The organism is Aquisalinus flavus, assembly GCF_014640095.1.
GTDB classification, from domain to species: domain Bacteria; phylum Pseudomonadota; class Alphaproteobacteria; order Caulobacterales; family Parvularculaceae; genus Aquisalinus; species Aquisalinus flavus.
This window is the reverse complement of record NZ_BMGH01000001.1, coordinates 2,709,363-3,135,404: the sequence shown is the minus strand read 5'-3', so window position 1 is coordinate 3,135,404 and position 426,042 is coordinate 2,709,363. Positions and strand designations below refer to the sequence as shown.

Here is a 426,042-nt window from a genome sequence, read left to right as displayed (position 1 = left end):
TGCTCAAGCAGCCTGTCGGTCTGGAAATGCGTGAGTTTTGAATGCTTTAGCTGCATCAGCCAACCTTAGAGACGTTAATCTCCTAGGTCAGCCCCTATTTCAATCATGATCGGGCTCTTAAAAAACATACTGCTTCAGCGAGCACTAGCAACCGTTGCTGCTCTGGTCACGATAATCGTATCTTTGGGTCAATGCATACCACATAGAGAGCCTAACTGTTTAAATAGTTTCGCCGATGCGTGGGTTGAGTTTGATGGGCAGACAAGCCTGCCTCAAGGCGGAAAAATTGCAAACCTGACAACTCGAGTTCATACTAGTCTGAAGGCAGGGAATTTCATAGAACTTTATAACGCGAGCGTATGTATCAACCCCGTTGCAGGCGAACATAGGTGTACACAAACGTTAAATACAAATTCTGGAACTGCCAGAGTAGTCGCAGTTTCAAAGCCTTCACAATATAGAGTTCAACAAGTATGCTTCTTATGGGAGAAAAGAAAATGAGAATTCTGAGTTTTTTAATTTGCATCTTTACTGTAAACTCGACAGCCTTTGCTTCACAGCAGAGTGGGTGGTTGTGCTTAAAGGAAAAGTCTGCGGGCTCTGCAATTAGCACTTTCAGCCTGAATATAGACTGGTCAGATTTATCCTTAAGAAATTCTAGCGATATATATACCGTAGTGGCTGTTGAAATGAATAACTCTGACACTATTTGGCCACAGCTTATGAACCCACTCATAAACTTCGGCGACACACAAATTCCAAGGCAATTTTCAATATCTGACTTTTCTTCTTATCCGCTGGAATTACGGCTTGCTCGATTTGACGCTGATGATTGGGGTAAATTTCAAACCAATTGTTTAAATGACAGAGTTTGCTCAATCGATCCGTTTTTTGGTCATGATTATGTTACTGGATACAGAAAAGTGTTGTCTCCAGGAGATCTCAAAGAAGATTCTATTTTTCGGTGTCAATAGTTATTTTATTCGCGGCAGGCCGGGTATCATCCGTGCCGGCACGATATCCCTGTCGACGAAATAATGCTTCAGCGCCCCCGTGACATGCAGCGCGAGCAGCAGATAGATCGCCTTGACGGAAGTGTGGTGCCAGTCGGCGAACATCCCGCCAAGTTCACGCGATTCCCCCACCGGCAGGTTCGGGGCCGGGATAAATCCCCAAAGCGGCAGTTCGGGCGTCCCGCGAAACGACACGGCGAGCCAGCCGAGCAGTGGCACACCGATCATCACCACATAAAATCCATAATGGGTAAAACGCGCGAGGATCTTCTCCCAGCTTTTCATGGTCTCGGGCAGGGCCGGCCAGGGATGGGCGATGCGCCAGCCGAGGCGGAACAGGCTGAGAAACAAGACGGTCAGCCCGATCGACTTGTGCCATTCCAGCCGCGCCAGTTTTTCTGCCTGCGGCGCTTCCTCCAGCCAGCCGCCGACATAGACATTGGCGATCAGCAGCACGGCAATGGTCCAGTGCAGGATAATGGATATGACTGAATAGCGGTCTTGTTTCTCTCTCGCCATGACGCCCTCCTCCGGTTTTGCCTATGGTGCGCCAAAACGGGCGGCACCGCAAAGGGTTCGGGCAGGGGCTGTTTTACCCCTGAAGCAGTTCGCGGCGCAGCGGGAACCGGGTCACCGCAAGCAACCGCGACAAACACGCAATCTGGACCCTGTCGGCGCATCCACGGAAAGCTGGATGGTCTAGAACTGGCGGCGCAGCTTGACCGTGAATGTCCGCGCAATGGGGCTGCGCAGTTTCGGATCGAAACCGGGCGGCACATCGCCATTTGCGTCCGTCACCGCGCCGCGCTCGTCGAGAAGATTGTTCGCCTCCAGCGTCAGCCGGGTCGACTTGAAGGTATCGCCCAACGGCTTTTCAAGATCGATATCCAGCCCGGCGTTCAGCGAGGTGAAGCTGGCATAGCGCAGGCCGTTGACGGCGCCGCCTTGCGTGCCGTCCCGGCTGCTCTGCCAGTACAGGCCCATATTCCCCGCCAGCGTGGAATTGGCCGCCCTCAGATTGAGCCCGGCGCGATGCTCGGGATCGGCGGCGCCGCCCTCTACCAGCACCGCCGGCAGGAAGGATTGGCCGTCATTCAGCTTCAACTCGTTTGTCATGGTCCAGGTATGATAGACAAACGCCCGCAACAGCTTGCCGGAATCCGGCAGGGCGTTCCAGTCGCCACGACCGCCACCGCGCCCGCCGGGCCCGCCTGGTCCGGCCTCCTCGTCCCGAATGACCTTCCGAACCATCGCGAATGTCTGCAAACTATCGGTCCGCCCCTCGGCGATATTCACGGGCGACCGGTCGACGCTGATCAGCTGGTTCATGTCATCGCGGACGAAACGGTCGGGGAAGGCATCTTCCGTAAACGGACCGATCGGCAGGGTTTCCTGCACCAGGTTTTCACTACGCTCGCTATTGTAGCGGATGCGCGCAAAGAGCGACCTGTCCTGTTTCGGCGTGAACACCAGCTCGACTTCCACCGTGTCCTTCTTCTCCGGCACCAGCGCCGCATTGCCGCCGATGATCGTCGTCACCAGCACGGTCTCTCCGGTCTCATAATCGTAGAACCGGGAGTTTGGCGACTCCCGCGTCGCGTCGTCGAGCAGCTTGAAATCCGGTGCGCTGTCCTCGCTACTCGCCTTGATCGAGATCGAGTATTTGTCCGATGGCCGCAGGCGCAGCGTGGCTTCTGCCCCTGACGACCCATCGGAATTGCTTTCCTGCGTTCCGAAGGCGCGCAGGTTGAGGCCGGAACTGCCCCACGCCCCCCTGTCCTCGTCCTGCTTTGTCAGCGGGATATAGAGACCGGCATCGGCGCCGGTGGTCTCGTTGGATATGGAGGAATTGTCGCCACCGCCGGACGCCGTTTCCGTTTCGCGGTTCGCGTAGCTGACCTTGCCGGTCGCACGCACCTGGCCTGCCGGGATGTTGAACACCGGCATGGCGAGCTCCAGCGACGATGACAGGGTCGTCGTCTCGCGCTCATATTCCGCTTGCGGAGCGATATCGTCCTTAGTCACGCCGCTGTCTTCCGACCGGCTGATCTCGCTTTCCCCGGTCAGCCTGATCTCGTTGAACTCGCGAACCACGTTCAGGCCGGCGGAGAGAGAATTGCTGTCGGCATCGCGCACGATCGGCAGGCCGTCGCCGCTCTCCGGCACGGTCAGGCCCAGCCGGTCCGTCGTTTCCTCCTGGGTGGCGCGGACAAAACCGCTGACCGCATATTGCCCGACGAAATCCGACACGGCGACACCAAGCTCGTAATTCGTGGTCTCCGCAAGGGCCGAGCGGAAGGCGGCATCATCGGCGCAATCGGGGCTGGCATCCGCGCTGCCGCAATCGAGCGCTTCGGCCTCGGTGAAGCCGGTCGTCGCGTTGACCTCGCCATCGATCAGCAGCAACCGCGAGCCGCGCGTGCGCGCATCGCTGAAATCGCCCTCGCCCTCCGTGTTCAGACCATTGGACGGCACGGTCACGCCGGCATTGATCGTCAGCGCGTGATACTTCTCCTTCAGCACGATATTGATCACCGTGGCATTGGCCGGATAGCCGAGCGGGCCGGCAGCCTCCGGCGGCAGCACATCGATCTTCTCGATCGCCTCCGCCGGGAACTTGTTGAAGACCCGCGGGTTCATGCCCGGCTTGCCGTTGACGAGGGTGATGCGCTGGCCCGTCGCATTGGCAAGAGACAATGCCTCCTCGACGGCTTCCGCGACCGTATCGAACGCGAACAGGTCGATTTCCTGCTGCCCGAGCGAGACAACCGACTCAAAGTCCTCCACTTTCGGCGCCGTGCGCCGCTTGGCGGTGATGACGATCTGGTCGACAGGTTGATTGTCTGCCTCGACCTGTACGTCAGACTGGGCGTACAGGACCGGCTGTGGCGGAAGGTCGATGAACATGTGCGTACGCTACCCTTGAAAATCCCGCCACGACTGTGCGGGTAATTTCGCCGCCTGAATACTTACGATGGCGTAAGCAGAACGAGCCTGGCTTTGTCTTTAACGAAATCGCCCGCGAAGACCCGTCGCGACAAGATCACTCGCCCTCGCCGAAGCGGTCCTCGACCAGCTTGACCAGCGTGTCGATGGCTTCCATCGCCTGCGGCCCGGTCGCGGTCAGTTCGATGACGGAGTTTTCCCCGGCGCCGAGCGTCAGCAGCCCCATGATCGAGCAGGCCCCGACCGTGAAGCCGTCGCGGATCACCCTGATCTCGGCCTCGAACGAGCCGGCGACGGCGCAGAACTTGGCAGAGGCGCGCGCATGCAGGCCACGGCGGTTGATGATGGTCACCTTCTGGCTCACCACACCGCCGTTCTCCCGGGTATCACTCATCGAAACTCTTTCTGCCTGAAGCGCCGCACGGACGCAGACCGGGGTGTCAGGCCCCGCCCTCGCCGGACAGGACCCAGGACGCGACGTTGATATATTTGCGGCCCGCATCATGGGCCGCCGCCACCGCCGTCTTCAGGTCGGTTTCCTTGCGATAGTTCTCCGGCGCCAGCTTGATCAGCATCGGCAGGTTGACCCCGGCGATGACCTCGGCATGGGCCTGTTCCATCACGGAGATCGCGAGATTGGACGGCGTGCCGCCGAACATGTCGGTCAGGATGATGGTTCCCGTGTCGCCATCGACGCTCTGGGCGGCGGACAAGATATCCTCGCGCCTTTGCTCCATGTCATCATCGGCGCCGATACAGACAGCCTGCATCTTCGGCTGCGGCCCGACGACATGCTCGACCGCCTTGAGAAATTCCTCCGCCAGCTGTCCGTGGGTGACAACGACCAGTCCAATCATAAGCCTTACGCCCCTTGAGGTTCAGTTCAGTGGCTTATCCTGCCGCCCCGCAGGCAAATGTCCAGCCACGATTAGGCGCACACCATAACGCAGTTTCGCCGGGGCAGACAATTGAAACGGGTCGATGGTCAGGACCGGCAGGGCAAGACCGCCTGCGCCGGCTGGCGAGACCTCTACCGGATCAGGCAACCGACTGATATCGCTCGATAATCTTACGATGGCGCGGAGCCGTACCCTGTCGCGGAACGGCACCGGCACAATGCCGATGCCGCGGATCTCCATCTCGCCCCTGATCGTCGCCGGTGGCGCGGCGATGAGCTGCCCCCGCTCGAGCGACATCAAGGTGCTGTCATCGGCGACCAGCACGGTACGCCGCCACGGGCAGGCCTCGATCAGGCGCAGGGCGAGGTCGGATTTTCCGCTGCCGGATGCCCCCTCGATCATCAGCCCGGCGAGCGGCCCGTCCTGGTCGATGGCCAGGGCAACGACGGTCGCATGGTTGAGCGTACCGCGGATCGGGCCTGTCTCGCCGCTTCCCACTTATTGACTCCGCACCGGCAGTGTCACCGTGAAGATGGCACCACTCGCGCCATCCGTCCGGTTCGTCGCAGCGATATGCCCGCCATGGGATTCGACGATCTGGCGGGAGATGGCGAGGCCAAGGCCGGAATTATTGCCAAAGGCCGTGCCCTCCGGGCGTTTGGTATAGAAGCGCTTGAAGATGTTCTCCAGGCTCTCTTCGGGAATCCCCGGCCCGTCATCGCTGACGGTGATGATGACGCGGTTGTCCCGCGCCTCGCCATCGAGCCACCAGCGCACCCGCACCACGCCGTCCGCCGGCGAAAAGGAAATCGCATTGTCGATCAGGTTACGGAACACTTGCCCGAGTGCCGAGGGCGAACCGAGCAATATGCCCTGTGCATCGACCTCCGGCCCGGCGAGCGAGACCGGCGCCCGGCCTTCCTTGCGGGTGGCGGCATACATATCGACGATATCCTTCAGCAAGGCGCCGAGATCGACGACCTCGCGGGTCTCCCGCGCCAGTTCGGCATCGAGGCGGGAGGCGTTGGAAATATCCGTGATCAGACGGTCCATGCGCTGCACGTCCTGGGTGATCACCTTCATCAGCTTTTCCTGCGACTCTGGCGTCTTGGCGATCCTCAGCGTTTCCACGGCAGAGCGGATGGAGGTCAGCGGGTTTTTCAGCTCATGGCTGACATCGGCGGCGAAACTCTCGATCGCCTCGATCCGGGCATAGATCGCATTGGTCATGGCACGCAGAGATGACGACAGCTCGCCGATCTCGTCATGGCGGCTGGAGAAATCCGGCACCCGCACCCGGCCGGCCACGGCGATGCCCTCGCGCACCCTGTCGGCGGCGATGGCGAGCTGGCGGATCGGCTGGGCGATGGCGGCGGTCAGCAGCAGCGACGACAGGAAAGCGGCAACGAGCGCATAGATGAAGAATGGCAGGATCGCGCCGCGCGCATCGTCGACGAGATCCTGGATACCGCCGATCTCCGCGGTGACGACGCCATAGACCGCCTGCACCTTGCGGATCGGCACCGAGACAGAGGCGACAAGCTCGCCCTCCTCATTGTAGCGCACCGAGGTCACGCCGCGCTCGCCGGATGGCGCGGACAGGAACGCCTCGTTCAGTTCCTGTTGCAGCGACCGCTTGGCGGCATCTTTCTCGAACCGCGAGGCTGGCCATACCTCGACCAGCCAGTCCCGGAATCCGGTCCAGGCGCTCAGCAGGCCGACACCCTCTGCCTCTTCGATATCCGGCAGGGTCGAAATCTCGAATTCGTCCTTGCGCAGAACGACATCTTCCAGCAGCAGCTCGCGCGGATCGCCGCCCATCAGCGCATCAAAATCCCGCGGAGCATTGAACACGCGCACCCGCCCCTCGAAACTGTCCCACACCCGCGAGAAGACGAGATTGACTGCATCCTCGCGCAACGTCACCGCGCAGCCTGGCGTCAGATTGGTCTGGGCGACTTCACTTTCGTCGCAGGCGGTATCGTCCGCGGCGACCTGCGCCATGATATCGGCAATGACCTGTGCCTGGGCGCGCACGCCCTCCAGCTTGGCCGCGACGAGCCCGTCGCGATATTGCGTCATGCCGAGCGAACCGAGCATCAGGATGACCAGCCCGATCAGATTCGCGATGACGATGGTCAGGGTCAGGCGGGAAAAGGTCAGCCCGCCGGGCAGACGATGACGGATCGCTGCCCCCGGCGACGGGCGCCGGGCGGAAGATTGCGTGGCGTCAGTCTCCTGTGCCGGGCGCCTCGCCATCAAATGCCTTTCCGTGTGCGGATCGCCCAGCCCGTGGGGCCGGGCGCATCACTCAATTTTCTTTGTATTTGTAGCCAACACCATAAAGCGTTTCGATCTGGTCGAATTCCTTGTCGACGACGCGGAATTTCTTGCGGATGCGCTTGATATGGCTGTCGATGGTCCGGTCGTCGACATAGACCTGGTCGTCATAGGCCGCGTCCATCAGCGCATCGCGGCTCTTGACGAAGCCCGGGCGCTGGGCGAGCGATTGCAGGATCAGGAATTCCGTCACCGTCAGCGTCACATGCTCGCCGCGCCATTTGCACGAGTGCCGCAGCGGGTCGAGCGACAGGTCACCGCGCTTGATCACCTGCTTGGCATCTTCCTCGCTGACCGGCGTCGTCGTATCGGCCCGGCGCAACACCGCCTTGACCCGTTCGAGCAAAAGCCGCTGCGAGAACGGCTTCTTCACGTAATCGTCGGCGCCAAGGGTCAGACCCAGCACTTCGTCGATCTCCTCGTCCTTGGAGGTCAGGAAGATCAGCGGCAGGTCGGAGGACTGGCGCAGGCGGCGCAGCAATTCCATGCCGTCCATGCGCGGCATCTTGATGTCCGAGATGACGAGGTCCGGCGCGCTGGCGTTGATTGCCTCCAGCGCCTGGGCGCCGTCTTCATAGGTCGCGACCGCATGGCCCTCGGACTCCAGCGCGATCGCCACGGAGGTCAGGATGTTCTGGTCGTCGTCGACAAGCGTGATGCGTGCCATGGGCAAATCCCCTTGTTGTCTTGTTTTCCCAATCTAGACGCAGTTGCAACATGCTGAAAAGGCCGCGTTTGGGCGCTGATCGGGCGGGAATGAGGCATGGGAGGCCTGGCCGTCAAGCACCACCCCTCCGGGACCTCTTGTTACGGGGGGCAAAAGGCGTATCTTTACGGGGTAGAGGGCGATAACGGCCGGGGACGCATGCGCCTCCCCGTCCGCACGGGAGACGGGCATGACCCAGACTGCATTTTCATGGCGGCCGGCAACCATTCTGCTTGCCGTTCTCATCCTTCTCGTCGCGGGAACAGCGACGCTGAACGCCCAGATCGAGGCGAGCGCGGGCGACGCGCCCACGCTGTCCGGCGAACTGACCGATATGGGCTTTGCCGCCGGCGGCGAAGTCACGATCACCGCCTCGTCGCCGGACGACATCATCGCGGCAGGCGGCACGATCCGCTTCGATGGCGCCCGCGCCGACCACATGGTCGCGGCCGGCGGCGAAATCTCTCTGACCGGCATCGAGGCGTCAGACGTGATCCTGAGCGGCGGCAATGTCGAACTTACCTCCGGCACGGTCACCGATGACGTCATCATCTTTGCCGGCAATATCGAGATCGGCGAGCAGATGACCATTGGCGGCTCGGCCATGCTGTCCGGCGGCAATGTCGAGATCGGCGCGCCCATCGGCGGCGAACTCCGCGCCTCGGGCGGCAATGTCGCGCTCGACGCCAATGTGGCCGGCGATGCCTATCTGACCGGCGGCACCGTCACCATCGGCGAGGGGGTCGTCATCAGCGGCAACCTGACCTATGCCGCCGACGAATTCATCCTGTCTCCGGGCGCGAGCGTCACGGGTGAGATGATCGAGCAGGAATATGAGGAGCGGCCGTCGCCCTTCAGCCCGGAAGCGATGATCGCCGCGCTCCTCGGCGCAATCATGTTCCTCGCCGGGCTCGGCCTGTTGATCCTCATCATCGCCGCGCTGTTCCCGGGCCTGATGGCACGCTCCAGCACCATGATCGCCGACAAGCCGCTGTCGAGCCTCGGCATCGGCGTCCTCGTTCTGGTCGTGATGCCGCTGATGGGTCTGGCCTTCATGATCAGCATCATCGGCATCTCGGCCGGCTTCGTCATGCTGGCGCTGATCTTTGCGCTCGTGCCCTTTGCCTATGCCGCCGTGCTCTATCATGCCGGCATGTGGCTGCGCGGCCGGTTCGGCAAGGATGGCGAGCCCTATATCGTCACCCGCATCGTCTGGACGGCGCTAGCCGGCATCATCCTGCTTGTCATCGGGATCGTCCCTTTCCTCGGCATGCTGGTGTGGATCGTCGCGTTGCTGTTCGGCATGGGCGCGGTCATCACCCGCGGCGGTGCCGCGCTGGCGGATGCCTGATGGCGAAGGCTTGATGGTCGAGCCTCAAGACTTGAGGCTCGCGATAGACTGAAAGAACGGGCAGCTTCCGGGTTGCCCGTTTTGCTGTTGTCAGGACGAGTCCTGCGCGCTGCTGTTCAGATCCCCGCGCAGCGCCCCTATTCCGGCTTGAACAGGGCAGCGGCCTTTTCGATGAAGGCGGCGAGCGCAACGTCGCGCTGCGACAGGCCGCCATCCTCGCCCGCATCATGGGTCGACAGGGTGATCTCGACCTTGTTGTAGACGTTGAACCATTCCGGGTGGTGATCCATCTTGTCGGCCATCAGCGCGACCCGGGTCATGAACCCGAACGCCTCGTTGAAATCGGCGAACTTGAACGACTTCTTGACCGCATCGCGGCCCTCGACCATCGACCATTGCGAAAACTCGTTGATGAACTTCGCCCGTTCCTTCTCACTCAGCTTCTCGACCATGATATCCTCCGTGTAAAAACATTTTACTTTTCGATCTGTCCCATCCTTCGTGGGCTGCTTTGCAGCCGCCTCAGGATGAGGGCTTCCTGAAACTCCTCCTCATCCTGAGGTGCCTTGCGCAGCAAGGCCTCGAAGGACGAGGAGGCTATCCTTTCAGCACATCCTCCACCCACTCCGGCACGACCTCGCTCGCCTTGCCATAGCGCCGGTCGGTGAACAGCCGGGCATTGTCGGACGGTTCCAGATTCAGCTCGACACAGGGGATATGGAGCGAGCGGGCCTCGGCGACCAGCCCGGCGGCGGGATAGACCGCGCCCGACGTGCCGATGGCGACGAACATGTCGGCTTCTGCCAGCGCCATGGCGATCGCGTCCAGATGATGCGGCACCTCGCCGAACCAGACGACATTGGGCCGCATGCCCCTGGCCGACCCGCAGTCAGGGCACTGTGTCTCGGCCGACAGATCCTCCGTCCACGGCACGACATGGCGGCAAAACTGGCACAGCGCCTCGGCCAGCGCCCCATGCATGGCGAGGATGTTCTCCGATCCCGCCCGCCGGTGCAAATCATCGACATTCTGGCTGACCAGCGTCAGCCTGCCGCCGCGCGCCGCCAGCTCACGCTCCAGCCGTGCCAGCGCGAAATGGGCCGCGTTCGGCTCGACGCCCGCCAGCCCGGCCCGGCGCATATTGTAGAAGCCATGCACTTTCTCAGGGTCGCGCGAGAACGCATCGGGCGTCGCCACCTCCTCGATGGAATATTGCGCCCAGATGCCGCCCGCATCGCGAAACGTCGCAACGCCGCTATCGGCACTCACCCCCGCCCCGGTCAGGATCACGATATTTTTTGCACTCTGCATGGCGCCGTTGTAGCAGGGGACGAGCCGCCATCAAAGCATCAGCGCCGGCTGTTGTCAGGCTTGCAGCCCCCCGGAACAGGGGATTGAGCAGTAAAATTCCGGGAAATAATCTTCACCCAGCATGTTCGAGTGGAGATCCCTGATGCGCCTTCCCGTTTTGCTCGCAGCCGCCACGGCAGCAATGGTCACGGCCACCCTGCCCGCCGCAGCGCAGGAATGGTATGCCCGCCCAACGCCGCTCCCGGCACAGCCCGGCCAGCCAAGCGCGGTGTGCTATATGAGCTCGGGCGAAACACCACCGCTCGTCGTCTTCTCCTTCGAAAAGAACCGCGCCCGGTTCGGCGTCAAAGCGCCCGAATTCTTCAACCGCAATGGGGTCAGCGACTATACCGGCACGCTGCCCTCCGGCGCGTCGATGAAGATATCCCTCGGCACCGATGCCTCCTCGGATATCGCGGTCCTGACGGTCAACGAGTGGGACGCCAACAAGCGGATCATCAACCATTTCCTCACCGCCGGCAGCTTTTCCCTCACCGGCCAGGGCATCGACATAACCATCGCCCTGCCCAGCGCCGAAAGCGAGATGGCGAGCCTCGACAAGTGCCTGGCAGAACTGGCCGCGCAATAATCCTGTCGGCCATATCGCGTCGCTATGGCTTTGCACTCTGCGGCAGGGCGTTGTAGCACGGACGGGCAGCATCAAGATCCTGAGGCCCGCCCATGAAACGCGTTCTGTTCGTCTGTCTCGGCAATATCTGCCGCTCGCCCGCGGCCGAGGGCGTGTTCCGCGCCCTTGCCGCGAAGGAAGATGTCGAGGTCTATATCGACAGTGCCGGCACCGGCGGCTGGCATGAGGGCCACAGCCCGGACCAGCGCATGATGGCCGCCGCGAAGCGCCGCGGTTACGACCTCTCCGCCCAGCGCGCGCGCAAGGTCGACCTCGCCGATTTCTACGAGTTCGACTATCTCATGGCGATGGACCTGTCGAACCACGCCAACCTCCTGTCCATGGCGCCGCCCAATCGCGACTGCGACATCCGCCTGCTCCTTGATTTCGGGACAGGTCCGGAACGGGAAGTACCCGATCCGTATTATGGAGGCGATGGCGGGTTCGAGCATGTGCTCGACCTGATCGAGGACGCCGCCCGTGGCTTTCTCGAGCATATCCGCAAGGACGACGCGCAATAGTGAGCGTATAAAAGTGAGCGTACAGACAAGTGAGTAACGGCCACCTTCTCTGCCTCGGCCTTGGCTATTCCGCCACTGCCGCCGCCCGCGAGATGCTCGCCCATGGCTGGCATGTCTCCGGCACCACCCGGGACGCGAACAAGGCGCGGCAGATCGACGAGAGCGGCATCCGCGCCGTTCTGTGGGATGCGCCCAACCGCCTCCCCGCCGAGGCGCTTGTCCCCGCCGAGGGCCCGCCCGTCACCGACATTCTCGTCTCGGTCTCCCCTGGCGAGGCCGGCGACCCGGCCCTTGCCGGGCTGCAGGCGCTGACCGGCGCCAGCCCCGCCGCCCTCTCCCATGTCCGCTCGATCCTCTATTGCTCCTCGACCGGCGTCTATGGCGACCATGAAGGCCGCTGGGTCACCGAGGAAAGCCCGGTCCTGCCCACATCAGAGCGCGGCCGCCGCCGCCTCAGGGCCGAGCATGGCTGGGAGGATTTCGCCGCCGCCAATGATTGCGCCGAAGTAAACCTGCGCCTTGCCGGCATATACGGCCCCGGCCGCAACGCCATCGAGACCCTCATTGCCCAGCGCGACGGCACCGGCGATGCCAACGCCCTTGGCGGCCAGCGCATCTACAAGAAGGGCCAGGTCTTCTCGCGCATCCACCAGGCCGACATTGCCGGCATCATCGCCGCGCTCCTGACCTGCCCGACGCAGAAATGGCCCGAAACCCACGCCCTCAACCTCGCCGACGATTTGCCCTCCCCGCCGCACGAGGTGATCGAATATGCCGCCTATCTCCTCGGCCTCGACCCGCCGCCGCTGATCGACCTCGACACCGCGCAGCTCTCGCCCATGGCGCGCAGCTTCTATGCCGAGAACAAGCGCGTGGCGAATGCCTGCGTCAAGCAGACCCTCGATTACACCTTCCGCTATCCCAGCTATCGCGAGGGCCTGACCGCCATCCTGCGCGAGCTGAAATAGCCGCTCTCCCGCGCGAGTGGCCCGCTTCACTGGCCGGACATAAAGAAATCTTTATATCGTCTTGGCGTAGCCGGGCCGCGCTGCTATACACGCGCCACCAATCCAGATTTCGAGCAACACCTGAAAGGGGCTCCCATGAGCGAAGACTACATCGTCAAGGACATCAACCTCGCCGACTATGGCAACAAGGAAATCGCCATCGCCGAGACCGAAATGCCGGGCCTGATGGCCACGCGCGAGGAATTCGGCCCGTCGCAGCCGCTGAAGGGCGCGAAAATCGCCGGCTCCCTGCACATGACGATCCAGACCGCCGTGCTGATCCAGACGCTGGAAGCCCTCGGCGCCGAGGTCCGCTGGGTCTCCTGCAACATCTATTCGACCCAGGACCATGCCGCCGCCGCCATCGCCGCCAATGGCACGCCGGTCTTCGCCAAGAAGGGCGAGACCCTGGCCGAATATTGGGACTATTGCGACAAGATCTGGGAATGGCCGGACGGCTCGCTCGCCAACATGATCCTCGACGATGGCGGCGATGCCACCATGCTGATCCTGCTCGGCTCGGATGCCGAGACCAACCCGTCCCTGCTCGACAAGCCCGGCAATGAGGAAGAAGGCGAACTGTTCCGCGTCATCAAGGAACGCCTCGCCCGCGACCCGGGCTTCTATTCCCGCGTCAAGGCCAATATCAAGGGCGTGACGGAAGAGACCACCACCGGCGTGCTGCGCCTCTATCAGCGCGAGAAGAAAGGCCAGCTGCCTTTCCCGGCGATCAACGTCAATGACAGCGTCACCAAGTCGAAATTCGACAACAAATATGGCTGCCGCGAGTCCCTCGTCGACGGCATCCGCCGCGGCACCGATGTGATGATGGCCGGCAAGGCCGCCCTCGTCGCCGGCTATGGCGATGTCGGCAAGGGCTCGGCTGAGTCCCTGCGCGGTGCCGGCGCCCGCGTCATGGTCACCGAGGTCGACCCGATCTGCGCCCTGCAGGCGGCGATGGACGGGTTCGAGGTCGTGACCATGGAAGAAGGCGCCCCGCGCGCCGATATCGTCATCACCGCGACCGGCAACAAGGATGTGCTGACCGTCGATCACATGCGCTCGCTGAAAGACATGGCGATCGTCGGCAATATCGGTCACTTCGACAACGAGATCCAGGTCGAGGGTCTGAAGAACTACAAATGGACCAATATCAAGGACCAGGTCGACATGATCGAATATCCGGACGGCAAGCGCATGCTGCTGCTGTCCCAGGGCCGCCTCCTGAACCTCGGCAACGCCACCGGCCACCCCAGCTTCGTCATGTCGGCGAGCTTCACCAACCAGACCCTGGCCCAGATCGAGCTGTTCAGCAACAATGCGGACGGCAAATACGACAACAAGGTCTATGTCCTGCCCAAGCATCTCGACGAGAAGGTCGCCAAGCTCCATCTCGACAAGATCGGCGCCAAACTGACCGAGCTGTCAGACGAACAGGCCGCCTATATCGGCGTCGAGAAAAAAGGCCCGTTCAAAAGCGACGCGTACCGGTATTAAGGCGTAGGGCGGGTGGAGCGAATGCGATACCCGCCACTCGATCCCGCCACGAAAACAAAAGCCCGGGCATCACCCCCCGGGCTTTTTCTTGCCTATCGCAACCCCCGCGCGCATACTCCGTACCATGCCGGACTACCGCCGCCTCCATGTCCCCGGCGGGACCTACTTTTTCACACTGGCCCTGCATGACCGGCGGCAAACGCTGCTCACCGATCACATCGATCCTCTCCGCGCCGCATGGGCGCACACGGCAGAGCGCTACAGTGCATTGCGCTATTGCTATTACTTCTTTCGCCCGATGAACGACCAAGCGGCAGTAAAAAGTATAACCAGACCAACGATGCTCCATATCTCACGCAGGTAAAGACTGTCCTGCCTCAAGAGTATGACACCAGCGGCGACTGCAACAAAAAGTGCAGACATTATCAAAAATACTCGCATGAACCTGTTCCCTTAGAGGCACCCGAAGCGCGACGACGCCGATTTCGACAATCATGTCGCCTATATCCACCTGAACCCGGTCAAGCACGGGCTGGTCACCCACCCGGACCATTGGCCCCATTCGACCTGGCACAAATGGAAAGCAACCTGCGGCAAATCTTTGTCCGCAACCTCAAGCGACTGGTCCCCGAATTTCGACGACCCGTAGGGCGGGTGGAGCCGAAGGCGATACCCGCCAATCGGTGTTCGCGAAGAAGCCGGAATGGCGGGTATCGCTGCGCTCCACCCGCCCTACGCAAAATGCCCCCCGTCTATTGGGAACATCTCATCCGCGACGAAACCGACTTTGAAAACCATGTCGCGTATATCCACATGAACCCGGTCAAGCACGGCTTTGTCACGCACCCTGACCAATGGCCCCACTCGACCTGGCACAGATGGAAAGAAACTTACGGCAAATCCCTGTCTGTAACCTCAAGCGACTGGTCCCCGATTTTCGACGACCCGTAGGGCGGGTGGAGCCGAAGGCGATACCCGCCAATCGATGTTCGCGAAGAGGCCGGAATGGCGGGTATCGCTGCGCTCCACCCGCCCTAAAGCAACAGGCCTCTTTATTACTTGCTCAGCCATTTCAAGAGACCGGTCGAACGCGCTTCACGGCTTGACTTGCTTCGCGTCCTAGCCCGCGCCCCCTCTCTGTATTCGACAATATTAGGATCAGTGGAATTTGATTTCTCATATTCACGAACAAAGCTAACCAACTTCTCCTCAACTCCCTCTTGTGGAAAACTACGGCGCGCATCCAAAATTTCACAAACGGAAAACAGGGTAAATATATGAACTGGTTTGCTGAAAATACTTTCCAATTCAGGGCGCCTTTCTAGCAAGTCTGCCAGCCAATCCAGAAAGGAAAAGACTTTTCTTATATCCGTCGCTCTCTCCACATACTTATCGTTATAAAGATCATACATTTCATTCAGTAACTTATTGTTCTCCTGAACAGATCCGCGCCTCAAAAACACGAGCAAACTACTTGCAAACTCGATATCAAGCATACGCCGAATTTGACTTGCTGAAAACACTTCGAAGTCACTCCAAAAGCGATGCTCCGTGATTTCTTCGGCAGCCGTTATTAGCTTTCCGTTGAATTCGGCATTTCTTATTTCTTGTGGATTGAGAGATTTATCCGTTTCATTGAGACGTTTAAAAATATCAATGATACCGTCCAGTTCTATTTGATTTGGTATTACTCGTACATTGACAACATAATCCCAAAATATTTTTTTATATCCATCATCAAGATCTTTCCAGTATACTCCCGCAAATTCCGAATTGCGATTACTGGCGTCAAGGCTTGCTTTTTTTAATGACCATTCATTGGAAACGAATTGTCTCATAGTCGTTAGACGTTGTTGCCCATCCACGATACTTCTTTTCTGCTCTCCGCTTTCAGCATCTGCTGTCTGTTGCCACAGGTAAATTTCCGGCATCGGAAAACCCATTAGTATAGTTTCGATCAACCGAATTTTTTGTCTCTCGGTCCACACCAATTTTCGCTGGAAGGTATCGTCTACAAACAAACCACCTGTCCGTAAACCAGACACCAAACTTGAAATAGGCGGCCTCTCTGTTTGAATCAAAGCGTTGAAATTCATTTCATAATTTCCTTCGACATTTCTCGAATGCATAGGCTTGGTATTTTCTGGCATCTTCAAGGCTTCTGTAGATTCTATATTTAATATCCTGTTTAATTCCTGCTTGTATTTGCAATCTTCTCTTCATGTCGTTGGTTCGTTTTATAAGATCATTCAGTACTGAAGACTTAAAATCTCTATCCGGCTCATTAACAAATCCTCTGAATACAAATTTTCCGTGAAACTTCAATATTTCTGGGTATCCGCCATAATATGCTTTCAAAAGCTGTCGCCAAGTCGACGCAAACATGGCCGAGGAAATTATTACTACGTCAATGTCAGACTCGTCCCTGAATGGTTTATTGAAGCGATCAGTTTGAGGATTAGTGCTTCGCCCAAATACGGAGCTTCCCGTCACGTAAACATCTCCAGGCTCAGCTTGAATTCCATCAGCTACAATCTCTCGAAATTCACTGAAAGAGCATTCTGGTTTATGAGTAGAATATTCACCAAATAACCACGGCTCACCTTCAAAAACGTGGTTTTTGCAGAGCACTTCGACCGTGTTGCTCTCGAGAAATTCTATAAACGACGCTTCTGTGAACAAAGCTCATCCCTCGCCTAATTGAACCGCCAACGCAAACCCTACCAAAGATTGAGTAACAATAAACTTTTATTTTTACATCCGAAACGGCGCTACCCAAGATAGGATGCTCCAACTAACGGACGGTGCACCGCGCTGCGCTTGGTGCGCTCTCCACTTTCTTTCGAGCGATGGCTGATTCAGCGGCCCGGCCTTGTCAAGGATGAGGCAAATCATTGGGGGTGGGAACCCGATGATTTACCGAATGCCCGGCTTCGCCGGCTCGGTCATGGCCCACGTCATTGATAAAACCGGATGTAAAATACGACTTCTCTCTCTCTTGCATTCCGCCTTCGCCGATACGACATTAAATGCACTATGGTATTAGCGCTGCAAACTTTTCAGCCCGACTATGAGCCGATAGTGCCGCAATTGCTGGATCCGTATCAGCAGCATTTGGTCATGCTTGATTTGCTGCGACTATCTCCGTTTTTCGCGCTTCTAGCCTTTGCTGCCATTCTGCTCTGCGACTATGGCTTCCACTGGTTCAGGTACGGAAAATTGCCCGACGGTCTGGAGGATCTGAGAAGCATAAAGGTTGCCTTCTCGCCACGTTACAGGGTTGCAGTCCTGGTCGTCATTGGACTGTGGAGCCTGATATTTTTTGGGAGTTTGATGTAATCGCTCCTATACTTGACCCGTCCTGCTCAGTGAGTACAGCAATGTTGCGTTGCGCCGTACGGCGCACCCTACATCTTCTTTCAAGCGATGGCTGTTTCACCGGGATCGATCTGTCAAGGCTGCAACCGCTTCACGGCGCGCCTCCGGCGCGGCCTTGACAGATCGCTCCCGGTAAAACAATTGGCCACCGTGCCGCAATGGCGGAATCCGCCATTGCGGCCTCGGCTGACTAGTTCACTTTGCTTCTGCGCGAGCGGAAGCTGGCAATTTCTTCAAGTCTTCCCCCCCCCTGTCACCCCGGACGCCGACAGGCGATCCGGGGCCCATCTCTGATGCGTTGATGGCTTGCGGAACGCTGCCATAATGGGTTGTATCATCGCCCTATCCCTCCGTAAGCCCCTGAATATCAGAGCTGGGTCCCGGCTCTCGCTGCGCTCGGCCGGGATGACAAGCGGTTGAATTTTCTCGGAAAACAGATCTTATCCCCGCGCGCCCAACCTCCCGTATAACTCTTCCCAAACCCGGTGAGGACCGGGTGGAGGAGGCGGTGAAAGCTCTGACCTGGAGCGGCAGCCGTGTCATCAGGTTTCCGGCGGCGCTCGAGGGTGTGCGCAAGCTTCGCATCGTCCGCCGGAGCGGTGTTCCGTGGTAGCCCGCGGACGGGAGAGCTATCATATGGCCCCGCATCGATCGCCGCCGTGCATGGCGAGAGCTATGCCATAATTTTTATTCTAATGAGGCAATGGCCGCCATGCACGGGCCCCCTTGACCTTTTTTCACCACCGCGAGCGTTGCTTGCCGGTGCTTTTAGTGCTGCCCCTCTTGTCATTCCGGCCAAGCGCAGCATCAACCCGGGACCTATTTTCCAGAGGCCTTGCCGCGGCTGTACCAAGCCGCCTCACCGTCTCTGGCATTCGGAAAAAAAGGGTCTCGCCATGCCTTTACGGCGGAATCCGCCGTAAAGGCATGGCTGCCAATTGTCGTGCCGGCATTTCGCTGTCAAGGCGGCAGCTACGCCGCGCCGCGAAGCGGGTGCCGCCTTGACAGCGAAATGCCGGTAAGGCACCGCACGATGTCTCTAGCCTGCCCTCTGTTCTCCACGGCAATCCTGTGCCAAAGTATGGCCTGTTCAGGGAAGAATCGCTCCCACCCCGGCGGGGTCACGGGGCGGAGGGAAGAGTGTCGTGATGTTCAAGGAAACGATTTTTTCGGCCGTTTTCGGCCTAACCGTGCTGGCCCTCATGCCGGCCCACGCCCTCCAGGACGAGGACGCAGCCCCCGCCTCCGAGCCCCCGACCCGGGAAGAAGAGGACATCATCACCATTTTCGGCGGCGGCGGTCCGCGCGACGAGGCGATGGCCGCCTTCATGCGCGGCGATTACCCCACCGCGGAGCTGGAGTTCGGCAACAACCTTCGCTGCGCCGAGCGGGTCGAGATGATGGAGGATTTCGCCTTCGAAGCCGCCCGCGGCGGTCAGGTCGCAGCCGATGCCGGGGCGTCGGGCGCGGCGCCCGTCGGCGGCGGCGACGTCGCCCCGCAGCCGCAATCCTCTGGCTCGGATTTCCGCGACACCCAGCGCCCCGACGCCGACGACGTCGCCGCGCGCAGCTGCGACATGCCGGCCTATCAGATTTACATGATCGGCATGTCCCAGGTGAAACAGGGCAAGAACGAAGAGGCCAAGGCGAATTTCTATCGCGTCATCGCCATGTCCAACGATGAGCGCTTTTTCGATGCCCATTACCGCATCGGCCTGCTCGAACTGCTCGACGGCAATGTCGACAAGGCGGAGGAGCGCCTCGCCCACCTGAAGATCCTGCAGCAGCGCTGCCAGCGCCGCGGCGAGCGCTGCGAATGGCGCGGCGAGCTGGACGAGGCGGTCGCCTTCCTCGATGCCGCCGTGACCAATGCCACCGGGCCGTCGGCGGGCTAGCTTGGCGAGACGGCGGCAACCGTGCTAGAGCGTTTCCCGGTGAAGTGGAAACCGGTTCACCGCAAGGAAACGCGCCAAACAAGGAATCTAGGCCGGTGGCCCTGAGGAGACTGACTTATGGCTGCCGCAAAGAAGACGATCGCGCTCATCGCCCATGACAAGAAGAAGGCCGAGATGGTCACCTTCGCCAAGCGGCACGAGGGCGCCCTGTCGGCCTTCACCATCGTTGCCACCGGCACAACCGGCGGGTTGCTGGCCGAGGCCTGCCCGTCGCTCACGATCCGCCCGGTCAAGTCCGGGCCTCTCGGCGGCGACCAGCAGATCGGCGCAATGATCGCCGAGGGCAAGGTGCACACGATGATCTTCTTCATGGACCCGCTCTCGCCCATGCCCCACGATGTCGACGTCAAGGCGCTGACCCGGCTCGGCGCGGTCTACGACATCCCCATGGCCCTGAACAAGGCCACGGCGGAAGTGATCCTGAAAGCGATCACGGCAGACGCTGCAGCGGCGGAGAAAGCCTAGCCTCAAGCCTTCAGATCGCCCCGGATCAGCTTCATCACGCCGGAAAAGTCGAGATCGTCCGTGCCCGCCGCTTCCATCATCGTGTAGAGTGACTCCGACAGCGTGCCCAGCGGCGTTGCCGCCTTCGCCTTCTCCGCCGCGTTATGGGCAAGGCGCAAATCCTTCAGCATCATCGCCGCGGCAAAGCCGGGCTGATAGTCGCGGTTGGACGGCGCGCCCGGCACTGGCCCCGGGGCGGGGCAATAGCTCGTCATCGACCAGCACTGGCCCGACGCCTTGGACGAGATGTCGAAAAAGGTCTGCGCATCGAGGCCCAGCTTTTCCGCGAGGTTGAACGCCTCGCAGGTGCCGATCATGGAGATCGCCAGCAGCATGTTGTTGCAGATCTTCGCCGCCTGCCCGGCCCCGACACCGCCGGCATGGAAGATGTTCTTGCCCATGGCGCCCAGCACTTCTTTTGCGCGCTCGAAATCCGCCGTGGACCCGCCGACCATGAAGGTCAGCGTGCCCGCCTCCGCCGCCGCCGTGCCGCCGGAGACCGGCGCATCGACGAAAGCAAAGCCCCGCGCCTTCGCGCCTTCGCCGACGGCAATGGCACTGTCGCCGTCGATGGTCGAGCAGTCGATGAACAGCGTGCCCTGCCGCGCCCGTGTCGCGATACCGGCCTCGCCGAGATAGACATCGCGGACATGCCTGCCCGCCGGCAGCATGGAGATGACGGCCTCCGCCTCGCCAGCCGCCCCGGCCAGCCCGTCAGCGGCGCGGCACCCGGCCTCGACGGCCCGCTGGACCGCAGCGTCGGACAGATCATGGGCGATCACGTCATGGCCTGCCCTGGCGAGGTTCGCCGCCATGCCGGAGCCCATATGGCCGAGGCCGATGAAGAGGATTTTCATAGTCGTCTCCCTGCTGATTTATCCCCGCCCCTTAACGGCGGGTTATGCTTGTCACCATGGAATGGTCTTGCCGGCATAATCAAGGAACGGCGCCGTCTCCTGCGGCTCCAGCCCGTCGATCACCTGGCGCAGGCCGCTCACGCTTTCGGTCGTGTCGATCAGCCCGTTCGGCCCGCCCATGTCCGTGCGCACCCAGCCCGGATGCAGCGTGGCAACGGCAATGCCCTTGGGCGCGCAGGCCGCAGCGACCATGTTCATCGCCATGTTCAGCCCGCATTTGGTCGAGCGATAGATGATGCGCCCGGAAGAGGAATCACCGATCGAGCCCATCTTGGAGGTGATGGCGACGATCTTGCCTTTCGCTTTTTCCACGGCCGGCAGGAAGGCTTCGGCCGTGCGCAACGGGCCCATCGTATTGACACGGAAGGTTTCGTCCCAGCCCTCGAAATCGAGCGAGCCGAATTCCTGGCCCTCGCCCTTCGGCCCCATCACCCCGGCATTGGCGATCAGCAGGTCGACCGGGCCGGACACGGCGCCGGCAAAGGCGGCAAGATCGCTCTCGCTGGTGATATCGGCCTGGTACACGGTGACATCGCCTTCGACGGCGTTCAGTTCCTCTGCGCTGTCCGGGGTGCGGCAGCTGGCATGGACGGACCAGCCATCGGCGGCGAACTGGCGGGTAAACTCAAGACCAATCCCGCGATTGGCCCCGGTGATTACGACTGTCGGCATGGCAATTCTCCTGTTCTGCTTCCCTCACGACATAGGCCGCGCGGGCGCAGCGTCACCCCTGATCCATCATCGCCTACTTCATCGTCGGGATGACGAATTCGGAGCCCTGCACATCCTCCGGCCAGCGCTGGGTGATGGTCTTGATCTTGGTCCAGAAACGCACGCCTTCCGGTCCGTGCTGGTTGGTGTCACCGAAGCTCGACCGCTTCCAGCCGCCAAAGGTGTGATAGGAGACCGGCACCGGGATCGGCACGTTGATGCCGACCATCCCCACATTGACCTGCGCGGCGAATTCCCGCGCCGCTGCGCCATTGCGGGTGAAGATCGCAACGCCATTGCCATATTGATGGTCGGAGGGCAGCGCGACCGCCTCCTCGAAATTCCGGGCACGGACGACCTGCAGCACCGGCCCGAAGATTTCCTCCTCATAGGAAGACTGGCCTGGCTTGGCGTGATCGAGCAGCGTGCCGCCCATAAAGAAACCGTTCTCATAGCCCTGCAGCGTGAACTCGCGGCCGTCGACGACCAGGTCCTGGCCTTCCTCGACGGCCTTGCCAATCCACTGGCGCACGCGATCGCGATGGGCGGCGGTGACGAGCGGGCCGAGGTCGGAGCCTTCATCCGTGGACGGGCCGATCTTGAGGCCTTCAACGCGCGGCTTCAGCATGTCGATCAGGCGCTCGGCGGTGTCCTCGCCAACCGGCACGGCAACCGGCGTCGCCATGCAGCGCTCCCCGGCGGAGCCATAGGCAGAGCCGATCAGGTTGTTGACGACATTGTCCATGTCGGCATCGGGCAGGATGATCATGTGGTTCTTGGCGCCGCCGAAGGCCTGCACCCGCTTGCCGTGGGCGGTGCCGCCGGCATAGATATATTGCGCGATGTCGGACGAGCCGACAAAGCTGATCGCCTTGACGCGCGCATCCTCGATCAGGGTGTCGACGGCTTCCTTGTCGCCATTGACGACGTTCAGCACACCTTCCGGCGCACCGGCTTCCATCATCAGCTCGGCAAGGCGCAGGGGCACGGACGGGTCTTTCTCCGACGGCTTGTTGATGAAGGTGTTGCCGCAGGCGATGGCGACGCCGAACATCCACATCGGGATCATCGCCGGGAAGTTGAACGGTGTGATGCCGGCCACGACGCCCAGCGGCTGGCGCATGGAATAGACATCGATTCCCGGCCCTGCCCCTTCGGTATACTCGCCCTTTTGCAAATGGGGGATGCCGCAGGCGAACTCAATCACGTCCAGACCGCGCTGCACGTCGCCGCGCGAGTCGGGGATCGTCTTGCCATGCTCGGCGGAGAGCAACCTGGCCAGGTTCTCCATGTCCTTCTCGACCAGTTCCTTGAACTTGAACAGGACACGGGCACGGCGTTGCGGGTTGGTCGCGGCCCAGCCGGGAAAGGCTTTCTGCGCCGACGCGATGGCATCCTCGACATCGGACCGGCTCGCCAGGACGGCCTGCGCCTGGGTCTCACCGGTCGTCGGGTTGAACACGTCATGACGGCGATCCGATGTACCGTTCGTATGCTGTCCGTTGATGAAATGGCCAAGCGTCTTCATGGGGTTTCCTCCGTTCATTTTTTATATGTCCTCATCCTGAGGAGCCGCGAAGCGGCGTCTCGAAGGACGGGGGCAGACTCAGTCCATCAGCTCGAACGCCATCGCCGTCGCCTCGCCGCCGCCGATGCATAGACTGGCGATGCCACGGTTCATCCCGCGATGACGCAGGGCGTTCAGCAGGGTGACGATGATGCGCGCGCCGGAGGCACCGATCGGGTGGCCGAGGGCGCACGCGCCGCCATTGACGTTGATCTTTTCGTGCGGGATCGACAGCTCTTCCATCGCCGCCATGGGCACGACCGCGAAGGCCTCATTGACCTCGAACAGGTCGATATCGGAAGTGTGCCAGCCGCACGCATCCATCAGATCCTTCATCGCCTGCACCGGCGCGGTCGTGAACCAGCTCGGCTCGCGGGCATGGCTGGTCTGGCCGATCAGCTTGGCCACCGGCGTCAGGCCGCGGCGCTCGGCCTCCGACAGGCGCATCATCAGGAGCGCTGCCGCACCGTCGGAGATGGAGGAAGCATTGGCCGCCGTTACCGTGCCGTCCTTGCGGAAGGCGGGCTTGAGGGACGGAATCTTTTCAGGCTTCGCCCTGGTCGGCTGCTCATCCTGGGCGACGGTATAGTTGCCGTTGCGGGTCTCGACCGTGATGGCCAAGATCTCATCCGTAAACTGACCGCTCTCGTGGGCGGTGCGGGCGCGGGTCAGGCTCTCGATCGCATATTCGTCCTGCATCTGCCGGGAGAACTCGTATTTGTCGGCGCATTTCTCGGCAAAATTGCCCATCAGCCCGCCCTCATAGGCATCTTCCAGCCCGTCGAGGAACATGTGATCCTTCGCCTCGGCATGGCCGAGCCGCGCACCGGCGCGCATCTTCGGCAACAGATAGGGCGCATTGGTCATGCTCTCCATGCCACCGGCAACGCCGACCGTGGCCGTACCTGCCAGCAGGGCTTCGGCCAGCATCATCGCCGTCTTCATGCCAGAGCCGCACATCTTGTTGACCGTCGTACACGGAACGGATACCGGCAGCCCGGCCTTGATCGCTGCCTGGCGCGCCGGGGCCTGCCCCTGACCGGCGGGCAGGACACAGCCCATCAGCACTTCGTTCACCTCGGACTCTTTCACACCTGCCTTGCGCAGCACGTCATGGATCACCTTGGCGCCGAGGTCTGACGCCGTCAGGTCGGCGAACTCACCCTGGAAACCGCCGATCGCCGTGCGCGACATGGAGGCAATGACAATGGGATCGTCTGTATGGATTTTCATCGAAGTCTCCTGTTAACCGGTCTGATAGGGTTTCAGCATATGCCGGGCAACAATCAGCCGCATGATTTCGTTCGTACCCTCGAGGATCTGGTGCACCCGCACATCGCGCAGCATCCGCTCCAGCGGATAGTCGGCGAGATAGCCATAGCCGCCATGCATCTGCAGCGCCCTGTTGACGACCTCAAACCCGGTGTCGGTGACGAAGCGCTTGGCCATGGCGCACAGCGAGGAGGCATCGGGCGTCTTTTCATCCAGCGACCACGCCGCGCGATACAGCAGCGAGCGCGACGCTTCCAGCTCGGTCTTCATGTCGGCAAGGGTGAACTGCAGCGCCTGATTGGCCGACAGCGGCTTGCCGAAGGCGATGCGCTCGCTTGTATAGTCCAGCGCGGCGGCGAGCGCGGCATTGGCGGTGCCGAGCGAACAGGCAGCGATATTCAGCCGTCCGCCATCGAGGCCTGCCATGGCGAATTTGAACCCCTCGCCCTCGGCACCGATCAGGTTTTCTGCCGGGACGCGACAGTCTTCAAACGTGACGACCGCCGTCGGCTGTGAACTCCAGCCCATCTTGCGCTCATTGGCACCAAAGGAAAGGCCGGGCGTGTCTTTCTCGACGAGGATCGCGGAAATGCCCTTCGGGCCGTCCTCGCCCGTCCGTACCATGACGAGATAGAGATCGGAGACACCGGCACCGGAGATAAACGCCTTGGAACCGTTCAGGACATACTCATCGCCATCCTTCACCGCCTTCGTGCGCAGCGCAGCGGCGTCGGAACCGGAGCCGGGCTCGGTCAGGCAATAAGACGCGAGCATCTCCATCGTCGTCAGCTTCGGGCAATATTTCCGGCGCAGGGCGTCGCCGGCAAACCGGTCGATCATCCAGGAGACCATGTTGTGGATGGAGATATAGGCCGCGGTCGAGGTACACCCCGCCGACAGTTCCTCGAAGATCATCACCGCGTCGAGCCGCGACAGGCCGGAGCCGCCGACATCCTCGCTGGTATAGATCCCGGCAAGGCCAAGCTCGGCCGCCTGTTTGATCACATCGACGGGGAAATGCTTGTCCCTGTCCCACTGCGCGGCATGAGGGGCCAGCTCCTCGCGGGCGAACCGCCCGGCCATGTCCCTGATCGCTTCCTGTTCTTCTGCGAGCGCGAAGTCCATCTGGTTTCCAGTCCCTTCCGGCTTGCGATTGAGATAGGCCGCGGGCTGCGCCCTTGCCACCTGCCTCACCGCTTATAAGTCTATTGGCACAGAGGAGAAGCCCTGCGCACAAGCTGAGTCAAGGCTTGGAAACAGGATAAGACCTTCCTCCAAAAAGGCGCACCGGATTGGAATAAGTGGCGAAAATGCATACGTTTTTTGCTGTTCTGGTCGGCTGACCTCTGGGCGAATTTAGGGCAAGGTGACTGCAAAAATAATGACTGAGCGGAGAATTATGGCCAGGGAAGAAAACGACTACGCGCCGCTGAAGCTGCATGTGCCTGAACCGCCGGTACGGCCGGGCGACACGCCGACCTTCGACAAGTTCGTGGTGCCCGAGGCAGGCAGCGTGCGCAAGCCGCCGATCGACACGGATTTCGACCAGATCCGCGATCTCGGCTTCGATATCATCCGTGTGCTGGACGATGAGGGCAAGGCCGTTGGCCCGTGGGCCGAGGATATTTCCGACGACCAGCTGGAAGCCGGCCTCAGGGCGATGATGCGCACCCGGGCCTTTGACGAGCGTATGCTGAAGGCCCAGCGCCAGGGCAAGACCAGTTTCTACATCCAGTGCACCGGCGAGGAAGCCATCGCCACCGGCCACCAGATGGCGTTGGCCCAGGGCGACATGAACTTCCCGACCTATCGGCAGCAGGGGCTTTTGATCGCGCAGGACTGGCCGGTCACCAAGATGATGAACCAGATTTACTCCAACGAGCAGGACGAGTTGCGCGGCCGCCAGCTGCCGGTGCTCTACTCCTTCAAGGAGGCGGGCTTCTTCACCGTGTCAGGCAATTTGTCGACGCAATATATCCAGGCCGTCGGCTGGGCCATGGCCTCGGCGATCAAGGGCGACACCAAGGTCGCCTCTGCCTGGATCGGCGATGGCGCGACAGCCGAGGGCGACTTCCACACAGCGCTGGTTTTCGCCTCCGTCTACAAGCCGCCGGTCATTCTCAACGTCGTCGACAATCAGTGGGCGATTTCCTCCTTCCACGGTATTGCCGGTGCGGAAAGCTCGACCTTCGCCGAACGCGCCCATGGCTATGGCCTACCGTCCCTGCGCGTCGACGGCAATGACTGGGTCGCGGTCTATGCCGCTTCGCTCTGGGCGATCGAGCGTGCCCGCCGTGGCCATGGCCCGACCATGATCGAATGGGTCACCTATCGCGCCGGCGCGCACTCGACCTCAGACGATCCGTCGAAATACCGCCCCAAGACAGAGCATGAAGCATGGCCCCTGGGCGATCCGATCAAGCGCATGAAGCAACACCTCATCGCCAAGGACCTTTGGTCGGAAGAGCGCCACACCCAGGCGGAGGCTCAGTATGCCGACGAAATGCGCGAAGCCGCCATCGAGGCGGAAAGCCACGGCACGCTGCATGACGGCCCGGGACCGAGCGCCGCTGAAATGTTCGAGCAGGTCTACAAGGACGTGCCACCGCATTTGCGCCGCCAGCGCCAGAAGATGGGGATATAGGCGATGTTCGACGACAAACCCGAAACAACCAGAATGAACATGATCCAGGCCATCCGCGACGCGCAGGATGTGATGCTGGGCAAGGACGACAATGTCGTCGTCTATGGACAGGATGTCGGCTATTTCGGCGGCGTCTTCCGCTGTACCGAAGGCCTGCAGGCCAAATACGGCACACAACGCGTCTTCGATGCGCCGATTTCCGAGAGCGGCATTGTCGGCTCCGCCATCGGCATGGGCGCCTATGGCCTGCGCCCCTGCGTCGAGGTGCAGTTCGCCGACTATATGTTCCCCGCCTATGACCAGATCACCCAGGAAGCGGCGCGCCTGCGCTATCGCTCCAACGGCCAGTTCACAGCGCCCCTGGTGATCCGTATGCCGACCGGTGGCGGGATCTTCGGCGGCCAGACCCACTCGCAAAGCCCGGAAAGCCTTTTCACCCATGTCTCCGGCCTGAAGACGGTGATCCCGTCCAACCCCTACGACGCCAAGGGGCTGCTGATCGCCTCGATCGAAGACGATGACCCGGTTATCTTCCTCGAACCGAAGCGGCTTTATAACGGCCCGTTCGATGGCCATCACGACAAGCCGGTCGTGCCGTGGTCGAAGCATCCCAAGGGCGAAGTCCCGACCGGTCACTACACCGTGCCGCTGGGCAAGGCCGACATTGTGCGCGAGGGCAAGGACGTCACCATCCTCGCCTATGGCACCATGGTCTTCGTCGCCGAGACCGCCGCGACCGAGACCGGCATTGACGCCGAGATCATCGACCTGCGTTCGCTCCTGCCGCTCGACATCGAGACCATCGTCGAGTCGGTCAGGAAGACCGGGCGCTGCGTCATCGTCCATGAGGCGACACTGACCTCCGGCTTCGGCGCGGAGCTTTCCGCCCAGGTGCAGGAGGAATGCTTCTATCACCTCGAAGCGCCTGTCATGCGCGTTGCCGGCTGGGACACGCCCTACCCCCACGCCCAGGAGTGGCACTACTTCCCCGGGCCCGCCCGCGTCGGCGAGGCTCTCAAATCCGTGATGGAGGCCATATAATGGGCGTACACGTCATAAAACTTCCCGATGTCGGCGAAGGCGTGGCCGAGGCCGAATTTGTCGAGCTGCATGTCAAGAATGGCGACGAGGTCCAGGCCGACCAGACTCTGGCCGATGTCATGACCGACAAGGCGACGGTGGAAATCCCGGCGCCGGTCGCCGGCAAGGTGATCTGGATCGGGCCGGAGATCGGCGAGACCATCGCCGTCGGCACGGAAATCTTCAGGCTGGAAGTCGCCGGTGCCGGCAATTCCAAAGAGCCGGTCGAGGCGCCAGCCGGGGCAAAGGCCGAGCCGCAGGAAATGGAAGAACCGAAGGCGGCAAAAGAGCCAGCGCCGAAAGCGGAAAAGGCTTCCGAGCCAGAGCGGGAAGAAAAGCCGGCTCCAGAGTCAGCCAAACAAGCTGCCGCTTCCCCCGCAAAAAGCGGCGCCTCGGTCAACGCCCAGCGTCCCAATGGCGCGGTCCGCAAGCCGAACGAAAAACCTCTCGCCTCGCCCGCCGTGCGCAAGTCGGCCCAGGACCAGGGCATCGACCTGCGCTTCGTCCATGGCACCAGCCCGGCCGGTCGCATCACCCATGACGATCTCGACGCCTATGCCGCCGGCAATGCGCCGGGCATCGAGGCGCGCTCGTCAGGCTATCAGCCCAACACAAGCATCGAGGAGATCAAGGTCATCGGCCTGCGACGCAAGATCGCGCAGAAAATGCAGGAGGCCAAGCGCCGCATTCCGCATGCATCCTATATCGACGAGATCGACATGACCGCCCTGGAAGAGCTGCGCCAGCACATGAACGCGGCCCGCAAGAGTGACCAGCCGAAACTGACGCTGCTCCCCTTCCTGATGCGCGCCATCGTCATGTCCGTGCGCGACTTCCCGCAGGTCAATGCCCGCTATGACGACGAGAACGATATCGTTCAGCGCTATGGCGCGGCGCATATCGGCATCGCGACCCAGACCGATACCGGCCTGATCGTGCCCGTGGTGCGCCATGCCGAGGCGAACGATCTGTGGACGAACGCGAACGAGATCAGGCGCCTGTCCGATGCGGCCCGCGACGGCACCGCCAGGCGCGAGGAGCTGTCCGGCTCGACCATCACCATCACGTCCCTCGGCGCCATTGGCGGCATCGCCTCGACGCCGGTCATAAACGCACCCGAAGTCGCGATCATCGGCGTCAACAAGATGGTCACGCGCCCGATGTATAATGCGCAAGGCCAGATCGAACCGCGCAAGCTGATGAACCTGTCATCAAGCTTCGACCACCGCGTCGTTGATGGCTGGGACATGGCGCAGTTCATCCAGACGATCAAAGCCTATCTGGAATTCCCGGCGACGATGTTCATGGACTGAGCGGTCGCCAGTAACACCTTAAAATCCTGACGGAGACGATCAGTGAACGAACTTCAATGCAAAGTACTCGTGCTCGGCGGCGGTCCGGGCGGATATATCGCCGGCATCCGCGCCGGCCAGCTCGGCCTCGACACCATCCTCGTCGAAGGCGGCAAGCTCGGTGGCTGCTGTCTCAATGTCGGCTGCATCCCGTCGAAGGCGTTCATCCATACCGCCAATGAATACGACCTGATCAAGCGCTATTCCGAAGGCTCTGAAACCGGCATCTCCACTGCGCCGCCGACCATCGCCCTGGCCAAGACCGTGGCGTGGAAAGACGACATCGTCTCGCGCCTCAACACCGGCGTTGCCGGCCTGTTGAAGAAGGCGAAAGTTCGCGTGGTCGAGGGCTGGGGCGAGATGCGCGACGGCAAGACCTGCGTCGTCAAGACGAGCAATGGCGAGACCCGCATCAAGGCCGAGCATGTCATCCTCGCCACCGGCTCGACCTCGGTCGAACTGCCCGACCTGCCATTTGGCGACAAGGTCGTCTCCTCGACCGAGATGCTGTCGCTGACCGAGGTGCCGAAGAAGCTCGCCGTTGTCGGTGGCGGTTATATCGGGCTGGAGCTCGGCATCGCCTTCCGCAAGCTCGGCTCGGACGTCACCATCGTCGAGGCGACCGATGGTATCCTGCCGCTTTATGACCGTGAGCTGACGAAACCGGTGAAAGACCGGATGGACAATCTCAAGATCCGGGTGATGCTGGAAACCTTCGCCAAAGGCCTTGACGACAAAGGTAACCTCCGCGTCGAGACGCTATCGGGCGAGGCCTCCAGCATCGAGGCGGACAAGATCCTCGTCACTGTCGGCCGCGCGCCGCGCACCAATGGCTGGGGGCTGGACAATATGGATCTTGCCATGGACGGCAAGTTCATCCGCATCGACCAGCGCTGCCACACCTCCATGCGCAATGTCTGGGCGATCGGGGACGTGACGGGCGAGCCGATGCTGGCCCACCGCGCCATGGCGCAGGGCGAGATGGTCGCCGAGATCATCGCCGGCGAAAACCGGTCATGGGACAAGGTCTGCATCCCCGCTGTCTGCTTCACCGACCCGGAAGTCGTCAGTGCCGGGATGAGTGAGGCAGAGGCGAAAGCCGCCGGCCACGAGGTCATCACCGCGCAATTCCCCTACAAGGCCAATGGCCGCGCCATGACCATGGAAGACGAAAGCGGCTTCGTGCGCATCGTCGCCCGCAAGGACAATCACCTGGTGCTCGGCCTCCAGGCGGTCGGCGGCGAGGTATCAGAGCTGTCCGCGCAATTCGCCCTGGCACTGGAAATGGGTGCGCGGCTGGAAGATATCGGCGGGACGATCCACGCCCACCCGACCAAGTCGGAAGCGGTGCAGGAAGCCGCGCTGAAAGCGCTGGGCCACGCGCTGCATATCTGATGACCCAGGAGCGATGCAGGACTCAATTCAGATTGTAACCGAAAGGCGCACGCGTCATTAACACGTTCTTCCAGAAACTTTCCCTCATATTTACAGTGTCATTATCGGCATACAGATCCACCACTTCAAGGATTGTTATGCGCCAATTTAGGGCAGGCTCGGCTCCGATATCTTCGATTCGAGATATCAAACCGCGGTTCATTCCATGTATAGAATTGGCATACTGGCAAAAACGCCCCCAAAACCCAGAGATACCATCGGCCTTGCCAACATAAGATTTGCCATTTTCCGGATCAGTAATTAGGTATATTCCCTTTACAGATGAAAGGGCGGCGCGCCAGTCAGGCAACTCTCGTGCTATTATAATTTGAAGGTCAGCTAGTGCCAGATTTACATCGCGATAGCCGTCAAAGCTTTCTATAGAAGCGGGCTCCTTCAGAATTTCTGACACTATTAATAGATCACGATGCTTTTCCGCATAGGGATAAGTTTGTCGATCACGGTAATCATAGTTTATCACGAGCCTTCCTGCTGGTGTCTTTTCTGTCGCAAGAAACTCTAAGGTATATAGCCATAAGTTGTATTCTGGCTCCCACTTGGGGCTACCCTCACTTTTGTATATGCCAGCGAACAGCCACTGTCCGCCGGGCATGGCAATCAATGAAACTACAAATGGTCGCTCGAAATTTCGTTTTGTCTGCCAACATTGCCAGTCATCGAACTCCCCTCTTTTGAAGACCTCCAAAGGATGCTCCCCAACCAAGTTAGGTCGTGCAAAATGTAATTTACACTTCTCGGGGATGAACTCTGCGGATGACAATTCCAAAAGGTCAAACAAGGCTAGGCTCATAGTAAACTCACGCCATTATCATTTGCTTGATTACGCCTGCGCCGCGACCAGCGCGTCATCCTTTTCCGTCGCCCGGCGGTAGGCGTCGCGGTCGGTCACCCTCTGCGCATAGGCGATGAATTCCGGCTTCTTGTCCATCGTGCCGAATTGCACCCCCCAGCTGACCTGCGCGCCGACATAGACATCCGCCGCGGTAAACTCCGGACCCGCCACATAGCCGTCGCCGGAGACGGCCTTGGCCAGCGTGTCCTGGGTCAGCTCGAAATTGCCATAGCCGAGCATGCCCTGCTTCTGCGGGTCGGCGACGGTGAACTGCATAGACTTGTTGGTCACCGCCTGTTCAACCGGCCCGGCGGCGAAGAACAGCCAGCGGTAATACGCGCCGCGCCGGTCCACTGCCGGCGCGAGCCCGGCATCGGGAAAGGCATCGGCGAGATAGGCACAGATCGCGGCGCATTCGGTCACCACCTGCTCGCCATGGACGATCGCCGGCACCTTGCCCATCGGATTGATCTCCAGATACGTGCCTTTCATGTCCGGGCCATACTGAATGACTTTTTCCGTATACGGTGCACCGACCTCTTCCAGCATCCAGCGGGCAATGCGTCCGCGCGACATCGGGTTGGTGTAAAAAGTGATCTCGCTCATCGCTCTCTCCTGTCAGCTATTGCGGCGAGCATAGCCAGACCGGCGAACGCTGCCTATGCAAGATTGCAAAGGATTTTAAGAAATTCCGGGTGCGGCGCACAATAATTACCCGCTGGTAATCTCGCCCATCTGCGCTATACTCGAACTCGTAGAACGCGGCCAGCACTCGACCCCGCGTTGCGTCTGACATGCTGACCGCCTTCCGGCTGACCGCGCCCCGGAAATGACCGGCAAGCGCGCCTTTCAAGGAGGAAACGCATGTCACACGCACTCAATGTCCCCCGCGGAAACAATCTTCGCCTGACCATCGGCCTGCCCATCGCCGCCGTCATCACGGCCGCGCTGTTCCTCGTCATGGGCGGCCTGATCAAGAGCGATGACATCATCATCGGCGAACCGGCGGAGACGCCAACCTTCTCGATCCTCAGAGAGAAACCGAAACCGGTCGATCCCATCGAGCCGATCGAAAAGACGGTCACGGAAACACCGCCGCCGCCGCCGGACATGACATGGCAACGCGACGATACCGGCGGCCCAATCGTCGATGCGACGCGCCCCGAGAAAACCATTACCACCGTCACACCCGGCGATACCGGCAATTTCAACGTCAATGCAGCGGTGCTGCAGACACAGCCGATCTATCCGCCGCGCTGCGCGGGGCGCGGCGTCGAAGGCTCGGTCACCGTCATCTTTGACGTGCTGGCCAATGGCGGCGTCACCAACGCCCGGATCGTCAGATCGTCGGACAGCTGCTTCGACCGCTCGGCGCTGGAAGCGATCCGGCAGTGGAAATACATGCCCGCCAGCGGCCAGAGCGGCATCATCCAGCGCGGCGTCCAGAAAACATTCGTCTTCCAGCTCCAGGGGTGAGAAGAGAGAGCCCGAGCCCGCCCGGTGCCATTGGCGTCGGGCGGGCGGGAGAGAGCCGTTCAGCAGGGTGTTTGATTCCCTTGCCTGACCTGGAATCTTTCTCCATACCGGCATGAGCCAATGTCGAAAAACTTCCCCCCATAAGAACCGAAAACTACTTTGCCGATTCGGCGAAGCAGTCTTCTATGGCTTTAGAAAAAATTAACCATTTGTTGACGATTGCCACGTCGACTCCCGGGTGTATGAAGCGCAAACCACAAATATCAAGCCTTGTCAGACGCTTGCCAGGAATGGCAACGGGCATTGCAGCCGGAGCCTTCGCCCTGGCGACGCCGTTTGGCGCGTCTGCGGGTATGGCGCTGCAGGACGGCGATGCGGCCGCGATCGGCGCGGCGATCGATCCGGCCTGGCTGACCATGGGCGGCGCAGTGCTCCTGGCGCTCGGCGCGGTCACCTATTCGCTGCTGGTCTCGCGCGCGTCCAACAATCAGACGCTGACCTGGTCGCGCAAGCTGGCCTCGATGGAAGCGAGCCTCGAAAAATCGGAATCCATTCTCGCTGCCCATCCCGGCCTCGTCCTTGTCTGGAATGACAGCTATGACGATATCGGCTCCGGCTGGGGCAATCCGCGTGTGCTTGGCGGCCCGGCGGCGCTCGCGTCGCTGCTGACCTTCGCCGACGACAAGGCCGACAATTTCCTCAATCCGGCCAACGCGATCCTCAACGCCCTCGGCGAATTGCCGCTCGACGAGGACGTCTCCCCGGAAGATGTCTCCAAGCTGCGCGAAAAGGTCCAGGAGCTGCGCCAGCACGGCGTTGCCTTCTCCGGCTCCATCGTCACCGACGAAGGCCGCTCGATCGAGGTCGATGGCCGCGTCGCCGGCGACCAGGTCACCCTGTGGCTGACCGACCCCGCCGTGCGCCTCGCCGAGGATGGCGGCGTGATGGGCAAGGCCCGCGACCGTGCTGCCGACCTGCATGGCGCGCTCAACCATCTCGACCGGATGCCGATGGCCGCCTGGCGCCGCGGGCCCGACATGCGTCTTGAATGGGTCAACGCCGCCTATGTAGAGATGGTCGAGGCCATCAACATGGAGGAGGTGATCGAGAGCCAGATCGAGATCGACCCCGCCTTCCGCAAGCTCGCCGCCCGTGCCGGGGAAGAATTCAAGCGCTCGGGCCGCCGCATCGTCGACGATTTCGTGCCGGTCAACATCAAGGGCGTACGCCGCGTCCTGCGCATCGTCGAACAGCCAATGCATGCGGCCGGCGGCGCGGCCCAGTGTGGCATCGCCATCGACGTGACCAAGCTCGAAAAGGCCCAGCAGGACCTGAAACGTCACCAGTCTGCCCATCGCAAGACGCTCGACCAGATGCCGTCTGCCGTCGCCGTCTTCTCCGCGACCCAGCAACTCGACTATTACAACCAGGCCTTCCTCGATATGTGGAAGCTGGACGATGCCGAGCTGCGCACCCGCCCCAGCCATGGCGAAATTCTCGACAAGCTGCACCATACCGGCCGCCTGCCCGCCCATGGCAATTATGGCGCATGGAAACACGAGCAGCTTGCGCTGTATACCGAGAGCGGTCTCGACGAGCGCTCCATCGACGGCATGGCGCCGGACGAGCTGTGGAACATGCCCAATGGCAACACCACCCGCGTCGTGCGCCAGCGTCACCCCCTCGGCGGCGTCGTCGTCATTTTCGAGGATATCACCGAGAAGCTGAAACTGGAGACCCAGTACAACACCCAGATATCGGTCCAGCGCGCGACCCTCAACAATCTCGCCGAAGGCGTTGCCGTGTTTGCCGCCGATGGCGATTTGCGGCTGTACAATTCCGCTTTCCAGCAGATGTGGAAGCTGGACGCGAAAATGCTCGGCGAGCTGCCGGACTTCTCCAGCCTGACCAAGCTGTTCGATCGCCTCGCCGATGGCTCCGGCGAAATCTGGAAACAGCTGAAGATGCGCGTCACGTCCTTCGCACCGGAGGACCGCACGCCGCTCGACAATGTCGAGATGTCGCTGAAAGACGGGCGCACGGTGTCGCTGACCACCGCGCCGCTGCCCGATGGCGCAACGCTGGTCACCTTCCTCGATGTCACCGACAGCCGCGAGCGCGAAAAGGAACTGCAGGAACGCAATGAGTGGCTGGAGACGGCGGACCGGATCAAGAGCAAGTTCGTCAACCATATCTCCTACAATCTGCGCAATCCGCTCAACACCATCATCGGCTTCTCCGAAATGCTGGAGACGGAGATGTTCGGCACGCTGAACGAGCGCCAGAAGGAATATGCCGCCAACATCCTGTCGGCCTCCAACCACCTGCTCGACCTGATCAACGACATCATCGACCTCGCCGCCATCGACGCCGGCAAGCTCGACCTCGAGATCAAGGAAATGGATGTCGCCGCAACGCTGAAGAACGCAGCGACCTATGCCGCGCTGAAGGCGGAGGACAGCCAGGTCAAACTGAAACTCGATATCGCCGAGGATGTCGGCACGATCATGGCCGACGAGAAGCGGGTCAAACAGGTGCTGTTCAACCTGCTCGCAAATGCCTTCACCTTCACCGAGGAAGGCGGCCGCGTGCATCTCGGCGCCGACCGCGACGGCAACACCGTGCGCATCTGGGTGCGCGATACCGGCCGCGGCGTTTCCGCCGACGACCAGGCCAAGGCCTTCAACCGGTTCGAGAGCCGCGGGCCAGGGGCGGGGGCGGGTCTCGGCCTGTCCCTCGTCAAGAGCTTCATCGAGCTGCATGGCGGCTGGGTCCGCCTGTCTTCGCGCCAGGGCAAGGGCACGCTCATCACGTGTCATTTGCCTGCCAGCGGGCCCGACATGTCGGCGGGCGATGCGGATGACGACAACGAACCGCTGGTCTTCACCCCGGGCAAGGCAAGACGCCAGATCGGCGCTGGCGATCAGGCCCCGAACAAGACCGCCGCCTCCGGCTAGAGCCGCCTGAAGATAACCGCAATTTAAGCTCCCCAGCCGGCTGCCAGCCTGTATAAAGGCGGGCATGAGTATACTTGCCCTGATCCTTGCCGCCGCGCTGTCGAGCCAGACTGCCACCGCACCAGCCACCGTCCCGGGGGACGGCCCCGTCGTGTACGACAATTTTCCCGGACAGGGTCTCGATCCCCGTTACGGTGAGTGTGTCGCCGCGCTTGAAACCGACCCGGAAGCCGGCCGCGCCGCAGCCCTGCGCTGGGTGACAGATGGCGGCGGAGCGCCGGCCGTTCATTGCGCCGCGCTCGCCGACCTCGCCATGGACCTGCCGCGTGTCGGTGCGCGCCGGCTCTATGCCCTGGCTGAGGATCTGCGCGCGGATGATCCGGGCATGGCCGCGCGGCTCTATGCCCAGTCGGCCCAGGCCTGGCTTGCCGGGGACGAGCCGGAGAAGGCGCTGATCCCGCTGGAAAAGGCCTATGGCATCGCGCCCCGATCGCCGGAATTGCACCTGATGGCAGCGCCGGTCTATGCCGGGGCGGAGCGATGGGGGCAGACCAAGCGGGTGCTCGACCTGCTGGAATCCGAACATCGCCTCAACGCCAATGGCTACACGCTACGCGCCAAGGCCAAGCAGATGCTTGCCGATTATGAAGGCGCCGCCGCCGATATCCGCATCGCCCTGAACCGCGAGCCGGAGAATATCGATGCGCTGATCATTCGCGGCGAGCTGATCCAGGCGGGCTACGAGATCGATCCATGGGGCGCACCCGAATAGCACCCGCCCGGGCCGCCGCGCCCTCTGGACGAAACCGGCGAACAGCGCGAATCTCACTGCTCCAGTTGTGTTTACAAGGTCCGGGGGACCAGATGGCCGTCAGTGATCAGGCAGAAACGGGCTATATGTCCGACAGCGTGTCCGTATCGGAAAGAACCGGTACGCCAAGGCTGTCTCGCTCGCGCATGGCAGTGATCGCCCTGACCGACAGGCTCGCCCGCCGCGCCATGCCGGGCTTCGTACTGGTCTTCGTCGCCGCCATCTGCCTCAGCCTCTATCACCTCCCGAGCGCACCGGGCCTGGGCGCAATCATCCGTATCCTGCTCTGGCTTGGTATGAGCCTGTCCTCCATCTGGATCGTTGCCCGCCGTCTGCGCCGCTATCGCATGGGCGGGTTGATCGCCTCGCGCCCCCTGACATGGCGCGCAGGCCACACGGCAGGTCTCGGCATCATCTCAACGGCACTGGGCTGCGGATCGCTGATGCTTTCGGCAACGGCTGCGCCGGTGCCGGCTGCCGTGACCATCCTGATACTGACGGCTCTGACCCTGGTACTGGCCCTGGGCAATATCGCCCATGCCCGCGCTGCCCTCTCCGCGGCCCTGCCCGCGCTGATCCTGACCGGGTTTGCCGGGGCACAGGCCTATACCGGCACGGCGAGCCCTGCCGCTATGATCCTGGTCGCCGCCGCCGCACTGACCGTGCTGGCTGCCGTCTGGGGCGTAATCCGCAACCGGCGGCTTGTCGCGATCGCACTCGACCAGCATCCGCGTCACGAGATCATGGCAATTTCGGCCCGCCGCAAGAAAACGACGAGCGCCTATAATCCCTTCAAGATGAAAGCGACCCGCGCGGCGCCCGCCGCCGCGAAGTCATCCGTGACCTCGCGGCCCTTTGGCCGGGTCAAGCTGTATACGCCCAGGAAGTCCTAGATGTGGGCTTTCAAATAGGGGCACTTGAATGCAGGGACATTGATCGTTTCGAGGATTCTGGAGCAGCCTTTACAGGCCGAGCGAACTGTAGCTCGCCGCTATCGAATTAATCGAGACGTAATAGGCCGCCGTGCGCATGTCGGTGATCGCCGCATGGGTCTCCCACACTTCGCGGATGCTCTCATACGCACCGCGCATCGTGTCATCGAGGCCGGAGCGTACGAGGTCGAGCTCCGACGCGCCCTGGATGAATTGCGCCTTGAAGGAGTCGGAAAAGGTCGTACCCGTCTGTTTTTCAAGCTCCGCGACCAGCAGGTTCGCCTTGGCCTCTTCCTGACGGCGCTGCATCCGGCCGAAACGGATATGGGACAGGTTCTTGACCCATTCGAAATAGGACACGGTAACGCCGCCGGCGTTGGCATAGAGGTCAGGGATGATGACAATGCCGTTGCGGCGCAGGATCGCGTCGGCATTGGCAGTGATCGGGCCGTTTGCCGCCTCGATGATCAGCTTGGCTTTGACATTCGCAGCGTTGCCGGAATGGATCGAACCCTCGATAGCCGCCGGAATCATGATGTCGCATTCATGCTCCAGCAGCTTGTTGCCATCGGCGACATATTCCGCCCCCGGAAAACCTTTCACGCCACCCGTCGACGTGATGTGTTCCTTCAAGGCGGTGATGTTCAGACCATCCAGGTCGACGACCGCGCCGTCTCGCTCGATCACGGCGATGACCTTGGCGCCATCCTCTTCAGACACGAACTTGGCCGCGTGATAGCCGACATTGCCCAGACCCTGGACGATGACGGTCTTGCCTTCGAGGTCGCCGAGCAAGCCCGCCTTCCTGGCATCTTCCGGATAGCGGAAGAAACAGCGCAGCGCATATTGCACGCCGCGACCGGTCGCCTCGACGCGGCCTGCAATGCCGCCCTTGTTCAACGGCTTGCCGGTGACACAAGCGAAACTGTCGATCTCGGTCGAATGAAGGCGCTTGTACTCATCCGCCATCCACGCCATCTCGCGCTCGCCCGTGCCCATATCCGGGGCCGGCACGTTCTGCGACGGCGAGATCAGATCGCGCTTGGACAGCTCATAGGTGAAGCGACGGGTGATCCGCTCCAGTTCATGCGGCTCCCAATCGGCCGGGTTGAGGCAGAGCCCGCCTTTCGAGCCGCCGAACGGCGCCTCTACCAGCGCGCATTTATAGGTCATCAGCGCGGCCAGTGCCTCGACCTCGTCCTGGTTGACGGACAGGGCATAGCGCATGCCGCCCTTGACCGGTTCGACGTGCTCCGAGTGCACGGCACGATAGCCGACAAAGGTATGGATCTCGCCGCGCAGGCGCACACCGAACCGCACCGTATACGTCGAATTACAGACCCGGATCTTCTCTTTCAGGCCGGGGGAGATATCCAGGTGAGCGGCAGCGCGCTCGAACATCATGTCGACACTTTCGCGGAAAGTCGTTTCGCGTCCGGTCTTGTTGGTCATGCTGGATAAGCTCCCTGTTGGTTATGGTTATCAGTGGCGGAAGTGGCGCATGCCGGTCAACACCATGGCGAGGCCTGCATCGTCTGCAGCGGCGATGACATCCTTGTCCTTGATCGACCCGCCCGGCTGGATGACCGCCGTCGCACCGGCTTCGGCCGCAGCGAGCAGACCGTCGGGAAACGGAAAGAAGGCGTCCGAGGCCACGACAGAGCCGACAGCCAGCGGCCTGTCGGCATTGCTCGCTTCGGCGGCATCCTGCGACTTGCGCGCAGCGATGCGGCTGGAATCGAGACGGCTCATCTGGCCAGCGCCGATGCCGACCGTCGCGCCGTCCCTGGCGTAGACGATGGCGTTCGACTTCACATGCTTGGCAACACGGAAGGCGAACAAAAGGTCCGCCAGTTCCTGCTCGCTGGGCTGGCGCCTGGTGACGATCTCGAGGTCGTCCGCCGTGATCCGCCCGGCATCGCGGGACTGGCGCAGCAAGCCGCCGGCAATGGTCTTGATCATGTCCCCGCCACGGCCCGCGTCGGCGAGGCCTTCGGTCAGCAACAGGCGAAGGTTCTTCTTGGCCGCGAAGATTTCCATCGCCGCTTCATCGGCGCCCGGCGCGATCACGACCTCGGTGAAGATCTTCGTGATCTCCCTTGCAGCTTCCTCCGTCAGCGGACGGTTCAGTGCGACAATGCCGCCAAAGGCCGAGACAGGATCGCAGCGCAGCGCGAGGCGATAGGCCTCCTCGATACTGGTCCCGGTCGCGACGCCGCACGGATTGGCATGCTTGATGATCGCCACCGCCGGCGCGTCACCATCGAATTCGGAGACGAGTTCATAGGCCGCATCGGTATCGTTGATATTGTTGTAGGACAGCTCCTTGCCCTGGACCTGGCGCGCGGTCGACACGCCCTCGATGATCTCGCCGGAGACGTAGAACGCTGCCTGCTGGTGCGGGTTTTCGCCATAGCGCAGCGATTGTCGCAGCGTGCCGGAAACGGTCACCCGGCGCGGTGTCTCGTCGCCGATCGCCTTTGCAAACCATGTTGAGATCGCCGCGTCATAGGCAGCAGTACGGGCATAGGCGTTGGCGGCGAGCTTCTTCTTCAGCTCCAGCGTCAGCCCGCCATGCTGGTCGAGCTCGGCGAGGACGACGGCATAATCCTCCGTATCGGTCACGACGCCGACATGGGCGTGGTTCTTGGCCGCCGCGCGGATCATCGCCGGTCCGCCAATATCGATATTCTCGATACAGGTGTCGTAATCGGCACCGGCAGCCACGGTCTTCTCGAACGGATAGAGATTGACGACGAGCAGGTCGATGGCGGCAATGCCGTGCTCTTCCATCGCGGCAACATGATCGTCCTTGTCGCGCAGCGCGAGCAGCCCGCCATGCACACCCGGATGCAGGGTCTTGACCCGGCCATCCATCATTTCCGGGAACCCGGTCAGGTCAGAGACGTCTTTCACGTTGAGCCCCGCGTCGCGCAGCAGCCTGGCTGTGCCGCCGGTGGAGACCAGCTCCACGCCCATCGCGGCGAGGGCCCTGGCGAAATCGGCAATACCGGCCTTGTCTGAAACGGAAAGAAGGGCGCGCTTTACGGGGGTCGTCGCAGTCTGCATGAAATCGGCTTTCCTTTTGCACACCAATATAAGTGGGTCAAAGCCGGTTCAAGCGTGAGTCCTGCTCAAGGCCAAGAAAACAGTGCGGTGCTCAGGTTTTCGCCGATTTTGGCATAAATTGGCGCTGGGGCGCGGCATGAGGGCGAAATTCTGGCACGAGATGGCTCACCGCTTCTGCCAGTGCATCCTCGTCACAGCTCTGGGCGTGGCGGATCACGTCGGCAACCCGCGGATTGAGCAGCGGCAGGTCGATCATCGTCGGGGACGCCAGCAGCACGCCATCGGCGCCCGTCCTGACCAGTCTCTCCGTATCCAGAAAGATTTCCTCGAAAAGTTTTTCACCCGATCTGAGCCCGGTGAACTCGATCTTGATATCGACATCCGGCTTCAGGCCATGGGATTCGATCATCCGCCGGGCCAGTTCCACGATCTTGATCGGCTCTCCCATATCGAGCACGAAGATGCGTCCGTCATGGGTAACGACCCCGCGCTGGCCATGGTCGAGACCTGCGGCCTGCAGCACCAGTTGCACGGCTTCGCGGGTCGTCATGAAATAGCGGGAGATATCCGGATGGGTCACGGTGATCGGACCGCCCCTGGCGATCTGGCGCTCGAACAGCGGCGCGACGGAGCCGGTAGAGCCGAGCACATTGCCGAAGCGCACCGTAACGAATCGGGTGTCCGTCTGCGCGACGTCGAGCGCCTGGGTATAAAGCTCGGCGATCCGCTTGGTCGCCCCCATGAAGCTCGTCGGATTTACCGCCTTGTCCGTGGAAATGAAGACGACCGCCTCGGTCTTGGCCTCGACCGCCGCATCGAACACGTTCTTGGCGCCCATCACATTGGTCAGGGCGGCGGGGCAGCGGTTCTCTTCGACGATGGGCACATGCTTGAATGCGGCGGCGTGCAGCACGATGTCAGGGCGGATCTGTTCGAAGATGCGATTGAGGTGATCGCGGCGGCAGACATCGATCAGCTGCGGGAAAATCGGCACCTTCGTGCCCATCTCGCGCATCTCCATATCGATCTGGTAGAGGTTGAACTCCGAATTATCGACGAGGATCATCTGTTCAGGACTGAATTCATTCACCTGGCGCACGAGTTCCGACCCGATGGTCCCGCCTGCACCAGTAATCAGCACGCGCTTGCCGGCGATCAGCCGTGTCGCCGCACGCAGGTCAATGGAGCGTGGCGGCCGCTGGAGAAGCTTGGCGCTGTCGAGGGTGGGAAGGCCGGTGAAGTCACTCGGCGCACGGCGTGTCCGGACCTCTTCGGTCGGCAGCGTACGGCGCAGCTTTTCTTTGATCCATGAGAACATTCGTTACTGCTTCCCCGCGAGACTCAACTCGGTAATCATCCCCTCACAACCACAGATAGCGCTCATAGGCGATATCTTACAGTAACGCAATCTTGGCACAACAGGTTTCAGGGAAAACCGATTAAATTGACGCCTTGCGGAAGGCCCACTTGATCTGCGTCGCGCTTTCACCGGATGAGCGGGGACGCACCACAAGCTGGCTCGTCGCCTGCTTGCGGCCGTTTGCCCCGCAGTACAGGCTTTTTTCGATGGCAATGTCGGCCTTGCCGGCGAGGAAAGTCCAGCCCTCGTTACGTGGCGTTACAAGGATGACGGAGCGGCCATCGCGCGATAGCGATGTCTTGATCCCGGGGTGCAGGTGAAAGCGGATGACGAAAGGCGGCACCCGGTGTCCGCCAGCGGCGATCAGCACATCTTCACCGCGCAGGTCATCACCATCGACGCTGAGATACAGCCGCCGCCGGTGGGTCGCGCCGGGCGCGCCGGCGACCTGCTGGCGTTCCAGTTCGAGCAGCTGGCCGTGGCGGTCTTCTTCCAGATGGTGATAGAGCGGGCGGCCCTGGGCCTGGTTCGCTGCCCCGCCAATGCGATGGGCGGTCTGCACGCACAGGGTCGAATGGGCATCGGCGCCGCTGACGGCCCCGTGCCATGCCTTGAGTTTCTCAGGCGTCATGCGCGGCTCGGTCGCGGCAAAGGCTTCGATCGACCCGCAATTGACGATGATCCGCTCGCGGCCATCGGATAGCTGGATCGAGAAGGCACTGTCAAAGGGCGTGACCGGCGCACCGGCGATCAGCGGCCGGGTCTGGATCTGCCGGCCGCGCGAGCCGGTATCGACGAACAGATAGGTGCGCGCACCTGAAAGGCGCTGATAGCCGGACTGGGAAGCGAAATCGATGCGGCTGCGATTGCTGACGTCATGGGCGAGGCAGGCGGCAAGGGCCCGTGCATCGTCTTCATGCGACCCGTTGAAGACCGCAAGACGGCCATCGCCGCAGCGGAAGAACTCGACCATGTCGGTGGTGCGACCGACCGCGTGATAGAGGAAATTCGGCGGCGCCAGGTCCTTCTGCTCATAGGCGGCAATAATGATTTGCAGACGGAGCGCCAGCATCATCTGGAGGGACGGATTGCGGCTGATATGCCCGCCATCGGCGCGCAACTGCAGGCGCAGCTCCCGCCGCAACAGCTCGGCGCCCTGCTGCTCGCAGGGTCGGTGATAGGGCAGGATCAGCCCGGCGGCAATCAGGCTCAGCGCAGCAACGAGACGGCTGCCCGGATGGTCGATGCGCGAGACGGCTTTTGACAGATGCCGTGCCTGACGCGCCATGGAGGTCAGGAGCTTGCTCCGCCACAGGGCATCGGCGCCTTCCATCAGCCAGCCGCCATGGGAACACAGCGCCCACAGCCGCTCGGCGACGAGATCGGGCGCCCAGACTTCCGGCTCATAGGCCCCATGCTGCGTGAGCCAGCCGAGTGCCATGGCCCGGGCCGGTTCGCGGGCATCGTCGCCGGCGCCGCGCAACTCGCGCAGCCAGGAAAATTCCTGCAGCCGCCGCGCCCAGACCGTCCCCGGCTCTGCGGCCAGCCAGGGTGCGCCAAAGCCCTCGGCCTCCATCGTGCCGTCATCATCGGCAGACAGCGCCTCGAGATATTGCGCGATCAGCTCCTCGCCGCGCTCGGGATCTGACCTGTACGGGTCATCGAGCGAGAACGCCATGCGGTCCGGCGCGGGGCCGTTCAACTGCAGTTCGTAGAACATGCCGTCGCGGAACAGTTTCTTTTGCTTGCGGGTGTCGCCTGCTGCCATGACCGGGGGTCAGCCTCCCCGCCGTAACATGTCGATATTGCCCGCATAGTCGGCCGCATCGCCAGTAAAGACAGCGCTGCCGGCGACCAGCGATGTCGCGCCCGCCTCGATTACGGACTTGACCGTCTCGGCGTTCACGCCGCCATCGACCTCGAGAATGATATCGCGGTTGGCGGCCTTGATCATCCGGGCCACTTCGGCGATCCGGTCGAGCTGCGACGGGATGAGTGTCTGACCGCCAAAGCCAGGATTCACACTCATGATCAGTACAAGGTCGATATCGCCCATGACGGGCTCGAGAAAGGAGAGCGGCGTCGCCGGGTTCAGTGCAACGCCGCCCTTCTTGCCCAGCGACTTGATCAACTGAAGCGAGCGATGCAGATGCGGACCGGCCTCCGGATGGATGGTGATGATGTCGGCGCCCGCCTCGGCAAAGAGCGGGATGAACAGGTCGACCGGCTCGATCATAAGGTGCACGTCGAACGGCTTCTGCGAAACCTTGCGGATCGCCTTTACCACCAGCGGGCCGATGGTCATGTTCGGCACGAAATGCCCGTCCATGACATCGACATGGATCATGTCGGCGCCCGCCTTGTCGATCGCTCTCACCTCGTCGCCGAGGCGCGAAAAATCAGCAGATAGAATGGACGGGGCGATCATGACAGGCATGGGTCTCACCATAAGCTGCACCGAGGGGCCGGAGCAATGGGATGTAGGCCGTGTGGCTGCCCCATTACCAATAAAAAATGCCTCCGCAGGGTGGCGGGGGCATTTTTTATAGTCTGTGCAAGTCAGTTCAGGGTCGTCATTGGCATTCTGCCAAACTGGAGATCTGTATCGAGGGATCAGCCGGACACAAATCTGAAAACTTCGTTGACAAATATATGGTCCTGAACTGAGGCGGAATTAGGGCAAGAGCCAGTCATTTTCGCCCTAATTCATTGTTTTTAAACGGATTTGTCCCGTAATGGCACACTGCCTAAACCGCGGCCGCGAGATCATCAGGCTCGGCTTGTTTTGCGCCCATACCGCGCAGCGGGGCCAGCGCCCTGCCGATGGCATCGCCGGACTTGGTCCAGCCCCAGATGGCGGCGGCGCTGAGGCCGGCGCCGGCGAGCATGCCGGCTTCCCACTGGATATCGAGGAAAGCGACACCGGTCAGCGCGAAAACGGTCAGGCTGACCACGGTGATCAGCCAGCGGCCCGGCTTTTTCAGGATTTTCGAGGTCGCCTTGGCAGCCGCCCTTGCGGCCTTGACCGGCGCCTTCGCGGCGGCAGCACCGGCCTTGCCCAGCGCCGTCCCCGCCCCCGCGAGCCAGTTTAGCAGGCGGTTGGCACCGATCAGCGCGACGGCGGAGGAGATCAGTCCGGCGAGCGCGGCCCAGGCGGCATAGCGCCGGGCGTCCGGTCCCAGAAGATGTGGATCGGCCTCGGCGGCGGGCATGGCCCAGGCGAGGCTTGCCTCCTCGTCCATCGTGACGCTTGCCTTGTCCATCGGCTCGATCGCATCTGCCTGGGCGGCCTTTGCGGCGCTGCTGAGCACGCCGAAAACGGCGGCGGCGATGACGAAGCCGGCGGCACCAGCCGCAGTCGTCGCCTTGAGACCGGCTTTCTTGCCGGAGAATCTGCGGGAATGTGTCGCCATGAAGCGCCCCTCTGTCGAAGCTGAACCAGCTCTACAGGTGGGGATCGTTAAGCATAGGTTCAAGTCTGCGTGAGGCAGCTACAGGCCGCGGCGGCGGCGCGCCGCCGTCAGCGTGTTTTTCAACAGACACGCAATGGTCATCGGGCCGACGCCGCCGGGCACCGGCGTGATCGCGCCGGCAACCGCGCGCGCGGCGTCAAAATCGACATCGCCAACCAGCCGCGTCTTGCCCTTTGCTTCGCTGTTCGGGCCCTGTTCCGGCGCCTCGACGCGGTTGATGCCGATATCGATCACCACCGCGCCCGGCTTGATCCAGTCGCCCTTGACGATCTCCGGGCGACCAACTGCCGCGCACAGGATGTCGGCCTGGCGGCAGACCTCCTCGACACCGCGCGTGCGCGAATGGGCCGTCGTCACCGTGCAATGCTCTGCGAGCAACAGGCTCGCCAGCGGCTTGCCGACAAGGATGGACCGGCCCAGCACCACAGCATTGGCACCGGACATATCCTCCATCACCGTCTTGATCAACAGGATCGAGCCCTGCGGCGTACACGGTACGAGGGCCTCCTTGCCGAGGACCAGCCGCCCGGCATTGACCTCGGTCAGCCCGTCGACATCCTTGTCGGGGTCGATCTCGTTGATCACTGCATTGGCGTCGATATGGTCCGGCAGCGGCAATTGCACGAGGATGCCATCGACTTCATCATCGCCATTGAGGCGGCGCACCAGCGCGATGACCTCGTCCTGGCTCGTTTCCGCCCGCAGCTTGTGCTCGATCGAGCGCATACCCGCCTCGCGCGTGGCGATGCCCTTGTTGCGGACATAGACCTGGCTCGCCGGATCCTCGCCGACCAGCACCACGGCGAGACCGGGCACGAGGCCATGATCCTTCTCCAGCGCGGCAACACCGGCGGCAACATCGTCGCGGACGGATTTGGCGACGGCCTTGCCGTCAATGATCTTCGCGCTCATGAGCCTTGTTCCTTGCTGGCATTTTCAAGTGCTGTCCGCACGGTATCAGGCGATGCCTCGAAGCGGACCGTCTTTGATCGTGACTTGTCGCCCGCGATAATCGATATGGCAGATTTCGGCAAGCCCGTGGCGGCGGCGAGCAGCTTGACGACGGCCTTGTTCGCCTTGCCCTTGTCCGGCACGGCGGTAATGCGCAGTCTCAGCACCGGCGCGCCAGCGGCATCGGGGCCAAATCCCTCCACCGCGTCGCGGGAGGCGTTCGGCTGGACGCGGACGGCGATGATGGTTTCAATCGGCATGATGGCGGCAGCCCGTGGGGTCTGCGGCTAGGGCGCAGGCGCAAGCCGGGCCCTAGTAACCGCGGCCCATCACCATCATCGGCGCGAAGACATAATTTTGCAGTGCCACGACGCCGATAACCAGAAAGATCGGCGAAATATCGAGCCCGCCAATCGACGGAATGATTTTCCTGATCGGCTTGAGCAAGGGGCCGATCAGCGCGTCGCAAAAGCCCATGACACTGGAGACCAGCGGCGTGCGCCAGGAAACCACGCCGAAGGCGAGCAGCCAGCCCAGCACGATCCAGACCAGCAGGATCAGCATGAACAGATCCGAAAGCCGGTAGAGAATGAAGCCGAACATGCCGATCAGATTTTCCATGGAATGCCCCTTGGTCTTGTTGATCAATCCTATCTAGGCAGCGTCGCTCCCTGCGGCAACCACAAGCGCCACCGGAAAATGACAGCGCCCCGCGACATATGCCTGGCAGCCAGGGGCTGTAATACAGAACGGCGCGTCCCGCATGGAACGCGCCGCTCATTCCCCTCTGCTGGAGTGCTGGCCACCACAAGGTAGCCGCTCCGTGTCAGAGTTCTCTAGGTCTTCAGGCCCCTAGTTCTTCAGGCGCAGCGTGATGCCGAAGGTCCGCGGATCACCTGGATAGACGTTGAGGCTGCCCGGTGCACCGACCGAGGTAAAGGCACCCTGATTGTAATACTCGTCCGTCAGGTTGCGGCCCCAGAGCATGACTTCAACGCGCTCATCCGGCGTGGAAAAACCGATCGAGCCATTGAACAGGGTCACGGCGTCCTCGATCTTGCGCGGATCCTGGTCGGTGCCGAGCTGGACTTCGCCCGAATGATAGGCACCGCCGCGGATGAACCACGGATAATTGCCGGCTTCGCCTTCATAGGTGGCGAACAGCGACGCGACATCCTCGCGGGCACCGGACAGCGGCTGGCCGGAGGAATCCTGGAAGCCGTTGATGATGCAGTTGTCGAGCGCCGACAGGCCGGTCTCGGCATTGTCCGGACGGCCCTGCAGATAGGCGACGTTTTCCGGCGCGGCGACAGCCGGGCAGGAACCACGCAGATATTCCTCATACTCGGCCTTGAACAGGTGGGTCCAGCCGGCATTGATGGTCAGGTTCGGGGTCGGCGCGATGACCGATTCCAGTTCCAGCCCCTGGATGCCGACTTCACCGGCATTCTGCAGCACGAAGGCGCGGCCGTTGAACGTGTTGTCCTGGTAGTCCTCGACCTTCTGGTCAAACAGGGCCGCGTTCAGCGTCATGCGGTTGTCGAACAGGCGGGTTTTCAGGCCAAGCTCGTAGCTGGTCGTGATTTCCGGATCGAAGGTCGGCGAGGACGAGGCGTTGTCGGCATAGGCCACGAACGAGACGTTGATGCCACCGGCCTTGAAGCCGCGGGCATAGCTGGCATAGACGTTCAGATTGTCGGTGACCGCATAGTCGGCGATCAGCGTGCCGGAGACGAAGTCATCGGAGACTTCCTGCGGCGTCGCGGTGCCGGGCGTGTTGAACTGCAACGCCGTCAGGCCGATCAGCGGGTTGACCGACGGATCGGAGTCGTTGGCGTTGGCAAAAGCCTGCGAGCCGGCTTGGATCTGCCCCAGGATAGCAGCATTGGTCGGGCTGGAGCCACCGAAAGCAGCGATGTTTGCCGGTGTCGGCGCCAGACCCGTGACATCGAAGAATGTCGTGGCAAAAGCCTCTTGGAAGAGCAGCGGGTTACCGGCAGCGGCAAAGTCGTCAACGGTCAGCGCCGAGAACTCGTCATCGACATTGATATTGCCGGTCGAGCTCTTCTCTTCGGTACCGACGCGCAGACCACCGGTCAGCGTCAGGCGGTCGGTCACGTCGAACTCGACCTGGCCGAAGGCGGAATAGCTGTCGGTCTCGACATCATAGCTCTCGAGGACAAGGCCGTCATCGGCAGCCAGATAGGTACCCGGCGCTTCCATATTGAACAGTTCGACATAGCTGATCGCACTCCCGCCGGGCAGCTGTGCGTTGGCGGTGATCAGGTCGGCAAACGGACGCAGGTCCTCGCCATAGGTCTGGGACTGGGACGTGAACAGCTCTTGCGAATAGTAATAGGCCCCGGCCAGCCAGCGGGCGCGGTCGAATTCGCCGTCGAAACGGATCTCCTGCGAGAAGACATCATACTCGTTGACGTTCTGGCGCGGACGGGAGGTGCGCAGATTGGTGAAGTCCGGGTCGATGCGTCGGTCTTCCTCGAGCGAATCCCAGGCAGTGATCGAGGTCAGCGTGATGCCATTGTCGAACTGGTACTCCGCAGTACCGGAAAGGGCGTTGGTCTTCAGGATGGTGTTGACCTCGCCATCGAAGGCCACTTCGCGCTCTTCCTCGTCGTCAAGAACAGTACCGCCAAGGAAAGCGACAGCGGCGGCGTTGGCCGGCAGGTTGTAGGAGAATGGCGCCGCGCAGCAATCCTCGTCGATCTCGCCATGCTCGCCGATCAGGCGGAAGGAGAAATTGTCGCTCGGCTCGAAATAGAGCTGGCCGCGCAGATTGAACCGGTCGCGATTGTTGACGTCCTCGCCCTGTTCGATGTTGTCGATGAAGCCGTCGCGCTTGTTCAGGACGCCGGAGACGCGGAAACCGACCGTGTCGGAGATCGGGCCGGAAACCGTGCCCTTGAGGATGCGGCTGTTGTAATTGCCGATCGTCGCTTCGCCGATTGCCTCGAACTCGTTGGCCGGCAGGCGCGTGGTATAGCTGATGACACCGGCCGGCGTGTTGCGGCCATACAGGGTCGATTGCGGGCCGCGAATGACCTCGACGCGCTCGAGCGAGATGAAGTCGTTGATCGAGGCGGACTGGCGCGACTTGTAGACACCGTCGACGAAGACACCGACCGACGGCTCGAGGCCAATATTGTCGGACGATGTCCCGATACCGCGGATCGCATAGCCGACGACGCCGGCACCGGACTGCTGGTAAACGGACAGCGACGGGGTCAGCGTCTGCAGGTCCTGGATGTTGTTGATCTGGGCCTTCTCGATCTGGTCGGCGCTGACCGCACTGACGGCAACCGGCGTATCTAGCAGGGTGGATTCTTTCTTCTGGGTGGTGATGATGATTTCGTCGACCTGGGCGAGCGCCGGCGAAGCGGCAATAGCAGTAGCGACGAGAAGGCTGGAGCCCATCAACAGGGCTTTGCTGTTTTTCATTTGTTTCCTCCGGGTGCGTTCATCGCACCGTCAAATTTCTGTCAAATTGCCATAAAAACAGACTGTTACAAAGTACCCTCCGCAGCTACGGGCTGCTTTCATCGAGATGCACAGTCAGGTGTGACTAAAAAGCTTCACACTTTCTGGTCATCGCGATGGTCGTTTACGGTTAATGAATCCTAGAGCGGCCTGCGTCTGGATGGACGCAGAGGAGCTGCTCTAACACTTTGGAAGCGATCAACTTTCCTGCCTTCAAATGATTCCATTTGAAGGCAGGTTGATCTAGCGGGACGCCGGCTCGGAGGGCAGGTCCGGGATATCCGACGCCGCAGCCGGAACCGTCGAGATGAAGCCCCCTAGACCGGGCTTTCCCGCCTCGTCCGGATTGCGGCGGACGAAATCCGCCTTGATTTCGGCAGAGCTCTTTCGGCTGCCATCATGGCTCCAGCCCGGCGGCGCGAAGACATAGGCGAGCCGCTGTTGCAGGCTGAGGCCGGGCAGCGTCGCATCGCGCCAGATGCCGACATATTCATGGGTGGCGACCCTGAGCGGATTGTAGGTGCCGATATTCTTCACGATACCGTAGCGCACCGGATGGGTTTCATCCTCCTCGACGAAGGTGCCGAACAGCCGGTCCCAGACGATGAAGACCCCGGCATAGTTTGAATCGAGATATCGCGCATTGCGGCCATGATGGACCCGGTGGTGGGACGGCGTGTTCATCACCGCCTCGACCCATTTCGGCATCTTGCCGACCGCTTCGGTATGAATGAAGAACTGGTAGAACAGGTTGATCGACCCGGCAAAGGCGATCATCGCCGGATGGAACCCGAGCAGCACCAGCGGGATCACCGAGACGAAATAGCCCTTGGCGAAGGAGAACCAGGGCTGGCGCAGCGCCGTGGACAGGTTGAAATGCTGCGACGAGTGGTGGATCACGTGGTCTGCCCAGCCCCAGCGGATCGTGTGGCTGAAGCGGTGAACCCAGTAATATCTCAGATCGTCGAGCACGAAGCAGGCGACCATGGAGAGAATGCCGAATTCCCACTTCACCGGGGCAAAACGATAAAGCCACAGGAAGAAAGCGAAGATGCCGGCATAGACCGTGGTCGCGAAAATAATCCCCGACGTGACATTGCCGAGCCCCATCGCGATCGAGGTCGAGGCATCGCGCGTTTCATAGCTGCCCTTTACCCGGCGAAGGTGCACGAACAGGATCTCCGCGATGATCAGCGCGACGTAGATCGGCGCAGCATAGCTCGCAATATCCGGCAGGTCAGGCATGTCGGTCAGATTATTCATCTCTATCCGGTCTTTTCCCGTGTTCCGATCGTGTCGAAACTCAACAGGCTCTGCCACCGCGTCGCTGTCGTCTCGTCACCGAAGTCTATCACAAAGACCGGGTCGGCATAATCGGTCAGCCGCAGTTGCAACGACGCCCCGCGGCGCGAGAGGCGGGCGATGTCCGCCAGGGCGAACTGGCGGGCCAGTGAAAACCGGCCCATGGCCCGGATCAGGCCATATCCGTCCTGCAATTCGAGGAGCGCCGCCCGGCCATTGGCGCCGAGGTCGAGGCGGCTGACACCGGCGTCGGGGAACTCTTCCAGAAACGCGTCGCGAGCGGCAGCCTCGTCGGCGAACTGATGTTCGGCCGAGTGGCCAAGCCGGTGCATCAACAGGGCGATCAGGCCGATAGCGAGCGCGGATCCCGCAAGATAGAGAAGGAGCATCATCGGCTGCGCAGGATACGCCCTCCGGCGCAGGCGTCTACAGGCAATGTCAGGTGCCGGTGGCGGGCAGCTTTCTGGCCGCGCTCAGACGGTCGGCCAGCATTTGCAGGCTGCCGGGATCGTTCAGCAGGGCCATACGCTCGCCCTGGCTGAGAAAGCCGACGGCCTTGCCGGTATCGGCGATGAAGTCGAGCCGCGCCCGGGCGAGGGCGAGCGCCTCATGCACCTGGCCGTCGGCGAGGTGCCAGTGCATGTCGACCAGGGGTTGGCGCCGCGCCAGGGCCGGAGGATTATCGATGATCTGGTCGAAGCGCAGCGCGGTCAGGTCGCCATAGGCCGCCCGCGCCTCCTGTGCCGCGGCATAGGCCGGCGGCAGCGATTTTTCTTCCGGCACGGAGAGGAGACCGATCTTGCGAAACCGCCTGCCCGGCCCCGCTGCGCCGGTCCACAGGGAAATCGGACCGGCGAAGATCATGCCGATGGCGGCAGGCGCCAGCCACGCCGCGAAAACCGGCGAGATGATGAAGGCGGAGACGATCAGTATGACGCCGAAGGCCATGGTCAGCCCATGACGGCGCATCACATCACCGACCGAATAGTCATCGCCTTCGCGCCGCTGCGGTGCCCAGCCCGTGTCGCGCCCGGAAAGAATGGAAAACACGGCAGAGGTCTGCGCCGCCATCAGGATCGGGGCGACAAGGATTGAAATGATCATTTCCGTCAGCACGCCAAGCACTATCTTCACCGGCCCGACGGAGCGTCGCCAGAGCGGATTCACGAGGCCGAGGATCATGCCATAGATCTTGGGCGCAAACAGGATGCCCATCGTCGCGACGAACAGCGTCAGGGCGCGAACATAGTCGATCACCGGCCAGTTCGGGAACAGGGTTATCTGGCCGCCAAAATACTCGGGCTGCAGGAACTTGCCCTGCAGCGACAGCGCCATGCCGACCATGATCAGCAGCAGCCAGAGCGGCGAGGCGAGATAGGACATGACGCCGATCATCAGGTGCAGGCGATTGGTCCACGGGATGTCGCGGCCACGCATCAGGACCGCCGCATGCTGAAGATTGCCCTGGCACCAGCGCCGGTCACGGATTGTCAGGTCAATGATCGTCGGCGGGCATTCCTCGTAGGAGCCCTTCAGGTCAGCGGCGATATTGACCGTCCAGCCGGCCTTGCGCAGCAGCGCTGCCTCGACGAAGTCGTGGCTGAGAATATTGCCGCCAAACGGCGCCTTGCCGGGCAGCGCCGGAAGGCCGGCGGCGGCGGCAAATGCCTTTAGCCTGATAATCGCGTTATGGCCCCAGAAATTGCCTTCTTTCTGCGCCCACCAGGCAACGCCGGTGCCCAGCAGGGGGCCGTAGAGATTGGCAGCGAATTGCTGCGCCCGCCCGAACACGGTGGTCGCCCCGATCAGCTTGGGCACGGTCTGGATCAGGCCCGCGCCGGGATCTGCCTCCATCCGCCGGGCCATCTCGATCAGCGTCTCGGCCTCCATATAGCTGTCGGCATCGTAGACGATCATGTGGTCGTAGCGGCCGCCCCAGCGGGAGATGAAATCCTCGACATTGCCGGACTTACGTGCACGGTTGATGGTGCGCCGGCGGTAGAAGACCCGCGCCCCTTCCGGCAGGCGCTGGCGGATCCGCAGGAACGCTTCCTCCTCGAGCAGCGCAATGTCCGGATTCGTCGTATCGGACAGGATAAAGCACTCAAAATGGCCGGGGGCTCGCTCATGCAGGGCGGCGGCTATCGTCTCGATCGTCGCGGCAATGCGCCTGATATCTTCATTGTAGATCGGGAAGGCGACGACGTTGCGGCTCTTGAGCGGCGCATCGCCGCGCCATTCGCGGTCTATCAGGATCTGGACCAGCCGCGTCAGGAAACCGATCGTGGCGCTGACAAAGGCGAAGCAGATCCATACGATGTTCAGGGTAAAGACGATGAGCAGCGCCCATTCCAGCGCGGTCATGCCGCCGACATCAAGGACGCGGTACATGTCCATCGCGCCCCAGGCGGTCAGGGTGGACGCGGCACCGCCGACGAACCCCTTGCGCCAGATACTCGATCCCTTCGTCCCGGCGACAGCATAGCCACTGGCACCCGGCGCGCCGAAATCCTGCGCCGGCATGGCCAGCGCGGCCTCGGGCGGTCGCGGCGGATCGAACGGCGTTGCCGACATCAGCGTCTCCACCTGTAGAGCCAGGTTTCACTGACCGGGCTGCCGCCACGCATGAGCAGCGCTCGCAATTCGGCGACATTTGCGCCTCCCGAGTTCAGTTCGAACGTCAGGCGGCGCCCCCCGGTGACAGGGTTCTCCTGCAGGGTCACGCCTTCGACCGTTCCCGCGGACGAGCTCACGTGAATCTGAGCGCCGTCGAGCAAGGCGTTATTGCCCGACACGAAATCGATCACGAACAGCCGGTTGACGGAATTGTTGATCGGCACGCCAACGCGGGTTGCCTCGACCTGCGCAAAGGACGGCTTGATCGGCGCGTTGTCCCCCCAGTGCATGGTGTAGCTATACTCATACTCGCCGCCGCCCTTCAGCGGGGCATCCGGCCGCCAGTAAGAGACGATGTTGTCGTTGAACTCATTCGCACTCGGAATTTCGACCAGCGCAAGGTGGCCGGGGCCCCAGTCGTTGCGCGGTTCGATCCACAGGCTGGGGCGCAGGTCATACCGTGCTTCGAGGTCCTGGTAATTGTCGAAATCGCGATTGCGCTGCATCAGGCCATAGCCATAGGGCATTTCGCTGGTGAAACTCGAAATCTCCAGCTGGTTCGGGTTGACCAGAGGACGCCAGACCCATTCACCATTCCGCAGACGGATCATCAACCCCTCTGAGTCGTGCACGCGCGGGCGGAAGTCATCGCGCCCCTTCAAGGGATCCTGCGGTCCGAATTCATACATCGAGGTCAGCGGCGCGATGCCGACATGGTTCAGGTCCCGGCGGGGATAGAGAAAGGCGTCGACCTGAATCTCGGTGGTCGCGCCGGGCCGTGCGCGGAAGCGATAGGCACCGGCGATGCTTTCACTGTCGAGCAAAGCATAAACCGTCACCTCATTGCTGCCTGGCTCCGGCCGCACCAGCCAGAATTCGGTGAAGACAGGGAATTCCTCCCCGGTCGGCGATGCCGTCGACAGCGCGAGGCCCCGCGCCGATATGCCGTAACGGTTCTCGGCCCCAAGGGCGCGGAAATAGCTTGCCCCCTGGAAGGAGAGGAACTCGTCATACTTGCCGGCGCTGTTCAAGGGCGTCGTCAGGCGCAAGCCGGCAAAGCCCATTGCCGCCTTGTCCTCGTCGGACAGTGGCAGGTCGTAGAAATTGAATTTGGACGGGTCGAACCGTTTCTCGACCGAGATACCGTTCTCGACCATATTGATCCGCACACGGTCCTTGAACAGGAAGCCTTGCGGCGAATACTGTACCTGGAAGCTGCTGCTGCCATCGATCCAGTCTGCCGTGCGCGGACGCGGACGGATACGGCGATAGTCATCATATCCCAGATTGGCGACGGAAGCCGGCAGGCGCTGTGAGGACTTCTCATAGGGCATCGCCGCCAGGGCGCGCGCCTTGTTCATCACGATGTCGAAGCCAAAGGTCTGGCCAGCCTGATCAGCGGCGGCTGCCTGGCCGGCACCGGTGCCCGATGCGTCGAGCGGGCTTGCATTTTCGACGGGCGATGCGGCAACAGGCTGCGCCTGCGGGTTTGCCGTAGCGTCGCCCGCGGCGGCAGGCACGGCAGCTGACAAGACGGCCGGCAAGGCGGCATCGGTCGCGCCGGGTGCGGAGGACGCGGCAAGAACGACGAGATCCTGATCTGCGGCCCGTGCCGATATGCTCGCCTCGGCTGCTCCGGCGACCGGTGCCCGGCGGATTGTGTCGGGGATCGTGTCATCGGCTTGCAGATCCTTGATCACGACTGCGCCGGTGCCGGTTCCGCCGGTCTGGCGCACACCGGGGAACCCGGACGGGTTGGCGATGGCAAACCCGGCCCCGAGGACACACAGGCCAGCAAGGCTGGCGACAGCGATATCATGACGAAAAACCATTGACGAAACAATGCTCCGAGCCGTTGTGAGAACCACATGGTGATTCTAATGTTCCAAATATAAAGAATTTTTTGCGGTGCAGCAATTTATAGATTTATGATCTTTGAATTGCGCTCGTGCCGGGTGATCCTGCGGTTCACGATCACCATGAGTTACATACAACTATTCACCGTGTCCTATAGGCTGCAATTGCGACAATTTTGTGAGCGCTTTTGAGGGAGAAGGGAGAGCCCGCAACGAGGGTAACTGCATCGCAGGATTGATCGTGGCTTGCGCTCTCTTCTATAGCGTTTCCCGGTGAAGTGGAAACCGGTTCACCGTCAGGAAACGCGACAAACTAGGAGTCCGGGTCGTTTCAGCGTTTCCACAGAATGCTGAAACGATCCAGGCTGCGCCGAGCTCAAGTGACCGGCACCGCAGAAAGCAAGGCCCGATGAAGATCACCGCCGCCCTCCTTACCGCAAGGGACGCCCCGCGGCCCTATCGCGAGACACAGCCTCTGGCCATCACCGAACTGGATCTCGACCCGCCGGGCGCTGGCGAATTGCTGATCCGTATCGATGCGGCCGGCCTGTGCCATTCGGATCTTTCCGTCATCAATGGCGACCGCCCGCGACCTCTGCCGATGGCGCTGGGCCACGAGGCGACCGGCATCGTCGAAGGTTTGGGCAGCGCAGAGCCTGGCTTTGCCGTCGGCGACCGGGTCGTTCTGTCCTTCCTGCCGCAATGCGGCGGCTGCACGCACTGCCTGTCGGGAGAGGCGTATCTGTGCGCCAGGGGCGCGGCGAGCAATGGCGCCGGCCTGATGCTGTCCGGCGGCTGCCGGCTGCATCACGGCGGCACCGATGTGCACCATCATCTCGGCGTCTCCGCCTTTGCCACGCACGCGGTCGTCGACCGCCGCTCCGCCGTCAAGGTGCCCACCGACATGCCGCCGGAAATCGCCGCGCTGTTCGGCTGCGCCGTGCTGACCGGCGTCGGCGCGCTGCTCAACACCGGCAATCTGCGTTGCGGCGAGAGCGTTGCGATTGTCGGGCTCGGCGGCGTCGGCCTGTCTGCCGTCCTTGGCGCGGTCGCGGCAGGCGCCAATCCGGTGATCGCCATCGATCCGGTAGCGGACAAGCGCGCCCTCGCCCTCGACATGGGCGCGAGCCACGCCGTCACGCCGGAGGAAGCCGCCGGCTGCGTTGCCGCCAACGCCAGCGGCGGGGCTGATCTGGTGCTCGAAACGGTCGGCAAGGCGAGCGTGCTGGAAGCGGCCTATGCGCTGGGGCGGCGCGGCAGCCGCATCGTCACCGTCGGCCTTCCGCACCCGGACGACAGGATGGCGCTGTCGCCGGTCTCTCTCGTCGGCGAGGGCAAGTCATTGATCGGCAGCTATATGGGCTCCGCCGTGCCGATGCGCGACATCCCCCGCTATATCGCCCTGTGGCAGGCAGGCCGCCTGCCGGTCGAGAAACTGCTCACCGGCACGGGGCCTTTGTCACGCATCAACGAGATGATGGACGAGCTTGCCGAGGGCCGCGCCGTGCGCCAGGTCGTGCTGCCGTCAGAAAAACAGCGATAGCAGCAATACGACCGCAAAGCCGGTCAGGCCGATCAGCGTCGTCGACACCGTCCAGGTCTTGAGCGTCTGCGCCTCGGTCAGACCGAGATAGCGGCTAACGAGCCAGAACCCTGAATCATTGACATGGGAGACCATGGTCGCCCCGGAGGCGATGGCGATCACCAGCAAGCCCAGCTGCGCGCCCTGCAGTCCGGCAAGTTCGGCGACCGGTGCGACCAGACCCGCCGCCGTTATCATGGCAACGGTGGCCGAGCCCTGTGCCACGCGCACGATGGTCGCGACCAGGAAAGCGAACACGATCGGCGGCATCGCGCCCGCGCTCAGGACTTCCGCAAGTTGCCGCCCGCCACCTGAATCGACCAGGATCTGCTTGAACACGCCGCCGGCACCGGTGACCAGCACGACGATGCCTGCCGGCTCCAGCGCCTTCAGCATCGCGTCATGCAGATATGCCGCCTTGAAGCCCTTGCGGATGCCGAACAGATACCACGCATACAGGACGGTGATCAGCAGCGCGACAAAGGGATGGCCGACAAACCCGACAACCGAGATCGCCGAGGCTGGCAGGCGCCCCTCGCCGACCACCCCGGTCAGCGTCCCGGCGAGGATCAGTACCAGCGGCAGCATGATGACGCTGAGCGCCGCGCCAAAGCCGATCGGCTCGATGGCCGGCGCATCCGGATCGCCCGGCTCTTCCAGATCGGCCTGCCCGCCGCGGAATTTCGAGCGCATGCCTTCGCGGTCCAGCTTGATCAGCAGATTGGCCAGCATCGGCCCGGCGATGACCATGGCCGGCAGGCCGGCCAGTGCGCCGAACAGGATGACCCAGCCGAGTTCGGCGGAGAGGATTTCCGCCACCGCGATCGGCCCCGGTGTCGGCGGAATGAAGGAGTGCGTCACGGCGAGGCCAGCCATCAATGGCAGGGCAAACCAGATCAGCGGTTTTGCCGTGCGCTCGCGCAAGCCGAACAGGATCGGGATCATGATGATCAGCGCGACGTCGAAAAACACCGGGATCGCGACGAGAAAACCGATCAGGCCGAGCGCCCATTGCGCCTTGCCTTCCCCGAACCGCTTGAGGATCCCGGATGAAATCGCCTGGACCCCGCCGGAGACTTCCAGCAAGGCGCCCATCATCGCGCCGAGGCCGACAACGATAGCGACGAAGCCGAGCGTGCCGCCCATGCCGTTGCGCACCGAGTCAATGATGTCCCCCGGCGCCATGCCGGTGGACAGGCCGAACATGAGGCTGACCAGAAGCAAGGCGACGAAGGCCGGCATACGCACCTTCAGCACCAGGAACAAAAGGGCCGCGATGGACACGCCCGTCATGATCAGCGGCAGGTAGGCCATTAGAAGCTGACGCCGGTGGACAACAACTCTACCCGGGCGAGAAACGACCCGGACGTGATATACAGCGTCGAGCCGTCACCGCCGAAGGTCACGTTCGCCGCTGCCGTACCGGTAGAGATCAGGGCGAGCCGCGTCCCGTCCGGTGCGAACACATGCACGCCGCCCGGGCCGGTCGCGTAAAGATTGCCCCCGGCGTCCATCGCCATGCCGTCCGGCAGGCCGGGCAGGCCCTGCTCGACCATGGTCGTCATGTCGGCAAAATCGCTGCGTCCGGTCGGCAGGCCGTCCGCGCCCAGCGTATAGCTGAAGATCTTGGCCGCAGCCGGGTCGGACTGGGCGACGTAGAGCGTCTGCTCGTCCGGCGACAGGATGACACCGTTCGGCCGGCTCAGCGTGCCGTCGACGACAGCGACATAGGCATCACCGGTTTCCGGCGCAGCGGCGAACACGTAGACGCCGTTGATCTCCTGTTCCTTGGCGGGCGAGTCATCACCGCCCTGCAGGCCATAGGGCGGGTCGGTGAAATAGATCGCGCCGGACGACGCAAGAACCAGATCGTTCGGGCTGCTGAATTTTTTATCATCATAATAGGCGACGACAGACGTCTTCTCTTTGGTTTCCAGGTTGAGACGCGTGATAGACCGGTTGCCGTGGTCCCCCATCAGGATAAACCCCGGCTCGTCATCGCGGATCAGGCCGTTGGTGCCGGACTCGCGGAAAATATCTGTCTGCGGACCATCATAGCCCGATGGCTGCAGGAAGGTCTCGAGGCCACCCTGTTCGCTCCACTTGTAGATGACGTTTTCAGGCACGTCGGAGAAGAGCAGGTAATCGCCTTCGCTGATCCAGACCGGCCCTTCGGACCAGGAGAAGTCATCGCCGGTCAGTTTCTCGATCCCGGCATTCTCCGGAATGAGAGCCAGCGCGCGGTCGTCATAAATCTCGATCGACCCGACCGTCTCGTAAGCGCTGACAGCATCATCGGCCCCATTATCACGCCCGGTCTCATCTGTGGTCTGCATTGCCATATCGGCTTCCTCCATGGAGGAAGCCTCGTTGCCGGCCGTGTCCTGCCTGTCGTCCTCGCAGGCCCCGAGCGTCACGCTCATGACACCGCCCATCACGCTGGCCAAAAGTAGTCTCTTCATGCTCTGTGCCTCCCCGGCCACTTATTGTTGCTGATACTCTACCGTGGCTGCCGTCTCGATGGCGGCGGCGGGTATGTCTGTGCTGTAGCTGTCCGTTATCTCGAACGAGCCGGTCACGCGGATATCGTCGGAGGCGGACCCGATCATGTAGTCGATGGTCCCGGCCTCGACGCCCCATTCGCCGTCGGCACCGATATAGGCCAGCTGGTCCGGTGACAGGGTGAAGGTCACGGTCGCGCTTTGTCCCGGTGTCAGCGTGATGCGTTCGAAGCCGCGCAATTCCTGCACCGGGCGCGCGACCAGGGCCAGCGGATCGCGAACGTAGAGCTGGACGACTTCGTCGGCGGTCATCCCGCCTTCATTGGTCACAGCGACGCTGATCGACACGCGGTCTCCTTCGCCGACACTCTCAACGTCCTGGGCCAGCCCGTCATAGGAAAACTCCGTATAGGACAGGCCGTGACCGAAGGCGTAAAGCGGTGTAATCGGCAGGTCCATGTAGCGGGCCGTGTCCTTGGACAGGTCCGGATCCGCCGGACGGCCGGTCGCGTTATGCGCCATGTAATAGGGCGCCTGCCCGGTCGCGCGGGGGAAGGAGACAGGCAGCTTGCCGCCGGGCGACACCGCGCCGAACAGCACATCCGCCACCGCCGGGCCCGTCTCGATACCGAGCATCCAGGTTTCGAGAATCGCGTTAGCCTTGTCGCTGACCGGCGTCAGGTTCAGCGCGCGGCCATTCATCAGCACGATGACGACCGGCTTGCCGGTGTCGAGTATCGCCTCGGCCAGCGCCAGCTGCGGCGCCGGAATGTCGATCGAAGACCGCGACCGCGCCTCGCCGGACAGGTCGTAATCCTCGCCGATCACGAGGATGACCGAGTCCGCCCGCCGCGCCGCCTTCACCGCCTTGGCGATTTCCTTGTCGTCCGCCTCTTCCTGCGTCCCGGCACCGGCAACATAGGTGACCTTCGCGTCGGGCAGGTGATCGCGGATGCCGTCGAGAACGGTCGTCACGTCCTCGGGCTTGCCCTGTGCCCGCCACGAGCCGAGGGGTGACGAGTCATCATCGGCCAGTGCGCCGATGATGGCGACAGTGCCGGACGCCGGCGACAGCGGCAGGGTGCCGTCATTCTTGAGCAGCACCATCGCCTTGTGCGCCGCCTCGCGGGCGATCTCGCGGTGCTCGTCTGACAGGATCACCGCCTCTTCCCGCGCCCCGTCATGATAGGCCATCGGGTCGTCAAACAGGCCGAGCTTGTCCTTCGCCATCATCACGCGCCGGGCGGACGCGTTCAAGGCTGCCATCAGCGCCGGGTCGCCCTCGACCCGCTCCAGCATGTCGTCGACATAGATGCCGCTCGTCATCTCCATATCGACCCCGGCGGCCAGCGCCAGCGCCCCCGCATCGGCGCGGGTCTCGGCAACGCCATGATTGATCAGCTCAAGGACGGAATTCCAGTCGCTCAGCAACACGCCGTCATAGCCCCATTCGCCGCGCAGCAGGTCCTGCAGCAGCGCCGCATTGGCCGTGGTCGGCACACCGGCGATGTCGTTGAAGGCGACCATCATGCTGCCGGACCCGGCCTGCGCCGCGGCATAAAACGGCGGCAGGTAGACTTCCTTCAGCGTGCGCTCCGAGATGTCGGCAGAGTTGTAATCGCGCCCGCCGATACCGGCACCATAGGCCCCGAAATGCTTGGCCGTCGCCAGGATCGTGTCGCCATTGGCAAGCTCGTCGCCCTGGAAGCCGCGCACCTGCGCCGCCGACATGACGGAACCGAGATAGGGCTCCTCGCCTGCGCCTTCGACCATGCGGCCCCAGCGCGGATCGCGGGCAATGTCGACCATCGGCGCAAAGGTCCAGTGAAGCCCGGCCGCAGCGGCCTCGTCCCCGGCGACACGGGCGGTTTCCTGAACGATGTCGTCGTCGAATGTCGCCCCCATGGCGAGCGGCACAGGAAAGATCGTGCGATAGCCGTGGACCACATCCATCGCGAAGAGAAGCGGCACACCATGGCGGCTCTGCTCGATCGCGACCTGCTGCAGCTCGCCGAGGAATTCCGCCCCGGCAACATGGAGATAGGACCCGACAAGACCGTTGCGGATGCGCTCATACTCGCCGTCGTCGATGCGCGAATTGAGGTTCTTGGAGCGGCCGCCGGCCATCTGGTGCAACTGGCCCAGCTTTTCTGCCGTCGTCATGCGCTCAAGGATGAAGTCGACCCGCTCTGCCCCGCTCAGGCCCTCTTCCGTTGCCTGCGCGGCAAGGGTCGGTTCCGCCTGTTCCGGCTGGATTTCGGCAATCGGGTCGGGCTGGTCGGAGAGCGCATTGGCCCGGTCGCTCACGTCTTGCGCCCGCATCGGCAGGGCCTGGCTGGCGCCTGCGCGGCTGCCCGGAATGACCAGCGCCAGAGCCAGCATGCTTGCGGCTCCGGCCAGTAGACACCGGTGTCTAGAATTCATTGCCACTTTCCGTCCCCTTGATATTTTATATCTATCATTGGGTGGGAGAGTAGTCGCAAAGTGCGCGAAACGTCAAACCGCTTCGCGCGATCACTCGGGCGCCGTTCAGGCCTCGATCACTTCCGGCAGCGCCTTGCAGAAGCGGGTGACGTCTTCCAGCCTGCCCATCGAGACGCGGGTCCAGTCGGCATAGTCCATATATTGGCCGCGGACCGAGATTTTCTTCTCGTTCATCGCCGCCCGAACCTCATTGGCGGGTTTGCCCGACTTGAAGTAGACGAAATTTGTCTGGGACGGCAGCGCCGTCAGGCCCAGCGCCGCGACCGTGTCCTGCACCATCTGGCGGCCCTCGACGACCTTGCCCTTGGACATGGCGAGGAACGCCTCGTCATTATAACAGCCTATAGCCGCGGCGATGCCCGTCCCTGCAATCCAGGACATGGCTGTCGAGCGGATCTTCTCCGCCGTCTCCGCCGAGGAAATCGTATAACCGACCCGGATGCCCGCCATGCCGTAAATCTTCGAGAACGTCCGGGCAATGATCACGTCATGGCCCTCGCGCACGAGATCGACACAGGAGGTCCCCTCCGGGTCATTAGCCAGCTCGATATAGGCCTCGTCGACCAGCACCGTCGTCTTGGCCGCCATGCGCCTGACCGCCGGCTTGATCATGTCGGGCCCGGAGACGAGCCCGGTCGGATTGTTCGGATTGCACAGCTGGACGAGACCGGTCGCCTCGTTCACCCTCGCCTCGATCGCGGGCAGGTCGACCTCCATACCCCCGGTCAGCGGCACGCGCTCGATCGTCGCCATGCCGAGATTGGCCGCATACAAGGCGGTCGTGTCCCAGAACAGTCGCGGGGCGACGATCGGCCCGTCCTGGCCATAGATCAGCGCGATGGCGCATAACGCCTCGCCCGACCCGGTGGTCAGCACCACCTGGTCAGGCGCAACGCCGTTCTTTTCCGCGATCATGCCGGTCAGGGTCGAATAGGCTTCGTCACCGGCATAATAGGCACCCTTCCTCGCCGCATAGTCGATCATCTTCAGCGCCGATGGCGCCGGGCCATAGGGGTTTTCATTGCGCGACAGAAGCGCGATGCCCGGCCCTGGGCCGAGGATGTGGCTTTGCTCCACGCTCATGCCCGGCGGCGGGAAGGCCGCCTCCATCGCGCCGGCCTTGCCGAGCCCGGCCGCCAGCGCACCCGTGCCGATTGCGCCCCTCAAAAACAGACGTCTTGAATGATCCTGCGCCATATGTCCTACCTCTCCATTCTTCTTTCCATGGTATCCGTGAGTTTGACGGGCAGCGAGTGCCCGCTCGCCTGCAAGGGGTCGTCGCCCGCCACCGGGACCAGCCGCGGCATGGCAAAATAGAGCATCACCGCCGAGGTCAGCACCAGATAGATGCCGAAAACGCGCTTCAGCCGGGCGCCGTCGAGTTTGTGCGCGAGCGCGACGCCGATCGGCGCGGTGATCACGCTCATCATGGTGATGGCCACAAGGCCGATCAGGTTGACATAGCCGAGGGAGAATGGCGGCAGCCCCTCCTCTCCCCAGCCGACGAGGATCGCGCCGATGGCGCCGGGAATGGCGATCAGCGTGCCGAACCCCGCCGCCGTGGCCACGGCGCGGTGGATGGGGATGCCGGACAAGGTCATCAGCAGCACCGCCGGCGTGCCGCCGCCGATGCCGAGCAGGGCGCAAAAGCCGCCGATGAAACTGCCGATACCGGTGCGCAGCGGCCCGGTCGGCATCGCCTCGGCCAGCGCCCCGCGGCGGGCAAGAAACGGGAAGATGAAATGCAGCCCCATCAGCAGGACGCCGACGCCGAAGATCAGCTTCAGCGTTCGCCCGTCCATGAATTTGGCCAGCACGATACCGATGATGACACCACCAATGATATAGGGCGCCCAGGTCTTCAGGATCTGGAAATCGACCGCCCCGTGCCTGGCATGGGCGTGTACGGATCGGATCGACGTCACGATGATCGTCGCGAGCGATGTACCGATCGCGACATGCATGATGCGATCATCGCCGCCGGTGCCTGCCGTGAAAATGGACAGGACGGTGGCGAGCGCGGGTACGACGACGAACCCGCCACCAATCCCGAACATCCCCGCCACAAGCCCGGCCAGAAGACCGGACGCAAGCATGGCGAGGATAAGCCCGCTATAGGGTAAGAGCTCATCCACGCCACGCACCCGATGGATGCCTGCCGGTCAGATGAACCGCTACCCCGCAAAGCCCTATGCTCATGGGCAACATGCTCAATCGAATGCCGGAACCGCGCAAGGGAAATATTGCATCGCAATAAACATTGGCTGTTTATTCTATTTCACGAGCAGAAATTGGCGTATTTTGTTGCACAGCGCGGCAACAGCGCCAGAATGGAAAGCCGATCGTGGCGGGGCCTGCACCCAGGGCCCGCCTTCTATATCAGCAGGAGGACCATAGACGGTAGCGGCCCGGCAGGCCGGGCGATGTACCGCGCAAATCTCCCCCGATAGTCCCTCGCCTGCCTGCGCCATGGAGAGCGGCGGAACCCGGCAGCGGCGTCCAATATACTGCACTGCACTCATGGCGTGCATCCTCAGATTATACTGGCATAGCGGGAAAACTGCTTATACAATTTTCCCGTGTATTAGTGGTACATCGAGGGGAAACGATGGAACTCAGGAAGCTTTGCGCAGCGGCAATGGTATCCGCTGCATGCATCATATCATCCGCATTGGCGCAACAGGCGTCCACGCCGCCGCCGCCAGAAGCCTATGCCTGGCTGCCGACGATGAGTTCGATACGGATCTCACCTGACGGCACGAAACTGACGGCCTTTGTCAATCTCGACGAGCATTACCGGCTCGGCGTCTTTGAACTGGAAGATGGTCAGCTTACCCCTCTGCACATGCTTTCTGAGGCTGGCGAGTACACGATGGAAGATCCGATATGGGCCAGCGATGACCGCCTCGTCTTTTCGGTTTACTTTGCCGGGAAACGCTTCCGTACCGAGACGACGGAAACCCGGCTGATGAGCATGAAACCGGACGGGTCTGACCTTGTCGCCCTGTTCTCCAGGGCCAGGACCGAGAGTGGCGGCCAGGTGCAGATTCAGAACCGCATTGTCTCGACCCTGCCTGATGATCCCGAACACATGCTGGTCCAGTATGGGGCGCCCAATAGCCAAGTCTACAAGGTCGATGTCACCCAGGCCACCCGGCACTCCACCGTGATGCGGGAACGGGCGAGCATCAATCACTGGAGCGCGGACAGCAAGGGCGAGATCCGGGTTGGCAGCGGCATCGTCAAGGATCGCGATCGCAAGCTCACAGTCCGCCTGGACGATGGCAAGTGGAAAGACATCTCTCACCGTGTGCGCGACGAGAATGTAACTTTCTATATCGACGGTGTCTCGGACAAACCCGACATCTTCTATGTCCTGTCCAGCGAAGGCGGGGACACCGATGCGCTTTACGAATATAATGCGCAGACGGATGAATTGAGCGAGGTCGTTTTCCGTCACCCGACTTCCGACGTCTATAGCGTGATCCAGGACCGGTTTACCGGCAAGGCTCTCGGCGTCATTTTCGCAGAGGATACCAGCGAAATTCACTGGCTGGAGGAAAGCTTCATCAAGGATGAACTGGATAAACTCCAGGCCGCTCTGCCGGACAAGGATGTCAGCATCACCTCGCTCAACCTGTCGGAAAATCACGCCGTGGTCTTTGTCGACGACGTTACCGATCCCGGTCAGTACTACCTCTATGATATCGAAAACAGGAAGCTGACCGGCTTACCGGTCCAATACCCGGATCTGGAGAACGTCACACACGGCCAGATCTTCAGCGCCAGCTACAAGGCGCGGGACGGGCTGGACATCCCGGCCTATGTCACACTGCCGCCGGGCCTGTCATCCCTTGAGGAGGCGCGAGGGCTGCCTTTCGTGCTCATGCCCCATGGCGGTCCGACGGCCCGCGACTTCGTCGGTTTCGACTACTGGGCACAGTTTCTCGCAAGCCGGGGTTATGGCGTCCTGCAGATGAACTTCCGCGGATCTGCCGGCTATGGCGTCGAGTTCCGCAAGGCCGGTGATCGCGAATGGGGTCAGGCGATGCAGGACGATATCACGGACGGCGCCGGCTGGCTGGTCGAACAGGGCTATGCCGATACCGGCCGGCTTGCCATCGTCGGCGGTTCCTATGGCGGATACGCTGCGCTGATGGGCGCCGCCAAGACGCCTGATCTCTATCAGTGTGCGGTCAGTTTCGCGGGCGTATCGGATCTGCCGGAAATCCTGCGCGATGCCCGCAACTATGTGAACGGGAAGTATTATACCCGCCATATCGGCAATCTCTACGGCGACCGGTCAACCCTTTGGGACAATTCACCGCAAAGCCGCGTCGATGACATCACCGTCCCGATCCTGCTCATCCATGGTGATGATGACCGCTCGGTCAAAGTCGACCAGTCGCGCAATATGGAAAAGCGGCTGTCGCGGGCAGGCAAGGCCGTGCGCTATGTCGAGTTCGAGGGCGGCGACCATTATCTCAGCAATTACCGTGACCGGCTGACTTTCCTGCAGGAAACGGAGGATTTCCTCGGCGAATGTCTGAACTAGGGCAAGACAGCAGGAGCCCGTCCTAGATCCGCTCTTCCTCGTCGCCTTCTTCTTCCGTCTCCTGACGGATCAGCTCTATCTCGCCGTCCTTTTCCAGCCTGGCGATAAGGCTCATCATCGCCGCCTGGGCGGATTCGGCATCCTTCTTCTTGACCGGGCCCAGCTCCTCGATCTGCTCTTTATACTGCTCGACCATGCGCTTGGAGACATTGGAATAGAAGAATTCCAGCGTTTCCGGCGCGTTGGTGGCGGCGAGCTTGAGGGCCAGCAACAGCTGGTCCGGCTCCATCTGGCGGAAGATGGTCGGCACGGAAGTGCGGCTGATCCGGGTTGCCAGCCCTTCGAAGGTCAGCATCGTCTGGCGGATACGCTCGGCTTCCTGCGGTTCCTTTTCGGCAAGGAATTTCAGGATCGTTTCGCGCTTGTTCCCGGGCAGGACCGAGAGGATGGAAGACACCGTCGCCAGCGGATTGTCCGGCGCGACATCGCTGGCCGTATCATTCGCATAATACTCAGCCTCCATCACGTCACCGAGCGCCCTGAGCGTATCCTCGTCGACCTTGACCGGTTTCGACAGGCGGCGCACCACGTCGGAGGTCAGTTCCTCCGGCAGTTCGGCCAGCACTTCGCCAGCGAGCGCATTCGGCATCTGTCCCAATACGATGGCAATGATCTGTGGCCGTTTTTTCGACAGGTAGACCGCGAGGTCACCGGCCTTTTCCCGGGCGAGGCGCAGCCAGATATCGGCCTTCGCCTTGGCATTGATATCGCCGCCGAAAATCCGCGCAGAGCGCGCGGCGTCGAACAGCTGCGCCGTCAGTTCGCGCGCTTCGGTCTTGCCGCCCTTCAGCGTGCCGCTGAGGTTCTTCAACTCGGCAACGAAATCGGCAACGGTAGCGAGCAGCACTTCGCGCGGGATGCGCGACAGCCCTTCATAGGACTGGTAGAACGCCTTCAGGTGCCGGTCCTCGATCTTTTCGACCACCGGCCCGGCACTCTCGGGGCCGAGCAGCGCAATGACGATCGCCGCGCGCTGTTGCGGTGTCAGGGCCCGGGCGCCCGCCTGGGCCCGGGCGAGACGCCCTTCAGGATCATCTGCCCTGGCAGCGGGGTTGCGGTTATTGCCGCGCAGCGCAGGTGTGCGTGCACCCGGGGGGATTGGCTTGCCGACGGCGTTCTGGCTCATCCCATATACCCCCTGAGCAAGGCCTCGGTGATCTTTACCCAGCCATCGGCCATGACGAAAAAGGCGAGCTTGAATGGCAGCGAGACGATCGCCGGCGGCACCATCATCATGCCCATCGCCATCAGGATCGAGGCGACGATCAGGTCGATGATCAGGAACGGCAGGAAGATGACGAAGCCGATCTGGAAGGCGTGCTTGATCTCCGACAGCATGAAGGACGTGACGAGCAGCGACATTGGCGGCTCTTCCAAATTGTCGTACTGGCGGTCGGGCAGCGCCCCGGCGATACGGGCGAGCGCGTCCGGATCGACGCGCGTCTGCATGAAGGTGCGGAAAGGATCGAGCGTGTTCTCGATCGCGCGCGCCTCCTCCATGTCGCCATTCATATAGGGCTCAAGCCCGGTGTCCCAGGCCTGGCGGAAGGTCGGCTCCATCACGAAAAAAGTCAGGAACATGGCGAGTGCCATGATCATCATGTTGGGCGGCGCGGCCTGCAGGCCGAGCGCCTGTCGCAGGAACGAGAAAACGATCACCATGAATGGAAGGCAGGTGATCATCATCGCCAGGCCGGGCGCCAGCGACAGGACGGTGACAAGCAGGAATAGCTGGACAACGCGGGCGGACAGCCGGCCCTCGCCGCCTTCGCTATCGTCCGGGATCAGGTCGGAAATGCCGGGCATGGCCGGCGATGACTGCGGGACGGAATCCTGCGCAAAGGCGCCATGCATCATCGACAAGATGATCAGCACACCAAGAACAGTGATGCCTATGGTGCCCCACCGCAGCGTCATCTTACTTCAACTTGTCTTCGGAAATATCCACGATCTCCGTCAGCCTCACCCCGAGCTGCCCGTCGGAGCCTTCGATTTCGGTCAGCTCGCCACGGGCAATGACCCGGTCGTCGACATAGAGCTCGACCGGATCGTCAATCTTGGCGTTCAGCTGGATCAGGGAATCACGGCGCATCTTCAACAACTCTGCTATCGTCGGCCGGGCCGTCCCGATGGTGACGTGTACGTCAACCGGGATCGAATAGATCGACCGCTTGTAGTTATTGTCGGACGATTCTTCACGCCGTTCCACGAAAGGCGCGTCGTCATCGCCGCCCTTGGGGCCTGCGCCCGGTTGAACCGGATTTGCCATACCTTCTCCTTACTTCTCCGGCGTCCCCTGATCGACAAGGGCGCGGTCGATGAGACCGAGGCATTTGTCGATCATGCCGGAGATATCCATTTCCCCGCCGCCACCGTCCCATGACAGGCGGATGGCATAGCCATTGAGGCCACTGTCGGGAACGAGGCGAATGTTCGTTTGTGAAGTGATTTGCGCAAGAATGGGAGCCAGTTCCTGCGAGAACGGAATCGACGCCCGCACCTCGACCGAACCGGCGTTGTCGCCACGCGCCGTTTCCATGATCACTGCCAGCACCTCGTCAGCCGCCGCCTTGTTGGCAAGGCGCGGCAGGGCAGCCCTCAGCACGGATGTGACCGCGCGGGCGTGGCTTGCCTCGATATCGGCGGCGAGTTGTTCGACCATGCCCGGCAGGGAGCGCATGATTGATTCGATCTCGACGGTCTTGTCGGCGGCACTCTGCTGCGCCTCGGCAATTCCGGCCTTGTAGCCGTCCTGATAGGCGGTGGAGCGGGTCTTCTCGTTGCGGCGCACTTCTTCCGGCCGCGGCGCTTCGGCGTTATGGGAAAAGATCGCGAGCTTGTCGCGCAGGGCCTGTTCCATCTAGACCGCCTCCCGCCGTTCTTCTTCCTGCTCGAGCCAGGCGGTCAGCAGCACCGCCGCGTCCTCCGGCTTTTGCGCAGCAATCGCCTTGAGCAGGTCGACCGGATTGTCCGGCTCCCGCTCCTCGTCTTGCGTCACGGCGGTCAGCATCGGCAGCTGGCCATTGCCTGCGCCCGCCAGTTGCAGGGCACCCTCTTCGCCGGCACGCTGGGTCAGGAGCGGCCGCACGACGAACAGGCCGAGGATCAACACGACGACGGCAAGAATGGCCGCCTGGATACCACTCCACAGATAGCGGTCGAGGAATTCCTGCATCGGGCTCGGCGGTACCGGCTGGTCGAGGGCCGGCATAAGAGTGAACGGCATGCTCTTGACGGTCAGCACGTCTCCCCGGGTCTCGTCGACCCCGGCTGCGGCGGCGACAAGCTCGCGCAGATTGTTCAGCTCGGCCTCGGTGCGCGGCTCGTTGACGACATTGCCGTCGGCGTCCGGGATCGCGCGCTCGTTCAGCAGAACTGCGACCGTCATCTTGGTAATGCCGCCAGGCAGCTTCTGCGTCTCGCGCTGCAGGACCGACATGTCGTATTCGGCGGTTTCCGTTACCTCGTTGCGCGTGGTGGAGGTGGTCGACTCGCTCGTCTCTTCCTCGTTGATATTGTTGCCGACCGAAACGTAAGGGTCGGAGCCGGCAGAGTTCTGGCTGACCTCTGTCGCATTGCGGTTCCTGATCACCCGGCTGTTCGGATCGATGACCCGCTCCGAGGTCGCTTCCTGCTGGCGGTCGAGCTCCATCGCCACGCTGACGCGGGCATTGCCGACACCGACATAGGCCTCGAGCAAGGAGATCAGCGTCCTCTCGACCTTTTCGGCACGCGATTTTTCATCGGACAGGGTGCTGCCTTCTTCCATCCCGCCCGGCCCGGCGACGACGCCGTAATTGGTGTCGATCACGGCAACATCGCTCGGCGACAGCCCGGCCACGGCGAGCGCGGTCAGATACTGGATCGCCTTGGCTTCCTTGGCCTCGAGCCCGTTCGCCGTCGTCACCGTGACGGACGCCGAAGACGCGGTCTGCGCGCGCGAAAAGGAAGACTGCTTCGATGCGCCGATATGAACCCTCGCCGCGCGCACGCCCGGCATCGCCGACAGGGTGCGCTCCAGTTCGCCTTCCTTGGCGCGCCAATAAGCGGTGTTGAACATTTCCGACGTCATCGCGAAGGAATTGAGATTATCGAGCAGTTCGTAGCCGGCAGAGCCCTGGCGCGGCAGGCCCTCGCGGGCGAGCTGCAGGCGCAATTCATCGCGCCGGCCGGCATCGGTATAGATCGTCTCGCCGCGGACCTCATAGACGACGCCGAGATTGTCGAGCTCCATCACCACCTCGCCCGCCGCCGCCGGGTCCAGCCCGGAATACAGCAAAGCCATTTCCGGCTTGGATGCCTGCTGTGCAAAGAAGCCCAGCAAGAGAACCGTCGCCGCGACCGAGGCCACGGAAATGATTTTCTTGGTCAGCGGTAACGACTGCCAGGCGGTAAGAAGACCCTTCATGCCCTAACCACTTTCACGATTTGCGTGAAAGCTCCCAACGAAATTTGCACTTTGTTAAGATTTACGAAGAAAGCGTTAACAGATGGTTTACCAATCAGTGCGACACAGCCCATAGATTAACAAAGTATTACGCTTGGGGCGGAGCGTTGCCTGCTTCGTGATGTATGGCTGACACGGAAACCGAAGACAAAAACAAGCCGGCAGAACCGGCCGGAAAGAAGGGCGGCGGGCTGATGACACAGCTCGTGCTGGCCGTCGTTCTTGGCTGCACGGCGTTCGGCACGGTCTGGTTCATGCCGGCGCGCTCCGGCGGCACGGCGGAATGCGCCCCCGTGGGCGACGTGAAATCCACCGCGACCCTGCTGCCTGAACTGGCGCTGTCGGAGATTACCTTCATCGAAATGGAGCCGATGATTGTCACCCTCGGTGAGGACGCATCGGCCAGAAACCTGCGAATCGGCATTACGCTGGAAACGGCGAAGGCCGATCAGGAGAGTATCCTGTTCGCCCAGCCCAAGCTGCGCGACGCCTTCACCGGCTATCTGCGCGCACTGGAAGTGTCGGACATCGAGGATCCGAACTCGATCATCCGCCTGCGGGCCCAGTTACAGCGCCGGGCGGAAGTGATCCTCGGTAACCAGAGTGTCCGTGGTGTGCTCATCACGGACTTCGTCATCAGATAGGGAGGCGTTGCATGCTTGATACAATAGTCGACATCGTGCTGCTGCTCGTCTCCGGCTCGGCCTGCCTTTATTGCTGGCTGTTGTCGAAACGGCTGAAGGCCCTGCAGGACCTGAAGAAAGGCCTTGGCGCATCGATCGTATCCCTGTCGGAAGCGATCTCGAAGACGTCGATCGCCGCGCAGGAGGCAAAGCTCTCCGCCTCCCACTCCGCAGACAAGCTGTCCCGCCTGCTCAGCGATATCGACAAGTCGGTGCCGCTGGTCGATGACCTGATCGAATCCGTCCACCGCTCGACCCGCCGCGCCGCCAACGAGACGACGCGCATGCAGGATGACGCCGTCGCCGCGATCAAGCCGCTGCTGGACGAGGCGAAGAAAACCGCCGCCGATCTGGCCAGCGTCATCGAACTGATCAACCAGCGCACCACCCGCCTGCACGCCGAGACGCTGGCGCTGGACGAGAAGGCAGAGACGATCGCCCGCGACACGCGCGAGCGCCAGGCGCTCGTGTCTGAAATCGCCTCGCTGAAAATGCGCTATCGCATGGACGATGAGGCGATGGCCGATGACGCGATGGCACAGACCCCGGCGGCGAAAGGCGAGACCATCGCCGAGATCGATCCCGGCAGTGACGCGCCGGCCGAGCAGACCAATCCGTTCACCGCCCATATCAGCCGGCTTCAGGCCCTTGCCGCCGCACGGCGCGAGCACGAGGCCGAAGCGAAATCGACCCGCGCAACAACCGGCATGAAAGACCGCGACGACGATGAAGACCCGATCGAGAGGAGCGCTTGATGCGGAACAATGTCCTGCTCGTCCTCGCCAGCCTGTTCGCCCTGTCCATGATCGGGCGGTCTTTTGCCATGAGCATGTCGACCACCGGCACCGCGGTCATGACCCTCGCCCAGGATCTCGTCGCGAGACCGCAAACAGACGGTGAGGAGGAGGACAGGTCGCTGCTGGAGGACATCCAGACGCCTACCGAATTTTTCAACGAAGATGTCTGCGCGACCGGCGACATGCTCGCCGCGATCAAGGAGCGCGAGGCCGATCTGCTGGAACGCGAAGACGCCCATGCCGAGCGTATGAAGAGCCTCGAGGCGGTCGAGACCCGCGTCGAGGAGCGCATGGCGATGCTCGACCAGATGAACGACAAGCTCTCCACCGCCATGGCCGCGATCGAGGCAGAGTCCGACCAGGACATCACCCATCTCGCCGCCATGTATGAGAACATGAAACCGGCCGAGGCGAGCAAGATCTTCAACCAGATGGACCCGTCCTTCGCCGCCGGCTTCCTGCGCATCATGAACTCGACCAATGCCGGCATGATCATGGCGGGGATGGAGCCGGAAAAGGCCTATTCGATCTCGGTCGTTCTCGCCAATCGCAATGCCGGCTACCGCGACGCGCTGAGCAACTAGATCCGCCCGGCGATCTCGCCCACGAGATCATCGACCGTTTTGCCCGCGTCGACGACAACCACGTTACCCCCATCCTCCGGCTCTTCCAGCGCCGCCAGCTGGCTGTCCAGCATCGAGCCCTTGAAGAAATGGCCGGGCCGGGTCTCCAGCCGGTGACGCAGCGCTTGCTCGTCGGTTTTCAGATAGACGAAGGTCACGTCCCCGTCGAAACCGTCTTCCAGCCAGCCCCGCACCGCCCCGGACAGAGCCGAGCAGGCGAGGATGTGACAGGGTTCTGGCGCCGCGTTCAACGCCTCGGTCATGATCGCGATCCAGGGCTTGCGGTCATCATTGGTCAGCGGCGTGCCGGCACTCATCTTCTCGATATTGGCTTTCGGGTGATAGTCATCGCCCTCGTGGAACGGCCAGCCCAGCCGGTCGGCCAGCGCCCTGCCGGTCGTGCTCTTGCCGCTGCCTGAAACGCCCATCACCGTGTACAGCTTCTTCATGCATCCTCAGCTTGTGGTCCGAACCCTTTGGCGCCCAATATGTTAGATAGAGACCATGGGAGGAAGGGTTTTATGAAATATCTGTTCCTTTTTACTGCAATGGCTGCCCTCGCCGCCTGCGCAACACCGGTGCCGATATATCAGCCGGCACAGACAGAAAATGCGCTCGGCTATCGCGACTACCCGATCGAGTCGAACCGCTACCGCATCAGCTATCGCTCCTCGTCGGAAGAAGCGGCAGACCGTTTTGCCTTGCGCCGCGCCGCGCAGCTGACGGCGAACAATGGCTATGACTGGTTCGAAATCGTCAACCGCAGCGCGGAGATGAACACCAATGCCAGTTCCGGTTCCCGCGTCAGCATTGGCGGCGGCACCGGGTCCTATGGCAGCGGCGTCTCGCTCGGCGGCGGCATCGGCCTGGGCCTCGGCACGGCCTCCAGCGGTAACACGCTGGTCCGGCTGGAAGTGGTGATGGGCGCCGGCCCGCGGCCCGACCGTCCGAACACTTATGAGGCCGACGCCGTGCTTGCAAACATCTCGGGATAAACAGCCGGAAAAACTGGAAGTCATTGATTTGGCAATAATTTGATGCTGTACTGCAACAAGATTTGGCAGATTCTGCCACCCTCGTCAGGACAGCGACGAGACCGTAAACAAGGGGATTAAGCCATAACGGCATTTTTTGATGAAATGGGTGATCCGGCGGGGCCAAGACGGCCCTATCGAAATGTCGCGCGCTGGATCGAGAAAACCGGCATCGACCTTCTCAACATGCGCCGCGAAGAGGCGGAAGCGATCTTCCGGCGTATCGGCATCACCTTCGCCGTCTATGGCGAGGGCGGCGACCCGGAACGGCTGATCCCGTTCGACATGATCCCGCGCATCTTTTCCGCCGCCGAATGGCGCCGCGTCTCCGCCGGGGTCAAGCAGCGCGCCCGTGCTCTCAATGCGTTCCTCTACGACATCTATCATCGCGGCGAGATCATCCGTGCCGGGATCATCCCCGAGCACCTGATCTACCAGAACGAAGCCTTCCTGCCGGAGATGGTCGGCGTCGAGCCGCCCGGCCGCGTCTATAGCCATATCGTCGGCGTCGATATCGTGCGCACCGATGCGGAGGATTTCCTCGTCCTCGAAGACAATTGCCGCACCCCGTCCGGCGTTTCCTACATGCTCGAGAACCGGGAGATCATGATGCGCATGTTCCCGGAGCTGTTCGCCCGGTCCAATGTCGCCCCGGTCGACACCTATCCCGACGAGCTGAAAAAGAGCCTCGCCGAAGTCGCCCCGCCGGCCTGCAAGGGTGATCCGTGCATTGCCCTGCTGACCCCCGGGCCGTTCAACAGTGCCTATTACGAACATTCCTATCTCGCCGACCTGATGGGGATTGAGCTGGTCGAGCCGGGCGATCTCTTCGTCGACGAGGGGAAAGTCTGGATGCGGACGACCCGCGGCCCGCAGCGGCTCGATGTCATCTATCGCCGCATTGACGACGACTATATCGACCCGCTCGCCTTCCGCTCGGATTCCATGCTCGGTGTGCAGGGCCTGTTCAACGCCTATCGTGCGGGCAATGTGACGCTGTGTTCCGCACCCGGCGCCGGCATCGCCGATGACAAGGCGATCTATATCTTCGTACCGGACATGGTGCGCTTCTATCTCGGCGAGGAGCCGATCCTGAAAAACGTCCAGACCTGGCGCTGCGCCCTCGACGATGACCGCGCCTATGTGCTCGACAATCTCAAGGACCTGGTCGTCAAGGAAGTCCACGGCTCGGGCGGCTATGGCATGCTGGTCGGCCCTAAGGCCACGAAAGAGGAGCGCAGGGTCTATGCCGAACGCATCAAGGCGGACCCGGACAATTTCATCGCTCAGCCGACGCTGAACCTGTCGACCTCGCCCACGCTGGGGGAGGAAGGACTGAGCGGTCGCCATGTCGATTTCCGTCCCTATTGCCTGGTCGGTGCCGATACGCGCCTCGTGCCCGGCGGCCTGACCCGCGTCGCCCTGACCAAGGGATCGCTCGTGGTCAACTCGTCCCAGGGCGGCGGCGTCAAAGATACATGGGTCCTGTCGGAATAGAATGATGCTCAGCCGTACCGCAAACAACCTTTTCTGGCTTGCCCGCTATATGGAGCGGGCCGAAGCGACTGCCCGCCTGATCGAGATGGGCCAGCGCATGGCGCTATTGCCGGGACCGAAGGAATCCAACGAATGGCGCTCGGTCATGATGGCCGCCGGCGCTGTCGATGCCGTCGATGGCGACAAGGCCGTCAGCGAGGCGCGCGTCGTCAAGACACTTCTTCTGTCTGCTGATAATCCGACCTCCGTGCGCTACTGCATGGAGCGCGCCCGCGCCAATGCCCGCGCAGTGCGCACCTCCCTGACCCAGCAGCAATGGGAAACGCTCAATGATGGCTGGCGCCGCTTCGAAAAGATGACGACCAGCGAGGCGCGCAAGAATCTCGGCGACCATCTCGACTGGGTCAAGACCCGCACCGCCACCTTCCGCGGCGCGACCGAAGGCTTCATGCTGCGCAATGACCGCTACGACTTCCTGCATCTGGGCGGCTATATCGAGCGCGCCAACATGACCCTGCGGCTGCTCGACGTGAAATACTACGTGCTGCTGCCGGAAACCGAGGTCGTCGGCGGCGGGCGCGACCATTACCAGTGGCGCTCGATCCTGCTCGCCCTGTCCGGCCACCGCGCCTATCACCACAATTATGCCGGCGACTACAGCCCGTGGAAGATCACCGACTTCCTCGTCCTGTCGCCGCGTTTCCCCCGCTCCCTGAAGTTCTGCTATGGCGGCATACGCCTGCATCTTGATCGGCTGGCGGAGCATTATGGCGAGCGCCACGAGTGCTGCAAGACCGCCGACGAGATGCTCGAACGCCTCAACACCAAGGACCTCGGCGAGATTTTCCAGTCCGGCCTGCACGAATTCATCATGGGCGCCATCGGCACCACCTACCGGCTGTCGGACGAGATTTCCGACGCCTATCATTTCTGAGACAGGAGACAGCGATGGAACACCGCATCCGGCATCTTTCCACCTACTCCTACGACCCTGCCGCCCTGCGCATCGCGCTGCGCCTGAAGCTCTTCCCGGTCGATCATGAGGGCCAGCAGGTCGAAAGCTGGAAAGTGACCGTCAATGACGAGGAGGTCAGTCCGCTTGTCTTCTCCGATCTTGGCGACCGCGAGGCGTTATGGAGCTCCCACGAGGCGATCGACCGCCTCGACATCGTCGCCGAGGGCAAGATCGTCACCCGCGATACCGCCGGTGTGGTGCGCGGGCTTCCCGGCAATGCGCCGCCCGGCATCTTTCGGCGCGTCACGGATCTGACCGAAGCCGACAAGGCAATCCGTGCCCTGATCGCCGATGCCCGGCAGGACGATAGACTGGCCATGCTGCACGGCTTGATGGGCCAGATTAATGAGCGTGTCACCTATCTGACCGGCTCGACCAGCGCATCGACCAGTGCCGCCGACGCGCTGAAGAGCGGCAAGGGCGTCTGCCAGGACCATGCCCACCTCTTCATCGCCGCCTGCCGCGCAGCAGACATCCCCGCCCGCTACATCACCGGCTATCTCAAGCCCGATGCGGACAGCGATATCGAGGCGCCTGCAGCGGCACTTCAAGCCCAGGGCCAAAGCCAAAGTCAGAGTCAGAGTCAGGGTAGCGACAAGAGCGACGGCCAGAGCCAGAGCCAGTCCCAGGAAAGCGGCCCCCTGCTGGAAACCCATGCCTGGGGCGAGGCGTGGATCGACGGGATCGGCTGGATCGGCTTCGACCCGTCGAACAATGTCTGCCCGACGGAGAACTATGTGCGCCTGTGTTCCGGCCTTGATGCCGTCGGCGCCGCGCCCATCCGTGGCAATGTCCTCGGGGAAACGAAGGAATCGCTCGAAGTTTCCGTAGCGATTGGCCAGTCGCAGCAGTAGTATCCGGCTCTGCCGGGCGATTCGCCATTCGCCCGAAACAAACAGAGACTGGGCGCAGCCGGGCAGGCTGCAGCGAAAAGGAACAGGACCAGTGACTTATTGTGTTGCGTTGAGGCTGGATGAAGGCCTCGTCATGCTGTCCGACACCCGCACCAATGCCGGGGTCGACAATATCGCCCGATACCGGAAGATGTTCACCTGGGAGACGACGGGCGAGCGCGTCATCTGCCTGATGTGCTCCGGCAATCTCTCGATCACCCAGGGGGTGATCACCCGCATCGACCGCGACCTGAAAAAGGCGGCGAAAGGCGAGAGCGTCGAGACGATCCTCAATGTCGATTCCCTGTTCCGGGTTGCCCAGATCATCGGTGACCACATGCGCGACATGCAGGACCTGCACCGCGAGACGCTTCAGGCCCAGGGCGAGGCGGCGGACGCCACCATCATCCTGACCGGCCAGCGTGCCGGCGGGATGCAGCGCCTGTTCCTGATCTATTCGGCCGGCAATTTCATCGAGGCGACGGAAGACACGCCCTATTTCCAGATCGGCGAGCACAAATATGGCAAGCCGATCCTCGACCGGGTCATCACCCCGGCAACGCCGATGAGCGAGGCGCTCAACGCCGTGCTCGTGTCGATGGATTCGACGATCCGCTCCAACCTCTCGGTCGGCATGCCGCTCGACCTGTCGATCATCCGTACAGACACCTATACCTTCGCCGTCAACCGCCGCATCGAGACCGATGACGAGACCTATGCGGAGCTGTCCCGGCAATGGTCCGACGCCGTGCGCAACGCCTTCCACGCCCTGCCGCCCGCGCCGTATCTGGAGATGTAGAGCTGTCTTTTCGCAATTGCGCTGGCGCAAGCAAGTAGGGTGTATGGAGCGAAGCGCAATACACCGTTTCCGATGATGGCTTATCGGTGCATTACGCTTCGCTCCAAACCCTACTCCTCGACAACCGTATAACTCAACGTCAGGCCGTCGCGATTTGTTTCCGTGCCCGTCCCGCCATCGACCTTGATGCTCCGTGCCCGGAGGGCTGACTTCAGCGTGTCGGCGTTTGCCTCGATCGCCTCCTTCATGTGGGCGACCTCGCCTTCCAGATGCACGGTCAGCACGTCGATCCCGGTCGAGAACGGGATCTTGTCGCGGGTGCGCATGAAGCGCCAGGCCTCGATCACGGCGAGAAGCGATTTCATCGTCTCGCCCGCCACCGCGTCCTCGCGGCCCTGCTTTTCCGGCCAGGACGATTTGTGCAGCGATGCGCCGCCTTCGTCAGCCGCATAGAACTTCTGGTACAGCTCCTCGGTGATGAACGGCACATAGGGCGCAAACAGGGCGAGGACGGTGCGCAGCACCTCGACCAGCGTGTCCTGCGCCGCCTTCTGGCTCGTCTCGCCGAACACCTCCGGCTTGCGCAGGCGTTCCTTGACGATCTCCAGATAGTTATCACACAGAGTGTTCCAGAAATACTTGTCCAGCGCCTCGCGGCCGATGGCATAGTCATAACCCTCGAAGCCGCGCGTCACATCGCCGATCAGCTTGTCCAGCCCGGACAGAACCCAGCGATCCTCGACGGCGCGGTCCGCCAGCGGCACTTTCGCCGCGTCCCTGTCATAGCCTTCCAGATACATCTCGATCAGGCGGGCGACGTTCCACATCTTGATGACCAGCTTGCGGCCGACCTTCACGTCCTTCTCGTGATAGCGCAGGTCCGAGCCGAGCCGCGCGCCCGCCGCCCAGTAGCGCAGCGCATCGGCGCCATATTCGCGGATGACCGAATGCGGATCATAGCGGTTATAGCCGTTCTCGTCGGTGAATTTTTCGAGATCGCGCTTGGAAATCTTCTTGCCCTGCTCGTTCAGGCCCCAGCCGGAAATCATCGCCTGTTGCCACGGCAGGGTTGCCGCATGCAGATCGGATTTGACGACCGAATAGAACAACCATGTCCGGATGATCTCGAACGCCTGCACGCGAAGCGACAGCGGGAAATCGCAGCCCATGCGGCCTTGCGTTCCGGCCCAGTTGGCATTGATCTGCGCACTGACGGACGACGTCATCCACGTGTCCATCACGTCCGGCTCGCCAACAATGGTCATGCCGGCATATTTCTCCTGCGCCCATTGCGGCGGCGCGTCCTCGGTCGGATCGACCGGCAAATCGGCCTCGTCGGCGAGGATGACGTCGCCAGTCTCCTGCACATACCAGACCGGGAACGGCACGCCATAGAAGCGCTGGCGCGAAATGTTCCAGTCATATTTCAGCCCCTCGATCCACTGATCGAGGCGGATCTTCATGTGCTCGGGGAACCAGTTCAGCTCGGCCGAGCGCTTCAGGAACTGCTCTTTCTTGTCGAGCACCTTGATGAACCATTGCGGCACCATGGCAAACTCGACCGGCTGGCCGGAGCGCTCGCCGACCGACACCGCCTGATCGACGCGTCTCTGGTCACGGATGAAACCGGCCTCGTCGAGGTCCTGCACGATGGCCTTGCGCGCGCCGCCGATATCCATGCCTTCATACTTGCCGGCCAGCGCGGTCATCTTGCCGTCGCGGCCAATCACCAGCCGCGTATCGAGCTTGTCGATGCGCCATTTCTTCACGTCCTCGCCATCGCCAAAGGTACAGCACATCATCAGGCCGGTGCCGAATTCCGGGTCGACATCCTCCGACGTCTTCAGCGGCACGTCATAGTCGAATATCGGCACGCTTGCACTCTTGCCCGCCAGCGGCTTGTAACGCTCATCGTCCGGGTGATGATACAGCGCAACGCAGCCCGGGATCAGTTCGGGCCGCGTCGTCGAGATCACCATGTCGTTCCCGTCCGGGTCCCTGAACGCGATATCGAACAGCTGGCCCTTGCGGTCCATCACCTCCAGGTCGGCCTGCGCCAGCGCGGTGTCATAGACCGTGTCCCACAGCACCGGATCGTCAGAGCGCACCACTTCGCCCTTCTTGTACAGGTCGATGAAGCTCAGCTGCGAGGTGCGCCGGCAATGCTCGTCAATCGTCGAATAGCGCAGGCGCCAGTCGATCGACAGGCCGAGATCGCGCCACATCTCCTCATAGGCGACCGCGCCCTTGGCCGTCTCTTCCATGCACAGGGCGCGGAAATCGGCGCGCGAAATCGTCTTCTTGTTGACCTTGTGGGTCTGCTCGACAAAGCGCTCGGTCGGCAGGCCATTATCGTCAAAGCCCATCGGATAGAAGATCTCGTGCCCGGTCATGCGCTTGTAGCGGACGAGGAACTCGGCCTGTGAATAGCTCATGGCGTGGCCGACATGCAGATGCGCGGCGGAGACATAGGGCGGCGGCGTGTCGACGGAGAATTGTGGCTTGCCCGAGTCCGGGTCGTATTTATAGACGCCCTCCGCCTCCCAGAAATCGCGGATGCGCCGCTCCATCTCTGCATGGTCAAGGGCTTCGGGTTTCTTCGTCGTCTCGCTCATCGTGTCGCCTATCTGCGCCGGTCCGGTGGTCATTTCTGCTGGAAAGCCAAGCCTATACCGGCATTATCAGGCCCTCTCAAGGGTTATAAGGCGCTGATCGCCCCCCGGCCCGCGCAAGGATCGAACAATGCGCCTCACCGCGTTGACACAAACGCGCTAATTGCGCCTCCCGTCGCGCGCCCCATTCACCCCGGCGGCCAAACGGCCTATGTGCTACACCATGATGACCGACCTCAAGGACACGCGCACCATGGTTTCCAACCACCTGTTCGACAGTAGCTCTTTCGATGCCCATGAGCGCGTGATCAGCGTCTATGACGAGGCCTCCGGCCTGAAAGCCATCATCGCGCTGCATTCCACGGCGCTGGGCCCCGCCGCCGGCGGCACGCGCATGTATCCTTACGCCACCGCCGAAGACGCCTTCCGCGACGTGCTGCGCCTGTCGCGCGGCATGAGCTACAAGAACGCCATGGCCGGCCTGCCGCTCGGCGGCGGCAAGGCGGTGATCATCGGCGACCCGAAGACCGGCAAGAGCGAGGCTGCCTTGCGTGCCTTTGGCCGCGCGGTGAACGAGCTCGCCGGGCGCTATTACACGGCGGAGGACATGAACATCTCCGTCCATGACATCGAGACCATGGCGCAGGAAACGCCTTTCGTGGCAGGCCGTGAAAACTCCCCCGCCCCGTCCGGCGACCCGTCGCCCGTCACCGCGCGCGGCATCCATCTCGGCATCAAGACCTGCCTCGAACAGAAATTCGGCTCCTCCCAGGTCGCCGGACGGCGCATCGCCATTCTCGGCGTCGGCAAGGTCGGCGGCGCGCTCGCCCGTCACCTCGCCTCCGAAGACGCCGAGCTGATCATCGCCGACGCCAATGCCGATGCCGCCCATGAACTCGCCGAGAAGACCGGCGCGAAAATCGTCTCCATCGGCCGCATCTTCGACGAGGAGTGTGACGTGTTCTCGCCCAATGCGGTCGGCGGCATTCTCGACGAGATCAATATCGAACGGCTCAACACCGCGATCATCGCCGGCGGCGCCAACAACCAGCTCGCCACCACGGCGCTGGGCAAGCGCATTCACGATCGCGGTATTCTGTATGCGCCCGATTACGTCATCAATGGCGGCGGCATCATCAATGTCTATGCCGAGATCCGCGTGCTCCAGGGCAAGGCCGAGAGCTATGACCGCGACTGGGTCGAGGCCAAGCTGGCAAAGATGAACGCCAATCTCGCCCACGTCCTCGAAATCTCCCAGCGCGACGGCCGCCCCAGCCACGAAGTCGCCGACGCAGAAGCAAGAGCGATTATTGCAGGCACGAGCGAGCTGGTGGTTTAGGGCTGGCACCCTGGCCTCACATCAGCGATGGCCCTTAGGCATGGACTTATCCCCGCCCCTCTGCACCCTGATAGTATGCCCCCATGCCGCGATGAGGATTGCGGTTGAGGTGCCTGTTTCCTGCTGACCTGAGCGGGGGCCGGCATATCAGGTTTCGGATGGCCGAGGTTTCGTTCGCGGGACTGGTGAGGGTGTGCACAGCTTTGCATCGTCCGTCCGAGCGGCGTCCCGGGGTAGCCCCCGGGCGGGAGAGCTATGCACTTTGGCCCCGCATCGATCGCCGCCGTGTGTAGCGAGAGCTATGCCAGTCATTATTATTTGTTTGAGGCAATGGCCGCTACACACGGGCCCCCTCATACTTTCAACACCGCGAGCGTTGCTTGCCGGTGCGCTCGATGCTGCCTCTCTCGTCATCCCGGCCAAGCGCACCGCGAGCCGGGACCCCGAGGCGACCTGCAACTTATCCAGTGAATCATTTGCAGCGCCGAATGCCAGAAGCCTTGCCGCTGCTGTACCAAGCCGCCTCACCGTCTCTGGAAAATAGGTTCCGGGTTCACCGTGACGGGTGCCCTGGAATGACAAGAAAGGATGATTTTGGTGAGAAAGTCTAGCGCTTGCCTCGCCGAGGATTTAGTGAAGGCTTGGTGAGCCATCGTTTTACCGGTGACGATCAGTCAAGGGTGGAACCGCTTCGCGGCGGCGCAGCCGCCCTTGACAGATCGGCACCGGTGAAACACCCCCCGCACGGATCCCATGGCGGCACCCGCCGCCGATTTCCTTGACTAACCTTGCGCAGCCACGGAACATCTCCCCCAAAAAAGGGAAACGCAGCCATGGACACCGACCGCACCATCGGCAACGCGACCGGCTCTGCCGCCATTCGCCCGGCCCAGCGCATCGGCCTGATCGCAGGCGCGGTCCTGTTCGTCGCCATGCTGATCATCGGCGCGCCGGACGGGCTGTCGCGCGACGCCTGGATCGTCGCGTCGCTGACGGTGCTGATGGCGACATGGTGGGTGACCGAGGCGATCCCGATCCCGGCGACAGCGCTGCTGCCGCTCGTCATCCTGCCGCTGTCAGGCGTCATGCCGATCGAGATGGCGGCGATCCCCTATGCCCACCGCGTCGTGCTGTTGCTGATGGGCGGGTTCATCATCGCCAAATCGGTGGAGCGCTGGAACCTGCATTCGCGTATCGCGCTGAACATCGTGCTGCGCGCGGGCAACAGCAGGGCCGGGCTGATCGCCGGCTTCATGGCCGCCTCCGCGCTGCTGTCGATGTGGATCTCCAACACCGCGACCACGATCATGCTCGCCCCCATCGCCCTGTCGGTCGCCAACTCTCTCGGGGCGGATGATGAAGACACAACACCCTTCGCTATCGCCATATTGCTGGCGGTCGCCTGGTCGGCCTCGATCGGCGGGCTCGGCACACCCATCGGCACGCCGACCAATCTGATTGTCATAAGCTATCTGGAACAGGAATTTGGCCTGATCATCACATTCGACCGCTGGATGATGATCGGCCTGCCGGTCGTTGCGCTGCTGCTGCCTGCCTGCTGGCTGGTGCTGACCCGCTGGGGCGTGAAACTGCCGCGCGGCACGGGCAAGGCCGGGCAGGCGATCATCCGGCAAAAGCGCGACGCGCTCGGGCCGATCACGACGCCGGAAGTGCGTGTACTGATCACCTTCGGTGCCATTGCCAGCCTGTGGATGTTCGGGCGGCCGCTCTCGGCGCTGGAGATCGCCGGCGTGACGCCCTTTGCGGGGCTGGACGACTATGTCACAGCGATCCTCGGGGCGGTTGTCCTGTTCCTGATTCCGTCCGGCAGCCAGACGGAAAAAGGCGCGCGCCTGCTCGACTGGGAAACCGCGGTGCAGATCCCTTGGGGAGTCGTCCTCCTGTTCGGTGGCGGGCTGGCGCTGGCCGCCGCGATCTCCGCCACCGGCCTTGCCGGCTGGCTCGGCGGGCAGATGAGCGGCGTCACCGCCCTGCCGCTGATCCTCGTCATGCTGGCCATGGTCGTCTTCGTCATCTTCGCGACCGAGCTGACCTCCAATGTCGCGACCGCGTCGGCGCTGTTGCCGGTGATCGGCGCGATTGCGGCAGGCGGTGACATGAACCCGCTGCTGCTCGCCGCCCCCGTCGGCATGGCGGCGAGCTGTGCCTTCATGCTGCCGATCGCGACCGGGCCGAACGCCATCGTCTTTGCCTCCGGCAAGATTCCCATCGCGCGCATGGCGATGATCGGCTTCAAGCTGAACGTGCTTGCCATCGCGATCATCACGCTGGTCGTCTGGCTGGTGGCACCGCTGATTTTCGGATGATCCTTCGTGGGCTGCTGCGCGTTGATTGGTTCCACACCCAATCAACCCTCAGGATGAGGCGAGAAACCAAAGCCCTCATCCTGAGGTGCTTTCGCCAGAAAGCCGCGAAGGACGAGGGCGTTAGCTAAAAGATATCCTCGCCGAACAGTTCTGCATATAGACTGTTCTTCTCGCGCAAAATCTGGGTTGCCTCCTCCGGCTCCACGGCCATGAAGCGCACCGTGTCGCCGGGCTTGATCTGGCCCGTCAGATGCCGGTCGGCGCGGATCACCTGGGCAAGGCGCGGATAGCCGCCGGTCGTCTGGGCGTCGGCCATCAACAGGTAAGGCTTGCCCGAGGGCGGGCATTGCACCGTCCCCGGAAAGACCGGCCCGGACTGCATCCGCGCTGCTTCACCCAGGGTCAGGACCGGCTTGTCCAGCTCAGCCCCCTGACGGCTCGCCCTTTGGCTGGCGCGGAAGGCTTCCGTGAACAGCGTATCGCGCGAGGCCTTGTCGAGCAGGCCCGCCTCCGGTCCCGGCACGGCACGCAACACCCAGCCCTTGTTGAGGAAGGGATGAAACTTCTGAGGCGCAACGCGCTTGTCCGGCTCCTCCCGGCCGACGGTGGCGATCACATCGCCATCGGCCAGCATCCGGCCCTGATGCCCGCCGAAGCCGCCGGACGCGTACGTCGAGGCCGAGCCAAAAATCTTGTCCCCCTGCAGAGCGTCCGAGACAGCGAGATAGATCCGGCACCCGGCCTGCACCGCGCCGATCTCCAGCACATCACCCGGATTGGCGCGATGCTGCTCATACATCGCCACCGGCTGGCCGTTGAGGGTGATGTCGGCCCGGCCACCGGCCAGCGCGAAGGCCATGCGCGCCTCGAAGGTCATCGCGGCGCCAGTCAGGGTGATCTCCACCGCCGTCGCGCCGGTCGCCTTGCCAACGAGCCAGTTGGCGAGCGCCAGTGACAGGCAATCCATCGCCCCGCCCGGCGGCACGCCGAGATGGGCAACACCGCGGCGCCCCGCATCCTGCAGGCTGGTCGCCAGCCCGGCCCTGTCGATGCGCAGCGCCATCAGCCCGCCTCCGCCAGCCGGGCGAACTCGGCTTCGTCAATGGCGCGAAAGCGGACCTGTTGGCCCGCCTTCAACAGAAAGGGTTCATCGCGGCCCGGATCGAACAGGGTCAGCGGCGTGCGCCCGATCAGCGGCCAGCCGCCCGGCCCGGCCAGCGAATAGAGGCAGGTCTGCCGTCCGGCAATGCCGATCGAGCCAGCCTCGACCCGGCGGCGCGGTTCAGGCAGCCGGTCGATGGCCAATGCCGCCGGCGTCTGGCCGCAATAGGCAAAGCCGGGCGCAAAGCCCATCATCTGTACAAGGAATGACTCCCCGCTGTGCAGCGCGATCAGCTCATCCGGCGACAGGCCCAGCCTGTCCGCACTCACCTCGAGGTCCGGCCCATAATCGCCGCCGTAACAGACGGGAATGTCGGTCACTTTATCCCCGCATACATCAGCAGGGCGTATCATCCCGGCAATGGTCCTGAAGCGCGCCAAGGCATCATTCGGGTTTTCGCATAATGGATCGAACCGCACGCACAGCTCGGCAAGGCCCGGCACGATATCCAGCCAGTCGCCCTCGTCGCGCAGGCGCGAGGCTGCCGCCTGCAACGCGGCGCTCAGCGCGACCGGGTCGGGCGCATCATAGCGGGCGATGAGCCAGTCATCGCCGCCATGGCTGATCTTTCCTGCGGTGAAATCCGTCAATCCCGCATCCCGTCCTGCAAGTCAGCATTGGGCGGGCAGATGGTGAAGCCCTGCTCGCTCAGCGCCTGGCGCACCGCCCGTGCCGTCGCCAGCGCGCCCGGGCTGTCGCCATGCAGGCACAGCGTCTGGGCGTTCAGCGTTATCGTGTTGCCATCACAGGTCGTGACCGGCTTGCCGGCAGCAATCGCCAGCGCCTGGGTGAGACGGTCATGATCATCCTTGATCACCGCCCCCGATTGATCGCGCGGCTGCAACCGGCCACCGGCGGTATAGCGCCGGTCGACAAAGGCCTCACCGACGAAAGCCAGGCCGGCTTCTTCCGCAGCCTGTTTCGCGGCGCTGTCAGCCAGGCCGACCAGTGCCAGCGGGCGGCCATTGGCCGAGGAGGTGTCTTTCACCACCCCGACTACCAGCCGGGCAAGGTCGAGGTCATCGGCAATATGATTGTAGAGCGCGCCGTGGGGCTTGACATGAGCCAGGCTGACATCGAGATCGCGCGCGATGGCCAGCAGATCGCGCACCTGCTGAATCAGCGAGACATGCAGCGCATCCGGTTGGATCCCGAGCGCGCGGCGGCCGAAGCCCTCGCGGTCAGGATAGGAAGGGTGCGCCCCGCACCTGACGCCGGCTTCCCTCGCTGATTTCAGCGTCTCGCGCATGGTCAGCTCATCGCCCGTATGGCCGCCACAGGCGATGTTGCAGCTGCTGACACAGCCGAGAATCTCGCGCTCCATCTGCTGCTGCGCGCCATCCTGATATTCGCCAAGATCGGCGTTGAGGTCGATTGCTCTCATGCTATCCCGTCAGTACAATTTATCCCATCAGGACCCGGAGGATCAATCTCAGCCCGAGGCCAACCGAGACGAGAACAACGAGACCGCCCAGAAGGTTCGTGACAAGGCCATTGGTATGGACGCCGAGAAGCTTCTTCCGGTTCATCGTGACCAGCAGGAAAATGGCGATGATTGGCAAGAGCAGCCCGTTGGCAAGCTGGGCGAAGACGATGACATTCACCGGCTTGATACCGAAAAAGCCGACGACCGCGCCGATGATGATGACCGTCAGCGCGACCAGGCGGAAGCCGCTGCCGGAGACGCCGCCCTTCCAGCCGAAGATTTCGGAGACCGCATAGCCTGTCGCCATCGGCGCGGTGATCGCCGAGGTCAGCCCCGCCGCGAACAGGCCGGCAGCCATGAACACCTGTGCAAGGGGGCCGAAGACAGGCTCCAGTTGCTGCGCCATGTCGCCCGCCGTTTCCACCTCGAGCCCGGTCGCAAACAGGCCCGAGGCGGCGGTCGACACGATCAGGATCGAGATCAGGCCGCCAAAGCCGATGGAGATGCCGACATCGGCCCGCGCCGCGCCGAGACTCGTTGGATCGGCCCAGCGCTCGCGCGACGCGGCCGCGTGCAGGAACAGATTATAGGGCACGATGGTCGTTCCGATCAGCGCCACCGCCGTCAGCAGGCTGCCATCCGGCACGGAGGGCTTCATCCCGGAAAGGATCGCGCCGAGATCGGGCCGGACGATCACCGCCGTCGCGACGAAGCAGACCGCCATGACCAGGACCAGGCCGATCAGCACCCGTTCGATCCGCTTATAGTGCCCGCTGACGAGCAGCACCGCGGCGACAAGGGCGATGGCGACGATCGTGATCTCGAACGGGATCTGCTTGTCATCGAGCGCGGCCTGCACGCCCAGCGCGGCGCCGGACAAATTGCCCGCCTCATAGGCGGCATTCCCGACGAACAGGGCCGAAAGGACCAGCCCGGCCATGAGCCAGCGCAGCACCGGATTGTCGGTCATCGTCATCAGCGCCGTGCCGAGGCCCTGGCGCGAAACGACGCCAAGACGCGCCGCCATCTCCTGCAGGATGATGGTGGCAACGGTGGCGAATACCAGCGCCCAGATCAGCGCATAGCCGAAATTGGCACCAGCCAGAGTACAGGCGGTAACGGTTCCCGGTCCGATGAACGCCGCCGTGACCAGGGCCCCGGGCCCGAGCAGACTGCGGTTCTTCTTGCCGGATTGCTCCGCAGGCGGCGCTTCTTCAATCCTGTCGCTCATTATCGTCCCCCTTGATACCCCGCCGCGTCACCAGATAGGTGGCGAAGCTGGCAAGCCAGTGGCTGCCTTCATAATGGTCCGCACTGACAGAGGCGATCCCTGCCTCGCGGTGAATCTCCGCTGCGGCGATCAGCGCCGGGATACGCGCATCACCCTGTGGCAGCGCCGCAGCGATGCCCTCCAGCGCCCAGGCGCGCGACAGGTTGACCCCGTCGAGATGGACGAGCTTGCCATCGGCCGGATCGAGGACGATGCCGGGTTCCAGCCAGCCGCCGGACCCGTCGAACGGGATCTGCGGCAGGAACGCATCGAGCCAGCTTGCATAGGCCTCGCCCTCGATCACCCGGCGCATCAGGTCAGCCTCCATCAGGCAGGGCGAGAGGAAATCCTCCCCCGATGGCTCATAGGCGAGCGGGCAGTTGACGTCCTTTTCGTGAAATTCCATCGACTTGCGGCGCACCAGTGCGGCGACATCGTCATTGCCCGTCGCATCGGCCCAGTCAAGGAACAGGCCGAAGGCGAAGGCGGACTGGTTGTGGGTGCCAAGGCGGATCGGATAGGCGAGCTTGGGCAGCCAGTCGGTGATCCGCGCGACCACCGCCTCTTCCAGCGGCGCCAGCGTATCGGCCCATTCGCGTGCTTTCGGATCGTCCCATTCGCGCAGCTCGGTCATCAATTGCAGGAACCAGGCAAGGCCGTAGGGCCGCTCGAAACTGGCGCGGCCCTCGCCGCCGAAATAGGCGACTTCGCCGGCGATGTTTTCCGGGGTGAAGCTCTGGTCCAGCGCAGCGACGATCTCGTCGCGCAGCGCCGTGTCAGGATAGGTCCGCAGCACACGGGTCAGCAGCCAGTGGCCGTGAACGGAGGAATGCCAGTCGAAACAGCCATAGAAGGCGGGATAAAGCTCCCGCGGGGTCTTGGCATCCTCATCGCCCTGGAAGACATGGGCGATCTTGTTAGGAAATTCGCGATGGACGCAATCAAGCGCCAGCCGGGCGAAGCGTTCGGCCAATGGCTGGGCGAGAGCCTGGTCGAGTGTCCCTTCCGCTCCGGGCGCGTCCTCAGCCATGACCGGGCCCGCCAGGAAAAACCAGGCGGCCAGTCCGCTTGCCAGAATTGATCGCAGCACGCCTCATCCCTCCATCTCCTGCCCCGTCGTTCACGGGGAAGGGTAGGAACATTCCGCCGGAAAGACAATCGCAGCGGCGTGACGGGGGATCAGGCCTTGAGCAGGAAAACGCCAAACCAGTCGCGCGCGTCGGTCCAGACCCTGTCGACCGTCCAGCCGGCACCCTCGGCCATCTCCCGCATCGTCTCGGGCGTATATTTGTGGGAATTTTCGGTATGGATGTGCTCGCCGCTGGCAAAGTCGATCTCCTGCCCGGCAATATGCACGCTCTGGTCCTTGTCGGAGACAAGATGCATCTCGATGCGCGAACGCTCCTCGTTCCACACGGCTTCATGGTGGAAGGCGGCCTCGTCGAAATCGGCGCCAAGTTCCCGGTTGAACCGGGTCAGCAGATTGAGGTTGAAAGCCGCCGTGACGCCGTCACTGTCATCATAGGCGCGGCGCAGCACGTCGCGGTCCTTGACCAGGTCGGCGCAGACGAGGAAATAGGCACCGTCGCCCAGCGTCCGGTGCACGCGGGCGAGAAACTCGCCGGCCTTGCCGGCCTCGAAATTGCCGATGGTCGAACCGGGGAAGAAGCCGAGCCGCCGCTCCAGCCGGTTGAAGGCATCCGGCAGGGTCACAGGCTGGGTGAAGTCAGCCACGACAGGCGCGATGGCGAGATCAGGATAGGCCTCGCTCAATTCGGCGACCGCCTCTTCCATGAATTCGCCGGCAATATCGAGCGGCACATAGAGCTGCGGCTTGACCGCCTCGATCAGCAGGCGGGTCTTGACGCTGGCGCCCGAACCGTATTCGGCAACACCGCCGCCGGTACCGGTGATGTCAGCCAGGTCACCCATCATGGTACGGAAGATCGCCGCCTCGGTTCGCGTCGGGTAATAGTCCCGCGTCTGCGTGATATCCTCGAACAGTTGCGAGCCGGCTTGATCGTAGAGCCACTTGCTGGATATCCATTTGTCTTTCGCGGTCAGCCCTGACAGCACGTCCTGCGCGAAGGGGTCATCCGGCATGTCTTTCTTGCGAGCGGCCTGCATAGCTTAAGTCTTTCGTTTTTTCAGGTTACAGATCACGGGCAAGGCGCAGGCCGGAAAATTGCCAGCGCTTGTCCGGATGGAAGAAATTGCGATAGCTCCGGCGCACATGCCCGTCGGACGTGGCGCAGGAACCGCCGCGCAGCACCATCTGGCCGCTCATGAACTTGCCATTATACTCGCCGACGGCCCCACCGGCGGGCTTGAAGCCCGGATAGGGGGTGAACGGGCTGGATGTCCATTCCCAGACATCGCCATAGAGGCCGGTCAGGCCCTCATCCGTCTGGGGCTTGGGCCGCAATCGTCGGGACCCCGCGAAATTTCCCTCGACGGGAATCTCGGCCGCGGCGACTTCCCATTCCTGCTCGCTCGGCAGGCGGGCACCATCCCACTGGGCGGCCGCCCAGCTGGCAAAGGCATCGGCCTCGTAGAAGCTGATATGGCTGACCGGCGCGTCCGGGTCGACCGGCTGGAATCCGCGCAGGGTCATCAGCGACCAGCCATTGTCGGTCTCTTCCCAGTATAAAGGTGCGTTCCAGGCACGCTCGTTGACGATGGCCCAGCCATCGGACAACCACAGCATCGGGTTGCGGTAACCGCCATCCTCGATGAAAGCGGTCCACTCGCCACTGGTCACGGCGCGACCGGCGATCTCGAACGGGCGCACCAGCGCCTCGTGCTGAGGGCCTTCGCTGTCGAAGGCGAAACCCTCGCCGGCATGGCCGAGTTTCACGATGCCGCCATCGAAACGGTGCCAGGTCAGCCGCGGCTCGCTGGGCCGGGAAACCTCCATCGGCGACGGATTGCGGTAAGCCGGGCGGATCGGGTTCTGGGCGAACAGGTGCAGGATATCGGTCAGGAACAGCTCCTGGTGCTGTTCTTCGTGGTTCAGTCCAAGATAATACAGGTCTTCATAACCGGCGGGGTCGACCTGATCGATCAGCCGCTCCATCGCTTCATCGACATGGACGCGATAGGCCAGCACCTCGTCGAGCGCCGGCCGGGTGATCATGCCCCGGCGCGGGCGGGCATGGCGTTTGCCGACAGCCTCGTAATAGGAATTGAACAGGAAGTTATACCGCTCGTCGAAAACCTCGTAGCCGGGCAGCATCGGCTTTAGCAGGAAGGTCTCGAAGAACCAGCTGGTATGCGCGAGGTGCCACTTCGCCGGGCTTGCATCCTCCATCGACTGCACCGTCGCATCCGCATCGGACAAAGGGGCAGCATAGGACTGGGTTACAGCCCTGACGGACAGGTAATTCTCCTTGAGACAGGATGTCTTCGGCGCTGTCAGGTAGTCAGCCACAATATCTCCCTGAAGGGAGTCATGACAAATCTATCCCCTCGCTACAACCATCTATCGCGAAACAGTTTTCCGGCCAGCCTGTTCCCAGGTGCCGACATACCAATCGATAAAATTCGACAGGCCCTGCTCCAGTGTGATCTTCGGATCGTAACCGAGCTCCTTCCGTGCACGGCTGATGTCAGCCCATGTGCGCTTCACGTCGCCCTTCTGCATTTCCTCGAAGACTTTGACCGCCGCGGTGCCGAGTTTTTCCTCGATCATGGAGACCATGGTCATCAGCTCTTCCGGGCTGTCATTACCGAGATTGTAGACCCGGTGCGGCACGCCATCCGTGGTGATGACCGGCGAGTGGTCGAGCGCACGGATAACGCCGTCGACGATGTCATCGATATAGGTGAAGTCGCGGCCCATATCGCCCTTGTTGAAAATGCGCAGCGGCTGACCGGACGTTATCTTCTCGGTGAAAATCCAGTAGGCCATATCGGGACGGCCCCACGGGCCGTAGACGGTAAAGAAACGCAGGCCCGTCAGCGGTACGCGATAGAGATGGGCATAGGAGTTGGACAGCAATTCGTTGGATTTCTTCGTTGCACCATAAAAGGACACCGGATCGTCGGTCAGGTCGTCCTCGCTGAACGGTGTCTTGGTGTTGCCGCCATAAACCGATGACGAGGAGGCATAGACCATGTGCCTGATCTGGTTGCGGCGTGCGAGCTCCAGCATGTTGGCGTGGCCCTGGAGGTTGGACGACACGTAGACATCCGGATTTTCGATCGAATAGCGCACACCGGCCTGGGCGGCGAGGTGAACGATGCGGTCGATATGGGTCTTGGCAAACAGTGTCTTCAGGGCCTGGCGGTTGGCAATGTCGATCTTGTGGAAGGTGAACTTTTCATCGCCCATCAACTGTGACAGCCGCGCCTGTTTCAGGGAGACATCATAATAGCTGTTGAGATTGTCGATGCCGATGACGGTCTCGCCACGCGCCAGCAAGCATCTCGCCACGTGAGACCCGATGAAGCCCGCCGCGCCACTCAACAGAATTGCCATGCCCGTATCAGCCCTATTCTTTTCAATCAGACTATCCTAACCATGTCAGCTAATCAGGACAAAACCCTTTAAAATGCACTCTATATCCGCCTCGTGAGCCTGATATAAGCCTTTAACGCTTCGGAATATGCAAAAATCAAGCAACCTCCTGCACAATCTGCGCGTCGGCCTGCTCGGCGGCTCCTTCAACCCGCCCCATGCCGGTCACCGGCAGATCTCCCTGCAGGGCATGCGGCTGATGCGCCTCGACTTCGTGATATGGCTGGTCACCCCGGGCAATCCGCAGAAAAACGCCGGGGATTATGCCGATCTCGGCACCCGGATGACGGCTGCCAAGGCCTGTGCGGCCCATCCGCGCATCCTGATCAGCGACTTCGAGAGCGAGCACGGCCTGACGTATACTGCGGAAACGCTCGATTTGCTGACCAGCAAATACCCCTCGACCCGGTTCGTCTGGATGATGGGGGCCGACAACCTCAATTCCTTCCACACCTGGCGTGACTGGAAGCGTATCGCCGCAACCATGCCGATCGCCGTGTTCAACCGCCCCGGAAACCGCATCGCACCGCTGACATCGCCCGCCGCGCACGCGCTGGAGCGCTTTCGCGTTCCGGTCGAGCAGGCCGCGATCCTGCCCGACTGCGCGGCGCCCGCCTGGAGCTATTTTCCCGGCACGCTGAACCGCGAGAGCTCCACGCAGCTGCGCCAGACGCGACCGGACTGGCCCCGGTCCGTCGAAAAATAGCAGGAGTGCCGCGTCGAAGCCCGGCCGTGACATTCAGGTTACAAATCACATTCTTGAGCACTGACGGGTTTTTATGAGGGCCGACCGGTGTTATATCGTCGGGGCGGACAATAGTTGGGTCCGTGTTTCAAATGGAGGATGGCGCTGATTTCTCAGTCCAGTCAGGCGGCCCGCCCAGCGGCTCCCGCCTCGCATAACCCGGATGCTGCCGATGCAGCCATGGATGTGAACGCCGGTGTAACCGGCAAGGCCCTCGTGGATCTGATCCTGTCTCAGCTTGACGACGACAAGGCCGAAGACGTCACCACGATCGATCTTACAGGAAAATCTGACATTGCCGATGCGATGATTATCGCCTCCGGCCGCTCGCAGCGCCATGTCGGTGCGCTGGCGGACCATATTGCCCGTGAGTTGAAGGATGCCGGAAAGGGCACCCCGTCAATGGAGGGCCTGCCGGCCTGCGACTGGGTCCTGATCGATGCCGGCGATGTGATCGTGCATCTGTTCCGCCCGGAAGTTCGAGCCTTTTACAATCTCGAGCGTATCTGGTCGCCGGAAGCCCATGCCGACGCGGCAGCGGCGCGCGCCGTCACCGGGGCTCAATCGGGCGCTCATTAAGGCGCCGCCACGCACGGAAAAGAGACCGGGATGCGGATTGCCATCGGGGCTGTCGGCCAGTTGAAGCGCGGCCCCGAAGCCGACCTCATCTCGGATTATCTGACCCGCGCCAGCGGCCTCGGTCGCACGATGGGCCTCAAGGGGCCCGAAATCCAGGAATATGAAGCCGCCAAGGGTCTTGATGGTGCCCGCCGCATGGATGCAGAGGCTGATCTGCTGACCCGCCCTATCGCGCCGGGAGACAGGGTCTTCGTCCTCGACGAGCGCGGCAAGGCGCTGACCAGCCGCCAGATGGCCGGCGAAATCGAACGCAATCTCAATGACGGCGCCCCGGCGCTGTGGTGCCTGATCGGCGGCGCCGACGGTCATGGCGCGGCGGTGAACCAGCTGGTCAGCGACGGCCGGGCAAAGCGTCTCTCCTTCGGCCCGGCGACCTGGCCGCACATGCTGGTCCGGGTGATGCTGGCCGAGCAGCTCTATCGCGCCGTGACCATCCTTGCCGGCCACCCCTATCACCGCGACTGAAACCTAGCTTGCCGATTTGCCATCATCGAATGCTGGAGTGGCTGCCAGAATCCGGTAATGAGTACTGTGATGAACCAGCGCCTTTTCCTGTCATTACTGCTGACTGCCGCCCTCGCCGCGCCCGTGGCGAGCCCGCTCGGCGCGCAGCAGGAAGACCCGGACGAGCAGCAGCGCCGTCTTGACCAGATCGAGGAGCAACTGCAGTCGAACGAGCGCAATGCTGCCGAGATCCGCGACCTGACGCCGCAAAAGCGCGAGGAACTGGAAGCCCTGCGCACCCGCCTGATCGAGACCGCCGACAGCCTGCAGAAAGCCGAGACCCGCACCACCACCATCGAACAGCGCCTCGAAGAGCTGGAGGCTGAGGAGAAACAGGTCGGCGAAGAGCTGGAAGAGCAGCAGCGCGCGACCAGCGAGATCCTCGCGGCGCTGCAGTCCTTTGAACTGTCAAAGCCACCGGCCCTCGCCGTCTCGCCGCACGATGCGTCCCAGGCAGCCCGCGCCGCCATGGCCCTGTCCGGTATCGTCCCGGATCTGCAGAGCAGGGTGCAGGATCTCCGCGCCAACATGGAGCTGATCCTGTCGCTGCAGCAGGAAATGGCGGCAGAAAAGGACGCGCTGGAAGAATCCGAAGTCCAGCTCACCTCCCGCCGCAACGCGCTGGAGGACCTGCTCGACCGCAAGACCGCTGAATTCCGGGACGTCACGGATCGCATCAGCGCGTTGGAACGCGAAAACGACCGCCTCGCCCGCGAGGCAACCTCGATCCGCACTTTGCTCGACGATCTCGCCGAGGCGGCGCGCCGACGCGAGGAGGAAGCGGCGCTGGCCAATCTGCCAGAACCCGAACTGCCAGACGCCACGACCTTTGCAAGCCTGCCCGGCCTCGATATCTATAACGACCTGCCCGGGGCCTTCGCCGATGCGCGGGGGAAACTGCCCTATCCGGTTTCCGGCCGCGTGGTCGCGCCCTATGCCTCCGAAATGCCCAATGGCGGCACGCTGGAGGGCCTGAGGCTGGAAACCCGCGCCGGCGCGGTCGTCACCGCCCCGTTCAATGGTTCCGTCGTCTTCGCGCAGGAGACCTACGAGCTGGTCGGCAATGTCTTCATTCTCGATGTCGGCGGCGGCTACAAGATCGTGCTCGTCGGCATGGAACGGTTCGAGGCCGGTGTTGGCCAGTTCGTGCGCGCCGGTGAGCCTCTCGGCTATATGCCGGCCGACGGCAACCGCGCCATCCTCTATATGGAGATCCGCCGCAACGCAGAGCCGCAGAACCCGACGGCGTGGCTTCTCGATCGTGGTTAACCACAAATTTAACGGAAATTTTAGCCTCCGGACGGACTGTTGATCGATATGGCTCTTTGCAACACACTGCTGCCGTGTAAAAGTCATGGTTCCGAGGCAGGGTACCGGGCATAGAACAGCCAACAGGATGACAATGAAAGCTACCGACAGAAGAACCCGCAGGATAAACGAACAACGCGAGCCGAAAAAGGGTACCTCCCTCTCCGCGCTTGCCGCTGCCGCCCTTGCCGGCAGCGCGGTTACCACGGTGCTTCTGACGTCAGGCTTCGCCCGCTCGACCATATCTGCGGACACGTTCCGCCAGCTCGATCTCTTTGGCGAGGTCTTTGAGCAGGTTCATGAGAATTACGTTTCCGATCCGGACAACAAGATCATGATCGAGGGTGCCATTAACGGCATGCTTCAGAACCTCGATCCGCATTCCAGCTATCTGTCGGCTGACGATTACGAGAGCATGCAGGAACAGACCCGCGGGTCGTTCGCCGGCCTCGGCATTCAGGTCACCATGGACAATGACGGCCGCGGCAAGGGCCTTGTGCGCGTCGTCTCGCCCATCGACGATACCCCGGCGGCCCGCGCCGGGATCCAGACCAATGATCTGATCTACGAGATCGACGGCGAGGCCGTGTTCGGCATGACGCTGAACGAGGCGATCGAATTGATGAAGGGCCCGCGCGGCACGCCGGTCGACCTGAAGCTTCTGCGCGAAGAACGGGACGAGCCGGTCGAAGTGACTATCGTACGCGATATCGTCGAGGTCAGCCCCGTCTCCCATCGCATCGAACGCGAGCAATTCGGTTATCTGCGGCTGACGAACTTCACGGCCAAGACCGAAGAGAAAATGCTCCAGGCCATTGCCGAGATGGACGAGGAAATTCCGGGCGGCATGAAAGGCCTGATTATCGATGTGCGCTCCAATCCCGGCGGCCTTCTGGATCAGGCAGTCGCCGTGTCCGACGCCTTCCTCGAAGGCGGCGAGATCGTCTCCACCCGTGGCCGCCGTGCGAAGGACACCATGCGCGAGCTTGGCACGCCGGGCGATGTTCTGGCGGGCCGTCCGATCATCGTCCTGATCAATAATGGCTCCGCCTCGGCCTCTGAGATCGTCGCTGGCGCCCTGCAGGACCGCAACCGCGCGCTGGTGCTCGGCACCAAGAGCTTCGGCAAGGGGTCGGTCCAGACATTGCTGCCGCTGCAGAACGGCATGAACGGCGCGCTGCGCCTGACCACGGCGCGCTATTACACGCCGGCAGGCCGCTCGATCCAAGCCCTTGGCATCGTGCCGGACATCGCCATGCCGATTATTCGTCCGGACGAGGAAGATTCGCCTGGACGCCGCTTCGAGAGCGACCTCGACGGGGCGCTCGCAGCGGAAATCCGCGCCGGTCACGAGGAAGATACGGACGAGGACCTGTCCGTGCTCGTCGAGCCGATCGAATGCGCGGAGGGCGAGGACTGCCAGCTCAACAAAGCGCTGGACCTGCTCGACAACAATTCCCGCTTCTCCGAACTGCTGGCCGATGCCAGCCAGATCGAGCGCTAGACGCGAGAGATACCCACATGAAAAGGCTCCCTTCCGGGAGCCTTTTTTGTTGCCTGTCTTCAGGGGATGATCAGGCCTTCTCGTCTGTCGGGGCCATCTTCTTGCGCGCGATCGCTTCCAGCTGCATGTAGTCGACCTTGCCGGTACCAAGCACGGGAATGTCGTCGACGGAGATGATCTTCTTCGGCACGGCCAGTTCCGGCACGCCGTGGGATTGTGCCCATGACAGGAGCCGCGAGCGATCCGGGTCCTGGCATTCCGTCATCAGGATGATCTGCTCGCCCTTCTTGTCGTCGGGCAGCGCCACGGCCGCGTGAAGGAAATCCGGCCAGACAACGGAGGCACAGTTCTCGACCACCGCGAGGGACACCATCTCGCCGCCGAGCTTGGCGAAGCGCTTCACCCGCCCGCGGATCGACATATAGCCACCGCCATCGATGTGCACGATGTCGCCGGTATCGTGCCAGCCATCGGTCAGCGCCTCGATCTCCCCCGGCTTGTCATGCTTCAGATAGCCGAGCATGACATTGGGCCCACGCACCAGCAGGCGGCCGCCCTCGCTCATCCCCGAGACAGGCTCCAGCCGCGTCTCGATACCAGGCAGCAGCTTGCCGACCGTACCCGGGCGGATATCGCCTGGCTGGTTGGCGGCGACGACGGGCGCAGCCTCGGTCATGCCATAGCCCTCGATCACGTTGAACCCGAAGCGCGAACGGGCCAGCGCCCGCGTCTCGTCGCGCACATGTTCCGCCCCGCAAACAGCATAGCGCACGGTCGACAGCGCATCTTCGCGCGCCGAGCGGAGATAGCGATGCAGGAAGGTATCGGTCGCGAACACGATCGTTGCCTTGGTCTTGCGGATCACCTCCGGCACCAGTTTGACATGCAGCGGCGAGGGATAGGGAACGAGCTTCTTGCCGTCGAGCAGCGGAAACAGCGAGCCCGCCGTCAGGCCATAGCAATGGAAGATCGGCAGCGGGTTGAAGACGATGTCCCACTCTTCCAGCGAGACATGCTCCCTGATCTGCTCGACATTGGCGACGAGGTTCTGGTGCGAGAGGACGACACCCTTGGGCTGGCCCTCCGTCCCCGACGTAAACAGGATGACGCCCGGCGAATCCGGGCTGACAGGCCGGCGCATGATACCGGGAAAGCGTGGGCCGAGCACGGCCTGGGCCTTGTCCATCGCCGAGAGCTGTTCGCGCATGTCTTCCAGATACCAGATCGCGGCCTTGGCCTTCAATTCGTCGATCAGCCCGTGCAGCTCGGCAATTTCGATGAATTTGTGGGCGGTGATGACCTTTGAGATCTCGCCCGTGCGCAGGGCAGAGAACAGATTGCGCGTGCCGGCGGTGAAATTCAGCATCGCCGGGACGCGGCCATGCACCTGCACGGCGAGAAAAGCGATAATGCCGCCGGCGCTGGTCGGCATCATGATACCGACCTTTTCGCCACGCTTCGTATGGCGCCTGATCCAGCTGCCAAGGGCGAAAGCGCCGCGCAGCACATCGTCATAGGTCAGCTCGCGGCCTTCCGGCTCGACCATGGCGACATGCTTGCCGCCATAGCGGGCCCTGGTGCGCAGCAGCTTGGCGATCACTGTGGCGCGCGATTGCGCCCTGATCCGGCGCTGGCTTTTCTGCGCCTCGGCCTGTCGGCGCGTTTCCGCCGCTTCCTGTTCCTGCTTTTCCGCGTCGAGCGCCGCGCCGGGCTTTACCGGCGCCATGACGTCGTCTGCCGTCACCGTATCGGCTTTCTTCGCTGGTACCTGCGTGTCCTCTGCCATGGTTTGCTTTCCGTTTTCTGCCCGTTCACTGCCATATCCTTACCGATGTAGTGACGCGCGCGGCTGCTGGCAAAACTTTGTAAACAGGTGGACACTAGGGTCCTGCATGCGGTTCACATGGCTTGTTATACGCCGCGAAGCAGCTGAATGCACGTGGTAAAAGCAAGGTAAGTGCTTGATTGGCAAGGCCGGTTTGACGAGATGAGTTACACGGGAAGACATAGATCCGGAGGCTTCAAACCCTCAGGCCCCGGCGCGCTGACCCTGGCCTGGACAGGGCTGGCCGTGTTTCTCGTTATCGGTGCCGCGGTCATCCATTTCGCTGACTGGTCCGGCAAGGACGATGCCGTGACCATCACGCTGAGCGGCGAGCCGGAAAACTTCGCCCGGCCGGCGGGCGAGACCCCGGTAAACTCACGCTCCGGTGACGACCCGGGTCCGGCTGTTTCGGCAACCCTGGCCGATGGCGAGGACGCGAGCCTGCCGACAGTTCGCGCGGCCCGGCCTGGTGAATTTGCGGGCGCCGGGATAGAGGCTGCCCCGGTTGAAGAGGCGCCGAGGACCGAAGGCGACGCGCTGGCCGGCAACACCAATGCGTCGGTGATCCGGGTCGAGGACCTGCCCCGTTCCGGCGAGACCCCGCGCGAGGCCGAACCCCCGCCCCTGCGCGTTGCCGGCACACCGCCGCCGGCGCCGGACCCCGCCCTTTATCGCCAGACCGGCAACGGACCGATGCCCCAGATCGCCGCCGATGGCCGCCGGTCGGCCCAGTACTACACCCGCACCTTCGCCGCGACGGACGGTGCGCCGCGCATCGGCCTGATCGTTTCTGGTCTTGGCCTGTCGCGCGCACTGACCGACAGGGCGATCGATACGCTGCCGGCCGAGGCGACGCTGGCCTTTGCGCCCTATGCGAGGAATCTCGATGCCATCAGCCGTGCCGCCAACGCGGCGGGGCACGAATTGATGATCGAACTGCCGATGGAGGCCTCCGGTATTTCCGCCGATCAGCTGGGCCCGGCGGGCCTGATGACAAGCTATGAGACGGCGGACAATCTGCGCCGGCTCGACTGGATGCTGACGCGCTTCACCGGCTATTTCGGCGTGACCAACTATCTCGGCACGGCGTTTTCCGAGGATGCGGCGTCAATGACGCCGGTTATCGATCAGCTGCGCGGCGCAGGCCTTGCCTATATCAGCGATACGCGGCTCGGCGACAACGTCTCCCTGTCGGGCATGGCGAGCGCGCAGACCGGGTTCCTGATCTCCGGCAGCGGCGAGGCGCTGACGGCGGAACTGACACGGCTCGAAAACACCGCCCGCGAAAATGGCCGGATGCTGGCGAAGATCTATGTGACCGATGACAATCTCGACACGGTCGCGGCCTGGGCCCGTGGCCTGAAGGACCAGGGTATCGCGCTCGCGCCCGCCTCGGCGCTGATAGATTGAGCGATCCGCCAATCATAAAGGTACACGGATGATCGAACCGGACTATCTCGACGACTATCGCCCCAATGTCGGTGTCTGCCTGTTCAACAGGTCCGGGCAAGTGTGGATCGGCGAGCGGTCCGGCTTTCCGGACACTCTCAAGGGTCAGGACTATCACCCGTGGCAGATGCCGCAGGGCGGCGTCGACGAGGGCGAGGCGATCATTCCCGCCGCCCTGCGCGAGCTGAAGGAAGAGACAGGGGTGGAGACAGTGCGCCTTCTGGCGATGACGCCGGGCTGGCTCGTCTATGATTTCCCGCAAGGCTACAAGACGCGCAAGGGCCGCAGCTGGCGCGGCCAGAAGCAGAAATGGGTCGCCATGCTGTTCGAGGGACCGGATCACGAGATCGATCTCTATGCTGACGACCATGCCGAGTTCCAGGACTGGCGCTGGGTTGAGCTGGAGGAAGTGCCGGGTCTGATCGTGCCGTTCAAGCGCGGCGTCTACGAGGAACTGGCCGAGGCCTTCATACCCCTGCGGGATTTCCTGCGGGACATGGCCGATCGCCTGTAGGCCAGCCTTGCGAAACCCCCGCTACAGGCACAGATCCCGGCGGATGCCGGCGCGGGCCGTGACGGAGATGACCGAACGGTCGGGGTCGGAGTCCGCGCTGCGCAGCATAACCGACAGGCCGGACGGGAATGGGGCGCAATAGGTATCGGTGACCGCGGCACTGACCTGGACGGAATCGACCAGACGGAAATCGGGCTTGGCACTTTCGACCTCGCGCATCAGTGCAGAGCGGATGTCGCTTCTAATGCCGCGCGTGACCGAGACCTCGCAGGTATCCGGCGCGAGCTGGGTGACCCGCACCGCCCCGCCGGGACCCGACCGCCAGGCATTGGACGTGCCCTCGACCGGGTAAACCCCTGGCACGTTGGTTTTGGTGGAAACCGGCACCCCCTCGACCACGGAGGCTAGGCAGATATCGCCGAGCATGAACCGGGCCGTGTCGCTGTAGGAGTAGAGGCTGCTCACAGGCGCTGCACCATTGGGCAGCGCCGATGCACAGGCAGACAGTCCGGATACGAGCAGCAAGAGAGTGATCAGACGCAACGCCATGGGGATCCCCTTTATGGTTTTCGGCATCCTACCCCAAACAGGAGCCGAGGGGAAATGGTTGCTAAAGCCCCCGATCACTCGGTAATGGCGAAGGGATCATCGATCGTGCCGGGGTCATCGGACCGGTAGGCCGGGTCCGCCGCATAGGGCGTGTCCGGATCATCGACGAGATCGCCGGAGCGCAAGGTGAATTTCACCGCGTAGTTCGGTGAATGGTCGATGGCGGCAAGATAATCGGCGAGGCCTTCACGCTCCTGCGGGTCGTAGCGGTCGAGCACGTTTTCCGCTGCCTGGCGCAGGGCCGGACGGTCGCCCTTCACGGCGATCACATCGCAGCGGGCAATGCCGGGTGCAACCGAGACTAGCACCGGCGAGGAGACATTGCGGGCGCGGTAGAGCCTGTCATCCGGCGTCGAGCGATAGCGCGCTGCCGCAGAAGGCAGTTCCTCATAGTCGACAAAGGCAAGACGGTCCTGCGGCAGCTGGCCTCGGGCGAGCGCCCCGAAGCAGATTTCCTCGATCGCCGTCGCGAACATGTCCTCCGCTGCGACCAGTTCGGGTGCCGGCTCATCCACCGCACGATAGCGCGGGGTGGAGGAAGGTGTCGCGCAAGCAGCAAGCAGGGCAAGGACGGCAAACCCGCAAACGGTCCGGCTGATAAGGGGCAAAGGCAAGATCGTCTCCTCTCGATTGACTGTCAGCCTAGACGAAAAAACCCCGCGAAGAAATCTCCGCGGGGTTCTGAATTAAAATTGATTGGCTGACTGCCTCAAGTTGCCGCGAGCGTATCGACGGCGCGGCGGGCGGCGAGCGAGTCTTCCGGCGTCTCGGCGCGCTGCAGCTGGTCGTTGGCGGCAGATTTCTGCGCAGCGAGAACCTCGCCTTTCAGCTCTTCTGCCGGGATCGCCAGCTCGGCCAGCACGGTCAGGCCGGCAGGCGTGACATCGGCGAACCCGCCTTGCACGAAGATACGGCGCTCCTCGCTGCCATTCTTGATGATCAGCATACCTGGCAGCAGGGTGGACATGAACGGGGCATGGTTCGGAAGCACGCCGAAATCGCCTTCCGTGCCCGGAACGATAACCTGGTCGACCTGGCCGGAATAGACTTCCTTTTCCGGCGAGACGAGGTTGAATGTCAGTTTGTCAGCCATATCATTTGTGAACGGTGAAGTCGTGAATTGTGAATTGGTGTGAGCGAAGCGCGAGACACTTCAGTCCATTCACCATTCACCATTCGCAATCCACCAGTCTCACCTCCTCTATGCCGCCGCGGCGGCCATTTTCTGGGCCTTCTGCTTGGCTTCGTCGATCGTGCCGACCATGTAGAAGGCACCCTCCGGCAGATGGTCGTATTCGCCGGCGACGAGGCCCTTGAAGCCCTTGATCGTCTCTTCCAGCGGCACCTGCACGCCCGGCGAGCCGGTGAACACCTCGGCGACGTCGAAGGGCTGCGACAGGAAGCGCTCGACCTTGCGGGCACGGGCGACGGTCAGCTTGTCTTCTTCCGACAGCTCGTCCATGCCGAGGATGGCGATGATGTCCTGCAGGGCCTTGTAGCGCTGCAGGATACCCTGAACGTCACGGGCGACCTTGTAGTGCTCTTCGCCGATGATGCGCGGATCGAGAATGCGCGACGTGGAGTCGAGCGGATCGACAGCCGGATAGATACCCTTTTCGGCGATCGAGCGGTTCAGCGTCGTCGTCGCGTCGAGGTGGGCGAAGGAGGTTGCCGGCGCCGGGTCAGTCAGGTCGTCGGCCGGCACGTAAACGGCCTGGACGGACGTGATCGAGCCCTTGGTCGTCGTCGTGATGCGCTCCTGCATCGCGCCCATATCGGTGGCAAGCGTCGGCTGGTAGCCAACGGCGGACGGGATCCGGCCCAGCAGGGCGGAGATTTCCGAACCGGCCTGGGTAAAGCGGAAGATGTTGTCGACGAAGAACAGAACGTCCTGGCCCTGGTCGCGGAAGTTCTCTGCCACGGTCAGGCCGGTCAGGGCGATACGCGCACGCGCGCCGGGAGGCTCGTTCATCTGGCCATAGACCAGCGCGGCCTTGGAACCCTCGGCAGAGCCGTTATTTTCCTGCGGGTCAACGTTCACTTTCGACTCGATCATTTCCCAGTACAGGTCGTTACCTTCCCGGGTGCGCTCGCCGACACCGGCAAAGACCGAATAGCCGCCATGGGTCTTCGCGATGTTGTTGATCAGCTCCATGATCAGAACCGTCTTGCCGACGCCGGCGCCGCCGAACAGGCCGATCTTGCCGCCCTTGGCATAGGGGCAGAGCAGGTCGACGACCTTGATGCCTGTGACCAGCACTTCGGACTCGGTCGACTGCTCGACGAAAGCCGGTGCCTGGGCGTGGATCGGATGGCGCGTGTCGGACTTGATCGGACCGGCATTGTCGACCGGCTCGCCGATGACGTTCATGATGCGCCCGAGCGTGCCTTCGCCGACCGGCACGGTGATGGCGTCGCCGGTATCGGTGACGGCCTGACCGCGAACCAGACCCTCGGTAGAGTCCATGGCAATCGTGCGCACGGTGTTCTCACCCAGGTGCTGGGCAACCTCGAGCACCAGGCGGTTGCCATTGTTGTCGGTCTCGAGGGCGTTCAGGATCGCCGGCAGTTCGCCGTCGAACGAGACGTCGACAACAGCGCCGATAACCTGGCTGACGCGACCTTTTGTTCCAGTCATTGGTTTATCCTCTGTCTTACTCTTGTTGAAGGCAGGCAATGCGGCCCGCCTCTGGTCAAACTCGTCTTCCATCGCAACGCTCCCCTTCGCCGGTCAGTTATTTCAATTCAGTCCTACAGTGCCTCGGCGCCGGAGATGATCTCGATCAGCTCCTTGGTGATCTGCGCCTGGCGGGCACGGTTGTATTGCAGGTTCAGCTTGTCGATCATGTCGCCGGCATTGCGCGTGGCGTTGTCCATGGCGCTCATGCGTGCGCCCTGTTCGGAGGCGGCGTTTTCCAGCATGGCACGGAAGATCTGCACACCGACATAGCGCGGCAGCAGGACCTTGAGGATTTCTTCCTCGTCCGGCTCATACTCGTAGATTGCGCCTTTCAGATCCGGCGCCTGGATGCCTTCCGGGGCCTTGGCCGGGATGATCTGCTGGACCGTCGGCACCTGGCTGATCACCGACTTGTACCGGCCGTAGAACAGATGGGCGACGTCGAATTCGCCCTCTTCGAACATTTCCAGCACCGTATCGGCGATGCCCTTGGCATCGGCATAGGCGACACGCTTGATCTCCATCGTGTCGATATGCCTGACCAGCAGGCCGCCATAAAGGCGCTTGAGCTGGTCGCGGCCTTTCTTGCCGACGGTGACGATCTTGACCGTCTTGCCCTCGCCCTGCAGGCGCACGATCGCCTCGCGGGCCAGCCGCACGATGGACGAGTTGAAGCCGCCGCACAGGCCCTTGTCGGACGTGGCGACGATCAGCAGGTGGGTTTCTTCGGAACCGGTCCCGGCGAGCAGTTTCGGCGCGTCGGGATTGCCCGCAACGGAGGCGGACAAATTGGCGACGACGCCTTCCATGCGCTCCGCATAGGGACGGGCGGCGACGGCAGCCTCCTCGGCCCGGCGCAGCTTCGCCGCGGCGACCATCTGCATCGCCTTGGTGATCTTCTGGGTCGATCTGACCGATCCGATCCGGTTCTTGAGGTCCTTCAGAGAGGGCATGCTCTAGTCCTTACGCGAAGTTCTTCGCGAACTTGTCGAGGAGGTCGGTCAGTTTCTTCTCGTTCTCGTCCGACAGTTTCTTCTGGTCGCGGATGTCCGACAGCAGCGATGCGTGCTCGCCATGAACATGGCGCAGCAGCTCTTGCTCGAAGGCGCCGACCTTGGCGACCGGGATCTTGTCGAGATAGCCGCGGGTACCGGCGAAGATTACCACGACCTGCTCTTCCATCAGCAGCGGCGAGTATTGCGGCTGTTTCAGGAGCTCGGTCAGGCGGGCACCGCGGTTCAGCGTGGCCTGGGTTGCCGCATCGAGATCGGACCCGAACTGGGCGAAGGCCGCGAGTTCGCGGTACTGGGCGAGCTCGCCCTTGATCTTGCCGGCGACCTGTTTCATCGCCTTGGTCTGCGCGGCGGAGCCGACGCGCGAGACCGACAGGCCGACGTTCACGGCCGGGCGGATGCCCTGGAAGAACAGGTCGGTCTCGAGGAAGATCTGGCCGTCGGTGATCGAGATCACATTGGTCGGGATATAGGCCGACACGTCATTGGCCTGGGTCTCGATGATCGGCAGCGCGGTCAGCGAGCCGGAACCGTGATTGTCGTTCAGCTTGGCGGCGCGCTCCAGCAGGCGGGAGTGCAGGTAGAAGACGTCGCCCGGATAGGCTTCGCGGCCCGGCGGACGGCGCAGCAGCAGGGACATCTGGCGATAGGCGACGGCCTGCTTGGACAGGTCATCATAGACGATCAGCGCGTGCATGCCGTTGTCGCGGAAATATTCGCCCATGGCGCAACCGGCAAACGGCGCGAGGAATTGCAGCGGGGCGGGTTCGGACGCGGTCGCGGCAACGACGATGGAATAGTCCATGGCGCCGTTTTCTTCCAGGGTCTTGACGATCTGGGCGACGGTCGAGCGCTTCTGGCCGATGGCGACATAGATACAGAACAGCTTGCCGGAATCATCACCCGCAGCGGCGTTGGTGTCTTTCTGGTTCAGGATCGCGTCGATGCAGATCGCGGTCTTGCCGGTCTGGCGGTCGCCGATGACCAGCTCGCGCTGGCCGCGGCCGATCGGGATCATGGCGTCGATCGCCTTGATGCCGGTCTGGACCGGTTCGTGCACGGATTTACGCGGCAGGATGCCCGGCGCCTTGACGTCGACGAGACGGCGTTCGGTCGACTCGATCGGGCCCTTGCCGTCGATCGGATTGCCGAGCGGGTCGACGACGCGGCCGAGCAGGCCCTTGCCGACCGGCACGTCGACGATGGCCTTGGTGCGCTTGACGGTGTCGCCTTCCTTGATGGTGCGGTCGTCGCCGAAGATCACGACACCGACATTGTCGGCCTCGAGGTTCAGCGCCATCCCCTTGATGCCGCCGTCGAATTCGACCATCTCGCCAGCCTGCACATTGTCGAGGCCGTAAACGCGGGCAATACCGTCACCGACGGACAGGACCTGGCCGATCTCGGACACTTCGGCTTCCTTGCCGAAATCCTTGATCTGCTGCTTCAGGATGTTTGAAATTTCTGATGCCTGGAGTTCCATTGCTTTTTATGCCTCTTTCATGGCCATTTTCAGACGGGTAAGTTTCGTGCGCAGGGAGGAGTCGACCATCTTGGAGCCGACCTTGACGATCAGGCCGCCGAGAAGTTTCTCGTCCACGCGGGTTTGAAGGTTGACGGCCTTGCCGATGGAGGCCTCGATCTCGGCGCGCAGGCGCTTTTGCTGCTCGTCATTCAGCGCCACGGCGGAGATCGCCTCGGCGGAAACCTCGCCACGCGATTGCGCAGCACGCTCACGGAAGGCGACGATCACGCCGGGCAGCGCAAACAGGCGGCCATTGGCGGCCATCAGCGCGGCAAGATTGCGGGTCAGCGGATCGGCCTGTGACAGGATCGCGGAGATCGCGCTCTCTTTCTCAGCACGCGAATAGACCGGCGAGGAAATCAGCGCCTGCAGGTCGTCGCTTTCCTCGATTGCCGTGCCGATTGCGGTCAGGTCGGATTCAAGCGCATCCAGCCTGCCCTCTTCCTGTGCCAGGTCGAAGAAAGCGGACGCATAGCGTTGCGCGACTTCCGAGCCTGCCATCGTGATCTTGCCAGCCATAAGCCTCAGTTATCTCTATTCATGGAGGGCCAAGGGGACCTTCCGGGCAGGCCGCCAGATGCGGGAGCCTGGTGGGTTACTGACATTCCCGTTGGCGGCGAACCGGTCACCGGGAACAAATTCACGCCCTGTTAGCGGAACATGCGCGCAAGGGCAACGGTCAATTACCGCTGCCGGGAGAACTCGATGCCGCACATATCGCCGGGAGCAATGGCGACCTAGCACGGGGGTTGTTGCGTCGCAACAAGCACATCGCATCCGGTGCGCCCGGAATGCATATTGCAGCCTTACACGGCGATGCCCAGCAGGGCGAAACAGACCGGCATGTGCGCGCCGACGGGCACTTTTTCCGCGTCCCAGAAATCCTCGAAGAACCCGGCAATGGCAAAGCCCGCGGCGATCTGCCCGCCGATCTGGTCGTCGAGGGAATGGCTGAACTCCAGCGCCGCGCCGGCGTCGATCCGCTTTTGCAGGGTTTCGGGCGACAGGCTGGTGACGTCGGCATAGGGCAGCGAATGGCTGATGACCATCGGCGCGCCTGCCTCGATCGCATGGTGATCGAACAGGAAATAGTCGGGGTTCATGATGCCTGACAGAAGCCGCCCGCCCGGCACCAGCACGCGGCGGCATTCGCGCCAGACCGGCAGCACATCGGCCACGAAGACATTCGAGACCGGATGAAAAATGAGGTCGAAACTGGCATCGGCAAAGCGCGACAAATCGGCCATGTCGCCCTGTTCCAGCCGGATCGACAGCCCCTCGCGCTCGGCAACTTGTCCGTCGAGGGCGAGTTGCTCCTCCGACTGGTCGAAACTGGTCACTTCGGCCCCCGCTGCCGCGAGCACCGGCGCCTGCTGGCCACCGCCGGAGGCAAGGCACAGGACACGCTTGCCCGCGACCCCGGCCCCTCTTTCCCCGGCGCCATACCAGGCCTCCGGCACCGGCCAGGTCGGCGTCAGGATCAGCGACCAGTCGCCATCGCGCGCCCTGGCGATCGTCTCTTCATCGACCGGCTGGCTCCATTCGTTCTCGCCGCCGGCGGCTTCGCGGTTCCAGGCAGCGCGGTTGTGGCTGTTCACGTCCATCATTTTCTCCTGTTCGACTTGTGCTATCGCAGATAAACTGGACAAAACACAATAAGAAGAAGGTGCCGCGAGAGATGCTTACTGACGGATGGACCAAAAGCGAGGCCGAGGCGATCCTCGCCGGGGACAACAGGACGGAGATGGCGCAAACCCTCATCGCCGTGACCATGTCCCCGCCGGACCTCGACTGGGCACAGGAGATCTGCATCCGCTTTGCCCGCCACGAAGACGACTATCTGCGCGGCAACGCCATTCTCGGCTTCGGCCATATCGCCCGGGTGCTGGGCGCACTCGACCGCAAGCGCGTCAGCCCGATCGTCACCGCCGCCCTGTCGGACCCGTCGCCCTTCGTGCGCAGCCATGCCGAGTCCGCCTGCGAGGACCTCGCCCATTTCCTTGGCTGGCCGACGCGCCAGGCGTCCTGAGGCCGGGGGCGGCGTGATCCGGACGGTCATCCTCTCCGCCCTCGGGCTGTCCGCCGCCGCGCTGGCGCTGGAATGGCTGGAATACCAGTATGTGATCCGCACCCTGTCGACGGAAGTCTATATCGTCGTCCTGTGCGTTGGCTTTACGGCGCTCGGCCTGTGGGCCGGGCACCGGCTGACGGCAAGGCGCCAGCCCGCCGGCTTCGAGCTGAACGAGGCGGCCCTGGTGAGCCTGTCGATCACCGGCAGGGAGCATGAAGTGCTGCAACATCTGGCCGCCGGACAGAGCAACAAGGAGGAGACGATGCGCGCCGCCTATGGCAATCCGCTTTTCCGCGTGGCGATGACCTTTACCGAGATATTCCCCGTCGGGTTCGTGATCGCCCTCGCCTCGGCCGCAATCCTGCGCAATCCCATGGTCCTGCGAGCAAGGTAAGACCGGGCGGGCACCAATACGAGCGCTCCGCGCGACGGCTGATCCCTGCGCAGGAACTATTTCGAGAAACTGAGCTGCGAGCACTTGCAGGAGGAAATCGCCGGTGCCCGCCGCTCGTTGATGAACCCGGCCAGCATTCCCTGCGCCCGCGCCTATATCAAGGATGCCCGGGAAGTCGGCGCGGAAAAAGGCTGCGTGCTGGAAGGCTGATCCGTCTACGGACGCACGTCCGAACCGGCCGTGCGGAAATTGTTTCATGGCGCCATGCCAGCGGCCTCCCGTAACAGGGAGGCCGCGCACATTTCACGCCGCCAGCCTGAGGGCTGCGAGCGTGCAAGGTTTGAGGGAGCCCGTGTGCAGCGGCCATTGCCTCATTTAGAATAATAGTGACTGGCATAGCTCTCGCTACACACGGCGGCGATCGATGCGGGGCCAAAGTGCATAGCTCTCCCGCCCGGGGGCTACCCCGGGACGCCGTTCCGCCGGACGGTGCAAAGCTGTACACACCCTCAACTGCCGGCAGAAACCTGATACGCCGATGCTCCGTGCAGGTCACACTTCGCGAACGACGCCTCCGCCGGGTCCTCACCCGGCCTGGCTAGGGTTATAATCGGGTTTTGGGGTGCGGGGATAACTATCCCTCACCCGAAATTCCCTGCAGGAATTTCGACCTATCGCCACTCTTTTTGAAAGTTGGGGGAGAGGTGGGCATAGCACTGATGTCGAGATTCTATCTTCACCTCTCCCTTGGGAGAGGTCGGAAAATGCGCTAGCATTTTACGGGTGAGGGGCACAGATTTCTGAGGCAATCGAAAGAGCGAGAGAGTTACGACAGGCACAGACCGCTGCTGAACGCAAACTCTGGAATGTTCTCAGAAATCGCGGTGTCGCGGGATACAAATTCAGGCGGCAGGTGCCGACAGGCCCCTACTACGCTGACTTCCTGTGCGTTGAAGCGAAATTGATCATTGAGCTGGACGGCAGCCAGCATGGGACGCCTGAGGCGAGATCATATGATGCGCAGCGCACGGCCTTCCTGGAAAGCGAAGGCTATTACGTGATCCGCTTCTGGAACGACCATGTGCTGACAAATATGGATGGCGCGATCAGGGTGATCATGGATGCGCTCGGAAAGCAGTCTGACTTCCGGAAATAGGCCCTCACCCGAAATCTGCGTAGCAGATTTCGACCTCTCCCAGAGGGAGAGGTGGGCATCGCGCGTAAGCTAACCCTCTAATCCCGCAGCAGCTCGTTGACGCTGGTCTTCGACCGTGTCTGTTCGTCGACCTGCTTGACGATGACCGCGCAGTAGAGGCCCGGGCCCGCTTCCTTGCCATCAATGGCTTTGCCCGGCAGCGTGCCCGGCACGACGACGGAATAGGGCGGGACCTCGCCGAGATGGACCTCGCCGGTGGCGCGGTTCACGATCTTGGTCGAGGCGCCGAGATAGACGCCCATGGACAGGACCGAGCCTTCGCGCACAATGACGCCTTCGGCGACTTCCGAGCGCGCGCCGATGAAGCAATTGTCCTCGATGATGACCGGGTTCGCCTGTAAGGGCTCGAGCACGCCGCCAATACCGGCACCGCCGGAGATGTGGCAGTTCTTGCCGATCTGGGCGCAGGAGCCAACCGTCGCCCAGGTGTCGACCATGGTGCCCTCGTCGACATAAGCACCGATATTGACATAGGACGGCATCAGCACGACGCCCGGCGCGATATAGGAGCCGCGGCGCACGGTTGCCGGCGGCACGGCGCGGAAGCCCGCCGCGCGGAACTGCGCCTCGCCCCAATTGTGGAACTTGTTCGGCACCTTGTCCCACCACGGGCCGGGCTGGGTGTCGGTCGCGGCATGCTCGGATGCGCCCATCAGCACGTTTTCGTTGAGGCGGAAGGACAGCAGAACCGCCTTCTTGACCCATTGGTGGACCTTCCAGTTGCCGTCGTCCGAGGGCGTGCACACGCGCACCTCGCCCGCATCGAGCGCCGACAGGGCGGAATTGACCGCGCTGCGGATGTCGCCGCCAGTCTCCGTCGTGATCTTGCTGCGCTCTTCCCAGGCAGGGTCGATGATTGCTTGCGCCTTTTTCAGGTCCATCGTCTCGTCGTCCTCTTGATCTTTGACTGTCTCAGGCGGCGGTTTTGAGGCCGGTGAGGAAAGAGGTCAAGTCGGCAGTGACGTGATGGACGTGATCAAAGGTCTCGCCGGGGCGTGACGGGCGCTTGTCCGCCGGCTCATCGGCCATCCAGTCGGCATCGGACTGGACGAGAACGGTGGTCTTGCCGAGCGCATGGGCAGCGACGAGATTCTGGGGCAGGTCCTCGAACATCGCCGCGCGCGACGGCGTGATGCCGAAGCGGCGATTGAACGCCGTGTAGGTGTCTTCATGCGGCTTGGGCAGATAGTCCGCCGCCTCGATATCGAAGATATCATCGAACAGGTCGAGAACGCCGATCTTGCCGGCGACATTCTCGGCATGGCGCACCGAGCCATTGGTGAAGATGTAGCGCTTGCCCGGCAGGGCGGAGATCGCCGTGCGCAGACCCTCGTTCCGCGGCACGACGCTGACGTCGATGTCGTGGACATAATCGAGAAAGTCGCGCGGCGGCATGTCATGCTCCTTCATCAGGCCAGACAGGGTCGTGCCGTAGACAGAGTAATAATGCTTCTGGATCTTGCGGGCGCTCGCCTCGTCCAGGGACAGGCGGGCCTGGATGAACTCGGACATGCGCCGGTCGATCTGGCTGAAAAGATGGCAGTGGGCCGGGTAGAGCGTGTTGTCGAGATCGAAGACCCAGGTGTCGATATGGGTGAAATCAGTCATTCAGCGTTTCGCCGGAATTTCCGGATGTGGTGGCGATTTCCTTGTTGAACTGCTCCGGCGCGAAGCGGAAGGTGGCGGATTTTTCCGACCCGATGGAAACCTTGCGGAACGCGGCCTCGACGAAGCCATTGTCGGCGCAGTCGATTCCGTCCTCGGCCTCGAACTGGACGTCGGAAACGCAGAACGGTTTCTCGCCGCCGGTGATCGGCACATCCTCGTCGCCGATATCCATCATGCCATAGACATAATAATGGTCGGAGGTGAGCTCGCCGCGAATGACCTTGGCACATTCGGAGCCCTCGAGCCGCCACCAGCCGGCGGAGCTGTAACTGCCCTCGCTCGCAGGTTTGGCAATCGCCGCCCAGACGGGCAGCTGGGTGGAGTTGCAGAAGAAGAAACCGACCTTGGCATCGCGCTCGTTCGCCTCGGCGATCAGCTGGTCGATCAGCGCATCGTCATAGACGCCGGAATCGCCCATGCCGCGATCCTGGCGGTATTCGCGCAGCACGGTCTGGGTCGTGCGGCCAAGCGCGCCGTCGATCGTCTTGATGCCATAGCCGACATCCTGCAGCAGGCGCTGCACGCCCGCGACCTCGGCCTTGTAGACATTGTAGTTGGATTCCTCGACGAATTCGGTGCGGTAGGAGCCGTCATTGTCCGCCGGCACATCGACGGCGAAGAAATCGCGCTGGCGGCGCGGATCGCCGGCGCAGACATCCTGGTCGCGCAGGGTGAAGAGGCTCTCATTCTCGACGCACAGCGCCGTGTCGCCGGACCAGGCGCGCAGCGGGCCGCGATGGCCGGGGATCGCCTCGCCATAGACGAAATAGCGGCCCGGCTCGATCGCCTCCGTCATCACCACCTTGCACTGGCCGGCGCGCAGCCGCCACCAGCCGCGGGTGAACATGCGGCCTTCATCGACATAGCCGATCGCCGCCGAGAGGGCATAGGAGGTCTTGTTGCAGAAGGAATATTCGGCGCGGGCACCGGAGGACAGGCCGAACCCGGCAAGGGTGCAGACCATGATCGCTGACATTATGGCGATATGCTTAATCATTTTTATGTTTCGCTGCGCCTGCCGCTGTGACTGTTTCCGGAACCGTCGGTGACCCCTAGATCACACGGATCAGCCCCTTGAGGCAAGAAATTATGTGATCCCTTAACAGCCGCCTGCCCGTTTTTGCCCTGCCCCTGCCGCGACAGAATGGACCGGGCGCGAGCGCTGGACAAGTTACAGACGGTCAAGGCGGGGCAAGAACCGGTCGTGACGTAGCCCCCCTGTCGCCAATGCCGTGTGTTGCCGATGCCGTGTGTTGCCAAGGGGACGCCGCGCCCTGTATCTGTCGTCGCCTGATGAGTGCCGAACCAGCCGCCCTTCCCGGAATGGAACAGCCCGCCCCGCGTCTTGTGCGCGTGCTGGTGCCGCTGCCGCTTGCCGGACCCTATACCTATGCCGCACCTGACGAGCTGGGCCTTGCCGCCGGGGATTATGTCACCGTGCCGCTGGGCCCGCGCCATGTGCGCGGTGTCGTCTGGCCGGGGGAGGTCGATGGCGCGATCGACCTGAAGAAGATCAAGCCGGTGCTGGAACGCCTCGACGCGCCGCGCCTGTCGGTCGAGGTGATGAATTTCGTCGACTGGGTCTCCGCCTATACGCTGTTTCCGCAGGGCGCGGTGCTGCGCATGGTGATGCGCTCCGGCGCGCAGCTCGACCCGCCGCGGCCGCAGACGGGCTATCTCGCCGCAGCGGCGATCCCTGCCGGCGTGAGGATGACGCCACAGCGCGAAAAGGTGCTGGAGGCCGTCCGTGGGCTGAATTTCCCGGCAACACCGGCAGAGATCGCCCGGCGCGCCGGCGTCTCCGACGGCGTGGTGCGCGCGCTCGCCGATGCCGGGGCGCTCGAGAAGATCGAGTCCGACCCCGACGCGCCGTTCGATCCGCCGAACCTCGGCCGGCGCGGCAAGACCCTGTCGCCTGAACAGGCCGATGCCGCGGCCACGATCCGGCGCCATATCGAGCGCCGTGAATATGCCTGCACGCTGATCGACGGGGTGACGGGGTCGGGCAAGACCGAGGTCTATCTGGAAGCCGCCGCCGCCGCGCTGAAACAGGACCCGGGCGCGCAGGTGCTGGTGATGCTGCCGGAAATCGCGCTGACCCTGCCCTTCCTGAAACGGCTGGAGGAGCGTTTCGCTGCCGCGCCAGCGCCATGGCATTCGGATCTCGGCCAGGCGGGCCGGCGCCGGACATGGCGACGGGTCGCCGATGGCTCCGCCCGGCTGGTGGTCGGGGCGCGCTCGGCGCTGTTCCTCCCGTTCAGCAATCTGAAGCTGATCATCGTCGATGAGGAGCATGACCCGGCCTACAAGCAGCAGGACGGGGTGTTGTACCAGGCCCGCGACATGGCGATCCTGCGCGCCGCCCATGGCGGGTTTCCGATCGTGCTCGCCTCGGCGACGCCGTCGCTGGAAACGGCGGTGAATGCGCAGGGCGGGCGGTATGAGACGGTGCAGCTGCCATCCCGCTTCGGTGGCGCGACCATGCCCGATATCCGCCTGATCGACATGCGCGAGACCCCGCCGGCGAAACAGGAATGGCTCTCGCCGGTGCTGATCGGCGCGGTGAACGAGACGCTGGCGCGCGGCGAACAGGCGATGCTGTTCCTCAACCGGCGCGGCTATGCCCCGCTGACCATCTGCCGCAAATGCGGTGAGCGGATGACGGCGCCCGACAGTGACACCTGGCTGGTCGAGCATCGCTTTTCGAACCGGCTCGTCTGTCACCATACCGGCTATTCGATCCCCCGGCCCGACACCTGCCCCCATTGCGGCGCGCATGATTCCCTTGCCCCCTGCGGACCGGGCGTGGAACGCATCGCCGAGGAGGCGGCGCGGCTGTGGCCGGACAGGGAGATCGCGATCTTTTCATCCGATACGGTGATCAACCCGGCGGCGGGACAGGAGCTGCTCGGCCGGATGAGAGAGGGTATGATCGACATTCTCGTGGCGACGCAAGTGGCCGCCAAGGGTCACCATTTCCCCAATCTCACCCTGGTCGGTGTCGTCGACGCCGATCTTGGCCTGGTCGGCGGTGATTTGCGCGCCGGCGAGCGGACCTGGCAATTGCTGTCGCAGGTGATCGGCCGGGCGGGGCGCGAGGAAAAGCCGGGGCGCGCCCTGTTGCAGAGTTACCAGCCGGACCATCCGGTCATTGCCGGGCTTGCCTCCGGGGATCGCGACGCCTTCATGGAGGCAGAACGCGACGGCCGGGAGATGCTCGGCTTCCCGCCCTTCGGCCGGCTTGCCGCGCTGATCCTGTCCGGCGAGAACGAGGGCCATGTCAACAGTGCCGCGCGCATGCTGGCGGCGCAGGTGCCGCACGGCCAGGGGATCGAGGTCTGGGGGCCGGCGCCCGCGCCGCTCTACCGCCTGCGCGGATCATACCGTATACGCTTCCTGATCAAGGCAGCGCGGGACGTGTCGATCCAGAATTTCCTCCGGGCATGGTTAACGGATGTTAAAATCCATTCCTCGGTCCGGCGCACGGTCGACATCGACCCCTACTCCTTCATGTAAGCGCAATTGCGGCCCGCGAGGTAATTTCCGGAAATTACGGAACGATGTGGCTTTTCAGCGCATTAGGCAGGCATCGATACGCTCAAAGCTAAAAGGAGGATATTTCCATGCTGAGATGGGCCATTATCTTTTTCGTCATTGCACTGATTGCTGCTGTGTTCGGGTTTGGCGGCATTGCCGGTGCGGCATCGGGCATTGCGCAGATCCTGTTCTTCGTTTTCCTCGTCCTGCTGCTCGTATCCGTCGTGATGCACTTGCTGCGCGGCCGCGGAGTCTGACCGGCCACGGCCTACTGACTATTTTTTCAACGCCATGGAACTTTTTCCATGGCGTTGTTATTATTGGCATTTCAGGATCATCGAAACAATTACGCGGGATTCTGCCGACAGGCCTTGCCACAAAGTGTGACAAACCTGCTTGCTTGCGCTATATCCCTGCCATGCGAAAATTGAGTGCATGATCAACGTGGTCATGGCTTGTAATGTCGATGCGGATAAACTGTCCGTATCGGGAGAGGACAGATATGTTAAAGCGCCACCGTATCCAGTTCCCGCCGGAGAACAGCACAAGGCTCGCCCAGAGTGAAGTCATCTTTCACCTCGTCGAAAACGACAAGCGCCACCAGCTGCGCTTCCATGATTACGACGAACTCTACAAGCGGCCCGGCCTGTATGAGCAGGTTTTCTACGAGCGCCTGCAGTGCAATTCCCCGGTCAAGGTCGCCGAAATTCTGGAAGATACCCTCACCGCCAATGCCGAAGACATGTTCGGCCTGCGCGTGCTCGATCTCGGCGCCGGCAATGGCATCATGGGCGAGGAACTGAAGAAGCACGGCGTGTCCCGTCTCGTCGGCGCTGACATCATCCCCGAGGCGCGCGACGCCGCCTGGCGCGACCGGCCATCGGTCTATGATGACTACGTCGTTGCCGATTTCTCCGACCTGACCGGCGCCCAGCGCGAGGAGCTGGAGAGCTGGCGCTTCAACGCGCTGACCGTGGTCGCCGCGCTCGGCTTTGCCGATATCCCGGTGGAAGCCTTCGTGCCCGCCATGAACCTGGTCGAGGATCGCGGCTGGGTCGCCTTCAACATCAAGGAAACCTTCCTGCAGGAAAGCGACGATTCCGGCTTTTCGAGCTTTATTCGCAAGCTGATCTTTTCGGAATATCTGGAAGTGCACCATCTAGAGCGCTATCGCCACCGCCTGTCGATGGAAGGCGAGCCGCTCTACTACTATGCGATGGTCGCCCGCAAGATGAAGGACGTGCCGGACAGTCTCGACTGATGCAGCAGGGAGGCAGGAGTCCGGCAGGGAACTTGCGCCCGCCCCATCCGTTTCCCATATCGACATTGCCCACATGCGGGCGCAAAACGAGAAGGAAATATCATGGGCGACGTCCTGCGCATCATCCTTGCGATCATCCTGCCGCCGGTTGGCGTCTTCTTCCAGGTCGGCTTCGGCCTGCACTTCTGGATCAACATCGTGCTGACGCTGCTCGGCTATATTCCCGGCATCATCCATGCCATCTGGATCATCGCGCGCAATGATTGACCTGTCCGGCACGCCCGATACGGACACGATCAGCCCTGAGGCCACCTATCGGGGCGACGACGACAAAAAGCGCCGGCTGGAGCGGCTCGAAAAGCTCGCGACCCTGCTCGATGCGCAATTCGTCATTCCCGGTACGGGCGTACGCTTCGGCCTCGATTCCCTGATCGGCCTGATCCCCGGCATCGGCGATACGGCGACGGGCATTGTGTCGCTGTGGATCGTCTGGCAGGGCGTCCGGCTCGGGGTCGGGCCGGGCACGGTCATCCGGATGCTGGTCAATGTGCTGATCGACACCGTGATCGGCAGTATCCCGCTGCTGGGCGATATCTTCGACGTCGCCTTCAAGGCGAACCTTGCCAATATCCGCCTGATCCAGCGCCACGCCGGGGTGTGATCGCCTGAACAGTTGCCTAAGAGCGCGCCGCATATCATAAGCACTGTCATGAGTTCACAACCCATTTCCCTATCGGCCCAGTCGGACCCGGTGGCCCTCGCCGCCGAACTGATCCGCTGTCCGTCGGTGACCCCGGCCGAAGGCGGCGCGATCGACCTGATCCAGCGCTGGCTGGAGCCGCTCGGCTTTGCCTGCGAGCGCCTGACCTTTGCCGATGAAGGCCTGCCGCCGGTCGACAACCTCTATGCCCGTCTCGGCACCGGCGCGCCGCATTTCTGCTTTGCCGGCCACACCGATGTCGTGCCGGCGGGATCGGAGGCGGCATGGTCCGTGCCGCCCTTCCAGCCCGCCGTCGTCGATGGCATGCTGACCGGACGCGGCGCAGCCGACATGAAGGGCGCGATCGCGGCATTCCTCGCCGCTCTGGCGCGGTTCACCGAGAACGGCAAGCCTGCCGGATCGATCAGCCTGCTGATCACCGGCGATGAAGAAGGCATGGCGATCAACGGCACGCGCAAGCTGGTTAAATGGCTGCAGGAAAACGGCGAGACGATCGACCACTGCATCGTCGGCGAACCGTCCAATCCCGAAATAATGGGCGACATGATCAAGGTCGGCCGCCGCGGCAGCTTCAACGCACAACTGACGGTAAGCGGCATCCAGGGCCATGTCGCCTATCCCCACCACGCCGACAATCCGGTGCCCAAACTCACCGCCCTTCTCGCCGCGCTGACCGGCGAGCCGCTGGACGATGGCTATGAGCGGTTCCAGCCATCCAACCTGGAAGTGACCGCCCTGGCGACGCCGCCATTGGCCGAAAATGTCATCCCGGGCGAGGCGGGCGCGCGGTTCAATGTGCGCTTCAACCCGAACTGGACCGGGGCAAGTCTCGAAGCGCATCTTCGCGACAGGCTCGAAGAGGCGGCTGCGGCCCATGATGGCGGTATCGACTGGACGCTGTCGGCCCGCACCTCGGGCGAGGCCTTCCTGACCACCGATACGGCCTATACGGACCTTCTGGCCGATTGCGTCGAGCAGCACACCGGGCGCAGGCCGGAACTGTCGACCAGCGGCGGCACGTCCGATGCGCGCTTTATCAAGGATATCGCGCCGGTCGCGGAATTCGGCCTCGTCGGCGCGACCATGCACAAGATCAACGAGCAGGTCGCGACCGGCGACATCCATCTGCTGACAGCGATCTATCACACCATCCTCACACGGTATTTCGACGCGTCATGATCACGCCAGCCTATATCGGGTCGCAGTTCCGCGCCGTCCTCGCCATGGCCCGGAACAACCCGCTCTGGCGCGAGAGGCTCGATGCCGGGGCGGACGGATTCTATCGCTCCTTATGGGCCGTCCTGCTCGGCCTGCCGGTGGCGGCGCTGATCCTCTATCTGTCACTGCTGCTGATCCTCGAAATCCCCGACTTTGCTGCCGAGATGACCCTCGCCCTGCCATTGCCCTTGCTGATGGTCGTGCAGATGCTCACCGTCGCCGCCATACGCGTCGCGCTGATCGCCATGCTGATCGTGCTGTCGCGCTCGCTGAACAAGGAACGCGGGATGAGCCCGCTGGTCGTCGCCTATAACTGGGGCGAGCTGATGACCCAATTGCTGCTCGCCCTGACCTTGATCCTTATCCTGCTGACGCCGTCGCCGGCGAGCTTTGCCGGGCTGTTGCTCGGCGTGACGATCTTCATGTTCTATATCCGCTGGGGCGTGCTGCGCCGGGCGCTCGACATCAATATCGTCCAGACGATCTCGATCCTCGTCATGCTGTCACTGATCGGTTTCCTGGTCAGTATCGTCGTGACCGGCGTGCTGCGCGGGTTCATCGGGCTTTTCATGCCGCTCGACATGGTGCCGGTCGATGTCTATTTCGCCCGGGATTGAACCATTCCGGCGTCAAGCCCATTTCGGCAATTGCAAGATTTAGTTTTCGTCATCCGCTCAAAACTTTCTTTGCATGGCTCATGGCGGGACAGTATGATGTCGCCAACTTGATCGAGAGTCCCGCAAAGAGGGCTGTTTTGCTCCGACTTTGAACACAAACCCGCCTTGTTGCTGTGGGATCAGGGACATCAGATAACCGGAAGGATATTCCATGAAGAAGTCAGTATTTGGCGCAGCACTCGCTGCAGGGGCCTCCTTCTTGCTGGCCGGCACCGCCGGTGCCCAGCAGGACGGCCAGACGCCACCGCCCGCAAAATTCACCGCCCAGCAAGCCGCCAGCTGCGCGGCGACGTTTGACTGGATGCTCGAATTCGTCGACCTCGACCAGGCCACCGGCATGTCGGAGCAGGACATCAAGCGCTTCTACATGGAGACGGACATTGCCGCGGCGATGTGGACCTATGAGCTTTATGCCGCCATGGATGGCAAGACCGACGACGAACTGAAAGCCGCCTATATCGCCGGCGCCGAGTCGCTGTTGGAAAGCTTCCCCGAGGATGACACCGAGGAAGCCGGCCAACAGGTCGTCAACACCGTGATGGCCAAGGCAGAGGAATGCGGCACGACGATTGCCCAGGCCTATCCGGACGGCAACCACCCGGTCATCCAGCAGATGATGGCGCAGGCCGCCGCTGCCCAGCAGCAACAGCAGCAGCAGGAAGCTCCAGCCGCTGAATAAGGCCCTGAACCCGTCTTTTCGGGTCTGACATGTTTATCTCGAGAGAACCCGGATCGGACGATCCGGGTTTTTCCGTATACGGGTTACATCGCCACCGCCCCCGGGGTCAGTAATCGGCCTTGACGAAATAGAGCCCGCAGGCCGGGGCGACAGGCCCGCAGGCCGTCCGGTCGGCTGCAGCAAGGGCACTCGCGACATCCTCGGCCGACCATTTCCCAGCGCCGACGCGTTCGAGCGTTCCGGCAAAAGAGCGGACCTGGTTATGCAGGAAGGACCGGGCATGGCAGGTCAGGTGGACTTCACCGCCGACCCGGGTGACGGCAATATCCTCCAGCGTCTTGACCGGGCTGTCCGCCTGGCAATTTGCCGAGCGGAAGGTGGTGAAATCGTGCTTGCCTTTCAGCAGCAGGGCCGCGGCGTTCATTGCCTCGACATCAAGGATGAAGGGCCTGCGCCAGACGCGATCGCGATCGAGCGACAGGGGCGCCCGGCGCTCGACGAAACGGTAGCGGTAATGGCGCCGGATACAGGAAAAGCGGGCGTGAAACCCCTCCTCTGCCAGCGACGCCTCCAGCACTGCGACGGGATGCGGCCGCAGGTGAAAATTGAGCGCATCGCGCACGGTGTCCGCCGGCATGGCGCGATCGAGATCGATATGGGCCTCCATGCCCAGCGCATGGACGCCTGAATCCGTGCGCCCCGCCGCAGCGACAGGGGCGCGCTGGCCGGACAGCCTCTCGCCTGCCACCTCCAATACAGCTTGTACGGATGGTCCATTTTCCTGACGCTGCCAGCCGGCGAAGGGCGTGCCGTCATATTCGAGCGTCAGGCGATAGCGCGGCATGACTCAGGCGAGCCTCATGCCAGGCTTGAGCGGAAATCCGCGCAGGAAGTCCTGCGCGCTCTGGACGCCCTTGCCGGCCCGCTGCAGGCTGGAAAAGGCAATGGCACCCGCGCCGCAGGCAACGACAAGGCGCTCACCGGTCGCGAGGATCTCCCCCGGGGCACCGTCCCCGTCAACCACGGCACTCATCAGCGCCTTGCAGCGAACCATCTGTGTACTGTCTGACCTGTTGATATCGGTTGCCTCGAACCAGGCACCGGGCACGGGCGAAAGACCGCGTACATGCCAGTCGATCTCCTGCGCCGGGCGCGACCAGTCGATACGCGCTTCCTCGGCGGTGATCTTCGCTGCATAGGTCACGCCATCCCCAGGCTGGGGCGTCGCTTCGAGGCTGCCGCGGTCGAGCGCGGCAAGCGCCCTGGGCACCATGTCGGCCCCGATCTGGGACAGCCGGTCATGCAGCGCGCCGGCGGTATCGCTTGCGCCGATCTCAACGGTCTCGGACAGCAGCACCGGGCCGGTATCGAGCCCTGCCTCCATCTGCATCACCTGGACGCCGGTGACGGCATCGCCTGCCATGATCGCCCGCTGGATCGGTGCCGCCCCGCGCCAGCGCGGCAGCAGCGAGGCGTGCAGATTGATACAGCCGAGCCGGGGCGCGGTGAGGATTGCCCTTGGCAGGATCAGCCCATAGGCGACAACCACGGCGAGGTCGGCATCGAGATCGGCAAAGGCCTGTTTCTCGTCGTCGCCCTTCAGGCTTACCGGGTGGCGAACCGTCAGGCCGTGGCTTTCGGCGAAGTCCTGTACCGGTGACGGGCGCACTTGCTGGCCGCGACCGGCCGGGCGCGGCGGCTGGCAGTAGACGGCGGCAATGTCGTGCCCGGCAGCGATCAGCTCGCCCAGCGCCGGCACCGAATAGGCCGGGGTTCCCATGAAAACGATCCGCATGATCCAGGTTTCCCCTCCGCCGCGGGGGCGTGTTGGTGAAGATTAAAAAAAATTAAACAGTGTAGCCAAAGCGCCTCACTGTCATTCCGCCGCGGCGAGTCTCTGCTCTTTCCTGAGCTTCTTGAGGATGCGTTCCCGCTTAAGGCGAGACAGATGATCGATGAAGAGAACGCCTTCGAGGTGGTCCATCTCGTGCTGGATACAGACCGCCAGCAAGCCCTCAGCCTCCAGAATCTGCTCGTTGCCGTCATAGTCGAGATACTTCACCGTGCACTGGGCGGGGCGTTCGACCTCATCGTAGTAATCGGGAACGGACAGGCAGCCTTCCTCGTAAGGCTTTGTATCTTCTGATGGATTCAGGATTTCTGGGTTGACGAAATAGCGCGGCTGCGGCGCCTCGTCCTCGCCGGCAAGGTCCATGACGATGACGCGTTTGGGCACGCCGACCTGAATCGCGGCAAGGCCGATGCCCGGCGCGTCATACATCGTCTCGAGCATGTCATCCATGAGCGCGCGCAGCGCGTCATCCACCCGTTCCACGGGTTTCGACACCTCGCGCAGACGCGGGTCAGGGGCTGTCAGAATAGGTCTCACTGTCATGACTTTCACCTAGGCTCTGACTTGATATTCGTCAATAAGGCGTGAATTCTGCATTGCCTTTTGAGTTCACAGGGTCGAGACCTCGCCAAGCAGGGTCCTTTGTTCTATGGATATCAAGCATATAGGCGCTGGGTAAGGGATGAGCCACGGGATGTTTTTCACACAGGCCCTGAAGCTGACGGACACGTCTGGCAGTTTTCTTGCAGGTATTATCCTGTTTTTGGAAAACACGGTCGATGAAGAAAAGGCTGCGTATGAACAGGCTATGCAAGCGACGCAGGCGGTTGATGCGGTGGCGTCGGGGGAAAGCGGAATGACGACTTGGGTGATAATAGGCGCCGTCGTGCTGATGGTTGTCATGCTGGCGGCGGTTTATGTCATGGGCCGGCGCAACCGCCAGCGCCTGGCCGAGGAAGAATCCGCCGAGAACCCGCTATTCGAGGACCAGTATGCCGTTTCCGACGACGATATCGTGATCGAAACCCAGCCTGGCAGCGGGTTTGAGGAGATCACCGATGACGACGAGGATGAACACGGGCCGGAACCGGACCTGGAAGAGCCCGTTCTTCAAGAGATCAAGGACGAGCCAGAGCCAGAGCAACCCGACTCTGTCGCAGATAATGAAAATGTCATCCCGCTCATGAAAAAGTCAGAACAAGCCCCGGCCGATGCCGTCGGCCACCACGTCGAGAGCGATTATGACGCCGGCGCGGAAGCCGTGCGTTATGCCTTTGCCGCCCGCCAGAAAGGCCCGATGAGCTTTTCCAAGGCGCCGGAAGAGAAGAAGCGCGAGACTGCCCGCCAGGACCCGCCGATGGAGTCCGCCCCGGCACAGGCGTCCGCCAATGACGGCGATCTGCCGCAGAGTGAAAAGGCCGCCGAACAGCCCGCCGCCATGGCCCCGTCCCGCGAAGAGCCGCATGAGGCGCCGCGCGAGGAGCAGGCCGGCGAAATGCGGTTCATGCCGGCAAGCGAAAGCCGCTCCTATCGCGAGCGGAACGAGGATCACGACAGCGATTACCGCCCCCGCTCCTATATCGCGCCGACGGTGCTGCGCGAGGATTTCAGCCGGCTGGAGCGTCTCCAGGGCGAGCGCCTCGACATCCTGCGCGACGAGATCAGCCGCCAGATCTCGTCGATGAAGGCCGACCAGAACAACCGCTTCGACATCGTCGTCGACGCGCTCGACCGCAAGCTGACCAAGCTGACCGAAATCCGCTTCGAGGCGCCGGCCGAGGGCGAGGGCTCGACGATTGCGCCGATGCTGAACGAATTCACCCGCCAGGTGAACATGCTGCAGTCGACGCTGGAAAACCAGGGACAGCGCATCCGCGCGATCACGCAGATCCTCGACGACCGTCTCGGCACCGTCTCCCATGTCTATGGCGAGGTACGCAATATCGGCGACCGCATCGACCAGTTCACCGCCCGCCTGAGCGAGATGGAAAAGTCAATTTCGGAAAACACCCGCATCGACATGATGTCGGATGTTCAGCTGTCGGACGTTATCCGCTCGTCGCTGCCGCCTGACAATTACGAGTTCAAGCCGCTATTGTCGAACAATCACCGTGCCGATTGCATCATCCGCCTGCCGCATGCGCCGGGCACGATCGTCGTCGACACGAAATTCCCGCTCGATGCCTATAATGCCCTGCCCTCGCGCGACGAGGTCCAGCGCGACATGCACCAGGCCCGCGGGGCGGAGGATTCGTTCCGCCGTGCGGTGCTGCGCCACATCATCGACGTCGCAGAGCGCTTCATCATCCCGGGCGAAACGGCGGATTCCGCGCTGATGTTCGTGCCGACGGAGTCTATCTACACGACGCTGCATGCCCGCTTCCCCGACCTGATCCGCGATTCCTTCCGCGCCCGTGTCTGGATCGTCTCGCCCTCGACCCTGATGGGCACGCTGCAGACGCTCAAGGGCGTGTTGCGCGACGCCCGCGCCGGCGAGGATGCCAGCCGCAAGGCCCGCGAGGAGGAAACCCTGCGCGAGGAAATGGAAGAGCTGCGAAACCGCGCCTCGACCCTGGCCCGCAATTTCGAGACGACCCAGTCGGAATTGCGTGCCATTCTTGAAGCAACGGACAAGGTATTCTCCCGCCAGCCGAAGAAGAACGGGAATGGCAACGGAAACGGCAATGGCTCCGGCAGCAACGGGAACCACCGCCGCGATTATCTCGTCAACGAGCTGTATGACCGCAAGTCGGAATGGCCTGGCCGTGAAAAGCCCCGCGACGACGAAAAGCGCTCATCGTCCCTGTACGAAGAATTTTCCCGCCGTCCCGACCCGCTGAGATAAGACGGCGAGCAGACCACTAATCCCGGCTCTCGTCCTCGCCGTCGAAATCAAGCAGCATGTCGCGATTGGCCGCCAGCTGACGCACCGACTGTTCGACCTGTTCGATTTCCTCGATCGGCATCTGCGCGCCCTGCATCTCCAGTTCGGTGAATTTGCGCGCCTTGGGCATGACCCGGCCCTCTATCGTCGCAACCGTGTCATTGTATTTCTTGACCGTCTGCGCGAGCGACTTGCCCAGCTGGTTCAGCCGGTTGCCCATGGTCTGCATCGCCTTGTACAGATCGCTTGCCAGCGCCGCGACCTCCTCGGCATTTTCCGTCGCCTTTTCCTGGCGCCAGCCATAGGCGATCGACTTCATGATCGCGATCAGGGTCGTCGGCGTGGCGATCAGGATCTTGCGATCGAACGCCTCCTGGAACAGGTTCGGACGCATTTCCATGGCGGCAGCGAAGAAATGCTCGCCCGGCAGGAACATGATGACGAAATCGAGCGAATGCTCCTTGCGCAGAGCTTCGGCATAATCCTTGGCCGACAGCGTCCTGACATGGGTCCAGATTTCATCGGCGTGCTTTGACAGATACAGCTTGCGCTGGGTCTCGTCGGTCTGCTCGGACGCTTCGATATAGGAGTTGAGGGACACCTTGGAGTCGACGGCAATGACGCGGGCGCCGGGCAGGCTCACGACCATGTCCGGCAGCTTGGTCTTGCCTTCGTCCTGCAGGTAACGCTGCTCGGTGAAATCGACATAGGACGACATGCCCATCATCTCGACGAGATTACGCAGCGTCTGCTCGCCCCAATTGCCCCGCGTCTTGGAGCCGGAGCGCAGCGCCGTCGCCAGTTTCGAGGCCTCTGACTTGATCTCGCCCGCAGAAGACGCGAGCACCCTGATATGGTTCGACAGCTCGCCCTGCGCCGTTGCCGTGTGCTGACGAAGTTCCTTCAGCCCGTCCTCATAGCGCAGCAGGCTTTCCTTCATCGGGCGGACCAGGTCATCGACGGCCTTGCGCTTTTCTTCGGCCTCGGCCTTGGTCGCTTCCTGGTGGCGCTCGAAGGTCTCGTTGGCGCGCTTGAGGAAGGTTTCGTGCGTCTCGCTGAGCATGGACGAGGCGATGGAGCGAAAATCATTCTCCATACGGACTTTCATGTCCTGCATGGCGCGCTCCTTCTCCCTGAGCATGTCCTGCATCGCCTTTTCGCGCTCGGCGATCTGGGCCTCCATCGAGGCGCGCTCGATACGCAGCTGCGAGGCGGAAGCCTTCTCATGCTCCAGCGCGTCCTTCAGCCCGTCGAATTCCTCCAGCCGCGATGCGGCGCGGGCAAGCTCGCGTTCGACCTCGTTGACCCGGGCCGATGCCTTGCTGCCACGCAGCCAGGCGAGGATGGCACCGATAAGGAACAGGATGGCGACGGCCCAGCCGGCAAGGCTGAGCACGTCCGGTCCCGTCGCGGTGCCGGCAGGGATGAAAATGGTTGAGAAAGTCAGGAAAGCGGCATGATGGTTCATGCCTTGTTCTCTAGACCGATTCGGCCCCAAGCTTCCGGGCAAGTGGCCGCGCGTTGCGCGGCACCTCAGGGTAAGGAGATTATGTTACAATCCTCATGCTGAGGTGCCCGAAGGGCCACGAAGCACCTCTTACCCGGCCATGCGCTCGCCGTCATCCGGATCGTGAAAGGTGGTCGATGTGCGCACCGGCTTTTCCGCCGGGGCAGTACCGGCAGCGACCATTTCCGACGCCAGTACGGCATTGGCAAAATAAAGCGGCCGCGCCTTGGTCTCGTTGAAGATGCGCCCGACATATTCGCCGAGAATGCCGAGAAAGGCCAGCTGCACACCGCCAAGGAACAGCATGACGGTGATCAGCGTCGGGAAGCCCGCGACCGGATCGCCATACAGGATCGCCTTGCCCATGTAGAATATGCCAGCGACAATCGCGCCGAAGGCAATGGTGAAGCCGAGATAGGACGAGATTTTCAACGGCGCCGTGGTGAAGGAAGTGATCCCCTCCAGCGACAGATTCCACAGCTTCCAGTAATTCCACTTCGTCGCGCCCGCAGCGCGCGGGTCGCGATCATAGAGCACCGCCTTGGCCGGGAAGCCGACCCAGGCGAAGACGCCCTTCATGAAGCGATGCCGCTCGCGCAGCTGACACACCGCATCGACGGCCTTGCGGCTCATCAGGCGGAAATCGCCGGTATTCTCCGGCAGGCGCACCGCGCCGAGACGGCTCATCAGCTTGTAGAACGCCCCGGCGGTCGCTTTCTTGACCAGCCCCTCGCCATGGCGCAGGCGGCGCTTGGCATAGACGACGTCATAGCCCTCGCGCCAGCCGGCGATCAACTCGCCGATCAGCTCCGGCGGGTCCTGAAGGTCGGCGTCGATGACGACGACGGCATCGCCGGCTGCCGCATCGAGGCCCGCTGTCAGCGCGATCTCCTTGCCGAAATTGCGCGACAGGTCGACGATGGTGGTGTTGGGGTGACGCTCGCGGATCTTGTGCATCAGGTCGAGCGTGCCATCGCTCGAGCCGTCATTGACCAGCACCACCTCGAACGCCTGACCGATCTCGTTCATTGCCTTGCGCACCCGCCGGTGAAAGGCGGGGAGCACTTCGACCTCGTTATAGGCGGGACAGACGATGGACAACAGCGCCGGACGGTCGCTGTCGCGCGGGACCGGGACGGGCTGTGCGGATGGTTTTTGTTCAAACATGGTTAATCACTCTTAAGCATTTCCTGACGCACCCGGATGATTGACCGGGATAAGCCTTTGTTCATCATGTTCCGATAAAAACCCTAAAGATGTATTCACGGATCAGGAACATTCCCGCCCCCGAGGGCACGCTGGTTGCGACACCGCAACGCGTCTTTCTCGTCAGTCTCGTCATGCTGGCGGTGTCCTACGCCGTCTATGCGCAGGCGATCATGACATCGGACCAGCTTAACCTGCCGCAGGGCCCGCCCGTGGGCGGCGATTTCGTCGCCTTCTGGGGATCGGCCCGCGCGGTGATGGACGGGATGGCGGCGGATATCTATCAGCCTGCGGCCTATGAGGCCTATCTGATGGACAATGCCATGCCGCGCGAGCGCTTCGGCCTGACATGGCAATATCCGCCTACATATTATTTCTTCATCCTGCCGCTGGCCCTGCTGCCCTTCATGCCCGGCTATGTCCTGTGGACCGGCGGGACGTTCGCGATGTTCCTCGCAACCATGCGCGGCAGTCTGAAACTGCCCTGGACGGGCGTGTTGCTGATCGCGGCGATCCCGGTCTGTTTCAACGCCGTCATCACCGGCCAGAACGGGTTTCTCACCGCGACATTGCTTGTGGTCGCCGCAGCCATGCCGGACAAGCGGCCGATCCTTGCAGGGATCTGCGCCGGTCTGCTGACCTTCAAGCCTCAGTTGGGCGTGCTCTTGCCCTTCGCCTATCTCGCCGCCGGGTGCTGGCGCGCCTTCTTCACCGCGGGTATCACGGCGGTGCTGCTTTTTGCCGCCTCTGTCGGCGCGTTCGGGTGGGAGACCTGGGAAGCGTTCTTCCACGGCCTTGCCGGTGTCGGCGATGGCGTTTCGCGCTCGATCTATCCGCTGCAGAAAATGCCGACCGTCTTTGCCGCGCTCGCCAAGTCCGGCGTGCCGCGCGAAGCCGCGATGGCGCTGCAGCTCGTCTCGCTGATTGCGGCTGTCGGCCTCGTCTCGTGGACCTGGCGGCGCATCAGGGACAGTGAGATGCGCGCGGCAATCCTGTGCGCCTGCGTCTTTCTGTGTACGCCCTATGCCTATTATTACGAGATGACGATTCTCGTCTTCCCGGCGGTCGTGCTGGTGCGCCGGGCGATGCAATCCGGGCTGATGCGGCTGGAGGAAGCAGGGCTGATCGCCCTGTGGGCGCTGCCGATCTTCCTGCCCGGCCTGTCGAAATATGCTGGCGCCCAGCTGTGGCTGGCGACGGTGCTGATCCTGCTGGCGCTGCTCATTCGCCGCGCCCTGCCAGAGCTGATGCCGGAGCCGAGGCAGACCGGCAATGTCGCAGCCTGACACCTCCCTCACGGACCGGCTCTGGGCGCTGACCAGCGACGCGGGCCGATTGCGCCGGGTCTCCATCGTGCTGGCGCTGTTGTTCGCCGCGATCCTCGCCGCCGATACGCTGCTCGCCGATGGCAGCGTCAACATGCGCGGCGAGCATCTGGGCGGCGATTTCCTTGCCTTTCACACAGCAGGGGAGATGGTGCTGGAGGGCCGCGCCGTCGATGCCTGGGACGCCGCGCGTTTCGAAGCGGCACTGCAAGAGAGAGAGCCTGCCATCGAATGGTATGGCCTGACATGGCAATATCCGCCTGCGGCCTATTTCCTCGTCACGCCGTTTGCACTGCTACCCTACAAGGTCGCCTATTGGGCCTGGATGCTGGCGGGGCTTGCCGTCTTCTGGGGCTGTTTCCGGGCCGCCTTCGGGGACAGAATCGAAGGCAAGGCCGCGCCGCTGCTGATCCTCGCCTCGCCGATCATTCTCGTCACGCTGGTACAGGGCCAGAACACGCTGTTTTTCGGCGGCATGCTGATGATCGCTGCCGCCCTGCCCGGCCGTCGGCCTGTGCTGGCTGGGCTTGCCGCCGCGGTGCTGACGATCAAGCCGCAGCTCGGCCTGCTCATCCCGGTCGCCTATCTTTTCGGCGGTCACTGGAAAGCGTTCGGTTGTGCCGCCACCTTCTCGCTCGCCCTGTCCGGCCTTGCAACACTTGCCTTCGGGATCGAGAGCTGGAGCGCCTTTGCCGGCGCTGTCAGCCGTGTCGAGGCCGACATGGCCGGCGGCGGGTCGCTTTATCCGTTCAACCGCATCATCAGCCCCTATGGTGCATTGGGCGCCCTCGGCGTGCCCCATGGCATTGCGCTGTCCGTTCATATGCTGACGGTGCTGGCCCTTGCGGCCCTCGTCGCGCTCGCCTGGCGCAGCACCGCGCCGATGCAGGCGAAAGCCGCGCTGCTGATCCCGGCGACGCTGCTGTGCTCGCCTTATGCCTATTATTACGAGATGGTGCCGATGCTGTTCTCCATCGCCGTCATGATCTCGATGACCGGCATACGGAATCTGAACGCGCCGGAGCGCTGGTGGCTGATGCTGAGCTGGCCACTGGTTCTCTACCTGCCCCTGGTGCAGGGCGCCGTGCCGGTGCAGTTCGGCTTTGTCATCACGGCGAGCCTCGTCGCTCTGATCGCCATACGGCTCAAGTCCGCCAGCGCAGCTGCGCCGGCTCCAGCGTATTGACGAAATCGCGGCCCTGCTCGCGTGCTTCCGTCCATTCCCGCTTCAGCTTCAGATACCATTTGGCGAGCATGTCCGGATCGTCGACATACATCATCGCCGGCTGTTCGCGCTCGATATTCTCCGCCTGCTGAGAAAGGATTTTGCCGTCCTGGCTCAGGAAGGTGCGTGCCAGCGGCATGAAGAACGGCCTGGCGATGGTTAGCAGCGCCATGTCCCACCAGACCAGATGGTTGATGACGCTCTCGCCGTCTTTCGTCGGCGTGATCGCGGTGAAGGACAGGATGGTGTGCTTTTCGTTGCGGATCGTCTCATAGCGCAGGCCGGGCAATTCGAACTCGATCTCCGTGGTCGGATTGCCGCCGATGATGCGATAGGCGCGGCCATTCTTTGACGGCGGATGCGCCTTCATGCGGAAGCCGCGCGCCGTCGGCTCATAGTCCTTGACCTTCTCGCTCGCCTCGGCCGGGTTGCGCCAGAACCATTGCTGGTGAACGAAGGGCGTGTGCGCCGGATCGACGAGGCCGATCACCGCCTCATCGTAAGGCCCTTTCGCCGGCACGGTGACGACCATTTTCGGCGCATCGCCGACGGCGGTTGCCAGCTGCGGCGGTGCGATCACCGGCGCGCCGTCGAAGCGCTTCAGGTCAGCGGGCATGTAGATCCAGACCGTGCCCTTTTCCTCATGCAGCGGGAAACGCGCGGTCTTCATGTTCGACACGGGGAAAGTGCTCGTCTCCGACAGGGCCGGGATTTTCGCGCAGACGCCGTCGGACGTCTTCATGCGCCAGCCATGATAGGGGCATTCCAGCGCGGTCTCGCCGCCCTCCTCCACCTGCCGCCCGGCGGACAGGGGCGCGGCGCGGTGCGGGCAGACATCGCGCAGGGCGAAGACACTGCCCTTCGCATCGCGGCCGATCACCACCGGCACGCCGCAATAGAAGCGCCGCTCCATCTTGCCGGGCTTCAGCTCGGCGGACAGGCACGCGAAGTACCAGATATCTTTCAGCAAATCGGTCATGACACAGGCTTACAGCGCCCTTTAGCGGGCCGCAAGACAAGGCGCGAGACGGGCGAAACAGGCCGAGGCCTACTCGTCCATCTTCAGCGCCTTGATGAAGGCTTCCTGCGGGATGTCGACCCGGCCGAACTGGCGCATCTTCTTCTTGCCCGCCTTCTGCTTGTCGAGCAGCTTGCGCTTGCGGCTGGCGTCGCCGCCATAGCATTTCGCGGTCACGTCCTTGCGCATGGCGGCGATGGTCTCGCGCGCGATGACGCGCCCGCCGATCGCGGCCTGGACCGGGATCTTGAACAGATGGCGCGGGATCAGGTCCTTCAGCTTCTCGCACATGGAGCGGCCACGGGCCTCCGCCTTGTCGCGGTGAACGATGATCGACAGCGCATCGACCGGCTCGTCATTGACGAGGATCTGCATCTTGACGAGATTGTCCGTGCGGTAACCGATGATCTGGTAATCGAAGCTGGCATAGCCCTTGGTGATCGACTTCAGCCGGTCATAGAAATCGAACACGACCTCGTTCAGCGGCAATTCATAGACGACCATGGCGCGCGCGCCGGCATAGGTCAGGTCCTGCTGGATACCGCGCCGGTCCTCGCACAGTTTCAGCACGCCGCCGAGGAACTCGTCCGGCACCAGGATCGTCGCCTTGATCCACGGCTCCTCGAGGTGATCGATCTTGACCGGATCCGGCATGTCGGCGGGGTTGTGCAGCTCCTTCATCGTGCCGTCGGTCAGGTGCATGTGATAGACGACGGACGGCGCCGTGGTGATCAGGTCGATATTGAATTCGCGCTCGATCCGTTCGCGGATGATTTCCAGATGCAGCAGGCCGAGAAAGCCGCAGCGGAAGCCGAAGCCGAGCGCGGCGGAGGTTTCCATCTCGTATTCGAAGCTGGCATCGTTGAGGCGCAGCTTGCCGATGGCGTCGCGCAGATCCTCGAACTCGGATGAGTCGACGGGGAACAGGCCGCAGAACACGACCGGCTGGGACGGACGGAAGCCGGGCAGCGGTTCTGCTGCCGGGCGGCGATCCTCGGTGACCGTGTCGCCCACGCGGGTATCGGCCACTTCCTTGATCGAGGCGGTGAGATAGCCGATCTCGCCCGGGCCCAGAACCTCGGCATTGGTGCGTTTCGGATTGAACGTGCCGATCTGGTCGACCGTATAGGCAACGCCCGCCCGCATCATGCGGATCTTCATGCCTTTTTTCAGCTGACCGTCGATGATCCGCACCAGGACGACGACGCCGAGATAGGAATCATACCATGAATCGACCAGCATCGCCTTGAGCGGCGCCTTCAATTCGCCGACAGGCGGCGGCAGCCGCGTGACGATCGCCTCGAGCACCTTGTCGATACCGAGACCGGATTTGGCCGAGATCTCCACCGCGTCGGAGGCGTCGAGCCCGATCACATCCTCGATCTGTTCCTTGACGCGGTCGACATCGGCGGCCGGCAGGTCGATCTTGTTGAGCACCGGCACGATCTCGTGGTTGACCTCGATCGCCTGATAGACGTTCGCGAGCGTTTGCGCCTCGACACCCTGCGAAGCGTCGACGACCAGCAGCGAGCCTTCGCAGGCGGCGAGCGAGCGGTTGACCTCATAGGCAAAGTCGACATGGCCCGGCGTGTCGATCAGGTTGAGCGTGTATTCATGGCCGTCCCGGGCGGTATATTTCAGCCGCACGGTCTGCGCCTTGATGGTGATGCCACGCTCTTTTTCCAGATCCATATTGTCGAGCACCTGCTCGGACATTTCACGGTCGCTCAACCCGCCGGTGACCTGGATCAGCCGGTCGGCCAGTGTCGACTTGCCGTGGTCGATATGCGCCACGATGGAGAAATTACGGATACGGGACTGGTCAAGAATGCTCATAGAGGCAAGGCTATAGCGGCCTTGGCCCGTTCCCACAATCGCCATTATTGCCGCGCCCGAGGGGCGGCAAGGGGCACCTCCAGCCATTGCAACGGGGTAGATTGCGAGGGGAAGCTGTTATTGCTAACATTGACGCGAGGGACGCCGCAAAGAGCAAGATGTCCCCGGGGAAACAACAGGAGGGACAAGATGCGTTTTTTCCGTACTCTATCTGCACTTCTGGCTGCCGGCATGATGTCGGTCGCCGGCATAGCCGCGTCGGCCCAGGTCGAGGGCGAGGACGAAGCCTCGATCAACGAAGCCTTTGCCGCGATCATGGCCTCGATGCCACGCGATGGTGACCTGATCATGGTGCCCTGGGCCAGTGCGCTCGGCACCAATGGCGTCGAGTCGGCCGACCTGATCGACGACCTGGACGTGCCGGGGCACAAGGCCCTGCGCGTCACCGCGACGAAGAAGGCCAATAACTGGGATGCAAACGTCATCTCCCCGATCGGGCCGGCCGTGGAGAAAGGCGACCTTCTCGTCGTCGTCTATTACGCCAAGCTCGTCGAGGGCGATGCGCAGCTGCCCTACAATGTCGTGCAGATGAACGATGCGCCGTATACGTCGGTCATCCAGTCAAGCGACACGCTGAACGATGAATGGAATGTCTACATCATCCAGGGCAAGGCCGCGAAAGCCTATGGCCAGAACACGCTGAACCTGCAATTCCATCTCGGCAATGCCGACCATACTGTCGATTTCGGCCCGGTCTTCATGTTGAATCTCGGCAAGTAGGCCACACGGAGCGTATAGTAAAAAGCCCGGCTCATGGCCGGGCTCTTTACGCTCAGGGAGCCGAAACTCACCCGGCCTGCTTCTTCAGCAGATCGCGGATTTCCTCCAGCAGCATTTGCTCCTTGGGCGGCTCGAGCTGGGCCGGGGTTTCTTCCTCTTCCTTTTCGACCAGGTCGCGCAGCCGGTTGACGGCCTTGACGAGGATGAACACGGCAAAGGCCACGATCACGAAGGCGATGAGATTGTTGATGAACAGGCCATAGTTCAGGGTCGGCGCACCAGCCTCCTGCGCTTCGATGAGCGAGGCATAGTCGCCACCGGCAAGCGGCACGAACAGGTCGGTAAAGTCGACACCGCCGAGCAGCATGCCGATCGGCGGCATGATGATGTCGTCGACCAGCGACTTGACCACCGTGCCGAAGGCAGCACCGATGATGATGCCGACCGCCATGTCGATCATGTTGCCCTTGACGGCAAATTTCTGGAATTCCTTAAGCATTGTTTTCCCTTTCCTCGCCAGTCGCACGGCAAACCGGCATCTGCCCCGGCCGCCCTCATGCGCCCGTCGGAGGGAAACTATGTCTGTTTCAGTAAAACTTAAAGCGCTTTAAGGGCTGACTCAGGATGTATAGCCCGGCCCGCAGCGCGCTGCGGCGGCCATCTCGCCGGTCTCTGCATCCTGCAGGAAGACGGCGCATGGCTGGCCCCGGGCGCCTTCCGGCATGGTGAAGCCGATCGTGCCGGTCTCGCCCGGCTCGACCTCATCGACCTTGATCAGGGTATGAACGACATTGGTGTAGGACAGCTTCTTGCCCGCATTCTTGCCGCCCTTCACATCGACGCTGACAGGCTGTTCATGCCAGCTGACGAAAACAAGGCTGGCCGCATGGCCGGGACCGGTGCGCGGCAGGGTGATGGTCAGCCCGTCGCGCCCGGACGGGATCACGGCAAGGGCGGGAACGGCCAGGGTCTCATCGAGGGTCGCGGCCAATGTCGACAGTTTCTCGCCATCCAGCGCCTTGATGCCGTTGACGACGATCTGCGGTGTGTAAAGCCAATGGGCGTCCAGCGTGTCGACATAGTGTTCCTGGCGCTCGTCGAACGCCTTGTGGGCCAGCGTGTCGCGCCAGCCGAAATAATCCCAATAGGTCACGGGAAGCGTCAAGGCCAGAACATCGGGGCGGCTGGCGATGATCCGCAGATTCTCATCTGCCTGCGGAGAATTGGGGCATGACTGGCTGGTGTAGAGTTCCACGATTTTCAGGCCCGCACCGGAGGAGGCGCCCGGTGACAGTTGCGCAAGCGCAGCCGGGCCCGCCACGAAAACCACGGCGGCGCTGAGAAGGACGGAGAGTCTGGACGCGAAAAACTGCAACATGCCTCTCTTGTCCCACGACGCGGCACGAATTGCATCTCAAACTGCCGTGAGCAAAAGGCCCTATTTGGGCCGCAATCGAAAAGGCCGCCCCGAAACGGGACGGCCTTTAATCTGGGTTAAGATAATCGCTGCGCTTACGCCGCCAGCTTGCGGATGACGTAGTGCAGGATGCCGCCATGGCGGAAATAGTCGAGCTCGTCGGCAGTATCGATGCGGGCGAGCATCTCGACGGATTTCTCCGTGCCATCTTCCATGATAATCTTCGCCGTCAGCGTCTGTTGCGGTTCGAGCGTGTCGATGCCGTCGATCGAGACCTTCTCCTTGCCGGTCAGGCCGAGGGATTTCCACGAATCGCCTTCCTTGAACTGCAACGGCAGGACGCCCATGCCGACCAGGTTGGACCGGTGGATACGCTCGAAGCTCTCCGCAATCACCGCCTTAACGCCGAGCAGGATCGTGCCCTTGGCCGCCCAGTCGCGCGATGACCCGGTGCCATACTGGGCGCCGGCGAAGACGACCAGCGGCGTGCCGTCGGCCTTGTATTTCATCGCGGCGTCATAGATCGGCATTTCCTCACCGGTCGGCGCGTAGATCGTCACGCCGCCTTCGGTGCCCGGCACCATCTGGTTCTTGATGCGGATATTGGCGAAGGTGCCGCGCATCATCACTTCGTGGTTACCGCGGCGCGAGCCATAGGAGTTGAACTCCCGGATCGGCACCTGATGCTCCTGCAGGTAGAGACCTGCCGGGCTGTCGGCCTTGATCGCACCGGCGGGCGAGATGTGGTCGGTGGTGATGGATTCGCCGAACAGGGCGAGAATGCCGGCGCCCTCGATATTGTTGACGGGCTTGGGTTCTGCGTCCATGCCCTCGAAATAGGGCGGGTTGGCGACATAGGTCGATTCCGGCCACGAATAGGTTTCCGAACCGCCCGCGGGGATCTGTGCCCAGCGCTCGTCACCCTTGAACACGTCGCCATAGCGCGAGGCGAACATTTCCGGCGTCACCGCGCCGCGCACGACCTCGGCGATTTCCTTGTTCGATGGCCACAGATCCTTCAGATAGACGTCATTGCCGTCCTTGTCCTTGCCGAGCGGATCGGTGGTCAGGTTGACATTCATCGACCCGGCCAGCGCATAGGCGACGACCAGCGGCGGCGAGGCGAGGAAGTTCGCGCGCACATCCTGCGAGATCCGGCCCTCGAAATTGCGGTTGCCCGACAGCACGGAGGCAACGGCGAGATCGTTCTCGTTGATCGCGTTGGAGATCGGCTCCGGCAGCGGACCGGTATTGCCGATACAGGTGGTGCAGCCATAGCCGACGAGATCGAAGCCGAGAGCGTCAAGATCGTCCTGCAGGCCGGCACGCTCGAGATAGTCGGTCACGACCTGCGAGCCCGGGGCGAGAGAGGTCTTGACCCAGGGCTTGACCGTCATGCCCAGCTCGTTGGCCTTGCGGGCCAAAAGGCCGGCGGCGATGAGTACGGACGGGTTCGATGTGTTGGTGCATGACGTGATCGCGGCAACGACGACATCGCCATGGCCGAGGTCGAAATCCTCGCCCTTGACCTCGAAGCGCTTGGCGGCCTCGTCGGCCTTGCCATATTCCTTGTCGAGAGCTTTGGCGAAGCCTTTCGGGCCGTCTTCCAGCAACAGGCGGTCCTGCGGGCGTTTCGGGCCGGCAATGGACGGGCGGACGTCGTCGAGGTTCAGTTCAAGCGTATCGGTGAAGACCGGGTCCGGCGTGTCGGTCGTGCGGAACATGCCCTGTTCCTTGGCATAGGCTTCGACGAGGGCGATGCGGTCGGCATCGCGGCCGGTGGCCTTGAGATATTTCAGCGTCTCGGAATCGACCGGGAAGAAGCCGCAGGTCGCGCCATATTCCGGTGCCATGTTGGAGATCGTCGCCTGGTCTTCGAGCGTCAGATTGTCGAGGCCGGTGCCGTAGAATTCGACGAACTTGCCGACGACGCTCTTTTCACGGAGCATCTGGGTCACGGTGAGCACGAGGTCGGTCGCCGTCGCGCCTTCCGGCAGGCGGCCGGTCATCTTGAAGCCGATGACCTCCGGGATCAGCATGGAGACGGGCTGACCGAGCATGGCCGCTTCCGCCTCGATGCCGCCAACGCCCCAGCCGAGGACCGACAGGCCGTTGACCATGGTGGTGTGCGAGTCGGTACCGACCAGCGTATCGGGATAGGCAAAGGTCTCGCCATCCTTGTCCGCCGTCCAGACCGTCTGGGCGAGATATTCGAGATTGACCTGGTGGCAGATGCCGGTGCCCGGGGGGACGACGCGGAAATTGTCGAACGCGCCCTGGCCCCATTTCAGGAAGGTGTAACGCTCTGCATTGCGCTCATACTCGACTTCCACGTTCTTGGCGAAGGATTGCGGCGTCCCGAAATAGTCGACCATGACCGAGTGGTCGATGACGAGGTCGACCGGGGCGAGCGGGTTGATCTTCTCCGCGTCATAGCCCAGATTCTTCATCGCGTCGCGCATCGCGGCAAGGTCGACCACGGCGGGCACGCCGGTGAAGTCCTGCATCAGCACGCGGGCCGGGCGATAGGCGATCTCGACCTTGTTGTCGCCGCCATTTTTCAGCCAGTCGCCGAACGCGTCGATATCGGCGGTGCGGACCGTGCGGCCGTCCTCGAAGCGCAGCAGGTTCTCGAGCAGCACCTTCAGCGAGAAGGGCAGCCGCGAGACGTCGCCGATCTTCCCGGACACGGCCTTGAGCGAATAATAGCTGTATTTCTTGCCATTGACGTCGAGCGTCTTCTTGGCGCCGTATGTGTCCTGACCTGGCGTCATCTAGGGCTCCTTTTCTCTCGTGGGAACCGGGGCTGCACGGGCAGCCGGCCGGTTTGTCTGTCTGTAAGATATGGCGTGGTGATAGCTCAGGCCCAGCCGGGATTCAATGCGAGGAAACAGGAATTTGCACCGCCCGGCACAATGGGCTAGCAGATGATGCCATGAGCGAGCACGACAAGACCCCGAAAGCAGACAATTCCCGCAGAAAAGTCCAACTGATGATGGACGATGCCGAGATCGAGGCGATCGACGCCTGGCAATTCGCCCATCGCGTGCCGACACGGGCCAAGGCGATCCGCGCATTGATCCGACGGGCGCTGGACGCCGATACGGCACACGCCGCTCCCTCCCGCGACGAACAAGCCTGAACCCGCGAGCAGAAATGGTTCCATCGCGCGGAACCAAATCCCCGTGAGTTTGTTTGATTGCTTATCCTTCCATGCAGGCAAAATCAGTGCAGGCAACATCGAACAAGGGGGAAGTCGGGTGGGGCAGACAATTTTGAACAGACTTGCCGTTGCCGGTTTTTCGATCGCAGCACTGGGTGCCGCCTGCCCGGCATGGGCGGCGAATACGCAGGCCCAGACGATCCGCGAACTGCAGTCGCTGTCGCTGGAACAGCTCGGCCAGATCGAGGTGACATCGGTCGCCAAACATGCAACGCCGTTGAGCAGGGCCCCCGCGGCGATCTATGTCATCACGAGCGAGGATATTCGCCGGGCCGGTGCCAACAGCATCCCCGAAGCGTTGCGCCTTGCCCCGAACCTTCTGGTCGCGCAGGCCAATTCCGCCCTGTTTGCGATCTCCGCGCGGGGCTTCAACTCCTATGAATCCTCCAACAAGCTGCTGGCGATGATCGATGGCCGGTCGATCTATACCCCGCTGCATGGCGGGGTGTTCTGGGACCAGCAGCAATTGCTGATGGCCGATGTCGAGCGCATCGAGGTGATCAGCGGCGCCGCCGGCACGCTGTGGGGGGCGAACGCGTTCAATGGCGTCATCAACATCATCACCAAATCCGCCGCCGAGACCCAGGGCGGCCTCGCCGTCGCCAGGGCGGGCATCGTCGACAGCGATCTGTCGGTGCGCTATGGTGGCCGGCTGGGCGAGAACACCGCCTGGCGCGCCTATGGCATGGCGATCGACCGGGGCGAGACCAACCGCCCGGATGGTGAGGGCCGGGGTGATGGCTGGGACGGGCTGCAGGGCGGCTTGCGGCTCGACTGGTCGGGTACCGGTTCCGAGGTCTCGCTGCATGCGGATGTTTTCGAATTCGAGCAGGCCGCCGACCTGATCGTCAAGGGCCGCAGCGTGATGGGGAAGTGGTCCACCGCGCTGTCGCCCGATACCGATCTCAACCTGCAGGCCTATTACGATGCCGTCGAGCGCAATTACCCGGTCCAGGAAGCGGGCGAGACCTCCGACCGCGACGAGCTTGAAACCGCCGATATCGAAGGCCGGATCGTGTCGCGGCAGGGTCGCCACACCGTCGTTGCCGGGGCCGGCCACCGCGTCACCGACGACCTGTTCGAAGTCCGCAATTTGAGCTTTTTCTATCTCGCCCCGGCCAGCGAAACGGTCGAGATCAGTAATGTCTTCATCCAGGACGAGATCGCCCTGAGCGAGGCGCTGAGCCTTGCGGCCGGCCTGAAATACGAGCATTCGAGCTTTTCCGGCGGCGAGCTTCTGCCGAGCATCCGGCTGGCCTGGCAAGTGTCCGACAGGGCCCTGCTCTGGTCATCGATCACGCGGGCCGTGCGCACGCCCTCGCGTGTCGATCGCAATATTGTCGGTGACGGCATCCTGGAACGCGCCGGTGATTTCGGTTCCGAGGAAGTCATCGCCTATGAGGCAGGCTATCGCGGCCACCCGACCGCAAACACGTCTTTGTCCGTATCCGTCTATTACAATGATTATGACGATTTGCGCGCCCTGATGAGGAGTGACTCTGGCCTGTTGCAATTCGGCAATGCGATGGAAGGGGCCGGTTACGGGCTGGAGGCCTGGGGCGACTGGCAGGCGACCGAGTGGTGGACCCTGTCCGCCGGCGCCAATTTCCTCGCCAAGGATCTCGACCTGAAGGAAGGCGGCACGACCTTCGCCATCCAGCAGCACCAGGGAACGGACCCGGACTATCAGTGGCAGTTGCGCTCGCATCTGGCGCTGTCGCCCGCTGTCAGTTTCGATGCCGGACTGCGCGGCGTCGACGATCTGGAATATGTCGGCATCGACGGCTATGTCGAGGCCGATGCCCGCCTGTCATGGGCGCTCAACGAGGACGTGGAATTGTCGCTGACCGCGCGGAACCTGCTCGATGACCAGCATCCGGAATCGGGCAGCCCCGGCCAGCGCGGCGAGATCAGGCGCGAGGTTCGCGCCGGACTGAGGGCCAGGTTTTGATCCCATTCCGGCATAAGGCGCTCTGGCTGTCATGCCTCACCGCCCTCGCCAGCATGATGCTGCCGGGTGACGCCAGGGCACAGCAGTCAGATCTTGAGACGGCGGTCAAGGCGACCTATCTCTACAAGCTCGCCCCGTTCGTCCAGTGGCCGGCGGATACCGGCGCCGACTATGCCATGACATCTGACCACGGCACGACATTCAATTTGTGCATTGCCGGGCGCGACCCCTTCGGCGCGTTGCTCGACGATGCGGTCAGGGGGCTGATGATTACGGACAGGCCGGTGATCGTGCGGCGCATGGGCGTGGTGCTGGACGGGGCGGGCTGCCATGTTCTGTATGTCTCGCCCGACGGCCGCCAGCCGGCAGAAGAGATCATCGAGCGGGTCCATGGCAAGCCGATCCTGACCGTCACCGATGGCAGCGACCGGCCGGCGGAGACCGGCATTATCGACTTTGTCGAACAGGACGGAAATATCCGGTTCCGCATCGACCTTGCCAAGGCCGAAGCCGGCAATCTCGCGATCAGCTCCAAGCTGCTCAGCCTCGCCGTATCGGTGGTCGAGGCGCCATCTGACGTGGAGCCAGCCCCGGCACAGACATCCCCGCCGGAGCCATCCCCGGTAGAACCAGCGGCGGGGGGGCCGCAGGAATGAAGTTCTGGAAACTGACCTTCCCCGCCGCCCTCGGCCTCGCGCTGCTCCTGATGCTGACAGGGGCGGCGTTCATGCTGTATGGCGAGCGCGCGTCAAGCGCCCAGAAGATCGACGAAGTCCGCATGCAGGCGGATATCCTGTCCGCCATCGTGCCGGCGGCACTCGCTTTTGACGACACCGAGGCGGCGATGGACTATCTCAACGCCCTGCGCGCCAACCCGGAAATCCGCGGCGCCGCCCTCTATGACGAGAATGATGTATTCTTTGCCGGATTCCGGCTTGGCACCTGGCAATATCCTGACAGTCCGCCTGCTGACGGCTATGTCCAGGAACAGGACCGCGTGATCGTGACGGCCCCTGTCGTGCAGGACGGGACACGGATGGGGACCGTCATCGTGCGCTCCGCGGCCGAACCCCTGGCTACGCGGATGATGCGCTATACCAGCATCATCCTCCTGTTCAGCATGGGCGTGCTGCTGCTCGGCGTCGTATGGCTCGCCACGCGGGCGCTGACCAGTGCCAACGCCACGCTCGCCGCGCGCGCCGACGACCTCACCCGCGCCAATGCGGAGCTGAAATCGCAGATCGAACAGCGCGAGCAGGCCGAGGAGGCCCTGCGCCAGTCCCAGAAGATGGAAACGCTGGGCCAGTTGACGGGCGGGATTGCCCACGATTTCAACAACCTCCTGACCATCGTGCTCGGCAATCTCGAACGGGTGATCCGTACCCTGACCGAGAAAGGCGAGACCCAGCTCGCAGAAACCGCGGAGAACGCCCAGCGCGGAGCGCGGCGCGCGGCCAGCCTGACCCAGAGCCTGCTCGCCTTTGCCCGGCGCCAACCGCTCGATCCGCGCTCGGTCGATATCAATGTCTTCGTCAACGAGATGTCGAGCCTGATGAAGCGGACCATGGGCGAGACGATTGCGATAGAGACGGTCATCGGAGCCGGCCTGTGGAAGGTGTGTGTCGACCCGAACCAGCTGGAAAGCGCCATCCTCAACCTCGCGGTCAATGCCCGCGATGCCATGCCCGAGGGCGGCAAGCTGACCATCGAGACGGCGAATGCCTATGTCGATCGCCAATATATCACCGATCACGCCGGACTAGAGATCGAGCCCGGCCAGTATGTGCTGCTGTGCATCAGCGACACCGGCACTGGCATGGACGAGGAGACGATCGAGAAGGCGTTCGAGCCCTTCTTCACCACGAAAGGCGTCGGCCATGGCACGGGGCTCGGCCTGTCGCAGCTATACGGCTTCGTCAAGCAATCCGGCGGGCATGTGAAGATCTACAGCGAGCGTGGCAATGGCACGACGTTCAAGCTCTACTTTCCCCGTCACATCCCCGCCGAGGACGAGGAACCGGTCCAGGAACGGCGCAAGGAAGTGCCGCGCGGCAATGGCGAACTGGTTCTCGTGGTCGAGGATGAGGACGATGTGCGTGCCCATACCGTGGCGCTGGTCGAGGAGCTTGGCTATCGCGCTGTCGATGCGCCGGATGGCAAGTCCGCGCTGGGCCAGCTCGACCGGCATCCGGAAATCGCATTGCTGTTTACCGATGTGGGCCTGCCCGATGGCATGAATGGCCGCCAGCTTTCGGACGAGGCCTGCTCGCGCCGTCCCGACCTGAAAGTTCTGTACACGACGGGTTATGCCCGTAACGCGATCATTCACGATGGCCGTCTCGACCAGGGCCTGCACCTTGTCACCAAGCCGTTCACCTATGAGGAAGCCGGCTTTGCGATGGAGGAGGCAATGCGCACAAAGACACAGGCACGGAAAATCCTGATCGTGGAGGATGAAGGCCTGATCCTTGCCGACCTCGTCATGCAGATGGAGGATTTCGGCATCCCCACGCTGGAAGCGGTCAACGGGAAGAAGGCGGAGGAAATCGCGCGGCGCGAGCGCTCGGCCCTGCGCGCCGTCGTCGTCGATCTCGGCCTGCCGGACATGCGCGGCGACGCGCTGACCGAGAAACTGCTGGCCATGGACCCGAGCCTGAAGATCGTCATCGCCAGCGGCTATGCCCCCGGCGAGGTGCGCACGAAATTCGCGGGAGACAGCCGCGTCACCTTCGTCGAAAAGCCCTATAACGCCAAGGCGCTGCTCGATGCCCTGAACATCAAGCCGGGTCGGTCCGCCTGAAGCGACATCAACCTGCCTTCAACTGGAATCATTTGAACGCAGAAAAGTTGATCGCTTCCAAAGTGTTAGAGCAGCTCCACTGCGTCCATCCGGACGCCAGGCTGCTCTAGGCTTTCTTCGCCTTGCGCTGCCTTTTTGGCTTGTCGGGCGTTGCGAGCGGCGCAGTCATCTTCTCGTACAGCATGAACAGGTGTTCAACCCTTTCCCGCTCGCTGTCGAAAGGTTTCTTGCGATAAAGGCGATCAACCAAGCGATCATTCTCCTGATGCGCCTTGCGAAGGTTTGCCGGCATCGCCTTCCGTGCCCGAGATGCCGTAGGGTGAGTAGGTATATTCCTCCTGCACCGCGCCCGAGGCATTGGTGACGGCAACCACAGAACCGAGGCGGTTCTGGTGTGCCCAGCTCTCGCAGCCGGACGAACAGCCCGCACCGGTATAGTCGATCATCAGGAGTGAGCCGGAGAAGCGAAAGGGGATGGGGCCCCTTTCGCCCGGCGAACATCGTCGACCGCCCCCGGCAGGCGCACATAGCGGCGCAACAGCGTGCCGGAGACGATGGGGTAGGTGCCATTATATTCCGCGATTTCCTGATCGCCGTGGTAATAGAACCGGCTCGACGTGCCCTGGGCACTTTTCAGCCTGCGCGTGCCGTCCGCGTAATACAGATAGGTCGCGACGAGGTTGTTATTCAAACGCGCTTGGCGCAGGACGTTGGACGCATCATAGGTATACGTCCACCCCTCCCCGTCATCGACCAGATTGCCATTGAGATCGTAGTCGAGAGACGCGCTGCCCACCGTCTGGTACTGGTTGAGGGCATTGACCGTATAGCTCTCATCCGGCGTGTTCGCCGCCGTCGGCATCCACAGGAAGGTCTCGTCGGAGACTGTTTCCGACAGGACCTGGCGTGCGCCATTATAGGTGTAGTCATAATCGAGGCTGGCACCGGAAAAGCCGAGATCCAGACCGGTCAGGTCGCCGCGCGCCGAAAAGCCATAATCGACTGTGGTGCCATTGCCATAGGCGATGGCATCGCGGCGCGACTGGCGGTCATAGGTCAATGTCGCCAGGCGCCGCCCGGCGCTGTTGCAGGGGTTGGAGGCATTGGCTGCCCCCTCCTCAGCACAGGTGACGCGATTCATCGCGTCATAGCCATAGGCGACCTTCCAGTTGTCCGGATAGGTCATCTCGATGAGATTCGACGCGGCGTCATAGAGGTAGGACACATTCATCGAGCCCGTGCCGCCGCCGAAATATTTCCGCACCGACAATCTCTCAGTAAATCGTCTGCTTACCTACAGAGTTCACCACCCATGTGCCAGAGGTGGCGTAGGTGAGGTGGATATATTTCTCCTACGCCACGCTAAAGGCGAGCGAGTGGTTCGCTGGAGCACTGCCTATTGAAAATTTCATGAAACTAAATGGAAACAGCTTAATAAATCAAATTTTACTTTCTATTAAAGAAATAAATAACCAACAATACGAAAACTATATATATCGTCACCGCACCCAATACATAAACTGCATTTTGCCTATTTATGTCCCCTGTAATTATAAAAATTACAGAAATGCAAAGCAAAATAAAGAAAGCAATAAATAATTCTCTAACTTTCATCTTCTATCCCGCAATTATTTCGATTCTTCTTTACTTCGTATGTTGCCGTCATCATCCCTATAATAAGGAGGCCATTCGGAGCATGTAACGCCCCATTCGCAACTATCTCCGTTTGGCTCAAATCGATAAGTATCATCGCCATTATTCACATAGTTTCCTAGCGGTATGATGATAGGGTTTTCGGACACAACCCTACTTTCCTCACCATAAGCCTTACTTGTATTCATAGCCTCTTGGATCAAATCTGCAAAGGCTTGTGCTGTACCCCCTAGAACGCCTGCAGCCTGCTCACCCTCTCGGCCGGCAGAAGCAAATGCCTTTCCCAAACCTCCTGCAATTCCGCCAGTCGCCGCACCTAAAAGGACAGCAGTTGCAGTTGACCCACCTGTTCCCAAGTTATTTATTGCTCCTGCGATGCCCCCTGCCACCATGCCTGTAAATGCCCCCCCGGTAACACCTGCAGCTGTGAGTCCACCCGCCACAAAACCTTTACCCGCACCAGAAAGAACCGCGCCAGTTACTTCCAAGGGACCCTTACCATTCTTAATCGCAGTAACTCCGCTAATAAAACCGCCATATGCTGCCCCGATACAAGCACCCAACAAAATTGGATGCTGTATGCATTTTCCTGTTGGATCAACGAACGACAAAGGATCATTCCCGACATACGCATACAGGTTCATCTGATCGCCATACCCGATCGGGTCGGTCTGGAGGAAACGGCCCAGCTCCGGTGAGTAATACCGCGCCTTGTAGTAATAGAGCCCGGTTTCGGGATCGAGCTTCTGGCCGGTGAAGCGGAACGGGAAGCCGGTATCGCCTTCCGTGCCTGAGATGCCGTAGGGTGAGTAGGTATATTCCTCCTGCACCGCGCCGTTCGGCACGCGAGTGATTCACCGGATCACTCGCCTGGCGCCTCACCATCGCTGACGGCAACCACAGAGCCGAGACGGTTCTGGTGCGCCCAACTCTCGCAACCGGTTGAACAGCCCGCGCCGGTATAGTCGAGCATCAGGAAGGTCTCGTCCGCATAGTAGAGAGATAGGTGGCGACGAGGCTGCCGCGACTGGGGGATGTCCATCTGTCCGGGAAAATGCCGCGGGCTAGATATCCGCATCGATCAGGCGGCGCTCGCGCTGCAGCCGGACCGCTTCGTCGCTCATGTTCCGGGCGATGAATTCCATCACCGAGACATCCTCGCCGAGCAGGTCGATGACGATGTCCTGTATCTGCCACTGGCTGCGCGGCGCGAACCGCCTGTCGCTCGTCTCCAGCCCGCCCGGCCGGAACGGCAGATGCCCGGTATGGCTGGTATAGGCATGGGCCTTCATGCCGGATGCCCAGGGCGCGCTATCGGCCTCAGGCAATGAAACCTCCGCAAGCTGATAATATGTGCCGATGCTCTCGGTGCCGTGCATACCGTCCATCGCTTCGGCGTCGAGAAAATTGACGAAAAGCTGTGTCGTCTCGCCCGGCGCGCGTTCCAGCGAGGCCGGGATCGAGCCATAGGGCGCGATGTGGCGGGCATAGGTGACGGTCCAGTCGCGCACCGGCATTTTCAGGCAGGGAACGATGATGTCGCGGCGCTGCTGGAATTTGCGCAACAGCTGCATCGGCGAGGCGTTGGACCCGGCGGCGACAATCGGGGTGAGCCGGTCTAGCGCCATGTCGGCATGGGCGGTGCGGTGGACGACATCGCCGAGCGTGCGCTGGATGCCGCGATGGTGGACGATCCACGCCATCATGTCAGACGATGCCGTATCGGCCAGCGCCATGGCATGGCCATCGACATAGACATAGGAACCGCCGGGCACCGCAAACGGATAGGACAGGGCGAAATTGATGTCGCGCGGATCGACGCGGCGGAAGTCGTCAGTGGTATAGGCCATGCGGCCAGTCTATAGCGTTTCCCGGTGAAGGGGAAACCGGTTCACCGTCAGGTCAGGCCGATATCCTGATGCGCCTCGCCCTCGAGGATGAACGACGCCGCCTCGAAGGATGGCGGGCCGAACCGGCCGGCCTGTCCGTTGGAAAAGCCATAGGGCTCGGTCGGGACGCCGATGAGATTGGTGTCGAGTTTGCCATTGCCGTTGACATCGTGAAACGCCTTGATCGCATAGGTGCCGGGGGGCAGATCCTCGAGTGTGACCTCGATCCTCGCGCTGTCGGCGGCCCGGCTGAGGCCGCGCAAAGGCTCATTCGCCTGCCAGCTGTCCGCATCGGCAAACAGGCTGACCAGCACCTCGCCGCCGGTCCCGGCCAGCATGAAACTGACGGACAGCCTCGCGGCGGCGTCCTCATCCCCCGCCCGTGACGGGCTTGTCCCGGCATCTTGGATGGATGGCGCATTGCTGCCCGGATTGGCCACCGCAACGACGGCGGGGTCGCGCGCCATGCCATTGCAGCCTGCCAGAAGGCCGGTGGCGGCCAGAGAGGCGATCGCTTTCGTCAGGGTCATGAGGGTCATCGGCAGGTCTCCTTCTCTGTCTCTGGCTGGCTCGGGCCCGCTGTCCCGAACCATGATGAACCTAACAGATGAGAGACCGAAACGCTCCTGCCATCGACAGGGCAGACCTGCATTGACCCTGCCCCGCTAGATCAACCTGCCTTCAAATGGAATCATTTGAAGGCAGATAAGTTGATCGCTTCCAAGTGTTAGAGCAGCTCCTCTGCGTCCATCAGGCCGCAGGCTGCTCTAGCCCATCACCCAGGTGCCGTGGAGCGGAATCGGGATCACATAAGGCAGCCGCCACAGGGCGAGCGGGCCGTGATCGATATGGTCGCCATCGAACAGGGAAACGAGCGAGCGCCCGCGCGCCGCGTCGAACTGGGTGCCGATCAGCCACGTCTTCCCGTCCGCGCCCGGGATCACCACATGCTCGCCCAGCAGCGTGTCCGCCTCGGCGGACCAGCTTGCAGTGATATCGCCATCGGCGCCGCGCGCGAACAGCGTGTTGGCCATCGAGGTGTCACTCACCCGGCCCGTGAACCAGGAACGCGCCCTGCTTTCGGCCTCAGCCGGATGGAAGACCGGGAACTCACCCTGCAGGCCGGTTGCTGTCACCGCGGTGCGGCCATTTGCATACAGAACGATATCCTCGATCCTGGCATGCTCTGTATCGGCAAAGGTCTTGCCGGTCATGATGTCGCGCGCACCCTGCTCGACAAAGCTAGAATCATCATAGCGGCAGGCCGACAAACGAATGGTGCCGTCGGCCTCTTCCCAGCCATTGAAATGGTGGAACTGAAACGCCGCCGGCAGTTCATGCCGCCGCACGATCGAGAAATCCGCCTTGGCGATGACGATATAGTCGCGCGGGGCGTCGCCGTTCCAGGTGAAGCGGTCGATATAGCTCCCGTCCCCCCCGCCCTCGTTCAGGCCGGGAATGGTCAGGGGCGGGAAGCCGAGAACCAGATGGTTCTCTGTCGCGATGAAATCGTGGATCATGCCATGGGGCATGTCCTGCAAGAGTTTGAAACGATTGAGCGATCCATCCGCATTGAGATGATAGAGGATGATCGTGCCGGTGAAGGCGACATGGCCGAAATTCCAGATCGTGCCATCGGCCGCGACGCGCGGATGGGCCGAGAACGGTACGCCTTCCAGCCCCTCGCCCAGCACCTTCCTGCCGCGCGTTGCCAGCGTCGCCGGGTCGAGCGCATAGGCAGAGCCGCCCTCCCACAGCGCCAGCAAATCGTCGCCGGCATTGAGCACAGAGATGTTGGCGACATTCATCGTATCCGGCCCGGTTACCGGCTTGTGGTTCTCCGGCATGGTACCGAAGGCGGGATAGAGCAGCTTGCCCGCCTCGCGCTCCTCGAGATATTTCTCGGTCTCGACATAGCGCCCGCGATGGGCCATCGCCCCGTCCGCGAAGGAAAAGGCATGGACCATGCCGTCGCCATCGAACCAGTGGGTGTAGCGCTGGCCGCCCCGGCCATGGCCGGCCGGACCATTGAGATAATAGGTTCCCTTCAGCCCGGCGGGCACGGTGCCGGAGACCAGCGCCACGTCGCGCGTGTCGTAGCCCGCATCGGGCGCGCTTTGCACCCCGAGACCGAACCGGTCCGGCGCTGCCAGCGCCCGGCCCATCAGCCCGCCCGGCAAGGCGGCCGTCAGGCCGGCCCCGGCGCCGGATTTCAGGGCAAGATCGAGCAGGCGCCTGCGGGTCATGATCGTATCCGTCATCTCTGGCTCCCTTCCCGCTCAATCGATATTCATCATGTGGATCGTGGTGCCCGGCGTCACGTCGAACGCGGCGGCGGCAAAATCCGGGGGGCCGAAATTGCCGGCGGCATTGTTGGAGAAGGCGAAGGGCTCGGACGGAATGCCCATGACATTGGTGTCCATCTCGCCATTGCCGTTGAGGTCATGAAACGCCTTGACGGCGTAGAGGCCGGGCTCCAGCCCGTCGACCATGATGATGACCGGCGACGCGGTGACCTGTTCGGCGAACCCGGCGATCTGGGGCGCCGTGCCGTTCCAGCCGGCCTCGTCGACCAGGGTCACGAGGATGCTGCCCTCGACCTGCCTGACCGTGACCTGCAGTTCGAGATCGCCCTTGCCGTCGGTGCGCTCGTCACCGGCAGCGGAGCGGATCGTCTCGCCGGCGGGATAGCTGGAACAGGCGGCGAGCGCAGCGAGCGCGGCAAGCGCGACGGCGGCAAGGCCGGTGCGGATGGCGGAAGGCGGCAGAGTGAAAAGCATGGGTCTTTCTCCTGTTGAGGCCGGCAAGATTTGACGGCTGCGCTGGATCGAAGATACGGTCTGAAACGACCGGCGCACCAGCCACCGCGCCGGTCATCCACGCAGGAAACCGGGCAAGTCGCGAAATTCACGGGTCATCTGGCGATGCAGGAGCCGCAAGCCGCCACGCAGGGCACTTCAGGTGCCCGAAAGTCGACATTCACCCTGTCCATCGACCGGGCGATCCTGCTCGACATCGCCATCGCCGCCGGGGCGATCGCCTTCCTGACCTATCTCGGCCCGTTCGGCACAAAAGCGCAGCTCACGCTGTTGCCGCGCCTCATCTACTGGGCTTTCGCGGTCGGGGCCGGCTATGCCGGGGCCGGTTTACATGACCGGTTCGTCCGCCCAATGGTGATCCGCCGTCTCGGCCGGATCGCCGGCGCGGTGATGAAAATCATCCCGGTGACGCTCAGCGCCATGGCCTGCGTCATTGTGCTGGAGATCATTTTCCGCGAGCCGATCCCGGCATGGGCATTGTTGTCCGCCGCGACCCGCGTGCTGGTCATCGCCCTGGCGATCAGCGGCGTCGCCAGCCTCGGCAATTTGCGCAATCGCGCGACGGCGGCGCCTAACGACGCGCCCTGCCCGCGGCTGTCCTCCTTTCGCGAGAAGCTGCCCGCCGGCCTGCGCAGAGCGGCGATCCACGCGATCGCGGCGGAGGATCACTATATCCGCGTCTTCACCGGCGCCGGCGATGCGCTGATCGCCGGGCGCTTTGCCGACGCCATGGATGCGGTGCGCACGCTGAAGGGCTCGCGCACCCATCGCAGCTGGTGGGCCGCTGACGAGGCCGTGGAAGCGCTTGAGAAGAATGCCGGGCGCTGGCAGCTGAAACTGGCCGGCGGCATCACCGTGCCGGTCAGCCGCAATTACCGCGCCGATATCCGCGCCCGGGGATGGGACAGGCGCGGCTGAGGCGGCAGCGCGGCTGGCGCAGCGACTCCCCATCAGGTCCCGCTCAGGCCCCGCTCAGGCTTCGACGACCGGCACGAACCCGCCATAGATCATGCGCTTGCCGTCGAACGGCATGTCGTCCGGCATCATGTTCTCGTCCTCCATCATCTTCTTCCAGGCGGCGTCGCGAACCTCCTTCGAGGGCCAGACCGTCCACGAGAAGACGACCGTTTCATCCTCCTGCAGCTTTACTGCCATGGGAAAGGAAGTGACCTCGCCGTCAGGGACATCATCGCCCCAGCATTCGGTCACGCTCAGCGCGCCCAGATCCTTGAAATAGGGCACCATCTTCTGCGCCAGCGCGAAATAGTCATCCTTTCTTGCGGTCGGCACGGCCAGCAAAAATCCATCGATATAGGTCATCGTCTTTCTCCTTGTGGAATGGTGTCAGTGTACTGCTTGTTTACGCCACCGCGGCCTCCAGCGCCGCGATGTCGATCTTCTTCATCCTCATCATCGCTTCCATGGCGCGGGCGGCGACGTCCCGGTCAGGGCTGGTGGTCAGCTCCATCAGCCGGCGCGGGGTGATCTGCCAGGAAAAGCCCCAGCGGTCCTTGCACCAGCCGCACTGGCTTTCAGCGCCGCCATTGCCGGTGATTGCGTTCCAGTAGCGGTCGGTCTCTTCCTGGGTGTCGGTGAGGACCATGAAGCTGACCGCTTCGGTCGGCCTGAACATCGGCCCGCCATTGAGGCCGAGGAAAGACTGCCCGAGCACGGTGAACTCAACCGTCAGCTCACTGCCTTTCTCGCCGCTGGGCGTGTCGGTGGCGGCGTCATGGCCCGGCCCGACATGGCTGTCGGGGAAGGTCGCGGCATAGAATTCCGCCGCCTTGCGCGCTTCGCCATGGTCGAACCACACGCATGTCATGACTTTCGACATGTCAGCTCTCCTCGCCCGGCGCGCAGTTTTGCCCCATCGCCTTTTCCATATTGGCCATGATCTCCTCCTGCGAGAGCTGCTTCTCGCCCGGCGTCGCCAGCGACCAGCGATGGCCGAACGGATCCTCGATCATGCCATAGCGGTCGCCCCAGAACTGGTCGGCGACCGGCATGATCTCCGTCGCCCCGGCCTCGATGGCACGCCTGGCCCAGGCATCGGCATCGCCGACGGTCAGGTGGATCGTCACCGGGGTCCCGCCGATCTTCTTCGGCCCGACCGCGCCCATCTCGCAGAACTCGTCATTGAGATAGACGGACGAGCCATTGATCGTCAGCCCGGCATGCATGATCTTGCCGTCGGGGCCTTCAACAGGGCTCATCAGCCGTGTCGCGCCGAATGCCTTTTCGTAAAAGGCGATGGCTTCCTTGCCGCCATCGCAAACGAGGTGCGGCGTGACCGTTCCCATGCCGTCCGGCAGGTCGATTGTCTTGTCTGTAGTCATGTCTCTCTCCTCTTTTCTGTCAGTTTAAAGACTTTTAGCCACGTCTTCCATCTGGCTGGCGGCCATGCCCCAGCCTTCGTGGAATCCCATCTCCTCATGGGTCTTCCTGTCCTCCGCCGTCCAGTGCAGGGCGCGGGCCGTGTATCGGGTCTTTCCGTCCTCTTCCTCAAAGGTCGTGACGGCGGTCATGAACGGCTTCTTCGACGGCACCCAGGCGGTAACGAAGGCGTCGGTGATGACGATCCTTTTCTGCGGCAGTACCTCAAGGAACACACCATGGTTCGGAAATTCCTCGCCCTCCGGCCCCTGCATCAGGATGAAGCTCTCACCCCCGGTGCGGAAATCCTCCTCGATCACCGGCGTTGTCCACGGACGCGGGCAGAACCATTGCTTCTTCAGCTCGGGCTCGGCCCAGCATCGCCACACGGCGCTGACGGGGGCATCGATTACCCGTGTAAGGATCAGTTCATGGTCAGGCTGCATTGGCTCTCTCCTCCAGTGTGAACAGCATTTCGATATAGCGCTTGAGATGGTCGACGGATTGCGCGGCAAGCGCCGCGCCGCCCTCTGCCGTGCCCTCGGCCTTGGCCAGGATGAAGGCTCCCTGCAGCACCGCCTGGGTGTGCAGGGCGAGGCTGCGCGCGGTCCATTCCGTGGTCGTCATGCCGCGCCGATCCATCGCCTCGGCAATATCGCGTTCGATATGGGCGGCATGGTCGAAGATCGAGACGCGGCAGGCATCGCGGATCTCCGGGTTCGATCCGTATGCCTCCTGCACCATCGTGCCGACGAGACAGGTGAATTCCGGCAGATCGCCCTGCAGGATCGCGCGGCGGAAATCGAGATAGCCAAGCACGCGGTCCAGCGGATCTTCCGGCGCGTGATAGGGTGCGGCGGCAAACAGCGCACTCGTGGTCTCGTTCCAGTGATTGGCGGCGGCGACGGCGAGCGCTTCCTTCGAGGCGAAGTGATGGAAGAACGCGCCTTTCGTCACGCCCGCAGCGCGGCACAGATCGTCGACGCTGGTCGCCGAATAGCCCTGCGCACGGATCACCGAAAAGGCGGCATCGAGCAGTTTTTCACGGGCGGATTGTTTGGCAGGGGCTTGTGTCATGACGCTACATACCAACCGGTTGGTATCGAGTCAATCGGGAAAGTGACCCTTCTTCGGCCGGCGATGATCGATGGCGCCATGGGACGCCCCGGGCAGGTGGTTTACCCGAATTTAAGCATGGCACCCTAACCTTATCCCGCTGCCTGTCATGGGTTTCCCATTCGCAGGGCGCGGTGGTTGCAGGGTCGCGGGGGAAAATGCCGAAAACGCTATTCAGGAACGTCGGCAATGCTGTCAGGAGCGCCAGCAGGCACGACGATCAATCGGGCTCGCTGCGCCGGACCATCATCCTGCTCGTGCTCGCGGTCGCGGGCGCAGTGCTGACAAGCTATCTGGCAGTCCTGTTTTACTCGGCCTTCCTGTGGCAATCGCCCCCGGCGCGGATCGGCCAAATCCTGCTGATCGCGGCGACGTCCTGCTTCCTGACCGGCCTTCCGCTGATCCTGTATTGCGGCATGATCGTTCGCTCCCTGCAAAAGACCCGTCTCGAGCTGGCTGCGGCAGCGCGCGAGGCCGAGCAGGCCAGCATCGCCAAGACGGCGTTTCTCGCGAATATGAGCCACGAGATCCGCACGCCGCTAAACGGTGTTCTGGGCATGGCACAGGCGCTTCAGATGAGCGAGCTGGCCCCGGAAAGCCGCGACCTCGTGACTATTATCGAGGATTCCGGCAGTACACTGATGACAATCCTCAATGACATCCTGGATTTGTCGAAGATCGAGGCCGGCAAGCTGGATATAGCGCCAGACCGGAACAGCCCGGCAAAAACGCTGACCCGGGTGTGCAGGCTGTTTTCGGATGTGGCCGCACGCAAGGGGATCGCGCTGCATCTCGATATATCAGAAAGCCTGCCACAAGAGGCCATGTTCGACGCCGTGCGGGTTTCCCAGTGCCTGTCGAACCTCGTCTCCAATGCCATAAAATTCACTGCGACGGGCAGCGTGACGATAAGGGCGAATGCAGTGCCACAGGACGATAGCTGGCTGATCGACATCGCGGTGATCGACACGGGCATCGGTATCGACACGGCAAATATGAGCCGTCTGTTTGCGGCCTTCGAACAGGCGGATAATTCGATTTCGCGCGACTATGGCGGGACCGGCCTGGGGCTGGCGATTTCGCGGCAACTGGCCCGCATGATGGGCGGTGACGTGTCGGCCACCAGCCAGCCCGGCGCAGGATCGTGTTTCCGGCTGACCTTCACCGCCGGGAGATGCGAGACACTCAAGCAGCCGCAGGCGGACGAGAGCGGGAAAGCGGTCGCCAGCCTTGCGGGCCGGCACATCCTCGTTGCCGACGATATCGCCGTGAACCGGCAGATCCTGCGGCTGTTCCTGGCGCCGCTGGGCGCGGCCATTACCGAATGCGAAAACGGGCGCGACGTGCTGCAAGCACTGGGTGCGGAGCGGTTCGACCTGTTGCTGATCGACCTGCATATGCCGGTGATGAACGGTTTCGACGCCATCGCGACACTCAGGTCCGCACACCCGGACTTGGGCGATCTGCCCATCCTGACACTGACAGCTGATGCCATGGAAGATGTCAGCCGACGCCTCGACACGCTGGGTGTCGCAGGCACCATCCTGAAACCCTTCAACCGGGATCATCTTCTGGCAGAAATCAGCCGTGTCCTGCAGCCTGCACCGGACCGCGAAAGCGCTTCCAGCCGAGCCGGGATGACACAGGCCGCCGTTCTCCACGGCTGAAACGCCGGCACAAAAAAGGCCCCGCATTGCGGGGCCTTTCCGTTTGACAGCGTGAGCTGATCAATAGGTCTTGCGCTTGGCTTCGTTGATCGCCAGCCAGCGGGTGCGCTGGATGCCCTGGACGTTGTCGTTCCAGTTCTCGATATGCAGGCCGACAAGGTTGCGGTTGACCGAGAAATAGATCGGCGCGATCGGCATGTCCGGCAGCATCAGGGCCTCGGCCTCGGCCAGGATTTCGGCGCGGGCGTCGAGATCCATGGTCATGGCGGCTTCGTCCATCAGCGCGTCGAAATCCGGGTTGGAATAGTCGGCGTAGTTGATCGGCCCGGTGTCGCCCTCGACCAGGAACAGGAAGTTCTGCGGGTCGTTATAATCGGCAACCCAGCCAGCATCCGCGACCTCGAAATTGCGGGCGCGATAATCGGCATAGGCGACTTTCGGCTCGGCCCCTTCGAGCTGCGCCTCGACGCCGATCTGGCGCCACATGTCCTGCATGGCGACCATGATCTGCTTGCGGTCACCGGCAAGGCGATATTTGACCGAGAAGGTCAGCGGGTTGTTCTCGTCGAACCCGGCTTCCGCCAGCAGGCGGCGGGCCTCTGCATTGCGCCGCTGTTGCGTCCACCCGGCTTCGGCCATTTGCGGCGGGGTGTCGACATAATTGTCGATGCCCGGCGGCACGATGTTATAGGCCGGCACCTCGCCCGCCCGGGTGACCTGCTTGGTCAGCACGTCGCGGTCGATGGCAAGACCGAGCGCCCGGCGCACGCGCGCATCGTCGAACGGTTCGACATTGGTGTTGAAGGTCACATAGGTGAAGGACAGGATGATCTCGTTATGCTTCACGCCCGGCATGTTCTGGTCGATCCAGGACACCTGCTGGATCGGATAGCATTGCGAGCAGGCATTGATGTCGAGCTCGCCGGCACGGAAGCGGCGGAAAGCCGAGGAAACGTCATCGGTCGGATAATAGAAGACCGTATCGATCTGGACGTTTTCCGCGTCATAGAAATTATCGTTCTTGACCAGCTTCACGAAGCTGTTCGGACGCCACGCCTCGACCACATAGGCGCCATTGGTGACCATGGTACCCGGCTTGATCCAGTCATCGCCAGCCTCTTCGACGACATGCTTGGGGACGGGGAAGGTCGTGTAATGAGTCATCAGCGTGGCCAGGAACGGCGTCGGTGTCTCGAGATCCAGTTCGATCGTCTTGTCATCCAGCGCGCGGGCACCGAGCTCTGACGGCGGCACCTCGCCGGCGTTGACGGCGGCGGCGTTCTTGAACGGATAGATCAGTGACGCATAGGGCGCGGCGGTCGACGGGTCGAGGATGCGCTGCCACGCGAAGACGAAATCCTGTGCCGTGACCGGCGTGCCGTCGGACCAGGTCATGTCCTCGCGGATTTTGAACGTATGGGTCAGGCCGTCTTCGGAAATCTGGTGATCGACGGCGGAGCCGAAGACCGGCTCGCCATTGGTATCTTCCGTATACAGACCGATCAACATGTCGCCGATGATATTGTTTTCCCATGTGCCGTTTGCCTGATGCGGGTCGAGGGTGTTCGGCTCGGTGCCATTGCCCCGGTGCAGGACGACGCCATCGGCCTGGCTGCCGCCATTCGGGCCGGTATCAGAGCCGCCGCCACAGGCGGCAAGGGTGGCAAGCAGGAGCCCGGCGAGGGCAGCGCGGAGCATGGTCGAATATCGGGTGATCATGCGTGTCTATCTCCATCAACGATTTCAAAGCACGCATAGTACCCTACTCTGCCCGCGCGCCAAGCCCGATTTGGCAGTGCAGCGTAGCGAAATGTCACGGTGTGCCGGCATTTTTAGACGATTATGCTCAGGATTGGCATCTGTCGGTGACGATACCGAATGCGCCCTGTGAATTGGCAGGAACAGGAACGACAGGCGGTCGCCCATCCCCCGATCACCTGCGCCCCACCCGAAGCGCCGCATCATCGACAGACACGCCCGATGATCGGCCGGATAATTCAGGTATCGAAGACCTCAGCGCGGCTCGATGCGCATCGGTACGGGTGTCGACGGCTGCAGGGTGATCCGCATGATCGGCATCGGCGCGGGACCGACGCTGGAAAGCGTGAACTGGCCGAGGAACCGCGCGAGAACCACGAGGATTTCCTGCATGGCGAAGCTCGCGCCGATGCACACGCGCGGGCCGAGGCCGAAAGGCAGCCAGGCGTAGCGCGGGATGGTCTCGCCGCGCGCGCCCAGGAACCGGTCCGGCTCGAAGGCGTCCGGATTGTCCCACAGGGCCTCATGGCGATGCAGCACCCAGGTGGAGGTGACGACCTCCGTCCCCGGCGCAATCTGCCGCCCGCCGACCTCATCGGCCGCGATCGCCTGGCGGCTGAGCTGGGCTGCCGCAGGATAAAGACGCATCACCTCTTTCACCACCGCATTGGTATAGGGCATGTGCTCGGCCAATCCGGCCGGGTCGGCCGCGTCAGGCAGGCCATCGACTTCGTGCAGCACCCGCGCCAGCGCGTCCGGCGTTTGCGAGAGAATAAAGAACGCCCAGGTCAGCGTGCGCGCGGTCGTCTCGTGGCCGGCGGCCATGAAGGTGAGAAGATTGTCGATGATCTCGTCATCGCTCAGCGGCGCATCCTCCCGGGTACCGGCCTGTAACAGCAGCGTCAGGAAATCCTCCGGCACCGCCTCGCCCGCTGCCATGCGCCGGCGCCGGGCCGCAGCCAGCGCCCCGACCTGGGCGCGCATGTCGTTGACGAGCCGCGCCGCCGCGGTCCGCCCGACGCGCGGCACCCAGTCGGGTGCCTGCACCAGGTCGAACGGATGCGGCATGCCCGAGACATCCATCAGCCGGTTGATCCGGCGCGAGAACAGCGGCGCATCGAAATCGGCGTCATGGGAGAAGAGGCAGGCGAGCAATATGTCGAGGGTCAGGGACAGCATCTCGTCGGTCATGCTGACCGTTTGCCCCGCCCTGACGGCCAGTTCCCTTGCCCGCGCGTCCGCGACCTCCTCCATGATCGCGCCGAAGCCCTTCACATGGCGCGGCGTGAATACCGGCGTCAGCGCCTTTCTGGCCCGCTTCCAGGTCTCGCCCTCGGCAACGACCAGCCCGTCGCGCAGGAACGGCTTGAGCACCGCCTGGCGGACATAGCTGAACCGGTAATTTTCCTGGTTGGTGACGAAGACATGGCGGATCATCGCCGGGTCATGGACGACGAGGAAATCACGCCCGAGAAAGCGCAAGGCAGCCACCGGCTCGCGATAAAAGACGTCGGACCAGATTTCCAGCGGGTTGCGCGCCATCACCTTGAAATAGCGCAGGGTGCCGAGAAACTGGGTCACCGGCGTCGGCTTGCGCGCCGTGGTGCGCGGCGGCATGGGCGGGATATAAAGGGGTGAGGCGGCACTCATTGCAGCACTGGCGCTCGTCATGGCTCGTCTCTCCTGCAGGCTGCGTCGCTTCCCCAAGGATGTAAGCGGGCGGAAGATCATCGCCAAGCCCATGGTGAATGGCAGATTGACGCAAAAGCCTTGCGCGGCCTACTCTGCGCCCATTATCAGGGCGAAAAACAATGTCAGAGGTTTCCATGTCCCCAGTTAAGCGTCTTCTTTCCACCGCCGGCATTAGCCTGGCGAGTGCCATCGCACTGGCCGCGCCGGGTCTCACCGCCAGCGCCCAGGAAGCCAGTTCCTTTACCGAATGCCGCGAGATCGCGGACGTCGAGGCGCGCCTCGCCTGCTATGACGGCCTTGCCGACGCGATCCGCGAGATCCCGGAGCAAGAGCGCGAGGAGAAGCTGGAACAGCAGCCAACCGTCGTGCAGAAGAAACCGACACAGGAAGAACTCGAACGCCTGTCGCAGGAAGACAATCTCGCCCGCCAGATCGAGGAGGACCAGCGCTGGTTCGGCATGGAGAACATCTTCCGCCGTGAGCAGCGCAAGACGGAAGTGATCGAGGAACTGACCCAGCCGATCATGGCCTATCGCGTCCTGCCTCTCGGCAATGTCCGTTTCGTGCTGGAAAACGGCCAGGTCTGGGAACAGCTGGAAAGCGACGACCGCCGCCTGCAGCGCGTTGACGACCAGTTCGTGCAGGAGGCCAATATCCGCCGCGGCGCGATGGGCAGCTATTTCATGAAGGTCGAGCCGCTCGGCGACAATATCCGCGTCAAACGGGTCCAGTAAGTCGCACCCTCTTTCGGGAAAGCCCGTTGACAGATGTCCTGGCGCCGGTCAGCATATCGGTCATGTTCAGCAAATCGAAAGGAGGTGGTCCAGTGTCTAGAGTGATATTGGAAGGTGAGGTCAAGACAGCGGTGAGGGTAGGCGCCTGAAGGCAGTCCTCCGGGTGAAAACCCAACCGTTGGCGCGAGCCTGACTGGCCCCGCCTCCGTAGACTCGAAAGGCCGCGCTGATAGCGCGGCCTTTTTCGTTGCTGATAACCTTGTCGGTCATCCCATTGTCCACCTACCCGAGGAGGTGGGCGGGAATGTCATCATACATATCCGTGCGCGACCAGACCGTGCCCGAGCGCACTTTGCGTGCGGGCACGCCGGCGTAGATCGAATTCGGCTCGGTCGGTTTGCTGACCAGCGACATCTGGCCAATGACGCAGCCGTCCGATATCGTGACGCCCTTGGCGACCCGTGCGCCGTTCCCGATCCAGCAATGGGCACCGACGTGAACGGCGGCCGGTTTGTTGATTTGCCGCCTGCTCTCGGCATCGAAAATGCCATGCCCGTCCGCTGTGCGGATGACGACGCCAGAGGACAGCATGCAGTCCTCGCCGATCGTGATCTGCATATTGTCGCCATGCACGAAGAACACCGCCTGTTCGGTCGTTGCCGCCTCGCCCATCACGAGCAGGCAGCTATCACCGGACAGCACCGCATGGAAATTCCGCAGCCGGGTCCGCGGGCCGAGATAGGCGACGGAATTACTGCCGTCCTTGATCTCGATATGGCCGTTAACGAAACAGCCATTGTCGATGTAGAGACGGCAATTGTCGCCCTGGATCTGGACGCTCTGGGGAAGGCTGACGGCCTTCCCGCGCACGAAGACACCACTGCCCTCGCCGGAGATCGACCAGTTTTTCGGGTCATACTCCGTGATTTCCGTAAACGCATCGATTGGTGGAACCGCCGGCCTTGTCGATGTTACATCGACAACTTGCTTCCTGGCGAAATTGAACATCTATTTTCCCTCCGAATTGTCGGGGGACTAACACGCGGAAGCGGGGGTTTGATCCATCTGGTGACCAGGCGCGTTCTTCAGCGCCGGCACGCCTGGCTGCACGCGTTGGCGATAGCGGGTCCGACTTAGCACCGGCGCCCGATCAGTGCCACTCAGAAATCGTACCGGATCTGGGCGTAGCCGAACAATGTTCGCTCTCCCTCGGGACCGCCCGGTACGGTTTCCGCGAACTCGCCGTAGAAAAGGGCCGAAGCGCCCAGTTCAGCCTGCACCCGGTCCTCGACAAGCCAGTAGCGCGCGCGGCCATCGATCATCGTCCCGATGGATTTTCCCGACTGGCCGCTCGGGTCGCGCAGCCGGGCGATGACCCAGCTGTCCGTGGCCGAGGCAAGAGAGGTGCTGGCGATCTTGACCATGGCATCGCTGCGCGGCCCCGGGGTGACCGATAGCCTGACGCCCGGCGCGTTGATATTGGCCGGGGTCACGGGCCCGTGCAGCGAGGTATTGTTCAGGTCGGTGCGCCGCGATCCGAACAGGCGCTCATACTGGTCGAACCTGTCGTCGTCGGGATCGTCATCGCCGCTGGCATAGTAATATTCGACCGCCACCCGCGGTTGCCAAGGACGCTCGAAAGTGTAGCCGAGCGCCGCGAAAAGCATGCCGGCGCTGACATCCAGATCCCGTGTATCCGCCGGCAGGTTTGAGGCGCGGCGCGAGCCGGTGCGCCAGGCGCCCTCCAGGTCGACATCCCATTGCCCGGCCACGGGCGCGCGGTAAAGGCGAAGGCCCGGCGTCACATAGGACCGGTCCGGCGTCGGATTGTCGACCCGGTCCTCCTCCTCCAGCCCGTAGACGAACGCCTCCCCCCACAGCCCGGGCACGGTTTGCGCCAGAATGTCGGCGCGGCGATAGTGCAGCCCCCAGATACGGCGCCCCCACTGTTCTTCGTCCGCTTCGATGACATTGTCGGCAATCTCGTCGCGATCCGATGGCAGGCCGCGCACCGGCACGACCAGGATCGCATGAAATTCGTCACCGCGGGGAGTGCCGGCCACGAGATGCGCCCCGGTATAAGTCTTGATCACATTGGCATAGCTGACGCGCTCGATCTGGCGCTTGGAGCCGATACTCACCGTCTGCCGGCCCACGATCAGGTCGGCATCGACAGATTTCCACGCAGGCAATTCCATCGAAACATTCGCCTGCAGAATATCGAGCGCGTTGACATAGCTGGTCGACAGGGGCGTACCGCTGTCATCGAGATAGCTGCGGCTGTCCTGAATCTCCAGGGTTGCCGTGAAAGGCCCCTTCCCCGCTTCGACCGCGAGCAGGGTGCGCAGGAACAGTGCCTGGTCGCTGCCGGAGCGCCCGGCGCGGAACTGCCCGTCGAGACTCTCATAGCGCACCCGCGTTTCGCCGGAGACGGCGATATGCAGTGGCGTGTCGACAGCCTCCGCGCCATCGGCGGCGAGCGCTTCCGGCGGTGCGGTCATCCCGAAGAAGAGCGATATGCAGGCAAGCACGGCGGTGGCGCGCCGCTTCAATCCGTTTGGTGACATGACAACTTCCCGATATCCCTACCTGTCGCAGGCGGACCCTAGCGACGCGGCATCATCACTTCAATATTCGTTGAAATATCGAATCATCAAGATTTGATGACACTGGCTTTTCACGCTGGGCGCCGGCATTTGGCCCGCTTGGCGGCAGGTCGAGCCCGGCTGCAGGCCCCGTCCGCGATCTTGCGCCCTGACGGTCCTTAGACCTGGCGGTCCTTCGGCCTAACGATCCTTGGGATCGAGCGCGTCGCGCAGGCCGTCGCCGATAAAGTTGAAGCAGAACAGGGTCAACGCCATCATGCCGGCGGGGAAGAGCAGTGCCCAGGGCGCGGTCTGCATGCCGTTGGCGCCTTCGGAGATCAGCACGCCCCAGCTCGTCAGCGGCTCCTGCACGCCGAGCCCGAGAAAGGACAGGAAGCTCTCGGCGAGGATCGCATAGGGGATCGTCAGCGTGACATAGATGATGACCGGGCCGATCAGGTTCGGCACGATGTGACGGGCGACGATGGTCAGCGGCTTGACGCCGATGGCGCGGGCCGCCTCGACAAACTCTTTCTCTTTCAGCGACAGGGTCTGGCCGCGCACGATCCGCGCCATGGTCAGCCACTCGATCGCGCCGATGGCGACGAACATGATCCACAGGCTCGTGCCGAAGACCACCATCAGGATGATGACGAAGAACACGAAAGGTAGCGAATACAGCACGTCGACGATGCGCATCATCACATTGTCGACCGTGCCGCCGAAAAACCCGGCCGTCGCGCCCCAGATGACGCCGATGACCAGCGACACGAAGGTGGCGATCAGCCCGACCGCCAGCGACACCCGCGCGCCGATCAGCGTCCGCGCCAGCACGTCGCGGCCGATATTGTCCGTGCCCATCCAGTGGCTCCAGCTCGGCGGCAGGTCGTTATTGCCATAGGAAATAGCGCGGAAATCATGCGGCGTGACTTCCGGCCCGATCAGGGCGGCGAGCACGAGGATGGCAAGGATGATCATCGAGGCGACGGCGGCCTTGTTGGAGAACAGGCGGCGGCGCGCGTCTTCCCACAGGGACCGGCCCTTTACCTCGCCGGGCAGCGCAGCGGCCTTTTCCATCGCCTCGGCATTCGGGTGTTGATGCGGCATGCCCGGCTGGGCGCCCGGGGGTGGCGGTGTCTCGGACATCAGGAGAGTTTCACCTTGGGATCGAGACGGGCGATGATCAGGTCGGCGATCAGGTTCAGCATCACGATCAGCGTTGCATAGAGAATGACGACGCCCATCACGAGCGTGTAGTCGCGATTGAGCGCGCCGGTGACGAAATATTGGCCGATCCCCGGCAGCGCGAAGATGCGCTCGATCACGAGGGAGCCGGACAATAGCGCGGCGGTCGCCGGCCCGAGATAGGAGATCAGCGGCAGAATCGCGGCGCGCAGCGCATGGCGGCGCACGATGGTACCGGACGACAGTCCCTTGGCCTTGGCCGTGCGGATGAAGTTGGAGCGCATCACCTCGATCATCGAGCCGCGCATCAGCCGCGAGATGATCGCGATCTGCGGCAGCGCCAGCGTGATCACCGGCAGGATGAGCGACTTGATGAAGGCATCGCCGCCCATCGTGTCGATCCGGTCCCAGCCGACCCAGCCGGCCGTCGGCAGCCAGTCATTCCACACCGCGAACAATAGTACCATTACCGGCGCGGTGACGAAGTTCGGGATGGTGATGCCCGCCATCGCCACGGTCATGACGCCGTAATCGGTCGGCTTGTTCTGGCGCAGTGCCGCCATCACCCCCAGAAACGATCCGACCATCATCGCCAGCGCCAGCGAGGACAGGCCGAGCGTCGCCGATACCGGCAGGCCGTCGAGCACCAGCTCGGTCACCGTGAAATCCTGATATTTGAACGACGGCCCGAAATCGCCCTGCAGCACGTTCCCCATATATTTGAAGAACTGGATGATCAGCGGGTCGTCGAGATTGTACTTGGCGTTGAGATTGGCCTCGATCGCCGGGGTGACGTTACGGTCACTGGTGAACGGGCCGCCCGGCGCAAGGCGCATCATGAAGAACGACACGGCAATGACGACGAGAATCGTCGGGATCGCCGAAAGGAGCCGTTTCAGGGTGTAAACCAGCATGTGCCCTTTTTGCCCCCCTGGGGCGCTCCGGTTAGTAACACGTCGACAATACTTGAATGCCGGCCCGGGGTCCCCGCGAGGGGTGGCCCGGCATCGCGAAGCGCCCACTTAACAGAATCTTTCAAAGCCGCGCAAGAGTTTACGTTACTTTCTAACTCTCGTGTCAGCCTTGCTGATCGAGCGGCCGGGGCAGCGGTTCAGGCCGGGTCGATCGACAGGAGGACTGGCGGCACAAAACGAGCGTGCTAGATAGGCGGGATGACCGGGGAAAATTATACCTTCGAGACGCCCGACGGCCTCACCCTGCATGCGACGGTTCGCCGCCACCCGGCGGCGGGCGTCAATGCGCCGTCGATCATCTGCCTGCCGGGCCTGACCCGCAACGAGCGCGATTTCGAGGGGCTGGCCGGCTGGCTGACCTCGCGCGCCTTTACCGGGCCTGCCTGCGAGGTCGTCGCCCTGTCCCTGCGCGGGCGCGGCGCATCGGACCGCGACCCGGACTACAGCCATTATCACCCGTCGATCTATGCCGCCGACGTGAAAGCGCTGATGGAGGCGCGCGGCCTGACCGACGCGCTGTTCATCGGCACATCGCTGGGCGGGATCGTCACCATGCTGATCGCCGCCAACAATCCGGACGCCGTGTCCGGCGCGGTGCTGAACGATATCGGGCCGCAGCTCGCGCCCGAGGGCCTTGCCCGCATCGCTGGCTATGTCGGAGGGTCGGGCCCGTGGGACAGCTGGGCCGAGGCGGCACAGGGCATCAAGGCGATCAACGGTGTCGCCTTCCCCAAGCGCCATGACAGCTTCTGGCAGATCTTCGCCCGCCGCGTATGCACCATGACCGACCGGGGCATCGAGCTCGACTATGACACCGGCATCGCGAAAGCCCTGGCCGAAGCCGGCCCCGCGCCCTCGCTGGAGCCGGGCTTTGCCGCCCTCGCCGGCCCCTTGCTATGCGTGCGCGGCGCCCTGTCTGACCTGCTGACACGGGAAATCGTCAGCACCATGAAGGACGTCCAGCCGCAGATGGATGTGTGCGAGATCGCCAATACCGGCCACGCCCCGACCCTGGAAGAACCCGCCGCGCGGCGCGCGATCCAGAAATGGCTTGAACGGGTTTAGGGGGTATCTGAAGACGGTGCCCAACTGACCGCTCACGCCTTGGCAAGCAAGTCCTGAATGGACAGGCCTGTCCATTCAGGACTTGGCGCAGCAGTGTTCCGCACCTTGGCAGTGCGGACGGGAGAGCTGGGTATCGGCCCGCACCAGATCATCGCCCCCTTAAATCCACGCTGCAAAGGCGGAAAAGGCCGGCTGAGCTATTTCTTCCCCAGCAGCGCGTCGGCGATCTTCTCGGCGAGGCGTCCGGCGACGGCGGCCTTGGGCATGTTGTCCCATGCCTCCTCGCCCTCTTCGGACAGGATGGTGACGGTGTTGTTGTCGCCGCCCATCGTGCCGGTGCCGGGGGAGACGTCATTGGCGACGATCCAGTCGCAGCCCTTGCGCTTGCGCTTGGCATCGGCATGGCCGATGACATCGTCCGTCTCCGCCGCAAAGCCGATGACCAGTTTCGGCCGAGAGGTTTCATGGTTCGACAGGGTACGGAGGATATCCGGGTTCTCCGACAGGGCGATGGTCGACAGGCCACCGCGCTCCTTCTTGATCTTGTGCTCAGTCTCGATCTGCGGGCGATAATCGGCGACGGCGGCGCAGCACACCGCGCAATCGGCCGGCAGCGCGGCCTCGCAGGCGGCAAGCATCTGGCGCGCCGTCTCGACCTTGACCGTATCGACACCGGCGGGCGGGGTCAGCCCGGTCGGGCCGGTGACGAGGGTGACCTTCGCGCCCATCCTGGCGAGTGCCCGGGCAATGGCATAGCCCTGCTTGCCGGAGGAGCGGTTGGCGATATAGCGCACCGGGTCGAGCGGCTCATGGGTCGGGCCGGCGGTGACGAGGACATGCCGGCCGGTCAGGCGGCCATCGGCATGGGCATCGAACCAGGCCTCGACGGCATCGGCGATTTGCGTCGGTTCCGCCAGTCGCCCGGAACCGAACTCGCCGCAGGCCATTTCGCCCTCGCCGGGGCCGACAAAGATGCCGCCATCGCCCTTCAGGGTGCGGACATTGCGCCTGGTTGCCGGATGCTCCCACATGCGCACATTCATGGCCGGCGCCCAGATCACCGGCTTGTCGGTGGCGAGCAGCGCGGTCGAGGCAAGATCATTGGCAAGCCCGTTCGCGGTCTTGGCCATCAGGTCGGCGGTCGCGGGGGCAACGAGCACGAGGTCAGCGGAGCGCGACAGCTCGATATGGCCCATCTCGGCCTCGTCGGTCAGGTCGAACAGGTCGGTATAGCACTTGTCGCCGGTCAGGCTGGCGACGGAGAGCGGCGTGATGAATTCGGCACCGGCCCTGGTCAGGATCGCGCGGGACCTTATCCCCCGGCGCGACAGCGCGCGTATCGTTTCCAGCGATTTATACGCCGCGATGCCGCCGCCGATGATGATGAGGACGGAGTTCTGGGTCATGGATTACTTGCCGCCTTGATTTGCCTGCCGTCTTAGAAGACACCTCGGAAGATCGCACCGCCGCTGAAAACAGCGACCGACGTGATGGTAAGGTACTTATAAACATCACTGCCCGTCATTTCATAGGCAAAGTAGGATGAAAACCCCGCGATCACCGAAAGGATGAGCACGAACAGGGACAGCCTGCTGCCGATGCCACCACCACCGCTGACGCCGCTGTCGATCCAGCCTTCCTGGTGGCGCACACTGGTCTTGAATTTCTGGGGATTGCGCATCGCATAGGCCAGTTCCCACACGGTCTCGTTGGACAGCTTGACCCCGTCCTCGCCGACGAACGCCACTGCGCGCTCGGCAGCCGAGGCAAAGGCGGGGAAGTTCTCGGCCAGGCGCAACGCTGCCCGCGCCGATGCCCGGCCCTTCTTCAGCAGCGCCTGCGGCCCGACGCGGCCGGCAATATAGCCGCGCACGACCGGGTCCGCCGCGGCCCACATGTCGATCGACGGATCGAGCGAGCGGGCGACACCCTCGACCACCACCATGGTCCGCTGCAGCAGGACGAGTTCGGGCCGCAGCTGCATCTCGAAAATCTCGGTCACGTCGAACAGCTGCTGCAGCACCCGGGACATGTCGACCTTGTCGGAGGTCTGGCCGAAGATCGGCTCGCCGACCGCCCGCAGCGCCGTCGCGAACGCCTCGACCGAATAGTGCGAGGGCACATAGCCGGCATCGAAATGGGCCTGCGCCGCGAGATGATAGTCGCGCTGGATGAAGCCATAGATGATCTCGGCGAACACCCGGCGGGCTTCCTCGTCGAGGCGGCCCATGATGCCGAAATCGATCAGCACAAGGCGGTTGTCGCGATCGACGAACATATTGCCCTGGTGCATGTCGGCATGAAAGAAACCGTGATGCAGTGCCTGGGTCAGGAAGGTCTGGATGATGGTGACGGCGAGCGCCTTCTTGTCGACGCCCTGCCGGTCGAGCGCGGCGGTATCGGACATGGCGACGCCGTTGACCCATTCGGTCGTCATCACCCGGCGGGAGGAATATTCCCAGCGGATCGTGGGCACGCGGATCATATCATCATCGGCGAGGTTCTCGGACAGTTCCGACGCCGCCCCCGCCTCCATGCGCAGGTCGAGCTCGATCTCGGCGGCGGCGGCGAGTGTCTCGATGAACTTCCTCGGCCGCATCCGCCGGGCCGGCTTGACCAGCCGCTCGATGATGCGGGCGCCGAGATGGAAGGCCCGGAAATCGCGCCGGGCCTCCTGTTCGATCCGGGGGCGGAGCACCTTGACCGCGACGATCATGCCGTCATGGGTGACCGCCTTGTGCACCTGCGCGATCGAGGCAGCCGCAACCGGCTCGGAGAAGCTGACGAACAGCTCCTCCACCGGCTTGCCGAGGGAATGGGCGATCTCGCGCTTGGCTTTTTCCTGACCGAAAGGCGCCATGCGGTCCTGCAGCTCGCCGAGGTCGCCGGCCATTTCAAAGCCGATGAGATCGGGCCGGGTCGCCAGAAGCTGGCCGAACTTGACATAGGCCGGTCCCTGCCCGCCAAGCGCACGGGCGAGGCGCTGGCCGGGGCGCAAATCCTTGCCCCGCGCGCCTAGCCTCGTCAGCGTACCAACCATCCGCAGCGGCCATGGCAGAAGATGGGCATATTCGCGCGGCAGCAGCGCATCATATCGCGCGAGCACGAAACCGGCACGGATGAGACGCCCCAGATTGGCGATGGTACGGAACATGGACGGTCCTAAAGTCCGGTCTTCCAACCGGTGTGGAGAGCGGCGATGCCGCCGCTCAGATTTTCATAGGAGACGCGGGAGAAACCGGCATCTTCGATGCGCAGCTTGAACGCGCCCTGGGGCGGGAAGCGGCGGATGCTCTCGACGAGATATTGATAGCTGTCGCGGTCCCTGGCGATCATTTCCCCCAGCCATGGTATGACATTGAAGGAGTAGGCATCGTAAACCTGCGAAAACCCTTCCGTTACCGGGCGGGAGAATTCCAGGCAGGTGAAGCGCCCGCCGGGCTTGAGGACGCGCCAGGCTTCGGTCAGGGCTGCGTCCATGTCGGTGACATTCCTGATGCCGAAGCCGATGGTGTAGACATCGAAACTGCGGTCCGGGAACGGCAGGTTCTGGGCATCGCCGCAGGTGCGGGTCAGGACATTGGCAAAAGGCCTTGCATCGTCGCGGGACTGGCCGGCCTTCATCATCGCATGGTTGATGTCGCAGATGACGGCGCTGGCCTCGGCCCGCCCGCGCAGGGGGCGCGCGGCCGCGCGCTTGAGGAAAGCGATGGCGATATCGCCGGTGCCGCCGGCAACATCGATCAGGCGCTGGCCCGGCTGCGGGTTCAGCCGGTCGAGCAGGACAGACTTCCAGACCCGGTGAATGCCGCCGGACATGGCGTCATTCATCACGTCGTAATTGTCGGCGACGGAATCGAAGACGGCCCGGACCATGCCCGCCTTCTCACCGGCCGGCACATCCTGAAACCCGAAGGAGGCTTTGGGCGTATCTGTCGTGGTCATCGAAATTCCCTCCGGGTTGAAGCTTTGCGCCATCTACCTGAAACTTATCATCAATTGCAGCATTTCCTATTGACTGCGACAATCCGTTTTGGCAGGGTCACCATGCCTAAAACATGAAATAAATCAAGACGTTGCGTCTTGACTACCATATATTGTTGCTTAAAAGGCCGTTATCCCTCAGCCGACGCGGACACCATATGATCAAATCAGAACTGGTCCAGAAACTGGCCGAAGACAATCCCCATCTCTTTACACGCGATATAGAACGTATTGTCGCCACGGTTTTTGACGAGATTTCAGGTGCCCTTGCCAATGGCGACCGCGTCGAATTGCGCGGCTTCGGCGCTTTCTCGGTCAAGCACCGTGAAGCGCGCATCGGTCGTAACCCGCGTACCGGGGAGGCTGTCGCCATCGAGGAAAAGTGGACGCCTTTCTTCAAGGCCGGCAAGGAAATGCGCGAGCGCCTGAACAAGCCGCAGAACGACAATGTCATCTCGCTGAAGTCGCAGGGCTGACAGGGCCACATTTTCCGGGCGATTGATGCTGGCACACCGCAGCGGTGTGGCTTAGATTGTTCATATGAGAAAATTTCTTCTGACAGCCTTTCTCGGGGTCACCGGTCTGATCATCCTGTTGTTCCTGCTCGCCAACCGGATGCCGGTCTATATCAGCCTCGACCCGATCAATATTGCCAACCCCGCCTTTGCCGTCGGCCCGATGCCGCTATGGGCGGCGCTGATCGCGATGATGTTCATCGGTTACGTTCTCGGCGGTCTCGGCATGTGGCTGTCGGGCAAGGGGCTGCGCCACAAGGCGTCCGAGCGCAAGCACCGCATCAGGGAACTGGAGCACGCGCTGGAGCTTGCCAATGCCCCGCGACCGAAGAAAACCGATGACTTGCCGGTGATCCAGCGGCACGCCACACCCCAGGAAAAGCCAACGACCCGGTGAGACGGACTGAATGAGCAAGCTAGTCAAGATCTGTGGCCTGACCTCAACCGCGATGGCGCGCGAGGCTGTCGACGCGGGGGCCGACATGATCGGTCTCGTCTTTTTCGAGAAAAGCCCGCGCTGTGTCGAACCGGCACAGGCGGCCGAGATTGCGGATGCGGTGCGCGGCGAAGTGTCCATCGTCGGCCTGTTCGTCAATCCAGACATGACGCGCCTTGCCGACACGATCGCCGAAGTGCCGCTGACCCACATCCAGCTGCATGGCACCGAAAAGCCGGAGCGGGTCGAATTGATCGGCCAGAGCTTCGGCCTGCCGGTGATCAAGGCGATCGGCGTCGCTTCGCGGGAAGATGTCGCCGCTGCGGAGGACGCCTTTGCCGCCCATGCCGACATGCTGCTGTTCGATGCCAAGCCGCCGCCCTATGCCTCGCGGCCCGGGGGCAATGGCGTGCGCTTCGACGTCGATATCCTCGCCGGGGTGAAGGGCGAGACGCCATGGCTGCTGTCAGGCGGGCTGACCCCGGAAAATGTCTATGACGCCATCGATGCAGTCCAGGCCCTGGCGGGCTTCGAGGGCGTCGATGTCTCCTCCGGCGTGGAGAGCGAGCCCGGCGTGAAGGAGGCGAAGCTGGTCAGCGATTTCGTCGGTGCCGTGCGCGCCGCCGCGTCCGACTATATGGACAAGGACGCCTAGAGCAGCCTGCGTCCGGATGGCCGCAGAGGAGCTGCTCTAACACTTTGGAAGCGATCAACTTTTCTGCATTCAAATGGTTCCATTTGAAGGCAGGTTGATCCAGTCGCGACCACCGCTGCGTCAACGCATCACCGACAAAGCCATTGATTTTCTTCAGCACTAGCTGTTGAAAGAGGGGCTGTACAGAAAGGCGCGACCATGTCCTCTACCCCCTCAGGCGAGATACTCAATTCCTATCGCACCGGTCCCGACGCGCAGGGGCGCTTCGGCAAGTTCGGCGGACGCTTCGTTGCCGAAACGCTGATGCCGCTGATCCTCGAGCTGGAAAAGGAATATGAAGCGGCCAAGGCCGACCCCGCCTTCCGCGAGGAGCTGGACTATTACCTCGAACATTATGTCGGCCGTCCGTCACCGCTGTATTTCGCCGAACGGCTGACCGAAATGGTCCGTGCCGATGTGCCCGAGGGCAAGGGCGCGAAGATCTATTTCAAGCGCGACGAACTGAACCATACCGGCGCGCACAAGATCAACAACTGCATCGGCCAGATCCTGCTTGCCCGGCGCATGGGCAAGACGCGGATCATCGCCGAGACCGGTGCCGGTCAGCATGGCGTCGCCACAGCAACCGTCTGCGCCCGCTTCGGCCTGCCCTGCATCGTCTATATGGGCGCGACCGATGTCGAGCGGCAGAAACCGAACGTGTTCCGGATGAAGCTGCTGGGCGCCGAGGTCAGACCCGTCACCTCCGGCGCAGCAACGCTGAAGGACGCGATGAACGACGCCCTGCGCGACTGGGTGACCAATGTCGAGGACACGTTTTACATCATCGGCACGGCGGCGGGCCCGCACCCCTATCCGCAGCTGGTGCGCGATTTCCAGTCGGTGATCGGGATCGAGGCGAAGGCCCAGATGAAAGCCGCCGAAGGGCGCCTGCCCGACGTCATCATGGCCTGCATCGGCGGCGGCTCGAACGCGATCGGCCTGTTCCACCCGTTCCTCGATGACCGCGATGTCGAGATCATCGGCGTCGAGGCGGCCGGTCATGGCATCGATACCGACAAGCACGCGGCGTCACTCACCGGCGGGCGGGCCGGCGTGCTGCATGGCAACCGCACCTATCTGCTGCAGTCGGATGACGGCCAGATTCTCGATGCCCATTCAATCTCCGCCGGACTCGACTATCCCGGTATCGGACCCGAGCATTCCTGGCTTCATGAGACAGGCCGGGTGAAATATGTCTCCGCGACGGATGACGAAGCCCTGCAGGCTTTCCAGACCTGTTGCGCGCAGGAAGGCATCATCCCGGCGCTGGAGCCGTCACACGCCCTTGCCCGCGCCATCGAAAAGGCCGGTCAGATGGACCGCGACCAGATCCTGCTGCTCAACATGTGCGGGCGCGGCGACAAGGACATCTTCACCGTCGCTGACGCGCTGGGCAAGGATATCTAGGCACACTATCTCAGGTCCTGGAACTGTTTTGGATGCGGCCTGTCCTTAGACGATGACTAGCGGAAACGAAAAAGAATTCAAATGCTCTACCACCTCGCCTATCTGAGTTCGGCAACGCACCTGATGTCGGAAAAAGCCATGAAAGACATCCTCGAGAAATCGCGCCATAACAACAAGGCGGACAATATCACCGGCCTTCTCCTGTATAATGACGGCAGCTTCTTCCAGGTGCTGGAAGGGGAGAAGGACAAGGTCATGGCGTGTTACAAACGCATCCAGAAGGACCGCCGCCACGATAACTGTATCACCCTGCTGGACGGCGAAGGCGAGAACAGGACCTTCATGTCCTGGGACATGGCCTTCATTCCCTTCGGCGAGTTGAACGAAGCCCAGCAGAACCACTTCATCAGCCTCGGCAAGCTGCGCAAGTCCGGCAAGATGCTGGAAATGGAATCGAACAAGGACCTGCGCATTCTCGCCCAGTCCTTCCTTGCCAGTTTCGGCACGCAGTTCCAGTAGGACGATCAGCACCCTGATAACAGATTGGTAAACCGGGTGCCGCAGGCGGCATCGGGAACCAAGGGCCAGTATGGTTGTTGCCAGTGCATAGAACAATGCAATGGCCACCGACCCCGGTGCCTCCGGAGACTGAAATGATCCGTCTGTTTATCTTTCTGGTGATCGCGACATTCGCTGCAGGTCATGCCGAAGCTGAAGAAGTCACTTCTCAGGACAGCGTCGCTCAGGAAGAGCGCTATGCCGCAGCGGATGTTGATCTCGACGCGCCGCAAGCAACCACCAGCCGTGCCGCGCGCCCCGGCCAGGACGGGGTCGCGCGCTATGAGACCCCATCCAGCATGCGGTACGAAATCAGCGGTCGTGACGTTAACTATTCCGATCAATCCCCTGTCAGCGCCGACGGTGCGCCGACCAATCTGCGTCCGGCAAGCTGGATCGAATAACATCCTGCGCCCAACGATAGAGCAGCAGGATAAACCTTACTCAGCCGCCCGTATTTGCTCCCGGGCGGCTTTTTGCTTGCAAAACAGGGCAGTGCCTCGCTATTGGGTTGGTCCGCCGACCGCCGAATAAGGGAGCCATTCCGGCCCATGTCCTCTTCGCCATCCCGCATAACCGCCCGGTTCGAGACGCTGAAAGCGGAAAACCGCGCCGCGTTCATTCCGTTCATCATGGCCGGAGACCCGGATTACGATACGTCGCTCGACCTGATGAAGCAATTGCCGGCGGCAGGTGCCGACCTGATCGAGCTTGGCATCTGTTTCACCGACCCGATGGCTGACGGCCCGGCGATCCAGGCGGCCGGCCTGCGCGCCCTGGCGGCCGGACAGACCCTGAAAAAGACGCTGCAAATGGTGCGCGAGTTCAGGAAAGAGGATGACGCGACGCCGATCATCCTGATGGGCTATTACAACCCGGTCTATTCCATGGGCGTCGATAATTTCCTCGCGGAAGCAAAGGATGCCGGCGTCGACGGCCTGATCGTCGTCGACCTGCCGCCCGAGGAAGACGAGGAACTTTGCCTACCAGCGGGCAAGACCGGGCTCGATTTCATCCGGCTCGCCACCCCGACGACCGATGACAAAAGATTGCCGAGCGTTGTTAAGAACACCTCAGGCTTTGTCTATTATGTTTCGGTTGCCGGGATCACCGGCGGCGCGACCGGCGCGAACGATACCGTGTCCAGCGCTGTTGGCCGCTTGAAAGCTGCCTCCGGCTTGCCCGTTGCGGTCGGTTTCGGGGTCAAGACGCCCGAGAGAGCAGCAGAAATCGCCCGGACGGCCGATGCAGTCGTCGTCGGCTCGGCATTGATCGAAGCGCTTGCGGGCGCCCTGGAAAAAGACCAGAATAGCCGCGATAAAATAACATCTGCGGTAACGTCGCTGGCGAAAAGCCTTGCTGACGCGGCGCATAGCGCCAGATAAGAGTATTACTGAGGTTAGAGGAGACCGTCATGAACTGGCTTTCCGATATCACCCCGCCGGGGATCAAGAAAATCTTCCGCAGCCAGTCCGACAGCGGCGACACGCTGTGGACCAAATGTCCGGCCTGCAGCGAGATGATCTTCAACCGGGATCTGGAAGCGAATCTGCATGTCTGCCCGTCCTGCGATCATCACATGAAGATCGACGTGACCGAGCGTCTCAATGCGCTGTTCGATGACGGCAAGTGGAAAAAGATCAAGCTGCCGGAAGTCCCGGTCGACCCGCTGAAATTCCGCGACGAGAAGAAATATTCCGACCGGCTGCGCGAATACCGCAAGAAGACGGGCGAGGAAGATGCTCTCGTGATCGGCGTCGGCAAGGTCGATGGCGTGACCAGCGTCGTCGCCGTGCAGAACTTCGCCTTCATGGGCGGCTCGATGGGCATGGGCCTTGGCGAGGGGATCATCCGCGCCGCCGAGGAAGCCGTCTCCCAGAAGGCGCCTTTCGTCATGTTCACTGCTTCGGGCGGCGCCCGTATGCAGGAAGGCATCCTGTCACTGATGCAGATGCCGCGCACCACCATTGCGGTGCAGATGGTCAAGGAAGCGGGCCTGCCTTACGTGGTCGTATTGACCAACCCGACGACCGGCGGCGTCACCGCCTCCTACGCGATGCTGGGCGACGTTCACCTCGCCGAGCCCGGTGCGCTGATCGGTTTCGCCGGACCGCGCGTGATCGAGCAGACCATCCGTGAGAAGCTGCCGGAAGGTTTTCAGCGGGCGGAGTATCTGCATGACAAGGGGATGGTTGACATGGTCGTGCCGCGCAAGCAGATGCGCGAGATCCTCGGTGGATTGTTACGCGTCTTCACCCGTCACGGGGTCAAGGCAAAGCCGGCCGCAAAGCCGGAAGAGAAGGCTGACATCGCCGAGACCAGCACCAGCAACGTCACGAGCCTGCCTGCGCCGAAGGCGAAAGCAAAGGACGCAGTCGTGGCGGAAGACGGTCTCGACAAGGCTGCTGAATAGAAACCGCCCGTGCAACGAAACTCAGCCGATGTAAACGCCCTGCTGGCACGCCTGGCCGAGCGGCGCCCGCGCGTGATCGACCTGTCGCTCGCCCGGGTGCGACAAGGGCTGCAGCGGCTTGGCTCTCCGCATCTCAAACTGCCGCCGGTGATCCATGTCGCCGGCACCAATGGCAAGGGATCTGTCATCGCCTATATGCGGGCGATCCTGGCCGCTGCCGGGCACCGGGTTCACGTCTATACCTCTCCCCACCTCGTCCGTTTCAACGAGCGCATCGTCCTCGCGAGCGAGCAAATCGAGGATCAGGAACTGCTCCGTGTGCTGGGCAAGTGCGAGGCCGCGGCGGGCGATGTCGAGCTGACCTATTTCGAGGCGGTAACCTGCGCGGCGCTTCTGGCCTTCGCCGAAACGCCAGCGGATATCCTGCTGCTGGAAACCGGCTTGGGCGGACGTCTCGATGCGACCAATGTCGTCGACGACCCGATCGCCAGCGTGATCACCCCCATCGGCCTCGACCATCAGGACTATCTCGGCGACACGATCGAGAAGATCGCTTTCGAGAAGGCCGGCATCATCAAGAAGGGCCGCCCGGCAGTGATCGGCGCCCAGCGCCAGGAAGCGCTGAAAGTGCTCGAAGACCGGGCGCTGGCCCTCGGCGCGCCGATGCATATCGCCGGGCAGGACTGGTCGGCTCATCAGGAACAGGGCCGCCTCGTCTATCAGGACGAAACCTCGCTGTCCGACCTGTCGCTGCCGCGCATGCTGGGCGGCCATCAGGTCGAGAATGCCGGGCTCGCCGTCGCCGCGCTGAAGGCCGCAGGTGTAGCGCCGAATGACGACAAGATTTCCGCCGGGCTGGAAGGCGCTTTCTGGCCTGCCCGCCTGCAGCGGCTGACGACCGGCCCGCTCGTCGAGCTGGCGCGATCCAAAGCCCACGAAGATGTAGAGATCTGGCTCGATGGCGGGCATAATCCGCATGCCGCGCGTGCGATTGCCCGCGCCATGGCCGACCTCGAGGAACGCCAGCCACGCCCGTTGATCCTCATTTCCGGTCTGCAGGAAAACAAGGACGCAGACGGATTTTTCGGCTGCTTCGCCGACCTCGTCTCCATGGTTCTTACCGTACAGGCACAGACCGGCACGGCCAGCGATCCGGAAAAGGTCGCCGTCTCCGCCCGTCACGCCGGCCTGCCGGCAATTGCCTGCGACAGCGTCGAGTCGGCGCTGAAGGAAGCGCTCGACAGTGCCTTCCGTTCCAATGAGGGTGCACCGCGCATCCTCATCTGTGGCTCGCTCTATCTCGCCGGCGAAGTCCTCGAAGATAACGGCTAGACCCGCCGTTTAAGTCTTTGATTGCGACGCAGCCTTCGGTTAGCGTGACCATAACCAGATATAGGGAGGCCGCCGCCCATGATCAGCACGATGTTCCGCTCAACCCTGCTCTCGACCGCCTGCGCGCTTACCGCCCTCAGTGCCGCCAATGCCGCCGGGTTCGAGACGAAGAAATGCATCAATATCGGCAACACGCTGGAAGCGCCGCGCGATGCGTCGTGGGGCAATGCACCGGACCGGCGCTATTTCACCGCCATCGGCAAGACCAATATCGACACGGTCCGCATCCCCGTTCGCTGGTCGGCCTATGCGCCCGACGAGACGCCCTACACAATCGAGCAGGACTGGTTCGACACGGTCGACGAGATGATCGGCTGGGCCCTGGAAGAAGACCTGAATGTCATTCTCAACATCCACCATTTCGATGAGCTGTATGAGAATCCCGCCGATTACGACGACAAGTTCGCCGCCCTGTGGCGCCAGGTCGCAGACCACTACAAGGAATATCCGGACTCGCTCTATTTCGAGATCCTGAACGAGCCGCGCGACGCGCTTTCCGGCGAGGTCATGCAGGACGTGCTGCTCGACGGGCTGGCCGCGATCCGCGAGACCAACCCGGAGCGGATCGTGATCATTGGCGGCGACGAGTGGAACTCGATCCGCGGCCTGCCCTCGATCCCCGAGACGCCGGGCGACGAGAACATCGTACACACCTTCCACTATTACGATCCGCACGAATTCACGCACCAGAAGGCGCCCTGGGCGGGCATGCCACTGGATCGCGACGTCGACTGGGGCACGGAGGAGGAACGCCAGCAGGTGATCGACGACGCCGCCACCGCGAAAGCCCATGGCGACAAAACCGGCTACCCCGTCTTCCTCGGCGAGTATGGCGTCTACGACCAGGTGCCGCTGGAAAAGCGGGTGCCGTGGACGGCGATGGTGCGCGAGACCATGGAAGAGGCAGGCGTCTCCACCTGTCCATGGGCTTTCGCCAATACTTTCCCCGTCTGGGACCGGGAGACCGAAGAATGGCTGCCGGGCATGAAGGACGCGCTGGGCGTGGTGGAAACCGAGTGACAGTTTTCCAGACTCGCGGGTTTGGCGCTTGCCCGGAACGAACCGGCAGCATAGTCAATTGAGCATGACCCAGATGCCGACCACCAAGCCGCCCATCGTCCAGCTGAAACGCCTGCCCCATGCAGCCGGGCTGGCCCTGCCGAAATACGAAACGGCGCTGGCTGCCGGGGCCGATGTGCGTGCCGCGATCCCCGACGGCGAGCCGCTGGTACTCAAGCCCGGCGAGCGCTTCATGGTGCCGACGGGCCTTGCCATGGCGCTGCCGCCCGGCTGGGAGGCGCAGATGCGCCCGCGCTCCGGCCTTGCCGCCAAGCACGGCATTTCCTGCGTCAACGCGCCGGGCACGATCGACGCGGATTATCGCGGCGAGCTGAAAGTGATCCTGATCAATCACGGCGCCGAAGACTTCACCATCAACCGCGGCGACCGCATCGGCCAGATGGTGATCGCCCCTGTGTTCCAGGCGATCTATGAGGAAGTCGACGAGCTCGACGAGACCGCGCGCGGCGAAGGCGGCTTCGGGTCGACAGGATCGAAATAATCCTGACAGATCTGTTTCACCGGGCCTGAACGGCATAAGATGTCTTGCAGGCCCTTGGTTGACCAGGTTCCGAAGGCCGCCGGAAGAACCCAAGGCGAGACATCCCATGCCCCTCACCCCCGACCAGCTGGAGCGATACAGGCGCCATATCCTGTTGCCGGAGATCGGCGGACAGGGCCAGCAGGCGCTGCTCGAGGCGCGGGTGCTGGTCGCCGGCGCCGGCGGGCTCGGCTGCCCGATCCTCGCCTATCTCGCCGCGGCGGGTGTCGGCCATATCCGTCTGTGTGATGATGATGACGTTGCCCTGTCCAACCTGCAACGGCAGATATTATTTACCACGGACGATATCGGCAAGCGGAAAGCGGCCGTCGCTGCAGCCCGCCTGCAGGCGATCAATCCGGATTGCACAGTGGAACCCATCGAAGCAAGGCTGACAGCGGACAATGCAAAACAGCTTCTCGAAGATGTCGACCTTGCCATTGAGGGCGTCGACAATTTCGAGGCGCGATATGCGTTGAACGATTCCTGCCTTGAGACGGGTACACCGCTTCTCTCCGCCGCCATCGGCCGGTTCGATGGTCAGGTCGCGCTGTTTGCTCCCGGCCGCGACCAGCCCTGTTATCGCTGCCTGGTGCCGGAGACGCCGCCAGACGCCGCCGACTGCGAGACGCAGGGCGTGCTCGGCGCGGTGCCAGGCCTTGTCGGGACGATGGCGGCGATGGAGGCAATCCGGTTCCTGACCGGTTTCGGCGAGCCGCTCGCCGGGCACGTCTTGATATATAATGGCATGAACGCCACGACCCGGCGCGTGAAACTGCCACGCGACCCGGCCTGCCCGGCCTGCTCTGCCAAAGGCTGAGCCGCGCCTTGCGGGTGTTGCCCGTGGCTGCTCTAGTGCGGGCAGAACAGGCTGAATAAAGCCAGAAATCCGGGAGACCCCGCATGAACCGTGAAAAATATTACGAGATGATCGGCGGCGACGGCACGCTCGATTACGAAATCTATCTTAACACGCACTCGCTCCTGTCCTGCCAGAAGCCCTATGACGCGCTCGCCAATCATGACGAGCTGCAGTTCCAGATCGTCCACCAAGTCGAGGAGCTGTGGATGAAACTGATGGCCTTCACCCTCCTCGAGATCGACGACTATATGGCTGAGCGCCAATCGAACCGTGTACTGACGCTGTTCAGGCGTGTGCACCTGCTGCAACAGCACCTGATCTCGCAGATCGCGCTGCTGGAGACGATGTCGCCGAAGGAGTATCAGGAGATCCGCCTGCAGCTCGGCAATGGATCGGGCCAGGAATCGCCGGGCTTCCGCACCCTGCTGAAAATGGCGCCGGAACTGTGGGACACGTTCGAACGTGTCTACCTGACCGGCGATGGCAAGAGCGTCGATGACATCTATGATGGCGGCTATGACCATGGCGATGGCTTTATGGTCGCCGAGGCGATGGCCGATTTCGACGAGCTGTTCCAGCGTTTCCGCTATCACCATATCCAGCTGATCCACCGCTCCATCGGCCTTGACGCCAAGTCCCTGAAAGGCCGGCCTGTGGAAATCCTGCAGAACGGGCTGAAGTCGCAATTCTATCCGGCGCTGTGGTCCGTGCGCGGACGAATGACCGATAATTGGGGCGCTTCCTATGGCCGCGAGCGTGAAGCGCTGGGCGCGACCAGCGATGGCAGCGGCATCAAGGCCCACTGATGGGGATGGACGGCACGATCCGCACCCGGTTCCTAAAGCCGGAAACACCCTATTTCCTGTCCCATTCCGTCGGCCTGATGCCGAGGGGTGCGGCGGCAACGCTGAACAAGCAGGTCCTCGACCCCTGGCGCATGCAGGGCCAGTCATGGGATGAATGGCTCGCCATTCTCGACCGGTTCAGGACGGCGCTCGGCTCTTTTCTCAACGCCGATCCGGCGCTGATCTGCCCCCAGGCGAATGTGTCATCAGCGCTGACCAAGATCCTCTTCTCCCTGCCGCAGCCGGACAGGAGAAACGTCATCCTGCTGAGCGAACAGGACTTCCCGACCATCGGCTTTGTCGCGCTTCAGGCTGAACGCCTCGGCTGGCAGCTTCGCTATGTGCCGCGCGAGGCGGACCTGACCGACGAGGAAGTCTGGCTCGACGCCATGGGCGATGATGTCGGCATCGTGCTGGTCACCCACGCCTATTCCAACTCGGCCATGCTGGCACCGGTCGTATCGATCACGCAGTTTGCGGCAGCACGCGGGATCGTCAGCGTCGTCGATATCGCCCAGTCGGCAGGCACGATCCCGATCGACCTCGCCCTATGGCAGGCCGATTTCGTCATCGGAACCTCGGTCAAATATCTGTGCGGCGGGCCGGGTGCGGCGTTCCTGTGGGTAAGCCCGCAAATCGTCGAGACCTGCACGCCACTCGATGTCGGCTGGTTCAGCCATGAGGACTCGTTCGAGTTCGACCTGAAACAGTTTCGCTATGCCCCGGATGCGCGGCGCTTCTGGGGCGGCACGCCGTCAGTCCTGCCCTACGCCATGGCGGCGCACGCGGTCGAGACGCTGACGGCCATCGGTATCGACGCCATTCATCGCCAGAACCAGCAGCGCCTGGGGCGGTTGATCGACGGTCTCGACCCGGCCCTGATCCGCTCGGAACCGCGCGAGGGCCGGCGCGGGTCACACCTGCTCTATGCGCCACACGATATGGAAGCGGCAGCGGCGAGGCTTGAGGAAGCCGGCATACGGCACGACCGCCGCGATGGCGCTTTGCGCCTCTCGGTTCATCTCTATATCACTGACCAGGACAGAGAGGCGGCGCGCGATGCGCTCGCTGGATGAGGGAGATTTCATGCGCCTTGCGCCGATCTTGATGGCAGTCTGCGTGACGGGCTGCTCGAGCCTTGCAGACCTGCCCGGCGTGCGCGGTCTGCTGACGCCCGAGGTGGCGCAGGAACAGGCGGCGCTGAAGCCCGGCCTTTATCGTCTCGACCCGGATCATGCCAGCCTGTCCTTCAGCCTGAACCATATGGGCCTGTCGACCCTGACCGGGCGCTTCGACCGGCTCGAGGCCAGTCTCGATTTCGACGAGGCAGCCCCAGAGGCCGCCGCGCTCGACGTGCTGGTCGATATGACCTCCCTGTCGATCGCGACGCCCGACTTCACCGGGACGCTGAAAGGCAGCGACTGGTTCGACGTGGCGGCCGCGCCGCAGGCGCGCTTCGTCTCGACCGGCATCACCGTCACAGGGCGCAATAGCGGCGAGGTCGCCGGCGACCTGACAATCGGCGAAATTACGGCGCCGGTGACCCTGACCGTCACCTTCAATGGCGGGGCGCAGGTGCCGCTGACCGGAGCCTATACGCTGGGGTTCGATGCCGAGGGTACGCTGAACCGGTCGGAGTTCGGCCTCGGGCGCTTCTCGAGCTTCGTCAGCGACGAGGTGGCGATCCGCTTTTCCGGCGAGTTCCAGCGACAATAGCGATCACATTATCGCGGTTGCCCTGCCTTTTTCAAAATTTGTGCTATACTCCCAATCAGGGAGAAACAGTATGCGCCGGATCGCTGCCCTTGCCGGACTTTTCATCGTGACGGGTGCCTTTGCCAGCCCCGTCCTTAACCTTGACGGGCTGTCGCCGGATGCGACCCTGTTCCGCCTGAACCAGGCCGAAAGCGACCTCGCCTTCGAAGTGCGCAAGATGGGGTTCATGTCGGAGAAGGGCCGTTTCGCCGATGTGACGGCGACGATCTATTCCGACAGCCCAAGCCTTGAGACGATCCGCATGGCAACGGTGATCGATGTCGACAGTATCGTTCTGTCGAGCGAAGACAAGCGCCAATGGCTGCTGGGCGAGGACTGGTTCAATGCCGCTACCTACCCCGAAGCGACGTTCGAATGCGCCGATGTGACCATGACCGGGCCGCGCGAGGCCGTGGCCGAAGGCATGATGACGATCCGCGGCATCAGCCAGCCTGCAACCTTCGCCATTACCTTTGACAGCAATGTGATAGACAGCCTGCGCGATGACGAAGTGCTGTCCTTCGAGGCGACGGGCAGTTTCAGCCGGTCGGCCTTTGGCATGACCAAGATGTCGGGCCTGCTCGGGGATATCGTGGAGCTCGACTTCGACGGACGGTTCGACCGCGCCTCTGTCAGCCGCGCCGCGCCTACAGAAATTCCGGGATGACCCGGTCGGGCGGTTTGTGCCCGTCGATGAACATCTTGATATTGATCAGCATACGCTCGCCCATGTCGAGACGGCTTTCGCGCGTCGCCGATGCCATGTGCGGCAGCATCACCACATTGGGCAGACGCATCAGCCGCCGCGACACCGTCGGGCTGGGGTTGGTGACATCGAGACCGGCCCCTGCGAGCTGGCCCTTCTCGATCATCTCGGCGAGCGCTGCCTCGTCGATTATCTCGCTGCGCGAGACGTTGACCACGAACGCATCCGGGTGCAACAGCTTGAGCCGACGCGCCGACAGCAGGTGATAGGTCGCCGGGGTATGCGGACAATTGACCGAAACGATATCGACGCGGGCGAGCATCTGGTCGAGGCTTTCCCAATAGGTGGCCTCGAGCTCGTTTTCCACATGCGGATTGATGCGATTGCGGCTGTGATAGTGAACCGACAGGCCAAACGCGCGTGCCCGGCGCGCTACCGCCTGGCCGACACGGCCAAGACCGATAATGCCAAGCTTCTTGCCGCGCACCGAATGGCCGAGCATCCATGTCGGCGACCAGCCGGTGAACTTGCCGGCTTCCAGCGCCTTCACGCCCTCGACAAGCCGGCGGGGGACGGCAAGGATCAGCGCCATCGCCATATCGGCGGCATCCTCTGCCAGTACGGACGGGGTATTGGTGACGGTGACGCCATGGGAGATGGCGGCCTTGAGGTCGATATGGTCGACGCCGGCGCCAAAATTCGCGACCAGCTTCAGCCGGTCGCCGGCGCTTGCGAAAAACTCAGCATTCAGCCTGTCACCAAGGGTCGAGGCAATGACATCGCTGTCCCGTGCTGCCGCGATCAGGTCTTCCGGCGACATCGGCCGGTCATCCTGGCAAAGCGTGACATCGAACAGATCGGCCAGCCGCAGCTCTATCTCGGCCGGCAACCGGCGCGTCACGGTGATCTTGCACGGGGTGTCTGTCATTACGAAACCTGAACAAATTCTGGTCAAAACCGGAGGGCATCAACACTTTATTAACTGCACCTTAACGCTCGCAGGGCAAACATCTTCGGCAGTTCCAACAGATTATGCAGCATGCTGTGAATGATGACCATGCCCGCCCGCGTATTGTTTAGTATCCTCCTCCTCTCTTTGATGGCCGCCCTGCCCGTCGCTGACGCGGCAGCGCAAGTCGGCGCGTCGGCCAATGCGCCGAAAATGGGCTATTCAGGCCTGCCGGTGCCGCGTTTCGTCAATTTGAAAAGCGACGAGACCAATGCCCGCGTCGGCCCGTCAATGGATTATCCGGTACGCTTCGTGTTCAGCCGGCGCGGGCTGCCCGTGCGGGTGGTCGCCGAGACGCCGGACAATGTCTGGCGCAAGGTCGAGGATTTTGAAGGCGAGACGATGTGGATCCATCAGTCGCAGCTTGTCTCCTCGGGCGTGGTGCTGGTAACCGAGGGCACCGCGCTGATGCATGCGCGCCCGGCCGAAGGCAGCGAGGTACGCGCGGCACTGGAGCGCGGCGTGCTGGCGGATACGGAAAAATGCGATGACGGCTGGTGCCTCGTCCGGGTCGACGGCTATCGCGGCTGGGTCGCCAAATCGTCGCTCTGGGGCGTCGACTGATCTCCGGTTAAAGACCCGGCGCTTCATGAGCAAAGGGACAGGCAAGGTGTGGACGCGCCGCCATCCCCGGTTCGGGGAAGATTGCCGGGCACAAGCCCTGCCATCTCAATCGGCCGCCTTCCTTGGCCACCCTTCATTGACGGGAGGAACTGCCGCCTCTATGGCTTTGTTTCAATATAATTCACCGGATAAGAGCGATGACTGGCCAGAACAGCTATACCAAGGAAGAACTGATCGAATGCGGCATGAACGGTCTGCGCGGCCCGGGCACGGCCCAGCTGCCGGTGCCGCCGATGCTGATGTTCGATCGTATTACAAAAATCACATCCGATGAGGGCGCCTATAACAAGGGGCACATCATCGCCGAACTGGATGTCAGCGAGGACCTCTGGTTCTTCGACTGCCACTTTCCGGGCGATCCGGTGATGCCGGGCTGTCTCGGCCTTGATGCGTTATGGCAGTTGGTCGGGTTCTTCCTGACCTGGTCGGGTGAGCCGGGCTCAGGCCGCGCGCTCGGCGCCAAGGAGATCAAGTTTTCCGGCCAGGTCCTGCCGTCGGCCAAGCTCGTGCGCTACGAGATAGACATCCGCCGGATGATGCGTGGCAAGCTGGTGCTGGGCATCGCCAATGGCACGATGTATTGCGACGACCGCAAGATCTATGAGGCAAGCGACCTGCGGGTCGGGCTGTTCTCGCGCGACGCGCTGAACGCCGGGGCCATGTAGGGCGCTGTTCCAGACCAATAACAGATGCGCGAAACTCTGCATCCGGCTCTGGGCATTGAAGCGTAATTGCGTACTATCGAACTAGGACAATAGGGAATTTTTCATGCGACGTGTTGTAGTAACAGGTCTTGGCATCGTCTCCTCCATCGGCAGCACTGCCGCCGATGTGACGCGCGCCCTGCGCGAGAGCACCTCTGGCATCACCAGGTCCGGGCAATTCGCCGAGCTTGGCTTCAAGAGCCAGGTCTGGGGCATGCCGCAAGTCGATATCGATGCCCTGGTCGACAAGCGCGCCCGCCGCTTCATGGGCGATGGCGCGGCGTGGAACTACATCGCCATGCAACAGGCGATCGAGGATGCAAAGCTGGGTGAGGACGAAGTCAGCCATCCGATGACCGGCCTCGTCATGGGCTCCGGCGGACCGTCGACGAAGGTGATCGTCGAGGCGGCCGCGACCACCCGCGAGAAGGGCAGCCCCAAGCGCATCGGGCCATTCGCTGTGCCCAAGGCGATGTCATCGACCAACTCGGCGACGCTCGCCGTGCCGTTCCAGATCAAGGGCCTGAACTATTCGATCTCCTCGGCCTGCGCCACGTCGATCCACTGTATCGGCCACGCCTATGAGCAGATCGCCATGGGCAAGCAGGACGTGATCTTCGCCGGCGGCGGCGAGGAGCTGGAGTGGACCCTCGCCAACATGTTCGACGCCATGGGTGCGATGTCGACGAAGTACAATGACAGCCCGGCCACCGCCTCCCGCGCCTATGACAAGGACCGCGACGGCTTCGTCGTCGCCGGCGGCGCTGCCGTGCTGGTTGTCGAGGAACTGGAGCGGGCGAAAGCGCGTGGCGCCACCATCTATGGCGAGATCACCGGCTATGCCGCCAATTCCGACGGTTATGACATGGTTGCCCCGTCGGGCGAAGGGGCGGTGCGGTGCATGAACCTCGCCATGCAGACGGTCGACGGGCCAATCGATTACATCAACACCCACGGCACCTCGACGCCGGTGGGCGATGCCCGCGAGACCGGCGCAATCCGCGAAACCTTCGGCGACACTATCCCACACTTCTCCTCGACCAAATCACTGACCGGCCACTCGCTCGGCGCGGTCGGGGCACAGGAAGCTGTTTTCTGCCTGCTCATGCTGCAGAACGATTTCATCGCCGCCTCCGCCCATATAGAGGAGATCGACCCGGAATTCGCCGACCTTCCGATCGTGCGTGAACGGATCGACAATGCAAATCTGCGCAATGTCATGACCAATTCGTTCGGCTTTGGCAGCACCAATGGCTGCCTCGTCATGAGCCGCTACGGCGGCTAGTCACCGACCGCCGAGCCATCGCCGCGCGCCATGATGCCCGGCTTTGGCAGGTAGTCCTGCGGAATCGCATCAAAGGCGACCTGGCGCGGCCGGCCCTTGACGATCCACCGGAACAGGAAGGGCAGGAAGACGACGATGATCCCTGCCTTTATGAAAAAGGTGATGGCGAGATTGCCGAAACTTACGGGGAGCGAGAAGATCACCAGCGCCAGCCCGAAAAAGACGACCGCGACGAACGCAAGCTGGCCGACATAGCTTGCCGCCGGAGCCCCGGCCATCAGCCGTGCCGTCGGCGAGGCGCTCTGCACACGGTCGATCAGGAAGCGGGTGAATTCCGAAAAGGTGACAGAGCGGTCCTCGAAATCGGCGATCCCGGCGAAATGCATGTTGTCATACTGCAGCCTGGCTTTCTTGCGGTCGATGATGGTCGCGAGATAGCGGTTGGTCTTCGACCGTGTCGGCGCATAGGCGACCCGGATCGTGGCGATTTCCGCCAGCTTCAGCCCCCAGACATAGCCGTCCGGACGGACCATCTGGACCTCGTCACCGGTCAACCGATAGATGCGCTCGGTCTTCTCGAGAATGCTCTCGCGTTTCCTGTATTCGATCATGATAATCCCCCGTTTGGTGCGGCGATCCTACCGGACCCGGTGAACCAAATCATCTGCAAACTGTCATTGCCTGTAGGCGGCCCCTCGCCGCCGCGCTAAGTGTCAGGCAGCGCGCAGACCGCAGATGGAGGATGAGAATGCCGATCCAGACCCTCAATCCCGCGACCGGCAAGGTCGAAAAGACGTTCGAGGAATTGAGCGATGCCGATGTCGACAAGGCGATTGCACAGTCGGTGAGCGGTTTCCATGCCCTGCGCAGCTTGAGCTTTGCCGACCGCGCCACGCTGATGATGCGGGCAGCGGATATCCTGGAGGACCGCGAAGAGACCTATGGCCGCCTGCTGACGACGGAGATGGGCAAGACCTTCGCCTCGGCCAGGGCCGAAGTGAAGAAATGCGCCTGGGCCTGCCGCTTTTATGCAGAGCATGCGGAAGAATTTCTCGCCGACCGCCCGATCGAGACGAAAGCGCAGCGCTCCTTCGCCCGTTACCTGCCGATCGGACCGGTGCTTGCGGTCATGCCTTGGAACTTCCCGCTGTGGCAGTGCTTCCGCTTTGCCGCGCCTGCCCTGATGGCCGGCAATACCGGGCTGTTGAAGCACGCCTCCAACGTGCCGCAATCGGCCCTCGCCATCGAGGAAGTGTTTCGCGATGCGGGCTTCCCCGAGGGTACATTTCAGACGCTGCTGGTCGGCTCGGGAAAGGTCGAGCGTATCCTGCAGGATGATCGCGTGCGTGCCGCAACGCTGACAGGCTCCGAACCCGCAGGCCGCGCCGTCGCCGCCACTGCGGGCGACCACATCAAGAAGACGGTGCTGGAGCTTGGCGGCTCTGACCCGTTCATCGTCATGCCGTCGGCTGATCTCGATGCCGCTCTCGATGCTGCCGTGAAAGGGCGCACCCTGAACAATGGCCAGTCGTGCATTGCCGCCAAGCGCTTCATCATTCATCAGGATATCTACAGGGATTTCCGCGACGGCTTCGTCTCCCGGTTCGAGGCCTTGAAGGTCGGCGACCCGATGGCGGAGGATACCGATATCGGCCCCCTCGCCATGGCGCAGACGCGCGACGACCTCGACAAACAGGTCACCGAAAGCGTTGCCAAGGGCGCTCATTGCCTGACCGGCGCGGAAGTGATTGATGGCGACGGGTTTTTCTACCGTCCCGGCATCCTCGAGAATATCCCCGAGGGCGCGCCGGCCTTTGCCGAGGAGTTGTTCGGACCAGTTGCGACGCTCTATTCTGCGGCCAACCTGTCAGAGGCGATCTCGCTCGCCAACACCTCCCGTTTCGGGCTCGGCTCTGCGATCTTCACCCAGAATGAAGGCGAGATCGAACAGGCATTCAACCATCTCGATGCGGGCGGCACCTTCGTCAACACCATAACGGCATCGGACCCGCGCCTGCCCTTTGGCGGCGTGAAGGCCTCCGGCTATGGCCGCGAGCTGGCGTCGGACGGCATCAGGGAATTCGTCAATATAAAGACCTGCTGCGTCGGATCGTCGAGCTGACACCCGTCAGCTTGCGTCCGGGCTTGCGCGCGACAGGCGCGTCCCGATCTCGCTTGTCCGCAAGAATTGCTGATAGGTGTAGGGAAGGATGATCACCGATTGCGAGAATTGCAGCACGTAGGACAGGGCGGCAAAGATTTCCCCTGTACTCTTGTCGCCTGCGCTGACCAGCACCCAGACGGCGAAGGCTGTCAGGATGAAGGTCAGCAGGAACACACCGCCGAAATTCCTTGCTTCGAGATCGGACAATTGGATCCGCCAGCGCACGAGGGAAAAGAAGTGTGACCGTACCGCCAGAATATCCCGCGCCTCGAGAATATCGACCTGCCGCTCGGCCTCGTCATTGAGGCCGGTGTTGAGGGAATTGATCCGGCGGGCGCTCAGGCCGAAGATCGCCGAGATCAATCCGGCGACGACAATCGTGCCGAGGCAAAGAAGCGGCGAGATGATCGCCATCATCACCACCGAGCCGAGCAGCATGAAGATCGAGACGATGGCTGCCGGCAACATATGCTCGAAGAAATCCACGAATTCCTGCACGAAGCTGACATGGGCTGCAGTCTGGGCGGTCGGCTTTGCATTTGCGATCTGGCGTTCGACGACATCCCCCGCCGACTCGCGATAGATGCGGCCATAGATGCGCGTATCGTAAAGGCGGCGTGAGACGCCGAGCGCCAAGGCGATGATGGCAGCAGCGAGATAGATCACGATACCGAGGAAACTGTCACCGATCAGACTGTCGATGGCGCGACCGAGCAGCCACGGCTCGATCACCGTGAACAGGTTTTCCAGAGCCAGGAGCGCCAGCGTGCCGGCAATGGCCCAACGGTAGCGCTTGACGATCCCCGCATGGGAAAGGCCCTCAGGCGTGGCCGACCGATCACTCATATTGGCTCCCTTTTTTACAGCCTGCAGTTAACCAGTCCCTGACCGCGCCGCAACTGCTTGCGGAAATCGCGCAGGCTGACCTATGCTGCGCCCGGATCAGACAGGCTTTTTTACAGAACGGGCGCGCCATGAACAATCAGGATCAAACCGGCAAGGGCGATGCGTGGTTCATCCGCGAAGTTGAAAAGAGCGGGCGCGCGTCGCTGACACCAGCGAACAACATGATCATGCTCGCCTCTCTCGCCGTACTGCTGGCGACGATCTCGACGGCCATCGGCGCGATGTCGCTGGTCATGTCGCAGCAATACATGCTGGCGCTGGCCCCTGGCACCGCCGCGGCCTGCCTCATTGCCTTTATCGGCTGGGCCTTGACCAAGAAGACCGCCGGCTAACCTCACCAAAGCATAAGATTTATTGGAATTTCCTGCCAAGGGCCGGTTTGCATCGCAGCGCGGCCCTTGTTAGGGTCACTCTCATTCGTGATGCTTGTCTTTCAGCTATTGTCAGGCCGGTATTGTTTGTGAAGTGAGCCCTGTTGGCTCCGAACCCTTATTTGAATGAGCGAAGCCATGAAACTGACTGAACCCCAGGCAGAAGCTGCCAAACAAACGCTTGGCGCCGACCCGATCCCCGAGGATCACCCGGTTGCGGTGCAATTGTCGCAAACCTTCGGCGAGCATTCTTTCTATCTCGACAATAATGGCCTTCTGGTCTTCGAGCCGACCAAGGAAGATCCGGCCAAGGCAGGCCTGTTCCTGATCGCGGCATGGACCGATGAGGACAAGAAGGAACTCGGCGGTATCCAGCCGCAGCCGACGAACATCGTTCTCGATCTGGAGAACCCGCAGGCCCCCGAGGCCCCGCAGCCCAACGGCGCTGCCTGAGAGAATTCGACCGTCAGCCCTCTAACATAAGGGTGCTGACGGTCCTGACGAGGTCGGAGGCCTGCCGGCTGACGGCGCCTCCCTCCTCCAGCCTGCCCGCAATAGCGAGCTGCGACAGGCCCTGAAGCATCGACCACAGAAATGTCTCCATCAGCGCTGGCGTATGCGGCCCGGCGGGACCGGTCCTGCGCGAGGCCGGGGATGCAACGGCGGCGATCTCGGCCTTCAGCGCGGCAACGCCGCCCTGCAGGTCGGCATTGGCGCCATCGGTGCGCTCGCCATCCATCATCAGCGAGAACAACGCGCTATTGCCCATGGCAAAGCCGATATAGGCGGCGGCAATCGCCTCGATCGCACGGGCGGCGTCGGTGCCGACCGATTTGCGCGCCGTGTTCATCGTCTGCGCCAGGGTCAGATAGCCCCCGGCCGCGATCGTGCTGAGCAGCGTTTTCATGTCCCCGAAATGATGGGCGGGCGCGGCATGGGAGACCCCGGCCCGGGCGGCGCAGGCGCGCAGCGAGAAGCCGGATGCGCCCTGCTCCTGCAACAGTTCAAGCCCCGCCATCAGCAATGCCTCGCGCAGATTGCCGTGATGATAGGATTTTTCCTCGGCCATGCCCCACCCCGCTACCGTCGCTCAAGTCCATGCTAGGCGATTGCTGCAGCGCGTTAAAGCGGCCTCTTCCCTGAAATCGCAAAATCATGCCGCCCGGCTTGCGCTGGACGGGAAAAGCCGGTTTATCTGGGCACCACAACCGACAAGCCCGAAAAACAACGATGAAAGGCCTGCCCGATGAGCGAAGACAGCCAGACATTCCCGACCGGTGACCTGATGAAAGGCAAGCGCGGCCTCGTCATGGGTGTCGCGAACAAGAATTCCATCGCCTGGGCCATTGCCCAGCAGCTCCACGCCCAGGGCGCGGAGATGGCCTTTACCTATGTCGGCGAAGGGCTGGAGCGCAGGGTGCGCCCGCTGGCCGAAAGCCTCGGCGCGGAGGTCATCATCCCTTGCGACGTCACCGACGATACCTCCATGGACGAGGCCTTCAAGACCATCGAGGACAAATGGGGCAAGATCGACTTCCTGGTCCACGCCATCGCCTTTGCCGACAAGGAAGCGCTGAAGGGATCCTTCGTCGCGAACACGAGCCGGGAAGTCTTTGCCCGCGCCATGGATGTCTCCGCCTTCTCCTTCGTCGATGCCGCCAACCGGGCCTCGAAGATCATGAACCCCGGCGGTTCGATGATCACGCTGACCTATCTCGGGTCGGAGCGGGTCATCCCGAACTACAACATGATGGGCGTCGCCAAGGCGGCGCTGGAAGCGGCGACCCGCTATATCGCCCGTGATCTCGGCAAGGAAGGCATCCGTGTCAACGCCATCTCCGCCGGCGCGATCAAGACCCTGTCGCTGGGCGGCATTGCCGGAGCGCGCTCGCTGCTGTCCGAGGGCCGCGCCTGGGCACCGCTGCGCGAGGACACCGACCCGGTCGGCGTGGCCGGCGCCGCGCTCTATCTGCTGTCCGATCTCGGCAAGAGCTGTACCGGCGAGACGCACCATGTCGATGCCGGCTTCCATATTGTCGGCATGCCCGAAGAAGATGCCATCAGGGGCGGGGAATAAACCCGGCAGGTGACGGACTCGGAAACGGATAGCGGCGAACCAGCCAGCGGAAAAGCGAAACGGGACCGCGCCAACCGGCTCGACCTGCCGCCGGGTGCCAGACACTCAGTCATCGATGACCTGCAGGGTATCCTGATCGGCGCGCTGCTGCTGGCGCTGGCGATCAGCCTGTTCCGCGAGGCGACGATCCTGACCGGCGGTGTTGCCGGCGTCGCGCTGCTGATCGACTATGCATCGCCGATACGCTTCGAGATTGCGTTCCTGGTCCTGAACCTGCCGTTCTTTGCCCTGGCGCTGTGGCGCATGGGGGTGCGCTTTACAGGCGCGACGCTGGTGACGATCTTCCTTGTCTCCGGCCTGACGGCTGTGATCTCGCGCTATCTTGTCATCGACAGCATCAACCCGGTCTTTGCTGCCCTGGCAGGCGGCGTGTTGAACGGGGTGGGGATCGTCGCCCTGTTCCGTCACCGCTCGGGAGTCGGCGGGCTGACGATCATGTCGAGCTATTTGCAGGATCGGGGGATCGCGAGGGCCGGGCATGTGCATCTGGTCACCGACCTGGTCATCGCCGCGATCGCCCTGTTGATCATCCCGGCGGACAAGGTCGCGCTGTCGGTCCTCGTCGCAGTCGTGTTCTCGTTCGTGCTGTCGGCCAATCACCGGCCGGGCCGGTATTTCGGCTAGATCGTTTCAGCATTCTGTGGAAACGCTGAAACGACCCAGACTCCTTGTTTGTCGCGTTTCCTGACGGTGAACCGGTTTCCACTTCACCGGGAAACGCTATAGGGAGATTGCCGGTCAGGCGAAGCCGCCTTTCGGCAGGTCCCGGCCGAGGACATAGCCATAGACGGCGATAAAATGGCAGATACTGCCGCCCAGCACGAAGACATGGAAGATGGTGTGGGTATAGGCGCGCGATTTCCACGCATAGAAAAACGCCCCGACCGTAAAGCTGAGACCACCCGCGACCAGCCAGATGAACCCTGCGGTCGGCAGGTTCACCCATAATTCGTGCACGACAAAGATGGCGACCCAGCCGAGCCCAAGATAGCTCGCCAGCGATATCCAGTCATATTTGCGCAAATCAGTCATGAAGTGTCCGGCAATCTTCAGTCCGATCCCGATGGCGGCCGCGACCCAGACGAAGACGAGAAGGGAAATCCCCGTGCGCGGCGACAGGGCCAGCAGGGCAAACGGCGTATAGCTGCCGGCGATCTTCACATAGATGGCGGAATGGTCGAGAGCCTCGAGGAAATGCTGCACCCGGGCCCGCAGCGCGCAGGAGCAGTGATAAATCGTCGAGGCGAGATAAAGCAGAATGATGCTGGCAGCAAAGATCATCACCGCGGTCACTTCGAGCGCGCCGCCCTGGCGTGCGGCCCGGATGGCGAGAAACACGAGCGCGACGATACCAAGAACGATGCCGATGCCATGGCTGGCCGTATGAAGAATTTCTTCCAGCCGCGAATGGACATCCGGTTTTCTTTTTTTCGGCAATAAGAACATGGCTACTCCGAGCGTTGCTATAACCGTACCAGCCATTGAGGGCGAAATTGCGGGGAATGGCAGATAAATATGTGTTTGCTGGTCACTATTGCGCCAGGGCAACACGCCACTTGCCAGCTTCGTTCGCCTCGGGGAGGTTGATTCAGCCAACGGGGCTGGGAACCGTAACATAAAATTAGAGAATATTAGCGAAGGTGTAATCTCCAAGGGCGGGAGAGTGTCGTAGGCTGTAAGAGGATGCGCCACATGCCTGGATTGAAATATGAAAGTCTTGCGACAAGCGAGGCTTGCCGACGTGCCTTTAAGAGGCTCGATACCGAGATAAAAGGGCGGCTCATCATCAATGATGGCTGTTCGCATCCGTGTACTATCACAAACACGTCGCCGGGCGGCGCGAGGATTGTCCTCGACAGGCCTGAATATGTGCCGCCGCGCTTCGACCTCGAGTTCACCGAGGACGAGATCGTGATTACCTGCCGAAAGGCGTGGCAGTCAGGCGCCGATATCGGTGCCCATTTCATCTCTGCCCTGATTGTCCACCTGCACAACACCCATAGCTGATTCCAACACCTGTCCCCCTGTACGCTTGCACGCAAAGGGCAGGTAGAGACGCAGGAAGGCTCAGCCTTTCTGCGTCTCTATCCAGGTGTTGATTTTGCGTTCCAGCACCGGCAGCGGCACGGCGCCGTCCAGCAGAATGGCGTCGTGGAAGGTTCGGATGTCGAAATCCTCGCCCAGTTCCGCCTCTGCCTTTTCGCGCAGCGCCTGGATTTTCAGCATGCCGAGCTTGTAGGAGGTCGCCTGCCCCGGCCAGACCGCGTAGCGTTCGACTTCGCGCGTCACTGCCGCTTCGGTGTCGCCCAGGGTCGCGACCATATAGTCGATCGCTTCCTCACGGGTCCATTGCTTGGCGTGCAGCCCGGTATCGACGACGAGACGCACGGCACGGAAAAGCTCCGACTGCAACCGCCCGAGATCGCCCAGGGGATCATCCTCATACATACCCATTTCAGCGGCAAGTTCTTCGGCATAAAGCGCCCAGCCCTCGCCGAATTCAGAGTAGAAGAACGTGTTGCGGATGAGCGGGAAGTTGTCGATGTCCATTTGCAGGGCGACCTGGAAATGATGGCCCGGCACCGCTTCATGATAGGTCAGCGTCTTCAGCGTCTGTTTCGGCCAGTCTGCGGTATCCTTCAGATTGATCCAGTAGATGCCGGGGCGCGAGCCGTCGAGCGACGGTGCGGTGTAATAGCCACCGGGCGCGGAGTCCTGCTCATAAACCGGAATGCGCCGCACGACCATGTCCTGTGGCGGGAGGGTGCCGAACCAGTCGGGCGCAATCGTCATGATGGCGTCGGTCTGCGCTTTCAGTTCGATCAGCAATTCCTCGCGGCCCTCATCCGTATTCGGATAGACCATGGCAGGGTCGTCAGCGATAGACGCGAAGCGCTCGCCGACAGAACCCTCGGTCAGACCCATACCAACAAGGATCTCATCCATCGCCGCCTCAATGCGGGCGACCTCGTCGAGACCCAGCTGATGGACCTCGTCTGCGGTCATGCCATTGCCTCCGAAGCTGTTCAGCGCATGCTGATAGAAATCCTCGCCCTGCTGGATCCGCCAGATGCCGGCATCGTCATTGGACTGGTCGATCAACGACGTGACCGTTTCGCCAAGCCGGGTATAGGCCGGATAAACAACGGTCTCGACCACCTCCGCCGCTTGCGCGATGGCATCGGTCCGGGCTTCCTCGCTCATCGTGTCGATCCCGGCAACCGCGCCTTCAACGCGGGTAACGAGCGGGTGCTCCGCTGGCGGAACATCGATGAAGCCGTTAGCGGTAATCGCGATTTTCTCGAGCGCAAAGATTGGCGGAACGACCCCGGCATTGGCATCGGCGACGAGGGCATCGCCGACAGCCTCGAACACGATGCCAAACTTGCCAAGGCGGGTGAGGTAATCCTCTATGTCAGAGGCGCTTTCCAGCGGCTGCTCGGTCAGCATCATCTGCGGGATGCTGATATGCGGACCGACGAGCTGGTTGAGGACATATGGCCCGTTTGAGACCATCACCGCCGCATTGCCAAAATCATAGCCATTGCGCTCGGCCGCCATCTCGTAGGCATTCTCGAGCACGTCATAGGTGACGAGCGCCGTGCCGTCGAGATCGGCGCGATCGAACCGGCGCAGCTGTTCGAGGAAGCGCTCGTTCATGCCGATAGCGTCCTGATTTGCGGCATACCCGTATTCGCCGAACATGGCGTTATAGGCGCGCCCGGCAACAGCGGTCTCGACACCAAGGCTGGTCGCCTGTTCGGGATTGGATTTCAGGTAGCGCGCCGCGTGGCGCTCGGCCATCTCCATGAAAAGGTCGGATTGGGTCTTCTGGACGACCTGGTCGGACTGCGCAGCCGCTGGCGTCGTTTCGGCGGGGGTGCCGGCAGTGTCGTCACCGCCGCAGGCGGTTAGTGCGAAGGCGGCGGCGCCCATCATCAGGACAAAACGGTGCGTTACTGTGGTGACCATGGTCAAAATCCCCTTGCATGTAAGTCGGGTAACCTAGGCCAGTCGGCGGCTTGCGCCAAGGGGCTCGGCACATAAAGAAAAACCGCCCGGCATTGCACCGGGCGGTTTCTCAATTCAATTGGCTTCGGACGCGCCTAGTCGTCGCGGCGCGCACGGCGCGCACGGCGCGGACGGTCACCGCCGCCGCCGCCGCCGGTGTCATCCTCGTCTTCCATGCCCGGCACCAGTTCACCGGTTTCCTGGTCCACGACTTTCATCGACAGCTTGACCTTGCCGCGATCGTCGAAGCCCAGAAGTTTGACATAGACCTCGTCGCCTTCCTTGACGACATCGGAGGTCTTGTCGATACGCTCCGCAGCGAGCTGCGAAATATGCACCAGACCGTCGCGGGCCCCGAAGAAGTTGACGAAGGCGCCGAAGTCCATCGTCTTGACGACCTTGCCCTTGTAGATTTCGCCGATTTCCGGTTCGTCCGTGATCGACTTGATCCACTTGATGGCGGCATCGATCTGTTCCTTCTCGGAAGAAGCAATCTTGATCAGGCCGTCATCATCAATATTGATCTTGGCGCCGGTTTTCTCGACGATCTCGCGGATCACCTTGCCGCCGGTGCCGATCACTTCACGGATCTTGTCGGTCGGAATCTGCATTGTCTCGATGCGCGGGGCATATTCGCCCAGTTCGCCGCGGGACTCGCCGATCGCCTTGCCCATCTCGCCGAGAATGTGCATGCGGCCGTCTTTTGCCTGGGCAAGAGCGGTTTCCATGATCTCGCGGGTGATGCCGGCGATCTTGATGTCCATTTGCAGCGAGGTGACGCCCTGATCCGTACCGGCGACCTTGAAGTCCATGTCGCCGAGGTGATCTTCATCGCCAAGAATGTCGGACAGAACGGCGAAGCGTTCGCCTTCGAGGATAAGACCCATGGCGATACCGGCGACGGCGCGCTTGATCGGCACGCCGGCATCCATCATCGCAAGGGACGAGCCACAGACGGTCGCCATCGAGGACGAGCCGTTGGATTCCGTGATTTCGGAGACCAGGCGGAGCGTGTAGGGAAATTCTTCCTGGGACGGAAGAACGGCGCGCAGCGCCCGCCAGGCAAGTTTGCCGTGACCGATCTCGCGGCGGCCCGGGGAGCCCATGCGGCCGGTCTCGCCGACGGAGTATGGCGGGAAGTTGTAATGCAGCAGGAAGCTTTCCTGATATGTCCCGGCCAGCGCGTCGATATATTGCATGTCCTCGCCGGTGCCGAGCGTGGCAACGACGATCGCCTGCGTCTCACCGCGGGTGAACAGGGCAGAACCGTGGGTCCGCGGCAGGATGCTGACTTCGGACTCGATCTGGCGGACGGTTTTCGTGTCACGCCCGTCGATCCGCTCGCCAGTGTCGAGGATACCGTTACGAACGATGTCGCTTTCCAGCGATTTCAGCAACGAGCCGACCATCGTTTTGTCGAGGGCTTTCTCGTCTTCCTCGTTGCACAGCTCGGCATAGACCCTGTCTTTCACTGCGCCGATTTTCTCGACACGGGCCTGCTTCTGGCGCTCGCCATAGGCATCGCGCAGGCCGGCTTCTGCCAGCTCGCGGATCCTGCCCATATGCTCGGAATAATCCGCAGGCGTATAATCCCACGGCTCTTTCGCGCATTTCTCGGCGAAGGAGATGATGAAGTCGACGGCTTCCTTGGCCGCACCGTGACCGGCGACGACCGCGCCGAGCATGATTTCTTCCGACAGCTCTTTCGCTTCAGATTCGACCATCATCACTGCGTCGGCCGTACCGGCCATGACGAGATCGAGCTCGGTCTCTTCCATCTCGGCGAGGGTCGGGTTGATGATGTAGTCGCCATCCTTGTAGGCGACGCGGGCAGCACCGATCGGGCCCATGAAGGGCAGGCCGGAAATGGTCAGCGCGGCAGAAGCGGCAATCATGGCAACGACATCGGGATCATTCTCCAGGTCGTGGCTCATCACGGTACAGACGACCTGTACCTCGTTCTTGAAGCCCGGTGCAAAGAGCGGGCGGATCGGACGGTCGATCAGGCGCGAGGTCAGCGTCTCTTTCTCTGTCGGACGGCCTTCACGCTTGAAATAACCGCCAGGAATACGACCGGCGGCAAATGTTTTTTCCTGATAGTTGACGGTCAGCGGGAAGAAATCCTGCCCCGGCTTGGTTTCGCGCTTGCCGACCACTGTGGCCAGCACGCTGGTGTCGCCATAGGTCGCGAGAACCGCGCCGTCGGCCTGCCGGGCAATACGGCCCGTCTCGAGGGTCAGCTCCTTGCCGGCCCACTCAATCGTCTTCTTCGTAATTGTAAACATGAGAGTTTCTTTCAATTCGGACGAGTACCGGATTGCACGCGTCCTTGTGTACGTGTGGCGGGCGTCAGCACCCTTGCTGCACGCCTGGCCACATAACAAAAGCGGGCCCATAAGGCCCGCTTTCCGGTTTACCTGCTTTAGCGGCGCAGGCCAAGCCGTTCGATCAGGGACTGGTAGCGCCCCTCGTCAATCTTTTTGACATAGTCCAGCAGCCGGCGGCGCTGGGAAACCATCTTCAGAAGGCCACGGCGGGAGTGGTTGTCCTTCTTGTGGTCCTTGAAATGTTCGGTCAGGTTCTGGATCCGCTCGGTCAGGATGGCGACCTGTACTTCCGGGGAGCCTGTGTCGCCCTCTTCGCGGGCATAATCCTTGATCAGCGCAGATTTGCGCTCAGCAGTAATCGACATTGCTTTTCTCCGAGTGCCGGTAAACAAAGACCGCCTGCCGGGGCACCGTCCAGCAAGGGTTGGCGGGTGTTAGCCGATTATCGCGGGCACCGCAAGGCATTAAAGGGCGCAAGCTTGACGGTGTCAGGCGTGCCGGCGCCAACCAATGCTTGCCGCCAAGCAGGCAAGGCGGTTAAATCAGGAAAAATCACACGGCGAGAAAATAATGACAATCACGATAAGCACGATCACCCGCAAGGCCGTTGGCGCAATGACGGCCGCCGGCGTCGCCATAGCTGCGATGGCAAGCCCTGTCGCGGCGCAGGGCGTCTCCGTCGAACAGGTGCTGATCCCCGGCCCGTCGCTCGAGGGAAACCTCGAAGGCAATGACGCGACCCGCGACATCATCGTCTACCTGCCGCCGAGTTACGCGACCGACGAAGACCGGCGCTACCCGGTCGTCTACGCCCTCCACGGCTATTCGGCCAATAACGAGGCCTTCCGCGCCGATCTCGCCCGCACCGACGCCGTCGCCAGCGCTTTCGCCGGGGGCGCGCAGGAGATGATCGTCGTCATGCCCGACGCCCAGACCCTTCACAACGGCTCGATGTACACAGCCTCCGTCACCGTCGGCGACTGGGAGAGCTATATCGCCGAGGATGTTGTCTCTTATGTCGACGCAAATTATCGCACGGTTGCGACACGGGACGCCCGCGGCCTCGCCGGCCATTCCATGGGCGGCTATGGCACGCTGCGCATCGGCATGAAGCGTCCCGATGTCTTCGCCGCGCTCTATGCGATGAGCCCGTGCTGCCTGGAGCCGTCGCGCGGCGTAGATCCGGCCATGCTGGAAAAACTCAGGGGCTATGACGACCCCGCCGACACGCTAGAGCTTGGCTTTTTCGAGCGGGCGACGCTTGCCTCCGCCGCCGCCTGGTCGCCGAACCCGGAAAACCCGCCCTTCTATTTCGATTTGCCGGGCGATGACGCCGTGACCGATCCGGTCGCCCGCTGGACAGCCAACGCCCCTCTGGCCATGGCGGACCAGTACCGCGCCGCGCTCGATAGCTACGAGGCGATCGCGATCGACATCGGCGACGAGGACTGGCTGCTGCCCGGGGCGAAGAAGATGAATGAATGGCTGACCCTCAACGGCATCGAGCATGACTTCGAGATCTATGAAGGCGATCACGTCAACCGCGTGTCCGAACAGTTCCGCGACAAGGTGCTGCCCTTCTTCTCGCAGGCACTGACCGCAGAGTAATCAGTCCAGCGGCAGGTCGATCCTGACGCGGAAACCTTGCGCGTCAGTGAGGGTTTCCATGGTCGCGTCCAGCTGGCTCGACAAATTGGCTATGAGGGCGCGGCCGATGCCCTTCGCCTTGCTGCCGGCGTCGACGTCACCCAGCCCGCAACCATTATCCGCATAAATGATGCTCAGCTGTTCGCCGTCGGCCTTGATGTCGAGGGCAATCTCGGGATTTTCGGTGTTGGCAAAGGCGTGCTTGATCGAATTCAGCAGCATTTCATTCAGCGCAAGAACGAGGGGCACGGCCCGGTCGATCTGGAAAATGGCGCGGCCCGATGTCCGCACCTTGATCGCAATCCGGTTTTCCATCGTCATCGCCTTCAGGCTGTCGGTCATGTTCTCCGACAGGAAGGCGACGATATCGATCTCGTTATGGCCGCCGGTCTGGTACAGGCTGCGGTGAAACTCTTCCAGCACGCCGATCCGGCCGGCGAGGTCCTGGATCGCCTTTTTGGCAAGCTCGTCGTCAACGGACTGAGCCTGCAGCCGCAGCAGCGCCGAGACCAGCGCCAGATTGTTCTTTACACGGTGATTGACCTCGTAGAGCAGCGCGTCCTTGGCCTTCAGCGCTGCATCGAGTTCGCGCCGGGTCTCCATCTCCTGCGTCCTGTCAGACATGGTCAGGACCGAGCCGACCTGTTTGCCTTCTTCATCACGAATAGGACGGGCCGTGCCAACGGCATCGACGAGAGCGCCGTCAGGGCGGCGTATCTTCCAGTGGGCGTCCTCGACCGTCTCGCCGTTTGCCACGGCGCGGGCAAGCGGCAGGTCATGGGGCGGGTGCGGCTCGCCCTCGCTCGTCAGAAGGTGATAGGCGTCGGAATAGTCATCCGGCTCGACATCGAGCTGCTTTACATCATGGATCCGCGCCGCAGCCGCATTGATGAAGACAAGCCGGCCATTGGCGTCGGCGACGATGACGCCTTCGCCAAGCTGTTCAAGGGCAGAAACGAGGATCTTGTCGTTCGACAGTCCAATCCGGTCCAGAAGATCTTCGATGATTGGCATGGCACTCCCCCAAGCTCTGGCAAGACGCCATCAGCCTGACACCTTACCACCGGCAACAGAGGACACAATGTCCTATGTTAAGACCCGCGGCGGCCCGCAGCTGACCTGATAGTCAGCGAGCGATCCATTCCCGCTCGGCAAAGTCGAGAAAACTCTCCCAGTTGAGATGGTTGGAATGGCCGCCCTCCTGCTGGCGGAAGACGATGGCGCCCTCGCCGACCTCGACCTTCTCGCCCGGGAAATCGATATCGGGCATCGAGCCAGCGCCGTAGAGCTCCCAGGCCGGGCTCGCCGCCTTCGTCGCCATGAAGATACCAACCGGATCGACCCAGGCATCGCCCTCTTCCGCCTTGCCGGTACCGACGAAAAGCGGGCGTGGGGCAGACAGGGCGACCAGCGAATGGGCATCGATTGGCAGATCGTCCCAGCCGAGCGGATCGGCGGCGTATCTCAGGAAGTTCCCGGCCATCCAGTGATACTCGCCGGAGGAGGCGACATTTTCCAGCACCTCGCCATTGTCACGGCGATAGAGCGAGGCCCCCGCTTCGCCGGATGACCCGGAAAAGGCGGCGGCGAAACGCTCGTCATAGGCCATGGTGACGAGCGCCGCCTTGCCATAGCGTGACAGACCCTCAATGGCGACGCGGCTCGCGTCGATCTCGTCCATCGTCTCGAACGCATCGAGCACCCGGCTCGCGCCCCAGGCCCAGGCCCTGAGCGCGCCCCAGTCGTCAGCGTCACGCGGCTGGCCCTTGTTGACGAGGCCGATGATGCCGCTCGTCAACCCGGCGCCATTGTCGGCCTGCACCGTTGTCGGCACGAGTTCGGCATGGGCCCAGCCGCGCGAGAGGATTCGTTCCGTCGCGGACGGGCTGGGCGGCTCCCATCCGGCTGGCGGCTGGAAGTCCGCTGGAAAACGGAAAACGAAGCTGACGATGGCAGGCACCGGGCCGTCTGCGTCCGCCGGAAGTGTCAGGGTCATGTCGATCGTGACGTCGATTGCCGGCCAGGCACGGTTGTCGACGCGCCCGGCATAGTCGCGGATAATCGCCGGCACGCCGGCCACCATCTCCTCGTGCTCGGATACCACTTCCCATGTGACCGATGGCGTGGCCTCCGGCGCGTAGCCGTAGATTTCGCTGCTGAAGAGATCGATCAGTTCGGGCCGCCGTACATCTTCCCATATCGCAGGCGTCGTGACCGTATCGCCAGCGTCGGTGATCATGAGCGGCGGCAAGTCCGGGTACGGATTGGATGTCGCCTCGTCGTAATTGGCATAGTTGTCAGCTTCCGGGTCCATGCCGTTGCGACCGGGGCGCAGCGCCTCCAGCCCGAGCAGGTCGAGCATGCGGCGATGATCCTCCTCGGCGGTCAGCTCAACCGGCGCGTCATCCTGCGCCTTGGCCCCCGGGGCAGCGACAAGGGCTGCAACAGCCACAATAGCCAAAGCCAAATGGATAAGCGTCTTCATCCTGCCCTTGCCGTCCTGTCCTCGCCTGTCTCTGGTGACGCTACCGTTGCCGCGATAAGGCGGTCAAGCGCCCCCTCTTCGACCCCGCCTCACCGTAATGGCGGGAACGGCCTGGCATCGGCGTTCTCGCCGATATCGATGACGATCTTGCCGATGGCATCGCCTGAATCGAGGTACTCATGGGCGGCGCCGACATCTTCCAGCCCGAATCGGCGCTCGTCGATCAGCGGCTTGATGGAGCCGCTCTCGATCATCCGCGCGAGGCGTGTCAGGATCCGGCCATGCAGGTCGAGATCCTGATCGTACAGCATCGGGATCAGCATCAGCACCACGTCGAGACGGGCGTTCTTCATATGCAGCGGGCCGAGATCGGGAGAGGCACCGCCACCGACCGTCGTCACGATGCGTCCGTTGACTTTCACCGCCTGCAGGGATTTTTCCAGGTGCGGGCCGCCGATCGTATCGAACACGACGTCATAGCCTTCACCACCGGTTTCCTCGTCGATATAGTCGTTTACGGACTTTTCCCTGTAATTGATCGCTCGTTCCGCCCCCAGATCATAGGCGATAGCCGCCTTCTCCTTCGAGGAGACGGTGGTATGCACGATCGCGCCCATGGCGCGGGCGAGCTGGACGCCAATATGGCCAACGCCGCCGGCACCGCCATGAACCAGCACGCGCTCACCGGGCTGGACTTTCGCCCTGTCCACCAGTGCCTCCCATGCCGTGATCGCGACAAGCGGCAACGCCGCCGCCTCGCGGCAGGAGAGGCTCTCCGGCTTGTGGGCGACGAGGCGGGCATCGCAGACCATGCGCTGCGAATACGCACCATCGCGTCCCTTCACCCCACCGGCGCAGCCATAGACCGCCTCGCCTTTCCTGAAGCCCTTCACGGCCTCGCCGACAGCGGCGATCTCGCCCGCAACATCGCAGCCAAGCACCCGCGGCGCATCCGGCCCGACCGGCGCCGCACCCTGACGGATCTTCAGGTCAACCGGATTGACGCTCGACGCTTCGACAATGATCGCGACCTCGTTCGGGCCAGGCTCTGCGTCAGGCTTGTCGAATGCCTCGAACGGCGCCTTGCCGTCATAGGCGTCGAGCTTCATCGCTTTCATGGGGTTACTCCATCATGGTTGCGTCGGGGCTGAGTTTCACCGGACGGCCCTCCCTGGCGGAGGTGTAGATCGCCTCGATGATGCGGCAGTCGCGCAGGCCCATCTCGCCCGGTGTCAGGATCGGCGTATCTTCCAGCACCGCGCTGGCCATGTGATCAAGCTGTGCCGCGAACTGCACGCTGCTGTCGCCGGGATCGAGCCGGTCCGTCGAGCGGCCTTGACGCAGGGTCAGCGTATTGCCGCCATAAAAGGTCGCCGGATCCATGGAGACGCGGCCTTGCGTTCCGTATACCTCGATCGTGTTCGAGTTCTCGGTATTGTAGCTCGTCGACAGATTGCCCATGGCGCCGGACGGAAACGTCAGGAGCGCCGACACGTGATCCTCGACCTCGAGGAAGCGGGGATCATCCGCAGGCGTCGTGATCCGGGCGGAGACCTCGACCGGCTGCTCGCCGAGGAAGTATTGCATCCCGTTGAGCCCGTAGATGCCATAATCCGGCAGCGCCCCGCCCCCTGCCAGTGACCGGTCGAGCCGCCAGACATCGCTCGGACGGGACAGGTCGGCGACGCGGTGATTGGTCGTGTGCAACATGCGCGGCATGCCGATCTCGCCGCCGCGGATCAGCTCTTTCGCCTTCATGTTGTAGGGCTCGAAATGGACGCGATAGGCGACCATCAACTTCCTGTTCGCGGCCTCGGAGGCGGCGATCATCTCCTCGCATTCGGCCGGCGATGTCGCCATGCATTTCTCGACCAGCACATGCTTGCCCGCGGCGAAGGCCTTCTTCGTCCATTCCGCGTGCAGGCCCGTCGGCAGGACGATATAGACGACATCGACCCGGTCATCATTGGCGATTTCGTCGAACCGCTCATAGGAATAGATGGCATCTTGCGGCAGGCCGTAGGTGCGGGCGATGCCGGCACCTTTTTCCGGATTGCCGGTGACGACAGCGGTAAGCTGGCAATGATCGGTGCCCATCAGCGCCGGGATCATCTGGTTCAGCGCAAACGACCCGAGACCGACGACGGCATAGCCGACGCGCCGGCCATCATTGGGGATGGTTACAGCCTGTTCCGGGAAGGAGAACCCTGCCGGGAAGGGCCGGCCGACAGCCCGGTCTGGCAGGACGGTGCCGGCAGGCTGGACGCCATTGGAGCGGATCACCTCCGCCGCCGCGGTGCCCGCAATCAACGGCGCAGCCATTGCGCCACCCGCGGCGCCTTTCAGGAACGCGCGGCGGGACGGTCCCGGCGGGTTGGTTGCTGAAGATCCTGGTTTTTTTCCGGTCATAGTGCGTCTCCCGTTACCGTTGACAGGAAACATAGATCGTCACGGGCGCATGGCTAGCAAAAGCGGCGGACGGCAGGCAGGCTCAAGCAGATTTGCGCGTCTTTGCCGAGGCGCGTCTCGTGCTGAGGACGCGGCGGATCGAACGGACCATTTCGACGCGATCGACCGGCTTGGACAGATATCCGTCCATGCCGACAGCGAAAAGACGGTTGGCGGCGCCGCTCATCGCATCGGCGGTGAGCGCAATCACCGGCATGGCCTTGCCGGAAAGGGTATCGGAACGCAGACGCTTGATCGTCTCGATCCCGTCCATGACCGGCATGTGCACGTCAAGCAGCATGATGTCGACATGGTCGGTTTCGAGCACTTCTAGCGCCTCGCGGCCATTTTCCGCCTCGGTGACAATGGCGCCGGCCTCCTCCAGGAAGATCCGGGCGACCTTGCGGTTGACTGCCTGATCGTCGACCACGAGCACGCGGACCCCGTCAATGCGATCGCGCGTTGCCGCGACGGTCGGGTCCGGTTCTGCGGCATGTTTCTGCTCGGCGGGCTCGGCAAAAAAGGTGAAGACGAAGCGGGAGCCGACGCGGGGCGTCGATTCCACTGTGATGTCGCCACCCATTTGCTGCGACAGGTTTCGCGCGACCGTCAGGCCAAGGCCGGTGCCGCCATAGCGCCGCGAGATCGACGCATCGGCCTGGGCGAAAGCCTGGAACAGGCCCGCCAGCTTCTCTTCCTCGATACCGATGCCGGTATCGGTCACGCTGACCGTGATGAAGTGGCCCTGGCCGCGCCCCTTCATCGGCTTGGCGAGAACCTTGACGGAAACCCCGCCCTTCTCGGTGAACTTGACCGCGTTCGAGACGAGATTGGAAATACACTGGCGTATACGGATCGCATCGACATGGACCCATTCGGGGACATCGGGATGGAGCTTCAGGACCAGTTTCAGGCCCTTTTCGCGCGCCAGGGGCATGAACAGCTCGTGCGTGCGCTGGAAAATCGTGTGCAAATTCTCGTCGGACGGGGATAGCAGCGTGCGCCCGGCCTCGATCTTGGACAGGTCAAGCACGTCATTGAGAATGGCAAGCAGCGTATTGCCGGAATCCTGGATCGTATCGACCATTGACCGCTCCTCGCTCCCCAAGGGGCGGCTCTGCAGCGCCTGCGCCATGCCGAGGACGCCATTGAGTGGTGTGCGGATTTCATGGCTCATATTGGCGAGGAATTCCGTCTTGGCACGGCTGCCGGAATGGGCCTCCTGGCGCGACTGGCTCAGGCTGCTGGTCGCGGCCGCCATGCCGTAATGATAGACGAGGGTCGACAGGGTGATGCCCAGGACGAGGATGCTGAGCCCGACGAAATTCCAGTACAGGAAAACCTCTGGCTGGATATTGTTGTCGTAGGGCGCGAGGCTGTCGCGGAGGAAGTAGAAGCAGCCATACAGCAGGCACACCCCGGCAAGATAGCTGAGCCCGGCGCGCAGTCCGATGGCCAGGACCGCGATCGGCGGCACGGCGGCGAGATAGAATGTCCCGAGGGAAAAGAAGCCGCCGCCGGTATAGGCCGAGAGAGCGCTGGCAAAGGTGAAAAGGGTGAGGAACAGATGTGCCGTCGCCGTGGTGCTGGCCCCTTTTCGGCGCAGGATGAGGGGTGGAATGACGAACAGAAACGGCGCGATCAGAATGAAGGTACTGATCGCTGTATTACGTTTGAGAACATCTTCGATGGCGAGGACATTCGAGATATTGCCGGCAAGCAGGACACTGACAGACATGATGATCAGCAGTCGCTTGCGCGCCGCGCTGAGGTGATCATCGCCCTCCACCGGCGGCCACATGAAGTTTTTCAGATGACGGAACAACAAGGTCAAAGACCTCTCCCAACTCACAGACATTTCACCTGAAAAAGCACACTTTCCAGTAGGCGCAAAGTAATGATGAAAGATTAGAAAAGGGTAAAATCACACCCGACGCCGGTCAATCCGCACGGCGTCAGTGCCGGGAACGCCGGCGAACCTTAACTCCGGCACAGTGTTGTCAGGACAGGATGGCAGATACGCAAGGACATCGACCAATCATCGCAGGCAAGTCTGTCTGGTTTATCGCCGTAGCGTTACTCGCAGGCGCGCTCGCGCTTGGCTTTTTCCTTTTTGGCAATGACGATGACAGAGACGGCGACAGGGCAGACATTGGTGCCGGGAACGCATCTGAACTGATCGTTCTGACCGTCCGGGGACCCGCGACCTATCGCGAGCGCGACGGTCAGGTCACAGGCTATGAGTACGCCCTCACCAGCCGCTTGGGGGACGATCTGGGTCTCGACGTACGCTATGAAATCCATGACAGTCTCGGCGCCCTGACGCAGGCAATTGACAACAATGAGGGCCATATTGCCGCCGCTGGCCTGACCGGGCGCGAGCGGACCGGCACCCAAGCCGCTAACGGGCCCGCCTACAAGGCCGTGACGCCGCAGATAGTCTGCAAGCGCGGCAGCTCCCTGCCAACCGGAATGGACGATCTTAAGAATGTCTCGTTTGCCGTTACCGAGGGATCGGGCGGCGAAGAACTCTTGTTCGAGCTGAGTGGCGCAGAGCAGGCGTTCTGGCAGCGCCGCGATGTGACCTCAGCCATGCCCTTGCTGACAGAGGTCAGCCGCGGGACCATCGACTGCACGCTTGCCGAATCCCACATTATTGCACTCGCCCGTCTCGACTATCCGGACCTTGCCATTGCCTTTCCGCTCGGTGAGGAAGACCGGCAGCTTGCCTGGCTGATCGCGCCAGAGGCAGAGATCCTGCAGGAATTCCTTCCCGGCTGGATGCAGTCATTGCATGAAGACGGCACGCTGGAAGATTTTGACGAGCGGTTCTTCGGCCATCTTGACGACTTTGACTATTTGAACATTACAACGTTCCGTAAGAGGATTGATACGCGGCTGCCGGATTATGAAGATTATTTCCGCGACGCGGCCGACATGGGGAATCTCGACTGGACGTTACTTGCGGCCCAGGGCTATCAGGAATCTCACTGGGACCCCGAGGCGAGAAGCCCGACAGGCGTGCGCGGCCTGATGATGCTGACGCTTCCGACTGCCCGCGAGCTGGGCGTGGAAAACCGGCTTGATCCGGTCCAGAGCATTTATGGCGGCGCCGACTACATGGACCGACTCTACAACCGCCTGCCTGACGCAGTGACAGGGTATGACCGGCTGTGGATGGCGATGGCTGCCTATAATGTCGGCTATGGTCACCTCCTCGACGCGCGCCGCCTCGCCGACCGGCGGGGCCAGGACAAGAACAAATGGCGGGTCATCGATGACATGCTGCCGCTGCTGACCAAGAGCCAGTACTATTCGACCGTGCCTCACGGCTATGCCCGTGGGTACGAGCCGGTGCACTATGTCCGCCGGATCCGGGAATATGACGATATACTGACGAACAACATTCCGAACCCGGAACAGCCGCCTTTCATCATTGAGGACACCGGCGACACCGCCGTGGCGGACACCCGGGCGCAAGGCGAGGATGCGCTGGGCGAGCAGGTCCTGCCACCACAGTGATGGCATGGGCGGTGCGGGGTCACCCGGCGGCCCCTGCCGAAACATCATGCCGGATACTGCAAAAGTCGCGGCCGCCCCCCTATATGAAGGCGAAACGGAGGAATTATCATGGCTCGTCCCGTCACCATCACGCTATCCCACGATCTCGGCAAGGAAGAAGCCCGGCGCCGCATCGAGGAAGGCTTTGCCAAGCTGAAAGGCGCCATGACCGGCGGTATGATATTCAAGTTCACCGAGAGCTGGGAAGACGACAAACTGTCCTTCATCGCCAAGGGGCTGGGCCAGACGATCACCGGCGAAATCGACGTCTTCCCGGCCCATGTCCGGATCGTGGCGACATTGCCAGGCCTGCTCGCCTCCCTCGCCGAGACGATTACCGGCAAGGTCGAACGCGAGGGCAAGCTGCTTCTCGAGAAGAAATAGCCTGCCCCCGGCCTTGCCCTGAAGGCTTACTCCCCCTGATAGGCGACCGGCAGGTCCTTGCGAGACAGGTCGAGATAGCGCCGGGCCAGCAGGCTCTGGCGCGTGGTGCGGTCGACTTCCTCGCCGGCGATGATCACCGTTGTCGGACGCGAGGTCAGCTCGAGAGGGTCACCATCCCAGATCACGATATCGGCCGTCTTGCCGGCCTGGATCGTGCCAAGCTCTGCTTCCAGCCCCCAGATGATTGCCGGGTTCAGCGTGATCGCGGCAAGTGCGTCCTCACGGCTCATGCCATAGGCAACGGCATTGCCGGCGAGCTGGGTCATCGCGCGCAGATTGTGCGTGTACCCGATATCCGAGTCGAAGAAAGCGACGCGTACTCCCTTTTCCTGCAGGCGGGCGGCATTGCTCAGCGTTGCGCCCATTGCCTCGAACCGCGCGGGCAGATTATCGAGCGGGTTGATGATGACCGGGATATCGGCAAGCGCCAGCTCCTCGGCAACCATCCACGCCTCGCGGGCTGACAGCAGCACGAGATCGAGGCCGAATTCCCGCTGCATCTCGATCAGGCGGCGGATATCCGGCGCGCTCTCGACTTCGACCAGCAGCGGCTTCTCGCCATTCACATAGGGGACGAGCGCCTCCAGATCCGGTATCGTCAGCTCGCTGACATTCGTCATGTAGCGGTAATCTTCAGGTGCCTGCGAATAGCGCTTCGCCTCGTTGAGGTAATACCGCAGGAGGGCAATCGCCCCGGCCTTGGTATCACCGGCGCGATTCGCCCCGGCTTGTCCCATGGCGACCATCTGCGCGACACAGGACCTGGTCACCGGGTCGATACTGCCCGACAGGTCGATGACCATACCGCACCCGCCAAACAGCTTGCCGCCCGGATCCGGTGTCGTATAGGCGCGCGTCACGCCGCCAGCGGCATTGATCGGAATGATCGAGCTCGACGTGTTGAGCGCGTCCTCCGCATTCAACGAGGCAGACAGCGGGAAATCGCTGTCGGCGCGGCGATCATTGCCTTCGTCATTGCCGCCGATTTCCTCGATCCCGAGGGCCGAGACCGGCGCGAACAGGCCTGGTGTTACCGGCATTCCGCCGGCGTCGATGATGCGGAATTCATCGCCTGGCGGGGTGACATTCGCGCCCACCGCAACGATGCGGCCATCATTGATGATGATCGAGCCGCTGCGGATCGTGCGCGGATTCTCCGCCGGACCGGCGAGGTGGATCTCGGCATTGATGATGGCGATCGGCTCGGCCTTCGCCACGCCGGTCATAACCGCTGCGACACAAAGGACGCTGGCGGTTGCGGCAAACAGCTTTTTCATGTCAGCAAGCATGCTCATTGTCCTGCCCCTCCGGTTGTCGTGTTATCCAGTTGGCCGATTTCGAAATCGGTCCGCGGGCTGATCTCGGGATCGCGACGGTCGAACAACAAGGCGCCGTCTATGAAAACCTTGTCGGTTTTCGTGTAAACGGAGAACGGATCGCCGTCCCACAGCACGACATCGGCCATCTTGCCGGCTTCCAGCGTGCCGGTATCCTCGAGAATGCCCATGGCCCTCGCCGGATTTGCCGTGATCCAGGTGATCGCCTCTTCCGGTGCGATGTTGAGACCGAGATTGTTGCCATCCGCCATCGCTTTTGCCGTCTCCTGGTTCAGGCGCTGTATCCCCATCTCCGAGTCCGAATGGATGATCGTACACCCACCCGGCTGGGCGTGGATAAGTGCCGCGTTTTCCGGTACCGCGTCATAGGCTTCCAGCTTGAACCCCCACCAGTCGGCCCAGACTGACGCGCAGATGTCGTTCTCGGCCAGTTTGTCGGCAAGTTTGTACCCCTCGATGGCGTGATGGAAGGCGGTCACCTCGTAGCCGAATTCTTTCGACAGGTCGAGGATCTGGGCCATTTCGTCAGCGCGGTAACAATGCATGTTGACAAGGATGTCGCCTGCCAGCGCTCCGGCGAGCGTTTCATTCTTGAGGTTTCTCTCCGGCGCGTCCTTGCCTTCCGGATCGTCGAGATAGTCGTCCCATTTCTTCTTGTAGGCCTGGGCATCGATCCAGGCGGCACGGTATCCTGCCATATTGCCCATGCGGGTCGCCGGACCGGAACTGGAATAGACCCGCTTGGGGTTTTCACCGCAGGCCATTTTCATACCATAGGGGGCATCGGGAAACTTCATTTCCTGTACGGTGCGGGCCGGCACGTTTTTCAGCGTCACCGCGCGTCCGCCGAACAGATTCGCAGAGCCCGGCAGAATCTGAAGCGAGGTGATGCCGCCAGCCAGAGCGCGGGTGAAGCCCGGATCCTGCGGCCAGACCGAATGCTCGGCCCAGACATTGGCGGTGTTCGGCGACGTCGCTTCATTGCCGTCAGACGTGGAGCTGAAACCGGGCGATGGATAGACGCCGAGATGGGAGTGATTGTCGATAATGCCCGGCGTGACGAACATGCCTGACCCGTCAATGGTGACGATGTCGCCCTTGGGCGCATCGATCTCGCCGGCCGGGCCGACCGCCTCGATCCTGCCGTCGCGCATGAAGATCGACCCGTTCTCGATCTTGGCGCCGGTGCCGGTATAGATCGTCGCGCCGGTAATCAGTGTCGGCTGGGAGGGATAAGGCTCATAGGTCGACGGATAGGGATTGGTCAGCATCGACGACGCCTCACCGGTGTCGCTTGTCCCCTTGTCCTCTTCATTGCCGCCTCCACAGGCGGCGATGGCGATACAGGCGGCAATCCCGCCCAACATGCGCAAGTCGAATAAACCTGTCATCGTTCCGAAAGCTCCCATCTGATGCTGGAGACAGTTTAGACACCGGAAACCTTCTGGCAAGCAAGGCCTTTGACTTTGCAGCGTTTTTCATCCGCCTGGCGGTTCCGGCGCCAGCCGGGTGGAGCGGGTCCCGGCGGTGTTGTATGCAGGAACAGGCAAGGAGGACCAGATCGGGTATGGGTGTGCGGCCGAAAATCATCATTCATGCCGGTATGCACAAGACCGGCACGTCGTCACTGCAGAAAATGCTCGCAGACCGGCGCGAGGTCCTCGCGCACCATAAGATCTGGTATCCCGGGAACGGGGTGGCAGACGCTGCGCCACTGCTCAACGTCAAGCGCGCGGACTGGACCGAAACGGCCTTGAGGGAAACCCTCGAGACGGCCTGCCGGCAGGGCGCGGAAACCATCCTGTTCTCGCTGGAGAGCGTGTCGACATTTTCCGAGGACAGTTTCCGGCGACTGACCGATGCGTTGCATGGCTACAAGGTCCTGTATCTTTTCACCCTGCGCCACTGGGCGACCTACATGCCATCGCGCTGGGCCCAGTATGTCCGCCGCCGCGACAGCCAGACCCTGGGCCAGTATGTCACCGCAGCCCTGCAAGGCGATCATATCGATCACCGTCTCGACCTTCCCCTCGCCCGGGCACTCGGCAGCGGCAAATGCCAGGTGCGGGCGATTTCCTATGACTGGGCGTCGAAGAAACCGGGCGGCGTTCTCAATGCCGTCATGCGGGTGATGGGTTTCGACGATGCCTTGCGCACGACACTGCTGGCTTCGGCAGAATGGCGGCACCGCACGCCCGATCGAGCCGCTATTGAAACCGTCCGCCTCCTCAACGGCGTCCTGTCGGCGCATATGGGCTTGCCACAGAACGATAATTTTCACGCCGTTCTCGAGGACAGGCTGGTGGATGTGCCTTTCACCCTGCCGGGCAATGCGATCGACCGGGATCTCGCCTTCCGTATCCGCGAGATCGGGGACTGCACGCTCACGGACGGCGGGATCATCGACTGGCCCGATGCCGCCAGCCTGCTCGAAGACTATCGCGGGTGTTTTCCCGGTCTGGCGGACAGGCCGTTCTTCCCGCCTGTCGATGGCAAGCCATTGTCCTCGTGGTCTGTGGAATGGCCGGCCATTGCCGGGGACCGGGAGGTACAGGCTTTCGTGGCAGGCATGGTCCCCGTCATCGAGCAACGGCTTGCCGACAGGGATGCCATCGTCGCGCAGACCCGGGCGGGGACAGGCGAGGAGGCAGGATCAGGAACAAGGGAACGACTGCCGGGCTGACCTGTTGGCTGAACAGGTTCTGACGTAACGGAGAAGCCCGATGAGCAATCCCGCACCCCAAACCGGCAGTACCGCCTCGATCGCATCCCAGCGGGATCGACCCGGGTGACGTCAACCACGCCAGTCCGGCAACCGCACGCCACTGCATCGGCAGATGACACACGAGGCGTGCTCGGCCAGCTCGACAGGGACGAGGGCAGAAATTCCTGCCCTGACCTGAGCGGCCTGAAAACCGCTTGCACAAGGAAGAAGAAGGAGAACCCCCATGAGCCGTGAAGGACCCCTGACAGAGAATTCGTCGCTGGAGCGCCTGCGCCGCGAAGTCAGCAATCTCGAGCCCAGGACCAGGGCCGAGACACGCCAGAACAACCAGGAAAAACAGCCCAACAAGGCCGGCGGCAACGCTGCCGGCGGCAAGTCCTGATGACTATTCGCCGGTCTGGAACACCCGGACCGGCTGCAGTTTCAGGCCGTCGAGACGGCAAATGGCAATGGCTTCGTCATGATGCATGGCGAGGACGGCTTCGATCTCCCCGGCCCTGTCCCCGCGAATGCCCTTGGCAACCGGCGGCGGCACGATGGCAGGCTGGCCCGAGCGCAGGCGCCCGGCATCCGCACCGGTGATCGCCGCAGACGGCAGGTCAGCAAGGCCTGACTCCACCGGCTCGAGAAATGAATCGAGATCGGTTTGATCCAGCGTGTCACGGTGAACGTCCGCGGCGAAATCCTTGCCGGTCAGATCCTCGATCGTTACCGCCATATCTTCCGTGAACGGCCCGACTGCCGTCCGGCGCAGGGCGCTGACATGGCCCTGCGTCCCCAACTCCCTGGCAATATCCCGCACGAGGGCCCTGACATAAGTGCCCTTGCCGGTCACCGCCTCGAAAACGGCGTGATCCTCATCCGGCATGTCGACGAGAACGAACTCGTGCACCGTGATCATGCGCGCTTCCAGTTCGACCTTTTCGCCATCGCGGGCGAGGTCATAGGCGCGCTCGCCATCGACCTTGATCGCTGAAAAAGCCGGCGGGACCTGCTCGATCTCGCCGATGAAATCCGGCAGGATCGCCTCGATCGCCTCGCGCGACGGGCGCTGGTCACTGGTCGCGGTCACCGCGCCTTCGGCATCGTCGGTTGCCGTCGCCTCGCCCCAGCGGGCGGTGAAGCGATAGCGCTTGAGACCGTCCTGCACGAAAGGCACGGTCTTGGTCGCCTCGCCAAAGGCAATCGGCAGGATGCCGGTGGCCAGCGGATCGAGCGTCCCGGCATGGCCGGCCTTGTTGGCATCGAACAGCCAGCGCAGGCGGCCAACGGCCTCGGTAGAGCCGACATCATAGGGTTTGTCGAGGACCAGCCAGCCATTGACCGGCCGGCCCTTCTTGCGGCGTCTTCCCATCTACTCAACCTTCGCGCCGGTCGATTTCCGGCAGTCAGAGGAAACAAAAAGGGCAGCACCGGATCGGACGGTGATGCCCCTCAAATTCATTGCCCACCTGCATGGGCGACGGGTTGAACCACTCCAGCCCATCCGGGTCAAGTGGGTGCCGAAAAGAAGCTGGTCCTAGAGTTTGTGAACCAGCTGTTCGGCGTCATAGCCATAGCCGATCAACAGGCGGTCGAGGTCGTTGTCTTCCTCGTGGATCTGCTCGAGAACGGCCTTGTTGAACATCGGCGGCAGCGGGAACCACTTGGCCGAGCCGGCCTTCCAGCGCATCAGCAGCATCGGCGCTTCTTCGCCGATGCCGTAATCGGCGGATTTGAACCCGGCATAACCGATCTCGAAGGGCTGGTTCTCGAAGCCCGGGAACAGGCGGACCATGGTGGTCTCAGCCGTCGTGCCGGCATTCTGGGTCAGCGGTTTTTCAACTGCCTTTGTCTCGGCAGGCGCCTCGGCAGCAGCATCAGCCCTGGTCTCGGCGGGTTTTTCCTCTTGCGCCTTCAAAGACGGCACGACCGCCGTATCGAGCTCACTCTTCAGGTCGCGGCGCGTCTCGGCAACCTTGTCGCCCTGCAGGTCCTTCTGGACCGCCTCGGTGGCGACGTCTTTCTTCTTAGACTTGAAAAATCTCATCCTACCTACCCCAAATTACTGTGTCCCCATCACAGACACCAACCCGGATACACTATCACAGTGACCCCGTTTGACCAGAGGCAAATGCCCCTCACGCCCTGCTGTCGCCGTAACTTCATGAAAGCGTTGGCGAAAGAAGCCTAATCGTCGTCGCGGGACGGGTCGCCGGCGGGCAGGTCGCGCTGGACCTCCGGCCGGGACAGGAGCTGGTCGATATGACGCGCCGTATCAAAGCTGTCGTCATAGCGGAAGGTCAGCTGCGGCGTGAATTTCATGTCGATCCGCTTGCCCAGTTCGCCGCGCATATAGGGAGCCGACTTGTTGAGCGAGGCGACGACCGCCGTTCCCCGCCGGTCGTTGGAGAGCGCCCCGCCAAGGGCAGTACAGAAAACGGCAGCCTGCTTGAGGTCCGGCGTCATGCGCACTTCGGTCACGGTGACGGAAACGCCCTGAAGCTCCGGCTCGCGCAATTCCTCGCGCTGCAGGATCTGGACAAGGGCGTGGCGGACAAGCTCGCCTGCGCGCAGCTGGCGCTGGGATGGCCCGCGATCGGATGAAAATCTCTTCGACATGCGCCCACTCTTAATAGGCAGGGCCGGCAAGTGCAACGGGTGCCGAGCCGGGCGCCTGCTGCCTATTCATAGACGCTCTTCCAGTCACCGGCCTCATCCGCGAACAGCCACAGCATGGCGTCGCGATAGACATCGACGATGCTAGCAGCGTGAGTACCGCCCGGCAATGTCGCCATTTTCAGCCGCCAGGGCAGGCTCTCCTGGGCCTCCAGATGCGCGAAGAGGTCGAGCGCCTCGCCGCGCAGCCGCGCCAGATCGTTCTCGCCGGAGGAGAAATAGAGATTGGTGCCGGCATCGGGCATGGCGGCATAGTCGGCGTAGAAGGTTTCGGCATTGGGCCGCAGCGACGGGTTGGACGCGATCATGCCCCAGAACAGGTCCGGCCGCTCCCGCGCGGCATAGAGCACGAAATGGGCGCCGCGCGACTGGCCGAGGAGAATGCGGCGCTCCGGGTCGGCGCGATAGCCCATATTCACATGGGCGAAAACCTCGTCCTCGATGAATTTCAGAAAGGTGTCGGCGCCATGGCCAGTGCCTTCCGGCAGATTTGCGATGACGTCGTCCGGCAGGGGCGGCGTCGAATAATCCTCATACCGATAGTTCCCCTCGCCGAATGTGCCATAGCCGATGCCGACGATGATCGCGTCCGGCACCGGCAGGTCGTAATGCAGGAGCAGGTGATAGGAGCCGAGCATCGGGAACAGGATGTCGCCATCGAGCACAAAGACGACCGGCCAGTGCTTGCCCGGCTGTTCGTCATATTTTTCCGGCAGGCGGATGAAGATCTGGTGCTCGCGGCCGGTGTGTTTCGAGGTGACGACGTGGTGGTCGGCGGGCGCGAGCCCCGGGAGATAGTCGAGCGCGCGATATTGCGCGGCAGCCGGCGTGGCGAGCGCGGTAACGCAGGCGAGCAGGGCGATAATTGTCTGGCGGAATGGCATGGGCGGTCTCCTCTCGGGGACGAGGATAGCGGTGAAGCGGCCGAGTGACCAGTTCTGAGACTCCGTCGCTAAGCTTTGGCGCGACAAGCAGTCGAGCTTTTCACCAAAACCAATGAGGCGGCTTGATACAGCAGCGGCAAGGCCTCTGGAAAATAGGTCCCGGCTCGCGCTGCGCTTGGCCGGGAAGACAAGAGAGGCAGCATTGAAAGCACCGGCAAGCAACGCTCGCGGTGTTGGAAGTATGAGGGAGCCCGTGTGCAGCGGCCATTGCCTCAAGTAAAATAATAATGACTGGCATAGCTCTCGCTACACACGGCGGCGTTCGATGCGGGGCCAAAGTGCATAGCTCTCCCGCCCGGGGGCTACCCCGGGACGCCGTTCCGCCGGACGGTGCAAAGCTGTACACACCCTCAACTGCCGGCAGAAACCTGATGCGCCGATGCTCCGTGCAGGTCACACATTGCGACCGGCGCCTCCACCGGGTCCTCACCCGGCTTGGCTAGGGTTATAATCGGGTTTTGGGGTGCGGGGATAAGTCTTTTTAGTTTTGAGTTAGAAGTGCCCTCACCCGAAATTCCCTGTGAGAATTTCGACCTCTCCCGGAGGGAGAGGTGGGCATCGTACCAAGTCTGCGTGGTGGCTTACCTCTCCCTCCGGGAGAGGTCAAAATCAGCCTGCTGATTTTGGGTGAGGGCTACCCCTTGCCGTGGATCCCGCATTCCGTCTTGGCCTGGCCGCGCCAGCGGCCGGAACGCACGTCTTCGCCGTCGGCGACCGGGTGGGTGCAGGGCCAGCAGCCGATCGAGGGGAAGCCCTGCGCCACCAGCGGGTGGGATGGCAGGTCGTGTTCCCTGAAATAGGCATCGACCCGGTCAGGCGTCCACGAGACGATCGGGTTCACCTTGAAGTGCTTTCCGGCATATTCGAACGCCGGCAGGCGCACACGGGCACCGCCATGAAACTGCTTGCGGCCGGTGATCCACGCCTCGTAATTCGACAGGGCGCTGTCGAGCGGGCGGACCTTGCGCAGGGTGCAGCAGGCATCGGGATTCTTGCGCCACAGATCGCCATCGGGGTCTTCCTCCGCGACTTCGGCCTTGACCGGCTTGATCTCCTGCACATTGGTCAGGCCGAGCTGGGTAGAGAGCTTCTTGCGATAGGACAGGGTTTGGGCGAAATGCTTGCCGGTCTCGAGGAAGACGACCGGCACGTCCGGCGCGACCTGGGCGGCGAGATGCAGCAGCACGGCGGACTCAGCCCCGAAGGACGAGACGAGCGCGATTTCGCCGGGGAATTCTTCCCGTAACGCGGCATAGAGGATGTCGAGCGCATCCGCATCGGCATATCTGGCGGACAGCATCTCAGCCCGCTCCTCTGCGAGGGAGACGGTCCTGGGTGTTTGCAGCTTGATCACCGATCCCGACATGACTTTACTCCGTATGCCCCAAATTACCCTGCCGCGACCACACGGCGATCAGCGTCACGCTCTGTCAAACTGGCGCCGGACAGGCCGCGCAGGCGCCACAGCGCCGTGCCCTTGACCGCCGGCTGATAGAACAGGTCGAAATCCTTAAGGGATTTTTCGAAACCTTCAACCCCGCCGGAGCGCGCCAGCACGCCATCGGCAAGCTCGAAAGAGGTGAACCCGCAGCGGGCCATGAACAGGACCTGGTCGCGCAACACATCGCCGCTGGCGCGGATATCGCCTGTAAAGCCATAGCGCTCGCGCAGGGTGCGGGCCTGGGTATAGGCGCGGCCATCCTTGTATTTCGGGAAGTCGAGCACGATCAGCTCAAGACCAGCCGGGTCGAATTCCTCCGCCGCCAGATTGATGTCATTGGCGATGCGAACGGCAGACCCGCGCGGTGTCTGCGCCTGCCATACCCCAAACTCGGGAATCTCGTGGGCTGCTTCAGCGTTGACGCGAGCAAGTGTTTCGTTTTCCAGTTTAAGCAACATAGAGCGCTTCCTTGAATGGGTCCGGGCCGAGCCGGCGATAGGTATCGACAAAACGCTCGCCATCGGAGCGCCGGTCGAGATAGAAGGAGATCAGGCTTTCGATCGCGTCGACCACTTCATCCGTGGACAGACCGCGGCCGACGATCTCGCCGATCGAGGCGTCCTCCGCTGCCGAGCCGCCAAGGGTGACCTGATAGAATTCCTCGCCCTTCTTGTCGACGCCAAGAATGCCGATATGGCCGACATGGTGGTGGCCGCAGGCATTGATGCAGCCGGAAATCTTGATCTTCAGCTCACCGATATTTTCCTGGCGGTCGAGATCCTCGAACCGCTTCTGGATGCGCTGGGCGAGCGGGATGGAGCGGGTGTTGGCGAGGTTGCAATAGTCGAGCCCCGGGCAGGCGATGATGTCCGAGACGAGCCCGGCATTGGACGAGCCGAGGCCATAGGGCGCGAGCTTTTGATAGATCGCGTAAAGGTCGGCCTTCCTGACATGGGGCAGGACGAGATTCTGTTCGTGGGTCGTGCGGACCTCGTCGAAGCAATGGGTCTGGGCTATGTCGGCGACAAGCTCCATCTGTTCCGAGGTGATGTCGCCCGGCGCCATGGTGGTCGGCTTCAGCGAGAGGGTGACCGAGGCATAGCCCTTCTGCTTGTGGGCGCGCACATTGTGGCGCACCCAGCGGGCAAAGCCCTTGTCGGCTCCTTGCGCACTGTCAAAATCGCCCGTGTCCGGATCGTTCTCGAAATCCGGCGCGGCGAAATAGGCGTGGATGCGCTCGATCTCGTCGCCCGGCAGGTCGATGCGGGCCTTGTCCATCACCGCCCATTCGGCCTCGACCATGTCGCGGAAGGCTTCGGCGCCAAGCTCGTTGACGAGGATCTTGATCCGCGCCTTGTAGATATTGTCGCGGCGGCCGAGGGAGTTATAGACGCGCAGGATCGCCTCCAGATAGGACAACAGCTGATCCTTGGGCAGGAACTCGCGAATGACCTGGCCGATATAGGGCGTGCGCCCGAGCCCGCCGCCGACCAGCACCTCGAAACCGGTCTCGCCATCGGCGTTTTTCTTCATGTGCAAGCCGATATCGTGGACGCGCACGGCGGCGCGGTCTTGCGGCGCGGCGGTGACGGCGATCTTGAACTTGCGCGGCAGGAAGGAGAATTCCGGATGGAAGGTCGACCACTGACGGATTATCTCGCACCACGGGCGCGGGTCTTCCAGCTCATCGGCACCGGCACCGGCGAACTGGTCCGAGGTGACATTGCGGATGCAATTGCCGGAGGTCTGGATCGCGTGCATTTCCACTTCGGCGAGGTGGTCGAGAATGTCCGGGATATCGGTCAGCGCCGGCCAGTTGAACTGGATGTTCTGGCGCGTGGTGATATGCCCGAAATTCTTGTCATAGGTGCGCGCGATGAAGGCGAGCTTCCTGAGCTGCGCGGCATTGAGCGTGCCATAGGGAATGGCGACGCGCAGCATATAGGCGTGCAACTGCAAATAGACGCCGTTCATCAGGCGCAGCGGCTTGAACTCGTCCTCGGTGATGTCGCCCTCGACCCGGCGCGCGACCTGGCCGCGGAACTGGGCAACACGGTCGGCCACGATCTTGGCGTCGAATTCGTCATAGCGGTACATTACTGGACCTCCGTACGGGAATAGTCGCTCTTGATGGTCGGCCCGGCGGAGCGGATCGTCTCGCGCAGCAGGGCGCGGCCGGCGGGCACGACGGTCTCGCCGTCCTGGACCACATCCATCAGATACGGCCCGACGACGATGGTTTCCTCGACGGTCGCCTGTTCCAGTGCGGCAAGGGCGTCATCGCCCTCGAACACGGCAGCGCCGCGTAAGGAATCGTGCCATGAGCCGTCCTCATACAGATAGACGGTGATGCCGTCGGACAGGCGGTTGGCGGTGACGGCCTTCTCGCCTTCATTACGGCCCTTCTTCACACCGCCGGTTGATATTTTTGCCGGTTTGTCAGCCATGTTACGCTCTCAGTCTTTGCGGTTCGGCCCGGTGCGCGGCGAGATCGACAAGGCCACGGCCATCGGCCGCGGCGGCGACAGCGCCGATGATCAGCACGGCCGGGCCCTCGATGCCACCGGCGGCGATATCCTCGCCGAGGGAGCCGAGCCGGGTACGGATGATCTTCTGTTCGGGCAGGGAGCCCTTCTCGATGATCGCGGCGGGTGTTGCTGCGTCCATGCCGGCCTCGACGAGATGGCGCGAGATCGCACCCGCCGTGCCGACGCCCATATAGACGACGATTGTGTGGCCGAGATCGGCCAGCGCCTGCCAGTTCAGGTCGGGGGCAGTGTCGCCCTTGGCGTGACCGGTGACGAAGGTGACGGCCTGGGCATGGTCGCGATGGGTCAGCGGCACGGAGGCTGCCGCGCCGCAGCCGGTCGCCGCGGTGATGCCGGGCACGACCGCCGCCGGGATGCCGGCAGCTTTCAGCGCTTCGAGCTCCTCGCCGCCGCGCCCGAAGATGAACGGATCGCCGCCCTTCAGCCGCACGACGCGCTTGCCCTCGCGGGCGAGGCGGATCATCAGCGTGCCGATGTCTTCCTGCGGCATGGAGTGGTCGGCCTTCTTCTTGCCGACATAGATGCGCTCGGCATCGCGGCGGATCATCTCCATGATGCCGTCGCCGACGAGGGCGTCATGCAGGACGACATCAGCCTCCTGCAGGATGCGCAGGGCCTTGAGCGTCAGCAGTTCCGGATCGCCGGGGCCCGCGCCGACAATATGGACGAAGCCCTCCGCCGAGTCTCGCGGACGGTTGAGCTGGGCGGCCATTTCCGCGCGCGCGTCCGCCTCGCGGCCGGACAGGAAGAGGTCGGCGATGGTGCCGGAGAAGACATTCTCCCAGAAGCGGCGGCGCAGGGCGGGCTCGACCCTGGCGGTGACCGCATCGCGGAAGGAGCCCGCCAGCTCGACCAGCCCGCCGAGGCGCTGGGGCAGCAGGGCTTCCAGCTTCTCGCGGACCTGGCGGCCGAGCACGGGGGCATTGCCGCCGGTGGAGATGCCGATGGCAAGATCACCGCGCTCGACGATGGAGGGCACGACGAAATCGCACAGCTCCGGCCGGTCGACGACATTGACCGGCACGCCAGCGCCCTTGGCAGCAAAGGCGACGGCCTCGTCGGCGGCCGCGTCGCCGGTGGCGGCGATGACCAGCACGGCATGGCCATCGGTATCGGCGGCGGAGAAGGTCTTGTGCAGGAATTCCGCGCTCTGGCCGAACTCGGCGATCAGCGCATCATCGAATTCGGTCGCGACGAAGACGAGCCGCGGGCCGGCCTTGGCGAGCAGCCGCGCCTTGCGCAGGGCCAGCTCACCGCCGCCGACGATCAGCACGGGCTTGTCTTTTATGTCAAAAAACGCCGGAAAATAGCGCACGTTGAAAAACCTTTAGAAAAACTATTCAATATACTCGCGGCAGGGCAGGCCCCGCGCGTCGGAGCGGAACCTAGGCATTCTCAGATCGCGAAACAATCGAAATCTCGTGGCGTATCCAATAGAAAAGCTATCTTTTGGCAGATTTTCTGCTTTTCAACCTGTGCGGGATGGCATAAACACGTTTTCGTGACTTTTTGGATTAGAAAAACTATTTTATACGGCCCGAGAGAGGCCTGCCATGAGACGATTACCCCCTTTGAATGCCCTGCGTGCCTATGAGGCCGCCGCCCGCCATTTGTCCTTTACCAAGGCGGCGGAAGAGCTGAACGTGACCCCCGGTGCGATTTCGCAGCAGATCAAGGCGCTGGAGGACTATCTCGGCGTGCCGGTGTTCAAGCGCCAGAACCGGACCCTGCTGCTGACCGAGGAGGCGCAATCGAGCCTGCCGATCATGCGCGACGCGTTCGACAAACTGGCAACGGCGGCGAGCCTGCTGGCGTCGGGTGCGGACCAGGGCAAGCTGACCGTCTCCGTCGCGCCGTCCTTCGCCTCGAAATGGCTGGTGCCGCGCCTCGACAGTTTCCAGGCCGCGTTCCCGGATATCGACGTCTATGTCCATGCCAACATGAACCTCGTCGATTTCGCCGCCGACGATGTCGATGTCGCGATCCGCTATGGCGGCGGCACCTATGACGGGCTGACCGTGCACAAGCTGATGGAGGAGCGGATCATCCCGGTCGCGTCCCCAACCCTGATGCGCGGCGAGCATCCGCTGCACAAGCTGTCGGACCTTGCCTTCCACACGCTGCTCCATGACGGCTCGCCGGACAATGACGAGGACTGCCCGACCTGGCCGATGTGGCTGCGCGCCGCCGGGGCGAAAAACGAGGCGGGCGAAATCCTCGACGGCACGCGCGGGCCGCGCTTCAACCAGTCCTCGCTGGTGATCGAGGCGGCGGTCGCCGGCAAGGGCGTGGCGCTGGCCAAATCGGCGCTGGCGCTGGCTGACCTGGAAGCGGCGCGGCTGGTGATCCCGTTCGATTTCACCACCGCGACGGACTTCGCCTATTATGTCGTCCACCCGCCCGCCAAAGCCGCCCTGCCGCAGGTGAAGGCCTTCGTCGACTGGGTGCTGAAACAGGCCGCTTCCAACACTTAGACGAACCAGTCTTTGCCCAAAAAGCCGGAGGAGATTCCGGCATCAGACAATTCCGGCGTCAATATTGTCGTTAATATTGTCGTTAATATTTCTGGGGCACGTAAAGCTCCGGCGGCAGCACGGCGCGCTCATAGTCCGGATTGAACACCCGCTCCGGCAGGGCGACCTCCTCATGCGGCACGTCCTCATAGGGGATCTGGTCGAGCAGATGGCTGATGCAATTCAGCCGTGCCCGCTTCTTGTCATTGGCCGGCACGATATACCATGGCGCTTCGGGAATATTGGTGCGCCGGAAGGTCTCTTCCTTGGCCTTGGTATAGGCTTCCCAGCGCACCCGGCTCTGCAGGTCCATGGGCGACAGCTTCCATTGTTTCAGCGGATCGTGGATGCGCATCAGGAACCGCATCTGCTGCTCTTCATCGGTGATCGAGAACCAGTATTTGATCAGACGGATGCCGGAGCGCACCAGCATGCGCTCGAATTCCGGGACGTCATTGAAGAACTGCTCGACCTGGGGCTCGGTCGCAAATCCCATCACCCGCTCGACGCCGGGGCGATTATACCAGGATCGGTCGAACAGCACGATCTCGCCGCCGGCCGGCAAATGCGGCACATAGCGCTGGAAGTACCATTGCGTCATTTCCCGGTCGGTCGGCGCAGGCAGGGCGACGACCCGCACGATGCGCGGATTGAGCCGCTGGGTGATCCGCTTGATCACCCCGCCCTTGCCGGCGGAATCCCGGCCCTCGAAAATGACAACGACCTTTTCCTTGTGATACTGCACCCAGTCCTGCAGCTTGATCAGCTCCGACTGCAGCGTCAGCAGTGCCCGGAAATAGTCCGCCCGCGCCATGGTCTGCGGATGCGAGCGTTCGTAGATCTTGCGGATCTCCAGCGACAGCGCCGGCTCGGACATTTCCAGCTCGTAGTCCTCGTCCAGCGTGTCGGCGAGTTCTGCCTCGAGCCAGTCCATGTCATTGTCGTTGTCGGGTGATTCCGGGGTATTGTTCATGGTCAGTCTTTCCTGCGTGGCCATCGGCTAACACCACGATCCTAGCAGAGTCGCACGCCGTGCCCGTATGAAGCTTTTTGAAAAAACACCGGGCCGGAGATGGTTGACATTACCCGATGTTCCCCTTATGTTCCGACACCGCTCAGCATGGAGAGAGAACAATGATCGGATATGTAACCCTCGGCACGAATGATTTGCAGAAAAACGCCGCCTTCTATGACGCGCTTGCCGCCGAGATGGGCGTGAAGCGGATGATGGATTTCGACAGCTTCATTGCCTGGGGCAAACCCGGCGGCGCGGCCGGTGTGGCCCTGACCAAGCCGTTCGATGGCGAGGCGGCCACGGTCGGCAATGGCGTGATGGTCGCCCTTCAGGCCAAGGACAAGGACCAGGTCAACAAGCTGCACGAGATCGCGCTCAGCCATGGCGGCACGTGCGAAGGCAAGCCCGGCCCGCGCGGCGACAGTTTCTATGCCGCCTATTTCCGCGACCCGGACGGCAACAAGCTGAACGCCTTCGTGATGGAAATGCCGGAAAGCGCGTAAGTTGACGCTGTCGCCCCTGTCTGGTTTGCCCGAACGGCAATCCGGGCGGGGCATCAATTTGCTGGCCGGCGCGCTTGCTGGCTTTGCTGCAGACGACGCCCCCGCCGATACCGCCCGGCTGGAGGCCGACCGAGGCCTTCGGGCACCATGCTGAAATCAGGGAAGGTCGCGAGGCGCCGTTCTGTCGGCTGGATGGCCGATAGCCCGGCCCTGAAGAGCGCCGCGAGCTGCGCCATTGCTCCGGCTCTACCGGTCTGGCCCGATGCGCGAACCGGCCTGATTGATCAGGCCCGCTTGATCAGGCGGATCAGGAATAGCAGTATAACAGCCCCTATAGTGGCGTGGATGATCGCGCCGACTATCCCAGCGCCGATGCTCAGACCGAGCTGCGGCAGGATCAGACCGGCGACGAAGGCGCCGATGATGCCAATCACGATATTGCCGAGCAGGCCATAGCCGTAGCCCTTGACGATCAGCCCGGCGAGCCAGCCGGCGATGGCGCCGATGAAGAGTATGATTAAGAGACTTTCGAGAGTCATGGCTGGGTCCTTCCCAAGTTGACAGGCTAACAGAATACTTAGTGCGATAGTTGCTCGCCGCTGATCAGAAGGGTTACGGTCGCCCCGCTTTTCGACCAGTCATAGGTGACCGTTCCGCCCAGTTGGCTCTCGATCGTCCGGCGCACGAGATTGCTGCCATAGCCGCTCAGATCCGGCGCGGAGGTGACTTCCGGCCCGCCCTGCTCGATCCAGCAGATCTGAACATCGTCTTCCACCATGCAGCCGGATATATCGAGAGTCCCATCGTCAGCAGACAGAGCACCATATTTTACAGAATTTGTGGCCAGTTCATGCAAGATGAGCGCGAGCGCATTCGCTGTATGGCTGCCCACCCCCATGCGCGGGACAGCGACCCGGATACGGCCCGCAAAGGCGCCGGCATCATCATAGGGCGCGAGCAGAACGGCGCAGATATCACCGAGAAGTGCTGTCCGACCCTGTTCCCCCGGCAGAGGCCTGACGAGATCATGGGCGCGATCGAGCGCGGTCAGACGGTTGATCAGCTGTTTGCTCATGTCCTCGATCGAGGTCGATGAGCGTGAGGTGATCCTGGTCAGGCCCGACGCGATGGCGAGAAGGTTCTTGACCCGGTGGCTCATCTCGCCCGCCAGTAACTCATGGCCCTCTTCCGCCTTTTTGCGATCAGTAACGTCGAGGAAGATTCCAGTCAGCACCCGTTTGATCATGTCTACATCGTCGCCCGTCCCGCGGGCGGAAATCCATCTGATATCCGGTCCGACAAGGGTACGGAAGTCGATCTCATAGGAACCGACGACAGCCCTGGTGGCGGAGAAAGCCGCCCTTACCCGTTCGCGGTCCGCCGGGTGAATCTTGGCGGACATGCTCTCGAAGGTAAGGGGAACCCCGGCCGAGATCTCCCATAGCGCAAATCCGCGGGCATCCATGGCAATATCGTCTGTATCGACGTTCCACGCCCACAGGGCAACGCCCGCCGCATCGATGGCACGACGCAGGTCTTCATGATCCCATTCGGGACCGCCATTATCTATCTTGGACAACCCGCCTCACATCCCGAAAATTGACAAGCCATATTCTTCAAGACTCATTACTTGCCAAAAGCACACCACACAAAGGCAGCTGTCTGTTCCTAACGCAGCCGGGCCCTCTATAGTTCCATGGCGATTTCGCTTCACTCGGCCAGCCCTGCGAAACTGGACCGTGATGCAGGCGCAGCGAGTTGCGTTGTCGCGGGGTTCGCAGCGCCGGCCCAGCCTTCCGACTTCACTGTCCAGCCCTGCGCGGAGCTTTTTTGACGCCCCGCGCAGGGCAGCATCCACGTTACTGTCGCTGTGCTGTGGATGGCTCCCTGTGGCTACATGCCTTCCGGACGCGCTATTCTACGCCGGCTTCCTTCATCTTGCGGCCGACCCGGTCATGGGTTTCCAGAACACCCGGCCTGGATTGCGGCGACATCAGCGAGACGACATAGATCGCGATCCACGAGATGATGAAGCCGGGCACGATGGAATAGAGCTCATCGTTCAGCGGCCGCAGGCCGTCCCCTCCCTCTGCCGCCGGCAGCACCGGCACATAGGTCCAGAACAGGACGATCACCGCGCCCAGCACCATGCCGGCGAGCGCGCCCCAGCGGGTCATCTTGCGCCAGTAGAGCGAGATGATGACCAGCGGGCCGAAGGCCGCGCCGAACCCAGCCCAGGCATTCGAGACAAGGTCGAGCACGGACGAGTTACGGTCATAGGCAAGGAAGATCGCGACCAGCGCAACGCCGATGACCGACAGGCGGCCGACGATGACCAGCTCCTTGTCGCTCGCGCCGCGGCGCAGGAACAGCTTGTAGAAATCCTCCGTCAGCGACGAGGACGACACCAGCAGCTGCGAGGAGATCGTCGACATGATCGCCGCGAGGATGGCGGCGAGCAGGAAGCCGGCGATGAGCGGGTGGAACAGCACCTGGGACAGGAAGATGAAGATCGTCTCCGGATCGGCGAGGTCGCCGCCGGTCTCGGCGATATAGGCAAAGCCGACAAAGCCCGTTGCGAGCGCGCCGATGATGGTGACGAGCATCCAGCTCATGCCGATATTGCGCGCGGCCGGGATATCCTTGACCGAGCGGATCGCCATGAAGCGCACGATGATATGCGGCTGGCCGAAATAGCCAAGACCCCAGCTCATCAGCGATATGATGCCGATCAAGGTCATGCCCTGGAACAGATTGGTGCGTGAGGCGTCGATCTCGTTGACCATGCTCATCGTCTCGCCCCAGCCGCCAAGAGTCATGATCGCCACGACCGGCACCATGACGAGGGCGATGAACATGATGCAGCCCTGGACGAAATCGGTGATCGAGACGGCCATGAAGCCGCCGAACAGCGTATAGGCAACGACGACACCCGCCGTGACCCACAGCCCGATGCGATAGTCGAAGCCGAACGCCTCCTCGAACAACAGGCCGCCGGCAACGACGCCGGAAGACGTGTACACCGTAAAGAAGATGATGATGACGATGGCTGAGATGATTTTCAGGAGGTGATGATTGTCCTCGAAGCGCTTGGCGAAATAATCCGGGATCGTCACCGCGTCATTGGCCTCGACGGTATAGACGCGCAGGCGCGGGGCAACGATGAGATAGTTGCACAATGCACCGATCAACAGGCCGATGGCGATCCAGCTGGCCGAGAGGCCGGAGACATACATCGCGCCGGGCAGGCCGAGCAGCATCCAGCCCGACATGTCCGATGCGCCGGCGGACAGTGACGTCACCGCCGGACCGAGCTTGCGCCCGCCGAGCATGTAGCCTTCGACATTCTCGTCCGTATTCATGTAGGAATAAAGTCCGATCCCCAGCATCACGACAAAGTAGATGCCGAGCGAGATCAACTGGCCAGTTTCCATCAAAAACCCTCCGAACTAATCCCCGAACCCGCGCATTACCCCCACGGCACCCGGCGATCCGGCCACGCGGGCCGTTCATGAAACACAATAAGTCTTTCATGCCGCGCCCCGGCGGACGCGGCCTGTCCCAGCCAGACTTAAGGCAATCCTGCCCAAATTCCAACCGTGCTCGAACAAACCGTCAACATCCGCGGCGCTGTATACGGAGCATGAGAGTGCATTTGCGGATATGAAAAAGCCCCGCGCAATGGCGGGGCTTTTGCTGTCTCTCTTGGTCTGTCAGCCTCATTCAGAATGGCTGACCGGCTCTGCCTCTTCCATGCCCCACAGTTTCAGGGCGAAGGCATAGAGGTGGGCGCGCTCTTCGAGCCGCTCGAACCGGGCCGCGGAGCCGCCATGGCCGGCATCCATGTTCATGCGCATCAGGAACGGGCCGCCCTCGGCGCGGTCACGCAGGCGCGCGATCCACTTGGCCGGTTCCCAATAGGTGACGCGATAATCGGTCAGGCCGCCCGTCGCCAGCACTGGCGGATAGGCAACGCCCTCGCGGATATTGTCATAGGGCGAATATTCCGCGATCCAGGCATATTCCTCCGCGCTGGTGATCGGGTTGCCCCATTCCAGCCATTCCGGCGGGGTCAGCGGCAGCGTCTCGTCCGAGATCGTGTTGATCACGTCGACGAAGGGGACGGCACCGAGCACACCGGCGAACAGGTCGGGCTGCAGGTTGACCGCCGCCCCGACGAGGAGGCCGCCGGCCGAGCCGCCATAGATGACGATCTCGCCTTTCGAGGTGTAATCCTTCTCGACCAGCATTTCACCGGCACGGACAAAATCGGTGAAGGTGTTCATCTTCTTGTCGAGCTTGCCGTCGAGATACCATTGCTGGCCCTTGGCCGAGCCGCCGCGGATATGGGCGAGAGCATAGATCACGCCGCGATCGACCAGCGGCAGGATGCCGGTGGAGAACGAGTCCGGGATATACGCCCCGTAGGAGCCGTAGCCATAAAGCAGCACCGGTGCGGTGCCGTCGAGCGGCGTGTCCTTCAGGCGCAGCACCATGACCGGGATTTCGGCCCCGTCATCGGCGACCGCCGTCAGCATCTCGACCACATAGAGGTCGGGATTGTGACCGGACGGCACTTCCTGGGTCTTGCGCAACTCGCGTTCGCCGCTGGCCATGTTGTAGTCGAAGGTCTGCTGTGGTTGCGACGGGCTTTCGTAATAGACCCGCAGCGTGTCGGTGTCATATTCGCGGCCCGAAGAATAGGACGCCGCGAAGGCCGGCTGGTCGAAACCGATGGTCTGCTGGTTGCCGTCATAGTCGGAGATCACGATGGCAGGCCGGGCGTCCGAGCGCTCCGACCAGACGAGATAATCCTCGAAGGTGGTCATGGAAGAGATCAGCGTGCCTTCCTCGTAAGGCACGACAGTCTCCCAGTTCTCCCGGGCGGTCTCGCCGACCGGTGTACGGACGATCTTGAAGTCGACGGCATCGCCCTCATTGGTGCGGACATACCACCAGTCGCCGTGATGGTCTGGATAGTATTCATGGCCCTGCTCGCGCGCAGCGAACAGCGTCGGCTCTGCCATCGGATCGCTGGCGGGGATCGTCAGGAACTCGGTCGTGATCTGGTCGCCGATATAGATCATGACGTACTCGCCGGACTGGGACTTGTCGAGGCCGAGGAAGAAGGCGTTGTCCTGTTCCTCATAGACCAGCCGGTCATCGGCGGCATCGGTGCCGAGCACGTGGTGCTTGACCCGTTTCGGACGCTGGTTGTCGTCGCGCTCGATATAGAAGAAGCTCTGCGAATCCGCCGCCCAGACGACACCGCCATCGGTCGACGGGATCTCGTCGGCGAACTGCTCGCCGGTCGCGGCATTGCGGATATTGATCGTGTAATATTCAGAGCCGAGACGATCGGCGGAGACGGCGATCAGCTCGTGGTTCGGGCTGTTCGATACCGAACCGATGGAAAAGAACGGCGAGTCGCCTTCTTCTGCGTCGCCATCATAAAGAACCTGCTCCTCGCCGGTCTCGACCAGGGTGCGCCCGAAGATCGGGTAGTTGCCGCCCTCGCGGAAGCGGGTGAAATATTCATAGGGGCCGTCCTTGACCGGGACCGAGGTATCATCCTCCTTGATCCGGCCGCGCATCTCGGCAACCAGCGTCTGGCGCAGGCCGTCGAGATCGGCGGTCATGGTCTCGTAATAATCGACTTCGGCCTCGAGATACTCGCGCACATCCTGGCGCAGAACGCTCGGGTCGCGCAGAACCTCCTGCCAGTTGTCATCCCTGATCCAGGCATATTCATCGGCACGGGTGATGTCGTGCTGGGTGATCTCGACCGGGTCCTTCCTGGCACTTGGCGGTGTCGCCTCCGGCCACTCGACTGTATTGTTCTCGGTGGTCATGGTCTCCTGCGTGTCTGGTTCAGATATGTCTTCCGCGGGCGTGCAGGCCACAAGGGCAGTCATCGCGGCCCCGGCGACAAGGATTATTGGCAGTTTCATGGAAATTCCCTTCCTCACGGCATGAATATGGCGCAAAGAGTAGCTCGCACCTGCAGCATTTGCCAGTACTATTTCCTTAGGAATCAAGGCGCAATGGCAGGGTCCGGCTGCACTTCGAGCAGGCGGCGCTCCGCCTCGCCGAGATGGTTGATCAGCACGTCGCGCCCGCCGACGGAGAGGGTGCGCAGCGTCACCGTCGCCGGTGCAAGTTCGCCATTCCTGACCGCCTGCAGGAAGGCAAGCGCCGCGGCGCGGCTGTCGAACTGCATTTCCGTGCCCTCATGGATCTGCCAGCCCTCGGCGCCATCGGCGAGAAGCGCCACGCTGACGCTGGTCTCGCCAAACTGGCGGAAAAGAACAAACTGGTCATCCGCGTTGAACACCTCCGTGCGCAGCAGGAGGCAGGCATCGGCGTTCCCGTCGACGCAGCTGCGCACGCTCCAGCCGGTATTGCGGAAATAGTCGGCCAGCCCCGGCGGCAGGGCCGTGCCGGAAGGCAACAGCTCGATGGACCCGTCCTCGATGGCGGCGGCGATGGTGTCGCGGCTCATATAGATCTCATTGCGGAAGTCCCACTGGTTCTCGGCGGCACGGACGGCCTCGATCTTTTCAAGGATCAGGTCATGGTCCGGCAGGCTGGTGTCCGCCGCCAGCCGGTCGAGCCCGCGCTCGCCCGCCTTGCCGAGGACGAAGTGGAAATAGGCATAGTCGAACTCGTCGGCACTGACCGCGCCGCGCTCGAGCCGGGCGATCTGGTCGTTGACGGTCCATGACCAGGCGTTGAACAGGGGCGTCTGCACCAGGATGGCGACGAGGAAGACGAGCCCGGCAAGGCCGAGATTGGCGCGCCGGATCAGCTCCCAGCCTGACGGCAGGAGGGCGCTGACGAAATAGGCGATGGCATAGGCACCGGCGAAGCCGACGATGATCGCGGCATAGATACGCTCCACCGTCAGGCCATATTCGCCGATCCTGATCCACAGGCCGTAGACGGCAAACCCGGCAAGGACCGGCAGCACCACCGCCTGAACCCTCACCGTCCAGCGCAGGACAGGGTTGTCCGGCTGGCCCGCCTCCCCGACGACCGCATTGCTGAGCGCCACCGCGAGGGCGACGGCGCAGACCATGGTCGTCGTCGCCGACCAGTTGTCCCACAACAGGTCGAGCCCCTGCACCAGAGCCGCAAAGGCGAACAGCACGGTCGCGACGGCAAGGATCGGTGCCAGCACCTTCAACAGGGCGAAGAGGACACTGCGCAAGGCCAGCACGATGGCTTCGCGCTCGCGGACGATGGCGATGGCGATCGCCCCGGCCGCGCCCGAAATCGGGAAGGCTGCCCATGGTTCGCCGAAAATTTCGGCGAAGAATTCGATGCCGATCAGGCTGAACAGCGCCGACCACAGCCCGAGCACGATCCACAGGGCGATGCCGAAGAAGAACGTGCCGATGCCGATGACCGGCAGGTTCCAGGCGAATTCGAACAGCGACGGGTAATGGGTCGGGGCCTCGCGCCGCTCGATCACGGTGCGGAAGAAGGGCGCGGAAATATAGGCGATCAGAAATCCGCACACGGCGGAGATGGCGACGAGCGGGCCTTCGACGGCGGCGCTGGCGCCGAAGCTCGCCTCGGCCAGCAGATAGAGCCCGGCGATGACCACGCCAAGCCCGAGCGCATAGGCCGCAGCGATGACCCGGGTGCCGCGCGTCGTCGTCAGAAAATGGGCGACCGGCACGACCATCACCGCCATCATCATGGCGACGATCAGCGAGGTCGGCTCGGCCTCGTCGATGCGGTCTGTCAGGTACCAGAAGGCGACCCCCTGCAGAAATCCGGGCAGGAGGAAGAACAGTATTGCCTCCAGCGGGGAAGCATAGACCGCGCTGGCAGAATCCTCTGCTCTTGCACTGCTTCTTGCCGAAGTCACAGGCTTGTCGTTTTCCATTATTCTCCCCTCTTCACTGCCTTGGTATCACCATGGCGTGCCATTCGGGCCATCTTATGGCCTTTTGCTGGTTTCCTGAAGGGGGAGCGATGGTAGACACGCCGCACCCGATATGCATTTAGTTGTGTATGACGTCCATATACCCGCAGAATAATGCGCGTGCGACCATGGTTACACCCCATCGCAACATGCTCGTGCGCAAGCTCGAAGGCTTCGGGCCGCTGCCCGACGCCGACCGCGACCTGATCGAAGACCTGACGCAGGAAACACGCCGGGTCCCGGCGCAGAGCGACATCATCTCCGAGGGGCAGAACCCGGAAAATGTCCACCTGATCCTCGATGGCCTTGCCTGCCGCTACAAGCTGGTCGATTCCGGCCACCGGCAGATTCTGGCGATTTTCCTGCCGGGCGAATTCTGCGACCTGTATATTTTCATCCTCAAGCAGATGGATCACAGCATCAGCACCCTGACGGCATGCGATGTCGTCGACATCCCCCGGGAGGTGATCTTCCGGATGCTGGAGCGGCCCGCCATCGCCAGGGCCCTGTGGTGGTCAACGCTAGTGGATGAGGCCATCCTGAGGGAGCGGCTGGTCGATATCGGGCGCCGCCCGGCACGGGTAAGAGTGGCGCATATGTTGAGCGAGATTTATGTGCGCATGCAGGCATTGGGCCTGACCGAAGGCGGGTCCTTCGACTTCCGCCTGACCCAGACGGATATTGCCGATGCGCTGGGCCTGACCAATGTGTCGGTGAACAAGGTCATCATGGAACTGCGCCGCGACGGCATTCTGGACGTCACCAATTCCCGTATCTCCGTGCTGAACCAGGATGAACTCCAGGCCATCGGCCAGTTCTCCGCCGACTATCTCCACCTGAGCTGAGCCTGGCGGCGCTTTCGGCCTCTCCGGGGACCTCTCGGGGCCCGGGGCCTGTTTCCTACCCTGTTCAGAGGGCTGTTCCCGCTCAAGACATCGGCTAGACTGCCCCGAACGCTGCCAGTGATGCGGCCCGGGGGAGAGACTGTATGAAGTATTGTATTCGCTTGCTGTGGACGGCGATCGCCTGTCTGCTCGGCATCGGGATGGCGCCCGCCCGGGCCGATCAGACCTATGACAATTACCTGCTCGCACAATGGCTTGATCTGAAATGCCACAATCTGGCCTGGTTCGAGAACAAGTATCTCGACTGGCGAGCGCAAATGTATGGCGGCGGCCTGTCGGGCGATCCCGCCCTGCGGCCGGTTACCCCTGACGGAATCGCGGAACGCAGGAACCAGGCCGGGGAGGTCGCGGCGGGTGTCGCCTGCGACGACCCTACCGTCATCGGGTTAAGGAACGTAGTCCTGACCGAGATTCTAGAGCACGTGATCATCATGGCCAGCCGGTCGACCACCGCGGGCGAGCAGGAGGCGATCGATATTCTCGCCAATTTTTCCGCTGGTCTCTACGGCGATAACTGGCCAGCCAAGCTGGAAGAAATCAAGCAGAGCGCCAGCCAGATGGACCCGCATGGCAGCGGCTACCAGTTCGGCATCGTCGCGGCTGCCCTGAAACTGGAGGTGACGGCACAGACATGGGGCTATGCCATCGAGCGCATGGAAGATGAGGAGATGGGGCGGCTGGTGCCAATCTCTGGCACGGGCGAAAGCTTCGTCATGCTGCATTCGGACCGCGAGTATGCACAATGGAACGGCGAGAGCCGCGAAAGGCTGGGCGGCGCCATCCTGATGAGCGAGGCCAACCAGGTCGTCTTCATGCTCGTGCCAGACTGGAAATCCGGCACCCGTCCGGCCGTGGACGACGCGCGCATGCTGAGCACTCTTTCAGACCTTTCCAGCGATGCCCAGATTACCCAGGAACGGGTGCAGGATGACTGGACCAACCGGGCCTGGCGCAGGGGGGCGATGAACACATCCCTGTCGCCCTTCACGCCGTGCCCCGGCATCCAGTGCTTTGCGCCTCCGCTCTCCGTCACGAAATATCTGGCCTTCAAGCACCGCAACACGGAGCTCTTTTTCAGCAGGACCGAGAGCCCGTCGATTCCCGACCTCAGCGACCCGTCGCAGCGGGTCAGGGTCTATCCCGCCGATATCAGCGCCTATCTGGAAACGCTGCCCCCGGAAAACGGCGCTGCGCAAGAGTAACCCCCTTTGCCTTTGCCGATGACTGGCGGCATAAGGGGATATGACCCTGACGACTGCTCATGATGGCACCCTGCATCACCTCTGGCTCGACAGCGCGGCGCTGGCCGGGAATCTTCTCGGCGACCCGGCGCGCCGGCGGATCGACGTGTTCATACCGGAAGGCGAGACGGGCGAGGGCCTGCCGCTGCTGATCGATATCGTCGGCTATACCGCCGGCGGCCCGGCCCATACCAACTGGAAGAATTTCGGCGAGACGGTGCCCGACCGCGCCGCCCGGCTGATCGCCGAGGGCGAGATGCCGCCTTGCGTGATTGCCTTCCCGGACTGTTTCACCAAGCTGGGCGGCAACCAGTATATCAACTCCGCCGCCATGGGTCCGTGGGACGATATATTGCGCGCCGAGATCGTGCCCTTCATCGAGCAGAATTTCGGCTGCGGCGGTGCCGGCAGGCGTGGCATTTTCGGCAAGTCGTCCGGCGGCTATGGCGCTATCGTCCACGCACTGCTGCATCCGGATTTCTGGTCGGCGGCGGCCTGCCATTCCGGCGACATGGCGTTCGAGCTGTGCTACCTGCCGGAATTTCCCAAGGTCGTCCGTGCCCTGCAGAAAACCGATGGCTCGATCCGCAAGTGGCTGGAGGCTTTCTGGGCCGCACCAAAAGTGAAAGGCGACGATTTCCATATCCTGATGAGCCTTGCCATGTGTGCGACCTATGACCCGGCGCCGGACCAGCCCTGGGGCGTGCGCCTGCCGGTGACGATGGACACCTGCGAACTGATAGAAGACCGCTGGGCCAACTGGCTCGCCTGGGACCCGGTGGTGATGGCCAGGGAAAAAGCCGCCGGCCTGAAACAGATGAAGGCCCTGCACATCGAATGCGGCGATGCTGACCAGTATGATCTCGTCTATGGCGCAAGACGCCTGCGCCGTGTGCTGGAGGCTGCCGGGGTTGAGCACAGCTATGCGGAATTTCCGGACAATCATTCCTCCATCGATTACCGCATGGATGTGAGCCTGCCGCTGCTGGCAAAGGCGCTGTCAGAATGAGCGAGACCAGCAGCACCCAGCGCATGATCCCGCCGGTATCGGCCTATATCCGGACCCTGAACGAGACGCGGATGATCGCCGAGGTGGTGCGCGCCGCCCTGACCGTGGCGCGCGAAGTGATCGTGATCGATTCAGGCTCTACCGATGGCACGATCGAGCTGGCGCGCGAAGCTGGCGCGACGGTCGTCCACCAGGACTGGCTCGGCAATGGCGGGCAGAAGCGCGTCGGCGAGGACAGGGCATTATATGACTGGGTGCTCGATATCGACGCCGATGAGGTTGTCACGCCGGAATTCGCAGAGGAAGTCGCCGCCCTGTTCGAGAAGGGCGAGCCGCCTTGTGCGGTCTACAACACCCCGCTGGTCAATGTGCCGCCGGTGGGTGAGCCCTGGTATGGATACGGACAATCGGTCCGTCACAAGCTTTACGACAAGACGAAGATCCGCATCCCGGATCATCCGGCATGGGACCAGTTCAAAATTCCGTCGGACATGAAGGTCGGACGGCTGAAACACGCCATCCTGCACTATGCTTTCGACGGGGCGGAGCTGTTCATCGCCAAAGTGAACAAGAACTCGTCGACCCGCGCCGAGCACGTGAAGGACAAGCCGCTGTTCTGGCTCTATATCCGCATCCTGCTGGGCTTCTGGATCTATTTCGGCAAGCGCTATTTCGTCAACGGGCTGTGGCGCGGCGGGCTTTACGGCTTTGCCTTTGCCTTCATGTCGGGCTTCGGCAAATGGCTGCGCGACGTGAAGATGTATGAGCGCATCATGAAGGAACGCGGCCAATCGCTCTACAAGGACGAAGAGCCGGATTGACTCTTTCGTTGTCAAAAATTCTTGACATGTCAAAAATCTTTGACTACACGGGTTGTGTAAGATATTTTTGACATGCCTCGCCGCACTTGGTGGCAGGCCCAACGGGAGAGTTTTATGAGCCTGAACGAAAAATCCGCCCTCGCCATGGGGATATTGAGCCTCCTCGTGCTCGCATGGTTTGCCTCGATGATCGTGCCGCCGGTGATCGCCGGTGGCGGGGCGCCGGGCCCGGCAGAGCTGCCGCTGATCCTCGGCTCGGTGCTGTTCATCATCGCGTCCATCGTGATCCAGGCGGTGCTGAGAGGCTTCTCACCGAAGGATGCCGTGCGCGGCGAGGACGACCGCGACCGGATGATCATGTACAAGGCCGGCGCTTACGCCGGGTCGTTTTTCGGCTTCGTCGTCGTGTGGGGACTTTTTCAGTACGCCACGACCGGCAACGCCGATGCGATGTTCGCCACCTGCCTGATCGGCCTGTTGGCGGCGACGGCGGCGTGCTTTGGCCTGCAGATCGCGTTCTACCGGATCGCGCATTGATGACCAGGCGTCCGCCCATCACCAACAAGGTGCGGCAGCTGCGGGAGGCCCACGGCAATATGAGCCAGTCGGCCCTCGCAGATGCGATCGGCGTCACCCGCCAGACGGTGATCGCCATCGAGCAGGGGCGCTATTCACCGTCGCTGGAAAGCGCGTTCCGCATTTCCCGGATCTTCGGCGTGGGTGTGGAGGACGTGTTCGGCTGGGAAGGGTAAGTCCCTTCTCAGCGCCAGAGCTACCGCAAAAACAGGAATCCGGTAAACGCCACATAGCCGAGGACGAAGACCGCGCCTTCCCAGCGCTCGATCCTGCGGCCGGTCCAGGCAAAGAAGATCAGCGCCAGCGCGGCGGCGAGCATGATCCAGCCATCGGCTTCAAGGATCATCGGCGGCACCTCGAGCGGATGGATCAGGGCGGTGATGCCGAAGATCGCCAGCAGGTTGAAGATGTTCGAGCCGATGACGTTGCCGATGGCGATGTCCGATTGCTTCTTCAGGGCGGCAGTGACCGAGGTGACCAGTTCCGGCAGCGAGGTGCCAACGGCGACGATGGTCAGGCCGATCACCGTCTCGTCGACACCAAGGTCTGCCGCAATGGTGATGGCACCGCGCACCAGCATGTTTGCCCCGGTCAGGATGGCGATCAGGCCGGCGAGGAAGAACAGACCGGCCTTGAGATAGCTTTCCGGCGCGGCAGGGATCTCCTCCTCGAGCGCGGCGGCGGTCTCGTCGGTTTTCCACGCGAGAAACATGAAGGCGAAGAGACCGACGACGAGCACCAGCCCGGCAAGGCGCCCGATCTCGCCGGTGAAGAACAGGGCGAGCACGACCAGAGTCGCGATGATCATCACGCTGCCATCGCGCTTCAAGGCGCGCAGGTCGGTCGCGAGCGGAAAGATCAGCGCCGCGCAACCGAGGATAAGCAGCACATTGGCGATGTTGGAGCCGACGACATTGCCGATGGCGATGCCGGGCGACCCGGCGAACGCGGCGTTGAGCGAGGTCAGGAGTTCAGGCAGGGACGTGCCGAAGCCGACGAGGGTCAGGCCGATCAGCATGGGCGACATGCCGGCCCGCTTGGCGATGGCAACAGCGCCGCGCACCAGCGCATCGCCGCCGAAGATCAGCAGAACGAGACCGACGGCAATAAGGAAAAAACTCACGAAAACCACCCTGTCCGAGACTGTGACGATTGCAGGAAAAAAGCGACCCGGCGATCAGATATGGGAATCGCCGGGACTTTTACATGAGTGGTCAGGACCGGCATCCGCAAATTTTTGCGGCAGCGATCAGGATTTGGCGGGCTTGGCGTTTTTCTTGGCGATCAGATCCTGTTTTTCTTTTTTCAGGGTATCGATTTCAGCCCGAAGTGCCTTCAAACGATCATTGATCTGCTGGATCTTGCCCGGCTTCGCTTTGGTAGTATCAGTCATGGTTGTAATCCCCCGTAGGTTGTACCAGAGCAGGCTACAATGCGTGCTCTCTGCAAGATTAGTGATCAAATGGTGACGGAACAACTCTTTTAATGCGCTGCAGCATGAGAATCGGACGAACGGCGTGCGCCGATCCCGACGGACGATGTTTTGAAGTCACACCCCTTTTGGTACTGCATCAAGCATGGCTTGCCCAAGTACGGTGACGGTGACGGGGCTCTTGTCTCAACTGCTCGGCATTAGCCCTGGCGCGGGGTCGGCTCGCGACTGTTTCCTCGTCTATGGGGAGCTTGTGTCGCTGGCGGCTGTCGACGCTCTGTGGTTCCGCTCTACCTTGCTCAGAACCGGGTGAGCGGTGGATGTGCCACCTGAACATCGAAACAGGCAGTGGTAATGGTGATGGCGAGACGATCAGATCGGCAGTTTTCAGCGGCCGCTCGAAATGGCAGCAGGTTGAGTATCAGGCGCCTTCTGTTCTCGACAGCCTTCAGCGCCCTTGCCGTGCCCGGGCTGACGGCCGCCGCGCAGGACGGCCCGCCAGTCGATGACGAAGTCATCATCATCACGACGGAACGCCGCGCGGCGCTGCTGGAAGATACTCCCGCCGCCATTTCCACGGTCGAGGATATCGACCGCATCAATGCCGATCACCCGGCAGAACTGCTCGCCCGGGTGCCCGGCGTCATGATCGACCGCAATTCCGGCCAGGAGAGCCTGACGGCGATCCGCTCGCCGGTGCTGACCGGCGGGGCGGGGGCAGGCTCCTTCCTTTATCTGGAAAACGGCGTGCCGATCTACGCCCCCGGCTTTGCCAATGTAAACGGGCTGTTCCAGGCCAACACCATGCTCGCTGACCGGCTGGAAGTGGTGCGCGGCCCGTCCGGCGCGTTCTATGGCGCCAATGCGATCCATGGCGTGATCAACGTCATCTCGCCGCACCCGTCCGTCAACGGACAGTTCGCCGAATTTTCGCTGTCGGAGTATCACCGCAAGGGCGAGTCGGGGATTGGCCGCATGACCCGCGGCAAGGGGTTCTTCGCCGGCGTAGCCGTCCATGACGATACTGGTTATCGCACGGACTCAGGTGTCGACCAGCAGGAGCTTGTCCTGCGCCAGGTCGACGAGACGGGTACATGGCGCCGCGATACGATCCTGGCGGTGAACAATCTGAACCAGGAAACGGCGGGCTATATCGAGGGCGAGGATATCTACAAGGATCGCGAGGCGGCGCGGGTCAACCCGAATCCGGAAGCCTTCCGCGACGTCACGTCCGTCCGTCTGCAGAGCACGTTCGAGCGTGACACCGAGGACGGCATGATCTCGATCACGCCCTATGCCCGCTGGACGGACATGGACTTCAAGCAGCACTTCCTGCCGTCGCAATCGCTGGAGGAAAACGCCCACTGGTCGCTTGGCGCGCAAAGCGCCTTCTATGCCAATCCGGGCGAGCGGGTGACGCTGACCTATGGCCTCGATGCAGAGTATACGGAAGGCTGGCTGACCGAAGTGCAGGAGGCGCCGGACATCTTCTCCTACCGTCAGGGCGTGCACTATGATTACGACGTGACGGCAGCGAGCCTGTCGCCCTTTGCGCAGGCCGAAACGGCCCTGACCGACCGGCTGTCGCTGATCGCGGCCGCGCGGGCCGACTGGACGCGTTATGACTATACCAACAATACCGGTGACGGCCTGTTTGGGCGCAATCTGCGCCCCGCCGACAGGACCGACGAATTCCTGACCCTCAGCCCGAAACTGACACTGCAGCGCCGTGGTGATGACAACCTTCTCTGGGCGTCCTATGCCCGCGGTGCCCGCCCGCCACAGACGAGCGAACTCTATCGTCTGCAGTCGAACGAAACCATAGGTCTGGCAAAGGAAGAGACCATCGACAGTATCGAGGCCGGCTGGCGCGGCAGGCTGGGCGAGCGCGTGAGCGCCTCCGCCGTCGCCTTCTGGATGGACAAGGACAATTACTATTTCCGCGATGCCGACGGCTTCAACGTCGCAGACGGCAAGACCCGCCATATCGGCATCGAGGCGGAGGTGACGGCGCGGCTGACCGAGACGCTCTCTCTGTCGGCCAATGGCACCATCGCCGAGCACACCTATCGGTTCGACCGGCCGGTGACGAGCCAGGTCAGCGAGGCGATTTCGAAAGGCGACGAAGTCGACACCGCGCCAACCACGATCGGCGGGGCGCGGCTGTCATGGCAGCCGGACTTCGTATCGGGCGTTTCCTCGGAACTGGAATGGGTCCATGTCGGGGAGTATTATCTCGATGCGGCCAACACGACCGAGTATCCGGGCCATGACATTTTCCATCTGCGGGCGCAAAGGCAGTTTGGTTTCTTTACCCTGCGCGGCACGGTGCGCAATCTGCTCGACGAGGAATATGCGACGCGCGCCGATTACGCCTTTGGCAATTACCGATACTTCCCCGACGAAGGCCGTACCCTGACGATTGCGCTGAGAATGGAGAACTGACCGGGCGTCCCCGTTGAATGGCTGTTACCCATCCTTCGAACGGGGGATGGCTGATCCCTCGTCCGGGTGGCAGAATGCATTCAAGGCCGAAGAGAAAAGATAAACGGGAGAACCGGCATGCGCCTGATTATGCTTACAGTGGCATCGCTGCTTGCCGTGACAGGCAATGCCGTTGCCCAATCCTGCCCGACCCCGGCGACAATAACTGCCGTCAGCACCAGGGCGCTCGACGCGCTTCTGGATGATCCGATGAGTCTCGCTGCCGAGGATCGATCCTCGCCTTGCCACGGAAGTCCGTGCAAACACTATTTTGCTGTGGAAATACCATGGCATCAATGGCCTTGGTGAGGCGAGGGGCGGCCTGTCCCTGCTGACGGCCTGCATCAGCAATGGCGGCTGCGGCTTTGACAAGCCGTCTCAGGATGTCGTCACGGGCCTCTACGACTTCGTCAACAACAAGCGCCCGACCTTGCCGGCCAGCCTGCAGGTGCCGCCGCAAAGCGCCATTGACTGGGCCAAGGAGAAACTCGCCTGCTCGCTTGAAGCTGCCCCCACCGCCCCGCGAGTGACGACTGCCAGCACGGAGCGCCGGCCCGTTCCCGTGCTCGTGCCGAATACGGAAGAAGGAAGGCAACAACTGGAAAGCACGCAGAGGGCCATCCGGACCATAGATGGCTTGTGCCATGACAAGAGCTTTACCGGGCGCGCTGAAAACTGCATGAAACTGGCAACCTCCTTCGATCGGGGCATTGCAGGCTTCGAATATGATGGGGAAAGTGCGCGGTATTACTTCAGACAGGCCTGTCATGAAGGCGAGCCGATGGGCTGCTACAATTACGGAACGTCGCTGCGTCAGTGGGGAAAGACCGAGGAAGAAAAAGATCTCGGAATGGAATATGTCGGCAAGGCCTGTGACCTCGGCAATCAGATGGCCTGTACCAATTACGAGGTCTGGACCGGTGGCCCACGATAGGGGGTCAGTCGGGTGAAAGGGTCATGACGTCCCAAGGATTTGTGTCCGCTGGCGCGTGAGAATAAAGGGTTCAAGAGTTAGCGGAACTGGTTGGCGCGCTTGTTGTCCGCGGCAAGCCGCGCTGTTTCCTCGACCCGGTTTGCGCGGGTCTGTGGCCTCTTCGCCTGCTTGATCCATTCAAGGATGCCACGCTTGGCCGATTTCGGGAATGCCTCGAAATGCGCCGCAGCCTGACCGTTCGAGGCGAGCGCTGCGGCGAGGTCGTCCGGGATGATCCCTTTTTCGACATCGTCAAGGAAAGCCCATGAACCGTCCTTTTTCGCACCGGCGACGGCGGTGCGGCCAGCGGCGGTCATCAACCCCGCCTTTTCCAGCTTGGCGATGCGGCGCTTGTTGATCGCCGACCAGGCACTGCCGGCCTTGCGCGGCGACAGGCGCAGCATGGTGCGCATCTCGTCCAGCTTGCGCGGCAGGGAATCGACCCAGCCGAAGCACAGGGCTTCCTCCACGATATCGTTATAGGGGAGATATTTCTCGCCCGCAGCCTTCTTCCAGGTCACGAGCCAGATACTGTCCGCCTACCGATGGTTCGCCTCGAGCCAGTCCCGCAAGCCGGCGCGCGATGCCACCTCGACCTGTTCATGGTCCGCTGCCATGGCGCCGCCCGCCTCAGTCCCGCTTCGGGCGGGCCAGTTCGAATACGAGCCCGCCAATGCCCGCCGCGACCAACTGCAGGATATAACCGGTCGTCTTCTGCGCCGAGGAGATCGGGATCTCGTTGCCCGGCACGAACACTTCCATCAGAAAGAGCGCCAGTGCCAGCGAGGCGACGCCCGCGGCGACATAGGCGATGGGCGACAGGAACGGCAGGACCGCCTTGACCAGCGAGGCGATGAAAAAGCCGATGGCGAAGCCCATGGCAATGACGATGCTGTAGAGCCACAGCCCGGCGAGATCGGTCAGCGTGGTCTCCAGCCGCGTATCGAAACTGATGGTGGCGCCGAGATCGGCGAGCTGGGCCAGCACCATCTGGGTCTGGAAGATGCTCGCAAACCCATAGGCGACCGCCGACGCGAGGACCCAGGCAAAGATATTTCCGAAAAACCGCATGACACCCCTTCCGTCACAAACGCGTCAGCAAGGCCGACGGGACCACTTATCGAATTCATAGAATATTGTGCCACGCCCCGCCAGCCTCTACGGTGTATCGTCACCGGTTTCACCGGAAAATGATCAAAGGGGATCCGACCATGCGCTTTCTGACCGCCATTTCTGCCACCGCTCTCATTGCCGGCCTGTCATTGGGCTCCGCCAGTGCCCAGTCCAGCGTGCTGATCGAGGACAATATTCCCGCAGCCCCGGTCAATTACGAGCTGGAGGTCCTCGCCGAAGGCCTGGAAAGCCCCTATTCCGTCGCCTTCCTGCCGGATGAGGGCGGGTTTGATGGCGACATGCTGGTGGTCGAGAAATCAGGCGAGCTGCGCGTCTTCCGCGACGATGAATTGCTGCCCGATCCGGTTGAGGGCACGGCGCCGGTTCATTTCAACAGCCAGGCCGGTTTCCTCGAAGTCGCCCTGCACCCGGACTTTGAAGAGAACAGCAAGATCTATCTCGTCTACGCCCATGGCGACGAACGCGCGAACGGGACGCGGTTGTCGATGGCCACCTGGGTACCGACCGAGACCGGCGGGATGCTGGAAGATTACGAAGTCCTGTTCACGGCCGACCCGCTGAAACAAGGCAGCGCCCATTATGGCGGCCGCCTCGCCTTCCTGCCGGACGATACCATGCTGTTGACCATTGGCGACGGCTATACGCAGAAGGACCGCGCGCCCAAGCTCGACAATCATTTCGGCAAGATCATCCGTCTCAACCTCGACGGCACCGTGCCGGACGATAACCCGTTTGTCGGCCAGGACGATGCAAAGCCGGAGATCTGGTCCTTTGGCCACCGCAATCCGCAGGGCCTGATCTATGACCCGGCCTCCGACACCGTCTATGAGCACGAGCACGGGCCAAAGGGCGGCGACGAGATCAACATCATCGAGCCCGGCAATCATTATGGCTGGCCGGTCATCACCTATGGCATCGACTATTCCGGCGCCGTCATCTCGCCATTCAAGGAGATGGACGGGATGGAACAGCCGGTCATGCATTTCGTGCCCTCGATCGCACCATCGGGCTTCACCCTGTATCGCGGTGACAAGTTTCCCGAATGGGACGGCGACCTGTTCATCGGCGCGCTGGCCCATGAGCATGTCCGGCGCATCGACATGGGAGAGGATGGCAGCTTCGGCGACCAACAGGAATTGTTCACCGAGCTGGGCGAGCGCATCCGCGACGTGCGCACCGGACCGGACGGCCATCTCTACGTGCTGACCGACGGCGCCAACGGCAAGGTCATCCGTGTCAAACCGGCCCGATAAGCCGGTTTGACACTACCCTATACCGGATTAGCGATCCGTAACTTCCCCTGCCTGCAGGCTATTTGGGTTGCAAATCGCCACGCGTTGGGCGAGACATTAACCTTCTGAAAAGGACAGGAGCGCCCGGAAACCTGACAGTACCGGACTGGCGTCGCCTACAGACGGCGCAAAAGCCCGGTCAGGCCATCCCGGCGCAGAGGAAACAAACGGAGTTTTTATGGTAACGGGTATCACTCAGCCGACCGGCCTTACGGGCAAGCGCGCCTTGCGGGCGATCCTTCTGGCAGGCGTTGCCACCAGCCTGTTCGTTGCCGGGGCGCAGGCCCAGGTGACGGTCGACGATGACCGCACAACGCCGATCGCCACCGCCACGGCAAGCGGCGGCAATCCGGCTGATGTGACGATTTCGACCGATGGCTCCATCACGCTCGATGACGGCGGCACGGCGGTGACCGTTAACTCCGACAACGACCTGACCATGCTGGGTGACCTTGTTCTCGGCCATGTCGACGATGCCATCGGCGTCCTGATCGAGCCGGGCAATGAGGGTGATATCATCATCGGCGGCAACATCCTGATGGAGCGCACGGAAGCGCAGCAAGAGGCCAATGCCGACGAGGACGTCACCGATTATGCCGACAACCGCTACGGTCTGCTGTTGCAGGCAGGCGGCACCCATACCGGCGATATCAGTTTCAGTTCCTCCGGGGCGATCCGGCTCTATGGCGACAATTCGGTCGGCATCGACCTGTCCGGTGCGCTTGACGGCGACCTGGCGATCGCCGGCGACTTCACCGTGGGCGGTGTCAATGCGGTCGGTCTTGCGATCCGCGATACCGTGACCGGGGATGTCACGATCAACTCCTCAAGTATCAGCTTTGTCGGCGGCAGCGGCGCGACCGGCTATCTGATCGACGGCGATATCGAAGGCAGGCTGCTGCATGCCGGCAGTATCACGGTCACCGGCTATTTCGACAGCACGGTCGATGCTGAAGACGACCCGGACAACAACAATGACGAACAGGCCGCCCTGCAAAGCGGGTCGGCGATCGACCTCTCCGGCGATGTCGATGGCGGCTTCCTCATTCAGGGGCCGGTGCCCGTCAGTGACCAGCCTGCCGATTACAGTGCCCCGGCAACGGCAAGCGTGCTCGTCGATGGCAGCGCGCCTGCCCTGTTTATCCATGGCGGTGCCGTACTCGGCGAACTCGACACGTCCGACTTCGGTGCCGACTACGGCGCCTGGGGCTTCGTCAACCGCGGCAACATCACCGCGCGCGGGCTGTACTCGCAGGTCGACGCCACAGGCGCGCGGATCGAGGAAGCGACCATCTTCGGCGGCATCCGCAATGACGGCACGGTGCGGGCGTCATCGTATAATGGCGACGCGACCGCGCTGCATCTCGGCAACATCACCCTCGATACCCTGCGCAATGCCGGCAGCATCCAGGCTGTGTCGAACGCGGACGACGCGTCCCTCGGCACCGTCAATGCGACGGCCCTGCTGATCGATGCAGATGCGACACTGCCAAGCCTGCGCAACGACCTGCGCATCGAAGCGGTCGTCACCGCCGACAATGGCAATGCCATCGCGATCAAGGACGAAAGCGGTACACTGACCGAAATCGTCAATAGCGGCGGAATCTTCGCCAATGTCGTCGATTTTGCCGACGATGAAGGCGAAGAACCGACCGGCGATGCCATCGCCATCGACGTGTCCGCCAACACGAGCGGCGTTACCATCCGCAACACGGTGTCGGATTCCTTCGACGACGAGAACGGCAACCGCGCCAATTTCGGCCAGGTTCGCGGCGACATCCTGTTCGGCAGCGGCGATAACAGCTATCTCGCCGATGCCGGCGTCACCCAGGGCGATATCTTCTTCCAGGGCGGCAATGACACGGTCAGCCTGTCCCAGACGGCCCGCATGTTCGGCGATATCGATTTCGGCATGGGTGCGGACATTTTCACCCTCGACAATGCCAATTTCATCGGCAATGCCGAGTTCGGCGGCGGCATGGATGTGCTGAACATTCTCGGCGGCGGCTTCTTCAGCGGTGACATCACCGATTCCGACGGCATGCTCGACATCACGGTGTCCGGCGGCTCGACCTTCTACGAGACCGGCGGAGAGGACACGACTATCAGCAATCTGTTCATCGGCTCTGCCTCCACGCTCGGCATCGGCATCAGCGAGAACGGTACCGGCGCGACGAGTTTCCTTGTCAGCGACACCGCAACATTCGAAAACGGCGCCACCATCCAGCCTGTCTTCATCGGCGGTGCCGTCGAGACGATCTCGGCTGAAATCGTCATTGCCAATATCCTGAATGTCGACCCGACCCAGCTCGTGATCGGCGATTCCGAAGGCAACACGCCCTATCTGTTCAATATCACTTTCGACACGACGACTGACGCGACCGCCGGCACGGAAAGCCTGATCCTGAATGTCCAGCGCCGCACAGCCGAGGAACTGGGACTGCAGGAAGGCCTCGCCCCCGCCTATGTCCCGACGCTGGAAGCGCTGGCAACCGATGACGATCTCGGCCCGCTGGTCCTGAACTTCACCCAGGAGGCCGATTTCCGCGATGCACTGAGCCAGCTTCTGGCCGGGCCGCTCGACGCGCCACTGGCTTATGCGCGCGCCCAGAACAACTCCGTGACGTCGATCATCACCCAACGGCTCGATCTTGCGAGAAACGCGGGTGCCTATCCGCGCACCTTCTGGATCCAGGAGGAGATCTATTTCCTCAACCGGGGTTCCGACGAGGTTTCCAACGGATTTGACGGCGGCGGCTTCTCTCTCGCTGCCGGTGTCGACGCCGGTCTCGACAATTATGTCGATGCGGTCGGTCTGTCCGTCAGCCTGTCATCGGCAAAATATGACGAGAAGAAGGGCGGCGACTTCCCGTTCGAGCGCCTGACCTATGGTGTCGGCGCCTATGCTGCTTTCTCGGCCGGGCCGATTCAGCTTGATACGCGTGCTGAATATGCAGTCAGCGACAGCGAGTCGGAACGCAATATCTCGATCGGCGATGTCGACCGCACCGCCTTTGGCGAGTGGGAGGGCTCCCAGATCGCAGCCAGCGCCCGCGTGCGCTATTCGGCCGAAATGCTGGGCATCACGACCGAGCCCTTCGTCAGTGCCGACTTCATCAGCATCACGGAGGATGCCTATGAGGAAACCGGCGGCGGCAATGGCGTCGACCTCGCCGTCGACGAGCGCACCCATGAAAGCCTGCGGGCCAATGTCGGCCTGCGCGTCGGCAAGGTCTTCCAGATGCAGCCCTCGATCTACGATACCGGCATTCCCGGCACGATCCATCCGCAGCTCACGGTCGCCTGGTCGCAGGAGTTGAACGACGACCCGCTGGAAGCCGATTACCAATATCTGTCCGGCGGTGACGAGTTCACCCTGTTTACCGATCCGGAAGAGGGCGCTGCCATCGTGGGCGCGGACGTGGCCTATGAGAATGAATACGCCAAGCTGCATCTGGGCGTTTCGGGCACGATCGGCGAAACGACCGAAGCCGTGATCCTGCGCGCCGGTGTCGGCCTGAAATGGTAGGCTGAAGAGCCAAGGCACCTAAAAAAGCGGCCCCCGGAGGCCGCTTTTTTTGCGTCTCAGGAGCAGGACTGCCTAGATCAACCTGCGTTCAAACGGAATCATTTAAACGCAGAAAGTTGATCTACTTCAATGGTGTAGAGCATCTTTGTGCGCCCGGTCGGGCGCACGATGCTCTAGCTGAAATCGATGGCGCGGCCGGCCTTCTCCCAATCGCCATAGCGGGTGGCTTCGGCGCGGTCGGCACCATTGACCTCCCGTGGCACATCAGCGCGCGCATCGATCGCCGCACGCCGGTCCCGCGCCTCGCGCAGGGCGGCGATCTGGGTCTCGTTCAGGGCAACACCGTTGACCATCAGCGGGATGCCATCGTCGGTCGTCGGGACGGGCGTCTCGGCCCGGGCTTCGCTTGCCGATACCCGCTTGTCGTCGTTCTCACCGGTCATTGTCCGGGCCTCATATCCTTGTAATGGCGTGGGCTTCTCCTATTTCATATAGGTCTCAACCAATGGAGTGGAAAGCCATGAGTTCGGTATTGCGCACCGGCATTCTTATCGCTGCGATGACGGCCCTGTTCGGGGTCATCGGCCTGCTGCTGGGCGGCAAGGCGGGAATGCTGATCGCCCTCGTCCTCGCCGCGGTCATGAACGCGTTCAGCTACTGGAACGCCGACAAGATCGTGCTGAAAATGTACAATGCCAAGCAGGTCGACCCGGAAACGGCGACAGGCCGCATACGCAGCTATGCGGAACTGACCTCCGAGCTCGCCCACCGTGCGGGTATGCCGCAGCCGAAAATCTATGTGATCGACAACGACCAGCCAAACGCCTTTGCCACCGGCCGCAATCCGGAAAATGCTGCCGTCGCAGCCACAACCGGCCTGCTCGCCGTGCTCAGCGACGAGGAGATCGCCGGCGTGATGGCGCATGAGCTGGCCCATGTGCGCAACCGCGACACGCTGACCATGACCGTGACCGCGACCTTGGCCGGCGCGATTTCCATGCTCGCCAATTTCGCGCTGTTCTTCGGCGGCGGGCGCGAGCGCGTCGGCCTGATCGGGTCCATCGCGATCATGATCTTTGCGCCGCTGGCCGCGGGCCTCGTGCAGATGGCGATCAGCCGCACACGTGAATATGAAGCCGATCGCATCGGCGCGGAAATCTGCGGTCAGCCGCTCTGGCTCGCCTCGGCGCTGGCCAAGATATCCAACGGCGTGGCCCGCATCCCCAATCCGACGGCGGAGCGCTTCCCGGCCTCCGGGCAGATGATGATCATGAACCCGCTGTCGGGCAAGGGCGCGGACAATCTGTTCTCGACTCATCCGGGCACCCAGAACCGCATCGACCGGCTGGTCGAGCTTGCCCGCTCCATGGGCCAGACGCCCGCCTATAGCGAGGAAGCGCCGCAGACCCGGCGCGGCCCGTGGGGGTAATTTATTTGAATGACTCGACCGGAAGGAGCCCGCCATTGCGCGGGCTTCTTCTTTGGCCGACAAACTCCTCAGCGCAATCTCACCCGTGTGTTAGAGATACTGCATGACCGCCTTCCGCCACACGCCCTATGACGGCTCCGCCCAGCCCTTCACCATGGGCCTGGCGCCGTGCGCGGAGGAAGACTGGATCGAGCCCGACGCCCATCTGACCGATCACCTGCTGCAAAAAGACCGCTTGCTGACGGATCGCCCGGACGCCGTCTATCGGACGACCGAGGGGATGCACTCAGCGGAAGCCGCGCTGCTCGCCCTGCTGATCGGCCATCTGCCCCGCCTCTTTCCCGATCTCTATGAATGCGATGGCAAGACGATCACCCTCAAGCCGCTGGGCGTGACATACTCGATTGCGGACCATAGCGGCGCCCCCCTCACCCTCGCCGGCCGGCTGGTGCAGGAAGATCTCTGCCTGATCCGTCCGCGCGAGGACGGCACTCATGAGCTGGCTGCCGCCTGCCTGTGCTTTCCGTCGTCCTGGCGGCTTGCTGACAAGATCGGCAAGCCACTGGAGGCCGTGCACGGACCGGTTCCCGGCTATGAAAGCGACCTTGCCCCGCGCGTCAACCGGCTGTTCTCCCGCCTGCCGGACAACCAGATCCTGTGGCGCATGAACTGGTCGCTTGACGAGAATGCGGGAGACGAAGGGGAGGCCCTGCACCGTCCGCAGCCGCACAGCCATGATGCCTGGCTCGACGCGGGCGGCGATCCACTCGATCACATCAGCATACGCACCGAACGCCAGACCGTGCGCCGCCTGCCCGCGACCGGCATGATCCTGTTCACGATCAAGATCGGCCTCGATCCACTGCGCGAGTTTGCCGCTCGCCCCAACGCCGCTGCCCTGGCGAAGCGCATGCATGACCAGCTCGCCGCGATGACGGCCGCGCAGGCCGCCTATAAGGGAGTGAGCCGGGCGCGCCCTGTTATCCTGGAGCGCCTTGCCGACATCGCGGCAGCCAGCCTAAGGTGACGCGAGCGGCAGAACCGAGGAGAGTTACATGTTTTTGCGTCAGGGCCTGCCAGCCATAGCCGTCATCGCCGCCCTTGGCCTTTGGCTCACTGCCTGCATGGAGGACAAAATCCCCGATGAGGGCCGGATCGTCGCCGCACAAGCTGAACGCAATGCCGCTGCACCGCAAGGCGCAACCAAGGCCGCGAAGCTGGATGCGATCTTCACCCGCGCCATGGAAGAGGACGGCTTCATGGGCCATGTCATCATCACTCATCATGGCGAGGTGATGTTTGCGAAAGGCTATGGCTTTGCCGATATCGAGGCAGGCCTTGAGCACGACGTGGACGTGCCGTTCCCGATTGCCTCGGTTACCAAGCAATGGACCAGCGCCGTTGCCTTCCTGCTGGCAGAGAAAGGCGTTCTGGAGCTCGACAATTCGGCGAACCAGTATCTGGGCGAAGCTTGCTCCCTGCCCCAGGGCAGCGCGACCCTGCGCCAGTTGATGGCGCATAGGAGCGGCCTCGCCAGGGACGAGGAATTCTATCGCACCCTCGGCGATGGCGCTGCCCTGCTCGGCCCCGTCGATTCGCTGACTGAAATTATCTGTACCCTGCCTCAACGGGGCGATCCCGGCATAGAATTCATCTATCGGCGCACGGATACGATCGTTCTGCAGACGGTGATCGAACAGGTCACGTCGAGGCCATTCGCGGAGCTGCTGCAGACAGAATTGCTGGAGCCGCTTGGCATGACGGCCTCCGGCATGATGCCGCCAGCCCCCCGCCCGGCCGGGATGATGGCCGGCTATGTGCGCATTGGCGGCGACTATGTGGCGGAGGAGTATCCGCGATATCTCACCGCCGCGGCAGGGGGGCTGTCGACGCCGCGCGACATGGCTGTCTGGAACACTGCGATCAGCGAGGCGCCGCTGTTCGATTCGATCCGCGATGAATGGCTGCGTGGCGATGGTGCCATTGGATATACCGGAGCCGGACAATGGGTGTTTCCCTATTCAACCGGTGCAGGCAGGTGGCTGATGACCGCCGAGCGACAGGGGCAGACCGGCGCGATCCACAACGCCAATGCCGTGCGATTGCAGGACGGGTACACCTTCAACCTGGTCAGCAATGTCGGCGGCCCGGATCTGGAAAAGATCTACACCAGGCGTGGCCTCGTCAACGACGCAATCCGTATCCTGCTCAGTGAGGAAACCGCAAGGCCGGCGCAATAGGCCTGCCTAATGCGCTTCGTCCCAGTTTAGCCCGGTGCCGGTTTCGACCACCAGCGGTACGCTGATTTTCAGCACAGGGTCGCAGGCGGTTTCCATCACCCGCTTGACCAGTGCCCGCGTGTCATCGGCCTCGCCTGCCGGGCATTCGAAGATCAGCTCGTCATGCACCTGCAGCAGCATTCTCGCCGATAGCCCTGACTGTTCCAGTGCCGCCGGCATGCGGATCATGGCGCGGCGGATGATGTCAGCGGCAGAGCCCTGGATCGGCGCGTTGATCGCCTGGCGTTCGGCATAGGCGCGCTGGGCCGGTATCTTCGCCTTGATGTTCGGCGTATGGGTCTTGCTCCCGAACACGGTCTCGACATAGCCATGGGCCATGGCCGTCTTCTTCGTGTCGTCCATATACTGACGGATACCGGGGAACTTCTCGAAATAGGCGTCGATATAGTCCTTCGCCTCGCCGCGCGGGATGCCGAGCTGGTTGGCGAGCCCGAAGGCCGAAATGCCGTAGATGATGCCGAAATTGATCGCCTTGGCCTTGCGCCGGACCATCGGATCCATGCCCTCGATCGGCACGCCGAACATTTCCGATGCGGTCATCGCATGGATATCGATGCCATCGGAGAAGGCCTGCTTCAGGGACGTGATGTCGGCGATATGGGCCAGCAAACGCAGCTCGATCTGGCTATAGTCGGCAGAGACGAGGACATGGCCCTCCTCGGCGATGAAGGCGGTGCGGATCTTGCGCCCGTCCTCCGTCCGTATCGGGATATTCTGCAGATTCGGGTCGTTCGATGACAGGCGTCCGGTCGTGGTCGACGCCAGCGAATAGCTGGTATGGACCCGGCCGGTTTCCTCGTTGAGATCCTTTTGCAGCGCATCGGTATAGGTGCCGACGAGCTTTGACAGCTGGCGCCAGCTGACGATCTCCCGCGCGATCTCATAGCCCTGTGCGGCGAGGTCATCGAGCACGTCGGCGCTGGTCGACCACGCGCCGGTCTTGGTCTTCTTGCCGCCGGGCAGGCCCATCTGGCCGAACAGGATATCGGAAATCTGTTTCGGGCTGCCGAGATTGAAGTCGTCGCCTGCCAGCTCGCGCGCCGCCGCCTCGTGGGCGCCCATGCGCTGGTTGAATTCCGACGACAGGCGCGAGAGCACGTCGCAATCGACCTTCACGCCTTCGCGTTCCATCGCAGAAATGATCGCGGGCATGGGACGTTCCAGCGTCTCGTAGAGCGTGGTCATCCGCTCCCTGACGAGACGCGGCTTCAGCGCCTGCCACAGGCGGAAGGTGACGTCCGCATCTTCCGCGGCATAGGGCGCGGCTTCCCGGATGACCAGCTCGTTGAAGGTCTTCTGCTTCTTGCCGGTGCCGGCAATGTCGGTGAACTTGATGCAGGTGTGACCGAGATGCCGGTCACCCAGCTCGTCCATGCCATGGCCGTTGAGACCGCAATCGAGGGCGTAGGAGATCAGCATCGTGTCGTCGATCGGCGCGACGTCGATGCCATAGCGCGACAGCAGCAGCATGTCATATTTGAAGTTCTGGCCGATCTTCAGTACGCTGTCATCCTCCAGCACCGGCTTGAGAATCGCCAGCGCCTCGTTCAGCTTGATCTGTTTGCCGACATCCTCGTCATCGAAAGCCAGCCCGTCACCGCCATGGCCGAGCGGCACGTAACAGGCCTCACCCGGGCCGGTCGACAGGCACACGCCGACAAGCCTTGCCGTCATGCAGTCGAGCCCGGTCGTTTCGGTATCGACGGCGAGATGGCCGCGCGCGCGGGCCCGTTCCATCCAGTCGCGCAGGCGCTCCGCCGAGAAAACCGTCTCATAGGCGCTCCGGTCGACGGGTTTTGCATCGGGCGCAGGCGCCGCAACGGGGGCGGACGGTTCAGGCACATCAGCGCCGGCCTGATCGGCCTTGGCCCGGACCCGTTTCGTCAGTGTCGTGAATTCCATCTCCTCGAGATATCCGATCAGCCGGGCATGGTCGAAGGGCGTGACGACGAACTCGTCTATCGTGGCCTCGATCGGCACATTGCATTCCAGCGTGACGAGCTTCTTCGACAGCCGCGCATTGTCGGCATGCTCGATCAGGCTCTCGCGGCGCTTGTTCTGCTTGATGGTTCCGGCGTTCTCCAGAAGATTTTCCAGCGTGCCGAATTCCTCCAGCAGCTGTGCCGCCGTCTTCGGCCCGATGCCGGGCACGCCGGGTACATTGTCGACGGAATCGCCGATCAGCGCCTGCATGTCGATCATCTTGTCGGGGCCGACGCCGAATTTCTCGATTACCTCGTCGACGCCGATGCGGCGCGATTTCATCGTATCATACATGATCGTATGCTCACCGATCAGCTGCATCAGATCCTTGTCGGAGGAGATGATGATTGTCTCCGCCTCGACCTGTTCGGCCTGGCGCGCATAGGTGCAGATCAGGTCATCGGCCTCATAGCCCTGCATCTCGATACAGGGCAGGCCGAAGGCACGCACGGCGTCGCGGATCATGGCGAATTGCGGCTTCAGGTCATCGGGCGGCTCGTCGCGATTGGCCTTGTACTCCGTGTACATCTCGTTGCGGAAGGTCTCGGAGGAATGGTCGAAGATGACCGCGAAATGGGTCGGCGTACCCATTTCCTTTACCGCGTCGTCATTCACATCGGCGAGCAGCTTCCACAGCATGTTGCAGAAGCCGGACACGGCGCCGACCGGCGCGCCATCCGACTTGCGCGTCAGCGGCGGCAGGGCGTGATAGGCGCGAAAGATATAAGCGGACCCGTCGATCAGATAGAGACGGTCGCCCTTCTTGAGGGCTGCTTTTTGCGGTGTTTTTCCGGACATGGGCGGTCTGTTTCCTCTGGTCAGACAGACATAGACGGCCCTGCCCCAAGTCGCAACAAGGTGGCGCCTCTACCAGCCCCGGGTCTATTCAGCGCGCGGCTCGATGTCGAAATGCAGGACTTCCTCACGCGCACCGAGGCTTTCATAGAGCGCGATGGCGGGGTCGTCGCCATGGTCGGCCTGGACGAAGATCACCCAGGCCCCGCGCGCCGCGGCGATCTCCTGCAGCCGCCCGATCAGCGCCGTCGCCACGCCCTGGCGGCGATGGGCTTCATCTACGGCGAGATCATAGATATAGATCTCGCTGCGGGCCTGTTCGAATTTCTGCAGCTCATAGGCGGCGAGCCCGCCAATGATGCGGTCGCCCTGCGTTGCAGCAAGGGCGAAGAAGGTTTCGGAAGCCAGCAGCCGGGTCAGATAGGCATCGTCTGGCTGGGCGCCTTCATAGGTGTCCGGTTCCTCGAACGCCGTGCCGAAAACGCCGAGCAGTTCCCGGAAAGCCGGGATATCGGTGTCACGCAGGCGGGCGATGTCGAAGGGCGCGGTCATGGGCGAGGCCTAGAGGTTCAGCGGCTGGCGGTCGAACTTGCCGGCCTGATAGTCGCGGATCGCCTCGTTGATCTCCTGATGGGTGTTCATCACGAAGGGCCCGTGGGCGACGACCGGCTCGCCGATCTTGTCGGCATGGCCGAACAGAAAGCGGCAATCGCTCTTCGCAGTCAGCGTCACCTGGTCACCATCGCCGTTGAACTCGACGAGATACCATTCCTTGATCTCGGTGCCCGCGACCTCGGCATTGCCGGAGACCATGTAGAAGAAGATGTTGCGCGCCGCGGGGGCCGGCAGGGTGACGCTCGCGCCGTCCTTCAGATCGACCCATGACATGAACACGCCGGTCAGCGAGTCGACGGGTCCCGCCTGACCATCGAAATCGCCGGAGACGAGATGGAGGGTGCCATCGCCATCGGCCACCGGCACATGGGGGATGCCATCGGCCTGCACGCCGGTATAGCGCGGCTCGGTCATTTTCAGCTTCGAGGGCAGATTGACCCAGAGCTGCAGGATTTCCATGTCTCCGCCGTCGCGCTTGAAGGCGGCGGGCGACAACTCGGCATGGACGAGGCCGGAGCCCGCTGTCATCCACTGCACGCCGCCGGCCTCGATGATGCTTTCATGGCCGCCTGTGTCGTGATGGGCGAGAGAGCCGTCAAGAATGAAGGTCACCGTCTCGAAGCCGCGATGGGGGTGCGGGCCGAACGGCAGGCCGTTATTGTTCGGCTTGTAGGTCTGGGGACCGTGATGGTTGAGAAACAGGAACGGGTCGACCTGCGAGACCTTCTGGCCCGGCAGTGGGCGGCGGGTGACAAGGTCGGCGATGTCGTCGCGATCGGACGGATATTGGCGGGCGATGGTGCGGGTCATGAGCAGGTCTTTCCTGTTGTCCTATCAACAAGATAACCTGTGATGAGGGCTTTGCCACCTGTGGCGGCCCGCAAGATAGTGTTGTAAATTCCTGAAGGATGAGGAGACTGGATCAGTGAAATGCAACCGGGGCGATCACTGATGCACAAACTGGAGGGTAAATTTCTACGCCTGCATCCGGCATTCCTGCTGGCATATTTTGTTGCAGTTATCCTGCTCACTTTTTCGTCAAGACTAGGCGATCTCGATAATCAATCCATAGGCATGGCGATGCTGCAGCGTGCCCTTTTGGTTCCGATCTGGTGTTATCCATTTGTGTTCACTGACTACTTTTCAGCCAGTTCAGCAACACGCTTTTTCAATCGAACGCTATTCATCATTTTGATGTGTGCGATCCCGATGACATTGCTTGCTCCGGTTTTCCTGGACATGGCCCAAGCGAAACTGGTCCAGTTCTATCTGGATGGCGTTATTCTGATAACACAGGTCGGTCTGGTCATTTTGGCAGCTGGCGTCTTGAACGCTCGTGAAACTGCCCCCCCGAACAATGTCGCAAGACAGTTTTTCTACGCCCTCTGCTTTGCCTTCCCGTATCTTGGAGCTTTTGCGATCAGACCGAAGGCGTTGTCGCTCATGGACAATCAGGATTAGATCGAAGCATCACTCCGCCGCGATGGCTGCAGCGGACTTGTCTTTGAGAAACTCTTTCTCCTGAGCTTCGTCGAAATGGGCCTTGATGAAGCCTGCCAGTTTCGGCTGGATCTGGTCGCGCCATTTGGAGCCGTTGAAGACGCCGTAATGGCCGACGCCCGGCTGGACATAGTCAATCTTGTCCTCCGCCGGAATGCCCGTACACAGATCATGCGCGGCCTGGGTCTGGCCGATGCCGGAGATGTCGTCCAGCTCGCCCTCGACCGTCATCAGCGCGACGTCGGTGATCAGGTCAGGCCGCACGGTCTCGCCTTGATGGATCAACAGGCCGGTCGGCAGGCGGTATTCCTGGAACACGTCGCGGATCGTCTGGAGGTAGAACTCCTCGGTCATGTCGCACACGGACAGATATTCGTCGTAGAACGTCGCGTGCCGGTCGGCGCTCTCGTCATCGCCCTTCACCAGGTTCTGGAAATACTCGTAGTGCGCGTCGACATGGCGCTCTGAATTCATCGACATGAACGACATCAACTGCAGGAAGCCCGGATAGACGCGGCGCAGGAAGCCCGCATAGGGCGCCGGCACGGTCTGGATCATGTTCTGCTCGAACCATTCGAAGGGCTGTTCCTCGGCGAGCAGGTTGGTGACGGTCGGCGATTTGCGCGCATCGATGGGCGAGCCCATGAAGGTCATGGTCGATGGCAGGTTCGGATCGTCGGTCGCGCTCATATGGGCGATCGCGGCGAGCAGCGGCGGACCCGGCTGACAGACCGCCATGGTGTGCGCTTTCGGCCCGATCACGCCCATGAAGTCGATCAGATAGTCGATGAAATCGTTGAGGTCGAAGCGGCCGGCGGCGAGCGGCACATTGCGCGCATCGGCCCAGTCGGTGATGTAGACATCATGCTCCAGCATCATCTGCAGGACGGTGCCGCGCAGCAGGGTCGCATAGTGGCCGGACATCGGCGCGACGATCATCACCCGCGGCTGTACGGGGGCTTCATCGGCCTTGTGGGCCCTGGCCAGCGCAGCCTCGTCGCGGCGGAAATGGATGAGATTGCCGAAGCATTTGCGGCGGACGATCTCGATCGTCACCGGCACATCGACGCCATTGATCTCGACGGAGTCAAAACCCCATTCAGGCTTGCCGTAGCGGCGCGTCATGCTCTCGAACAGGTCGAGGGACGCAGCGGCGGTGCGGCCGATCCAGTTATTGGCGGCCGGATTGAACGGCGATTTCCAGAATTGGGCGCTAAGCTCGGCAGCGGCGCGAAAGGGCGTCAACGCCGTGTGGCCAAGTTCGTAGGCAGTATAGAGCATGTAGCCTCGCAAGTCCGTTCCAGCCGATCAGTTCGGCCGCGGAGACGGAGCCTATAATGAAATTCCTTAAAATCCAAGGTACTGTTATATTATTCAGATACCGCTAGCAGACAGAACATTGTCCAGCGCACAATGGTTCATGATATCCACAATCTTAAAACTGATGCAATATCCTGCGGAGCCATCGAAGTTTCAAGCGCGAGAACGGGCGTGCCTTCGTCGTCGAGCACATAGAACAGGTCCTGGTGGTTCATCGTATATTCCAGCGCCGAGTCTTCCAGCTCGACCCGGGCGGCATAGACCTTCATGCTCTTGCGCGCCGCTTCGGCCGTTTCTGGAGTGCCGGTCAGGCCGAGAATCCGGTCGTCAAAGGCCAGATGCGCCTTGAGGACTTCCGGGGTGTCGCGCTCGGGATCGACAGTGATGAACAGCGGCTGGACATTCTCCGCGTCATTGCCCATGGCATCGAGGCTGGCCGACATCACCGACAACGCCGCCGGGCAGACATCGGGACAACTGGCAAAGCCGTAATAGGCGAATATCGGCTTGCCCTCGAAGCGCTCGTCGCTCGCCGGGGCGCCATCATGGTCGACCAGGTCAAACTCGCCCTCGAACGCATCCGACAACTCGATCACGCCCGGATTGTTCAGCGGGTTCTCCTGCGAACAGCCGCCGATGCCCGCGAGCATGACGACAGTGGCAGCGAGCAAGCCGAGCTTGCCGGTTTTTGCGGGACGGGGTGGCAACATATCCAATTATCCTCGTTGACGAATTCTGCTTTATGTAGGGCCGGTATAACCCGGTCGTAAGATAGCGGGCAAAAATTGACCACCCGCGCGGCCGATTTGCCGCAGTGCACAGAGGGAAAAAGACACCATGGCGATCACGCCACCGCCACAGCCGGTCAGCTATATGGGCCGTTACCTGCGCCTGCGCACGCTGACCAATCTGCGCTGGATGGGCGCGGCCGGGCAGATGGTGACGATCCTGATCGTCTATTTCTTCCTTGGCTTCCACCTGCCCCTCGGCTGGTGCCTCGCTGCCATCGCCGCCAGCCTGTGGCTGAACCTGTTCACCGTGCTGCGCACCGAAAGCGGCGCGACGCTGAGCCCGCTCGAAGCCGCCGGTCACCTGGCCTTCGACCTCGTCCAGCTTGCCATCGTGCTGTTCCTGACCGGCGGGCTGTCGAACCCGTTTGCCGTGCTGATCCTTGCCCCGGCGACGATCGCGGCGAGCGTGCTGCCGCGCAAATTCGCGTGGAGCCTGCTCGGCCTTGCCTTCGTGCTGATGAGCCTGCTCGCCCTGTTTCATCTCGACCTGCCCTGGCGTGAGGGCACGGAGGTGGTGCTGCCGCGGCTCTACGCCATCGGGGTGTGGATCTCTCTGGTCATCGCCCTCGGCTTCCTCGCCATCTATGCCCGCCAGGTCGCGGCGGAGCATTCGAAGATGACCAATGCGCTTGCGGCGACGCAAATGGTGCTGGCGCGCGAAGAGCAGGTCTCCGCCCTTGGCGGGCTTGCCGCCGCTGCCGCCCACGAACTGGGCACGCCGCTGGCGACGATCCAGCTCACCGCCAAGGAAATGGCGGCGGAGCTGGAAGATCATGACTTGAGGGAAGATGCGCTGCTGGTCGTCGCGCAGGCGCGGCGCTGCCGCGATATCCTGACCCGGCTGTCGGACGATGCCGCCGCCGGCGATGCCCGTCACGACAACATGTCCCTGCGCGCCCTGATCGAGGAGGCGGCGGCGCCGTTTACCGAGTTTGGCGGCGTGCGGATTGAGCTTTCCCTGCGCGGTCCCGACCCGGACATGCCTGATATTGAGGGGCTCAAGCGCCGCCCTGAGCTGATCTATGGACTCCGGAACATTATCGAGAATGCGGTGAAATATGCGCGGGGGTCGGTGACCGTCGAGGCACGCTGGTCCGAGCGCGACCTGTCGATCTGCATCCTTGACGATGGCGAGGGGTTTTCCTCGGAAATGCTGTCCCGTCTGGGCGAGCCCTATCTCGCCCGTGGATCGGAGCGCCGCAACACTGCCCGCCGCCATGACGGCACGGTCGAGCGGGACGGGCTCGGCCTCGGTTTCTTCATCGCCAAGACCCTGCTGGAGCGCACCGGCGCCCGGATCGGCCATGGCAACCGCCCGCGCCGCACCGAGGAAACCGCCGAGACTGCGCCAAAAGGCGCATGGGTGCGGCTGGACTGGCCGCTGGCTAATCTGAAAAATTCGCCTAAATCAGGCCTATAAGGACCGCAGGAACAAGAAACGACAATCATGAGCGATACGCCACAAACCACCGATATACCGACCGACCCGCAGAAAAGCCTGCTGATCGTCGATGACGACATGCCCTTCCGCACCCGTTTGGGCCGGGCGATGGAAAAGCGCGGCTATGCCGTGACCCTGGCCGAAGGCGTCGAAGAGGCCAAGGCGATCCTGCGCAGGGAGGCCCCGGCCTATGCCGTTGTCGATCTGCGGCTGGAGGACGGTGACGGGATCGAGCTTGTCAACCTGATCCACGATATCCGCGAGGATTGCCGCGCCGTGATCCTGACCGGCTATGGCAATATCACGACTGCCGTTGCTGCAGTGAAAGCCGGCGCCATCGACTATCTCGCCAAGCCCGCCGATGCCGATGACGTGGAAAAGGCGCTGCTCGCCCCGCCGGGCCAGATGCCGGAGCCGCCGGAAAACCCGATGTCCGCCGACCGGGTGCGCTGGGAACATATCCAGCGGGTCTACGAGCTGTGCGACCACAATGTCTCGGAAACCGCCCGCCGCCTTGGCATGCACCGCCGCACCCTGCAGCGGATCCTTGCGAAGCGTGCGCCGCATTAGCGGCAAGAACGCGCTTTTGTCGCCTGCCTCGCGGCCATCGACCCGATGGTGCCGTAGGGCAGCTGCCGCACTTAATGAACTTTCCGACAGGTTCAAACGGCCCGCTTGACCTGTGTCCCGCTCTCCGCGTTCTATCTTTTTAGTATTCACTACAGAGGTAACGCACAGCATGAAGAATATCCCCCTTCGCGGACCCGTTCGCGGGCTATTGGCCGCCGCTGCCGCCAGCGTCGTCGCCGCGCTTCCGGCTTTCGCCCAGACGGAGGTCGAACTCGATTATGAGCAGTTCATCCTCGATAACGGCCTGACCGTCGTCGTCCATGAGGACCGCAAGGCGCCGGTCGTCGCGATCCAGGTCATGTATGGCGTCGGGTCCAAGGACGAGCCTGCAGGCAAGACAGGTTTCGCGCACCTGTTCGAGCACCTGATGTTCAACGGGTCGGAGAATTTCGACAAGGATTTCTTCTTTGCCCTGAAGGAAATGGGCGCGACCCAGTATAACGGCACGACCAATACCGACCGCACCAATTACTATCAGACCGTGCCCGTCGGCGCGCTGGAACAGATCCTGTTCCTGGAATCCGACCGCATGGGTCATCTGCTCGGCGCAGTGACGCAAGAAAAGCTCGATAACCAGATCGGCGTCGTGCAGAACGAGAAACGCCAGCGCGAAGGCGCGCCCTATGGCACGGTTTTCGAGAAAATCTTCGCGGGCGTCTATCCGGCCGACCATCCCTATCATCACTCCGTCATCGGATCGATGGAGGACCTTGAGGCCGCCTCGCTCGAAGACGTCAAGCAGTGGTTCCGCGATTATTACGGTGCGGCCAATGCCGTTCTGGTGCTCGCCGGTGACATCGACGCCGCCGAGGCCCGCCCGCTGGTCGAGAAATATTTCGGCGATATCGAGGCCGGCCCGCCGCTGACCAAGCCGGAAGTCAACGAAGTGCGCATGGACCGCATCAAGCGCGTGACCATGGTCGACCGCGTCGCCAAGCCGCGCGTCTATCGCGTCTGGCCAGCGCCGCGCACGGGTACGGCGGAATCGCCTGTCCTCGACCTGATGACCCGCGCGGTCGGCTCCGGCAAGACATCGCGCCTGTATCGCGAGCTGGTCGATGAGCGCCAGCTCGCCAATGGCGTTTCCATGTTCTATTACGAGCAGCTCCTGTCCGGCCTCGTCATCCTGTCGGTCGACGCGAAATCCGAAGAGGATCTCGACGAGATCAACGACGTGATCGACGCCGAGCTGAACGAATTCCTGCGCAAGGGTCCGACAGCGGACGAACTCGACCGTGCCAAGACGATCTATGCCTCCGGCGAGATCCGCGGCCTGGAAGAAGTTGCCGGCAAGGCCTCGACGCTGGCCCGCGGGGCGCTGTTCCTCGGCGATCCGGATTTCTATGTCGAGGAGAACCTCGACAGGCTGATGGCAGCCTCGCCCGAGGAGGTGCTGGATGTCAGCCGGCGCTGGATCACACCGGCCTATTTCGAGCTGACCGTGCTGCCCTATCCCGACTACTCCACCAGCGCCGGCGTCGACCGCTCCGCCGGCCTGCCGCCCATCGGCGCGCCGGGCGAGGTCAGCTTCCCGGAGATCACGACATCGACCCTGTCAAACGGGATCGAAGTCGTCATCGCGCCGCGTCCGACCGTGCCGGTCGTGCAACTCGCCCTGCGTTTCGATGCAGGCTCGGCCAGCGACATGGTCGTCCTGCCGGGTAACGAGACGGGCCTGCCCGGTATTTCCGCCGGTGTGATGAGCCTGCTCGACGAGGGCACTGAGAATTACTCAGCCCAGGAACTGGCGGAGAGAAAAGAGAGCCTCGGTGCGATCCTCAACCTCTATAGCGGCGATGACGACAACCGCATCTATCTGTCGGCGCTGAAACAGAACCTCGATGAAAGCCTCGACCTGATGGCCGAAGTGACCTTCAATGCCACCTTCCCTGCCGAGGAAGTCGAAAAGATGCGCAAGCGCCAGATCGACGGCGTGTTGCAGGAAAAGGCGGATGGCCCGTCGCTGGCGATCCGCGCGATCTACCCGGCCGTCTATGGCGAGGACCACCCCTATACCAACCCGGCGACGATCGACGAGGCAATCGCGGCGATCAATGCGATCGAGCGCGAGGACATGGTTGCCTGGCGCGACGCCTGGCTGCAGCCGGGCAAGGCAAAGCTGTTCGTCACCGGCGATACGACGGCGGCGGAAATCCTGCCCAAGCTTGAAGCCACCTTCGGCGACTGGCAGGGCAGCGGCACGGCACCGGACAAGACCATGCCGCAGGTCGCCCTGCCGGATGCACCCCGGGTGATCGTCATCGACAAGCCGGCCTCGCAACAATCCGTCATCGTCGCAAGCATCCTGATGGATCCCACCGGGACCGATCAGGACACGGCCATCGCTGCGATGAACGATATCTTCGGTGGCAGCTTCCTGTCGCGCCTCAACATGAACCTGCGTGAGGACAAGGGCTGGTCATACGGCGTGCGCACGCTGGCGCCGGACCGGGTCGGACAGCGTCCCTTCACTTTCTACGCGCCGGTCCAGACCGATCAGACCGCTGCCTCGATCGCAGAGATCAAGGCCGAAATCGCCGCCATCCTGGGCGACGAACCGGTCAGCCAGGAAGAGCTGGATCGCGTCATCGCCGATCAGGTCGGCAGCCTGCCCGGGGCCTTCGAGGCGGCAGATACCGTATTGTTCAGCATGATGAGCAATGACGAATATGGCCGCCCTTATGACTACGCGACGGGCCGCGCCGAACGGTTCCAGGCGTTGACCACAGATCAGGTCACCGCCACGGCAAGCGGCATCATCCAGCCCGACCGCCTGACATGGGTCATCGTCGGCGACTGGTCGCAGATCCAGGACGAGGTCGAGGCGCTGGACCTCGGCCCGATCGAGGTGCGGTCAACCACATCGCGCTGACCTTTCGAGATCAGCCTACGGAGAAAATAAAAAGCGCCCCGGACCGGGGCGCTTTTTACTTGCAGGGATGCAGGTCTGAAACCTTGAATTGATCACAGAACATAACACGGTGCGGGCGAGGGGGGGGGTTAGGCGGCAGCGTCCCGAAGAAAGTTCATTTCGGGGGAGAGAGTGAACCTCTTTACGCCAAAGCGTAAGGACGCTGCCATGGCGCGATCATAGTCATGTAACCGTCGCGCTGGCAATAGCGAGCGCTCACTATTCGGTGCTTTTGCGATGAATAGTGCGTAAGCGGCCCGTTGTTGTGCACCACAGGATTGTCTCGACTGTGATCCCCATACGGACATCTGGCAGACAGCCGGCATCCCCAAGTAAAAACCGGTCAGGAAAGGCGGCAGTCTTTACGGTGTCAACCGGAAGGCCGCCTGGCGGGCAAAGCGCAGGGTCAGCGCCTTGCGCCGCGCGCCGGACAGCGAACGCTCTGCCGCGTCGGTGACGATGGCGCCGCCATAGGCATCGGCAATGATGCGTCCCTCGCCAGCCGGCAGAACGCTGGCCGGAAAGTTGGTGCCGGTGGCGAAATAGAACTGGTCACAGAACTCCAGATAGGACGGCCATTTCGCGTCTGCCGCAAAATCCTCGCGGCAGGATTTGACTTCGACGATCACGATGCGCCCCTTCCGGCTGAGTCCCGCGAGGTCCGCACGCCGGCCATTGGGCAGGGTCAGTTCAGGCACAAGGGCGAAACCCATGTCCGTCAACAGCCGCGCCGCGCCGCGCGTGATCGCCATCGTCGTGTCGGGACGCGCAGCGCTCTGCGCGCCCGCTGCGGGCACGACAGCATCGGCCGCAGCCATCCAGTTGAAAGAGGCCATGTCGTTCTTCATTTGTTCACTAAACAACGGGAGAGCTTTTCCGTCAAGCCGATAGGCGCGGCGTTTTTGCCGCCTGGATCAACCTGTGCTCAAATTGAATCAGTCAAACGCAGAAAGCTGACCTGATTCAGTGAACTCTAGCCCTGGAATTCAGGCAGGCGCACCGTCAGCCCGTCAAGATCGTCGCTGATCTTGATCTGGCAGGACAGACGCGAATTGTCCTGACGCTCGGTGGCGAAATCGAGCATCGATTCCTCCATCGGGTCGGGAAAGCCGACCTTTTCCTGCCACGCCGGATCGACATAGACATGACAGGTCGCGCAGGCGCAGGCACCACCGCAATCGGCATCAATGCCCGGCACATTGTTCTTGATTGCCACTTCCATGACCGACAGGCCGTTCTTGGCCTCGACCTCGTGCGTCGTGCCGTCATGTTCGATGTAATGAATTTTCGCCATGGCGCTGTCTTTGCCCTGTCCTGGAGTGTCGCTGCAATAGTCAAGGAAAGCACTTAGGGCGTGGCGGCCCGTTTGCCAAGCGCGGGGTGACGCTCTCGCCGGCCCCGTCGGTGCCCCTCTGGCGGCTCTCTGGCCTTGTCGCATCCCGCGCAGGGCGATAAACAGGGGACAATGTCAGCCATGCAAGCCTCCCCCATGTCCGGAATGCCCGTCGCAGGTCCTTTTGAGGTCACCGGCGAAGGGGCGATGGCGGCTCTCGGCGCAGGTCTGGCGCCGCGGCTGTCTCCCGGCGATGTCGTCCGGCTCGAAGGCACGCTCGGCGCCGGCAAGACCGTGTTCGCCCGCGGGCTGATCCGTGCGCTGACATGCGCAGAGGAAGACGTGCCGAGCCCGACTTTCGCCCTCGTACAGGTTTACGAAACCGCGCGGGGCACGCTCTGGCATATGGACCTCTACCGGCTCGAGGATGAAGACGAGATTGTCGATCTCGGCTTCGAGGAAGCGCAGGGCGACGCGATCTGCCTGATCGAATGGCCGCAAAGGGCGCAGGGCTATATGCCTGACAATGCCCTGACGGTGGGCGTTGCGGTCGATGCGGGCGACCCGTCGAAACGGGAGGTGACGTTCAGCGCCGCAGCAGGCCATGATGACGCCTGGCGCGAGAGACTGGCAGGCCTCAGGCAACCGGATCTCGAGACAATGGAAGGATTTGAGTGACCGAACGCGACAATCTTGAAAAGGCTTTCCTCGAAGAGGCCGGCTGGCTCGCCGCCCATCGCGCGGCGATCACCGGCGATGCCTCGACGCGCAGCTATCATCGCCTGACGCTCGACGGGCGCAAGGCGATCCTGATGAATGCCCCACCCGCCGCGGAAAGCGCCTCCTGCCCGCCGGACGCGACCCCGTCCCAACGCGCCCTGCTCGGCTATAATGCGCAGGCGCGCCTTGCCGGGGCGAACCTGCACGCCTTCACCACGCTCGCCGGCATATTGAGAGATTCCGGACTGCATGCGCCGGAGATCTACGCCGCCGATGCCGATCACGGATTTGCGCTGCTGGAAGACCTCGGCGACGATCTTTATGTGCGCGCCATCGACAAGGGCGCCGAGGAACATGACCTCTATGCGCGCGCCGCCGATGTGCTGGTGCATCTGCACGCAACACGCCTGCCGCAACCGGTCGCCGTCGATTACACATTGCTCGATTACGACGAGACCGCACTGATGGCCGAGGCGAATTTGCTGGTCGAGTGGTACTGGCCGTGGCTGCGCGGCGGCAAGGCCCCCGATCGGGCGATCGAAGCCTATCGCTCCGCCTGGCGGCAGATGCTGTCCTCGCTGAGCGCCCCGCATACGCTGGTCCTGCGCGACTATCATGCGGAAAATATCCTGTGGCTGGAGAAGGAGGGCGACAGCCCGCTGCAGCGCGTCGGCCTGATCGATTTCCAGGACGGGCTTTACGGCCATGGCGCCTACGACCTCGTCTCGCTCGCCGAAGATGCCCGCCGCGATGTCAGCGCGGCAACCGTCGAGATGATGCTCGCACGCTATATGGATGGCCGCGACCAGGCCGGCGGATTCGACCGGGCCGCGTTCGCGCGCGATTACGCGATCCTGGCGGCGCAGCGCAATGCCAAGATCCTCGGCGTCTTCGCCCGCCTCGTCGTACGCGATGCCAAGAAGCGCTATGAAGGTTTCATGCCGCGTGTACGCGGCCATTTCGCCCGCGACCTCGCCCGGCCAGAGGCAGCGCCGCTGAAGGACTGGATCGCCGAGTATATGCCGGAGCTGCTATCGTCATGACACGGATTCATACCGCCATGGTCCTCGCCGCCGGTCTCGGCACCCGCATGCGGCCGCTGACGGATACTTGTCCCAAGCCGCTCATTCCCGTGGCAGGCAAGCCGCTGATCGACTATGTGCTCGACCGGTTCTTTGCCGCCGGTGTCGAGAAGGCGGTCGTCAATGTCCACTATCTCGCCGAGCAGCTGGAAGATCATCTCGACAGGCGCTCCGTGCCGCGGACGATCATTTCCGACGAGCGCGCCGCGCCGATGGAGACAGGCGGTGCGCTGATCCAGGCCGCGCCGGTCCTGGGTGACGACCCGATCTATTGCACCAACACCGATGCCATCCTGCTCGACAGCGGCGAGGAGGAAGCCTGCGCGCGCCTTGCCAATGCGTGGGCAGACGACGAGATGGATGCGCTGCTGCTGCTCTGCCCGCTCGACCAGGCGAGCGGTTATGACGGCGATGGCGATTTCATCCTCGACGGGGAAAGCCGCGCCCGTTGGCCGGACGATGATCCGTCTGCGGTCAAATATGTTTTCACCGGCCTGCAGGTGATCCATCCGCGCCTGTTCGCCGACGAGCGCCTGCGCAAGGTCTCGACCCGCGCCTTCTGGGACAAGGCCATGGCACAGGGGCGCATGTTCGGCCTGATCCATGACGGGCCGTGGATGCATGTCGGCGACCCTGACGGGTTGAAACAGGCCGAGGCCAGGCTGGCTCGAGGCACGGGCTCTGCAGACGAGAGGACCGTGCACTGATGGTTGTCCCGGCGCTGGAAGAATTATGTGCGCGCAGCCCCGCGCTGTACACCATTGCGCCGACGCGCTCCTTTCTCGACGACCTCGCCGCCTATCTGCTCAGGCAATATGCCGGCAACCCGGCGGGCCTGGCCGATGTCACCATCTTCCTGCCGACGCGCCGGGCCGGACGCTCCCTTGCCGAGGCGTTCCTGCGCCAGGCCGGGCCGGCGCCGGCGGCGACCTTGCTGCCGGTCATTCGCACGCTCGGCGATATCGGCGAGGATGACACGCTGCTCGCCGATCTGACAGTGCCGCACCATGGGCTTGGGACGGATTTGCCGCCGCCGCTGACCGCGATGGAACGGCGGCTGACGCTTGCCCGCCTCGTCTTCCAGCGCCAGGCTGCCGAAACTGCCGGTGGCGGTCCGGCGCCGTCCTGGGCGACGGCGCTGTCTGCGGCCGACGAGCTCTGCCGCCTGCTCGATTCTTTTTATACGGAGCAAGTCTCGTTCGCGGCACTGGCGACGCTGGTGCCCGAGCGCTTCGCCCATCACTGGCAGCTGTCCATAGACTTCCTCAAGATCGTGACCGAGGCCTGGCCGGCGCATCTGTCTGCCCATGGCCGGCTCGACCCGGCGGATTATCGCCGCCGCACCATCGACGCCCTGACGGCGCTGTGGGACGCTGAGGCCGGCGGCACGCCGCCCCGGCACCCGGTCATCCTCGCCGGGTCGACTGGCTCCATGCCGGCGGTTGCGCGGCTGATGAACGTCATCGCCGCCATGCCGGCCGGCTGTGTCATCCTGCCGGGGCTCGACACGCGGCTTGATGACTCGGCGTGGACCGAGATCGAGGACCCGCACCCACAGGCGGGCCTGAAATATCTGTTGGAGCAGCATTTTGCCGGTACCGCCTGGCATGATGTGCCGGAATGGCCGCTGGCAGAGGCGGCAAGGACAGACCGCAGGGCCGGCCGCCACGCGCTGATCTCGCTCGCCTTGCGCCCCGCCGAGGCGACCGGCGACTGGCTCGAACGGCTCGATGCGTTCCGCTCACAGACGGATATTGCTGACGCTCTCTCCGGCCTGTCGCTGTGCGAAGCGATGGACGAGGAAGCCGAGGCTCAGGCCATCGCCATCGCCTTGCGCGAGGCACTGGAGACCGATGGCAAGACAGCGATCCTGGTCACGCCTGACCGGCCGCTCGCCCGCCGGGTCAGCGCCCGCCTCGCCCGCTGGGATATCGCGCTGGACGATTCCGCCGGCGTGCCGTTTGCCAACACGCCGCGCGGCAATTTCCTGCGCCTGGCAGCGGCGTGGCTGGAAGAGCCGCACGCGCCGCAGGCGCTGCTCGCCCTGCTGAAGCATCCGCTCGCGCGCGCCGGGATGGCGGCGGAGGATTATTTGCCCGCCGTCAGCGCCATCGACCGGGCCCTGCGCGGCCAGCCGCCGGGGCGCGGCTTCGCCAGCCTGAAAGACCGCCTGCGCAATGGCGCGGAATGGGACGCCCTCTCGCGCGACGACGATGACATGGAGCGGGAGGCCGACCACTGGCCGGCGATCCGCCCCCTGATCGAGCGGCTGGAGGAGATCGCCGGGCCCTTCGCTGTGGAACGACTGCCGCTGCAGGAGAAGCTTGCCCGGCATGTCGCTGCAGCCGAGGCCCTGGCCGGGCGGCCGGATGAGCCGGGCACTGACATACTCTGGAGCCGGGCCGATGGCGAGGCCGGCGCACAGTTGCTCACCGCCCTGCACGAACAGGCGGCGCTGCTGCCCGATAGCGAAGGCGCCGCCTATAGCGATATCTTCACGGCGCTGATTACCGGCACCCCGGTGCGCCCGCAGGGACAGGGCCATCCGCGCCTGCGCATCCTCGGCCCGCTGGAGGCGCGTCTGCAACAGGCCGACCTCATCATTCTCGGCGGGCTCAACGAGGGTATCTGGCCCGATGACAGCGAGACCGACCCGTTCCTGTCGCGCCCGATGCGCCGCGCCCTCGGCCTGCCCTCGCCCGAGCGCCAGATCGGCCTTGCCGCCCATGACTTCGCCCAGCTCGCCTGCGCACCCGACGTATTGCTGACCCGCGCCCGCCGGGCCGGCCGCGCGCCGGCCAAGCCGTCACGCTGGATCGTCCGCCTCAAGAACGTCCTTACGGCGACGCAAACGCTCGACAGCGTCGATGTCACCCACAGGCTGGAGGGATGGAGCCAGGCGCTCGACGATGCCGGCCCGCCGCAGCCCGCAACCGCGCCGCGCCCGACACCGCCAGGCGATACGCGACCTGACACCTTCTATGTCACCGCCATCGAGAAGCTGCTGCGCGATCCCTACAGTATCTATGCCAGATATGTCCTCAGCCTGCGCAAGCTCTCGCCCCTGTCCGACGACCAGATGCTGGCGATGCGCGGGCGCTTCTATCACCATTTGTTCGCCCGCTTCGCGATCGACCACGCCGAGGCCATGCCGGATGATGCGATGGCGATCCTCACCGCCTATGCCGACGCGCTGTTCGACAAGGCCGGGCTGGAACCCGCCATTCGCGCCTTCTGGCAGACGCGGATGGAGGACAGCTTCCGCTGGTTCATCGATTATCACGCCGAAAGGCTGAGCCAGGGCAAGCCGCTGATCATCGAGGGACGGGGCGCGGCGAGCCTCGAGATTGCCGGGCGCACCATGACCCTGAAGGCGCGCGCCGACCGGATCGATCAGCTAGCGGACGGATCGCTGTTCATCCAGGACTACAAGACCGGCGACCCGCCGACGGACAAGCAGGCGGAGAAATTCTCGCCGCAATTGCAACTGACAGGGCTCATCGCCGAGCGCGGCGGTTTCGGGCTGCTGCCCCAGGGCGCGCCCCGGGTCAGCGGCTATGCCTATATCAAAGTGCTGAACCGCAATGCCCGCACGAAGGACACCATCGCCATGGGCAACGATGCCCGCGAGAAGCTGGAAGAGGCCGAGACGGCGATCATCGAGCTGCTGACGCAGTTCAACAATCCGGACCAGCCCTATCTGTCGCAGCCGCGCCCGTTCTATCGCGACGATTATGGCGATTATGACCACCTTGCCCGGCGCGGCGAATGGTCGGCCGGCGGAGAAAGCGAATGAGCGAGACCCTCGAACAGCTCCTTGCCCGCACGACGGCGAGCCAGCGCAGCGCGGCGGCACCCGGCGGGTCTGCCTGGGTTGCAGCCAATGCCGGTTCCGGTAAGACCAAGGTGCTGACCGACCGGGTCATGCGGCTGTTGCTGGCCGGTCATCAGCCCTCGAAGCTTTTGTGCATCACCTTTACCAAGGCCGCAGCAGCGGAGATGGCCGACCGGCTGTTCAGGCGCCTCGGCAGCTGGGCGCTGATGGATGACGCGAACCTGCGCGAGGAATTGCGCAAGCTCGACGATGCACCGCGCACGGCACAGGACCTCTCCGATGCGCGCAAGCTGTTCGCGCGGGCGCTGGAGGCGCCGGGCGGGCTGAAGATCCAGACCATCCATTCCTTCTGCGAAAGCGTACTGAAGCGCTTTCCTCTGGAGTCCGGCATTTCCCCCGGCTTCTCGGTGATGGAGGAGGCCGACGCGACGGGCCGGATCGACGCCATCATCGACAGTCTTGCCGAACGGCTATGGCGCGATGGCGGGGAGGAGCGCGACGATTTCCTGCTGCTCACCGACCGCCTGCAGGAGGAGGATATCCGCCGGCATATTGCCTTCCTCGCCAATCGCGGGCGGGAGATCGGCGTTGCTGTCCATGCCGCTGGCGGGCTTGATGCCTTTTTCAGTCAGTTGGCGGACTATCTCGAGGTCGACCCGGCCCTTGACCGGGCAACCATCCTTGCCGAGCTGATGACCGCCTGCGAAGCCTGGCACGATTTCATCGACGCCAGTGTCGATGCCCTCGACGAAGGCGGGAAAGACGACAAGACATCCGCTGCCAGTCTCCGGGCGATGCGCCACTGCACCGATGCGGAAACCCATTTCGAGGCGGCGACGGGTTTTGCCTTCACCAAGGCGGGCGATCCGCGCAAGCGCCTCACCAACAAGGCCGGCCAGAAAGCCGTGCCGGGGGCCGATGAAACCCTGCAGGAGATTGCCGAGACCGTGCAGCAGGCCAGAGATATGCTGAACGGCGTCGACATCTTCCAGTCGACCCGGGCGCTCTACCGGCTCGCCTTGTTCGTGTACGACGCCTATGAAGCGGACAAGGCCCGGCGCGGCATGCTCGATTTCGATGACCTGATCGCCCGCACGGCCGCGCTGTTCCATGACCGCGCGGCGACATGGGTGCTGTACAAGCTCGATCAGGGGATCGACCACTTGCTGGTCGACGAGGCACAGGATACGAGCGGCAGCCAGTGGAATGTGATCGAGGGCCCGCTTCTGGAATTTTTCGCCGGCAAGGGCGCACGAGAAGATCAGCGTACTGTCTTTGTTGTCGGCGACGAGAAGCAATCGATCTATTCCTTCCAGGGCGCCGATGTCGGCCTGTTCCAGGCGCAGCAGTCGCGCCTGAACGAGATCATCACAACGGCGGAGCGGCCCTTCAGCATCGAGGAGCTGACCGTTTCGTTTCGCTCGACCGCGCCGGTGCTCGGCTTTGTCGACGAGATGTTCACCGATGCCCTGGCCGCGACCGGCGTCAGCGAGGTTAATCCCATGCGCCATCAGGCCGCGCGGATCGGCCATGCCGGCCATGTCGAGCTGTGGCCTCTGGTCCAGAAAAGCGACAGGCCCGAGATCAAGCCCTGGCACGTGCCGGTCGACACGCCGGGCCAGGACGACCCGGCGCAAGTGCTCGCCCGCCATATTGCCCGGACCATCAAGGACTGGCTGGACAAAGGCGAGATGCTGGCGGCACGCGGACGACCGGTGCGGCCGAGCGATGTGATGATCCTGTGCCAGAGCCGCGGGCGGGTGTTCCAGGAGATCGTCCGTGCGCTGGTCAGTGAGGGCGTGCCGACCGCCGGGTCCGACCGGGTCAAGCTGATGGACCATATCGCCGCGCAGGACATGCGCTCGGCGACGCGCTTTGCCCTGCAGCAGACGGATGATCTCAGCCTCGCCGAGGTATTGAAGAGCCCGCTTTTCGGCTTTAGCGACGACGACCTGTTCGCCATCGCCCATGGACGCGGAAGACGTAGCCTGTGGCATGTGCTGGTGGAGAGCGGCGACGAAAAATGCCGAACGGCCGTGGAGCGCCTGAAACAGGCGATCCATACCGGGCGCAATCGCGGACCCTATGCGTTCTACACGCAATTGCTGGAGACCGGCTCGCCGTCCGGCTGGAAGCGCTTCTATGCCCGCCTCGGCACCGGCGCGCGCGACGTGCTGCAGGAATTACTGTCCGAGGCGCTGACTTTCGAAAGCGGTAATCCGCGCTCGCTGCAGGGCTTTCTTGACCATATCGAAGGTCTCGATAGCGACCTGAAGAAGGAAATCGGTGGTGATGAAGACGTCGTTCGTATCATGACGGTTCATGGGGCCAAGGGGCTGGAAGCGCCGATCGTCTTCCTCGCCGATATGGGCTATGCCAATTACGCCAGACTGAAAAGCCCCGTGCCCGCAGGCCCGCAGACAGACAGTCGGACCGGTGGCGGCTATGCCCCGCAGCCGGGATACTATTTCCTGCTGCCGTCAAAGGATGGCGACAACGGCGCCAGTGCCGCAGCGCGCGAGCATGCCATTGCGCTGAAGGCGGAGGAATACCGCCGGCTGCTGTATGTGGCGGCGACGCGGGCCGAGGACAGGCTTTATCTGTGCGGGACGCTGCCGGGAACGACCAGGCTGGACACGTTTCTCGCCAAACCCGGAAATGAATGCAGCTGGTATGCGCTGGCCGATGCCGCTTTCCGGCGGATCAAGAACCGGGGGCTCGTCGCCGAGGGCGATGAGATGCCATGGGGCGGCAACGCGCGGGTCTATTCTTCCGGTCAGGAAGAACAGCCCAGAGATGAAGATCCGCACACGGCAAGACCGGCTGTCCCTGTGCCGGACTGGCTACGCCGCCCGGCCGTGAAGGAAGTACCGCCGCGGATGATCAGCCCATCGACCCTCGGCGGGTCGCTGGAGCGCGACACTGACAGCCCGGCCGCTGAGCCTGCCGCCTACGCGCCGTTGGCCGCGCCGGATGGGTCGGGTCTCACGCCCTTTACTCGCGGCAATGCCCTGCACCTGCTGCTGGAACGCCTGCCCGACGTGGCAGCGGCCGATCGCGAGGCCGCAGCCTCGCGCCTGCTCATCCGCCATTACCCCGATCTCTCGGCCCATTTCGAGGGCTGGACGAGGGAGGCGCTCGGCGTTCTGACCGACCCTGCCTTCGCGCCGGTCTTCGCCCTCGGCTCCCGCGCCGAAGTGCCGGTGATGGGCTCCATCGAGGGCGCAATCATCAGTGGGCAGATCGACCGCCTCGCCATATCTGGAGGCCGTGTCCTGATCGTCGATTACAAGACCAACCGCCCGCCGCCAGAGCGGGTGGACGATGCACCGCGAGCCTATGTCGCGCAGATGGCCGCCTATCGTCACCTGATGCAGGAAATCTATAAGGACCATCAGGTCGACTGCGCCCTGTTGTGGACCTGGGTGCCGCGCCTGATGCCTCTGCCGGCGGAAATGATGGATCACGCGCTTTTGCAGCGCCTGAACCAGAGGGACACGGCGGAAAAGGCTTGAACGGACGCTGGCACCGCTTATGTTAGCGGTCTGACGCGCTGCCCGCAGGCGCGGGAGCACGAGAAAGGACTTAACCATGGCGTTGAAAACCATAACCGACGACAGCTTTCAGGATGATGTGATCGATGCCGGCCACCCGGTACTGGTCGATTTCTGGGCCACCTGGTGCGGCCCGTGCCGCCAGATTGCCCCGGCCCTGGAAGAAATCGCCAAGGAGTATGACGGCAAGATCACCGTCGCCAAGATCGATATCGACGACAATCCAGAGACACCGGGCAAGTATGGCGTGCGCGGCGTGCCGACCCTGATGATCTTCAAGGATGGCGAAGTCGCCGCCACCAGCGTCGGCGCCAAGCCGAAGGGCCAGTTGATCCAGTGGATCAACGAGACCGTTGGCGTCAGCGCTTAAGTCTCCTGATCTTTCGAGAATTCCGAACCGGCCGCGGCACTGCCCGGCCGGTTTTTCTTTTGTGCGCTTTTGCGATAGGATGGGACAAAAGGAGGCCGAAATGGCTGTCGAGGAAACCCGCGAAGAGTATACCGATCCGCCGGAGAAAGGGGGCCGTATCGCCAGCTTTACCGCTTTTTTCCCGTTCTACCTGCGCGAACATTCAGAGCCGGCCTGCCGCCGCATGCACTATATCGGTACCGGGCTGACGCTGATCGCCTATGCCGCCGCCGTGCTGGTCAATCCATGGTGGCTGCTAGCCGCGCCGCTGGCGGGTTATGGCTTTGCCTGGTTTGCGCATTTCAAATATGAGCGCAACAAGCCCGCCACTTTCAAATATCCGCTATGGTCGCTGATGAGCGATTACCGCATGTTCTTCCTGTGGGTGACGGGCAGGCTGGATCCGCATCTCGATGCTGCGGGCGTCCCGGCGGACAAGCGATAGCGCGAATGAATGCGGCGATAGAAAAAAGCCCCGCCGGTCTGGCGGGGCTTTTCTGATTTCTACGGCTGTCTGGAAGCGGCTTACAGCGACCGGGTAATGCGCTCGACCGAGAAGCACTCGATCGTATCGCCGACTTTCAGGTCCTCGTAATTGGCAAAGCTCATGCCGCATTCCTGACCGCCCGGGACTTCGTTGACGTCGTCCTTGAAGCGTTTCAGCTGCGACAGCTCGCCTTCGTGAACCACGACCTCGTCGCGGATCAGGCGCACTCTCGCACCGCGGCGGACCACGCCTTCGGTCACGCGGCACCCGGCGACCTTGCCAAGCTTGGAGACGTTGAAGATCTCCAGGATCTCGGCATTGCCAAGGAAAGTCTCGCGCAGTTCCGGTTCGAGCATGCCCGACAGCGTGCCTTTAAGGTCGTCGAGCAGATCGTAGATGACCGAGTAATAGCGGATCTCCGTGCCCGATTGTTCGGCAGCGTCGCGCGCCTGCTTGTTGGCGCGGACGTTGAAGCCGATGACCGGTGCGGAAGACGCCTCGGCAAGGATGATATCGCTCTCCGAGATACCGCCGACGCCGGAATGCAGGACGCGCACCCGGACCTCGTCATTGGCCATCTTCTCCAGCGCACCGATGATCGCCTCGACCGAGCCCTGCACATCGCCCTTCAGGACGATCGGCAGTTCCTTGATCTCGGAATCCTGCAGCTGCGCCATCATCTGCTCCAGAGAGGTACCGGAGGACTTGGCATTGCTGCGGTCGCGGCGCTGGCGTTGGCGGAATTCGGCGATCTCGCGGGCGCGGGCCTCGGAATCGACGACCACGAACTGGTCGCCCGGCTCCGGCACGCCATTGAGACCGAGAACCTCGACCGGCTCTGTCGGGCCGGCTTCCACGACCTGCTGACCCTTGTAATCGTTCAGTGCACGGACCTTGCCCCACTCTGCGCCGCAGACGAAGATGTCACCGCGCCTGAGCGTGCCTTTCTGGACCAGCAGCGTCGCCACCGGACCGCGGCCCTTGTCGAGCTGTGCCTCGACCACCGCACCGGCGGCTTCCCGGTCGGGATTGGCCTTCAGGTCAAGAAGTTCCGCCTGCAGAAGGATTGCATCCTGAAGACCCTCAAGGTTCAGCTTGTTCTTGGCCGACACTTCGACATCCTGGATGTCGCCGCCCATGCTTTCGACCTGGATCTCGTATTGCAGCAGGTCGGTGCGGACCTTGTTCGGGTCTGCATCGGGCTTGTCGATCTTGTTGATCGCGATGATGATCGGCACACCCGCCGCCTTGGCATGGTTGATCGCCTCCGCCGTCTGCGGCATGACCGAGTCATCGGCGGCAACGACGATGACGACGATATCCGTTACCTTGGCGCCGCGCGAGCGCATCGCCGTGAAGGCCGCATGGCCCGGCGTGTCGAGGAAGGTGATACGGTTGTGATCCTTGCCGACGGTGATCTGGTAGGCACCGATATGCTGGGTAATGCCGCCCGCCTCGCCGGCGACGACGTCGGTCTGGCGCATGGCATCGAGCAGCGACGTCTTGCCGTGGTCGACATGGCCCATGATGGTGACGACCGGCGGACGCGATTTCAGGTCGCCCTCGTCGTCCATTTCCCCGCCGAGGCCTTCTTCGACATCGGCTTCGGAGACGCGCTTGTAGCTGTGACCCAGCTCTTCGACGATCAGCTCTGCCGTATCGGCGTCGAGCGTCGCGTTGGCGGTGACCATCTGGCCCTGTTTCATCAGTTCCTTGATCAGGTCGACGGCGCGCATGGACATGCGCTGGGCCAGATCGGCAACGGTGATGGTTTCCGGAATGATGACCTCACGGCGCACCTGCTGGCGGTCGCGGCCACGGGCCTGGCGGGCCTGCTTTTCGCGTTCGCGGGCGCGCTTGACCGAGGCGAGCGAGCGCTGGCGCTCATCGTCTTCCAGCGCGTTGGCGATGGTCAGCTTGCCGCTGCGGCGCTTGGCGTCCTTCGGCTTGGACTCGCGCTTGGCGTCGTCGGCGAATTCGCGCTTCTGCTTGAGGCGCCCGCCGAGCTTGGCGAGCGGGTTTTCCGCATCATCGACGAATTCCTTGCCGGCCTTCGCTTCGCGGGTTTCCTTGCCCTTGTCGCGGGCTTCTGCCTTGCCGGCATTGCGGCGCTTGCGCTCTTCTTCTTCCTCTTCGAGGGCAGCAGCGGCTTCGGCCTCCGCCTTGGCGCGGGCTTCTGCTTCTACCTTGCGCTTTTCTTCTTCGTCGGACTGACGCTTGCGTTCCGCCTCGAGCTTGGCGCGTTCTTCGGTTTCACGCTTCTCACGTTCGGCGCGTTCGGATTCCTCGCGCTCACGCTTTTCCTGCTCGTTCTTGCGGGCAACGGCAAGGGCGGCGGCGCGGGCTCTCTTTTCGTCTTCGGAGAGGGTTCGCAGCACGGCGCCTTTCTTGACAGGAGCCTTGTTCTGTTTCGGCCTTTCAGCCTGCTTTTCTTCCCTGGCCGGAGGGGTCTCGGCAGGTTTCGCCGTCGCGCCCGGCTTCACCGGCCCGAGGGTGCGGCGTTTTTTGGTCTCGACGACGACGGTCTTGGACCGCCCGTGGGAGAAGCTCTGCTTCACCGCACCGGTTTCGGTCTTGCGCAGCGTCAGGGGCTTGCGCTTCTGTTTCGTCTCGTTGTCAGCTTCTTCGCTCATTCAGTCTCCAACTGCATTTCCTGCAGCCTTGGTAAAATCTTGTCACCGATCCGGCAACGGACCCATGATCCTTGAAAGGGGGGTCCTGTATCTTGCCGCACGAAAAGCGCGGGTGAGGGCATCGACATAGCGCTACTGACGCTCAGGGTCTACACCGGTGATGCCTATATTCCCTCGAACCGCCGCTTTTTTCAGGCTCCCGCGCCGCCATAGGCGACGAAGCGAGCCGCTTCCCGGCCAAATCGCCGGGCCATACCGGGGTCTGTCAGGGCCATATGCACGATATTGGCCTCGCCCAGCGCCCCGTCCAGGTCGCTACCGGGAAAAGGATGCCAGACCGGCAGGGCCGGCCGCGCCACCTGGCGGATCTTGTCCGTCCCGTCAGCGGAGGCATCCGAAGCATATATATAGGCGCTTGCGGCGCCTTTTTGAACCGCCGCGCGGGTTTTTTCAAACCCCACCAGCAGAAACCCCGCCCGCCGGGCAAGGCCGAGGGCGTTGAGCGCCCGCTCGGCCAGTGCCCTGTGCAGGGCCTCGGCAAACGCCTCCGCCCCGCCATCGGGCAGTTTCGCCTGTGCCTTGAAGGCGCGCGAGAACAGGCCCTTCCGGGCAGCCTTCAGGACCAGCACCCGGTCCGCAGCGACCCACGCCCCGCGCCCGGGCAGCTTTTCGGCAAGGTCCGGCACGACGACGTTATCGGGGCCGAGAACGAACCGGATCGCCGGGTCCTGACGATCGAGCGACGCGCCGCTGGCGATGCAGCGGCGGTCATTCTTGCGGTCCCTTGCGGTGTCCCGGGCAGTCTCTTGACCGGCGTCCTGACCGGTCTCTGCTTGATCAGACGGTTTCAGCGGCGTCCTCGCCTTCTTCCTCTTCGCCTTCCGGGCTATCCCAGCCGGCATCGATACGGGCACGGTTGATCAGCTCCTGGGCCTCTTCCGGCTTGACGCGGAAGCCTTCCAGCATGCCATCATAATGCTTCTTCTCGCCGTCGACGCGCTCGGTCCAGCCGGTCAGGTCGTCGCTGGCACAGCCGGCGAGATCCTCGACGGACAGCACGCCCTCCTCGGCCAGCGCGATGATCATCTTCGCGGACAGGCCGTCGAAGTTCCACAGGTCATCGGCAACGCCCATCTCGAGGCGCTTCTCGTTGAGGGCTTCGGCCTCCTTCTCCAGATAATCATTGGCGCGGGCCTGCAATTCCTCGGCGGTGTCCTCGTCGAAGCCCTCGATATCGGCCACTTCGTGGACATCGACATAGGCGATCTCCTCGATCCGGGAGAAGCCTTCGGAGACCAGAAGACCGGCGATGATGTCATCAACATCGAGCGCCTCCATGAACAGTTCGGAGCGCTGCTGGTATTCGGTCTGGCGCTTGGCGCTTTCTTCTTCCTCGGTCATGATGTCGATCTCGAAGCCGGACAGCTGCGCGGCGAGACGGACATTCTGGCCGCGGCGCCCGATGGCGAGCGACAGCTGCTCGTCCGGCACGACAACCTCGATACGCTCGGATTCTTCATCGAGCACGACCTTGGCGACCTCTGCCGGGGCAAGCGCATTGACGATGAAGGTGGCGATGTCGTCCGACCACGGAACGATGTCGATCTTCTCGCCGCCCAGCTCGTTGACGACGGCCTGGACGCGTGAGCCGCGCATCCCGACGCAGGCACCGACCGGGTCGATGGAGGAATCGTTCGACATGACGCCGATCTTGGCGCGCGACCCGGGGTCACGGGCGACGGCCTTGATCTCGATCACGCCGTCATAGACTTCCGGCACTTCCTGCTCGAACAGTTTCGCCATGAATTGCGGATGGGTGCGCGACAGGAATATCTGCGGGCCGCGAACCTCGCGGCGGACATCGGCGATATAGGCACGAACCCGGTCGCCCTGGCGGATCGCTTCGCGCGGCAGCTGCTGGTCGCGGCGGATGATCGCCTCGGCCCGGCCAAGATCGATGATGACATGGCCATATTCGATCCGCTTGACGACGCCGTTGACGATCTCGCCGACGCGGTCCTTGTACTCGTCAAACTGACGGTCGCGCTCGGCATCGCGTACCTTCTGGGTGATCACCTGCTTGGCGCCCATGGCCGCCTGGCGGCCGAACTCGATCGGCGGCAGCGGATCGGACAGGAAGTCGCCGAGTTCCGCTTCCGGGTTGCGGGCCCGGGCCTCTTCCAGGGTGATCTCGGCGGAGTCGTTCTCGACTGCCTCGACCACTTCCATCAGGCGCCACAGCTTGGTTTCGCCGGTCTTGGGGTTGATCTCGGCACGGACATTCGTCTCGTGGCCATAGCGCGAGCGGGCAGCGCGCGACAGCGCGTCTTCCATCGCCGCGATGACGATTTCCTTGTCGATCGTCTTCTCGCGGGCCACCGCTTCGGCGATCTGCACCAGTTCCAGCTTGTTATGGCTTACGGCCATGTCTCGTCTCCGTTTCAGGTCGTTAAGGGTTACTCTAGTCGTCTTGATAGTTGTCGGGGGCAAGCCCCGCCTTTTCCGCATCCTTGCCCGCCTTCAGGCTGGCGCGGATCAGGTCGTCGCTCAGGACCAGCTTGGCAGCGCCGACCATGGCGAAGGGGATGAGTGCCGTTTCATCCTCGCCCTCGAGATCGATACAGATGTTATCACCGTCCGTGCCGGCAAGCACGCCGCGATAGCGCTTCTGGCCCTCGATCGCCCCGGTCAGCTCGATCTTGGCCTCGAAGCCCTGCCAGTCGTCGAAATCCTTCAGCCGGGTCAGCGGCCGGTCGATACCGGGCGAGGATACCTCAAGGTCGTAATTGCCGTCGATCGGATCGCTCTCGTCCAGTACCGGCGACAGGGCACGGGACAGTTTCGCGCAATCCTCTGCCGTCATCGTGCCGTCCGGGCGCTCCGCCATCACCTGCAGCGTCGGGTTCTTCGCGCCGGTAACGCGCACGCGGATTAGCTCGAAGCCTTCCTGCGTTGCCACGGGCCCGATCAGCGCGGTCAGTTTGTCGGTCAGAACATCCATATGGTCCGGCTTCAGGTAACAAAAAAGCGGCCCTCGCGAGGCCGCTTCCGATTTTCTCGAAATGCAATTCCAACATTATGACACACCGGGAACCGGCTTGTCACCAAGAATCTGCCGGGCACTCCTGTACCAGCCCTTGAGCAGGCGCTGGGCCGGGCGCTCGATCAGGAATGTCATCCCCGCGGCAAGCACCAGCGACACGGCAATTGCTGCAATGACGCTGAGACCATAGCCGACCCCGGCAAGCTGCAGCGAGTACATGATCCGGAAGCCGATCATCATATGCACCAGATACAGCGCATAGGAAACCGTGCCCAGCCATAGCAGCGGTCTGACCGCAACAAAGTGCAGACGGCCCGCAACAGCAAGATGAAAGACAAGCCAGAACGTGCCGGTCAATACCGCGAACCAGGGCGCGAAGGCGAGGAAATTCACCGCGAGGGCGGCGCCAAGAAGGTAGAGGGTCTGCCGGTCGCCATGCCCTGTCGCCAGGCGATAGAAACAGATGCCGGCAAGAAAATAGTGCGTGAACGGCGCATTCATGGCCCAGTATAGCGCGGTCGGCAGTTCAAGCCCCGCAGCCTGATTGAGCAGGAACAGGACCTCGACAGCGAGCCAGAGGGCGCAGACGAGCCGCAGCCTGCCGAGCAGGCCGGTGACGGCGATCAGCGCCATCCAGCCATAGAATTGCAGCTCGAACAACAGCGACCAATAGACATGATCGAGCGGCGTGACACCGGCATAGCGCGGCACCATGGTCAGGTTCCCGATCAGCTGGCCCATGGTGTGGTGCTGGTCCGGCAGGGGCGCAATCAGGCCGACAACGAAAGTCAGCGCCGCAGCTGCCCAGAACACGGGGAACAGCCGGGCAAACCGCGAAAAGGCGAAATCGGCGATCGGCGTGCCGGCGTCTTCCCTGCCGCGCAGGGAATTGAGGATGACGAAGCCGGAGATCATGAAAAACAGGCAGACCGGCGCCGTGCCGATCAGGTCGCGCGTGACCGGCGCCTCGGCGAAGGGCTGCCAGCCAAGACCCAGACTCTCGCCATAGAATTTCGGGAAGGCGATGAGGAAATGATAGAGCATCACTGCCGCTGCAGCGATGCCGCGCAGGGCATCGAGTTCCGCAAAACGGCTGCCAGGTTTCATGGATGCTCCCTTGTCAGAGAGACAGGCTAGCCGAGCCGGGCTTTCGATAAGTTTAATGCCTGCTGGCGCTATCGCCGCACGAAGGTCAGATAGGTCGCCTCGCGCCCCTCGCGCAGGGCCTTTGCCTCATAGCGCGTCTGCGGCCAGTCGCCTGGACGCTCGGTCCAGTCGGCTTTCGTCTCCGCCGTCCAGCGGAAATCCTCGTGCCCGGCCGCGCGGTTATGCATTTGCACCTGCATCAGCGCCCAGCGGATATAATCGGGAATATCCGACGCGATGCGCATCTGGCTGCCCGGCTTCAACAGCCGCGCGGCGTGGCCGAGCAAAAGCGGCGAGACGATGCGGCGCTTGTGATGGCGCTTTTTCGGCCACGGATCGGGGTGCAGTACGAACAGCCGCGACAGGCAGCCATCCGGCATCGCCTCCAGCAGCGGGCGCACATCGCCATGCAGGATACGGATATTATCCAGCGCCTGCTCCTCAATCAGGGTCAGCAGCTTGGCGACGCCATTGACGAAGGGTTCGGCGCCGATCATCTGAACGTCCGGATTGTGCTCAGCCTGCCAGGCGAGGTGTTCGCCGCCGCCAAAGCCGATCTCCAGCCAGCTTTCCCGCCGCGTGCCCTGAACGGCTTCCAGCCCGCCTGCAACGTCGCCAGGCGAAATCGCGACCTGCGGCAGCAGCCGCTCCATCAGCCCTTGCTGACGCGGCTTCAGCGGCTTGTCCTGCTGTCGGCCATAAAGGCGGTAATCTGGATACTGATCGCTCATGCCTGTCTTTCGTTTTCGTCCGTTAAAAGATCGTTACACCGATAAACCAGTCGGTTACCAAATCCTGCTAGCGTAAGGCAAGGCGGCGTCGCGTTCTTGCTGATCTTGATTTTTACGGGGACGGATATGTCATCAACGAAAACGGCTTTTTGTATCGGCGCCTTCGCGCTCGCCATCGCGGCCACAGGCAATGCGATCGAGCCGCGCCTGGGGGACGCGCCAGTTGCTTCGCCAACCAGTCACACCCTGACGCTCGACGCGGTCAGGGCCAGTTCGGCACAATTGACCGGGCGGCTGATTGCGCCCTACCTGCCGCCGCAGGACCGGAACGAATAAAGGGCGGCACAGCGTACCGCCCTTTCAAGCAGTTGACGGCAGGGTGATCTAGAATGCCGATTTCAGGGCGTCGACGAGATCCGTCTTCTCCCACGAGAACTCGCCATTGGGACCCGGCGTGCGGCCGAAATGGCCATAGGCCGCCGAAGAGGCATAGATCGGGCGCGACAATTGCAGGTGCTCGCGAATGCCGCGTGGGCTGAGGTTCATCATTTCCGGCAGGACTTTTTCCAGCCTTTCGACATCGACCTGTGCCGTGCCGAAGGTGTCGATGAAGATCGACAGCGGCTTGGAAATGCCGATGGCATAGGCAACCTGGATCAGGCATTTGCGCGCCAGGCCGGCGGCGACGATGTTCTTGGCAAGATAGCGCGTGGCATAGGCGGCCGACCGGTCGACCTTTGTCGGGTCCTTGCCGGAGAAGGCACCGCCGCCATGGGGCGCAGCGCCGCCATAGGTATCGACGATGATCTTGCGACCGGTGAGACCGGCATCGCCGTCAGGTCCGCCGATGACGAACTTGCCGGTCGGATTGACGTAGAATTCCTCATCCGGGCACATCCAGCCCTCTGGCATGACGTCCTTCACATAGGGTTTGACCAGTTCCCGCACATCGTCCTGGGACAGGCCGTCGCGGTGCTGGGTCGAGACGACGATGGAGGTGACGTCGACCGGCTTGCCATTCTCATATTTCAGCGTGACCTGGCTCTTGGCGTCAGGCTCGAATTCCGGCTGGCGGCCGGAATGACGGGCATCGGCCAGCGCCTTCATGATCCGGTGGGAATAGGCAATCGGCGCCGGCATCAGCTCCGGCGTCTCATCGACGGCAAAACCGAACATGATGCCCTGGTCGCCAGCGCCTTCATCCTTGGTGCCGGCAGCATCGACGCCCTGTGCGATCTCGGCAGACTGGCCATGGACGTAGTTATCGATATCGGCCTTCTCCCAGTGGAAGCCATCCTGCTCATAGCCGATCCGCTTGATCACCTGGCGGGCGACCTCGTTCATCTCTTCCTTGGATATGTCCACGGCGCAACGGGTCTCGCCGGCCAGAACCACCTTGTTGGTTGTCGTCAGCGTTTCCACGGCCACGCGCGCGGACGGGTCCTTGCCCAGGAAGAGGTCGACAACAGCATCGGAAATCTGGTCGGATACCTTGTCCGGGTGCCCTTCGGAAACGCTTTCGGAGGTAAAGAGATAGGAACTGGTCATGCGCGGTCGGTCTTCCTTTCTGCAGCCATATAAAGAAACCTTTATATAACCCGTGGATAGAGAAAGACGACGCCAATGTCCATCACCGCAGCATGCAAAATTTGCATGGCGGTCCCGAACCACGCCCAGAACTGCAACCCGGGACGATCAGGTCTCGCCGGCAGCAAGCGTGCGCACGAGATCGACGATCTTGCGCCGGACCTGCGGATCCTTGATCGAGGCGAAGGATTTGCACAGCTGCACCCCTTCCGGCGTGGAGAGCAGATCCATGAACTCGCTGCCCGATGACGGCAAGGCGCCCGGCTCCCCTTCGGCAAAGCCGAGGCTCAGCTCGGCCTCGTCACCGAAATCGTCGTAGAAGAACTGTACGGGAACGCCCAGTATCTTGGAGATATGGAACAGCCGGCTGGCACCGATACGGTTTACGCCCTTTTCGTATTTCTGGACCTGCTGGAAGGTCAGCCCCAACTGTTCGCCCAGCTTGTCCTGGCTCATTCCGATCATCATCCGCCGCATTCTCACCCGGCTGCCGACGTGACAGTCGATGGGGTGGGGGGATTTTTTCTTGGCATCGGCCATGATGCAGTCTTTCTTTTGTAAAGTTTACTGACACCCGCAAACGCTACGCGCGGCTCACTGAATTTAAATCATCTTAAAAGCAACCTGCCCGGTTACGAGAAAAACCGTGAGCGCCCACCCACGTTATAAGATGTTATAACCCAGAGTGCGGTGATTGCCAGAAGAATAAAATACACAAAATCACTGGTATAATGATATATTGTAGGGGGAATAGCGCCCGGAAGCTGTGAATTAATCACACCTCGCTCGTATAGCGCGAGTTTGTTCACGATCCTGCCATAGGGATCGATCATCGCGGAAATGCCGGTATTGGCTGATCGTGCCATCGGCAAACCGGCTTCGATTGCCCTCAGCCTGGAAATATCGAAATGCTGGCGCGGACCATTGCTGTCGCCATACCAGGCGTCATTGGTAATCGTCACCAGAAAGTCCGGCCTGTCACCGCGCGGATAGAGCCGACCCGGAAAAATCGTCTCATAGCAAATGACCGGCGACATGCGGGCGCGGCCGAGATCGATGGTTTCCGGCCCGGCGCCGGGGGTGAAAGGCTGACCGATGGGCACGACATTGCCGATGCCGATGGCCTGCCACAGCCCGGCAAGCGGCACATATTCCCCGAACGGCGCCAGGTGATGCTTGTCATAGGCGCGGCGCACCGACCACGGCGTTTCGGACTCCATCCGGTCGATGGCGGATGTATCCTCCTCCGGCAGCGGTTCCCGGGACAGGATCAGCAGGCTGTTGAAATAGTCATAGAGGTCCGGCCCGACCGCATCATAGCGCGTGCCCCCTGCCAGCAGCACGGCATTGTCTGGCAGGCGGTCCTGCAACACGTCGAGCGCCGACGGATCGCGCTGGAAATAGGAATAGGCCGCGTTTTCCGGCCAGATGACATAGAGCTGGCCGCCAGAAGGCGGCTGCGCTTCCGCCCCGCCGGACAGGTTGAGATTGGCCCAGAAATTGTCGACCCAGAGATCGTAGTTCAGCTTGTCGCGCTGGGCGATATTGGGCTGGACGATCTGCACCCTGACATTCTCGACCATGGTGACATCGGCCCCGGCGAGGCGGATCGCCCCGGCAAGGGCGATGGCGAGCACGATTCCTGCGGATGCGCCGAGCGGGGCAATACGGGCCTCCGCCTGCGTCGCAGCAGGCGCGGCGGGAATGCAGGCCGCCGGCAACGCAGCGGCGATCAGGATGAGAAAACCGAGACCATAGGTGCCGATCCAGGCGACCGGCTGGGACAGCGCCGAAAGCCCGGCAAAGGCCTGCCCGGTCAGGTTCCATGGCAAGCCGGTAAACAGATGGCCGCGCGCATATTCCGCCAGCGACCAGGCAATAGCGAGCACCAGCACGCGCATCCATCCCGCTGGCCAGACCCGCCGTGCAAGCCACAGCGCCATGCCATAGAAAAGCGCGATAAAGGCGGCAAGCCCGAACACGCCGCCAAAACCGAGCACGGACAGCAGGATCATGTGACCCGGCCCTTCGGCATGGACGATGAATGAAAAGGCCATCCAGTACAGCGACAGGCAGAAATAGCCGAAGGCGAACCACCAGCCGGTCCAGAACGCGACCTTGCCCGCGCGCTGATGCCGCACGGCATTGTCCATCAGCCAGACCAGCCCTGAGAATCCCGTGACGAGAAACGGCAGCACATAATAGGGAGCCATCGCCGCAGCCGTCAGCAGGCCGAGCACGAAGGCCGCGCCATAGCGCTGCCAGCCGGTGAGCGAGAGGACCCAGTCATGGAGGGTGGTGAGAAGGCGGATCATGAGAGGAAATTAGTCCGCCATAATCGCCCGCCCTGTCAAATAACAAAAAGCGCAACCCGGTGTTCCGGCTTCCGGCGTTCAGTAAACCTCGCCGCCATCGCTCGTGTCGGGGCCTGCGGCTTCGCTAGGCGTCAGCTTGCGCAGGCGGACCTTGCGGATGCGGCGCGGATCGACGTCCAGCACCTCGAACTCGTAGCCGGCCGGATGGCGGATGATCTCGCCGCGCAGGGGCACGCGCCCGACGAGGGAGAAGACGATGCCGCCGACGGTGTCGACATCCTCCTCCTCGATCTCGAGCCTGATGCCGGTCTCCTCCTCAAGCTCATCGAGGGGCAGGCGGGTCGACAATTCCCAAACGCCCTCTGAGACTGGCGTCATGTAAATCTCGTCTTCCTCGTCATGCTCATCGGCGATGTCGCCGACGATTTCCTCGATCAGATCCTCGATGGTAACGAGACCATCCGTGCCGCCGAATTCGTCGATCACGAGCGCCATGTGGATGCGGCTTGCCTGCATGCGCAGCAGCAGATCGGTTACCGGCATCGAGGGCGGCACATAGATCAGCTTGCGGGTCAGCGTATGCAGCACCGCCTCGTTCGCCGCCTGGGCGGCCTTTTCAGGGTCGGCGAGAATGCCGACGAGATCGCGGATATGAACCATGCCGACGGGATCGTCGAGATCGTCGCGATAGACGGGCAGGCGCGAATGGCCCGCCTCGGCAAAAACATTGAGAAGGTCGGAAAGCGACAGGTCGCGATCGACCGCGACGATATCCGCCCGCGGGATCATCACGTCTGCGACTTCCTGGGAGTCGAACGCGATGACCCGTTCGATCATGTCGCGGCGGTCTTGCGAGAGCCCTGCCATGCCATTGCCATTGGCAAGGGCCTGGGCCAGCGCATCCTGTCTTTCGGGTTGTCCGAGCAGCCCTCTCAGGCGCTGGAACAGTGCCGGTCGTTCATCGGGTCTGTCTTCAGTCTTGTCTGCGATATCTGGATCGCGGGACGCGCTGCCCTGTCGGGGCTCAGCGCTGTCGGCCCCATCGGCGGCCATGTGATCGTCTCCTTGGTTCGGCTCTTGTCGTTCAATCGGCATAAGGATCGTCTATCCCCATGTCGGCCAGCAAATCGGTTTCCATCTTTTCCATGACCAGGGCCTCGTCATCGTCCTCGTGATCATAGCCGAAAAGATGCAGCACTCCGTGAAAAATGAGGTGGGCCGCATGATCTTTCAAGGCCACTCGCTTGTCCACCGCCTCACGATAACACGTCTCGTAGGCGAGCGCGATATCGCCGATATGGATCGGGCCATCATGATCCATGACATCCTCGTCGGTGGGGAAGGACAGGACATTGGTCGGCTTGTCCTTGCCGAGGAACTCGCGGTTGAGGCGCTGCACCGCCTCGTCACTGGTGAACAACAGCGCAACGGTGCCCTTGCAGAAGGTCTCGGGGTCGTGGGCCATTACCGCCTTGAAACAGGAGGCAACGACCGGCTCGATATCGCCCCAGGCCTCATGCTCGATGATGACATCGTGGACCAGATGATGGTCCGGCTCGGGCGGCGGTGTCACGTCAGGCATCGTTGTCAGCCTCGCCGGAGGAGCCGGATGAGGGCTCAGGCCCGGGCTTGCTCCCGGAATCCCCGCCCGCTGTGTCCCTGCCTGCCGGATCCTGATTCCTGGCCGCTTGCGGCTTGCCCTTTTCATAGGCGCGGCGCCGGTCGTTGTCGCGCCGGTCATAGGCATTGACGATCCGCGCGACGAGTTCGTGGCGGACCACGTCCTTCGCTGTGAACCGCGCGATCGCGACGCCCTTGACACCCGACAGCAGGTCGACGGCATCGGACAGGCCGGAGCGGTCCGACGGCGGCAGGTCGGTCTGGCTCGGATCGCCGGTGATGACCATGCGAGAGCCTTCGCCGAGGCGGGTCAGGAACATCTTCATCTGGGCGACCGAGGCATTCTGTGCCTCGTCGAGGATCACGGCAGCGCGCGACAGGGTGCGCCCGCGCATGAACCCGAGCGGCGCGATCTCGATGTCGCCGGTCGCCATGCGCCGGTCGACAAAGTCCGTATGCAGTACATCGTAAAGCGCATCATAGAGCGGGCGCAGATAGGGGTCGACCTTCTCCTTCATGTCGCCCGGCAGGAAGCCGATGCGCTCGCCCGCTTCCAGCGCCGGGCGCGACAGGATGATGCGCTCGACATCGCCCTTCAGCAGGAGATGCGCCGCCCAGGCGACGGCGAGATAGGTCTTGCCCGTGCCCGCCGGGCCAACGCCGAAGACCAACTCGTCCTCGCGCAGGGCCTTGAGATAGGCACGCTGGGCCTGTGACCTTGGCGCAATGGTGCGCTTCTGCAAGGACAGGGTGAAATCGGTCGAGACCTTTTCGACCACCGGATCGACCACCGGGTTTGCCAGGCGCAGGGCCGCATCGACATCGCCGGCGGAAATGGCAAAACCTTCCTGCAGCCGGCGATAGAGGCTTTCCAGCGCGGAATTGGCGCGGGCGCGGGCATCCTCGCCGCCGGTCAGCACGAGGCGATTGCCCCGCGCATCGATGCGCAGGCGAAGGGATTTTTCGATCATCAACAGGTGGGAATCATGCGGTCCGCAGAGATCCTTGAACAATTGCACATTGTCGAAGGTCAGCACGTCGCTGCCGCTATCGGCGCTTTCGGCCTTCCTGACCGGGGCCTTACCGGGTTTGCGCGCCATCAGGAGACCATTTCTTCTTCTGCCATTTGCGGCAGAGATCCGGTCAACGAGTTCGCCTTGATGCCGGTGATGTCGAGCTCGACGATATGGCCAAGGAGGTGGTCCGGCGCAGTGACATGGACGGATTGCAGATAGGGCGAGCGGCCGATGAGCTGGCCTGCATTGCGGCCCTTCTTCTCCAGCAAAACGGCCAGCCGGCGGCCGATCTGGGCGCGGTTGAAATCGTTTTTCTGATCTTCAAGGACGCGCTGCAGCCGGGCAAGACGTTCGGTCTTCACGTCTTCGGCGACCTGTTTCGCCATGCCGGCGCCGGGTGTGCCGGGACGGCGCGAATATTTGAACGAGAAGGCCGAGCCGTATCTGACATGCTCGACCAGATCGAGCGTTGCCTGGAATTCCTTCTCGCCCTCGCCGGGGAAACCGACGATGAAATCACCGGAGACCGCGATGTCGGGCCGGACCTTACGTATACGCTCGATCAGGTGGAGGTAATGCTCGCCCGTATGGCCGCGATTCATCGCCTTCAGCACCTTGTCCGAGCCCGACTGTACTGGCAGGTGGAGATAGGGCATCAGCTTTTCTTCCTCGCCGAACGCGGCGATCAGCCCGTCATCCATGTCGCGCGGATGGGACGTGGTAAAGCGGATGCGCTCGATGCCGTCGATCTTCGCCAGATGACGGCACAGCTCGCCAAGGCCCCACGTGTCCTTGCCCATGCCGTCGTCGCCCACGGGCGGCGCGGAATGCCAGGCGTTGACGTTCTGGCCGAGCAGCGTGACCTCGCGCAGGCCCTGTGCCGCCAGCGCCCTGACCTCTGCGGTGATCGCATCGACATTGCGCGACACTTCTGCGCCGCGCGTGTAGGGCACGACACAGAACGTGCAGAATTTGTCGCAGCCTTCCTGGATGGTGACGAAGGCGGAATAGCCTTCTGCCACGCGGCCCGCGGCGAGGGTGTCGAACTTGTCCTCGACGTCGAAACCGGTCTCCAGCACTTCGCCCTTGTCGCGGGCGGCGCGGGCGATCATCTCCGGCAGCTTGTGATAGGCCTGCGGCCCGAAGACGAGGTCGACCTGCGGCGCGCGCGCGGTGATCTCCGCGCCCTCGGCCTGGGCGACGCAGCCGGCGACGGCGATCTTCATCTCGCGGCCCTGGCTCTCGACCGCCTGTTTATGCGCCTTCAGGCGGCCAAGCTCCGAATAGACCTTTTCCGCAGCCTTTTCGCGGATATGACAGGTATTGAGGATGACGAGGTCGGCATCGTCCGGCACATCGACAGCCTTGTAGCCGAGCGGTTTCAGCAGCCCGGCCATACGTTCTGAATCATAGACATTCATCTGGCAGCCCCAGGTCTTGATATAGACCTTGCGGGCGCTGCGCGGCGTCTCGTCGATGGTGTTCGTCTCTGTCATCCAGTCCCGATACTAGCAGTCAAATGAGCGCGGTTCTATGACGGAGACGCACCCCGAATGCAAGGTTTTTCCGGGTGACGATCCTGTCACGCCGCGCCGGAATCTCCACGCCATGCGCCGCGTTAACCGAATTCTCGCGATTTGCGGCGACGGTGTCCAACAACCTGACGAACTCCACGAGTGCCCGTGACGACAGCAACAGCGCCTTATATCTGCGAAATCCGCATCCCGACCTACAAGCGGCCGGACATGCTGGAACGCGCCATCGGCCAGCTCGCCGCCCAGACGGTGCTGAAGAATGGTGCCCGGCTGCACGGCGTGATCTTCGACGATTCCCCGGCGCAGGAAGGCCGCGCCATCGTCCGCAAGCATGAAGACCGCCACCCGGGCCTCACCCTCTCCTATCGCCCGAACCGCGAGAATCTCGGCATTTCCCGCAATCTCGGCCAGTGCTTCCGGACCGCGGCTTACGAACCCTCCGACCATGTCTTCTGCCTCGAGGACGACAATTCCGTCTTTCCCGGCTTCATCGCCGCCAATATCAGGCTGCTGGAAGAGACCGGCACGGCGATCGCGATCCGCAACCAGTATATCGAGACGACCGACAATGAGATCGACCATACCCGCACGACCATGCCGGATGCCTGGGCCACCGATTCCGCAGGGGTGGGTGTCCTCCAGCCGACGGACCTGCTCACCTGCCTGTTCACCAATCTCGGCATTTCCAATGGCGCCCTGTTCTGGCGCAGCGATGCGGCGTCGGAGCTGATGATCGGCGAGGATTGCGCCGACCCGGTGCTGATCGAATACCTCCGCCCCTTCGCCATCCGTGAGCCGGTGGCCTTCGCCAATACGCCGCTGGGCGCCTGGCGGGACAATGAAAAAGAAAGTTTCCGCATCCTCGCAAACCGGATGCAGGACCGGCTGACCAATTATCGCGGGCTGAAGGCGATCAGCGCGCTGCGCCGCGCGGCGCTGGCGGCGATCGCGGACAATGACCGTGCGGCGCTTTATGAGCGCGCCGCCGAATGCCGCTGGGGCACGATCGACCGCGCCTATGCCCATGCGCTTATCCCGGCCCGCCCGCGGGTGACCGGCATGGCCGCCCTTGCCCGCCACTGGGCCAAGGGCCTTGCCTGCCACGCTCTGCCCGCGGCGCAGATCGGCGAGCGCTCGGCCGGCATCGTCCGCGCCCAGCTGGCGTGGCTGGCAAATGGTCTGAAAGCGGGTCAATCCTGATCGGTTTTGCCGATATCCCTTATCTTTTACTATTGACAATCATTCGCATTTGCATCATTTCAGAAGCATGATCGTCTGTGTGTGCCGCCGCCTCAATTCCGCGAAAGTGTCCGCTGCCATCTCCGGCGGGGCAAATACGCCTGCCTGCGTACTTGCCCATCACGGTGAAAGGTTTAATTGTGGACGTTGCCGGGAGACGATCGCCGAGATGATTGGCGAAAACCGTCCCGCGAACGAAAACACACAACCGGTCCTCGCCGCTGCGGAATAAGTCCTCCGGCGGGTCGACCCGTCAGGAAAGAGGCTTTCCCATGAAAGGCGACGCCAAGGTCATCGAGTTTCTCAACAAGGCGCTGAAGAACGAACTGACCGCCATCAACCAGTATTTCCTCCACTCGCGCATGCTCAATGACTGGGGCGTCAGCGAGCTGGGCAAGAAGGAATATGAGGAATCGATCGAGGAAATGAACCACGCCGACTGGCTGATCGAGCGCATTCTGTTCCTCGAGGGGCTGCCCAACCTTCAGGACCTCGGCAAGCTGATGATCGGCGAGGATGTGAAGGAAATCCTCGAATGTGACCTGAAGATGGAGCACAAGGCGATCCCGCTGCTGCGTGACGCCATGGAACACGCCGAAACCGCCCGCGACTATGTCAGCCGCGATTTGTTCGGCAAGATCCTCCACAATGAGGAAGAGCATGTCGACTGGCTGGAAACCCAGCTCGGCCTGATCGACCGCATCGGCATCGAGAATTACATCAAGCTGCAGTCCAAGCCGAACGCGTCGAGCGCGGGGTCTTAGCGCGCGCAATACAACCCTCGTCCTTCGAGGGCTTCTTCGAAGCCACCTCAGGATGAGGGTTCAGTCCCGAGAGAATCCTCATCCTGGGGTGCCGCAAAGCGGCCACGAAGGATCATCATATCCACATCACGATCAATAACTGCTAAGGGATTTCGTCAGACAAGGCCTTATGGCATTTTATGCCTTAAGGCCTAGGCCTTCTCTCCTGAAATACCCGCACGCTCTCAACCTTGTTATTCCTTGCCGCATCACTCTAGGCTGGATGCAGCAATCCAGGGGGCAGGACCATGCTGGACACCATCTCAGATATCTTGCTGCAGATCGGCATGCCGGGTGCGCAGAACATCTATCTCGTCGCCGGCCTCGCGCTTGCAGCCATCGCCATACTGGCCTTTCTCGCCAATTTCGTCACCAGGCTGATCATCTACCGCATCGTCAAGACCGTGATCAAGGGCACCCAGACGACCCGCGACGATATCCTGTTGCGCCACCGTGTGTTCGAGCGGCTGTCGCAACTCGCCCCGGCGCTGATCATCTACTGGCTGGCGCCGCAGGCACTGGCTGGCTTCCCGCAGGCCGCCGCCCTCATCGTCACGGCCAGCTTCATCTACATGGTCGTGACCGGCGTCCTGTTCCTCGACGGGTTGCTGAACGCAGGGCTTGAAATCTACCGCACCTTCCCGATGTCGCGTCAGATGCCGATCCGCTCCTTCGTGCAGGTCGCCAAGCTGCTGATCTATCTCGGCGGCTTCATCTCGGTGCTGTCGCTGCTGCTGGGTGAAAGCCCGCTGACTTTCCTTGCCGGGCTCGGGGCGCTCGCCGCCGTCTTCATGTTCGTGTTCAAGGACCCGATCCTCGGCTTCGTCGCCGGCATCCAGCTGTCATCGAACCAGATGGTCGCCATCGGCGACTGGATCACCATGAGCAAATACGATCTCGACGGCGATGTCGAGGACATTGCGCTGACCACGGTCAAGGTGCGCAATTTCGACAAGACCATCACCACGGTGCCGACCCAGGCGCTGATCAATGAAAGCTTCCGCAACTGGCGCGGCATGCAGGAGACCGGCGGGCGGCGGATCAAGCGCTCGGTCCATGTCGATCTGTCAACGATCCGCTTCCTGAGCGATGACGACATCGCGCGCCTGTCGAAGGTGCAGCAGCTCAAGCCCTATATCGAGCAAAAGACGCGCGAGCTTGCCACCTATAACGACAAGCACGGCATCGACCCGGCGAGCCTGATCAACGGCAGGCGCATGACCAATATCGGCACGTTCCGCGCCTGGCTGGAATTCTACCTGAAGAACCACCCGATGATCTCGAAGGACCTGACCTTCCTCGTGCGCCAGCTGGAGCCGGTCGCCACCGGCCTGCCGATCGAGATCTATGTCTTCACCACGACGACGATATGGGCCGAGTACGAATCAATCCAGGCCGACATCTTCGACCACGTATTGGCCGCCGCCCGCGAGTTCGACCTGAGGATCTATCAGCAGCCGTCGGGGGCTGATTTTCAGATAACGGGAATGGCGGGCGCCGCCTCACCCGACATCTGACCCGGCCGGCTCAGCCGGATCAAGGTCGCCTTCATAACCAGGCATTGGACGCTCTTCCGCCTCGGCCTCACTCGTCGCCAGGCCATTGGCGGCGATGTCGGCGATCAGCCATTCCATTTCCTTGATTTCGCGGCGCTGGGCCTCGATGATCTTGTCGGCCAGCTCACGCACACGCACATCGTCGATATCTGCCCGCTCGCTGGTCATGATGGCGATGGAGTGGTGCGGGATCATCGCGCTCATATAGGACCGGTCCTTGATCGTCACCTGGCTGCGAACCAGATAGAGCGCCGCGATCAGCACCACGATGCTGCCGCCGAAAATGGCCAGGTTGATCTTCTTGTCCGTATACATGCCGAGCATGAAGGACAGCATGACGATTGCCATTGCCGCACCCATGATGAAAATCATGTAGAATCTTGTCTCGCTCCAGCGCACATGCTCGAGCGCATAGGTGTTGAAATACATCAGGACGAACATCACGACCATCGACGTGCCGATCATCGCCGCGAACCGCCAGTAATTCGACTTTCCGTTCTGCATGGTTGGCCTCCTGAAATCTGTTTCACCTCAGGGAACGGCGGAATGGCGGAGACGGTTCCGGCGCCTACCTAATCAGCCGCGTCACTAGCTCCGCCGTGTAGTCCACCATCGGAATGATGCGGGAATAGTTCAGCCTTGTCGGGCCGATGACGCCGAGGACGCCGACGATTTTCTGGTCGCGGTCGCGGTACGGCGCGACGATGACCGAGGAGCCCGACAGCGAGAACAGCCGGTTTTCCGAGCCGATGAAGATGCGCACGCCCTCTCCGTCTTGGGCGGCTTTCACCAGCTCGATCACGTCCTGCTGGCGCTCGAGGTCCTCGAACAGCATCCGCACACGGTCGATATCCTCCAGCGTCTCTGCGGCGAGCAGGTTTGCCTGCCCGCGCACGATCAGGTTGAGCCCGTCGCCGCCGCCCATTTCGGCGACACCCTGGCGCACGAGGTCCGAGGTCAGCTCGTCGAGGGCGGCGCGCTTGGCCTCGACCTCCTCCAGCACCAGGCGGCGCGCCTCCGTGAGCGAACGGCCCTGCAGGCGGCGGTTGAGGTAATTGCCCGCCTGTTCCAGCGCCGAGGGCGGCAGCCCGGCAGGCAGGTTGATGACCCGGTTCTCGACATCGCCATTGTCATGCACGAGCACGACCAGCGCCTTGTCCGGGGCGGTCTTGACGAATTCGATATGTTTCAGCGGGCTGTCGCTCTTGCCGGTCAGCACCAGGCCCGCCGTGCGCGTCAGGCCGGACAGCCGCCCGGCAAGCTGGCCTAGAATGTCGTCGGCGCGGGCACCGGGGCCCGCCTGCTGTTCCAGCGCGCTCCTCTCCTCGTCCGTCAGATCGCCGATCTCCATCAGCCCGTCGACGAACATGCGCAAGCCCTGCTCGGTCGGCAGGCGCCCGGCCGAGATATGCGGCGCATGGAGCAGGCCCAAATCGGTCAGGTCGGCCATGGTATTGCGGATGGTCGCGGCAGAGACCTGCAGCCCGCCCTTTTGCGACAGGGTGCGCGAGCCGACCGGTTCGCCGGATTCAAGGTAGGATTCCACGATCTGGCGGAAGATTTCGCGGGTCCGGCTGTCGAGGGTGGTTAAAACACTCATATGCCTGAAATATTCGCTTTCCTGTCCCGCGCCAAGGCACGCAGGCGATTTTCCTCAACCCCGCAAACCAGTTTTTAAGCTAATCACTCTCTACTACGGCGATGAGAGCCGAAGAAAAGAACATTTTATACCGGGCAAACCTGACCAGCGCGCCGATCTGGCTGGTCGCAATGACGCTGGAATATTTCATTTTCGACCTCGCCGGGCATTCCGCGTGGTGGACCGGCTGGCTTGCCGCCTGTTATGGCGGCGTTGCCATGCGCATGGGCACGTCGCTGATGGGCCTGAAGCGAAAAACAGCCCTTGTCCACCGGCTCATGATCGCCTCGCTTGTGCTATGCGGCAGCCTCTTCGCACTACCGGTGCTGTTCGTTCATCCCCTGTCCGACCCGCACATGATGTTCCTGATCGCGCTCGTCCTGTCGATCGCGACGTCAGGGGCGCACACGCTGGCCCTGTCGCGCATCGGCCTGCTTGTCTGGGTCGTGCCGTCCTTCGGCTCCTTCATTTTCCGCATGGCGACGATGTCGCCGGCGCTGTATCCGGACTACACCAACGACTTGCGCGCCGCGATGATCATCGGCTGCGTGCTCTATGGCTCGTTACTGATCCTGCTCGGCCTCGGCAGCGCCCGGCGCATCCGCCACACGCTCGATCTGCAGGAATCCCTGAAACAGGCCAATCGCGAGAACCGCCGCCGCGCCCGCGAGGCCGAGGCGGCGACCAGCGCCAAATCCGATTTCCTTGCGATGATGAGCCACGAAATCCGCACGCCGCTCAATGGCGTGCTCGGCATGGCCCAGGCCCTGAGCCAGGAGAAGCTGGGCGACCGGCAGCGCGATCAGGTCGAGACGATCATCGATTCCGGCAAGTCGCTGATGGGCATCCTCAATGACGTCCTGGACATTTCCAAGATCGAGGCCGGCAAGATGGAGATCGACCGCGCCCATGGCGATTTGCACCAGACCCTCGGTTCGGTCCACAGCCTGTTCGTTCCCATCGCAGGCGAACGCAAGATTGGCCTGACCCTGACGCTGGAAGATTCGCTGCCCCGGCATGCCAGCTTCGATCCCGTTCGTGTGCGCCAGTGCCTGACAAACCTGATGTCGAACGCCGTCAAGTTCACCCGCGAGGGCGAGGTGGCGATCACCGCCTGGGCGGAACCGGCGGTGCCGGGCCTGCGCCTGGGCGAAGGCGCGGAAGCCATCGTGAAGGTGGAAGTGCGCGACACCGGTATCGGCATGGACGAAGCGACGCTGGATCGCCTGTTCAAGACCTTCAGCCAGGCCGACGGCTCGACCACCCGAAATTTCGGCGGCACCGGTCTCGGCCTTGCCATCTCGCGGCGTCTGGCGCGGATGATGGGCGGTGACATCACCGCAGCGAGCACCCCCGCAGAGGGCTCCGTCTTTACACTGACCTTTACCGCAATCGTCGAGGCGGCGGCGAGCGACCCCGACGAGACACAAGCGGAACCTGACGCCGCCGCCAACAAGTCCCTGCGGGTGCTCGTCGTCGACGATATCGCCGTCAACCGGCAGGTCGTGCGTGTCTTCATCGAGCCAGCAGGCTATAACGTGACCGAGGCCGGCGACGGCGCCGCAGCGTTGGAGTGCCTCGCCAGCGACAGTTTCGATGCCGTGCTGCTCGACATCCACATGCCTGTAATGGACGGCTATGAGACCATTTCCCGCATCCGCGCCAGCGGTGCGCCCTGGGCCGATATCCCCGTCATCGCGCTGACCGCCGATGCCATGGCCGGGGACCGCGAAAAGCTGCTCGCACGGGGCATGGATGCCTATGTCAGCAAGCCGATAGACCGGCGCGACCTGCTTCGCCAGCTAGCGGCGATGCAAATGAAACAACCCGAGCGCAGGCTCACCGGGACCATCGCCTGAGACCCGGCCGGTCTCCGCCGCCCCGGACATTGCCCCCTCGACATTATCGGGCCAGCCGTCTACTCCCTGAGCGCACCAGAAAACAAGCTCAACAGGGAGTAACCCCATGCGTCCATCAGGCCGGTCCTTCAACGAAATGCGCGACGTCACGCTGGAACCCGGCTATGCCAAGCACGCCGAGGGCTCCTGTCTCGTCAAGTTCGGCGACACGCATGTTCTGTGCACGGCGACATGGGATGAAACGACCCCGCCATGGATGCGCGGCGAGGGCAAGGGCTGGGTCACCGCCGAATATGGCATGCTGCCGCGCTCGACCCATTCACGCATGAAGCGGGAGGCCAAGAACATCTCCCAGTCCGGCCGCACCCAGGAAATCCAGCGCCTGATCGGGCGCTCCTTGCGCGCCGTCGTCGACATGAAGAAGCTCGGCGAACGCCAGATCCTCGTCGATTGCGACGTCATCCAGGCCGATGGCGGCACCCGCACCGCCTCGATCACCGGCGCCTATGTGGCGCTGAAACAATGCCTCGACTGGGGGGTTACCCAGGGCATCATCAAGCAAAGCCCGCTGGTCGATTCCGTCGCCGCCATCTCCTGCGGCCTCGTCAATGGCGCGCCCGTCACCGACCTCGACTATGCCGAGGATTCCACCTGCCAGGCGGATGCCAATTTCGTCCTCACCGGCAAGGGCGGCATCGTCGAGATCCAGGGCACGGCGGAAGGCGACCCGTTCTCCGAGGAGCAGTTCACCGCGCTTCTGACCCTGGCCAAGAATGCCTGCATCGAGCTGAAGGCCAAGCAGGACGCGGCGCTGTAGTCCTTCAGCCTCGCCCCCTATCACAGGACCGGCAATCTGCGTTAATGTGGCCAATCAACAAGCCAGCAGGAATAGCCGGTGACGGAAGAACAGGGATCACACGCATCACCCCCAGCAGAAAAGAGCGCGCGCGAGCATCGCCGCGACGCGCGGCTGGAGAAATATCAGCGCCAGCACACCCATATCGTCGACGTCCTGATCCGCGAGCGGGCCGAGAAACTGTCGCGCTCGAAACTGTGGCCGCTCTATCGGCTCGCGCTTAACCAGCTGCTCGACTATCCCCGCGCCGTGCGCATGGTGAACGAGGCGGGCGACTACCGTGCCCGCGACGCCTTCGATTATGTCAGCGAGAAGCTCGCCCTGAAGCTCGACATCACCGGGCTGGAGCATGTGCCGCGCGACGGCACGTGCATGATCGCGCTGAACCACCCGACCGGCATTGCCGACGGCATCGCCGTCTATGATGCGCTCAAGGGCGTGCGGCCGGACGTTGCCTTCTTCGCCAATGCCGACGCGATCCGCCTCAACCAGAACCTGATCGACATGCTGATTCCGGTCGAATGGGTCGAGAAGAAGAAGACCCGCGCCAAGTCACGCGAGACGCTGAAGGCCACGACCGAAGCCTTCCGGCAGGAACGGGCCATCGTCATCTTCCCGTCAGGGCGCCTTGCCTATATGGACGAGAACAAGCGGCTGCAGGAACAGCCCTGGATGAGCAGCGTCTCGACCCTGCCGAAAAAATATCAGTGTCCGGTCATTCCCGCGCATCTGACCTCGCGCAATTCATGGCTCTATTACTGGTTCTGGCGGGTCAATACAGAGCTGCGCGACATGACGCTGTTTCACGAGCTGCTGAACAAGAAGGGGCAGACCTATCGCATGGTCATCGGCAAACCGATCATGCCGGACCAGCTGCCGGAGAATAACGAAGAGGCGGCGGCGTTGTTGCGCGCCTATGTCAGCGGTCCGCTGGTAGAAGGGATGAGCTGGGATACATTCCGTAACCGGCAATAAAAAGGCCGGAAACGATCCCGGCCTTTTCTGTCTTCAGTCGAGGGATGTATCAATTGCCGGCATCCCAGACGGTGGCAGAGGAGCCGCCCTGCCCGCCATATCCCTCGGTCGCGAGGATCTGATAGCCCATGCCATAGAGGGTCACATAGTTCTGCCACTCGTTCCAGTGGGTGGCGAAATTGATGGTGGTGTTCTGGCCCTGCTGGACGGGATAACGGCGCACGCTCCACACCTGCGAGAAGCTCCTGTCACCATTGCCGTTGCAGCCCTGCGGCGCGTTGCTGCGATAGGCCGTGTAGAAATCATACCAGACATCGCCGATATAACGCCCGCCCCGCCATTGCGCATTCGAGCCGATGGTGAACTCGTCCGGGCGCGGACCGGTCCAGCTCTCGATGATATAATATTCGACCAGCTGGTTCTGGCTGACAGTGCCGCAGGACCAGCCATAGGGGCCAAACCAGGACCGGCCGGACGACGAGTTGAGATAGCCGAGATTGTAGCCGATATTTCGGTTGACCTGGCCCGATTGCCAGCCCTTGCCGCCGACGAAATCGCCCGTGCTGCCGACATTCCAGTCGGCCTGGTAGTAGCCGCCGCCATATTGCGTCGTCATGTTCAGGCATGCCGTACCCTGATCGTGATACTGGGAATACCAGTAGCCGACCGTGCCGGAATTGTAATTGTCGCACGCCGATACAGTCTGGGCACTGGCACCGGACATGCCACCCAGCCAGATGGCCATCGGCACCGCGACCGCCATCAGGATCCTTGTCAGAGATCTTTTCATTTTTCACTCCCTTGTTTTTATGGTTCGTATACGCAGTGAATGCCGCGCATACTGGAAAACTGTTTGCGCTAACAAACAGCCTGTCAACCGTAGACGGAGTGTTACATACGTTTGCTGCGCCGCACCCTTCGCGCAACCACCGTGGCTGAGGGCAGCAAACCCGTTCTCTTTATTGGTGTATTTCGACGAGAGAAAAATTCCGGCGCGGGAGAAAAAAATTTTTTCCCGCAGAAAGTGCCAAGGCACTATCACAGCATATCCACCGTGATAACAGTCAGTACAAAACGTAAATCTGACTTGACACCGGTGACATGATTCAGCCTTTCATGTCACCGATCAATGGATGCCAACCGCTACACTCAGTCCCGGGTGATGGTGCCGCCGCCGATGATTGACCTGTCGATTTCCGGCTCGCCGCGATAGGTGATCGTACCGCCACCGATAATGGCGACGTCCAGCGTTTTCTCCGCGGTCACCATGATCTCACCGCCGCCGGTGATCGCGATCTCGACGTCGTCAGCCGGCGCGCCGAAGGCATCAATGACCCCGCCGCCGGTAATGACGATGGCCAGTTCATCGACCTTGTCGAAACTGTCCTTGACCTCGATCTCGCCGCCGCCGGCGATGACGATCGCCTCGAGGCGCGCCGTCGTGACCTCGACCTCGAGTTTGGTGTTGCGCGGGCAGGGTTTTTTACAGCTGATCGACAGCGAGCCGTCATCGACCTCGATCTTCATCGCCTCGCCGCCCTCGATGATGCGCACCGACGATGTCTCGCCGCGGCGAATGGTGATGTCGCCGCCCCCGGCCAGCACGACGCCGGTGAACGGCGCGGTCTCAACGACCTGACCGTTCTCATAGGATGGTTCGGCAGCAAAGGCGGAGGAGGTTGAATAGGTGAAGAAGGCAACGCCGGCCGCAACGGACAGGCACAGCGATCCAAGCGTGGATGCTCTCATGGAAATCCTCGTTCGTGTCGCGCCCTCGACGGAGCGAATGTGGGGTATGATGACGGAGAAGTAAAGAGGCCGGGCGTTGATCCCTACCCGTCTCTCCCATAGGTCATCTGCATGAAGACGTCTTCGAGGTCGGCCTCGACGGTGGACAGGTCCTTCACATGGATGCCGGCGGCGTTGATCGCGTTGAGAATGTCGGCGACCCGGGTCTGGCTCGGCTTGTAGGTGACGTACAGCGCGCCATCCTCGCGGATTTCCGCGCCGCACAGATCGCCCAGTTCCGGCACATTTTCCAGCGGCTCGTCCGGCACGATCATCAGCATTTTCCGGTCGAGCGAGGCGATCAGCTCGTGCTTGGGCTGGCTCGTCACCACATTGCCCTGGTGGATGATGGCGATGGTGTCGCACAGCTCCTGCGCTTCCTCGAGATAATGGGTCGTCAGGATCACCGTCACGCCCTGCTCATGCAGTTCCAGCACCTGTTCCCACATCTGCTTGCGCAGCTCGATGTCGACGCCGGCGGTCGGCTCGTCGAGGATCAGCACGGGCGGCGAATGCACCATGGCTTTCGCGACCAGCAGGCGGCGCTTCATCCCGCCGGACAGCATGCGCACATAGGCGTGGGCCTTGTCCTCCAGCCCGAGCCTTTTCAGGATTTCCATCGAGCGGCGCTCAGCCTTCGGCACGCCATAAAGCCCGGCCTGGATTTCCAGCCCTTCGAGCGGGGTGAAGAACACGTCGGCGTTGATTTCCTGGGGCACGACGCCGATGGAGGCCCGTGCCATGCGCGGGTTCTTGTCGATGTCGAAGCCCCAGATCGAGGCGCTGCCCCCGGTCTTGTTGACGAGGCCGGCGAGGATGTTGATCAGCGTCGACTTGCCCGCGCCATTGGGGCCGAGCAGCCCGAAGATCGAGCCGCGCGGCACCAGCAGGTCGACGCCGTTCAGCGCCTCTTTGGGCGGGGATTTCTTGGTGCCGGCATAGGTCTTCTTCAGGCCGCGCACCTCGATCGCCCATTCGGTATCTTTGGCAGATGCCTGCTCCAGCGGTGCGCCCTGTCCGTCAGCCATGATTGGTTCCTGTCTGTCGCGCGTTATCTGTGTTGTGTGCCTGCATATCGGCCCGCACCCCCGCTCGCGTCAAGGAGGGCGTCAGGGCCGGGCGAGAATAAGCCCTTGACGAGGCGGGCCATAAATAGTCATTCACTGACCGATATAGCGCATTCAGGAGACCCGTCATCATGGCCGCAACCCCTGTCGTCACGGTTGAAGACATTCTGGAGAAACTCGGCCCGGTGCCGGAAGTGGTCTATGTTTCCGCTACCCGGGTGATGTGCAATGGCGGCGGCGCCGCGCTGGGCCATCCGAAGGTCTGGTACACGATCGGCGATGACGGCTTTGCCGAATGCGGCTATTGCGACCGCGCTTTCGTCTATGCGCCGGACAAGGCGTGAGCGCCCGGACACGCCGGGCAACACCATAATTTCATTTGATGGGGCTTCCCGGTAGTCGTAGAATATCACCGTCACTCAACGGGGATATTTCACGTGAAAACCGGTTTCTTACTTGCGGCAGCGAGCCTGCTGTTCCTTTCTGCCTGCGCCTCCAGCTATCAGGAGGTGGCGATGTCCGAGCCGGGCGCGGCCCTGACCATTCACCGAAGCGAAGGGGGCGGTCTTGTGAAAGATGCCCCGATGCAGAACTTCCAGATCGTCGACAACGATCAGTGCGAAAACGTACAAAAGCTGGCCGGCTTCTCGTTCGACAGGGATTACGCCGCTACACGGCGCATCGCCGCCGGCAAGCCGATCTCGTTTCTTGCCCATTCTGCAGAAAGTTACACCGGTGGCGATCTCGGCTTCGGGCCGATAGTCGCCTTCAATTATTGCTGGTCGCTCGCGACCTTCACGCCGGTGGATGGCCGCAGCTATGTCATGCGCCACATCGGAGATCCGGCACGGCCGGACAGCTGCACCTTTGTCGTTGTCGACGAGACCACTGGTGAAGCCCCTGCGGATCTGGAAATCCGCCAGCAATTCGCCTGCCCCGACAAGTAAGCGTCAAGATCTGTCGACCACGGCTCAGACCAGCAGCGTGCAATAACGCCGGTGACATCTTATCTCTTCTGTAGAGGGTCCTGCAGAAGAGGAGATTGCTCATGTGGTTATGGCTTTTGTGGTGGTGCGTCGACGACCATCTGGCAGCGGCGCTGGAGACACCGGGCCTCGGCGAATTGCCGATCTGGGTACCGCTGATCCTGTCGCTTGCCTTCGCGTTTACGCTCGATTCCACGATGAAAAAGAACAGGTCAGCATAGCCTGCGCCTTGGCTGACCTACCGCGCCCGCAAAATCTCGTCGCGCACACTGCCCGGCGTGCGGGCGTGATAGCGCTGCATGAAATAGATCACGATGACGATCCAGAACCCCAGCAGGCCGAAGAAGTAGAAGAACCCGCCGAGATCTTCGAGGTAATACATCGTTGCCTCCGGCGGAACTTCCGCGAAGACCCGGGTCTGGCCGGCATCGTCGATGAAGATATTGGTGCCCTCCATGTCATCGGGCGGCACGAACACATGCTCGGTCAGCAGGTAATCGCCGCCGGTCAGCAGCGCGAGAAAGACGGGGGTGCCGAGCAGGAAGGCGATCAGCACGGCGACGGCATAGCCGGGAAAGCGCGGCATCTCCACCCGTGCATAAATCTCCGCAAAACCGTTCCGGTCAAGGCCGTCGAGCAACGCCGGCTCGGCCCGCTCCAGCCGTTCATATTCGGCCACGGCGCCTTCGGCGAGATCGGCATCGATGCGCCGCTTCCAGACATAGTATGCGCCATAGGCTGCTGCGCTGAGCAGGATGATCGTGGCAAGGAAAGCTATCACGTGAGGTTTGTCCGTTAATCGTTCCGCCCGCCCTCTTGCCGCGCAGAGGGTGCGGGGTCAAGGGGCAGATCCTGCGGCGCCGCCCCGGCACGCGCCTTGTCGAGCGCCGCGCCAAGGGCATCGGCCAGTTCGCCGCGCTCGGCCGGGGACAGGAAGGCGCCGAGCACCAGCCGCCGCCCGCCGCTTGCCAGGACGAGCTGGCTTTCATGGCGCACCGGCCGGTCGATCGACAGCCGCGTCCAGAAGGGCTGCAGCCGCCACCGCGTCTCATGGCCCGACGGCAGAACCCGTGAGATCCACAGATCGTCGCCGGTCAGCATCACCCGTTCATGCAGGCGGCCCTGGCGATAGGAAATCCGGAAGGCGATATAGACGGCAAGCACATCGAGCCCGGCAAAGACCATCACCGGCCATGCCCCGAGCACCGTGTAAAAGATGGCCGAGAACACGTTTACGGCGATCACCACTGCCATCAGCGCAATGAACCCGCCATTGGGCAGGGAGCGGTTGGGATAGAGCAGCGCGTTGAACAGGAGGCCGTCATCGCCGTCCTCCGGCCCTGTTTCCGGTGCGGCCAGCGCCCGGCCCCTGGCGACCGGTGCCATGTCCTCGATGACGTGACTTTGTACCATGATCCGATAATAAAGGGCCGACCACGCCCCCGGCAAACCAAATTCCGGTAAGGTGACAATTTCGCGCGGGCCGCATGGCGGGGCCCGGATCAGGGAGGACCGATGCCAAGGAACATGACGCGCGCGGCGATCGCCGATTTTTTTCAGCGCCTTAGCGTGCACATGCCGGCGCCGAAGACGGAGCTGGACTATACCAGCCCCTATACCCTCCTCGTCGCCGTCACCCTGTCGGCGCAGGCGACGGATGTCGGCGTCAACAAGGCGACAAGGCGCCTGTTCCCGGTCGCTGACACGCCGGAAAAGATGGTCCGGCTGGGCGAGAAAAGACTGGGCGAGTATATCCGCACCATCGGCCTTTGGCGAAATAAAGCAAAGAACGTCATCGCCCTGTCGCAGATCCTGCTTGATGTGCATGACGGCGAAGTGCCCGGAACCCGCGACGAACTGGAAAAACTGCCCGGCGTCGGCCGCAAGACCGCGAATGTCGTCTGCAATGTCGCCTTCGGTCAGCCGACCATCGCCGTCGATACCCATATTTTCCGCGTGTCGAACCGCACCGGCCTTGCCCGCGGCAAGGACGTCGTGAAGGTCGAGGAAAGGCTGGAAAAGGTCACGCCGGCAGAATACCTCCAGCATGCCCATCACTGGCTGATCCTGCATGGCCGCTATGTCTGCAAGGCGCGAACGCCGGAATGCTGGCGCTGCGAAGTCGCCGATTTGTGCCTGTTTACCCCCAAAACACCTGAAGGCGGCTTCCCCAAAAAGAAGAACCCTGTCAGAAAGAGTAAACGCACACTCCGCTCGAAACCGCCGCTGAAAAGCGCCCGGAAATAGACTGAAAGAGCCGGGGCCGCAAAACTGCGGCAGGCAAAGAGACGTGCAAGGGGACCTGATATGAGTGAGACACGCCAGATAGACCTGATCGACCGGCTGATCGTGCCGCTCGACGTGCCATCGCCGGAAGAGGCCGAGACGACGGTTGCCTTGCTCGGCGACCATGCCCGGTTCTACAAGATCGGCCACCAGTTGCTGCCGATCGGCGGTGCGGGCCTTGCCCGCCGCCTGTCGAACCGCGGCAAGAAAGTCTTTCTCGACTTCAAGTTTCTCGATATCGGCGCCACCGTCGAGAAAGGCGTCGCCAGCGCGGTCAAGCTGCAGGGCGATTTCATCACCATCCATTCCGACCGCGATGCCCTGAAGGGCGCCGTCGCCGGGCGCGGCGATGATCCGCGGCTGAAAATCCTCGCCGTCACCGTGCTGACCAGCTGGGACCAGCAGACAATCATCGACAACGGCATGAACATGTCCGTGCACGATCTGGTCCTTTTCCGCACCGAGCTGGCAGCGGAGAACGGCGCTGACGGCGTTGTCGCCTCGGCCCAGGAGGCGGCATCGATCCGCGCCCGCTTCGGCAACGATCTTGCCATCGTCACGCCAGGCGTCAGGCCGCGCGGCGCCTCATCCAATGACCAGAAACGCATCGTCACCCCGGCAGAGGCGATCCGTGCCGGCTCCGATCATCTCGTCATCGGCCGGCCGATCCTCAACGCCCCGAACCCGTCGGTCGCAGTCAAGGACATCATGGACGAGATGGAAGAAGCGCTTGCGGACGACAAGGGCGTGTAGACTGGGGCGTGTAGACTGGGGCGTGTAGGCTGGGGCTGCTATTCCGCAAGCTCGTTATCCGCCTCCTGTGCGGCAAAGAAATCGGCATATTTTTCGCGATAGCGCTCATCGGTATACCAGTCGCCCCGATACCGCCTGATACGGGATGGACCCGTATTTTCGACATACATGATCGCATCATCCAGCCAAAGCTCTGCAACCCGCTTGCGGTACGCTGAATAATCCACCACGCATTCGCGCAAGGCACGCTCATAAGCAAAATCGGCGGCATACTGCTTGCGGCCGTTCAGCCAGATGATCGGCAGAAGCACGAGTTCGTAGGTTTCATCCGTGCGCAACACGATATCGTAGGCGCGTTGTGACCGGGGACCGGTGCGGATGTCATCGCGCGCTTGCGCCAGCAGTCCTTCCACCTGGGGCGGCAAGGCAGGCTTCTCATAGCTATACGCGCCATCATTGAAAAACAGCTCACGCGGCGGCACGAGGATCGGCCCGACGGTATCGAGGAGCCGGCCCGCCTGGCTATGCGGATAATACCAGCCATACTGGCCGGTCACATGCGCCGCCATGCCAAGGAACAATCCCAGCTGAAACAGGAACGACACCATGTGCCGGCCCGGGCGCCGTTGGCCGGCATAGGACACGACGAGAACCACCCCGGACAGGACGACGATCCAGATCATCAGCTGCAGATAGCTGGTACCGGACGGCCAGCCGCCAACCCAGAACAGATCGTAATTGCAATAGGGCATCATGATGATCATCAGGATGTTCAGGATCCAGTAGAGCCCGAACAGCAGCCACAGGAAGATCGAAAACGGCGCAAACCCGATGAGCCCGGCAATGAGTCCGCCTTGCTCCCGTCGCTTTCTGTGCCGCTTCGTCAGTGCCCTGTACAGCATACCACCCTCGCGTGCAGCCTACCCGCCCGTCCCGTCGCGGTCCAGTCCAGTCCAGTCCAAACACATGCTTGCACCGCGCCCAGCCACAGCATACCATCTCTCAAAACTAGGGGATTAGTATTCATGACAATCAAGTCTTTCCTTCTTGGCGCCGCCGCGGCGGCTGCCGTGGTCGCGCCCGCCCTCACGCCCGCCCTGGCCGACGAAGATGTCGACGCCTTCATCTCGGCGCTCGCCATCGCACCCGAAAGCCCGGAAGCCCTGACCCAGCGCTGCGATGCTGCGGTCGAAAAGATTGGCCAGATGAAGACGGCGCTCGAAGACAGCACCGACGCGCCGGGCCTGGGCACGACGCTTGCCGGTTTCGACGAGCTTTACCTGATGACGGTCAGCGCCTTCCTCGAGGGCTATTTGCTGTCGGAAACCCATCCGGATGCGGATATGCGCGATGCCGGCGCCATGTGCCTGCAGAAGACCTATAATTTCTACAGCGGCCTGTCCCTGTCGCGTCCGATCTATGAGCAGCTCTCGGCCATCGACCTGACCGACGCCAGCGAAGAGCAGCGCTATCTGGTCGAGAAGCAGCTCACCCAGTTCCGCAAGGGCGGGGTGACGCTCGATGAGGAAGGCCGCGCCGCAGTCGAAGCCCTGCAGAACGAGCTGAACGATCTCTCGCTCAAGCATTCACAGAACATCCGCGACGAGGATGCCGTGGTGAAGGCCCTGCCGGACCAGCTTGCCGGCCTGCCGCAGGACTATATCGACAATCACCCTGTGGGCGAGGATGGCGCGGTCACGATCACCATGGCCTATCCCGATGTCTCCCCTGTCTTTACCTATGCGGAGGATGAAAGCCTGCGCAGGGAAGTCTCCCGCGTCTTCGCCAATCGCGCATGGCCGGAACAGACAGAGGTCTTCCGCGCCATGCTGGAAAAGCGCTACGAGCTGGCGCAGCTGCTGGGTTATGACACCTATGCCCATTTCGATCTTGACGGCCGCATGATCGAGACGCCGGAACGCGCCCGCGAGTTCATCGACTCGCTGTCCGCCGTCGCCCGTCCCGCATCGGTGAAATATCACGACCGCCTGCTGGCGCGCCTGCAGCAGGATGAGCCGGAAGCGGAGCAGGTCCCCGGCTGGTCGGCGAGCTATTATGGTGAGCTTGTGCGCCAGGAGGACTACGCCCTCGACAGCCAGGAAGTGCGCCAGTATTTCGCCTTCGACAATGTCCAGGAGGGCATGTTCACCCTGATAGAAGACCTGTTCGGCGTCGAGATCACGCCGTGGGCGACGGAAACCTGGCATGACAGCGTCAATGCCTATGAAATGCACGATTCCGATGGCACGCTGATCGGGAAATTCTATCTCGACCTGCATCCGCGCGAGGGCAAGTTCTCACACGCCGCGATGTTCCCGCTGCGTGTCGGCCTGACCGATCGCTCCGTCCCCGTCGGCACGCTGGTCACCAACTTCCCCGCCGGCGACCATTCCACCGGCCTGATGGAACACGGCCAGGTCGAGACCTTCCTGCACGAGTTCGGCCACCTCATTCACTGGCTGTTCTCCGGCAATCTCGACTATGCCATGCAGAACTTCTCGGAAATCGAGAGCGACTTCACCGAGGCTCCCTCGACCATGCTTGAGGAATGGGTCTGGGATTACGACAATCTGAAACAGTTCGCCGTCAATGCCGAAGGCGAGGTGCTGCCGAAAGAGCTGTTCGACAAGATGGTCGCCGCCCGCCTGTTCGGGCAGGGCTCCGGCGTCATGAGCCAGCTTGCCTATTCCGATATTTCCCTGAGCTATTACGATCAGTCCCCGGAGGGCATGGATCTCGACGCCGTGTTCAGCGACACCTTCGCGACCTATTCGCCGTTCGAGCAGATGGAGGGCACCCATAACTGGGCGTCCTTTGGCCATCTCGATGGCTATGGCGCGGCCTATTACACCTATCAGTGGTCGACCGCCATCGCGCTCGATATCTTCTCAGCCTTCGAGGCCAACGGCCTGCGCGATCCGGAAACTGCGGCGCGCTATCGCACCCTCGTGCTGGCACCGGGCGGCAAGGCCTCGGCCAACGACCTGCTGGAAGATTTCCTCGGCCGCGAGTTTTCCGTCGAGGCCTATGAAAAGCGCCTGATGGAAGAAGAATGATTGCTGCCTGACAGCAGTAATGAACAGGCCCGCCAGAGAAATCCGGCGGGCCCATTTATATCCGATCCGGTGAGCCGGTTTACATCCGCTCGACGACGCCGCAGGCGATGCGGTCACCGGCGGCACCGCTCGGCTGGGACTGGTAATCGTCCGGCCCCGAATGAATCATGACCGCAGAGCCGTCATCGTCGAACAGCGTGCCGGTCGCGCCATCCTCCAGCGAGATATTCGCGTTCAGCACTTCCGTTACCAGCGTGCCATCTTCGCTGACGAAAATGTTCGGCATGTCACCGGCATGCATCCCGCCGTCGACCAGCGCGCCGTGTTCATTGCTGCGCGGGGCGTAATGGCCACCGGCAGCGCCGAAATCTGGCGAGCAGGAGCCGGTCTCGTGAATATGGAAGCCGTGTTCGCCAGCGGGGACATTCATCAGCCCGGCGCGGATCAGAACGCCATTGGGCGTCTGGGTGAAGCTGACCGTGCCAACCTCGTTGCCGTCAGGGTCCATCAACACGGCCCGAGCCTCGGCCGGGCCTTCATCGGTCATGTCCGTCTCGCCCGGATCGGCGCGGCGCGCCTGGTCGGCCGTCATCGTGCTGTCGCTCGCCGCATCGACCTCGCGGTTGTCCTCGACGGTCTGGTCCTCGACCGTCTGGCCGGCGCAGGCGGCGGAGCCGGCGGCAATGATGCTCGCGGCTATCGCGGCAGTGATGGATTTAAACATATGGTCCTCCGGGGATTGCAGGTCTCTTCAAGGGTGAACGCAAGGGTATCGCGTCGGGTTCCACTCATTTGTCCTCGCTCCGCCCGTCAGGTGGCCTCGCGGGGGTACGCTTGACCGCCCTGCTTGACCCGTATGACTGCGCCCGACACAGTACGCCGCAACAGGAGAACCAGACATGACCCGCACCCTTATCGCCCTGACGGCCACCAGCCTGATGGCCCTGACCACAGCGACCGCACAGACGACCGCGCTGACCGGCGCCACGGTCCTTGACGGCACCGGCGGTCCGGCGATCGAGGGCGGCACGGTGATCGTCGAGGATGGCCGCCTCGCCTGCGTCGGCGCCGCCGAAGCCTGCCCCGTGCCGGAGGGCGCGACGGTGACGGATGTGAGCGGCCATTTCATCACCCCGGGGCTTGTCGATGCCCATGTCCATTTCGGCCAGACCGGCTGGCTTGACGGGCGGCCGGACAGCGGCGTTCTCGGCGATGTCTACGCTTACGACGAGACAATCGCCTCTGCCAAGGCGCATCCGGAGCGCTGGCACGAAGCCTATCTGTGCACCGGTATCACCGCCGTCTACGATGTCGGCGGGCAGGCCTGGACCGTGACGGGTGAGCATGCGACGGACACGGACCGGCCCGACCGCGTCCATGTGCGCGCCGCCGGACCGCTGACCACCCATGTCGAGAACAATGCCGGCTTCATGACCGGCGCTGTCGCCGACGAGGCGCTGTTCCTGCCGATGCAGGAAAACGCCGACATCGCCGGCAATATCGCCTTCCTGCAGGAGATCGGCGCCCACGCCATGAAGGTCTGGTATCTCGCGCCATCCGACGAAGATCGCGAGCGCCTCGATGCCTTGATGATGGCAGCGGGTGCCGCCGCCGATGACGCCGGCCTGCCGCTGATCGTCCACGCGACCTCCTTGCGCGAGGCAAAGATCGCGCTGCAGGCGGGCGCGGAAATGCTGGTCCATTCCGTCGACGACGCGCCGGTCGACGCGGAATTCCTGCGCCTGCTGACCGAAAACGACGTGGTCTACGCCCCGACCCTGCAGGCCGGGCGCAACTGGGCCCGGGCCCTTGCCAGTGTCGCGGTCGACAGCCCGGCGCCGATCGACGACCCGAACAACTGCGTCGATGCCGACATCCGTGCCCGGATCAACGATACCGGGTCGCTCAACGCGAACCTGCCGCCGCGCCTCGATTTCGGCTGGGCGATCAACCGGCTGGAAAATGCCGGGGCGGAGGTGCTGCAGATGCAGCAGAACCTGGTCGCCGTGCATGAAGCGGGTGGCCTCATCGCCACCGCCACGGACGCTGGCAACCCGATGACCCTGCACGGCCCCTCCATCTATGAGGAGATGGAGCTGATGGAGGCGGCGGGCATCGACCCGGCCGAGATCATCACCCTGTCGACCCGCAACGGCGCCATCGCCATGGGTCTGGAGGGCGAGACCGGCACGATCGAGGCGGGCAAGATTGCCGACCTCATCGTCCTTGCCGAAGACCCGCGCGAGAGCACCTCGGCGTTCCGCAGCCTGACCCATGTCATGCGCCTCGGCGTGCTGACGCCGCAGTCCGCGCTGCAGGTCCATGACGGCGAGTAGAACCGGCTGCTTACGGGTTGCTTTTGACAAGCCGGGGGCGGGATTGTAGACAGGGCGCAACCGGGCGGCATCAGCTGCCCGTTTGCATATCCACCTGACAGAAATCCGAGCCCCATGTCCGCCGATACCCAGCCTGAATGGCAGCGCCGCCGCACCTTCGCGATCATCGCGCACCCCGATGCCGGCAAGACCACGCTGACCGAGCGCCTGCTGCTGGAGCATGGCGCGATCCGCATGGCCGGCGACGTCAAGGCCCGGGGCGAGCGCCGCCGCACCCGCTCCGACTGGATGGAGATGGAGCAGAAGCGCGGCATCTCGGTCTCGTCCTCGGTCATGACCTTCGAATCCGACAAGGCAACCTTCAACCTTCTCGACACGCCGGGCCACGAGGATTTCTCCGAGGACACCTACCGTACCCTGACGGCTGTCGACAGCGCAATCATGGTCATCGACGCGGCCAAAGGCATCGAAAGCCAGACCCTGAAACTGCTCGAGGTCTGCCGCCTGCGCGATATCCCGATCATCACCTTCATCAACAAGATCGACCGCGAGGCGCGCGACGCCTTCGAACTGCTCGACGAGATCGAGGCTACCCTCGCCCTCGACCTGTCGCCGGTCACCTGGCCAGTCGGCATGGGGCCTGACTTCCAGGGCTGTTACGACCTTGTCCGAAACCGCTTCGATCCGTCGGCCCCGAGCGAGGATGGCACCAAGCGCCAGCTGGTCCAGTGCACCGGGCCGGACGATGAAAAACTCGACGCCATGGTCAAGGACTATGTGCTGGAGAAATTCCGCGAGGATGCAGCGCTGGCCGTCGAGGCCTACAAGCCGCTCGACCCGGAAGCCTATCGCCAGGGCCATATGAGCCCGGTCCTGTTCGGCAGTGCCCTGAAGAAACAGGGCGTCGCCAGCCTGTTGAACCTGGTCGAAACCATCGCCCCGGCACCGCGCCCGCAGCCGGCCGAACCGGAGACGGTCAGGCCGGAGGCGGATTATGTTTCCGGCTTCGTGTTCAAGGTCCAGGCAAACATGGACCCGAACCATCGCGACCGCGTCGCCTTCCTGCGGCTGTGCTCGGGCAATTTCAAGCGCGGCATGAAGCTGAAACACATGCGCACCGGCAAGCCGATGGCGATCCAGAACCCGATCTTCTTCTTCGCCCAGGAGCGCGAGATCACCGAGGAAGCGATGCCGGGCGACATTATCGGCATCCCCAATCACGGCACGCTGCGCGTCGGCGACACGCTGACCAGCGGCCCGGACCTGAAATTCACCGGCATCCCGTCCTTCGCGCCGGAGATATTGCGCCGTGTACGGCTTGATGACCCGCTGAAGGCCAAGCAGCTCAACAAGGCGCTGACCGATCTGGCCGAAGAAGGCGTGGTGCAGGTCTTCGCGCCGATGCTGGGTGCTGACCAGCTGATCGGCGTCGTCGGCCAGCTGCAGCTCGACGTCCTGACCTCCCGCCTCGGCACGGAGTACAAGATCGCCGCCGGCGTCGAGCCGAGCCGCTATCAGGCCGCCCGCTGGCTTATCTCCGACGACAAGGCGGCGCTGAAGAAATTCATCGAGAAGAACCGCGCCAACATGGCCGAGGACCGCGACGGCGCGCCGGTCTTTCTCGCCCCCGGCACCTGGGAAATTCAGTATGCGGCCAAGAATGCTCCCGAGATACGGTTCTCGGCGTCGCGCGAAGTGGCGTAAGCGCAAGGCAGGATTTCTATATTCTTGTCATCCCGGCCAAGCGCAGCACGAGCCGGGACCCATTTTCCAGAGATTGTGAGGCGGCTTGATGCAGCAGCGGCAAGGCCTCTGGAAAATGGGTCCCGGGTTGATGCTGACGCTCCCCCCGGGATGACAAGAGAGGCAGCATTGAGAGCACCGGCAACTTCCGCTGCGGCGTTGAGAAAATGAGGGGGTCCGTGTGTAGCGGCCATCGCCTCAATTAAAAATAAATGACTGGCATAGCTCTCGCTACACACGGCGGTGATCGATGCGGGGCCAAAGTGCATAGCTCTCCCGCCCGGGGGCGACCCCGGGTCACCGTTCCGGCGGACGATGCGAAGCTTGCGCACACCCTCTCATGCCACCGGAAACCTGACGCGATGATTGTCCGTGCAGGTTACACTTTCAACCATCGCCACCACCCGGTCCTCACCGGGCTTGGGGGAGAGAATAGACGGGTCCGGGGGCGCGGGGATAAGTATCGGCCAGACGGAAAAGCACCGGCGGGTTTTTTCGCGCCACACACTTTATGAGGGCATCATTTAGAGGCATACTCTTTCCCAACAGGAGAGAGAGATGACACCCGATACCACCAATATGGGCGAGCCTGTCAGGCTGGCCAGCGCCGCGGATATCGCAGCATTGCAATGGCGATCCTATCGGCAACGGCCCGTTGCCGTGGACCTGCCGGGTCTGGGCGAGAAAGACAGGCTCGCCTATTCGACCCGGCTCAACCGATTGATGGCGGAATGCGGCTGCAACGAGGGTGCGGTAGGCCTGTTGCTCGGGGCCGCCCTTGGCACGATAGCGGCCCTTCTCGCTGGCATGGGCTGGATTGCCGGGATTGCGGTGATCGTCGCGACCTCCATCGCCCTGTCCGGCCTGTTCAAATTCTCCAAGCTGTCCATGGCAAAGGCCCATTTCTTCAGCACGCTGGAGGAATTGCAGGCATTGGCAAATGATGGCGACAAGCCGCCGAAGCCCGCCGCCGGGATGACCGGTCGCGATTCCGCCATGGAGGCCGGGAATGGCTGATCCCTGCCTGAAACAAAAACTCTCCAACCAGAAGCGCTGTGTCGAATACCGCGAGGACAGCTATCGCCAATGCGCCGAAACCGGCACGCGCGAAAGACGGGAATGCGCCGAATATGCCACCAATCGCCGGCGCGAATGCACGCAGCAGCGCGACGACGGCTATCGCCAGTGCAACAATTGGGAGGAAGAGCGCAAGAAGACCTGCAGTAACCTGCACCCGCTTTTCGCCTGGGTCTGCATTGGCTGGACATGGGTGACGACGCGCACCTGCAAGGGCTGGAACTGGGTCTCCAACATGGTTTGCGTCGCCTGGACCACCATCGAAGAGACGTTCTGCAAGACGTGGTCGACGGTCATCGAAACGTTCTGCAAGGCCTATGAATGGGTCAGCTCGACCACCTGCGTGGCGTGGGAGGAAGTGCGCCACCGCGCCTGTCAGCTGGGTGAAATCCTCGACCGACTGATCCCCGATCTCGGCATTTCCGGCAGCGTGTTGTTACCGTTCCTGCCCCGGGGCTGGCTCGACCCGGTCAGCGGGCTCTATGAGGCCGCGATCAACCTCATCGGCACCGTGCTGCATGCGATTGCGGAAACCATCGATTCCACGGTCGGCGTTCTGGTCGATGCGATCGCCTGGCTCGTCTCCATGGTCACGCTGATACCGGTCCTCGGCCCGGCAGTCGCCATCGTGGTGAATTTCCTCAATATGCTTGTCTTTACCGTCATTGGCATGATCGTGGAGCTGCCGTTTGCCCTGTTCGGCGCGCGGCCTGAAAAGAAGCTGCGGGTCTGCCTCCTGTTGCCAGAATATATGGATACGCCGATGGCGCGCACGCAGATCATCGACCAGCTGGATCAAGCCTGCCGTCTCTTCTGGGCGGAGGCCCGTGTACGGATCGTTCCGGCACAATATTTCCAGTACCGCCGGGCCGGCAGGAATGCGCCGGAGACCCCGGACAACTCATGGATCAATGTCGTGCCCTATACCGACCGGAACCATCCCCAGGCAGGTTTCCTGCGCGATGTGCCCTGCCCCGGTGGCGACGGATCGGTGCAGGAATTCGCGAGCCGCCTGTTCCTCAAGGCGCACATGTTCCAGTATCTTGTCAAGGCGGGTTGCCTGCGCGGGTTCTACCGGTCGATCATCGGACCGGGCCCCTCGATAAAGATCATCATCGTCGAGAATCACGACGATCTCGGCACGGGCAATAACGATGCGCTCGGCTGCGCCCTTGGAGCGTGGCTGCAACTGTATGCAACGGTCAACAATCCGGACCCGTCTGCACCGCCCATGACCGGCACGCCGGCAACAGCCAATGTCCATGGCGCGGCGCTGCCGCTTCCGAGCACCACAGCCCATGAGCTCGGCCATGTCTGCATGCTGTGGCATACGGCTCGGGGCATCAATAATCTGATGAGCCCCGGGCGTACCGGCAACGACCTGACGGACGCGCAGGTCTATTTGCTCCGGAGCTGTCGCGCGACCTATTATTTCTGAGGATCATGCGTACACGGAAAATACCGCCATCGGGATAACAAGGGAGGATGGATCGCGCGCATCCCTGTTTCTCCGGAGAGGATTTGTCAAGGATGCAACCGCTTCGCGGCGCGCCTCCGGCGACAGGGCGGCGCTGAAGAAGGTCATCGAGAAGAACCGCGCCAACATGGCCGAGGACCGCGACGGCGCGCCTGTCTTACTCGCCCCCGCCGCCTGGGACATTCAGTACACGGCGCAGAACGCCCCGGAGATCCGGTTCTCGGCATCGCGGGAAGTGGCGTAGGCTCACGGCAGGATCTCTATATTCTTGTCATCCCGGCCAAGCGCAGCGCGAGCCGGGACCCATTTTCCAGAGGCCTTGCCGCTGCTGTATCAAGCCGCCTCACCGCCTCTGGAAAATGGGTCCCGGGTTGATGCTGGCGCATCCCCCGGGATGACAAGAGAGGATAGATCGTACGCACACGCCCTGTTTCACCGGACAGGAGAAGGCCCTACCCCTTCTCGAACGGGTTCAGCTTTTTCAGGAACAGCTGGAAGCCGCCGCGGTTTTCTTTCCGCGCCAGTTCTTCCTCGTTGATCAGGAAGGTCGTCTGGATGACATAGCGCTCGCCCTGGAAGGGCGGGTGGCCGTGCCATGACGTGTCGGAGCGCGCAAACGCGAAGACATTGCCGGCGAGCGGCGAGACTTCCTCGGCAAAATCGTCCATGCTGTCCTCACCATTCAGGGCACGGATCGCCCCGCCGGCGGCATTGTTCCAGCCCTCGTTGAGATAGATCAGCATGGTGCAGATTTTCGAGACCGAGTCATTATGCACGCGGCCGTCACCCAGCTTTGAATGCTTGCGCACGGTGATCATGCGCGGCTTGTCGCGCAGCTCCAGCCCGAGCTTGTCGGAGAGGATGTCGGCGAGTTCCGGCGATTGCAGGTCGGCGATCAGCTCGGCGAATTTACCCTTCGCCTCCAGCTGCGACAGCGGCAGATAGCCGGTCTTGTCGATCTTCGGATAATCGGCGCGGATCTCTGCGGCCTCATCCTCGCTCACCGCGCCCTCGGCGACGATGTATGTGAAGGGGGAGATGCGGGTGTCGGCGGCCCTCAGGGCATCAAAATTCAGCATGGTCGGCCTCTTGCCAAGTGTTCTATGCCCTTCCCATACCGCATCCACAGGCGGGCTGACAACTGAGCGCTGAACCGCGATAATGGCTGGACAAGCCCCGCGCCAGCGGCTTTGCTTGGGAACCCTCGACGATATGCCTGAACGGCCCCCTGAACGGACCTTATGGACAAGACGATCATCTGCATGAAATGGGGCACGCGCTATGGCCCCGAATATGTCAACCGGCTCTATGGCGCGGTGACGCGCAACATCACCGGGCCGCTGCGGTTCGTCTGTTTCACCGATGACCGCACCGGCCTGAATCAGGGCATCGAGATCCAGCCGCTGCCGCGCATCACCCTGCCGGAGCCCTATACCTGGACGCCGTGGCGCAAGATATCCTGCTGGCAGTATCCGCTGGCCGATCTGAGGGGCGATGTCATGTTTCTCGATATCGACCTGATCATCACCGGGCCTCTCGATGACCTCTTCGCCTATGCGCCGGGGGAATATTGCGTGATCGAGAACTGGACGCAGAAGACGCGCGGCCTCGGCAACACCTCGGCGTTCCGGTTTCCGGCGGGCAAGCATACCGGCCTGTTCGAGATCTTCGAGGCGAACCCCCGGAAGGTTCTGGAAGAGCATCGCACCGAGCAACATTACATCTCGAAATATATTCCCAACCAGCGCTTCTGGCCGGCGGAGTGGTGCGTGTCGTTCAAGCACGATCTGGTGCCGCCCTTCCCGTTCAACTGGTTCCGCGAGCCTGTATTGACGCCGGAGGCGCGCATCGTCGCCTTCACCGGCCGTCCGGACCCGGACGAAGCCGCCATCGGGGTGTGGCCGGCGCCGCTGCACAAGCGCTTTTACAAGCATGCCCTGCCCGCGACATGGGTCAATGAGCACTGGCGGGAATAGCCGTCCCTACAGGGCGTCAGTAGCGAAGGTGTCGCAGTCTTCCATCTCGCCGGTATCATAGCCGCGCTTGAACCAGTCCATGCGCTGGGCCGAGGTGCCATGGGTGAAACTGTCCGGCATCGGGCGCTGGCCGGCCTGGCGCTGCAGCGTGTCATCGCCGATGGCGTTTGCCGCCGCCAGCGCTTCCTCGATGTCGCCATCGTCAAGCCCGGCAAGCTCGTTCTCGTGATGGGCCCAGACCCCGGCGAGGCAGTCGGCCTGCAGCTCGACCCGCACCTGCAACTCGTTCTGGCCCGGGCCGGTCAGCCCCTGCTTGGCGCGCTGCACCTGCGACAGCGTGCCGGAGACGTTCTGGATATGGTGGCCGACCTCGTGGGCGACGACATAGGCCTGGGCGAAATCCCCCGGCGCGCCGAAGCGGCGCGACAGCTCGGTAAAAAACTCCGTGTCGAGATAAAGCGCGTTCGTCGCCGGGCAATAGAACGGCCCGACCGCCGAGGACGCATAGCCGCAGGCACCGGCACTGACTCCGCCGGCAAAGATATGCAGTTCCGGCTCCGGATAGGGGCCGCCGCGCCGCGTGAACTCGCCGTTCCAGACATCTTCGGTCGAGGCGAGGACGACGCACATGAACTGTTCGGTCTCGCTGCCGCTCTCGCACAGATCGGCCTGGCTCGTTGCGGATTGTTGCGGCGCATAGTCCTGCCCGCCGCCCGACAGCATTTGCAGCGGGTTGAGGCCGACCGCCTGCAGGGCGAAGAAGCCGACGACCAGGATCGCGATCCCGGCAAGCCCGAAGCGCGTCATGATCAGGCGCAGCAGCAGCATGATGATGACGCTGCTGCCGCCACCACCCCCAAGGCCACCAAGGGACTGGCGGCCCTCGCCCTTGCGGTTGACGACATTGCTGCTCTTGCGGCGGCCCGATCTGCGCATGAAAAATCCTCCCGGACCGACCGCCCTGAATTGGGGGGAGTGTCCGGGAGGATGTGAGCACGGGCCGTGCGGTTTTTCAATCAGGCAGTGGTTACTTCTGCCGATGGCATGGCGGGCGATGTCTTGCGGCGGCTGAACAGGAAGCCGGCGATCCCTAGCGGAATGAGGGTCCGCACTGCGAGGTCGGCTACCATGGCGGGGGTGAATTCCAGATCACCCAGATCGCCCATACTGTCCATCATCTCCATGAAGGCAGCGACGATGTCGCCGTTTTCGGATGCACCGGTCAGATAGGTCAGAACTGCGGCGAACAATGTGAAGTTATACCCTGTATGCAAGCCGGCGGCCGGAATCACCGAGCGACTGGCATAGGACACCGCGGCGAGCATGACACCGATCGATCCGACGGCACAGAATGTGTAGACAAGCCACCCAAGGCCGAGGAAGGCCCGATCGCCATGCAGGAGCATGAAAACGGCACTGGAAAAGATCACCGCAAGGACGAGGCCATGACGCCATGCCAGCGCGCTCATCAGCCAGCCACGGGCGAAAACTTCTTCGGCGGGTGCCTGTATGAGCAAGAAAATCAGCAGGCCAACCATCATGAATACATACTGGCCAGTCATGAGATTTTCAGCATTAAAGACGAACTCTGTTTCCTCTATGCCGGTGGGGGCGCCAAGAAGCGAGCCGGGAAGGGAAACGACGACGGCGAAAAGAATGCCGCCGAAAAATGCAAGCCAGAACTTGCCGCCATACAGGAAGCCGTTCAGGCCGGCCGACGCGAGCGATCGCTTCTCTATCTTGATCTTCATCAGCGACACGGCCATCAACCCGATGAACAGGCCAAACATCCCGCCAACGATCAGCGCCGCGACGACGCCAGCTGGCGGCTCTGCCGATTGCACAGGGTCCCAGCTCCCATTGAGCATGGCGATGGAGACGACGCCGATGGCAACCAGCGCGGCGCCCAGCGCCGCCAGCAGGAACAGCAGCGGCACCTGTACTATTGCCCACCACCAGGCAACCGGCTTTGCCCCCTCGGGCAGTGGTTCGTAGATATAGGACTTGCTCATGATTCCCTCCTTGAGCGTTGACGTCACTTTTTCTCTCCGTCGTCGGAGAAAATTTCCTCGATCTTCAGGTCGAACAGTCTGGCGATCTTGAACGCCAGCGGCAGCGACGGGTCGTAGCGGCCTTTTTCCAGTGCATTCACGGTCTGGCGGGAGACGCCCAGCTGCTTGGCGAGATCGCCCTGGCTCCAGCCCTGCCGGTCACGCAACTCGTTCAGGATATTGTCCATGCGTCAGATGCCCCCGCGGCGCTTGCCGAGATGCCATTTTCCGATCATCAGTGTCAGGATCGTGATGTAGTAGAACAGGTAGAAATGCCAGAACCGCGCCGCGCCAAGGCCGAGCACTTCTTCGCCCAGAGACCACAGCGTCACCGCCATGAACAGGATGACGCCGGCCAGCGCCGCCGGGCCGATGGCGATCCGGGTCCAGAATTCGTCGATCCGGTGAAAGCGGATGCATTCGATCACGATCCAGACAAGGGTGGCGAGAAACAGGCCATAGGCGCCGAGGGTGAAAAGCTCTGGCCTGGCCAGCGGACCGTCGCCCAAGGTCACCGGCACGGATGACCGGTCGATGAAATTCATCAGCACGATGCCATGGATCATGCTCGCCACGACGACGCGCAGGATGATGTTGCGCTGGACCGGGTCGGACATGTCGCCGAGCAGCATGTCGATATCGCTGGCATCGCCGCCGCTGTCGGCAGACGCGACCTTGCGGCGATAGCCCCAATACATGGCAGCGCCGCCGGCAAGGACCAGCGCCGCCCCGACGATAGGGAACCAGACCGAGCCCGGATCGTCATCGCTCGCCCAGCCGACGACCAGGCCGACACCGATACCGGCAACGAACATGCCGCCGATAATGGTCAGAAAGAAAGTCAATGTACGCATCTCGTGTATCCTGTCTTCTGTGCCGCTACTTCTTCTTTGGCGGCAGGCATTCGATGAGGAAGATAAGGGTGAGACAGATCCCAATGCCTCCATAAAAGCCGATATTGTCCTGCCACGTGCCGTTGACCAGATCGGCGACCAGAAACGCGGCAGCGAAAACCACGATGATGGCGAGGACGGCGCGGAATGCCGGATGACGCATGTAACGCTTCATCATTTCTTCCCCCTGCTGTCAGTCTTTCCCCTGTCGTCGGGCGGCATGATCTTCGCGCCGATGGCCATGGCGAGACAGAGCGACATCACCACATAGAACCAGAGATTTTCCAGCCCCTTGCCCGTGGCGATGTCGGTGACCAGAAAGACGACATAGAACAGGATCAGGATGATCGCCGCGATGGAGATGATATCGCGCCGCCAGTCGAACCGTCTCATGCCTGATCTCCGGCGTCGCGGCTGACGGCCCGCCGGGATGCGAGCCCGCACCAGCCGCCGATGGCAAGAACAGCCGCGGCTGCCAGCCCCCACAGGACCGCCCCCTGGACATTGCCATGGCTGAAGATCATCGCCAGCATGGCGCCAAAGGCATAGCCGCCGCCAAGGCCGAACAGGCAGGCGAGCACGAACAGGATCAAAGCACGGGACATATCTCTCTCCTTTGCAAACCGGGCGCCGCCACCAGGGCGGACGCCGGAAATCTCTTGTGTAAAGCGAGCTTTACGTGTAAAGATGCCTTTACAAGACGGGAGCAGGCCTGTCAAGCACCCTTTACAGGCCCCTCGACAAAAAAACCGCCCTGAGGCGGTTTTGGCAGTTCCATCGGTTTGTCGCGGCGTCTTTGTTGCAAGGATGCAGGCTTCATGACTTGTTCTTGAGCCGCGACTTCATCTTGCGGATGATCGCCGCCGTTTTGGACGGCCGCTGCTCTTCGCCAAAATCAGGACCTGCGACTGGCGTTGTCCGACACAAAGTCAGCCAGGCAATCCAAAGACTGATCAGCCCGATGACGACTGAGATGATCTGAAAGGTCATTATTCGAACTCCCAAGTATGTTCCCCTTTAATCCAATGTAAGCCACAAACCCCATAGATCAACTCAAGTCTCTGATATTGCATTGTTTTTTCGCCATTCGCGCTTCGTGAAAATTTCATCGCACAACACTGCATCATCCCTGCTTCAGGATGCACAGGGCAGGCGACTGCCCTGTGTTGCGACCGGTTACTCTTGATGAAATTGCGTTTGCATTTTGCAGTTGTGATGCAATAGTAGAGCCTGCATCACAATTACAACAAGAAGACGCGGGGGTACGTGATGAAACCTGACTTCATTCCGTATCTCGGCGTGACTACGGTGCTTGTCTCGAGCGGGTATATTTCGGACAGCGCGCTCAACGGGTCCTTGTCGCTGTCCCGGAATACGATCTATAATTTCAGGAACCGGGGCAGCGTCCATAGCGAGACCTTCACCGCGCTGAAGGCGACATTTTCTGAAACGCTTATCGAGCTCGATCGGCACAACCCGTTTCCGCCCACGGTGCGCACGCAGGTTCTGAAAATTCTGAACTCGGCTGAAGACAAGGCGCCATTCCGGAAGGTGATTGACGCCCTCTCTGCCAACACAGCAGGCGACATTCCAACGCACGATAAGGGCGACTTTCTGCCCGATATCGCCCTCGCCACATGGTTCGGTGTTGAAGCGAGCGTCAGACCGCGGACGGAGAACCGCTATGCTGGCGCATGGTGGCTGTTCCGGCCGGACTCACAGTCCAGGAAAGCCGGCAGCCAACCTCTCTGGAATATTTCCCTGATGAACATTCAGCCGCACGAGGCGAACCCGGCAAGGTCCGAGGATATCCTGCCAAAGTTCGAATTTTTCTATCGCCAGGGCGAGAGCGCAGACAGCCTGACCAACCAGCGCAAGGCAAACTCCATCTGGGAATATAGCGGACGGCTCATGCCGACCTTTCCTTTCCTGATTTTTCTCGGTGCCCGTTCGGAGTCGGTTCAGAAATACCCTGTCTTCATGCGCTGGCAGAAGTCTCGGCAGGCCGATAGCGGCGAGGAACATGAAACCGAGGCGGAAGGCCAGATATCGGCCTTTAATTCAGGACAACATGCGATCTCCTCAAACGTCTATGCCTATTTCATCACAGAGTCAGCATCCTGGCAGGGGGACGACTTCAACAACAACCTTAAAATCCTGCACGACAAGATCGGTCTGATGCCGGAAGACAAGCTGGATGACAGCTGGACGGGCATGGTTTCCACCGTAGAGAAACTCAACACCATTTTCGATGAAGCCTTCAGCCGCACGGCTATTTTGGAAAAGATTGATTAGGCTGATCGCCGCGACCCATCAGGCGAGAGCGCGATCAATCGTCATTTTCCTCATCAGCTGACATCCCCGTCACGTCAGCGAAGACCTTCAGGATGATCCTGACCGCGCGGTTCTCTGCAAAACAGGGCAGTGAAAGCTCGATACCCAGCACCTGGCTGACCTGGTGGCGGACGGAGATACCCTCCGCCGCGGGGGCTGTCCGGGCGATCAGGCCGTCATAGGCAGACACGGTCAGCGCTGCGCCGGCAAGGATGCCGACCAGCCCGATTCTCATGTCATGTCGATGATCGCGTCCCATTCGCCCCCTCTTCAATCCATCCCATATCATATCTGGTGACAGTTTGTCGCGCCTGCAAGCGACTTTCTCAAAATTTCGTCCCCGGGCGCGTCACGGCCCGGCCACAAGTCAAGACCCGGTCACAAGTCAAGACCCGGTCACAAGTCAAGACCCGGTCTGGGCCGCGTTCATCTCGCGCAGGAAGTCGGAGACGATCCCCTGCCAGCGGCCGAGGCGCGATTCGATATGGGCCGGGGTCACCCCGCCGGTCAGGTCGATGATGAAATCGACGCCGATCTCGCCGGAATCCTCCAGCACATAGGCCCGGCCATCGAAGCTGGAGTCGTTGAAATCGTTGACCACGCGGTAATCGTCATTGGTGATGGTGCGGCCGAGATCGAAATTGGCAAAGAACAGCAATTGCGAACAGCGCGCGGGCGAGCCCTCGCAGGACAGCGCCCGGACGATGAAATTGACCTGGCCGAGCCGGGCGACGGCAACCGGCGTGCCCTCGGCCTTGTCCGACATCAGCGTCGTATTGAACCCGGCCCCGGACAGAAGGCTGTCGATCTCCTGCGCCGACATGTCCTCTGCTATATCCGCCGCGATGGACGGCGCCGCCCAGATGGCGAACAGGGACGCGGCCATTGCCAGCCCGATCGTGCGTAAATTCCCCAGCATCACATAACCCCACACTCTGCTTTGGGCCAATCGTGCTGCATAATCGCGCCGCTGTCCATTGCGCCTTGCAAAAAACCCCGCCAGACCATATCGCTGTGCCGGGGTCGGCAATCGGGGCGCCAACCGGGTCGGGGCTGCGTCAAAACGCACAGATTCGTTGACTTGTTACCGGCCGACGATATTTTCCGCTCAAACGAGATAACGAGGCAATTGATGAGCGATCAGAGCGCGAGTACCCCTCTCTCCCCGCATTTGCAGATCTGGCGATGGACCGTCACCCTGTTCTGTTCGATCACCCACCGTGTCACCGGCATGGCCCTGTATGCCGGCACGATCCTGCTGACCATCTGGCTTGCTTCCGCCGCGACCGGCGAGGCCGCCTTCGCCACGGTGCAGGCCATCTATACCTCGCCCTTCGGCCTGATCGTGCTGTTCGGCTACACCTGGGCGCTGTTCTTCCACCTGCTCAACGGCATCCGCCATTTCGTCTGGGATGCCGGCTATGGCTTCTCCATCCCGGCATCGCGCGGATCGGCCTGGGGCGTCGTCGGCGGATCGCTGGCGCTGACAATCGCCGTCTGGGCAGCGGTCTTCATGACGGGGGGCAATTGATCATGGCCAAGCACGGCACCGCCCATTTCATCGCCCAGCGCATCACCGCGCTCGCCCTCGTCCCGCTCGCCATCTGGTTCGTGTTCGCGCTGCTGTCCCATGGCGGCGACACTCGCGCCGACCTGATGGAATGGATCGCCGGCCATCCGTGGTCGGTCGCGATCCCGCTCGCCATGCTTGTGCTTGTCGGCTTCTACCACATGCGCATCGGGCTGGAGGTCATCATCGACGATTACATCCACAAACCCGACCTGCGTGGCATGCTGCATTTCCTCAACACATTCGTGGCCCTTGTCGCCGGCGCCATCGCGCTGTGGTCGATCATTGCCATCACCCTGATCGCATAAAGGCAGTAACACCATGAGCACGTCCTACGAGATTATCGATCACGCCTATGACGTCGTCGTCGTCGGCGCCGGCGGGGCTGGCCTGCGCGCCACCCTCGGCGCGGCCCAGGCCGGACTGAAGACCGCCTGCGTCACCAAGGTCTTCCCGACCCGCTCGCACACGGTCGCGGCGCAGGGCGGCATTTCCGCTTCGCTCGGCAATATGGGCGAGGATGACTGGCGCTGGCACATGTATGACACGGTCAAGGGCTCCGACTGGCTCGGCGACCAGGATTCGATCGAATATCTGTGCAAACACGCGCCGGCCGCCGTTTACGAGCTGGAGCATTGGGGCGTGCCTTTCTCGCGCACCGAGGAAGGCAAGATCTATCAGCGCGCCTTTGGCGGCATGACCAAGAATTTCGGCGAAGGCCCGGTCCAGCGCACCTGCGCCGCCGCCGACCGCACCGGCCACGCCATCCTGCACACGCTCTATGGCCAGTCGGTCAAGCAGAAGGCGGAATTCTTCATCGAATACTTCGCCCTCGACCTGATCATGGACAATGGCGAGTGCAAGGGCATTCTCGCCTGGAAACTCGATGACGGCACCATCCACCGCTTCCGCGCCAAGCAGACGATCCTGGCGACCGGCGGCTATGGCCGCGCCTTCTTCTCGTGCACCTCCGCGCACACCTGCACCGGCGACGGCAATGCGATGGTACTGCGTGCCGGGCTGCCGCTGCAGGACATGGAGTTCGTGCAGTTCCACCCGACCGGCATCTATGGCGCCGGCTGCCTGATCACCGAGGGCGCGCGCGGCGAGGGCGGCTATCTGACCAATTCCGAGGGCGAACGCTTCATGGAGCGCTATGCGCCGAGCGCCAAGGACCTCGCCTCGCGCGATGTCGTCTCCCGCGCCATGACGATCGAGATCCGCGAGGGCCGCGGCGTCGGCTCGGGCAAGGACCATATCCACCTGAACCTCAACCACATCCCCGCCGACACGCTGGCCGAGCGTCTGCCGGGCATTTCCGAGACCGCCCGCGTCTTCTCCGGCGTCGACGTGACGAAAGAACCGATCCCGGTGCTGCCGACCGTGCACTATAATATGGGCGGTATACCGACCAATTATCACGGCGAGGTCATCACCAAGAAGGGCGGCGACAGCGACGCCATCGTGCCCGGCCTGATGGCCATCGGCGAGGCCGGCTGCGTGTCCGTCCACGGTGCCAACCGCCTCGGCTCGAACTCGCTGATCGACCTCGTCGTCTTCGGCCGCGCCGCCGGCCTGCGCTGCGCCGAGATCGTCGATCCGAATTCCCCTGTGCCGGAAACGCCGAAGGCCGCGGACGATTTCGCCCTGCAGCGCCTCGACAAATTCCGTCATGCCTCCGGCGGCACGCCGACGGCCCAGCTGCGCCTTGCCATGCAGAAAGCGATGCAGGAAAACTGCGCCGTGTTCCGCAGCGGCGACGTGCTGTCCGAAGGCCAGCAGAAGATGGGCAGGATCCATACCGGCATGACCGACATCTCGGTCACCGACCGCTCGATGATCTGGAATACCGATCTCGTCGAGACGCTGGAATTCGACAATCTCGTCGGCCAGGCTTACGTGACGATGGACTCGGCCGCCAACCGCCAGGAATCGCGCGGCGCCCACTCCCGCGAAGATTATCCGGACCGGGACGACACCGAATGGATGAAGCACACCATCGCCTGGTATGAAGACGGCAAGTCGATCATCGACTATCGCCCGGTGCATACCTGGACCATGTCGAACGACATCTCCTATATCGAGCCGAAGGCCCGCGTGTACTAGAATACGGTATACTGACCATCAGAGAATGTTTCGCGCAGAGACAGAAAGAAAGTCTTTTCCATGGTAGAGCTGACACTGCCCCGCAATTCCAAGATCACCGCCAAGGGCAAGAGCTACAAGGGCGAGAAATCCCCGTCCTCCGACAAGGCGCCGGACATGCGCACCTTCAAGATCTATCGCTCGGACCCGGACAGTGGCGAGAACCCGCGCGTCGACAGCTATGAGATCGACGTCTCGGATGTGTCCATGGTGCTCGACGCGCTGATCCGCATCAAGGACACGCTCGACCCGACCGTGACCTTCCGCCGCTCCTGCCGCGAGGGCGTGTGCGGCTCCTGCGCGATGAACATCAACGGCGCCAACACGCTTGCCTGCACCAAGGGCATGGATGAGTGCGGCTCCGGCGATGTCGCGATCTATCCGCTGCCGCACCAGCCGGTGGTGAAGGACCTCGTCACCGACCTGTCGAAATTCTACGAGCAGCACGCCGCGATAGAGCCGTTCCTGCAGTCGCGGGACGAGCCGGAGCAGGAGCATATCCAGAGCCATGAACAGCGCGAGAAGCTCGACGGGCTGTATGAATGCATCCTGTGTGCCTGCTGCTCGACCTCGTGCCCGTCCTATTGGTGGAATGGCGACAAGGATGACGGCAATGAATATCTCGGCCCCGCCGCGCTGCTGCAGGCCTATCGCTGGCTGCAGGATTCGCGCGACGACGAGAAGTCCAGGCGGCTCGACTATCTCGACGATAATTTCCGCCTCTATCGCTGCCACACGATCTTCAACTGCACATCGGTTTGCCCGAAGGGCCTGAACCCCGCAGAAGCTATTGCCGGAATCAAGCGCATGATGGTAGAACGGGCGAAGTAGTCTCGTTTTCGGGACCACCACGTGTCCCATCTACACCTTCAAAAGGCGGCTGCCTGTACAGCCGCCTTTTTCTTTGGGCGGGGGATTGGAGCGATGGGGTGTTTCGCGGGATCGGCTTTAGTCAAGGCTGCAACCGCTACGCGGCGCGCCCTTCAGGGCGCGGCCTTGACAAAAGACGACCCGCAAAACGATTGCTCGCCATGCCTGAAACGGCACAAAGTGCCTTTCAGGCCTTGGCTGATAAAATACAAAACTATCCAACACTCGTATAACTCAATATGGTTTTCCATATGGAACCAAGCGCATGAGCAACACACATGATAGCGGGCAAAAATGGCACCTAGCCAGAATGGCCATGATTGCTGCTATTCTGGGGCTTCTTCCTGCGTTGGTTCTTGCAGCAAAAAACATCATGACGCTCGGCTTTGATGACCTGCAGCTGAATATGTTGATCTACACTGCTCTCTTTTTGTTTCTCTTCGCTGTGATATTTCTTGCGCTCTATCTTTCGCATAAACTTCGCATACAGAAGAAAAAAAAGGAACCAGCCTGGCTTTCCTACCCCGCCACAATCCCCGCGACCAGATACATCGCGCCCGCAATCCCTGCCGCGACGAGCGCATAGGGCAGCTGCGTCTTGACGTGGGACAGATGCTCCGAGCCCGCCGCAACGGAGGCAATCAAGGACGTGTCGGAGATCGGCGAGCAGTGATCGCCGAACACACCGCCGCCGAGAACCGCCGCCAAGGCAAGCGATGGCGGGATGCCGAGCGCGATGGCGAGCGGCATGGCGATGGGCACGAGGATGCCATAAGTGCCCCAGCTCGTGCCGGTCATGAAGCTGGTCAGCGCAGCCGCGGCGAACAGGATCACCGGCACGGTGAAAGCCGGCAGGTTTCCGGCCGCCATCGCTGCGACGAACTCACCCGTGCCCAGCGCGCGCAAGGAAGACCCGAGCGCGATGGAGAGCAGCAGCACCGTGACGAGCGGCACCATCTCGCCAATGCCCTGAAAGGCTTTCTCCTGCAGGTCGCGGGTCGTCATCATCCGGTCGAGCCACAGCATGGTGCCGGCGATGACCACGGCGAGCGTGATCGCCCACAGGATCGACCGCGCGCCATCGCCATCGGTGATATTGCCATTGCCGGTGATCGTCATGAAGGACAGGGCACTGACGATCATGACGGCAAGCGGCAGCCACATGTATCGCGGGCGCGTCGGCGCGGGGCCGGCCTCCTCCAGCCCGCCCGCGACCCGTGCATCGGCCTTGGCCATCGGCCCGAACACCTTGCCGGTGATTGCGGTGAGATAGACGCCGGTGACCGTCAGCAGCGCGTAGAAATTCCATGGCACCGAGCCCATGACCACGTTCAGCGGATTGGCGAAATCATACTCGCCGACGAGGCTGAGCGCATAGGCGCCCCAGCCATTGAGCAGCAGGAGGACGCTGATGGGCGCCGAGGTGGAATCGATGATATAGGCGAGGCGCTCGCGCGACAGGCCGTGGGCGTCATGTAAAGGCCGGCCCAGCACCCCGGCCGACAGCAGCGAGACATTGGTCTCGATGAAGATCACCGTGCCCGTGCCCGCCACCGCCAGCTCCGCCCGCCGCCGCGACCCGGCAAGGCCGGAGCGGATCAGCGCCTGGGCCATCGCCGCGACGCCGCCGGATTCGCGCATGAAGGCGATCAGCGCGCCGATCAGCAAACAGAACAACAGGATCTGCGTATTGTAGGCACTCTCGAACACCGCGACTGCGCGGTCGACCGTGCCGACCAGCCCGTCGAACAGGAAGAACCCGCCCGGCCCGGCGAAGCCGATCAGCGCTTCGGACAGGAACAGGGCGACGATCAGCGCCGCGTAGACATTGCGCGCGACCACCGCAACGAGGATCGCCATGACAGGCGGCAACAGGGTCAAAGCATCCATGGGGTTTCCGGCTCCTCAATCGAAGGGACCACCATTACCGATTTTGGCTTTGTGGACCAGCCGGGCTTTTCGCCGACGTAATGCGCCCTTTATAACGATCCCATGAGCAAGCCCTTCATCACCCGCGCCTATCTCCTCGAGCACCGCCCCGTGACCATGGCCATGCTGCGCGAGGCGCGGCCGGACCTTGAGGTGATTGACGCCTCTGGTGGCACGGTGATGCCCGAAGACGACGCGCCTTACGCCGTCACCACCTTCGGCCCGGACGGGCGGATCAACGACTTTTCCGGCTGCGCCTGGGTCCATTGCGCCGGGGCGGGCTATGACAAGATCCTCGCCAATGCGGACTTCGAGCCGCCGGTGCTGACGCGGACCATCGGCACGCTCGGCAACCAGCTCGCCGAATATGTGCTGGCCTATTATTTGCGCCACACCCAGAACATGGCCCTGCGCGAGCGCCTCGCCGCGAACCGCGACTGGCAAAACAAGCAGGCCCTGGGCGATCATGCCTTCACCCACCGCGCGCTGATCTTCGGCACCGGACCGATGGGCGCAACGATAGCGCGATATCTTGGCAATCTCGGCCTCGAAACGATTGGCGTCGCGCGGTCAGCACGAGAGATCGAGGGCTTCGACAAGGTCATTACACTCGATGACCTGCCGGACCATACGCCTGGGACCTTCTACCTCGTCGTCCTCGCCCTGCCGGATAACGACCAGACCCGCGGGCTGATCGACCTGTCGGTGCTCGGGCAGTTCAAGGACACGCTGCTGATCAATGTCGGGCGCGGCTCCGCCCTGCCGCTGGCGGACCTGTTCACGGCACTCGACGCCGGCCATGTCGCCCATGCGGTGCTCGATGTTCAGGAAACAGAGCCGCTGCCGGCCGCCTCGCCGCTGTGGGACGAGCCGCGCATCACCATCACGCCCCATGTGTCCGGCGGCACGCGCCAGGAAGACATTGCCGAGGCGTTTCTTGAGTCTCTCAAGGCGCTTGAGCGTGGCGAAGCGCCCGATCTTCTGGTATGGGATCAGCGCCGCGAAGAGCGTGCCAAAGAATAGGCTTGCCATGTTTCCATATTTCTATAATTATAGAAGTATGGAAACGAAACTCGCCGTTAACGCCTTTGCCGCGCTGTCGCAGGAGACCCGCCTCGACATTTTCCGCCTCCTGATCAAGGCAGGCACGGGCGGCCAGCCTGCCGGGGCCCTCGCGGAGGCTCTTGGCATCGCCGCATCGACCCTGTCCTTTCACCTGAAGGAGCTGGAGCATGCCGGTCTCGTCACCTCCGCCCGCGATGGCCGGCGCATCTTCTACAAGGCCGATTATGCCGGCATCCGCGAGGTCATCGACTTCCTGATGGCCGATTGCTGCAATGGCGACCCGCGCCTGTGCGGCCCCTATATCGTCACCCGCACCAAAGAGGAGTGCTGCTAGATGGCCAATATCCTGTTCCTGTGCACCGGCAATTCGGCACGGTCGGTTATGGCGGAAAGCTACATCACCCATGCCGCCAAGGGGGCCTCGAATGGCGGCTGGCGCGGCTGGTCCGCCGGCTCGAAACCGACCGGCACGCCTAATCCTTTCGCCCTCGAAACGCTGCGCGCCCACGGTATCGAGCCGGTTTCCGGCGATGGCGGGCCGGTGCGCTCGAAAAGCTGGGATGAGTTCGCCGAGCCGGGTGCGCCGATCATGGATGTCGTCGTCACCGTCTGCGACAATGCCGCCGGCGAAGTCTGCCCGATCTGGCCGACACGGCCCGGCGCGGCCGCGCCGCGCAAGCTGCACTGGTCCTTCCCCGATCCGGCAGCCGCCACCGGCAGTGATGATGACAAGCGCGCCGCCTTCGAAGCAATCTTCGCGGATATCCGCGCGCATATCGACGAATTCCTGGGGCAGGAGGGCTGACCGTGACAGATGCGGCCCCGTCCCCGCTCGGCTTCTTCGAGCGCTATCTGTCCGTCTGGGTCGGCCTGTGCATCCTTGCCGGCATGGCCCTCGGCAGCCTCGTGCCCGGCCTGTTCGGGGCGCTGGCCGCCATCGAATATGCCAATGTCAATTTCGTCATCGCGATACTGATCTGGATGATGATCTTCCCGATGATGGTCAATGTCGATCCCGGCACGCTGAAGGATGTCGGGCGCAAGCCCAAGGGGCTGTGCATCACCCTCGTCATCAACTGGCTGGTCAAGCCGTTCAGCATGGCAGCGCTCGGCGTGCTGTTCTTCGAATATCTCTTCGCCGGGCTGGTCGCGCCCGAAGATGCCCGCGAATATATCGCCGGGATGATCCTGCTCGGTGTCGCGCCCTGCACCGCCATGGTCTTTGTCTGGAGCCAGCTGGTGCGCGGCGATGCCAATTACACGCTCGCCCAGGTCTCGATCAACGACCTCATCATGGTGTTCGCCTTCGCGCCGCTCGCAGCCCTGCTGCTCGGCGTGACCGATATCATCGTGCCGTGGCAGACGCTGATCCTGTCGGTGCTGCTCTATGTGGCAATCCCGCTGGGCGCGGGGCTGGCGGTCCGGGCAGCGCTGATCAAGCGCGGCGGCACGGCACGCCTTGCCGGGTTCACCGCCGCAGCCAAGCCCTGGTCGGTCATCGGCCTTCTTGCCACTGTCACCTTGCTGTTCGGCTTCCAGGCCGAAACGATCATCGCCCAGCCGCTGGTCATCCTGCTGATCGCGGTGCCGCTTTTGATCCAGAGCTATGGCATCTTCGCGATCGCCTATGGCTGGGCCTGGGGCTGGCGCGTGCCCTTTTCCACCGCTGCGCCTGCGGCGCTGATCGGGACGTCCAATTTCTTCGAGCTTGCCGTCGCCGTGGCGATCAGCCTGTTCGGGCTTGAGTCCGGCGCGGCGCTGGCGACCGTCGTCGGCGTGCTGGTCGAGGTGCCGGTGATGCTCTCCCTCGTCGCCATCGCCAATCGCACCCGCTCGCATTTTCCGGCGACATAACAAGACACCAGGACCCCATGACCGACACCAAAGACATGCCCGCCCTGTCGCAGGACCATATCCGCGCCGTTGACACCGCCGCCCTCGCGCCAGCCGGTGACCCCGGCCACCGCCCGCGCATCCTGCTGCTTTATGGCTCCCTGCGTGAGCGCTCCTACAGCAAGCTGCTCACCCTCGAAGCCCAGCGCCTGCTCGACATGTTCGGGGCCGAAACGAAACTGTTCGACCCGGCCGGCCTGCCGCTGGCAGATGCCGCGCCCGCTGATCACGAGAAGGTCGCGGAATTGCGCGACCTGGCCGCCTGGTCCGAGGGGATGGTCTGGTGCTCGCCAGAACGCCATGGCGCCATGACCGGCCTGATGAAGACCCAGATCGACTGGATCCCGCTGTCGCTTGGCGGCGTGCGCCCCACCCAAGGCAAGACCCTCGCCCTGATGCAGGTCTGCGGCGGCTCGCAAAGTTTCAACACGGTCAACCAGATGCGCATCCTCGGGCGCTGGATGCGGATGATCACCATCCCCAACCAGTCCTCCGTACCCAAGGCGTTCCTGGAGTTCGAGGAGGACGGCCGGATGAAGCCGTCGCCCTTCTACGACAGGGTCGTCGATGTGATGGAAGAGCTGGTAAAATTCACCTGGCTGACGCGCGGGCGCAGCGACTATCTCACCGACCGCTATTCGGAACGCAAGGAATCCGCCGCTGAGGTGTCGGCCCGGGTGAACCAGAAATCGCTCTGACCCCGCGAGACCGCGAAATTGACTCAGGTCATGTCTGGCCCGGCCTGATCTGTTAGGGTTCCTGAAAAGAAGAGGAAGGAACCCGCCATGCGCCCGTTCATCGCCATCGCACTCGCCGCCACGCTCCTTGCCGCCTGCGCCACGCCATCATTCAACCCGGACCCGACGCTCGACTCCTCTCTCGTCGGTACGACGATCGAGATCATGACCGGCGAGGAGAAGCGCATCGTCAAGGTCAAGAAGATCGAGGATGGCGTGATCTATACCGAGGCCGGGGAGACCTTCACGGATGCTCACATTATCGATACGAACCCGGAACGACCCTGATAGACGAGGGGCTTCGGCAGGTCGATCACCGCCCTTGGATCACTTCGGCGAACAGCGCCGCGTCGACATTGCCGCCTGTCGCGATGACGGCGACATTCCTGCCCAGCACGTCTATGCGGCGTGACAGGATGGCGGCCAGCGCCACGGCGCCGCCCGGCTCCAGCACCAGCTTGAACTCCTCGAAGGCAATCTTCATCGCGCGGCGCACATCGTCATCATCGACAACCAGCCCGCCGGCGACATGCTCGATCAGGATCGGAAAGGTCAGCGCGCCCGGCGCCGGCAGCAAGAGGGCATCGCAAATCGATTTCGCCCCCGGCTTGTTGGAAACCCTGCGACCGGCGGCGAGCGAGCGGGCCGTGTCATCGAAGCCTTCCGGCTCGGCCGTCCACACCGCCGTCTCCGGGCTGCGGTCAGCCAGCGCCAGCGACACGCCGGATGACAGGCCACCGCCGGAGCAGCAGATCACGACATCGTCGAGGATGACGCCCGATTCCTCTGCCTGTTCGGCGATTTCCAGCCCCGCCGTGCCCTGCCCGGCGATGATATGGGCATCGTCATAAGGCGGGATCAGGACCGAGCCGCGCTGTTCGGCGATCTCAGCGCCGATCTCTTCGCGGCTTTCGGTGTTGCGGTCATAGAGCACCACTTCGGCGCCATGGCGCTCGGTATTGGCGATCTTCACCTTCGGCGCGTCTGACGGCATCACGATGACCGCGTTGACGTGATGGAGCTTCGCCGCGAGCGCGACGCCCTGGGCATGATTGCCGGAGGAATAGGCGACCACGCCGCGTGCCTTTTCGGTCTCGCTGAGGCAGGCGATGCGGTTGGTCGCGCCGCGCAGCTTGAACGAGCCGGTCTTCTGCAGGCTCTCAGCCTTGACGAAGAGCCGCCCGCCGAGGCGCGCATTCAGCGTCTCGCTTTCCAGCAGCGGCGTCTTCAGCACATGCGGCGCAATCCTGTCCGCCGCCTGCTCGATATCCTTGATCGTGACCATGTCCCGTGACCGTGCTTGACCTCAGCTTGCGCTTTGCCCTTGCCACAATATGGGGTAGGGGGAAAGTCTTTATCGGCAGCATGAAGGACGCCCATGACAGGACCGCTCGACAGGTATGACGCACTGGTTGCGGCAGGCACGCTGAGTGCCGATCCGGCCCAGCGCGAGGCCGCCGACCGGCTTCAGACCCTGCATGAAGAGCTGGGCGATTATACACCGGGAAAGAAGGGGTTTTTCGGCTCGCGCCGGACGCCGCCGCGCGGGCTGTATCTGTGGGGCGGGGTCGGGCGCGGCAAGAGCCTGTTGATGGACCTGTTCTTCAACAACGCCCCGGTGGCGGACAAGCGCCGGGTGCATTTTCACGAATTCATGGTCGGCATCCACGAACAGATCGCGCACTGGCGCAAGATGGATGACGCGACCCGCAAGGCGCAGCCGAACCGGGTGCGCAAGGCGAGCCTCGACGACCCGATCCCGCACATCGCCCGCGCCGCCTTTGCGCAAGGCTGGCTGATCTGTTTCGACGAGTTCCAGGTGACCGACATCACCGACGCGACCCTGCTGGGGCGCCTGTTCGGCTATCTGTTCGCGGACGGCGCGGTGATCGTCGCCACATCGAACCGCCATCCGGACGATCTGTACAAGGACGGGATCAACCGCGAGCTGTTCGTGCCCTTCATCGATCTGCTCAAGGAGACGGTCGATATCCACGAGCTGACAGCAGCCAAGGACTATCGTCTCGAACAGCTCGCCGGTTCGCCGGTCTATCATTGCCCGCTCGGGCCCGGCGCCGATGCGGCGATGGACAAGGCCTGGACCCGGCTCATCGCCGGCGGCACGGAGCGCAAGAGCACTCACAGGGTGCGCGGCCGCACGCTGACCCTGCCGCGCACCGCACGCGGCGCAGCGCGGGTCGGGTTCAAGGCGATGTGCGGGCAGGCGCTGGGGGCGGAGGATTATCTTTGCCTCGCCCGCAATTATCACACCGTTTTCATGGATCATATTCCACAGATGACCAAAGAACAGCGCAATGAGGCGAAGCGCTTCGTGACCTTCATCGATGCGCTCTACGAGCACCGGACGAAATTCGTCTGCTCCGCCGATGCCCTGCCCGATGATCTGTATCCGTCCGGCGATGGCAGTTTCGAATTTGCCCGCACCGCCAGCCGTCTCAGCGAGATGCAGTCGGAGAACTATCTGGCGCTCGAACATGCGCACCAGGATGGCGGCACGAACATCACAGAAATGTGACTGCCCGTGAGATGACGAACCAGCAACAGACCCCAGATTGTAGCTCCAAGCAAAAAACTACACTGGAGGTAACAATGAAATACGGACACTTTCTGGGGATAAGTGCGCTGGCTATTGCGGGTTTTGCGACGTCTGCAGCAGCACAGGACTATGACTATTACGTATCCGGCACGCTGGGTATCAACAGCCAGCAGAACTCCGACAATTCGGGCCAGTTCAATCGCCCGTTCTTCATCACCGGCACCGGCACGGCACTCGATGGCGCGAACCTGCCCGAGGGTACCGAAGTCGGCTGGGAAACCGATTTTGACGATGGCTATACATTCGGCGCCGCTGTCGGCAAGGATTACGGCATGTTCCGGCTCGAGGCAGAGCTCGCCTATGCATCGAATGACGTCGAAGCCCACCGCATGGTCGAGGCCGCCGGCATGAGCATCGATGCCGTGGATGCCGCCGTGCTGATCCAGGGCCAGACGACGCCGCTCGGTGCCAATGTCGCGCAGATCGTCGCCGATGGTCAGGGCGATATCCGCACCACCTATCTGCTCGCCAATGCCTATCTCGACTTCGACAACAACACCCGCCTGACGCCCTATGTCGGCGCCGGCCTTGGTGCAGGCTTCGTCGATGTCGATTACTCGCCCTCCGGCGTGGACATCGCCAGCGATGGCGGCACGGTTTTCGCCTATCAGTTCGTCGGCGGCCTGGATTTCGCGCTCAACGAAACATCCTCGCTCCTGACCAATATCCGCTATCGCGGCACGTCGGATGTCGAGGTCGAAGTCGATCTCTTCCCTGCCGACCTTGACGTCGAGAACTCCAGCTATGTGCTGGAAGCGGGCTATCGCTACACGTTCTAGGCCTCCACTACAGTACAGTGCGTCAGTAGAGTCCCCCCTGAAGCCGTCCGCATGCGTTTCTTTGCGGGCGGCTTTTTCGTGCGGTTTGTCGGAAGCCCTATGTCTTGCGATACCGCCCCTGCTGGGCCCTGGCGATCTTCTCGGCAAGCCAGAGCGGCATGATCCGCGCCAGCGCGACGATCGTCTTGTACTGCCAGCCGGGAACATGGACAGTATGCCCTCTGTCTGCCGCCTTCAGGGTGCCGGCGGCGACGTCATCGGCGTGCAGCATCATCCAGTCCGGCATCGCCCGGTTCAACGCCTCGCGTGTGCCGTTGACGTCGTGAAACTCCGTATAGGTAAAGCCGGGACAGACGACGCAGCATCCGATCCCGTCCCTTGCGGTTTCGGCGGCCAGTGACTGGGTGAAGCTGACGAGGAACGCCTTGCTGGCACCATACAGCGTATGCCCGGCAGAGGGCGGCACCAGCCCGGCGACCGATGACACATTGATCACCCGGCCCCAGCCGCGTTCGCGCATGCCGGGCAGGCAATGATGGGCCAGCGCCGCGCAGGCGGTGACCATCAGCTGGAGGAAATCGCCCTGCTCGGCCCAGCTGCGGTCGGTATACTCCCCGGTCAGGCCGAAGCCGGCACTGTTGACGAGGATATCGGGCGAGATCTGCTTCTGGCGCAGCGCCGCCATGATCGCGCCCGGCGCCTCGGGACTGGCGAGGTCGGCGGGGATGATCACCGTCTGCACACCCTGGTCCTGCAGCTCTGCCGCCAGGGCCTCGAGCCGTTCTTGCCGGCGGGCCGTGACGATAACATGGCAGCCCCGTGCCGCGAGCTGGCGCGCGAATTCAGCGCCGAGCCCGGCAGACGCGCCGGTCACCAGCGCCCATTTCCCTTGATACTCGTCCATGCTCCGATCCCCATTGCGGTTAATATCGGCTTAGGACAGCCACGCTATCCTCGTGTCGTTGATCAGTGACAGCGGGACCACCGTGCCATGAATTCCATCGCCTTTCTCATGATGCTGGGCATATTTGCCATGCTTGCCTATTGGTATATCCGTAATGCCGATGCAGGCCGCGACGGCGCTCTCGGGCCGCTGGCGCTGAAAGATGATGACGGTGATGGCGGCGCTGGGGACACGCTGCACGTGACCGGGGCGGCCGCGATCAGGGCGCGCGTGCAGGGACAGGACCAGAACAACCCTGGCAGTCCGGAGACGGAGACGGTCGGGCCGGCCAACGCTGTGGGCAAGGCTGCGGGCAAGGCGAAGGCCTATCGCCCCAGGGAAGACCGCTAGAAACTAGAACAACCTGCATTCAAATCGAATCATTTGAACGCAGAAAGTTCATCTACTTCAATGATTTAGAGGATCTTTGTGCGCCCGGTTGGGCGCACGATGCTCTAGCGCTCGTCCTCGTCATACATGCCGCCGCCCATGCCCGCTGCGGACAGGGTCGCTTCCTTTTCCTTCAGTTCTTTCTCCTGCTCGGCGCGCTTGCGCTCCTGTGCAGAAAGGTCTTCTGCAGCCGGTTTTTCGCCTGACGTGCCCGCTTGCGGCGCGGCGGGTTTGTCTTGCTCTGCGGCAGGGGAGGTTTCGGGCGTCGCCTCGACCGTGGCACTCCCGTCGGCAACGACATCCTCAGGGACCGCTTCCGGTTCAGGCTCGGGCGCAGGCGGCTCAGGCACGGGTGGCGGGGCGGCGAGCATCAGCACCTCGTCCTGCGACATCGCGGCGGTCATTTCTTCCAGCGGCGGCGGTGACAGGCGGTGATGATCGCCGAACTCCATGACGAGGCGGCGCCAGCCATCGGTGGAAAAGTGGAATGTGCCATCGGCGCCCGGGCCCGGCTCCGCCGGTGCATGGGCCGCCTTCTCCAGCCAGGGTTCGGCGGCTTCCTCGCCGAACCGGGCTTTCATCGCCTGCGCCATCAGCGTGAAGGTGCGCACCGTCGGACGGCGCGAGAACAGCGGCTGCAGGATGTCGCGGGCCTTGTCGTGATTGCCCTGCGCGATGGCGGCCTCGGCCAGCAGGTGCTGGCTCTGCTGGTCGTGCGGGTTCTGGCCGGCAAGGCGCGGCAGGGTCGCGACGCGCTCGTCCGGCGCAAGATCCGAATGCACGTCCAGCCAGGTCTGGCGGATCGCCGGATGCGGGCGCGCGGCCCAGGCCTGTTCGAGGATCTTGACCGCCTTGCGGCGGCTCTTGCCGGCTTCCAGCCGCGCGGCGAGGACGGCGGCGGGCGGGAAGTCCGGCGCCAGCTTGAAGGCATCCTTCGCATCGGACAGCGCATCGTCCCGCTCGCCGGAGGCATCCGCAGCATAGGCCCGCGCCGTGATCAGCGCCGCCTCGTGGCGCTTGACATGCTCGCCATCTTCGAGCCCGTTGCGGCTGGCCAGCTTCAATGCCGACTGCGCATCGGACCAAGACCCGCGCTCGACTGACAGCTGGTACACGGATTCATAGGCCCAGCGCGCATTGGGCCGCAGCTTGAAGGCGCGGTCGGCATAGCCCTTGGCCGCCTTCATGTCGCCGGCACCGACGGCCTGCAGGTAAAGCCCGCGCAGACCCAGAAACTCCGTCTCCGGCGCTTCCAGCATGGCGGAGAAGCTGGCCTCGGCCGTTTCGTGGTCACCGGCGAGCTGCGCTGCCTGGGCCGTCAGCAGCCGGGTCAGCGCCGGCTCTTCCAGCTGGCGCTGGGCATTCTTTGCGTGCCGCTGGGCATCGGAGGCATCGCCGGCGGCGACAGCTTCCAGACCCCGCGTCAGCGAGATAATCCCCTTCTGGCGCTGGGAGTCGCGGCGCTTGCCGCGCAATTTCTCCGGAAGGCGCATCAGATAGCTGATGATCAGCACAGTGACGATCAGCAGGGCCAGCAGGATCGAGATGCCGATCAGCGTCGGCGCCGCCGGATTGAAATAGACATAATCGCCGAACCGGATATGGATGTTGCCGTCGACCGCCAGCAGCGCTGTCAGCCCCGCTGCGGCCAGCGTCAATACCAGGATGAATATCAGGATGCGGATCATCGGCGGCTTCGTCCTTATAAGGCGTTTAGTCGATTATCAGCGTCGGCGAGCGGCGCAAGCGCCTGTTCTCAGCCGGTCTGGCTGAGAACAGTGTTGGTCAGGGCGTCGAGCGTCTGGTCGGCCTCGACCCGGGCGCGCGCCTCCTCGATCCACGGCGCCATCGCATCCGCCGGTTCCCCGTCCAGCGCCGACAATTCCCGCAGTGCCGCGTCAAGGTCGCCATTCTCAAGGCTCGCTTCGGCACGGGAAATGATCGCAGACGGACTATCACCGCTTTGCGGACCGGTCCTGCGAACGGAGAACAGGCCGACGAAATTCGCCCAGAACCGGCCGAGCGGGCTCGTCGCCTCCTCGCGCCGCGCCGCGGCAAGGGCGGAGCGCGCTGCATCGAGGAAGGAATATTGAAGATAGCTGATCGGCGGCAGGCCATCCCCGGCACGCTCGCGCAGCTGGCGCACCGGCGCGCTGTCGCCGGTCAGCCGTTCGAGCACGGCGAGCTGGTCACCATAGGGCCGGCCGGAATACATCTGACGCTGCAGGTTGGACACGGCGAGCGCGATCGCTGCCTGTTTCGTCGCGGCAGCGACATCCTGCGTCTGGATCTGCTCGATACGCTGTTCCAGCCGCCCGATGCGCTGCTGCGAGCGGCGGTCCTGCTCGGCCAGCGCGGTGTCGACCTCGCGGCGCAGGGCCTCGATCTCGCGCGCCTGGCGGGCAGTGGTCTGGCGCTGCTCGGCAAGGGCCGCTCTCGTCTCCTGCAGGGCCGTATCGGTTTCGGCTTCAGCCGTCACCGCGCCGGTTGCCGTCTCGGGCCGCGCTTCGCGGGCCGGGGCAGGTGTCTGCGTCCCGTCGGTTCGCGGATCGCTGTCTTGTGCCTCGCTGTCTTGTGTCTCGCTGTCCTGGGCCTCGCTGTCTTGCCGTGCCCCGGAGGCCTGCGCCGTCTGCTGTGCCGCGTCACCGGACGGCGCAGCCGTTGCAGCGTCTTCCGCCTCAGGCTCGGACTCCGCCGTGCGGGTCTGTTGTTCCTCGCCCTCGCGGCGCTGGCGGGCGCGCTCGGCGGCGGCTTCGCGGCGTTGCTGGGCGAGCTGGCCAGCTGTCAGGGGGGCGGTCTCGGCTGCCGTATCGTCCGTTGCGTCGTCTTGCGTGGAGTCCGGCGTGTCGTCACCGGCGTCCGTCTCTGTCTCCCGCCCGGTGCGGGCGGCCTGCTTCATCTCGTCGGACTGGTTGCCGGTCTTCTCAGAAGGCACTTCGGCGATCTGGGTGTCGTCGCGCGTGGTGGACGGTACCGCCGGTGTCTCCCCGGCGGGCACGTCCTGCGGATCGCCCGGCTCCGGCGCCCCGTCAAGGGCGGCAGCGAGCGGGCTCGCGTCATTCTGCGCCACCGCCGGATCGCGGTCATCGCCATCGCGCGACCAATAGGAAAACAGCGTGAAACACGCGACCAATACCAAAATGCCAGCGAGGATCAGTCCGGGCGACATCATCCCGCCCGGCTTGGCCGCCTTTTCATCACCGGACGGAGAACCCTCCTCGTCATGGGCCGTTTCGGACCCGGAATGGTCTTCGACCTCCGCATCGGATGGCTCTTCATTGACGATCTCGGTCTCGACCTCTTCCGGTTCGCTGTTGCCGCCGGACGCAGACGCCGTGGTCTCGTTCTTTTGCTTGTCGCTTTCGGCCCCGTTGTCGTCCCGGTTTTCATCCCGGTCTTTGTCGGTCTTGTCCGCTGCCATGAAAGTCTCTCTTCCCGTTACGTCCGTCCGTTCGCGTCTCGTTTCTATGTGCGCCCGCCAGCGGCAATGTCAATGACTGCGCGGGCATCCGTCTGCCCTGCGGCAATGATAGCATGGGCGCGCAGGCCCGACAGGGCATTGGCGACCGCCGGGCTCAGGCAGATCAGCCGCACCGGCAACAGGCACTCCGACAGTACCGCATCCTCGACCAGCCCGCGAAACAGGCGTGCCGTGCGTGGCGAAAACAGCGTTACCGCATCGACCCGGCCCTCGGTCAGGGCGACGCGCAACGCGACCGGCATCTGTCGAACGGCGTTGGCGCGATAAAGTTGCTGAGCGAAGGCTGAAATACCTGCCGCCGACAGCGCCGCGACGAGATCGCCGGCCTGGTGAGAGCCGGTGACGTGCAGAACCGGGCCGCGCTCGCCGGACGCCGCGATCAGCGCGGCAAGGCTCTCGACCGAGCTTTCGGCGGTGCCGGCGACGGCAAATCCGGCGCGCCGCGCGTCCCCGGCGCTTGCGGGACCGACGGCATAGACAGGCAGCGACCGGTCGGTGGTGGCGCGCGCCAGCGCCCTGACACCGTTCGCCGAGGTCACGGCGACAGCCGATGCGTCCCTGATTTCAGAGGTCGTTTCGAAGTCGATATCAATCAGCGGCGCGACCAGCGAGGGCAGATTTGCCTCGTTCAACTGACGCGCGAAGAGATCGGCATCGGGCTGCGGGCGGGTAACAACGATCAGGCCGGTGCGGTCGCCCATAGCGCCTCCTACCGCGCCTGGCGGATCAGCTGGCGGATCGCCGGTGTCGCCGCTGCATAAAGGTCTTCGGCAATGCGCAGGCCCTGCGCCATCGCCTCGGTCAGGCGGGCGCGATAGCCGTCGCCGGTCAGGGGCACGGTTTCGTCGTGATAGACCTCCTCGCGCCCGTCCAGTGTCAGCAATTGCGCGCGGAACCGCAATGCGTCGCCGGACAGCGTCGCCAGCCCGGCAATCGGCGTGCGGCAGGAGCCGTCGAGCCGGGTCAGGAAGGCCCGCTCGGCGGCACTGGCAAGGCTGGTCCGGTGGCACTCGATCTTTTCCAGAAGACGCGCCGCTGCGTCGTCATCGGCCCGGCACTGGACGCATAAAACGCCCTGGCTGACGGCAGGCAGCATTTCTTCCGGCTCCAAAACGGTCCTTTCAACGTCTTTCCTATCGAGTCGCTGCAGCCCGGCCTCCGCCAGAAACGTCGCCTGTGCTTGGCCGGCAGCGAGCTTGCCCAACCGCGTGCCGACATTGCCGCGCATCGGCACGATCTGCAGGTCCGGACGCCGGTGCAGCAGCTGCGCGGCGCGGCGCACGGAGGATGTGCCAACCACCGCGCCCTCGGGCAACTGCCACGGGCTCGCCGCGATGGGGGACAGGAAGGCATCGCGGGCATCGTCGCGCACCGGGATCGCCGCGATCATCAGCCCGTCGGGCATTTCCGCCGGCATGTCCTTCATCGAATGCACTGCGATCCGTGCGACGCCATCCATCAGCGCCTGCTCGACTTCCTTGGTGAACAGCCCCTTGCCGCCGATCTCGGCAAGCGAGCCGGACAGGCGGCGGTCGCCCTCGGTGACATAGGTGCGGATCGGGATGTCGCCGGCATCGGGCACGGCGTCAAGGATCATCGCGCGCACCATCTCAGACTGGCGCACGGCCAGCGGTGACTTTCTCGACGCGATGCTGATCTCGGCCCTGTCCGGCATGGTGATCCCGTTTGAGGTGGCGGCGCGCGGCGCGGCGCGAGGAGAATGATTGCCCGGACGGCGTTTTCCGTCTAGGCACGAGCGCTCCCATAGCGGTTTTGACCTGACGCGAAAAGGGCACTGGCGCGAAAAGGGCACTGACGCGGAAAGAGCACCGGCCCCGCAATCGGAAGAATTCGGATTTTCGGCAATGAGCGACACGATCACCATTCTCGGCATCGAGACCAGCTGCGACGAGACCGCCGCAGCGGTGCTGCGCCGCCATGGAGACGGCACGACCGAAATCCTGTCCAACATCATCCATACCCAGGATGACCATGCCGCCTTTGGCGGTGTCGTGCCGGAGATCGCTGCCCGCGCCCATGTCGAGAAGGCAGACCAGGTCGTCGCCCGCGCGCTGGCAGAGGCCGGTATGACCGATGACGGTATCGGTGGCGGTATCGACGCGGTCGCCGCCACCGCCGGTCCCGGCCTGATCGGCGGGGTCATGGTCGGGATGATGACGGCCAAGGCCTTTGCGCTGTCGCGGGCCATACCGTTCATCCCGGTCAACCATCTGGAAGGCCACGCCCTGTCGGCCCGGCTGACCGAGAATTGCCCCTTCCCCTATCTCCTGCTGCTGGTCTCCGGCGGTCATACCCAGCTATTGCGGGTCGATGGCGTGGGACAGTATGCCCGCCTCGGCACGACGATCGACGATGCCGCCGGCGAGGCCTTCGACAAGACGGCAAAGCTGCTCGGTCTCGGCCAGCCGGGCGGACCGAAAGTGCAGGCCGCCGCCGAGGGCGGCGACGCGGCCCGGTTCACCTTTCCGCGGCCATTACTGAACCGGCCCGGGTATGACTTTTCCTTTTCCGGCCTGAAGACAGCCGTGCGCCTCGCCGCCGAGGAGCTGTCACCGCTGGGCGGAAGCGACATCGCCGATATCTGCGCCTCGTTCCAGCACGCTGCCGCCCGGCATCTCGCCGCCCGGACCGAAAGGGCGATGGCCGACTTCGACATTCCCGCCGGCGACAGCGGCAGGCTGGTCATCGCCGGCGGCGTGGCGGCGAATACGCAGATCCGCGCCGCACTCACCGCCCTGGTCGAAGCCCAAGGCTGGAGCTTGCTCGTTCCGCCTGCGAAATATTGCACCGACAATGCCGCGATGATCGCGCTGGCCGGGGCCGAGCGCCTCGCCGCCGGGAGCGTGCCGGCACTGGCCGAGACCCTCGCCCTCGCCCCGCGCGCGCGCTGGCCGCTTGACGAAAACCCCGAAGGCAGGCGTCATGGCGGCGGCAAGAAGGGTCCCAAGGCATGAGCGAGACGACAGGCAAGTCCAGCCCCTATCAGACCATCCTCGTCGCCGGTGGCGGCTCCTGGGGCACGGCGCTGGCCAGCCTGACCGCGCGCGCCGGTATGGCCACGACGCTATGGGCGCGCAATGACCAGGTCGTGTCGGCGATCAACGGGTCGCGCGAGAACAGTATCTACCTGCCGGGCATAAAGCTGCCGGAAACCCTGGGCGCGACCACCGATCTTGCTGCGGCGCTGGAAAACGCCGACGCGGTCATCTTCGTCATCCCGGCCCAGTATGCCCGCGACAACCTTGCCGAGATGCGCCGCCTGACCGGCGGCAAGACCCTGCCGGTCGCGCTGTGCTGCAAGGGGATCGAGCGCGGCACCGGCGCCCTGATGACGGAGGTTATCGCCGATGCCTGGCCGGAGGCCATCCCGGCGATCCTGTCCGGCCCGTCCTTCGCCGCTGACGTGGCGAGGGGCCTGCCGACCGCCGTCACCCTCGCCTGCGCCGACAAATCCTCCGGCGAGCGCTGGGCCCAGACGATCAAGGCACCCCATTTCCGGCCCTACCTGACGGCTGACATGATCGGGGCGGAGCTTGGCGGCGCAGTCAAGAACGTGCTCGCCATTGCCTGCGGCGTGGTCGAGGGCAAGGGGCTGGGTGAAAGCGCCCGTGCCGCGCTGATCGCGCGCGGCTTTGCCGAGTTTCAGCGCCTCGGTGTCGCCCTCGGGGCCGAGGCCCAGACCATGGCCGGGCTGTCCGGCCTTGGCGACCTGATCCTGACCTGCTCGTCGCGCCAGTCGCGCAACATGTCGCTGGGGTATGAAATCGGCGAGGGCCGGACCGCGAAAGAGATCATTGCCGAGCGCCAGACCGTGTCGGAAGGCGCGGCCAGCGCCGGGCCGCTGATGAAACTTGCCGGCGCGGCCGGTGTTGACATGCCGATCTGCGCCGCCGTCGCCGACCTTGTCGACGGCAGAACCGGCGTCGATCAGGCGATTCTCGGGCTGCTCGCCAGGCCGCTCAGGAACGAGGGCTCACCGGCCGAGTAGGAGGATTTTCCAGCCATGCCGCATTTCATTCTCATCTGCCGCGATGGGCCCGACGGTGCGGCCAAACGGCCCGGCGTCAGACCCCAGCATCTCGACCATGTCGCCGACCATAGCAGCACGGTGAAACTTGCCGGCCCGCTGCTGGATGAGGACGGCAATCCGGCGGGCAGCCTGTTCCTGCTGGACATGGAGACCCGGGCCGAGGTCGAGGCGTTCTCCGCCGCAGACCCCTATCAGAAAGCGGGCGTCTTCGTGTCGCGCGAAATCCGCACGTTCAGGATCGTCGTCGATAATCTGTCGGATTAGGCCGGTTCGGGTCCGAAACGGCTATTGCAGCGAAAGGCGCTTCATGTAGAAGCGGCAGCTGCGCTGGCTCAGGCGGTTGTCGACGCCGTTGATCCAGCCTTCGGTCCAGGCATTGCCGCCTTCGGCACCGAGTTCGGCGCGGCAACTGGAAAAGCCGCCGCGATAGGCAACGGATTCAATGTCGCCGCTCTCATTGCCGCGCACGAAGCCGGTCTCGTAACAGGTGCACAGGTCGGTTTCGCGCAGGCCGGTGAAGACAGCCGGTTCGGACATGGTCGGCGTGGCGGTACGGGCATAGGCGGATCCGCCCTGGCCAGGGGCGAGGGACGGCAGGGCGAAGCCATTCTGGAACAGGACGAGCGAGCCCGCTGCAATGACCGCCAGCACCAGAATTCCCCCGAAAATCACCTCAATCCTGGACATCGCTATTCCCCTTCGATCCGCTTGACGGACCATAAACCATTATTAACAGGTTAATCTCTAAACTCTTTGCCGCCAAGTGTGTTCCGTCGATCCTGTCCGATTTTTGCCGTCCTATGGCATTTTCGCAAAATTCAATCGAACTTTATCGAAGTTATATTGTATAATACACCGTAGAAGGAAACCGATGAGCCACGCGTCCCACATAGCAACGGTCCGGCAGTTTGCCCGGGCCATCTTCGCCGACCGGTTGATCGGCGATGAGTTGACGCGCCTTGCGCTCGCCAAGGTGAATATCGACCCGAAAAGCTCCACCGACAGCCTGCCCGATCTGCTGCACGCCTTCCTTCATACATGGCGCATGGCCTCATCGGGGCGCCGCTCGGAGGAATCCCTGTTTTCCGATGAGGCGCTGCTCGCTGCGCTGCCGGAGCCGCCGGGAAATGAACGGCTGATGCTGCTGCTCGTCGACGTCATGAATTTCACCCCCGAAACCGCCGCCCGTATCATTGCCGTCAAGGGTCAGGATCCCTATTCGATTCTCGACCGGGGCCGCCAGTTTATCGGCCTGCCGCGCAATGCCAAGGCGATCATCATCGAGGATGAACCGCTGATCGCCGCCGATCTGCGCGAGATCATGTCGTCCATCGGCGTCGAGGTCTGCGGCGAGGCGAATACGGCGGACAAGGCGATCTCGATGTCGCGGCAGAAGAAACCCAACATCATTCTCGCCGATTATAATCTGATCGGCATGAAAACCGGTGCCGACGCGGTCATGGAAATTCAGGAAACGCTCAATTGTCCGGTCGTGTTCATCACCGGCTATCCGGAACAGGTGCTGACCGGCGAGGATATCGAACCCGATTTTGTCATCGCCAAGCCCTATCGCATCGAAAGCGTCAAGGCTGCCGTCGCGCATTGTCTCGACGTGGAGCGCACGCAGATAATGCATTAGCGTCGGCAGGAGGTTAATGACGTGCAGCCCCTGTTCAGGCGACTATCCTACTATGCCAAACTTGCCGATCACGACGGCGAATCCCTGTCGAAGCTCTCGGTACGCGATCACTCCTATGCCCCCGGCGAGGACATCATCCGCCGTGGCGAAAAGACCGGTCAGGTCTTCGTCATCAAGCATGGCTGGGCGGTGCGCTACATCACGCTGGAAGACGGCCGCACCCAGGTCCTCAATTTCATGCTCCCGGGCGACATCTTCGATCTCCAGGTCTTTCTCGACGACACGGTCGATCATTCCGTCGCCGCGGTCACCAAGGTGACAACCACCGTCGTCAACGCCGATTCCATCCTTTCCCTGTTTGCCCAGGGCTCATCCATCGCGGCTGCCCTGTGGTGGTCCACGGTGCAGGAGGAGGGCATATTGCGCGAGCAGATCGTGCGCAATGGCCGTCGCACGGCGCGCGAGCGCGTTGCCCACCTGATCCTCGAACTGCACCGCCGGGCGCGTATTGTCGGCGCCGCAGGGCCCGACAGCCTGGAGCTGCCGGTCAGCCAGATCCTGATTGCCGATGCGCTGGGCCTGTCCTTCGTCCACGTGAACAGGGTTCTGAGAAGCCTTGAAAAGGAAGGACTGATCAAGAAGAACAAGGGCGTGTTGACGATCCTCGCCCGGTCGCAGCTGATCGAGGCCTGCGGGTATTCCGAAGAGCATTTGCACCTCGATGGTCCGCCGCGCCGTCTCAGCTTCATGGCGGTGGCGGAATGATGACCCCGACGAGACCTTTAACATGGGTCAACGACACCCGCAGGGCCATGTCCCACACTGTGTACTCTGTCTAGAGGAGGCGTTCCCCATGTATGAGCCCCGTGACATCATCGCCCGGACGCGCCGGTTTGCTCACCTCATCGCCAGCAGCGCCGAGGAAGCCGACCGGGTGGTATTCGATGTCGTCGAAGCCGAACAAAGCTACCTGTCGGCCCGGTTCATCGACGACAGCCTGCGCACGCGCCTGTACCGGTCTCTTTGCGATCGCCTGGCCGCGCAAACGTCCGCCGCTACGGAAGAGGGCGAGGCGGATGGCAGCGCGCAGCCGGTCATCTGGCGTTTCCGGCGCCTGCCGATGGACAACAGGCTGGCCTTCGCGCTCATGGTCATCGAGGAGATTCCCTCCAGCACAGCGGCAGATATCCTGCGTATCCCCGACACGACCCTCGAGAAGAGGATACAGCAATCCCGGCGGATGATGTTCGAGGAATAGGGAGCGACTGGCAAGATGAGTATGGACCGGGAACTGCCGGCGGGCGAATGGTACGAGACCGCCGAAACCGTTCTGAAGCAATACAAGCAGGAACTGCTCGACGCGCCGCTTCCGGAGCCTCTGGAAAAATTGCTGGCGGAGCGTCAAAAGAACATTTCTCGGAAACAGCTTTGACGGCATAATAGCGAAAACTTGCACGGCATGGAAAAACCCGGCACTTGATGGCTGTGGACTGCCCGGCTGGGCGCAATGCGGTGCTGAACAGAAGGACTGTGGATGTCAGATTCTGACGACAGACAGGAAAAACGGATCAGTAAGCTGCAGATCCTGGTGACGGACACCGAGCTGGCCGACATCGATGACTGGCGCTTCGAGAACCGGGCCGCCAACCGGTCTGCCGCGGTTCGCGCCCTCATCGTGCTCGGCATGGAAATGTGCAAGAAACATGCAGACGACGCCAGGTCGATCATGAATGACATGGACGATGTTTGAGTTGAATGCTGTCACCGGAAGAACATAAAGCCGGCCCCGATCCTGACGACGGCCTCGCCGTCTCCCAGCCACAAGGCGAGGCTGGTCTTCCCGCGAACCTGAAATACAAACCGCCCCTGCGCTGGGGCGATCTCCTGCTGCCGATCCTCCTGTTTATAGCCTTCGCTACCATCGGGGCCGTGATCACGATCACCGACACGGCACCGGCCTATGGCGGCTATCTCGCCATCATGTTCGTCGGGCTGACCTATCCCCTGCCCTGGGCGCGGATTTCCTACGGCGCTGCGATGCTGTCCAGCCTGGCGCTGTTCTACTGGTTCAGCAACAGCCTGATGTCGCAGCAGGACGCCATGGCCGGCCTGATCATCTCGCTTGTCGCCGTCTGGGCCATCGCCTTCGCGATTTCCCACATCCAGTATCTCGAAGGCCAGGTCGATACCCGCGACAAGCAGCTCGACCTTGCCATGGACGCGTCCGACCTTGGCATCTTTCACTGGGACCTCAAGACCAACCGCGTCTACGCCCATGGCAAGCTACGGGAATTGTGGGGTCTGCCCAGCGATGGCCCGATCTATTCCAGCGATATTGTCAGCCGTGTCCATGAAGATGATTCGCGCCAGGTCCAGCTCGACCTGGGACGGGCCCTGCGCGGCGAGGGCGAATATAATTCCGAGTTTCGCATCCGCGACCGGCGCACGGGCCGGGTGCGCTGGCTGCTTGGGCGCGGCCAGGTGATCCAGGCAGTACGCTCGCGCCGCCTCTACATGACCGGCACCAATCTTGACATCACATCGCTCAAGGAAGAGCAGATGCGTATCCGCTCGATCCTCGACGGGCTCGGCGTCCTTGCCGGGCTGTTGACGACCGACGGCGAATTGATCGAGGCCAATTCGCGGGCGCTGGAAACGGCTGACCTGAACGTCGACGATGTCATCGGCAAACCCTTCTGGGAAACCTATTGGTGGTCCCATGACCGCATCGAACAGACCCGCCTGCAAGAAGCGATCGCCCGCGCCAGGGATGGCGAGACGGTCGAGTATGACGCCACGATCCGCGTCGCGGAAGATGAATACGCCACCATCGCCTTCTTCCTGTCGCCGGTCATCGACAGCCAGGGGACAGTCACCTATCTGGTGCCATCGGCCGTCAATATCACTGAACGCAAGCGCGCCGAGGAACAGATCAACCTGCTGATGCAGGAGCTGAACCACCGCATCAAGAACCTGTTCTCCGTCACCAATGCCCTGATCAATCTGTCGGCCCGCCATGCGACCGATGTCGACAGCTTCGTCCAGTCGACAATGCAGCGGCTGCGGGCCCTGCACGCGTCGCACACCATGACCGGCGCCAGCGTCAGCGAAGCGACCTCATTCTACAAGCAGGTCGATGCCGAAAGGTTGGCGGAAAAAGCCGTTGCTCCCTACTCGCTCGGCCAGAAAGAGCGCATTCACATCGAAAGCAACGGCATGGTGCTGGATACCGGACAGGCGACCGCCTTCAGCCTGATCCTCAACGAGCTGGCCGCCAACTCGGTCAAGCATGGCAGCCTGTCCGCCGATGGCGGCAAGGTCTCGATAGTCTGGAAACCGGACGCGGGGGGCGGCTTCACCTTCGACTGGCGCGAGGCGGGCGGCCCCCCCGTTGGCAAGCTTGACGGGCGCGGCTTCGGGCACTCGATCATGTCGTTGCTGACCCGAAACTATCTTGATGGCGAGGCGGTCTTCGGCGCTGACGAGAGCGGGTTCACGTTTGAGATTACCTCTGCTCCCGAACCGGAAAACGGGGCGGCGGGCGGCGCGGAAGACGGGGCGGAAAGCAGCGGACAGGGTGACGGCGCAACCGTCCGCCGGTCCGCAGAATAGGCCACCGTCCCCGGGCCGATGAACGCCGCAGCCGGCGCCCTTGCCCCAGCCGCACGCCTGCCGGCAATGACTATTCGCCCTTCACCTGTATTACAGGCTCGAAGCCAAAGGTTTCATCGCAATCGATGACCGTATTCAGAAATTCAGCGGCGTCACCCGACGGCGCTCTCGTCTGACCAAAGGCGTCGACGCCGGGATCGTAGTATTCCAACAGGTTGTACATCGTGTCGTCGATGCTGTCCCAGTCAGGATCGGATTGGCTGACCACCGCATCGGCACGCGCAGAAGCATCGATCTCAGCCATGTTTGCCACTTTTTCGCTGAGCAAGCGCGACATGTACAAGGCCCCGTAGTAAGCAGCACAATCACTCCTGATATCGTCGGTCGCGGTGTCATCGGCCTGCACTGCGCCTGGCAGAACCACAACCAGCAGGGCCCCGAATGCGGCTATGGAAAATATCCCCGGCATGTCCTTCATCATCCCCCCTTCGCATCGCGCAGATCCGGGAAAAAACATAGAAGCGCACAGTGCAGGACAAAATCCCCTGTTCGGGGGGGGGGTGTCGGGATAGCAATACATTGTTTCCAAGACCTGGCAGTGCCAACGCCTCTCACAGATAGATCGACGGGAAGATGCCTCCGGATTGCCCGGATAGCACCTCGCCCTTGCCGGAATACAGGTCAACACGCCAGGCAGGGACAATCGAGGATCAGACCATGACAGGAATCCTACCCCCGGACGCGGAACCAGCCCGCCCGGAAAATCGCGTCGATGCGACGCTGGCACGGATCTTTCCGGTCTGGGAAAGGCTGGCGGGGCGCGTATTGCCGGTCTGGCTCGTCAGGGCGCTGACCGAGTTTCTCGCCTTCGGCATCAAGCAGGCCTGGGCCTGCCTGTTCGGCGGGCTGATGCTGGCCGGGATCATCGCCACTGCCTTCTGGCCGGGAGTGTTACCGATCGCCCGGTATGACTTTTTGTTTCTCTGGGCGATCCTGATCCAGACTAGCTTCCTGCTGACCCGGCTGGAGCGCCCGCGCGAGGCGCTGGTCATCCTCATCTTCCACATCGTCGGCACGGGGATGGAGCTGTTCAAGACCGCTGCAGGGTCCTGGGTCTACCCGGAAGAGAGCGTCATCCGCCTTGCCATACTGGGCGGCTCGGTGCCGCTGTTCTCGGGCTTCATGTATGCCGCCGTCGGGTCATACCTTGCCCGCACGGTGCGTACCTTCGACTTTCAGTTCACGCACTACCCGCCGCGCTGGGCGACGGTCCTCCTCGCCATCCTGATCTATGGGAACTTCTTCACCCATCACTATCTGCCGGATATCCGGTATGCCCTGTTCGCGCTCGCCGCCATCCTCTATGGCCGCACCGTCGTGCACTACCGGGTCTGGCGCTGGCAGCACAAGATGCCGCTGCTGCTCGGCTTCTTCCTCGTCGCCCTGTTCATCTGGCTGGCGGAAAATATCGGCACCGCGACCTCGGCCTGGCTCTACCCGGACCAGCAGGAAGGATGGCGCATCGTGTCCTTCGCCAAGATGGGCTCGTGGTATCTCCTGATGCTGATCAGCTGGGTGCTGGTGACACTGGTGCACCGGCCACGTAAGCTGGGCGAGCGGCTGGGCGAGGCGCGCCAGCAAATCCGCTTTGCGCAGCGTCAGCACACACCGTAAAGTAGTGGTGATCGCATCAACGACCGAAAGGGGAGCGAGACCATGAAACATTCCACCAGCCTGATTGCCATGGCCTGCCTGCTGGCAGCGAGCGCCTGCAGCGGCGACGACGATTCCGCGACCGAAACGACTTTTCCGGACACCACGGAAACCGTGACGCCGGACGCGACCGGTAGCGCCCTGACTGCCGGCGATGAGGACGAGAGCGCGACGGCCACAAGCCCGGCGCCGACCGGTATCGCGCTGTATGCGATGAATTGCGGCACCATCGCCGTATCCGATCTCGATATCTTCGCTGTCTCCGGCGACTATGCCGGCATGGCCGGCACGCTGACGGACAGCTGTTACCTGATCCGCCACCCGCAAGGCGACCTCTTATGGGATCTCGGCCTGCCCGCCGCCCTGCTGGAAGCCGGCCCGCAGACGGACGGGCCTTTCACGGTATCGCTGGAACGCTCCATCGCCGACCAGCTCGCCGAGCTGGGCCTGTCGCCCGCCGACATCGACTACATGTCCATCTCGCACATGCATTTCGACCATACCGGCCAGCCCGAGGCCGCAGCCGGAGCGACCTGGCTCGTCCATGAAGCCGAGTATGACGCGATGTTCGCCGAAGAAACGGCCGGGCAATACCAGGGCTTTACCGGGTTCGAGACCGCCAAATTCACCGGCGATTACGATGTCTTCGGCGATGGCAGCGTCATGATCCTCGAATTGCCGGGCCACACACCCGGCCATACCGCCCTGCAGGTAGAGCTGGCCGACACCGGCACGGTATTGCTGACCGGTGACCTCTATCACCTGAACCAGAGCCGCGAGGAGCGCCAGGTGCCGCGCTTCAATGTCGATGTCGAGCAGACCCTCGCCTCCATGGATGTGTTCGAGGGTATTGCCGAGGACGAGCAGGCCCTCGTCGTCATCCAGCACAGCCCGTCGGACGTCGCCGACCTACCGGCTTTCCCGACGCCGCTGCGGTAGGGCTTTCAAGCTGACCCTTCGTCGCCCGCTTGCGCGGGCACCTCAGGTGAGGACCTGTGATCCAGGCACGCCTCGTCCTGAGGTGTCTCGCGTCAGCGAGACTGCGAAGGACGCCGCTCTTCGACCCAGTCCCAGAAAAGCGCCGAGATATCGGCGCCGCCGAAGCGCCGCACTTCCTGCACGCCGGTCGGTGAGGTGACGTTGATCTCGGTCATGTAGTCGCCGATCACGTCGATGCCGACCAGCACCAGCCGCCGCTCCTTCAGGGCCGGGCCGATGGCGGCGCAGATTTCCCGGTCGCGATCGGTCATCTCGACCGGCGTCGCCGTGCCGCCGACATGCATGTTGGAGCGCGCCTCGTGGTCCGCCGGTACGCGGTTGATCGCGCCGACAGGCTCGCCATCGAGCAGGATGATGCGCTTGTCGCCCTTGCGCACCTCCGGCAGATATTTCTGCGCGATCACCGGCTCGTCATAGAAATTGCGGAACATTTCCAAGAGCGACGAGAAGTTCTGATCTCCTTTCGTTACCGAAAAGACCCCCGCGCCGCCATTGCCATAAAGCGGTTTCAGGATGATGTCGTGATGCTTGTCGCGGAAAGACCGCAGCGCTGTCTCGTCGGACGTGATCAGCGTCGGCGGGATCAGTTTCGGGAAGTCGAGCGGGAACAGCTTCTCCGGCGCGTTGCGGATCTCGCGCGGGTCGTTCAGCACCATCACCTCCGGCAGCAGATATTCCAGCATGTGGCAGGCGGTGATGTAGCGCATGTTGTAGGGCGGGTCCTGGCGCACCAGCACCACGTCGACGCCGTGCAGGTCGACCAGCTCCAGATCGTCGCCCCCAGTTTTGGCCCAACTCACATGCTCGCCCTGCTCGCGTTTCAGCCCGGCAACCTTGCGGGCGCGGGCAAAGACGCGGTTCTTGTCGAGGCGCAGATTATGCGGGTGATAGACCCAGATCTCGTGGCCCCGTGTATGGGCCTCCAGCGCCATGTCGAACGTGGTGTCGCCATGGACCTGGACGTCTTCCATCGGGTCCATCTGGATCGCAATTTTCAGGGTCATGTCACGTCGCTTTCTAAAGGGCCTGTCGGTCAGGCCCTTTATCTATAGCGTTTCCCGGTGAAGTGAATACCGGTTCTAGCGCGTTACGCGGGACGGATCGCCGACATACATGACATGGCTCACGACCTTTTTGACGCCATTGATGCGGCGGGCCTGTTCGGTCGCGCGGGTCAGCTCGGTCGGGCCTTGTGCCACGCCGAGCAAGTAGACGACGCCGTCGGAAACCGAGAACTGGTAGTTGCGGCGGACGACCCCGGTATCGGTCAGCAGCGCGGCGGAAAGGCGCTGGTCGATCAGCGCATCGCGCGTGCCCTGCTGGAACGAGGTCTTCTCGCCGACGAGTATCTCGTTGATCACCTGCTTCACATTGGGGGAGTTCTGCGCCAGCCGTTCGAGATGGGCCTTGCCTTCCTCGGTCCGCATCGAGCCGGTCAGCATCACCCGTGCCTCGAAGATGGTGATATCGACATCGGAATAGTCGTATTTTTCGTCCTTGATCAGGTTCGCCTTCAGCGCGATATTGGCTGCCGCGTCATCGACGCTCCCGCCAATGGTGCGGTTCTGGGCGCAGCCGGTTGCCAGCAGGGCCGCAGCGCACAGGGCGATCAGCGCTCTAGCAGAAAAAGTCAGTGTCTTGTTCATGGTTCAAATCCTCTCTGGACCCGAAATAACCGTTTGAAAATGCCGCGTAATGCGGGCCAATACCAGTGACATAGAGTTCAGGCATGGTTAACGCGCGGTTACCGGAAGCGGGCGGGGTGTAATAAACGATACTGGTCGGTCTCAATCGCCCGCTCTCCAGGCATTTTTGTGGTGCCTTGGTGTCAGATGCCGGACGGTGATCAGGTCATACCGGCAGGCGGGTACGGGATGGAGACGTTTGTGGGAGATGAACCGTTCCGCCGCAACGGCAATTCGCTGGCGCGCCTGCGCGGTGACGGCGGTAATCCCGGCCTCGTGGCTGGCTCTTGCCTTGACCTCGACAAAGACGAGTATGCCGGCCCGGGAGGCGACGATATCGACCTCGCCGCCGCGGGCCTTGTAGCGCATGGCAAGGATGCGATAGCCCTTCAGCCGCAACAACAGGGCCGCGATGGATTCGGCGAGACGCCCGCGCCGTTCTGCCTGCTGCCGGGTCAGCCGCGCCGGCACTAGCGCGCCTTCCTGATGGTCAGGGCGATGTCATACATCTGCTTGCGCGGCAGGCCGGTCTGTTCCGCCGCGATCGTGGCGGCCTCCTTGATCGAGTGATCCTCCAGCAGTTGCGCGATGATCGCCTCGGCATCGGCCGCGTCCGGCGCGTCTTCCGCCGGCGGGTGGACGATGACGACGATTTCGCCTTTCGGCGCGCCTTCCGCCATATAGACAGCGGAAAGCTCGGCCGGCAGCCCCTCGCGCACTTCCTCATGGATCTTGGTCAGCTCACGCGCCACCGCCACTTTTCGCGGTCCCAGCACCTCGGCCATATCGGCGAGGCAGGCGGCGAGCCGCGGCCCGCTTTCATAAAAGACCAGCGTCGCCGGCACGGGCTTGAGCCCTTCCAGCTCGGTCCTGCGCGCACCGGACCTGACCGGCAGGAAGCCCGCGAACAGGAACCGGTCGGTCGGCGCCCCGGCGATCGACAGCGCCGCGACCATGGCCGATGGCCCCGGCAGGGTGAACACGGACAACCCGGCATCGCGCACGGCCCGCACCAGCTTGTAGCCGGGATCGGAGATCAGCGGCGTGCCCGCATCCGACACGAGACAGAGCCGCTCGCCGCGTTCCAGCCGCTCCAGCACCTCGGGGCGCACCCGCGCGGCATTGTGGTCGTGATAGGCCTTCATCGGCGTCTTGATCCCATGGGCGCTCAACAGCTTGCCGGTCACGCGCGTATCCTCGCACAGGATCAGGTCGGCCGCGCGCAGGGTCTCGATCACCCTGAGGGTGATGTCTTTCAGATTGCCGATCGGGGTCGCTGCCACATAAAGGCCGGGTTCAAGGCTCATGGCCGTTCTATGCCAGCTTCCGGCCATGGCTGTCACCAGACCATGTGTCATCAAAACATGTATTGCCTGGGACGGCGCGGTTGCTAGACTGGGCACAACCACGGCAGTATGCGTTGCGGAGATTTTCCCCGCAAATGGGGCAGTATCCTGTACAGAGCATGTTACACCCGCCCGGACGGCCATGCGGCGTGCCAGGGCGACGAGAGGGCAAGACCGACATGACCAATTTCCTGAAGATTTCCCTGTTCAGCCTGCTGGGTGCCAGCCTGTTCCTCGCCGGGTGCGAGACGACACCGCCGGTCAACCGGCCGCAGCCGCAGCCGCCGGTCATCGCCCAGCCGGAACCGCAGGAGCCGGTCGAGGAAGAACCGGAATTCGAGCCCTACGACCCGGAAGACTATGTCACTACCGAGCAGCTCGGCGACAGGGAGCCGGTGCGCGTCGCCCTGCTCCTGCCGATGTCCGGCTCCTCGGAGAATGTCCGGGCCATTGCCGAAGCGATGTCGAACGCCGCGCAGATGGCCGCCTTCGAAGCGCAGAACGAGCGCTTCCTGCTGATCCCCAAGGATACCGGCGGCACGCCCGAGGGCGCCCGCGCCAAGGCCGAGGAAGCGCTGCGCGAAGGCGCGGAAATCGTGCTCGGCCCGCTGCTCTCCTCTTCCGTCGAGGCCGCAGCCGAAGTCACCCGCCGCGCCGGCGTGCCGATGATCGCGTTCTCGTCGGACACCCAGATCGCCGGCAATGGCGTCTATCTGCTGTCCTTCCCGCCCGAGATGGAAGTGGCGCGCGTCACCGATTACGCCATCAAGCAGGGCTATACCCGCTTTGGCCTCTTGTCGCCGCAGACCGAATACGGCCAGCGCGTGCGCAATTCCTTCTATGAGGAAACCTTCGTGCGCGGCGGTGTCGTCGTCCATGAGGAACAATACGAGCCCTCGCCCGATGCGATGATGCAGCCAGCCAAGCGCCTCGCCCAATATGCCGGCAGCTGCACCGACGTGTCCGCCCGAAACGAACTGGACATGGCGGGCAATCCGACCGGCACGTCGGGCTCCGGATTCCAGGCCGTTTTGATGCCGGAACAAGGCACAAATTTGCGGGCGCTTGCGCCGCTCCTGCCCTATTACGATGTGAATGTGCGCTGTATCAAGGTGCTCGGCGTTTCGTCCTGGAACAACCCGCAGCTAACCCGGGAACCGGCCCTGTCCGGCGGTTGGTTCGCCGCGCCGGACCCGGCCCAGTCGGAAGCCTTCAACAAGCGCTATGCCAGCGTCTATGGTTCCGAGCCGCCACGCCTTGCCTCGCTTGCCTATGACGCGGCCCTGCTGACAGCGAGCCTCGCCGGCCTGCCGACGGGCAACCGGTATTCGGCCGAGAATATCGCCGATCCGAACGGCTATCTCGGCGCTGACGGCCTGTTCCGGCTGACCCTCGACGGCCGTGTCGAGCGTGGCCTCGCCATCCTCCAGATCAATGGCGGCGGCATCCGCGTCATCGACCCGGCGCCGACGAGTTTCGTCACCCAGACATCCATGCTTGAGGGGTATTGAGGCCATGGCAGAACCGAGGCTCATGCGACGTATCCTGCGGATTAGCTCGGGCGCCGCTGTCGCCGCGTCACTCTCGGCCTGCGCCATGACCGCGACGACCAGCACCAACACCTATGACCTGCCTGCCGGGACGCTGGCGAAGGCCACCGCGACCATGGATGGCGGACCGTTCTGTTATACCGAGTTCCAGACGCTGAATGACGAGATCCCTTGGATGCCGCGCAACGGCCATGTCAGCACCTGCGCGATTACCCCGGTCTTCGAAGGATCCTGGATCTCCATCGCCTCGCCGGCGGCAGGCGGCACCGGCAACAGTTGCGCGGTCTATTCCCTTGAGACCGGCGAGCGTAGCGACCGGCGCTGCATGTCCGCGACGAAAACCGACCCGGTCTATGATACGCGCGTTGACTGTTTCGAGCCGGAGCGCCGCATTCCGGGCGAACCGGTGATCGGCGCCCCGTCCGGCTGGCGCTCGGGTGTCTGCACCCTCGTGGTCGAGGAAGTCGAGACCGGCGACCCGGTCGCGACCCTGCCGCTCGGCTATGACCGGATCGACGACGCCCGGCCGCTGACGGCCGACATCTCCGAGGACGGCGAATGGATCATCGTCATGGACACCCATGGCCGGGTCCACTCCTTCCGCACGGCAGACCTGTAGCGGCGATGCCCCGGCGCGGCGCGACCGTAGGGGCCAGACGGACACCTCCACCTTGAGATGGGCTTCGCGCCAGAGGCGCGCCGGCACTGAAGATCGCGTCAGCCTGCGCAGCAGCCTTACTGCACCTCTCCGCCGGCAAGAATCGCAGCATAGGCCTCGAGGCTGGCCTCGGTCTGCCTGACATAGGCGGTATAGATATGCTGGGTGACCGCCACATTTGTGACCAGGGCGATGACTTCGGTATTGCCGCACAGGCGCTCGGGCGTCGCCATCCGGTATTGATCGGTGCCGGCCCAGGTGGTCGAGCCCGGCTGCGCCTCGAGATCCCGCTCGCTGGTCAGACCGAGCCCGGCCGCTGCGTAGACAACCTGCTCCGTATCCTGCTTGATCCGGATATAGCGCTGCCATTGCCGCTCCAGGAACGCCATCTGGTCGGCGATGTCGCGAACACCATCACGGATCCGGCCAGACGCGACCAGCGACAGGCGCCCGGTTTCAAGCGCCTCATTGGCCGATGACAGGGAGAAGCGCGGCGGCGGAAAATCCCCGACGCTCAGCAGCAGCGTCTTCATCTCGTCGTCCATGGCAAGACAGGCCGCACCGCCGTCGAGGCGGACGGCCAGACGCCGCGCGTCGCGCAATATATCATCATTCAGCGCATGATAGGCCGCCATGTCGGCGCGCACATCCGCCGCCTCGACCTGCAGCCGCAACACAAGCCCGTCGGCCTCGCTGCGCAGCATTCTGGCGTCATTCCAGTTATTCACCTGCAGACCGATGAACACACCGAAAACGACGATCAGCGTTTCCACCGCGACGGTGAACCAGTCCTGACGGCGAATGGCGCTGGCGAGGCGGCGCAGGATCATGGGGCGTATCCGAGGTCATCAAGACGTTCACGAACGCGCCGGTCTATCGCCTGCAGGTCGGCGATCAGCGATTCCACATGGCCTTTGACCTGCCTGCTGAAATAGGCGCGGTAAAGCACGGCGTTTCCAAACCGGCGATCGGTGAGAAGGGACGCATCCATCGTCAGCGGCTCGCCCGGCCGCAGCCAGGGTATCGAGTCCCGATTGTGTTGCGGCAGGAAGGTCGGCCCCATATCCACGAACTCGATCAATAACGGATCGGAAAACCGATAGGTGACCTGATACTCGTTATCGATGCTGACCCGCGTCGCGTCATAGGCGCTGTCGAGCGCCTGGAGGGCGGCCACAAGGTCAGAATCGCCAATCAGATTGAGCCGGCCCGAGCCGACAAGCGTGTCGAATGTGGTCTCGTTCACGCGCAGCGCGGACAGAAAGAACAGACCGTCCGCGATCAGGCCCGCCATCTCTTCGGGGTCCGGGTCGGATTGACCACGATGAACGTCATAAAGCGCCTCAAGCGCAGATTGCTGACTGGCCAAAAGCCCGTTCATGCTCTCAAGACTGGCCAGCGATAGCCGGACATCGTCCGTGAGCGCCAGCAGATAGCCGACCTCCTCAGAGCGGTCCGCCCGCGCCTCGTTCCAGTTCGAGACCTGAATACCGATGAACACACCGACGACGACGATCACGAAGTCGAGAAAGACTGCCAGCCAGTTCTGCGTCTTGACGTGGGATATCATCCGCCTCAGGAGCATCTATACGCCTCCCGCGGGCGGGCCGAGGACGCTTGTGAGGAAGCTTGCCCAGCCTTCCATCCCGGACAGGCCGAGGATGACCGGTATGGCCGCAAAGAGGATGGCGAAGCCGATCCCCGTCGCCGGGTGGATGCTGCGTCGCACGATCAGATCGCGCACCAATGGTGCAAGCATGTAGCCGAAGACGAATGGCACGGCGAGCACCGGGCTCTGGTCGAAGATTTCCGGTATCCTGCCAAAGGCTGGTCCCATCAGCGTCAGCGTCGCATAGGTCATCAGGCGCTTGTGGGTATCGGCCCTGCGCCGATAGACGATCGCACTGATATACAGGCCAAGGAAAAGGGTCAGGTTGACGCCGTTCGCCGTGATGATCAGCGGGTCGCCCATCCGCCCCCAGTTCAACAGCGATATCGGGATGGCAAACCCGATAAAGGCCAGAACGATCAGGGGGCTGAACTGCCCCAGCCGGCGATGGAGGCTGACCCTGCCGCTGTGAATCAGCGTTGGCTGCAGCGCAAACAGGAAAAACCACGCCAGCATCGCCACCGCATGGAAATGATGCAATGGCGTCAGCGGCGGCAGGCCATCCGCGTCGAACACGGCCTTGGCACCGAAACTCGCAATCACCGTGACTAGAATGAGCCACGGGAAATATAGAAAGAACCGCTCACCCCGTTCTGATTCCTGAGACATCCTGACCTCTCCCTCTCCGGCCTGCTCCGGCCGCCCTATTGCCATGCAGTACGCCCTCTTTTGATCCCCTGCCGATCAGTCATCACACAGGGCGCCGCCGCAGCCCGTGGTCATGTAGGTCTCGGCCTCGATGCGCCAGCGCCCGTCAATCAGCCGCCATTTGGCCGAATAGGCGCCGCCGACCCAGTCGGTGTCATTGCCTGCCGGCGCGCCGCGCCAGGTGCCGGTCTCCATCGCCATCGGATAGAGCGGGGAGAGCATCACCTTGTCGGTCTTGCGGACATAGACGAGACGGCCGGGATCGGCGAAATCGGCCGTCCAGACAGCGACCTGTTCGGCGCGGCCCGCGATGACGGCGCTATTCGTGCCGGCGACCAGCACCGTTTCTTCGGCAAGGATCTGAGCGATGGCACCGGCATCGCCGCCCGCAATCGCCGTGTTGAACGCTGCCCGTGCCGCGCGCACGCCGTCCGCGCCGCTGTCAACCATGTTGGCGCCCGTACCCGCGCCGGGCAATCCCGGCAGAACCGCCGCCATCAGTGCCGCCGCCGCCTGTAGAATATCCACGAAATCATCGCTCCCCCTTTTGCCCTTGCGCTGAGTATTGTCGCAACCGGCGCGTTGTGCAACGCCCTCGCTTTTCACGGCCCCGGCAGGCTGCGGTGCTAGCGGGTCAGGTCGAGCAGGACGCCATTGAGCACCCGGCGGCCATCGGCGGTCAGCCGGAGCTGGTCGCCATCAACGAGAACCAGCCCGTCACCGGCGAGATAGTCGAGCGTTTGCGCCTGCAGCGGCGCGCCTGCCAGCGCCTCGTAGCGCGACAGGCTCACCCCTTCACTGAGGCGCAGGCCCATGGACAGCATCTCCACCGCCTGGTCCGGGCCGGAAAGCGGCGTCAGGGCAAAGCGCTCGACCGGCGTCGCGGCGAGATAGTCCTTCGGGTTCGCCAGCGCGACCGTCTCGTAGAGCTGGCCGCCGATCCGTACCCGTCCATGGGCGCCGGGACCGATGCCAACATAGGCCTGATAGCGCCAGTAGAGCAGATTGTGCTGCGCCTCGTGCCCCGGCGCGGCATTGTTGGAGACTTCATAGGGCAACAGCCCGGCGTCGGTGCACATTTGCTGCGCCAGATCGTACTGGGCCGCCGTCATGTCCTCGCCGGCGGGGGCCCAGTCGCCGCGCGCCACGGCCCGATCGAAGGCGGTGCCCGGCTCGATCGTCAGCTGGTACAGCGACAGATGCCCCTTCGCCAGCGCCAGCGCCTCGCTCAGCTCCCCCCGCCAGTCATCGAGGCTCTGGCCGGGCCGGGCATAGATGAGATCGAAGGTCAGCCGCTCGAACACGCCCCGTGCGACCTCCAGCGCCTCGATCGTCTCTGATACGGAATGATTGCGCCCGAGAAATGTCAGTACCTTATCGCGGAGGGATTGCACGCCCAGCGACAGGCGGTTGACCCCGGCGGCGGCGAAGTCCGAGAAGCGCTCGCGCTCGGCATCGGTCGGGTTCGCCTCAAGCGTCACTTCCGCGCCCGGGACAGGCTTTGCCGCCTCGATCACCGCCCGCGCCAGCGATGGTGCCATCAGCGACGGGGTGCCGCCGCCGAAATAGACGCTGCTATAGGCGCTGATACCCGCCTTCTCCCGCCACCAGGCGAGGTCGCCGAGCAATGCCTCACGCCAGAGGGCCGCGTCAGCACCGCGGTCCCTGTAGACATTGAAGTCGCAATAGGGGCAGATGCGGGTGCAGAACGGCCAGTGGATATAGAGGCCGGTCCTGCCCATCCCGAGTGAAGGGGCGCCGCTCACGCGCTCGCGATACAGGTCTTGACCAGCCGCTCGAATGCCTCCGCCCGGTGCGAGATTTCCTTTTTGTCCTCCGGCTTCATCTCGGCGAAGGTCTTGGTCCGCCCGACCGGCATGAACACCGGGTCATAGCCGAACCCGCCCTCGCCGCGCGGCGGCCAGACGAGGCGGCCCTTGGCCTCGCCGCGCACGGTCTCGACATGGCCGTCGGGCCAGGCCAGCGCGAGAACGCAGACGAAGGCGGCCGAGCGGTCATGATTGCCGGCAGCGATCAGCTCGTCCTCGAGGCGCTGCATCGCGGCGGTGAAATCCCTTTCCGGCCCGGCCCAGCGCGCCGAATGGACGCCCGGCGCCCCGTTCAGGGCCGCTGCGGCGAGGCCCGAATCATCGGCCAGCGCCGGCATGTTGGCCGCCTTTGCCGCCGCGAGCGCCTTCAGGATCGCATTGTCCTCGAAGGTCGCCCCGGTCTCTTCGGGCTCGGGCAACCCCAACTCCCCGGCGGACAGAATCTCGATGCCGTGGGGCCGGAAAAGATGCGCAAATTCGGCCAGCTTGCCCTGGTTGTGGCTCGCGAGGACCAATTTTTCGTCAGAAAATTTCCTAGCCATTTCAGTACCTTAATTGCGACGATATCGAAAAACACAAAATATTCGTTGTTTTTCGATAAAAACCTGTTGCATCGTTTTTCGATATGGTTATATTGAATATCAATAAGGGACGAAAAACAAAAACAGTCCTTTCAAAGTCAAAAAAAGGGCGACCGGAATGAACCAGCCGCCACCGAGTAAAGTCAAAGTCAAACGCTTGCTGAAGACAAAGGAGAAGTCACATGCCTTACAAACGTTCACCTAAATTCGGGTCTATTGGCGGATTTGTCAACGTCCTTGCCACACTGACCATCGTTTTCCTGGTATCGGCCGGTTATTTCGGCGCGTTGTCAGGGATGCCGGTCACCCTGTAACAGGGTGACCAGCGAGAACAGGGTGGCCGCCACTTAACCCACGCCCTCTACGGGGCCACCCTGTTTCTTCTATTCTAGCGGGATTTACGAAATGACAAAGAAAAACAAGGTCGCAGGCATTCTATCGGTTATCCTGCTGATCGTCTTTATCATCTCGCTGATCACCATGCTCGTGACCGGCGTGGTTGTCCTGTTCATGTTCATTGCCGTCCCCGTGGGCGGTTTTTTCGACGGCCTCTTCGATGGTTTCCGCGGCGATTCAGACGCGGACTATACCATGGGGGAGTTCGTCGAAATAACCATGGCCTTCATCACGGCGACCATGTTCGTGGTCGTTTCCTCCCGATTGATGGAAGTGCTGCGCACCATCAGTGCCGGCACCCCGTTCGAGGCGGAAAATGCCGACCGCTTCAAGCGCATCGCCAAGGTCATCTTTTTCGCGGAGCTTGCCAAGCTCGCCATCGTGCCGGTCGCCTTTCTCTGGGCGGTGCTGTTCGGCGTCGAATATGGCGATGGCGGCGGGCTCTCGATCGACCTGACAAACTGGCTCGGGGCGGCTGTCGCCCTGGTGCTGGCCGAAGTATTCCGTGAGGGCGCGAGACTGCAGGAAGAGCAGGAGTTCACGGTTTAAAGCATGGCCATTAACGTAAAACTGGACAGGATCCTGCTGGAGCGGGGCATGTCACTGACCGAGCTCTCCGAGCGGGTCGGCGTGACCATCGCTAACCTGTCCATCCTCAAGACGGGCAAGGCCAAGGCGATCCGCTTCTCGACGCTGGAGGCGATCTGCAAGGAGCTGGACTGCCAGCCCGGCGACATATTGAGTTTTGACGACAGCTGATTTCCAATCGTAGGGGCAAACCGAGGAGTGACCACCATGCCTTCAAACCTGACCACCGCCTTCAAGATGACAGGCCTGATGCTGGCCGCCGCCATGGCCCTGTCGGCCTGCATCATCATCGTCGACGAGGATGATGACGACAATGACTGGAACGAGTCGCGCTATGAGCAGGTCGCGCCTGCTGATGAGGCTGCATGAGAAGACTGATGCTGAAAACCCTCGCCGCGACTGGCCTCGTCACCCTCGCCACCATGGCCTCGGCCTGCGTCATCATCATCGACAAGGATGACGATGACGGGCGCACCGGCACAAGGGTCTACGGTCCCGGCTCCTATGACGAGCTCGATCGCGACTATGGCGACACGGACGGCGAGAGCGGGACCTGATTTCTGCCTCGCCATCCGGAACGGGACCGGACGGGGCGATATCGAGGGGAGAACCGGGCGGGGCCGCGCAAGCACCCCGCTCTTTTTCATTTCGGCGCTCCCACCGGGTCCCCGATCACATCGGTAATGGCTTGGGTAGTGGCCTGGTTGGCCGCTCGCCGCGGACACGCGGCCGCCACGATCAGAAGAACATCTCGCCGCGCTTCAGCCCGAGCCTGGCATGATGGCGTTTTAAATTCCTGTTGAGTTGTTTCACGGTGTCGCGATACCGCGCGGCGCGGTGCTGGACTTCGCTGTAGCGCGGATCGTCCGCCGGCATCACTTCGCGTACGAAGTTGTTCGCCACAACCCCGACATAGCAGGATAGTTGCCAGGCATGCCACTTGTTGATGTCTTTCTCGATCAGGGCATCGAGCGCGCGATAGGCGCTGAACATGGCGATATCGATGAAGAAAAGGACATTCATGACCTGGTGACGGCGTTCGCTCACGGTGACCCCCGGATCGGTCAGCATGTGCTGCAGGTCGCGGATCTCGTCGCGCACCGACATCACGTAATTATAATAGTCGCAGACATAATCGACGATCGGCGGCGTCAGTGAGCCGAGCTGTTCATAATGACGGTGGAACAATTCGAAGGTCAACTCGCCGCTCGGCTCGATTGAAATGGCTTGGCGGTGATGCCGGTCTTCGGCCTCCCGGAACCCCGCATGGTCAAATTGCGATATCAGCTTCTCGATGAAGCCGTCAGAGGCGCTGATCCGCACCCGTGCGGTGATCTCGCTGCTGAAAAGATCGACGGTGGCGAACCGCCTCTTGCCAATCTGGTAGACCGTCCCGATACCGGCCAGAAACGCAGCGCCGAACGGCACGAGGGCCGTCGGGCCAAACAGGATCTCCTCATTCAGCAGATTGCCGAAACTCCCGACAAAGAACAGAAGTGAATATACCCCGGCGATGATACTCACCAGGTAGAGAATAAGATCGCGTGTATGGCGGGAGGTGATGCCCCGTACCATCGAATAGGGCGAATAGATATCTTCCGGCGAACGCTTCGGGTACGGAATTTCGATCCTGGCCCGGTCACCGACCGCCTCATGACGCCGGAGCTGACAAAGAGAATCGTCCGGCGCCATCGCCGCCACGGTCCCGTCCTTTCCGGAGCCGGCAGCGAGATCCGCGCTGTCGGGGCGCATGCTGATGGCGCGCAATCCGGCAAACTGCCTTCCTCCTGTCGGCATTTGGCGCCCCGGGGCGCTCACTGGTCGGTACTCTTGCGCAGGCGCGGGCGCTTGTAATCCAGGATCTTGGCCTTGTCCTTGTGCACTTGCTCGGCGAAATTCTCGGCAATCCCGGCATCCTGACGCCATTTCTGTTGCGCCTCGCCCATATGCGTCCGCTTCAGGGGGTCCGTGTCTTCCTTGCCGACATTGTCCCAGCCATACCACACCAGCAGGCCGAGCAGGGCGAGGGCCATCATCGACAGGACATCCGTCGCGGCACGGTCTGTGACGGGCAGGAAGGCGATTGCGAAAATGACGAAGATCAGCGCCGTCAGCGCGCGCGAGACATGATCCATCGCGCGCAGGGTTCGCTGCGTCGCCCAGATCTCGATATGGGCATAACGGGATATCCATTCGAGCCGCTTGCCGTGCCAATAGGCGATGCGGGCCCATTTCTCCGCCCGGCTGGGGCCTGAATCCTTCACATTGTCATCGGAATAGATGGCCTCTTCCTTGTCGATCGCGTCCATGGCCTTCTTGAAGCCTTCAGTATAAAGATGGTTGGTATAGGACTGAAGGTGGTTGGCAAGGGTATTTGCCGTTTGCTCGACGCTGTTGTCGTAAAAGCTTTTTATGATCCTGTTGCAGACGAATGACACGACAAAGAGCGCGGCGACGAACAGGAACCATGTCATGGCCGGGCTCGCCGGCCCTGCCGCTGCATAGGCCCCGTCCAGCATCGACTGGCAGCACGCCAGCAGCGCCTTGTCGCTCTTGATACCGGCCGGTGCCGCAAGAACGGCAAGCAGCAGGAACAGGAACAAGGTCACCCGGCGCAGCAAGACGTAAGCGCGCTGGTTACGCTCGATGAGTCTTTTGACACCCGTGATCTTGTCGGTGATCGGCTTGTCCACGGCAAGGATCGAGCGCAACTTGGTGCGGAAAGGAATATGGTACTGCCAGTAGAAGTCTATCTTCGGGTCCTCAGCGACGCCGCCGCGGGCTTCGATGCTCTTGATGTTTTGATCAAGCGTCTCTTCATTGGTGAAGACAGGCGCGTCCGGCAGGTAATCCTCGCCGCCGAGCCTGTCAAAGACACCGAACCCCTTGTGAAAAGCCCCCTGGTTCAAGGCCTTTTCCTTGAAAGAAACATCGCCCGGCACAACCCCGTACCCCTTGTTGTTCGTTAACCATAAAATGGAAAAGCGCGCCTCGACAACATTTTCCTGTAACCGACATAAAAATTTGATCTCCACGGACAGGATCCATATTCATCATGGCGCGGCAAAAAGGAGACGACCCATGAAAAACAGATTGTTCGGCACAGACGGTCCGGCCGTATCGGAAATCGGCCTTGGCTGCTGGCAGCTCGGCGGCGCCGACTGGGGGGATGTGTCTGAGGATGACGCGCTCGATATCCTGCACACCGCCGTCGATGCCGGCATCAGCTTCATCGACACCGCCGATGTCTATGGCATGGGCCGGTCCGAAAGCCTGATCGGGCGCTTCCTCGACCAGCGCGGGCACAGGGACGATCTTTTCATCGCCACGAAAATCGGCCGCCGCCCGGAAGCGGGCTTTCCCGGCACCTTCGAGAAAGAAATGATGCGCGCCCATATCGAGGACTGCCTGACCCACCTCAAGACCGACAGCCTCGACCTCGTCCAGCTGCACTGCATCGGCGAGGGCGAACTGGAGAAAGGCGAGGTGTTCGAGCATCTGCGCCAATTCAAGTCAGAGGGCCTGATCAAGCGCTTCGGTGCCTCGATCGAAACCGTTTCGCAGGCGAAACATGCGTTGAAGGCAGAGGGTCTTTCCTCCCTCCAGCTGATCTTCAACATGTTGCGCCAGACCATGGCCGACGAGATCCTGCCCGCCGCCCACGACAAGGGCATCGCCATCATCGTGCGCCTGCCGCTCGCCTCGGGCCTGCTCGCCGGCAAGTATAACAAGGACCAGCCCTTCGCCGAGAACGATCACCGCAATTTCAACCGCGATGGCGGGGCCTTCTATGTCGGCGAGACCTTTGCCGGCCTGCCGTTCGAGACCGGCCTCGACTTTGTCGAGAAGCTGCGCCCGGTCCTGCCGCAGGAGAGCTCCATGGCCGACGCCGCCCAGCGCTGGGTGCTCGATCATCCGCAGGTCACGACCGTGATCACCGGCGCGTCGTCGCCTGACCAGGTCAGGGCCAATGCAAAGGTCAGCAGCCTCGACCCGCTTGACGACGCCCTGCATGAAGAATTGAAAAGCTTCTACCGCCGCGATGTGATGGGTAAGATCCGCGGGGAGATCTAGAAGCTGAAATCGACTGTTTTCTCAAAGAGGGTCAGTTTGCCCTTGCTGATAATGTCCATGCCGAGAACCACCTTGAATTCGCGGCCAGCAAGATTGAATGCGAGCGCTTCGACAATTTCCGGCCACTCGTAGACAGGTGACTCTTGCTTTGTGGTGGCACTGAAGAAAAAACTACAGAAGCAGCTCGGATGAAACTGGGTGGTCTCCATATTTGGAAACAGGACAGGTTTTGCTCCCAGACTCTGTAGCGACAATTCAGAAACCAATGCTCTGTCAACAACTGTCGTTGTTGCCCCCGTATCAACCAGCGCCTTGACCGCTACCCGCTTTACTGCAGCCGGTCCGAAATCTTCACCATTGGCCTGCGGCACGTCATTGCTGACAGATAGTCTGACGAGCGGCTGATTGTTACGAAAGAAATTACCCCGGATAGTCGGCACAATCGAGCATTCCCAAATCGACCGGTAGCGGCTCTACCCGCATAATAGAGAATGTACCTGCTTGAAAATTGTGCTTTGCCGTGTTCAAGGCATCCAAGAGCGTTGAGCAAAACTGACGGATTTCACCGTCAACAAGTATGGCCACTTCACCGCGGTGCTTTTCGAGTTCATCGGAAGGCAATTTCCCAAGAGCGATAGAATTTGCGATGTGCATTTGTTCAGTCATACCGGCGCTCCTCTTCCAAAGATAAGACGTTTGCTGAAACTGTAAACAATTCGTTGACGCCTCCCCCCTTTCCCCGGCGAGCTTTTTCCTGTATGTCCGGCCGCTTCCCGGCTATTGTGGATAAACGCTGACGCCCCCATGTGAGGCGATCGTTACGGCACGAAAGACAAACCCATGGCAGATGCCTCCGCCCCGGTCTTCACCTCGAAGACCGATGCAAAGATCAACCTGATCGGCCTGACCCGCGAGCAATTGCGCGCGCGGCTGGAGGAGGATTTCGCGCTCGAGCCGAAGAAAGCCAGGATGCGCGCCTCCCAGATCTGGCAGTGGATCTACACTCACGGCGTCAAAGACTTTGCCGAGATGACCAATATTTCCAAGGATTTGCGCGCAGGGCTCACCGGCAAATACCGCCTGACCCGGCCGGAGATCGTCGAGCACCGTGTCTCGTCCGATGGCACGCGCAAATATCTTCTGCGCTTTGCCCCGGGCGTCGAGGCCGAGGCCGTGTTCATCCCCGGCGTCGGCAAGGCGGGCGCGTTGTGCGTCTCCTCCCAGGTCGGCTGCACGCTGAACTGTACCTTCTGCCACACCGGCACCCAGCGCCTGGTGCGCAATCTCACGGCGGCGGAAATCACCGCCCAGGTGCTGGTCGCGAAGGACGATATCGGCGAATGGCCATCGTCGAAGGACGAGCGCCAGCTGACCAATATCGTCTTCATGGGCATGGGCGAACCGCTTTATAATCTCGATAACGTTTCGGATGCGATAGGGATCATCGCCGATGGCGAGGGCATCTCGATCTCGCGCCGGCGCATCACCGTGTCGACCTCCGGCATCGTCCCGGAATTCCACAAGCTGGGGACAGGCACCGAGGCGATGCTGGCGATCTCGCTGCATGCCACCAATGACGAATTGCGCAACGAGCTGGTGCCGATCAATAAAAAATACCCGCTGGAGCAGTTGCTGCAGGCGTGCCGCGATTATCCCGGCGTCTCCAACGCGCGCCGCATCACGTTCGAATATGTCATGCTCAAGGGCGTCAATGATTCCGACGCCGAGGCGCGCGAACTGGTCCGCCTGCTCAAGGGCATCCCGGCCAAGATCAACCTCATTCCCTTCAACCCGTGGGAAGGCTCCGGCTATGAATGCGCCGACTGGAGCCGGATCGAGGCCTTTGCCGAGATCGTCAACCGCGCCGGTTATGCCTCGCCGATCCGCACCCCGCGCGGGCGCGATATCGGGGCGGCCTGCGGCCAGCTGAAGACCGACAGCGTCAAGCAGCGCGCATCGGAAGCGCGCCGCGCCCGGCTCTATGGCGATGGCCTGTCGGACACCACCACGGCGGCGGGCGAGTAGCGTACCACCTTACCAAATCGAAACCTCACTGCCCCATTCCGGTCACGACCGGTCCCTAACTGCTCAATAGCCGACGGCGCTGCGCTTGCCTGCACGTCAGGACCACTTAACAAGGTTTAAGGACGACCGGTTGAAAACTGGGCAAGTTGAGATCAGCTTTCTATATCAACCGGCCATGACAACAGGACAGGGGACAAGACGACCGTGAGCACGACCGAAAAGAACATTATGTCAGCTGTGGAAGAGTCCCGTCTGAAGGGGCTGATCACCGACTTTCACCCCTTCTCCCTGGTCGTGACCAACCCGGCGCTCGAAGACAATCCGATCGTCTACGTCAACCGCGCCTTCGAGCGGGTCACCGGCTACAACGCCAGTGCCGTGATCGGCCGCAATTGCCGCTTCCTGCAGGGCAGGGACACCAGCCAGTCGACCATCAGGAAGATGCGCGAGGCGATCCGGAAGGAAGAGCCGGTCACAGTCAATTTGCTCAATTATCGTGCCGACGGCGAACCGTTCTGGAACAATCTGCATCTGGAACCGGTTCGCGACGAGAACGGCGAGGTGCTGTGTTTCCTCGGTGTCCAGAAAGTGCTGACCGAGGAGCCCGCGCCGGAAGGTCAGGGTGTCGACCAGCAATTGCGCGAAATCCAGCACCGGGTGAAGAATCATTTGCAGATGATCGTCTCGATGATCCGCATGCAGGCCGGCTCAGGCGGACGCACCGCCGGGGACGACTACAAGGCCCTGTCGCGGCGGGTCGAGGCACTGCAGATCCTCTATTCGGAAATGCATGACGACCGCGCCGAAGAGCCGGCCAGCGAATATATCATGCTTGGCGCCTATCTCTCGCGCATCGCCACGGCGATCTCCTATCTTGAGACGCGGAACGAGATCCAGCTCAACATGGATATCGAGCCGGTGCGCGTGCGGATCGACATGGCGGGCCGCGTCGGCCTGATCGCCTCGGAGATCCTGACCAATTGCTATCAGCACGCCTTCACCGGCAAGAGCCAGGGGATCGTCGACGTGCGCCTCAGCAAGCTGTCGTCCGGTGCCCTGCGCCTGCAGATATCCGATGACGGCAACGGCCTGCCGGAGGATTCCGATTGGCCGCATACCGGCTCCATGGGGGCGAAGATCGTCCAGTCGCTGATCAATGGGATCAATGCCGAAATGACCATCACCCGGCCGATGAATGGCACGGTCTTCACCATCGACTTGCCGCCCATGGCCGAACCGGAAACGGGCGTCGAGACGTAGGCGGCGCAGCTGTCTTCAGTCCGCTGGATCAACCTGCCTTCAAATCGAACCATTTGAAGGCAGAAAAGGTGATCGCTTCCAAAGTGTTAAAGCAGCTCCTCTGCGTCCAACCGGACGCAGGCTGCTCTAGCCCCATTTCGCCCGCAGCCGGTCTTCGGCTGCAGGGTCAATATTGACATTGTCAAGGTCGCCGCCGGCCCAGGCCATCACGCGCTTGTCCATAATCCGGAACCACAGCGGCGGGATATTGGCGAGGCCGAGACAGCCGGGATAGCCTGACGGCAGGCGCGGCAGTTTCTCGAAATTCCTCAGCGCCTGATAGGGCCTCTGCGGGTTGGCGTGGTGGTCGGAATGGCGCTGCAGGTGGATCTGCATCAGGTTGGAAAAGATGTGGTTGGTGTTCCACGAATGGTGCGGCTGGCAGGGCTCATAGCGGCCATTGGGCAGCATCCTGCGCTTGAGCCCGTAATGCTCGATATAGTTGACCTGGGTCAGCCCGTACCAGGCGATGAAGTGGTGGGCGATGATAAACGGCACCACGGCGAGCCCCAGCCACGCGACCAGCACCAGCGCAACAGCCAGGGTGATCGCCCAGCTTTGCAGGATCTCGTTTTCTGGGTGCCAGAACGATTTTCCCCTGTTTCGCAGCCGTAACGACTCATGCGCGATAGCGCCTTTGAGCGCGCCGGGAATATCGCGCAGGGCGAAGGCGAACACCGTCTCGCCCATCCGCGCGGAGGAGCAATCCTCCGGCGTCGCCACCTTCACATGATGGCCGCGATTATGCTCGATACAGAAATGACCATAGCCGACGACGCCGAGCGACAGCTTCGCCATGGTCCGATAGAACCGCTCCTGCTTGTGGCCCAGCTCGTGGCCGATCGTGATCGCATTGCCGCTCATCGTGCCGATGCCGAGCACGATCGCCAGCACCGACCACCATGGCAGGTCATGGCTCGCGACCAGCCAGGCCGCCCCGATGAACAAGAGATAGTGCAGCGGGATCGCGGCGATCGGCACCCACATGTAGAAGCGGTCGGCGCTCATCGCCGGCACCACCGCCTCGGGCGGGTTATGCTCGTCCTCGCCCATGATCCGGTCGATCAGCGGCACCGCGCCGAACACCCACAGGAACGGGATCAGCGTCGCCAGCGCATTGCCGGTGGCCAGATACAGAAGTCCTGCCGAAAACGGGATCAGGAACAACAGCTTCATCCACAGCCACAGCCAGCGCTTGCCGTCGCGATAGGCCACGCGCTCGCCTGCCTCCGTCGTGCCGGTGAAAATGGTCATGATATGTCCTCCCCGATTTTCCGGGCCCGGTCTCGTGCCGGTTCATGGAAAGGATGTTGCCACAGGTCGCGCTGGCGAGAAAGCGGCCTGCTCAGCGCGCCGGATCTCGGGCGGCCATCATGTCCGCTTCGTCGCGGCGCAAGGTCAGCACGTCGACGCCGGTGTCGGTAACGGCGACGGTATGCTCGAACTGCGCCGAGAGTTTCTCGTCCAGCGTCACCACCGTCCAGCCATCCGCCTCGGTCACCACCTTGCGGCTGCCTTCATTCACCATCGGCTCGATGGTGAAGACCATGCCCTCGCGCAGCATCAGCCCGGTGCCCGGCTTGCCATAGTTCAGCACATTGGGCGGTTCGTGCATTTTCTGCCCGATGCCGTGGCCGCAATATTCGCGCACCACCGAACAGCCATTGCGCCGTGCATGGCGGGCGATGGCGTGGCCGATATCGCCAAGCCGCGCGCCGGGACGCACCTGCCGGATGCCCTGCCACATGGCGCCCTGCGCGATCCGGACAAGCCGTCGCGCCGCGGCGCTTGCCGCGCCGACCACATAGGTCTTGCTGGAATCGGCGATATAGCCGTTCTTTTCCAGCGTGATATCGAGATTGATGATGTCCCCATCCTGAATGATCCGCCTGGCATCCGGTACGCCATGGCAGACGACCTCGTTGATCGAGCAGTTCAATACGTATTTGAAGCCGTACTGCCCCTTGCTCGCCGGGCGTGATGCCAGATCATTCGTGATGAAGCGCTCGACCAGGTCGTTGACCTGCATGGTCGACAGGCCGGCGAGGCTGATCCCGTCGAGCATCTCGAACACCGAGGCCAGCAGCTTGCCCGAGATACGCATCAGCGCGATCTCCTCCGGCGTCTTGACCATGTCAGGCCGCCTCCGTCCGGCCGGCCATGCCGGCATCCGCCGCGTCCAGCTGTATCTTGATGATGTCGGTGAAGGACAGCGCCGGGTTGGCCTCGGCCAGCATGCCGATCTTGATCCAGAACTCCGTCTGCGCGTTGATCGACCGGCACATCACCGTGCTCGCCCGGCGCACCTGCTCATGCAGCTCATCATCGATCTTCACGATACCCATCGGCCACTCCTGACATAGCTTATATGGTTCGTATATGATCCATATATAATCCTGTCAATCGGCCCGCTGGAGGAAACTGGACTGTCGGCGACGTAAAGACTTGCGACAAAAAGGCCGTCTCGCGTCGGAAACATTCGCGCTGGCGGGAGCGCTACTCTGCCGGACCCAGGACGGGCTCAGCGTCGGAGGGTTCCGCCGCCGCTTCATTGCCCTTGCGACCCTTGCGGCCATATTTCGCGATCAGATGGGCGCGCCGGGGCGGATGCAGGTTTGCCTTTGTCACATCGCCCTCGGCCCACTCGACCAGTTTCGGGTTCATGACCTTGAACCATAGCGGCGGGATATTCGACAGCGCCATGGCGCCGAGATAACCCCAGGGCAGGCGCGGTATGTCGTCGAAATTGCGCAGCGCCGGGTAGGACCGCATCGGGTTGGCGTGATGGTCGGAATGGCGCTGCAGGTCGATCAGCATCAGGTTCGAGAAAATGTGGTTGGCATTCCACGAATGGCGCGGCTGGCACGGCTCATACTTGCCGTTCGGCCGCTTCTGCCGCAGCAGGCCGTAATGGGCGACATAGTTGGACTGGGTCAGGGAATACCAGGACAGCACATGGTGCATGGCGATGAAGGGCAGCACCGCCCAGCCGAGCCAGGCGACGAGTATGGCCGCCAGCACCACCGAGATCGCCCAGCATTGCAGGATATCGTTGCGCCACGTCCAGAACCCGTGGCCCTGCCGTTTCAGGCGTTCGGCCTCCTTGGTCACACCGCCGATGAGCGCGCCCGGTATGTCGCGCAGGGCGAACTCGAACACCGTCTCGCCCATCCGCGCCGAGGAGCAATCCTCCGGCGTCGACACTTTCACATGATGGCCGCGATTATGCTCGATATAGAAATGGCCATACCCGTTGGAGCCGACCGAGATCTTGGCCATGATCCAGTCGAGGGAATCCTTCGGCTTGTGGCCGAGCTCGTGCCCCAGAACGATGGCGAGGCCGTTGACCGTGGCGACGCCGGCGACCAGCACTAGGTCGGCCCAGAGCGGCATGTCGAGCGCGCCGACCATCCAGATCGCGACGATGAAGGTGACGTAGTGCTGCGGGATCAGCGCATAGACGATCCAGCGATACCACGGGTCATCCTCCAGCGCCTCGGCGACATCGTCGGCGACGCTGTCATTGTCCTCGCCGATCAGCGCATCGATCAGCGGCGTGCCGACGAACAGGAAGATGATCGGGATCAGCGACGTCAGCGGATTGCCGCCGGTCGCGAAGTAGGCCCACACGGTCGCACCGATCAGCAGCAGCGGCCAGCAGCCGGTCAGCCACCAATAGCGGTACTTGTCATGACGCACGATCCCGCCATTGCCGCGCCTGGCTGCGCGTGCCGGGCCGGCCGGTCCAGCCCCAGCCCCAGCCCCAGCCCCAGCCATACCGGCCTGACCTGCGGCGCGATCGTTATCACTCGATATAACGCGATCTTCAGCCATACTGTCCTTGTGTGTCCCACTCGAATATTTGCCAATATTGCGGCGATGGCAGAAAAGGTTAACGAAACCCTGATAAAAGGTTAATATTTCCCTAACATAAAAAGGCGGCGCCGTCCACGCGGAAGGGCTGGCTGATTCGGAAAAAATGGTTAACATGGAAAGGGTTAACGGGGGAAAGTCAGGATGATCGACCCGATTGCCGCCATGATCGTTTCCGGCGCTGCCGCCATCGCGCTGCAGGGCACGGCCGCGTATGACCGCTGCACTCTCTACGAGAAGGGTGCCTATGGCTGGCAGATCGAGGCCAGGGGCGGGCGCCTGACCCTGACGGCGGAGGACCAGCCCGGCTTCAACGTCATCGCGACGGACGAGAATTACGACACGACCGGCGAGTTCGAGGTCACCCTGGTCAGCGAGGGCGGCCGGCGCGAGATACGCATCGCCCCGCCTGACGTCCTCTATAACGGCATCCCGATGATCGGTGAATGGGACGAGATCGACCTCGTCATTGCCGTCGCCGGTAACGAGGTCTTCGTCCCCGGCCCGCCGCGGCCCTTCTACGCCGTCGGCGAGGGCAGCATCCACCTGGTAGACGTCAACCGCTATACACGCGTCCCGCAGCGCGGCGTCGACCTGTCGCTCTTCTACAATGGCGAGGAGATCGTGCGCGGCTCGATCAAGGCTTTCCTCCTCGGCGCCGGCATGGAAGAATGGGACAGGGCCGCGACCGAACTGCGCGACGCCGGCTGCCGCGTCTGACCGGCGCCCCCACACGCACAAGAGCAGGCCCAAAAACTGACACCGTCAAGATACTGGATATTCATGCCCCGCACCCTTCTTGCCCTCCTTGCCGCCTTGGCCATCACGACACCGGCTGGCGCCCAGAGCCCCTTCGCCCAAGGCGATGACCCCTGCCGCACCGCCATCACCATCGACAGCGGCTGGACCGCCGACGTCTTCACCGGCGGCGTGGAAGTCGTCGCCACCGATGCCGCCTTCACCCTGACGGCGGTCGAGGGGATCACCACACTCGGCGACTGGCGCCTGTCCATCATCGGCAGCGTGACAGAGCCGCTCTTCACCATAAAGGCCGGCGCCATCACCAACCCGGCCGGCGAGGAAAGCCCGGCCGCCGTCTGGCAGTCGATCCCCGTCGCGGTCTTTCACGGGCAGGACGAGCTGTTTCGCCTGTCCGCCAATGAGCAGGGCATCTACGCCACTGAAGCCTCGGAGTTCGGCCGCCTCAAGACCGCCGCCGAACTGGCCGCGCTCGAAGCGCCGGACACGCCCTTCTATGCCGACTTCCTGCGCCCGGACGGCAAGGGCGCCCTCCTGCGCATCGAGATCGCCGCGCCGACGCTGGCCGACGGCTTTTCCGCCTGGGCCGCCCATACCGGCGAATTCGCCTGCGCGCCGGAATAGAGCAAGGATATGCAACCCGCTTCTATCCTGTTGGCCGTTGCTGCTCTGACCGCCAGCAGCATCTTGCAATCCGGCGAGAGCGATGACGAAAGCTGGCCGCCGTTCCCGGTAGACCCTCAGCTTGCTCGATGCGCCGAAAGGCTTGAGCCGGTACCGGGCTGGGACGTGGAGATATCCGAACAGCCTGTCTTTCTGACGCTTTCACAGGAACAGATGAATGTGCAGATAAGTGATGACTGGCCGGTCCAGGGCAAGTTCCGCTTCATTATCGCTGCATGGGATGATGAATTGCGGCTTCAGGTCCAGCCGGGCTATGTGAACCTGCCGGGGAGGACGAAAGACAGCGAGTATTTCTGGGAGGATGTCCTCCTGACCGTCGCGCAAGGCGATCACCCGCTCTTCACGCTGGCAGCTGACATTTCCGAAATCGGTATCGTGCATAACGGCCGCAGCTTGCTGGGCGTTAATTATTACACAACACAGCACGAAGCCGCCGCCCTTCGCACGGCCGCCGAAAACAGCGGGCAGGATATCCGGTTCGACTTCCGCAAGGCGGATGCCACAGAGCCTTTCGTGCGCATTTCCATGGCACCGGACGTGGTCGCCCGTGGCTTCACCGCTGGTCCGGAAATTCTCGACTGGCGTGATCGTAGCTGCCCCGTGGAGTAGCGGGCCAATAGTTTCCCTCACTTTCCCCTCGCAAAGCCGCGCAAAATCTCTATAACGGCGCGCGACTTCGAAGGAGACAAGAAGATGTCCAAACGCGCCAATATCAACAAGGTCGTCCTCGCCTATTCCGGCGGGCTCGACACCTCCGTCATCCTGAAATGGCTGCAGACGGAATATGAGTGCGAGGTCGTCACCTTCACCGCCGATCTCGGCCAGGGCGAGGAGCTTGAACCGGCGCGGGCAAAAGCCGAACTGCTCGGCATCAAGGACATCTATATCGAGGATCTGCGCGAGGAATTCGTGCGCGATTTCGTCTTCCCCATGTTCCGCGCCAATGCCGTGTACGAAGGATTGTACCTGCTCGGCACCTCCATCGCGCGCCCGCTCATCTCCAAGCGCCTTGTCGAGATCGCCGCCGAAACCGGTGCCGATGCCATCGCCCATGGCGCGACCGGCAAGGGCAATGACCAGGTCCGCTTCGAGCTCGCCGCCTATGCCCTCAACCCGGACATCAAGGTCATCGCCCCGTGGCGCGAATGGGACCTGACCAGCCGCACCAAACTGATCGAATATGCAGAGGCCCACCAGGTGCCGGTGCCGAAAGACAAGCGCGGCGAGAGCCCGTTCTCGGTCGATGCCAACCTGCTGCACACCTCATCCGAGGGCAAGGTGCTGGAAAACCCGGCCGAGCCCGCGCCCGACTATGTCTATTCGCGCACGGTCGACCCGGTCGATGCGCCCGATGCGCCGGAAGTGATCGAGATCGGCTTCAAAAAGGGCGATGCAATCTCCATCAATGGCGAGGAAATGAGCCCCGCCACGCTTTTGGCGGCGCTGAACGAGTACGGACGAAAGCACGGCGTCGGCCGCCTGGACCTCGTCGAGAACCGCTTCGTCGGCATGAAGTCGCGCGGCATTTACGAGACGCCCGGCGGCACGATCCTGCTCGCCGCCCATCGCGGCATCGAGCAGATCACGCTCGACCGCGGCGCGGCCCATCTGAAAGACGAGCTGATGCCGAAATATGCAGAGCTCATCTATAACGGCTTCTGGTTCTCGCCCGAGCGCGACATGCTCCAGGCCGCGATCGACGCGAGCCAGACCCATGTCGAGGGCAGTGTCACCGTCCAGCTCTACAAGGGCTCGGCAAATGTCATCGGCCGCTCAAGCCCGAAAAGTCTGTACTCGGAAGCCCACGTCACCTTCGAGGAAGACGCCGGCGCCTACGACCAGAAAGACGCAGCAGGCTTCATCAAGCTGAACGCGCTGCGGCTGAAGCTGTTGGGGAAACGCGGCGGGTAGTTTGATGGATAAATTGATCTGATGGGAATAACTAACGGGAAACCTACGGACTTCAAAAGGGCCCTTATGGAAAAGGGAGTCTTTCCTGAAAATCTCCCACCAGTGTTCAAAGTTTCAAAATTTTATAGCGTCGCGATTGACGCAGGCTTATTTGAGCAAAACCAAATTGAAAGAAACAAGCCTACAGCCTTGGCACGATACAACGAAACGAAACGCGGCAATCAAAGGCGGGTTTTCTCTACTCCAAATCCTCTTTTCTTTATCGACACCGCCAACTTCATTACAAAGCATCGGCGACAGCTCAATAACGCATTATCTTCGTCTCCGATATCTCACTCTAAACCCGAGTTTGATGGCGATTATAACCGAGCTATTAAGATAAGCACATTTGCAGAATTTGTTGCCGCACGCAGGGCGAAGTTATCGACCTCTCGATATATAGTGAAAACTGATATTTCTAGATTCTTCCCATCCATATATACTCACTCTATTCCGTGGGCCGTGCACGGAAAGCGCGCAGCAAAGCTTGAGCGCTCCGCGAAATCTTCGACGATATACACAAATGAACTTGATTATCTAATTCGCCAGGCGCAGGACCAACAGACCGTTGGGATTCCCATTGGGCCTGATGTATCCAGAATAATTTCTGAGTTGATTGCCGGAGCGATTGACGCCGACTTCATAGACCAAGTGGGTCCTGACGTACCCGGCGCACGCCTTGTCGACGATATCTATATTGGCGCAGACACCCTCGAAGAGGCAGAAAATTATCTAAGTGCATACAGAGATTCGATTAGAAAGTTCGAACTTGATATTAATGAGAGTAAAACAAGAATATTTGAAGCTCGCCAAGATTTAGAAGCCTTCTGGCCGGTCACCGTTAGGCGGGAGCTAAAAGGCTTTCAAATTGATGACTTTGAGTTGCCCTCAACTATTCTTAAGTCTGATTAAAATTCCTATACTGACGAGATAATAAGGCTAGCAAATATTGAGAATGACGAAGGCATTGTAAAGTATGCGCTTCGAAAAATGGACGACTTTAAAATATGGAGTGGCTACTGGACCGTTTTAGAACCTTTTTTGATGCGGGTTGCCGTTAACTTTCCCCATTGCCTTGATTATGTAGCCAGAATAGTTGCTTGGAGATATAGGCGGTTCAGCATTGACGAAGCAAGATGGGCAAAAGTTTGTCAAAGCATCATTGACTACAATGCGCCCCGAGGAAACGATTCTGAAGTCGTATGGTCTTGTTGGTTGCTAAGCGAGATTGGCGCCGGCCTAAATGCCGCCTCGTGTGAAAAGATAATTCAAAGGTGCGGACCTTTTTCAATCCTCATAATTATTGATCTTTTCGCTGATAACTTGATCAACGGACGCTTTCCCAAACAATCAATCATTGATCGACTAGGAGACAGTCCGATGCTCGGTAACGATTGGCTCGTTTCCTATGAAGCTGAGAGAAGTTTCGGATTTCGACTACGCGGGAAGAATCGTAATGATTATAGCGTTATCGGAACGCTCATTGATGACGACGTTTCTTTCTACGATTCCAACGCCATTCCCATTGTATTCCAAAACGTTGACGATATTGATGACGTTGATGAGGCTCTTGAAGATCATATAGGCTTATATGAGGAAGATGAAGACGATACCTTTGATTCCGCTATCGATGAGTTTTTGTGAACTTGTCCCAGCCCCGGTGCGGACTGGGGCCGTGGTGCCGGCGAGCCTGAACCTGCCGGCGAAACGGGGCGGGTAATCATTTTCTTTTCTTGCCCCTTGAGGGAGGCAAGTCCTTAGCCTCTGCCGCCAGTTTCGATATGGCTTTGTCGGCCTCTTCATGGCGAAGGCGTTTTCGTTCTTCGGAAAATTTCCGGTACTCGGCTTCAGCGTGTCTTTTCGCCGTATCGCTCGCAACGATCCCTCCGTCCCGAAGCACCGCGCGATTCAGATTTTTCAGCTGCTGCTCGAGCAGGGCTTCTGCATCCTTCATCATGACCAGACGACCGATATCCAGCTGATCCTCGAATATATCGAGCAGTATAGTCGTCAACCTGTTCAGTTCACGGACTTCCTGGTCAGACAGGTAATTTTTGGAAACGGCCACATCCGATTTCCGGATGTTTTCATTCGGCCAGCTTTGCAGGCCCATATTCGGCGCTTTCGCATCGGCCCGTCCCGCAACCACCTCTGAAGGCGTGTGCGACGTCACGGCGTAGACCAGTTTCGCCTGCATCTGCTGATAGAAAGTCACCCATTGCCGTGACGCACCATCATAGTCCTGACACATGGCACAGATGGATTTCAGCTCGCGATAGACATTTGCCTCGTCCGCGCGAATCTCGCGGACGATGTCACGAAGCTCCTTGATCCGGTCGGAATAATCCGGGCCCTTCAGTCTCGCCTTGTCGATGACGAACGCCTTGGTCGCAAATTCGACGAGCCTTGCTGTCGCCCATTTGCGGAAAAGCGTTCCCTGCCTGGAACTGACCCGGTATCCGACGCTGATGATGGCATCGAGATTGTAGTGCATTACATCACGCGAGACTTCGCGATCACCCTCCCGTCGAACTATTCGGAATTTCCGAATAGTTGCCTCCGGCTCCAATTCACCTTCAGCGTGTACATTTCTAAGGTGTTCATTGATCGTAACGACCGAGACGCCAAATAGCTCGGCCATCTGGGCCTGCGTCATCCACAAGGTCTCTCCCTCAAACCGGATTTCCAGCGCTGGACCACTCGCCGTGCTATAGATGACAAACCGGTCGCCGGTTTCGTCGTCCTCAAAAACAGTCGTCAATTCCGTGCTATCCATCATCACGTCGCTCGCATCGATTCCCGCGAACATACCATGAACAATCATGCTTGCGAACCCCGAACAAACTTATCCCCGCCGCCCGAAAGGCAAGTATAACTCTCCCCAGGCCGGGTGAGGACCCGGTGGAGGCGCCGACCGCGAAGTGTGACCTGCACGGAGTATCGGCGTATCAGGTTTCTGCCGGCAGTTGAGGGTGTGTACAGCTTTGCACCGTCCGGCGGAACGGCGTCCCGGGGTAGCCCCCGGGCGGGAGAGCTATGCACTTTGGCCCCGCATCGATCGCCGCCGTGTGTAGCGAGAGCTATGCCAATACTATTACTACAAATGAGGCAATGGCCGCTGCACACGGGCCCCCTCATACTTCCAACACCGCGAGCGTTGCTTGCCGGTGCGTTTAGTGCTGCCGCTCTTGTCAGCCCGGCCAAGCGCAGCGCGACCAGCGGCTACACGAGAGCATCAGCCGCTACGGTGGCGAAGCCGCGCCAGAAGGCGATACCACGCACCTGCAGCCCGGCTCGTGAACGCCGGCCCCTTTCCCCTCCCCTTTCCCGCCGACCCATGCTAGCGTCCCCGCAAAACACCAGAGGGACAAAATCATGCTGAAATTCGCCCCCGCGCTGATCGCGCTCGGCCTCATCGCCTGCGCCGACACTGCCAGTGACACATCCGACGGCACCACCGCCCCGACGGAAGAAGGCTGGGTCTCGCTGTTCGATGGCGAAACCCTTGACGGCTGGACGCCAATGATCCGCTATCATCCGCTGGGGGAGAATTTCGGCGACACCTGGCGCGTGAGGGACGGCAAGATCGTCGTCTCCTATGACCAGTATGGCGAGGATTTCGGCGGGCGCTTCGGCCATCTATACTACCAGACACCGTATACGGCCTATCGCCTGCGGCTCGACTATCGCTTCGTCGGCCAGCAGATGCGGGGCGGACCGGACTGGGGCCGCCTCAATGCCGGTGTCCTGTTCCACACCCAGCCGCCCGGAACGATCCCGGAGGACCAGGACTTCCCGATCTCGCTCGAGGCGCAGTTTCTGGGTGAGGGTGCCCATGCCCCGACCACGGGCAATTTGTGCACCCCCGGTACCAGCGCGCTGATCGATGGCGTGCGCCCGGAGGATCATTGCACCCTGTCGCAATACCCCGCCCCGCCGGCGGGCGAATGGGTGACATTCGAGCTGGAAGTGACCCCGCCCGATGGCGACGGGATACAGACCTATCGTCATTACACGAATGGCGAAATGGTGCTGGAATATTCCGACGCCAGCCTCGACGAGGCCCATCCCTGGGCCCGGACCCGTGCGCTGACCCGTGGCCATTTCGCGATCCAGTCGGAAAGCCACCCGGTCGAATATCGCAATATCGAGCTGCTGGTCATACAGGAATAGACGCGTCTTGACGGCGGGCCTTGACGGGCGCGCGCGCGCGGCTATCTCGGCCCTCATGCGCCCGCACTTTTATTATTCCGCCGATTTCAACATTCCCCTGCCCGAGAAACACCGTTTTCCCGGGCATAAATACGAGCTGTTGCGGCGCGAGCTGCTGGCCCGCGGGCTGGTCGACGAGGACCAGCTGCACATGTCCCCGGAGGCCGATGAGGCCGATATCGTGCTCGCCCATGACCCGGCCTATGTCAGCGCCCTGTCCGATGGCTCGATCGATCCGAGGGTGATGCGGCGCATCGGTTTTCCGTGGTCGGAACAGATCCCCCGGCGCGGGCGGCGCACGGTCGGCGGTGCGATCGAGGCGGCGCGCACGGCGCTGCAGGTCGGCCTGTCCGGCCAGCTTGCCGGCGGCACCCACCACGCCCATGCCGGCTTCGGCGCGGGCTTTTGTATCTATAATGATTTCGCTGTCGTCGCGAAAAAGGCGCTGGCGGAGCACTGGGTCGACCGCATCGCCATTGTCGACCTCGACGTACACCAGGGCGACGGCAATGCCGCGATCCTTGGCGGGGATGCCCGCATCTTCATTCTCGATGCGTTCGGGGCGAAGAATTTCCCCTTCCGCAAGGTGCCGGGAACGCTCGATATTCCGTTCGAGGACAATCCCGGCGACGATGCCTATCTGACCCGCGTTGCCGAAAGGCTGCCCGAGGTCTGGAACTTCGCCCCGGACCTCGTGCTCTACCAGGCCGGGGTCGATCCGCTGGTCCATGACCGGCTCGGAAGGATGGATCTGAGCTTCGAGGGGCTGATGGCGCGCGACCGGATGGTGCTGGAGGGCTGCCGCAAGCGCGGCATTCCCTGTTCGATGGGGATTGGCGGCGGCTACGCCGACCCCATCGACCCTACTGTCACGGCCTATGCCAATACCTACGAGGTGGCAAAGGCCGTCTACGGATTTTAGGGGCGTCAGGCGGGAATCATTCCGTCGCGCGCTGCTCCTGGAGTTGCAGCTCGACGAGCCAGCCGGAAGGCCCGCTGCGGCCACGCATGAAGGGAGAGTAGGACAATTCCAGATAGGCGGGATCGGCCCGGAACGACCCGGCCGCGATTTCCGGCGGATCGACGAAGTCCCAAATCGTCTTCCTGAAGACCTCTAAGTCGGTGCTTTCCTCGCTCGTCTCGGCAATGAAATCCGGCCCGAGACAGCTCGTCACCATGGCCTCGACGCGGGAGAAGGCCTCCATCGCCCTGGCCTCATTGGCCTCCCTGTCGAGCGTGCCGGCCTGAAACACGGGACAGTTGAAGATATAGATGTTCGCGTCCTGACCGAAGAACCCCTCCATCACCGAGGTGGTACACAGATTATCCCCCAGCGTGATGCCCGTGGTAACCTTGTCGTCGAGTTCCACCTCGCCAAGCTTGAATTTGGCTTTGCGGACTGTCTCGAACGGCACAGCGTTCGTGCGGCTGTCGAAGACCGGTTGCAAGGGGCCGCAGGGGCCGCTGGCGGCAATAGCCTTGTTGTCACCGCTGCAGGCGGCAAGCACCAGGGCGGGCAGGATGAGAGCAGTAACGCGGCGCATGTCTTGTATCTCCTTCGCGAGGGAAGGATCATGACCGCATCAGGCGGCCCCGTCTCTCCCCGATACAGGTGAGGCCCGGGACGGAAGGAAAGACTGCTGCAGCCCGGCTGCTTACATGCCGCACTCGCGGCTGAAGGCGGCGAAGGTCGGATCGACCGGCGGTAGCGAGATTTCCACCTCGCCGAAACGGCTGGACGAGATCGACATGGTGTCCTGCCTGACCACGGCATTGTAGAGCTTGGCAATCGCTGTGTAGGCGCCAGGCTGGGCCAGCTTGACCGACGGGAAATAGCGCCAGTCGCTGCGATTGACCTCTTCGTCATTGGCAGAAAGGCGCACCGGTATCGTCACGTTGCGGGTGGATTGGCGCATGTCGCTGGCGAAATCGAACGGCTCGGTCGAGACAAAGACGGCGAGCTCATCGGCGACGCAGTAGAACATGGCGCTGCCGCCTTCGGAGGCGTTGGCATAGACACCGTCGACCGCGTATTTGCCCTTGGGGTCGTCGGCATCCAGCCACTTGCCATCGGCGCCGATGGAAAAGTCATACGTCTGCCAGCCGCTTTCCTGAGCGGTTGCAGGCATCGCAAGGCCGGCTGCCGTCATGACGCAAGCCACACCGATAGAAACAATGTTCTTCATGGAAACCTCTCCTCTGCCCTCAAGTACGATTGATATAGTAGTTGGCCGGGCAGACACAAGGACCGGATTGTTAAAGCTTGTACAGGTGCGGAAGACTGACCCGCGTCAGCTGTTGCCGATCGTCCGCCCGACCAGATCGATGAACTTGTCCACTTCCTGCTCGCTCGTGACATAATTCGTCACCAGCCGTTTCAGCTGTCCGTTCCATTCATCGCCGGGATAGACCCAGTCATAGAATTGCGCGCCTTGATCCAGCAGTTGCTGCGCCACGCCATCCGGAAAGGTGAGGAAGACTTCATTCGCCTGCACCGGGTGGGCGATGGTGATGCCCGGCAGCGCGCCGAGCCGGTCGCCCAGCCGCGCCGCCATGGCATTGGCATTGCCGGCAAGGTCGAGCCAGAGGTCGTTGCTCAGAAACGCCTCCCACTGGGCCGCCATGAACCGGGCCTTGGACCAGACGTGCCCGGCGCGCTTGTGCCGCCAGGCAAACTCTTCCGTATGCGCCTTGTCGAAGAAGACCACCGCCTCGGCGCACAGGGCCCCGTTCTTGGTCGCGCCGAAGCACAACACGTCGACCCCGGCCCGCCAGGTGACATCGGCCGGCGCGCAACCGAGCGTCGCGATGGCGTTGGAGAACCGCGCGCCGTCCATGTGGACTTTCAGGTTATGGCGCTTCGCCACCTCGCCGATCGCACCGATCTCGTCGGGCGTATAGACCGTGCCGGCTTCCGTCACCTGCGTCAGCGAAACCGCCTTTGGGAGGACGTGGTGGGTCATGGGCGGGGTGTAGAAGCGCATCCCCTCCTCTACCGCCGCCGCCGTCAGCTTGGCATCCCTGCCGGGCAGGGTCAGCAGCTTGGCGCCGCCGGAATAGAATTCCGGCGTGCCGCACTCGTCCATCTGCACATGGGAGACCTCGTGGCAGAACGTACCGCCATAAGGCGGGACCAGTTGCGACAGGGCGAGCCCGTTCGCTGCGCCGCCGGTCGAGGCGAAAAAGACATGGCACTCGTGCTCGAAGATCTCCTCGAACCTCGAAGTCACGCGCCTGGACAGCGCGTCATTGCCATAGGCGGGCACGGAGCCGTCATTGGCCTCGGCAATCGCGTTCATGATCGCCGGGTGAACCCCGGCCCAGTTATCGGATGTAAACAGCATGGCGCGACAGTGGCGGGAGACGAAGCTGTCGTCAACTCGTCACTGGCGGTCGATCTGGCCCAGCATTGCAGCAAGCACATCATGGTGCTCGACAACGCGGGCGGCGCCGGCCTCGGACAGGGTTTCGCCATGACCCTCGAAGCAGTGGCCGCCACCGGTGAAACCCCAGACCGCCATGCCTGCCGCCTTCGCCGCAGCAACGCCGTGATGGGCATCCTCGATCACGAGGCAGTCGGCGGGATCGATGCCGATCCGCTCTGCCGTGTACAGAAAGATATCGGGCGCCGGCTTGCCGTGGGCGACAGCCTCGGCGGAGTACACATCAGGCGCGAAATAGTCCCACAGCCCGCAATGCTTCAGCTTGCGGTCGAGATAGACCATGCGCGAGGACGACGCGACGGCGGTGCGGATACCGTCGAGCGCCTTGACCGCCCTGACGGATTTCTCAGCGCCCGGCACCGGCTGCAGCGTGTCGCGCTTGGCACGGCGCTTGTCGACCAGCCCCTCGAACAGGGCATGGGCTTCGGCGTCGCTCGCCGGGCGGCCGAGAATACGCTCATATTCGGCGCGCAGGGCGGCGGAGAAGACGTCGTCGCGCATGCCGGTGAAGGTCGAGATGAGGTGCTTCGCATCCCACTCGAAGCCATGCTCTGCCAGATAGACCACGACATCATCGAGCCCGACGATCTCGGAATCGACCAGCACGCCGTCGCAATCGAATATGATGGCCTTGACCAAAAGAGCCTCCCAACAAGCGAAAAGCCCCGGCACCGCCAGGGCTTCCCATCATGTAACGATCAAGGCCGCAAAGGCCAAGGGCTGTGTTTCCTACCCGCCGAGACCGGCGAGGAAGGCGAGCAGCAACAGCGCGATGATGTTGGTGATCTTGATCATCGGGTTGACCGCCGGGCCGGCCGTATCCTTGTACGGATCGCCGACCGTGTCGCCGGTCACCGCAGCCTTGTGGGCTTCGGAGCCCTTGCCGCCATGATGGCCGTCCTCGATATATTTCTTGGCGTTGTCCCACGCACCGCCACCGGCGGTCATCGACAGGGCCAGGAACAGGCCGGTGACGATGACGCCCATCAGCATCGCGCCGACAGCCGACAGGGCCTGGGACGGCCCGGCGACGATGCCGATCACGATGTAGAGCACGATCGGCGACAGGATCGGCAGCAGCGACGGGATCACCATCTCCTTGATCGCGGCACCGGTCAGCATCTCGACCGCGCGGGCATAGTCGGGCTTTTCCTCATAGGTCATGATGCCCGGCTTTTCGCGGAACTGGCGGCGCACTTCCTCGACCACCGCTCCGGCAGCCCGGCCAACGGCCATCATCGCCATCGAGCCGAACAGATAGGGCAGCAACCCGCCGATAAACAGGCCGACAACCACGTAAGGGTTGGACAGCGAGAAATCGAAGGTGATGTTGGCAAAGAACGGATAGGTTTCCGGCTCGCTGATGAAGTGTTTCAGATCCTCCGTATAGGCAGAGAACAGCACGAGCGCGCCAAGTCCGGCAGAGCCGATGGCATAGCCCTTGGTCACCGCCTTGGTCGTGTTGCCGACGGCATCGAGCGCGTCCGTCGTGTTGCGCACTTCCGGGTCGAGATCGGCCATCTCGGCAATGCCCCCGGCATTGTCCGTGACCGGACCGAAGGCATCGAGCGCGACGATCATGCCGGCCAGCGCCAGCATCGTCGTGACCGCCGTGGCGATACCGTAGAGACCGGCGAGGTTGAAGGTCACGATGATGCCGATGACGATCACCAGCGCCGGGGCCGCGGTCGCTTCCATGGACACGGCGAGGCCCTGGATGACGTTTGTGCCGTGACCGCTTTCGGAGGCCTTGGCCACCGACCGGACCGGGCGGTAGTTCGTGCCGGTGTAGTATTCGGTGATCACGACGATCAGCCCGGTGATGATCAGGCCGGTGATGCCGCAGAAGAACAGCGACCAGCCGGTGAAAGACCGGTCACCGACAATGTATTCCTGGCCGAACCCGGTGATCCAGGCGGTGACGATCGCCAATCCGATCACCGACAGGAGGCCGGTGGCGATCAGGCCCTTGTAGAGCGCGCCCATGATATTGGTCGAGCCCTTCGACAGGCGGACCGCATAGGTGCCGATGATCGAGGTGATAATGCACACCCCGCCAATGGCCATCGGGTAGAGCATGAACATGCCCGCAATGTCAGAGGCAAAGATGATCGAGCCGAGCACCATGGTCGCCGCCACGGTGACGACATAGGTCTCGAACAGGTCAGCAGCCATGCCGGCGCAATCGCCGACATTGTCACCGACATTGTCCGCGATGGTCGCGGCGTTGCGCGGGTCGTCTTCCGGGATACCGGCCTCGACCTTGCCGACGAGATCGCCGCCGACATCCGCACCCTTGGTAAAGATGCCGCCGCCGAGACGGGCAAAGACGGAGATCAGCGAGGCGCCGAGCGACAGGGCGATGAGGCCGTTGATAACGCGGCGCCCTTCGGGCTCGAGGCCAAAACCGGCGGTCAGGATCGCATAGTAGCCGGCGATGCTCAGCAGCGCGAGACCGGCGACCAGCATGCCTGTGACGGCACCGGCCTTGAACGCGATGTTGAGGCCCTTGGCGAGGCTCTCGCTGGCAGCCTGCGTGGTACGGACGTTCGCCCGCACGGAGATCAGCATACCGATATAACCGGCGGCGCCCGAAAGGACGGCACCAACAATAAACCCGATCGCAGGGATCGGGTCGAAGCTGAACAGCAAGAGAAGAAGAACGGTAACGCCAGCGCCAACGATGGCAATCGTGGTATACTGCTTGTTGAGAAAGGCCTGGGCGCCTTCCTGGATCGCAGATGCAATCTCCTGCATCTTTTCGGACCCGGCGGAGGCCGACATCAGCCCCCTTGCGGTAAACAGGCCGTACAGGACGGCGACAAGCCCGGCAAAAATGACGAGCCACAGTTCAAGTGACATAACGATCCTCCCCAGCTTTATACAGCCAGCTATATGTTAGAGAGCCTTTAGCGGCTCTTTAACAGCGGAGAGTGACAAAGGCCGGGGCCAAAATCAAACGATTATTGAAGGCAGCTCAAGGCGTTAACCCGTGTCAGCCCTTCCTGGCGCGGATTTCGTTTTCGACGCCCTCGGCGATCAGGCGCATCGCCACCTCGCGCGACTGCCATTCCTTGACCTTCACCCACTTGTCGGTTTCCAGATCCTTGTAGTGCTCGAAGAAATGCTGGATGCGCTCGAGCAGGATCGACTGGACATCCTCATAGGTGTTGATGTTGTCGTAATAGCGGGTCAGCTTGTGATGCGGTGCGGCAAGGATTTTCTCATCCTGGCCAGCCTCGTCTTCCATGATCAGGACGCCGATCGGACGCGCGCGCACGACAGCGCCGGGCACCAGCGGGCGCTGCCCCAGAACCATGATGTCGACGGCGTCGCCGTCATCGGCCAGCGTATGCGGCACGAAGCCGTAATTGCAGGGATAGCGCATGGAGGTATAGAGGTAGCGGTCGACGAACATCGCGCCGGAGGCCTTGTCGATCTCGTATTTGATCGGCTCGCCGCCGAGCGGCACTTCGATGACGACATTGATGTCTTCCGGCGGGTTCTTGCCGGCGGGAATCTTACTCAGGTCCATGACTCTTATCCTTGGTATTTTTTCCTCTTATGCCGTCACTGTTGCGGTGCAGCAAGAGGGGTTTGGCGCTGATGGCACACTTTTTTGCGCTTCGGATGGTCGCGACTTCGTCAGTCCTTGAGAAAGGCCGCAAACCCGGCCGGCGCGACGCGCTCTGTCCGCAGGCTGTTTTCAGGAGCATCGGGGTCGGCATGGCCCAGCGCCATGCCGCAATAAAGGCGCCGATCGTCGCCGAGATCAAGGAAATCGCCAACAGTTTTCGGGAAGGCGGCCCAGGCCTCCTGCATGCAGGTCGACAGGCCGCGTTCCACCGCCAGCAGGGCGATGGTCTGCATGAACATGCCCAGATGCGCGAATTGCGGCAGGCCCATTTGCCGGTCGATTGAAAAGAACAGCCCGGCCGGCGCGCCGAAGAACTCGTAATTGCGGGAAAACTGCAGCATCCGGCCCAGCCTGTTGCTCCGCTCGATACCGAGACGGGCATAGAGGTCCTCGCCGACTTTCTGCCGCCGTCCGCGCCATGGCTCGCCAAGGCTCTTTGGGTAGATATCGAACTCGCTGCCCTCCCCCGCCGGATTAGCGGCGATGGCGTCCTTCATGCGGGCCTTCAACCGGCCGAGAGCCTCGCCCGTAACGACATGGACATACCATGGCTGGAGATTGCCGCCGGAGGGTGCGCGGGCGGCGAGCGTCAGGATTTCCTCGATCACCTCGCGCGGCACCGGTTGGTCCGTATAGGCCCTGATCGAGCGGCGCTGTTGCACGGCCTTCGTCACCGGCACGGTCTGTGTAGCCCTATCCATTGCCCGTCCTTTCAACCCGCACAGGGAAGGGTAACGGCAACACCGTGTCAATCGTCCCCGGCAGGCCTGTCGGCGCGGGCGGCCTCAACGAGACGGCGGAAAAGGTTCATGAACCGCGACCGGTAGATCAGGAATTCCGGGTGGAACTGGACACCGAGATAGAAGCGCCGGGTCGGGTCCTCGATTGCCTGGACGATGCCGTTCTCCTCCCGCGCCGTCACGCGCAGGCCATCGCCAACCCGGTCTATCGCCTTGCGATGCAGAGAGTTTACCTGTGTCCGCCGTGTACCGAGTATGCCCGCAAGCAGTGACCCTTGCTCGACATTGATCGTCTTGCGGAAGAAAGTATGTGCCCAGAAGCCCGTGGGATACTCCGCGTTCTCATAAGTCCCCGCCAGATCGTGGTGCAGGCTGCCGCCATGGGCAACATTCAGCAGTTGCGCGCCGCGACAGATACCGAGAACGGGCACGTTCTCCTCCCGCGCGCGGCGGGCCCAGTACATTTCCATCTCGTCGCGGCCGTGGTCATAGGTCGCGGTCTCGATTGCCTCTGCATCGTAGTGCTCGGGAAAGATGTCGCTGCCGCCGCCGACGATGAGGCCATCAAGCGGCATCTCGCGCCAGCTTGTGCCGGCATTCATGTTCACCGTCTCGCCGCCGGCCAGCATTACCGCCAGCCTGATTGCGCGATAGGCCGCGTTATCGCCCATCTCCGGCTTTGTTATGCCAATGCACGGACGGCTCATGGATCAGCCCTTGATCTCCGGCGGCAGCTTGCCATGCCGGATGAGCGAGCCGAGCACATAGAAGACGCCGAGGGAGGTCATTGGGTCTTTCTTCAGCTGCAACTCACTCTCCGCCTCACGGGCGGAATGGAACCGGTCCTTCAGGACGAAGGCGGCATCGTCAAGATTGGTCGCCTCGGAGAACAGCGCGCCCAGATACTTGACCGTATCCTGATACTGATGATCGGAAAAGGTCGCCTTCACCTTGCGCCACGCCGCGGAGACACGGCTGAAATCCTTTTCCTCGTCAAACGCCTCGATCAAGGCTTCCGCCGCCCAGAAGCCGGGAACGCGGGTCTTGTGCCCGATCTCGGCTTCCTGGTGCTCCGGCACCTCGCCCGTGACGATCATCTGGTAGAGCAGCCATGGATAGTCGACCCCGGAATCGACCGATTGAAACAGCCCGGCCCAGAAGCGCGGATTGACCTCGATCAGTTTCGGACGGTCCTCCTGTTTGCCGGTCCAGCGGAAATCGATCTCGGCGACGCCGGTCCAGCCTGTCGGCTTCATCAGCTTCCTGACCTCTTCGGCGAAAAGATCGTCCTCGACCGTCTCGCGCATGACACCGGCACCGGACTCCTTCGGGAAGGTCTGAAGGTTCGTATACGCCATGTGCGCAAGAAGCTCGCCATCGCGGAACAGGCCGGTCATGCAGTAATCGCTGCCGTCGACCGCTTCCTGGATCAGCGGCATGATCGTTTCCTTCCCAGCCAGCTTGCGATAACCCTTGTCGAGCTCCTCCTTCGTCTTGCAGAAGCTGATACCGCGCCCGCCGACGCCATCGACCGGCTTGATCACTGCCGGCAGGGGGATGTCGTCGAGCATTGCCGCAAAATCGTCGAGGTCCCTGGGCTGGCGCGTTTCCGGAATGGCGGCGCCGGCATCGCGGGCCGTGTCGACCAGCTTGTGCTTCGGACTGACCATGCCGATCGACGCGCCATCCGGCGCGGCAATCTCGATCAGTCCCGCGAAACGATCCTTGTTCTCTGCGAGCAGGACGGTTTCACGGAACATCGGCATGAGGATATAGGGGCGGTCATCCTCCGGCTTGTATTTGCGGATATTTTTTTCCATGTCGTCGAGAAATTTTTCCGGCTCCTCGTCATGGTTCGCATGGACGAAATTATGGGATGTGTAGCGCGAGAAGGACAGCACGGTGAAGTCGACATCATCACAACCGATCACCTCGATATTTTGGCGCGCCAGCGAATGCGCCGCGACCAGCGACATCAGCGAGCGGCCATAAGGGATGATGACCCGGCCGGCCGGCGGTTGTTTTTCCTTGGACATGATATTTACCTCTCGCAGGCAGAAACACTTCTGCCAGAACGCCCGTTCCCGGCCTGAAGCCTATTCAGGCGTGACGCGGTAGAGCCCGCCATTGGTCTCGTCGGTCAGAATAAGGAGGGAGCCGTCCTTGTCGACGTCAATGTCGCGGATCCGGGCAAGGTCCGTAAGCAGGCGCTCCTCACCGACAATGCGCTCGCCATCGAGCTCGAGGCGGACAATGGCGCCGGGCTTGAGCGACGCGACGAGCAGATCACCCTGCCAGTCGGCGAACATCGCGCCTTCATAGAAGACCATGTCACCGGGAGCGATGACCGGGTCCCAGTAATAGACCGGCTGGGCCATGCCTTCCCGCTCGGTGATGCCGTCACCGATGGGCGTGCCATCATAGTCCTCGCCATAGGTGACGACCGGCCAGCCGTAATTGGTCCCGGCCGAGGGAATATTGATCTCGTCGCCACCGGCGGGGCCATGCTCGATCGTCCACAACCGGCCTGTCTCCGGATGGATATCCGCGCCCTGTATGTTGCGGTGGCCGTAGGACCAGATCTCGGGCAGGGCTCCGTCACGATCCGTAAACGGATTGCCGTCGGGCGCCGTGCCATCCATGTTCAGGCGCACGACCTTGCCGAGATGGGCGTCGAGATCCTGGGCCAGCTGGCGCGGCTCCGGCAGGGAGCGTTCGCCAAGCGTGAGAAAGAGATGCCCGTCGCCATCGAACTCGATATTGTTGCCGAAGTGCTTGGTCGATTCCCAGGACGGCATTTGCTGGAAGATCACTTCCACATTTTCAAGCGCCGTCATGTCCTCTGACAGGGTGCCGCGCGCCAGCGACGTGCCGTTCTCATTGTCGCCACGCGGCTCCGAGAAGGCGATATAGACCATGCGATCGCTGGAAAAGTCCGGACTGATCGCAATGTCGAGCAAGCCGCCCTGATCGCGATTGTCGACTTCCGGCACGCCGGTGATCGGCGATGATTTTTCACCGGCGGCGCTGACCATGTAGAGGTCGCCGCCGCGTTCGGTCACAAGGGCTGCGCCATCAGGCAGCAGCGCCATGCCCCATGGCTCGTCGAAGCCGGCGATTTCCTCCGCCTGCAGGGTAACGCCAGAGTCCGATTGCGGCGCGCGGGTCTGGCCGGGGAAGGCCGGCGTCTGGCTCGGCACGTTCGGCTCGCCCTGCGGAACGGGTTCCCCATTCATGGTATCGGCAACGCCGGGATTGTCTGCGATACCCGTCGCGGTCATGTCGGCAGCCGCCATGTCGCCGGTATCGGTGGAATTGGCCGGGCTGTCAGCGGCGGCCATGTTCATCTCGTCGCTATCGGAATTCCTATCGGCATCGCTGGCAACATCATTGCCGCAAGCCGCGAGCAGGAGGGCGGTGGTGGAAAGCAGGATGGCGCGCATGGGTCTTCCTCTCATGAATAACTGTTCATGAAATCCTTACAGCCGCAGGGATGGATAGTTCACGCAGAGACGCACCCTGGAGGGTGGTCTGACGGGTTTGTGAAGAAGGAAGAAAAATGGAGCGGGCGAGGCGATTCGAACGCCCGACCCTAACCTTGGCAAGGTTATGCTCTACCCCTGAGCTACGCCCGCTCACTGCCGGGTTGATCGGCGAGCCCGTCTTAAAGCGCAAGCGAAGCGCACTTGCAAGAGAAAATTTTCCGGCAGGTTTGAATTTTTCGCCATGCCGGTTAAGCAGGACATCATACAGGAGGGGTGACACCATCATGCAGGCAACCCGTGACGACCTCTACGCCCGGCTCGATGCGCTCGGCATCGGGCACAGGACGGTCGACCATCCGCCGGTCTTCACCGTGGAGGAAGGCGAGCACCTGAAACGGGACCTCGCCGGCGGGCATTCCAAGAACCTGTTCGTCAAGGACAAGAAGGGTACGCTGTTCCTGATCGTCGCCCTCGGCGAGACGCGCATCGACCTGAAGGCACTGGGGCCGGCCATCGGGGCGCAGGGGCGGCTGTCCTTCGGCAGGCCGGAGCTGATGGAAGCGGTGCTTGGGGTAACGCCCGGCTCGGTCACGCCCTTTGCCCTGATCAATGACCGCGACCGGCGGATCTCGCGGGTCATTCTTGGTCAGGAGATGATGGTCTTCAATCCGGTCTGGTTTCACCCGCTGGAGAACAATGCCTCGACGGCGGTCTCGCCGGAGGGCCTGTTGCGGTTCATTGCCGATTGCGGCCATGAAGCGGAGACGGTCTCCCTCGAAAAACCCCTCGGTTGAGAACGGTCGCGCCCCAGGCTATGCCCCTCTTGCTTTAGCCCCGTCACCGCGCCATGTAGGCGGCAAGGAGAACAAGCCATGACTGACATTATCGGCGCCGGCAAGGACGCCCCCGCAACCGCACAGACCCTGATCAAGGACACCACTATCGAGGGCTTTGCCGACGATGTGATGAAGGCCTCCCAGGAAGTGCCGGTCATCGTCGATTTCTGGGCACCCTGGTGCGGCCCGTGCAAGACGCTGGGCCCGATGCTGGAAAAGGCCGTCACCGCGCTGAAAGGCAAGGTGAAGATGGTCAAGGTCGATATCGACCAGAACCAGATGCTGGCCCAGCAGCTGCGCATCCAGTCCGTGCCGACCGTGATGGCGTTTGTCGCCGGCCGCCCGGTCGACGGCTTTGCCGGCGCGATCCCGGAAAGCGAAATCAACGCCTTCCTGCAACGGGCGCTCCAGGCGGGCGAGCAGATGGGTCTTGGCGGTGCCCCGGGCGACGGGCCGGACCCGGAAGAAGCGTTGAGCGTCGCCGACCAGTCTTTCAATGATGGCGACCTGAACACGGCGGCCCAGCTTTATGGCGGCGTTGCCGAAATGCTCGAGGAAGACGACAAGCTGCACTCGCGCGCGCTCGCCGGTCTTGCCCGCTGCTACATGGCGTCGGGCAATCTCGACCAGGCCCGGCAGATTCTTGACCAGATGCCCGAGTCTCATGCCAGCGAGCAGGCCGTCGCCAGCGCGAAAGCCGCCCTTGACCTGTCCGCCGGCGATGGCGCCGACCTTGCCGAGGCCCGCGACAAGGCCGAGGCCAACCCGGACGATCTGCACGCGCAATATGACTATGCCGTCGCGCAGATCGGCGCGGGCCAGATGGAAGAGGCCGGCGACACCCTGCTCGGCATCATCGCCAGAGAGCGCGACTGGAACGAAGATGCCGCCCGCAAGAAGCTTCTGACCCTGTTCGACGCACTGGGTGCGACAAATCCAGTCACCCTCAGGATTCGCCGGAAGCTCTCCTCGATCCTATTTTCCTGATAACGGCTATTGGCCCCTTCGATGACAGGGCCATCAGGAGAAGTATCCATGAGTAAATTCCCGCATCAGGCAGAGGACATTATCCTGCCTGAGCGATTGCCCGTTTTCCCGCTGCGCAACGCCTTGCTGCTGCCTGGCGGAAAACTGCCGCTGAACATTTTCGAACCGCGCTATCTCGCCATGACCGATCATGCCCTGGGCGCCGGGCGGCTGATCGGCATGGTGCGGCCGAAATCAGACGAGGGTCTGCACCAGGATCTGTACCGCGTCGGCTGTGCCGGGCGCATCACCTCCTTCATGGAAACCGAGGATGGCCGCTATCTCATCACCCTGTCCGGCCTCTCCCGCTTCGTGAACCGGGAGGAGATCATGGACGGGACCCCCTATCGCATGATGGAGGTCGACTGGAGCGGTTTCCCGAACGATCCCTATTCCCAGAACGAGGAAGAGCTGCCACCGGTGCGGGAGAAACTGCTCGGCGTGCTGTCGCGCTATCTCAGCGAATCCGGGATGAAGGCCGACTGGGAGTCGATCGTGAGTGCGCCGTCACAGACCATCGTCAATTCCGTTGCCATGTCCTGCCCGTTCTCGCCCGACGAGAAGCAGGCGATCCTCGAAGCCGCGACCTGCGAGGCGCGGACGGAAACCCTGGTCACCCTGATGGAAATGGCCCTTGCCGAGGGCACGACCGACATGTCAGACATCGACGACAAGCCATCGCGCCTGCAATAGGGCGTCTGCGACAGGAAAGCCGAAAGCCGATGAGTGCCGAGACACCACCCGACAACAGCGTCGATCCGAAACTGCTGGAGATCCTCGTCTGCCCGGTCAGCCGTGGCACGTTGCGCTATGACCGGGAAGCGGCCGAGCTGATCAGCGACAAGGCCAAGCTGGCCTATCCGATCCGCGATGGCATGCCGATCATGCTGGAGGCGGAAGCCAGACGGATAGAGGACTGACGCCAGCCCTCGCCGGAACCATCCTTCGCCCTTGTCCATTCCGTGAATGAGCACATTGCGGAGATGCGAAGCATGACCACCCTGACCTTTTCTGTCCCGGGCACCGGCGCCTGTCAGCCCGGGGATATCGCCGCCATGACCGCGGAAATACCCTATGGCATCGGCATCATCATCCTGCTGATCGCGCTGATCTGGGGCGCAACCCATTACAGGTTACGCTCGCGCCGCTCCGAACGGCTGTCCGAAGAGGCAACCCGGGAGATGTATGAAGAACCGGAGCGCTATGACGTAGAGCGCCGGCATGAGCTGGAAGAGGAGATCGAGCGCGAGGAAGAGCGGACCCGGCAGGCGGAAAACAAGTCCGGCTGAGGGCCGGGCGCTTCATAGATGGCGGGACACGCGTCGCGCCGGCCTGTGCAACTTTTCGATCAGGGTCAGGATATCGCGAACTTTTTGTCGGTCGCTACGGCACAGGTCGAGCGGTTCATACAGCAAGGTCAGATCGGCCGTCGTGGATCCGGAGAAGCGGGAGGTCACGAAGCCGCTGTAACAGGTATACCCGGGGGATGTTTTTCGTTCTGGTGCGGAAATGACGCTGTTAGTGTCATCATTGTCGGGGTAGTCATGCATTGTCGACCCCTGTGCATTATTTCAATCTATACGCTTGTCGGCAAGAGTGAAACAACCGGGGTGCTGGGTGGTTCCGCGCCGATAAGATAGTATTACGTGAGCCGCGGTCCTCGTCTGCGCGACTACAGCAGTGCCAGCACGGTCTCCGGGGGGCGGCCGATGACAGCTTTCTCACCGCTGATTGCGATGGGGCGTTCGATGAGGATCGGATTTTCCGCCATTTCCTTGATCAGCGCCTGGTGGGAGACCTCGTCCAGTTCAAGGTCGCGATAAAGCTTATCTTTCGTCCTCATCGCCTCACGCGGCTCGACACCCAGGAGCGCGATCACCTCTTTCAGGCGCTTCTGCGTCGGCGGAGTTTTCAGATACTCGACCACCGTCACCGCGGCGCCGGCGTCCTGCAACAGGGCCAGCGCCTGGCGCGATTTCGAACAGCGCGGATTGTGCCAGAACTCGATCGCCATTATCAGCGGTCGAGGACGAGGCGATAACCGCCACCCTCCGTCAGCAGCAGCGAGGCCTGAGACGTATCGGGCTCGATCTTCTGGCGCAGACGATAGATGTGGGTCTCCAGCGTGTGGGTCGTGACCCCGGAATTATAGCCCCAGACCTCGTCGAGCAATTTCTCCCGGCTGACCGGCTGGCCGCCTGAGCGATAGAGATATTTCAGGATCGAGGTTTCCTTTTCCGTCAGCTTGATCTTGCGGTCTTTCTCGGTGACCAGCATTTTCACCGCCGGCTTGAACTCGTAGGGACCGACCTTGAAAACGGCGTCCTCGCTCTGTTCATGGCTGCGCAAATGGGCGCGCAAGCGGGCAAGCAGCACCGAGAACTTGAACGGCTTGGTGACATAATCATTGGCACCGGCATCGAGGCCAAGGATCGTGTCGGCCTCTGAATCCGCGCCGGTCAGCATGATGATCGGCGACTTGAAACCGTTCTTGCGCATGACGCGGCAGGCGTCGCGCCCGTCCATGTCGGGCAGGCCGACATCCAGCAACACGATGTCGATATGCGCTTCCTGCTTGACCTTGTCGATGGCAGCGGCTGCGGTCCCGGCAATTTCCACCTTGAACTCGTCATGGACCTCGAACTGGTCGAGAAGTGTTTCACGCAAAAGATCGTCGTCATCGACGAGTAGAATTCGTTTCGCCCGCGGCATAAGTCCTCCATACTGCTGACAGGCGCAGACAACGCCCCAGGAGCTACGCGCACTATACTGCGTGTTGCGGCTGAGAAAACCGGCTTGTGTCAGAGGGCCATCACATGCAGTTGAAGGTGACAGCCAGAAAAAGTGAGCCCCGGGGCATTATCTCCGTGCGCGACACGCAATTTGACTGTGCCCTCGGCCCTGCGGGTCTCGTGCGGCGCAAGAAGGAAGGAGATGGCGGCACGCCGCTGGCGACCATGCCGCTGCTGCAGGTCTATTTCCGGCCCGATCATGTCGAGCGGCCGCAGACCCGGCTGAGGACCATCCCGCTCCTGCCCAATATGGGCTGGTGTGACGACCCTTCCTCGCCTGCCTATAACCGTCTCGTCCACCTGCCCTTCGACGGCTCGCATGAGAAGATGTGGCGCGACGATCATGCCTATGACATCTGCGTCGTGCTTGGCTGGAATTATGACAAGCCGCGCCCTGGCGAGGGCAGCGCCATTTTCTTTCACCTCGCCAAGGAAAACTATTCCCCTACGGAGGGGTGTATTGCCGTCAGTCTCGATGCCATGCTCGGCATCCTGAAGCATTGCGGAACCGGCAGCGAGATCCACACACTGATCGTTCATTGATCAGCATTGCCCGTTTCAACGCCCGCGCTCCCCGATTCGGGGGATAGGCGGACACCGGCATTTCGCGCATAGATCGTTTCCTGAATGGCACGGAGACAGTCATGACCGACAAAGCGGAGAGCCCTGACAAGCAGCCCGAGATCAGCACGTCCGAACCGCCTGCGCCGTCCTTCCCCCTCGGGGACATGCTGAGCGATGACCGGGACGAGGCCCGCCGGGCGCCGGCGGAACTATCGGCGAAATCCGTCAAGGGCGTCATCATGCTGATGCATGGCTTCGACCCGTTCTACCCCATCCCCTCATCCGATCCGCGTACAGCGCTTTATCCGTTCATGGAAGAGATGCGCCAGTATTACGAGCCCCGCGGCTATCGGGTCTATATCAACCTGTACCCGACCAATGTCTCCTTCGTGACCGCAGCGACCTTTGTCCAGAATAACATGCTGGCACTGGGCGTTCCGCTGCATAATGTGCACATGTTCGGCTACAGCATGGGCGGGCTCGTCTGCCGCCAGCTCGTTGCCAATGGCTTCATCAAACCGTCCTCGCTTATGACCTATTGCACGCCGAACCTCGGCACCGCCGCCTGGATCACTTGGTACCCGTACAATCTCGGGGCGATGTCGATGTGGCAGTCAAGCCACGACCTTGCGGTGCTCAACAACAACCCTACCGACATATCCAACCGGCACAACTACACCATGATCGGGATCAGCTATGAGGAAACGGGCAGCGGGAAACGTCACTACAATGACCAGCTGGTCGAGGTGAACTCCGCGATTCTCAACGGCAATAATTGCGGCCCGAAACCGGGACGCCCGATTCACTGGTCCTACTACAAGCCGCACAATGTCGAGATCGGGACGATCCACTCGGCCTGCCAGGGCTTTCCGATGATCCGTGCCGCGATGAACCAGTTCATCGCCACCGTCCCGGATTAGGTCAACCTGCGCTCAGATTAAATCATTTGAATGCAGACAGTTTATCTGTTTCAAGGATACTCCAGGCGCTAGCCTTTCGGGCGCTCGCCGAAAATGCCCGAGCCGACCCGCACATGGGTGGCGCCGAGATTGATTGCCATCTCGTAGTCGCCACTCATTCCCATACTGATGACTGGCAGGCCGGCATCGGCGGCGATCTTTGCCAGCAGGGCGAAATGCGGCGCGGCATAGTCGTCGACCGGCGGGATGCACATTACCCCGCGCACCGGCAATTGATACTCCCCGCGACACTGGTCGATGAAGGAGAGGGCATCGCGCGGGGAGATGCCGGCCTTCTGGTCTTCCTCGCCTGTGTTGACCTGCACCAGCAGGTCGGGGCGCCGGTCGAGCTTGTCCATGGATTTGGCCAGGGCGCGGGCAAGCTTTTCCCGGTCGAGCGTCTCGATCACGTCGAACAGCGCGACCGCGTCATCGGCCTTGTTGGTTTGCAGCGGGCCGATCAGCCGCAACTCGATATCGGGCCAGGCTTCTTTCATGGCCGGCCACTTGCCTTGCGCCTCCTGCACCCGGTTTTCGCCGAAGCTGCGGTGGCCGGCGGCGATGACCGGCTTGATATGGTCTATTGCGAATTTTTTCGTGACCGCCGTCAGCGTGATGTCGCCGCCCTTGCGGCCCGCCGCCTCCGCCGCCCTGTCGATCCGGGCGCGCACCGCGGCTAGGTTCTCGACAACATCTTTGGCGGTCAGATCGTTTTCAGGCATAAGGTCCATATGGGTCACAATGTCAGCATAAACAGCAAGGCCATGATGATGGCACGGCACGCCGCAAGGCTTAGGGCGGGGGCGGCGTCATCGTCAAGGCATGGCCAAAGCAGGAGGGCACCATTTGATATGGCGCTTTTCACGGACGAGAGGGCGGGAAACCCGGTGCGCATCGTGATGAGATTACCGCGCATGACTGGTATCCGCATGGCCGTCATTTTCCGCCATTACGACACGCCGGGCCGCGGCGTGCTGGGCCAGAGGCTGGCAAATACCTGCCGCATGAGGGGCTTGTCTTTTCTGGTTGCCGGTGACCCCTCGCTGGCGATGCGGCTGAGGGCGGATGGTGTTCACCTGCCACAATGGCAGACATACAGGATCCGTGGGCTGAAGAATGACCATCCTGGCTGGATCGTCTCTGCGGCCTGCCACGATGCGCCATCACTGGCGAGGGCCGCCGCCGCCGATTGCGCCTTCCTGTCGCCGGTCTTCGTCACGGCGAGCCATGAAGGCACCCTGCCCCTCGGCCCGCTGCGGGCCCACGCGATGGCCGCAGCGGCGCGCCTGCCGGTTCTGGCGCTTGGCGGCATCAATCAGCACACGGCGGGCAAAATAAAGCCCGGCCTTTTCGCCGGGTTCGGAGCAATTGACGGCTTTGAGGCGGATTAGAGCGTTTCCCGGTAAAGTGGGAACCGGTTCACCGTCAGCAACCGCGACAAACGAGGAGGATGGATCGTGTCAGCGTTTCGATAGAACGCTGAGATGATCTAGAACTTGAAGCCGCTTTCGAACACGACAGCGGCAGCGTTTTCCTCGCCCCCCAGCTGGGCCGGCTTGTCGGATTCGACGAATTGCGCGGCGGCACCGAGGGTCACGCCCTGGTCGAAGACGTAAGACACGCCGGCCTGTGCCGACTGGGTCTGGCGGTAGAAGGCCGGGGAGATCGGGCTTGCTGCATCGCGCTCGGCGTCAGAGGCGCCATAGCCGACCATGAAGCCCCACGGGCCGGTCTCATAGGTCAGGCCGGCATCGAAAGCGAGATAGCCGTCTTCGTCTTCCTGCTTGAAGGCCGCATTGGTATTCTTGACCGAGCCGCCGAGGGTGAAGCCGCGATAGCCGAGATTGACGCCGAGCGAATACGCTTCGTAATCATCGAATGCGCTGCTCAGCGTGTTGTCGACATCTTCCTGCGCCTGAACATAGGACGCGCCAACCCCGACCCGCAGGTCGCGCTTTTCGCCGACTCCGCGCTCGTAATAAACGGCGGTTTCCATCACGTCTTTCCACGAGGAATTGGCCCCGAGGCGCGTTTCCGGATCGATCAGCGGCGAATAACCATTATAGGGCGCACACAGATCATCCTTGCAGTCGACCATGCGCGGCGTATAGGAAACGCCGAGCTGCAGGCCGCCAAGGACACCGCCGAGGAAATTCGCCGGCGGCATATAGGTCATCTTGGTCGCATAACCGGAGAAATCATTGATCGTGTGGACGTCATTCATGCCAGTCAGATCGGTCTTCCAGTCATTGACGCCTATGGCAGAGAAAATCGTCGGCGAAGTCACCGCCAGCTGGCTGGCAATACCATTGTCACGACCAACAGAGACCGTGCCGAGGCCGCCGCGAGCATAGACATTGGCGCCCTGCAGCCAGGCATCGCCTGACAACGGCCCGACCCCACGCGCGCCACCGGCGGTCAGGCTGGAATAGCGGCCACCGGCCCAGTACTGACGGGGAATCTCGCCATCGAGACGGGCTTCGAGCTCGCCGCCGATCTCAAGACCATTATCGAGCAGGCGCGAGGCATTCAGACGGACCCGCGCATTGGTATCGGATTTCAGGTCACCATCGACGACGCCGGTGACATTGGTGACGTCACCGGAGAGGTTGACATCGCCATCCTGGGCAGCAGCAGGAGCGGCAAGCGCACACAGGCTAAGCGCGGCGGCGGAAACGCCTGCTGCGAGCCATTTGCTGATATACCGATTGATCCCCGTCATGCCGTAATCCTGGACCAGTTCCCCTAAAGCGAATACTAACCGCGATAATGTAATTTTAAACACTCTGCGCCACTTAAAATTCCGCAACAATTTCAGTTATGTTAGCTTGTAACGGTCTTTTCGGTGGCGTGTGTCAGAATATTCCCTATAAAGGGCGAGATCGCCTTATGGTCAACATAATTACACCAGAACTATTTGATGTATTTTCTGTCTGTGATAGGAAAGCCACGACTGGTTAATTTCAAGAATTTCCCGAAGGGAGACAGGGCAGAATGAAGCCTGAAACCATCCGTATCGCCAAGATTCTTGGCATCGCCTTTAGCGCTGCCATTCTGGCGGCCTGCGCCAGCAACGGCAATAGCAGCGACGACCGGAATTCGCCGATCTCGATCAGCGGCAAGGGCTCGTCCGCCACCGGCGTGAACAAATATCTCTGGGCTGCCTCGCTCGAGACTCTGGATTTCATGCCGATCTTCACCGCCGACCCGATTGGCGGCCTGATCATCACCGACTGGTACGCCCCGGCCCAGAACGAGCGCCTGAAAGCGAACATCTACATTCTCGACACCGCCCTGCGCGCCGATGCGCTGCGGGTTTCGGTGTTCAAGCAGAGCCGCACAGCCGATGGCTGGGTCGACACACCGGTCAATCCGGCAACCGCCCGCGAGATCGAGAACGCGATCCTGACCCGCGCGCGTCAGCTGCGGCTGAACTCGATCAGCTAAATAGTCCCACGATCTGCTTTGCGGAAAAGAAAACGCCTGTTCAAAGCAGGCGTTTTTTGTATGTCTAGGCGAGATATCCAGCAGGAAATTGAACAAAGATGGCCCGGAAGACTCCGTACAACCCGAAAGAGACAGAACCCAGATGGCGCAAGGCCTGGGACGAGGCCGACGCCTTCAAGGCGGTCGCCAGTGGCGATAAGCCGAAATATTTCGTCCTCGAAATGTTCCCCTATCCATCGGGGCGTATCCATATCGGCCATGTCCGCAATTACGCGATGGGCGATGTCATTGCGCGTTACAAGAAGGCGCAGGGGTTCAATGTCCTGCACCCGATGGGCTGGGACGCCTTCGGCATGCCGGCGGAAAACGCGGCGATGCAGTCGGGCGGCCATCCGCGCGACTGGACCTATGGCAATATCGCGATCATGCGCGAGCAGCTCAAGCAGATGGGCCTCGCCATCGACTGGAGCCGCGAATTCGCGACCTGCGACCCGGACTATTATGTCCACGAGCAGCGCATGTTCCTGGAGTTCTGGAAGAAGGGCTTCATCGAGCGCAAGGAGAGCATGGTCAACTGGGATCCGGTCGACCAGACCGTGCTGGCCAATGAACAGGTGATCGACGGCAAGGGCTGGCGCTCCGGTGCAGCCGTAGAACGCCGCCGCCTGTCGCAATGGTTCTTCCGCATCACCGACCGCGCCGACGACCTGCTGGCGGCGCTCGAAGACGGCCGTCTCGAAGGCTGGCCTGACAATGTCAAGACGATGCAGAAGAACTGGATCGGCAAGTCCAAGGGCCTGAAGATGCGCTTCCATGCCGTTCAGGGTGCGCCGAGGGGCTTTGAGACGATCGAAATCTACACGACCCGGCCGGACACGCTGTTCGGCGCCAGCTTTGTCGGTGTCTCGCCGGATCACCCGCTCGCCGCCGAGTTTGCGCAGCACGATCCGAAGCTGCAGGCGTTCATCACCGAATGCCAGGGCGCCGGCACGTCCGAGGAAGCGATCGAGAAGGCCGAGAAGCGCGGCTATCGCCTGCCGATGTTGGTCAGGCATCCCTTCGTCGAGGGCAAATCCCTGCCCGTCTATGTCGCCAATTTCATCCTGATGCAGTATGGCACCGGTGCGATCTTTGCCTGCCCGGCCCATGACCAGCGCGACCTCGATTTCGCCCGCAAATATGATCTCGACGTCATCCCGGTCGTCTGTCCGCCGGATGCCGACCCGAAGACCTTCGATATCGAGGACGAGGCCTATATCGGCCCGGGTACGATCTTCAATTCTGATTTCCTCAATGGTCTCCCAGTGGAAGATGCGCTGCCGAAAGCCATCGCCAGGATCGAGGAGATCGGCGACGGCCAGGGCACGACAAATTATCGCCTGCGCGACTGGGGCATTTCCCGCCAGCGCTATTGGGGCTGCCCCATCCCGGTCATACACTGCGAAAAGTGCGGGGTCGTTCCGGTGCCGGAACAGGACTTGCCGGTAAAACTGCCGGATGAGGCGGACTTCTCCAAACCGGGCAATCCACTCGACCGCAACCCGGATTTCGTCAATGTCGCCTGTCCCGAATGCGGCGCCGATGCCCGCAGGGAGACCGACACTTTCGACACCTTTGTCGACTCGTCCTGGTATTTCGCCCGCTTTGCCGCCCCGGCCCCTGCCGCACCGACCGACCCTGACGAGGCCAGTTACTGGCTGCCGGTCGATCAATATATTGGCGGCATCGAGCACGCCATCCTGCATCTGCTTTATGCGCGCTACTATACCCGCAACATGATGGAATGCGGCCATGTGAGTGTTGCCGAGCCGTTCCAGAACCTGTTCACCCAGGGCATGGTCGTGCATGAGACCTATCTCGACGCCGACGAAACGAAAAAGCTGAAGGACCGCTGGCTGTTCCCCGAACAGGTCGAAAGGAAGGGCGGCAAGGTCATCAATATCGAGACCGGCAAAGAGGTCATCGTCGGCTCGATCGAGAAAATGTCAAAATCGAAGAAGAACGTCGTCTCGCCGGAAGAGATCGCCCAGACCTATGGCGCCGACGCGGCACGCTGGTTCATGCTGTCGGACTCGCCGCCCGAGCGCGATGTTGAATGGTCCGAAGCCGGTGTCGAGGGTGCCTGGCGCCTGGTCAACCGGATCTGGGACCTGTGCGAGCCACACAAGGGCATCTTCGCCCGCGCCGGAGCGGAGATACCGGCCGGTATGGACCCGGACTTGCGCCGGCTGACCCATGCGACGATTGATGGCGTGACCGAAGACATTGAGCATTTCCGCTTCAACAAGGCGATTGCGCGGCTTTATGAATTTATCAACGGCCTGAAAAAGGCCGGATCGAGCGTATCGGAAGAGGCGGTTTGCGAGGGTCTGTCCGCCCTGACCCGCCTGATCGCGCCCTTCATTCCGCATCTGGCGGAAGAGTGCTGGGCTCATCTCGGCGGCACGGGCCTGGTGTGCGATGCCCCATGGCCAAAGGCTGAAAAGGCCCTTCTCGTCGCCGAAACGATTATTATGCCGGTCCAGGTCAATGGCAAGCGGCGCACAGAGATCACCGTGCCCGCCGATGCCGACAAGGAAACGGTCGAAACGCTCGCCCTCGCGGATGACGCCGTCCAGCGTCATCTCGACGGTATGCAGATCGTTAAGTTGATTGTGGTTCCGGGACGGATCATTAATATTGTGGTCAAACCTTGAGGGGAAGTATCATGTCGAAGGTCGTATCCATGAAATCCATGCTGAAGGCGTCGGCGGCGCTCGCCCTCGCCGCCATGACGGCGGCCTGCGGGTTTTCCCCGCTCTATGCCGAGCGCGGTGCAGGGCTTCAGGCCTCGCTGTCCGGCATCGACATAACCCGGATCGAAAGCGAGACCGATGCCGGGTATCTCCTGCAATCGGAGCTGCAGCGCCGGTTCAGGACAGGCGCCGCTGCTAGCCATGGGCTCGATATCGAGCTCGACGAAAAAACCCTTTCCGAGGCGATCACCCGGCAGGCCACCACGGTACAGTTCACCATTCGCCTGATAGCCAATTACGAGTTGCGCGATGTCGACGGCACGGTCGTCCTGCGGGACAGCGCCCAGGCGGTCACGAGCTACGGTGCCGTGCCATCGCAATATGCAACCCTCGTCGCCCGCGAAGAGGCGATCCGGGTCGCCTCCCAGATGCTCGCAGACGATATCGAGATCGATCTGGTCCTGCACTTCAAGAACTTCAACTGATCGGGACGAATGACCGCCATCAAACCCCGCGATGTCGATGCGCTGCTGAAACGGCGTAACGGCACTTTCAAGGCCGTGCTGATCTATGGCAATGATGCGGGGTCGGTGCGGGAGCGGTCGGACATTCTCGCGCGCCAGGTCGTCAGCGACCTGAAGGATCCGTTCAATTTCATCGAATTGTCCGACAGTGACCTGAAGGAGGAACCGGGCCGTCTGGTCGACGAAGCGGCCGCGCTCTCCTTCATGGGCGGTGAACGCGTCGTGCGGGTGCGCGGCGCCGGCGCGCCGGTCGATTCAGCGGGCAAGCTGCTCGTCGCAGCGCTCGACAATGGGTCGCTCAATCCCAATGCCCTGACGATCATCGAGGCGGGCGGCCTGAAAAAGACCGCGCCGTTGCGCAAGCTGTTCGAGAAATCGAAGCATACCGCGGCGATTGCCTGTTACGAGGATTCCGATCTCGACCTCAAGGCCATGATCGAGCAGATGCTCAGGGACGAAGACCTGCTCATCACCGACGATGCGCTGATGATGCTGACAACGACGCTCGGGACCGATCGCGGGATCAGCCGGGCGGAGATGGAAAAGCTGATCCTCTATGCCGGGCCGAAATCGCTGCGTGGTGCTGACGAAGAGCCCTATCAGATCAAGCCGGAAGACGTGGCCGAATGCCTCGCCGACTTCACCCAGGACATGGCGGCCGATATTGCCGGCATCGTCGCACAGGGCCGCCTTGCCGACCTGTCCGCGGCGCTGTATCGCGCCGCTGAGGCCGGCACCGGCGCCATGACCACGCTGATTTTCCTGCAACGCCACTTCTCCCGGCTCTATGCGGCGCAGTCGATGATCGCGAGTGGGGACCCAGCCTCGGCGGCGATGAAAAAGCTGAAGCCGCCCGTCTTCTTCAACGAGGAGCGGGCCTTCCAGGCACAGCTGAAGAAGTGGCCGCTGCCGCGACTGGAGGGTGCCCTGTCAAACCTTCTGCAGGCGGAACATGATGCCAAGACCACCGGTGCGCCGGTACAGGAAATCATCGAGCGCACAGCCCTGCGCCTGTCGGCCCTGGCAAGCCGGGCCTGATCGCTGCATCGCTGATCGTTACCTTGGCAGTTCCATGAGGCGGCGGCAGATTTCGTCGAGCTGATCGAGGTTGCCGTAGGAGACCGTCAGTGTGCCGCCCTTCTTGCCACGATGCTCGATGGAAATCTCCATGCCAAGCGCCTCGGCAATATCCCGCTCGAGCGCCCGCGTGTCGGCATTCTTCTCTGCCGGGGCACTTGCCTTGGGCTCTTTCCTGGCAATCCCGACCCCGCCCTCGCGCGCCGCGCGGACCAGTGCCTCGGTCTGGCGCACGGACAGGCCGCGCTCCAGCACCAGGCTCGCGACCTGTTCGGGATATTCCGCCGACAGGATCGCGCGGGCATGACCCATGGAGAGATGCCCCTCCCTGACCTGCGCCTTGACCTTTTTCGGCAGCCCGGTCAGCCGCATCATGTTGGCGATATGGCTGCGGCTCTTGCCGACAGCCTCGGCAATCTCGGCCTGGCCGCGTTCATGCTTCTCGGCGAGGCGCTGATAGGCTTCGGCCTCTTCCATCGGGTTGAGATCGACGCGCTGGACGTTCTCGATCAGCGCGATTTCCGCGGCCTGCTCGTCATCCAGCTCGCGGATGATGACCGGCACCTCGTGCAGCTGGGCTTTCTGGGCCGCGCGCCAGCGCCGCTCGCCTGCGACGATCAGGTACTCGTCCTTGTTCTTGCCGGTCGGGCGGACCAGAATGGGCTGCAGAAGCCCTTTCGTGCGGATCGACGCCGCCAACTCGGCGATGGCGTCATCAGCAAAGTGCTTCCGGGGCTGTTCCGGATCCGGAATGATGAATTCGATGGGCAATCTGGCGATATCGGTGGCCGATCGTGCCAGTGCCGCTTCCGCCTCATTGTCTTCGCCCAGCAACATGCCCAGCCCGCGGCCAAGACCTTTTTTTGCCATTCTTGTCTCCATCCGTCGGTCAGGCGGCGCGTTCGCGCTGGATCACTTCGCTCGCCAGCTTGATATAGGCCTGGCTGCCCGCGCATTTCAGGTCATAGAGCAGCGCCGGCTTGCCGTGGGACGGCGCCTCTGAAATGCGCACATTCCGCGGTATGGCCGTGCGGTAGACCTTGTCGCCCATATGCTCGCGCACATCGGCCTCGACCTGTTGCGACAGATTATTCCGGCCGTCATACATGGTCAGGATGATTCCCTGAAGCTCGAGACGCGGATTGATGCGCTGCTTCACCTTGTCGATCGTGCGCAGGATCTGGCTCAGCCCTTCCAGCGCGAAAAATTCGCATTGCAGCGGTATGACCACCGCATCGGCGGCCGCCATCGCGTTGATCGTGAGCAGGCTGAGCGAGGGCGGGCAGTCGATCATGATATAGGTGATGTCCGGCCGTGCTTTCGCGAAATCCCTGATCGCCTTGTCGAGGCAGTAGTGGCGGTTCTCGACCTCGATCAATTCGATCTCCGCGCCAGCCAGGTCCTGGCCCGCCGGCGCGATCGACAGGCGCGGCACGGCGGTCACGCATTCGGCGGATTCAAGCGATGCGCCATCGAGGAGCACGTCGTAGGTGGTCACCTTTCGCTCGGCCCGGCCAAGCCCGAGGCCGGTGGAGGCATTGCCCTGGGGGTCGAGGTCGATGATCAGCACATTCTCGCCGACCGCGGCAAGCGCCGTGCCGAGATTGATCGCCGTCGTCGTCTTGCCGACGCCACCCTTCTGGTTGGCAATGGCGAGGATTCTCGGCTTGTCGCGGCGGGAAGCGAGGGGGCTGGCGCTATCGGGCACGGGCAATGTTCCTGATTTCCAGAATTGTTGCCGCCTCATGGGTGCGGCTGGGATGACGCGTGACGTCCATCTTCCATTGGCCGGAGGCGGCGGTCAATTCCTCTTCCGCCTTTTCGCCCTTCATAAATATGCACATTGTCCGGACGGAGGAGATCGGCAGCGCATAGGCAAGCAGTTTCGACAGACCCGCCAGCGCCCTTGCCGTCACCACATCCGCCGGGCGCAGGTCGGGCCGGCTCTCGATCCGGTCGTTGATAATCGTGACGTTGCCAAGGTCGAGCTTGATCGCCACCTCGCGCAGGAATGCGCATTTCTTGGCGATGCTTTCGACGAGAAAATAATGCCGTTTCGGGTGATCGTCGATCAGCGCCAGGAAGAGCGCCGGAAACCCGCCGCCCGAACCGAGATCGACGATGCGCTTGGCCTCTTTCGGCAACAAGGGCAGAATTTGCGCAGAGTCGAGATAATGTCGGGTCCAGCGGTCCTCCACGGACGATTTGGCAACGAGGTTCAAGCGCGCCGCCCAGTCAAGGAACAGCGCGTCAAAAGCGGCAATCTTGTCGGATGTTTCACGTGAAACAGGAAAAGCCGCGACAAACTCCGTAAGCGAGTGCGGGGTCTCAACCATGTACGACCGCGGCCTTCCGGGACTTTTGCAGCCAGGCCAGCAACAGCGCGATGGATGCCGGGGTCACGCCCTCTATCCGGCTCGCCTGCCCGATAGTGCCCGGACGGGCCTCGCTCAGCTTGTTGCGAACCTCGTTGGAGAGGCCGGGAATGGCGCCATAGTCGATATCGGCCGGAACTTCCCGGTTCTCATCCTTGCGGAAGGCGGCAATATCCGCCTGCTGGCGATCAAGGTAATTGGCATACAACGCGTCAGTCTGAAGCTGTTCGAGCAGAACGGCATCGAAATCCGCCATTTCGGGCCAGACGGCGATCAACTGGTCGATCGTCACATGCGGATAGGTCATATACTCCAGAACCGTCCGCTTGCGCCCATCCTGATTGACCTTGATCCCGTGCTTCTGCGCCTCGTGAGGACTGAGTTGCGTCGTTGAGGCCCAATCACGCAACGTCGCCAGACGCTGTTGTTTCACGTGGAACATTTCCGCGCGGTCTTTCCCGACGCACCCGATCGCGATACCCAGCGGTGTCAGGCGCTCATCGGCGTTGTCGGCGCGCAACGTCAGGCGGTACTCGGCGCGGGATGTGAACATGCGATAGGGCTCGGTCACACCGCGGGTGATGAGGTCGTCAATCAAGACGCCGATATAGGCCTGCGACCGGTCGAGACTGAACGGATCTTCGCCCTGCGCCCGGCGCGCGGCGTTGATCCCGGCCATGAGCCCCTGGGCGCCGGCCTCTTCGTAACCGGTGGTGCCATTGATCTGGCCGGCCAGGAAAAGCCCGGGCATGATTTTAACCTGCAGCGCCGCGTCCAGTTCGCGGGGATCGACATAATCATATTCGATCGCATAGCCAAAACGGATGACGGTGACGCTCTCCAGCCCGGGGATAGTGCGCAGGAACTGGTCCTGGACATCTTCCGGCAGCGAAGTCGAAATGCCGTTCGGATAGACCCAATGGCTATCCAGCCCTTCGGGCTCGAGAAAGATCTGGTGCTGCCCCTTTTCAGCGAAGCGAACGACCTTGTCCTCGATCGACGGGCAATAGCGCGGTCCCCGCCCGGAAATGGCACCGCCATAGACGGCGGACTTGCCGATATTGTCCTGAATGATCTTGTGGGTCGCTGCAGTCGTATAGGTGATGCCGCACTCAATCTGCCGCACCGTGATTTCGGAATTCATGAAGGAGAACGGCACCGGTATCTCGTCTGCCGGCTGCATCTCCAGCCGGTCCCAGTCAATCGTGCGGCTATCGAGACGCGCCGGCGTCCCGGTTTTCAGACGCCCCATTTTCAGGCCAAGGGAATACAGCCTGTCGGACAGACCAATGGCCGGCTTCTCGCCGACCCGGCCCGCCGGGATGCGCTTGTCGCCAATATGGATCATGCCCTTGAGAAAAGTCCCGGTGGTCAGTACGACGGCGTCAGCCGCTATTGCCTGGCCCTCCGCCGTGACGATCCCGGTCACTTTGCCGTTCTCGACAATCAGATCCTCCACCTCCGCGGCGAGAATATTGAGATTGTCCGTCGCCTGCAGTTCGGCCTGCATGTGCATCTTGTAGAGCGCGCGGTCGGCCTGGGCGCGCGGGCCACGGACAGCCGGGCCTTTCGACCGGTTGAGCATGCGAAACTGGATGCCGGATCGATCAATTACGCGCCCCATCAGGCCGTCAAGGGCATCGATCTCGCGGACCAGATGCCCCTTGCCCAACCCCCCAATCGCCGGATTGCAGGACATCTCGCCAATGGTTTCGATCCTGTGCGTCGCCAGCAGCGTGCGCGCGCCGGCACGCGCCGCGGCAGCGGCGGCTTCGCAGCCGGCATGGCCACCGCCGATGACGATCACTTGATAGGGCGCAGTGCTGGAATTCATGGCGCTGACATAGTCAAAAAGCGTCGCGATTGCGAGGGAATAATTGGTAATCCGCTTCCCGACGACCCCAATGTTTCACGTGAAACACTATTTGCCGATGCAGAAAGCGGAAAAGATTTCGCCCAGAACCTCTTCAACATCGATCCTGCCGGTGATCTGGTCCAGATACCTGATCGCCATACGGACATCCTCGGCTGCGAGTTCCGGCATGGCGCCTGTCTGGGTCACGGCGCGGGACAGTGCCTCGATCGCCCCGCTGACGGCATGGACATGACGCAGCCGCGTCAGCCGCGGCTCATCCGCCTGCCCGGTCAGATCGCGAACGCGGCGGGTCAGCGCTTCGAGCAACAGGCCGGTGCCGGCCCCTGATTTCAGCGAGATGGAGAACAGCTGTCGCTCGCCGACTTCCGGCAGGCTGTCGAATAGGTCTGCCTTGTTCGCGACGAGGAAATCATCAGCGCTCATCTCAGCCGACAAGACGGCCAGGCCGCCAGTGTCGCGCCCGTCGAACAGACCGATCCGGAGATCGGCGCTCGCTGCGCGCGCGCGCGCGCGGCGGATGCCCTCCTGCTCGATCTGATCATCGGTCAGCTCGCGCAGCCCGGCCGTATCGACCACGCTGACCGGCACCCCGCCGAGATCGAGCCGGACCTCGATCGCGTCGCGGGTCGTGCCCGGCGTGTCCGACACAATCGCCGCCTCGGACCCGGCGAGCCAGTTCAACAGCGATGACTTGCCGGCATTGGGCGGTCCGAGCAGCACGATGCTGACCCCGTGGCGCAGGCGGCGGCCTTGCTCGGCTTCGCGTGCGAAGGTCTCGAGGGTCTCGATCAGGGCCGCAATCACCGGTGCCGAGCGCGCCTCGATCTGGTCGGGAATATCGTCCTCGTCGGGGAAGTCGATTGCCGCTTCAAGCGGCGCCAGGGCCGCGATAAGCTGCCCCCGCCAGCTCTCGGCCAGACCCGAAAGCCTCCCGCCCAGCTGACCCAATGCCTGTTTCTTCTGAAGGGTCGTTTCGGCATCGATAAGGTCCGCCAGCGCCTCGGCCTGGGCGAGATCGAGCTTGCCATTGGCGAAGGCGCGGCGCGTGAACTCGCCGGGCTCGGCCGGGCGGGCACCGATCGCCATCAGCACATCCGACAGGTCATCGATGACAGCCAGCGAGCCATGGACCTGCAGCTCCGCCATGTCCTCGCCGGTAAAACTTGCCGGGCCGTCGAAAGCAAAGACCAGGCCGGAATCGATCTCGCGGCCCTCGTGCGAATCCCGCAATCGGGCATAGACGACCTGGCGCGTCGGTATGGCCCGCCCTGACAGGGTTTCAGCAACCTCCCGCGCGCGCGGGCCCGACAGGCGAAACACGGCAACGCCGGCTCGTCCGGCTCCGGACGACAGCGCAAAAATCGTATCGGTGCTAATTGTCATGCTTTCCGGAGGTACCGCCAGACATCATCGCCGCGAACATCGCCTGCATGGTCTCGAAATTCTTGCCGCCCATGGTCATCATGTTCTCGAAATATTTGTGCGGGTCGGTGATGGTGTCGATATTATCTCTGGTCTTTTCCTCGAGGCTGTTCATGAACGTCTCATTGATGCTGGTCACATCGGGAAGTCCCATGAACTGGCGCGCCTCGACCGGGGTGCATTCGACATTGACGGTGAATTTCATCGCGTCTTCTCCTTACATGCTCTAAGGCAAACGATATGGCATGAGTTCAGGTCACTGTCACAATCAATCCGTATAAATCAGTCGCACCACAGTCACATCCGGAGAAATAGATTGTTTTCCTTCAGAAACGATGTAGCTGCAGCAGCACTTATCGGCCTCCTGATTACGGGATGCGCGGAAACGGACGCCCCTGCCCGTTCAGACTTTTCAGGCAGCACGCTCGTCCCGGGCACCGGTCTTAACGGCTTTTTCGACTGCCTTGAAGGCGAAGGCGTCACCCTTGTTGCCGCCCATCGCGGCGGCACCGTCGAGAATTCGATCGCTGGCATGGAAATGATCCTTGCCGAGGTGCCGGCGCTGATGGAGGTGGATGTCAATGTCTCTGCCGATGGCGTCCTCTTCCTGATGCATGACGACACGCTCGAGCGGACGACCACGGGAACCGGTGCGATCGCCGACCGGAACTGGCATTACATCAGTACGCTGACAGTGGAAGGACCGGACGGAACCCGGTATGACTCGCCCCCCACCCTCGCCAGCGCCCTCGCCTGGGCTGAGGGCAAGACCATTCTCGAGCTCGATATCAAGCGCGCGGTCGACTACGACGATGTCGTCGCAGCCGTCAAACAGGCAGGTGCAACCGACCGGATTATCTATATTGCCTATACCAGCGCCCAGGCCGAGAAACTGCATCGCCTCCATCCGCACGCAATGATTTCCGCGACACTCGATGATCCGGGCGATCTCGATCTGATCGACGTCCCGGCTGACCGCCTGCTCGGCTGGACCGGGTATACCGAGCCCGACACGAAAGTCTTCGATGAACTCAATGCTGCGGATGTCGAGGTTATCTTCGGAACGCTTGGTGGAAGAGATTCCATCGACAACCGTCTCGCGGCCACGGGCGCGTATGACTATTACGCCGATCTTGCCCGCGCCGGGGTCGACATCATCGCGACCGACCAGCCCATCGCAGCCTACAATGCCATGAAAAAAGCCGGGCTGAAAACTGCCAGCCCGGCTTGTGGTGTTATCGAAAGAGAATAGCCCTCTCAGGTATTCATCGAGTCGAAGAAATCGCCATTGGTCTTGGTCTGGCGCAGCTTGTCGAGCAGGAACTCGATCGAGTCGGTCGTGCCCATCGGCGACAGGATGCGGCGCAGGACGAAGACTTTCTGAAGCTCCGACTTGGACATGAGCAGGTCTTCCTTCCGTGTCCCCGACTTGCCGATATCGATGGCCGGGAAGGTCCGCTTGTCGGCAACCTTGCGGTCGAGCACGATCTCGGAGTTACCGGTACCCTTGAATTCCTCGAACACGACCTCGTCCATTTTCGATCCGGTATCGATCAGCGCGGTCGCGATGATGGTCAGCGAGCCGCCTTCCTCGATATTCCGCGCGGCACCGAAGAACCGCTTCGGCCGTTGCAGGGCGTTGGCATCGACACCGCCGGTCAGGACCTTGCCGGAGCTCGGCACGACGGTGTTGTAGGCGCGGCCAAGCCGGGTGATAGAATCGAGCAGGATGACAACATCGCGGCCATGTTCGACCAGGCGTTTGGCCTTCTCGATCACCATTTCCGATACCGCAACGTGGCGCGCGGCCGGCTCGTCGAAGGTCGAGGAGACGACCTCGCCCTTGACCGAGCGTTGCATATCAGTGACCTCCTCCGGGCGCTCGTCGATCAGCAGAACGATCAGATAGCATTCCGGGTGGTTGGTCGTGATCGCATGGGCTATGTTTTGCAGCAGCACGGTCTTGCCGGTCCGCGGCGGTGCGACGATCAGGCCGCGCTGGCCCTTGCCGAGCGGCGCGACAATGTCGATCACGCGCGAGGAAAGGTCCTTTCCCTCCTTGCCCTCAACTTCCATTTTCAGCCGCTGATCTGGATAAAGCGGTGTCAGATTGTCAAAATGGACCTTGTGGCGGACTTTTTCAGGATCCTCGAAATTGATCGTCGACACCTTGGTCAGCGCGAAATAGCGCTCGCCATCCTTCGGTGAGCGGATTTCGCCAATGACGGTGTCGCCCGTTTTCAACGCGAATTTACGGATCTGCGAGGGCGAGACATAGATGTCATCCGGGCCAGCCAGATAGTTTGCATCCGGCGAGCGGAGAAAACCGAAACCATCAGGCAGAATTTCCAGAACGCCGCCGGCTTCTATCTCGACGTCATGTTCAGCAAGCTGCTTCAGGGTGATGAACAAGAGCTCCTGCTTGCGCAGGGCAGAGGCGTTTTCGACGCCGACAGAGTCGGCAAATGTCAGGAGTTCGGTCGGCGATTTCGCTTTGAGTTCATCAAGCGTGATCTTGTCGGGCATCATGATAGAGAGAGACCTGTGGTGAGAAGGTGGGGCGTTGCGTGACGCGAGGTGGGACCAAAGATGGTGGGAAACGCAAAAACAGCAGGACGCTGAGTTGACAGAATAGCAAACTGTATGAGCGCCCGTCAATCGCGATCAGAACGGTTTCACGAGCACCATGATGGCAATGATGATGAGGAACACGAATGGCACCTCGTTAAGAATGCGCCAGAACTTCTGCGTTCTCGGACGCTCGCCTGACGCAAATTTCTTGTATGACGCCGAATAGAAACCGTGCACGCCCGACATCGCGATAACGAACAGAAACTTGATGATAAACCAGGGCTCCGCGCCATAGGCCGGCATGGCACCGATCAGCAACAGGCCAAACACCCAGGTCGCGATCATCGACGGGGTCATGATTCCTTTCAGCAGGCGCCGTTCCATCTGGATGAAAAGGGTCTCCGCCTCACCGCCCTTTTCCGACTGGTGGTGGTAGATGAACAGCCGCGGCAGATACAACATCGCCGCCATCCACGCGACCACCGACAGGAGATGCAGAACCTTGATCCAGTTGTAGAAAGGCAGCAGAAAATCCATTTATTTCCCCTCCGGAACGATACCCGCCATTATTCGCGAATGATGGATACCAGCTCGGCGACATTCTCTGGTGGCGTATCCGGCACGAAACCATGCCCCAGATTGAAAATATAGGGCGACCCGGCAAAAGTGTCCCTCAGACGCCGTGCGGCATCGCGCATTCCATCGCCGCCGGCTGCGACGAGCAGCGGGTCGAGGCCCCCTTGCAGGGTCTTTGCCGAGAGATTGTCCCGCGCCCATTGCCAGTCGACTTCCGTCCCGAGGCTGAGGCCATCGAATACCGGCTCTGCGGCAAAGTCGAGATAGAGGCTACCGGCGCCTTTTGGAAATGCCAGCACCGGCACTCCCGGATGGCGCTTCTTCACTGCGCCAGCGATCCGGGCCGCTGGTGCGAGGCACCATTGCCGAACGAAATCCGCCGGCAGACCGCTCGCCCAGCTCTCGAAAAGCTGCAGCGCATCGGCACCGGCCGCGACCTGGCCGCAAAGATACTCGATGGTGACATCCTCCAGGGCGGAGATCAGCGCGGCAAAACGATCGGGCTGATCATAGGCAAACCGGCGCAGGGCTGCCGTGTCCTTCACCCCATGACCAGCGATCATGTAGGTCGCTACCGTCCATGGTGCCCCGGCAAAGCCTATCAGGGCCTTCTCCTTGGCCAGGCCAGCACGCACGAGACGGACGGTCTCATAAACCGGCGCGACAATATCCATGTTCCTCAAAAGGGATGGGTCGAATTCGCTGCTCCCGAGGGCAGGCGACAGTTTCGGCCCTTCGCCGCTTTCGAAGGCCAGGTCCTGCCCCAGAACCATCGGCATCAACAGGATATCGGCAAACAGGATCGCGGCATCGAGGTCATACCGCCTGATCGGTTGCAGCGTCACGTCTGCTGCCATCTCCGGGGAAAAGCACAGATCGAGAAACGATCCGGCCTTTTCCCGCACGGCCCTGTATTCGGGAAGATAGCGACCGGCCTGACGCATGAACCACACCGGATGCGGATGACACGCTTCGCCTCGAAGAGCCTTCAGAAAAATTGCCTCATGCACGGTATTAAGTCTTTCTTAAGGGTCTTGCCGCTAGCCTGAATGATCTCTGCTCGGGAGATATATCTAATCAGACTCATAAGCCTGTGGGCTTTGTTGATTATCAGTCCCCTCTCCGGATTCCAACCACAATCCACAACTTCCGCACAGTCCGCCCATATGCGTGGACATTGTGGAAATTCATCTTTCGTTAAGCATTACCAGTATGACAGGCCCTACCCGGGCTGTGAGAAAGATCTGGGGTAAAACACGCCGTGCCATTTACCCCGGTATGACTGGGGACAGACTTGTTCTGGTGAAACACGGGAATGATTCTTCCCTTTGTGGGCTCGGCGCTTTGGGCGTATGGTGGCGAGACTTGTATCGGGGAGAGATAGAGGTTTTATCCACATGGCAGAAGCAGCCGCCAGCCCGGCAGCGCCCGGCAAGATATATTTTCACGTTCATCTGGTCTCCGATTCGACCGGAGAGACACTTAGTACCATGCTCAAGGCAACGGCGGCACGCTTTGAGGGCGCCAGCCCGCTGGAGCATGTCTCGACGCTGGTGCGCACGCGCAAGCAGATGAACGAGGTGCTGGCCCGGATCGAGAGTTCGCCGGGGATTATTCTGTACACGATTGCCGACCCTGCCCTGCGTCGGCATCTCGAGGTGAAGTCCGCCGAGCTGCAATTGCCGGCCATACCGGTGCTGAACCCGCTGCTCAACGCTTTTGCCAGCTATCTTGGTCTCGAACAGACCATGCAAATCGCGGCCCAACATACTCTGGACGAGAACTACTTCCAGCGCATCGCCGCGCTCGACTATACCCTCGCCCATGATGACGGTCAGATGCTGTGGGATCTGGAATCCGCCGATGTCGTCCTCGTCGGGGTCAGTCGGACCTCCAAGACCCCGACCTGCATGTATCTCGCCAATCGCGGGGTCAAGGCAGCGAACGTGCCGCTGGTGCCGACCAATGATCATCCGCCGGAACTGGAAACCCTGAAAAAGCCGCTGGTTATCGGTCTGACCGCGAGCCCGGACCGCCTGGTGCAGATCCGGGAAAGCCGCCTGAAAAATCTCGATCAGCAGCAGGCGATGGAATATTCCGATGCGTCCGCCGTGCGCCAGGAAGTCACGCGGGCAAAGCGCCTGTTCCTGCGCAAGGGCTGGCCGGTGATCGACGTCACCCGCCGATCCGTCGAAGAAACCGCGGCTCAGATCATTTCGAAATTGTCGGCAAAACGAGCCGGCCACGATTAAAGCCAGACAGATCGGGACGGATATCATGAGCAGGATCATCCTCGCTTCCGGCAGCTGGATCAGGGCGCAGATGCTGCGCAATGCCGGCGTGCCGTTCGACATCGTGCCGAGCGAAGTCGACGAGGCTGCGATCAAGCGAAGATGTCTGGGCGATGGCGACGATTTGCGCGATATCGCCATGCGGCTCGCCGAAGCCAAGGCCCTTTCTGTGAGCCGCAACCATCCGGACGCCTATGTCATCGGCGCCGACCAGGTCCTCGGTCTCGATGGCCATCTCTATGACAAGCCCGTCGACATGGACGAGGCGCGCGCCAGGCTGAGGGAATTCTCGGGCCGCAAGCACACGCTTTACAGCGCGGCCTGCATTGCGCGGGGGCAAACCATACTCTGGCAGGTCATCGACTATCCGACATTGACCATGTGTACACTGAGCGATGATACCATCGACAGATATCTTGCCGAAGCGGGCGAGGAAATCCTGTCTTCGGTCGGGGCCTACCAGCTCGAGAGCATCGGCGCGCGCCTGTTCCATCAGGTCCATGGTAACTATTTCTCGATCCTGGGCTTGCCTTTGCTGCCGCTGCTCGCTTTCCTGCGCGAGCAGAAGCAGCTGGAGTATTGATGACACAGGCACGGTTCAGGGGTGGTATCGCAGGCTGGCCCGTCGGCCACTCCCTGTCGCCGGTAATCAATGCATGGTGGCGGCGCGAGCACGGCGTCACCGGGTCCTATGAACACCTGCCTTGCGAGGGCGGCGAGGAAGAGTTCCGCGGCCTGATCGCACGGCTGAAGCGCGATGACTTTACTGGTATCAATGTAACGATACCGCACAAGGAAAACGCCTATCGGGCGGCCGATACGGCAAGCGACAGGGCCAAGGCGCTTGGTGTTGCAAACACGCTCGTGTTCTCCGGCGGCGGGGTCCATGCCGACAATACCGACGAAGAGGGTTTCCATGCCGCGGTGATGGCGGCCGAGCCGGACCGCAAGACCCGGGCCCTGGTGCTGGGGGCAGGCGGCGCCGCGCCGGCTGTGTGCATGGCGCTTCACCGGGCCGGGTTCGAGACGATTGACGTCACCAACCGGACGCGCGAGCGGGCAGAGGCACTGGCGGCCCGGTTCGGCTTTCTGTCGACCGTTGTCGACTGGTCTGATTTTGTGCAGGATCTTTCCGCTTACGATCTGATCGTCAACACAACATCCCTCGGGATGCATGGTCAGCCGCCGTTGGCGATCGACCTTTCCGGGGTGCCCGATCACATGGTCGTCGCCGATATTATCTACACACCGATGGAAACGCCGTTGCTCGCCGCCGCGAAGGCGCGCGGCCTCAAGACGTTCAACGGCCTGGCCATGCTTGCCTATCAGGCCGTCCCGGGATTCGAGCACTGGACGGGCATCAGGCCGACCGTTACCCCTGAACTCATGGCTCACCTTGAAGACCGGTTGCTCGGCCGTATTGCGCCGGTCGCGATCGCGCTCACCGGGTCGATCGGCATGGGCAAGTCGACGGTCGCAGACATGTTCGCCCGCCTCGGGGCGCAGACCTGGAATGCCGATGAGGCGGTTCATCGTCTTTACGCGGAGGGTGGCGCGGCGGTCGAGGCGGTCTCGGAGCTTTTCCCCGATGTCATCAAGAATGGTGCCGTCTCGCGCGACAAATTGTCGGCACATCTTCTCGCCAACCCGGGCGATTTCCCGGCGCTCGAAGCGGTCGTTCATCCGCTGGTCGCGCAGGACAGGGCGCTGGCGTTCGAGCGGGCCCAGCGGGCAGGTGCCCTGGCCTGCGTCATGGATATCCCGCTGCTGTTCGAGAAGCATCTTGAGACCCCGTTTCAGGCAGTCGTCGTCGTCACTGCCGCCGAGGCGGTGCGCCGCCGCCGCGTGATGGATCGGCCCGGCATGACCGGGGAAAAGTTCAACGCCATCGTCGCGCGGCAGATGCCAGAATCCGAGAAGACCGCCCGCGCCGACTATGTCGTCCGCACCGACCTTTCCCTGCAGGAAACGGCCGCCGAGGTCAGCGATGTGTACCGGCTGATTCTGGAAAAGTACGCTTACTGAGGGCCTTCAGGCATGGCTGTATTTCTTGCCGCTGCCAACGAACAATGCTGATATCGTCCCATGCGGCAAATCATATTCGATACGGAAACGACGGGTTTCGACCCCGGTGAACACAGGGTGGTGGAGATCGGCGCGATCGAGCTGGTGCGCGGCGCGATCACGGGCAATTCCTTTCATGTCTACATAAACCCGGAACGTGACATGCCGCCCGATGCCGAGCGCGTCCACGGCCTGTCGGCGGCTTTCCTCAGGGATAAGCCGGTTTTTGGCCATGACAGCGTCGGCAAGGCATTCTGTGCGTTCATCGCCGATGCGGAGCTGATCGCGCATAACGCCGACTTCGACATGCGCTTCATCCAGTATGAATTGAAGAAATGCGGCCTGCCGGCACTGGCGAACAGCGTCATCGACACGCTGAAGCTCGCCCGGCGGAAATTCCCCGGCGCGCCGGCCTCTCTTGATGCGCTGTGTTCGCGCTTCGGTATCGACACGGCGGAGCGCGAGCGTCACGGCCACGGCGCACTGCTCGACTCCCGTCTTTTGGCTGAGGTCTATATCGAGCTGACCGGCGGCGCGCAGGCCGGGCTTGATTTCACCACGCTGCGCGACGGCGAGGAGGATGGTTCGATTGGCGGCAAGGCGCTGCAGCGGCCGGTCCCGCTCGACCGGTCACTGAGTGACGGGGAAAAAGCGGCCCATGCCGCCTTCATCGCGGAAATGGAAAGCCCGCTCTGGGCGAAACTGCTCAAAGCGGGCTGATCTTTTCCGTCAGAGTATCGACAAGACCTAGGCTTGGCCGGCCGGCGGCTCGCTGCCGTCGGAATTCTGGCCGGCCGCCTTCAGCTGGGAGGCGCGCTGCTCCAGCTGGGCGCGATACATGCCGGCAAAATCGAGCGGTTCCAGCATCAGCGGGGTAAAGCCGCCACCGCGCACGGACTCGGCGATCACCTGGCGGGCGAACGGGAACAGGAGGCGCGGGGCCTCGACCAGCAGGGCGGCGCCCATCGAGTGTTCAGGAATGTTCTGGATCAGAAACAGTCCTGCGTAGTTGGTCTCTACGACGTAGAGCAGGTCCTTGGTCTCGCGGTTCGACGCGCGGGCGCTGATCGACATTTCAACTTCATAGAAGTCCTTGCCCATGGGAAAATCGGCGCCCATGGGGCGGGCGCCGAGATTGACCTCGAGCTGGATTTCCGGCTTTTCCTGCGCCTGTTGCATGGAGATCGGCGCGTTCGGGTTCTCAAAGGAAAGGTCTTTGACATACTGGCTCGCCACGCGCATCACGGCGCCTTTCGGCTGGTCGCCAGTCTGGCCTTCGCCAAGACCGATATTGTTCGTTTCGGACATGATCTGATCCTTATCGGGATGATTGAATTCTGAAAGAGTGGGCTGCTACCACGCCCGCCGGTATCCGGCAAGCGCGGGCCGGGATGTCAGCCGCGTCTCATTCCAGCTGGATCATCAGCCCGAAAGGGGCTGCCGGCAGACCGGCCTCGTCATAAAGGGTGCAGATAGGGGCATCTGCCCAGCAATAGCGGATCTCGCCATCGGTCACATCGCTGTCGATTTCCAGCTCGCTGCCATTGATCGCGGCGCTGACATAGCGGCAGGGCTCGCCGCCCGCCGGGCACAGTTCAAGCGCGTTCGGGCTCGTCCCGCCGATCACGGCGAGCGAGCCGTTCACCTCATCGAAGCTGACCGTGATCGTGCCATTCTGCGCAATCGACGACCGCGCCATGGGTCCGGTGGCAACGTCCTGACCATAGGCGAGATCGCGCATCAGCCGCGCCGCCCGCTGGCCGATGACCAGCTTGTCCGCCGGGTGAATATCGCGCGGGTTTCCGGCATCGACGCTGACGATCAGGCCTGTGTGTTCGTCCGCGGCGGCAACGGCGCGCTGGGCTTCGCGCAATCCGGCCCAGCCTGACTCGACGGGCCCTGATTGCAGGACGCCGAAATTGGCAAGCTGGACAATACCGAAGGGCATTTCGCTGCCAAAACGGCCCCGCCAGTCTTCGATCATGGCGGCAAGATAGTCATCATAGGTCTCGGGCTGGCCGGCATCGGATTCGCCCTGATACCACAGCGCCGCTGTCAGCGGCATCTCGCCCAGCGGGGCGATCATGGCGTTATACATGCCTGTCAGACCGGTCACCGATGTCCAGGGCGGGCTTGGCGGGGCGCCGACGGATGCCGGGATGACCTTATAGGTCCAGCTGTCGCCGAGGGGGATGGTTTCGCCCCCGTCCAGTTTCAGGGCAATATCGCCGGTCGGGCCGGTCATGCCGCCCTGGTCCCAGGCACTGTAGACGCTGACGACGATGGTGTTCTCACCCTCCCGGAAAGCGCCTTGCGGCACATCATAACTGCGCGGCGTACCCCAGCCGAAGGTGGCGTTGACAAACTCCCCATTGATCCATGCAACGTCCAGCTCGTCGATCTGGCCAAGCGCCAGGGTATCGGCGGCGGCGGCCTCGTCGGCGGTCAGTGACAGGGTGGTGGCGTAATAGACGATGCCGTTATGGCTGCCGGTGTCCTCGTTCTCCCATAGCGTCCAGCTCGTGTGCGGTGTCGGGACCGGTTTCCAGCGCTCGTATTGCGAACCCTCAAGCGTCCACGGCGCAGGGTCGGAGGGCATCGCCCCCGCCCACCAGTCTTCCCAGATCGCACCGAATTTCCGGGTGCCATCTGCCGGGTCGGCGGCATAGGCGGAGAGCAGGGCGAGGTTGTCATCGTCAAGACCGGTTTTGGTCAGCGCGGCGGCGCTCATCCACGCCTCGATCTGGGAGCCGCCCCAGGAGGAATCGATCAGGCCGATCGCAACATCGACATCGGCCTGCAGGTCCTTGGCGAAAAAATAGCAGACGGCGGAAAAGCCCGCGACGGAGTCCGCCCCGGCGTGCTGCCATGCGATCGCGGCACCGAAGTCGTCGGCGGGCGAGGGCGTCGTCGCCTTGGGCACTTTGAGGAGGCGCAGCGTGCTGTCATCGGCCTGGCCCAGAACCCGGCCCGGGTTCAGCGCCCGTTCGACCGGATATTCCATGTTGGACTGGCCCGAACACAGGAAGACGTCGCCGGCCATCACATCGGCAATACTGTCTTGGGCGCCATCCCGGTTGCTGACCGACAGGGCAAAGGGTCCGCCACCCGCGATCGGGTCGAGATCGACCTGCCAGCGGCCATCGCGGTCCGCGGTGGCGCGATAGGTACGGCCATTGAAGGAGACGCTGAGCTTTTCGCCCGGTTCGGCCACGCCCCAGACCGGCACCGGCCTGTCGCGCTGGATCACCATGTGGTCGGTGAAGACCTGCGCCAGTTGCGGCGCCGCGTCGGCGGAAAGGGCCGGAACCGTGACCGACACGGCGCCGATCGCGCCGGCCAAAAACCTTGATTTCAGCATGTCATTTCCTTCCCGGAACGGT

Annotated in this window: 421 protein-coding genes and 1 tRNA gene; 196 read left to right on the top strand and 226 right to left on the bottom strand. The window is 62.4% G+C overall.

All coding sequences use genetic code 11. The features are described from left to right. Nucleotides 1–497: 497 nt before the first annotated feature. Nucleotides 498–974, top strand: a complete 477-nt coding sequence (locus tag IEV88_RS14450; RefSeq protein ID WP_188157768.1) for a hypothetical protein — start codon at nucleotides 498–500, stop codon at nucleotides 972–974. Here IEV88_RS14450 and IEV88_RS14445 read toward each other — a convergent pair whose 3' ends face one another. The 7 genes from IEV88_RS14445 to IEV88_RS14415 all read right to left on the bottom strand — a co-directional run bounded on the left by IEV88_RS14445 (nucleotide 975) and on the right by IEV88_RS14415 (nucleotide 7,865). Continuing rightward, nucleotides 975–1,532, bottom strand: a complete 558-nt coding sequence (locus IEV88_RS14445; RefSeq protein ID WP_188157769.1) for a cytochrome b — start codon at nucleotides 1,530–1,532, stop codon at nucleotides 975–977. Between the two features lie 180 nt (nucleotides 1,533–1,712). Continuing rightward, nucleotides 1,713–3,920: a TonB-dependent receptor gene (locus tag IEV88_RS14440; protein ID WP_188157770.1), complete on the bottom strand. Its 2,208-nt coding sequence runs from the start codon at nucleotides 3,918–3,920 to the stop codon at nucleotides 1,713–1,715. Nucleotides 3,921–4,056: 136 nt separating this feature from the next. After that, on the bottom strand, nucleotides 4,057–4,353 hold the full coding sequence (locus tag IEV88_RS14435; RefSeq protein ID WP_188157771.1) for an HPr family phosphocarrier protein: 297 nt from the start codon (nucleotides 4,351–4,353) through the stop codon (nucleotides 4,057–4,059). Nucleotides 4,354–4,399: 46 nt separating this feature from the next. Beyond that, on the bottom strand, nucleotides 4,400–4,816 hold the full coding sequence (locus tag IEV88_RS14430) for a PTS sugar transporter subunit IIA (RefSeq protein WP_188157772.1): 417 nt from the start codon (nucleotides 4,814–4,816) through the stop codon (nucleotides 4,400–4,402). A 21-nt stretch (nucleotides 4,817–4,837) separates the two neighbouring features. Continuing rightward, complete coding sequence (locus tag IEV88_RS14425; protein WP_206711142.1) at nucleotides 4,838–5,356, bottom strand: HPr kinase/phosphorylase; 519 nt, start codon at nucleotides 5,354–5,356, stop codon at nucleotides 4,838–4,840. Beyond that, on the bottom strand, nucleotides 5,357–7,117 hold the full coding sequence (locus tag IEV88_RS14420; RefSeq protein ID WP_188157773.1) for a sensor histidine kinase: 1,761 nt from the start codon (nucleotides 7,115–7,117) through the stop codon (nucleotides 5,357–5,359). A 52-nt stretch (nucleotides 7,118–7,169) separates the two neighbouring features. Next, nucleotides 7,170–7,865, bottom strand: coding sequence for a response regulator transcription factor (locus IEV88_RS14415; protein ID WP_188157774.1), 696 nt, complete (start codon nucleotides 7,863–7,865; stop codon nucleotides 7,170–7,172). A 229-nt stretch (nucleotides 7,866–8,094) separates the two neighbouring features. Between IEV88_RS14415 and IEV88_RS14410 the strand changes: the two genes are divergently transcribed. After that, complete coding sequence (locus tag IEV88_RS14410; protein ID WP_188157775.1) at nucleotides 8,095–9,255, top strand: DUF8173 domain-containing protein; 1,161 nt, start codon at nucleotides 8,095–8,097, stop codon at nucleotides 9,253–9,255. Between the two features lie 137 nt (nucleotides 9,256–9,392). On the opposite strand, the gene IEV88_RS14405 is transcribed toward IEV88_RS14410, so the two are convergent. Together IEV88_RS14405 and IEV88_RS14400 are read right to left on the bottom strand one after the other, a co-directional pair. Beyond that, nucleotides 9,393–9,707, bottom strand: a complete 315-nt coding sequence (locus IEV88_RS14405) for a 4a-hydroxytetrahydrobiopterin dehydratase (protein WP_188157776.1) — start codon at nucleotides 9,705–9,707, stop codon at nucleotides 9,393–9,395. Nucleotides 9,708–9,852: 145 nt separating this feature from the next. Then, nucleotides 9,853–10,566 (bottom strand): NAD-dependent deacylase, encoded by a 714-nt coding sequence (locus IEV88_RS14400; RefSeq protein ID WP_188157777.1) that lies wholly within the window; start codon nucleotides 10,564–10,566, stop codon nucleotides 9,853–9,855. 142 nt (nucleotides 10,567–10,708) lie between these two features. Between IEV88_RS14400 and IEV88_RS14395 the strand changes: the two genes are divergently transcribed. The 4 genes from IEV88_RS14395 to ahcY all read left to right on the top strand — a co-directional run bounded on the left by IEV88_RS14395 (nucleotide 10,709) and on the right by ahcY (nucleotide 14,258). Next, nucleotides 10,709–11,194, top strand: a complete 486-nt coding sequence (locus IEV88_RS14395; RefSeq protein WP_188157778.1) for a hypothetical protein — start codon at nucleotides 10,709–10,711, stop codon at nucleotides 11,192–11,194. Between the two features lie 92 nt (nucleotides 11,195–11,286). Further along, nucleotides 11,287–11,754 (top strand): low molecular weight protein-tyrosine-phosphatase, encoded by a 468-nt coding sequence (locus IEV88_RS14390; protein WP_188157779.1) that lies wholly within the window; start codon nucleotides 11,287–11,289, stop codon nucleotides 11,752–11,754. A 29-nt stretch (nucleotides 11,755–11,783) separates the two neighbouring features. Next, entirely contained in the window at nucleotides 11,784–12,722 is a 939-nt protein-coding gene (locus IEV88_RS14385) for an SDR family oxidoreductase (RefSeq protein WP_206711143.1), read from the top strand. 135 nt (nucleotides 12,723–12,857) lie between these two features. Next, entirely contained in the window at nucleotides 12,858–14,258 is a 1,401-nt protein-coding gene (gene ahcY, locus IEV88_RS14380; protein ID WP_188157780.1) for an adenosylhomocysteinase, read from the top strand. Between the two features lie 1,055 nt (nucleotides 14,259–15,313). On the opposite strand, the gene IEV88_RS14375 is transcribed toward ahcY, so the two are convergent. Next, nucleotides 15,314–16,408 carry a DUF262 domain-containing protein gene (locus tag IEV88_RS14375; protein ID WP_188157781.1) on the bottom strand — a complete coding sequence of 365 codons (1,095 nt, stop codon included), beginning with the start codon at nucleotides 16,406–16,408 and terminating at the stop codon, nucleotides 15,314–15,316. Continuing rightward, entirely contained in the window at nucleotides 16,356–16,940 is a 585-nt protein-coding gene (locus tag IEV88_RS14370; RefSeq protein ID WP_188157782.1) for a hypothetical protein, read from the bottom strand. The genes IEV88_RS14375 and IEV88_RS14370 overlap by 53 nt, the downstream gene beginning before the upstream one ends. A gap of 354 nt (nucleotides 16,941–17,294) precedes the next feature. Between IEV88_RS14370 and IEV88_RS14365 the strand changes: the two genes are divergently transcribed. The 3 genes from IEV88_RS14365 (at nucleotide 17,295) to IEV88_RS14355 (ending at nucleotide 20,056) form a co-directional block, all read left to right on the top strand. Continuing rightward, complete coding sequence (locus tag IEV88_RS14365; protein WP_188157783.1) at nucleotides 17,295–17,597, top strand: hypothetical protein; 303 nt, start codon at nucleotides 17,295–17,297, stop codon at nucleotides 17,595–17,597. 1,187 nt (nucleotides 17,598–18,784) lie between these two features. Continuing rightward, complete coding sequence (locus IEV88_RS14360; protein ID WP_188157784.1) at nucleotides 18,785–19,531, top strand: tetratricopeptide repeat protein; 747 nt, start codon at nucleotides 18,785–18,787, stop codon at nucleotides 19,529–19,531. Nucleotides 19,532–19,648: 117 nt separating this feature from the next. Beyond that, nucleotides 19,649–20,056, top strand: coding sequence for a methylglyoxal synthase (locus IEV88_RS14355; protein ID WP_188157785.1), 408 nt, complete (start codon nucleotides 19,649–19,651; stop codon nucleotides 20,054–20,056). A 2-nt stretch (nucleotides 20,057–20,058) separates the two neighbouring features. Here the strand turns inward: IEV88_RS14355 and mmsB are convergent, their stop codons facing one another. The 5 genes from mmsB to IEV88_RS14330 all read right to left on the bottom strand — a co-directional run bounded on the left by mmsB (nucleotide 20,059) and on the right by IEV88_RS14330 (nucleotide 25,687). After that, entirely contained in the window at nucleotides 20,059–20,952 is an 894-nt protein-coding gene (mmsB, locus tag IEV88_RS14350; protein ID WP_188157786.1) for a 3-hydroxyisobutyrate dehydrogenase, read from the bottom strand. Between the two features lie 51 nt (nucleotides 20,953–21,003). After that, entirely contained in the window at nucleotides 21,004–21,684 is a 681-nt protein-coding gene (locus IEV88_RS14345; protein ID WP_188157787.1) for an SDR family oxidoreductase, read from the bottom strand. 73 nt (nucleotides 21,685–21,757) lie between these two features. Next, nucleotides 21,758–23,251, bottom strand: a complete 1,494-nt coding sequence (locus IEV88_RS14340) for a CoA-acylating methylmalonate-semialdehyde dehydrogenase (protein ID WP_188157788.1) — start codon at nucleotides 23,249–23,251, stop codon at nucleotides 21,758–21,760. A 78-nt stretch (nucleotides 23,252–23,329) separates the two neighbouring features. Beyond that, nucleotides 23,330–24,523, bottom strand: coding sequence for an acetyl-CoA C-acyltransferase (locus tag IEV88_RS14335; protein WP_188157789.1), 1,194 nt, complete (start codon nucleotides 24,521–24,523; stop codon nucleotides 23,330–23,332). A 12-nt stretch (nucleotides 24,524–24,535) separates the two neighbouring features. Beyond that, on the bottom strand, nucleotides 24,536–25,687 hold the full coding sequence (locus IEV88_RS14330; protein WP_188159158.1) for an isobutyryl-CoA dehydrogenase: 1,152 nt from the start codon (nucleotides 25,685–25,687) through the stop codon (nucleotides 24,536–24,538). A gap of 274 nt (nucleotides 25,688–25,961) precedes the next feature. On the opposite strand from IEV88_RS14330, the gene IEV88_RS14325 reads away from it, so the two are divergent. From IEV88_RS14325 to lpdA, 4 genes are read left to right on the top strand one after another with little or no spacing between them, the layout of a single operon-like run. Beyond that, on the top strand, nucleotides 25,962–27,206 hold the full coding sequence (locus IEV88_RS14325; protein ID WP_188157790.1) for a thiamine pyrophosphate-dependent enzyme: 1,245 nt from the start codon (nucleotides 25,962–25,964) through the stop codon (nucleotides 27,204–27,206). Nucleotides 27,207–27,209: 3 nt separating this feature from the next. Further along, entirely contained in the window at nucleotides 27,210–28,247 is a 1,038-nt protein-coding gene (locus IEV88_RS14320; RefSeq protein ID WP_206711145.1) for an alpha-ketoacid dehydrogenase subunit beta, read from the top strand. After that, entirely contained in the window at nucleotides 28,247–29,599 is a 1,353-nt protein-coding gene (locus tag IEV88_RS14315; protein ID WP_188157791.1) for a dihydrolipoamide acetyltransferase family protein, read from the top strand. Before IEV88_RS14320 ends, IEV88_RS14315 begins: the two co-directional genes overlap by 1 nt. 42 nt (nucleotides 29,600–29,641) lie before the next feature. Further along, entirely contained in the window at nucleotides 29,642–31,033 is a 1,392-nt protein-coding gene (gene lpdA, locus IEV88_RS14310; RefSeq protein ID WP_188157792.1) for a dihydrolipoyl dehydrogenase, read from the top strand. Between the two features lie 22 nt (nucleotides 31,034–31,055). On the opposite strand, the gene IEV88_RS14305 is transcribed toward lpdA, so the two are convergent. Then, complete coding sequence (locus IEV88_RS14305; protein ID WP_188157793.1) at nucleotides 31,056–31,883, bottom strand: GIY-YIG nuclease family protein; 828 nt, start codon at nucleotides 31,881–31,883, stop codon at nucleotides 31,056–31,058. A 30-nt stretch (nucleotides 31,884–31,913) separates the two neighbouring features. Further along, nucleotides 31,914–32,531, bottom strand: coding sequence for a glutathione S-transferase family protein (locus IEV88_RS14300; RefSeq protein WP_188157794.1), 618 nt, complete (start codon nucleotides 32,529–32,531; stop codon nucleotides 31,914–31,916). A gap of 258 nt (nucleotides 32,532–32,789) precedes the next feature. On the opposite strand from IEV88_RS14300, the gene IEV88_RS14295 reads away from it, so the two are divergent. From IEV88_RS14295 to IEV88_RS14280, 4 genes are all read left to right on the top strand, one after another. Further along, nucleotides 32,790–33,401, top strand: coding sequence for an energy transducer TonB (locus tag IEV88_RS14295; RefSeq protein WP_188157795.1), 612 nt, complete (start codon nucleotides 32,790–32,792; stop codon nucleotides 33,399–33,401). A 290-nt stretch (nucleotides 33,402–33,691) separates the two neighbouring features. Continuing rightward, nucleotides 33,692–36,358: a sensor histidine kinase gene (locus IEV88_RS14290; RefSeq protein ID WP_188157796.1), complete on the top strand. Its 2,667-nt coding sequence runs from the start codon at nucleotides 33,692–33,694 to the stop codon at nucleotides 36,356–36,358. A gap of 64 nt (nucleotides 36,359–36,422) precedes the next feature. Next, a complete protein-coding gene (locus tag IEV88_RS14285) occupies nucleotides 36,423–37,130 on the top strand; it encodes a tetratricopeptide repeat protein (RefSeq protein WP_188157797.1) in 708 nt (235 codons plus the stop codon). A 92-nt stretch (nucleotides 37,131–37,222) separates the two neighbouring features. Further along, complete coding sequence (locus tag IEV88_RS14280) at nucleotides 37,223–38,062, top strand: hypothetical protein (protein ID WP_188157798.1); 840 nt, start codon at nucleotides 37,223–37,225, stop codon at nucleotides 38,060–38,062. 69 nt (nucleotides 38,063–38,131) lie between these two features. Here the strand turns inward: IEV88_RS14280 and IEV88_RS14275 are convergent, their stop codons facing one another. From IEV88_RS14275 to IEV88_RS14210, 14 genes are all read right to left on the bottom strand, one after another. After that, nucleotides 38,132–39,553, bottom strand: a complete 1,422-nt coding sequence (locus tag IEV88_RS14275) for a Glu/Leu/Phe/Val family dehydrogenase (protein WP_188157799.1) — start codon at nucleotides 39,551–39,553, stop codon at nucleotides 38,132–38,134. Nucleotides 39,554–39,583: 30 nt separating this feature from the next. Further along, complete coding sequence (gene purH / locus IEV88_RS14270) at nucleotides 39,584–41,170, bottom strand: bifunctional phosphoribosylaminoimidazolecarboxamide formyltransferase/IMP cyclohydrolase (protein ID WP_188157800.1); 1,587 nt, start codon at nucleotides 41,168–41,170, stop codon at nucleotides 39,584–39,586. Between the two features lie 91 nt (nucleotides 41,171–41,261). Then, nucleotides 41,262–42,488, bottom strand: a complete 1,227-nt coding sequence (locus tag IEV88_RS14265) for a UDP-N-acetylglucosamine 4,6-dehydratase family protein (protein WP_188157801.1) — start codon at nucleotides 42,486–42,488, stop codon at nucleotides 41,262–41,264. Between the two features lie 121 nt (nucleotides 42,489–42,609). Further along, the gene (locus tag IEV88_RS14260; protein WP_188157802.1) at nucleotides 42,610–44,298 is read right to left on the bottom strand and encodes a heparinase II/III family protein; all 1,689 of its coding nucleotides are present in this window, start codon (nucleotides 44,296–44,298) and stop codon (nucleotides 42,610–42,612) included. A 9-nt stretch (nucleotides 44,299–44,307) separates the two neighbouring features. After that, nucleotides 44,308–44,967, bottom strand: a complete 660-nt coding sequence (gene rpe, locus IEV88_RS14255) for a ribulose-phosphate 3-epimerase (RefSeq protein ID WP_188157803.1) — start codon at nucleotides 44,965–44,967, stop codon at nucleotides 44,308–44,310. Nucleotides 44,968–45,277: 310 nt separating this feature from the next. Continuing rightward, nucleotides 45,278–45,943, bottom strand: a complete 666-nt coding sequence (locus IEV88_RS14250) for a hypothetical protein (RefSeq protein WP_188157804.1) — start codon at nucleotides 45,941–45,943, stop codon at nucleotides 45,278–45,280. Between the two features lie 78 nt (nucleotides 45,944–46,021). Continuing rightward, nucleotides 46,022–46,915, bottom strand: a complete 894-nt coding sequence (gene folD / locus IEV88_RS14245) for a bifunctional methylenetetrahydrofolate dehydrogenase/methenyltetrahydrofolate cyclohydrolase FolD (RefSeq protein WP_188157805.1) — start codon at nucleotides 46,913–46,915, stop codon at nucleotides 46,022–46,024. After that, nucleotides 46,912–47,214: a DUF167 domain-containing protein gene (locus IEV88_RS14240; RefSeq protein ID WP_188157806.1), complete on the bottom strand. Its 303-nt coding sequence runs from the start codon at nucleotides 47,212–47,214 to the stop codon at nucleotides 46,912–46,914. The genes folD and IEV88_RS14240 overlap by 4 nt, the downstream gene beginning before the upstream one ends. A gap of 52 nt (nucleotides 47,215–47,266) precedes the next feature. Next, nucleotides 47,267–47,575 carry a YggT family protein gene (locus IEV88_RS14235; RefSeq protein ID WP_188157807.1) on the bottom strand — a complete coding sequence of 103 codons (309 nt, stop codon included), beginning with the start codon at nucleotides 47,573–47,575 and terminating at the stop codon, nucleotides 47,267–47,269. 231 nt (nucleotides 47,576–47,806) lie between these two features. Continuing rightward, nucleotides 47,807–50,410: a TonB-dependent receptor gene (locus tag IEV88_RS14230; RefSeq protein ID WP_188157808.1), complete on the bottom strand. Its 2,604-nt coding sequence runs from the start codon at nucleotides 50,408–50,410 to the stop codon at nucleotides 47,807–47,809. 282 nt (nucleotides 50,411–50,692) lie between these two features. Further along, a complete protein-coding gene (locus IEV88_RS14225; protein WP_373291186.1) occupies nucleotides 50,693–51,703 on the bottom strand; it encodes a sterol desaturase family protein in 1,011 nt (336 codons plus the stop codon). Between the two features lie 11 nt (nucleotides 51,704–51,714). Continuing rightward, on the bottom strand, nucleotides 51,715–52,143 hold the full coding sequence (locus IEV88_RS14220) for a hypothetical protein (protein ID WP_188157809.1): 429 nt from the start codon (nucleotides 52,141–52,143) through the stop codon (nucleotides 51,715–51,717). Nucleotides 52,144–52,189: 46 nt separating this feature from the next. Next, entirely contained in the window at nucleotides 52,190–54,325 is a 2,136-nt protein-coding gene (gene mdoH, locus IEV88_RS14215) for a glucans biosynthesis glucosyltransferase MdoH (RefSeq protein WP_188157810.1), read from the bottom strand. Then, nucleotides 54,325–56,199 carry an OpgD/OpgG family glucan biosynthesis protein gene (locus IEV88_RS14210; RefSeq protein WP_188157811.1) on the bottom strand — a complete coding sequence of 625 codons (1,875 nt, stop codon included), beginning with the start codon at nucleotides 56,197–56,199 and terminating at the stop codon, nucleotides 54,325–54,327. The genes mdoH and IEV88_RS14210 overlap by 1 nt, the downstream gene beginning before the upstream one ends. A 433-nt stretch (nucleotides 56,200–56,632) precedes the next feature. On the opposite strand from IEV88_RS14210, the gene IEV88_RS14205 reads away from it, so the two are divergent. Then, nucleotides 56,633–57,766, top strand: a complete 1,134-nt coding sequence (locus tag IEV88_RS14205; protein WP_188157812.1) for an alcohol dehydrogenase catalytic domain-containing protein — start codon at nucleotides 56,633–56,635, stop codon at nucleotides 57,764–57,766. Here the strand turns inward: IEV88_RS14205 and IEV88_RS14200 are convergent. The 5 genes from IEV88_RS14200 to IEV88_RS14180 all read right to left on the bottom strand — a co-directional run bounded on the left by IEV88_RS14200 (nucleotide 57,749) and on the right by IEV88_RS14180 (nucleotide 64,886). Further along, nucleotides 57,749–59,119, bottom strand: coding sequence for a GntT/GntP/DsdX family permease (locus IEV88_RS14200; protein WP_188157813.1), 1,371 nt, complete (start codon nucleotides 59,117–59,119; stop codon nucleotides 57,749–57,751). The genes IEV88_RS14205 and IEV88_RS14200 overlap by 18 nt on opposite strands. Further along, entirely contained in the window at nucleotides 59,119–60,267 is a 1,149-nt protein-coding gene (locus IEV88_RS14195; protein WP_206711147.1) for an SMP-30/gluconolactonase/LRE family protein, read from the bottom strand. Before IEV88_RS14195 ends, IEV88_RS14200 begins: the two co-directional genes overlap by 1 nt. Nucleotides 60,268–60,288: 21 nt before the next feature. Then, a complete protein-coding gene (bglX, locus tag IEV88_RS14190; RefSeq protein WP_188157814.1) occupies nucleotides 60,289–62,688 on the bottom strand; it encodes a beta-glucosidase BglX in 2,400 nt (799 codons plus the stop codon). Nucleotides 62,689–62,835: 147 nt separating this feature from the next. Further along, nucleotides 62,836–63,987: a pyridoxal phosphate-dependent aminotransferase gene (locus tag IEV88_RS14185; RefSeq protein ID WP_188157815.1), complete on the bottom strand. Its 1,152-nt coding sequence runs from the start codon at nucleotides 63,985–63,987 to the stop codon at nucleotides 62,836–62,838. A gap of 5 nt (nucleotides 63,988–63,992) precedes the next feature. Further along, the gene (locus IEV88_RS14180) at nucleotides 63,993–64,886 is read right to left on the bottom strand and encodes a sulfite exporter TauE/SafE family protein (RefSeq protein ID WP_188159162.1); all 894 of its coding nucleotides are present in this window, start codon (nucleotides 64,884–64,886) and stop codon (nucleotides 63,993–63,995) included. A 512-nt stretch (nucleotides 64,887–65,398) separates the two neighbouring features. On the opposite strand from IEV88_RS14180, the gene IEV88_RS14175 reads away from it, so the two are divergent. Continuing rightward, nucleotides 65,399–67,345: a S9 family peptidase gene (locus IEV88_RS14175; protein ID WP_188481235.1), complete on the top strand. Its 1,947-nt coding sequence runs from the start codon at nucleotides 65,399–65,401 to the stop codon at nucleotides 67,343–67,345. A gap of 22 nt (nucleotides 67,346–67,367) precedes the next feature. On the opposite strand, the gene IEV88_RS14170 is transcribed toward IEV88_RS14175, so the two are convergent. The 5 genes from IEV88_RS14170 to fliF form a co-directional block, all read right to left on the bottom strand. Beyond that, complete coding sequence (locus tag IEV88_RS14170; RefSeq protein WP_188157817.1) at nucleotides 67,368–68,531, bottom strand: FliG C-terminal domain-containing protein; 1,164 nt, start codon at nucleotides 68,529–68,531, stop codon at nucleotides 67,368–67,370. Then, a complete protein-coding gene (gene fliP, locus IEV88_RS14165; protein ID WP_373291185.1) occupies nucleotides 68,528–69,211 on the bottom strand; it encodes a flagellar type III secretion system pore protein FliP in 684 nt (227 codons plus the stop codon). Before fliP ends, IEV88_RS14170 begins: the two co-directional genes overlap by 4 nt. A 112-nt stretch (nucleotides 69,212–69,323) precedes the next feature. Then, entirely contained in the window at nucleotides 69,324–69,674 is a 351-nt protein-coding gene (locus tag IEV88_RS14160) for a FliM/FliN family flagellar motor switch protein (RefSeq protein ID WP_188157818.1), read from the bottom strand. Nucleotides 69,675–69,683: 9 nt separating this feature from the next. Then, nucleotides 69,684–70,265 carry a FliH/SctL family protein gene (locus IEV88_RS14155; RefSeq protein ID WP_188157819.1) on the bottom strand — a complete coding sequence of 194 codons (582 nt, stop codon included), beginning with the start codon at nucleotides 70,263–70,265 and terminating at the stop codon, nucleotides 69,684–69,686. After that, nucleotides 70,266–71,813: a flagellar basal-body MS-ring/collar protein FliF gene (gene fliF, locus IEV88_RS14150; RefSeq protein WP_188157820.1), complete on the bottom strand. Its 1,548-nt coding sequence runs from the start codon at nucleotides 71,811–71,813 to the stop codon at nucleotides 70,266–70,268. It lies immediately after the preceding gene. 164 nt (nucleotides 71,814–71,977) lie between these two features. Here fliF and IEV88_RS14145 point away from each other — a divergent pair, with 164 nt between their 5' ends. Genes IEV88_RS14145 through IEV88_RS14135 form a run of 3 tightly spaced genes read left to right on the top strand, consistent with a single transcriptional unit; the run spans nucleotide 71,978 to nucleotide 73,916 of the window. Beyond that, nucleotides 71,978–72,496: a flagellar basal body-associated FliL family protein gene (locus IEV88_RS14145; protein ID WP_188157821.1), complete on the top strand. Its 519-nt coding sequence runs from the start codon at nucleotides 71,978–71,980 to the stop codon at nucleotides 72,494–72,496. 11 nt (nucleotides 72,497–72,507) lie between these two features. After that, on the top strand, nucleotides 72,508–73,290 hold the full coding sequence (locus IEV88_RS14140; RefSeq protein ID WP_188157822.1) for a hypothetical protein: 783 nt from the start codon (nucleotides 72,508–72,510) through the stop codon (nucleotides 73,288–73,290). Continuing rightward, on the top strand, nucleotides 73,290–73,916 hold the full coding sequence (locus tag IEV88_RS14135) for a MotE family protein (protein WP_188157823.1): 627 nt from the start codon (nucleotides 73,290–73,292) through the stop codon (nucleotides 73,914–73,916). Before IEV88_RS14140 ends, IEV88_RS14135 begins: the two co-directional genes overlap by 1 nt. On the opposite strand, the gene IEV88_RS14130 is transcribed toward IEV88_RS14135, so the two are convergent. Continuing rightward, nucleotides 73,913–74,404 carry a gluconokinase gene (locus tag IEV88_RS14130; protein ID WP_188157824.1) on the bottom strand — a complete coding sequence of 164 codons (492 nt, stop codon included), beginning with the start codon at nucleotides 74,402–74,404 and terminating at the stop codon, nucleotides 73,913–73,915. The genes IEV88_RS14135 and IEV88_RS14130 overlap by 4 nt on opposite strands. A gap of 72 nt (nucleotides 74,405–74,476) precedes the next feature. Between IEV88_RS14130 and IEV88_RS14125 the strand changes: the two genes are divergently transcribed. From IEV88_RS14125 to IEV88_RS14105, 5 genes are all read left to right on the top strand, one after another. Beyond that, nucleotides 74,477–74,950, top strand: a complete 474-nt coding sequence (locus IEV88_RS14125) for a CC0125/CC1285 family lipoprotein (protein WP_188157825.1) — start codon at nucleotides 74,477–74,479, stop codon at nucleotides 74,948–74,950. A gap of 144 nt (nucleotides 74,951–75,094) precedes the next feature. Continuing rightward, nucleotides 75,095–76,486, top strand: coding sequence for a circularly permuted type 2 ATP-grasp protein (locus IEV88_RS14120; protein WP_188157826.1), 1,392 nt, complete (start codon nucleotides 75,095–75,097; stop codon nucleotides 76,484–76,486). A 4-nt stretch (nucleotides 76,487–76,490) separates the two neighbouring features. Next, nucleotides 76,491–77,420: an alpha-E domain-containing protein gene (locus IEV88_RS14115; protein WP_188157827.1), complete on the top strand. Its 930-nt coding sequence runs from the start codon at nucleotides 76,491–76,493 to the stop codon at nucleotides 77,418–77,420. Nucleotides 77,421–77,434: 14 nt separating this feature from the next. After that, entirely contained in the window at nucleotides 77,435–78,355 is a 921-nt protein-coding gene (locus tag IEV88_RS14110; protein WP_188157828.1) for a transglutaminase family protein, read from the top strand. 91 nt (nucleotides 78,356–78,446) lie between these two features. Then, complete coding sequence (locus IEV88_RS14105) at nucleotides 78,447–79,193, top strand: proteasome-type protease (RefSeq protein WP_188157829.1); 747 nt, start codon at nucleotides 78,447–78,449, stop codon at nucleotides 79,191–79,193. Between the two features lie 110 nt (nucleotides 79,194–79,303). Here the strand turns inward: IEV88_RS14105 and IEV88_RS14100 are convergent, their stop codons facing one another. After that, nucleotides 79,304–81,841: a valine--tRNA ligase gene (locus tag IEV88_RS14100; RefSeq protein WP_188157830.1), complete on the bottom strand. Its 2,538-nt coding sequence runs from the start codon at nucleotides 81,839–81,841 to the stop codon at nucleotides 79,304–79,306. A gap of 187 nt (nucleotides 81,842–82,028) precedes the next feature. Here IEV88_RS14100 and IEV88_RS14095 point away from each other — a divergent pair, with 187 nt between their 5' ends. Both IEV88_RS14095 and IEV88_RS14090 read left to right on the top strand, forming a co-directional pair. After that, nucleotides 82,029–83,144 (top strand): Glu/Leu/Phe/Val family dehydrogenase, encoded by a 1,116-nt coding sequence (locus IEV88_RS14095; RefSeq protein WP_206711149.1) that lies wholly within the window; start codon nucleotides 82,029–82,031, stop codon nucleotides 83,142–83,144. An 833-nt stretch (nucleotides 83,145–83,977) separates the two neighbouring features. After that, nucleotides 83,978–85,471 (top strand): SLC13 family permease, encoded by a 1,494-nt coding sequence (locus IEV88_RS14090; RefSeq protein ID WP_188157831.1) that lies wholly within the window; start codon nucleotides 83,978–83,980, stop codon nucleotides 85,469–85,471. A gap of 124 nt (nucleotides 85,472–85,595) precedes the next feature. On the opposite strand, the gene IEV88_RS14085 is transcribed toward IEV88_RS14090, so the two are convergent. The 8 genes from IEV88_RS14085 to IEV88_RS14050 form a co-directional block, all read right to left on the bottom strand. After that, nucleotides 85,596–86,534 (bottom strand): 5-oxoprolinase subunit C family protein, encoded by a 939-nt coding sequence (locus IEV88_RS14085; protein ID WP_188157832.1) that lies wholly within the window; start codon nucleotides 86,532–86,534, stop codon nucleotides 85,596–85,598. Further along, nucleotides 86,534–87,223: a 5-oxoprolinase subunit PxpB gene (pxpB, locus tag IEV88_RS14080; RefSeq protein ID WP_188157833.1), complete on the bottom strand. Its 690-nt coding sequence runs from the start codon at nucleotides 87,221–87,223 to the stop codon at nucleotides 86,534–86,536. The genes IEV88_RS14085 and pxpB overlap by 1 nt, the downstream gene beginning before the upstream one ends. Beyond that, nucleotides 87,220–88,017: a 5-oxoprolinase subunit PxpA gene (locus IEV88_RS14075; RefSeq protein WP_188157834.1), complete on the bottom strand. Its 798-nt coding sequence runs from the start codon at nucleotides 88,015–88,017 to the stop codon at nucleotides 87,220–87,222. The genes pxpB and IEV88_RS14075 overlap by 4 nt, the downstream gene beginning before the upstream one ends. Before the next feature lie 19 nt (nucleotides 88,018–88,036). Then, nucleotides 88,037–89,290, bottom strand: a complete 1,254-nt coding sequence (locus tag IEV88_RS14070) for an Nramp family divalent metal transporter (protein WP_188157835.1) — start codon at nucleotides 89,288–89,290, stop codon at nucleotides 88,037–88,039. Then, the gene (locus tag IEV88_RS14065; RefSeq protein WP_188159165.1) at nucleotides 89,274–90,359 is read right to left on the bottom strand and encodes a DUF2891 domain-containing protein; all 1,086 of its coding nucleotides are present in this window, start codon (nucleotides 90,357–90,359) and stop codon (nucleotides 89,274–89,276) included. The genes IEV88_RS14070 and IEV88_RS14065 overlap by 17 nt, the downstream gene beginning before the upstream one ends. Nucleotides 90,360–90,508: 149 nt before the next feature. Then, nucleotides 90,509–91,432, bottom strand: coding sequence for an L-histidine N(alpha)-methyltransferase (gene egtD / locus IEV88_RS14060; protein WP_206711151.1), 924 nt, complete (start codon nucleotides 91,430–91,432; stop codon nucleotides 90,509–90,511). 49 nt (nucleotides 91,433–91,481) lie between these two features. Then, nucleotides 91,482–92,759 (bottom strand): ergothioneine biosynthesis protein EgtB, encoded by a 1,278-nt coding sequence (gene egtB / locus IEV88_RS14055; protein WP_229731480.1) that lies wholly within the window; start codon nucleotides 92,757–92,759, stop codon nucleotides 91,482–91,484. Nucleotides 92,760–92,810: 51 nt separating this feature from the next. Beyond that, nucleotides 92,811–93,809: a GDP-mannose 4,6-dehydratase gene (locus IEV88_RS14050; protein WP_188157837.1), complete on the bottom strand. Its 999-nt coding sequence runs from the start codon at nucleotides 93,807–93,809 to the stop codon at nucleotides 92,811–92,813. Nucleotides 93,810–93,936: 127 nt separating this feature from the next. On the opposite strand from IEV88_RS14050, the gene IEV88_RS14045 reads away from it, so the two are divergent. The 5 genes from IEV88_RS14045 to IEV88_RS14025 all read left to right on the top strand — a co-directional run bounded on the left by IEV88_RS14045 (nucleotide 93,937) and on the right by IEV88_RS14025 (nucleotide 98,548). Further along, nucleotides 93,937–94,554 (top strand): nicotinate-nucleotide adenylyltransferase, encoded by a 618-nt coding sequence (locus IEV88_RS14045; protein WP_188157838.1) that lies wholly within the window; start codon nucleotides 93,937–93,939, stop codon nucleotides 94,552–94,554. Between the two features lie 138 nt (nucleotides 94,555–94,692). Continuing rightward, nucleotides 94,693–95,172 carry a ribosome silencing factor gene (rsfS, locus tag IEV88_RS14040; RefSeq protein ID WP_188157839.1) on the top strand — a complete coding sequence of 160 codons (480 nt, stop codon included), beginning with the start codon at nucleotides 94,693–94,695 and terminating at the stop codon, nucleotides 95,170–95,172. Between the two features lie 30 nt (nucleotides 95,173–95,202). Beyond that, nucleotides 95,203–95,697, top strand: a complete 495-nt coding sequence (rlmH, locus tag IEV88_RS14035) for a 23S rRNA (pseudouridine(1915)-N(3))-methyltransferase RlmH (protein ID WP_188157840.1) — start codon at nucleotides 95,203–95,205, stop codon at nucleotides 95,695–95,697. Nucleotides 95,698–95,754: 57 nt separating this feature from the next. Beyond that, complete coding sequence (locus tag IEV88_RS14030; RefSeq protein ID WP_188481233.1) at nucleotides 95,755–97,005, top strand: murein hydrolase activator EnvC family protein; 1,251 nt, start codon at nucleotides 95,755–95,757, stop codon at nucleotides 97,003–97,005. Nucleotides 97,006–97,138: 133 nt separating this feature from the next. Then, nucleotides 97,139–98,548, top strand: coding sequence for a S41 family peptidase (locus tag IEV88_RS14025; RefSeq protein WP_188157842.1), 1,410 nt, complete (start codon nucleotides 97,139–97,141; stop codon nucleotides 98,546–98,548). Between the two features lie 70 nt (nucleotides 98,549–98,618). Here IEV88_RS14025 and IEV88_RS14020 read toward each other — a convergent pair whose 3' ends face one another. Then, on the bottom strand, nucleotides 98,619–100,334 hold the full coding sequence (locus IEV88_RS14020; protein WP_229731479.1) for an AMP-binding protein: 1,716 nt from the start codon (nucleotides 100,332–100,334) through the stop codon (nucleotides 98,619–98,621). 285 nt (nucleotides 100,335–100,619) lie between these two features. Here IEV88_RS14020 and IEV88_RS14015 point away from each other — a divergent pair, with 285 nt between their 5' ends. Together IEV88_RS14015 and IEV88_RS14010 are read left to right on the top strand one after the other, a co-directional pair. Continuing rightward, nucleotides 100,620–101,783, top strand: a complete 1,164-nt coding sequence (locus tag IEV88_RS14015) for a divergent polysaccharide deacetylase family protein (RefSeq protein ID WP_188157843.1) — start codon at nucleotides 100,620–100,622, stop codon at nucleotides 101,781–101,783. A 28-nt stretch (nucleotides 101,784–101,811) separates the two neighbouring features. Then, nucleotides 101,812–102,336 (top strand): RNA pyrophosphohydrolase, encoded by a 525-nt coding sequence (locus IEV88_RS14010; protein ID WP_188157844.1) that lies wholly within the window; start codon nucleotides 101,812–101,814, stop codon nucleotides 102,334–102,336. Between the two features lie 21 nt (nucleotides 102,337–102,357). Here IEV88_RS14010 and IEV88_RS14005 read toward each other — a convergent pair whose 3' ends face one another. The 8 genes from IEV88_RS14005 to IEV88_RS13970 form a co-directional block, all read right to left on the bottom strand. Beyond that, nucleotides 102,358–102,885 (bottom strand): hypothetical protein, encoded by a 528-nt coding sequence (locus IEV88_RS14005; RefSeq protein WP_188157845.1) that lies wholly within the window; start codon nucleotides 102,883–102,885, stop codon nucleotides 102,358–102,360. Nucleotides 102,886–102,959: 74 nt separating this feature from the next. Then, nucleotides 102,960–103,559 carry a hypothetical protein gene (locus IEV88_RS14000; RefSeq protein WP_188157846.1) on the bottom strand — a complete coding sequence of 200 codons (600 nt, stop codon included), beginning with the start codon at nucleotides 103,557–103,559 and terminating at the stop codon, nucleotides 102,960–102,962. A gap of 95 nt (nucleotides 103,560–103,654) precedes the next feature. Next, a complete protein-coding gene (locus IEV88_RS13995) occupies nucleotides 103,655–104,038 on the bottom strand; it encodes an ATP synthase F1 subunit epsilon (RefSeq protein WP_188157847.1) in 384 nt (127 codons plus the stop codon). Between the two features lie 108 nt (nucleotides 104,039–104,146). Further along, nucleotides 104,147–105,583 (bottom strand): F0F1 ATP synthase subunit beta, encoded by a 1,437-nt coding sequence (gene atpD / locus IEV88_RS13990; RefSeq protein WP_206711152.1) that lies wholly within the window; start codon nucleotides 105,581–105,583, stop codon nucleotides 104,147–104,149. Nucleotides 105,584–105,696: 113 nt separating this feature from the next. Then, entirely contained in the window at nucleotides 105,697–106,578 is an 882-nt protein-coding gene (locus IEV88_RS13985; protein WP_188157849.1) for a F0F1 ATP synthase subunit gamma, read from the bottom strand. Nucleotides 106,579–106,588: 10 nt separating this feature from the next. After that, nucleotides 106,589–108,121: a F0F1 ATP synthase subunit alpha gene (gene atpA, locus IEV88_RS13980; protein WP_188157850.1), complete on the bottom strand. Its 1,533-nt coding sequence runs from the start codon at nucleotides 108,119–108,121 to the stop codon at nucleotides 106,589–106,591. Nucleotides 108,122–108,127: 6 nt separating this feature from the next. Beyond that, entirely contained in the window at nucleotides 108,128–108,682 is a 555-nt protein-coding gene (locus IEV88_RS13975; RefSeq protein WP_188157851.1) for a F0F1 ATP synthase subunit delta, read from the bottom strand. Nucleotides 108,683–108,969: 287 nt separating this feature from the next. Further along, entirely contained in the window at nucleotides 108,970–109,770 is an 801-nt protein-coding gene (locus tag IEV88_RS13970) for a class I SAM-dependent methyltransferase (RefSeq protein ID WP_188157852.1), read from the bottom strand. Nucleotides 109,771–109,841: 71 nt separating this feature from the next. Between IEV88_RS13970 and IEV88_RS13965 the strand changes: the two genes are divergently transcribed. From IEV88_RS13965 to IEV88_RS13955, 4 genes are all read left to right on the top strand, one after another. After that, nucleotides 109,842–110,192, top strand: coding sequence for a hypothetical protein (locus tag IEV88_RS13965; protein WP_188157853.1), 351 nt, complete (start codon nucleotides 109,842–109,844; stop codon nucleotides 110,190–110,192). Between the two features lie 13 nt (nucleotides 110,193–110,205). Next, complete coding sequence (locus IEV88_RS13960; RefSeq protein WP_188157854.1) at nucleotides 110,206–110,628, top strand: hypothetical protein; 423 nt, start codon at nucleotides 110,206–110,208, stop codon at nucleotides 110,626–110,628. 84 nt (nucleotides 110,629–110,712) lie between these two features. Then, nucleotides 110,713–110,838, top strand: coding sequence for a hypothetical protein (locus IEV88_RS15335; RefSeq protein WP_268235735.1), 126 nt, complete (start codon nucleotides 110,713–110,715; stop codon nucleotides 110,836–110,838). Nucleotides 110,839–111,424: 586 nt separating this feature from the next. Then, nucleotides 111,425–111,784, top strand: coding sequence for an endonuclease domain-containing protein (locus tag IEV88_RS13955; protein WP_188159168.1), 360 nt, complete (start codon nucleotides 111,425–111,427; stop codon nucleotides 111,782–111,784). A 77-nt stretch (nucleotides 111,785–111,861) separates the two neighbouring features. Here IEV88_RS13955 and dapD read toward each other — a convergent pair whose 3' ends face one another. The 3 genes from dapD to IEV88_RS13940 are packed head-to-tail and all read right to left on the bottom strand — an operon-like array spanning nucleotide 111,862 to nucleotide 114,488. Beyond that, the gene (dapD, locus tag IEV88_RS13950) at nucleotides 111,862–112,725 is read right to left on the bottom strand and encodes a 2,3,4,5-tetrahydropyridine-2,6-dicarboxylate N-succinyltransferase (RefSeq protein WP_188157855.1); all 864 of its coding nucleotides are present in this window, start codon (nucleotides 112,723–112,725) and stop codon (nucleotides 111,862–111,864) included. A gap of 31 nt (nucleotides 112,726–112,756) precedes the next feature. Further along, nucleotides 112,757–113,452 (bottom strand): pyrimidine 5'-nucleotidase, encoded by a 696-nt coding sequence (locus tag IEV88_RS13945; protein WP_188157856.1) that lies wholly within the window; start codon nucleotides 113,450–113,452, stop codon nucleotides 112,757–112,759. Beyond that, the gene (locus tag IEV88_RS13940; RefSeq protein ID WP_188157857.1) at nucleotides 113,445–114,488 is read right to left on the bottom strand and encodes a DUF1036 domain-containing protein; all 1,044 of its coding nucleotides are present in this window, start codon (nucleotides 114,486–114,488) and stop codon (nucleotides 113,445–113,447) included. The genes IEV88_RS13945 and IEV88_RS13940 overlap by 8 nt, the downstream gene beginning before the upstream one ends. Nucleotides 114,489–114,835: 347 nt before the next feature. Here IEV88_RS13940 and IEV88_RS13935 point away from each other — a divergent pair, with 347 nt between their 5' ends. From IEV88_RS13935 to IEV88_RS13900, 8 genes are all read left to right on the top strand, one after another. Continuing rightward, nucleotides 114,836–117,028 carry a primosomal protein N' gene (locus IEV88_RS13935; RefSeq protein ID WP_188157858.1) on the top strand — a complete coding sequence of 731 codons (2,193 nt, stop codon included), beginning with the start codon at nucleotides 114,836–114,838 and terminating at the stop codon, nucleotides 117,026–117,028. 107 nt (nucleotides 117,029–117,135) lie between these two features. Further along, nucleotides 117,136–117,306: a DUF1328 domain-containing protein gene (locus IEV88_RS13930; RefSeq protein WP_188157859.1), complete on the top strand. Its 171-nt coding sequence runs from the start codon at nucleotides 117,136–117,138 to the stop codon at nucleotides 117,304–117,306. Between the two features lie 245 nt (nucleotides 117,307–117,551). Continuing rightward, complete coding sequence (locus IEV88_RS13925) at nucleotides 117,552–118,310, top strand: class I SAM-dependent DNA methyltransferase (RefSeq protein WP_188157860.1); 759 nt, start codon at nucleotides 117,552–117,554, stop codon at nucleotides 118,308–118,310. A 102-nt stretch (nucleotides 118,311–118,412) separates the two neighbouring features. After that, a complete protein-coding gene (locus tag IEV88_RS13920; RefSeq protein ID WP_188157861.1) occupies nucleotides 118,413–118,577 on the top strand; it encodes a YqaE/Pmp3 family membrane protein in 165 nt (54 codons plus the stop codon). Further along, nucleotides 118,570–118,971 carry a DUF4112 domain-containing protein gene (locus IEV88_RS13915; protein ID WP_188157862.1) on the top strand — a complete coding sequence of 134 codons (402 nt, stop codon included), beginning with the start codon at nucleotides 118,570–118,572 and terminating at the stop codon, nucleotides 118,969–118,971. The genes IEV88_RS13920 and IEV88_RS13915 overlap by 8 nt, the downstream gene beginning before the upstream one ends. A 48-nt stretch (nucleotides 118,972–119,019) precedes the next feature. Next, a complete protein-coding gene (gene dapE, locus IEV88_RS13910) occupies nucleotides 119,020–120,210 on the top strand; it encodes a succinyl-diaminopimelate desuccinylase (RefSeq protein ID WP_188157863.1) in 1,191 nt (396 codons plus the stop codon). Continuing rightward, a complete protein-coding gene (locus IEV88_RS13905; RefSeq protein ID WP_188157864.1) occupies nucleotides 120,207–120,866 on the top strand; it encodes a hypothetical protein in 660 nt (219 codons plus the stop codon). Before dapE ends, IEV88_RS13905 begins: the two co-directional genes overlap by 4 nt. Nucleotides 120,867–121,077: 211 nt before the next feature. After that, nucleotides 121,078–121,605, top strand: coding sequence for a hypothetical protein (locus IEV88_RS13900; RefSeq protein ID WP_188157865.1), 528 nt, complete (start codon nucleotides 121,078–121,080; stop codon nucleotides 121,603–121,605). A gap of 106 nt (nucleotides 121,606–121,711) precedes the next feature. Here the strand turns inward: IEV88_RS13900 and truA are convergent, their stop codons facing one another. The 3 genes from truA to def form a co-directional block, all read right to left on the bottom strand. Then, nucleotides 121,712–122,449 carry a tRNA pseudouridine(38-40) synthase TruA gene (gene truA / locus IEV88_RS13895; protein WP_188157866.1) on the bottom strand — a complete coding sequence of 246 codons (738 nt, stop codon included), beginning with the start codon at nucleotides 122,447–122,449 and terminating at the stop codon, nucleotides 121,712–121,714. 3 nt (nucleotides 122,450–122,452) lie between these two features. Continuing rightward, complete coding sequence (fmt, locus tag IEV88_RS13890) at nucleotides 122,453–123,400, bottom strand: methionyl-tRNA formyltransferase (RefSeq protein ID WP_188157867.1); 948 nt, start codon at nucleotides 123,398–123,400, stop codon at nucleotides 122,453–122,455. An 81-nt stretch (nucleotides 123,401–123,481) separates the two neighbouring features. Then, nucleotides 123,482–124,000, bottom strand: coding sequence for a peptide deformylase (def, locus tag IEV88_RS13885; protein ID WP_188157868.1), 519 nt, complete (start codon nucleotides 123,998–124,000; stop codon nucleotides 123,482–123,484). A gap of 313 nt (nucleotides 124,001–124,313) precedes the next feature. Here def and rmuC point away from each other — a divergent pair, with 313 nt between their 5' ends. Then, on the top strand, nucleotides 124,314–126,302 hold the full coding sequence (gene rmuC, locus IEV88_RS13880; RefSeq protein ID WP_188157869.1) for a DNA recombination protein RmuC: 1,989 nt from the start codon (nucleotides 124,314–124,316) through the stop codon (nucleotides 126,300–126,302). A 16-nt stretch (nucleotides 126,303–126,318) separates the two neighbouring features. Here the strand turns inward: rmuC and IEV88_RS13875 are convergent, their stop codons facing one another. Together IEV88_RS13875 and IEV88_RS13870 are read right to left on the bottom strand one after the other, a co-directional pair. After that, complete coding sequence (locus IEV88_RS13875; RefSeq protein WP_188157870.1) at nucleotides 126,319–127,809, bottom strand: DNA recombination protein RmuC; 1,491 nt, start codon at nucleotides 127,807–127,809, stop codon at nucleotides 126,319–126,321. Nucleotides 127,810–127,938: 129 nt separating this feature from the next. Continuing rightward, the gene (locus tag IEV88_RS13870; RefSeq protein ID WP_188157871.1) at nucleotides 127,939–129,015 is read right to left on the bottom strand and encodes a glycosyltransferase family 2 protein; all 1,077 of its coding nucleotides are present in this window, start codon (nucleotides 129,013–129,015) and stop codon (nucleotides 127,939–127,941) included. 89 nt (nucleotides 129,016–129,104) lie between these two features. Between IEV88_RS13870 and IEV88_RS13865 the strand changes: the two genes are divergently transcribed. Further along, complete coding sequence (locus IEV88_RS13865; RefSeq protein WP_188157872.1) at nucleotides 129,105–130,340, top strand: glycosyltransferase family 87 protein; 1,236 nt, start codon at nucleotides 129,105–129,107, stop codon at nucleotides 130,338–130,340. After that, on the top strand, nucleotides 130,327–131,565 hold the full coding sequence (locus IEV88_RS13860; RefSeq protein WP_188157873.1) for a glycosyltransferase family 87 protein: 1,239 nt from the start codon (nucleotides 130,327–130,329) through the stop codon (nucleotides 131,563–131,565). Before IEV88_RS13865 ends, IEV88_RS13860 begins: the two co-directional genes overlap by 14 nt. Here the strand turns inward: IEV88_RS13860 and IEV88_RS13855 are convergent. Together IEV88_RS13855 and lepA are read right to left on the bottom strand one after the other, a co-directional pair. Next, nucleotides 131,525–132,583 carry a Rieske 2Fe-2S domain-containing protein gene (locus IEV88_RS13855; protein WP_188157874.1) on the bottom strand — a complete coding sequence of 353 codons (1,059 nt, stop codon included), beginning with the start codon at nucleotides 132,581–132,583 and terminating at the stop codon, nucleotides 131,525–131,527. The two genes, IEV88_RS13860 and IEV88_RS13855, sit on opposite strands and share 41 nt — an antisense overlap. Before the next feature lie 69 nt (nucleotides 132,584–132,652). After that, nucleotides 132,653–134,458 carry a translation elongation factor 4 gene (lepA, locus tag IEV88_RS13850; RefSeq protein ID WP_188157875.1) on the bottom strand — a complete coding sequence of 602 codons (1,806 nt, stop codon included), beginning with the start codon at nucleotides 134,456–134,458 and terminating at the stop codon, nucleotides 132,653–132,655. A gap of 189 nt (nucleotides 134,459–134,647) precedes the next feature. On the opposite strand from lepA, the gene IEV88_RS13845 reads away from it, so the two are divergent. Beyond that, complete coding sequence (locus IEV88_RS13845) at nucleotides 134,648–135,238, top strand: hypothetical protein (protein WP_188157876.1); 591 nt, start codon at nucleotides 134,648–134,650, stop codon at nucleotides 135,236–135,238. Nucleotides 135,239–135,305: 67 nt separating this feature from the next. Here the strand turns inward: IEV88_RS13845 and mscL are convergent, their stop codons facing one another. The 3 genes from mscL to acnA form a co-directional block, all read right to left on the bottom strand. After that, nucleotides 135,306–135,737 (bottom strand): large conductance mechanosensitive channel protein MscL, encoded by a 432-nt coding sequence (mscL, locus tag IEV88_RS13840; protein ID WP_188157877.1) that lies wholly within the window; start codon nucleotides 135,735–135,737, stop codon nucleotides 135,306–135,308. A gap of 120 nt (nucleotides 135,738–135,857) precedes the next feature. Continuing rightward, nucleotides 135,858–136,616 carry a DUF1223 domain-containing protein gene (locus tag IEV88_RS13835; protein WP_188157878.1) on the bottom strand — a complete coding sequence of 253 codons (759 nt, stop codon included), beginning with the start codon at nucleotides 136,614–136,616 and terminating at the stop codon, nucleotides 135,858–135,860. 134 nt (nucleotides 136,617–136,750) lie between these two features. Then, entirely contained in the window at nucleotides 136,751–139,429 is a 2,679-nt protein-coding gene (gene acnA, locus IEV88_RS13830) for an aconitate hydratase AcnA (protein WP_188157879.1), read from the bottom strand. Between the two features lie 161 nt (nucleotides 139,430–139,590). Here acnA and IEV88_RS13825 point away from each other — a divergent pair, with 161 nt between their 5' ends. The 4 genes from IEV88_RS13825 (at nucleotide 139,591) to IEV88_RS13810 (ending at nucleotide 144,629) form a co-directional block, all read left to right on the top strand. Then, entirely contained in the window at nucleotides 139,591–139,797 is a 207-nt protein-coding gene (locus IEV88_RS13825) for a hypothetical protein (protein WP_188157880.1), read from the top strand. Between the two features lie 133 nt (nucleotides 139,798–139,930). Then, nucleotides 139,931–141,829, top strand: coding sequence for a TOL_0244 family TonB-dependent receptor (locus tag IEV88_RS13820; RefSeq protein ID WP_188157881.1), 1,899 nt, complete (start codon nucleotides 139,931–139,933; stop codon nucleotides 141,827–141,829). Beyond that, entirely contained in the window at nucleotides 141,826–142,485 is a 660-nt protein-coding gene (locus IEV88_RS13815) for a YfiR family protein (protein ID WP_188157882.1), read from the top strand. The genes IEV88_RS13820 and IEV88_RS13815 overlap by 4 nt, the downstream gene beginning before the upstream one ends. After that, nucleotides 142,482–144,629 (top strand): response regulator, encoded by a 2,148-nt coding sequence (locus tag IEV88_RS13810; RefSeq protein ID WP_188157883.1) that lies wholly within the window; start codon nucleotides 142,482–142,484, stop codon nucleotides 144,627–144,629. The genes IEV88_RS13815 and IEV88_RS13810 overlap by 4 nt, the downstream gene beginning before the upstream one ends. A 106-nt stretch (nucleotides 144,630–144,735) precedes the next feature. Here the strand turns inward: IEV88_RS13810 and IEV88_RS13805 are convergent, their stop codons facing one another. The 8 genes from IEV88_RS13805 to IEV88_RS13770 all read right to left on the bottom strand — a co-directional run bounded on the left by IEV88_RS13805 (nucleotide 144,736) and on the right by IEV88_RS13770 (nucleotide 150,951). Then, entirely contained in the window at nucleotides 144,736–144,879 is a 144-nt protein-coding gene (locus tag IEV88_RS13805) for a type IIL restriction-modification enzyme MmeI (RefSeq protein ID WP_188157884.1), read from the bottom strand. A 4-nt stretch (nucleotides 144,880–144,883) separates the two neighbouring features. Continuing rightward, a complete protein-coding gene (locus IEV88_RS13800; protein ID WP_188157885.1) occupies nucleotides 144,884–145,075 on the bottom strand; it encodes a hypothetical protein in 192 nt (63 codons plus the stop codon). Continuing rightward, on the bottom strand, nucleotides 145,075–145,893 hold the full coding sequence (locus IEV88_RS13795) for an RHS repeat domain-containing protein (RefSeq protein ID WP_188157886.1): 819 nt from the start codon (nucleotides 145,891–145,893) through the stop codon (nucleotides 145,075–145,077). The genes IEV88_RS13800 and IEV88_RS13795 overlap by 1 nt, the downstream gene beginning before the upstream one ends. A gap of 364 nt (nucleotides 145,894–146,257) precedes the next feature. Continuing rightward, complete coding sequence (locus IEV88_RS13790) at nucleotides 146,258–147,127, bottom strand: RHS repeat-associated core domain-containing protein (protein ID WP_206711153.1); 870 nt, start codon at nucleotides 147,125–147,127, stop codon at nucleotides 146,258–146,260. 219 nt (nucleotides 147,128–147,346) lie between these two features. After that, nucleotides 147,347–148,132, bottom strand: coding sequence for a hypothetical protein (locus IEV88_RS13785; RefSeq protein ID WP_188157887.1), 786 nt, complete (start codon nucleotides 148,130–148,132; stop codon nucleotides 147,347–147,349). Nucleotides 148,133–148,179: 47 nt separating this feature from the next. Continuing rightward, nucleotides 148,180–148,710: a DUF2141 domain-containing protein gene (locus IEV88_RS13780; RefSeq protein WP_188157888.1), complete on the bottom strand. Its 531-nt coding sequence runs from the start codon at nucleotides 148,708–148,710 to the stop codon at nucleotides 148,180–148,182. A 228-nt stretch (nucleotides 148,711–148,938) separates the two neighbouring features. Then, complete coding sequence (locus tag IEV88_RS13775) at nucleotides 148,939–150,432, bottom strand: carotenoid oxygenase family protein (protein ID WP_188157889.1); 1,494 nt, start codon at nucleotides 150,430–150,432, stop codon at nucleotides 148,939–148,941. An 18-nt stretch (nucleotides 150,433–150,450) separates the two neighbouring features. Continuing rightward, a complete protein-coding gene (locus IEV88_RS13770) occupies nucleotides 150,451–150,951 on the bottom strand; it encodes a DUF2141 domain-containing protein (RefSeq protein ID WP_188157890.1) in 501 nt (166 codons plus the stop codon). Nucleotides 150,952–151,095: 144 nt separating this feature from the next. On the opposite strand from IEV88_RS13770, the gene IEV88_RS13765 reads away from it, so the two are divergent. Further along, nucleotides 151,096–151,908, top strand: a complete 813-nt coding sequence (locus IEV88_RS13765; protein ID WP_188157891.1) for a LytTR family DNA-binding domain-containing protein — start codon at nucleotides 151,096–151,098, stop codon at nucleotides 151,906–151,908. A 54-nt stretch (nucleotides 151,909–151,962) separates the two neighbouring features. Here IEV88_RS13765 and IEV88_RS13760 read toward each other — a convergent pair whose 3' ends face one another. Genes IEV88_RS13760 through IEV88_RS13740 form a run of 5 tightly spaced genes read right to left on the bottom strand, consistent with a single transcriptional unit; the run spans nucleotide 151,963 to nucleotide 154,443 of the window. Beyond that, nucleotides 151,963–152,310, bottom strand: coding sequence for a DUF1428 domain-containing protein (locus tag IEV88_RS13760; protein WP_188157892.1), 348 nt, complete (start codon nucleotides 152,308–152,310; stop codon nucleotides 151,963–151,965). 40 nt (nucleotides 152,311–152,350) lie between these two features. Continuing rightward, on the bottom strand, nucleotides 152,351–152,827 hold the full coding sequence (locus IEV88_RS13755; RefSeq protein WP_188157893.1) for a VOC family protein: 477 nt from the start codon (nucleotides 152,825–152,827) through the stop codon (nucleotides 152,351–152,353). 1 nt (nucleotide 152,828) lies between these two features. After that, the gene (locus IEV88_RS13750) at nucleotides 152,829–153,329 is read right to left on the bottom strand and encodes a VOC family protein (protein ID WP_188157894.1); all 501 of its coding nucleotides are present in this window, start codon (nucleotides 153,327–153,329) and stop codon (nucleotides 152,829–152,831) included. Between the two features lie 24 nt (nucleotides 153,330–153,353). Further along, complete coding sequence (locus tag IEV88_RS13745) at nucleotides 153,354–153,812, bottom strand: SRPBCC family protein (protein WP_188157895.1); 459 nt, start codon at nucleotides 153,810–153,812, stop codon at nucleotides 153,354–153,356. Then, nucleotides 153,802–154,443, bottom strand: coding sequence for a TetR/AcrR family transcriptional regulator (locus tag IEV88_RS13740; RefSeq protein ID WP_188157896.1), 642 nt, complete (start codon nucleotides 154,441–154,443; stop codon nucleotides 153,802–153,804). The genes IEV88_RS13745 and IEV88_RS13740 overlap by 11 nt, the downstream gene beginning before the upstream one ends. A gap of 197 nt (nucleotides 154,444–154,640) precedes the next feature. Here IEV88_RS13740 and IEV88_RS13735 point away from each other — a divergent pair, with 197 nt between their 5' ends. Further along, on the top strand, nucleotides 154,641–156,149 hold the full coding sequence (locus tag IEV88_RS13735; protein ID WP_188157897.1) for an ATP-binding protein: 1,509 nt from the start codon (nucleotides 154,641–154,643) through the stop codon (nucleotides 156,147–156,149). 60 nt (nucleotides 156,150–156,209) lie between these two features. Here IEV88_RS13735 and IEV88_RS13730 read toward each other — a convergent pair whose 3' ends face one another. Next, nucleotides 156,210–157,868, bottom strand: a complete 1,659-nt coding sequence (locus tag IEV88_RS13730) for a peptide ABC transporter substrate-binding protein (protein ID WP_188157898.1) — start codon at nucleotides 157,866–157,868, stop codon at nucleotides 156,210–156,212. A 294-nt stretch (nucleotides 157,869–158,162) separates the two neighbouring features. Next, nucleotides 158,163–159,578 carry a cytochrome P450 gene (locus IEV88_RS13725; RefSeq protein WP_188157899.1) on the bottom strand — a complete coding sequence of 472 codons (1,416 nt, stop codon included), beginning with the start codon at nucleotides 159,576–159,578 and terminating at the stop codon, nucleotides 158,163–158,165. A 155-nt stretch (nucleotides 159,579–159,733) separates the two neighbouring features. Here IEV88_RS13725 and IEV88_RS13720 point away from each other — a divergent pair, with 155 nt between their 5' ends. Then, a complete protein-coding gene (locus IEV88_RS13720; protein ID WP_188157900.1) occupies nucleotides 159,734–160,333 on the top strand; it encodes a hypothetical protein in 600 nt (199 codons plus the stop codon). Nucleotides 160,334–160,615: 282 nt separating this feature from the next. Here IEV88_RS13720 and IEV88_RS13715 read toward each other — a convergent pair whose 3' ends face one another. The 4 genes from IEV88_RS13715 to oppB all read right to left on the bottom strand — a co-directional run bounded on the left by IEV88_RS13715 (nucleotide 160,616) and on the right by oppB (nucleotide 165,017). After that, nucleotides 160,616–161,341, bottom strand: coding sequence for an acyltransferase (locus IEV88_RS13715; RefSeq protein WP_188157901.1), 726 nt, complete (start codon nucleotides 161,339–161,341; stop codon nucleotides 160,616–160,618). Nucleotides 161,342–161,493: 152 nt separating this feature from the next. Next, nucleotides 161,494–162,900 (bottom strand): alginate export family protein, encoded by a 1,407-nt coding sequence (locus IEV88_RS13710; protein WP_188157902.1) that lies wholly within the window; start codon nucleotides 162,898–162,900, stop codon nucleotides 161,494–161,496. 219 nt (nucleotides 162,901–163,119) lie between these two features. Beyond that, nucleotides 163,120–163,995, bottom strand: a complete 876-nt coding sequence (locus IEV88_RS13705) for an ABC transporter permease (protein ID WP_373291184.1) — start codon at nucleotides 163,993–163,995, stop codon at nucleotides 163,120–163,122. 68 nt (nucleotides 163,996–164,063) lie between these two features. Continuing rightward, a complete protein-coding gene (gene oppB / locus IEV88_RS13700; RefSeq protein ID WP_188157903.1) occupies nucleotides 164,064–165,017 on the bottom strand; it encodes an oligopeptide ABC transporter permease OppB in 954 nt (317 codons plus the stop codon). 258 nt (nucleotides 165,018–165,275) lie between these two features. Here oppB and IEV88_RS13695 point away from each other — a divergent pair, with 258 nt between their 5' ends. Further along, entirely contained in the window at nucleotides 165,276–166,142 is an 867-nt protein-coding gene (locus IEV88_RS13695; RefSeq protein ID WP_188157904.1) for an alpha/beta fold hydrolase, read from the top strand. Nucleotides 166,143–166,339: 197 nt separating this feature from the next. Here IEV88_RS13695 and coaBC read toward each other — a convergent pair whose 3' ends face one another. The 3 genes from coaBC to IEV88_RS13680 are packed head-to-tail and all read right to left on the bottom strand — an operon-like array spanning nucleotide 166,340 to nucleotide 170,087. After that, complete coding sequence (gene coaBC / locus IEV88_RS13690) at nucleotides 166,340–167,548, bottom strand: bifunctional phosphopantothenoylcysteine decarboxylase/phosphopantothenate--cysteine ligase CoaBC (protein ID WP_188157905.1); 1,209 nt, start codon at nucleotides 167,546–167,548, stop codon at nucleotides 166,340–166,342. A 32-nt stretch (nucleotides 167,549–167,580) separates the two neighbouring features. After that, entirely contained in the window at nucleotides 167,581–169,296 is a 1,716-nt protein-coding gene (ubiB, locus tag IEV88_RS13685; RefSeq protein WP_188157906.1) for a 2-polyprenylphenol 6-hydroxylase, read from the bottom strand. An 8-nt stretch (nucleotides 169,297–169,304) separates the two neighbouring features. After that, nucleotides 169,305–170,087, bottom strand: coding sequence for a class I SAM-dependent methyltransferase (locus IEV88_RS13680; RefSeq protein ID WP_188157907.1), 783 nt, complete (start codon nucleotides 170,085–170,087; stop codon nucleotides 169,305–169,307). A gap of 197 nt (nucleotides 170,088–170,284) precedes the next feature. Here IEV88_RS13680 and IEV88_RS13675 point away from each other — a divergent pair, with 197 nt between their 5' ends. The 16 genes from IEV88_RS13675 (at nucleotide 170,285) to IEV88_RS13600 (ending at nucleotide 183,273) form a co-directional block, all read left to right on the top strand. Beyond that, nucleotides 170,285–170,602 (top strand): integration host factor subunit beta, encoded by a 318-nt coding sequence (locus IEV88_RS13675; RefSeq protein WP_188157908.1) that lies wholly within the window; start codon nucleotides 170,285–170,287, stop codon nucleotides 170,600–170,602. Between the two features lie 64 nt (nucleotides 170,603–170,666). After that, a complete protein-coding gene (locus IEV88_RS13670) occupies nucleotides 170,667–171,038 on the top strand; it encodes a LapA family protein (protein ID WP_188157909.1) in 372 nt (123 codons plus the stop codon). A 10-nt stretch (nucleotides 171,039–171,048) separates the two neighbouring features. Further along, on the top strand, nucleotides 171,049–171,732 hold the full coding sequence (locus tag IEV88_RS13665; protein ID WP_188157910.1) for a phosphoribosylanthranilate isomerase: 684 nt from the start codon (nucleotides 171,049–171,051) through the stop codon (nucleotides 171,730–171,732). A gap of 198 nt (nucleotides 171,733–171,930) precedes the next feature. Continuing rightward, nucleotides 171,931–173,181, top strand: a complete 1,251-nt coding sequence (trpB, locus tag IEV88_RS13660; RefSeq protein WP_188157911.1) for a tryptophan synthase subunit beta — start codon at nucleotides 171,931–171,933, stop codon at nucleotides 173,179–173,181. An 81-nt stretch (nucleotides 173,182–173,262) separates the two neighbouring features. Next, a complete protein-coding gene (locus IEV88_RS13655) occupies nucleotides 173,263–173,700 on the top strand; it encodes a BLUF domain-containing protein (protein ID WP_188157912.1) in 438 nt (145 codons plus the stop codon). Nucleotides 173,701–173,834: 134 nt separating this feature from the next. Next, nucleotides 173,835–174,143: a hypothetical protein gene (locus IEV88_RS13650; protein WP_188157913.1), complete on the top strand. Its 309-nt coding sequence runs from the start codon at nucleotides 173,835–173,837 to the stop codon at nucleotides 174,141–174,143. Between the two features lie 147 nt (nucleotides 174,144–174,290). Continuing rightward, nucleotides 174,291–175,124, top strand: a complete 834-nt coding sequence (gene trpA / locus IEV88_RS13645; RefSeq protein ID WP_188157914.1) for a tryptophan synthase subunit alpha — start codon at nucleotides 174,291–174,293, stop codon at nucleotides 175,122–175,124. A gap of 29 nt (nucleotides 175,125–175,153) precedes the next feature. Further along, entirely contained in the window at nucleotides 175,154–176,152 is a 999-nt protein-coding gene (gene accD / locus IEV88_RS13640; RefSeq protein WP_188157915.1) for an acetyl-CoA carboxylase, carboxyltransferase subunit beta, read from the top strand. A 9-nt stretch (nucleotides 176,153–176,161) separates the two neighbouring features. Continuing rightward, a complete protein-coding gene (locus IEV88_RS13635) occupies nucleotides 176,162–177,484 on the top strand; it encodes a bifunctional folylpolyglutamate synthase/dihydrofolate synthase (protein WP_188157916.1) in 1,323 nt (440 codons plus the stop codon). 78 nt (nucleotides 177,485–177,562) lie between these two features. Continuing rightward, a complete protein-coding gene (locus IEV88_RS13630) occupies nucleotides 177,563–178,564 on the top strand; it encodes a glycoside hydrolase family 5 protein (RefSeq protein ID WP_188157917.1) in 1,002 nt (333 codons plus the stop codon). Between the two features lie 73 nt (nucleotides 178,565–178,637). Then, complete coding sequence (gene dut, locus IEV88_RS13625) at nucleotides 178,638–179,105, top strand: dUTP diphosphatase (protein ID WP_188159171.1); 468 nt, start codon at nucleotides 178,638–178,640, stop codon at nucleotides 179,103–179,105. Nucleotides 179,106–179,211: 106 nt separating this feature from the next. Then, the gene (locus IEV88_RS13620) at nucleotides 179,212–179,964 is read left to right on the top strand and encodes a HesA/MoeB/ThiF family protein (RefSeq protein WP_188157918.1); all 753 of its coding nucleotides are present in this window, start codon (nucleotides 179,212–179,214) and stop codon (nucleotides 179,962–179,964) included. Between the two features lie 83 nt (nucleotides 179,965–180,047). Then, entirely contained in the window at nucleotides 180,048–180,812 is a 765-nt protein-coding gene (locus IEV88_RS13615) for a tryptophan 2,3-dioxygenase family protein (RefSeq protein WP_188157919.1), read from the top strand. 5 nt (nucleotides 180,813–180,817) lie between these two features. After that, nucleotides 180,818–181,927, top strand: coding sequence for an aminotransferase class V-fold PLP-dependent enzyme (locus tag IEV88_RS13610; protein ID WP_188481231.1), 1,110 nt, complete (start codon nucleotides 180,818–180,820; stop codon nucleotides 181,925–181,927). Next, the gene (locus IEV88_RS13605) at nucleotides 181,911–182,567 is read left to right on the top strand and encodes a YceI family protein (protein WP_188157921.1); all 657 of its coding nucleotides are present in this window, start codon (nucleotides 181,911–181,913) and stop codon (nucleotides 182,565–182,567) included. Before IEV88_RS13610 ends, IEV88_RS13605 begins: the two co-directional genes overlap by 17 nt. Before the next feature lie 70 nt (nucleotides 182,568–182,637). Then, on the top strand, nucleotides 182,638–183,273 hold the full coding sequence (locus IEV88_RS13600) for a YceI family protein (RefSeq protein ID WP_188157922.1): 636 nt from the start codon (nucleotides 182,638–182,640) through the stop codon (nucleotides 183,271–183,273). Here the strand turns inward: IEV88_RS13600 and IEV88_RS13595 are convergent. Continuing rightward, the gene (locus IEV88_RS13595) at nucleotides 183,254–184,240 is read right to left on the bottom strand and encodes a 2-hydroxyacid dehydrogenase (protein WP_188157923.1); all 987 of its coding nucleotides are present in this window, start codon (nucleotides 184,238–184,240) and stop codon (nucleotides 183,254–183,256) included. The genes IEV88_RS13600 and IEV88_RS13595 overlap by 20 nt on opposite strands. Nucleotides 184,241–184,360: 120 nt before the next feature. Between IEV88_RS13595 and IEV88_RS13590 the strand changes: the two genes are divergently transcribed. The 3 genes from IEV88_RS13590 (at nucleotide 184,361) to fabB (ending at nucleotide 186,934) form a co-directional block, all read left to right on the top strand. Continuing rightward, entirely contained in the window at nucleotides 184,361–184,885 is a 525-nt protein-coding gene (locus IEV88_RS13590; protein WP_188157924.1) for an SH3 domain-containing protein, read from the top strand. 197 nt (nucleotides 184,886–185,082) lie between these two features. Beyond that, nucleotides 185,083–185,610, top strand: coding sequence for a bifunctional 3-hydroxydecanoyl-ACP dehydratase/trans-2-decenoyl-ACP isomerase (gene fabA, locus IEV88_RS13585; RefSeq protein WP_188157925.1), 528 nt, complete (start codon nucleotides 185,083–185,085; stop codon nucleotides 185,608–185,610). 103 nt (nucleotides 185,611–185,713) lie between these two features. After that, complete coding sequence (fabB, locus tag IEV88_RS13580) at nucleotides 185,714–186,934, top strand: beta-ketoacyl-ACP synthase I (RefSeq protein ID WP_188157926.1); 1,221 nt, start codon at nucleotides 185,714–185,716, stop codon at nucleotides 186,932–186,934. Here the strand turns inward: fabB and IEV88_RS13575 are convergent. Continuing rightward, nucleotides 186,931–187,545: a hypothetical protein gene (locus tag IEV88_RS13575; RefSeq protein WP_188157927.1), complete on the bottom strand. Its 615-nt coding sequence runs from the start codon at nucleotides 187,543–187,545 to the stop codon at nucleotides 186,931–186,933. The two genes, fabB and IEV88_RS13575, sit on opposite strands and share 4 nt — an antisense overlap. A 137-nt stretch (nucleotides 187,546–187,682) precedes the next feature. Here IEV88_RS13575 and IEV88_RS13570 point away from each other — a divergent pair, with 137 nt between their 5' ends. Continuing rightward, nucleotides 187,683–189,056 (top strand): NAD-dependent succinate-semialdehyde dehydrogenase, encoded by a 1,374-nt coding sequence (locus IEV88_RS13570; protein WP_188157928.1) that lies wholly within the window; start codon nucleotides 187,683–187,685, stop codon nucleotides 189,054–189,056. Between the two features lie 6 nt (nucleotides 189,057–189,062). Here the strand turns inward: IEV88_RS13570 and IEV88_RS13565 are convergent, their stop codons facing one another. After that, complete coding sequence (locus IEV88_RS13565) at nucleotides 189,063–189,944, bottom strand: ABC transporter six-transmembrane domain-containing protein (protein WP_188157929.1); 882 nt, start codon at nucleotides 189,942–189,944, stop codon at nucleotides 189,063–189,065. 128 nt (nucleotides 189,945–190,072) lie between these two features. On the opposite strand from IEV88_RS13565, the gene IEV88_RS13560 reads away from it, so the two are divergent. After that, entirely contained in the window at nucleotides 190,073–190,336 is a 264-nt protein-coding gene (locus IEV88_RS13560) for a hypothetical protein (RefSeq protein ID WP_188157930.1), read from the top strand. Nucleotides 190,337–190,513: 177 nt separating this feature from the next. Then, nucleotides 190,514–190,828, top strand: a complete 315-nt coding sequence (locus tag IEV88_RS13555; protein ID WP_188157931.1) for a hypothetical protein — start codon at nucleotides 190,514–190,516, stop codon at nucleotides 190,826–190,828. A 13-nt stretch (nucleotides 190,829–190,841) separates the two neighbouring features. On the opposite strand, the gene IEV88_RS13550 is transcribed toward IEV88_RS13555, so the two are convergent. After that, a complete protein-coding gene (locus tag IEV88_RS13550; protein ID WP_188157932.1) occupies nucleotides 190,842–191,444 on the bottom strand; it encodes a TetR/AcrR family transcriptional regulator in 603 nt (200 codons plus the stop codon). A gap of 177 nt (nucleotides 191,445–191,621) precedes the next feature. On the opposite strand from IEV88_RS13550, the gene IEV88_RS13545 reads away from it, so the two are divergent. Continuing rightward, nucleotides 191,622–192,452, top strand: coding sequence for an enoyl-ACP reductase FabI (locus tag IEV88_RS13545; RefSeq protein ID WP_188157933.1), 831 nt, complete (start codon nucleotides 191,622–191,624; stop codon nucleotides 192,450–192,452). A gap of 9 nt (nucleotides 192,453–192,461) precedes the next feature. Further along, entirely contained in the window at nucleotides 192,462–193,136 is a 675-nt protein-coding gene (locus tag IEV88_RS13540) for a YitT family protein (protein WP_188157934.1), read from the top strand. Nucleotides 193,137–193,250: 114 nt separating this feature from the next. Here IEV88_RS13540 and trhA read toward each other — a convergent pair whose 3' ends face one another. Further along, nucleotides 193,251–193,958, bottom strand: coding sequence for a PAQR family membrane homeostasis protein TrhA (trhA, locus tag IEV88_RS13535; protein WP_188157935.1), 708 nt, complete (start codon nucleotides 193,956–193,958; stop codon nucleotides 193,251–193,253). Nucleotides 193,959–194,204: 246 nt separating this feature from the next. Here trhA and IEV88_RS13530 point away from each other — a divergent pair, with 246 nt between their 5' ends. After that, nucleotides 194,205–194,519, top strand: a complete 315-nt coding sequence (locus IEV88_RS13530) for a PilZ domain-containing protein (RefSeq protein WP_188157936.1) — start codon at nucleotides 194,205–194,207, stop codon at nucleotides 194,517–194,519. A 60-nt stretch (nucleotides 194,520–194,579) separates the two neighbouring features. Here IEV88_RS13530 and IEV88_RS13525 read toward each other — a convergent pair whose 3' ends face one another. From IEV88_RS13525 to rpsO, 3 genes are all read right to left on the bottom strand, one after another. After that, nucleotides 194,580–196,484 (bottom strand): DUF885 domain-containing protein, encoded by a 1,905-nt coding sequence (locus IEV88_RS13525; protein ID WP_188157937.1) that lies wholly within the window; start codon nucleotides 196,482–196,484, stop codon nucleotides 194,580–194,582. A 134-nt stretch (nucleotides 196,485–196,618) separates the two neighbouring features. Further along, nucleotides 196,619–198,808 (bottom strand): polyribonucleotide nucleotidyltransferase, encoded by a 2,190-nt coding sequence (gene pnp / locus IEV88_RS13520; protein WP_188157938.1) that lies wholly within the window; start codon nucleotides 198,806–198,808, stop codon nucleotides 196,619–196,621. A gap of 137 nt (nucleotides 198,809–198,945) precedes the next feature. Beyond that, nucleotides 198,946–199,215, bottom strand: coding sequence for a 30S ribosomal protein S15 (gene rpsO, locus IEV88_RS13515; protein ID WP_188157939.1), 270 nt, complete (start codon nucleotides 199,213–199,215; stop codon nucleotides 198,946–198,948). Between the two features lie 205 nt (nucleotides 199,216–199,420). On the opposite strand from rpsO, the gene IEV88_RS13510 reads away from it, so the two are divergent. Next, the gene (locus tag IEV88_RS13510) at nucleotides 199,421–200,458 is read left to right on the top strand and encodes an alpha/beta hydrolase (protein WP_188157940.1); all 1,038 of its coding nucleotides are present in this window, start codon (nucleotides 199,421–199,423) and stop codon (nucleotides 200,456–200,458) included. On the opposite strand, the gene IEV88_RS13505 is transcribed toward IEV88_RS13510, so the two are convergent. The 5 genes from IEV88_RS13505 to IEV88_RS13485 all read right to left on the bottom strand — a co-directional run bounded on the left by IEV88_RS13505 (nucleotide 200,459) and on the right by IEV88_RS13485 (nucleotide 207,264). Beyond that, nucleotides 200,459–201,511: a sensor histidine kinase gene (locus tag IEV88_RS13505; protein WP_188157941.1), complete on the bottom strand. Its 1,053-nt coding sequence runs from the start codon at nucleotides 201,509–201,511 to the stop codon at nucleotides 200,459–200,461. A 112-nt stretch (nucleotides 201,512–201,623) separates the two neighbouring features. Then, nucleotides 201,624–202,949, bottom strand: coding sequence for a glucuronyl esterase domain-containing protein (locus IEV88_RS13500; protein ID WP_206711155.1), 1,326 nt, complete (start codon nucleotides 202,947–202,949; stop codon nucleotides 201,624–201,626). Between the two features lie 122 nt (nucleotides 202,950–203,071). Next, nucleotides 203,072–204,100 carry a zinc-dependent alcohol dehydrogenase family protein gene (locus IEV88_RS13495; RefSeq protein ID WP_188157943.1) on the bottom strand — a complete coding sequence of 343 codons (1,029 nt, stop codon included), beginning with the start codon at nucleotides 204,098–204,100 and terminating at the stop codon, nucleotides 203,072–203,074. Nucleotides 204,101–204,104: 4 nt separating this feature from the next. Further along, nucleotides 204,105–205,304 carry a Gfo/Idh/MocA family protein gene (locus IEV88_RS13490; RefSeq protein ID WP_206711156.1) on the bottom strand — a complete coding sequence of 400 codons (1,200 nt, stop codon included), beginning with the start codon at nucleotides 205,302–205,304 and terminating at the stop codon, nucleotides 204,105–204,107. A 169-nt stretch (nucleotides 205,305–205,473) separates the two neighbouring features. Then, nucleotides 205,474–207,264, bottom strand: a complete 1,791-nt coding sequence (locus tag IEV88_RS13485; protein ID WP_188157945.1) for a response regulator — start codon at nucleotides 207,262–207,264, stop codon at nucleotides 205,474–205,476. Nucleotides 207,265–207,440: 176 nt separating this feature from the next. Here IEV88_RS13485 and mltF point away from each other — a divergent pair, with 176 nt between their 5' ends. Together mltF and IEV88_RS13475 are read left to right on the top strand one after the other, a co-directional pair. Further along, nucleotides 207,441–208,952, top strand: coding sequence for a membrane-bound lytic murein transglycosylase MltF (gene mltF / locus IEV88_RS13480; RefSeq protein WP_188157946.1), 1,512 nt, complete (start codon nucleotides 207,441–207,443; stop codon nucleotides 208,950–208,952). Between the two features lie 108 nt (nucleotides 208,953–209,060). Further along, nucleotides 209,061–209,375, top strand: a complete 315-nt coding sequence (locus tag IEV88_RS13475) for a polyhydroxyalkanoic acid system family protein (protein WP_188157947.1) — start codon at nucleotides 209,061–209,063, stop codon at nucleotides 209,373–209,375. A 26-nt stretch (nucleotides 209,376–209,401) separates the two neighbouring features. On the opposite strand, the gene IEV88_RS13470 is transcribed toward IEV88_RS13475, so the two are convergent. Together IEV88_RS13470 and IEV88_RS13465 are read right to left on the bottom strand one after the other, a co-directional pair. Then, entirely contained in the window at nucleotides 209,402–210,730 is a 1,329-nt protein-coding gene (locus tag IEV88_RS13470) for an amidohydrolase family protein (RefSeq protein WP_188157948.1), read from the bottom strand. Then, nucleotides 210,727–212,163: an amidohydrolase gene (locus IEV88_RS13465; RefSeq protein WP_206711157.1), complete on the bottom strand. Its 1,437-nt coding sequence runs from the start codon at nucleotides 212,161–212,163 to the stop codon at nucleotides 210,727–210,729. The genes IEV88_RS13470 and IEV88_RS13465 overlap by 4 nt, the downstream gene beginning before the upstream one ends. 182 nt (nucleotides 212,164–212,345) lie before the next feature. Between IEV88_RS13465 and IEV88_RS13460 the strand changes: the two genes are divergently transcribed. After that, nucleotides 212,346–213,455 carry a hypothetical protein gene (locus IEV88_RS13460; protein ID WP_188157949.1) on the top strand — a complete coding sequence of 370 codons (1,110 nt, stop codon included), beginning with the start codon at nucleotides 212,346–212,348 and terminating at the stop codon, nucleotides 213,453–213,455. 265 nt (nucleotides 213,456–213,720) lie between these two features. After that, a complete protein-coding gene (locus IEV88_RS13455; RefSeq protein WP_188157950.1) occupies nucleotides 213,721–213,879 on the top strand; it encodes a hypothetical protein in 159 nt (52 codons plus the stop codon). 3 nt (nucleotides 213,880–213,882) lie between these two features. Here the strand turns inward: IEV88_RS13455 and truB are convergent, their stop codons facing one another. The 9 genes from truB to cysG all read right to left on the bottom strand — a co-directional run bounded on the left by truB (nucleotide 213,883) and on the right by cysG (nucleotide 222,404). Continuing rightward, on the bottom strand, nucleotides 213,883–214,851 hold the full coding sequence (truB, locus tag IEV88_RS13450; RefSeq protein WP_188157951.1) for a tRNA pseudouridine(55) synthase TruB: 969 nt from the start codon (nucleotides 214,849–214,851) through the stop codon (nucleotides 213,883–213,885). A gap of 165 nt (nucleotides 214,852–215,016) precedes the next feature. Further along, a complete protein-coding gene (locus tag IEV88_RS13445; RefSeq protein WP_188157952.1) occupies nucleotides 215,017–215,526 on the bottom strand; it encodes a hypothetical protein in 510 nt (169 codons plus the stop codon). Between the two features lie 140 nt (nucleotides 215,527–215,666). After that, on the bottom strand, nucleotides 215,667–216,098 hold the full coding sequence (gene rbfA, locus IEV88_RS13440) for a 30S ribosome-binding factor RbfA (RefSeq protein ID WP_188157953.1): 432 nt from the start codon (nucleotides 216,096–216,098) through the stop codon (nucleotides 215,667–215,669). Between the two features lie 62 nt (nucleotides 216,099–216,160). After that, complete coding sequence (locus tag IEV88_RS13435) at nucleotides 216,161–217,039, bottom strand: alpha/beta hydrolase (protein WP_188157954.1); 879 nt, start codon at nucleotides 217,037–217,039, stop codon at nucleotides 216,161–216,163. Between the two features lie 694 nt (nucleotides 217,040–217,733). Then, entirely contained in the window at nucleotides 217,734–218,465 is a 732-nt protein-coding gene (locus IEV88_RS13430) for a phosphoadenylyl-sulfate reductase (protein ID WP_188157955.1), read from the bottom strand. Nucleotides 218,466–218,488: 23 nt separating this feature from the next. Then, complete coding sequence (locus IEV88_RS13425; RefSeq protein ID WP_188157956.1) at nucleotides 218,489–218,998, bottom strand: DUF934 domain-containing protein; 510 nt, start codon at nucleotides 218,996–218,998, stop codon at nucleotides 218,489–218,491. Continuing rightward, nucleotides 218,988–220,637, bottom strand: a complete 1,650-nt coding sequence (locus tag IEV88_RS13420; RefSeq protein WP_188157957.1) for a nitrite/sulfite reductase — start codon at nucleotides 220,635–220,637, stop codon at nucleotides 218,988–218,990. The genes IEV88_RS13425 and IEV88_RS13420 overlap by 11 nt, the downstream gene beginning before the upstream one ends. Further along, the gene (locus IEV88_RS13415; protein ID WP_188157958.1) at nucleotides 220,637–220,987 is read right to left on the bottom strand and encodes a DUF2849 domain-containing protein; all 351 of its coding nucleotides are present in this window, start codon (nucleotides 220,985–220,987) and stop codon (nucleotides 220,637–220,639) included. Before IEV88_RS13415 ends, IEV88_RS13420 begins: the two co-directional genes overlap by 1 nt. A gap of 1 nt (nucleotide 220,988) precedes the next feature. After that, entirely contained in the window at nucleotides 220,989–222,404 is a 1,416-nt protein-coding gene (cysG, locus tag IEV88_RS13410; protein WP_188157959.1) for a siroheme synthase CysG, read from the bottom strand. A 238-nt stretch (nucleotides 222,405–222,642) separates the two neighbouring features. Here cysG and gcvA point away from each other — a divergent pair, with 238 nt between their 5' ends. Further along, the gene (gcvA, locus tag IEV88_RS13405; protein WP_188157960.1) at nucleotides 222,643–223,563 is read left to right on the top strand and encodes a transcriptional regulator GcvA; all 921 of its coding nucleotides are present in this window, start codon (nucleotides 222,643–222,645) and stop codon (nucleotides 223,561–223,563) included. 82 nt (nucleotides 223,564–223,645) lie between these two features. Here the strand turns inward: gcvA and ppk2 are convergent, their stop codons facing one another. Further along, nucleotides 223,646–224,575 (bottom strand): polyphosphate kinase 2, encoded by a 930-nt coding sequence (ppk2, locus tag IEV88_RS13400; RefSeq protein WP_188157961.1) that lies wholly within the window; start codon nucleotides 224,573–224,575, stop codon nucleotides 223,646–223,648. Nucleotides 224,576–224,736: 161 nt separating this feature from the next. Here ppk2 and IEV88_RS13395 point away from each other — a divergent pair, with 161 nt between their 5' ends. Next, complete coding sequence (locus IEV88_RS13395) at nucleotides 224,737–225,120, top strand: VOC family protein (RefSeq protein WP_188157962.1); 384 nt, start codon at nucleotides 224,737–224,739, stop codon at nucleotides 225,118–225,120. 284 nt (nucleotides 225,121–225,404) lie between these two features. On the opposite strand, the gene IEV88_RS13390 is transcribed toward IEV88_RS13395, so the two are convergent. The 5 genes from IEV88_RS13390 to IEV88_RS13370 form a co-directional block, all read right to left on the bottom strand. Beyond that, nucleotides 225,405–225,659: a GlsB/YeaQ/YmgE family stress response membrane protein gene (locus IEV88_RS13390; protein ID WP_188157963.1), complete on the bottom strand. Its 255-nt coding sequence runs from the start codon at nucleotides 225,657–225,659 to the stop codon at nucleotides 225,405–225,407. A 38-nt stretch (nucleotides 225,660–225,697) separates the two neighbouring features. Continuing rightward, nucleotides 225,698–226,699 carry a sensor histidine kinase gene (locus IEV88_RS13385; protein ID WP_206711159.1) on the bottom strand — a complete coding sequence of 334 codons (1,002 nt, stop codon included), beginning with the start codon at nucleotides 226,697–226,699 and terminating at the stop codon, nucleotides 225,698–225,700. 334 nt (nucleotides 226,700–227,033) lie between these two features. Further along, nucleotides 227,034–228,554, bottom strand: coding sequence for a sodium/proline symporter PutP (putP, locus tag IEV88_RS13380; protein ID WP_188157964.1), 1,521 nt, complete (start codon nucleotides 228,552–228,554; stop codon nucleotides 227,034–227,036). Between the two features lie 285 nt (nucleotides 228,555–228,839). Continuing rightward, a complete protein-coding gene (locus tag IEV88_RS13375) occupies nucleotides 228,840–231,071 on the bottom strand; it encodes a S9 family peptidase (RefSeq protein WP_206711160.1) in 2,232 nt (743 codons plus the stop codon). An 83-nt stretch (nucleotides 231,072–231,154) separates the two neighbouring features. Then, complete coding sequence (locus IEV88_RS13370) at nucleotides 231,155–233,014, bottom strand: DUF4153 domain-containing protein (RefSeq protein WP_188157965.1); 1,860 nt, start codon at nucleotides 233,012–233,014, stop codon at nucleotides 231,155–231,157. 167 nt (nucleotides 233,015–233,181) lie between these two features. Here IEV88_RS13370 and IEV88_RS13365 point away from each other — a divergent pair, with 167 nt between their 5' ends. The 6 genes from IEV88_RS13365 (at nucleotide 233,182) to IEV88_RS13340 (ending at nucleotide 237,781) form a co-directional block, all read left to right on the top strand. Next, nucleotides 233,182–233,898, top strand: a complete 717-nt coding sequence (locus tag IEV88_RS13365; protein ID WP_206711161.1) for a Crp/Fnr family transcriptional regulator — start codon at nucleotides 233,182–233,184, stop codon at nucleotides 233,896–233,898. Between the two features lie 143 nt (nucleotides 233,899–234,041). Beyond that, nucleotides 234,042–235,160 (top strand): hypothetical protein, encoded by a 1,119-nt coding sequence (locus IEV88_RS13360; RefSeq protein WP_188157966.1) that lies wholly within the window; start codon nucleotides 234,042–234,044, stop codon nucleotides 235,158–235,160. Nucleotides 235,161–235,200: 40 nt separating this feature from the next. After that, a complete protein-coding gene (locus tag IEV88_RS13355; RefSeq protein ID WP_188157967.1) occupies nucleotides 235,201–236,208 on the top strand; it encodes an alpha/beta hydrolase in 1,008 nt (335 codons plus the stop codon). Then, a complete protein-coding gene (locus IEV88_RS13350; protein WP_188157968.1) occupies nucleotides 236,205–237,029 on the top strand; it encodes a glycosyltransferase family 2 protein in 825 nt (274 codons plus the stop codon). The genes IEV88_RS13355 and IEV88_RS13350 overlap by 4 nt, the downstream gene beginning before the upstream one ends. A gap of 114 nt (nucleotides 237,030–237,143) precedes the next feature. Further along, nucleotides 237,144–237,566: a hypothetical protein gene (locus tag IEV88_RS13345; protein ID WP_188157969.1), complete on the top strand. Its 423-nt coding sequence runs from the start codon at nucleotides 237,144–237,146 to the stop codon at nucleotides 237,564–237,566. Then, entirely contained in the window at nucleotides 237,566–237,781 is a 216-nt protein-coding gene (locus IEV88_RS13340; protein WP_188157970.1) for a helix-turn-helix transcriptional regulator, read from the top strand. The genes IEV88_RS13345 and IEV88_RS13340 overlap by 1 nt, the downstream gene beginning before the upstream one ends. A 20-nt stretch (nucleotides 237,782–237,801) precedes the next feature. Here the strand turns inward: IEV88_RS13340 and IEV88_RS13335 are convergent, their stop codons facing one another. Both IEV88_RS13335 and IEV88_RS13330 read right to left on the bottom strand, forming a co-directional pair. Next, nucleotides 237,802–238,728 carry a calcium/sodium antiporter gene (locus IEV88_RS13335; protein WP_188157971.1) on the bottom strand — a complete coding sequence of 309 codons (927 nt, stop codon included), beginning with the start codon at nucleotides 238,726–238,728 and terminating at the stop codon, nucleotides 237,802–237,804. A gap of 126 nt (nucleotides 238,729–238,854) precedes the next feature. Further along, nucleotides 238,855–238,998 carry a hypothetical protein gene (locus IEV88_RS13330; protein WP_188157972.1) on the bottom strand — a complete coding sequence of 48 codons (144 nt, stop codon included), beginning with the start codon at nucleotides 238,996–238,998 and terminating at the stop codon, nucleotides 238,855–238,857. A gap of 453 nt (nucleotides 238,999–239,451) precedes the next feature. Between IEV88_RS13330 and IEV88_RS13325 the strand changes: the two genes are divergently transcribed. Both IEV88_RS13325 and IEV88_RS13320 read left to right on the top strand, forming a co-directional pair. Next, a complete protein-coding gene (locus IEV88_RS13325) occupies nucleotides 239,452–241,482 on the top strand; it encodes a TonB-dependent receptor (RefSeq protein ID WP_188157973.1) in 2,031 nt (676 codons plus the stop codon). Between the two features lie 310 nt (nucleotides 241,483–241,792). Further along, a complete protein-coding gene (locus IEV88_RS13320) occupies nucleotides 241,793–242,455 on the top strand; it encodes an SEL1-like repeat protein (RefSeq protein WP_188157974.1) in 663 nt (220 codons plus the stop codon). Nucleotides 242,456–242,532: 77 nt separating this feature from the next. On the opposite strand, the gene IEV88_RS13315 is transcribed toward IEV88_RS13320, so the two are convergent. Together IEV88_RS13315 and IEV88_RS13310 are read right to left on the bottom strand one after the other, a co-directional pair. Next, nucleotides 242,533–243,024: a YdeI/OmpD-associated family protein gene (locus IEV88_RS13315; RefSeq protein WP_505592657.1), complete on the bottom strand. Its 492-nt coding sequence runs from the start codon at nucleotides 243,022–243,024 to the stop codon at nucleotides 242,533–242,535. A 100-nt stretch (nucleotides 243,025–243,124) separates the two neighbouring features. Next, on the bottom strand, nucleotides 243,125–243,565 hold the full coding sequence (locus tag IEV88_RS13310) for a hypothetical protein (protein WP_188157975.1): 441 nt from the start codon (nucleotides 243,563–243,565) through the stop codon (nucleotides 243,125–243,127). 140 nt (nucleotides 243,566–243,705) lie between these two features. On the opposite strand from IEV88_RS13310, the gene IEV88_RS13305 reads away from it, so the two are divergent. Continuing rightward, nucleotides 243,706–244,881 (top strand): PQQ-dependent sugar dehydrogenase, encoded by a 1,176-nt coding sequence (locus IEV88_RS13305; protein ID WP_206711163.1) that lies wholly within the window; start codon nucleotides 243,706–243,708, stop codon nucleotides 244,879–244,881. Nucleotides 244,882–245,098: 217 nt separating this feature from the next. Further along, nucleotides 245,099–248,449: an autotransporter family protein gene (locus tag IEV88_RS13300; RefSeq protein ID WP_188157977.1), complete on the top strand. Its 3,351-nt coding sequence runs from the start codon at nucleotides 245,099–245,101 to the stop codon at nucleotides 248,447–248,449. Nucleotides 248,450–248,622: 173 nt separating this feature from the next. On the opposite strand, the gene IEV88_RS13295 is transcribed toward IEV88_RS13300, so the two are convergent. Continuing rightward, nucleotides 248,623–248,892: a DUF1674 domain-containing protein gene (locus IEV88_RS13295; protein ID WP_206711164.1), complete on the bottom strand. Its 270-nt coding sequence runs from the start codon at nucleotides 248,890–248,892 to the stop codon at nucleotides 248,623–248,625. 77 nt (nucleotides 248,893–248,969) lie between these two features. On the opposite strand from IEV88_RS13295, the gene htpX reads away from it, so the two are divergent. The 3 genes from htpX to IEV88_RS13280 all read left to right on the top strand — a co-directional run bounded on the left by htpX (nucleotide 248,970) and on the right by IEV88_RS13280 (nucleotide 252,118). Continuing rightward, nucleotides 248,970–249,878 (top strand): zinc metalloprotease HtpX, encoded by a 909-nt coding sequence (htpX, locus tag IEV88_RS13290; protein WP_188157978.1) that lies wholly within the window; start codon nucleotides 248,970–248,972, stop codon nucleotides 249,876–249,878. Nucleotides 249,879–249,981: 103 nt separating this feature from the next. Beyond that, nucleotides 249,982–250,905 (top strand): heme-dependent oxidative N-demethylase family protein, encoded by a 924-nt coding sequence (locus tag IEV88_RS13285; protein WP_188157979.1) that lies wholly within the window; start codon nucleotides 249,982–249,984, stop codon nucleotides 250,903–250,905. A gap of 28 nt (nucleotides 250,906–250,933) precedes the next feature. Continuing rightward, nucleotides 250,934–252,118: a serine hydrolase domain-containing protein gene (locus IEV88_RS13280; RefSeq protein ID WP_188157980.1), complete on the top strand. Its 1,185-nt coding sequence runs from the start codon at nucleotides 250,934–250,936 to the stop codon at nucleotides 252,116–252,118. A gap of 6 nt (nucleotides 252,119–252,124) precedes the next feature. On the opposite strand, the gene polA is transcribed toward IEV88_RS13280, so the two are convergent. From polA to IEV88_RS13265, 3 genes are all read right to left on the bottom strand, one after another. Further along, entirely contained in the window at nucleotides 252,125–254,959 is a 2,835-nt protein-coding gene (polA, locus tag IEV88_RS13275) for a DNA polymerase I (RefSeq protein WP_188157981.1), read from the bottom strand. 84 nt (nucleotides 254,960–255,043) lie between these two features. Next, nucleotides 255,044–255,508 (bottom strand): AAC(3)-I family aminoglycoside N-acetyltransferase, encoded by a 465-nt coding sequence (locus IEV88_RS13270; RefSeq protein ID WP_188157982.1) that lies wholly within the window; start codon nucleotides 255,506–255,508, stop codon nucleotides 255,044–255,046. A 9-nt stretch (nucleotides 255,509–255,517) separates the two neighbouring features. Further along, on the bottom strand, nucleotides 255,518–256,381 hold the full coding sequence (locus IEV88_RS13265) for a pirin family protein (RefSeq protein WP_188157983.1): 864 nt from the start codon (nucleotides 256,379–256,381) through the stop codon (nucleotides 255,518–255,520). Between the two features lie 141 nt (nucleotides 256,382–256,522). On the opposite strand from IEV88_RS13265, the gene IEV88_RS13260 reads away from it, so the two are divergent. Then, nucleotides 256,523–257,032, top strand: a complete 510-nt coding sequence (locus tag IEV88_RS13260; RefSeq protein ID WP_188157984.1) for a hypothetical protein — start codon at nucleotides 256,523–256,525, stop codon at nucleotides 257,030–257,032. 9 nt (nucleotides 257,033–257,041) lie between these two features. Here IEV88_RS13260 and IEV88_RS13255 read toward each other — a convergent pair whose 3' ends face one another. Next, on the bottom strand, nucleotides 257,042–258,352 hold the full coding sequence (locus IEV88_RS13255; protein WP_188157985.1) for a polyhydroxyalkanoate depolymerase: 1,311 nt from the start codon (nucleotides 258,350–258,352) through the stop codon (nucleotides 257,042–257,044). Between the two features lie 137 nt (nucleotides 258,353–258,489). Continuing rightward, on the bottom strand, nucleotides 258,490–259,101 hold the full coding sequence (locus tag IEV88_RS13250; RefSeq protein ID WP_188157986.1) for an SCO family protein: 612 nt from the start codon (nucleotides 259,099–259,101) through the stop codon (nucleotides 258,490–258,492). Between the two features lie 127 nt (nucleotides 259,102–259,228). On the opposite strand from IEV88_RS13250, the gene IEV88_RS13245 reads away from it, so the two are divergent. The 3 genes from IEV88_RS13245 to IEV88_RS13235 all read left to right on the top strand — a co-directional run bounded on the left by IEV88_RS13245 (nucleotide 259,229) and on the right by IEV88_RS13235 (nucleotide 264,125). Then, nucleotides 259,229–260,602, top strand: a complete 1,374-nt coding sequence (locus IEV88_RS13245) for an ActS/PrrB/RegB family redox-sensitive histidine kinase (protein ID WP_188157987.1) — start codon at nucleotides 259,229–259,231, stop codon at nucleotides 260,600–260,602. Between the two features lie 27 nt (nucleotides 260,603–260,629). After that, a complete protein-coding gene (locus IEV88_RS13240) occupies nucleotides 260,630–261,193 on the top strand; it encodes an ActR/PrrA/RegA family redox response regulator transcription factor (RefSeq protein ID WP_188157988.1) in 564 nt (187 codons plus the stop codon). Nucleotides 261,194–261,362: 169 nt separating this feature from the next. After that, nucleotides 261,363–264,125 (top strand): M16 family metallopeptidase, encoded by a 2,763-nt coding sequence (locus tag IEV88_RS13235; RefSeq protein ID WP_188157989.1) that lies wholly within the window; start codon nucleotides 261,363–261,365, stop codon nucleotides 264,123–264,125. A 401-nt stretch (nucleotides 264,126–264,526) separates the two neighbouring features. On the opposite strand, the gene IEV88_RS13230 is transcribed toward IEV88_RS13235, so the two are convergent. Next, on the bottom strand, nucleotides 264,527–265,000 hold the full coding sequence (locus IEV88_RS13230) for an MmcB family DNA repair protein (RefSeq protein WP_229731477.1): 474 nt from the start codon (nucleotides 264,998–265,000) through the stop codon (nucleotides 264,527–264,529). Between the two features lie 137 nt (nucleotides 265,001–265,137). After that, nucleotides 265,138–265,458 (bottom strand): 2Fe-2S iron-sulfur cluster-binding protein, encoded by a 321-nt coding sequence (locus IEV88_RS13225; RefSeq protein ID WP_188157990.1) that lies wholly within the window; start codon nucleotides 265,456–265,458, stop codon nucleotides 265,138–265,140. 195 nt (nucleotides 265,459–265,653) lie between these two features. Here IEV88_RS13225 and tsaE point away from each other — a divergent pair, with 195 nt between their 5' ends. The 7 genes from tsaE to IEV88_RS13190 all read left to right on the top strand — a co-directional run bounded on the left by tsaE (nucleotide 265,654) and on the right by IEV88_RS13190 (nucleotide 275,542). Then, nucleotides 265,654–266,175 (top strand): tRNA (adenosine(37)-N6)-threonylcarbamoyltransferase complex ATPase subunit type 1 TsaE, encoded by a 522-nt coding sequence (tsaE, locus tag IEV88_RS13220; protein WP_229731476.1) that lies wholly within the window; start codon nucleotides 265,654–265,656, stop codon nucleotides 266,173–266,175. After that, on the top strand, nucleotides 266,172–267,260 hold the full coding sequence (locus tag IEV88_RS13215) for an aminoglycoside phosphotransferase family protein (RefSeq protein WP_188157991.1): 1,089 nt from the start codon (nucleotides 266,172–266,174) through the stop codon (nucleotides 267,258–267,260). The genes tsaE and IEV88_RS13215 overlap by 4 nt, the downstream gene beginning before the upstream one ends. After that, on the top strand, nucleotides 267,257–268,006 hold the full coding sequence (locus tag IEV88_RS13210) for a nucleotidyltransferase family protein (protein WP_188157992.1): 750 nt from the start codon (nucleotides 267,257–267,259) through the stop codon (nucleotides 268,004–268,006). Before IEV88_RS13215 ends, IEV88_RS13210 begins: the two co-directional genes overlap by 4 nt. Then, nucleotides 268,006–271,095, top strand: a complete 3,090-nt coding sequence (gene addB / locus IEV88_RS13205) for a double-strand break repair protein AddB (protein ID WP_188157993.1) — start codon at nucleotides 268,006–268,008, stop codon at nucleotides 271,093–271,095. The genes IEV88_RS13210 and addB overlap by 1 nt, the downstream gene beginning before the upstream one ends. Then, nucleotides 271,092–274,649 (top strand): double-strand break repair helicase AddA, encoded by a 3,558-nt coding sequence (addA, locus tag IEV88_RS13200; protein ID WP_188157994.1) that lies wholly within the window; start codon nucleotides 271,092–271,094, stop codon nucleotides 274,647–274,649. Before addB ends, addA begins: the two co-directional genes overlap by 4 nt. 76 nt (nucleotides 274,650–274,725) lie before the next feature. Beyond that, the gene (trxA, locus tag IEV88_RS13195) at nucleotides 274,726–275,058 is read left to right on the top strand and encodes a thioredoxin TrxA (protein ID WP_188157995.1); all 333 of its coding nucleotides are present in this window, start codon (nucleotides 274,726–274,728) and stop codon (nucleotides 275,056–275,058) included. Between the two features lie 100 nt (nucleotides 275,059–275,158). After that, nucleotides 275,159–275,542 (top strand): Mpo1-like protein, encoded by a 384-nt coding sequence (locus tag IEV88_RS13190; RefSeq protein WP_188157996.1) that lies wholly within the window; start codon nucleotides 275,159–275,161, stop codon nucleotides 275,540–275,542. A gap of 80 nt (nucleotides 275,543–275,622) precedes the next feature. Here the strand turns inward: IEV88_RS13190 and infB are convergent, their stop codons facing one another. The 6 genes from infB to trmB form a co-directional block, all read right to left on the bottom strand. Continuing rightward, nucleotides 275,623–278,217: a translation initiation factor IF-2 gene (gene infB / locus IEV88_RS13185; RefSeq protein ID WP_188157997.1), complete on the bottom strand. Its 2,595-nt coding sequence runs from the start codon at nucleotides 278,215–278,217 to the stop codon at nucleotides 275,623–275,625. Between the two features lie 191 nt (nucleotides 278,218–278,408). Beyond that, the gene (locus IEV88_RS13180) at nucleotides 278,409–279,131 is read right to left on the bottom strand and encodes an RNA-binding protein (protein WP_188157998.1); all 723 of its coding nucleotides are present in this window, start codon (nucleotides 279,129–279,131) and stop codon (nucleotides 278,409–278,411) included. Beyond that, nucleotides 279,055–280,644: a transcription termination factor NusA gene (gene nusA, locus IEV88_RS13175; RefSeq protein ID WP_188157999.1), complete on the bottom strand. Its 1,590-nt coding sequence runs from the start codon at nucleotides 280,642–280,644 to the stop codon at nucleotides 279,055–279,057. Before nusA ends, IEV88_RS13180 begins: the two co-directional genes overlap by 77 nt. 34 nt (nucleotides 280,645–280,678) lie before the next feature. Next, nucleotides 280,679–281,218: a ribosome maturation factor RimP gene (gene rimP / locus IEV88_RS13170; protein WP_188158000.1), complete on the bottom strand. Its 540-nt coding sequence runs from the start codon at nucleotides 281,216–281,218 to the stop codon at nucleotides 280,679–280,681. Between the two features lie 75 nt (nucleotides 281,219–281,293). Continuing rightward, nucleotides 281,294–282,367 carry an acyltransferase family protein gene (locus tag IEV88_RS13165; RefSeq protein ID WP_188158001.1) on the bottom strand — a complete coding sequence of 358 codons (1,074 nt, stop codon included), beginning with the start codon at nucleotides 282,365–282,367 and terminating at the stop codon, nucleotides 281,294–281,296. A 68-nt stretch (nucleotides 282,368–282,435) separates the two neighbouring features. Next, on the bottom strand, nucleotides 282,436–283,137 hold the full coding sequence (trmB, locus tag IEV88_RS13160; protein ID WP_188158002.1) for a tRNA (guanosine(46)-N7)-methyltransferase TrmB: 702 nt from the start codon (nucleotides 283,135–283,137) through the stop codon (nucleotides 282,436–282,438). 126 nt (nucleotides 283,138–283,263) lie between these two features. Between trmB and IEV88_RS13155 the strand changes: the two genes are divergently transcribed. Next, the gene (locus IEV88_RS13155; RefSeq protein ID WP_188481229.1) at nucleotides 283,264–283,473 is read left to right on the top strand and encodes a hypothetical protein; all 210 of its coding nucleotides are present in this window, start codon (nucleotides 283,264–283,266) and stop codon (nucleotides 283,471–283,473) included. 48 nt (nucleotides 283,474–283,521) lie between these two features. Here the strand turns inward: IEV88_RS13155 and metK are convergent, their stop codons facing one another. The 7 genes from metK to miaB all read right to left on the bottom strand — a co-directional run bounded on the left by metK (nucleotide 283,522) and on the right by miaB (nucleotide 291,171). Next, the gene (metK, locus tag IEV88_RS13150) at nucleotides 283,522–284,685 is read right to left on the bottom strand and encodes a methionine adenosyltransferase (protein ID WP_188158004.1); all 1,164 of its coding nucleotides are present in this window, start codon (nucleotides 284,683–284,685) and stop codon (nucleotides 283,522–283,524) included. A gap of 147 nt (nucleotides 284,686–284,832) precedes the next feature. Beyond that, nucleotides 284,833–285,264 (bottom strand): helix-turn-helix domain-containing protein, encoded by a 432-nt coding sequence (locus IEV88_RS13145; RefSeq protein ID WP_188158005.1) that lies wholly within the window; start codon nucleotides 285,262–285,264, stop codon nucleotides 284,833–284,835. 92 nt (nucleotides 285,265–285,356) lie between these two features. Further along, nucleotides 285,357–287,039, bottom strand: coding sequence for an apolipoprotein N-acyltransferase (lnt, locus tag IEV88_RS13140; RefSeq protein WP_188158006.1), 1,683 nt, complete (start codon nucleotides 287,037–287,039; stop codon nucleotides 285,357–285,359). A 78-nt stretch (nucleotides 287,040–287,117) separates the two neighbouring features. Next, a complete protein-coding gene (locus IEV88_RS13135; protein WP_188158007.1) occupies nucleotides 287,118–288,092 on the bottom strand; it encodes a hemolysin family protein in 975 nt (324 codons plus the stop codon). 31 nt (nucleotides 288,093–288,123) lie between these two features. Continuing rightward, a complete protein-coding gene (gene ybeY, locus IEV88_RS13130) occupies nucleotides 288,124–288,621 on the bottom strand; it encodes an rRNA maturation RNase YbeY (protein ID WP_188158008.1) in 498 nt (165 codons plus the stop codon). After that, on the bottom strand, nucleotides 288,614–289,759 hold the full coding sequence (locus IEV88_RS13125) for a PhoH family protein (RefSeq protein ID WP_188158009.1): 1,146 nt from the start codon (nucleotides 289,757–289,759) through the stop codon (nucleotides 288,614–288,616). Before IEV88_RS13125 ends, ybeY begins: the two co-directional genes overlap by 8 nt. Further along, nucleotides 289,759–291,171, bottom strand: a complete 1,413-nt coding sequence (gene miaB, locus IEV88_RS13120) for a tRNA (N6-isopentenyl adenosine(37)-C2)-methylthiotransferase MiaB (RefSeq protein WP_188158010.1) — start codon at nucleotides 291,169–291,171, stop codon at nucleotides 289,759–289,761. The genes IEV88_RS13125 and miaB overlap by 1 nt, the downstream gene beginning before the upstream one ends. A gap of 186 nt (nucleotides 291,172–291,357) precedes the next feature. Here miaB and IEV88_RS13115 point away from each other — a divergent pair, with 186 nt between their 5' ends. The 4 genes from IEV88_RS13115 (at nucleotide 291,358) to IEV88_RS13100 (ending at nucleotide 294,769) form a co-directional block, all read left to right on the top strand. Further along, nucleotides 291,358–292,410: a glycosyltransferase gene (locus IEV88_RS13115; protein WP_188158011.1), complete on the top strand. Its 1,053-nt coding sequence runs from the start codon at nucleotides 291,358–291,360 to the stop codon at nucleotides 292,408–292,410. 67 nt (nucleotides 292,411–292,477) lie between these two features. Further along, nucleotides 292,478–292,681 carry a (2Fe-2S)-binding protein gene (locus IEV88_RS15395; protein ID WP_188158012.1) on the top strand — a complete coding sequence of 68 codons (204 nt, stop codon included), beginning with the start codon at nucleotides 292,478–292,480 and terminating at the stop codon, nucleotides 292,679–292,681. A 40-nt stretch (nucleotides 292,682–292,721) separates the two neighbouring features. After that, the gene (gene bfr / locus IEV88_RS13105; RefSeq protein ID WP_188158013.1) at nucleotides 292,722–293,213 is read left to right on the top strand and encodes a bacterioferritin; all 492 of its coding nucleotides are present in this window, start codon (nucleotides 292,722–292,724) and stop codon (nucleotides 293,211–293,213) included. A 287-nt stretch (nucleotides 293,214–293,500) separates the two neighbouring features. Beyond that, the gene (locus tag IEV88_RS13100; RefSeq protein ID WP_188158014.1) at nucleotides 293,501–294,769 is read left to right on the top strand and encodes a mechanosensitive ion channel family protein; all 1,269 of its coding nucleotides are present in this window, start codon (nucleotides 293,501–293,503) and stop codon (nucleotides 294,767–294,769) included. On the opposite strand, the gene IEV88_RS13095 is transcribed toward IEV88_RS13100, so the two are convergent. After that, entirely contained in the window at nucleotides 294,755–295,312 is a 558-nt protein-coding gene (locus tag IEV88_RS13095; RefSeq protein ID WP_188158015.1) for a DUF305 domain-containing protein, read from the bottom strand. The two genes, IEV88_RS13100 and IEV88_RS13095, sit on opposite strands and share 15 nt — an antisense overlap. Before the next feature lie 64 nt (nucleotides 295,313–295,376). Further along, nucleotides 295,377–296,408, bottom strand: a complete 1,032-nt coding sequence (gene hrcA / locus IEV88_RS13090; protein ID WP_188158016.1) for a heat-inducible transcriptional repressor HrcA — start codon at nucleotides 296,406–296,408, stop codon at nucleotides 295,377–295,379. Nucleotides 296,409–296,509: 101 nt separating this feature from the next. On the opposite strand from hrcA, the gene IEV88_RS13085 reads away from it, so the two are divergent. The 3 genes from IEV88_RS13085 to IEV88_RS13075 all read left to right on the top strand — a co-directional run bounded on the left by IEV88_RS13085 (nucleotide 296,510) and on the right by IEV88_RS13075 (nucleotide 300,137). Continuing rightward, nucleotides 296,510–298,306 carry a response regulator gene (locus IEV88_RS13085; RefSeq protein WP_188158017.1) on the top strand — a complete coding sequence of 599 codons (1,797 nt, stop codon included), beginning with the start codon at nucleotides 296,510–296,512 and terminating at the stop codon, nucleotides 298,304–298,306. A gap of 106 nt (nucleotides 298,307–298,412) precedes the next feature. Further along, nucleotides 298,413–299,123 (top strand): ribonuclease PH, encoded by a 711-nt coding sequence (gene rph / locus IEV88_RS13080; protein ID WP_188158018.1) that lies wholly within the window; start codon nucleotides 298,413–298,415, stop codon nucleotides 299,121–299,123. A 78-nt stretch (nucleotides 299,124–299,201) separates the two neighbouring features. Then, nucleotides 299,202–300,137 (top strand): lysophospholipid acyltransferase family protein, encoded by a 936-nt coding sequence (locus IEV88_RS13075; protein WP_206711166.1) that lies wholly within the window; start codon nucleotides 299,202–299,204, stop codon nucleotides 300,135–300,137. A 49-nt stretch (nucleotides 300,138–300,186) separates the two neighbouring features. Here IEV88_RS13075 and IEV88_RS13070 read toward each other — a convergent pair whose 3' ends face one another. The 3 genes from IEV88_RS13070 to IEV88_RS13060 form a co-directional block, all read right to left on the bottom strand. Further along, the gene (locus IEV88_RS13070; protein WP_188158019.1) at nucleotides 300,187–300,927 is read right to left on the bottom strand and encodes a glycoside hydrolase family 11 protein; all 741 of its coding nucleotides are present in this window, start codon (nucleotides 300,925–300,927) and stop codon (nucleotides 300,187–300,189) included. 359 nt (nucleotides 300,928–301,286) lie between these two features. Beyond that, entirely contained in the window at nucleotides 301,287–301,886 is a 600-nt protein-coding gene (locus IEV88_RS13065; protein WP_188158020.1) for a GIN domain-containing protein, read from the bottom strand. Between the two features lie 83 nt (nucleotides 301,887–301,969). Continuing rightward, nucleotides 301,970–302,953 carry an ABC transporter ATP-binding protein gene (locus IEV88_RS13060; protein ID WP_188158021.1) on the bottom strand — a complete coding sequence of 328 codons (984 nt, stop codon included), beginning with the start codon at nucleotides 302,951–302,953 and terminating at the stop codon, nucleotides 301,970–301,972. Between the two features lie 170 nt (nucleotides 302,954–303,123). Here IEV88_RS13060 and IEV88_RS13055 point away from each other — a divergent pair, with 170 nt between their 5' ends. The 3 genes from IEV88_RS13055 to IEV88_RS13045 all read left to right on the top strand — a co-directional run bounded on the left by IEV88_RS13055 (nucleotide 303,124) and on the right by IEV88_RS13045 (nucleotide 304,199). Continuing rightward, nucleotides 303,124–303,336 (top strand): zinc-finger domain-containing protein, encoded by a 213-nt coding sequence (locus IEV88_RS13055; RefSeq protein WP_188158022.1) that lies wholly within the window; start codon nucleotides 303,124–303,126, stop codon nucleotides 303,334–303,336. Nucleotides 303,337–303,429: 93 nt separating this feature from the next. Then, nucleotides 303,430–303,939 (top strand): hypothetical protein, encoded by a 510-nt coding sequence (locus IEV88_RS13050; RefSeq protein WP_188158023.1) that lies wholly within the window; start codon nucleotides 303,430–303,432, stop codon nucleotides 303,937–303,939. Between the two features lie 101 nt (nucleotides 303,940–304,040). Continuing rightward, nucleotides 304,041–304,199, top strand: a complete 159-nt coding sequence (locus IEV88_RS13045) for a hypothetical protein (RefSeq protein ID WP_188158024.1) — start codon at nucleotides 304,041–304,043, stop codon at nucleotides 304,197–304,199. A 17-nt stretch (nucleotides 304,200–304,216) separates the two neighbouring features. On the opposite strand, the gene IEV88_RS13040 is transcribed toward IEV88_RS13045, so the two are convergent. Further along, nucleotides 304,217–304,759: a hypothetical protein gene (locus IEV88_RS13040; protein ID WP_188158025.1), complete on the bottom strand. Its 543-nt coding sequence runs from the start codon at nucleotides 304,757–304,759 to the stop codon at nucleotides 304,217–304,219. A 14-nt stretch (nucleotides 304,760–304,773) separates the two neighbouring features. Further along, nucleotides 304,774–305,391 (bottom strand): DUF2244 domain-containing protein, encoded by a 618-nt coding sequence (locus IEV88_RS13035; protein WP_188158026.1) that lies wholly within the window; start codon nucleotides 305,389–305,391, stop codon nucleotides 304,774–304,776. Nucleotides 305,392–305,505: 114 nt separating this feature from the next. Here IEV88_RS13035 and nth point away from each other — a divergent pair, with 114 nt between their 5' ends. Together nth and pyrF are read left to right on the top strand one after the other, a co-directional pair. Further along, complete coding sequence (nth, locus tag IEV88_RS13030) at nucleotides 305,506–306,225, top strand: endonuclease III (RefSeq protein ID WP_188159180.1); 720 nt, start codon at nucleotides 305,506–305,508, stop codon at nucleotides 306,223–306,225. Nucleotides 306,226–306,285: 60 nt separating this feature from the next. Then, nucleotides 306,286–307,017 carry an orotidine-5'-phosphate decarboxylase gene (pyrF, locus tag IEV88_RS13025; protein ID WP_188158027.1) on the top strand — a complete coding sequence of 244 codons (732 nt, stop codon included), beginning with the start codon at nucleotides 306,286–306,288 and terminating at the stop codon, nucleotides 307,015–307,017. 38 nt (nucleotides 307,018–307,055) lie between these two features. Here the strand turns inward: pyrF and IEV88_RS13020 are convergent, their stop codons facing one another. Next, on the bottom strand, nucleotides 307,056–307,919 hold the full coding sequence (locus IEV88_RS13020; RefSeq protein ID WP_188158028.1) for a hypothetical protein: 864 nt from the start codon (nucleotides 307,917–307,919) through the stop codon (nucleotides 307,056–307,058). Nucleotides 307,920–308,042: 123 nt separating this feature from the next. Here IEV88_RS13020 and IEV88_RS13015 point away from each other — a divergent pair, with 123 nt between their 5' ends. Next, nucleotides 308,043–310,073 carry a M3 family metallopeptidase gene (locus IEV88_RS13015; RefSeq protein ID WP_188158029.1) on the top strand — a complete coding sequence of 677 codons (2,031 nt, stop codon included), beginning with the start codon at nucleotides 308,043–308,045 and terminating at the stop codon, nucleotides 310,071–310,073. A gap of 79 nt (nucleotides 310,074–310,152) precedes the next feature. On the opposite strand, the gene IEV88_RS13010 is transcribed toward IEV88_RS13015, so the two are convergent. Continuing rightward, entirely contained in the window at nucleotides 310,153–310,797 is a 645-nt protein-coding gene (locus IEV88_RS13010; RefSeq protein WP_206711168.1) for a superoxide dismutase family protein, read from the bottom strand. Nucleotides 310,798–310,972: 175 nt separating this feature from the next. Between IEV88_RS13010 and IEV88_RS13005 the strand changes: the two genes are divergently transcribed. The 4 genes from IEV88_RS13005 (at nucleotide 310,973) to IEV88_RS12990 (ending at nucleotide 316,667) form a co-directional block, all read left to right on the top strand. After that, nucleotides 310,973–312,409: an amidohydrolase family protein gene (locus tag IEV88_RS13005; protein WP_188158030.1), complete on the top strand. Its 1,437-nt coding sequence runs from the start codon at nucleotides 310,973–310,975 to the stop codon at nucleotides 312,407–312,409. Between the two features lie 114 nt (nucleotides 312,410–312,523). Continuing rightward, complete coding sequence (locus IEV88_RS13000) at nucleotides 312,524–314,113, top strand: peptide chain release factor 3 (RefSeq protein WP_188158031.1); 1,590 nt, start codon at nucleotides 312,524–312,526, stop codon at nucleotides 314,111–314,113. Between the two features lie 597 nt (nucleotides 314,114–314,710). Next, nucleotides 314,711–315,169 (top strand): hypothetical protein, encoded by a 459-nt coding sequence (locus IEV88_RS12995; protein ID WP_188158032.1) that lies wholly within the window; start codon nucleotides 314,711–314,713, stop codon nucleotides 315,167–315,169. Next, nucleotides 315,162–316,667, top strand: a complete 1,506-nt coding sequence (locus tag IEV88_RS12990; protein WP_188158033.1) for a hypothetical protein — start codon at nucleotides 315,162–315,164, stop codon at nucleotides 316,665–316,667. The genes IEV88_RS12995 and IEV88_RS12990 overlap by 8 nt, the downstream gene beginning before the upstream one ends. Nucleotides 316,668–317,158: 491 nt before the next feature. Here the strand turns inward: IEV88_RS12990 and IEV88_RS12985 are convergent, their stop codons facing one another. Beyond that, nucleotides 317,159–317,785 (bottom strand): 2OG-Fe(II) oxygenase, encoded by a 627-nt coding sequence (locus IEV88_RS12985; RefSeq protein WP_188158034.1) that lies wholly within the window; start codon nucleotides 317,783–317,785, stop codon nucleotides 317,159–317,161. Nucleotides 317,786–317,947: 162 nt separating this feature from the next. Here IEV88_RS12985 and IEV88_RS12980 point away from each other — a divergent pair, with 162 nt between their 5' ends. After that, the gene (locus IEV88_RS12980) at nucleotides 317,948–318,682 is read left to right on the top strand and encodes a hypothetical protein (protein WP_188158035.1); all 735 of its coding nucleotides are present in this window, start codon (nucleotides 317,948–317,950) and stop codon (nucleotides 318,680–318,682) included. A gap of 6 nt (nucleotides 318,683–318,688) precedes the next feature. Here the strand turns inward: IEV88_RS12980 and ypfJ are convergent, their stop codons facing one another. The 8 genes from ypfJ to IEV88_RS12940 all read right to left on the bottom strand — a co-directional run bounded on the left by ypfJ (nucleotide 318,689) and on the right by IEV88_RS12940 (nucleotide 322,616). After that, nucleotides 318,689–319,618: a KPN_02809 family neutral zinc metallopeptidase gene (ypfJ, locus tag IEV88_RS12975; RefSeq protein WP_188158036.1), complete on the bottom strand. Its 930-nt coding sequence runs from the start codon at nucleotides 319,616–319,618 to the stop codon at nucleotides 318,689–318,691. Nucleotides 319,619–319,698: 80 nt separating this feature from the next. Continuing rightward, nucleotides 319,699–320,694, bottom strand: a complete 996-nt coding sequence (locus IEV88_RS12970; RefSeq protein WP_188158037.1) for a CPBP family intramembrane glutamic endopeptidase — start codon at nucleotides 320,692–320,694, stop codon at nucleotides 319,699–319,701. Nucleotides 320,695–320,717: 23 nt separating this feature from the next. After that, nucleotides 320,718–320,921, bottom strand: coding sequence for a helix-turn-helix transcriptional regulator (locus IEV88_RS12965; protein WP_188158038.1), 204 nt, complete (start codon nucleotides 320,919–320,921; stop codon nucleotides 320,718–320,720). Between the two features lie 3 nt (nucleotides 320,922–320,924). Beyond that, the gene (locus IEV88_RS12960; protein ID WP_188158039.1) at nucleotides 320,925–321,587 is read right to left on the bottom strand and encodes a hypothetical protein; all 663 of its coding nucleotides are present in this window, start codon (nucleotides 321,585–321,587) and stop codon (nucleotides 320,925–320,927) included. A gap of 25 nt (nucleotides 321,588–321,612) precedes the next feature. Continuing rightward, the gene (locus IEV88_RS12955; RefSeq protein ID WP_188158040.1) at nucleotides 321,613–321,804 is read right to left on the bottom strand and encodes a hypothetical protein; all 192 of its coding nucleotides are present in this window, start codon (nucleotides 321,802–321,804) and stop codon (nucleotides 321,613–321,615) included. Next, nucleotides 321,801–322,019, bottom strand: coding sequence for a hypothetical protein (locus tag IEV88_RS12950; RefSeq protein ID WP_188158041.1), 219 nt, complete (start codon nucleotides 322,017–322,019; stop codon nucleotides 321,801–321,803). Before IEV88_RS12950 ends, IEV88_RS12955 begins: the two co-directional genes overlap by 4 nt. Continuing rightward, nucleotides 322,016–322,231 (bottom strand): hypothetical protein, encoded by a 216-nt coding sequence (locus tag IEV88_RS12945; protein ID WP_188158042.1) that lies wholly within the window; start codon nucleotides 322,229–322,231, stop codon nucleotides 322,016–322,018. The genes IEV88_RS12950 and IEV88_RS12945 overlap by 4 nt, the downstream gene beginning before the upstream one ends. Nucleotides 322,232–322,442: 211 nt before the next feature. Then, the gene (locus tag IEV88_RS12940) at nucleotides 322,443–322,616 is read right to left on the bottom strand and encodes a hypothetical protein (protein WP_188158043.1); all 174 of its coding nucleotides are present in this window, start codon (nucleotides 322,614–322,616) and stop codon (nucleotides 322,443–322,445) included. A gap of 561 nt (nucleotides 322,617–323,177) precedes the next feature. Between IEV88_RS12940 and IEV88_RS12935 the strand changes: the two genes are divergently transcribed. Next, nucleotides 323,178–323,921 carry a hypothetical protein gene (locus IEV88_RS12935; protein WP_188158044.1) on the top strand — a complete coding sequence of 248 codons (744 nt, stop codon included), beginning with the start codon at nucleotides 323,178–323,180 and terminating at the stop codon, nucleotides 323,919–323,921. Nucleotides 323,922–323,955: 34 nt separating this feature from the next. Here IEV88_RS12935 and IEV88_RS12930 read toward each other — a convergent pair whose 3' ends face one another. Then, nucleotides 323,956–324,219, bottom strand: a complete 264-nt coding sequence (locus IEV88_RS12930; RefSeq protein ID WP_188158045.1) for a hypothetical protein — start codon at nucleotides 324,217–324,219, stop codon at nucleotides 323,956–323,958. Nucleotides 324,220–324,363: 144 nt separating this feature from the next. Further along, the gene (locus IEV88_RS12925) at nucleotides 324,364–324,879 is read right to left on the bottom strand and encodes a YbjN domain-containing protein (protein WP_188158046.1); all 516 of its coding nucleotides are present in this window, start codon (nucleotides 324,877–324,879) and stop codon (nucleotides 324,364–324,366) included. 213 nt (nucleotides 324,880–325,092) lie between these two features. Between IEV88_RS12925 and sdhC the strand changes: the two genes are divergently transcribed. The 5 genes from sdhC (at nucleotide 325,093) to IEV88_RS12900 (ending at nucleotide 329,131) form a co-directional block, all read left to right on the top strand. Continuing rightward, nucleotides 325,093–325,491: a succinate dehydrogenase, cytochrome b556 subunit gene (sdhC, locus tag IEV88_RS12920; RefSeq protein WP_188158047.1), complete on the top strand. Its 399-nt coding sequence runs from the start codon at nucleotides 325,093–325,095 to the stop codon at nucleotides 325,489–325,491. A 2-nt stretch (nucleotides 325,492–325,493) separates the two neighbouring features. Next, nucleotides 325,494–325,838, top strand: a complete 345-nt coding sequence (gene sdhD, locus IEV88_RS12915; protein ID WP_188158048.1) for a succinate dehydrogenase, hydrophobic membrane anchor protein — start codon at nucleotides 325,494–325,496, stop codon at nucleotides 325,836–325,838. 13 nt (nucleotides 325,839–325,851) lie between these two features. After that, nucleotides 325,852–327,636, top strand: coding sequence for a succinate dehydrogenase flavoprotein subunit (sdhA, locus tag IEV88_RS12910; protein ID WP_188158049.1), 1,785 nt, complete (start codon nucleotides 325,852–325,854; stop codon nucleotides 327,634–327,636). 60 nt (nucleotides 327,637–327,696) lie between these two features. Further along, nucleotides 327,697–328,506: a succinate dehydrogenase iron-sulfur subunit gene (locus IEV88_RS12905; RefSeq protein WP_206711169.1), complete on the top strand. Its 810-nt coding sequence runs from the start codon at nucleotides 327,697–327,699 to the stop codon at nucleotides 328,504–328,506. A gap of 304 nt (nucleotides 328,507–328,810) precedes the next feature. After that, on the top strand, nucleotides 328,811–329,131 hold the full coding sequence (locus IEV88_RS12900; RefSeq protein WP_188158050.1) for a hypothetical protein: 321 nt from the start codon (nucleotides 328,811–328,813) through the stop codon (nucleotides 329,129–329,131). Here the strand turns inward: IEV88_RS12900 and IEV88_RS12895 are convergent. Beyond that, entirely contained in the window at nucleotides 329,065–330,435 is a 1,371-nt protein-coding gene (locus IEV88_RS12895) for a Na+/H+ antiporter NhaC family protein (RefSeq protein ID WP_188158051.1), read from the bottom strand. The genes IEV88_RS12900 and IEV88_RS12895 overlap by 67 nt on opposite strands. Nucleotides 330,436–330,537: 102 nt before the next feature. Between IEV88_RS12895 and IEV88_RS12890 the strand changes: the two genes are divergently transcribed. The 6 genes from IEV88_RS12890 (at nucleotide 330,538) to IEV88_RS12865 (ending at nucleotide 334,457) form a co-directional block, all read left to right on the top strand. Next, nucleotides 330,538–331,497: an NAD(P)-dependent oxidoreductase gene (locus tag IEV88_RS12890; RefSeq protein WP_188158052.1), complete on the top strand. Its 960-nt coding sequence runs from the start codon at nucleotides 330,538–330,540 to the stop codon at nucleotides 331,495–331,497. A 37-nt stretch (nucleotides 331,498–331,534) separates the two neighbouring features. After that, nucleotides 331,535–331,873, top strand: coding sequence for an ArsR/SmtB family transcription factor (locus IEV88_RS12885; RefSeq protein ID WP_188158053.1), 339 nt, complete (start codon nucleotides 331,535–331,537; stop codon nucleotides 331,871–331,873). Continuing rightward, the gene (locus IEV88_RS12880; RefSeq protein WP_188158054.1) at nucleotides 331,874–332,344 is read left to right on the top strand and encodes an arsenate reductase ArsC; all 471 of its coding nucleotides are present in this window, start codon (nucleotides 331,874–331,876) and stop codon (nucleotides 332,342–332,344) included. It abuts the gene before it with no gap. Between the two features lie 2 nt (nucleotides 332,345–332,346). Then, nucleotides 332,347–333,393 carry an ACR3 family arsenite efflux transporter gene (gene arsB, locus IEV88_RS12875; protein ID WP_188158055.1) on the top strand — a complete coding sequence of 349 codons (1,047 nt, stop codon included), beginning with the start codon at nucleotides 332,347–332,349 and terminating at the stop codon, nucleotides 333,391–333,393. Nucleotides 333,394–333,410: 17 nt separating this feature from the next. Further along, on the top strand, nucleotides 333,411–334,130 hold the full coding sequence (gene arsH / locus IEV88_RS12870) for an arsenical resistance protein ArsH (RefSeq protein ID WP_188158056.1): 720 nt from the start codon (nucleotides 333,411–333,413) through the stop codon (nucleotides 334,128–334,130). Nucleotides 334,131–334,217: 87 nt separating this feature from the next. Continuing rightward, on the top strand, nucleotides 334,218–334,457 hold the full coding sequence (locus IEV88_RS12865; RefSeq protein WP_188158057.1) for a hypothetical protein: 240 nt from the start codon (nucleotides 334,218–334,220) through the stop codon (nucleotides 334,455–334,457). Nucleotides 334,458–334,482: 25 nt separating this feature from the next. Here the strand turns inward: IEV88_RS12865 and IEV88_RS12860 are convergent, their stop codons facing one another. Beyond that, entirely contained in the window at nucleotides 334,483–335,454 is a 972-nt protein-coding gene (locus IEV88_RS12860; RefSeq protein WP_188158058.1) for a threonine ammonia-lyase, read from the bottom strand. A gap of 93 nt (nucleotides 335,455–335,547) precedes the next feature. Between IEV88_RS12860 and zapE the strand changes: the two genes are divergently transcribed. Beyond that, the gene (gene zapE / locus IEV88_RS12855; protein WP_188158059.1) at nucleotides 335,548–336,705 is read left to right on the top strand and encodes a cell division protein ZapE; all 1,158 of its coding nucleotides are present in this window, start codon (nucleotides 335,548–335,550) and stop codon (nucleotides 336,703–336,705) included. A gap of 74 nt (nucleotides 336,706–336,779) precedes the next feature. Then, complete coding sequence (locus tag IEV88_RS12850) at nucleotides 336,780–337,565, top strand: outer membrane protein (protein WP_188158060.1); 786 nt, start codon at nucleotides 336,780–336,782, stop codon at nucleotides 337,563–337,565. Between the two features lie 97 nt (nucleotides 337,566–337,662). Here the strand turns inward: IEV88_RS12850 and IEV88_RS12845 are convergent, their stop codons facing one another. After that, the gene (locus IEV88_RS12845; protein ID WP_188158061.1) at nucleotides 337,663–338,469 is read right to left on the bottom strand and encodes an SDR family NAD(P)-dependent oxidoreductase; all 807 of its coding nucleotides are present in this window, start codon (nucleotides 338,467–338,469) and stop codon (nucleotides 337,663–337,665) included. A gap of 87 nt (nucleotides 338,470–338,556) precedes the next feature. Here IEV88_RS12845 and IEV88_RS12840 point away from each other — a divergent pair, with 87 nt between their 5' ends. Then, the gene (locus IEV88_RS12840) at nucleotides 338,557–338,859 is read left to right on the top strand and encodes a hypothetical protein (RefSeq protein ID WP_188158062.1); all 303 of its coding nucleotides are present in this window, start codon (nucleotides 338,557–338,559) and stop codon (nucleotides 338,857–338,859) included. Between the two features lie 104 nt (nucleotides 338,860–338,963). Here the strand turns inward: IEV88_RS12840 and IEV88_RS12835 are convergent, their stop codons facing one another. The 4 genes from IEV88_RS12835 to hemC all read right to left on the bottom strand — a co-directional run bounded on the left by IEV88_RS12835 (nucleotide 338,964) and on the right by hemC (nucleotide 344,054). Then, nucleotides 338,964–340,586, bottom strand: coding sequence for a heme biosynthesis protein HemY (locus IEV88_RS12835; RefSeq protein WP_188158063.1), 1,623 nt, complete (start codon nucleotides 340,584–340,586; stop codon nucleotides 338,964–338,966). Nucleotides 340,587–340,654: 68 nt separating this feature from the next. Next, nucleotides 340,655–342,319, bottom strand: coding sequence for a mitofilin family membrane protein (locus IEV88_RS12830; RefSeq protein WP_188158064.1), 1,665 nt, complete (start codon nucleotides 342,317–342,319; stop codon nucleotides 340,655–340,657). A gap of 44 nt (nucleotides 342,320–342,363) precedes the next feature. Continuing rightward, on the bottom strand, nucleotides 342,364–343,080 hold the full coding sequence (locus IEV88_RS12825; protein ID WP_188158065.1) for a uroporphyrinogen-III synthase: 717 nt from the start codon (nucleotides 343,078–343,080) through the stop codon (nucleotides 342,364–342,366). Nucleotides 343,081–343,088: 8 nt separating this feature from the next. Next, nucleotides 343,089–344,054 (bottom strand): hydroxymethylbilane synthase, encoded by a 966-nt coding sequence (gene hemC, locus IEV88_RS12820; protein ID WP_188158066.1) that lies wholly within the window; start codon nucleotides 344,052–344,054, stop codon nucleotides 343,089–343,091. Between the two features lie 190 nt (nucleotides 344,055–344,244). On the opposite strand from hemC, the gene tsaD reads away from it, so the two are divergent. Genes tsaD through IEV88_RS12805 form a run of 3 tightly spaced genes read left to right on the top strand, consistent with a single transcriptional unit; the run spans nucleotide 344,245 to nucleotide 346,694 of the window. Continuing rightward, complete coding sequence (tsaD, locus tag IEV88_RS12815; protein WP_188158067.1) at nucleotides 344,245–345,354, top strand: tRNA (adenosine(37)-N6)-threonylcarbamoyltransferase complex transferase subunit TsaD; 1,110 nt, start codon at nucleotides 344,245–344,247, stop codon at nucleotides 345,352–345,354. Next, nucleotides 345,351–346,388 carry an NAD(P)H-dependent glycerol-3-phosphate dehydrogenase gene (locus IEV88_RS12810; RefSeq protein WP_188158068.1) on the top strand — a complete coding sequence of 346 codons (1,038 nt, stop codon included), beginning with the start codon at nucleotides 345,351–345,353 and terminating at the stop codon, nucleotides 346,386–346,388. The genes tsaD and IEV88_RS12810 overlap by 4 nt, the downstream gene beginning before the upstream one ends. A 15-nt stretch (nucleotides 346,389–346,403) precedes the next feature. Continuing rightward, nucleotides 346,404–346,694: a YciI family protein gene (locus IEV88_RS12805; RefSeq protein ID WP_188158069.1), complete on the top strand. Its 291-nt coding sequence runs from the start codon at nucleotides 346,404–346,406 to the stop codon at nucleotides 346,692–346,694. A 21-nt stretch (nucleotides 346,695–346,715) separates the two neighbouring features. On the opposite strand, the gene IEV88_RS12800 is transcribed toward IEV88_RS12805, so the two are convergent. Next, the gene (locus IEV88_RS12800) at nucleotides 346,716–347,117 is read right to left on the bottom strand and encodes a hypothetical protein (protein ID WP_188158070.1); all 402 of its coding nucleotides are present in this window, start codon (nucleotides 347,115–347,117) and stop codon (nucleotides 346,716–346,718) included. Between the two features lie 184 nt (nucleotides 347,118–347,301). Here IEV88_RS12800 and IEV88_RS12795 point away from each other — a divergent pair, with 184 nt between their 5' ends. From IEV88_RS12795 to IEV88_RS12770, 6 genes are all read left to right on the top strand, one after another. Continuing rightward, nucleotides 347,302–348,069 carry a response regulator gene (locus IEV88_RS12795; protein WP_188158071.1) on the top strand — a complete coding sequence of 256 codons (768 nt, stop codon included), beginning with the start codon at nucleotides 347,302–347,304 and terminating at the stop codon, nucleotides 348,067–348,069. 21 nt (nucleotides 348,070–348,090) lie between these two features. After that, the gene (locus tag IEV88_RS12790) at nucleotides 348,091–348,834 is read left to right on the top strand and encodes a Crp/Fnr family transcriptional regulator (protein WP_188158072.1); all 744 of its coding nucleotides are present in this window, start codon (nucleotides 348,091–348,093) and stop codon (nucleotides 348,832–348,834) included. Between the two features lie 88 nt (nucleotides 348,835–348,922). Next, a complete protein-coding gene (locus IEV88_RS12785; protein ID WP_188158073.1) occupies nucleotides 348,923–349,327 on the top strand; it encodes a hypothetical protein in 405 nt (134 codons plus the stop codon). Nucleotides 349,328–349,342: 15 nt separating this feature from the next. Further along, nucleotides 349,343–349,501, top strand: a complete 159-nt coding sequence (locus IEV88_RS12780) for a hypothetical protein (protein WP_188158074.1) — start codon at nucleotides 349,343–349,345, stop codon at nucleotides 349,499–349,501. A gap of 102 nt (nucleotides 349,502–349,603) precedes the next feature. Continuing rightward, complete coding sequence (locus IEV88_RS12775) at nucleotides 349,604–349,819, top strand: hypothetical protein (protein WP_188158075.1); 216 nt, start codon at nucleotides 349,604–349,606, stop codon at nucleotides 349,817–349,819. Between the two features lie 5 nt (nucleotides 349,820–349,824). Next, nucleotides 349,825–351,681, top strand: coding sequence for a sensor histidine kinase (locus IEV88_RS12770; protein ID WP_188158076.1), 1,857 nt, complete (start codon nucleotides 349,825–349,827; stop codon nucleotides 351,679–351,681). A 70-nt stretch (nucleotides 351,682–351,751) separates the two neighbouring features. Here IEV88_RS12770 and IEV88_RS12765 read toward each other — a convergent pair whose 3' ends face one another. Beyond that, complete coding sequence (locus IEV88_RS12765) at nucleotides 351,752–352,162, bottom strand: hypothetical protein (RefSeq protein ID WP_188158077.1); 411 nt, start codon at nucleotides 352,160–352,162, stop codon at nucleotides 351,752–351,754. Nucleotides 352,163–352,398: 236 nt separating this feature from the next. Here IEV88_RS12765 and IEV88_RS12760 point away from each other — a divergent pair, with 236 nt between their 5' ends. Both IEV88_RS12760 and IEV88_RS12755 read left to right on the top strand, forming a co-directional pair. Continuing rightward, complete coding sequence (locus IEV88_RS12760; protein WP_188158078.1) at nucleotides 352,399–353,355, top strand: DUF817 domain-containing protein; 957 nt, start codon at nucleotides 352,399–352,401, stop codon at nucleotides 353,353–353,355. A 42-nt stretch (nucleotides 353,356–353,397) separates the two neighbouring features. After that, nucleotides 353,398–354,333, top strand: coding sequence for an N-acyl homoserine lactonase family protein (locus IEV88_RS12755; protein WP_206711170.1), 936 nt, complete (start codon nucleotides 353,398–353,400; stop codon nucleotides 354,331–354,333). A 92-nt stretch (nucleotides 354,334–354,425) separates the two neighbouring features. On the opposite strand, the gene gshB is transcribed toward IEV88_RS12755, so the two are convergent. From gshB to rsmI, 4 genes are all read right to left on the bottom strand, one after another. Next, a complete protein-coding gene (gene gshB / locus IEV88_RS12750; RefSeq protein WP_188158079.1) occupies nucleotides 354,426–355,397 on the bottom strand; it encodes a glutathione synthase in 972 nt (323 codons plus the stop codon). 75 nt (nucleotides 355,398–355,472) lie between these two features. Next, on the bottom strand, nucleotides 355,473–356,039 hold the full coding sequence (locus IEV88_RS12745) for a BON domain-containing protein (RefSeq protein WP_188158080.1): 567 nt from the start codon (nucleotides 356,037–356,039) through the stop codon (nucleotides 355,473–355,475). A 141-nt stretch (nucleotides 356,040–356,180) separates the two neighbouring features. Next, the gene (locus IEV88_RS12740) at nucleotides 356,181–356,549 is read right to left on the bottom strand and encodes a YraN family protein (RefSeq protein WP_188158081.1); all 369 of its coding nucleotides are present in this window, start codon (nucleotides 356,547–356,549) and stop codon (nucleotides 356,181–356,183) included. Next, complete coding sequence (gene rsmI, locus IEV88_RS12735) at nucleotides 356,549–357,385, bottom strand: 16S rRNA (cytidine(1402)-2'-O)-methyltransferase (protein WP_188158082.1); 837 nt, start codon at nucleotides 357,383–357,385, stop codon at nucleotides 356,549–356,551. The genes IEV88_RS12740 and rsmI overlap by 1 nt, the downstream gene beginning before the upstream one ends. A gap of 218 nt (nucleotides 357,386–357,603) precedes the next feature. Here rsmI and IEV88_RS12730 point away from each other — a divergent pair, with 218 nt between their 5' ends. Further along, nucleotides 357,604–358,935, top strand: coding sequence for a penicillin-binding protein activator (locus tag IEV88_RS12730; RefSeq protein ID WP_188158083.1), 1,332 nt, complete (start codon nucleotides 357,604–357,606; stop codon nucleotides 358,933–358,935). A 22-nt stretch (nucleotides 358,936–358,957) separates the two neighbouring features. Next, nucleotides 358,958–359,593: a hypothetical protein gene (locus tag IEV88_RS12725; protein ID WP_188481227.1), complete on the top strand. Its 636-nt coding sequence runs from the start codon at nucleotides 358,958–358,960 to the stop codon at nucleotides 359,591–359,593. 116 nt (nucleotides 359,594–359,709) lie between these two features. Here the strand turns inward: IEV88_RS12725 and IEV88_RS12720 are convergent, their stop codons facing one another. The 6 genes from IEV88_RS12720 to rdgB form a co-directional block, all read right to left on the bottom strand. Then, entirely contained in the window at nucleotides 359,710–360,462 is a 753-nt protein-coding gene (locus IEV88_RS12720) for a hypothetical protein (protein ID WP_188158085.1), read from the bottom strand. Continuing rightward, complete coding sequence (locus IEV88_RS12715; protein ID WP_188158086.1) at nucleotides 360,459–361,217, bottom strand: DUF6090 family protein; 759 nt, start codon at nucleotides 361,215–361,217, stop codon at nucleotides 360,459–360,461. Before IEV88_RS12715 ends, IEV88_RS12720 begins: the two co-directional genes overlap by 4 nt. Beyond that, nucleotides 361,218–361,910: a hypothetical protein gene (locus IEV88_RS12710; protein ID WP_188158087.1), complete on the bottom strand. Its 693-nt coding sequence runs from the start codon at nucleotides 361,908–361,910 to the stop codon at nucleotides 361,218–361,220. Between the two features lie 75 nt (nucleotides 361,911–361,985). Beyond that, nucleotides 361,986–362,477, bottom strand: coding sequence for a nuclear transport factor 2 family protein (locus IEV88_RS12705; RefSeq protein ID WP_206711171.1), 492 nt, complete (start codon nucleotides 362,475–362,477; stop codon nucleotides 361,986–361,988). A gap of 98 nt (nucleotides 362,478–362,575) precedes the next feature. Then, entirely contained in the window at nucleotides 362,576–363,715 is a 1,140-nt protein-coding gene (hemW, locus tag IEV88_RS12700; protein WP_229731474.1) for a radical SAM family heme chaperone HemW, read from the bottom strand. Continuing rightward, nucleotides 363,712–364,320: an RdgB/HAM1 family non-canonical purine NTP pyrophosphatase gene (gene rdgB, locus IEV88_RS12695; RefSeq protein WP_188158089.1), complete on the bottom strand. Its 609-nt coding sequence runs from the start codon at nucleotides 364,318–364,320 to the stop codon at nucleotides 363,712–363,714. The genes hemW and rdgB overlap by 4 nt, the downstream gene beginning before the upstream one ends. A 221-nt stretch (nucleotides 364,321–364,541) precedes the next feature. Between rdgB and IEV88_RS15330 the strand changes: the two genes are divergently transcribed. The 5 genes from IEV88_RS15330 (at nucleotide 364,542) to IEV88_RS12675 (ending at nucleotide 365,900) form a co-directional block, all read left to right on the top strand. Then, nucleotides 364,542–364,673, top strand: a complete 132-nt coding sequence (locus IEV88_RS15330; protein WP_268235733.1) for a hypothetical protein — start codon at nucleotides 364,542–364,544, stop codon at nucleotides 364,671–364,673. Nucleotides 364,674–364,764: 91 nt separating this feature from the next. After that, nucleotides 364,765–365,304 (top strand): DUF2975 domain-containing protein, encoded by a 540-nt coding sequence (locus IEV88_RS12690; protein WP_188158090.1) that lies wholly within the window; start codon nucleotides 364,765–364,767, stop codon nucleotides 365,302–365,304. A 3-nt stretch (nucleotides 365,305–365,307) separates the two neighbouring features. Continuing rightward, the gene (locus IEV88_RS12685; RefSeq protein WP_188158091.1) at nucleotides 365,308–365,514 is read left to right on the top strand and encodes a helix-turn-helix domain-containing protein; all 207 of its coding nucleotides are present in this window, start codon (nucleotides 365,308–365,310) and stop codon (nucleotides 365,512–365,514) included. Nucleotides 365,515–365,550: 36 nt separating this feature from the next. After that, nucleotides 365,551–365,712, top strand: coding sequence for a hypothetical protein (locus IEV88_RS12680; protein WP_188158092.1), 162 nt, complete (start codon nucleotides 365,551–365,553; stop codon nucleotides 365,710–365,712). After that, nucleotides 365,709–365,900: a hypothetical protein gene (locus IEV88_RS12675; RefSeq protein WP_188158093.1), complete on the top strand. Its 192-nt coding sequence runs from the start codon at nucleotides 365,709–365,711 to the stop codon at nucleotides 365,898–365,900. Before IEV88_RS12680 ends, IEV88_RS12675 begins: the two co-directional genes overlap by 4 nt. Before the next feature lie 181 nt (nucleotides 365,901–366,081). Here the strand turns inward: IEV88_RS12675 and IEV88_RS12670 are convergent, their stop codons facing one another. Together IEV88_RS12670 and IEV88_RS12665 are read right to left on the bottom strand one after the other, a co-directional pair. Next, nucleotides 366,082–367,140 (bottom strand): hypothetical protein, encoded by a 1,059-nt coding sequence (locus IEV88_RS12670; protein ID WP_188158094.1) that lies wholly within the window; start codon nucleotides 367,138–367,140, stop codon nucleotides 366,082–366,084. Between the two features lie 17 nt (nucleotides 367,141–367,157). Then, nucleotides 367,158–368,252, bottom strand: coding sequence for a hypothetical protein (locus tag IEV88_RS12665; protein WP_188158095.1), 1,095 nt, complete (start codon nucleotides 368,250–368,252; stop codon nucleotides 367,158–367,160). A 172-nt stretch (nucleotides 368,253–368,424) separates the two neighbouring features. On the opposite strand from IEV88_RS12665, the gene IEV88_RS12660 reads away from it, so the two are divergent. Continuing rightward, nucleotides 368,425–369,417: an aldo/keto reductase gene (locus tag IEV88_RS12660; protein WP_188158096.1), complete on the top strand. Its 993-nt coding sequence runs from the start codon at nucleotides 368,425–368,427 to the stop codon at nucleotides 369,415–369,417. On the opposite strand, the gene IEV88_RS12655 is transcribed toward IEV88_RS12660, so the two are convergent. Then, entirely contained in the window at nucleotides 369,414–369,857 is a 444-nt protein-coding gene (locus tag IEV88_RS12655) for a pepsin/retropepsin-like aspartic protease family protein (RefSeq protein WP_188158097.1), read from the bottom strand. The two genes, IEV88_RS12660 and IEV88_RS12655, sit on opposite strands and share 4 nt — an antisense overlap. Beyond that, the gene (locus IEV88_RS12650; protein ID WP_188158098.1) at nucleotides 369,838–370,083 is read right to left on the bottom strand and encodes a hypothetical protein; all 246 of its coding nucleotides are present in this window, start codon (nucleotides 370,081–370,083) and stop codon (nucleotides 369,838–369,840) included. Before IEV88_RS12650 ends, IEV88_RS12655 begins: the two co-directional genes overlap by 20 nt. Nucleotides 370,084–370,257: 174 nt before the next feature. Between IEV88_RS12650 and rlmN the strand changes: the two genes are divergently transcribed. Together rlmN and IEV88_RS12640 are read left to right on the top strand one after the other, a co-directional pair. Beyond that, the gene (gene rlmN, locus IEV88_RS12645) at nucleotides 370,258–371,442 is read left to right on the top strand and encodes a dual-specificity RNA methyltransferase RlmN (RefSeq protein ID WP_188158099.1); all 1,185 of its coding nucleotides are present in this window, start codon (nucleotides 370,258–370,260) and stop codon (nucleotides 371,440–371,442) included. A 204-nt stretch (nucleotides 371,443–371,646) separates the two neighbouring features. After that, nucleotides 371,647–372,702 (top strand): PAS domain-containing protein, encoded by a 1,056-nt coding sequence (locus IEV88_RS12640; protein WP_188158100.1) that lies wholly within the window; start codon nucleotides 371,647–371,649, stop codon nucleotides 372,700–372,702. A gap of 126 nt (nucleotides 372,703–372,828) precedes the next feature. Here the strand turns inward: IEV88_RS12640 and IEV88_RS12635 are convergent, their stop codons facing one another. The 4 genes from IEV88_RS12635 to IEV88_RS12620 all read right to left on the bottom strand — a co-directional run bounded on the left by IEV88_RS12635 (nucleotide 372,829) and on the right by IEV88_RS12620 (nucleotide 376,440). Beyond that, nucleotides 372,829–373,995, bottom strand: coding sequence for an alkane 1-monooxygenase (locus IEV88_RS12635; RefSeq protein ID WP_188158101.1), 1,167 nt, complete (start codon nucleotides 373,993–373,995; stop codon nucleotides 372,829–372,831). A gap of 91 nt (nucleotides 373,996–374,086) precedes the next feature. Further along, on the bottom strand, nucleotides 374,087–374,875 hold the full coding sequence (gene map / locus IEV88_RS12630) for a type I methionyl aminopeptidase (protein WP_188158102.1): 789 nt from the start codon (nucleotides 374,873–374,875) through the stop codon (nucleotides 374,087–374,089). A 1-nt stretch (nucleotide 374,876) separates the two neighbouring features. Further along, entirely contained in the window at nucleotides 374,877–375,086 is a 210-nt protein-coding gene (locus IEV88_RS12625; protein ID WP_188158103.1) for a ParD-like family protein, read from the bottom strand. Between the two features lie 151 nt (nucleotides 375,087–375,237). Further along, nucleotides 375,238–376,440: an alkane 1-monooxygenase gene (locus IEV88_RS12620; RefSeq protein ID WP_188158104.1), complete on the bottom strand. Its 1,203-nt coding sequence runs from the start codon at nucleotides 376,438–376,440 to the stop codon at nucleotides 375,238–375,240. 318 nt (nucleotides 376,441–376,758) lie between these two features. Between IEV88_RS12620 and IEV88_RS12615 the strand changes: the two genes are divergently transcribed. From IEV88_RS12615 to IEV88_RS12590, 6 genes are all read left to right on the top strand, one after another. After that, nucleotides 376,759–377,334, top strand: coding sequence for a hypothetical protein (locus IEV88_RS12615; protein ID WP_188158105.1), 576 nt, complete (start codon nucleotides 376,759–376,761; stop codon nucleotides 377,332–377,334). A gap of 63 nt (nucleotides 377,335–377,397) precedes the next feature. Continuing rightward, entirely contained in the window at nucleotides 377,398–377,997 is a 600-nt protein-coding gene (locus IEV88_RS12610) for a hypothetical protein (RefSeq protein WP_188158106.1), read from the top strand. A 9-nt stretch (nucleotides 377,998–378,006) separates the two neighbouring features. After that, a complete protein-coding gene (locus IEV88_RS12605) occupies nucleotides 378,007–378,666 on the top strand; it encodes a hypothetical protein (RefSeq protein ID WP_188158107.1) in 660 nt (219 codons plus the stop codon). 84 nt (nucleotides 378,667–378,750) lie between these two features. Further along, nucleotides 378,751–379,968 carry an argininosuccinate synthase gene (locus IEV88_RS12600; protein WP_188158108.1) on the top strand — a complete coding sequence of 406 codons (1,218 nt, stop codon included), beginning with the start codon at nucleotides 378,751–378,753 and terminating at the stop codon, nucleotides 379,966–379,968. 66 nt (nucleotides 379,969–380,034) lie between these two features. After that, nucleotides 380,035–380,919: an RNA-directed DNA polymerase gene (locus IEV88_RS12595; RefSeq protein WP_188158109.1), complete on the top strand. Its 885-nt coding sequence runs from the start codon at nucleotides 380,035–380,037 to the stop codon at nucleotides 380,917–380,919. 78 nt (nucleotides 380,920–380,997) lie between these two features. Beyond that, nucleotides 380,998–381,651, top strand: coding sequence for a hypothetical protein (locus IEV88_RS12590; RefSeq protein WP_188158110.1), 654 nt, complete (start codon nucleotides 380,998–381,000; stop codon nucleotides 381,649–381,651). 76 nt (nucleotides 381,652–381,727) lie between these two features. Here IEV88_RS12590 and rhuM read toward each other — a convergent pair whose 3' ends face one another. Next, entirely contained in the window at nucleotides 381,728–382,831 is a 1,104-nt protein-coding gene (gene rhuM / locus IEV88_RS12585) for a RhuM family protein (RefSeq protein WP_206711172.1), read from the bottom strand. 551 nt (nucleotides 382,832–383,382) lie between these two features. Between rhuM and IEV88_RS12580 the strand changes: the two genes are divergently transcribed. Further along, nucleotides 383,383–384,180, top strand: coding sequence for a 3-keto-disaccharide hydrolase (locus IEV88_RS12580; protein WP_188158111.1), 798 nt, complete (start codon nucleotides 383,383–383,385; stop codon nucleotides 384,178–384,180). 55 nt (nucleotides 384,181–384,235) lie between these two features. Then, nucleotides 384,236–385,141, top strand: coding sequence for a histone deacetylase family protein (locus IEV88_RS12575; RefSeq protein WP_188158112.1), 906 nt, complete (start codon nucleotides 384,236–384,238; stop codon nucleotides 385,139–385,141). A gap of 16 nt (nucleotides 385,142–385,157) precedes the next feature. Here the strand turns inward: IEV88_RS12575 and IEV88_RS12570 are convergent, their stop codons facing one another. The 11 genes from IEV88_RS12570 to IEV88_RS12520 form a co-directional block, all read right to left on the bottom strand. Beyond that, nucleotides 385,158–385,763, bottom strand: a complete 606-nt coding sequence (locus IEV88_RS12570) for a hypothetical protein (RefSeq protein ID WP_188158113.1) — start codon at nucleotides 385,761–385,763, stop codon at nucleotides 385,158–385,160. 111 nt (nucleotides 385,764–385,874) lie between these two features. Then, nucleotides 385,875–386,405 carry a hypothetical protein gene (locus IEV88_RS12565; protein ID WP_188158114.1) on the bottom strand — a complete coding sequence of 177 codons (531 nt, stop codon included), beginning with the start codon at nucleotides 386,403–386,405 and terminating at the stop codon, nucleotides 385,875–385,877. 105 nt (nucleotides 386,406–386,510) lie between these two features. Then, nucleotides 386,511–387,563 carry a threonine aldolase family protein gene (locus IEV88_RS12560; RefSeq protein ID WP_188158115.1) on the bottom strand — a complete coding sequence of 351 codons (1,053 nt, stop codon included), beginning with the start codon at nucleotides 387,561–387,563 and terminating at the stop codon, nucleotides 386,511–386,513. Nucleotides 387,564–387,602: 39 nt separating this feature from the next. Beyond that, on the bottom strand, nucleotides 387,603–388,301 hold the full coding sequence (locus IEV88_RS12555) for an HAD family hydrolase (protein ID WP_188158116.1): 699 nt from the start codon (nucleotides 388,299–388,301) through the stop codon (nucleotides 387,603–387,605). 90 nt (nucleotides 388,302–388,391) lie between these two features. Continuing rightward, nucleotides 388,392–390,524, bottom strand: a complete 2,133-nt coding sequence (locus tag IEV88_RS12550) for a sodium-translocating pyrophosphatase (RefSeq protein ID WP_188158117.1) — start codon at nucleotides 390,522–390,524, stop codon at nucleotides 388,392–388,394. A gap of 133 nt (nucleotides 390,525–390,657) precedes the next feature. Then, complete coding sequence (gene ppa, locus IEV88_RS12545) at nucleotides 390,658–391,197, bottom strand: inorganic diphosphatase (RefSeq protein ID WP_188158118.1); 540 nt, start codon at nucleotides 391,195–391,197, stop codon at nucleotides 390,658–390,660. A gap of 110 nt (nucleotides 391,198–391,307) precedes the next feature. After that, entirely contained in the window at nucleotides 391,308–392,000 is a 693-nt protein-coding gene (locus tag IEV88_RS12540; RefSeq protein WP_194420130.1) for a nitroreductase, read from the bottom strand. Between the two features lie 47 nt (nucleotides 392,001–392,047). Beyond that, nucleotides 392,048–392,746: a gamma-glutamyl-gamma-aminobutyrate hydrolase family protein gene (locus IEV88_RS12535; protein ID WP_188158119.1), complete on the bottom strand. Its 699-nt coding sequence runs from the start codon at nucleotides 392,744–392,746 to the stop codon at nucleotides 392,048–392,050. A gap of 3 nt (nucleotides 392,747–392,749) precedes the next feature. Then, nucleotides 392,750–394,075, bottom strand: a complete 1,326-nt coding sequence (locus IEV88_RS12530; protein WP_188158120.1) for a carboxylate--amine ligase — start codon at nucleotides 394,073–394,075, stop codon at nucleotides 392,750–392,752. A 60-nt stretch (nucleotides 394,076–394,135) separates the two neighbouring features. Continuing rightward, nucleotides 394,136–395,482 (bottom strand): PQQ-dependent sugar dehydrogenase, encoded by a 1,347-nt coding sequence (locus tag IEV88_RS12525; protein WP_206711173.1) that lies wholly within the window; start codon nucleotides 395,480–395,482, stop codon nucleotides 394,136–394,138. A 117-nt stretch (nucleotides 395,483–395,599) separates the two neighbouring features. Continuing rightward, a tRNA-Gly gene (locus IEV88_RS12520) sits at nucleotides 395,600–395,674 on the bottom strand. Between the two features lie 134 nt (nucleotides 395,675–395,808). Between IEV88_RS12520 and IEV88_RS12515 the strand changes: the two genes are divergently transcribed. From IEV88_RS12515 to IEV88_RS12495, 5 genes are all read left to right on the top strand, one after another. Further along, nucleotides 395,809–396,318: a prolyl-tRNA synthetase associated domain-containing protein gene (locus IEV88_RS12515; protein ID WP_188158121.1), complete on the top strand. Its 510-nt coding sequence runs from the start codon at nucleotides 395,809–395,811 to the stop codon at nucleotides 396,316–396,318. 78 nt (nucleotides 396,319–396,396) lie between these two features. Continuing rightward, nucleotides 396,397–397,347: a thioredoxin gene (trxA, locus tag IEV88_RS12510; protein WP_188158122.1), complete on the top strand. Its 951-nt coding sequence runs from the start codon at nucleotides 396,397–396,399 to the stop codon at nucleotides 397,345–397,347. A 48-nt stretch (nucleotides 397,348–397,395) separates the two neighbouring features. Beyond that, nucleotides 397,396–398,079 (top strand): LON peptidase substrate-binding domain-containing protein, encoded by a 684-nt coding sequence (locus tag IEV88_RS12505; RefSeq protein ID WP_188158123.1) that lies wholly within the window; start codon nucleotides 397,396–397,398, stop codon nucleotides 398,077–398,079. 29 nt (nucleotides 398,080–398,108) lie between these two features. Continuing rightward, a complete protein-coding gene (locus IEV88_RS12500; protein WP_188158124.1) occupies nucleotides 398,109–398,306 on the top strand; it encodes a Trm112 family protein in 198 nt (65 codons plus the stop codon). A gap of 72 nt (nucleotides 398,307–398,378) precedes the next feature. Further along, a complete protein-coding gene (locus IEV88_RS12495) occupies nucleotides 398,379–398,675 on the top strand; it encodes a hypothetical protein (RefSeq protein ID WP_188158125.1) in 297 nt (98 codons plus the stop codon). Nucleotides 398,676–398,687: 12 nt separating this feature from the next. On the opposite strand, the gene IEV88_RS12490 is transcribed toward IEV88_RS12495, so the two are convergent. The 3 genes from IEV88_RS12490 to IEV88_RS12480 form a co-directional block, all read right to left on the bottom strand. Next, nucleotides 398,688–398,936 carry a hypothetical protein gene (locus tag IEV88_RS12490; protein WP_188158126.1) on the bottom strand — a complete coding sequence of 83 codons (249 nt, stop codon included), beginning with the start codon at nucleotides 398,934–398,936 and terminating at the stop codon, nucleotides 398,688–398,690. A gap of 122 nt (nucleotides 398,937–399,058) precedes the next feature. Further along, complete coding sequence (arsC, locus tag IEV88_RS12485; protein WP_188158127.1) at nucleotides 399,059–399,400, bottom strand: arsenate reductase (glutaredoxin); 342 nt, start codon at nucleotides 399,398–399,400, stop codon at nucleotides 399,059–399,061. Nucleotides 399,401–399,402: 2 nt separating this feature from the next. Beyond that, nucleotides 399,403–400,098 (bottom strand): response regulator transcription factor, encoded by a 696-nt coding sequence (locus IEV88_RS12480; RefSeq protein ID WP_188158128.1) that lies wholly within the window; start codon nucleotides 400,096–400,098, stop codon nucleotides 399,403–399,405. Between the two features lie 116 nt (nucleotides 400,099–400,214). On the opposite strand from IEV88_RS12480, the gene IEV88_RS12475 reads away from it, so the two are divergent. Both IEV88_RS12475 and IEV88_RS12470 read left to right on the top strand, forming a co-directional pair. Further along, nucleotides 400,215–400,721 (top strand): L,D-transpeptidase family protein, encoded by a 507-nt coding sequence (locus IEV88_RS12475; RefSeq protein WP_206711174.1) that lies wholly within the window; start codon nucleotides 400,215–400,217, stop codon nucleotides 400,719–400,721. A gap of 101 nt (nucleotides 400,722–400,822) precedes the next feature. Then, nucleotides 400,823–401,662 carry an esterase/lipase family protein gene (locus IEV88_RS12470; RefSeq protein WP_188158130.1) on the top strand — a complete coding sequence of 280 codons (840 nt, stop codon included), beginning with the start codon at nucleotides 400,823–400,825 and terminating at the stop codon, nucleotides 401,660–401,662. A 68-nt stretch (nucleotides 401,663–401,730) separates the two neighbouring features. Here IEV88_RS12470 and IEV88_RS12465 read toward each other — a convergent pair whose 3' ends face one another. Then, complete coding sequence (locus IEV88_RS12465) at nucleotides 401,731–402,432, bottom strand: YggS family pyridoxal phosphate-dependent enzyme (protein ID WP_229731473.1); 702 nt, start codon at nucleotides 402,430–402,432, stop codon at nucleotides 401,731–401,733. A 120-nt stretch (nucleotides 402,433–402,552) separates the two neighbouring features. Here IEV88_RS12465 and IEV88_RS12460 point away from each other — a divergent pair, with 120 nt between their 5' ends. Continuing rightward, nucleotides 402,553–403,092 (top strand): thiamine phosphate synthase, encoded by a 540-nt coding sequence (locus IEV88_RS12460; RefSeq protein ID WP_188158131.1) that lies wholly within the window; start codon nucleotides 402,553–402,555, stop codon nucleotides 403,090–403,092. Between the two features lie 98 nt (nucleotides 403,093–403,190). Here IEV88_RS12460 and IEV88_RS12455 read toward each other — a convergent pair whose 3' ends face one another. Next, a complete protein-coding gene (locus IEV88_RS12455) occupies nucleotides 403,191–404,423 on the bottom strand; it encodes a porin (protein WP_188158132.1) in 1,233 nt (410 codons plus the stop codon). 272 nt (nucleotides 404,424–404,695) lie between these two features. Here IEV88_RS12455 and IEV88_RS12450 point away from each other — a divergent pair, with 272 nt between their 5' ends. From IEV88_RS12450 to holA, 4 genes are all read left to right on the top strand, one after another. After that, complete coding sequence (locus IEV88_RS12450) at nucleotides 404,696–405,148, top strand: DUF3576 domain-containing protein (protein ID WP_188158133.1); 453 nt, start codon at nucleotides 404,696–404,698, stop codon at nucleotides 405,146–405,148. 98 nt (nucleotides 405,149–405,246) lie between these two features. Continuing rightward, nucleotides 405,247–407,844, top strand: a complete 2,598-nt coding sequence (gene leuS / locus IEV88_RS12445; protein WP_188158134.1) for a leucine--tRNA ligase — start codon at nucleotides 405,247–405,249, stop codon at nucleotides 407,842–407,844. Nucleotides 407,845–407,855: 11 nt separating this feature from the next. Beyond that, a complete protein-coding gene (gene lptE / locus IEV88_RS12440; RefSeq protein WP_188158135.1) occupies nucleotides 407,856–408,368 on the top strand; it encodes an LPS assembly lipoprotein LptE in 513 nt (170 codons plus the stop codon). A gap of 9 nt (nucleotides 408,369–408,377) precedes the next feature. Beyond that, a complete protein-coding gene (holA, locus tag IEV88_RS12435; RefSeq protein WP_188158136.1) occupies nucleotides 408,378–409,445 on the top strand; it encodes a DNA polymerase III subunit delta in 1,068 nt (355 codons plus the stop codon). A gap of 18 nt (nucleotides 409,446–409,463) precedes the next feature. Here holA and IEV88_RS12430 read toward each other — a convergent pair whose 3' ends face one another. From IEV88_RS12430 to IEV88_RS12405, 6 genes are all read right to left on the bottom strand, one after another. Further along, complete coding sequence (locus IEV88_RS12430; RefSeq protein ID WP_206711175.1) at nucleotides 409,464–410,354, bottom strand: ParB/RepB/Spo0J family partition protein; 891 nt, start codon at nucleotides 410,352–410,354, stop codon at nucleotides 409,464–409,466. A gap of 19 nt (nucleotides 410,355–410,373) precedes the next feature. Next, entirely contained in the window at nucleotides 410,374–411,231 is an 858-nt protein-coding gene (locus tag IEV88_RS12425) for a ParA family protein (protein ID WP_188158138.1), read from the bottom strand. After that, nucleotides 411,182–411,820: a 16S rRNA (guanine(527)-N(7))-methyltransferase RsmG gene (gene rsmG, locus IEV88_RS12420; RefSeq protein ID WP_188158139.1), complete on the bottom strand. Its 639-nt coding sequence runs from the start codon at nucleotides 411,818–411,820 to the stop codon at nucleotides 411,182–411,184. Before rsmG ends, IEV88_RS12425 begins: the two co-directional genes overlap by 50 nt. Next, complete coding sequence (mnmG, locus tag IEV88_RS12415) at nucleotides 411,813–413,693, bottom strand: tRNA uridine-5-carboxymethylaminomethyl(34) synthesis enzyme MnmG (protein WP_188158140.1); 1,881 nt, start codon at nucleotides 413,691–413,693, stop codon at nucleotides 411,813–411,815. The genes rsmG and mnmG overlap by 8 nt, the downstream gene beginning before the upstream one ends. Before the next feature lie 87 nt (nucleotides 413,694–413,780). Beyond that, nucleotides 413,781–415,118, bottom strand: coding sequence for a tRNA uridine-5-carboxymethylaminomethyl(34) synthesis GTPase MnmE (mnmE, locus tag IEV88_RS12410; protein ID WP_188158141.1), 1,338 nt, complete (start codon nucleotides 415,116–415,118; stop codon nucleotides 413,781–413,783). Continuing rightward, a complete protein-coding gene (locus tag IEV88_RS12405) occupies nucleotides 415,108–415,362 on the bottom strand; it encodes a DUF6489 family protein (protein ID WP_188158142.1) in 255 nt (84 codons plus the stop codon). The genes mnmE and IEV88_RS12405 overlap by 11 nt, the downstream gene beginning before the upstream one ends. 111 nt (nucleotides 415,363–415,473) lie before the next feature. Between IEV88_RS12405 and IEV88_RS12400 the strand changes: the two genes are divergently transcribed. Further along, entirely contained in the window at nucleotides 415,474–416,409 is a 936-nt protein-coding gene (locus IEV88_RS12400; protein WP_188158143.1) for a glycerophosphodiester phosphodiesterase family protein, read from the top strand. A gap of 5 nt (nucleotides 416,410–416,414) precedes the next feature. Here the strand turns inward: IEV88_RS12400 and rho are convergent, their stop codons facing one another. The 3 genes from rho to hemE all read right to left on the bottom strand — a co-directional run bounded on the left by rho (nucleotide 416,415) and on the right by hemE (nucleotide 419,314). Beyond that, nucleotides 416,415–417,686 (bottom strand): transcription termination factor Rho, encoded by a 1,272-nt coding sequence (gene rho, locus IEV88_RS12395; RefSeq protein ID WP_188158144.1) that lies wholly within the window; start codon nucleotides 417,684–417,686, stop codon nucleotides 416,415–416,417. A gap of 135 nt (nucleotides 417,687–417,821) precedes the next feature. Further along, nucleotides 417,822–418,265, bottom strand: a complete 444-nt coding sequence (locus IEV88_RS12390; RefSeq protein ID WP_188158145.1) for a CopD family protein — start codon at nucleotides 418,263–418,265, stop codon at nucleotides 417,822–417,824. Between the two features lie 29 nt (nucleotides 418,266–418,294). Next, complete coding sequence (gene hemE, locus IEV88_RS12385; RefSeq protein WP_188158146.1) at nucleotides 418,295–419,314, bottom strand: uroporphyrinogen decarboxylase; 1,020 nt, start codon at nucleotides 419,312–419,314, stop codon at nucleotides 418,295–418,297. A gap of 387 nt (nucleotides 419,315–419,701) precedes the next feature. Here hemE and IEV88_RS12380 point away from each other — a divergent pair, with 387 nt between their 5' ends. From IEV88_RS12380 to dnaQ, 4 genes are read left to right on the top strand one after another with little or no spacing between them, the layout of a single operon-like run. Next, the gene (locus IEV88_RS12380; protein WP_188158147.1) at nucleotides 419,702–420,556 is read left to right on the top strand and encodes a pyruvate, water dikinase regulatory protein; all 855 of its coding nucleotides are present in this window, start codon (nucleotides 419,702–419,704) and stop codon (nucleotides 420,554–420,556) included. 25 nt (nucleotides 420,557–420,581) lie between these two features. Next, on the top strand, nucleotides 420,582–421,178 hold the full coding sequence (locus tag IEV88_RS12375; RefSeq protein WP_188158148.1) for a Maf family protein: 597 nt from the start codon (nucleotides 420,582–420,584) through the stop codon (nucleotides 421,176–421,178). After that, on the top strand, nucleotides 421,178–422,620 hold the full coding sequence (locus IEV88_RS12370) for a shikimate dehydrogenase (RefSeq protein ID WP_188158149.1): 1,443 nt from the start codon (nucleotides 421,178–421,180) through the stop codon (nucleotides 422,618–422,620). Before IEV88_RS12375 ends, IEV88_RS12370 begins: the two co-directional genes overlap by 1 nt. Nucleotides 422,621–422,680: 60 nt before the next feature. Beyond that, nucleotides 422,681–423,379 carry a DNA polymerase III subunit epsilon gene (gene dnaQ, locus IEV88_RS12365; protein ID WP_188158150.1) on the top strand — a complete coding sequence of 233 codons (699 nt, stop codon included), beginning with the start codon at nucleotides 422,681–422,683 and terminating at the stop codon, nucleotides 423,377–423,379. A gap of 27 nt (nucleotides 423,380–423,406) precedes the next feature. Here the strand turns inward: dnaQ and secB are convergent, their stop codons facing one another. Further along, nucleotides 423,407–423,967 (bottom strand): protein-export chaperone SecB, encoded by a 561-nt coding sequence (gene secB, locus IEV88_RS12360; RefSeq protein WP_188158151.1) that lies wholly within the window; start codon nucleotides 423,965–423,967, stop codon nucleotides 423,407–423,409. 97 nt (nucleotides 423,968–424,064) lie between these two features. After that, a complete protein-coding gene (locus IEV88_RS12355; protein ID WP_188158152.1) occupies nucleotides 424,065–426,020 on the bottom strand; it encodes a sialate O-acetylesterase in 1,956 nt (651 codons plus the stop codon). Nucleotides 426,021–426,042 lie beyond the last annotated feature (22 nt).

Coding starts and splice junctions, on each gene's coding strand:
- IEV88_RS14450 (WP_188157768.1), top strand. CDS start 498: ATGAGAATTCTGAGTTTTTTAATTTGCATCTTTACTGTAAACTCGACA.
- IEV88_RS14445 (WP_188157769.1), bottom strand. CDS start 1,532: ATGGCGAGAGAGAAACAAGACCGCTATTCAGTCATATCCATTATCCTG.
- IEV88_RS14440 (WP_188157770.1), bottom strand. CDS start 3,920: ATGTTCATCGACCTTCCGCCACAGCCGGTCCTGTACGCCCAGTCTGAC.
- IEV88_RS14435 (WP_188157771.1), bottom strand. CDS start 4,353: ATGAGTGATACCCGGGAGAACGGCGGTGTGGTGAGCCAGAAGGTGACC.
- IEV88_RS14430 (WP_188157772.1), bottom strand. CDS start 4,816: ATGATTGGACTGGTCGTTGTCACCCACGGACAGCTGGCGGAGGAATTT.
- IEV88_RS14420 (WP_188157773.1), bottom strand. CDS start 7,117: ATGGCGAGGCGCCCGGCACAGGAGACTGACGCCACGCAATCTTCCGCC.
- IEV88_RS14415 (WP_188157774.1), bottom strand. CDS start 7,865: ATGGCACGCATCACGCTTGTCGACGACGACCAGAACATCCTGACCTCC.
- IEV88_RS14410 (WP_188157775.1), top strand. CDS start 8,095: ATGACCCAGACTGCATTTTCATGGCGGCCGGCAACCATTCTGCTTGCC.
- IEV88_RS14405 (WP_188157776.1), bottom strand. CDS start 9,707: ATGGTCGAGAAGCTGAGTGAGAAGGAACGGGCGAAGTTCATCAACGAG.
- IEV88_RS14400 (WP_188157777.1), bottom strand. CDS start 10,566: ATGCAGAGTGCAAAAAATATCGTGATCCTGACCGGGGCGGGGGTGAGT.
- IEV88_RS14395 (WP_188157778.1), top strand. CDS start 10,709: ATGCGCCTTCCCGTTTTGCTCGCAGCCGCCACGGCAGCAATGGTCACG.
- IEV88_RS14390 (WP_188157779.1), top strand. CDS start 11,287: ATGAAACGCGTTCTGTTCGTCTGTCTCGGCAATATCTGCCGCTCGCCC.
- ahcY (WP_188157780.1), top strand. CDS start 12,858: ATGAGCGAAGACTACATCGTCAAGGACATCAACCTCGCCGACTATGGC.
- IEV88_RS14375 (WP_188157781.1), bottom strand. CDS start 16,408: ATGCCAGAAAATACCAAGCCTATGCATTCGAGAAATGTCGAAGGAAAT.
- IEV88_RS14365 (WP_188157783.1), top strand. CDS start 17,295: ATGGTATTAGCGCTGCAAACTTTTCAGCCCGACTATGAGCCGATAGTG.
- IEV88_RS14360 (WP_188157784.1), top strand. CDS start 18,785: ATGTTCAAGGAAACGATTTTTTCGGCCGTTTTCGGCCTAACCGTGCTG.
- IEV88_RS14355 (WP_188157785.1), top strand. CDS start 19,649: ATGGCTGCCGCAAAGAAGACGATCGCGCTCATCGCCCATGACAAGAAG.
- mmsB (WP_188157786.1), bottom strand. CDS start 20,952: ATGAAAATCCTCTTCATCGGCCTCGGCCATATGGGCTCCGGCATGGCG.
- IEV88_RS14345 (WP_188157787.1), bottom strand. CDS start 21,684: ATGCCGACAGTCGTAATCACCGGGGCCAATCGCGGGATTGGTCTTGAG.
- IEV88_RS14340 (WP_188157788.1), bottom strand. CDS start 23,251: ATGAAGACGCTTGGCCATTTCATCAACGGACAGCATACGAACGGTACA.
- IEV88_RS14335 (WP_188157789.1), bottom strand. CDS start 24,523: ATGAAAATCCATACAGACGATCCCATTGTCATTGCCTCCATGTCGCGC.
- IEV88_RS14330 (WP_188159158.1), bottom strand. CDS start 25,687: ATGGACTTCGCGCTCGCAGAAGAACAGGAAGCGATCAGGGACATGGCC.
- IEV88_RS14325 (WP_188157790.1), top strand. CDS start 25,962: ATGGCCAGGGAAGAAAACGACTACGCGCCGCTGAAGCTGCATGTGCCT.
- IEV88_RS14320 (WP_206711145.1), top strand. CDS start 27,210: ATGTTCGACGACAAACCCGAAACAACCAGAATGAACATGATCCAGGCC.
- IEV88_RS14315 (WP_188157791.1), top strand. CDS start 28,247: ATGGGCGTACACGTCATAAAACTTCCCGATGTCGGCGAAGGCGTGGCC.
- IEV88_RS14305 (WP_188157793.1), bottom strand. CDS start 31,883: ATGAGCCTAGCCTTGTTTGACCTTTTGGAATTGTCATCCGCAGAGTTC.
- IEV88_RS14300 (WP_188157794.1), bottom strand. CDS start 32,531: ATGAGCGAGATCACTTTTTACACCAACCCGATGTCGCGCGGACGCATT.
- IEV88_RS14295 (WP_188157795.1), top strand. CDS start 32,790: ATGTCACACGCACTCAATGTCCCCCGCGGAAACAATCTTCGCCTGACC.
- IEV88_RS14290 (WP_188157796.1), top strand. CDS start 33,692: ATGGCAACGGGCATTGCAGCCGGAGCCTTCGCCCTGGCGACGCCGTTT.
- IEV88_RS14285 (WP_188157797.1), top strand. CDS start 36,423: ATGAGTATACTTGCCCTGATCCTTGCCGCCGCGCTGTCGAGCCAGACT.
- IEV88_RS14280 (WP_188157798.1), top strand. CDS start 37,223: ATGGCCGTCAGTGATCAGGCAGAAACGGGCTATATGTCCGACAGCGTG.
- IEV88_RS14275 (WP_188157799.1), bottom strand. CDS start 39,553: ATGACCAACAAGACCGGACGCGAAACGACTTTCCGCGAAAGTGTCGAC.
- purH (WP_188157800.1), bottom strand. CDS start 41,170: ATGCAGACTGCGACGACCCCCGTAAAGCGCGCCCTTCTTTCCGTTTCA.
- IEV88_RS14265 (WP_188157801.1), bottom strand. CDS start 42,488: ATGTTCTCATGGATCAAAGAAAAGCTGCGCCGTACGCTGCCGACCGAA.
- IEV88_RS14260 (WP_188157802.1), bottom strand. CDS start 44,298: ATGGCAGCAGGCGACACCCGCAAGCAAAAGAAACTGTTCCGCGACGGC.
- rpe (WP_188157803.1), bottom strand. CDS start 44,967: ATGCCTGTCATGATCGCCCCGTCCATTCTATCTGCTGATTTTTCGCGC.
- IEV88_RS14250 (WP_188157804.1), bottom strand. CDS start 45,943: ATGGCGACACATTCCCGCAGATTCTCCGGCAAGAAAGCCGGTCTCAAG.
- folD (WP_188157805.1), bottom strand. CDS start 46,915: ATGAGCGCGAAGATCATTGACGGCAAGGCCGTCGCCAAATCCGTCCGC.
- IEV88_RS14240 (WP_188157806.1), bottom strand. CDS start 47,214: ATGCCGATTGAAACCATCATCGCCGTCCGCGTCCAGCCGAACGCCTCC.
- IEV88_RS14235 (WP_188157807.1), bottom strand. CDS start 47,575: ATGGAAAATCTGATCGGCATGTTCGGCTTCATTCTCTACCGGCTTTCG.
- IEV88_RS14230 (WP_188157808.1), bottom strand. CDS start 50,410: ATGAAAAACAGCAAAGCCCTGTTGATGGGCTCCAGCCTTCTCGTCGCT.
- IEV88_RS14220 (WP_188157809.1), bottom strand. CDS start 52,143: ATGATGCTCCTTCTCTATCTTGCGGGATCCGCGCTCGCTATCGGCCTG.
- mdoH (WP_188157810.1), bottom strand. CDS start 54,325: ATGTCGGCAACGCCGTTCGATCCGCCGCGACCGCCCGAGGCCGCGCTG.
- IEV88_RS14210 (WP_188157811.1), bottom strand. CDS start 56,199: ATGGTTTTTCGTCATGATATCGCTGTCGCCAGCCTTGCTGGCCTGTGT.
- IEV88_RS14205 (WP_188157812.1), top strand. CDS start 56,633: ATGAAGATCACCGCCGCCCTCCTTACCGCAAGGGACGCCCCGCGGCCC.
- IEV88_RS14200 (WP_188157813.1), bottom strand. CDS start 59,119: ATGGCCTACCTGCCGCTGATCATGACGGGCGTGTCCATCGCGGCCCTT.
- IEV88_RS14195 (WP_206711147.1), bottom strand. CDS start 60,267: ATGAAGAGACTACTTTTGGCCAGCGTGATGGGCGGTGTCATGAGCGTG.
- bglX (WP_188157814.1), bottom strand. CDS start 62,688: ATGCTGGCTCTGGCGCTGGTCATTCCGGGCAGCCGCGCAGGCGCCAGC.
- IEV88_RS14185 (WP_188157815.1), bottom strand. CDS start 63,987: ATGGCGCAGGATCATTCAAGACGTCTGTTTTTGAGGGGCGCAATCGGC.
- IEV88_RS14180 (WP_188159162.1), bottom strand. CDS start 64,886: ATGCTTGCGTCCGGTCTTCTGGCCGGGCTTGTGGCGGGGATGTTCGGG.
- IEV88_RS14175 (WP_188481235.1), top strand. CDS start 65,399: ATGGAACTCAGGAAGCTTTGCGCAGCGGCAATGGTATCCGCTGCATGC.
- IEV88_RS14170 (WP_188157817.1), bottom strand. CDS start 68,531: ATGAGCCAGAACGCCGTCGGCAAGCCAATCCCCCCGGGTGCACGCACA.
- fliP (WP_373291185.1), bottom strand. CDS start 69,211: ATGCCCGGCATTTCCGACCTGATCCCGGACGATAGCGAAGGCGGCGAG.
- IEV88_RS14160 (WP_188157818.1), bottom strand. CDS start 69,674: ATGGCAAATCCGGTTCAACCGGGCGCAGGCCCCAAGGGCGGCGATGAC.
- IEV88_RS14155 (WP_188157819.1), bottom strand. CDS start 70,265: ATGGAACAGGCCCTGCGCGACAAGCTCGCGATCTTTTCCCATAACGCC.
- fliF (WP_188157820.1), bottom strand. CDS start 71,813: ATGAAGGGTCTTCTTACCGCCTGGCAGTCGTTACCGCTGACCAAGAAA.
- IEV88_RS14145 (WP_188157821.1), top strand. CDS start 71,978: ATGGCTGACACGGAAACCGAAGACAAAAACAAGCCGGCAGAACCGGCC.
- IEV88_RS14140 (WP_188157822.1), top strand. CDS start 72,508: ATGCTTGATACAATAGTCGACATCGTGCTGCTGCTCGTCTCCGGCTCG.
- IEV88_RS14135 (WP_188157823.1), top strand. CDS start 73,290: ATGCGGAACAATGTCCTGCTCGTCCTCGCCAGCCTGTTCGCCCTGTCC.
- IEV88_RS14130 (WP_188157824.1), bottom strand. CDS start 74,404: ATGAAGAAGCTGTACACGGTGATGGGCGTTTCAGGCAGCGGCAAGAGC.
- IEV88_RS14125 (WP_188157825.1), top strand. CDS start 74,477: ATGAAATATCTGTTCCTTTTTACTGCAATGGCTGCCCTCGCCGCCTGC.
- IEV88_RS14120 (WP_188157826.1), top strand. CDS start 75,095: ATGGGTGATCCGGCGGGGCCAAGACGGCCCTATCGAAATGTCGCGCGC.
- IEV88_RS14115 (WP_188157827.1), top strand. CDS start 76,491: ATGCTCAGCCGTACCGCAAACAACCTTTTCTGGCTTGCCCGCTATATG.
- IEV88_RS14110 (WP_188157828.1), top strand. CDS start 77,435: ATGGAACACCGCATCCGGCATCTTTCCACCTACTCCTACGACCCTGCC.
- IEV88_RS14100 (WP_188157830.1), bottom strand. CDS start 81,841: ATGACCACCGGACCGGCGCAGATAGGCGACACGATGAGCGAGACGACG.
- IEV88_RS14095 (WP_206711149.1), top strand. CDS start 82,029: ATGATGACCGACCTCAAGGACACGCGCACCATGGTTTCCAACCACCTG.
- IEV88_RS14090 (WP_188157831.1), top strand. CDS start 83,978: ATGGACACCGACCGCACCATCGGCAACGCGACCGGCTCTGCCGCCATT.
- IEV88_RS14085 (WP_188157832.1), bottom strand. CDS start 86,534: ATGGCGCTGCGCATCGACAGGGCCGGGCTGGCGACCAGCCTGCAGGAT.
- IEV88_RS14075 (WP_188157834.1), bottom strand. CDS start 88,017: ATGAGAGCAATCGACCTCAACGCCGATCTTGGCGAATATCAGGATGGC.
- IEV88_RS14070 (WP_188157835.1), bottom strand. CDS start 89,290: ATGAGCGACAGGATTGAAGAAGCGCCGCCTGCGGAGCAATCCGGCAAG.
- IEV88_RS14065 (WP_188159165.1), bottom strand. CDS start 90,359: ATGGCTGAGGACGCGCCCGGAGCGGAAGGGACACTCGACCAGGCTCTC.
- egtD (WP_206711151.1), bottom strand. CDS start 91,432: ATGCCGGATGACCCCTTCGCGCAGGACGTGCTGTCAGGGCTGACCGCG.
- IEV88_RS14050 (WP_188157837.1), bottom strand. CDS start 93,809: ATGGCAATTCTGTTGAGTGGCGCGGCGGGCTTCATCGGGTCTCACGTG.
- IEV88_RS14045 (WP_188157838.1), top strand. CDS start 93,937: ATGCAAAAATCAAGCAACCTCCTGCACAATCTGCGCGTCGGCCTGCTC.
- rsfS (WP_188157839.1), top strand. CDS start 94,693: ATGGCGCTGATTTCTCAGTCCAGTCAGGCGGCCCGCCCAGCGGCTCCC.
- rlmH (WP_188157840.1), top strand. CDS start 95,203: ATGCGGATTGCCATCGGGGCTGTCGGCCAGTTGAAGCGCGGCCCCGAA.
- IEV88_RS14030 (WP_188481233.1), top strand. CDS start 95,755: ATGAGTACTGTGATGAACCAGCGCCTTTTCCTGTCATTACTGCTGACT.
- IEV88_RS14025 (WP_188157842.1), top strand. CDS start 97,139: ATGAAAGCTACCGACAGAAGAACCCGCAGGATAAACGAACAACGCGAG.
- IEV88_RS14020 (WP_229731479.1), bottom strand. CDS start 100,334: ATGGCAGAGGACACGCAGGTACCAGCGAAGAAAGCCGATACGGTGACG.
- IEV88_RS14010 (WP_188157844.1), top strand. CDS start 101,812: ATGATCGAACCGGACTATCTCGACGACTATCGCCCCAATGTCGGTGTC.
- IEV88_RS14005 (WP_188157845.1), bottom strand. CDS start 102,885: ATGGCGTTGCGTCTGATCACTCTCTTGCTGCTCGTATCCGGACTGTCT.
- IEV88_RS13995 (WP_188157847.1), bottom strand. CDS start 104,038: ATGGCTGACAAACTGACATTCAACCTCGTCTCGCCGGAAAAGGAAGTC.
- atpD (WP_206711152.1), bottom strand. CDS start 105,583: ATGACTGGAACAAAAGGTCGCGTCAGCCAGGTTATCGGCGCTGTTGTC.
- IEV88_RS13985 (WP_188157849.1), bottom strand. CDS start 106,578: ATGCCCTCTCTGAAGGACCTCAAGAACCGGATCGGATCGGTCAGATCG.
- atpA (WP_188157850.1), bottom strand. CDS start 108,121: ATGGAACTCCAGGCATCAGAAATTTCAAACATCCTGAAGCAGCAGATC.
- IEV88_RS13975 (WP_188157851.1), bottom strand. CDS start 108,682: ATGGCTGGCAAGATCACGATGGCAGGCTCGGAAGTCGCGCAACGCTAT.
- IEV88_RS13970 (WP_188157852.1), bottom strand. CDS start 109,770: ATGATGGACGTGAACAGCCACAACCGCGCTGCCTGGAACCGCGAAGCC.
- IEV88_RS13965 (WP_188157853.1), top strand. CDS start 109,842: ATGCTTACTGACGGATGGACCAAAAGCGAGGCCGAGGCGATCCTCGCC.
- dapD (WP_188157855.1), bottom strand. CDS start 112,725: ATGGACCTGAAAAAGGCGCAAGCAATCATCGACCCTGCCTGGGAAGAG.
- IEV88_RS13945 (WP_188157856.1), bottom strand. CDS start 113,452: ATGACTGATTTCACCCATATCGACACCTGGGTCTTCGATCTCGACAAC.
- IEV88_RS13940 (WP_188157857.1), bottom strand. CDS start 114,488: ATGTCAGCGATCATGGTCTGCACCCTTGCCGGGTTCGGCCTGTCCTCC.
- IEV88_RS13935 (WP_188157858.1), top strand. CDS start 114,836: ATGGAACAGCCCGCCCCGCGTCTTGTGCGCGTGCTGGTGCCGCTGCCG.
- IEV88_RS13930 (WP_188157859.1), top strand. CDS start 117,136: ATGCTGAGATGGGCCATTATCTTTTTCGTCATTGCACTGATTGCTGCT.
- IEV88_RS13925 (WP_188157860.1), top strand. CDS start 117,552: ATGTTAAAGCGCCACCGTATCCAGTTCCCGCCGGAGAACAGCACAAGG.
- IEV88_RS13920 (WP_188157861.1), top strand. CDS start 118,413: ATGGGCGACGTCCTGCGCATCATCCTTGCGATCATCCTGCCGCCGGTT.
- IEV88_RS13915 (WP_188157862.1), top strand. CDS start 118,570: ATGATTGACCTGTCCGGCACGCCCGATACGGACACGATCAGCCCTGAG.
- dapE (WP_188157863.1), top strand. CDS start 119,020: ATGAGTTCACAACCCATTTCCCTATCGGCCCAGTCGGACCCGGTGGCC.
- IEV88_RS13905 (WP_188157864.1), top strand. CDS start 120,207: ATGATCACGCCAGCCTATATCGGGTCGCAGTTCCGCGCCGTCCTCGCC.
- IEV88_RS13900 (WP_188157865.1), top strand. CDS start 121,078: ATGAAGAAGTCAGTATTTGGCGCAGCACTCGCTGCAGGGGCCTCCTTC.
- truA (WP_188157866.1), bottom strand. CDS start 122,449: ATGCCGCGCTATCGCCTGACGCTCGAATATGACGGCACGCCCTTCGCC.
- fmt (WP_188157867.1), bottom strand. CDS start 123,400: ATGCGGATCGTTTTCATGGGAACCCCGGCCTATTCGGTGCCGGCGCTG.
- def (WP_188157868.1), bottom strand. CDS start 124,000: ATGACAGTGAGACCTATTCTGACAGCCCCTGACCCGCGTCTGCGCGAG.
- rmuC (WP_188157869.1), top strand. CDS start 124,314: ATGACGACTTGGGTGATAATAGGCGCCGTCGTGCTGATGGTTGTCATG.
- IEV88_RS13875 (WP_188157870.1), bottom strand. CDS start 127,809: ATGAACCATCATGCCGCTTTCCTGACTTTCTCAACCATTTTCATCCCT.
- IEV88_RS13870 (WP_188157871.1), bottom strand. CDS start 129,015: ATGTTTGAACAAAAACCATCCGCACAGCCCGTCCCGGTCCCGCGCGAC.
- IEV88_RS13865 (WP_188157872.1), top strand. CDS start 129,105: ATGTATTCACGGATCAGGAACATTCCCGCCCCCGAGGGCACGCTGGTT.
- IEV88_RS13860 (WP_188157873.1), top strand. CDS start 130,327: ATGTCGCAGCCTGACACCTCCCTCACGGACCGGCTCTGGGCGCTGACC.
- IEV88_RS13855 (WP_188157874.1), bottom strand. CDS start 132,583: ATGACCGATTTGCTGAAAGATATCTGGTACTTCGCGTGCCTGTCCGCC.
- lepA (WP_188157875.1), bottom strand. CDS start 134,458: ATGAGCATTCTTGACCAGTCCCGTATCCGTAATTTCTCCATCGTGGCG.
- IEV88_RS13845 (WP_188157876.1), top strand. CDS start 134,648: ATGCGTTTTTTCCGTACTCTATCTGCACTTCTGGCTGCCGGCATGATG.
- mscL (WP_188157877.1), bottom strand. CDS start 135,737: ATGCTTAAGGAATTCCAGAAATTTGCCGTCAAGGGCAACATGATCGAC.
- IEV88_RS13835 (WP_188157878.1), bottom strand. CDS start 136,616: ATGTTGCAGTTTTTCGCGTCCAGACTCTCCGTCCTTCTCAGCGCCGCC.
- acnA (WP_188157879.1), bottom strand. CDS start 139,429: ATGACGCCAGGTCAGGACACATACGGCGCCAAGAAGACGCTCGACGTC.
- IEV88_RS13825 (WP_188157880.1), top strand. CDS start 139,591: ATGAGCGAGCACGACAAGACCCCGAAAGCAGACAATTCCCGCAGAAAA.
- IEV88_RS13810 (WP_188157883.1), top strand. CDS start 142,482: ATGAAGTTCTGGAAACTGACCTTCCCCGCCGCCCTCGGCCTCGCGCTG.
- IEV88_RS13800 (WP_188157885.1), bottom strand. CDS start 145,075: ATGATCGACTATACCGGTGCGGGCTGTTCGTCCGGCTGCGAGAGCTGG.
- IEV88_RS13785 (WP_188157887.1), bottom strand. CDS start 148,132: ATGGCCTATACCACTGACGACTTCCGCCGCGTCGATCCGCGCGACATC.
- IEV88_RS13780 (WP_188157888.1), bottom strand. CDS start 148,710: ATGACCCTCATGACCCTGACGAAAGCGATCGCCTCTCTGGCCGCCACC.
- IEV88_RS13775 (WP_188157889.1), bottom strand. CDS start 150,432: ATGACGGATACGATCATGACCCGCAGGCGCCTGCTCGATCTTGCCCTG.
- IEV88_RS13770 (WP_188157890.1), bottom strand. CDS start 150,951: ATGCTTTTCACTCTGCCGCCTTCCGCCATCCGCACCGGCCTTGCCGCC.
- IEV88_RS13765 (WP_188157891.1), top strand. CDS start 151,096: ATGCAGGAGCCGCAAGCCGCCACGCAGGGCACTTCAGGTGCCCGAAAG.
- IEV88_RS13760 (WP_188157892.1), bottom strand. CDS start 152,310: ATGACCTATATCGATGGATTTTTGCTGGCCGTGCCGACCGCAAGAAAG.
- IEV88_RS13755 (WP_188157893.1), bottom strand. CDS start 152,827: ATGTCGAAAGTCATGACATGCGTGTGGTTCGACCATGGCGAAGCGCGC.
- IEV88_RS13750 (WP_188157894.1), bottom strand. CDS start 153,329: ATGACTACAGACAAGACAATCGACCTGCCGGACGGCATGGGAACGGTC.
- IEV88_RS13745 (WP_188157895.1), bottom strand. CDS start 153,812: ATGCAGCCTGACCATGAACTGATCCTTACACGGGTAATCGATGCCCCC.
- IEV88_RS13740 (WP_188157896.1), bottom strand. CDS start 154,443: ATGACACAAGCCCCTGCCAAACAATCCGCCCGTGAAAAACTGCTCGAT.
- IEV88_RS13735 (WP_188157897.1), top strand. CDS start 154,641: ATGCCGAAAACGCTATTCAGGAACGTCGGCAATGCTGTCAGGAGCGCC.
- IEV88_RS13730 (WP_188157898.1), bottom strand. CDS start 157,868: ATGATCACCCGATATTCGACCATGCTCCGCGCTGCCCTCGCCGGGCTC.
- IEV88_RS13725 (WP_188157899.1), bottom strand. CDS start 159,578: ATGACGAGCGCCAGTGCTGCAATGAGTGCCGCCTCACCCCTTTATATC.
- IEV88_RS13720 (WP_188157900.1), top strand. CDS start 159,734: ATGTCCCCAGTTAAGCGTCTTCTTTCCACCGCCGGCATTAGCCTGGCG.
- IEV88_RS13715 (WP_188157901.1), bottom strand. CDS start 161,341: ATGTTCAATTTCGCCAGGAAGCAAGTTGTCGATGTAACATCGACAAGG.
- IEV88_RS13710 (WP_188157902.1), bottom strand. CDS start 162,900: ATGTCACCAAACGGATTGAAGCGGCGCGCCACCGCCGTGCTTGCCTGC.
- IEV88_RS13705 (WP_373291184.1), bottom strand. CDS start 163,995: ATGGAAAAGGCCGCTGCGCTGCCCGGCGAGGTAAAGGGCCGGTCCCTG.
- oppB (WP_188157903.1), bottom strand. CDS start 165,017: ATGCTGGTTTACACCCTGAAACGGCTCCTTTCGGCGATCCCGACGATT.
- IEV88_RS13695 (WP_188157904.1), top strand. CDS start 165,276: ATGACCGGGGAAAATTATACCTTCGAGACGCCCGACGGCCTCACCCTG.
- coaBC (WP_188157905.1), bottom strand. CDS start 167,548: ATGACCCAGAACTCCGTCCTCATCATCATCGGCGGCGGCATCGCGGCG.
- ubiB (WP_188157906.1), bottom strand. CDS start 169,296: ATGTTCCGTACCATCGCCAATCTGGGGCGTCTCATCCGTGCCGGTTTC.
- IEV88_RS13680 (WP_188157907.1), bottom strand. CDS start 170,087: ATGACCACGACAGATACGCCCAAAGCCTCCTTCGGGTTTCAGGATGTG.
- IEV88_RS13675 (WP_188157908.1), top strand. CDS start 170,285: ATGATCAAATCAGAACTGGTCCAGAAACTGGCCGAAGACAATCCCCAT.
- IEV88_RS13670 (WP_188157909.1), top strand. CDS start 170,667: ATGAGAAAATTTCTTCTGACAGCCTTTCTCGGGGTCACCGGTCTGATC.
- IEV88_RS13665 (WP_188157910.1), top strand. CDS start 171,049: ATGAGCAAGCTAGTCAAGATCTGTGGCCTGACCTCAACCGCGATGGCG.
- trpB (WP_188157911.1), top strand. CDS start 171,931: ATGTCCTCTACCCCCTCAGGCGAGATACTCAATTCCTATCGCACCGGT.
- IEV88_RS13655 (WP_188157912.1), top strand. CDS start 173,263: ATGCTCTACCACCTCGCCTATCTGAGTTCGGCAACGCACCTGATGTCG.
- IEV88_RS13650 (WP_188157913.1), top strand. CDS start 173,835: ATGATCCGTCTGTTTATCTTTCTGGTGATCGCGACATTCGCTGCAGGT.
- trpA (WP_188157914.1), top strand. CDS start 174,291: ATGTCCTCTTCGCCATCCCGCATAACCGCCCGGTTCGAGACGCTGAAA.
- accD (WP_188157915.1), top strand. CDS start 175,154: ATGAACTGGCTTTCCGATATCACCCCGCCGGGGATCAAGAAAATCTTC.
- IEV88_RS13630 (WP_188157917.1), top strand. CDS start 177,563: ATGATCAGCACGATGTTCCGCTCAACCCTGCTCTCGACCGCCTGCGCG.
- dut (WP_188159171.1), top strand. CDS start 178,638: ATGCCGACCACCAAGCCGCCCATCGTCCAGCTGAAACGCCTGCCCCAT.
- IEV88_RS13620 (WP_188157918.1), top strand. CDS start 179,212: ATGCCCCTCACCCCCGACCAGCTGGAGCGATACAGGCGCCATATCCTG.
- IEV88_RS13615 (WP_188157919.1), top strand. CDS start 180,048: ATGAACCGTGAAAAATATTACGAGATGATCGGCGGCGACGGCACGCTC.
- IEV88_RS13610 (WP_188481231.1), top strand. CDS start 180,818: ATGGACGGCACGATCCGCACCCGGTTCCTAAAGCCGGAAACACCCTAT.
- IEV88_RS13605 (WP_188157921.1), top strand. CDS start 181,911: ATGCGCTCGCTGGATGAGGGAGATTTCATGCGCCTTGCGCCGATCTTG.
- IEV88_RS13600 (WP_188157922.1), top strand. CDS start 182,638: ATGCGCCGGATCGCTGCCCTTGCCGGACTTTTCATCGTGACGGGTGCC.
- IEV88_RS13595 (WP_188157923.1), bottom strand. CDS start 184,240: ATGACAGACACCCCGTGCAAGATCACCGTGACGCGCCGGTTGCCGGCC.
- IEV88_RS13590 (WP_188157924.1), top strand. CDS start 184,361: ATGATGACCATGCCCGCCCGCGTATTGTTTAGTATCCTCCTCCTCTCT.
- fabA (WP_188157925.1), top strand. CDS start 185,083: ATGACTGGCCAGAACAGCTATACCAAGGAAGAACTGATCGAATGCGGC.
- fabB (WP_188157926.1), top strand. CDS start 185,714: ATGCGACGTGTTGTAGTAACAGGTCTTGGCATCGTCTCCTCCATCGGC.
- IEV88_RS13575 (WP_188157927.1), bottom strand. CDS start 187,545: ATGATCGAATACAGGAAACGCGAGAGCATTCTCGAGAAGACCGAGCGC.
- IEV88_RS13570 (WP_188157928.1), top strand. CDS start 187,683: ATGCCGATCCAGACCCTCAATCCCGCGACCGGCAAGGTCGAAAAGACG.
- IEV88_RS13565 (WP_188157929.1), bottom strand. CDS start 189,944: ATGAGTGATCGGTCGGCCACGCCTGAGGGCCTTTCCCATGCGGGGATC.
- IEV88_RS13560 (WP_188157930.1), top strand. CDS start 190,073: ATGAACAATCAGGATCAAACCGGCAAGGGCGATGCGTGGTTCATCCGC.
- IEV88_RS13555 (WP_188157931.1), top strand. CDS start 190,514: ATGAAACTGACTGAACCCCAGGCAGAAGCTGCCAAACAAACGCTTGGC.
- IEV88_RS13550 (WP_188157932.1), bottom strand. CDS start 191,444: ATGGCCGAGGAAAAATCCTATCATCACGGCAATCTGCGCGAGGCATTG.
- IEV88_RS13545 (WP_188157933.1), top strand. CDS start 191,622: ATGAGCGAAGACAGCCAGACATTCCCGACCGGTGACCTGATGAAAGGC.
- trhA (WP_188157935.1), bottom strand. CDS start 193,958: ATGTTCTTATTGCCGAAAAAAAGAAAACCGGATGTCCATTCGCGGCTG.
- IEV88_RS13530 (WP_188157936.1), top strand. CDS start 194,205: ATGCCTGGATTGAAATATGAAAGTCTTGCGACAAGCGAGGCTTGCCGA.
- IEV88_RS13525 (WP_188157937.1), bottom strand. CDS start 196,484: ATGGTCACCACAGTAACGCACCGTTTTGTCCTGATGATGGGCGCCGCC.
- pnp (WP_188157938.1), bottom strand. CDS start 198,808: ATGTTTACAATTACGAAGAAGACGATTGAGTGGGCCGGCAAGGAGCTG.
- rpsO (WP_188157939.1), bottom strand. CDS start 199,215: ATGTCGATTACTGCTGAGCGCAAATCTGCGCTGATCAAGGATTATGCC.
- IEV88_RS13510 (WP_188157940.1), top strand. CDS start 199,421: ATGACAATCACGATAAGCACGATCACCCGCAAGGCCGTTGGCGCAATG.
- IEV88_RS13505 (WP_188157941.1), bottom strand. CDS start 201,511: ATGCCAATCATCGAAGATCTTCTGGACCGGATTGGACTGTCGAACGAC.
- IEV88_RS13495 (WP_188157943.1), bottom strand. CDS start 204,100: ATGAAAGCGATGAAGCTCGACGCCTATGACGGCAAGGCGCCGTTCGAG.
- IEV88_RS13490 (WP_206711156.1), bottom strand. CDS start 205,304: ATGGCTGCGCCGTTGATTGCGGGCACCGCGGCGGCGGAGGTGATCCGC.
- mltF (WP_188157946.1), top strand. CDS start 207,441: ATGGCAGATACGCAAGGACATCGACCAATCATCGCAGGCAAGTCTGTC.
- IEV88_RS13475 (WP_188157947.1), top strand. CDS start 209,061: ATGGCTCGTCCCGTCACCATCACGCTATCCCACGATCTCGGCAAGGAA.
- IEV88_RS13470 (WP_188157948.1), bottom strand. CDS start 210,730: ATGAGCATGCTTGCTGACATGAAAAAGCTGTTTGCCGCAACCGCCAGC.
- IEV88_RS13465 (WP_206711157.1), bottom strand. CDS start 212,163: ATGACAGGTTTATTCGACTTGCGCATGTTGGGCGGGATTGCCGCCTGT.
- IEV88_RS13455 (WP_188157950.1), top strand. CDS start 213,721: ATGAGCCGTGAAGGACCCCTGACAGAGAATTCGTCGCTGGAGCGCCTG.
- truB (WP_188157951.1), bottom strand. CDS start 214,851: ATGGGAAGACGCCGCAAGAAGGGCCGGCCGGTCAATGGCTGGCTGGTC.
- IEV88_RS13445 (WP_188157952.1), bottom strand. CDS start 215,526: ATGAGATTTTTCAAGTCTAAGAAGAAAGACGTCGCCACCGAGGCGGTC.
- rbfA (WP_188157953.1), bottom strand. CDS start 216,098: ATGTCGAAGAGATTTTCATCCGATCGCGGGCCATCCCAGCGCCAGCTG.
- IEV88_RS13435 (WP_188157954.1), bottom strand. CDS start 217,039: ATGCCATTCCGCCAGACAATTATCGCCCTGCTCGCCTGCGTTACCGCG.
- IEV88_RS13430 (WP_188157955.1), bottom strand. CDS start 218,465: ATGTCGGGATCGGTGATCAAGCTGCAAACACCCAGGACCGTCTCCCTC.
- IEV88_RS13425 (WP_188157956.1), bottom strand. CDS start 218,998: ATGTTGCTTAAACTGGAAAACGAAACACTTGCTCGCGTCAACGCTGAA.
- IEV88_RS13420 (WP_188157957.1), bottom strand. CDS start 220,637: ATGTACCGCTATGACGAATTCGACGCCAAGATCGTGGCCGACCGTGTT.
- IEV88_RS13415 (WP_188157958.1), bottom strand. CDS start 220,987: ATGGCTGACAAACCGGCAAAAATATCAACCGGCGGTGTGAAGAAGGGC.
- gcvA (WP_188157960.1), top strand. CDS start 222,643: ATGAGACGATTACCCCCTTTGAATGCCCTGCGTGCCTATGAGGCCGCC.
- ppk2 (WP_188157961.1), bottom strand. CDS start 224,575: ATGAACAATACCCCGGAATCACCCGACAACGACAATGACATGGACTGG.
- IEV88_RS13395 (WP_188157962.1), top strand. CDS start 224,737: ATGATCGGATATGTAACCCTCGGCACGAATGATTTGCAGAAAAACGCC.
- IEV88_RS13390 (WP_188157963.1), bottom strand. CDS start 225,659: ATGACTCTCGAAAGTCTCTTAATCATACTCTTCATCGGCGCCATCGCC.
- putP (WP_188157964.1), bottom strand. CDS start 228,554: ATGGAAACTGGCCAGTTGATCTCGCTCGGCATCTACTTTGTCGTGATG.
- IEV88_RS13375 (WP_206711160.1), bottom strand. CDS start 231,071: ATGAAACTGCCAATAATCCTTGTCGCCGGGGCCGCGATGACTGCCCTT.
- IEV88_RS13370 (WP_188157965.1), bottom strand. CDS start 233,014: ATGGAAAACGACAAGCCTGTGACTTCGGCAAGAAGCAGTGCAAGAGCA.
- IEV88_RS13365 (WP_206711161.1), top strand. CDS start 233,182: ATGGTTACACCCCATCGCAACATGCTCGTGCGCAAGCTCGAAGGCTTC.
- IEV88_RS13360 (WP_188157966.1), top strand. CDS start 234,042: ATGAAGTATTGTATTCGCTTGCTGTGGACGGCGATCGCCTGTCTGCTC.
- IEV88_RS13355 (WP_188157967.1), top strand. CDS start 235,201: ATGACCCTGACGACTGCTCATGATGGCACCCTGCATCACCTCTGGCTC.
- IEV88_RS13350 (WP_188157968.1), top strand. CDS start 236,205: ATGAGCGAGACCAGCAGCACCCAGCGCATGATCCCGCCGGTATCGGCC.
- IEV88_RS13345 (WP_188157969.1), top strand. CDS start 237,144: ATGAGCCTGAACGAAAAATCCGCCCTCGCCATGGGGATATTGAGCCTC.
- IEV88_RS13340 (WP_188157970.1), top strand. CDS start 237,566: ATGACCAGGCGTCCGCCCATCACCAACAAGGTGCGGCAGCTGCGGGAG.
- IEV88_RS13330 (WP_188157972.1), bottom strand. CDS start 238,998: ATGACTGATACTACCAAAGCGAAGCCGGGCAAGATCCAGCAGATCAAT.
- IEV88_RS13310 (WP_188157975.1), bottom strand. CDS start 243,565: ATGCGGTTTTTCGGAAATATCTTTGCCTGGGTCCTCGCGTCGGCGGTC.
- IEV88_RS13305 (WP_206711163.1), top strand. CDS start 243,706: ATGCGCTTTCTGACCGCCATTTCTGCCACCGCTCTCATTGCCGGCCTG.
- IEV88_RS13300 (WP_188157977.1), top strand. CDS start 245,099: ATGGTAACGGGTATCACTCAGCCGACCGGCCTTACGGGCAAGCGCGCC.
- IEV88_RS13295 (WP_206711164.1), bottom strand. CDS start 248,892: ATGACCGGTGAGAACGACGACAAGCGGGTATCGGCAAGCGAAGCCCGG.
- htpX (WP_188157978.1), top strand. CDS start 248,970: ATGAGTTCGGTATTGCGCACCGGCATTCTTATCGCTGCGATGACGGCC.
- IEV88_RS13285 (WP_188157979.1), top strand. CDS start 249,982: ATGACCGCCTTCCGCCACACGCCCTATGACGGCTCCGCCCAGCCCTTC.
- IEV88_RS13280 (WP_188157980.1), top strand. CDS start 250,934: ATGTTTTTGCGTCAGGGCCTGCCAGCCATAGCCGTCATCGCCGCCCTT.
- polA (WP_188157981.1), bottom strand. CDS start 254,959: ATGTCCGGAAAAACACCGCAAAAAGCAGCCCTCAAGAAGGGCGACCGT.
- IEV88_RS13270 (WP_188157982.1), bottom strand. CDS start 255,508: ATGACCGCGCCCTTCGACATCGCCCGCCTGCGTGACACCGATATCCCG.
- IEV88_RS13265 (WP_188157983.1), bottom strand. CDS start 256,381: ATGACCCGCACCATCGCCCGCCAATATCCGTCCGATCGCGACGACATC.
- IEV88_RS13260 (WP_188157984.1), top strand. CDS start 256,523: ATGCACAAACTGGAGGGTAAATTTCTACGCCTGCATCCGGCATTCCTG.
- IEV88_RS13255 (WP_188157985.1), bottom strand. CDS start 258,352: ATGCTCTATACTGCCTACGAACTTGGCCACACGGCGTTGACGCCCTTT.
- IEV88_RS13250 (WP_188157986.1), bottom strand. CDS start 259,101: ATGTTGCCACCCCGTCCCGCAAAAACCGGCAAGCTCGGCTTGCTCGCT.
- IEV88_RS13245 (WP_188157987.1), top strand. CDS start 259,229: ATGGCGATCACGCCACCGCCACAGCCGGTCAGCTATATGGGCCGTTAC.
- IEV88_RS13240 (WP_188157988.1), top strand. CDS start 260,630: ATGAGCGATACGCCACAAACCACCGATATACCGACCGACCCGCAGAAA.
- IEV88_RS13235 (WP_188157989.1), top strand. CDS start 261,363: ATGAAGAATATCCCCCTTCGCGGACCCGTTCGCGGGCTATTGGCCGCC.
- IEV88_RS13230 (WP_229731477.1), bottom strand. CDS start 265,000: ATGGCCTCTTTCAACTGGATGGCTGCGGCCGATGCTGTCGTGCCCGCA.
- IEV88_RS13225 (WP_188157990.1), bottom strand. CDS start 265,458: ATGGCGAAAATTCATTACATCGAACATGACGGCACGACGCACGAGGTC.
- tsaE (WP_229731476.1), top strand. CDS start 265,654: ATGTCCGGAATGCCCGTCGCAGGTCCTTTTGAGGTCACCGGCGAAGGG.
- IEV88_RS13210 (WP_188157992.1), top strand. CDS start 267,257: ATGACACGGATTCATACCGCCATGGTCCTCGCCGCCGGTCTCGGCACC.
- addB (WP_188157993.1), top strand. CDS start 268,006: ATGGTTGTCCCGGCGCTGGAAGAATTATGTGCGCGCAGCCCCGCGCTG.
- addA (WP_188157994.1), top strand. CDS start 271,092: ATGAGCGAGACCCTCGAACAGCTCCTTGCCCGCACGACGGCGAGCCAG.
- trxA (WP_188157995.1), top strand. CDS start 274,726: ATGGCGTTGAAAACCATAACCGACGACAGCTTTCAGGATGATGTGATC.
- IEV88_RS13190 (WP_188157996.1), top strand. CDS start 275,159: ATGGCTGTCGAGGAAACCCGCGAAGAGTATACCGATCCGCCGGAGAAA.
- infB (WP_188157997.1), bottom strand. CDS start 278,217: ATGAGCGAAGAAGCTGACAACGAGACGAAACAGAAGCGCAAGCCCCTG.
- nusA (WP_188157999.1), bottom strand. CDS start 280,644: ATGGCCGTAAGCCATAACAAGCTGGAACTGGTGCAGATCGCCGAAGCG.
- rimP (WP_188158000.1), bottom strand. CDS start 281,218: ATGGATGTTCTGACCGACAAACTGACCGCGCTGATCGGGCCCGTGGCA.
- IEV88_RS13165 (WP_188158001.1), bottom strand. CDS start 282,367: ATGAAACCTGGCAGCCGTTTTGCGGAACTCGATGCCCTGCGCGGCATC.
- trmB (WP_188158002.1), bottom strand. CDS start 283,137: ATGAGCGATCAGTATCCAGATTACCGCCTTTATGGCCGACAGCAGGAC.
- IEV88_RS13155 (WP_188481229.1), top strand. CDS start 283,264: ATGTCATCAACGAAAACGGCTTTTTGTATCGGCGCCTTCGCGCTCGCC.
- metK (WP_188158004.1), bottom strand. CDS start 284,685: ATGACCAGTTCCTATCTCTTTACCTCCGAAAGCGTTTCCGAAGGGCAC.
- IEV88_RS13145 (WP_188158005.1), bottom strand. CDS start 285,264: ATGGCCGATGCCAAGAAAAAATCCCCCCACCCCATCGACTGTCACGTC.
- lnt (WP_188158006.1), bottom strand. CDS start 287,039: ATGATCCGCCTTCTCACCACCCTCCATGACTGGGTCCTCTCGCTCACC.
- IEV88_RS13135 (WP_188158007.1), bottom strand. CDS start 288,092: ATGGCCGCCGATGGGGCCGACAGCGCTGAGCCCCGACAGGGCAGCGCG.
- ybeY (WP_188158008.1), bottom strand. CDS start 288,621: ATGCCTGACGTGACACCGCCGCCCGAGCCGGACCATCATCTGGTCCAC.
- IEV88_RS13125 (WP_188158009.1), bottom strand. CDS start 289,759: ATGGCGCGCAAACCCGGTAAGGCCCCGGTCAGGAAGGCCGAAAGCGCC.
- miaB (WP_188158010.1), bottom strand. CDS start 291,171: ATGACAGAGACGAACACCATCGACGAGACGCCGCGCAGCGCCCGCAAG.
- IEV88_RS15395 (WP_188158012.1), top strand. CDS start 292,478: ATGATCGTCTGTGTGTGCCGCCGCCTCAATTCCGCGAAAGTGTCCGCT.
- bfr (WP_188158013.1), top strand. CDS start 292,722: ATGAAAGGCGACGCCAAGGTCATCGAGTTTCTCAACAAGGCGCTGAAG.
- IEV88_RS13100 (WP_188158014.1), top strand. CDS start 293,501: ATGCTGGACACCATCTCAGATATCTTGCTGCAGATCGGCATGCCGGGT.
- IEV88_RS13095 (WP_188158015.1), bottom strand. CDS start 295,312: ATGCAGAACGGAAAGTCGAATTACTGGCGGTTCGCGGCGATGATCGGC.
- hrcA (WP_188158016.1), bottom strand. CDS start 296,408: ATGAGTGTTTTAACCACCCTCGACAGCCGGACCCGCGAAATCTTCCGC.
- IEV88_RS13085 (WP_188158017.1), top strand. CDS start 296,510: ATGAGAGCCGAAGAAAAGAACATTTTATACCGGGCAAACCTGACCAGC.
- rph (WP_188158018.1), top strand. CDS start 298,413: ATGCGTCCATCAGGCCGGTCCTTCAACGAAATGCGCGACGTCACGCTG.
- IEV88_RS13070 (WP_188158019.1), bottom strand. CDS start 300,927: ATGAAAAGATCTCTGACAAGGATCCTGATGGCGGTCGCGGTGCCGATG.
- IEV88_RS13065 (WP_188158020.1), bottom strand. CDS start 301,886: ATGAGAGCATCCACGCTTGGATCGCTGTGCCTGTCCGTTGCGGCCGGC.
- IEV88_RS13060 (WP_188158021.1), bottom strand. CDS start 302,953: ATGGCTGACGGACAGGGCGCACCGCTGGAGCAGGCATCTGCCAAAGAT.
- IEV88_RS13055 (WP_188158022.1), top strand. CDS start 303,124: ATGGCCGCAACCCCTGTCGTCACGGTTGAAGACATTCTGGAGAAACTC.
- IEV88_RS13045 (WP_188158024.1), top strand. CDS start 304,041: ATGTGGTTATGGCTTTTGTGGTGGTGCGTCGACGACCATCTGGCAGCG.
- IEV88_RS13035 (WP_188158026.1), bottom strand. CDS start 305,391: ATGGTACAAAGTCACGTCATCGAGGACATGGCACCGGTCGCCAGGGGC.
- nth (WP_188159180.1), top strand. CDS start 305,506: ATGACGCGCGCGGCGATCGCCGATTTTTTTCAGCGCCTTAGCGTGCAC.
- pyrF (WP_188158027.1), top strand. CDS start 306,286: ATGAGTGAGACACGCCAGATAGACCTGATCGACCGGCTGATCGTGCCG.
- IEV88_RS13020 (WP_188158028.1), bottom strand. CDS start 307,919: ATGCTGTACAGGGCACTGACGAAGCGGCACAGAAAGCGACGGGAGCAA.
- IEV88_RS13015 (WP_188158029.1), top strand. CDS start 308,043: ATGACAATCAAGTCTTTCCTTCTTGGCGCCGCCGCGGCGGCTGCCGTG.
- IEV88_RS13010 (WP_206711168.1), bottom strand. CDS start 310,797: ATGTTTAAATCCATCACTGCCGCGATAGCCGCGAGCATCATTGCCGCC.
- IEV88_RS13005 (WP_188158030.1), top strand. CDS start 310,973: ATGACCCGCACCCTTATCGCCCTGACGGCCACCAGCCTGATGGCCCTG.
- IEV88_RS13000 (WP_188158031.1), top strand. CDS start 312,524: ATGTCCGCCGATACCCAGCCTGAATGGCAGCGCCGCCGCACCTTCGCG.
- IEV88_RS12995 (WP_188158032.1), top strand. CDS start 314,711: ATGACACCCGATACCACCAATATGGGCGAGCCTGTCAGGCTGGCCAGC.
- IEV88_RS12990 (WP_188158033.1), top strand. CDS start 315,162: ATGGCTGATCCCTGCCTGAAACAAAAACTCTCCAACCAGAAGCGCTGT.
- IEV88_RS12985 (WP_188158034.1), bottom strand. CDS start 317,785: ATGCTGAATTTTGATGCCCTGAGGGCCGCCGACACCCGCATCTCCCCC.
- IEV88_RS12980 (WP_188158035.1), top strand. CDS start 317,948: ATGGACAAGACGATCATCTGCATGAAATGGGGCACGCGCTATGGCCCC.
- ypfJ (WP_188158036.1), bottom strand. CDS start 319,618: ATGCGCAGATCGGGCCGCCGCAAGAGCAGCAATGTCGTCAACCGCAAG.
- IEV88_RS12970 (WP_188158037.1), bottom strand. CDS start 320,694: ATGAGCAAGTCCTATATCTACGAACCACTGCCCGAGGGGGCAAAGCCG.
- IEV88_RS12965 (WP_188158038.1), bottom strand. CDS start 320,921: ATGGACAATATCCTGAACGAGTTGCGTGACCGGCAGGGCTGGAGCCAG.
- IEV88_RS12960 (WP_188158039.1), bottom strand. CDS start 321,587: ATGCGTACATTGACTTTCTTTCTGACCATTATCGGCGGCATGTTCGTT.
- IEV88_RS12955 (WP_188158040.1), bottom strand. CDS start 321,804: ATGATGAAGCGTTACATGCGTCATCCGGCATTCCGCGCCGTCCTCGCC.
- IEV88_RS12950 (WP_188158041.1), bottom strand. CDS start 322,019: ATGAGACGGTTCGACTGGCGGCGCGATATCATCTCCATCGCGGCGATC.
- IEV88_RS12945 (WP_188158042.1), bottom strand. CDS start 322,231: ATGTCCCGTGCTTTGATCCTGTTCGTGCTCGCCTGCCTGTTCGGCCTT.
- IEV88_RS12940 (WP_188158043.1), bottom strand. CDS start 322,616: ATGACCTTTCAGATCATCTCAGTCGTCATCGGGCTGATCAGTCTTTGG.
- IEV88_RS12930 (WP_188158045.1), bottom strand. CDS start 324,219: ATGGGACGCGATCATCGACATGACATGAGAATCGGGCTGGTCGGCATC.
- IEV88_RS12925 (WP_188158046.1), bottom strand. CDS start 324,879: ATGCTGGGGAATTTACGCACGATCGGGCTGGCAATGGCCGCGTCCCTG.
- sdhC (WP_188158047.1), top strand. CDS start 325,093: ATGAGCGATCAGAGCGCGAGTACCCCTCTCTCCCCGCATTTGCAGATC.
- sdhD (WP_188158048.1), top strand. CDS start 325,494: ATGGCCAAGCACGGCACCGCCCATTTCATCGCCCAGCGCATCACCGCG.
- sdhA (WP_188158049.1), top strand. CDS start 325,852: ATGAGCACGTCCTACGAGATTATCGATCACGCCTATGACGTCGTCGTC.
- IEV88_RS12905 (WP_206711169.1), top strand. CDS start 327,697: ATGGTAGAGCTGACACTGCCCCGCAATTCCAAGATCACCGCCAAGGGC.
- IEV88_RS12900 (WP_188158050.1), top strand. CDS start 328,811: ATGAGCAACACACATGATAGCGGGCAAAAATGGCACCTAGCCAGAATG.
- IEV88_RS12895 (WP_188158051.1), bottom strand. CDS start 330,435: ATGGATGCTTTGACCCTGTTGCCGCCTGTCATGGCGATCCTCGTTGCG.
- IEV88_RS12890 (WP_188158052.1), top strand. CDS start 330,538: ATGAGCAAGCCCTTCATCACCCGCGCCTATCTCCTCGAGCACCGCCCC.
- IEV88_RS12885 (WP_188158053.1), top strand. CDS start 331,535: ATGGAAACGAAACTCGCCGTTAACGCCTTTGCCGCGCTGTCGCAGGAG.
- IEV88_RS12880 (WP_188158054.1), top strand. CDS start 331,874: ATGGCCAATATCCTGTTCCTGTGCACCGGCAATTCGGCACGGTCGGTT.
- arsH (WP_188158056.1), top strand. CDS start 333,411: ATGACCGACACCAAAGACATGCCCGCCCTGTCGCAGGACCATATCCGC.
- IEV88_RS12865 (WP_188158057.1), top strand. CDS start 334,218: ATGCGCCCGTTCATCGCCATCGCACTCGCCGCCACGCTCCTTGCCGCC.
- IEV88_RS12860 (WP_188158058.1), bottom strand. CDS start 335,454: ATGGTCACGATCAAGGATATCGAGCAGGCGGCGGACAGGATTGCGCCG.
- zapE (WP_188158059.1), top strand. CDS start 335,548: ATGACAGGACCGCTCGACAGGTATGACGCACTGGTTGCGGCAGGCACG.
- IEV88_RS12850 (WP_188158060.1), top strand. CDS start 336,780: ATGAAATACGGACACTTTCTGGGGATAAGTGCGCTGGCTATTGCGGGT.
- IEV88_RS12845 (WP_188158061.1), bottom strand. CDS start 338,469: ATGGACGAGTATCAAGGGAAATGGGCGCTGGTGACCGGCGCGTCTGCC.
- IEV88_RS12840 (WP_188158062.1), top strand. CDS start 338,557: ATGAATTCCATCGCCTTTCTCATGATGCTGGGCATATTTGCCATGCTT.
- IEV88_RS12835 (WP_188158063.1), bottom strand. CDS start 340,586: ATGATCCGCATCCTGATATTCATCCTGGTATTGACGCTGGCCGCAGCG.
- IEV88_RS12830 (WP_188158064.1), bottom strand. CDS start 342,319: ATGGCAGCGGACAAGACCGACAAAGACCGGGATGAAAACCGGGACGAC.
- IEV88_RS12825 (WP_188158065.1), bottom strand. CDS start 343,080: ATGGGCGACCGCACCGGCCTGATCGTTGTTACCCGCCCGCAGCCCGAT.
- hemC (WP_188158066.1), bottom strand. CDS start 344,054: ATGCCGGACAGGGCCGAGATCAGCATCGCGTCGAGAAAGTCACCGCTG.
- tsaD (WP_188158067.1), top strand. CDS start 344,245: ATGAGCGACACGATCACCATTCTCGGCATCGAGACCAGCTGCGACGAG.
- IEV88_RS12810 (WP_188158068.1), top strand. CDS start 345,351: ATGAGCGAGACGACAGGCAAGTCCAGCCCCTATCAGACCATCCTCGTC.
- IEV88_RS12805 (WP_188158069.1), top strand. CDS start 346,404: ATGCCGCATTTCATTCTCATCTGCCGCGATGGGCCCGACGGTGCGGCC.
- IEV88_RS12800 (WP_188158070.1), bottom strand. CDS start 347,117: ATGTCCAGGATTGAGGTGATTTTCGGGGGAATTCTGGTGCTGGCGGTC.
- IEV88_RS12795 (WP_188158071.1), top strand. CDS start 347,302: ATGAGCCACGCGTCCCACATAGCAACGGTCCGGCAGTTTGCCCGGGCC.
- IEV88_RS12785 (WP_188158073.1), top strand. CDS start 348,923: ATGTATGAGCCCCGTGACATCATCGCCCGGACGCGCCGGTTTGCTCAC.
- IEV88_RS12780 (WP_188158074.1), top strand. CDS start 349,343: ATGAGTATGGACCGGGAACTGCCGGCGGGCGAATGGTACGAGACCGCC.
- IEV88_RS12775 (WP_188158075.1), top strand. CDS start 349,604: ATGTCAGATTCTGACGACAGACAGGAAAAACGGATCAGTAAGCTGCAG.
- IEV88_RS12770 (WP_188158076.1), top strand. CDS start 349,825: ATGCTGTCACCGGAAGAACATAAAGCCGGCCCCGATCCTGACGACGGC.
- IEV88_RS12765 (WP_188158077.1), bottom strand. CDS start 352,162: ATGATGAAGGACATGCCGGGGATATTTTCCATAGCCGCATTCGGGGCC.
- IEV88_RS12760 (WP_188158078.1), top strand. CDS start 352,399: ATGACAGGAATCCTACCCCCGGACGCGGAACCAGCCCGCCCGGAAAAT.
- IEV88_RS12755 (WP_206711170.1), top strand. CDS start 353,398: ATGAAACATTCCACCAGCCTGATTGCCATGGCCTGCCTGCTGGCAGCG.
- gshB (WP_188158079.1), bottom strand. CDS start 355,397: ATGACCCTGAAAATTGCGATCCAGATGGACCCGATGGAAGACGTCCAG.
- IEV88_RS12745 (WP_188158080.1), bottom strand. CDS start 356,039: ATGAACAAGACACTGACTTTTTCTGCTAGAGCGCTGATCGCCCTGTGC.
- rsmI (WP_188158082.1), bottom strand. CDS start 357,385: ATGAGCCTTGAACCCGGCCTTTATGTGGCAGCGACCCCGATCGGCAAT.
- IEV88_RS12730 (WP_188158083.1), top strand. CDS start 357,604: ATGACCAATTTCCTGAAGATTTCCCTGTTCAGCCTGCTGGGTGCCAGC.
- IEV88_RS12725 (WP_188481227.1), top strand. CDS start 358,958: ATGCGACGTATCCTGCGGATTAGCTCGGGCGCCGCTGTCGCCGCGTCA.
- IEV88_RS12720 (WP_188158085.1), bottom strand. CDS start 360,462: ATGATCCTGCGCCGCCTCGCCAGCGCCATTCGCCGTCAGGACTGGTTC.
- IEV88_RS12715 (WP_188158086.1), bottom strand. CDS start 361,217: ATGCTCCTGAGGCGGATGATATCCCACGTCAAGACGCAGAACTGGCTG.
- IEV88_RS12710 (WP_188158087.1), bottom strand. CDS start 361,910: ATGTCTCAGGAATCAGAACGGGGTGAGCGGTTCTTTCTATATTTCCCG.
- rdgB (WP_188158089.1), bottom strand. CDS start 364,320: ATGGCTAGGAAATTTTCTGACGAAAAATTGGTCCTCGCGAGCCACAAC.
- IEV88_RS15330 (WP_268235733.1), top strand. CDS start 364,542: ATGCCTTACAAACGTTCACCTAAATTCGGGTCTATTGGCGGATTTGTC.
- IEV88_RS12690 (WP_188158090.1), top strand. CDS start 364,765: ATGACAAAGAAAAACAAGGTCGCAGGCATTCTATCGGTTATCCTGCTG.
- IEV88_RS12685 (WP_188158091.1), top strand. CDS start 365,308: ATGGCCATTAACGTAAAACTGGACAGGATCCTGCTGGAGCGGGGCATG.
- IEV88_RS12680 (WP_188158092.1), top strand. CDS start 365,551: ATGCCTTCAAACCTGACCACCGCCTTCAAGATGACAGGCCTGATGCTG.
- IEV88_RS12675 (WP_188158093.1), top strand. CDS start 365,709: ATGAGAAGACTGATGCTGAAAACCCTCGCCGCGACTGGCCTCGTCACC.
- IEV88_RS12670 (WP_188158094.1), bottom strand. CDS start 367,140: ATGCCGACAGGAGGAAGGCAGTTTGCCGGATTGCGCGCCATCAGCATG.
- IEV88_RS12660 (WP_188158096.1), top strand. CDS start 368,425: ATGAAAAACAGATTGTTCGGCACAGACGGTCCGGCCGTATCGGAAATC.
- IEV88_RS12650 (WP_188158098.1), bottom strand. CDS start 370,083: ATGACTGAACAAATGCACATCGCAAATTCTATCGCTCTTGGGAAATTG.
- rlmN (WP_188158099.1), top strand. CDS start 370,258: ATGGCAGATGCCTCCGCCCCGGTCTTCACCTCGAAGACCGATGCAAAG.
- IEV88_RS12635 (WP_188158101.1), bottom strand. CDS start 373,995: ATGACCATTTTCACCGGCACGACGGAGGCAGGCGAGCGCGTGGCCTAT.
- map (WP_188158102.1), bottom strand. CDS start 374,875: ATGGTCAAGACGCCGGAGGAGATCGCGCTGATGCGTATCTCGGGCAAG.
- IEV88_RS12625 (WP_188158103.1), bottom strand. CDS start 375,086: ATGGGTATCGTGAAGATCGATGATGAGCTGCATGAGCAGGTGCGCCGG.
- IEV88_RS12615 (WP_188158105.1), top strand. CDS start 376,759: ATGATCGACCCGATTGCCGCCATGATCGTTTCCGGCGCTGCCGCCATC.
- IEV88_RS12610 (WP_188158106.1), top strand. CDS start 377,398: ATGCCCCGCACCCTTCTTGCCCTCCTTGCCGCCTTGGCCATCACGACA.
- IEV88_RS12605 (WP_188158107.1), top strand. CDS start 378,007: ATGCAACCCGCTTCTATCCTGTTGGCCGTTGCTGCTCTGACCGCCAGC.
- IEV88_RS12600 (WP_188158108.1), top strand. CDS start 378,751: ATGTCCAAACGCGCCAATATCAACAAGGTCGTCCTCGCCTATTCCGGC.
- IEV88_RS12595 (WP_188158109.1), top strand. CDS start 380,035: ATGGAAAAGGGAGTCTTTCCTGAAAATCTCCCACCAGTGTTCAAAGTT.
- IEV88_RS12590 (WP_188158110.1), top strand. CDS start 380,998: ATGGACGACTTTAAAATATGGAGTGGCTACTGGACCGTTTTAGAACCT.
- rhuM (WP_206711172.1), bottom strand. CDS start 382,831: ATGATTGTTCATGGTATGTTCGCGGGAATCGATGCGAGCGACGTGATG.
- IEV88_RS12580 (WP_188158111.1), top strand. CDS start 383,383: ATGCTGAAATTCGCCCCCGCGCTGATCGCGCTCGGCCTCATCGCCTGC.
- IEV88_RS12575 (WP_188158112.1), top strand. CDS start 384,236: ATGCGCCCGCACTTTTATTATTCCGCCGATTTCAACATTCCCCTGCCC.
- IEV88_RS12570 (WP_188158113.1), bottom strand. CDS start 385,763: ATGCGCCGCGTTACTGCTCTCATCCTGCCCGCCCTGGTGCTTGCCGCC.
- IEV88_RS12565 (WP_188158114.1), bottom strand. CDS start 386,405: ATGAAGAACATTGTTTCTATCGGTGTGGCTTGCGTCATGACGGCAGCC.
- IEV88_RS12560 (WP_188158115.1), bottom strand. CDS start 387,563: ATGCTGTTTACATCCGATAACTGGGCCGGGGTTCACCCGGCGATCATG.
- IEV88_RS12550 (WP_188158117.1), bottom strand. CDS start 390,524: ATGTCACTTGAACTGTGGCTCGTCATTTTTGCCGGGCTTGTCGCCGTC.
- ppa (WP_188158118.1), bottom strand. CDS start 391,197: ATGGACCTGAGTAAGATTCCCGCCGGCAAGAACCCGCCGGAAGACATC.
- IEV88_RS12540 (WP_194420130.1), bottom strand. CDS start 392,000: ATGGATAGGGCTACACAGACCGTGCCGGTGACGAAGGCCGTGCAACAG.
- IEV88_RS12535 (WP_188158119.1), bottom strand. CDS start 392,746: ATGAGCCGTCCGTGCATTGGCATAACAAAGCCGGAGATGGGCGATAAC.
- IEV88_RS12530 (WP_188158120.1), bottom strand. CDS start 394,075: ATGTCCAAGGAAAAACAACCGCCGGCCGGCCGGGTCATCATCCCTTAT.
- IEV88_RS12525 (WP_206711173.1), bottom strand. CDS start 395,482: ATGCGCGCCATCCTGCTTTCCACCACCGCCCTCCTGCTCGCGGCTTGC.
- IEV88_RS12515 (WP_188158121.1), top strand. CDS start 395,809: ATGCAGGCAACCCGTGACGACCTCTACGCCCGGCTCGATGCGCTCGGC.
- trxA (WP_188158122.1), top strand. CDS start 396,397: ATGACTGACATTATCGGCGCCGGCAAGGACGCCCCCGCAACCGCACAG.
- IEV88_RS12505 (WP_188158123.1), top strand. CDS start 397,396: ATGAGTAAATTCCCGCATCAGGCAGAGGACATTATCCTGCCTGAGCGA.
- IEV88_RS12500 (WP_188158124.1), top strand. CDS start 398,109: ATGAGTGCCGAGACACCACCCGACAACAGCGTCGATCCGAAACTGCTG.
- IEV88_RS12495 (WP_188158125.1), top strand. CDS start 398,379: ATGACCACCCTGACCTTTTCTGTCCCGGGCACCGGCGCCTGTCAGCCC.
- IEV88_RS12490 (WP_188158126.1), bottom strand. CDS start 398,936: ATGCATGACTACCCCGACAATGATGACACTAACAGCGTCATTTCCGCA.
- arsC (WP_188158127.1), bottom strand. CDS start 399,400: ATGGCGATCGAGTTCTGGCACAATCCGCGCTGTTCGAAATCGCGCCAG.
- IEV88_RS12480 (WP_188158128.1), bottom strand. CDS start 400,098: ATGCCGCGGGCGAAACGAATTCTACTCGTCGATGACGACGATCTTTTG.
- IEV88_RS12470 (WP_188158130.1), top strand. CDS start 400,823: ATGACCGACAAAGCGGAGAGCCCTGACAAGCAGCCCGAGATCAGCACG.
- IEV88_RS12465 (WP_229731473.1), bottom strand. CDS start 402,432: ATGGACCTTATGCCTGAAAACGATCTGACCGCCAAAGATGTTGTCGAG.
- IEV88_RS12460 (WP_188158131.1), top strand. CDS start 402,553: ATGGCGCTTTTCACGGACGAGAGGGCGGGAAACCCGGTGCGCATCGTG.
- IEV88_RS12455 (WP_188158132.1), bottom strand. CDS start 404,423: ATGACGGGGATCAATCGGTATATCAGCAAATGGCTCGCAGCAGGCGTT.
- IEV88_RS12450 (WP_188158133.1), top strand. CDS start 404,696: ATGAAGCCTGAAACCATCCGTATCGCCAAGATTCTTGGCATCGCCTTT.
- leuS (WP_188158134.1), top strand. CDS start 405,247: ATGGCCCGGAAGACTCCGTACAACCCGAAAGAGACAGAACCCAGATGG.
- lptE (WP_188158135.1), top strand. CDS start 407,856: ATGTCGAAGGTCGTATCCATGAAATCCATGCTGAAGGCGTCGGCGGCG.
- holA (WP_188158136.1), top strand. CDS start 408,378: ATGACCGCCATCAAACCCCGCGATGTCGATGCGCTGCTGAAACGGCGT.
- IEV88_RS12430 (WP_206711175.1), bottom strand. CDS start 410,354: ATGGCAAAAAAAGGTCTTGGCCGCGGGCTGGGCATGTTGCTGGGCGAA.
- IEV88_RS12425 (WP_188158138.1), bottom strand. CDS start 411,231: ATGAGGCGGCAACAATTCTGGAAATCAGGAACATTGCCCGTGCCCGAT.
- rsmG (WP_188158139.1), bottom strand. CDS start 411,820: ATGGTTGAGACCCCGCACTCGCTTACGGAGTTTGTCGCGGCTTTTCCT.
- mnmG (WP_188158140.1), bottom strand. CDS start 413,693: ATGAATTCCAGCACTGCGCCCTATCAAGTGATCGTCATCGGCGGTGGC.
- mnmE (WP_188158141.1), bottom strand. CDS start 415,118: ATGACAATTAGCACCGATACGATTTTTGCGCTGTCGTCCGGAGCCGGA.
- IEV88_RS12405 (WP_188158142.1), bottom strand. CDS start 415,362: ATGAAATTCACCGTCAATGTCGAATGCACCCCGGTCGAGGCGCGCCAG.
- rho (WP_188158144.1), bottom strand. CDS start 417,686: ATGATGCCCGACAAGATCACGCTTGATGAACTCAAAGCGAAATCGCCG.
- IEV88_RS12390 (WP_188158145.1), bottom strand. CDS start 418,265: ATGGATTTTCTGCTGCCTTTCTACAACTGGATCAAGGTTCTGCATCTC.
- IEV88_RS12380 (WP_188158147.1), top strand. CDS start 419,702: ATGGCAGAAGCAGCCGCCAGCCCGGCAGCGCCCGGCAAGATATATTTT.
- IEV88_RS12375 (WP_188158148.1), top strand. CDS start 420,582: ATGAGCAGGATCATCCTCGCTTCCGGCAGCTGGATCAGGGCGCAGATG.
- IEV88_RS12370 (WP_188158149.1), top strand. CDS start 421,178: ATGACACAGGCACGGTTCAGGGGTGGTATCGCAGGCTGGCCCGTCGGC.
- dnaQ (WP_188158150.1), top strand. CDS start 422,681: ATGCGGCAAATCATATTCGATACGGAAACGACGGGTTTCGACCCCGGT.
- secB (WP_188158151.1), bottom strand. CDS start 423,967: ATGTCCGAAACGAACAATATCGGTCTTGGCGAAGGCCAGACTGGCGAC.
- IEV88_RS12355 (WP_188158152.1), bottom strand. CDS start 426,020: ATGCTGAAATCAAGGTTTTTGGCCGGCGCGATCGGCGCCGTGTCGGTC.